Here is a 461,373-nt window from a genome sequence, read left to right on the forward strand (position 1 = left end):
AGGCCGTGATGCCGGCGGCCCAGACCACCTTGACAAGCAAGGGTGCGCCGCGCCAGGCCACCGTGCGCTTGCCCTTGGCGAACGCGCCCGGGTGCAGCAGCCAGCCGATCGCCATCAGCGGCATGCCGATCGGCGGCGTGCGGCCGGGCACGGTGGAGGTGAAGAGCGCCAGGATAAAGCACAGGCACAGGATGATGCCCACGGTGCCCAGCAGTTTTTGCTGTGCGGTCAAATGAATCCAGTTCAACATGAAATACTTTCTAGAAAGGTCAGGTAAGGCGTCGTGCCAGGCCCGTCATGGCCGGCAATTGCAGGATCGCTTCCGCGTTGGAGGACGAGAAACAGCGGTCGGCCGCCGCCAGGTACGGCAGCCACGCATATTGCAAGTGTTCGCGCGGGCTCAGGGTGATGGCGATGTCGCGTGGCACTTGCACGCTGAACACGTGCTCCGTGTTGCGCGTCACGCCGGGCGCATAGCGGTGGCGCCAGATCGGGTAGATCTCGTACACATTCGACAGGTTCCAGTCGCGCAGCACGATGCCTTCGCCATCGGCAACGATGCCGGTTTCCTCGCACAGTTCGCGCGCGGCCGTCTGCAGCAGCGGCTCGTCGACGGCGTCGAGCGAACCGGTCACCGACTGCCAGAAGCCGGGCTGGCCCGCGCGCTCGATCAGCAACACGTCCAGATCGGCCGTATGAATGACGACCAGCACGGAAACGGGAATTTTATGGGTCATATCAACAATGAAAAAGGCGCCTTGAAAGCGCCTCTTTTTGCATAGCTTATCAAACAGCGACCGCCGCAGCGGCCGCATGCCTCATTACACTACCTTGGGCTCGGCGCTGCGCAAACGGATGTGCAGTTCGCGCAGTTGCTTCTCGTCTACTTCCGACGGCGCATGGGTCAGCAAATCTTGCGCGCGCTGGGTTTTCGGGAAAGCGATCACGTCGCGGATCGATTCGGAACCGGTCATCATGGTCACGATACGATCCAAGCCGAATGCCAGGCCGCCATGCGGCGGCGCGCCGTATTGCAGGGCGTCGAGCAGGAAGCCGAACTTCAGCTGCGCTTCTTCGGCATCGATCTTCAATGCACGGAAGACCTTGCTCTGGACTTCTTCGCGGTGGATACGGATCGAACCGCCACCCAGTTCCCAGCCGTTCAAGACCATGTCGTAGGCCTTGGCGATGCAGGCGCCCGGATTGGTTTCCAGCATGTCTTCATGGCCATCTTTCGGCGCCGTGAATGGATGGTGGGTTGCCGTCCAGCGGTCCGCTTCTTCGTCGTGTTCGAACATCGGGAAGTCGACCACCCACAATGGCTTCCACACGTCGTCGAACAGGCCGGCTTTCTTGCCGAATTCGCTATGGCCGATTTTCACGCGCAGCGCGCCGATGGCGTCGTTGACGACTTTCGCCTTGTCGGCGCCGAAGAAGATCAGGTCGCCGTCTTGTGCATTCGTCAGTTCAATGATCTGCGCCAATGCCGCATCGTGCAGGTTCTTCACGATCGGCGATTGCAGGCCGTCGCGGCCCTTGGCTTTTTCATTGACCTTGATGTAGGCCAGGCCCTTGGCGCCATAAATGGCAACGAATTGCGTGTATGCATCGATTTCCGAGCGTGGCATGGCGCCGCCGCCTGGAATCAGCAAGCCCACCACGCGGCCCTTCGGCATGTTGGCAGCGCCCGAGAAGACCTTGAAGTCCACGTCTTTCATGACGTCGGTCAAGTCCGTGAAGGCCAGCTTGACGCGCATGTCCGGCTTGTCGGAACCATACAGGCCCATCGCTTCGGCGAAGTCCATCACCGGGAACGGGTTCGGCAGGTCGATATCGAGGGTGTTCTTGAAGACGACGCGTATCATGTCTTCGAACAGGTCGCGGATTTCCTGTTCCGTCAGGAACGAGGTTTCGCAGTCGATCTGCGTGAATTCCGGCTGGCGGTCAGCGCGCAAGTCTTCATCGCGGAAGCACTTGGTGATCTGGTAGTAACGGTCGAAGTTGGCGACCATCAACAGTTGCTTGAACAACTGTGGCGATTGCGGCAAGGCGAAGAAGCTGCCGGCGTTCACGCGCGACGGCACCAGGTAATCGCGCGCGCCTTCTGGCGTCGACTTGGTCAGCATCGGCGTTTCGATGTCGATGAAGCCCAGCGCGTCGAGGTACTTGCGCACTTCCATCGTGACCTTGTAGCGCAGGCGCAGGTTGTTCTGCATTTGCGGGCGGCGCAGGTCCAGCACGCGGTGCGTCAGGCGCGTCGTTTCCGACAGGTTGTCGTCGTCGAGCTGGAATGGCACGGGCACGGAAGGGTTCAGCACTTCCAGTTCCGAGCAAACCACTTCGATCTTGCCCGATTTCAGGTTGTTGTTGATGGTGCCGTCGATACGGTTCGTCACCACGCCCGTCACGCGCAGGCAGAATTCGTTGCGCACGGCTTCGGCGACCTTGAACATCTCCGCTTGTTCCGGGTTGCAAACGATTTGCACCAAGCCTTCACGGTCGCGCAAATCGATGAAAATCAGGCTGCCGTGGTCGCGGCGGCGATGTACCCAGCCGCACAGGCTGACGGTTTGTCCCAGCATGGCTTCAGTAACGAGGCCGCAATATTCAGTACGCATAGACATAAAATTCTCAGTTCAGGTTAGTGAGTGTTCAATCCGGCCACGTCCCCCGTGGGACGCCTGCCTTTATTCTTTGGCTACCGGGGCCGTTACAGCGACAACTTCCGCAGGCGCCACCACGCCCATCGAGACGATGTACTTGAGCGCCGCATCGACGCTCATGTCCAGCTCGACCACATCGCTGCGCTTCATCATCAGGAAGAAGCCCGATGTCGGGTTCGGCGTCGTCGGCACATACACGCTGACGTAATCGCCCACCAGGTGGTTCGCCGCATCGCCGCCCGGCACGCCGGTCAGGAAGGCGATGGTCCAGGAATTCTGGTGCGGATATGGCACCAGCACTGCCTTGCGGAAAGCATTGCCCGACGAGGAAAACAAGGTATCCGATACCTGCTTGACGCTCGAATACAGGGAATTAACGATGGGTATGCGCTGCAGCAACTTTTCCCACAGTTTCACCACGTAATTGCCGACCAGGTTATTCGTCAACAAGCCTGTCAGGAAGACGATGACTATCGTCAGTATCGTGCCCAGGCCAGGAATGTCAAAGCCAAACAGCGAGGTCGGGCGGAAACGCGCCGGTACCAGCAGCAGGGACTGGTCCAGGGTGCCGATCACCAAATTGAGTACCCAGACGGTAATGGCCAGCGGTACTAAAATCAGCAATCCGGTAATGAAGTATTTACGCATCGGTTTCTCGGTAATGGAATGGTTCGGCGCAACGCGCTTGTCAGTCCGCTTTCGGCGCCGCCGCGGCAGGCGCGGGCGCCGGGGCAGCGGCGGCAGGCGCGCTCTCGGCAGCAGGAGCCGGCTTGGCGTTATCGGCCGGGCCCGTCGGAATGGCCGTCGTCGGTGCCGTGCCGCCGCGGAAATCGGTCGCGTACCAGCCAGTGCCCTTCAATTGGAAACCGGCGGCCGTCAATTGCTTCTTGAAACTGGGCTTGCCGCACGACAGGCACACCGTCAGTACTGGATCGGAGATCTTTTGCAAGACATCCTTGGCAAAACCACACTCGTCACAACGGTAAGCGTAAATCGGCATCTCTACTCCGAGAAAATCATCAAAAACCCTGAATTATAAAGCTTTTCCGCCAGTCTCTACGGAAATCGCCCGGCCGCTTGCCCTGCCAGGCTCAGTCCGCCCGGCGGCGCCAGCTCATCCAGCGCTCCTTGCCGGCGAAGACAGCGATGGAATCGCCGACGGCTTCATCGGCCAGGCAGTCGAAATGTGGCGCCAGCAAGGCGTTTAATTGCTCACGTGACATACCAAATGGCGGCCCCTTGGCATTATCGTCAAAGAAAAAGTAGCCGGCCAACATCGCGCCCGGTGCCAGCAGCTGCGCCCAGCGGGCCGCCACCTGCGGCCACATGGCGCGTGGCATGGCGCACAGGAACGCCCGTTCATAAATCAGGTCCAGCGGCGCGTCTGGCTGCCAGGCAAAGAAATCGGCTTCCACCACCCGCCCCGCCCGTTCGCCAAGCTGGACGCGCGCGGCGGCCACGGCCGCTGGCGAAAAGTCGATGGCCGTGGCGTCCCAGCCCGCGTCGAGCATGAAGGCCAGTTCGTAGGCGGAACCGCAGCCGGGTATCAGACAGCGCAACGGCGCCGGACTGCCCAGCACGAAGCTGCGCAGGCGCGCGGGTACGCCGCCCTGGTCCCAGGGCGTGAATTGTTTCTCGAAACGCTCGTCCCAGAAGGCGGGCGACAGCGGGTCGCGGGTATGGAAGTCAGCCATCACTTACGTCCTGATCCTGTTAAAACGGCAGTTGATGCCAGCGCATATACACTTGCAAGCCCAGCGCGCCGAGCGCGAAGGCGCCGACGAAATACACGATAAAGCTCAGCAGGCGGTTCGTCTGGCGTTGTTCTGCCAACAAGGTTTTCATCAGTTCCACGTCGTTTTCGCGCGGCTCGCCATGCACCGTCAAGGCCTGGTGCAGCAAACGCGGCAGTTGCGGGAAGATGTGCGCATAGCGGGGCGCCTCGGCGCGCAGGCGCTCCATGAAACCTTGCGGCCCCACCTGATTGCTCATCCATTTTTCCAGGTAGGGCTTGGCCGTTTGCCACAAGTCCAGTTCCGGGTCCAGCTGGCGTCCCAGGCCTTCGATATTGAGCAGGGTCTTTTGCAGCAGCACCAGCTGCGGCTGCACTTCCACATTGAAGCGGCGCGAGGTCTGGAACAGACGCAGCAGAACTTGCCCAAAGGAAATATCCTTCAGCGGGCGGTCGAAGATCGGTTCGCAGCAGGCGCGCACGGCCGCTTCCAGCTCGTCGACGCGCGTGTCTTTCGGCGCCCAGCCCGATTCGATATGCGCCTCGGCCACGCGCTTGTAGTCGCGGCGGAAGAAGGCGAGGAAGTTTTGCGACAGGTAATCCTTGTCGTAATCATTCAAGGTGCCGACGATGCCGAAATCCAGCGCGATATAGCGGCCGAACGAGTCGGGCGCGATGGAGACGAGAATATTACCCGGATGCATGTCCGCGTGGAAAAAGCCGTCGCGGAACACTTGCGTGAAGAAAATTTCCACGCCATCGCTGGACAGTTTGCGCAAGTCCACGCCGGCCGCCACCAGGCGGTCGATCTGCGACACGGGGATGCCGTACATGCGCTCCATCACGATGACGCTGCTGGAACAATAGTCCCAGTGCATTTCCGGCACCAGCAGCAAGTCCGAATTGGCGAAGTTGCGGCGCAGCTGGCTGGCATTGGCCGCCTCGCGCATCAGGTCCAGCTCGTCATGCAGGTATTTGTCGAATTCGCCCACCACTTCGCGCGGCTTCAAACGCTTGCTGTCGGCCCACAGGCGGCTGATCCAGCCGGCCGCGATATGCATCAGCGCCACGTCTTCGTCGATCAGCTTTTTCATGCCTGGACGCAAGACCTTCACGGCCACTTCGCGGCCATCTTTCAAGGTGGCAAAGTGCACCTGGGCAATCGAGGCGGACGCCACCGGTTCGCGCTCGAAGCGGGCAAACAGCTGGTCCGGATGGGCGCCCAGGGACTTGGTGATCTGCGCGATGGCCAGGTCGGAATCGAAGGGCGGCACGCGATCCTGCAAACGCGCCAGTTCCTCGGCGATGTCGGGCGGCATCAGGTCGCGCCGCGTCGACAGCACCTGGCCGAATTTCACGAAGATGGGCCCCAGTTCTTCCAGCGCCAGGCGCAGGCGCAGGCCGCGTGGCGACGACAGGTCGCGCCAGAAAATCAGGGTGTCGATCAGCTTGGCAGTGCGCGGAACTTGCAGACCAGAAATTGCTATCTCATCTAGACCGTACTTGATGGAAACACGGATGATCTTAAACAGGCGCAGGAATTTCAATATCATGTAGACACATCCGGTGAAGAGGACTGCGGCTGGAGGGCGGCGGCCGCCTTTTCCAGCCGGGCGAGGCGCTTGGCCAGGCGTTCGACGTCATCGCGCACGCGCGTCACGCCAGCCGAGTATTCCAGCAAGGTAACGGGACGGATCAGCATGGGCTGTTCGTCCAGAAAGTATTCCGCCACGTTTTCCGCCAGCTTTTGCTGGCCCGTGCGCACGAAGGCAAGGGCATCCCTGGCGCCGGAGACCACGCGCGTGGCCAGGATGGGGCCGAACAGCTTTTCCAGGTCGTGCTCCGCTTCCCAGCGCAAGCCCTTGCTCAATTGCGAAATCGCATTGGCAAACTCGGCGTCGCCTTCGATTTTCACGTACGAAAACGCCCGTTCGCGGTTTTGCAGGATCAGCGGCACGTCGGACAGTTTGACGCGGATGGTGACATTGGCAGACACGTCCGCCGGCGCCGCTTCCAGCATGCCGGCGCTGTCGACGCGCATGCGCAGGGCCACGGCGCCCGTATCGATACAGGCCAGCTTGCCGGCGTGCACCGCCAGTTGCTGGCGCGCCCACGGCTCCTGCGCCAGCAGGTGATTGATGCTCGCGATAACGGGAGTCATCAAGGTAAGGTCGGGAATCGGTGCCATCATATGCTTGCGCGCCGCGCGCGCCCTTAAAAAGAAAAAACCGCCCGTACAACAACGCGGGCGGCTTCGATCTTACCAGTTCAGCAGAAAATATCCCTCAAGCACCATGAATTAGCCATGGGCTTAAGCTGCTATTCAGGAAATAATTATCATTAACCCAATTGTTGAATGCCTGCCAAGACCCAGCCGCTATTGCCGCTGACGGGTTTCGACATATTCCACACTTCCGCGAACGGCTCCGCCGCGGCATCGGGCGCCGAACGGATCAGGCCCGTGAACTTCACGCTGGCCAGGTAATCGGTGACGCTCGTCTCGATGCCAAGCAATTCGGCGTCGATGCTGACGACGTCCGTGAAATCGGCTTGCGCACCGCGCTCCTGGATCTGCATGCGCAGCTCAGCGTACACTTCCGGCGACGTGAATTCGCGGATGTCGTTGACGTCCGCCTTGTCCCAGGCCGCTTGCAGGCGAATGAAATTGCTCTTCGCGTGACGCAGGAAGGCATCCTTGTCGAAATCGGCAGGCACGCCCCAGGGCGCGGCCACGGGCGCGACCTTGTCCAGGCCAACGCCGGACGAGACCGGTTGCAGCGGCGGCAGCGGTGGGATGCGCGAGCCGATATCGGGCGTGTTGCCCGCTGGCGCAGGCTGGTTGCCGCCAAAACCGGCGAACGGCGCATGGCCACCCGCATTGTTTTCGCGCTTGCCGCGCACCATGCGGTAGATGAAGAACGCCGCACCGGCCAACAGGGCCACCATCAGCAAGGTGCTGATCATGCTGGCCAGGGCGCCGCCCAGGCCGAAGTGCGACAGCAAGGCGCCCAGGCCCAGGCCCAGCAGTGCACCGCCCAGCAAGCCTTTCCAGCGGCTGGGTGCCTTGGCGGCAGGTGCGGGCGCCGGCGCGGGGGCCGGTTGCGCCTGGCGTGGCGCGGCGGCCGGTGCGGGGGCTGGTGCCGGCGCGGGAGCCTGGCGGCCCACGTTCTGCGACTGGCGGCCAAACGAACGGCCACCGCCCATCGGACGGGCCAGCGCCTCGCCCAGCATGGATACCGTGGTCGCGGCCAGCATCATGCCAACCATAAATTTCTTCAATTTCATTCCATCTCCTAAATTCACCGGCAACACGCGAGTGACCTCGTTGTCTTACATCTTGATGCCGGTATGCAAAGCGGCTATGCCCGCCGTCAAATTGTAGTACTGCACGCGCTCCAGGCCCGCCGTTTCCATCATGGTCTTCAAGGTTTCCTGGTCCGGATGCATGCGGATCGATTCGGCCAGGTAACGATAGCTTTCCGCGTCACCGGCGATTTTCTGTCCGAACCACGGCAAGACCGAGAACGAATACAGGTCATACGGCTTTTGCAGCGGTGCCGCCACCTTGGAAAACTCCAGCACCAGCAGCTTGCCGCCCGGTTTCAGCACGCGGCGCATTTCCGCCAGCGCCACATCCTTGTGCGTCATGTTGCGCAGGCCAAAGGCCACGCTGACACGGTCAAAATAGTTGTCGGGGAATGGCAGTTTTTCCGCGTCACACAACAAGGTGGGGGTGAGCAAGCCGCGATTCAAGAGGCGGTCGCGGCCCACGCGCAGCATCGATTCATTGATATCGGTCAACCAGACTTCGCCGGTGGGACCCGCCTGCTTGGCGAACGCCTTCGACAGGTCGCCCGTGCCGCCGGCGATGTCGAGCACCTTGAAGCCAGGGCGCACGCCCGCGTTGGCAATCGTAAACGTCTTCCACAGACGGTGCAGCCCGCCCGACATCAAGTCGTTCATCACGTCGTATTTGGCAGCGACGGAATGGAACACCTTGGCGACTTCGCGCACTTTGTCGTCTTCTGCAACTGTTTTGTATCCGAAATGGGTCGTATTGGTCATGGTAGGCAGTCTGTTTGAACTTGCGTGCATTATACAAGCGGCAGGCGCATTTCCCCGTGACGCCGGAGAAGGTATTGCCTTTCGACCGCATTCGAGGCCAGCATTGCCGCCCGGGCATACGCCGCCAGCGCCCCCGCGCGGTCGCCCTGGCGGCGCAGCAGGTCGGCCCTGGCCGCGTGCAGGTAGTGCGACTGGGCCAGGCTGGGCACGGCTTCCAGGCGCGCCAGCCATGCCAGCCCATGTTCGGCGCCATGCGCCATGGCGCAGGCGATCACGGCATTAAGCAAGACCAACGGTTCCGGCTTGTGCCGCAGCAAGGCGCCGTACAGGGCACTGATCTGGCGCCAGTCCGTCTGCCCGGCCGTGGCGGCCTTGGCATGCAGGGCGGCAATGGCCGCGTGCAACTGGTACGCCCCCGGCGCCCGGGCCGGCAAGGCTTGCTCCAGCAGCGCAAGCCCTTCGGCGATCAAGTCACCGTGCCACAGGCGGCGATCCTGCTCTTCCAGGGTCAGCAGATAGCCTGCGGGCGACAGCCGCGCCGCGCCGCGCGACGCCTGCAGCAGCATCAGGGCCAGCAAGCCCTGCACTTCCGGCTCGCCGGGCAGCAAGGTATCGAGCAGCCGTCCCAGCCGCAGCGCTTCCGCGCACAGGTCCGGGCGCAGCAAGGCGTCGCCGCCGCTGGCGCAATAGCCTTCGCTGAACACCAAGTAAATCACGTGCATGACTTGCGCCAGCCGCGGCGGCCAGTCCGGCGCCGGCGGCAACTCGAACGGGATGGCCGCCTCGGCGATCTTGCGCTTGGCGCGCAGCAGGCGCTGCGACAGGGCCGCTTCGGCCAGGCCAAAGGCGCGCGCGATCTCGCCCGTGGACAGGCCGCACAGGGTGCGCAGGGCCAGCGCCACCTGCGCCTCGGGCGCCAGCGCCGGATGGCAGCAGATGAACAGCAGGCGCAAACGGTCATCCTCGATGGCTTGCGCTTCCTCCGCCTGGGCTGCCGACAGGCTGGACAGCACGGCGTCGGCATCGATGACGCCCTTGCCCGCGCGGCGCACGTGATCGAGGGCCGCGTGGCGCGCCACCGACGTCAGCCAGGCCGCCGGATTATCGGGCACGCCCGCCTGCGGCCACAGTTCCAGCGCCTTGCGGCACGCTTCCTGCAACACATCTTCCGCCAGGCCCAGGTCGCCGAAGCGCCGCATCAGGCCGGCCAGCACCTTGCCCCGCTCCTGGCGAAAGACGTGTTCGACGGCCGAGGTGGCGTCGCCGCCCATGCTCACGCCGTGACGGGCCGCACTTCGATGGTACCCAGGGATGCTACCGGGCAACGCCCGGCCCAGACCAGCGCCTCGTCCAGATTGGCACAGGCCAGCAGGTAGTAGCCGCCCAGCTGCTCCTTGGTTTCCGCGAACGGCCCGTCCGTGACGACAGGTTTGCCATTGCGCACCCGCACGCTGGTGGCGCTGCCCACGGGCGCCAGCTCGCCGCCGCCGCGCAGCACGCCGGCCGCCTCCAGTGCCTGCGTGTAACCTGCAAACTCGGCCATCAGGCTGGCCATCTGCCCTTCCTCCATCGCTTCATAACGCGCCTCGTCGGCGTAGATCAGGATCATGTATTCCATAGTCTCTTCTCCAAAAGAAAAATGCCCGCAAGCGCGGGCATCCATACGACGAACGGGGCGGCGGCAATCCGACAAGATTACCGCATTATTTTTTTAGCTTAATGTTTATGCCCGCAGCTCGGTCCGTGGACATGGCCGGAAGATTGCTTGACCGTCATGTCCGCCTTGGCGTCGCGGCCGCTGTCGCCGGGGTAGCCGGCCGCCGTCAGGCGGTCCAGGTAATCCTGCCACAGCTTTGGCTGTTCCACGCCCAGCTTGTACAGATAGGCCCAGGTGTACAGGCCGGAATTGTGGCCATCGCTGAAGGTCGGTTGCACGGCGTAGTTGCCAACCGGCTCCAGGCCGGTGATGCCGACCAGGCGTTTTCCTAACTGCAAGGTTTCCTGGCCCTTGCCATGGCCCTGCACTTCGGCCGACGGCGAATACACGCGCAGGTATTCGAACGGCAGCGCGAATTCGCTGCCATCGTCGAAAGCCACGTCGAGCACGCGCGACTGGTTGTGCACGGTCAAGCCGGTCGGTTGGGGTGTTGCTACTTTTTCAGTCATGACAATACTTTATGCGGATAAACGTTGAATGATGGCATCGCGCAAGGCCGGCAACAGGGCGCGGCGCGCGGTCAGCACCTCGGGCGCCGTCTCGCGCTGCACCACGGCCCAGCTCGGGCTGGGGAAATGCGCATCGTCGCGGTAGCGGGGAATCACGTGCCAGTGCACGTGCGGCGTCATGTTGCCGAAACTGGCCACATTGACCTTTTCCGGCTGCATCACTTCACGCACGGCCAGCTCGACTTGCCACACGACTTCCATGACATAGTTGCGCTCGCCCGGCGTCAAATCCGTCATTTCCTTCACATGCCTGTTCCAGATCACGCGGCAAAAGCCGGGATAGGCAGGATCGTCGACGGCCACCACGGACAGGCGTTCGCTGCGCCACAGCAGGGTCTCCAGACCCTGCTTGTTGGCGTAGCCGTCCAGCAGGCTGCACAGATCGCAGGTCACACCAGCACCCGTTCGATGCCGCCGTCATTGGCGCGTTTCACGTAATCCGGCATCCAGTTCTCTCCCAGCAAGTGTTTGGCGATCTCGACGACGATGTAATCGGCCGTCGTGCCCGAATCATCATTGTAGCGCGACAAGCCTTGCAGGCACGACGGGCAGCTGGTGAGGATTTTCACGTCACCCGTGAAGCCATCGCCGCGTAGCTTGTCGGCGCCCTTGACCATCTCTTCTTCCTTGCGGAAACGCACTTGCGTGGAAATGTCCGGGCGCGTGACGGCCAGCGAACCCGATTCACCGCAGCAACGATCGTTCTTCTCGATCTTCACGTTGTCCACCGTGCTGATCAGGGAATTGATGGTCTTGCCCGATTCCTGCAGCTTCATCGGATTGTGGCAAGGCTCGTGGTACATATAGCGCGTGCCGTTGACGCCTTCCAGCTTGACGTTTTTCTCCAGCAAATACTCATGGATATCCATGATGCGGCAGCCGGGGAAAATCTTTTCAAACTGATACGTGGCCAGCTGGTCGTAGCAGGTGCCGCACGACACGAGCACCGTCTTGATATCCAGGTAATTGAGCGTGTTGGCCATGCGGTGGAACAGGACGCGGTTGTCCGTCATCATCTTCTCGGCCTTGTCGAACTCGCCCGCGCCACGCTGCGGATAACCGCAGCACAGGTAGCCAGGCGGCAAGACCGTCTGCACGCCCACTTCCCACAGCATCGCCTGCGTGGCCAGGCCCACTTGCGAGAACAAACGCTCCGAACCGCAACCGGGGAAGTAGAACACGGCTTCCGTATCGGCCGTGGTCGTCTTCGGATTGCGGATGATCGGGATGACTTTATCGTCTTCGATGTCGAGCAGCGCGCGCGCCGATTTCTTCGGCAGGTTGCCCGGCATCTTTTTATTGATGAAATGGATCACCTGCGCCTTGACGGGCGGCTTGCCCGTCGATGGCGGCGGTGCCTTGGTTTGCTTCTTGGCAAATTTCTTCAACAAATCGTGGCCCAGGCGCTGCGCCTTGTAGCCCCAGCCGATCATGACCTTGCGCGTGGCATTGATGGTCACGGGATCGGTGGCGTTGAGGAACATCATCGTGGCCTTGGTACCAGGATTAAAGCTCTTCTTGTCCATCTTGCGCAGCAAGTTGCGCATGTTCATCGACACGTCGCCGAAGTCGATATTGACCGGGCAAGGCGTGACGCACTTGTGGCATACCGTGCAATGGTCCGCCACGTCCTCGAATTCCTCCCAATGCTTGATGGAAATACCGCGGCGCGTCTGCTCTTCGTACAGGAACGCTTCGATCAGGGACGACGTCGCCAGGATCTTGTCGCGTGGCGAGTACAGCAAGTTGGCGCGTGGCACGTGCGTCGAGCACACGGGCTTGCACTTGCCGCAGCGCAAGCAATCCTTGACGCTGTCGGCGATGGCGCCGATATCGCTTTGCTGCATGATCAGCGATTCATGGCCCATCAGGCCGAACGATGGCGTGTAGGCATTGCGCAAGTCGGCGCCCATGCCTGGCAGGTTCAGCAATTTACCCTTGTTGAAACGGCCTTCCGGATCGATGCGCTGCTTGTAGCTGCGGAACTCGCCGATTTCCTCTTCCGTCAGGAATTCCAGCTTGGTGATGCCGATACCATGCTCACCGGAAATGACGCCGTTGAGCGAGCGGGCCAGGATCATGATGCGGCCCACGGCTTCGTGGGCGTCCTGCAGCATTTCGTAATTGTCCGAGTTGACGGGCAAGTTCGTGTGCACGTTGCCATCGCCCGCATGCATGTGCAGCGCGACAAACACGCGCGAACGCAGGATGCGCGCGTGGATGGCGGTGGCCTCGTCGAGGATCAGCTTGAACGCGGCGCCGTTGAAGATCTGGCGCAGCTGGGCACGGATTTCCTGCTTCCAGGTAATGCGCACGGTGCGGTCCTGCACCACGTCGAACAGGGTGGCGGCCGGCTGCGTTTCCAGGCGCGCATCGAAGACGGGCAGCAAGCGCTCCATGCCCAGCTCGGCCAGTTCGCCCTTCACGTCGGCCAGCGGACGGTCCAGCTGTGCCAGCAGATAGGTCCAGCGTGCCGTGACTTGCGCCAGCAACTGCTGCGCCTGCTCAGCACGGTCGCCCAGCATTTCCGCATCGTCGACACGGTCGTCGGACGCGTCGTCGCTCTTGCCAACAGGCAAATTACCCTTGCCAAAGAATTCGCTCAAGGCCTCTGCCAGCTGCAGCTTGTTCTTGATCGACAGCTCGATATTGATGCGTTCGATGCCATCCGTGTATTCGCCCATGCGGTTGAGCGGGATCACCACGTCTTCATTGATTTTAAAGGCGTTGGTATGCTTGGCAATGGCGGCCGTGCGGGCACGATCGAGCCAGAATTTCTTGCGCGCCTCGGGGCTGACGGCCACAAAGCCTTCGCCCACGCGCGTGTTGGCGATGCGCACCACTTCCGACGCCGCCTGGGCGACGGCGTTTTCATCGTCGCCGACGATGTCGCCGAACAGGGCCATCTTCGGCAGCACGCCCCGTTTCGACTTGGTGGCGTAGCCGACGGCGCGCAGGTAGCGCTCGTCCAGATGCTCGAGACCCGCCAGGCGGATGGTCGTGTATTGCTCGCCCTTGGCCGGCAAGCCATCGAGGTAATCCTTGATTTCCACGATCGACGGGATCGCATCGCGCGCCTGGCCGAAGAATTCCAGGCAGACGGTGCGGGCGAATTTCGGCATCTTGTGCAGGATCCAGCGCGCCGACGTGATGAGACCGTCGCAGCCTTCCTTCTGGATGCCCGGCAAGCCGGCGAGGAACTTGTCCGTCACGTCCTTGCCCAGGCCTTCCTTGCGGAACTTGCGGCCAGGAATTTCCAGGATTTCCGTCTTGAACGGTGCGTTCGGCTTGGTGGCCTCGCGCGTGCTCGGGTGGCGCCATTCCAACTGGAAACGTGCCAGCGCGATATCATGGATCTTGCCCAGGTTATGGTCGAGGCGCGTGACGTCGAGCCAGTCGCCGTTCGGGTCGACCATGCGCCACGACGCCAGGTTGTCGAGCGCCGTGCCCCACAGCACGGCTTTCTTGCCGCCCGCATTCATGGCGACGTTGCCGCCGATGCAGGAAGCGTGGGCCGAGGTAGGGTCGACGGCAAACACGAAACCGGCCTTTTCCGCCGCTTCCGACACCTTGTTCGTGATCACGCCGGCGCCCGAATTAATGGTCGCGTATTCGTGCGTGAGGCCGGGCAAGACCGTCATTTCCACGGCACCCAGGGTGATCAGCTTTTCCGTGTTGATGACGGCCGACATCGGTGTCAGGGGAATCGCGCCGCCCGTGTAGCCGGTGCCGCCGCCGCGCGGGATGATGGTCAGTCCCAGCTCGATACAGCCCTTCACCAGGCCGGCCATTTCCTCTTCCGTATCGGGCGTGAGCACGACGAACGGGTATTCCACGCGCCAGTCGGTGGCATCGGTCACGTGCGACACGCGCGTCATGCCGTCGAAGCGCACGTTGTGCTTTTCCGTGTAGCGGCCCAGTACCTTGACCGTGCGCTTGCGCAAGTCGTAGGTCTTGCGGAATTCGTCGCCAAAGTCGGCCACGGCCTTGCTGGCCGCCTTCAGCAGCAGCTCCACATTGGCACTGCGCGCCTTGGCGACTTCCGGCGCTTCGCCACTGGCCGCGACGTCGCCGCCGGCCGCATCGATGCCCAGGCGGCGCTTGTCGACCTCCGCCAGGCGATGATGCAAGGCATCGATCAAACCCTGGCGGCGCTTCGGATTGTCGAGCAAGTCATCCTGCAGGTAGGGATTGCGGCGCACGACCCAGATGTCGCCCAGCACCTCGTACAGCATGCGGGCCGAACGGCCAGTCTGGCGGGCGCCGCGCAGCTCGTCGAGCAGGCGCCAGGAATCCTCTCCCAACAGGCGTATGACGATCTCGCGATCGGAAAACGACGTGTAGTTATACGGGATTTCGCGCAGGCGGCTTGCTGCGGGACCATTGGGCGTTTCTGCCAGTAAAGCTTGGATATGTGCGGGAGCGTTCATGGAGTGTGGTGACGATGTGGACTGGACCCTAAAGACCCATTTTATCTTATTGCGCCGCACCATGCGGGAACAGCCTTATGCCGCCCAAGGTTTAAGCAGGGTCGGCGCAACCATAGCAAATATGGCCAAGCCACAATTTCTATGAATAAAAAATCAGCCTCCTTGCCTTTTCCGCGCAAAAATGCCAAGAATCGGACTCGGCCACAAACTATCAAACTGCCCAAAAACAGGGCAAACAGGCGTTGCAATGCACACGATACGGCATCGCCATCACGCCAGCATTTGCCCGATCCGGTGCCAGACGCCATCGGGCACGTACAGCAGCAAGCCCGTCATCGTCAGGTAACGCGCGCACTTGCCGACGGCCATGTACGCCACGCTGGGCCAGAACGGCAGCTTGAGCCAGCCTGCCAGCGTGCACAGCGGGTCGCCCACGAGGGGCAGCCAGGCCAGCAGCATGGTCTTGGCGCCATAGCGGGCCAGCCAGCGGAACCAGCGCGTGTCGCGCTCCTTGGCGAACGCCTGCTTGGCCCGGTAGCCCATCCAGTAATCGACGATACCGCCCAGCGTGTTGCCCAGGGTGGCGACGGCAATGGCGGCCCAGAACAGGGAAGGATTGGCCTTGATGACGGCAAAGACGGCCGGCTCTGAGCCGAGCGGCAACAAGGTGGCGGAAATAAAGCTGATCAGAAAGACCGAGGTCAGCCCGACTTCCGGCGCTGCAATCAGTTGCAGCAACCAGGCGATTGCGGATTCGATCATTGAACACTTCGCGATGCGGTAAGGCTCTCCATTATAATGAAGAGCAGCTTGGGCGCCGCACAAACCGCGCCTGCCGGCAAGGGCGCACCCGCCCCGCGTTCTACACAGCATGATTGTTGCCTGGTTATCCGCCGCGGCACAGCCGATATCGACCACCACGCTCCAGCAAGAGACTGTCACAGTAGAGACGCATCGACCTACTGTGGTAGGCTCATCGTCCCTGGCCCAGAATCACTCGCTTGCAGACTATGAACATCGACTACCTCAAGAAAATCCTGACCGCCCGCGTCTATGACGTTGCCTCCGAAACGCCGCTGGAACTGGCCCCTGCCCTGTCGCAGCGCCTGAACAACCAGATTTACTTCAAGCGCGAAGACATGCAAAGCGTGTTCAGCTTCAAGATTCGTGGCGCCTACAACAAGATGTCCAAGCTCAGCGAAGCGGAACGCAAGCGCGGCGTGATTTGCGCCTCGGCCGGCAACCATGCCCAGGGCGTGGCCCTGTCGGCCGCGCGCATGGGTTGCCGCGCCGTCATCGTCATGCCGACCACCACGCCGCTGGTGAAAGTCGAGGCCGTCAAAGGACGGGGCGGCGTGAACGTGGAAGTGGTGCTGCACGGCGAATCCTATACGGATGCCTACAACCACGCGCTGACCCTGGAAAAAGAACAGAAGCTGACCTTCGTGCACCCGTTCGACGATCCGGACGTGATCGCCGGCCAGGGCACGATCGGCATGGAAATCCTGCGCCAGCACGCCGGCCCCATCCACGCCATCTTCGCCCCCATCGGCGGCGGCGGCCTGATTGCCGGCATTGCCGCGTATGTAAAACAGATCCGTCCCGACATCAAGATCATCGGCGTGCAAAGCGTCGATTCGAACGCCATGGCCCGTTCGCTGAAGGCCGGCGAGCGCGTCACCCTGAACGACGTGGGCCTGTTTGCCGACGGCACGGCCGTGCGCCTGGCCGGCGAGGAAACCTTCCGCCTGGTGCAGGCCTATGTCGATGAAATCATCACGGTCGACACGGACGCCATCTGCGCCGCCATCAAGGATGTGTTTACGGATACGCGCTCGATCCTCGAACCGTCGGGCGCGCTGGCCGTGGCCGGCGCCAAGGCGTACGTGGAGCGGGCCAGCCTGTCGAAGCACCCGGTCAACCATGAAACCCTGATCACCATCGCCAGCGGCGCGAACATGAATTTCGACCGCCTGCGCTTTGTCGCGGAACGGGCGGAGCTGGGCGAATTCCGCGAAGCCGTGTTTGCCGTCACCATGCGCGAACAGCGGGGCAGTTTCAAGCGCTTCTGCTCGCTCATCGGCGCGCGCAACGTGACGGAATTTAACTACCGCATCAGCGACGAGAAGGAAGCGCACGTGTTTGTCGGCATCCAGATTGCCGACCGACATGAATCCGGCGTGCTGGCGAAGAAATTCGAAGAGCACGAATTCAAGACCCTGGACCTGACGCATGACGAGCTGGCCAAGTCGCATATCCGCCACCTGGTCGGCGGCAAGAGCCGGCTGGCGCAGGATGAGCTGCTGTACCGCTTCGAGTTCCCCGAGCGCCCCGGCGCACTCATGCGCTTCCTCGACAGCATGGCGCCGAACTGGAATATTTCCCTGTGTCATTACCGCAGCCAGGGCGGCGACGTGGGGCGCATCCTGATCGGCCTGCAAGTGCCGCCCGATGAAATGGGCGAATTTGCCCGTTTCCTCGATACCCTCGGCTACCGTTACTGGGATGAGAGCAGCAATCCCGTCTACAAACTGTTTTTAGGATAGATGGCGAATCGCCCCGGTATTTGCACCGGGGTGAAATAGGCTACCATGCGTGCTTGACTGAACTACGCCACACGACCATGACCACCACCAACGACCTCGCCGAACAATCGCCCCTGGGCAAAAGCTCCGCCTACCGCACCGATTACGCGCCGGAATTGCTGTTTCCCATTCCGCGCCAGGGCAAGCGCGACGAGCTGGCATTGCACGGCACGCTGCCATTCTTCGGCCTCGATATCTGGAATGCCTACGAACTGTCGTGGCTGAACCAGCGCGGCAAGCCGCAAGTGGCCATTGCCAAGGTCAGTGCGCCGGCCGATTCGCCCAACATCATCGAATCGAAGTCGTTCAAGCTGTACCTGAACTCGTTCAACCAGACCCGGCTCGAGAATCCGCAAGCGCTATTGACCCTGCTCAAGCAGGATCTGTCCAAAGGCTTTGGCGCCCCCGTGCAAGTGGAACTGACCTTGCAGGAAGATTTCGGCAAGCTGAAGATGGGCGAGTTCGACGGCGTGCTGCTGGACCGCCTGGACCTGGAAATCACGCAATACACGCCGTCGCCGCAGTTGCTGAAGGCGGCCCTGGACGAAGCGCCCGTGGAAGAAAAACTCGTCTCGCACCTGTTGAAATCGAATTGCCTGGTGACGGGCCAGCCGGACTGGGGCAGCGTGCAGATCGAGTACGCGGGACCGCAGATCGACCAGGAAAGCCTGCTGCGCTACCTGATCGGTTTCCGTGAACACAATGAATTTCACGAGCAATGCGTGGAGCGCATCTTTGTCGACATCTTGCGCCAGTGCAAGCCACAGAAACTGTCCGTGTACGCGCGCTATACGCGTCGTGGCGGACTCGACATTAATCCGTGGCGCAGCAACTACAGCACGGGCACCGTGCCGGGCAACCTGCGCAACGCGCGCCAGTAGCCTCACCCGTCCGCGCACAAACAATGCCGCAGGGAATACACGCTGTGTTTTAAAACAACGTTGCGGTCATACCCTGAGGCATCATAAAAGCGCTGAAAAGTCGGAAAATCGGCATTCAGCGACGGAAAAACCGGCGCGCCCCGTGTTTTTAATCAGGAAATAGCCGATACACCCCGATGTTATTTTTTTGCTAAAATGAGGGTGACATGGGCCGTAGCGCCCACTGCGCCCGCAGCGGGCGTATACTGTTGAGAATTGGCGTTACAGGCCGCGGAAACAGGCCTATAATTCGGCTCGCAAGCCCTCTGCGCATTGCACCATTTCATTGAGTGTCATGACTAATCTTAGCAAAATACTATCTCTCGAAAATGTCCTGTTGGATCTGGAAGTGTCCAGCAAAAAGCGCGCTTTCGAGCAAGCCGGCCTGATCTTCGAAAACAATTACGGCATCGCCCGCTCTACCGTCTCGGACAATCTGTTTGCCCGTGAACGCCTGGGTTCGACTGGCCTCGGTCATGGCGTGGCCGTGCCGCATGGCCGCATCAAGGGCATGAAGACGCTGAAAGCGCCACTGGGCGCCTTCGTGCGCCTGGCCGAGCCGATTCCGTTCGAGTCGCCCGATGGCAAGCCCGTCAATCTGCTGTTTTTCCTGCTGATTCCCGATCATGTCACCCAGCAACATCTGGAAATCCTGTCGGAAATCGCCGAAATGTTTTCCGACGACGCCTTCCGCACGGCCCTGGCCACGGATCCGGAACCGAAATCCGTGCATTCGCGCATCGTCAATTGGCAACCTAGTCTTCAAGCGGCGGGTTAAACTTCAGGTATTCCTCCACTCCTGAAGAAGACTGCCATGTTGCAAACGCCGCTGACGATACAACGCCTGTACGACGACAATCGTGAAAGTCTGCAACTGGGCTGGTTCGCCGGCTTCCCCGGCGGCGAACGCCTGATCTCGGGCGACGTCTCGTCGGCCGCCGACCAGGTGGGCCACTTGAACCTGATCCATCCGGGCCGCATCCAGGTCTTCGGCCACCAGGAAATCAATTACTACCAGCGCCTGAAGGTCAATACGCGCACCCACGTGATTGGCGAGCTGATCGCCGGCGGGCCGCCCGCGCTGATCATCGCGCAAGGACTGGAAACGCCACCCGACATCCTCGCCATCTGCGACGAGCAAAACATTCCCCTGTTCTCGACCCCGCTGCCGGCCGCGCAGGTGATCGACTTCCTGCGCGTCTACCTGTCGAAGAAGTTGGCGCAGCGCATCATCATGCATGGCGTGTTCATGGACGTGCTGGGCGTCGGCGTGCTGATCACGGGCGACTCGGGCCTGGGCAAGAGCGAACTGGGCCTGGAACTGATCTCGCGCAGCCATGGCCTGGTGGCCGACGACGCCGTCGAGTTCTCGCGCATCGCGCCGAACATGATCGAAGGCCGCTGCCCGCCCCTGCTGCAAAACCTGCTGGAAGTGCGGGGCCTGGGTTTGCTCGACATCAAGGCCATCTTTGGCGAAACGGCCGTGCGCCGCAAGATGCGCCTGAAACTGATCGTGCACCTCGTGCGCCGCAACGCGCTGGAAGAGGAAGTCGAGCGCCTGCCATTCCTGTTTCCCACGGAAGACGTGCTGGGCTTGCCCGTGCGTAAGGTCGTCATCCCCGTCGCCGCCGGCCGCAACATCGCCGTGCTGCTGGAAGCGGCCGTGCGCAATACCATCTTGCAACTGCGCGGCATCGACACCTTGCAGGAGTTCATGGAGCGGCAACGACTCGCCATGAGTGGCGATTAATGTTGCCAAGGAGTCCGCCCTTGCAAGGGCGAACCGTGACGCAGGCACGCAGCCATGCTGCGTCAGTTCCCTGCTGCACCAACGACTCGCCATGAGTGGCGATTAATGTTGCCAAGGAGTTCGCCCTGGCAAGGGCGAACCGTGACGCAGGCACGCAGCCATGCTGCGTCAGTTCCCTGCTGCACCAGCGACGCGCCATGAGTGGCGATGACTGCTGGAGGCAGACCCGTCGACAATAATTAAATGTAACCAATACTAAGACCCCAAATGCAATAATTTGTAAAGATAATTGCCTTCGAGGCAGAGGGCCGATCTTTATTGTATGATCGGCGTATGCATATTGTCCTTATTACCGGAATATCCGGCTCCGGCAAATCCGTGGCACTCAATGTGCTGGAAGATACCGGCTACTATTGTGTCGACAACCTGCCGCCGGCGCTGCTACCCAGCCTGGTGCAAACCCTGCTCGATGAAGGCGCGCCGCAACTGGCCGTGGCCGTCGATGCGCGCAGCGCCGAGTCGCTGACCAGCCTGCCGCACAATGTGGCGCTGCTGCGCGACCAGGGGCATGACGTGAAGGTCATGTTCCTGACAGCCACCACGCACTCGCTGGTGGCGCGCTTCTCGGAAACGCGGCGCAGCCATCCGCTGTCGCATGAACTGCGTCCGAACCAGAACCCGGCCAGCCGCCGCACCCTGATCGAATGCATCTCGGAAGAGCGCGAACGCCTGTCGGCCATCGAACAGCTGGGCCATGTGATCGACACCTCGGAACTGAGTGCCAACAAGCTGCGCGCCTGGATCAAGGATATCGTCGCCTCCGAACGGGCGCCGCTGACCCTGTTCTTCGAATCGTTCGCCTTCAAGCTGGGCGTGCCGCTCGATGCCGATTTCGTCTTCGACGTGCGGGCCCTGCCGAATCCCTATTACGACCTGGCCTTGCGCCCGCTCGACGGCCGCGACGCGCCCGTGATCGCCTTCCTCGATGCGCAACCGAGCGCACTCGAGCTGCTGGCCGACATACGCACCTTCATCGAGAAATGGCTGCCATCATTCAAATCCGACAACCGCAGCTACCTGACCGTGGCGCTCGGCTGCACGGGCGGCCAGCACCGCTCCGTGTACATGGCGGAACGGCTGGCGCAGTATTTCAGCCCGAATGAACGCGTCGTCCTGCGCCACCGCGAACGTAGCTAGAACTAGAACGCCAGGCGACCGCGCGTCGCTTGTATGTGGCCCTGTTAATTCAGATGGCAAAGCGGATGCGCTTGCGCCGGCCAGACCGGTGCAAAGAAGCGCGCCACCATGGCCGCATCGACCTCGTCCAGGCTGGCCGGCTGCCAGCGCGGTGCATTGTCCTTGTCGACCACCAGCGCGCGCACGCCTTCGAGCACCTCGCCATGCGCAAAATTGTGGCGCACCTGCGTGCGCTCCATGCGCAGGCAATCGGCCACGCCCAGGTGTGCGCCGCGCTGCAGTAATTCCAGGGTGACCGACATCATCAGCGGCGAGCGCAAACGCATTGCCGCCAGCGCCTTGGCCGCGAACGCACTGTCATCCTGCGCCAGCGATGCCATGATGGCCGCCACGGAAGCGGCACTGAAATGGCGGTCCAGCGCCGTGCGCGCGGCCGCCAGCACAGAGACGCCAGCCTGCGCCTGGAATGGCGCCGCCAGGGCCTTGATGGCCACCGGCAAGCCTTCACCGGGCGTCGACTCGAACAGGGCCGCCAGCGCCTCCATGGCCGTCTCCGGCAGATACACATCGGCCAGCCCTGTATACAGCGCATCGGCCGCGCCGATGGTCAGGCCCGTCAAGCCCAGGTACAGACCCAGCTGGCCAGGCAGGCGCGACAGGAAATAGCTGCCGCCCACATCGGGGAACAGGCCAATATTGACTTCTGGCATGGCCATGCGCGTGCGGCCCGTCACGATGCGCAAGCGGTTGCCGGGGCCGGCCTGCGCCACGCCCATGCCGCCGCCCATCACCACGCCATCCATCACGGCGATATACGGTTTCGGATAGAAATGGATTAAATGATTTAAAGCATATTCTTCTGTAAAGAAATCTTCCAGCAATGCACTGCCACCCTGCGGCGTGGCCCGGCCCGCATCGTAAAAGAAGCGGATGTCGCCGCCGGCGCACAGGGCTTTTTCGCTGCTCGAGCGTATCACCACGGCGTCCACCTGCGGATCGTCGCGCCAGGCCAGCAAGGCGGCACTCATGGTGCGCACCATCTCCAGCGACAGGGAATTCAAGGCTTTCGGGCGGTCGAGCACGATGTGCGCGGTGCGGTTGCGGATGGAGGTGTGGACGAAGTCGCTCATGGCAGGCAGGCAAGAAGTGAAAGTGCCAACATTCTAGCGCCTGCAGGAGCAACCTTGCGTTCGGCCAGGCGATCCGTGCGCAAGGGTGACGGGCGCAAAAAAGGGCGCAAGATGTGCGCCCTTAGTTGATCACAACTGCGAGAAGCGGGTGGCCTTAGACGGCGACGACGGCTTCATCCTCTGAGTTGTCTGGCAGATGCTTGATCGCCTCTTTACCGTGCCCTTGCACTTTGCTTTTGTATTTCATCACTTGCCGGTCCAGCTTGTCGATCAGGGTATCGATCGCGGCATACAGGTCTTGCGCCAGGCTTTCCACATAGACGGTCTTGCCACTCAGACGCAGGTTGACTTCGGCCTTTTGACGCTTTTCTTTCTCTTTGAGGTTGTCCACGGTCAGAATCACGGCGATATCGATAACGTGATCGAAATGACGTTTCACGCGCTCCAGCTTCGTTTGTACGTATTCACGAATGGCTGGTGTCACTTCGAGATGATGTCCGCTGATGGTGAGATTCATACACACTCCTAAAGATGATCGGGTTCGTGCGGTATCCATCGTATCCGGCCCGCAGAGGAACCGAAAAAACTACAAGCACTTACGCAGACTCACTGGCGGAATTTTCAACGCTTCCCGGTATTTGGCAACAGTACGTCGCGCAATCACCATGCCTTGTTCTCCCAGCATGTCCGCAATCTTACTGTCGGATAAAGGATTTTTAGGGTCTTCTGCTCCTGTCAGTTGCACGATCAATGCCCGTATCGCCGTCGATGACGCTTCGCCCCCCGCTTCGGTGGCGACGTGGCTACCAAAGAAATATTTCAACTCGAACATGCCGTGCGGGGTCAGCATGTACTTTTGAGTTGTTACCCGCGAGATAGTACTCTCGTGTAAACCCAGTGTATCAGCTATTTCACGGAGCACAAGGGGGCGCATGGCAACGGCCCCATGCGAGAAAAAGTTCTTTTGTCTTTCTACTATCGCCTGCGCCACGCGCAGGATCGTGTCGAAGCGCTGGCGCATATTCTTGATCAGCCACTTGGCTTCCTGCAACTGTGCACCCATGGCGCCTTCGCCCTTGCCCTGCTTGAGCAGGTTGGCATACATGGCATTGACGCGCAGGCGCGGCATGACGTCATTGTTCAGCGTCACCTGCCAGCCATTGCGCGCGCGCTTGACAACCACGTCCGGCACCACGTAGTCGGAAACGTCGGAAGCGAACACGGCGCCCGGGTGCGGATTGCACAGGCGAATCACGGTCTGCGCCTCGCGCAAGTCTTCGTCGTCGCAATCGAGGGCTTTTTTCAGCTTGTTGAAATCGCGCTGGGCAAACCAGGCCAGGTGCTTTTCCACGATGACGATGGCCATGCGGCGCGTCACCAGGGCGATATGCGGCAAACGCTTGATTTGCAGCGCCAGGCATTCGGAGGCGTTGCGCGCCCCCACGCCTGGCGGATCGAAGCTTTGCAGCAGCGCCAGTGCCGTGCGCAGCTCGTCGGCGTCGATGTCCAGCTCCGCCGGCAGGCGCGCCAGGATGTCGTCGAGCGACTCTTCCAGGTAGCCATTGTCGTCGAGGGCGTCGATGATCAGCTCGACCAGCGCGCGGTCGCGCAATTCGAGCACCGTCACGCGCATCTGCTCCATCAGGTGTTCGCGCAAGGTGCAGTGATGGGCTTCGAGTTGCGGACGGGCATCTTCGTCGTCGGGCGCCTTGCCACGGCTCGCTTCGCTCCAGTCGCTGTCGCCGCCATCCATGGCGGCCGGACTCTCGCCCGCCTCGCCGTCAAACCCATCCGCTTCGGCCGGCGCGGCGGGCGCCTCCTGGCTCGGTGGCTGGGGCGGTGCCTCGGCCGGCGCGGCCGTCGAACTCAAGGCGCCATCGGACAGCAGGCGCAACGAGCGGTCGAGCGGATCGTCGAGACGCTCGAGCAGGGGATTGTCCGTCAACAGCTGCTCTAGCTCCTGGTGCAATTCCAGGGTAGACAATTGCAACAGGCGTATCGATTGCTGCAACTGCGGCGTCAGTGCCAAGTGCTGCGAGGTGCGCAGCTGCAATGATTGTTTCATTGGCTCACATGCGGAAGTGTTCGCCCAGATAGACCCGGCGTACCGACTCGTTCGCGATGATGTCGTCGGGGCGTCCCGACGCCAGCACCGAGCCCTGGTTGATGATGTAGGCACGGTCGCAGATACCCAGCGTCTCGCGTACATTATGGTCGGTGATCAGCACACCGATATTGCGCTCCTTCAAGAAACGCACGATGCGCTGGATTTCGATCACGGCGATCGGGTCGACGCCGGCGAACGGTTCGTCGAGCAGCACGAAACGCGGGTCCGTGGCCAGCGCACGGGCGATTTCCACGCGGCGGCGCTCGCCGCCCGACAGCGACAGGGCCTGGTTCTCGCGCAGCTTTTCAATCTGCAAGTCGGCCAGCAATTTATCCAGGCGCTCCTCGATCTCGGCCTTCGTCAACGGACGGCCTTCGACGGTCTGGATTTCCAGCACGGCGCGGATATTGTCTTCCACCGTCAGCTTGCGGAAAACGGACGCTTCCTGCGGCAGATAGGACAGGCCCATCTGCGCGCGGCGGTGGATCGGCAGCCTGGAAATATCCACGCCGCTGATATCGATGGTACCGCCATCCGACGGCACCAGGCCGACGATCATGTAGAACGAGGTGGTCTTGCCGGCGCCGTTCGGCCCCAGCAGACCCACCACTTCACCGCATTCGACTTGCAGCGAAACATCATGCACGACTTGCCGCTTGCCATAGGTCTTTTGCAGCCCGCGGACGATCAGGGTACTGCCGCAACGTGTATTTTCCATTATTTCTTTCCTGGCGCGGGCGCCGCCGGCGCTTTCTCCGCCGCGGGTGCCTTGGTCTTCGGCTGGATCACCATGCGCACGCTACCGGCGCCCGGGGCGCTGGTGCCGCTGTCACTGTTTTCCATCTTGAACACTTCGTTGCGGCTGTCATATGAAATGAAGGCGCCATTGGCCACATCGGTGATTTTCGTGCCTTCCAGGCGCGTCAGCTTGGCCTTGGAAAACAGTTTCACCACTTCCGTCTTGTTATCGTATTCCACGCGCTCCGCTTCGCCTTCGACCCACAGGTCGCCCGCGCCATCGCGCTTCTGGCGGAAGGTGGCCAGCTTGCCCGGATCGGCCCAGAAGGTGATGAACTGGTAGCCTTGCGGGTCTTCCGTGATCAGGGCCCGCCCCGCCTTCATGGTCAAGGTGCCCTTCACCAGCACCACGTCGCCCGTCAGAGTACGGACTTGCTTGATGTCATCCATCTGGCCGCGCTGGGCCGTGATGACGGCTTCCTTCTCGGAATCGGCCTTCTCGGCATGCGCCGCACCCATCACGCCCAGCGAGCAGACGGTCGACAATAGAGTCAACAGCAAGATGTTCTTCATATTATGGTTTCCTTGTTTCATTCTGTCAGTGTGCCGCCGCGGCCGGGCGCGGTTTCGGCGGGAGGACGATGCGCAGCGCCTGCTGCACTTCCACCACACCGGTGGCGTTATTGGCTTTCATGCCCACGCCGGTCACGTGGGAGACCCCCATCAGCATGTCGACCGGCACGTCCGTTTCCATGCGCTCTTCATCGGGGAACACCGTCAGTGCTTCCGTCTTGAGCGTCAGGTTCTGCGCCTTGGGACTGGCCACGCGGTCGATCACGACCTTGCGGTGCAGCTGCAATCGGGTATTGCCCTCGTCGATATGCGCCAGCTCCGCGTTCATGTTCATCGGCGGCATGCCGGGCGTCAGCTTGCGCACGAAAGGCTGGTCGATATCGGATGAATCATCGGCCGGGTAATGCGTGAGCTTGGTGCCGGATACGATATAGCTGGGCTTGCCAGTCAAATCCATGCGCACCAGGCTGAAATTGGTGATGAAATAGTCGGGTTCGTCCAGGTGCTTGCTGGCCGTGATATCCTGGCCATTCTTGTTCATCACTTCGAGCAGCCAAAAGCTGCCCAGCGCGAACACGACCGCTCCCAGCACGGTAAAAATCATGCGCCAGCGATGGGCGCCTCCTGGCTTACGCATATTGCTTCACTCTTTCAAATGTTACTGGCGGCAAGGCTCGCGCCTCACTCCAGGAACGGCGCCATGACGCGCGCATAGTTGTCCTGTGCACGCAGCAGGAATTCGCAAATCTCGCGCACGGCGCCACGGCCGCCGCCGGCCTGCGTCACGTGGTGCGCCAGGCCCTGCACTTCCGGGCGTCCGCCCGGCACGCTGACGGCAAAACCGACGCGCTTGAGGATGGGTGCATCGATGACGTCGTCGCCGATATAGCCGCATTGTTCTTCCGTCAAGCCCGTCAGCGCCAGCAATTCGCGAAACGGCGTCAGCTTGTCGTGGCCGCCCTGATGCACATGGGTAATACCCAAATCTTGCGCGCGGCGCGCCGTGATGGCCGAGCGGCGCGCGCTGATGATGGCCGTCTGCACGCCCGATTCCTGCAGCAGCTTGATGCCCAGGCCATCATACACATTAAACGTCTTCATCATTTCGCCGTCCGGGCCGAAATGCAGGCTGCCGTCGGTGAGCACGCCATCGACGTCAAAGATCATCAGTTTGACCTTGGCCGCACGCGCCAGGTTGTCCGCCACGCTCTCCATCAGATCACCTTCGCTTGTGTCAGGTCATGAATATGCAGTGCGCCGACCAGTTTGCCATCGGCGTCGACCACCAGCATCTGGTTGATGCGGTACTGCTCCATCACGGCCACGGCATCGACGGCCAGGCGCTCGGGCGCGATGCTGCGCGGCTGCGCATGCATGACGTCGCGGATCGCCACTTTCGTGAAATCCTGCACGCGCTCGAACATGCGGCGCAAGTCGCCGTCGGTAAACACGCCCACGGGGCGGTTGTCCGCGTCGACGACAGCCGTCATGCCCATGCCCTTCTTCGTCATTTCCTCTAGCGCCTGCAGCAACGATGCTTGCACGGCGACTTTCGGCACCTGCTCGCCGCTGCGCATGACGTCATGCACGTGCGTCAGCAGACGGCGGCCCAGGGCGCCGCCCGGGTGCGAGCGGGCGAAATCTTCTTCCTTGAAGCCGCGCAAATCCAGCAGCGCCACAGCCAGCGCATCGCCCAGGGCCAGGGTGACGGTGGTGCTGGCCGTCGGCGCCAGGTTCAGCGGACAGGCTTCTTTCTCAACAGAAATATCCAGATGCACATCGGCCAGCTGGGCCAGGCTCGAATTCGGCTTGCCCGTCATGGCGATCAGCACGCCGCCCATGCGCTTGACGACCGGCATGATGGCCATCAGTTCGGACGATTCGCCCGAGTACGATATGGCAATAAACGCATCGTCCGAGGTGACCATGCCCAGGTCGCCATGGGCCGCTTCGGCCGGATGCACGAACATGGCCGGCGTGCCGGTGGAAGCGAGGGTGGCGGCAATCTTGCGCGCGATATGGCCCGACTTGCCGATGCCCGAGACGACGACACGCCCCTTGCATTCTAGCAACATTGCCACCGCGCGGCCCACACTGTCGTCCGTGGCCAGGCGCGCATGCAGCGCAACGATGGCGTCGGACTCGATCTGCAGGGTGGTGCGCGCCAGCGCCACGGCGCGCTCGGTGGTCGCCTGCATGTCAATTCGATCAAAAGCTTTCAGCATTGTTTTTTCATGGGTTACACTCATGCCCAAAGTATAAACGAATTAGGAAAGCAAAAAACTTGCCAGTCACAACAAACAACGATTTCCACTGAGCTTCCCGGGCAACCCATGTTTTCCTCGCTTGAACTGACCCTGATGTTACTCGGCAGCGCCGTACTGGGCGTGGTCGCTTTCAGAATGTTGCATTTGCCGCCCATGCTGGGCTACCTGGCGGTCGGCATCGTCATCGGCCCCCATGCGCTGGGCCTGGCGGCGGAAAACGAAGCGAGCCATACGCTGGCCGAGTTCGGCGTCGTCTTCCTGATGTTTTCCATCGGACTGGAATTTTCGCTACCCAAGTTTCTCGCCATGCGGCGCATCGTCTTCGGCCTCGGCATGGCGCAAGTGGTCACCACCATCGTCGCCACCGTCGTCTTCGGCTGGTTCGTCGCCCGCTACCTGTCCGCCTACATCCACCTGAGCTGGCAAGCCGCATTCGCCCTGGGCGGCGCGCTGGCCATGTCGTCGACGGCCATCGTCTCGAAAATGCTCACGGAACGGCTGGAACTGGAAAGCGAACACGGCCGCAAGATCATCGGCATCCTGCTGTTCCAGGACCTGGCCGTCGTGCCTTTGCTGATCCTCATCCCCGCCCTGACGCGCGATTCGGACAACCTGGCCGAAACCCTGGCCTGGGCCGGCGGCAAGGCGCTGGTCGTGCTGATCTTGCTGCTGTTCATCGGCCAGAAGATGGTGCGCGGCTGGCTGACCATCGTCGCCAAGCGCCGCTCGCAAGAGCTGTTCATGCTCAACCTGCTCCTGATCACGCTCGGTGCGGCCTGGATTACGGAACGGGCCGGGCTGTCGCTGGCCCTGGGCGCCTTCGTGGCCGGCATGCTCATTTCCGAGACGGAATTCAAGCACCAGGTGGAAGAGGATATCAAGCCATTCCGCGACGTGCTGCTGGGCCTGTTCTTCATCACCGTCGGCATGCTGCTCAATATCCGCGTCGTGCTCGACAACTGGTGGCTGGTGCTGCTCTTGCTGTGCGGCCCCGTGCTGCTGAAGTTTGCCCTGATCGCGGGCCTGGCCCGGCTGTTCGGCTCGTCGACGGGCGTTTCGCTGCGCACGGGCCTGGCGCTGGCGCAGGCGGGCGAATTCGGCTTCGTCCTGCTGAACCTGGCCGGCGGCATCAAGCTGATGGACCCCTTCGTCGTGCAGGTGGTGCTGGCGTCGATGGTGCTGTCGATGCTGGTGGCGCCCTTCCTCATCGCCAAGTCGGACGCCATCGTCATGAAACTGGCGGCCAACGACTGGATGATGCAGTCGCTGGCGCTGACCAGGATCGCCACGCGCACCATGGCGTCGCAAAAACATGTGCTGATCGCCGGCTTCGGGCGCAGCGGGCAAAGCCTGGCCACCCTGCTGGCGGAAGAAAAGATCGAATACCACGCGCTGGACCTGGACCCGGAACGGGTGCAGGAGGCGCAGCTGGCGGGCGCCCACGTATCGTATGGCGACGCGGGCCGGCGCGAAAGCCTGGTGGCGGCCGGCATCTACCGCGCCAGCGCCGTCGTGATCACGTATGCCAACACACCGTCGGCGCTCAAATTATTGCATTTGCTCAATGAGCTGGCGCCCACCTTGCCCGTCATCGTGCGCAGCCACGACGACAGCGACCTCGACCAGCTGAAAAAGGCGGGCGCGGCCGAAGTGGTGCCGGAATTGATGGAAGGCAGCCTGATGCTGGCCTCGCACGCCTTGATCATGATGGGCGTGCCGCTGCGCCGCGTCGTGCACCGCGTGCAGGCGGCGCGCGAAGAGCGCTATGCGTCGCTGCGCGGCTATTTCCACGGCACCAGCGACGCCGGCGACGATGCCGAGCTGGAACGCCTGCACACGGTCACCGTCAGCGACGGCGCCCAGTGCGTGGGCTTGCCCCTGAGCACGATCGACGTGGCCGCCTGCGGCGCCTTTGTGACGGCCATCCGCCGCGGCCGCGGCCGCCTTGAAGTCACGCCCGAGACCCAGCTGGCCATCGGCGACGTGGTGGTGCTGCGCGGCACAGCCGACGCCGTAGCCAAAGCAGAAACATTGCTACTGAAATAATTATTCGCCCTGCGCCTGCCAGCTGACGACACGGTTGCGTCCACCGGCCTTGGCCTGGTACAGGGCCTGGTCCGCGTGCGCCACCAGTTGCTGCGCCACGGCTTCGATGGCTAGCAGCGCCGCGTCCGCCTCGAGGCTGGCCACGCCGATCGACACGCTGACCCACGTTTGCGCGCTGCCCGGCAAGTCGAACATGGTGTCGGCGATGCTGGCGCGGATGCGCTCGGCCACGAAAGTGGCGCTATCGAGGTCGGCATCGATCAGCAGCACGACGAATTCCTCGCCGCCGAAGCGTCCCAGCGCATCGGAGCGGCGCAATTCCTTGCGGATGCGCGTGGCCACTTCGCGCAGCACCTCATCGCCGCCCTGGTGGCCATGCGTGTCATTGACCAGCTTGAAGTGGTCGATGTCGATATACATACATGAAATACAATAATTCTGGCGCCGCGCGCGGGCGATTTCCTCCAGCAGGCGGCGGTCGATATAGCGCCGGTTGTAGACGCCCGTCAGCGAATCGGTCAGGCCGATGTATTTCAGCATTTCATTGCTGATCACGTTTTCCAGGCAAATGGCGATGATGGATGCCATGTGCTTGATGAAGTCCGTGCCCAGCGCGGGCGTAAAACGCGTCACGTCGCTGCTGGCCAGGTTCAGGCTGCCGATCAGGCGCTTGTTGCGCAGCAAGGGCACCAGCGCCACGCTGCGCAAGGGAACGCTGATTTCAGGAAAGCGCGGGCCATGCACGGCCGCGTCGAACGCCCCCAGCAGCGGCATGGGCGGCAGGGCCGCCTCGCCCTCGGCCACGGGCGCTTGCGGCGCAAATCCCAGCTGCGCCACTTCATGCACGAACAGCAACTGCGGGAAGGCGCTGAAGTCGACGCCCAGCTTTTCCATCACCAGCACGATATCGTCATCCTCGTCGAGCAGGCTCAGGGTCACGCCGTCGAGGTCGGAAATCACGGGCAAGGTGCGAAAAATGGTGCCGATCAATTCGGGAAACGTGGACGCGCCGACGATTTCCAGGTCGAACGCCTGGTGGCGGCACATGATGTCGTGGTTGCGCTCGACCTGTTCCAGCAGGAAAGCCATGCGCGCACGCAAGGCCTGGTTCTCGGCTTCGAGGCTGGCAATGCGCTGGGCCGGCGCGTTGGCATCGCTCCCCGGCTGGCCTGGCTCTGGCGAAATTGCTTGATTCATAGAAACCTTAAACCCTTGTGTGCGGGCGCCATGCTTAAAATGCCAGTTCGAAACCGATGTCCTGCCCCACCACGATACGCTCATCGCCGCCTTGCGTGACGATGGCATTCATGCCGAAGCAGATGGCGCCGTCGAGCTCGGGCTTGGCGCGGTAGCCGTACATGACGTCGAGCGGGTCCGGTCCCGGCACGCCCGTGGCCTGGTCCACCGAGGGAATCGGGCAGCGCGAACACGGCTTGACGGGTTTGAGCACGGTGGCGCCAAATTGCAGGAAGTCGGCGTAATCCTCCTCGAAGGGGCCGATGCCGCCGATCACCAGGTTCGGCCGGAAACGGTTCATCGGCAGCGCGTCGCGGCCGGCAGCGCGCAGCTTGTCATTGACGTCATCGAGCGAGGCGGCACCGGCGACCAGCACGGGGTAGCCATCGGCAAACATGGTCGACGCGGCCACGCCATCGGTCCACTTGGCGCTGGTGGCGCGCACTACGTCCGGGTGGAAGCGCACGAGGCGGCACGGCACGCCGATGGCATTGGAAAACCAGGCGGCCGTGACGTCGTCGCAATCGTAGGCGCGCAGCGTATCGTCCCACACGTGCACGTCCAGCATGGGCGCGCGTTGCGGATCGGGCAAACCCAGTTCGATTTCCAGGCGCAGCATGCCCGGCGCGCGCAGCTCCAGCGTGCTGGCCTTGATGCGCGGCACGATCAGCGCCATGCGCGGGTGTTCGCGCTGGGTCAGGAAGCGGCCCTGTTCGTCCACCACCATCCATTCGCGGTCGAACACGTGCTCGCTCATCAACCCGGTATGCGTCAGGACCGCCTCGCGCAGGTGGATGCCGGCGCAGGATTTGATGGGGTACAGAATGATGTCGGACAGGATAGCCATGGGCCGGGGCAGTATCTCAGCTTCTGCCAGGAAATTGTTCAGAAGCGAAGTATGGCAGCAAAGCGGGCAAGCGTAAATCGGCCAAGTAGGTCGTGGGAAATTATTGTGACGTTATGACGAACAGAACCGGATGCTCTGCAAGGCGCCCGCTGCGAAGCATTGCAAGCACTGCCAGCAGCGGGCAAGGCCGCAGGGCGCCGGGCATGGAAGTCGGACATCCAATAATTTATTACGCCCTGCTTAAGCTCAGCCGATAAGGCTGGCCCGGCGCAGCGGCGATCAGTACGTGTAGAAGATACGCTGGATTTCTTGCGTGCTATTCGTCTTGGTCAAGGCCAGCATCAGCAGGATGCGGGCTTTTTGCGGGTTCAGCGTATCGGAGACAACACTATCGAGTTCATCGTCATTGGCTTCGCCATTGCGCGCCACGATACCCTGGCCGACGCGGCTCGAACGCACGATCAGTACGCCCTTCTGGCGCGCTTCCACCAGGGCCGGCTTCATTTGCGCGGCCACGCTGCCATCGCCCACGCCCGCATGGATGATGCCCTTGGCGCCGGCGGCGATGAAGGCGTCGATGCCGACGCGGTTCATATTGGCGTAGCCGTAGACGATGTCCACTTGCGGCAAGGCATCGAGCTTGCTGATGTCAAATTCCGCTTCCAAGGTGTGCTTGCGCGTCGACTGGCGGTAAAAGAAGGCCTTGCTGCCCTGGATGTAGCCGAGCATGCCCAGTTCCGGCGACTTGAAGGTGTCGGTGGTGGACGTGTTCGTTTTCGTCACTTCGCGCGCGGCGTTGATCTGGTCGTTCAAGGCCACTAGCACGCCCTTGCCCACGGCTTCCTTGCTGCCCGCCAGCATGACGGCGTTGTACAGGTTGATCGGGCCATCGGCCGAGATGGCCGTCGATGGCCGCATGGCGCCCACCACCACCACCGGTTTGTGGCTCTTCACGGTGAGGTTCAGGAAATACGCCGTTTCCTCGATGGTGTCGGTGCCGTGCGTGACGACCACGCCATCCACCTCGGGCGACGCCAGCAGCACGTTGATGCGCTTGGCCAGGGTCAGCCAGTGTTCGTTGCCCATGCTTTCGCTGGCGATCTGGAACACTTGCTCGCCTTTCACGTTGGCCACTTTCTTCAGTTCCGGCACGGCGGCGATCAGGCGCTCGACGCCCACGGTGGCCGAGGTGTAGCCGACGGTGGTGGTGCTGTCGGCGCCGCTGCCGGCGATGGTGCCGCCCGTGGCCAGGATCACCACGTTCGGCAATTTGACGGCCGCTTGCTGCGCGCGCGCAGGCGAGGCGGCGACAAAGCCCATCAGCAAGGTAGCCAGCATCAGCTGTGCACAAGAATGGAATTTACGTGAAAACATGGTGCTCCTGTGAGGTGATATGTCAAAGATAACAAAGTCGTGTGCAAATTATATGTCATCGCTGCCCGGACAAATCCCCAATTCATCCAAGCCGCGCAAACGTGCGCGCCCGCCCATGCGCTACAGTGGCGCCATGTCCACACACTCCCGCTCCTGACCATGCGACGCCGCCTTGTTCCCGCCCTGCTCCTGGCCACGCTTGCCGCCTGCTCCACGCAGGTGGAACTGCGCATGGCGGCGCAGCAGGAACAGTTCGGACGCGCAGCGGCCAGCCAGGGCGACTGGGCGCAAGCCATGCGCAGCTACGCGGCGGCCGTGGACAATGTCGAACTGGGCCGGGGCGACCTCGCGTGGCAGGCGCGGCTGCATCACCAGGCGGGACGCGCCGCCAGCGCCGCCTGCCGCTACGACGCGGCCGAATTTCATTTTCGCAATGCCATCGCGCTGGCGAAACGCAGCACGCAATCGAGTGCCCTCAGCTACAAGGCGCTGATCGACCTGTATGAACGCCAGGGCAAGACGGCGGAAGCGCTGGCCGTGCGCAACGAACTGGGCTGGCATCAATCGTGGGCGCTGGGCGCGTTTGCCGACCTGGAATCGCTGCCTGTCGGCCAGCCTTGCGGCACGCCGCCATAGCCGCACTGCATGGGAGTTGGCGATGCACATCGCACGCACGTTGCTGGCAACATCCGTTCTCTGCGCCGCGCTGGCGCCGGCGTATGCCGCCGAACCCGCCCTGCCCCTGTGGGAAGCGGGCGTGTTTGGCGGCACGGCCGTCACGCCCGCCTATCCCGGCGCCAGCGAGCGCTCGACGCGCACGCTGGCCCTGTCCTATCTGATTTATCGCGGGAAAGTGTTGCGCGCCGACCGCTCCGGCGTGGGTGCGCGCCTGTTCGATACGGACCGACTCGACTTCGATATCGGTTTCGCGCTGTCCTTGCCGGCCCGCTCCAGCGACGTGCCGGCCCGGCGCGGCATGCCGGACCTCGGCACGCTGGTGGAATTTGGCCCGCGCCTGAAGGTCAAGCTGGCCGAACCGACCCGCAATAGCCGCCTGGGCCTGGAGCTGCCCTTGCGCGCCGTCATCGAAGCGCGCGGCGGCCTGCGCCGCCAGGGCGCCACCTTCGAACCGCGCCTCGTGTACGCGCTGCAAGGCGATGACCAGGCGTGGCAGCTGGACGCCAGCGCCGGCGCCGTGCTGGGCAATGCCGCCATCAACGACTATTTTTATGGCGTCAGCCCCGCATTTGCCACCGATCAACGCCCTGCATACGCGGCCAAAAGCGGGCTGATGCTCACCCGCCTGGGCCTGGGCGGTTCGTACCGGCTGCACCCGGACTGGCGCGCCTTTGCCTTTGTTCGCTACGATACGTACACGGGCGCCGCCAACCGCGCCAGTCCGCTGCTGCGCCAGAACAGCGGCACCTCGGCCGGCATCGGCCTGCTGTGGACGTGGCGCCGCTCGGGCAGTCCAGCGCGCGGCGCCGATGACTAAGCGGCGCAGACAAAAAATATTGCATCCAAGAAAAAATTATAGATAATGGCAAGTCTGGCTTGCGTGGCATCCGCCGCGCGCCAGCACATTGTCCATGGCCGCCAGCAAACTCATTCCCATTACCCTGCTTGCCGCGCTGTTGCCCGCGTGCCGCAGCATGCCGCCGTATGCCGGGCCGCACGGCCCCGGCACGCCCGCCATCATCGAGGCTTACCAGTCGCCGCTGAGTTTTTGCGGCTTGCTCACGCCCGGCGTCTGCCATGCCGACATCTTGCTGATCGATAAAAGCAAGCTGGCCAGCGAGGCGCCCGAAATCGCGCTCGACGGCGGTCAGCACCGCCTCGTCGTGCGTTGCCTGAGCAATACAACCCTGGCCACGGGCGGCAATGAAACCTCGATCCACATGTTCCGCATGCATTTCCAGCCCGGCGCCCGCTACCGCTTCGACGCCAAGGTCATCGACAACCGCTGCCAGCTGGCCATTGCCGACAAGGCCAGCGGCACGCGCAGCGAAGCGCTGGAAACGTATTAAAAGTCCATCGTCCCCGACAGCATGAAGGTACGCGGCGCGCCCAAGCCCAGGCTGGTCCATTGCGGCAGCGCCCAGTACGCCTTGTTGCCCACGTTGCTGACGCTGGCGCGCAAGGTCAGGGGCCGGCCCGCCGCGCGGGTGGCGTAGCGCGCACCCAGGTCATACACGGTACGGCCCGGTACCGACAGGGAATTGTCCTCGTTGATGTATTGCTTCGACGCCGACGTCGCGTTCGCCGTCAGGGTCAGGCCCGGCACGGGTGGCGCATCCCATTCCACGCCCAGCTTGGCCTGCAGCCTGGGCACGCCGGCCGCCTGCTTGCCCTGATTGACGCCGTTATTTGTCCTCGCCAGGGTTGGATCCACGTACGCGACGCCGCCCATCAGGCGCACGTCGCGCACGGGCGAACCGAAGAAGCCCCAGTCGATGCCGCGGTTGCGCTGCTCGCCGCCAAATGAAAAGACATTGCTGACGGGGTCGACATAGCTGCTGGGCCGCTTGATTTCATACACGCTCAGCGTATGGGCGAATTCTCCCAGGTCGAGCTTGACGCCAGCCTCCATCTGCCTGGACTTGTATGGCGCAAAGACCTCCCCCGCGTTGGCCGCCGTCATGGGCGCTGTCGCCCCCTGGCTCAAGCCTTCGATGTAATTGGCGTACAGCGACAGATTCCTGGCAGCCTTGACCAGCAGGGCGGCGGCCGGCGTCGTGGCGGCCGCGTCATAGCGCGAAGTGCGCGCACCCGACTTCACGTTGAAACTGTCGTTGAGCACTTCCTGGCGTCGCAAGCCCACCGTCAGCTGCACTTGATCCTGCGCAAACGACAGCGTATCGACGAGGCCATAGCTGGCCAGGCGCAATGTCGTCTTCGATATTTGCGGTGCGTCAAAGCGCGTGGCCGGACCCCAGACGGGATGATAGATATTCGTGATCCAGTCCTTGTCCAGCACATTGCGGCGGCCGAACTGCTTGTCCGTATGGTGGTAATACGTGGCGTTCGCCGCCCATTGGTGGCCAACGCTTCCCGTGCGGAACTTGCCCTTGACGCCCGCTTCCGCCGACTGTTTTTCCAGGTTGAACCCCAGGTCGGCCAGGTTGGTGCGGTAGTCGCCGGCCGTATTGAAAACCTGGATCAGGTAGGCGCCCGTCGACTGGTAGTCGGCCTTGCTGGCGCCGATGGCCGCATACGCCATCACCTGTTCGTTGACGTCATACTCGCCGCGCAGCATCACGCCCTTGTCCTTCGTGTCATAGAAGGCCCAGCTGGGATTGAGCAAGGTCTCCGCTTTCGGCGGACGCGGCACGGACAAGCCGGCGGCCAGGTTGACACCCCGGTTCAAGCCCCGCGCGCGGTCTTCGCTGCTGTAGAGGTCGGCGGAAAGACGCGCGCCGTCGCCACGCCAGTCGAGCCCCACGGAGGCGAGCTGGGTCTTCTTTTTCTGGTGGTCGATGGCGCCGTCGCCATCGCGGTAGACGCCATTGACGCGGATGCCGAATTGTTTATGCTCGCCAAAACGCTGTCCCAGATCAATATGGCCGCCCCACTGCGCATCGGACATGTACGACGCCGTCACGCGCGCCAGCGGCGCATCGCCCGCGCGCTTGGGCACGAGGTTGATGCTGCCGCCCACCGAGCCTCCCGGCGGCATGCCATTGAGCAAGGCCGATGGCCCTTTCAGCACTTCGATGCGCTCGAACATTTCGGGCGACGTGCGGTACACGGGCGAGATGCCGAACAGGCCGCCAAACGCGACATCGCTGGTGCCGGAACTGAAACCGCGAATCGAGTAATTTTCGCCGATGATGCCCGTCATGCCGCTGCTGAAAACGGTGGGATCCGTGGCCGAAATCACGTCGGTGATGTCGCGGGCCTGGCGGTCTTCGATGAATTTATCCGTATAGCTGATGGTGTTGAACGGCGTTTCCATGAAATCCTTGTCGCCCAAAAACCCAACGCGGCCGCCGGACGCCACCTGTCCGCCCGCGTAGGCATCGGTCACGCTGTTGCCTTTGCCCCAGACCGTCACGGCCGGCATGGTTGCCGCCGCCTCGGCCGCCGCGCCCTGCGCCTGCAGGCTCTCGCGGCGCACCGTGTAGCTGCCATTGCCTTCGCGCACGGCCTGCAAGCCGTGGCCGCGCAGCAAGGCGTAAAAACCCTCGGCCACGCCGTAGCTGCCCGACAGTCCCGCGCTGCTCTTGCCTTGCAGCAGCGCCGCATCCACCGTCAGCTCCACGCCCGCCTCCGCCGCGAAGGTGTTGAGCGCCAGGCCCAGCGAACCGGGCGGCACGCTGAACGCTTGCCGCGCTTGCGCCGCCTGCGCGAACGCCTGCGGGGCCGCCATGCCCAGCGCACCCACGGTCAAGCCCGTGATCAGCGCCAGTTGCACGGCGGTGGCGATGCGGCTCAGGTTCAAGGCGGGGAGGTGGCGCGTTGCCATGCGTTGGGTCATAAAGTAAATCCTTTCAGATGGGATGATTGCTTGTTCTCACCCTATCTCCCGAACGAAAAGGCAAAACCCTCAATGCAAATACGACTCATTACGAAAAAAATAGTCTCTATCATTGATAGCCCTTGAGCACATCGTCGATCAGCAGTTTCAGCGACGTCACGCTGGCCGCCGTGATGTACCAGGCATCGGCATCGACGAAGACGACGCGGCCGTTCTTCCAGGCATTGGTCTGGCGCAACAGCGGATTGGCCATCTGCTCGGCCGTCATGACGGGACGGCGCTCCATCACGGCCGTGCGGTCCACCACGTAAAGGATGTCGGGATTGGCTTGCTGGATGAATTCGCTGGATATCGGCTGGCCGTGCAAGCCCGCCTCGACGGCCGTGCTGGCCGGCTTCACGCCCAGCGCGTCGAAGACGAAGCCGTAGCGCGACTGCACGCCAAACGCGCTGAAGGCGCCGTTGTTGTGCATCACGATCAGGGCCTTCTCGGGACGTTCCTGCGTCACCTGGCGCACCGCGGCCACCTTCGCATCGAGCTCGGCGGCTTTCTGGCGGGCCACGTCTTCCTTGCCGAAGATGCGTCCCAGCGTCAGCAGATGCTCCTTGACGACGTCGATGTGCTTGCCCTGGCTATTCTGGAAGTCCACGTCGAAGTGCAGGGTGGGGGCGATCTGGCTCAGCTCCATGTAGTGGTTGGCCTGGATCGACGTCATCAGCACCAGGTCTGGCTGCAGCGCATGCAGATGCTCGAGGTTGGGCTGCACGATGGCGCCCAGGTCGCGGATGCCCGCGTCGTCCTTGTAGCGCGTGAGGAAATGCGGCACGTAGTCCTTCACCATGCCGGCCACGGGCACGCCCAGCTGGTCGAGGAAATCGACCTCGTTCATGTCGAGCACGGCCACACGGTGCGGACGGTGGGGTATCACGGTCGCGCCCAGCTTGTGTTCGATCGTGATGGGAGTAAACGCTTGCTGCGAGGCGGAAGCGGCAGGCGCCGGCGGCGTGCTCGCCGTCTTGTCGGCGCAGCCCTGCAAGGCGGCCACGGCGGTGAGCAGCACGGCAAGCGCGCAGAAAGGTTGGTTCCAGATCATGTCAAGCTCCTGTGGGGGTAAAGTAATTGCAGACGCAGCCGCGTTCATTGCGCACGATGTCGAAATCGATGTCGTACAGCGCCCGCAAGCGCTCCCCGGTCACGACCTCGTGCGCGGGGCCGGAAAAGCGTACGCTGCCGCCCTGCATGGCGACGATGTGGTCCGAATAGTTGGCGGCGAAATTGATGTCGTGAATCACCAGGATCACGGTGCGCCCGTGTTCGTCGCACAGGCGGCGCAGCGCGCGCATGATCTGCACGGCGTGTTTCATGTCCAGGTTGTTGAGCGGCTCGTCGAGCAGCAAGATATCGGTCTGCTGGGCTATCGTCATGGCCAGGAAAGCCATCTGGCGCTGGCCGCCGCTCAGTTCATCGACATACGCCAGGCGTAAATTGTCGAGCGACAGGAATGCGATGGCCTCGTCGATGGCTTGCCGGTCCTGCGCCGTCAGCGCGCCACGGCTGTAGGGAAAGCGGCCGAAGGCGACCAGCTCCTCCACCGTCAGGCGCAGGTTGAAATCGGGCGCCTGGCGCAGGGTGGCCACTTGCCGCGCATAGTCCTTGACCTTGATGTGCGCGATGCTGCGCCCGCCGATCGTGATATCGCCGCTGCTCGGCTCCAGCAGGCGCGCGATGAGCATCAGCAAGGTGGTCTTGCCGGCACCGTTGGGACCGATCAGGGACGTCACCTGTCCCTTGGGGAACTGCGCGCTGACGTTGGCCAGCACGCTTTTGGCGCCATAGGTTTTGGCGATATGTTTGACGTGGATCATGCTGTGCCTCGGGTGCGGACCATGAGCGCAAGGAAATACGCGCCACACACCAGGTTGACGAGGATGCCGACGGTGGTCCGGTAATTGAAAACGTGCTCGACCAGCAGCTGGGCGAGCAAGAAGATGGCGATGGCGATGGCGCATCCCAGCGGCAAGGTGACGCGGTGGCGCGCCGTGCGGGCCAGCGCATACGTCGTGTTCGCCACGAAGATGCCCATGAAGGCCGTCGGCCCCAGCAGGCTGGTCGACACCGCCACGAGCACGGCGATCAGCGCCAGCTGCAGCCGCACCATGCGCCGGTAATCGACGCCGAGCGAGATCGCCTGCTCGCGCCCCAGCGCCAGCACGTCGAGCGCCGGCAAGGTCCTGAAGGCCACCAGGCAGGCGGCGCCCACCAGCAGCGCCGATGCCAGCAGTTGCCCGGGCTGCGCCCTGTTGAACGATGCCTGGCTAAAACCTTGCAAAATGGCAAATTCACCGGGACTGATGCGCAGCTGGATGAACTGGGTGAACGTGCCGAGCACCATGGTCAGGACAAACCCCAGCAGCAGCAGGAAATACACATTGTTCTTGCCATCACGGAACAGCCAATAGTGGATGGCCCAGGAATAGGCGAGCATCAGGGCGATGGACAACATGAAATTGCCGTCCTGCCCCAGCAGCAGCACGCTGTGCATGCCCATCGCGAGAACCAGCAGCGACTGCAGCAGCACATACACGGCCTCATAGCCCATGACGGCCGGCGTCAGGATACGGTTGCCGGCGATGGTCTGGAACACGATGGACGAGACAGCCACGCAGACGCCGCCGATGACGATGGCGGCCAGCCGCGCCAGCCGTTTCGGGATGATGTAAGCGAAGTCCAGATTCGCGCCGAGGAAGAGGAAAGCCAGCGCCAGCACGGCAACGGCCAGCCAGAGCGCCTGCCGCTTGAGCATGCGCTTCATCGCCGCCCCCGGATGATCAGCACGAGGAACAGCACGCCGCCCACGCCGCCCGCCGTCAGGCCGATCGGCACTTCGAACGGGTAGATCAGCAATCGCCCTGCGATGTCGCAGGCCAGCAGCAGCGCGGCGCCGCCCAGCGCCACGATGGGCAGGGTGCGCGCCAGGTTGTCGCCGTAGCGCAGCGCCACCAGATTGGGAATGGCCAGGCCGACGAACGGGATCGCCCCCACCGTGATCACCGTGGCCGCCACCGTGACGGCCACCAGCACCAGACCCAGCGCCACCGTGGCGCCATGGTTCAAGCCCAGGCTGGTAGCCATGCCCTCGCCCATGCCCAGCACGGTAAAGCGCTGCGCGTACAGGTATGTGAGGGCGACGATGGGCAGGACCAGATAGATGATTTCATAGTTGCCCTGGACGATCCGGGAAAAATCGCCGAGCAGCCAGCCCTGCATGCTTTGCAGGATATTGTTGCGGTAGGCATAGAACTCGGCCACGGCGCTGAGCACGCCGCCATACACGAGGCCGATGACGGGCACGAGTATCGTGTTCTTGAAGCGGATGCGGCGGATCAGGGCCACATACACGAGGCTGGCGGCAAGGCAGAACACCAGCGCGAACGCCATCTTGCCGGCCGCGCCCGCCGCGGGCGCGGCCGTCAGCGACACGAGGATGCCCAGCTTGGCCGCATCGAGGCCGCCCGACGTGGCCGGCTCGACGAATTTGTTGCGCACGATGTGCTGCAGGATGACGCCGCAGACGGACAGGCCCACGCCTGTCAGCACCAGCGCCGCCAGACGGGGCAAGCGGCTGGCCGTCAGGGTCAGCCAGGCATCGCCGGACAGCGCGTCGGACAGCGCAAACAGCTGCGTCCAGGCAATGTCCCGCGCCCCCACCAGCAGCGAAGCACAGCACAGCAGGAAGAACAGGAAAAGCAGACGCGCGCGTGTCAAATGCCGGACTCCGTTCCAGGCTGGCGCGCGGGCGCGGCGATGCGCCAGCCCTTGGCCGCCTGGCGCTGGGCCAGGAAATGCGCATACAGGCCGTTCTGCTCGCGCAGGACGTCCGGCGCGCCCTGCTCGCGGAGCGTGCCGCCCTCGAGCACGACGATCTGGTCGGCCATGGCCACCGTCGACAACTGGTGCGCGATGACGATCACGGTGCGCTTGCCGCGCAGCCGCGCCAGCGCTTCGGCGACGGCGGCCTGGTTTTCCGCGTCAAGCGCGGCCGTCGCTTCGTCGACGAGCAAAATCGGTGCATCCTTGACCAGCGCGCGGGCAATCGCGATACGCTGGCGCTCGCCCCCGGACAGGCGCGCGCCCCCCTCGCCCACAGGCGTAGCGAGGCCCTGCGGCAAGCGCGCGATGATCTCGGCCACGCCTGCCTGTCGCGCCGCCTCCAGCACTTGCGCATCGCTGGCGTCCGGCTTGCCGATGCGGATGTTGTCGCCGATGCTGCCCTGGAACAGATAACTGTCCTGGAAAATCTGGCTGATCTGGCCTGCCAATTGCTCGCTGGACATGGCACGCACATCGACGCCGCCCACCAGCAGCGCGCCCTGGCTGACGTCGAAGAAGCGCGCGATCAGCCGCACCAGGGTGGTCTTGCCGGAACCGGAAGCGCCGATCAGCGCCGTCATGCTGCCCGGTGCAATATGCAGATTGATGCCCGTCAATACGTCGGGCTGATCCTGTGCATAGCGGAAAGCCACGTCGCGCAGCTCGACCGCGCCATCGCGCGGCGCTTGCGGCGCGGCCGCTTCCGGCAGCGGCTGCACGGCGAGAATGGCGCGCGCCGCGTCAAGCTGGCCGCGCGCGCCGCGCAGCACTTCGCCATAGCTGGCCACTTCCTGCAGCGGATCGACAAGGCGCACCACCAGCAGCAACGCCACGATGACGGCAATGGCATCCTTCGCGTCGGCTGCACCGCCCAGCAGGCTGTTCAGCCACAGCGCGGCGGCGACCAGCAAGGCGGCGAAGATGGCTTGCACGGCCCACGCGTTGAGCACGGCCGACAGTGACGACAGGTAAATGAGCCGCGTACCCGAGGCGCGCTGCTCGTCGATGGCTTGCTGCAGGAAGCGCGTGCCGCCGCCCTCGCCGCTGCCGTCGCCATTGAAGGCGCGCAACACGGACTGCGCTTGCGCAAACTCAATCAGGCGCTGGCTGGTCTGGGCAAAATGCTGGTGGTAGGCGTCGTCGGCGCGCTGCCCCATATGCGCGGTAAGCCGCAAGGTGCCGGCCAGGATGGGCAGCGCCAACAGGGCGATCAGGCCCAGCTGCCAGTGCAGCACGAACAGCGCGGCGATCAGCACCACGGGCGTGACGGCACCGCAGATCAGCGGCGTCAGCACGTGCGCTGGCAGCTGGGCCACATTCATCATGCCTTGCGTGATGACATGGCCGAGACGCGCCGTGTTTTCCGGCGTGAACCAGCCGACAGGCAGGCGCGCCACGTGGTCGCCGAGGCGCTGGCGTGCGCCCCGCAAGACCGTCACGCCGACGCGCACGCCTGCCCTTTCCACCTGGCGCCGCCAGGCCCAGCAAGCCGCCAGCCCGGCCAGCAGCACGAGCAGCCACAGCGCCGCGCCCCCCGTATCGCCGGCCAGCAGCCGGCCCAGGGCCAGCACCAGCGCCGTGACGGTGAGCCCGCTGAGCAGGCCATAGGCAAGCGCCATCCACGCATAGCGGCGGAAGACGGGCGCATCATCGCCCAGCAATTGAATAAAAGTCTTCAGCATGACGGGTGCGCCTCTTCCTGGAATTCCTGATAGCCGCCCAGCGCCCACAGTTGCGCGTAGCGCCCCTGGTCGGCGAGCAAGGCGGCATGGCTGCCCTGCTCGACGATGGCGCCATGTTCGACGACGATGATGTGGTCGGCGTGCATGATGGTGTCGAGCCGGTGCGCGATCACCAGCAAGGTGCGGCCGCGGGCAAAGCGCGACAGCGCATCCTGGATCGCCACCTCGTTTTCGGCATCGGCCGCCGCCGTGGCTTCGTCGAGCACCAGCACGGCCGGATCGAGCAGCACGGCGCGGGCGATGCTCACGCGCTGCAGCTCGCCGCCCGACAATTGCGCGTCTTCGCCGATCACCGAGTCGTAGCCGCGCGGCAAGGCCAGGATGCGCTCATGGATGTTCGCCAGGCGCGCCGCTTGCTCCACCTCGTGCCCGCTGGCCGCCGGCCGGCCCAGCGCGATGTTCTCGCGCACGCTGGCGTGGATGAGGCGCACTTCCTGCAGCACGAAGCCGATGCGCCGGTACAGTTCGGACGTGGCGATGTGCCGCAGGTCGACGCCGCCCAGGGTGATGCGCCCTTGCGTCGGATCGAAAAAGCGCAGCAGCAGCCGCGCCAGGGTCGATTTACCGGACCCGGAAGCGCCGACGATGGCTGTGACCGTGCCGGGCTGCAAGGTAAAACGGATGTCCGACAGCACCTTGTTGTGTCCATCGTAGGCATAGCTGACGCCTTCCACGCAAATTTCCGTGCCAGCTGGCAGCTGCTGCTCGTCGGGCGCAGGCTGCGCCAGCACGGGCGTCTCGAGCAAGGCCAGCACGCGCTGGGCGGCGCCGGTGGCGTTGTTGAGGTCGTGCGTCAGATAGTGCAGCAGCAGCATCGGCGCGGACATGCCCGGCGCCACGAGGGCGAACGGCAGCACGTCGACGGGCGCCATCCAGCCCAGCACCACGAATACGGTGCCGGCGATCACCACCACGCCCAGCACGGCCACGGGTGCGATCAGGGCGTTGGCGTTGGCCATCGAGCCCACCAGCGGTCGCGTGAAGGCGGCAAAAGCGTCCGCAAACCCGTCGACGGCCGCGCGGTAGCTGCCGTGCGCGCGGCCCGTGGCACCAAACGCCTTGACCACGGGAATGCCGTTGACGAATTCCACCACCGCATTGTTGATGCGCCCCATGCCGGCGACGAATTGCTCCATATTGCCTGCGCTGGCCTTCATGGCCTTGCCGAAGAACAGGAAAAAGCCGGGAAAGGGCAGGATGGCGATGATGGCCATGCGCCAGTCCATGGCAAACAGGTAGAGCAGCGAAATCAGGATGGCGCCCACGGCGCGCCCCGTCGTCGTATAAAAATGCGCGGTGAGGCTGTGCAGGGTATTGATGTCGTCCTGCATCGCCTGCTTGACCTCGCCCGATGCCCGGCTGGTGAACCAGCCCAGCGGCACTTGCCCCAGGCGCTGCATGGCTTGCAGGCGCAGGTGGTGGGTGATGCGGTTGTCGGCCAGGTGCGCGGCCAGTTCGCCCAGCGCGAGCAGCGCCATGCCGGCGAACAGGCAAGCGACGCTGGCGAGGATGGTGGGCCAGATGTCGGCTGCCGACAGCGCTTCCGCAGGGACCAGGGCCATTCTTGCCAGGTGCGCGATGCCGGCCAGCGGCACCAGCGTGAGCATGCTGCCCACGCCGGCCAGCACGGCCGCGACGATCAGGCGCCCGCGTATGGGGCTCAATATCCGGCGGATCGGGCCGGCTTGTTTGGGTGCGGCCGGGGCCGCGTCATGGGTGCTCATGAAAAAAGGACAGGCATGGTGTCAAAAGAAAAGAGTGGCTCTCACCCTATATCCCGAACGAGAATGCCAAACCCTCAATCAGGCGCCGCATCCCATGCAAAAAACCTCAGGATGCGGCCTGCACGGTTACCCAGTAGCGCGTGCGCGCCAGGATCTGGATGGGCAAGGCCAGCGCCAGGTTGTGCAGGGCGCGGTCCGTGTCGCGCAGCGGGAAGACGCCGTTGACCTTCAGGGCGGCCACGGCCGGATCGCAGCGCAGCAGGCCGGGGCGGTAGCGGGCCAGTTCGGCGATCAGGGCATCGAGGCGCATGTCGTCGGCCACCAGCATGCCGCGCGCCCAGGCCGCGGCGCCGGCGGAGACGGGCGCCGCAGACTGCACGATGTCGGCCGAGAAGACGGCGCCCTGCCCCATGTCGATGCGCACGGGGCGGTCGGGCGCATGCGCGAGGCGCACCTCGACGGCGCCCTCGAACACGGCGACCCTCGACACGTGCTCTTCTTGCCGCAAGGTAAAACGCGTGCCCAGCGCCCGCACGGTGCCGTGGCGGCTTTGCACGCGGAAAGGCCGCTGCGCCGCATCGTGCGCCGTCGTGACGAGGATTTCGCCGGCCCGCAAGAGCAGCAGGCGCTCGCTGGCGTCGAAACGCACGTCGATGGCGGATGCCGAGGCCAGCATCACGCGCGTGCCGTCGGGCAGGATCATCTCGCGGATCTCGCCGGTGGCCGTGCTGTGGCCGGCCGTGGCGACTTGCCAGCTGTCCGTGCCGCGCAGCGCGTACGCCATGCCGCCCACTGGCAGGATCAGCGCCAGCAGTTTCAGGGCGCGGCGGCGGTTCAGGTGGGCGGCGGGCGCCGGCGCATGCAGCGCATGCCTGGCCGCGTCGCGCGGCACGCCGTGCAGCTTGCCCTCGAACGCCTGCAGGCGGCGCCAGGCAAGGTCATGATGCGGGTGGGCGGCGCGCCAGCGGGCACAGGCGACCTGGTCCGCGTTGCTGGCGTCATCGGACCACAGGCGGGCCATCCACTCGGCCGCCCGCTGGACGATGGCGGCATCGATGATGGCGCCATCGTCGCCAGTACGGCTGTCGGGCAGCGGCATGGCCATGCGGGCTCAGTGTCCCGGGCCGTGCAAGGCCTGGTAGCAGGCCAGCAAGCCGGCGGCGATGTATTTCTCGACGGACGAGACGGACACCTGGAGTTCGGCGGCGATGTCGCGGTAGCTCATGCCGTCCAGCTTGCACAGCAGCAAAGCCTTGCGCGCCTTCGCAGGCAGCTGCTGCAGCACGGCGTCGATTTCCGTCAGCGCCTCGAGCACCAGCGCGCGCTCTTCCTCGGACGGCGCCAGCGCCTCGGGCACGAGGGCCAGTACTTCCAGGTAGGCCGCCTCGATCTGGCGGCGCCGGTACAGGTCGATCACCATGCCGTTGGCGATCTGCGTCAGGTGACGGCGCGATTCCCCGGCCGGCGGCACGCGCCCCGTCTTCATCAGGTGCAGGTAGACATCGTGCGCCAGGTCGGCCGCATCGAAGGCATTGCCCAGCTTGCGGCGCAGCAAGCCCCGCAGCCAGCTATGGTGGTCGGTGTACAGACTGCTGACTTGTTGCTGAAGCGCTAACTCGGCGGTGCCCACGATACCCTTCCTGTTGCCATGGCCACCGTATGATGGCGCATCGAATTATAAATGAGAATTATTCTCATTATATACGGAAGCACAAGATCGCCGCAACCGGGCGACTGCGGGCACGTCAATCCGCAAGCCATCGGCGCCCCATCAGCAGGCGATAAAAAACCCTGCAAACCAGGGATTTGCAGGGTTCATTGACGCCCCATGCCCAGGCAGGGGGCTAGCGTCGGGAATTAGACGTTGAACAGGAAGTTCAGCACGTCGCCATCCTTGACCACGTATTCCTTGCCCTCGGCGCGCATCTTGCCCGCTTCCTTGGCACCCGCTTCGCCCTTGTAGGCGATGAAGTCGTCATAGGCGATGGTTTGCGCGCGGATGAAGCCGCGTTCGAAGTCTGTGTGGATCACGCCGGCCGCCTGTGGCGCCGTGGCGCCGACGGGGATGGTCCAGGCGCGCACTTCCTTCACGCCCGCCGTGAAGTAGGTTTGCAGGCCCAGCAGCTTGTAGCCGGCGCGGATCAGGCGGTCCAGGCCTGGCTCTTCCATGCCCATGTCGGCCAGGAAAGCGCCCTTGTCGGCATCGTCGAGGTCGGCGATTTCCGCTTCCAGTGCCGCGCAGATGGCGACGATAGGCGCGTTTTGCGATTGCGCATAGGCCGTCAGCTGGTCCAGCAGCGGGTTGTTGGTGAAACCCGTGTCGGACACGTTGGCCACGAACATGGCCGGCTTGGCCGTGATCAGGCACAAAGGCTTGATCAGCTCCATTTCGTCGGCGTCCAGGCCCATCGCGCGCACCGGTTTGGCGTCGTTCAGGTAAGGCATCATGCGTTCCATGATGGCCAGCAGCTTGGCCGCGTCCTTGTCGCCCGAACGGGCTTTCTTGTTTTCGCGGTGGATGGCTTTTTCCACGGTGCCCATGTCGGCCAGCGCCAGTTCGGTCTGGATGACTTCGATGTCGTCGAGCGGGTTGATCTTGCCGGCCACGTGGATGACGTTGTCATCTTCGAAGCAGCGCACGACGTTGACGATGGCGTCCGTTTCGCGGATATGCGACAGGAACTGGTTGCCCAGGCCCTCGCCCTTCGATGCACCGGCCACCAGGCCGGCGATGTCGACGAATTCCACGATGGCGTTGACCATGCGTTCCGGCTTGACGATCGCGGCCAGCGCATCCATGCGTGGATCCGGCACTTCGACGACGCCGACGTTCGGCTCGATGGTGCAGAACGGATAGTTTTCAGCCGGAATGCCGGCTTTCGTCAGTGCATTGAACAGGGTGGACTTGCCGACGTTCGGCAAGCCGACGATACCGCATTGGAGACTCATGGAAAACCTTTAATAATCAAAGCACATGGCGCCGTCTATCGGCGTGCTTGCCGTGCTGTTAGGGAAACGGGGCGATTGCTCACCATTTTCCGGGGATAGTGCGTATGCTGCATTTCAAGGGGTCAATTGTACCCGTGTCACGCGCGCTTCAAAAGCCTGATGATGGCCAAACGACGCCTATGCAGGCGCATCGTGTTGTCATCAGGCCGTATGCAGCTTCATCGTCGCCGCCTCGAACTTGCCGTCGACAATCAGCGGCATGACTTGCAGGGACTTCTCGATGGCTTGCTCGATCAGCTCCTGGTCTTCGCGGCGCGGACGGTGCAGCACGAAATCGGCCACCTGCTGCTGCAGGCTCAGGGTGCGCGGATGGCCGATGCCGAGGCGCAAGCGCCAGTAATCCTGCGTGCCCAGCGCGGCCGTGATGTCCTTCAAGCCATTGTGGCCGCCGGCCGAGCCGCCCTTCTTCAGGCGCGCGATGCCCGGCATCAGGTCGAGTTCATCGTGCACCACCAGCACTTCATCGGCGGCAATCTTGAAGAAACGCGCCAGCGCGCCCACGGACTGGCCCGAGCGGTTCATGAAAGTCAGCGGTTCGAGCAGCCAGACTTCGTTGCCGCCAATCGACGTTTTCGCCAGCATGGCGTTGTAGCGCGAATCGCGCTGCAAGCGCGTGCCGGGCAAGCTGTTGGCAAGGTTGTCCACCAGCCAGAAGCCGGCATTGTGGCGGGTTTGTTCGTACTCGGGTCCCGGATTGCCGAGGCCGACGATCAGGCGTATGGGCATGGCTGTGTCTGCAGTGTAAAAACGTATTATCGGTGAAAACGGGCGGAAAAAAACCCGCCGGGACGAACCAGGCGGGTTTTTCCTTGCGACTACCGCATGACTGCGGCGGCAGAATTACTTCTTGTCAGCAACAACTTCAGCAGCAGCGGCTTCAGCAGCAACATGGCCAGCCGGTACCGAAGCGGTAGCGATGGTCAGGTTGGCGCCGTGGGTGACAGCGGTCACGCCAGCTGGCAGGACCAGGTCGCCGACGTGCAGCGAGTGACCGACGTCGATGTTCGACAGGTCAACGTTGATGAATTCTGGCAGTTGGCCTGGCAGGCACGAAACTTCGATTTCGTTGGCAACGTGGCTGATGGTCGCGCCATGCAGTTTGACTGCTGGGGAAACGTCAGCGTTGATGAAGTGCAGAGCAACTTTCACGTGGATAGCTTGCTTAGCGTCAACGCGCTGGAAGTCAGCGTGCAGAACCAGTTGTTTGTATGCGTGGACTTGGAAGTCGCGCAACAAAACTTGCTGGGAAACGCCGTCGATTTCCAGGTCCAGGATGGACGAGTGGAAAACTTCTTTTTTCAACGCGTGGTACAGGGCGTTGTGATCCAGCGAGATCAGCACCGGGGCTTCAGCGCCACCGTAGACGATACCAGGGGTTTGGCCGGAAATGCGCAGGCGGCGGCTCGCTCCGGAACCTTGCAATTCGCGTTTAAATGCGATAACTTTCATGTGAAACTCCAAGAAGAACAAGGCTTGCGCCTTGTGTTATGAAGACTCCCGCGACCAGGAATCCTCGAAAATGGGCGCATATGCGCCCCGAAAACTAAAACACTGCGGCGCAACAGGCAAAAAGCCGGTCGCGCCGCAGGCATTACGTCTGTTTCTGTTTACCGAATTAATCGATAAAGAGGGAAATAACCGAATCACCCTTGATGATGCGCTTGAACGTCTCGGCCAGCAGCGGCGCGCACGTCAATTGACGGATCTTGCCGCAGGCCAGGGCCGCTTCGGACAGGGGAATCGTGTCGGTCACGACCAGCTCATCGAGTGGCGAAGCCGAAATACGGTCGATCGCCGGGCCGGACAGCACCGCGTGCGTGCAATACGCCACGACTTTTTTCGCGCCGCGCTCTTTGAGCACTTCGGCAGCCTTGGTCAGGGTGCCTGCCGTGTCGACCATGTCATCCATGATCACGCAGTTGCGGCCTTCGACTTCACCGATGATGTTCATCACTTCGGACACGTTCGCTTTTGGACGACGCTTGTCGATGATGGCCAGGTCGCAGCCCAGGCGTTTTGCCAGGGCGCGCGCACGTACCACACCGCCGACGTCCGGCGACACGACCAGCAGATCCTGGTAGTTTTTCTTTTGCAGGTCGCCCAGCAAAATTGGCGAAGCGTAGATGTTATCGACAGGAATATCGAAGAAACCTTGGATTTGGTCGGCGTGCAGATCCATGATCAGGACGCGCTCGACACCGGCTTCTTCCAGCATGTTCGCCACCACCTTGGCCGAAATCGCCACACGCGCGGAGCGTGGACGGCGGTCTTGGCGGGCGTAGCCGAAGTAGGGAATCGCGGCGGTGATGCGGCCAGCGGAAGCACGTTTCAAGGCATCAACCATCAGCATGATTTCCATCAAGCTGTCGTTGGTTGGAGCACAGGTGGATTGCAAAACAAAAACATCCTTGCCGCGCACGTTTTCGTTAATCTCGACCATTACTTCGCCGTCAGAGAATTTCGAAACGTTTGCTTTACCGAGAGGGATGCCGAGGTTTTTTGCGACCCCCTCTGCTAACGCTGGATTCGCGTTGCCGGTAAAAACCATCAGGTTTTCGTAAGCCATGGGAGTCCCAAGAGGTGATATAGAAGTCTTGAAAAGCACTAACCGGGCATAGGCCCGGTCAGTCATTGTTTAGAATATGCCGCGTGGCGACATATCTGCTTTTTCCCGTACTGGACGCTAACTTCGCATCGACAGACTACGGTGAAATGGGTGGCAGGGGAAGAAGGATTCGAACCTTCGCATGCTGGAATCAAAATCCAGTGCCTTAACCAGCTTGGCGATTCCCCTACGCAACTGACTGCTTGCCGTCATGTTGGCCAGTATTATACCGACTATTTGACGCTAAGCAAAATCTTTTTTTGCTGCTTACTTTAATTCACAACACCGTGAGCATCGGGTGGCGATTTAGCGCTTTTGCCTTCCAGGCTACCCAGACCGGTGGCACATTGCTGAGCACCGCATCTGCTTCTTCCGCACTGGAAAACGCACTAAATACACAAGCACCGGAACCAGTCATCCTGGCCTCACCGTAAGCACCCAGCCATTCTACCGCATCTGCTACCGGCTTGAAAAGACTGCATGCCACTTGCTGTAAATCATTTTTACCGAACCCGCCCGCATCGTTTCCTTCTGCGAGGTGCCTGGAAAAGTCCGCTATTGTGACGGCTTCGGTATTCCTCGTCAAGCCTTCCGCGCAAAAAATTGCCGCGGTGGGCACTTGCACGCCCGGCTCGATCACCACATACCAGCATTCGGGCGTGGCGACGGGCTGCAAGGCCTCCCCCACGCCTTCGGCAAACGCGTTCTCGCCAAAGATGAAAAACGGGATATCGGCGCCCAGCGGCAAGCCCAGCGCCATCAATTCCTCGCGCGTCAATCCCGCCTGCCACAGGCGGTTCAGCGCCATCAGGGCCGTGGCCGCATCGGACGAGCCGCCGCCAAGGCCGCCGCCCATGGGCAGCACCTTGTCGATGGCGATGTCTACGCCGCGCGGCAAGGCGCCCGTGCGGCGCAGCACTTCCGCCTGCAGCAGCTGCGCGGCACGGATGATCAGGTCCTGCTCTTCCGGCACGCCGGCCAGCGCCGTCACGCGGCGTATCGCCGTATCGTCGCGCAGCGCGAAATGCAGGGTGTCGCCATGGTCGAGCAACTGGAACACCGTCTGCAGCAGGTGGTAGCCGTCGGCGCGGCGGCCGTTGACGTGCAGAAATAAGTTCAGCTTGGCCGGGGCCGGGCAATTGTTCAGGGTCGTCAGTGTCATGGTGCGGGTGCGGAGGGAGCGGGATCGAGCACGATGCGCAGCGACACGGCGTCGGCCTGGGCGCTGGCATTGCGTTCGGCATCGATACGCCGCGGTTGGGGCAAGCTGCCCGGTGCATTGTCGGACGCATTTTGCCCTACTTCCTGCCACGACACATAGCGCAGGCGCCAGCCATCCTTGGTCGTCACGCTGTCGTTGGCCGGCGAAGCGACGAAGCGCTTGCCGTCGGCGCCCACGGCATAGCCCTGCAGCCAGTCGCGCAAGCCCGATACGGGCAGGGACCAGCCCAGCATCTGCGCGCTCAGGGCATCGACGTCGGGCGCGCGGCGCGGCGCCTTGCCGCTCTGCGTCAGCACGGCCTCGTGCGGCGTGACGGCGATGGTGGCCAGGGTGCTGCCCACGGGCGAGTACAGGGTCACGTCCGTGCGCTGCGCCGTCTGCTGCCAGTTGAAATTGACGGTGGCCGATTCAGGCTTGTCCTCCTTCTGGTACACGACGTTCAAACGGCCCGTCAGCTCCACCTGCTCGCGGTAAGGCGCGACAGCCTTGCCCGATGGCGCGGCGCCGGACGAGAAGGGCGAGGTCAGGGTCGAGCAGGCCGACAGGGCCAGGCAGAGAGCGGAGAGCGCAAGGAGATTTTTTGGCATGGGCACAAGGAAAAACCAGCGCCATGGCGCTGGTTTGATAGTTGAGTTAATCGATTCGATCACAAGCTGACATTCAGGCGCGCCAGGGTGCTTTTCAGCGCATCGTTTTTCGGATCCTTGCCTTGCGCCTCGCGCCACAGCTTCTGTGCCTCGTCCTTCTCGCCCTTCTGCCACAGCACTTCGCCCAGGTGGACGGCGATTTCCGGATCGCTGCGCACGGCGTAGGCGCGGCGCAGCGCGTTTTCCGCCGCGGCCAGGTTGCCCATGCGGAACTGTACCCAGCCCATGCTGTCCATGATGAACGGGTCGCCTGGCGCCATCTGCAAGGCCTTTTCGATCAGGGCGTGGGCTTCCGGCAAGCGGATGCCGCGCTCGGCCAGCGAGTAGCCGAGCGCGTTATACGCGTGCTGGTTGTCCGGCGCCAGCGCCATCACGCGACGCAGGCTCGCTTCCATCAAGTCCAGTTTATCCAGGCGCTCGGCCAGCAGGGCATAGTCGTACAGCAGTTCCGGGTTGTCGGGGAAGCGCAGCAAGGCGTTTTCCAGCACCGTGTAGGCGCTTTGCACATAGCCGGCGTCGCGCAGGAATTGCGCGTCGACCAGCAGCACCTGCGCCTGGCTTGCCGGGTCGTCCGTTTCGATTTCCGACAGCGCCTTGCGCGCCGCATCGAGATTGCCGCCACGGGCGATCAGTTGTGCGCGGCGCAAACGGGCATCGACATAGCCGGCCGAGGCGCTGTTGTCGACCTTGTCCAGCCAGGCGATGGCGCCGGCCATGTCGCCGCGCGTTTCGGCAATCTGCGACAGTATCATCAGGGCCTTGAACGGATCGCGCGCGTCGCCGGGGGTTTTCTCGAGCACGGCCAGGAAGCGCTTGAAGTACTGCTCGGCGCCCTTGGTGTCTTCCAGCTGCAACGCCACGATGCCGAGCGCATACAGGGCGGCCACGTTATCGGGCTGGCTTTTCAGCAGCAGCAGGAATTGATCGCGCCCCGGTTCGAGCTGCTTCTGTTCGACCAGCAGGCGCGCATAGGCGGCGCGCACTTCGACCGCGTCCGGATTCTTTTCCAGGAAGGCGGCCAGCACCTTGCCTGCCGCCTCGGGCTCGCCCGTCACCTGCGCCAGGGTCAGCGCGGCCAGCTCGGAATTGGGCTTGATGGCCAGCGCCTTGTTCGCTTCGCCGATGGCGCGCTCACGCTCGCCGATCGACAGGGCGCCCTGCGCCAGCACCAGGTGCGCCTCGAACATGTCCAGGTAGGGCTGTACCAGGCGCGTCACCATCGAGTACGCATACAGCTTGTCGTTCGAGCGCGAGAGGATCTGCTGCATCTGGAACAGGGCCACGCCGCGCGCGCCGGGCGGCGCATTGGCCAGGCGCTCGGCGAAAATCGGCTCGGCTTCCTCGATCTTGTCGGTCAGGACGACGAAACCGAGGAAGAACTGGGTCGCCTCGTCGGATTCGGGCGCCAGTTCGCGCCACAGGCGGATGGCAGCCAGCGCCTCGCCGCCCTGCTTGGCCGCCAGCGCCATTTCGGACGCGCGGCGCGCCAGGCGCGGGTCGCGCGTCTGCTGCGCCGCCACCATCATGGTCACGTACGGCCCCTGCCACTGGCCGCTCTTGAATTCCATTTCCGCGCGCGTCAGCTTGTACAGCAGGTCGCTGCTCAATTCGACCTTGGGCAAGCCGTCCGCCTTGGCGCCCTCGCTGGATTCGGCACCCGCTTCCTGCGGCGCGGCGGGTGCGGCCGCAGAGGGGCTGGCCGCGGCATCGGCAGGGGCGACAGGCGTCTGCGCCATGGCATGCGTGGCCATCAGGGCGGACAAGGTTACAATGGCGAAAGCGTTTTTCAAAGGCTGATCCTGGCTATACGGCAAAGTTTGATTCTACGCCCAACCCGATCATTGCGTACTTCACGTATGTAACGAAATATATACGTCAGCGTGAGGCAAGGTGTACGGGCCCGCCGCCGGCCTGCAATCCAGCTGTTTTTGACCCAGTTTCCATACGTCCGAGCCCTATGCCAGAATTGCCAGAAGTCGAAGTCACACGGCGCGGTGTCGCGCCCCATCTCGAAGGACGCGCCGTGCGCTCCGTCGTGCTGCGCCGCGACGGCCTGCGCTGGCCCTTCCCTCCCGCCCTGGGCGAGCAATTGTCGGGCCAGACCATCGGCCTGACGGGGCGGCGCGGCAAATACCTGCTGATCCACTTCCGCCACGGCACCCTGATCATCCACCTGGGCATGTCGGGCCACCTGCGCGTGCTGCCAGCTGGCACCGAGGCGCAAAAGCACGACCATTTCGACCTCGTCGTGGAAGACGCGGACGGCGCCAGCCAGGTGCTGCGCATGACGGATCCGCGCCGCTTCGGCGCCGTGCTGTGGCACGACGAGGCCGACGGCCCGCTCGACAGCCACGTGCTGCTGCGCGGCCTGGGCACGGAACCGCTGGAGGGCGGCTTCACGGGCCAGTTGCTGTTCGAGAAAACGCGCAACAAGGGCAGCAGCATCAAGCAGGTGCTGATGGCGGGCGACATCGTCGTCGGCGTGGGCAATATCTACTGTTCCGAAAGCCTGTTCCGCGCCGGGATCAACCCGAAGACGCCAGCCAAGCGCATCGGCCTGGCGCGCTATGAGAAACTGGCGCAGGCGATCCGCGACGTGCTGGCCGAAGCCATCGTGCAAGGCGGCAGCACCCTGCGCGACTTCATCGGCGTAAACGGCCAGTCCGGCTACTTCCAGCAGACGTATTTCACGTACAACCGCACGGGCAAGCCATGCCGCGTGTGCGGCGCGCCGATCCGGCAAATCGTGCAGGGCCAGCGGTCCACGTTTTACTGCGTGCATTGCCAAAAGTAAGTCACTCGCAAAGGGAGCCAGATGGTCAGGGACTTGGAACAATACAGCGCATGGCGCCAGGACGTGCTGGCCGCCTTGCAGGCTTACCGGCAGGCCGCCAGCGCGGCGGGCCTGGTCGACGGCGCCTCCGCGCTGCGCCTGGCGCGCTGTGTCTCCCGCCTGCTCGATGACCGCCTGTCCGTGGCCTTCGTGGCGGAATTCTCGCGCGGCAAATCCGAGCTGATCAACGCCATCTTCTTTGCCGACTACGGCCAGCGCATCCTGCCCTCGGGCGCGGGACGCACCACCATGTGTCCCACCGAGCTGCTGTACGACGCGGCCTGGCCGCCGTCGATCCGCCTGCTGCCCATCGAGACGCGCGCGCAGAACCTGTCGACCAGCGACTACCGCGACCTGCCCGCCGCCTGGACCGTCCTGCCCCTGAACATCGATGCGGGCGGCGACATGCAGGAAGCCATCCGCCAGGTCAGCCTGACGAAAAAAGTCGGCGTCGAGGAAGCGGCGCGCTACGGCCTGTACGATGCCGACGACGCGGATGCGCCGGCCATGCTCGACGAGAACGGCCAGGTGGAAATCTCGATGTGGCGCCACGCCATCATCAACTTCCCCCATCCGCTGCTGAAACAGGGCCTGGTAATCCTCGACACGCCCGGGCTGAACGCCATCGGCACTGAGCCGGAACTGACGCTGAACCTGATCCCGAATGCGCATGCGGTGCTGTTCATCCTGGCGGCCGACACGGGCGTCACGCGCAGCGATATCGAGGTATGGCGCAACCATATCGGCGCCGGCGCCGGGCGCCTGGTGGTGCTCAACAAGATCGACAGCATGTGGGATGAATTGCGCGGCGACGCCGAGGTGACGCAGGCCATCGAACGCCAGCAGGCCAGCGTGGCACATCTCCTGACGCTGGACGCGGGCCAGGTCTTCCCCGTCTCGGCGCAAAAGGCCCTCGTGGGCAAGATCAACCACGACGCGGCGCTGCTGGAAAAAAGCCGCCTGCAGGCGCTGGAAACGGCCCTGTTCGAAGGCCTGATCCCCGCGCGCAAGGACATCATCCGGCACCAGCTGGGGTTCGACCTCGATGCGATTCAAGCGGCGCAGCAGGTACAGGCGGCGGCGCGCGCGCGCGGCATCGCCGAGCAGCTGCACGAGCTGCATAGCCTGCGCGGCAAGAACCAGAGCGTGATCGCGCACATGATGCGCCGCATCGATATCGAGAAGAAGGAATTCGACAGCAGCCTGTTCAAGCTGCAAGCCACGCGCGCCGTCTTTACGCGCCTGTCGACGGAGCTGTACACGAGCCTGGGCATGGACATCGTGCGCGACGATATCGACGACGTGCGCGCCGCCATGCAGCGCAGCCGTTTCTTCACGGGCCTGCGCGACGCCATGCGCCAGTATTTCGAACGCATCGCCCGGAACCTGGACCGCTCGGAAGGCAAGACCGCCGAGATCACGGAAATGATGCAGGTGATGTACCGCAAGTTCGCCACCGAACATGGCCTGGCGCTGGCCGTGCCGATGCCGTTTTCGCTGGCCCGCTACCGCCAGGAGATCGCCGATATCGAAGCCGTGTATCACAAGCAGTTCGGCACGGCGACCCTGATCACCACCAGCCGCGTGGTGCTGATGGAGAAATTCTTCGATACCATCGCCTCGCGCGTGCGCCGCAGCTTCGCGGCCGCCAACGACGACGCCAGCGCCTGGCTGAAAGTCATCATGGCGCCGCTCGAAGCGCAGATCGTCGAATACAAGGAACAGCTGAAACTGCGCTTCGCCTCGATCCAGCGCATCCACGACGCCACGGGCAGCCTGGAACAGAAGATCGCCGGCTTTGAAGCCAGCCTGGCGGCGCTCGAACGCGACAAGGCGCAGCTGGCGCAACTGGCCGACACCTTGCGCGCGGCCAGCGCGACATAAACAACATCGAACAACAGAACACTGGAATCCTGCATGAAACGTCTGCTGCATCCGCTGACGCCCTCCCCGGGCGCAGCTCAGTTTGAAAACGCGCCTGAAAACTATGTCGACCCGACTTTTTCCGCCACCGTCATCGCCTGGCAAAAGCAGCATGGCCGCCACGCGCTGCCGTGGCAAAACACGCGCGATGCCTACCTGATCTGGCTGTCAGAAATCATGCTGCAGCAAACGCAGGTCACCGCCGTGCTCGGCTATTACGCGCGCTTTCTCGAACGCTTTCCCACCCTGCGCGAGCTGGCCGACGCGCCCGTGGAAGACGTGATGGCGCAATGGAGCGGCCTCGGCTACTACACGCGGGCGCGCAACCTGCACAAATGCGCGCAACGCGTGGTGGCCGAATACGACGGCATCTTCCCCAGCGACCCGGCCCTGCTGGCCGAGCTGCCCGGCATCGGCCGCTCGACGGCCGCCGCCATTTCCGCGTTCTCCAGCGGCACGCGTGCAGCCATCATGGACGGCAACGTCAAGCGTGTCTTTGCGCGCACGTTTGGCATCGACGCCTATCCAGGCGAGAAACGGGTCGAGGAAGCCATGTGGCGGCGCGCCGAAGCCCTGCTGCCGGAAACGGGCATCGAAGCCTACACCCAGGGCTTGATGGACTTTGGCGCCACCCTGTGCACGCGCAGCAGCCCCGATTGCGGCCGCTGTCCGCTGCAGCCGCGCTGCGTGGCCTACGCCACCAACCGCACCAAGGACCTGCCCGTGCGCAAGCCGAAGAAAACCAGTCCGGAAAAGCATGCCGTCATGCTGGTCGTCATCGACGACGGCCAGGTGCTGCTGGAACAGCGGCCCGGCTCCGGCATCTGGGGCGGCCTGCTGTCGCTGCCCGAGCTGGACGGCCACGTGCTGGCCGGCGAAGCCGCACCACGCGCCATCGACGAGGGTGCGCTGGCGCGCGCCGTGGCGCCCTTCGGCGAAATCGAGACGCAGGAGCGCTTGCTGCCTATCGTTCACGTCTTCACGCACTACAAGCTGCACATCGTGCCCTGTCGCATCACCCTGGCGCGGCGCCTGGCGCTGGCAGGGGAAGCGTCCCACGTCTGGTATGACGGCGCCAGGATCGCCGACGCGCCGCTGCCGGCGCCCATCAAGAAACTGCTGCTGGACCTGTTCGGCGATGCGCGCCAGGCGCAGCGCAGCATGTTCTAGTGCGGCGTTTTGTACTGCTCGCGCTGGCGGCGCTGTGCCTGCACGGCGCCCATGCCGCGGATGACCTGCCCGAGGTGCGCATCGGTGTGCTGGCCTACAAGGGCGGCGACGCCGTGCAGCAGGACTGGTCGTACGTGACGCGCCACCTGCAGGCCAGCATTCCCGGCGTGCGCTTCGTGCTGGTCGACTATGACCAGGCGGGATTGACGCGCGCCGTGCAGTCGCAAACGATCGCCTTTGCCGTCACCAGCAGCGGCCATTACGTGGCGCTCGAACACAGCGACGGCGCCAGCCGCATCGCCACGCTCGAATCGCCGTGGACGGATACGCCGCGCCTGGCCATCGGCTCGGCCATCGTGGTGCGCAGCTCGTCGCCGCTGCATGACCTGGCCGACCTCGCGGACAAGAACGTGATGGCGGTGGCGCCTGACGCCTTCGGCGGCTACCAGATCGCCGCGCGCGAATTGCGCGAAGCGGGCCTCGATCCCGCGCACGATTTCGCCAGCCTGCGCTACAGCGGCTTCCCCTCGCAACAGATCGTCGAGGCAGTGCGCGCCGGCCGCATGGATGCGGGCATCGTGCGTACCTGTTTGCTCGAGCAGATGGTGGCGCGCGGCGAAGTGCAGGCAGACGAGCTGCGCGTGATCACGACGCGCCCGGTACCCGGTTTTCGCTGCGCCACCTCGTCGCGGCTGTATCCGGACTGGCCGTTCGTGGCCTTGCGCCAGACGCCGGCGCCGCTGGCCAAGCAGGTGGCGCTGGCCCTGCTGGCCATGCCGCGCACCAGCGAAGGCTACAGCTGGACGGTGCCCAGCGATTACCAGATCGTCGATGAACTGTTCCGCGAACTGCGCATCGGTCCCTACGCCTACCTGGACAAGCTGACCTTCGAGACGGCGCTGCGCCGCTACTGGGGCTGGATGCTGCTGGTGCTGGCCCTGCTCGTTGCGTGGGCCGTGCACACGGTACGCGTGGAATACCTGGTCAGCCGGCGCACGGAGCAGCTGCGCGCGGCCCAGCACCAGCAGCGCGCGCTGGAAGAACAGGCGCGCCAGCGCCAGGCCACGCTCGATCACACAGCGCGCCTGGCGATCCTGGGCGAAATGGCCAGCGCCATCGCCCACGAATTGAACCAGCCGCTGGCGGCCATCGGCAATTTCGCGCGCGGCATGGCGCGCCGCATCGCCGCCGGCCGCCTCGATGCGGCGCCGTTGCTGGACGGCGCGCAGGAAATCGCCACGCAAAGCGAGCGCGCCGGCGCCATCATCCGGCATATTCGCGCGATGGCGCAAAAGCGTCCCGCGCACAGCACGGCCTTCGCCCTGGCCGACGCCGTGGAGCAAGCCGTAGCCCTGTTCCGCGCCGCCCATCCGCAAGCGAACATCCGCTGGTCTCGCGAGGCCGCCAGCCCCGCCGTGCGCGTGCTGGCCGACCCGCAGCAAGTGCAGCAGGTGCTGCTGAACCTGCTCAAGAATGCGCTCGATGCGCAGATGGAAAACGACAATCCCGAGCACGCCATCGGCGTGCTGCTGCACCGCGAAAACGGCGCCTGCATGGTGGCCGTGCGCGACGCCGGCTGCGGCCTCGCCACGGAACAGATGGCGCGCCTGTTCGAACCGTTTTTCACCACCAAGGCAGAAGGGCTGGGCCTGGGCATGTCGCTCAGTAAAAGCATCATCGAATCGTTCGGTGGCAGCCTGTCGGCCCACGCCAACGCCGATGCGCCGGGCTTGACGGTCTGGTTCCGCCTGCCCGAAGATAGCAATATGGAAGCAGACCAGGAAAGACACGAGGAAACACCATGAATGAAAGCGATGCCATCATCTTTGTCGTCGACGACGACGCCGCCATGCGGCGCTCGCTGGCCTACCTGTTCGACTCGGCCGGCTGGAAAGTGGAGACGTTCGAGTCGGCGCGCGACTTCCTGCAGCGTTACGATGGCCATGCGCCCGGCTGCCTGCTGCTCGACGTGCGCATGCCGCTGATGAGCGGACTCGAACTGCAGCAGGAACTGTCGCGCCACGCCATCTCCCTGCCCGTGATTTTTTTGAGCGGCCACGGCGACCTGGCCATGGCCGTGCAGACGATGAAGGCGGGCGCCTGCGATTTCCTGGAAAAACCGTGCAAGGACCAGGTACTGCTCGACGCCGTGACGCGCGCCGTGGCCCGCAGCCTGGACGAAGGCCGCAGCGCCGCCAGCACGCATACGGCACAGGCGACGCTGGCGACATTGACGGCGCGCGAGCGCGAAGTGGCGCTGCTGATGGCCGAAGGCAAGGCCTCCAAAGTCATCGCCCGCGAGCTGGGCATCAGCGACAAGACGGTGCAGGTGCACCGCCATAACACGATGGAAAAACTGGGCCTGCATTCAGCAGCCGAGGTGGCCCGGCTGCTGATGGCCGGCGGACAAATCTAGGCCCGCACGATACGCGCCGGCAGTCCCTGCCGCACCGACGTGCCCGAGACGGGATCGACAAACACGTTCTTGTCGCCGCGGCTCGGGTCCGTCAAACCCAGGTCATTCAAGTTGATGCCGGCGCCGATGGCCGGCTCGTCGGGCTGGCGCAGCTTGCCGATGCGGTGGGCCCTTGCGCCGTGCTCCTTGTGGCCGAAGCCATGTTCGACGGCGATCACGCCACGCTGCACGCCATGGCGCAGCATCACCGTGGCCCTGGCCCTGCCGCCCGGCGTTTCCAGATAGATCTCGTCGCCATTTTCCAGCTTCAGCCGCGCCGCATCGTCGGGATGCACGGCGACGGGATTGTCGGGATGGATGCCGCGCAGGCGCCGCGCGCCGATGCTGTACGAGTTTTGCAGCGCCGATTTGAAGCTGATCAACTCGAACGGCCACTCGCTGGCCGGATACGCCTTGCGCACGGGCGTGCCATCGGCAAACGCCGCCACGCGCCAGGCGGGCGTACCGGGAAAACGCTTGCCACTCAAGCTGTTCTTGCTCACGCCCAGGCCCTCGTTGTACAGCATCATCGGTTTCAGATAACGGTGCGTGGACCAGTCCTGCGGATACGGCGTTTCGTCCGCGGCCGGCGCGGGAACGACCGGCGCCTTGGGGTTCGCCGGCGGCGGCAGGCGCAGGCCGAACATCTCGCCATAGCTCTGGTAGCGCCCTCCCCGCGCCAGCATGAAGGCCACCTTGCGCCACTCCTCCGGCTTCAAGGTGCGTTCCAGTTCCGGGCGGATGCGGGCCACGCCGGAAAGCGCAATATCGTCGTCGCTCGCCTCCGGCACTGGCGTTTTTCCTTGCCAGGCGATGTTGGCGCCGCCGCGCAGATACCAGTCTTCCGCGCATTGCAGTGGGAAGCGCCGGCCCTCCATATCCTGCAAGGCCTCGGGGCCGAAGCCAGGCAAGTCCATCGTTTTCGCCAGCGCGATGAAGAACGATTCCATGCAGATGGTCTGGCCATCGGGCGTCTTGTGCACGCGCGGTTCGGCCACCGGCCAGCGCGCCGTGCTCATCTTGACTGGCATGCCGCCCCAGGCGCCCGCCCAGCCCCAGCTTTCGTACAGCAAAGTATCGGGCAGCAGGTAGTCGGCAAAGGCCGAGCTTTCGTTGATGAACGGGTCAATGGCGACGATCAGGGGAATCTTCTTCGGATCGGCCAGTTCCTTGCCGATCTGCGCGCGCAAGCCCGTGATGCCATACACAGGATTGCAGCTCCACAGTATCAGCGCCTTCAATGTGTACGGATAGCCATTCATGGCGCTGGTCAGCCACTCGGTAGCCAGCGCGGGCGCGTTCGGATACCACGGCGCCCTGGCCGGATACGCCTTGCCCGCTTCTTTCTTCAGCTTGAATTCCGAGGTTTTCTCATATGGCACATTGCGCCCGATCGGCATGCCGGCCGCCTTGATCTCGCCATCGAAACTCTCGAGGTTGTAGCGCGGGCCAGGGCCCGCATCCTTGAAGCTGCCGCCGTTGACGAGGGTGCCGCCCTTGCGGTTCAGATTGCCGATCAGGGTATTGAGCATGACCAGCGCATACGCGTTATAAAAGCCCGCGCCCGACATCATGCCGCCGTGCGCATTGACGGCGGCGCGCTTGCCATGGCTGGTCAGTTCCCGCGCCAGGCCTTCGATGATGTCGCGCGCAATGCCGCAGGCGGCCGCGTATTCATCCATGCTGTGGCGCTGCGCTTCCTCGTTGAGCATCGTCATGGCCGTCTTCAGGTGCACGGGCGCGCCGGCGACATCCAGCGGGCCATCGAAGAACAGCCGCGCCTCGCCCCTGGCCGCGCTGTGCGGCACGATCGCTTGCGTGGCGGCGTCGATCACGCAGAACGGGTCGCCATCCTTGTAGCGCTCTTCTTCCGCCAGTTCCACCGCGCCGATATCGGAGCCGCGCAGGTAGCGGCCATCGCGCGGGTGGCCCTTTTCGTTGATGACCAGGTGCGTGGCGTTGCACCAGGCGGCCTCGCCCGCCGCTTCGGCCACCGTCAGGTTGGGCTGTGCGAGGAAGTGACGGTCATAGCGTTCCTGCTCGATGATCCAGCGTATCATCGCCATGGCCAGCGCGCCGTCCGTGCCCGGCTTGATCGGTACCCAGCGGCTACGGTCGCCCGCCGCCAGGCTGTCCGCGTTCGTCAGCACAGGGTCGACCACGACGTAGCTGAAATCGCGCTTGCCCGAGCGGGCCTTGGCGATCAAGGTGCCCTGGCGCTTGAACGGATTGCCCGCATTGCCCGGTGCCGTGCCGACGAAAATGCAAAATTCCGTGTTTTCCAGGTCCACTTTCGCATGCGGCATTTTCTTCATGTCGCCGAACATGGCGCCCGAGCCGCTGCGGTAGGCGCCGCCGCAATACGAACCATGGTTGACCAGGTTCAAACTGCCGTACGACTGCTTGAAAAAGCGCGTGCCGAACGCCAGGCGGCCATCGTCGGTGCTGCACATCAGGCCCACCTGGTTCACTTGCGGGCCCAGTTCCGGCTGCGCCGCATCGATCGGCTTTTCCAGCTCGCGCAAGGCGCGCAAGCCCTGCACGTGGCCTTCGCCAAACAGGTCGCCCCCTTCCGTCACTTCCTTGACCAATTGGTCAAAGGCGATCGGCTCCCAGCGGCCGCCGCCGCGCGGTCCCACGCGCTTCATGGGCGCCAGCACGCGGAACGGCGACTCCATCTGCTCCAGCACGCCGTTGCCGCGGCCGCAAGCGGTGGAGCGGCCTTTCAGCCCCTTTTCCTCGAAGCGCGACAGCGACACGAAGCTGTCGCGTATCGGCGTGGCATACGGCAGCGCCGGGTCGGCCGACATGGGGCTGTACGGATTGCCCGCCACGCGCAGCACCTTGCCGCTCTTCTTGTCGAGGCGCACGCGCACGCCGCAAAACGTGGTACAGCCCATGCACATGGTGTAGCTCACTTGCTGGTCCGGATTGACGGTCAGCTTGCCCGTGGCCGTGTCGACGGAAAACTCGGGCGGCAGGGAATTGCCGTGCAGTTTCTGCACAGGTTTATCTTTACCCAGCGCGTGGTCGACCATGCGGCCGGCCGTGGTGGAAAAACTGGCGGCAAACGCGGCCAGGCCGCCACCGATGGCGCCGTAGCGCAGCAGCTTGCGGCGCTTTTCTTCCTCGGCGCTGCGGTCTTCTTGCGGGTCTGGTGTGGTGTGATCGTTCATGATTCTCTCCTTAATGCGTGGCCATGGCGGGACGGGTGCGCGCCGCTGCGTGCGACATCGCGGCACGGCCAGCCCATGGCAAAAATTCCAGCATCAGCAACAGCAGCGCGATCCACAGGCCGGCCGTGCCGATAATCCCCAGCAAGCCGTCGTTCCCCATCGGCAGGTGGTAGTCGTACAGGCCGGCGCCCGTTTTCGGGATCGTCTGGCCGCCGATGAAGATCGTCCAGCGCATCATCCATGCGCTGTGCAGCGCGATCAGGCCATTGGCCAGGCCGCTCGTGGCAGGACGCCAGATGGCCAGCGCCATCGGCACGATGGACGACAGCACGGCCCAGACGGCCGTGAACTGCCATTGCGGCATGCCGGCCACCTGGGTAAATGCCATGCTGTGGCTGGCGCTCACGCCGGACAGACTGACGAACAGCCAGCCGCCGCCCAGGGCCAGCACCAGCGCCAGCGACAGGGCCAGCGCGCGGTTCAGCGATACTTCGAGCGCCAGCTCGCGGCCCGGCAGGCAGCGGTTGAACAGCAGCGCCAGGCCAACCGCTCCCACAAAGGCGGTGGCGGCAAACTGCGCCGGCAGGAAGGGCGTGAACCACAGCGGACGGGCGCGCACCACCATCACTTCCATGCCCGTGTACAGGCCCACGACGAAGGCGGCCAGCAAGGTGAAGGCGGCGGCGATGACCATGGCGCGGCGCGAGGCGGCGCCACCGCGTCCCAGCAGGCGATAGGCGAAGGCCAGGCGGTCCTGGCCCTGCCCGCGCGCGGCGAAGTCGCTGCGCAGCGCCAGCCACGCATACAGCATCAGGCAGCCCAGGTAGAGGGGAATGAAGAACGAGCCCCACGACATCCACGACTGCGGCTGGAAGTAAAGATAGAAGTGGTAGAAGCGGCCCGGCCCGTGCAGGTCGGCCAGCAGCGCCACGGGCGCCGTCATGCCGCAGACGAGGGACGCCAGCAGCGCGATGCGGCCCAGGCGTTCATACGCCTTGCGGCCGAAGACGAAGTACGGCAGGGTCAGCATGAAGCTGCCGTAACTGAGGCCGATGAGGAAAAAATACTGCACCGCCCACGGCAGCCATGCCGCTTCGCGCGTGACGTTGACAATCTCGGTGATGTGGCTGTCCATGGTTTATTTCCCGTGTTTGCTTGGTTGCCAAAGAGTCGCCTCGCCCTCGACGTGGCCGGCGAAGCGCGTGTCCAGTCCCAGGTAAAACACGTGGGGCTGGGTACCCTGCTCGGGTTTCAGCACCTTCACCTTGTTCTCGGTGAGCAGCTGGTGCACCATGCTTTCCGGGTCATTCAGGTCGCCGAAGATGCGCGCGCCGCCCACGCAGGTTTCCACGCAGGCCGGCAGCAGCCCTTCGTCGACGCGGTGCGCGCAGAACGTGCATTTGTCGGCCTTGCCCGTTTCATGGTTGATGAAGCGCGCGTCGTACGGGCAGGCCTGCACGCAGTAGGCGCACCCGACGCAGCGGTCGCCGTCGACGACGACGACGCCATCCTTGCGCTGGAACGTGGCGCCCACGGGACAGACGGGAATGCAGGGAGGATTGGCGCAGTGGTTGCACAGGCGCGGCAGCATGTAGGTGCCGCAGCGGTTCTCTTCCTTGACTTCATAGGTCGAGACGATGGTGCGGAAGCTGTTTTCCGGCACGGCGTTTTCCATGATGCAGGAGACCGTGCATGCCTGGCAGCCGATGCATTTCTGCACGTCGACCACCATCGCCCAGCGCTGTCCGCCCTCGCCCTTCGTTGCAGCCTTGCTGGGCAGCGGCGCGATGGCGGCGCCGATGGTGACGGCTGGCAGGGCGCGCAAGAAACTGCGGCGCGATTCGATCATGGCACTCTCCTTGACGATGGGCGGCAAGCCCTTGTTGACTTGCTGCCATGATAGAAAAGAAGGTGCTACGAGGGTATTGGGGTGATCGGGTGGGAAGCTAGATGATCATGCCAATTGACAGGACCGAAAATGCGGAGTAGGTCGGATTAGCGCGCAAGCGCGTAATCCGACAACCTTGTTGGCAGGGATGGTGGTGGTGTCGGGTTACGCCGTTCCGGCTAACCCGACCTACAACTCATCCAGAGAATACAGCCTGCGGTGCTCGCGGATCGCATAGCGGTCCGTCATGCCGGCGATGTAGTCGGCGATCTTGCGCGCCTGCTTCGTGACGTCATCGCCGCTGATTTGATAATCGGGCGGCAGCAGCGCCGGTTCGGCCATGAAGCTGTCATACAGTTCGCGCACGATGCGGCTGGCTTTCACGCGCATGCGGTTGACCTGGTAATGGCGGTACAGGTTGGCGCGCAAGAAGCGCTTCAGCTCCGTCGCGTCACGGCGCATGGCGTCCGAAAAACGGATCAGCGGCGGACTGGCGCGCACTTCATTGACGTCGCGCGGCGCGGCATCCGCAATCAAGCGGTTCGAGGTAACGATCAGGTCGTCGGCCAGCGCCGTAATCAGCCGGCGCAGGGTTTCGTAGATGGCGCGCCGGCCCGACAGGCCGGGAAACGCCTGCTGCACGTCGCGCCACAGGCGGCCAAAGAATTCGACCTCTTCCAGCTGGGCGATGGTGATCAGGCCCGAACGCAGGCCATCGTCGATATCGTGGCTGTTGTAGGCGATTTCATCGGCCAGGTTGGTCAGCTGCGCTTCCAGCGTCGGCTGCGTGCGGTCGATGAAGCGCTGGGCCACGGGGCCCAGTTCGCGCGCATGCGCCAGCGAGCAGTGCTTCAGGATGCCTTCGCGCGTCTCGAACATCAGGTTCAAGCCGTCGAAGGCGCCGTAATGCTCTTCCAGCGTATCGACCACGCGCAGGCTTTGCAGGTTGTGTTCGAAGCCGCCGTGGTCCTGCATGCATGCATTGAGCACGTCCTGCCCCACATGGCCGAACGGCGTGTGCCCCAGGTCATGCGCGAGGGCGATGGCCTCGACCAGGTCTTCGTTCAGGCGCAGGTTGCGCGCGATGGAGCGGCCGATCTGCGCCACTTCCAGGCTGTGCGTCAGGCGCGTGCGGAACAGGTCGCCCTCGTGGTTGAGGAAAACCTGGGTCTTGTATTCGAGGCGGCGGAAGGCCGAGGAGTGGATGATGCGGTCGCGGTCGCGCTGGAACTGGCTGCGCGAGGCGTGCGGCGCCTCGGCAAAGCGACGTCCCTGCCCCTGTGCCGAATGGGCCGCATACGGGGCGAGGAAGTCTTCAGGCGTCATGGCTATTGCACTCCGGCGGCCAGGGTGGCCAGCACCAGTTCATGCGGCGCGGATGTGATGCACGGGCTGCCCAGCGGTTTGAGCAGGATGAACTTGATGGCGCCGCCCTCGTTCTTCTTGTCCACTTCCATCAGTTCCAGCCAGCGCTCGACGCCGAGGTCGGGCGCCTTGACGGGCAGGCCGGCGGCGGCGACGAGCATGCGCACGCGCTCGACCATCGCCTGGTCGATATAGCCCATGCGGCAGGACAGGTCGGCCGCCATCACCATGCCGCAGCCGACGGCTTCGCCATGCAGCCAGTGGCCGTAGCCCAGGCCCGCCTCGATGGCGTGGCCGAAGGTGTGGCCGAAGTTCAGGATGGCGCGCAGGCCGCCTTCGCGCTCGTCCTGGCGCACCACGTCGGCCTTGATTTCGCAGGAACGGGCGATCGCATATGCGAGGGCGCCCTTGTCGCGCGCCATCAGCTTGGCCATGTTCGCCTCGATCCAGTCGAAAAACGCCGCATCGATGATGGCGCCATGCTTGATCACTTCGGCCAGGCCCGCCGACAGCTCGCGCGCCGGCAGGGTTTCCAGGGTCGACGTGTCGGCGATCACGGCGCGCGGCTGGTAGAACGCGCCGATCATGTTCTTGCCCAGCGGGTGGTTGATGCCCGTCTTGCCGCCGACGGAGGAATCGACCTGCGCCAGCAGGGTGGTCGGCACCTGCACGAAGCCGATGCCGCGCATGTAGCTGGCCGCCGCATAGCCGGTCAGGTCGCCGATCACGCCGCCGCCCAGGGCCACCAGCGTGGTCTTGCGGTCGCACTTGTTGGCCAGCAGCGCATCGAAGATCTGCATCAGGCTGGCCCAGTTCTTGTATTCTTCGCCGTCCGGCAGGACGATGCTGATCACTTCGCGGCCATCGCTGGCCAGCGCCGCCTGCAGGCGGCCCAGGTACAGCGGCGCGACGGTGGTATTGGTGACGATGGCCACCTTGTGGCCGCTGATATGGCGCAGCAGCGCATCGGCGTCGGCCAGCAGGCCGGGACCGATGGCGATCGGATAACTGCGCTCGTCGAGGTCTACGCTCAACAACATTTTGGATTGCTCGTTCATCGAAGGCTCTGCATGAATGACGCAGTTGGGCGAGGCCTCGCATTCGAGGCTGGCCAGCTGCATCAGGATGGTCTGAACCATCGATTGTACGTTAGGACGGCCCGTGTCGATCACAATGTCGGCCACTTCCATGTAATGGGGCTCGCGCTGCGCCGTCAATTCCTCCAGCTTGCCGCGCGGGTCGGCCGTCTGCAGCAGGGGGCGGTTCTTGTCATGGCTGGTGCGCGCAAGGATGTTGCTGACGCTGGCGCGCAGGTACACGACCGTGCCCCGCTCCTTCAGGTAGGCGCGGCTGTCGGCATTGAGGATGGCGCCGCCGCCGGTGGCCATGACGATGCCCTCCTGCGCGCTCAGGTCGCGGATGACTTCGGCCTCGCGCCGGCGAAAGCTGGCCTCGCCCTCGATTTCGAAGATCCACGGGATGGTCGCTCCCGTGCGTGCCTCGATCTCGTGGTCGGAATCGACGAAGCGCAAGCCCAGCTTGCGGGCCAGGATGCGCCCGATCGTGGTCTTGCCTGCGCCCATGAGGCCTACTAAAAACAGATTTTGCATTTGCTGCGACAATTAATTTGGGTTACGACAATCAGTGGCCTGCCCGTACGGACTGATGACGCCTGGAGGAGAAACATCCAGGCGGTTAAAGTCCGTCGCCAGCCCCGGAAGCAAAGTGTAACCGACATAAGTTGCCTCCGTCCCGGAACTATTGCCCCGAATCGTCAATTCGACGTCCAGCCAGTTGGCCCTGTCGCGCGGATAAGTCAGCGTCACGCTGGCCGTTCCCGTGCTGTCGGTCTTGCCGCCCGTCGACAGATTCAGGGGAATGCCGGGGTCGAGACGGCCATTCCGGTTCAAATCGTTGTTCAGATCCAGGGTGCCGCTGCGGTCCTTGTCTTCATTGTCACATGTCCACGTTGACGCCACAACCCACGCGGCGGCGGCCTGCGAATACTGCAGATAGCCCTTGTAGTAATGACGGGGCCAGGCGGCGGCCGTGATGATCACGTCCGGCACCGGGTTGCCGGCGGCATCCGTGACGAACACGGTGTAGGTCTTGCGATAGGTGCTGCTGTCCGTGGCGTCGAGCGCGTTGCCGCTGCCGGCGCTGATGAACAGCGCCTTCTTCGTCACCGTCAGCTTGACCGTGGCGGCATTGTTCGACACCCCTTGCAGCTGCGCCTGGACGACGACGCCATCGACCCCGGTCGTTGCCTGGCCCGCGATATAGCTGACCGTCGCCATGCCATCGCTGTCCGTCGACACCACCGACGGCGAACTGAGGGAACCGTTGCTGGCGTCGGCGAGGATGGAAAAGCCGACCTGGGCATTCTTGACCAGGTTGTTTTGCGGCGTGCCGTCGCGCACGATGGCGCGCAGGGCGCTGCGCTGCGCGCTGCTGCCAGCCGTATTGACGCCGATGACGGCCGGATCGGCTTGCAGGGTGATGCTGGCCTGGGCCGTCAGCGGCGCGACAAACTCCACGTCCGACTGTACCGACACGCCGCTGCCTTCGTATCTCGCCGTGAGGGCGGTCAGGCCGGCGCCGCTGGCCTTGACGTAGGCGATGGCGTTGCCGCCAACCAACGCCAGCGGTGCCTGCAGCGGAGTAGCGCAGCCCGCGTCCTGGTAAATGGTGCCGCGCGAGGTACTGAAACGCACGTTGCCCGTCTGTGGCACGCCCGCCACATCGCTGTGCACCGCCACCGCATAGCAGGTATTCGTCGTCAGGCTGGTCAGCGCCACATTCGCGCCCGACACGGCATTGATGGTGAAATTCGAGGCATTGATAGCGATAGGCAACAGTACGCTGTCGCCCTGCGCCTTGACGCTGATGCTGTCGCTGCTGCCCGCCTGGGCGTTGTAGCTCAGCACCAGCTGGCCGTTGTTGTCAGTCAGGGCCGGGCTGGCGCCGCCGCCCTTCACCGTCAGCGCATTGAGCTGGGCGCTGAACGCCACCGATTTGCCCACCAGCGGATTGCCGCTCGAATCGACCAGTTTGACCACCATGTCGGTGCTCGTCTTCAGGTTGACCGTGGAAAAGGCACTGATGACCAGCTTGGTGCCGCTGACGCCGACATCGGTGCTGGCCGTCTGCGCGCCCGCGCTGGCCGTGACCTTGATCGTGCGCAAGCTGGCGTCGCCGCCCGTATTCAGACTGACCAGCGCCTGCCCCTGCGCATTGGTGCTGACCTTGGTCGCGCCCAGCGCGCCCGAATCGGCGCTGAATGTCACGCTGGCATTGGGCACGACGGCATTGTTGGCATCCTTGACGAAGGCGATCACGTTGACGGCCGTGCCACCCGACGAGGCCAGGGTGCCGCCCGACGACGTCAGCAACAGGCTGGCGATGCCGGAAGTGACGGGCACGACTTTCACCACCACCGCTGGCGATTCCACGCCCGCGCTGCTGGCCTTGATGGTGATGTCGCGCAGCGTAGCGTCGCCCTTGATGCTGAGCTTTTCCGTCACCGTGCCGTTCGCATCGGTGACGCGATTGGTGGTGCTGACGGTGCCCGAACTGGCGCTGAAAGCCACGGTCTGGCCGGACAAGGCGTTATTGCTCGCATTCTTGACGATGGCCGTCAGCACCACTTCCGTGCCGTCCGCGCCCGACGCGGCGATCGTTGTCGCGCTGGCAATCAGTGCCACGCTGCCGACACCGGCATTCGCCCCATCCTTGACGCCCAGGGTGGGATCGCCGCCACCGCCGCCGCAAGCGGCCAGCAAGGCGCCCAGCGCCAGCACGGCCAGCCAATTCAATGCCCTGCTCCAAGAAGTATTGCCTAAAGAAAAATTCCGCATAGTCGCCATCAGTCCGCTTTCGTCTGCATTGTTACTTAAACGTAAAGATGTGACATTAACGTGTTGCTGGCCGATCTGCCACTATTTTCGGCGTAATAAACACCATCAGTTCGGTTTTTTCTTGACTGCGGCCCGTGCTGCGAAAAAAAACGCCGAGAACCGGGATGTCGCCCAGCAGCGGCACCTTGCTGTCCGTGCCCCGTTCGGACTGCTGGTAGATGCCGCCCAGGACCACCGTGCCGCCATCCTCGACCATCACCTGCGTGCGCACATGCTTGGTGTCGATGGCGAAGCCGGAACGGGTTTCCTGGCCCACGCTATCCTTGTTGACGTCCACTTCCAGCACCACGTTGCCGTCCGGCGTGATTTGCGGCGTCACTTCCAGGCGCAAATTCGCCTTGCGAAACGTGATCGAGGTGGCGCCGCTGCTGGTGGCCACCTGGTATGGCAATTCGATGCCCTGCTCGATCAGCGCCAGCACCTTGTCGGCCGTCACGACACGGGGACTGGAAATGATCTTGCCCCGGCCATCGGCCTCCAGTGCGGACAGTTCCAGGTTCAGGAAACGGTTGGCCGCCGCCGAAAACAGGCTCAGGGCAAAGCTGGCCGGCGGCACGCCGTTGATGCTGGCGGCCGGCAAGTTGACGAATTGCGTGTTCGGCACGAAGGCGCCGGCGCCCGCCACGGTCTGCCCCGTCGCCTCGCCCACGCCCTGGTAACTGCCGCCGACGGCCACGCGGCGTCCGCTGCCGCCCAGCGAAAAGCCGGGAACGGCTCCCTGCGCCAGGCGCTGGTCGGAAAACCCCAGGCGCGCGCCCAGGTTGCGGCTGAAGCTGTCGTTGGCCTCGACGATGCGCGCCTCGATCAGCACCTGGCGCGTGGCGACATCCGTCTTGGCGATCAGCAGGCGGATCTGCTCCAGGCGCGCCGGCACGTCGGTGACGAACAGCTGGTTGGTGCGCGGTTCGATCAGCACGCTGCCGCGGCGCGACAGCAGGCGGCTGCGCCCCTCGCCCGCATCGAGGCCGAACACCGTGCGGAACGCCTCGGCCTTCTGGTAATTGAGCTGGAAGATGGCCGATTGCAGCGGTTCGAGTTCCGCGATCTGCGCGCGCTGCTCCAATTCCACCTTTTCGCGCGCGAGGATTTCCTCGCGCGGCGCGATCCACAGCACGTTGCCATTGCGCCGCATGTCCAGGCCCTTCGCCTGCAGCAGCACATCGAGCGCCTGGTCCCATGGCAAGTCGCGCAAGCGCATGGTCAGGTTGCCGGCCACGCTGTCGCTGGCGATGATATTTTGCCCCGACACATCGGCCAGCACATGCAGGGCCGCGCGCACGCCCACGTTCTGGAAGTCGACGGAGATTTTCTCGCCCGCATACAGGCGCGGCGCCGTCACCAGCACCACGGCATCGTGGGCGCTGCCGCCCGCATGCAGGCACAGCGCTATGGCCATGCCGAGCAGGCGCGGCCTCATGGCGCCGCCTCGGCCACGCCATCCTTCGCGGCGGCGGCAGCCGTAACAGCAGTGCCAGCAGCAGTAGCGACAGCCGCGGCGCCCGTCGCCTGCAGGGCCAGGCTGCCGCGCCGCTCGCGCCAGGGACCGCCCGCCTCGCGCAGCAGTTCACGATACTGCACGGCTTGCTCGCTGATGCCCGTCACCACCCCATGGTCCTGCCCCAGGTGCTGGCCCAGCTCCACCCGGTGCACGCGCTGTCCCGCCAGCAGCAGCGCGCTCAGGCGGCCGGCATGGCGCACGCTGCCCACCATGGACAGGGCCGGCATGGCCACGCTCTCCAGCGCTTCGCGGCGGCGGCGCAAATCCGGCCCCGCCACGCCGGTGCCCGCTTGCCCCGACAGGGGCGCACCGAACGGATCGGCAAACCCGGCGCCCTCGTACGCCCGCGGCACGAAGACGGGCGCCGCTTGCCACGCCAGCGGCGCCGCCGGAACCGGCACGGCCGGCAAGCGCGCTTGCGCCGCCCGTTCCTGCGCGTCGGGCAAGCGGTAGGCTTGCAGCACGCCATCCAGGGTCACGCTGCCATCCTTGCCTCCGGTCAAGACCACCCCGTGCACGGTCACGATGCGCGGCAGGCGCGCCAGGTCCGCCAGCAACTCGCCCATGGCGTGATAGGCGCCGCGCAACTGCACGGTGATCGGCAGCGCCACATAGTGTTCCTGCGGCTGGGGCGAGCCCGGCTTGAACAGGGTAAATTGCACGCCGCGCGACTGGCCCGCCGCAGTGATATCGCTCAATAGCGCCGCCATCTGCTGGCTGTCCGGCAATTGCTATTCCAGCTTGGCCAGTTCGGCGCCTGCCTGGCGCTGCCGCTCGCGCCACGCCGGCAGCTGGCCCGCGCGGATCCTGGCCAGCTGATAGGCGCTGCGCAGGCGCGCCTCTTCGCCATCCGCAGCGTGCACGGCGGCAAACAGCCCATCCAGCCAGACGAAGTGCAGCAACGCGGCGGCCAGCGCAGCAACAAGGGCCACAGCGCTCAGGCGGGCCGGCAACGGCCACAGCGACGCTTTTTTCAGGCTCAGCATGATCAGCCACCTCCCGCTTTCCTGGATGGCGGGGCAGGCGCCGCCGGACTTGTCCATGCCAGCCGTATCGTCCATTCCACGGCGCCCGCGCCCTCGCGCACTTCCAGCAATTCCGGGGCCGACTGCGGCGCCGACTGCGCCAGCGCCAGCAGCAGCGCCGCCACCGCGTCCTGCGTGGCGGCCTGCCCTTGCAGGCGCAAGCCCGATGCCTCCTGCCGCACGCCGTGCAACGCCACGCCCGCCGGTACGGCCTGCGCCAACGCGCCCAGCATGGCCACCCAGGCGTTGCGCTGCGCCTGCAGCTGCCCGATGGCTTGCCGGCGCGCCGCCAGCAGCGCCGCCTCGCGCTGCAGGCGCCGGCCGCCGGCCAGCACGCCATCGAGCTGCCGCATGGCGCTGCGCCAGCCTTCCTGGCGCAGCGCCTGGTCGTCGAGCCGCAACTGCAGCCAGGCGCCCGCGCCCAGCGCCAGCAGCAAGCCCAGCATCGCGCCGCCGCCCAGCAGCCACAGCAGCTCTTGCACGCGCCGCCGCCGCGCCGCATGACGATAAGGCAAGAGATTGATGCGCACCACTTGCGCCGCGGCCCTCATCGGGCGTACCGGTGCAGGGCCAGGCCCCAGGCCAGCTGGTACGCCGCGCCGCCATCGGGCAAGCCTTGCCAGCCGCCGTGGGCGATGGCCGCCTGGCGCGCCAGCGCCTCGCTATCCATGACGACGGCCAGCAAGCCGGCCGCCGTGGCCACGTCGAGGCGGCGCTGCACGCTGGCGCGCCGCGCCGCCACCAGCAGCACGTCGACCTCCTTGCCTGGCGCGCCGGCCAGTGGCGGCGCCGGCCCGAGCACGAAAAAATCCAGGCTGGCGTCTTCCAGCGCAAACGGCATGTATTGGGCGGCTTCCAGTTCCACGAGGATTTCCAGCTGCTCGTCCGGCAATCCGGCCGGCAGGCGGATCGCGTGCGTGATCAGGGCCGTGGCGGGCATGGCCAGCGCCACGCGGGTACACGCGCTGCCGCTATTGCGCCATGCCTGGCGCACGGCGGCCGCCATGCCGTCCACATCCTCGATATTGCCCTCAAGCATCACTCCCGGCGCCAGCGCGGCGGCGCCGCAATGGCGGCACGACAGCGTGCCCCGCCGGCGCGCCAGTTCGACGACACGCACGCTGTCTTGCCCCATATCGACGCCGAGCAAGCCTGTGGCCAGAAGACTGCGGATGGACATGTTTTTCATGGGGAAATGGGACCATGCGACGGCGGCTGCCATCCAAAATCCTAGTCCCGGCGCCGCCCGCGTGTAAACGGATTTCCCGCCTGTGCCTGCGGCGCGCGGCCACTATCTGGCCCGGCCGTGATCTGGCGCAGGAAAATTGTTACCAAATCCTGGTTGCCAGCGGGCCAATACACGCTTATATAGAGTAGCGACAAGTTCCGACTGTCCCCCCAGGCAAGCGCCACGGCGCGCTGCCACCCCGGCAAGCTCGCTTATAATTGACCGGCATAATTAACCGAAAGACATACGACGCATGACATCTTCAAAATCCGCTGGCACCGCTGGCTCGAAGCCGCCCACCAAGGGCAGCAAACCCAAACGCTTTCTGCTGATGGCCCTGGTATCGTTGCTGGGCCTGGGCATCGTCGGCGTGCTGCTGGTGGTCTTCGGCCTGGCCATGGCGTATCCCAACCTGCCGGCGCTCGATACCTTGACCGATTACAAGCCCAAGATGCCGCTGCGCGTGTTCACGTCCGACAGTGTGCTGATCGGCGAATTCGGCGAAGAGCGGCGCAACATGGTGCACATCAAGGATATTCCCGATGTCATGAAGAAAGCCGTGCTGGCCATCGAGGATGACCGCTTCTATGAGCATGGCGGCGTCGACTACCTGGGCATCACCCGCGCGGCCCTGCACAACCTGACGGGCGGCGCCAAGCAAGGCGCGTCGACCATCACGCAGCAGGTGGCGCGCAACTTCTTCCTGTCCAGCGAACAGACGCTGAAACGCAAGGCGTATGAAGTCTTGCTGGCCTGGAAGATCGAGAAAAACCTCAGCAAGGACCAGATCCTCGAAGTGTATATGAACCAGATTTATCTGGGACAGCGCGCCTACGGTTTCGCCTCGGCCGCGCAAATCTATTTCGGCAAGAATATCCAGGACCTGACCGTGGCCGAAGCGGCCATGCTGGCCGGCTTGCCGAAGGCGCCGTCGGCCTACAACCCCGTCGTCAATCCGAAGCGCGCGCGCATGCGCCAGCAATACATCCTGCAGCGCATGGCGCAGCTGGGCTACATCACGCCGGCGCAGTACGAAGAAGCGAAAAATGAAGAGCTGAAAGTAAAGACCGACAGCAGCGCCTTCGGCGTGCATGCGGAATACGTGTCGGAAATGGCGCGCCAGCTGGTCTACGAGCAATTCAAGGAAGACACCTATACGCGCGGCCTGAACGTCTACACCACCATCACCAAGGCCGACCAGGATGCCGCCTACATCGCCTTGCGCAAGGGCGTGATGGATTACGAGAAGCGCCACGGCTACCGCGGCCCGGAAGCCTACATCGAGATCCCGAAAACCAAGGCCGAAGCCGATGACGCGATCGAGACGGAACTGGCCGACCACCCGGACAGCGACGACATCATCGCCGCCATGGTGCTGCAGGCGTCGCCCAAATCGTTGCAGGCCGTCACATCGGCTGGCGAGGAAATCACCATCACCGGTCCCGGCCTGACCTTCGGCGCGGCCTGGCTGTCGGAAAAGGCGGCGCCAAACCGCCGCATCAAGCGCGGCGCCGTGATCCGCGTCATGCAGGAAGGCAATACCTGGGTCTTGACGCAGATGCCGGAAGTGCAATCGGCGTTCGTCTCGGCCAGCACCACCGACGGCGCCATCCGCGCCATGGTGGGCGGCTTCGATTACAACCGCAACAAGTTCAACCACGTCACGCAGGCGTGGCGCCAGCCAGGTTCGGCCTTCAAGCCCTTCATCTATTCCGCCTCGCTGGAACGGGGCCTGTCGCCGGCCACCATCATCAATGACGCGCCGATCTCGTTCGACGCGGGCCAGACGGGCGGCCAGGCGTGGGAACCGAAGAACTACGACAGCAAATACGATGGTCCGATGACCATGCGCAAGGGCCTGATGAAATCGAAAAACATGATTTCCATCCGCATCCTGCACAAGATCGGCGCCAAGTATGGCCAGGAATACGCGACGCGCTTCGGCTTTGACGCCGACAAGAACCCGCCGTACCTGACCCTGGCCCTGGGCGCCGGCAACGTGACGCCGCTGCAGATGGCGGGCGCGTATGCCGTCTTCGCCAATGGCGGCTACAAGATCAACCCTTACCTGATCGCCAAGGTGACCGACAGCGACGGCAATGTGCTGTCGCAAGCCAAGCCGGACCTGGCGGGCGAGGAAGCCAACCGCGTCATCGACGAGCGCAATGCCTTCATGATGAACAGCATGCTCAACGACGTCGTGCGCTTCGGCACGGCCAACAAGGCCATGGCCTTGAAGCGTCCCGACCTGGCAGGCAAGACGGGCACCACCAACGATTCCATCGACGCCTGGTTCGCCGGCTACCAGGCCAAGCTGGTGGGCATCGCCTGGATCGGCTACGACCAGCCGCGCAACCTGGGCAACCGGGAAACGGGCGGCGGCCTGGCCTTGCCGATCTGGATCAGCTACATGGCGAAAGCCCTGAAAAGCATTCCCGTCGAGGAGCGCGCCGTGCCGGAAGGCCTGATCCACGTGGGCGACGAGTATTACTATGCGGAAAATCCACCGGGCACGGGCGTAGGCAGCCTGGAAGGCGCGGCACGCGGCACGCCGGAGGAAGAAAAGGCGAAAGAGGCTGTGAAGAACGAGCTATTTTAAACACGTAGGCCGGGTAGGTCGGATTAGCGCGCAAGCGCGTAATCCGACAACATCGTTGGCGCCGGTGGCGCTGTCGGGTTACGGCCTGCGGCCTAACCCGACCTACCCGACATTGGACCACAAAAAATGGGCAGCCCGCAAAGGCTGCCCATTTTTCATGCATCACTTCAAATACTTACTTCAATACAACTGCCGCGCCCGCCTGCTCGCTGGCCATGGCGGACAGGGCCGCAAACAGTTCCGAGCCATCGCGCGTGTTAATCCATGCGTCGCCCACGCGCTTGTAATGGAAACCGCCGGAACGGGCCGCCACCCACATCTCGCGCATGGGGGCCTGGCTGTTGACGATGATTTTCGTGCCGTTGTCGATAAACTCGATCTCCAGCACATTGCCGCTGCGGCTGCATTCGACGTCGAGCACGTCCGCATCGTTCAGCCGGTCCAGCGCCGCCTCGATGTCCGTCAGGGTGGCTTCGGCCAGGGCCAGGAATTCCGATTCGCTCATGCTACACTCCAAAGATCTTAATCAAACCGTGATTCTAATCGTGAAGTCATCCTCAGCGTTTTATATCGGCATTGCCATTGTGGTTTCTAGCATCCTGGCCGGCTGCGGCCAGCCCGGTCCCCTGTACCTGCCCAAGCCGCCAGCGGCCAAGCCGGCGCCGGCCAAGGGCCCGATCGAACCGGCTCCCGTGCCGCCGCCACCGGTGATCGTGCCGGTGACCTAAACGGAACGTGCCGGGGTGGCCGCAGCGGCCGCCCTGGCGCTCTTCACGCGCTTATTCCAGGCGAAATACACACGGATTAACAGCAGTAGCGCGACGATGGCGCCGAACAGGATAGGTTGCGCGAAGTTGTGCTTGCCCGCCTTCATCCACCAGAAGTGCAAGATGCCGAGCGGCGCGATCACATAGATCAGCCGGTGCAACCACTGCCAGCGCTTGCCGCCCAGGCGTTTCACCATCGCATTCGTGCTCGTCGCGGCCAGCGGGATCAACAGCACGAAAGCGATGAAGCCCACCGTGATGAACGGGCGCTTGAGCACATCCTTCCACATTTCCTGCACGTCGAAGAAGTGATCGAACCACAAAAAAGTGGTGAAATGCAGTGCCGCGTAGAAAAAAGCGAACAGGCCCAGCATGCGCCGCAACTTGATCAGCCAATTCCATTGCGTGAAGCGCCGCAAGGGCGTGACGGCCAGGCTGATGCACAGGAAATACAGGGTCCAGTCGCCCGTGCCGCGCGTGATGAATTCCAGCGGCTCCACCAGTTGCCCCGTATACGTCAGCCAGACCATGCGCGCGAACGGCAGCAGCGCCAGCAGGAAAATCAGGCTTTTCAGCAGCGACAGCTGTTTGCCCGTAGGGTTGATGGCCATGCTCATTCCTTAAAAGAATTTCTTCAGATCCATGCCCGCATACAGCGAGGCGACATCGTTATAGCCGTTGAACATCAGGGTCTTGCGCTTGCGCGACAGAAAACCATCTTCGCCGATGCGCCGCTCCGTGGCCTGCGACCAGCGCGGATGGTCGACATTCGGATTCACGTTCGAATAAAAACCGTATTCGGATGGCGCCGCCAGGTTCCAGGCCGTGCGCGGCTGTTCCTTGACGAAACGGATCTTGACGATGGATTTGGCGGATTTAAAACCATACTTCCACGGCAACACCATGCGCACGGGCGCGCCATTCTGGTTCGGCAGGGTTTCCCCATACATGCCCAGGGTCAGCAGCGCCAGCGGATGATTTGCCTCGTCGAGACGCAAACCTTCCACATACGGCCACTGCAGCACGCGGCTGCCCACGCCCGGCATCTGCTTCTTGTCGGCCAGGGTGATGAATTCCACGTACTTGGCATTGCCCGTCGGCTCGATTTTCTTGATAATTTCCGAGAAGGAATAACCGACCCACGGGATGACCATCGACCAGCCTTCCACGCAGCGCAACCGGTACACGCGCTCCTCCAGCGGCGCCAGTTTCAGCAGCGCATCGAGGTCGAGCGTCATCGGCTTCTTGACTTCGCCTTCGATGCTGACCGTCCACGGACGCGTGCGCAGGGTGCCCGCGTTTTGCGCGGGATCGCTCTTGTCCGTGCCGAACTCGTAGAAATTGTTGTAGGTGGTGGCGTCCTTGTACGCCGTCTGCTTTTCCAGCGCCGAATAGGCGGGATTGAGCTTGGCGGCCAGCTTGGGATTGTTGCCTTGCGCGAACGCTTCGCGGCTGGCCATTTCCAGCAAGGCCGCGCTGGAAAGCGAACCCAGCGCCACCTGCTTGATGAAACTGCGGCGCGATTCAAACACGGCGCGTGGCGTGATTTCGGAAGGATACGGCAATTCGATGCCGTTGGGACTGCGCTTGATCAACATGGCGGCTCCGGGAAAAGGTGATGGAATGTACCTTACACCAGTTTTCCCAAGCCGTTCATGACGCTTCTGTCATGCAGAAAAGTGTCCAAAAAAAGTTCAGGGCAAGACGCCTTGCCGCAGGCAGTACGCAAAGTACGGCTGGACAAGGCAAGGCCGCCACGGGCTTTTTCTCGGGAACTTCTTAAAGTTTGCCGTAAGAATGGAGGCCGGAGAGGAACATGTTGACACCCAAAAACGCGAATGTCGTCACCAGCAAGCCCACCAGCGCCCACCACGAGGCGACGCGGCCGCGCAAGCCCGTCATCAGGCGCATGTGCAGCCAGGCCGCATAGTTGAGCCAGACGATCAGCGCCCACGTTTCCTTCGGATCCCACGACCAGTAGCCGCCCCATGCCTCGGCTGCCCACAGGGCGCCCAGGATGGTCGCTACCGTAAAGAAAGCGAAGCCGACGGAAATGGCCTTGTACATGACGTCGTCGAGCACTTCCAGCGACGGCAGGCGGTCGACCAGGTAGCCGCTCGATTTCAGCAGGTAGGCCGAAGCGACCATGGCCGACAGCGCGAACGTGCCGTAGCCGATGAAGTTGGCCGGCACGTGGATCTTCATCCACCAGCTTTGCAGGGCCGGCACCAGCGGCTGGATCTCGGCCGCGTCGCGCGTGACCGTGTACCACATGAGGAACACGACGGCCGCCGAGATGACCAGCATGACGAAGGCGCCCAGCTGGCGCGTCGCGTAATGCTGCTCGTAATACAGGTAGAACATGGCCGTGATCAGGGAAAACAGGATGAACACTTCATACAGGTTCGACACGGGAATGTGGCCCACATCGGCGCCGATCAGGTAAGACTCGTACCAGCGCACCAGCATGCCCGTCAGGCCCAGCACCACGCCCGCCCAGCATAGCAGGGAGCCGACGGACGAGCCGAATTCCGAGCGGGCCACGAGGCCGATCCAGTAGAACAAGGTCGACAGCACGAACAAGGTGCCCATCCACAGGATGGCGGATTGGCTCGACAATATGTATTTCAGGAAGAATTTCTGGTTGGCCATGTCCAGGTGGCCGCCGTACAGCTCGATGGCGAACAGCGACAGCACGGCCGCCACGGGGATCAGCCAGCGCACGGGCTTCCAGTACCAGCCCAGCCACGCAAACGTGGGTGCCGAGGCCAGCAGGATGGCTTTTTCATAGATATCCATGTAGGCGCCAAAGTGCACCAGACCGAACAGGGCTGCCGCCAGCAAGCCGGCGCCGTACACCCAGTCGATCAGGCTCAGGCGTTTAAAGAATCCCGGTTCCTGCGTATATATTTGCTTGTTTGCCATTTCCATCATTTTTCTCCATTCCCGGCGACGCGCAAGCGTCCCAGACACAGCGCAGCTTACGCCGATTGCGGCAGCTTTGCCTTCAAAGTCTCAAATTCTTTTTCAAAATCCAGCGTCTTGCGTTGCGTGCTCATGGCCATCAGGGCGTCGCTGCCGCCCTCGCCATCCTTGATCCACACCCACAGGCGGCGCTCGCGGATATAGAACATGGAAAACACGCCGATCACGAGGAACAGACAGCCGAGGTACACGACGCTCTTGCCCGGCGAACGCGTCACTTGCAGCACGGAGGCCTTGATTTCCGTAAAGTCGTCGAGTTGCAGATACACGGGCGCGCCATAGAAGAAGCTGTCGGACAGTGCATTCGTGGCCAGTTGCAGGAAGCGGCCATGCTTGTCATCGGCCTCGATGGCTTTCAAGCCATCCTTGGCGCGCGCCGCCTGCCACAGGTCCCACAGGCTGCCATTGAGGATTTTCATGAAGATATCGGCCGCTTTTTCTTGCTCAGCGGCAGGAATTTTCTCCAGGAAGCGCGAAATGGCGAGGAAACCACCCTCTTGTCCATTGCCGGCAAAGATGCCGAGGCTCTTTGCGGCCGATTCCTGCAGCTGGCTGCGCAAGGCTTCCGCGCCCGCCTGCGGCATGGCGCGCGCCGCATAGCGCGCGGCCGCCTGCTGGCGCAATTCCGGATCTTGCAACGCGGCACGCAAGCGCATCCATTCCGTCACGCTGTAATTGTCATCGGCGGGAATGCGCAGGTAGCTGAACGGGTCGCTGGGATTGATGCGCATGCCGGCCAGGAACACCGTCGTACCATCGACCGTGACGGGCTGCATGTAATTCTGGTATTCGCGCGCCTGGCCCGTCTTGTCGCGCAATTTGTATTGCACCGAAGGCCCCACGTTCTTGAGATCCTTGTTGTTCGCGTTCTTTGCGGCCGAGCCCAGACGCTTGTCCAGCCCCACGGAGAATTTCTCGTTGAAACTTTCCGCCTTGCTCACGGCGCGCACATCCTGGCCTGCGCTGAGGTTTTCCACGTTGAATGGACGGAAACCCGACCATTCCACCGTATAGGAATTGCCGTCGCTGCGCTCGAGCGGCGTGCTGCCGCCCACTTCGCCGCCGATATCGAAGCGCTTGGTGGTCTTGCCCACCATGGGGAAACCAGTCAGCTTGAGCTTGCTGCCGCCATCTTCAAAGCTGGACTGGTACAGGGCCAGGCCCTTGTACAGCAGCGGCTCGTTGACTTTAATGGTGGCAGGGAAAGTCTCGCCCGTTGCATGGTCGGTGACGACCACGTCGCTGGCGAACAGCTTGGGCATGCCCGTGCTGTAGAAATCGATGTGGAATTTCTTCAGCAGGATGGTAATCGGCAGATCCTGGATCAGCACGCCATCGGCCTGGGGGATGATGGCCGTGTTGCTCGACGAGCCTTCCGGGATCATGGTATTGCCGCGGAAAGTAGGGTTAGCCAGGCTCAAACGATGCTGGGCGGGAATATCGGCAATCACGCCGCTGCCGGCGAACGGTGTCTTGCCGAAGAACCATTGCTGTACGCGGATCGGCATTTCCGAATCGAGCAAGCCGCCCACGCAGATGATGACGATGGCGCCGTGGGCAAAGATATAGCCCCATTTGTTCGCTGCGCCCCGCTTGGCGGCCACCAGGGTGGCATTGTCCTTTTCCACCACCTTGGCGCCGTAGCCGGCATCCTTCAGGCGCATCACCATCTGCTGCGCCAGCACGGCGCGCGGCAGCGGCGCCTGCCATTCCGCCTTGTGGTGGAAGTTGCGCAGCGACTGTTCGCGCACATTGTCGCGCCAGCTGCGCATGTCCTTCAGCATCTTCGGCGCATTGCGCACGATGCACAGCGACGTCGAGGCGACCAGGAAACCCATGATGACGAGGAACCACCAGGCCGAATACACGGAATACAGGCTCAGCTTGTCGAAGACGGAGAACCAGAACGGACCGAACTGGTTCACATAATTGGGCATGGGCTCGTTCTGCTTGAGCACGGTGCCGATGATGGAGGCCACGGCGATCAGGGTCAGCAAGCTGATGGCAAAGCGCATCGACGAGACCAGCTCGACGAATTCTGCCAGGCTGCGGCGTTGGGTCTTTAGCTCGATTCCGGTCGTGCCTGTGCTCATACGTTGATACTCATACGGGATATGCAATCTTCAAGAAAATGGGGCATGGAGCAGATAGTTTCTCCGCGCAAGGCGGCAGCATACTCCTGTTTCGCGCATGCCATAAAAAAGGGCAGCCCGTCGAAACGGCCGCCCTTGTTCATGTGCGTAGGAACGCGTGGCAATCTCTTGCCACTATGAAAACTTACTTCAGGCCGGCGATGTAATCGGCAACGGCGGCGATCTCGTCGTCCGACATGCGGGCGGCGATAGTGTGCATTTCGGCGCTGTTTTTGCGGGCATCGGCCTTGGTGCTGCGGAACATGGTCAGCTGGGCCACCGTGTAATCCTGGTGTTGGCCGGCGATGCGCGGATACTGGACGGGAATGCCATTGCCCGTCGCGCCATGACAGCTGGCACAGGCGGCAACGTGCTTGGCAGCAATACCGCCGCGGTAGATTTTCTTGCCCAGGTCAATCGTATCCTTGTTCTTCGCGGCGCCCGGCTTGGAGACCTGCGCGCCCAGGTAGGCGGCGATATTCTTCTTGTCGGCGTCGCTGAGCATCTTCGCGTAGGTCGTCATCACGGGCTGGTTGCGCTGCGGCGTGGTGAAATCGACCAATTGCTTGTAAATGTAGTTTTCGTGCTGGCCGGCCAGCTTCGGATTGACGGCGATGGTCGAATTGCCGGCGGCGCCATGGCAGGAGACGCAGGCGGGCAAGCCGCGCGCCGCATCGCCATCGGCATACAGGGTGGCGCCCTTGGCGGGGTCTGCCTTGACGGCGACCGCTGGCGCGTGGGCCGGTTTCGGTTCTTCGACCGCGGAAGCAGTTGCCGATACAGCCAGCAAAGCGAGCAGCATGGATTGGACAAACGGTGAAAACGCACGATTCATTCAGGCACCCTGAGACAGTGAGAAATTAGTGGTGGACATTGCCGCGCCCTGGGGATTTTTGCTTTATTTTCAGGGCCGCAAGCCGCATCGCTGCTACGCCGGCAACAATAAACAACCCCTTATTGTACAATAGCTTCTTGGCGTTATCGCTCCCTTATCGCTCCCTTTTGTTGCTTTACTACTCCCATGTCAAAACTCTGGCAAGCCCGCTTCTTTACGACCGTCAACCAATTGCGTGACCTGCCCGATACCACGGTGCCGGAAATCGCTTTTGCCGGCCGCTCCAATGCCGGTAAATCGACCGCCATCAACATCTTGTGTAATCAGAAAGGCTTGGCGTTCGCCTCCAAGACACCTGGCCGTACCCAGCACATCAACTACTTCTCCATCGGCGGCGCCCACGTGGCGCAGCACCGCAAGGATGCCACCATCGTCGAAGAGATCGAATGCCTGCTGGTCGACTTGCCGGGCTACGGCTACGCGGAAGTATCGGGTTCGGCCAAGCTGCACTGGCAGCGTCTGCTGGGCGACTACGTGCAGCGCCGCGAACAATTGGCCGGCTTGATCCTGATCATGGATTCGCGCCGTCCGTTCACCGACCTGGACATCCAGATGCTGGAATGGTTCGCCCCGACGGGCAAGCCCATCCACTGCATCCTGACGAAAGTCGATAAGCTCAACCGCAATGAATCGGTCAACGCGCTGCGCCAGGCAAAAGCCAAGCTCGACAGCTATGTGGACGAAGACGGCATCGGCTTCCCGTTCACCGTGCAACTGTTCTCGGCCCTGAAGCGCGTCGGCATCGAAGAGGCCAACGACAAGATCATGGAACTGGCCGGCATCAGCGAAGACGGCGCGGCCCAGATGGTCGAGCTGATCGAGATGGAAGACGACGTGGAACCGGAAGCAGGCACAGACAAGCCCGCCTGATTTTCTTCAGCGGCAAACAAAAAGGCTGCCCGTTCGCACGGTGCAGCCTTTTTTATTGCGGCGGCCCCTGGCGCCGCAGCAGGTCGCAATACAGGATCATGATTCCTGACTTCCATGACCGGCGCTCTGCGGCGTTACCCGCTGCTGGCAGTGCCCGCACTGCGTCGCAACGGGCGCCTTGCAGCGCATCCGGCTCTGCCATTAATAACTTCACAACAATTTCCCGCGACCTACTTAGCGGCGTCCCGGCCCTGGCCGCTTCTCGGAAAAGAACTCCTGGCGCAGGAACGCCATCAGCTCGGCCGTGTCTTCGACGCGGGCGCTGAGGTTGACGTTGCGTCCCAGGCGCCGCGATTCCCAGACGAAATCGCCCGGTTTTTCGGCACGGATCAGCTGGATCATCTTCTTGATGATGGCCGTTTCGATATCGGGCTCATTGCCCAGCTCGACTTTTTCCTGCTTCAGCCAATTGCGCTTGAAGTTGCCATTCCAGCCCTTGAACTTGACTTCGGCACTGAACGAGGTCTGGTTGACGATGGAAAACACACCGCCCGAATCCTCGCGGTCGCTGCCGGAATTGCGCCCTTGCGCGCCGGCGATATTCGCCTTGGCCACGCGCATGGCGCGGTCGTTTTCGCTTTCCTCGGCCGGCGGCGTGGGATTCTGCGCTTCGCGCTGCTTGCGGCGCTGCTCGATCATCGAACTCATGTCTTCAGCCGGCGGTGGCGGCAACGGCACTTTCGACACCAGTGGCGGCGTATACGTTTCCAGCTTCGGCTTGTCGCGCGGCACGTCCTTCGTCACCACGCGCTTGCTCGGCGCCGGCGGTGGTTTCACCTTGGCAACCTTCGTATCCTTTGGCTTCGGCGTGGGTTTCGGCTGCGGCTTCGGTTGCGGCTTGTCCTTCAGCGGCGCGATGTAGACCATCGAGCTTTCCTTCTTCGGCGGCGGAATCTTCTCGATCTTGTCGCTATGAAACAAAACATAGGCGGCCAGCAGCACGTGCAGCAAGACGGACACACCCAGCGCAACCTTGCGCGTGGTGCTGGTCTTGGACCCGTAGGCCGGTGGTGGCTGGATCAATTGCCCGCAGGTGGGGCAATAATCGGAATCGGCAGCCATCAGATGGGTCGTGTCATGCAAAATGAATCGTGCTTTCTGTGTAGCGAAGAAATAACATTACAGGGCAGCCATAGTGCCAGAGTCCCTTGCTTTTGGGAACACTTCCTCGGCCTTTCCAACCCGAAGCGTACAGGATAGCGACATTCCTTGCAGCGATGTCAGAGTACCCGAGCCTTCCCTTGACGGTTGTTACCGTATGTATCACCCCCCATACAAAACCGGCGCCGCATTCACGCAGGAACGGGGCGCCGGTCGTCCACCATGCAGACGGTCAGACCTTGTTGTCGAGCGCAACCAGTTGTTCGTCCGTCAATGGTCCCGTGCCGCTGAACTTGTCCAGGAACAGATAGATGACGGGCGTGATGAACAGGGTAATGACTTGCGAGAAGATCAAGCCGCCCACCACGGCCAAGCCCAGGGGCTGGCGCAGTTCGGCGCCCGCGCCCAGGCCCAGGGCGATCGGCAAGGCGCCCATCAGGGCCGCCGCCGTGGTCATCATGATGGGACGGAAACGCAGGATGCACGCCTGGCGGATGGCTTCGGGCGGGCTCATGCCTTCATTGCGCTGCGCGTGCAGGGCAAAGTCGATCATCATGATGGCGTTTTTCTTGACGATACCGATCAGCATCAAAATGCCGATGATGGCGATCATGGTCAGGTCCATGCCGAACAGGCGCAGGGTCAGCAATGCCCCCACGGCGGCCGACGGCAGGCCGGCCAGGATGGTCAGCGGGTGGATATAGCTTTCGTACAAGACGCCGAGCAGCACATAGATCACGGCCAGCGCAGCGATGATGAGGATGATCTGGCTCGATTGCGAACTCTGGAAGACGGCCGCGTCGCCGCCGTAGCGCGTGATGATGGAGGCCGGCAAGTTCATGTCCTTGGCCATCGCGTCGATCTTGCCCGTGGCGACGCCCAGCGGCACGTCCGGCGCCAGGTTGAAGGCCAGCGTGACGGCCTGCAGCTGCCCCTGGTGATTCACGGAAGTGGGGCCGATCGTGCGTTCCACACGAGCAATACTGGACAATTTGATCAGTTCGCCCGACTTGCTGCGCACGGATACGCGCGTCAGCGCATCGTCATACTGGCGGTCCGGCGTGGCCGCTTCCAGGATCACGTAATAGCTGGCCGCCGACGAATAGATGGTCGATACTTGCCGCTCGCCAAACGCGCTGTACAGGGCCGTGCGGATGTCGGACATCTGCACACCGAGCAGATTGGCCTTGTCGCGGTCGATTTTCAGCGACGCCTGCAAGCCCTTGATCTGCGAGTCGCTGGTGACGTCGCGGAAGGCCGGATCGGTACGCATGCCAGCAATAAACTTTTCCGCCCAGTCATTCAAGGCGTCGGGACTAACGCTTTGCAAGGTGTACTGGTAGCGGCTCTTGCTCTGGCGCCCGCCCAGCTGCAAGTTCTGCACGGGACGGAAATACACGGCCATGCCGGGCACGGCGCTCGTCGCGCGACGCAGGTTTTCCAGCACCACCGGCATTTTCGGCCGCTCGCTGCGCGGTTTCAAGACCATGAACATGCGGCCCGTATTGCCGCCGCCGACGAACGAGGTCACGTCCTGCACGCTGGGATCGGCGCGGATCACGTCGGCGATGCGGTTCTGCAAGGTCTGCAAGGCTTCCGAGGAAATATCTTCCGACGCTTCCGTGTTGACCTGGATCTGGCCCAGGTCTTCCTCGGGGAAGAAGCCTTTCGGGATGGTGCTGTAGAGGATTACCGTCAGCGCGAACGTGACCACGGCAATGCCCAACACCACATTGCGGTGCGCCAAAGCCTTGTCGAGCATAAACACGTAGCCATTGCGCAGGCGCGTAAAACCCGCCTCGAAATGGCGGCCGATGAAGCTTTTTTCACCGTGGCTCGGGTCGCTGTCATTGTGCTCGCGCGAATCGGCGGGCAAGAAGCGGCTGGCCAGCATCGGTACCAGGGTCAGCGAAACGATGGCCGAGACCAGCACGGCCAGCGAGACGACGACGGCGAATTCATGGAACAGCAAGCCGATCACGCCCGGCATGAAGAAGATGGGGATGAACACGGCCACCAGCGAGACGGAGATCGAGATGATGGTAAAGCCCATCTCTTTCGCCCCTTCCAGGGCCGCGCGAATCGGTTTCTTGCCCATTTCAATATGGCGCACGATGTTTTCCAGCACCACGATGGCATCGTCGACCACCAGGCCGACGGCCAGGGTGATGCCCAGCAGCGAAACGTTGTCGAGGCTATAGCCGAGCCAGTACAGCAGGGCCAGCGCGCCGAGCAGGGAAATCGGCATGGTGACGGCGGGAATGAAGGTGGCCGCCGCGCGGTGCAGGAACAGGAAGATCACCAGCACCACCAGCACCACCGTCAGGGCCAGGGTCAGGTTGACGTCGTGGATGGCTTCGCGGATCGACAGCGAACGGTCGTTGACCAGGCTGATCTGTATCGACTGCGGCAATTGCTCCCGGAAACCCGGCAGCAGGCGGCGCACGCCATCGACCACTTGCACGGTGTTGGCGTCCGGTTGGCGCTGCACCATCAGGCTGATCGAGCGCTCGCCATTGAAACTGCCGGCCGCCTTAATCGATTGGAAACTGTCCTCCACCTCGGCCACGTCCTTCAGGCGCACGGGCTGGCCGTTGCGGCTGGCGACGATCAGTTCGGCAAAGTCGGCCGCCTTCATCATTTGCGGATTGCCCTGGATGGTCAGGGTCTGGCTCGGACCGTCGAGGATGCCCAGCGGCGAATTCGTGTTCGACGTGCGCAGCGCCGTGGCCAGCTCGTCCATCGTCAGATTGCGCGCATTCATCAGATCGGCACGGGCGCGCACGCGCACGGCAAAGCGTTTCTGCCCATTCACGATGACCTGGGCCACGCCGGGCAGTGTCGACAGGCTAGGCGCGATCAGGTTTTCCGCGTAATCATTGAGATCCGACAAGTTCAGCGATGGCGACGTCAGCTGGATGAACAGCACGGGCGCGTCGGCCGGGTTGACCTTGCGGTAGGACGGCAAGTCCGTCATTTCCGTCGGCAACTGGCGCTGCGCGCGCAGCAGGGCCGCCTGCACGTCGACGGCCGCCTCGTTGACATTGATGCTGGCGTCAAACTCCAGGGTCAGCGAGGTATTGCCCAGCGTACTCGTGGACGTGATCAGGCTCAGGCCGGAAATCGTGGAAAACTGCTTTTCCAGCGGCAAGGCCACCGAGGACGCCATGGTTTCCGGGCTGGCGCCGGCCAGGTCGGCGCTGACGTTGATGACCGGCGTGTTGTAGCTTGGCAAGGCCGCCACGGGAATTTGCAGATAGGCCAGCACGCCGGCCAGGATGATGCTCAGGGACAGCAGCACCACCATGACGGGGCGCCGGATGCTCAGTTCGGACAGGTTCATGCTGGCTTGCCCTGCGGTGCGGCGGCGCCATCGGCAGCCTTGTGTTTTTCCGCCAGGCGCACCTTGCTGCCCGGACGCAGATTCTGCTTGCCATCGACGATGACGTGTTCATCGCCTTGCAAGCCCGTGACGACGGCATTCGGCCCAAACGCATACACGCGGGCAATCTTGCGCATCCTGGCCGTGTTATCCGCTTCCATCGAGTACACGAAGATGCCCGTGGTATTGGTGATGATGGCGTTTTGCGGAATCACCAGCGCATCCTTGAGCGTGCGCACGGTCAGCTGCGTATTCACGTACTGGCCCGGCCACAGGTCGGTGCCGCCATTGTTGAAGCGGGCCTTGACCTTGATCACCCCCGTCGAGGCATCGACGGCATTGTCGATGAAGCTCAGCTTGCCTTCGAGCTGCTTGCCGCCCGCATCCGACAGCAGCGCCGTGACGGGCACCTCGCCCGCCTTTTGCGCCGCCAGCAAGCCTGACAGGCTGCTTTCAGGCAAGGTGAACGCCACATCGATGGGATCGAGCTGGGTAATGCTGGTCAGGGACGTGGTCGGCTGCACGAGGCTGCCGGCGTAGACATTGATGGCGCCCACGCGGCCACCCTGCGGCGCGCGCAGGACCGTGTAGCTGGAATCGACCTGGGCCGCGCGCAGGGCGGCCTGGTCGGCGGCCAGCAAGGCGCGTGCAGCGTCGAGCTGGCTTTGCAGGGTGTCGACGGCGCCCTGGGCGATGAAATTCTTGCTCAGCAAATCCTGGTTGCGCTTGAGCTGGCGTTCAAGATCGGCCACCGAGGCGCGGTCGCGCAACACTTGCGCCTGCGCCTTGTCGACATTCGCGTGTTCGCTGCGCGCATCCAGCGTAAACATCAGCTCGCCCTGCTTGACGAACTGGCCTTCGCGGATATGTACCTTGGTGATCGTGCTGGTCGTCTGCGGATGCAGGTCGACGCTGCTGATCGGCATCACGCTGCCATTCGCCTGCAACAGCATCGGCACGTCCTGGCGCACGGGCAACACCACGCTGACCGTGGTCGGCGCCTGCGCCCCGCCCTTGCCTGCCTTGCCCTCCTGGCCGCCGGCCGTACCAGCGGACTGATGATTGAAATACCAGATGCCGCCACCGATACACAGGGCCGCACCCACGAGGATTGCCAGGCTAGTCTTTTTCATTGTTCTGTCACGCTGTCGCAGCGCAGGGCTGCAGGTTGAATGTAGTTACCAAGGAGGCATAACGCGCAATATTGTCGCATGGAAACGCTCACTTTCCTGCGTAATACTCTGGCACGATGAGGGTGACTTCCAGTCCACCGTCGACGTGATTGGCCAGCAAGACCGTGGCGCCATGCTGCTCGGCGATATTGCGGGCGATGGTCAGGCCGAGGCCCGTGCCGCCCGATTCGCGCGAGCGCGACGTCTCGATGCGGTAGAACGGCTCGAACACCTTCGCCAGTTGATCTGGCGCAATACCGGGTCCGCCATCGCGGATGCGGATGCGCGCCGCGCCCGCGATGCGCTCGACCGTCACCTGCGCATGCTGGCCATATTTGACGGCATTGTCGATCAGGTTGACCAGGCAGCGCCGCATGGCGATCGGGCGCGCCATCAGGGCCATGCCCGCATGGCCGCCGAGCGTCACTTTCTGGCCCGCATCGGCAGCGTCGGAACACACGCTGTCGAGCAGGGAATCGAGATCGAGCGCCTGCATGGCTTCCGTGCTATCCATCGAGCGGGCCAGGTCCAGCCCCTCCTTGACCATGCTCTGCATGGCGGACAGGTCGCCCACGAGGCGGTCATACAATTCCGTATCGGCCACTTTTTCCAACCGCAAGCGCAAGCGCGTCAGCGGCGTCTGCAAATCGTGGGTGATGGCGGCCAGCATTTGTGTACGCTGGGAAATATGCTGGCGGATGCGCGCCTGCATGGCATTGAAGGCGGCGCTGGCCTGGCGGATCTCGCTGGCGCCCGACAGGGTCAGCGGCGGATGGTTGATGTCGTTGCCCAGGTCTTTCGCCGCCTGCGCCAGCTGTTTCAGCGGACGCATGGTCATGCGCGTGACCAGGTAGGCGAGGATGGCAATGCTGATCAGGAAAGGCAGCAAGGTGACCCAGTCGCTATGCTCGCCAAACGGCGGTTGCTGGCGCGGCGGCAAGACCATCAGGCGCAGCACATGGCCATCCTGCATGCGCACATCGAGGTTTTCGCACGTGCCGCCCCACGGCTTGGGACCAAACAGGCCCGGCGACTGGCGCGGCTGGATGCAGGCGGCCGGGCGCTCGGCCACCGCCGTGACCCTGAAGCCTTCGCCCAGCTTCGCTTGCAGGGCGGTGGAAAACTCCGTCGGCTTGCCTGGCGCATGCTCGACATCGGGACGCAGCTCTAGGCGCACGCTGCCCTTGTTGGCCACTTTCAGGTACGCGGCGCGCGACGCCAGCGGCACCACGTCGGCCGCCATCACCAGTTGCTCGGCCCGTTCGACGGCATGGTAATCGCGGTATTGCTCGAGAGCTCGCTGGCGTTCGCCCACGGCCAGCCATTGCGTCAGGGCAGCCGAAGCCACCACGCCAAACAGCAACACCATGAAGACGCGGCCCGTCATCGAACCAAGGAAGGCCCTCACGCGTGCGGCTCCACATTGACCTGGCCGGCCAGCACATAGCCGCCGTTGCGCACGGTCTTGATGATCTGCGGCAAGCGGGCGTCTTCGCCAAGCTTTTGCCGCAAGCGGCTGATCTGGATATCGATCGAGCGGTCGAACGGGTCGGCGTCGCGGCCCTGGGTCAGGTTCAGCAGCTGGTCGCGGTTCAGCACGCGGTTCGGATGCTCGAGGAACACGCGCAGCAAGCGGAATTCCGCGCCCGACAGCATGATCACCAGGCCGCTGGGATTGAGCAGGTGGCGCGCCGTCAAGTCCAGGGTCCAGCCCGAGAAACGGATTTGCTGCGCCTTGTCCGACGGCACGTTCGATGGCATCGCATGGCTACGGCGCAGCACGCTGCGTATGCGCGCCAGCAATTCGCGCGGCTCGAACGGCTTTGGCAGGTAATCATCGGCGCCCATCTCCAGGCCCAGGATGCGGTCCAGCGGTTCGTTGCGCGCCGTCAACATGATCACCGGCACCGTCGATTGCGCGCGCAATTTGCGGCACAGGGTCAGGCCGTCGTCGCCGGGCAGGTTCAAGTCGAGCACGATCAAATCGGGCCGTGTTTCATCGAGGATCTTCCACATGGCCGTGCCATCGGCCGCGCCCAGGGTGCGGTAGGCGTTCGTTTCCAGGTAATCCGCCAGCAAGCTGCGGATATCGCGGTCATCGTCGACGATGAGAATTGTAGAAGTGGGTTCCATGGTACGAATTATCCCCACTTCGCCCTGGCTTGCACAGCGCATTTGTATCGTCTTGTATATAGCAGACCCGAAGAAACATATAGATACAAACTGTCTGACAGCGGACACTTCGGCGAAACATGGCGCATCCAACATAGATCCCATGTGCAGCAACATGCGCATCTCTCATCACTTATAAAGGAATCAAGATGAACGCCTCAATGAAAACCTTACGCAAGAATATGATCATCGCCATGAGCGTGCTCAGCATGGGTGCGGCATCGCTGACCGTCCACGCCCAGGAAGCGGCCGCCAGCGCGCCCGCCGCCGGCACCAAGATGCAGCACGATGGCCAGCGCGGCCAGCACCGCGGCGGCAATCCCGGTGAACGCATGGCCAAGTATCAAGCCCGCTTGCACGATCAATTGAAGCTGACGGCCGCGCAGGAACCGGCCTGGGCCACCTTCACGGCCGCGAACGCGCCGAAAAAACCGGCCGGCGACTGGAAAGCCAAGCGCGAAGCGTTCGCCAAGCTGTCGGCGCCGGAACGCATGGAACAATGGATCGCCATGTCGAAGGAACGCATCGCCAGCCAGGAAAGCCGTCTGGCATCGCTGAAAACCTTCTATGCCGTGCTGACGCCGGAACAGAAGAAAGTATTTGACGACAGCGTGCCTGGCGGCAAGCATGGCGGCCATGGTGGCGGCCATCGTGGCCACCATGGCATGCAGCAGCCGAAAGCCGGTTAAGTTCGCTTAACGGGCAGCAATAAAGAAAAAGGCCTGCAGTGCAGGCCTTTTCTTGTTTACAACGCGAGTGGACGCTTACTGCCCATCGAGCTTGCGCAGCGAGGTCAGGAACGTGGCGGCATTCTGGAAACCGATCACGCGCGACTGGGCAATCTCCTGTCCTTGCGGATTGAACATGATGATGCCGGGCGGACCAAACAACTGGAAACGTTTCAGCATGGCCTTGTCATCGACGTCATTGGCCGTCACGTCCACCTGCAGCAGGACGGACTGCCCCATCTTCTCGCGCACGGCGGGGTCGACGAAGGTCAGCTTTTCCATCTCGATGCAGGACACGCACCAGTCCGCGTAAAAGTCCAGCAAGGCCGTCTTGCCGCCGAGCTGGGCCAGCGCAGCATCGAGCTGCGCCACGGTTTTCACGCGCGTAAACGGTTGCGCATGCACTTGTCCGCCGCCGAGGTGCGCCAGCGGCGCCAGCGGGTCGCGGCCACCGCTGGCCACGCCGACGAGCTGCATCGCGCCCAGCACGGCAAACACGAGGCCGAAGGCCTTGGCCACCCAGGCGTTTTTCGCGCCGCTGTTGCCGACCAGCAGATACATGCCGTAGCCGACAAACAGCACCGTCCAGCCCAGCATCTGCACGGCACCCGGCAGCACGGGCGAGACCAGCCACCAGGCCACGCCCAGCAGCAGCACGCCAAAGAAGCGCTTGACGGCATCCATCCAGGCACCGGCGCGCGGCAGCAAGGTGCCGGCCGAGACGCCGACCAGAATCAGGGGCACGCTCATGCCCACGGCCATGGCGAACAGGGCACCGCCGCCGATGACGACGTCGCGCGTCTGGCTGATGTACAGCAAGGCACCGGCCAGCGGCGCGGCCACGCACGGACCCACGATCAGGGCGGAAATGGCGCCCATCACGAACACGCCCGCCAGGCGGCCCGACGATTGCTGGTTCGACACGGACGTCAGCTTGCCTTGCAGGAAGGCCGGCACTTGCAGTTCATAAAAACCGAACATCGACAGCGAGAGCGTCGCCATCAGCAGGGCAAAGAAGCCCAGCACCCACGGATTTTGCAGCTTGGCCGCCAGGCCTTCGCCGGCCAGGCCGGCCGCCACGCCCAGCGCCGTGTAGACGATGGCCATGCCCAGCGCATATGTCAGCGACAGCAGCAAGCCGCGCGAACGGCTGACCTTGGCGCCATCGCCGACGATGATCGACGACAGGATAGGCACCATCGGCAGCACGCACGGCGTAAAGGCCAGGCCCAGGCCCAGCAGCATGAACAGGGGCACGATGACCAGCAGCTTGCCGCCCTTCAGTGCCGATTCGATCTTGCCCATCTCGTTTTGCTGCGGCGCCGATGCGGCTGCCGCGGGCGCCACCGCCACGGGATCGGGCGTGCTGGTGATGTCCGCCTGGGGAATGCTCAGCACGGACACGCCAGGCGACGCTTGCGCCTGCGGGCCGTTGACGGCCGCCGTATCGACTGCCGGCGCTGCCGGCAAGGCGAATTTTGATGGCAGGCCGGCGCCGGGCGCCTTGCTCTGGCCGCCGCCACCGCCTACCAGCTGGGCCGTGGCATCCTGCGGCGCATAGCACAGGCCCTTGTCGGAACAGCCCTGGCCCGTCGCCTTCAGCGTGAAGGCGCCAGCCGCTTCCACGGGGATGGTGATGGTCAGGGTCTTGCGGAAGGTTTCCACGTTCTTCTGGAAGGTGTCGTCAAACTTGACCTTGCCGGCTGGATACACAGGTACACCGAGCCTGGCGCCCACCGCCTCGAACTTGAAACGCTCGTGGTACATATAGTAACCATCGGCGATCACGTAAGTGACGGCGATGGTGGATGGATCCTGCATGCGCGCGGAAAACTTAAAAGCCAGCTCGGGATCGAGGAATTCATCGTCGGCGCGGGCATGGCTCGCGCCAAACACGGCCATGGCCAGCAGCAGACAGGTGGCAAACCAGGCCAGCAATTGATGTAAAGGGGCGGCGCGCGCAGTGGCGCTGGAGGGGAAACGGGACATGAACGACCTTTTTCTGCGGCATCAGCTGTGCCATTCAACAAGAGACGCGCGGGGCGTGCAGTGGCTGCAGGGCCGGCGCGAAAGGAGAATAGTACACCGCTGAAAGGATAGCTGCAGCAGAAAACAAAAAAGCCAGGCTAGGCCTGGCTTTCTCAGATGCAATTACTGGGATTACTCGCCAGCAACTTCAACTGCTTCGGTCGTATCTGGACGATCCATCAGTTCAACGAACGCCATAGGAGCGTTATCGCCGACGCGGAAACCCATTTTCAGGATACGCACATAACCACCGTTACGGTTGGCGAAACGCGGGCCCAGTTCAGCGAACAGTTTGACGACCATTTCACGGTCGCGCAGGCGGTTGAAGGCCAGACGCTTGTTTGCCAGGGAGTCGGTTTTGCCCAGGGTCAGAATTGGCTCGACAACGCGGCGCAGTTCTTTTGCTTTTGGCAGGGTGGTTTTAATCGCTTCGTGACGCAGCAGCGATACTGTCATGTTGCGCAGCATTGCCAGACGGTGGGACGAGGTACGATTCAGTTTACGGAGGCCGTGACCGTGACGCATGATAAATCCTTTCGGTGAGTGTTTAAATTCCAGTTCTTCGATCGGCTGGTTGGGAAACCCCATACAGCCGCGGACCGGTTTGGTGCTACAAGATAAAAGCCTGGGACACCTGTCCCAGGCAGTTTGCTACAAAATACTGTGACTGCGATTACTTTTCCAGGCCGGCAGGCGGCCAGTTTTCCAGCTTCATGCCCAAGGTCAAGCCGCGCGATGCCAGCACTTCCTTGATTTCGTTCAGGGACTTGCGGCCCAGGTTTGGCGTTTTCAGCAGTTCGTTTTCCGAACGTTGGATTAGGTCGCCGATGTAGTAGATGTTTTCCGCTTTCAGGCAGTTTGCCGAACGCACGGTCAACTCCAGGTCGTCGACTGGACGCAACAGGATAGGATCGACCAGCGGTGCGCGCGATGGCGCTTCGGCGGCGGCTTCCGTGCCTTCCAGGGCAGCGAACACATTCAACTGGTCCACCAGGACGCGGGCCGACTGGCGGATCGCTTCTTCCGGCGAGATCACGCCGTTGGTTTCGATGTTGATGATCAGCTTGTCCAGGTCGGTACGCTGTTCAACGCGAGCCGATTCAACGAAGTACGATACACGGCGCACTGGCGAGAATGACGCATCGAGGATGATGCGGCCGATGGTCTTGTTCGTGTCTTCCGACAGGCGACGCACGTTACCAGGAACGTAGCCGCGGCCTTTTTCAACCTTGATCTGCATGTCCAGCTTGCCACCGGCGGTCAGGTGGGCGATCACGTGGTCAGGGTTGATCAGTTCGACGTCATGCGGCAGGTCGATGTCGGAGGCCAGGATCGCGCCTTCGCCTTCTTTTTTCAGGGTCAGGGTTACCGAATCGCGGTTGTGGACTTTGAAAACCACACCCTTCAAGTTCAGCAACAGATCGACGACGTCTTCTTGCACGCCATCGAGGGAGGAATATTCGTGGACGACGCCAGCAATCGTCACTTCGGTCGGCGCGTAGCCCACCATCGACGACAGCAGAACGCGGCGCAACGCGTTACCCAATGTGTGGCCATAGCCGCGCTCGAACGGTTCCATCACGACTTTGGCGTGACCTGCACCGAGAGCTTCAACATCGATAATACGTGGCTTCAACAAACTGTTTTGCATGAAATGTCCTTTTCAATACCCTCGGCTCATTACACCGATAAGGCTGATGGCATTAGTAAAACGCCCACTCGATCGAGTGGGCGGAGGTGGTGCTAACTGCTATTAACGCGAGTACAGCTCGACGATCAGCGATTCGTTGACGTCGTTAGCGATTTCGTTACGCTCTGGCAGGGACTTGAAAGTACCTTCCATTTTCTTGGCATCAACCGAAACCCAGCTAGGCATACCAACTTGTTCAGCCAGCGACAGTGCTTCAACGATACGCACTTGCTTTTTCGATTTTTCACGAACAGCGATGATGTCGCCAACTTTAACTGCGTACGAAGCGATGTTCACAACGATACCGTTCACGGTGAACGCTTTGTGGCTGACCAGTTGACGCGCTTCAGCGCGGGTCGAGCCAAAGCCCATGCGGTAGCAAACGTTGTCCAGACGCGTTTCCAGCAACTTCAACAGCGTTTCGCCGGTGTTGCCTTTACGACGGTCTGCTTCAGCGAAGTAGCGGCGGAATTGACGTTCCAGCACGCCGTACATGCGCTTGACTTTTTGCTTTTCGCGCAGTTGGTTACCGTAGTCCGAGGTGCGGGCGCCGGATTTGACACCGTGCTGGCCTGGCTTGACGTCCAGTTTGCACTTGCTGTCCAGCGAGCGACGTGCGCTCTTCAGGAACAGGTCTGTACCTTCACGGCGGGAAAGTTTTGCTTTAGGTCCGATATAACGTGCCACGATACTTCCTTTTTTTAAATGATAACGCCCCAGCCACATGCATGATCAAACACACTGATGCGGTTAGGCGCTAGTCTGATTTGGTTTCAATCAGACGGTGGCTGAAAACGAAAAACCCGCCAAACAGAATTTGACAGGCAAGAACAGCCGGGCAGTATAACCGTTTCCGGCTCCCTGCTCCAGCGTTTTCACACAACTGTACTGAGTTACAACAGACAGCAAAGCAGCTGGCGCCGAAGCGCCCTCTGCAACACTATCTTAGATACGACGACGTTTCGGTGGACGGCAACCGTTGTGCGGTACCGGCGTCACGTCCTGGATCTCGGTGATCTTGATGCCCAGGTTGTTCAGCGCGCGAACGGCGGATTCACGACCAGGACCTGGGCCCTTGATACGTACTTCCAGGTTCTTCACGCCACACTCAACAGCCACTTTACCAGCGGCTTCCGCGGCGACCTGCGCTGCGAATGGGGTCGATTTACGCGAACCCTTGAAGCCTGCACCGCCGGAGGTAGCCCACGACAAGGCATTGCCTTGACGATCGGTGATGGTAATGATGGTGTTATTGAACGAAGCGTGGACATGTGCGATGCCTTCAGCGACGTTCTTTTTAACTTTTTTACGCACGCGTGCTGATGCGGCGTTATTTTGCGACTTAGCCATAATTATTCCCTAGCGGATTATTTTTTCAGCGATTGAGCGGCTTTACGCGGTCCCTTGCGGGTACGTGCGTTCGTACGCGTACGCTGGCCACGGCAAGGCAGACCCTTACGATGACGCATGCCGCGGTAGCAACCCAGATCCATCAAACGCTTGATGTTCATGGACAGTTCACGACGCAGATCGCCTTCGACGATGAATTTACCTACTTCATCGCGCAGCTTTTCCAGTTCGCTGTCATCCAGATCTTTGATCTTTTTGTTGGTTGCTACACCGGTCGATGCACAGATTTTCTCTGCGCGTGGACGGCCCACACCGTAGATGGCCGTCAGGCCGATAACGGTATGCTGATGATTTGGGATATTAACCCCTGCAATACGTGCCATTTGTTATTCCTCGATTAACCTTGACGCTGCTTGTGACGTGGTTCCACGCAGATAACGCGGACTACGCCTTTGCGCTTGATGATCTTGCAGTTGCGGCAGATCCGCTTGACTGATGCGAGAACTTTCATTTTTGGGCTCTTTCTTTCGCTTCTTTGGTTTGATTCAGTGTGTTACTTGGTACGGAACACAATGCGGGCTCGGCTCAGGTCGTACGGCGTCAACTCCACCGTCACCTTGTCTCCAGGGAGAATGCGAATATAATTCATCCGCATTTTACCTGAAATATGCCCGAGCACCACGTGTCCGTTCTCCAGCTTCACTCGAAATGTTGCATTTGGGAGATTCTCAAGAATCTCGCCCTGCATCTGTATGACGTCGTCTTTTGCCATTCGGTATGTTTACCGCGCTTAACGCGTCGGAATTCCGCCCTTGAAATTTGCTTTGCGCAGCAGTGAATCATATTGCTGCGACATCACGTAGTTCTGTACTTGCGCCATGAAATCCATGGTGACAACTACAATAATCAATAAAGAAGTACCGCCGAAATAGAATGGTACTTTCCACTGGGCTTGCATAAATTCCGGCAATAAACACACCAGGGTGATGTAGACTGCGCCGGCAAGTGTCAAGCGTGTCAGGATCTTGTCGATGTAACGGGCTGTCTGTTCGCCTGGACGGATCCCGGGAATGAACGCACCGCTTTTCTTCAAGTTATCCGCTGTTTCCTTGCTGTTAAACACCAGCGCTGTATAGAAGAAACAGAAAAACACGATCGCCACTGCGTACAACAGCGCATGGATAGGCTCACCAGGCCCCATCGATGCTGCCAAATCTTTCAAGAACCGCACCGCAGGGTTAGCGTTGTCGGCGCCCTTTGAAAACCAGTCCACGATAGTGGCCGGGAACAAGATGATCGAAGAAGCAAAGATCGGCGGGATCACGCCGGCCATGTTCAGCTTCAACGGCAAATGGCTGGTTTGACCGCCATAAATCTTGTTGCCTACCTGGCGCTTCGCGTAGTTGACCAATATTTTGCGCTGACCACGTTCGACGAATACAACGAAGTACGTTACCAGTGCTACCAGGATCACGATGAAAATCGCGCTGAAGCTGCTGATCGAACCATTCGACACCTGAGTGAACAAGCCACCCAACGCCGACGGCAGACCGGCTGCAATCCCGGCAAAAATGATGATCGAGATGCCATTACCCAAGCCACGCTCGGTAATTTGCTCACCCAACCACATCAAAAACATTGTTCCGGTCAACAAAGTGACGACCGTCACGAAGCGGAATGCAAGACCAGGTTCCAACACCAGACCAGCTTGCGACTCCAGTGCGACTGCAATGCCTAACGCTTGGAACAGTGCCAGGGCAACCGTGAAATACCGGGTGTACTGGGTGATCTTGCGACGACCTGCTTCGCCTTCTTTTTTCAACGCTTCCATCTGCGGTGACACGATCGACAGCAATTGCATGATGATCGAGGCCGAGATATAAGGCATGATACCCAGCGCAAACACTGTAAAACGAGACAAGGCACCGCCCGAGAACATGTTGAACATGCCCAGGACGCCGCCTTCGTGCTCCTTGAACAGCGAGGCTAATTGTGTCGGGTCAATCCCGGGAACCGGGACGTGAGCACCGATACGATAAACCACCAATGCGCCAAGCAAAAACCAGAGCCGTCCCCAAGGGAAACCGGCCGCTGCACTTTTAGCAAGTTGTGGATTAGTCGCCAATTTTCGCTCCGATCAAGCTGTTAGCGGTCAACTCAGGCTACCGAGCCGCCGGCTGCTTCGATGGCTGCTTTCGCGCCAGCGGACACTTTCAAGCCCTTCAAATTCACCGCTTTGGTGATTTCGCCGGACAAGATCACGCGCACGTCACGGGCCAACACGCCCAGAACGCCAGCTTGCTTCAAGACCAGAATGTCGACATCGCCAACAGCCAGGTTGTTCAGATCGGACAGGCGCACTTCAGCTTTGAAGGTTGCGTGCATCGATTTGAAACCGCGCTTAGGCAGACGGCGTTGCAGAGGCATCTGACCGCCTTCGAAACCGACTTTATGAAAGCCGCCCGAACGCGATTTCTGACCTTTGTGACCACGACCCGAGGTTTTACCCAGGCCGGAGCCGATACCGCGACCGACGCGACGCTTGTAGTGCTTAGCGCCTTCGGCTGGTGCAATAGTATTCAATTCCATGATTTGCTCCGTTCGTGTAAGCCCGAAGGCTTACCCGACAACTTTAACGAGATACGATACTTTATTGATCATGCCGCGTACGGATGGGGTGTCTTGCAATTCGGAAACCGAATTTACACGACGCAGACCCAGACCGCGCACGGTAGCGCGATGCGATTCGCGCGTACCGATCAAGCCCTTGACCAATTGCACTTTGACTGTGTTTGTCATTTTGTCCACCTTAAGCCAGAATGTCTTCGACCGACTTGCCGCGTTTGGCAGCGATATCGGAAGCAGTGCTCATTTTCGACAGGCCGTCCAGCGTAGCGCGTACCAGGTTGTATGGGTTGTTCGAACCGGTGGATTTCGCCACCACGTCCGTCACGCCCATCACTTCGAAGATAGCGCGCATTGCGCCACCAGCGATAACGCCAGTACCAGGCTTAGCTGGGTTCATCAGGACCTTGGAGGCGCCGTGACGACCAACAACCGTGTGATGCAAGGTACCGTTTTTGAGCGGTACTTTGATCAGGTTGCGACGGGCTTCTTCCATTGCCTTCTGCACGCCAACTGGCACTTCTTTCGATTTGCCCTTGCCCATGCCGACGCGGCCATCGCCATCACCAACTACGGTCAGCGCGGCGAAACCCATGATACGACCACCCTTGACCACTTTGGTCACGCGGTTGATCGCGATCATTTTTTCGCGCATGCCATCATCCGGCTTGTCGCTTTGCATTTTTGCTTGCATTTTTGCCATGATTGATCCTTAGAACTTCAGACCGGCTTCGCGTGCGGCTTCTGCCAACGCTTTCACACGGCCGTGGTAACGGAAACCGGAGCGGTCGAACGCAACTTCGGTAATTCCTGCTTTCAACGCTTTTTCAGCGACGCGCTTGCCGATCAAGGCTGCAGCAGCGGCATTGCCGCCTTTGCCGGATTGGCCTGCCAGTTCAGCGCGTACTTCCGCTTCAGCCGTCGAGGCCGAAACCAGGACTTTAGCGTCCGGGCTGATCAGGTTGGCGTAAATGTGCAGGTTGGTGCGATGCACCGACAAGCGATTTACTTTCAATTCCGCAATCTTGATGCGGGTTTGGCGTCCGCGGCGAAGCCGTGATTCTTTCTTATCCATCGTCAGCCCCTAATTACTTCTTCTTGGTTTCTTTAAGCTTAACCACTTCGTCCGCATAGCGAACGCCCTTGCCTTTATAAGGCTCAGGAGCGCGGTAAGCACGAACTTCAGCGGCTACCTGGCCAACCTGTTGACGGTCGATACCTTTAATCAGGATCTCGGTCGGGGTTGGTGTTGCGCAGGTAACGCCGGCTGGCATGTCATGCACTACAGGGTGCGAGAAACCCAGGGACAGATTCAGCTTGTCGCCTTGAGCTTGCGCCTTGTAACCCACGCCTACCAGGTTCAGCTTTTTCTCGAAACCCTTGGTGACGCCAACAACCATGTTGTTGACCAGTGCGCGCAGCGTGCCGGACATGGCATTGGCTTCGCGGCTGTCGTTCGCCACGTCGAAACTCAGGGTTCCTGCATTGTTTTCTACTTTGACCAGGCCGGTGAGGGCTTGGGAAAGCACGCCCAGCGGGCCTTTTACGGTGATCGCTTGTGCGGAGATGGCGACTTCGGCGCCAGCTGGCACTACGATAGGCATTTTAGCTACTCGAGACATGTGTAACTCCTTAAGCCACGTAGCAAATAACTTCGCCGCCGACACCGGTAGCGCGTGCTTTGCGGTCAGTCATGACGCCTTGCGGAGTCGACACGATCGCCACACCCAAGCCATTCATCACAACAGGGATCTCGTCTTTACCCTTGTAGACGCGCAGACCCGGACGGGACACGCGCTCCAAGCGCTCAATAACGGGACGGCCAACATAATACTTCAAACCGATCTTCAGTTCCGCCTTGCCACCAGCTTCGGCAACAGCGAAATCTTCAATGTAACCCTCGTCCTTCAGGACGTTGGCAATCGCAATTTTGACTTTCGACGATGGCATGGCCACGGTCGTTTTTTGCACGCCTTGTGCGTTGCGAATGCGGGTCAGCATATCGGCGATAGGATCGCTCATACTCATTGCATATTCTCCTATTACCAGCTTGCTTTTGTCATACCCGGAATTTCACCACGCATGGCGAATTCACGGAGCTTGATACGACCCAGACCGAATTTACGGAATGTGCCGCGCGGACGACCGGTGATTGCGCAACGGTTACGTTGACGCGTCGGATTCGAGTTACGTGGCAGCGCTTGCAGTTTCAAGCGCGCTTCGTAACGCTCTTCTTCCGATTTCGACTGGTCATCAACGATGGCCTTCAGCGCAGCGCGTTTGACGGCGAATTTCGCAGCCAGGTCTACACGCTTTTGCTCACGGTTAATCAGTGCCAATTTTGCCATGATCTCAGTTTCTGAACGGGAATTTAAAGGCGGCGAGGAGCGCTTTGGCTTCATCGTCGGTCTTAGCGGTTGTCGTGATGCTGATATTCATACCGCGCAACGCGTCAATCTTGTCGTACTCGATCTCAGGGAAGATGATCTGTTCCTTGACACCGATGTTGTAGTTACCACGACCATCAAATGCACGGCCGTTCACACCACGGAAATCGCGTACGCGCGGCAGAGCCACGGTAATGAAGCGATCCAGGAACTCGTACATGCGAGCGCCGCGCAGGGTGACCATCGTACCGATCGGATAACCTTCACGGATTTTGAAGCCTGCGATAGCTTTGCGGGACTTGGTGGTCACTGGCTTCTGGCCGGCGATCTTGGTCAAGTCAGCAACAGCGTGCTCGAGAACTTTTTTATCCGCGATAGCCTCACCAACACCCATGTTCAGGGTGATCTTGGTCAGGCGTGGAACTTCCATTACCGACTTGTAACCAAACTTGCTGGTCAGGTCGGCAACGACTTTTTCTTTATAGAATTCTTGGAGACGTGCCATGATTTCTTAAGCCTTCACTACTTCGCCGGAGGATTTAAAGACGCGGACTTTTTTGCCATCCACTTCTTTGAAACCCACGCGATCTGCCTTGCCAGTCGCTGCATTAAACAATGCAACGTTGGACACGTGAATTGGCATGGTCTTATCGACGATACCACCAGTTACGCCAGTCATCGGGTTTGGCTTAGTCGCTTTTTTAGCGATGTTAATGCCGTCAACCACGATATGTTCAGCATCGATACGCTGCTGTACCACACCACGTTTGCCCTTGTCTTTCCCGGTCAGAACGATGACTTCGTCGTTTTTACGAATCTTATCCATTACGACTCCTTACAGGACTTCCGGTGCCAGGGACACGATTTTCATGAACTTCTCAGTGCGCAGTTCGCGCGTGACAGGTCCAAAAATACGGGTACCGATCGGTTCCAGCTTGGCGTTCAACAGTACGGCGGCATTGCCGTCGAACTTCACCAGGGAACCGTCTTGGCGGCGAACACCTTTAGCGGTGCGCACAACCACGGCGTTATAAATTTCACCTTTTTTGACACGGCCACGTGGCGCAGCAACCTTAACGGTTACCTTGATCACATCGCCAATGCCAGCATAACGGCGCTTGGAGCCGCCCAATACCTTGATGCACATTACTTCTTTGGCACCGGTATTGTCAGCCACTTCGAGCCGGCTTTCAGTTTGAATCATAGTATTCTCTTTCCCAACTTAAGCCGAAGAATCCACACAATGTAGACCCACGGTCAGTCTTGGTCCCGCCAGAGCCGCCCTGCTGGGCTTCACTGTTTGGGTGCATGACCTTCATACATCAACTGACCGCGAATGCTACTGTCTGTGGCCAGACACTTTGCGGCGTTACATGAACGAAGCCCGCAAGTATTACATACAATTTGCGGGCCTGCAAGTACTAATTAAAACCCACCGCCGAAACGGTGGTTTTTATTTAAACGGTTGGTGCGGCTTGAACCACACGTGTCACCGTCCATGCCTTCGTTTTGGAGATCGGGCGACCTTCCTGGATCTCGACCGTATCACCGGCCTTGACTTGGTTGGTCTCGTCATGCGCGTGATACTTGTTCGAACGCATGATGATCTTGCCATACAAAGGATGTTTTACGTGGCGCTCGATCAGAACGGTAACGGTCTTGTCCATCTTGTCCGAAACCACTTTACCGATCAGCGTGCGCTTGAGCGACTGTTTCACTGGTTCGTTCATTTGGCTTCCTTCAGATTCATTACCGTCTTCACACGCGCGATATCGCGGCGTACCTTCTTGAGCTGCGAAGTGTTGCTCAGCTGCTGCGTAGCGATTTGCATGCGCAGGCCGAACTGTGCCTTCAACAGGTCATTCAGCTCTTTTTGCAGAGCTGGCTGGTCCTTGCCGCGGAGTTCAGATGCTTTCATATACAACTCCAATTATTGGCCGACTTGGCGGATGACAAACGTCGTCGCCAGTGGCAGTTTAGCGGCGGCAAGACGGAATGCTTCCCGTGCCAGCGCTTCATCAACGCCATCCATTTCGTACAGTACTTTGCCTGGCTGAATTTCAGCGACGTAGTACTCAGGATTACCTTTACCGTTACCCATACGGACTTCAGCCGGTTTGTTCGAAATCGGTTTGTCCGGGAAAATACGGATCCAGATACGGCCACCGCGCTTGATGTGACGCGTCATTGCACGACGCGCCGCTTCAATTTGACGCGCAGTGATACGACCGCGCGCAACTGCCTTCAGACCGAATTCGCCAAACGACACGGCGGTGCCGCGGCTGTGCGAAATACCGGTGTTACGGCCTTTCTGCTCTTTACGATACTTTCTGCGTGCTGGTTGCAGCATGATTATTCTCCTGCTTTCTCAGCTGGTGCAGCGGCGGCCGGTTTAGCGGCGCGCACACGAGCAGCACCTGGTGCTGTGGATGGTTTCGCACCCGCTGGACGTGGGCGGCCGGCTGGCTTGCCATCGTCACGGCGTGGACCGCGGCTCTTCTTCTCGTCAGCTGGAGTATCGATGACTGGTGCATCGCCGTTAGGCGCGCGGTCACCTTTGTATACCCACACCTTGACGCCGATGATGCCGTAGGTGGTCGACGCTTCGCTGGTACCGTAGTCGATATCGGCGCGCAGGGTATGCAGAGGCACGCGGCCTTCGCGGTACCACTCTTTACGTGCGATTTCGATACCGTTCAGACGGCCGGACGACATGATCTTGATACCGAGAGCACCCAGGCGCATTGCGTTTTGCATTGCGCGCTTCATGGCGCGGCGGAACATGATCCGTTTTTCCAGCTGCTGAGCGATCGAATCGGCGATCAGTTGCGAGTCGATTTCTGGCTTGCGGATTTCTTCGATATTCACGTGAACAGGCACGCCCATGATCTTGGTCAGCGCGGACTTCAGTACTTCGATGTCTTCGCCTTTTTTACCAATGACCACGCCTGGGCGCGAGCTGTAGATCGTGAAGCGCGCATTCTTGGCTGGGCGCTCGATAACGATGCGGCCAACGGAAGCGTTCTTCAGTTTCTTTTTCAGGTAAGCACGTGCTTTCAAGTCTTCGTTCAGCATGGCAGCGAAATTACCGTTGCCTGCATACCAGCGCGAAGCCCAGTTACGGGTGACCGCCAGACGGAAACCGGTTGGATGAATTTTCTGACCCATCGTGGCTCCTTAGTTACCGACAGTCACGTAAACGTGACAGGATTGTTTCGAAATACGGTCGCCACGGCCTTTTGCACGCGCGGTGAAGCGCTTCAGGACCGGGCCCTTTTCGACGTAGATCGTTTTCACGAACAATTCGTCGATGTCCGCGCCATCGTTGTGCTCAGCATTCGCAATTGCGGATTCCAGAACACGCTTGATGATCGCAGCACCTTTTTTCGGGCTGAATTGCAAGATGTTGAGTGCAGCGTCAACTTTCTTGCCACGGATCAGGTCCGCAACCAAGCGGCCCTTTTGGTCCGACAGGCGCACACCTTTGAGGATAGCTTTAGTTTCCATTATTTCTTAGCCTTTTTGTCAGCTGCATGGCCCTTGAACGTACGGGTCAGTGCGAATTCGCCGAGCTTGTGACCAACCATGTTTTCGGAAACATAAACCGGCACGTGCAGCTTGCCGTTATGTACCGCGATCGTCAGGCCGATAAAGTCAGGCATGATTGTCGAACGACGCGACCAGGTTTTGATTGGCTTTTTGTCTTTGGCTGCTTGCGCGGCTTCAACTTTTTTCACCAGGTGGGCGTCACAGAACGGCCCTTTTTTCAATGAACGTGTCATGTGCTACCCCTTATTTCTTGCCGCGGCGCGAGACGATCATGGAAGTAGTACGCTTGTTGCTGCGTGTCTTCTTACCCTTAGTCTGTTGGCCCCAAGGCGAAACTGGATGACGACCAGCTGCTGTTTTACCTTCACCACCACCGTGCGGGTGATCGACCGGGTTCATGACCACACCGCGAACGGTAGGACGAACACCGCGCCAGCGCATCGCACCAGCTTTACCGATTTTACGCAGGCTGTGCTCGGCGTTACCGACTTCACCAACCGTAGCACGGCACTCGATGTGCACGCGACGTACTTCACCCGAGCGCAGACGCACTTGAGCGTAGGTACCTTCACGTGCCATCAGCACAACGCCAGCGCCAGCGGTACGTGCCATTTGGGCACCTTTACCTGGCAGCATCTCGACGCAATGCATCACGGTGCCGACTGGGATGTTACGGATTGGCAAGCAGTTACCCGATTTGATCGGCGCTTCCGAACCATTCATCACGCTATCGCCAACGGCCATGCCTTTGGTTGCGATGATGTAGTGGCGTTCGCCGTCGGCGTAGCACAGCAGAGCGATATTCGCGGTACGGTTTGGATCGTATTCGATACGTTCCACTTTCGCTGGAATACCATCTTTGGTGCGCTTGAAGTCGATCAAGCGATAGTGTTGCTTGTGACCACCACCGATATGACGGGTGGTGATGTGACCGTTGTTGTTACGACCAGCGGTCTTGGATTTCTTTTCAACCAGGGCAGCGAATGGACGACCTTTGTACAGGTCGGCATTCACCACCTTTACCATGCCGCGACGGCCTGGCGAGGTTGGTTTCATCTTAACGAGTGCCATTATGCAGCCTCCTCGGAGAAGTTGATTTCCTGGCCAGGTTTCAGGCACACGAAAGCACGCTTGGTATGGTTACGACGGCCGTTGAACTTGCCGGTGCGCTTTTGCTTACCTTCGCGGTTTGCAGTTTGCACGGACAGGACTTCGACCTTGAACAGCAGTTCGACCGCTGCCTTGATTTCAGGCTTGGTTGCATCCGGCAGTACGCGGAATACAATTTGCTCGTTCTTTTCCGCGACCATGGTGGCCTTTTCGGAAATTACAGGAGCCAACAGCACCTTCATCAAGCGTTCTTCGCTATGTTTCAAAATCGCGCTCATGCCAGCATCTCCTCAATCTTAGCCAATGCAGCTTTGGTGACCAAGATCTTCTTGTAGAACACCAGGGACATCGGGTCTGCGTGACGTGGCTCAACGACGAGTACGTTAGGCAGGTTGCGCGATGCCAGTTCCAGGTTTTCGTTCAGAACGTCGGTGATGATCAGAACCGAATCAAAGCCCAGGCCGTTCAATTTTTGCGACAGCAGCTTGGTTTTTGGCGCGTCGATCGTCAGATCGTCGATGACGATCAGGCGCTCTTCGCGAGCCAGCTGCGACAGGATCGAGCAGATACCTGCGCGATACATTTTTTTGTTCACTTTGTGGGTGAAGTTTTCGTCAGGCGAGTTCGGGAAAATCCGACCACCGCCGCGCCACAGTGGCGACGACGACATACCAGCACGAGCGCGGCCGGTACCTTTTTGGCGCCATGGCTTTTTCGTCGTGTGGTGAACTTCTTCACGGTCTTTTTGCTTGCGGTTACCACTACGTGCATTCGCTTGATAAGCGATGACGACTTGGTGGATCAGCGCTTCATTGTAGTCACGGCCGAAAATCGTATCGGCTGCAGCAACGTTCGAGGCGGCTTGACCTTGCGCATTCAGAAGCTTGAGTTCCATCGTTTAAGCTCCCTTCTTGGCTTTGGTTTTGATGGCTGGCGAGACAACTACCTGGCCATTTTTCGCGCCTGGAATCGCGCCTTTGACCAGCAGCAGCTGACGGTCGGCATCGATACGGGCGATCACGAGGTTCTGGATCGTACGGTTAACGTCACCCAGATGACCGGTCATGCGCTTACCAGGGAAAACGCGACCTGGATCTTGTGCCATACCGATGGAACCTGGAACGTTATGCGAACGCGAGTTACCGTGCGTTGCACGGCCAGAAGCGAAGTGGTAACGTTTGATAACGCCTGCATAGCCTTTACCAATGGTAACGCCTTGCACGTCGATCTTTTGACCGACTTCGAACAGGGAAGCAGCGACAACATCGCCAGCTTTCAGTTCAGCGGCTTTAGCAGCGTCAACGCGGAACTCTTTCAACAGAGTACCGGCTTCAACACCAGCTTTAGCGTGATGACCAGCAACAGCTTTGGTCACGCGGGAAGCGCGACGTTGACCGAATGCGACCTGAACAGCGGAGTAACCATCTGTTTCAGGGGTTTTGATTTGCGCAACACGGTTGTTCGATACGTCCAACACGGTGACCGGGATCGAATCCCCTTCATCCGTGAAAATGCGCATCATACCAACCTTGCGACCGAGAAGGCCTAGGCTCATTTTTTCTCCATTCCCACCTGCGATTGGGCGGGGCTTGTTTAACTACAAAGTAACGTAGGACTCAAAAAAGACGAATCCATACCGAAGCCGGCTAGTATATAGCACAAAAACCCTTGACGCAACAAGTTAACACGAGGTATGTCAAAGTGTTGCGCGACGCCCCTGCGGGAGTTGTCCGCCATCGTGAAAAGGCGTGCGCGGCGGCATGCCGTTGCGCGCAAAGCGCCGCGCCATGCGCCCTGGCGCCTGACGGCAGAAACACAAAGGGCGCGCAATCGGCTTGCGCGCCCCGCTCCACTCACCTTGGGCTTGGCAGCCGGAAAGCTTATTGCTGGCAGTTAATCAGGCAATGGTCATACAGGTCCGTGCAGATGGGGCTGCCACCGAGGTGGGCCCGGCAATTCGCCACTTTTTGCCCGCACTCGCTGTAGCACTGCGTGACGTCGCCGGCGGCAAACGCATATGAGGCGCTCAGGCCGAGCGCAAACAGGAAAGCCATCGTCTTCTTGATCATGTTTCATCTCCGTTTATCAGATGGAAGGACAAACAGGATGGCGCGCCATCGTCACGCCAGCCCGGACGAACGCCACGGCACCCGTCATTACTTAAAAAACAATGCCAATAGAATACCGTAAACAATACCAACCAACTACCAATTAAAGGAATCGTCGCGCGCCCTCCTCGCCTCCAATCAAAAAGCCAGCCCGGGCATGACGCTGCCAGGGCTGGCCGGTGATACTCGCGGGTGGCGCCCGCCATGCGCTTACTCCTGCGGCGCGCCTTTGCCAATCTGATACCAGTCCACCTTGCGCGTCGCCACCATGATGGCCGCCAGCACGGCGAACAACAGGATGCTGCCCATCACCAGCGCATTGTTTTCCGAACTCAGCAGCCCGTACAAGGCGCCATACAGTACGGTCAGTGCGACGCCGAAACCGATGCCGCGCCACACGTTGTGCAGCACGTGCACCAGATAAAAGCTGGTCAGCGCGATGCAGGCGGCGCTGGCGGTCAGATAGGCGCCGAGGAAAGCGATATGCTCGGCCAGGCCTACCAGCAGCAGGAAGAAGATCACCAGCGACAGCCCCACCAGCAAGTACTGCACCGGGTGGATCGGCAGGTTTTTCAGGATCTCAAAGATGAAGAAGGCGGCAAAGGTCAGCGCCACGAACAGCAGGCCATACTTGGTGGCGCGGTCCGATTGCGAATACAGGTTCACCGGCTCGATGAAGCCGACGCTGAAGCGGTCCACCTGGCCCAGCGGCGCACTGTCGGGCACCTTGAATTCGCCCTCGATGGTGCTCAGCTGCGTTTGCGCATTCGTGGCCAGGGACGAGATGTTCCAGCCCACGCTGAACCCCTGGGCGTCGATCTGGCGGTTTTTGGGCGACGGCAGGAAGCGGCCGCCAAACTGCGGATGCGGCCAGTTCGATTTGATGTGGATCTGGCTGTTCTTCGCCACCGGCACGAAATGCTGGCGTTCGATACCATCGAGGCCCAGGTCAAAGCTGAAGCGCACCTGCCGCGGCGCCGCCAGCGGCAAGCTGCCCAGCGCTGCATGCAGGCCGCTGCGGAAGGCAAACAGGTCGGTCCCCTGCTCGAATTCGATCTGCTGGCCGCCCCAGTCGATCTTCGGGATATTGCGGATGCCGCGCACGTCCTCGATCGACAGGGCGACGAAGGGCTCGCCCACGGTCACGCGCGAGTCGGGCGACTTGCGCGGCAGCTGGGCGCTGCCCGGCACGGTAAAGTCGCCCTTGAACGCATGCTGGCCGCTGTAGACCAGCACCTGGTGGATGCCCCGGTAGCGGCGGTCCGTCTCGATGCTGCCATTGATCTGCAAATCGTTCGGATACACGAGCAGGCGGCGCTGCACCGTACGGCGCAGCAGCTCCGTGCGCACCGGCAATTTCACTTCCTGCGTCTTGTCATCGCCCTTGGCCACCTCCACGCGCTCTTCATATTGCTCCGTGTAGGGAATCACCAGGATGGGGCCGATGATGGTTTGTTCGCGCACCGAATCGGCGGCGATGCTGTTGACGGCTTCCTGGCGGAACTCCATCCGCTCCTTGATCGTTTCCTGAATCATCAGCAGCGGCAGGCCGATCAGCAGCATCAGGCCGAAGACGATCAATGCCTTGATTAATAGCGTTTTTTGCATGGCGCATCCTTAAAGTAAGGAAGCCAGTGTAAAAAAGCCATGTGCGCTGACGATGCGCTGCGTGTGAAGTGCGGAAATAAATTCCGGCCAGCTACACCAGGGGCAGGCACAGGCGCGCGCAGGCGCCGCCATCCGGATGGTTGGCCACCTCCACCCTGCCGCCATGCAGCAAGGCCACCTCGCGCACGAAGGGCAAGCCCAGGCCCGTGCTCTTGCCGGCCTCAGGGCGCGGCAGCGAATAGAAGCGTTCGAAGACGCGCTCCTGCGCATACGCGGGGATGCCCGCGCCGCGGTCGCGCACGCTGATTTCCACTTGCGTCGCCTGACGCTGCGCCGTCAGGTCGATGCAGCTGCCGGGCGGCGCGAAGCCGGCGGCATTGTCGAGCAGGTTGCCCAGCGCCTGGCGCAGCAACAGGGCGTCGCCATCCACGCTCAGCTCGTCGCACTGTATCTGCAGGCGCACGCCGCGCACGGCCAGCGTGGCAGCCGCGTCCTGCGCCACTTGCGCCAGCAGGGGCGCCAGCGCGATGCGCTCCGGATGGTCGAGGCGCTGCTGCTTTTCCACGCGCACTAGGGCCAGCAGCTTGTCGATCAGCTGCCGCTGGCGCGCGTTCTGCTCCAGGATGCTGGCAAGGAACTGGCGGCGCTCGGCCGGCGGCATGTCTTCCTGCAGCAGCTCGGCCGACGCCTGGATGGCGGCGATCGGGCTTTTCAATTCATGCGCCAGCGTATGCATCAATTGCTCCACATACTCCTTGCCTTCCAGCCGGGTGCGCATCGCCTCCAGCGCCCGCCCCAGGGTGCCGATCTCGTTCCTGCCCAGCGCCGGCAGGGCCACCTTGCGCCCCGCCTCCACGTCGCCGATATAGCGCATCAGCTTGCCCAACGCATGGTGCAACCACCAGGCGAACGCCAGGCCGATCAGCAGCGACAGCAACAGCAGCACGGCGCCGCGCTGCAGGATCTTGCGCTGGCTGCGCTCGACAAACGCCTGCACGCTGGCATTCGGCTTGGCCACCGTCAGCACGCCGATGACCTCGTTGCCGTCGCGAATCGGCGCGGCCACGTGCATCACCGTCGACATCTCGTCATCGGGCCGGCTGCGCGTGCTGCGCGCGCCATACTTGCCCTGCAGGGTGAGGTAGACATCGTTCCAGCGCGAGTAGTCGCGCCCCACGTCGCGCCCGCTGGAATCGAACAGCACGATGCCGCGCCGGTCCGTGATATAGATGCGGTAGTCGAGGCTTTGCTTGCGCACGCCATTGATGTTGACGTCCACGCCGTGCTGCGCGTAATTCTGCATGCGCGCCGCCACCGGCGAGTTCGCCAGGCTGCCCGCCTTCAGATCGGGCGCCACCAGGCTGGCCAGCAATTGCGAGGTATCGACCAGCGTATCTTCCAGGGTCGAGCGCACGCCCGGCTTGACCTGCTCCATGAAGACATTCAGCAGGAACCACGCCGCCAGCCCCACGATCAGGAAGTAGCCCAGCAGGATGCGCAGGCCGATTCTCATGCGCCAGCCAGGCTGTAGCCGAGGCCACGGTGGGTCTGGATAGGTTCCTGCTGCGCGTCGATGGCGCGCAGCTTGGCGCGCAGGGATTTCACGTGCGCATCGACGGTGCGCTCGAGCGTGTCGGGCGCGCCGCTCCACACGCGCTCCATCAGCTGCGCGCGCGACAGCACGTGGCCCGGATGCTCAAGCAGGGTCTTCAGCAACAGGTATTCGTAGCGGGTCAGGTCCAGCGGCTGGCCATGGAACAGCACCCTCGCCTCGAGCGCGCGCAATTCGAAACGCGCCGGCGCCACGCTGGCCGTCCTGGCGGTGGCGGCTATCGTCATGCCAGCCTCGCGCGGCACCTGTGTGGCGCCCGCGCGACGCAGGATGACGCGGATGCGCGCCACCAGTTCGCGCGGCGAAAACGGTTTCGTGACGTAATCGTCGGCGCCGATTTCCAGGCCGACGATGCGGTCGATTTCGTCGCTGCGCGCCGTCAGGAAAATCACCGGCACCTCGGAAAACTGGCGCAGGCGGCGGCAGACTTCGAGCCCGCTCATGTCGGGCAGTCCCACGTCGAGCACCACGAGAACGGGCATTTCCGCGGCTTCGCCGGCAGCCGGGCGCAAGGCGGCCAGCGCCTGCTCGCCCAGCATCACATGGCGCGGCGCGAAACCGTCCGTGCGCAAGGCATAGGCGATGCTGTCGGCGATCGCCTGTTCATCTTCCACGATCAGGATAGTCTTGGACATGGCGGCGGCGTGCAGTGAAGGAGAGACCCGGAGTATCCCTGAAGCGGGCAAGCGGCGTCAATCGCGCGCGTCCGCACGTGCCGGCAAAAAGCCGCCCACGATGAAAAACTGATGGTATATTCATCACAGCTTGACTCCACCGATATGCAGTGCCCCACACCTGTACGAGGAGACCATGAAGAAACATACCATCAGCCTGCTATGCAGCGTCAGCCTGCTGGCCGCCTGCGCGACGCCGGCCACGCTCACCACTTCCAACGCACAACACGACGCTTGCAACGCGGCCGAGATCAAAGGCCAGCTTGGCGAAGCGGAACTGGCTTGCGTGCAGGCGCTGCGCAGCGCCGAGCAAGCCGGGGCGAGCGCGGAAATCCTGTCGCAACGCCAGTACAACCTGGGCCGCATCAAGCGCCTGCAAGGCAAGAATGCGGAAGCGGAAGCGCTGTACCGGCAAGCGCTGGCCACGGAAGAAACGGCACAGCCGCGCAGCGACGCACGCGTCGGCCGGCGCCTGGTGGAGCTGGCGTCGGCGCTGTCGGCGCAAGGCAAGTGGCAGGAGGGCACGGCCTACCTGGAACGCGTGCTGCCCCTGCTGCCGAAGCTGTCGTCCGCTTCGCGCACATATACAGCGGAAGTGCTGCGCCAGTACGCCAGGCAGCTGCAGGGCGGCCCGCAGGCGGCGCTCGGCAACCGCTTCGATGCGGTGGCGGCCAGCCTGCAGTAAGGGTACCCCCATCGGCCACGACGGGCTTCTGGCGTTCCGCGGCAGGCGACGGTCCCCAGGCCCGCATCCCCGGTGCGCAGGGCCGGCACTGCCTGTGCCGGCAGCAGCATGGAAGCCCCACCGGGGCCGGGCTTAATGCTGGGCGACGTGGATGCTGGCCTTGATGTGCTTGAGGTGGGCCACGATGGTGAACGTCATCACCACCAGCAGCGACCATGAGCTCCATTTGCTCACATGCACGACCGACCAGGCGCCAAGCTGGTTCGGATAGCGCCACACGCCCCAGAAGGTGCTGATGTTTTCAGCCAGCCAGATAAAGAAGCCGACCAGCACGAAACCCAGCAGCAAGGGCATGCTGCGGTCGCGGTCGAGCGGGCGGAACACCACGGTGGTGCGCGCGTACAAGCCCAGCGCGCAGGCCGCCAGATACCAGCGATAGTCGCCGATGTAGTGATGGGTGAAGAAGTTGGCGTAGATCAGCAGCGCGATCAGCACCGCCATCCAGTACGGCGGATGGTGGCGGATCCGCATATCGAGCAGGCGCCAGGTCTGGATGATGTAGCTGCCGACGGCCGCATACATGAAGCCGGAGAACAGGGGGACGCCGAACACCTTGGTATAGGCGAAGTCGGGATAGCTCCACGACTGGATCGCCCCCGACACCTTGAACACCTCCAGCGCGAAGCCTACCAGATGAAACAGGCAGATGGCCTTCAACTCATCCCACGTTTCCAGTCCGCTCCAAACCATCGCGCCCTGGATCGCCAGCGCCACCAGCAGCAGCACGTCATAGCGCGGCAAGCCGAACAGGCCGGCGCGCGGCACCAGGAACACGGCGGCAAAAAACAGACCGACGAACAGGCATGACCTCGCCTCCTTGATGCCGAAATACAGGAATTCGGTCAGGAAGCGCGGCCAGCCGCGCAAGCGGCTACGGGGCGCGGCATTTAACAGGTGGGCGTCGAGAGCATTAAGCATGCGGCAACTTTATCTTCCAGCCGCGGCACTGTAAAGCGATATCCCCCCGCGCATCGATGGCAGGGCAAAAAAAAACCAGGCGCAAGGCCTGGTTTTTGCTACGTCCGGCATCGCTGCCGGACGGTAGTGTGTCAACTGACGACGATCAGAGGAAGGTGTAGCTGGCCGATACGCCGATACGACGGAACTGGAACGATTCAGCGTAGCCTCTGCGCCACTGCACCGGTGCAGCCTTGTCGAACAGATTGTCGATGTACAGGCTCAGACGGGTATTTTTGATACCGCTGTACGACAGGTTGTAGTCGACCGTGGTGTTGCTGCCTACGCGCGAGCAAGCATCCATGTTCGCAGCCGAAACCTTGTTGGTAACGCAGTAGGTCGACGAAGTCTGGTTGTTGTTGCTAAAGCCGCTGGCGTAGTTCAACGTCATGCCGTGGTCGAACGAGCCGGCCTTCAGGCTGGCGCGCAGCTTGGTTTTCAGACGCGAACCCAGGTCATAGTTACCTGCCAGATTGGTGGCATAGGCATTGTCGGTCACGCTGAACTCCTGGTATTTCCACAGGTAGCTACCTTCCAGTTTCAAGCGAACCTGGCCGATACTGGTGTTGAAACGGCCACCCGCATCAAAGTCGAAGCCCGAAGCACGGGTCTTGCCGCTGTTGACGTATGGGTTGTACAGCAGGCCGATCGCGCCAACGCCACCGAAGTTGACGGTATTGCCTGGAGCGTATTTCTTGACCAGTGCCAGGAACTGCGCGTCCGACGCCGAGTTATCGACACGCACCAGCTGTCCTGCTGGCAGGCCAGCTTCGCCGCGCAGGATGTCGGCCACGTCACGGGTACCGATTTCGTCCTTGCGTTCGATATGGTAGTAGTCCAGTGCCACGGTCCAGTTCTTGACCGGTTCGAAAACGAAGCCAGCGGTAATCGAACGCGAGGTTTCCGGTTTCAGGTCCTTGTTCGCCGACACGAAGCTAGGCACGCCGCCTTTGCAATCGCTGTTCTGGAAGGTGTTGCCCTGAGCCTTGTCGACGCTGGTGGCTGCTGGATTATTCTGCACCAAGTTGTTCAGGGTGCTGGCAGTGGCGCAGCGACGTGGGTCGCTGACATCGGTGGCAAACGAGCTACGGCCCAGGCCGTTACCTGTTTCAACGATGTTCGGCGCGCGGAAGCCACCAGCGGCCGTAGCGCGCAGCAACAGGGTGTCGGTGGCGTTGACGCGCAAGCCCAGCTTCGGCGAGAAGTGCACGTCGCTGTTGGTGGACTTGTCGGCACGTACCGCGGCGCTCACTTCGACACGCTTGACCACCGGAATGGTCGCTTCGGCGAACAGCGCGTAGTGATCCATGGTGTCTTTGACTTGCAGGCCGGCAATACCGACCAGGTCGCCACGCAGCACGTTGTCCGAGCTGGCCATTTCATACTTTTCGCGACGGATGTCGGTACCGAACGCCACATTCAAGGGGCCGGCCGGCAATTTCGCCACTTCACCGGACACGGTTGCGTCGATGAAGGTGATCTTCGACTCGCCCTTGGTGGTACGTACAGGGAACATCGACTCCAGCAGCGCGGTATCGTTTTGCTGGCCGAACTTGTAGGTGCCGTTGACGATGGCATTGGTGTAGCCGGTGGCGCTCACGGCACGGGTGGCCTTGTTGGCTTTCGAGTTCATGTAGCCGACCGCGGATTTCCAGTCGAAATTGCCGATGTCGCCGTTCAGGCTCAGCATGACGCGCGTCTGGTCGGATTCGGTGCGGTTGAAGTTGAAACCGTTGCCGGTGTCCATCATGCGGGCGCGGTATTCCACCGGCGTCGCATACGGGTTCATCGCGTGGCCAACTGGCAGCTTAGGATAGAAGAACGGGCCGACCATCTTGCCGTTGATCGCGTCGTACCAGGTGCTCGACGACGTGGTGGCGCTACCGTTGCTGACGTTGAATGGAGCGACGATGTAGTCGTTGCTGGCGCCGGCATTGGTGATCTCGAAGTTGGCGTCGATATCCTTGCCAATTTTGAAATGCGTGTTGCTGGCCAGTGCATAGCGCTTGGCATTGGTGGTCAGGCCGGTGTACGGCAGGATATCCATCTTGCACAGCTTGTCCTTGGCATCGATCTTGTCGGCCGGGCAGCCTGGCGCGGCGACAATGTTCGTGCTGTTCAGGAAGTAGTTGCCGGTTGGCGAGAACGAGCTCAGGGCGTCCCAGGTCGAACGGCCCGGGGTCTGGCGGTGCCATTCAGGATAGTGGCCGCGCAGGTCGCCAGCGGTGTAACCGTCGTTCTTGTAGGCTTCGTACGTCAGGTAGGTGTTGAAACCATCCTTGTCGATATCGCCGTAACCGATAATGCCGGAAACGTTGCGGCTGCGCTGGTCTTTGAAACGGTCCGTTTCCTTGTAGTTGCCGGTGATCTTGGCGCCTTCGAAGTTCTTCAGCAGGATGATGTTGATCACGCCAGCGATGGCATCGGAACCATAGATTGCCGATGCGCCATCTTTCAGGATCTCGATGCGCTCGATGGCAGCAGCCGGGATCGCATCGAGGTTGGTAAAGTTTTGTTGCGCGCCATCGGCCAGGCCGTATTGTGCAATGCGACGGCCGTTGACCAGCACCAGGGTCGCAACCTTGCCCAGGCCGCGCATGCCCACGCCCGAGGAGCCCGTGGCGAAGCTGCCGGAGCTGCTGCTCGACGAGTCGATCGAAGTGCTGATCGCAGCGGAGGAATTCAGGATGCCCAGCGCCGTGGTCTGGCCGGTACGCTCGATATCGTCGCGTGTCAGCACCTGGAGCGAACCGGCTGTTTCAGCTTCGGTACGCTTGATGCTACTACCGGTGACTTCGACGCGTTGCAGTTTTTCTGCTGGTGCGACAGCTTCCTGTGCCACCGCATATTGGGAGAAGGCCAGTGTCAATGCTATTGCAAGAGTGCTTTTCTTCAAACCTGGTGTATTGCTCATCACTATACTTTTCAAGACTACTCCTCAGATATTATTCTCGTTTTATAAATCGATACGTTGTACTGATCATTTTTGTAAAACAATCACACATTCTCACGTATGTTACAAATTTCTCACATTTGGCGCCCGCAGGAAAGAGACTAATTAACAATTGTTGTTTTAACCCCACTTTATAAGCCAGGTTATTACTTTCTGGAATAGCCATGGCGCGCATGGAACTGCTTGGCAGCCTCGCTGAGAAGAGGCGAAAAGAAGAATGAGGGATGGATGGGACGAAGGACGGGAGGCGGCCGCAGCAAAAAGCACGGCGCCAATAGCAATGGGGCCGGGCGCATTCACGATTGTGAACAGGCCCGGCCCCATCATCAGGCAGCGGGACACCCCGCCAGCCTGGAACAGCTGTCAACACCTGGTGCTACGGTGTTGTCAGCCGCCCTTGAAACTCTTATTGCAGTTTGATTTCAACATCAACACCAGCTGGCAGGTCCAGCTTCATCAGCGCGTCAACGGTTTTGTCCGTTGGGTCAACGATGTCCATCAGGCGTTGGTGCGTACGGATCTCGAACTGATCGCGCGAAGTTTTGTTGACGTGCGGGGAACGCAGCACATCGAAACGCTGAATACGGGTAGGCAGTGGTACTGGGCCTTTGACGACAGCGCCGGTGCGCTTCGCGGTTTCAACGATTTCCAGAGCGGACTGGTCGATCAGTTTGTAATCGAAAGCCTTCAGGCGGATACGGATTTTTTGGTTTGGTGCCGACATGATATTTCCTTAAAAGAACGAACCGCGCGGTCTGCACGGCAATGAGGTCATACGGGAATTTCTGACGCAACAACCGTCAGGGTCGACATGATAGCACCAAAATGCTTGCCAACCCCGGCAGTTGAATAAAAAGAGGGGCGCCGGGCGACGACGCTTCCTCTTTTTTGCAGGCTTAAGAATTAAGCCAGGATTTTTGCAACAACGCCGGCGCCGACGGTACGACCGCCTTCACGGATAGCGAAGCGCAGACCTTCTTCCATCGCGATCGGGTTGATCAGCTTGACGGTGATCGACACGTTATCGCCTGGCATAACCATTTCTTTGTCTGCTGGCAACTCGATCGAACCAGTTACGTCCGTCGTGCGGAAGTAGAACTGTGGACGGTAGTTGTTGAAGAATGGCGTATGACGGCCGCCTTCGTCTTTCGACAGAACATAGATCTCGCCGGTGAAGTGAGCATGCGGCTTGATCGAACCTGGCTTGGCCAGAACTTGACCACGTTGCACGTCTTCACGCTTGGTGCCGCGCAGCAGCAGACCAACGTTGTCGCCTGCTTGACCTTGGTCCAGCAGTTTGCGGAACATTTCCACGCCGGTGCAAGTCGTTTTGACGGTATCGGTGATACCGACGATTTCGATCTCTTCGCCGACTTTAACAATGCCGCGCTCGATACGACCGGTAACCACGGTACCGCGACCCGAGATCGAGAACACGTCTTCCACTGGCATCAGGAACGCACCGTCAACAGCGCGCTCTGGCGTTGGGATGTAGGCATCCAGCGCATCGGCCAGACGCAGCACTGCGTCAACGCCCATTTCGCCTTCTTTGCCTTCCAGCGCCATACGTGCCGAACCTTTGATGATTGGCAGGTCGTCGCCTGGGAATTCGTACTTCGACAACAGCTCGCGCACTTCCATTTCAACCAGTTCCAGCAGCTCTGCGTCGTCGACCAGGTCGCACTTGTTCAGGAACACGATGATGTATGGAACGCCAACTTGGCGGGCCAGCAGGATGTGTTCGCGGGTCTGTGGCATTGGGCCGTCAGCTGCGGAGCACACCAGGATCGCGCCGTCCATCTGCGCGGCACCGGTAATCATGTTTTTGATGTAGTCGGCGTGGCCTGGGCAGTCAACGTGAGCGTAGTGACGCGTTTCCGTTTCGTACTCGACGTGGGCGGTGTTAATCGTGATACCGCGCGCTTTTTCTTCTGGAGCCGCATCGATCTGGTCGTATGCTTTAGCTTCGCCGCCGAATTTCTTCGACAGAACCGTTGCGATTGCAGCGGTCAGCGTGGTTTTACCGTGGTCGACGTGGCCGATGGTGCCGACGTTGACGTGCGGCTTGGTCCGTTCGAATTTACCTTTTGCCATTTTATTCTTCCTTAGAACAATGATTTAAATGTAGGGACCGGCATTCTCGTGAAAGCCGGCCCGGAACTTCTATTACTTAGCTTTCGAGCTTACGATTGCTTCAGTCACATGCTTAGGTGCTTCAGCATAGTGCTTGAATTCCATCGTGTAAGTCGCACGACCTTGGGTCGACGAACGCAACGACGTAGCGTAACCGAACATTTCCGACAGAGGTACTTCGGCCTTGATGATCTTGCCGCCACCGCCAGCAATTTCATCCATACCTTGCACCATGCCGCGACGCGACGACAGATCGCCCATCACGGTACCGGCGTAGTCTTCCGGCGTTTCCACTTCCACGGCCATCATCGGCTCCAGGATGACTGGCGATGCTTTGCGGCAGCCATCTTTGAATGCCATCGAAGCGGCCATGCGGAATGCATTTTCGTTCGAGTCAACATCATGGTACGAACCGAAGAACAGCGTGACTTTAACGTCAACGACTGGGTAGCCAGCCATCACGCCCGAAGTCAGCGTGTCGCGCACACCTTTTTCAACTGCAGGGATGTATTCGCGAGGAACGGTACCGCCCTTGATCGCGTCAACGAATTCGAAGCCCTTGCCCGGTTCTTGCGGTTCGATCTTCAGAACCACGTGACCGTATTGACCACGACCACCCGATTGCTTGACGAATTTGCCTTCCGACTCTTCGCACACTTTACGGATCGTTTCGCGGTAAGCCACTTGTGGCTTGCCGACGGTCGCTTCAACGTTGAATTCACGCTTCATACGATCGACGATGATGTCCAGATGCAACTCGCCCATACCGGCGATGATGGTCTGACCCGATTCTTCGTCGGTACGCACGCGGAACGATGGATCTTCTGCAGCCAGACGGTTCAGCGCCAGGCCCATTTTTTCCTGGTCGGCCTTGGTTTTTGGCTCGACTGCCTGCGAAATCACCGGCTCAGGGAAGACCATGCGCTCCAGAACGACGCTTGCCTTTTCGTCGCAAAGCGTATCGCCAGTGGTGGTGTCTTTCAGACCCACGACCGCAGCGATGTCGCCAGCGCGCATTTCCTTGATTTCTTCGCGTTCGTTCGCTTGCATCTGCACGATACGGCCGATACGCTCTTTCTTCTGCTTCACGGAGTTCAACACCGAGTCGCCCGAATTCAGGGTACCCGAGTAGCAACGGATGAAGCACAACTGACCCACGAACGGATCGGTTGCGATCTTGAACGCCAATGCCGAGAACTTCTCATTGTCGTCAGCTGCGCGCTCGACTGGCTGCTCGTCCTCGTCCAGACCTGGGACAGGTGGAATGTCGATTGGCGATGGCAGGTACTCAATGACCGCGTCCAACATTGCCTGTACGCCCTTGTTTTTAAAGGCGGTACCGCACAACATTGGAACAATTTCGCTGGCGATGGTACGCTGACGCAGGGCAGCCTTGATCTCGTCTTCCGACAGGTCGCCTTCTTCCAGGTACTTGTTCATCAGTTCTTCGGACGCTTCAGCAGCGGCCTCGACCATATTTTCGCGCCACTTGGCAGCTTCAGCCGCCAGGTTCGCTGGAATGTCGCCGTATTCAAACTTCATGCCTTGCGAAGCGTCGTCCCAGATGACCGCTTTCATCTTGACCAGATCGATAACACCGGTGAAGACGTCTTCAGCGCCGATAGGCATCTGAATAGGTACTGGGTTGGCTTTCAGACGCGAACGCATCTGATCGTAGACCTTGAAGAAGTTGGCGCCGGTACGGTCCATCTTGTTCACGAAGGCCAGACGTGGCACTTTGTACTTGTTAGCCTGACGCCATACCGTTTCCGATTGTGGCTGCACGCCGCCGACTGCACAGTAAACCATGCAAGCGCCATCCAACACGCGCATCGAACGCTCAACTTCAATGGTGAAGTCAACGTGGCCTGGGGTGTCGATGATGTTGATGTGGTGAGCTGGGAAGTTGTTTGCCATGCCTTTCCAGAAGCACGTAACAGCAGCCGAGGTAATCGTGATGCCGCGCTCTTGCTCCTGCGCCATCCAGTCGGTGGTAGCTGCGCCATCATGGACTTCGCCCAGCTTGTGGTTCACGCCGGTGTAGAACAGGACGCGCTCGGTAGTGGTCGTCTTACCTGCATCGATGTGAGCGGAGATACCGATATTACGATAGCGCTCAATGGGGGTCTTGCGGGCCATAATTAATCCTAAATGAATGGACAAAACCGAGCAGCATTTTTTTGCAAAAATGAGCCCGGCCTCGAACAACAGATGCTTGACAGCCGCCTTGCGGTAGCTGGCTTTATATTAGAAGCGGAAATGCGAGAACGCTTTGTTCGCTTCAGCCATACGATGGACTTCGTCGCGTTTTTTCATCGCGCCGCCGCGGCTTTCAGCCGCTTCCATCAGCTCACCGCCGAGGCGTTGTGGCATCGATTTTTCGCTGCGCTTGTTAGCAGCTTCACGCAACCAACGCATGGACAGAGCCATACGACGGACTGGGCGAACTTCGACCGGCACCTGGTAGTTTGCACCACCGACGCGACGGGATTTCACCTCAACCAATGGCTTGGCGTTGTTGATTGCGGTAGCAAAAACTTCGAGCGGATCTTTGCCCGATTTTGCTGCGATGTGCTCGAAAGCACCGTAGATGATGTTTTCTGCAACCGATTTTTTACCGGACAGCATCAGCACGTTTACAAATTTAGCGACATCAGTGTTGCCGAATTTTGGATCTGGCAAAATTTCGCGCTTGGGTACTTCACGACGACGTGGCATATCAATTCCTTTCAATCTTCAGTTGAGCGCGCGTTCTTCGCACACTCGCGGACGACCATCATAGTCCTCCACTTACTCGACCAGATGCGGTCGACTACATTCACTTAGCTAGTTGCCACTGAGCGAAACTTGGGTTTGCTGCGTACAACTTATTACTTCTTGCCTGCTTTAGCGCGCTTGGTACCGTACTTCGAACGCGATTGCTTACGGTCTTTAACGCCTTGGGTATCCAGGGCACCGCGAACCATGTGGTAACGCACACCCGGCAAATCCTTAACGCGACCGCCGCGCAGCAGCACAACACTATGCTCTTGCAGGTTATGGCCTTCACCGCCAATGTACGAAATGACTTCGAAACCATTGGTCAGACGAACTTTAGCGACTTTACGCAAAGCCGAGTTAGGCTTCTTTGGAGTCGTGGTGTAAACACGTGTGCAGACGCCACGCTTTTGCGGGCTGTTTTCCAGCGCCGGCGATTTGCTCTTCACGGTCAAAGCGACGCGTGGATTGCGAATCAATTGATTGATGGTTGGCATCGTTATAAATCCAACAAAAAAATACGATTAATAACCCGGGCAAGATGCCCGGCGACTAAAACCTCGTCCCGCTTCTATCTGCTGCGCACCGGAGGCACCCGCAGCCACTCGATAAGGAGCGGCCAAGAAATACCAAGTAACACGTAAACGATGTGCAGAATAAAATCGAGAACTCGCTAGTTTAGACCTTGTGTTACAGGGGGTCAATCAGTTTACGGCTTTTTGCTATAAAAAAAGGCAAAAAACGGCGCCGTTCGTGGCATTTTGGCTAATGATTTCCGTATTCTGCCGCATATCCCCGGCACGAAGAGATTGACTATTCGGCATTCTTTCCCTGCACCCAAGCATCTGACGAGGCCGCTCTTGTATGACCGCAAGATGACAAAAGGATTGATAATAGCGGACATTTTTTGCTGCCTTCCCTTATGCGCCCCTTGCTTCGCCCCGCCAACCTGTTCCTGCTCCTGAGCTATGCCTTGCTGACGGCCGTGCCCTTCATCCCGGTGCTGCTGGGCCGCCCGCTCGAGCATCCGTGGCAGATGCTCACGTTCGAGCTGCTGGCCTGGCTGGCCGTGTGGGGCGTGTTCAAGCGTCCCGCGTATTTCCACTGGCTGCTGCTGCCCGCCTTTCTCGCCCTGCCGACGGAAATCTACCTGTTCATCTTCTATGGCCAGGGCATTTCCACGCATCACCTGGGCATCATCGTCGAGACCAGTCCCAAGGAAGCGATGGAATTCCTCGGGCAAAAAGTGTGGCTGATGGGCGCCGTCATGCTGGGCGTGATCGCCTGGTGCGCCGTGAGCTGGTACGCGGCCACGCGCACGCGCGACCTCGACTGGCGCGGCAAGACGCGCCCGGTCGCCTGCCTGCTGCTGCTCGCGCTGGCCGCCTTCTGGGCCTATGGCCATGAATTCGGCTTCGACGCCAAGGTCCTGCACAGCGCCGCCGCGTCCGCCAAGGCCAGCCCGCCGGCGGCCAGCGGCAAGGCGGGCGCGTCCGGCTTCGGCGACGCCAGCGCCACGGACGACGAGACGGCCGAGGAAGACGAGGAAAGCAGCAAGCCCGAGAACGCCAGCATCGCCGGCGCCGACGAGACGGGTCTGGGCTGGCCCAGCCTGCCCCACTGGGCACGCCTGCCCTACACCTTTGACACCATCAGCAATTCCTGGCCCTTCGGCCTGATGGCGCGCGGCCTCGATTTTTACAAGGAACGCAAATACCTGGCCGAACTGGGGCAGAAAAGCAGCAGCTTCCGCTTCGGCGCGCACCAGCAAAACCCCGATCCCCATCCGGAAGTGGTGGTGATGGTGATCGGCGAATCGTCGCGCTATGACCGCTGGAGCCTGAACGGCTACGAACGCGACACCAATCCCCTGCTGAAACAGGAAAGCAACCTGGTGCCGCTGGCCGACGTCATCACGGCCGTTTCCGCCACGCGCCTGTCCGTGCCCGTCATCATCTCGCGCAAGCCGGCCACCCAGAGCCTCAAGGACGGGTTTTCGGAAAAATCCTTCCTGACGGCCTACAAGGAAGCCGGCTTCAAGACCTACTGGCTGTCGAACCAGATCTCGTTCGGCCAGTTCGACACGCCCGTCTCCGTGTTTGCCAAGGAAGCGGACGTGGTGCAGTTCCTGAACCTGGGCGGCTTTACCAACAGCTCGAACTTCGACCAGATCCTGTTCGACCCGTTCAAAAATGCGCTGGCCGACCCGGCGCCGAAAAAGCTCATCGTGCTGCACACCCTGGGCAGCCACTGGAACTACAGCCAGCGCTATCCCAAGCAATTCGACAAATGGCAACCCTCGCTGTTCGGCGTCGACAAGCCCGTCTACACGGATACGGCCATCAAGCCACAGCTGAACAACAGCTACGACAGCTCCATCCTGTACACGGACTGGTTCCTGTCCAGCGTGATCGGCATGCTGAAGGACGATGGCCAGCGCACCGCCCTGCGCAGCTCCCTCGTCTACGTGGCCGACCATGGCCAGACCCTGTACGACGGCACTTGCCGCCTGGCCTTCCACGGGCATAACACGCAGTTCGAATTCCACGTGCCCGCCTTCGTCTGGTACTCGCCGCAATTCCAGCAGCATTATCCGGACAAGGTGACGCAGCTGCGGCGCCATCAAAAGGCGCGGCTGTCGACGGAAAACATGTTCCACACCCTGCTCGACCTCGGCGACATCCGCTTTGCCGGCGAACAGCCCGAATGGAGCATCGCCAGCCCCCGCTTCAAGCAGCACAAGCGCTATGTCGACAGCTACGGCTGGACCAATTACGACAACGCCATCATCCGCGGCGACTGCCGCGAAGTGATCGACAAGAGCACGCCGGAAAAGCAGGACAAGTAGAGCGCCCCCGGCACGCCGGCGCCGGCAGGGACTCGGCGCCGCATCAACGCCTGCCGACGGCTGCAGGCGGACAGGCCTGGACGGCGCGGACACGGCGGACAGCCGGACAGCGGGAATTTTTTCCTTGCAAATCAATAGCTTGAATCTGGCATGGAACGTGCATACAGGATGTGCATTGTCCACGAAACGTCCGCCATGATCCGCGATACCTCCTCCCAAGACGCCGTGCTGTCCGCCCCGCCTGGCCAGCGCCACAAGCAACGCGCCCTGCTGCTGGGCGGCGCCGTCCTCGTCATCGGCGCCGCCGTCGCCGCCTTTTCCGGCTGGCGCGCCAGCGAGCATTCCGTCAATGCCAGCCGCCTGCGCATCGCCGACGTCACGCGCGGCACCCTGATCCGCGACGCCGCCGTCAGCGGCCGCGTCGTCGCCGCCATCAGCCCCACCCTGTATTCGACCACCGTGGCCACCGTCACCCTGAAGGCCAAGGCCGGCGACACGGTCAAAAAAGGCGACATCCTCGCCGTGCTGGAATCTCCGGACCTGTCGGACGCGCTGAAACGCGAGCAATCGAGCGTGCAGCAGCTGGAAGCGGAAGTGGCGCGCCAGCAGATCCTGGCCAAGAAACAGAAACTGCTGGCGCGGCGCGAAGCCGATACGGCCGAGATAGAACGCCTGTCCGCGCAGCGCACGCTGGAGCGCTATGAAAGCGTGGCGCAGGTGGGCATCATCGCCAAGATCGATTACCAGAAAGCCAAGGATGCCTTGAATTCCGCCGAGATCCGCAGCAAGCACGCCTCGCAGGCGGCCGGACTGGAAAGCGAGGACGTGACCCTGGCCCTGAAAACCAAGGCCAATGAACTGGAGCGCCAGCGCCTCGTCCGCGACAACGCCCAGCGCCGCGTCGATGAACTGACCGTGCGCGCGCCCGTCAACGGCTTCATCGGCACCCTGTCGGTGGCCAACCGCAGCGTGGTGCAGGCCAACACAGCCCTGATGACCCTGGTCGACCTGTCGCAGCTGGAAGTCGAGCTGGAAGTACCGGAAACGTATGTGGCCGATATCGGCCTGGGCATGAGCGCGGAAATCGAAACGGGCGCCATCCGTGCCACCGGCAAGCTGTCGGCCCTGTCGCCCGAAGTGGTGAAGAACCAGGTGCTGGCGCGCGTGCGCTTCAATGGCGCCCAGCCGGCCGGCCTGCGCCAGAACCAGCGCGTTTCGGCACGCCTGCTGATCGACGAACGGCCCAATGTGCTGATGCTGGCGCGCGGCTCCTTTGTCGAAGCCGAAGGCGGACGCTTTGCCTATGTCGTGCGCGACGGCGTCGCCATCCGCACACCGATCAAGCTGGGCGCCACCAGCGTCTCCGCCGTCGAAATTCTCGATGGCCTGAAGCTGGGCGACAAGGTAGTCGTCGCCGGCACGGAAAACTTCGCGAACGCGGCCCGCGTCTCGCTCAACTAACGCCATTCATCCAACCAGGAGCCCTCCATGCTGCGCATGCAAAACCTGAGCAAAGTCTACCGCACCCACATGATCGAGACGCACGCGCTGCGCGGCTTCGAAATCCACGTCCGCCAGGGCGAATTCGTCACGGTCACTGGGCCGTCCGGTTCCGGCAAGACGAGCTTCCTGAACATCGCCGGCCTGCTGGAAGAATTCACCGATGGCGAATACATCCTCGACGGCGTCAACGTGAAAGGCATGGACGACAATGCCCGTTCGCGCCTGCGCAATGAAAAGCTGGGCTTCATCTTCCAGGGTTTCAACCTGATTCCCGACCTGTCGCTGTTCGACAATGTCGACGTGCCGCTGCGCTACCGGGGCTTCAACAGCGCCGAACGCCGCGAACGCATCGAGGATGCGCTGGCCAAGGTGGGCCTGGCTTCGCGCATGAAACACTATCCGGCCGAGCTGTCGGGCGGACAGCAGCAGCGCGTGGCCATCGCGCGCGCGCTGGCCGGCTCGCCAAAACTGCTGCTGGCCGATGAACCGACGGGCAACCTCGATACGCAGATGGCGCGCGGCGTGATGGAACTGCTGGAAGACATCAACGCGCAAGGCACCACCATCCTGATGGTGACGCACGATCCCGAACTGGCGCTGCGTTCGCAACGCAACGTGCACATCATCGACGGCCAGGTGTCGGACCTGGTGCAGCATGGCGCCACGCTGTCGGCCAAGCCGCAGCACGCGACCGCCTAGGAGCCGCCATGTTCCAATACTATTTCAAGCTGGGCCTGCGCAACCTGCGCCGCAATCCCGCCCTGACGGCGCTGATGGTGCTGACCCTGGCCGTCGGCGTGGCCGCCAGCGTGGCCACCGTCACCATCCTGCATGCGATGTCGGGCGATCCGCTGCCGCACAAGAGCGACCGCCTGTTCGTGCCGATGATCGATGTGGTTCCCTTGAAAGGCTATACGCCGGGCACCAAACCCAGCTTCGGCCAGTCACAGCTCGCCTATACCGATGCGAAGAACTTCATGGCCAGCAAGATAGGCATCCGCCGCAGCGTCATGTACGGCGTGGCCGGTCCCGTGGAACCGGCACGCAGGGACCTCGGCGCCTTCCGGGCACAGGGCCTGGCCCCCACGCGCGACTTCTTTGCCATGTTTGAAGTGCCCTTCCTGTATGGCCAGCCATGGAGCGAGGCCGACGACGCCAGCGGCGCCGACGTCATCGTCCTGAGCCGCGCCCTGGCGGAAAAGCTGCTGGGCGCGGTCAATCCCGTGGGCCAGCGCGTGACGGTGCTGGGACGTCCCTATCTGGTCAGCGGCGTGCTCGCTCAGTGGGATCCCGTGCCGCGCGTGCACCGCATCATCGGCAGCAAGGGCGCCTTCGGCACGGAGGATGAATTCTTCATTCCCTTCGCCAGCGCCATCCGCCACGAAACGGGGCATGACGGCGGCATGGCCTGCAGCGGCGTCGAGCGCAGCCCCGGTTACCAGGGCATCCTGGCATCGGACTGCACCTGGCTGCAATTCTGGTTCGAAATGGCCAGCGCCGGCGAACGCAGCGACCTGCAGGCTTACCTCGACAGCTATGCGGCCGAGCAGCGCAAGCTGGGGCGCATGCCGCGCCACGCGCCCAACACGCTGTACAACGTCAGGCAGTGGCTCGATTTCCTCAACGTGGTCGACAACGACAACAAGCTGGCCGCCTGGCTGGCCTTCGGCTTCCTACTGCTATGCCTGGTCAACACCATCGGCCTGCTGCTGGCGAAGTTCTCCGTGCGGGCGGCGGAAGTGGGCATCCGCCGCGCACTGGGCGCCACGCGGCGCGACATCTTCCGCCAGTTCCTGATCGAGACGGGCGTCATCGGCCTGGCCGGCGGGGTACTGGGCCTGTTGCTGGCCTATGCGGCCCTGGCCGTGGTGAGTTCGCAGTCGAAAGAGCTGGGCACCGTGGCGCACCTGGATGTCCCGATGCTGCTGCTGACGTTTGCCGTTTCCGTACTGGCGGCCTTGCTGGCAGGGCTGTTGCCCACCTGGCGCGCCTGCCAGGTCACGCCGGCCATGCAGCTCAAATCCCAATGACACCCACCTTTTCACAATGAGGCCCCACATGGAAATCCGCCCCATCCTGTCGGCGCTGATGCGCAACAAGACCGGCGCCGTGCTCGTCGCGGTGCAAGTCGCCATCAGCCTGGCCATCCTGGCCAACGCCTTGTACATCGTCAACCTGCGCCAGGCCATCGCCGCCCGTCCCACCGGCGTGGCGGCCGAAAACGACATCTTCTATGTCAAAGTCCAGAGCATGGACAAAGGCAGCCCGCAGCACCAGATAGCCGAGCAGAAGCGCCAGGCCGCGATACTGCGCGCCCTGCCGGGCGCGGTCTCCGTGGCGCAAACCACGCAGGCGGTGCTGTCGCGTTCCGGCAGCAGCACCAACGTCGCGGCCAAACGCGGACAAGCCGAGGCCAGCGCCAGCACCTCGATGTACGTCACGCCCGATTCGCTCGTCAAGACATATGGATTGAAGCTGGTGGAAGGGCGCGATTTCCATGCCGACGAGGTCCCGGAAATCAATGAAGACGTCGATCAAAGCTTCCCCAAGGTGGTGATCGTGACGCGCGCCGCGGCGCAGAAGATCTGGCCCGGCGAAACCAGCTTTGTCGGCAAACCCCTGTTCAATGGCACCGGCGACGGCGACGACGAAATGCGCGTGGTCGGTGTGGTGGAACGGCTGCAGACGCAGGTCGGCCAGGTCACCGCCCAGGGTGAATTTTCCATCATCCTGCCGGCCCGCCTGACGGGCGGACGCGATGCGGTGCTGTACGCCGTGCGCGCCGAGCCAGGCCAGCGCGACCGCCTGATGAAGGAGGCGGAACAAGCAATCCGCACGTCCAGCAGCGAGCGCCTGCTGGTGCGCACGGATACCCTGGAACAGCACCGCAAATCACGTTATCTGGCCGACCGGGGTTTGTCCTGGATGCTCATCGCCGTCAGCACCCTGCTGCTGCTGGTGACGGCCAGCGGCATCGTCGGCATCGCCAGCCTGTGGGTCACGCAGCGGCGCAAGCAGATCGGCGTGCGGCGCGCGCTCGGTGCCCGCCGCATCGACATCCTGCGCTACTTCCTGACGGAGAACTTCATGATCACCAGCGTCGGCGTGGCGGCCGGCGTGGTGCTGGCCCTGGCGCTGAATCACCTGCTGGTCAGCCAGCTGGAAATGGCGCGCCTGCCGCTGCCCTACCTGCTGGCCGGCGCCAGCGTGTTCTGGCTGCTGGGCCTCGGCGCCGTGTATGGGCCGGCCTGGCGCGCGGCCAGCATTTCCCCGGCCACGGCCACGCGCAGCACATGACGATTTGCCCCTGCCCTGGCCGTCATGACAATGTTATGCTGCACGCATGCCTACCGTACTGATTATTGACGACAATGCCGCCGTGGCCATCGCGCTCGACGTGCTGTTCTCGCTGCACGAGATCGATGCCCTGCGCGCCGCCTCGCCCGAAGAGGGCCTGCAGATGCTGGCGCGGCACCCCATCGACCTGGTGGTGCAGGACATGAACTTCACGGCCGACACCACCTCGGGCGAGGAAGGCTGCGCGCTGTTCCACGCCATCCGCGCGCGCCACCCCGACCTGCCCGTGATCCTGCTGACGGCCTGGACGCAGCTCGATGCGGCCGTCGACCTGATCAAGTCCGGCGCGGCCGACTACCTGGCCAAGCCGTGGGACGACCGGCGCCTGATCGCCAGCGTGCAAAACCTGCTGGAGCTGGGACAGGCGAACCGCGCGCTGCGCTCGCGCGTGGTGGCGGAGCAGCGCCAGCGCCAAGCCCTGGAACACGATTTCGATTTGCGCGGCATGGTCTGGCAAGACGCGGCCACGGAACGGGTCGTGCACCTGGCGTGCCAGGTGGCGCGCGCCGACGTGCCCGTGCTCATTTCCGGACCCAACGGCAGCGGCAAGGAGCGCATCGCCGCCATCGTGCAAGCCAATTCGCACGTGGCCGACGGCCCCTTCGTCGTGCTCAATTGCGGCGCCGTGCCGGTGGACCTGATCGAGGCAGAACTGTTCGGCGCCGAGGCGGGCGCCTACACGGGCGCCACCCGCGCGCGCGACGGCAAGTTCGATGCGGCCGACGGCGGCACCCTGTTTCTCGACGAGATAGGCAACTTGCCGCTGGCCGGGCAAATGAAGCTGCTGCGCGTGCTGGAAACGGGCCGCTTCGAGCGGCTCGGTTCGAACCGCGAACGCCAGGTCAAGGTGCGGGTCATCAGCGCCAGCAATGCCGACCTGCCGGCCATGATACGCGCCGGCACCTTCCGCGAAGACCTGTTCTATCGCCTCAACGTGATCGAGCTGCGCCTGCCGCCGCTGGCGCAGCGCCCGGCCGACATCCTGGTCCTGGCGCGGCATTTCCTGGGCCCCGACAAGAGCCTCGATGCGCAGGCCCAGGCCACCCTGCTGGCGCACGGCTGGCCCGGCAATGTCCGTGAACTGAAGAATGTCATGCAGCGCGCCAGCCTGCTGACGGCCGGCCCCCTGATCCAGGCGCAGGAACTGGGTCTGCCGCCGGCCTCCTTGCCATCGCTGCGCGCCGCGCAGGATACGGCCGCCACGGAACCGGACCGCGACAGCGTCGTCGCCGCGCTGGCCCGCGCGCAGGGCGTGGTGGCGCAGGCGGCGCAGGAGCTGGGCCTGTCGCGCCAGGCGCTGTACCGGCGCATGGAACGCCTGGGCATCGCGCGCGCCTGATGCCGCCATCCCAGCCCATGCCGAAGCGTCCGGCCACGCTGCGCCTTTCGCTGCTGACGCGCTGGACGGCGCTGATCGGCACCCTGCTGACGGTGGGCGTCGGCCTCGCCCTGCTGCTCGCGCATTTTTTCCCGCAGCAGCCGTGGCTGGTGCTGGGACTGTCCCTGTCATGCGTGCTGCCGCTCGCCGTCATCACCATCCGCGCGCAGCTGCAGGCGATGCTGTCGCTGTTCCGCGCCTTGAGCGGCACGGTCGCCAGCTACCAGGACGGCGACTTCGCCTTCAGCCTGCGCTGGCCGCAAAACGATGAGCTGGCCGACCTGGTGGCGGCCCACAACGCCCTGGGCGACGTGCTGCGCAGGCAGCGCCTGGACCTGGTGCAGCGCGAACTGCTGCTCGACACCATGGTGCAAAACACGCCGGTGGCCATGCTGCTGGTGGCCGAGGGCAGCGCCATCGTCTACGCCAACCTGGCCGCGCGCCAGTTGCTGCACCAGGGGCGCCGGCTGGAAGGCCAGCATTTAGCCGACATCGTGCGGCAGGCGGCGCCGGCCCTGGCCGAGGCGCTGGCGCGCGCCAGCGATGGCCTGTTTACCAGCGGCGAGGGAGAACAGGAAGAGGTGTTCCACCTGGCGCGGCGCAGCTTCAGCTTGAACGGGCGCAAGCACGAACTGCTGCTGCTGCGCCAGCTCACCCTGGAACTGCGCCGCCAGGAAGTGCAGACCTGGAAGAAAGTCATCCGCGTCATCAGCCATGAATTGAACAACTCGCTGGCGCCACTGGCCTCGCTGGCCCATTCCGGTGCCGAGCTGGTACGCCGCGGGCAGACCGAGCGCCTGCCGCAAATCCTCGCCACGATCGAGGAGCGCACGCGCCACCTGGAAACCTTCATACTCGGCTACGCGCGCTTCGCCAAGCTGCCCACGCCGCGCCTTGCCCGTTGCGAATGGCAGCCGTTTCTCGACAGCCTGGCGTCGCAGATCGCCTTCACGCTCGACTGTCCGCCGCCCGCGCAGGCAGCCGTCTTCGATGCGGCGCAAATGCAGCAAGCACTGCTGAACCTGCTCAAGAATGCGCTCGAGTCGGGCTCCAGGGCGCAGCACATCGGCTTGCACGTGAGCCAGGCGCAAGGACAATTGCGCATCGAGGTGCGCGACCGCGGGCCCGGCATGAGCGGCGCCGTGCTGGAAAACGCGCTGGTGCCGTTTTACTCCACCAAGCGCAGCGGCACGGGACTCGGCCTGGCGCTGGCGCGAGAAATTGCCGAAGCGCATGGTGGCCGCATCGCCCTCGCCAACCGCGAAGGCGGCGGCCTCGCCGTCACCATGACACTGCCATTGCTTGAGGCAAATTAAATTCCAATGCAACAATTTATTGGCCACAAAACCCGCAGGTATTTTTTGTGCAATATCAACAATTAGTGTGTTAAATTTTACAATTGAAAACAGTTTACGCCCGTGTAGTAGCAATTAGCTATTTAAGCGTGCTCGGTCATAAAAAAATAGCTCATTGACAATGAAAAGTGTTGGCGATAATTTATCAACGCGGTACGGTTTTTTGAAACATTAATCGTTTTTTCGCGGGGATAAATATGAAACTGAAATCACTCATCGCAGCAGCTGTCCTGGGCGCTGCCACCATCGGCAGCGCATATGCCGCGTCGTACACGGTCAACCTGACCAACACCACAGGCAACCTGTGGACGGGCGGCTTCAACGCCACCCCCAGTCCGCTAGGTGTCTTTACCGATACGTTCACCTTTACCCCGGATGCGACCTTCGGTTCGACCGCGCAAGCCTTCCTGGCCAACCTGTCGGTCACGGGCAGCGATGCTTCCTCCATCAACTTCACCAGTGCCAACCTGAACGGCATCGCACTGACGGGCTTTGGCGGCCCCACCGTCTTCGGCTATGCCCAGGGTCAAGTGCTGGCGCCCACCAGCCTGCTCTTCAATGGCCCGATGACGCTGACCGTGATGGGCAGCACCAATGGCGGCAGCTACGGCGGCACCTTCAACCTGAACCTGGCGCCTGTCCCGGAACCGGAAACCTATGGCATGCTGCTGGCCGGCCTCGGCATACTAGGATTCCTGGCGCGACGCCGCAAGCAATCTTGAGCGCACCACCAAAAAGACGCCACGGCGTCTTTTTTCATGCGGCTGCTACACTGGCGCCATGACGACCGATTTTATCTCCACCAGCAACACCGCCTTCAGCCATCCTGGCCATCCGCCGGCCACCATCACCGAACACCGCGGCATCCGCTATCTGCACTTGGGCACCAAGTGGGTGCAGGGCGCCATGCGCCTGGACAAACCCGACGCCATCGAACTCGAATACGTGCAGATGATGATGATGTGGATGCTCTTCAAGGCGCAGCCGAAACGCATCGTGCAGCTGGGACTGGGCAGCGCCGCGCTGACCAAGTTCAGCTACCGCCGCTTCCCCGACGCCAGTGTCACGGCCATCGAGCTCAATCCGAATGTGATCGCCATCTGCGGCGCCCAGTTCGCCCTGCCGCCGAACGATGCTCGGCTCGACGTGCGCGAAATGAATGCGCTCGATTTCGTGCTCGATGCGGCCAACCACGGCAGCGTCGACGTGCTGCAGGTCGACCTGTACGACGAGGAGGCGCGCGGCCCCGTGCTCGACACGCCCGAGTTCTACCAGGCCTGCTTCGACTGCCTGACGGACGACGGCATCATGTGCACGAATGTCTTCGGCGACTTCCCCAACTACGACAAGAACCTGCAGGCGATGGAACTGGTCTTCGACGCCGTCGTCTGGGTGCCGGAACTGGAAGATGAAAACATCGTCGTGCTCGCCTTCAAGAAATCGCCGTCGCTCGATTTCAGCGAACTGTATGAACGCGCCGGCGCCATCAAGAAACAATTCAACCTGCCCGCCAAGAACTGGGTCAATGGCTTGAAGCAGTGGATGCTGGACCAGCAGTAAGGCAGTAGCCGCATCACGCCGGCAGCAGCGCCCCAAGACGGCGTGCCAGGCCATCCATGTTCTCGGCCGGCACCTGCGCATAACCGAGCAGGAAGCCGTTCCAGCCGGCCCGCTCGCCCGTGGCATGGGCGGAGAGCGCCAGCGCCACGATGCCGTCCTGCGCGGCGCGCCGGCTCAGCGCCAGGTCATCCCAGGCGCCATCGTGAAAACGCAGTGCCAGATGCATGCCGGCCGAGCCGCCGTGGATGGCAGCACCGGCGCAGGCATGGCGCTGCAATGCCTCGCTCAAGGCATCGCGGCGCTGGCGGTACAAACGGCGCATGCGCCGCACGTGGCGCGCAAACAGGCCGCTGCGCAGGAATTCGGCCAGCGCCAGCTGCTCGGCCACCCGCCCCCGCACGGCGCCCTGCGCCTGCATCTGCGCGAATGCCGCGGCCAGCGCGGCAGGCACCACGATAAAGGCGATGCGCAACGCCGGAAACATGGTCTTGCTGAACGTGCCAAGATACACGACGGGCGCATCGGCCACCAGTCCCTGCATGGCCGCCAGCGGCGGACCGCCATGCCGGAATTCGCTATCGTAGTCATCCTCGATGATCAGGCTTCCCACCGCGCGGGCGCGCTCGAGCAGCGCCATGCGGCGCGCGGGACTGAGCACGCTGCCGGTCGGATACTGGTGCGACGGCGTCGTGTAGATCAGGCGTGGCGGCGTATCGCGCCAATCGGCGTCGGTCGGCGCGATGCCATCCATGTCGACCGGAATGCCCGCCACCTGCAGGCCGGCGGCGCGCCCCGCCGCCAGCGCGCCGCCATAGCCTGGATGCTCGAGCCACAGGGTGTCGCCCTGGTCGGCAAAGGCGCGCAGGCACACATCGAGGCTGCTCTGCGTGCCATCCGTGATGAACACCTGGCCCGCATCGCAGACGACGCCGCGCGCCGCGCGCAAATGGTCGGCAATGGCCATGCGCAGCTGCGGCTCGCCGGCGGGGTCGCCGTAATTGAGCTGGCGCGGCGACAGCGCGCGCCAGGCGCGATCGAGCATGCGCCGCCATTGCGCCAGCGGGAATTCGTCGAGCGCCGGCACGCCAGGCGCGAACGCGCCCATCGCATCGGCCGGAAACACCAGCGCCGCGTTGACATCCTGTCCCGACACGCCGCGCAAATGCCGGGCGCGGCGCGACAGGCCATCCCGGCCATCGACGGGCAGCGACGCCACCTGCGCGCCGGCACTGCCGGCGACCAGGGTGCCGCGCCGGTCCGGCAGCACGAAGCCTTCGCTGGCCAGCTGCTCGTAGGCGTACAGCACCGTATTGCGCGCCACGCCCAGCTCCTGGGCCAGCACGCGCGTGGCGGCCAGCCGCGTGCCGGGTGCCAGCTGGCCGCCGCGTATCGCCGCGCGCAGGCATTCATGCAGCAGGCGCTGGCGCGGCCAGCCCCGCTCACCGTGCGCGCGCTCGAATGCCGCCAGCAGCAAAGCGTAATCCATGCGATTCCCTCCCCCTTCTCGTGGCTCTAATTTATTTATGCTTGCTGGATCTTTTTTCAGGGCCAGGCAACGATTATAGTGCGCCCTCCCCTCACCGTTCCACAGGATGATTGCCATGACCGTTGCCGCCCTCCCTCCCAGCGCCCGTACCCGCGTGCGCCGCGTCGCCGAACTGGCCAGCTACGAGCAGGCCGCCCTGCACGCCATCGTCGATGCCGCCTACCTGTGCCACATTGCCTTCCGCGATGCGCACGGCAGCCACTGCATCCCCACCGCCTGCTGGCGCATCGACGATCACCTGTACATCCATGGCTCGAATGGCAGCCGCATGCTCAAGCAGCTGCTGGCCGATACCGGGGCTTGCGTGACGATTACCCATCTCGACGCTCTCGTGCTGGCACGCTCGGCCTTCAACCACACGATGAACTACCGCTCGGCGATGATCTATGGGCAGTTTGAAAAAGTGGCCGACACCGGCCAGCAGCATGCGGCCATGGAGGCGCTGATGGACAAGCTGGCGCCAGGACGCCAGACCCAGGTGCGCGGCGGCAGCGCCAAGGAATACGCGGCCACCACCGTGCTGCGCATCGCGCTCGATGAAAGCGCCGTCAAGCAGCGCGCAGGCGGGCCCCTCGATGATGCGGGCGACATGGCGCACGTCGTCTGGACGGGCGAACTGCCGTTTACGCACGGCCGTGGCGCGGCCATTGCCGATGCGCTCAACACCTGCGAATTGCCACCGTATGCCGCCGCCTGGAGCACGGAATCCGCTTGACCGGCCCGCGTGCTTGACCGATGATCGGCGTTGATGGCGATCGCCACCAATTCACCAACCGATCCAATCACGTACGGAGCATATGATGATGAAGCGAGTATCTTCGGCTGCCATCCTGGCAGCCATCCTGGCCTGTGGCGGCAGCGGCGCGGCACTGGCCGCCGACGCGGGCGACGCGGCACTGAAGGCGGCCATCGCCGGCAGTGCGCGCACGCCGGCCAACGCGCTGCGCGACGGCGCGCGCCACCCGTATGAAACGCTGACCTTCTTCGGCATCAGGCCGAACATGACGGTGGTGGAACTGGCGCCCGGCGGCGGCTGGTACACGGAGATCCTGGCGCCCTACCTGCGCGAGCACGGCAAGCTGATCGCCGCTGGCAACGACCCGCAGTCGGCCAGCGAAGGCGCGCGGCGCGGCGCGGCCCGCTTCCAGCAAAAACTCGACGCCAATCCGGCCGCCTTCGGCAAGGTGGAAATCGGCGCCTTCGCCCCGCCCACCACCTACCGCATCGCCCCCAAGGGCACGGCCGACATGGTGCTCACCTTCCGCAATATCCACAACTGGATACCCATCGGCGACGACGGCATGAAAACCCTGTTCAAGGAAGTGTATGACAGCCTGAAACCGGGCGGCGTCTTCGGCGTCGTCGAACACCGCCTGCCGGCCAGCAAGGCGCAGGACGCCACCGCCAGCAGCGGCTACATGCACGAAGCGTATGTGATCAAGCTGGCCGAGGGAGCCGGCTTCAAACTGGCGGCCAAGTCGGACATCAACGCCAATCCGAAGGACAATGCCGAGCACCAGGGCGGTGTCTGGGCGCTGCCACCCACCTATGCCAACAAGGAAGTCGACCGCGCCAAGTACACGGCCATCGGCGAGAGCGACCGCATGACCCTGAAGTTCGTCAAGCCCTGAGTCACTTGAAAAGCCAATGGCGGCGGGCCGATACGGCGCGCCGCCATTGCCTTGTGCGCGCAGCGCGCCTTACAGGTAAATGCCGTACACGCCGCAGGAGCGCGAGACAACCGTGCATTGGCTCATGATGCCTTCGTTACAATCAAACAAGGCTTGCATGCAGGCCTGGCGCGTGGGCTGCGCATAAGCGGTGCCCAGGGCGCCGGCCAGGCCGACAGCTGTAAAAAAGAGAAAGACCGCTTTTTTTACATTGATCATTTTTATGCGATTCCCAAAGAGTTGAGTCGTTATAAAAAGCCATCGGAGACAAGACGCTGGCCGCCCGAAGTCGCCTGTCGGCCGACGCATGTCATGGCATGCAGGGCAGTGGCCTTACACGTGAATGCCATACACGCCGCACAGGCGGCGCACCAGCGCGCAATCGTTTTCATTGCCGTCGGCGAGACAGGAATCACGGGCTTCTTCGCACGTTTCCCGCGACGGCAGCGCATACGCGCTCGAACTGATGGCACCGGCGAAACCGACGGCGGCACAGAAGACAAATACGGCTTTCTTGAAATTGATCATTTTTATCCCGTTAGCAAACAAAGTTCATCGTTATAAAAAACCAAGGCAAAACGCCAGCCGCCAATTTTCATCTATCGGCAGACGTATGGCGCATAAAAATAGTAGCACTAAAGAAAGTTATTAAATACGCAAACAAGAAAACCAGATAACGTTTTCTTTTCACGTCGTTCCATGGAATAAAAACCGGCCTGCAGCAGGTCTGCAGCGCACTTGCCTGGAAAGGGACGAAAAAAAACCGCAGGCCAGGCTGCGGTTTTTGTATCGACAGTTTATTTCTTCGCTTCCTTGGGCTTCACCGGCACCAGGCTCAAATCCTGGAAGTCGTAGCTGAAGTCCGTCTCGGCCGACACGGGCGCCATCTTCACGCGGTCGATGCTGCCGTCCGGATTGAGCGAGAACGTCACATACGCGTCGGCGTTGAAGTTGCGCTCCTTCCAGCGCACGATGAAGGTATCGTGCTGCCAGTGCTCGAGCTCCCCCGTCAGGTCCGGCGTGCGCGTGAAGCTGAGAATGTGCTTCTTGCCCTCGGGGCGGATAGTCACCTTGCCATACCAGGCATCCTCGTACTCGCCGTCATACGACGCCAGCGCCAGCGACGGCTGCGATTTGGCGGCGCGGGCGCTCGATGCCTTGCCCTGCTTTTTCACTTCTTCCGCGTGCTGGTCCTGCTCCACCTTGGCCACCAGCGCGAGCCAGTCCGACGGTGCCGCCTGCAGGTAATGGTCGAGAATGCGCCATTGCAGCGCCGTCATCGAGCCGCCATTTTCCGCGTTGGTGAGAATGGCCACGCCCAGTTTCGCCTCCGGCACCATCACCACGCGCGAATAGAAGCCCTGCAGCGCGCCGCCGTGCATGGCCACTTTCATGCCCTTGTAGTCGCGCAGCTGGAAACCCAGGCCATACGCGCTGAAGTTCGGCTTGGTGGCGGCCAGCGCCGGTTTCGGCTCGGGGATCTTGATCGGCGTCTGCGCCGTCCACATCTCGCGCCCCTGCTTTTCGCTGAACAGGCGCGCTTCCTTGCCGTCCTTGTCCTTGACGCCGGCGATCTTGCCGCCATCGAGCAGCACCATCATCCACTTGGCGATATCTTCCGCGTTGGTGTTGATGCCGACGGCGCCCACGGCGTTCGGCACGGGCATGGATTTGACGGCGGCGATCTTGCCGTCGATCTTGCTGTGCGCGCTGGCGACGTCGGGATTGCCCGCGTTCTCAAGCAGGCTGGTGGTGGTGCCCGTCATGCCCAGCGGCGCCAGGATGCGCTCGTGCATGGCCGCGCCCCAGCTCTTGCCGGCCTTGTCGGCGATGATCTTGCCGGCCACGATATACAGCAGGTTATCGTAGGCATAGCTGTTGCGGAAACTCGTGGCCGGGCGGATATAGCGCAGCTTCTCGATGATCTCGTCGGTGGTGAAGGTGGTGGTCGGCCACCACAGCAAGTCGCCGGCGCCCAGACCCAGGCCGCTGCGGTGCGTCAGCAGGTCGCGGATGGTCATGGCGCCCGTCACGTAGGAATCGTGCATCTGGAAGCCAGGCAGGTGCTTGGTGACAGGATCGTCCCAGGCCAGCTTGCCCTCGTCGACCAGCATGGCCAGCGCGGCGGCCGTGAAACCCTTCGAATTGGAGGCCACTTCGAACAGGGTCTGCGCGTCGACGCCAGCCGGTTCGCCCAGCTTGCGCACGCCAAAGCCCTTGGCGGTAATGACCTTGCCATCCTTGACGATGGCGATCGCCATGCCGGGCACGTCGAACATTTTCAGGGCGCTGGCGACATCGCGGTCCAGGTCGAAGGCCGGTGCGGCCACGCTGGCGGCCACCGGCGCCGCGGTGGCATCGGCGGCAGCAGCCATCGCTGGCAGGGTAACGCTGGAAAACGCCAGCACGATGGCGGCGGCAAGGCGGTTCATCACATGCATGTTCTACACTCCAAAAGTTCAGTCAGCAGGGTTGATATCGTGGCGCCTCAGCGCGCCTGGGCAGCCATCAGCTTGTCGACGCTTTCCTGCGTCACCGGGTGATAGCGTTCGCGCGCCTTCGCGTACACGTCCTTGGCCCAGGCATGGCCTTGCGGCGTCTTCATCAGGGCGGCATACAGCGGCACGACGAACTTCTGGCGGCCCACGCTCATGAGGAATGCCCGCAGCGGCTGCTGCACGTCGTAGCCGGCGTTCACGGAAGCGAGGTAAAAGCGGTAAGCGACTTCATTGTTGCCGCTCTTGCCCACGCCGTAGACCTGGTCCAGTTCACGCAATTGGGCGGCGCTGGCCTTGCCATTGATGTCGTTCAGGAAGTGCATCGACTCGATGGCGATCCACTTGTCCATGCCCAGGTCCTTGGTCGCCAGCCCGCCCTTCAGCCAGGCGTCGCGGTGCTGGTCCAGCAGCGCCAGGCGCGGCGAGACGACGCGCTTGGCGCTGGCCGGCATGCCGGTGCCATACAGCCATTCGTTCAGTTCCGCTTCCGGCATCACGTCCGGATGCTGCGCCAGCAGATTCTTGCGCAGGTAGTCGATGAACTGCGCCGTCGTCACGCTCTGGAACGCATGCTGGTCGAACCAGCCGCGCAGGAAGGGATCGAACACGGCGCGGCCCGCGCGCTGCTCCATGGTCGCCAGGAACCAGGCGCCCTTCGGATAAATGATGCCGTCGTCGGTATACGTTTCCGCCGGATTGGCGTCGGCATCGCGCGTGATCAGCGCCGTTTTCGCGGCCGGCAATTCGCGGATCGAAGCGGCCAGTTCTTCCTGGTCGACCTGCACGCCCATCTGCGCCACTTCGCTGCCGTACAGCTGCTCGACGATGCGCGTGGTGACGTAGGTGGTGAAACCTTCGTTGAGCCACATGTGCTTCCACGAAGCGTTGGTGACCAGGTTGCCCGACCACGAGTGGGCCAGTTCATGCGCGATCAGGTCGACCAGGCTGCGGTCGCCCGCGATCATGGTCGGCGTGAGGAAGGTCAGGCGCGGGTTTTCCATGCCGCCGTAGGGGAACGATGGCGGCAGCACGATCATGTCGTAACGGCCCCAGCCATACGGGCCATACAGCGTTTCTGCCGCCTGGATCATCTTTTCCGTATCGGCCAGCTCGTATTCGGCCGCCTTGATGCGCGGCGGTTCGGCATACACGGCCGAACGGGGGCCGAGTTTGCGCACTTCCAGTTCGCCGATGGCAATGGCGAGCAGGTACGATGGAATCGGCTGCGGCATCTTGAATTTCCAGCCACCCTTGCCCGTGGCTTTTTCGTCATTCTCGGCGCTCATCACGACGCGCATGCCGGCCGGCGCATCGATGCGCGCGCTGTAGGTGAAACGCACGGCCGGCGTATCCTGCGACGGCACCCAGGAGCGGGCGTTGATGCTTTGCGACTGGCTGAACATGAAGGGCAGCTTGCCCGACATGGTTTGCTGCGGCGTGAGCCACTGCAGCGCGATGGCGCCCGGCGCCGTGTGATAGTAGACGCGTACTTTTTCAGGCTGTCCGGTGGTCGTGATACGCAGCGCCTGGCCCTTTTCCGGGTCGGCCTTGTCCAGCTGGTATGGCGCCATCTGCCATGCGCCGCGCTTGTCCTGTACCTGCACCTTGGCGATCGCCAGGTCGCGCGTGTCGAGCACCAGGGTGCGCGCGGCCGGATCGATCCAGTTCAGCGACAGCTCGGCATAGCCGGACAGGGTCTTTTGCTTGAAGTCGGCTTTCAGGTCCAGCTGCAGGTCACGCGTGCGCACCTGGTCGTAACGCGCGTAGCTGAGGGGATCGGCGTGCGCGGCCAGGGTCACCTGGCAGAGTAGCGCACAGCCCAGCGCGCGCAGATAGGTCATAGTTTGCATGGTCGTCTTTTGAATGATTTGCGAAAGCACCGGCAAGTGTGCGCCGGGCGTCGCGCAGAATAGCACTTCCGGCGCCCGCCTGGCAGAAAAAGCGCCGGACTGGCCGGCGCCGTTTCCCTATTTCGCCTCAGGCGCGCCCCCGGCCCTGGCCGGCGGCTTTGCCTCCGGCGCCTTCAGCGGCGTATTGAAATCCTTCATCAGGTTGTTCTTGTCGCGGTCCTGCTTGAACAGTTCCAGGCGCGACGGCGTGATCCTGCGCGGCCAGGCGTTGTTGCTGGTGTCGATATCGGCCGTCTCCCAGTACGGATCCTGCACCAGGCCGACCATCGGTTCATCCGTGACGATCACCTTGCTGACTTTGTGCGGCGAGTAGCGCCATACTTCGGCCGGCACGCGCTCGATGAGCTTCTTGCCGCTTTTCAGTTCGATCTCGAGGATCAGCGGCATCACCAGCCCGCCGATATTCGAAAAATCGACCAGGTACAGATGCTTGCCCTGCGCGCGCTGTTCCAGCATGGTTCTCTCCCATGGTTCCAGCGCTTCCTGCTCTTCCGCATAGCTGTTGCGGTCCTTGTTGGTGACCGTGAATTCATCGTGCTGGTTGTAGAAATCCTTCAGCGCGGGATCCATGTCCACCTTCTTCGGCAGCGCCTTGTTGCGCTGGTCCGAGATCGAGATCGGCTGCGCCGCCTTCTGCGCCTTTTTCCACGCCTTTTCCGTTTCCGGATTCTTCGTGTTCACGCCATATTCGCTGATGCCGTCGATGCTGATGTCGACGGCGTCGGTGGTGTAGAACCAGCCGCGCCAGAACCAGTCCAGGTCCGTGCCGGAAGCGTCTTCCATGGTGCGGAAAAAGTCGGCCGGCGTGGGGCGCTTGAACTTCCAGCGCTGCGCATACTGCTTGAAGGCGAAGTCGAACAGTTCGCGTCCAAGTATCGTCTCGCGCAGGATGTTGAGGGCGGTGGCAGGCTTGTCGTAGGCATTCGCCGTGAACTGCAGCAAGGATTCGGAATTGGTCATGATGGGCACCTGGTCCTGGCTGCGCATGTAGTCGACGATCTTGCGCGGCTCGCCATTCCAGGACGGAAAATGCTCTTCCCATGCCTGCTCGGCCAGGTACTGCAAAAAGGAATTCAAGCCTTCATCCATCCACGTCCACTGGCGCTCGTCCGAGTTGACGATCATGGGGAAATAATTGTGCCCCACCTCATGGATGATCACGCTGATCAGGTCGTGCTTGGTCTTCTTCGAATACGTGATGTCGCCCGTCTTCTTGTCCTTCACGGGCCGCCCGCCATTGAACGAGATCATCGGATACTCCATGCCGCCCACGGCGCCATTGACGGAAATCGCATTCGGATACGGGTAATCGAAACTGTACTTGTTGTACTGTTCGATCGCATGCACGACGGCGCGCGTGCTGTACTGCTGCCACAGCGGATTGCCTTCTTTCGGGTAGTAGGACATGGCCATCACGCGTTTGCCGCCGCTATCCAAGCCCTGCGCATCCCAGATGAACTTGCGGCTCGACGCCCACGCCACGTCGCGCACATTGGCCGCCTTGAAGTGCCAGGTCTTCGTCGCCGCCGTCTGCCCTTTTTCCGCCGCCAGCGCTTCCCCGGGGGTGATGATCAGCAGCGGCGTGTTGCTGTTCCGTGCCCTGGCCAGGCGCTCGCGCTGCGCCGCGCTCAGGACGGCGGAAGGATTCTGCAGCTCGCCCGTGGCCGCCACCACATGGTCGGACGGCACCGTCAGGTACAACTCGTAGTCGCCAAACTCCAGCGTGAATTCGCCGGAGCCGAGAAACTGCTTGTGCTGCCAGCCGACGGCATCGTAATAGGCGGCCATGCGCGGGAACCACTGCGCCACCTGGAAGATCGTGTTCCTGTCATCCTCGAAATACTCATAGCCTGAGCGCTCGACCAGCACCTTCTGGTCATTGATCTTGTATGACCAGTCGATGTTAAAACTGATGCTCTGGCCGGGCGCCAGCGCCTGCGGCAAATCGATGCGCAACATGGTCTGGTTGACCGTATGCGGCAGCGGCTTGCCGTTGGCCGATGTCACGGCCGTCAGCTTGAAGCCGCCATCGAATTCGCGGCCGGCATGGATGGCGCGCAAGTCCTCGAATTTCAGCGCCTCTTCCTCATTGCCGCTGAGCCAGGCCTGGCGCGAGGGCGCGCTCAGCACGCGGCGCTGGTCGGCATCCTTGCGCAAGCCATTCTGGTCCAGTTGCAGCCACAGATACGCGAGGCTGTCGGGCGAATGGTTGTGATAGGTGATCTGTTCGCTGGCCGTGATTTCGCGGCGCGCTTCGTCTAACCGGGCGCGTATCACATAGTCGGCGCGCTGCTGCCAGTAGGCGTGGCCAGGCGCGCCCGATGCGGTGCGGTAGGCATTCGGCGTGGGCAGCAGCTCCTCGAGCTGGCGGAATTTGTCGTCGAATGGCGCGGCCGCGGCGGCGGATGCACCGGGCCAGGAGGCAGACAGCATCAAACACAGGGCAAGCAAGCGGACAAGAACCGGCATGGCGCATTCCATCTGGGAGTCGTGGACAGAACTGCATTCTAAGTCGAGTCTGTTTGCTGATTGCTCATTGTTGTCGGCGCCCCACACACAACGCGCCCGCCCTCCCCACCGGCACTGGCGCGGCCGCCGGCATTGGCGTATGATGCGCCTCGAACATTGGGGAGTAGTCGTCCCGCGGCCATGCCGCAGGAACCTGTATCAACATGATTGGCCCGCAGGCCATGGTGCAGGTGGTTGCAGAACTTGACGAGACCATTGATCCAGGGCGGCCGCATGGGCCGGAGTCGCCCGTGGATCATTGGTTAATTCGTCCGGCCCACGTACCTCTCGCAATCTCATGGAAGCATTCCTCATCTCCACCGGCATCGTCGGTCTCGCTGAAATCGGCGACAAAACCCAACTCCTGGCTTTCCTCCTGGCCGCCAAATTCCGCAAGCCTTTGCCCATCGTGCTGGCGATCTTCGTCGCCACCATCGCCAACCATGCGTTTGCCGCCGCCGTCGGCGCCTGGATCACCAGCATGCTGGGACCGGACGTGCTGCGCTGGGTGCTGGGCGTGTCGTTCCTGGCGATGGCCGCCTGGACCCTGATCCCCGACAAGCTCGATGAAGACGAGACCAAGCTGGCCAAGTACGGCGTCTTCCTGACCACCCTGATCGCCTTCTTCATGGCTGAAATGGGCGATAAGACACAGGTGGCCACGGTGGCGCTGGCGGCGCGCTATCACGACATTTATTCCGTCGTGCTGGGCACCACCTTCGGCATGATGCTGGCCAACGTGCCGGCCGTGTACCTGGGCGACAGGATCGCCAACCGCGTCTCGCTGCGCCTGGTGCACGGCATCGCCGCGCTGGTGTTTGCCGTGCTGGGCGTGGCGACCCTGCTGGGTGCGGGCGCCGCCCTGGGTTTCTGAGGCCCGGCAAAAAATTTCCTATTTACAATGTTCATGTCGATATTTACAATGCCGTCGACATGCACACCGGCGCGCTGATGCCGTACGGCTGGCGCGCTTTTTTAAGGAATGTATGCAGTTAAATGGAAGAATCGCGGCCCTGTGCCTGGCCGCTTGCGCCAGCCAGGCATCCGCCGCCACGGCGACACCCACCTCCCCTCAGGCGGTGCCTGCCGCGCGCGACGCCACCTCCGAAGTGCGTACGCGCGACCTGTTGCTGCTCGGTGCCGGCCTGATCCTGCTGGCCGGCCGGCGCCGCCCCGAACACGAGACATGGCAAGGCACGACGACAAAACTACAGCAGCAGTAGCACCGCATACTCGCGCCCCTCGTCGCGCAAGGCGATGCTGTCGCCGTCCTGCGTCACGCCATCGAGCGACAGCCCTGCCGGCCGCCCGGCCGCCTTCTCCACCGTGATCGCATAGCTGCTGGCGCCAAAACGGTAATGCAACTTGAAGCTGCTCCACTCGGCCGGCATGGTCGGCGCCAGGCGCAGCACGTCCGCTTCGCGCGTCAATCCCAGCAGGGATTCAACGATCAGCCGGTACAGCCAGCCCGACGACCCCGTGTACCAGCTCCAGCCGCCGCGCCCCACGTGCGGCGAGACGGCATACACGTCGGCCGTCACCACATACGGCTCCACCTTGTAGCGCGCCACGGCTTGCGCGTCGACGCCATGGCGCACGGGATTGATCATGCGCAGCAGCTCCCACGCCTTCTCGCCGTCGCCCAGGCGGGCAAAGGCCATGGCCGTCCAGATGGCCGCGTGCGTGTACTGGCCGCCATTTTCACGCACGCCCGGCACATAGCCACGGATATAGCCGGGATTGAGATCCGACTTGTCGAACGGCGGATCGAGCAGCTGGATCACGCCGGACTCGCGTCGCACCAGGCGCGCATCGACCTGGCGCATGGCGCCCGCGACCCGCTCCTTGTCGGCCGCGCCGGACAGCACGCCCCAGCTTTGCGAAATCGAGTCGATCTGGCATTCCTCGTTGGTGTGCGAGCCGAGCGGCGTGCCGTCGTCGAAATACGCGCGCCGGTACCACTCGCCATCCCAGGCATGTTCCTCCACGTTGGCCGACAACTTGACGGCCTCGTCGCGGCAAAACTGGGCAAACGTCGCATCGCCGCGCAGCACGGCCACCTCGGCAAAACGCTGCAGCACTTCGTACAGGAAGAAGGCCAGCCACACGCTCTCGCCCTTGCCATGCTCGCCCACCTTGTCCATGCCGTCGTTCCAGTCGCAGGAACCAATCAGCGGCAAGCCGTGCACGCCCAGGCGCAAGCCGTGACGGATGGCGCGCGCGCAGTGTTCATACAGGTCGGCCGATTCGCCCGAGCGCACGGGCAGGTCGTAATAGGAATCCTCTTCCGGCTTGACGGCACGCCCCTCGATGAAGGGCGCCACCTCCGACAGCACATTCACGTCGCCGGTGGCGATCACGTAACGGCAAGTGGCCAGCGGCAGCCACAGGTAATCATCGGAACAGTGCGTGCGCACGCCGCGGTCCGATGGCGGATGCCACCAGTGCTGCACATCGCCCTCGACAAACTGGTGCGCCGCACATAGCAGCAGATGGCCGCGCAGCAGCTGCGGCGCCGTATGGATCATGGCCATCGCGTCCTGCAGCTGGTCGCGGAAACCGTAAGCGCCGCCCGACTGGTAATAGCCGCTGCGCGCCCACAGGCGGCAGGCGATGGTCTGGTACATCAGCCAGCCGTTGGCGATCACGTCCAGCGATGGATCGGGCGTCTCGACGCGCACGGCGCCGAGCGTGGTTTCCCAGTAGGCGCGCACCTTGTCCAGGGTAGCGCGGGCCGCCTCCTTGCCCGCGTGGCGCTGCACCATGGTGCTGGCGTCGGCATTGCGGCGCCCGCCCACGCCGAGAATGAAGACGATCTCGCGCTCCTGCCCCGGCTGCAGCTCGAACGGCACCTGGATCGCCGCGCACGGATCGAGGCCCGTGCCGGCCTTGCCGGACAGGCGCACCCTGCGCAATGCCGCCGGCTGCGCCAGGCTGCCGTTGCGGCCGATGAATTCATTGCGGTCGCAGGTGATCGAGCGGATGCTGGCGTCGGTATTGAAGAAGCCGACGCGGCCGGAAAACTCCGTGTTGTAGTTATTGCGCGCAAACAGCGCGCCGCTGATCGTGTCGACTTCGGTCGCCACGTGCATGCCGGACTTGGCGCGCAGGTCGGCCAGCACCCATTCCACGTAACCGGTGACGGACAGGCGGCGCGGCACGCCGCTGTCATTGCGTACCTTGATCACCGAGTACTTGACGGCCGCATCGAGCGCCACATAAGTGCACAGTTCCGTGGCGATGCCGCCTTCACTGTGCTCGAACACGCTGTAGCCGAAGCCGTGGCGCGTCACATAGTCGCCGCTGCCGCGCGCCGGCAGGGCCGACGGCGACCAGAACTGGCCACTCTGCTCGTCGCGCACGTAAAACGCCTCGCCGGACAGGTCGGAAACAGGGTCGTTCTGCCATGGCGTGAGGCGGAATTCATGCGCATTCTCGTTCCACGTATAGGCCTGGCCGGACTCCGATACCACCGTGCCGAATTGGGCGTTGGCCAGCACGTTCGACCAGGGCGCCGGCGTCCGCCCCATCTCGCCGGTGGTGATCACATATTCGCGGCCGTCCGGCGTAAAGCCGCCCAGGCCATTTTCCAGAATCAGCTCGCGCGGCGCGGCGCGGTGCGGCACGCTGACCGGCTCGCGGCCCGAATCCTGCAACAGCGGCGGCATGCGCAGCACGGGACTGGGGGGACGCTTGACCTGCTCGGCCAAAGTGCCGCGCAAATCGCTGATGATGGCGCGCGCCACCGATTGCAGCAGGATGCGGTCTTCATTGGCGATCTGCTCGGCCAGGCGCACGAAGATGCCGCCCGGACGGTCGATCGCCTGCGCATCGATGCCCGAGGCGATCAGGCCCATGATCTGGTCGTGCAACAGCTGGCGGTAGCCCGACTGCTCCTCGTACCAGATCACCAGGTCCACCACCAGCCCCTTCAGGCGCCAGTAGGCGTGCGCCTGCACCATCTGGCGCGCCAGTTCGATATTGGCCGCATCGCGTATCTGCAGCAGCACGATGGGCAGGTCGCCCGAGATCGCATACGCCCACAGGCCGGACTGGCCGCGCTGGTTCTTGATCAGGATGCTGGCCTCGGCGCGCAGCGACGCATTCGGATAGATCACGGCATTGGCCAGGCGCGCGTACAGCTGCGCATCGGCTTCGCTGGCATTGAGCTGGCGCAGCACCACCTGGCTGTGCGTCCAGGCCAGCTCGAACACGCGGTCGGCCAGGTGGCGGTCCTGGTACTTGTCGATCAGGTGCAGTGCCGCGTCGCGCTGCTCGGCCATGCCGGTGACGCTGTCGACCGTGATCGCCTGGTCCGGCGCCAGGGTAATGACATAGCGGATGGCCACGACGGGGTCGAGCACGGAGCCCTGGCCGCCGCTCAAGGGACCGCTGTCCTGCAGCGCCTGCGGCAGCTGCGCCGTGTTGCCGCGGCCGATGAAGCGCGCGCGGTCCGTCTCGAACGAGACCTCGTAGCGTTCCACGTCGTGCACCGTCATCACGTGCAGCAGCCATGGCATCTGCTCGTCTTTCGAGCGGGGCCGGCGCGTGCACAAAATCGCATTCTCGTGCGGCAGGATTTCCGTCTGCACGAACAGCTTGCTGAACGCGGGATGGGCGGCATCGGCCGCCGCCGGCGCCATCACCACTTCGGCATAGCTGGTGATCTCGATGCGCCGCTGGCGGTTCGAATTATTGCTGATGCGCGTGCGGCGGATTTCGATGTCGTCCTCGGGCGAGACGACGATCTCCGTGTACAGATCGAGGCCGTGGTCGGCGCGGCGGAATTCCGCCCGCCCCTCGGAAAAAATCACCTCGTATTTTTTCGGCTCGACCAGCGTCGGCTGATACATGGCGGACCAGACCTGGCCATCGTCGAGGTCGCGCAGGTAGCAGAAATTGCCCCAGTTGTCGCGCGTGCTGTCTTCGCGCCAGCGCGTCACGGAAAGGTCCTTCCAGCGGCTGTAGCTGCCGCCCGCGTTGCTCACCATGACGTGGTAGCGGCCATTCGACAGCAGCTGCGTTTCGGGCACGGCGCTGTTGGCCTGCGTGAGGATACGCATCGGCATGGCCTGCTCCGGCGCGCCGCTGCGCAGCACCGCCAGTTCGGCCGTGTTCGAGTAAAAAGCGCCCGCCTGCGGCGTGCGTTCCTGCAGCACCAGCAAGGCCGACTGCAGCAGCGGATCGGACTCGAAACGGCGCTGCATGGGGCGGTCGTGCAGCAGGTAGCTGAGGGAGAGGAAACCCATGCCCTGATGGTGCACCATGAACGAGCGGATGACGGCGCTGCCCTGGCCGCGCGGCAGGCGCGCCGTCGTGAAATCGATGGCTTCGAAGAAGCCGTAACGGCCCATATAGCCGGCCGCCTGCATGCGCTGCAGGTTCTGGCACGACGCTTCCGGCTGCACCATCAAACCCATCATGCTGGCATACGGCGCCACCACCAGGTCGTCGGCCAGGCCCCGCTTCAAGCCCAGCCCAGGCACGCCAAAGGCGCGGTACTGGTAATTCAGGCTGGCGTCGACCGTGTTGTAACCGGACTCGGAAATCCCCCACGGCACGTCGCGCTGGCGGCCATAATCGATCTGCGCCTCGATCACGGAGCGGTAGGTCTGGTCGAGCAAGGTGTTCGGGTAGTTCGGCATCACCAGGAGCGGCATCAGGTATTCGAACATCGAGCCGCTCCACGACAGCAGCACCGGCTGGCCGGCCACCATGCACAGCTGGCGGCCCAGCGCGAACCAGTGTTCCTGCGGCAGCTGGCCCTGGGCGATGGCGATGAAGCTGGCCAGGCGCACTTCGGAAGCGAGCAAATCGTAGTAGCTGGGATCCAGGCGCCGCTCGCTGACGTTGTAGCCGATGGCCAGCAGCTTGGTCGACGGGTTGTACAGGAACGCGTACTCGACCTGCGCGAAGTCGCGCGCCTGGCCCGCCGCATGGGCGATGTCGCGCATGAAGCGGCCCGCCTGTTCGCGGCCTTGCGCCAGCAGCACGGCCAGCTCGGACGGCGTGCCGTCCGCCGTTTCCAGGTTCGCCAGTTCGCGCAGCGTCGGCACGCGCGCCAGCGACGCGTCCAATCCAGCGAGCCCCGCGTGCGCCGCCCATGGCGCCAGTTGCAGCAATTCGGCCAGCGCCGCGCGGCACTGGCGCGCCAGCGCCCCCGTCCACATGGGCAGTTCGCCATCCTCGCTTTGCAAGGTCAGCGACAGCAAGGCATCGGCGGCGCCGTTCGCCGCATGCAGGTAGGCGTGCCACTCCGGCAGGCTGGCCGGCGCGGCAGGCATCTGCAGCAGCGCCAGCGCTTCACGCACGCCCTTGCCTTCGCCTTCGGCGGCGATGAATTCCTGCAGCACCTGCGCCGTCGTGCGGATGCCCTGCACCACCTGTAGGCCGACGATGGGCGCGTCGTACAGTTCCACCAAACCTGGCTGCAAGGTCAGCAGATGGCCGGCCAGGTTGCCGCTGTCGACCGTCGAGATATACATCGGCTGCAGCGCCTTCATGGTCTGCGTGTCGTACCAGTTATAGAAATGCCCCTGGAAGCGTTCCAGTTCGCCCATGCTGTGCAAGGTAGCGCGGCTGCGTTCGATCAGCTGGCCCATGGTGAGGTAGCCGAAATCGTAGGCCGTCAGGTTGGCCAGCAGCGCCAGGCCGATATTCGTCGGCGAGGTGCGGTGCGCCACCACGAGGTTCGGATGCTCCTGCATGTTATCGGGCGGCAGCCAGTGATCGTCAGGGCCGACGAAGGTATCGAAATAGGCCCAGGTCTTGCGCGCCACGCCATGCAGGAAGCGTCCCTGCTCGGCCGACAGGCGCGCCACGGCACGCTCGATGGGACGGCTGATCCACCAGGCGATGGCGGGAGCGGCCAGCCACAGCAACAGCACCACGGCCGCTGCCGGCAAGGAGTCGGCACGCCAGTAAAACAGGGCGCCCGCGGTGGCCAGCGCCAGCACGGGCGAGCACCACATGGCGCGCCAGCTGTCCGCCTGCGAGCCGGACGAGGTGTGCAGGTTCGAGGCGCGCCAGTCGAGCAAATGCCTGTGCGACACGCCCAGGCGCCACAGGGTGCGCGCGATGGCGTCGAGGCTGATGTAGGCCTCGTACGGCAGGAAGACGAGCGTCAGCATGGCATGCGAGAACTGCACGCCGCAGCGCCGCTCGAACGCGGCCAGGTGCTGGCGCCACAGCGTGTCGCGGGGCTTGCGCAGCAGGTCGTACAGCGCCGAAAAAACGGGCGGCAGGAAGATGATGGCCAGCACCGCCGCGCTCCAGAAAGCCACGTGGGGCAGGAAGCCCCACACGAGCAGCAGGGACAGGGTCGTGGCCGGCGCCACCGCGCTGCGGCGCAGGTTGTCGAACAGCTTCCAGCGCGACAGCATCGACAATGGATTGCGTTCGCGCTTGCCGGCGCGGCCCGGCACGCGGCCCAGCAGCCAGCCGATCAGCTGCCAGTCGCCGCGTATCCAGCGCTGGCGCCGGCTGACGTCGGCATCATAGCGGGCCGGATATTCCTCATACAGCTGCGAGTCGCTGAGCAGGCCCGCGCGCAGATAGCAGCCTTCCAGCAGGTCGTGGCTGAGGATTTTATTGTCGGGCAGGCGCTGGCCCAGCACGCGCTCGAACATGTCGAGGTCGTAGATGCCCTTGCCGATGAACGAGCCTTCATAAAACACGTCCTGGTACAGGTCCGAAACGGTGCGCGTATAGGGGTCGATGCCCGGCTCGCCGCCGCACAGCAGCTCGTAGCGCGAGGCGTTCGCGCTGGGCAGCGCGACGGCCACGCGCGGCTGCAAAATGCCGTAGCCGGCCACCACGCGCGTGCCGGCCGCATCCAGCACGGGGCGGTTCAGCGGGTGCATCATGGTGGCGATGAATTCGCGCGCCGCATCGCGCGGCAGCTGCGTATCGGTGTCGAGCGTGATCACGTACTTGATCGTGCGCAGGCCGCGCAGCTCGCCTTCCACCAGCGAGAATTTATCGCGCGCGCCGCCGCGCAGGAAGGCGTGCAGGTCGGATAATTTGCCGCGCTTGCGCTCCTGTCCCATCCACGCATTCTGCTGCGAATTCCACAGGCGCGGACGGTGCAGCAGCAGGAAGGGCCCCACATGGCCGAGGTCCGCGGCGTCGGCCGGGTCGCCGTTCTCCTGGAACTCGACGCCCTCCACGCGATATTTATCGTTCAGGCCGCGGATGATGTCCTGCGCCTGGCGCAGCAAGGCGTCGTCGCCGGGCAAGGTTTGCGCGTCCGCGTCGACAAAGTCGGTCAGCAGGCAGAAACGCAGGTTCGGATCGCGGTTCGCCAGGTAGCGCACTTCCAGCGCCTCGCACAGGGCGGCCACGTTTTCCTTGCTGTAGATCAAGGTCGGCACCACGACGATGCCGCGCGCGTCCGATGGAATGCCGGCCTGGTAATCCATGCGCGGCAGCGGGTGCGGCGACGTCATCAGGGTCGCCAGCCAGTTCACCACGGCCACGGCCAGCTGGCTGCTGCCCAGCAGCGCCAGCACGCCCAGCGCCGCCAGCAGCCAGCCCTGCACGCCATGGCGCACGGCCCGCTCGAGCAGCAGCGCGCTCGTGGCCAGGGTCAGGAACGAGATGGCCCCCAGGTAGACGGCCAACGGCGCGGCGCGCGCCGTATGCTGCAGCGCCTCGATGAAGGGCAGCTTCGCGCCGGCCTGCTTTTCCAGCACCAGCACGCCGCGCCCGACCAGGTAAAAGCCAATATGGCCGCGGCGCGCATCGCTGCCGCCGCCATGCGTGTGCGCCAGCTGCACCACCATCTCGGCCACTTCCATTTCGCTGCGCGCGCTGCGCTTGGCGATGCGTTCGATGGCGTGGCGGTAGCTGTCGCGCGTGGCAAAATCCATCAAGCCATACGTGCCGGCCGGATCCAGGCGCAGGGTCTGTTCGACCACGCTCATGGTCTCGACGAATTCCTGCCAATCCATGGTGCCGAGAAAACGCAGGCTGCCGATGCTGTTGGCGATCGACACCTGGTCCGCCGCCTGCTGCCCGATCTCGGACTGGATCTGCTGCTCGATCGTAAGACCCGACTCGGCCAGCTTGTGCGTGAGCCACGACAGGGCCAGGGTGAGCGACGGGCTTTGCCCCTGCAGGCGGCGCGACAGCTCGGCCACGAAGGCGCTGGTAATCGGCGGATTCGAGCGCGCCATGTCGGCCACCAGCAGGATCAAGCCGCTGGGATTGCGTTCGGCGATGTCCGTCATCTGGTCGGCCCAGGTATTGGCCAGGTCGCGCTGCATGCGGTCGTCGGCCACGCGCACGGCCACGCGGCGCAGGTTTTCGATCAGGGCCAGGCGCAGCATGATGGGCACGGCCCACAGTTCACCGAGGGTCAGGGTGGCGACATCCTGGTACGCCTCGACGAAGTGGCACAGGTTTTCCAGGTCGACCCGGCCATCGCCATGCGAGATGATTTCCAGCGCGATCTTGTACACGCGCGGACAGCCGGCATCGAAGCCCGTGGTCAGACGGGGCAGCTCCTTGCTGTAGTTTTTCGGCAGGTGGCGCCGCGTGGTGCGGATCTGCTCTTCGATCAGGTAGAAATTATCGAGCAGCCATTCCGAGGCGGGCGTGACCTGGCGTCCGCTTTTGACGGTGGCCGTCAATTCGTTGACGGTGGCCGTGATCAGGGCCGCATTGTCGGCCAGCCGGGCCAGCAGGCGGTCGCGGCCATGATGCTTGCCCACGGCGTGGCCGGCAGCCACGTGCTTGCCGTGGGCGGCCATCTGCATGGCGCTGAATAATTCTGAACGCAGGGGCAAGGCATCGTCGCGCGCGGCGTCGAACATGTCCGTGGCGAGGGGATGGTCGCGGAAGATTTCCTTGAATCGGGAAAGCTGTTGCCTGATCTGCTCCGTGACTATTGCTGTGTACTCTTTCAACTTGGGCCTCGCTAGGTGCGCGCATGCAGCCAGCGGCCTCCGCTACCTCGGCCCAGTCAGGAAAAACAAGAACGGACACTGGCGAAGACGGAAAGCGAAGCGCCGGAGCGTTGCGACGAATCTCAGGGTATAGGGAGATTTTCTGAACTTCATCGTAGGTGCGCGGCGCGCGCAAGACCGTGCGCTAGCGTACATAGCTGGCGCTTTGGCGGCGTGCGGGCAGAGAAAACAGCGAGGCAGGCGGAAGAAAAATGCCTACAAGAAATGAATTACAGGCACCGCGCCAGTGATGACGCGGTGCAAGATTGCAAAAAGAAAATGTTGCGCTGGTTTAAGCCGCGATGGCCAGCGGGTGGCGCGTCGCTTCCGCCAGCGCCATGCCGCCGTTCAACTGCCATGCGGCGCCATGGCCCAGGCGGCGCAGGCAGGCGGCCGCACGCGCGCTGCGGTTGCCGCTGCGGCAGAAAAACACGAGCGGACGCCGCGGCTCTTGCAGCCATGCTCCCACCTGGCCCGCCAGGCGGCTCAGCGGCACGCTGCGCACTTCACAGCCCTCGAACACCTGGCCGGCGCAAGCCGCGTGTTCATACGCTTCGCGCACGTCGACGAGGATGGCGTCCGGATGCTGGCGCAGGAAGGCCGGCAAGCCTGCCGCATCAAGCTGCAGTTCGGCGGCCGGCACGATGCCGTCCTGCACTGCGCGCACGGTGTTGCAGATGCTGCCATCGTTGCCCGCCGCACACAGCACGGTGTCGGGCGTCACCAGGCCGGCAGCGAGCAAGGGTGCGAGGGCTTGCGGCGCCAGGGAACCGGTGAAGGCATAGCGCTGCCCCAGCAGGTACACATGGGTCGCGCCGCACTCGATGCGGCGCAATCGCTGCTGGCCGAATGCCAGCTCGCCATCGATATCGACGCGGCCCACCTGTTCGATCTCGAGTTCCTGCAGCAGCGCCAGGCGCGCCGCGCCATGGTCGGTCGGCGCCGTCGTATGCACGATGGCGCGCAGGGCCAGGTGCTGGCAGCGGATGAAGGCGGCCAGGCGCGGCACCAGCGCGGCAGCGGGATCGATGACGACGCAACTGGCGCTGGCGGCGTCGCTGAGCACCCAGGTGCACTGGCCGTCAACGCTCAGCTGGATCACGCCGTCGTGCGGCGATGGCGCCAGCGCCGACGGCAGCAGGCAGCTGTGGCGCAGCGCCTCGCCGCAGCGGGCGATGCGGGCACAGGCGGCGGCGATGGTCGCCTCATCGACCAGGGGGCCGAACGACAGGCGGATGGCCGAACTGGCCCGCCATTGCGGCACATGCATCGCTTCCAGCACATAGCTGGGCAGGGCCTTGGCGGCCGAACAGGCGCTGCCCGAGCTGACGCGCACGCGCGCCGCGTCGAACAGGTCCAGCAGTTCTTTCGAGGACAGGCCGGGCACGGAAAAATTGAGCGTGGTCGGCAGCGACAGCTCGAACGGCATGTTGAAGACGATGCCGGGGAATGCCTGCTCCAGGCTGGCCACCAGGCGCTCGCGGAAAGTGGCCAGTTCGGCGTGGCTGCGGAAGGTCGAGCCGTCTTCCAGCGCGGCCAGGACGGCGCCGAGGGCGGCGATGCCTGCCATGTTTTCCGTGCCCGAGCGCAGCCCCGCTTCCTGGCCACCACCCATCATCAGCGGCGTAAACGGCGCGCCGGCGCGCACGTACAGCATGCCGATGCCCTTCGGCGCATACAGCTTGTGGCCGGAAAACGGCGCGTAATCGATGCGCGTGGCGGCCAGATTGAGCTTCAGCTTGCCCAGCGCCTGCACGCAATCGACCATCCAGTACGCATCGGCGCCGCGCTCCTGCAGCAGCTGCGCGATGGCGGACAGGTCGCTGACGACGCCCGTTTCATTATTCGCCGCCATCGTGCACAGCATGGCCGTGTCGCCGACCAGGGCGCCCAGGGCTTGCAGATCGTGGCGCCCCTGCGCATCGACGGGCAGCTTGCGCAGTTCCAGGTTCAAGCCGAGCAGGCGGTTCCAGTGCGCCAGGCTTTCCGGCACGGCCTTGTGCTCGGTCGCGCCGTACAGCAGCAGGCTGCCGATGCGCTTGCCCGCATCGCGCCGTTCGCGCAGCGCGCACAGGGCCGACAGCACGGCCGTCTGGATGCCTTCCGTGGCGCCGCTGTTGAACATCAGACGGCCGTCACCCGTTCCCAGCAGGCCGCTGGCGCGCCGGCGTACGCCATCCATCATGGCCTTGGCCTGCAACCCCGTGGCGTGGGTGCTGCTGGGATTGCCGTAGCCGTGCGCCATCGCCTGCGTGGCGGCGGCAACGGCGGCGGGCAGCACGCAGGTGGTGGCGTTACTGTCGAGGTAGATTTCTTTCATGATGGCAGTCCGGGCATTCTCTAAAAAAGGGCGCAGCGCAAGCGGCTGTAACGTATGGATAGTCTACCGGTGCGCCCCCGTGAAGATATGCCAAAAGACACTGCAACTACGGTAATATGCAGCATGTTCATGCTATAAAAATTGGAATAGTAAAATGAATTCACCAAATACGGCACTCGACAAGTTCGACTGCGCCATCCTGGCCGCCCTGCAGCAGGACGGCACCCTGTCGATCGCCGCCCTCAGCGAGAAGATCGGCCTGTCCAGCACGCCCTGCTGGAAGCGGGTCAAGCGGCTCGAGGAAGACGGCTACATCGAGAGCCGCGTGGCCATCGTCAACCGCCAAAAAGTCGGCTTGCCCGTGACCGTGTTTGTCAGCGTGCGCACGGGCCAGCACGATGAAAAATGGCTGCGCCGCTTTGCCGCCGCCGTCATCGTGCTGCCCGAAGTGCAGGAGTTTCACCGCATGAGCGGCGACATCGACTACCTGCTGAAAGTCGTCACCACCGACATCAAGGGCTATGACACCTTCTATAAAAAGCTCATCAAGGCCGTGCAGCTGACGGGCGTGTCGTCGGCCTTTTCCATGGAACAAATCAAGTGCAGCACGGAATTGCCGCTGGAATTGATCGCCCATGGCTTGCCGGCCTGACGCGTTTCCGGGTGCCACCACGATGCATGGAAAAAAGACATGATTGCCTGTTTTTCACGTTGTTGCAATGCAACATAAATTAACAAAGAGCAGCAATGGTGCGGCATGGCGCCAGGCCCGGCCGGTATACTGCCTGCTTGCCTGCCCGCCTTTCTGCCGATTGCGCAGGCCATCCTCCAAGGTCTTCCATGTCTCTGCTCCGCCGCCTCTCCATCCAGAAAAAACTGCTGTTCAGCATGGGCTTGTGCCTGCTGCTGTTCATGGCGATTTCCTCGTTCCTCAGCGTGCGCATGAGCAGCGATTACGTGCGCGAGCGCGTCGTCAGCCAGGAACTGCCGGCGCAGGTGGGCGAAATCCGCAACGACGTGCTGCGCCAGATCAGCCAGCCCCTGTCCGTCGTGCAGACGATGGCCAACGACGTCTACCTGCAAGACTGGGAAGACGCGGGCTTGCCCGACAGCGGCATCGCCACCTTCCAGCGCTATGCCAAGGCCGTGAAAGAAAAGAACAAGGCGGCCTCGATCAACTGGGCCTCGGCCAGCACGGGCAAGTATTTCACCACGGATGGCTTGCTGCGCACCCTGGACAAGAACCAGGCCGCCGACCAGTGGTTCTATGGCTTGCTGGCCGGCGACAAGGCTTACACGCTCGATATCGACAAGGCGGAAAATTCGAACGACCTCATGCTGTATCTGAACGCCCGTGGCCAGACGGCGGGCGGCAAGCAGATCGCCGCCGGACTGGGGCTGTCCATCAATGCGCTGGCCGACACCATCCGCGGCTACAAGATCGGCCAGACCGGCTATGTCTACCTGGCGCGCGCCAACGGCGTGCTGCTGGTGCACCGCGACACGGCGCTGGCCGATGGCAAGCACCAGTTGAAAGACTTGCCCGGCTTTGACGACGCCTTGAGCAAGACGCTGCTGACCGGTAACAAATACGCCTACGCCACCTACGCTGCACCCGCCGGCCGCCAGTTCATCGCCGCCTCTTTCGTGCCGGAATTGAATCTGTACGTGCTGGCCGAAGTGCCGGAAGCGGAAGTGCTGGGCAATGTCACGCGCTCGGCGCTGATCGCCGCGCTGGTCGCCGGCCTCGTGGGTGGCGGCATCGCCCTCGCCATCATCTACGCCATCAGCCGCGCCATTGCCGCGCCCGTCGCGCGGGCGGCCGACATGCTGGGTGAAATCGCCAGCGGCAATGGCGACCTGAGCCGCCGCATGCTGGTCGAATCGGAAGATGAAGTCGGTGCACTGGCTTCCGCCTTCAACCGCTTCGTCGCGTCGCTGAACGTGACGATACGCGAAGTTCGCGACAGTACAGGGGCGATTGCCAGCGCATCGAGCCAGATCGCGTCGGGCAACCTGGACCTGTCGGCGCGTACGGAAGCCCAGGCCTCAAGCCTGGAAGAAACGGCGGCGGCCATGGAAGAATTGACGTCGACCGTGAAACAGAACGCGGACAATGCGCGGCAGGCGAACCAGCTGGTGGTGTCGGCCTCGAGCCACGCCGTCAAGGGCGGCGAGGTGGTGGGACAAGTGGTGCAGACGATGGGCGCCATTACGGAAAGTTCGCGCAAGATCGCGGACATTATCGGCGTGATCGACGGTATTGCGTTCCAAACCAATATCCTGGCCCTGAACGCGGCCGTCGAGGCGGCCCGTGCCGGAGAGCTGGGCCGTGGCTTTGCCGTGGTGGCGACGGAAGTGCGCAACCTGGCGCAGCGCTCGGCCGCGGCGGCCCGGGAAATCAAGGACTTGATCGTCGACTCGGGCAGCAAGGTGGAAGCCGGTAGCAAGCTGGTCGATTCAGCCGGCGCCACCATGCAGGACATCGTCGTTTCCGTGCAGCGCGTGGCAGACCTGATGGGAGAGATCGCCTCGGCCAGCCAGGAGCAAAGCCAGGGCATCGCGCAAGTCAACGCCACCGTCACGCAGATGGATGATGCGACCCAGCAAAACGCCGCACTGGTGGAGGAAGCGGCCGCGGCAGCCCAGTCCCTGCAGGATCAGGCGGGCCGGCTGGCGCAGGTGGTCAGCGTCTTCAAACTGGAGGAATCGGGCCATGCGGCGGCGCATCCTGCGCTGACCAGCCAGCCCGCGCTGCCCAAGCCTGTTCGCCCAGCGATGGCAAGGACACCGGCAGCGGCCGCGCGCCCGAAAGCGCCGGCCAGCGATGCGTGGGAAGAGTTTTAAGCCGATTAAAGGGCCGGCGACTTCACGCTGGCCGCCTGCTTGAAGAAGTCATGGATGCCGCTTTCGCTCATGCGGCGCGCATTCGCCAGCTCTCCGCCCTTGGTGGCGTACAGCACCTGGTTATTGTCGCTGGAAACCAGCACGGCGGCCGGGATGCCTTTCTTGAGCGGATTGCCATAGGCTTGCGCCACGTCCAGGTTATGGTCGAAATTGCCGACATCGACCTTGACGACCTTGAATTCCTGCTGCATCAGCTGTGCATTTTTCCCTTCCTTCAGGGCCTTGTCGAGCGCGCGGCAATCCTCGCACCAGTTGGCGCCAAAGATCAGCAGCACGGGCACATGGGCCGCCTTGGCCTCGGCCAGCGCGCGGGCCACGTCGGCCTTGGCGTCTGCCGCCGCGTTGTAGGGCAAATGCGGCGTGGCGGCAGGCGCGGCGGTAGGTGTCGGGGCGGCGGCAACGGCGGCGCCGGCGAACAGCAGGCTGGCGAAGAGGATGGAAAGACGCATGCAGGGCTCCTGAGAGAAGATCGTGAGGCCAGCTGAACAGGCGCCAGCGGGCGTGATTGCCTAGAATATGCCTGCTTGTCAGAAATATCCACCATTTAATTGCACTGTGCTTATGCGGAAAACGTATAAGCAATCCCGAGGAGACGCGACGTGCGCCTGCAAGATACCCTGCCCCCGCCCCTGTCGGGCGCCGCGCGCATGCTGCGCAGCGCCTATCCCGGCGGCATGCCCGACGCGGCGTATTTCCCCGTGCTGGCCCTGCTGTATGAACACTTTTCCGACCGCAACCTGGCCCTGCTGGTGGCCGCCGTCACGGGCAAGGATGAGGCAAGGGTCGGCAATGACATCCATGCCTGCGCCAGCAGCAAACCGGAACCGGCCGCCATCGCCGCCGTCAGGAGCCTGCTGGAACGGCACGGCTTGCAGGCCGTCTGTGCAGAGGATGAGTGAGCGCAGGCAGCGAAACAGCACGCATGGGATAATATCGGGCTCACACTGAGCAACGCGGCCCGAACGCGCCCTCCCCACCATGACGACTTCTTTCCTGGCACGCTGGCTGCCGCAACCGAACAATGGCAGCCGCCGCGAACAATTGCGCGCCTGCGCGGGCGCCATCTGCGGCCTGCTGCTCACTGGTCTCATCTGCCATTTCCTGCTGGCCCCGAATAGCGCCAGCGTCTACCTGATCGCGCCCATGGGCGCTTCCGCCGTCCTGCTGTTCTGCCTGCCGGCCAGTCCGCTGGCGCAACCATGGTCGGTGGTGGGAGGCAATGTCGTCTCGGGCCTGGTGGGCGTGGCTTGCGTCAAATGGCTGGGACCCAGCGTGGGCGTGGCGGCGCTGGCCGCCTGCCTGGCCATCGGCGCCATGTTCGCGCTGCGCTGCCTGCATCCGCCCGGCGGCGCCGTGGCGCTCACCACCGTCGTGGGCGGCGCCAGCGTGCATGCGGCCGGCTTTGAATTCGTCTTCATCACCGTGCTGTTCAATTCGGCCGTGCTGGTCGCCTGCGCCGTGCTGTACAACAACCTGACGGGACGCCGCTACCCGCACACCCAGCAGCTGGCAACGCCGCATCCGCACGCCACCAAGGATGACGTGCCCAGCAACCGCCTGGGCTTTTCGCCGGACGACCTCGACGCCGTGCTGCGCCAGCACAGCGAAGTGCTCGACATCAGCCGCGACGATTTGCAGGCCATCTTCCTGCAAACGGAGATGCGCGCCTACCAGCGCCGCTTCGGCGTCGTCACCTGCGCCGACATCATGTCGAAGGACGTGCTCAGCGTGGAATTCGGCACGCCGCTCGATGCCGCCTGGCGCACCATGCGCGAGCATCAGGTGGGCGCCCTGCCCGTGCTGAACCGGGCCCGTCGCGTCATCGGCATCATCACGCAGACGGATTTCCTGCGCCATGGCGGACTCGACGATTATCAGGGCATGCGCCAGCGCCTGCGCAGCCTGCTGCAGCGCAGCGGCCTCAGCCACAGCGACAAGCCGGAAGTGGTGGGGCAACTGATGACGCCGTCACCGCATACGGCCCGCCTTGGCACGCCCATCATCGACCTGGTGCCCCTGATGGCCGACGCCGGCTACCACCACATTCCCATCGTCGATGAGGAAGACCGCCTGGCCGGCATCATCAGCCAGTCCGACCTGATGGCGGCCCTGTACGAAAGCCGCTTTGCCGAGGCCGTGGCATGACGCCATTCCAGGCCCTGCTGACTGGCCCCGAGGGCGGTTCGGCCGGCACGCCCGTCAGCGCGCATTTCTTCGGCAACCAGCTGGTCATCGACGCGCCCGGTCACAGCGTCGATATCGCGCAACTGGTCGTCAGCGTCGGCGGCGTCGATGGGCCAGAGCTGTTCCTGAACTGGCTCGACGGACAAGGCCGGCAAGCGGCGCTCAAGCCGCTGGGAGCAAGCGCCATCGCCACCGTCTTGCAGGAAGCGCCGGCCGCGCTGCAGCCGCAATTGCAGCGCCTGTGGGGCGAGCGCCAGCGCAACCGCCGGCAGGTGTCTGGCTGGCTGGCAGGCTTGACGGGCGCGGCCGTCGCCGCCACGGCATTGCTGTGGTGGCAGGGCGGCCATGCCATCGGCGTGCTGGCGGGATGGATTCCGCTGTCGACGGAAAAGCAGCTGGGCGAACTGGCCCTGGCGCAAGTGCGCGCCCAGGGTGGCATCGTCGAGAGCGGTGCGGCGCAGCACACCGTGCAGGAAATCGGCCAGAAGCTGACGGCCGGCTCGCGCTACCAGTACCGCTGGCTGGTCAGGAACGATGACAGTGTCAATGCGTTCGCCATGCCCGGCGGCATCATCGTCGTGCATACAGGCTTGCTGCGCCAGGCGGCCGACCCCGGCGAACTGGCCGGCGTGCTCGCGCATGAAGTACAGCATGTGGAACAACGCCATTCGCTGCGGCAAATGATCAGCAGCCTGGGCTGGGGCGCCCTGGTGGGCGTCACCATCGGCGACATCAGCGCCGTGGCCGCCATGCTGGCGCACCAGGCCGGCACCTTGTATTTCAGCCGCGACATGGAGGAAGAAGCAGACCGGCTGGGCCTGCACGCCTTGCAGCGCGCGCATATCCGCCCCGACGGCATGCTGACGTTTTTCCAGACACTCGGCGACAAGGAACAGGACAAGGCTGCCGCGCCGGGCTGGCTCTCGTCGCATCCGCAAACGGCCACGCGCGCGCAGAAGATCCGCAGCCTGATCGCCGCCACGCCCTGCGCCGCCTGCCTGCCCTTGCAAAGCGGCAGCTGGCAGCAGATGAAAGCGGCCTTGCCGGCCAGCGTCAAATAGCCGCGCCTGCGCGACACAGAAGTGGCAGCTTCTGCCCAAGATAAATTATCCAAACGAGCCGGGCAATGGCGTATGCTTACGCCCCGGCTGCTCCTCCGCGACCGGCCATCCCGACCTCGCTACGCCTCCGTTCATTCTCCTCCTTACAAAGGACATCGCGCATGAAGCATCGTTTTGCCGCCGGCACCCTCGGCACCCTGGCCGTCTCCCTGTTACTCGCCTACGCGCCCATCGCGCACGCAGCCCAAGCCGCTGCCAAGGCAACCGTCGCGCCGGCCGTCAGCGCGCCCAAGGCCAGGCAGCAGCTGCAAGTGCTGGCCGACCAGTACTACGATGCGCTGGCCCGTTTCGAGCCGATCAACGCCACCGAGAGCGGCGACAACCGTTTTGATGACCAGCTGGGCTCGGCCATCGTGCCTGCCGCGCGCGCCAAACAATTTGCGCTGTACCACCAGTACCAGAAGACCCTGCGCGCCATCGCGCGCCAGCAGCTGTCGCACCAGGACCAGATCAACTACGACATCCTCGACTATGAACTGGCCACGGCGCTGAGCTTCGAGCGTTTCCCCGAGTACCTGCTGCCGCTGAACCAGATGGACAGCATGCCCGTCACCCTGGCCAATTATGCGGGCGGCGAGGCATCGCAGCCTTTGACCACGGTCAAGGAGTATGACGCTTACCTGAGCCGTATCGGCCAATTGCCGGGCTGGATAGACCAGGCCATCGCCAACATGCGCGTCGGCATGCAAAAAGGCATCGTGCTGCCGAAGGCGCTGACGGAATCGGCACTGCCGCAATTCAAGAAGCTCGTCAGCGCCACGCCGCAGGCCAGCGTCTATTACACACCGATCAAGAACTTGCCGGCCGGGTTTTCCGACGCCGACAAGGCGCGCCTGACGCAAACCTACACCGTCATCATCGAGGCCAAGCTGATGCCGGCCCTGCAGCGCCTGGCCACGTTCATGGAACAGGATTACCTGCCAGCCAGCCGCAACAGCAGCGGCTGGAGCGCCCTGCCCGATGGCGCAGCCTGGTACCAGGCGCGCGTGGCCAGCAGCACCACGACGGACCTGAAGCCGGAACAGATCCACGCCATCGGCCTGAAGGAAGTGGCGCGCATCCAGGAACAGTATGCGATCGTGGGTCCGAAGATGGGCTACAACGGCCCGGCCGCCGGCTTGCCCGTGTGGGTCTCGGAACAGGCGAAATACCGTCCGTTCAAGACGGACCAGGAAGTGCTCGACGTCTACCGCAAGATGAACGTGCTGCTCGACAGCAAATTGCCGGCCCTGTTCACGCTGGTGCCGAAGGCGCCGCTGGACTTGCGCCTGGAGCCCGAGCTGAGCCGCGACACGGCGGCCGACCACTACACGGCGCCGGCCGCCGATGGTTCGCGGCCCGGCGTGTTCTGGTCTGTCGTCACCGATCCGAAACTGTATGGCGACACGGGAATGACGACGCTGTTCCTGCATGAAGGCAAGCCAGGCCACCATTTCCACCTGGCGCTGGTGCAAGAGATGGACTTGCCGAACTTCCGCCGCTTCGGCGGCAACAATGCCTTCACGGAAGGCTGGGCCCTGTACGCGGAAACCCTGGGCAAGGAAATGGGCCTGTTCGACGATCCGGCGCAATATTTCGGCCACTTGAACGACGAGATGCTGCGCGCCGTGCGCCTGGTGGTCGACACGGGGCTGCACACCAAGGGCTGGACGCGCGAGCAGACGATCAAGTACATGCGCGATACCCTCGGCTATGACGCCGTGGCGAAAAGCGAAACGGAACGCTACATGGCCTGGCCCGGCCAGGCGCTGGGATACAAGATCGGCTCGCTGAAGATCGTCGAACTGCGCCAGCGCGCGCAACAGGCGCTGGGTGACAAGTTCAGCCTGCCGAAGTTCCATGAAGTCGTGCTCAGCGACGGCACCCTGCCCCTGAAACTGCTGGAAGCCAAGGTCGACCTGTGGATCGCGCAGCGGAAATAAGACGCGGCGCCTGAAGGCAAAACGGCAGCTCCTTGACGGGCTGCCGTTTTTTTTCGCCTGCGCGCTGAGGGTTACACCAGCAGCGCCGCGCTCATCGAGCGCACTTCCTCGGCCGATTCGGCCAGGATGCTTTGCAGGGTGTCATTGTCGATAATGAAGTCGATCACGGAATCGGATGGCGTGAGCATTTCCACAAATGTCACCTGCAGCGGCGAAGGCACGGGCGACAGTTGCTTGGCCAGCAGTAAAGTATCGAGCAGGGAGTCGGGCGGGATCGACAGCAAGCCATCGCGCAAGCCTTCGATGGCCTCGCTGACGGCTTGCGGTATCAGCAGCTTCTTCATGACTTCGCGGGAAATGATTTCCTCGGCCGATTCCATCCAGTGATCGGCATCGTCGTCGAGCAAGCCAGGAAATTCATCGGCGCGCGACAGGAGATAGAAACCACCCACCTCATGCACGATGCCGGCGAACAGGGCCGTATCGGGATCGACGTTGGTGACGCGGCGGGCGATCACGTGCGCCAGCGCCGCCACATGCGCCGTGTGCTCCCACAGCTGGGTCGCCTTCTGGCGCAGCACGGGATCGATGATCTTGCTGCCGAACTGGCGCACCACCATGGCCGCCACCAGCGCATACAGATTGCGGTAACCCATGCGCATGACGGCCGCGCGCACGCTGGTGACGGGCGGCGCATCGCCGCGGCTATACACGGCCGAATTGGCCAGCGCGACCGTACGCGCCGCCAGCAGGGGCTCGGCCAGCACCAGCTTGATGGCGTGATCGATATGGCAATCCGGCTCGGCCAATGCCAGCTGTAATTGCAAGGCGGAATTCACGCTGGTGGGAAACGTCAATTCTCCGCGCACCGCTTGGGAAACGATCAAACCGAACGCCTGTAATTTATTCATCATACGATCAATCCGCCTCAGCTATTATTCTAGAAAACAATTCCACGTTATAGCAGAAATTGATTACCAGGCCCGGTCATTAGAAAACCAGCGGCAAACCATTCGCCTGCAACATGCCATCCGTCCGGGCCAATGCGCCCAGGGCCAATTCATCGCCGATGACAAACAGCTTCGGCTGCTGCAATACCTGCAGCAGGAATGGCTGCCCCTCGCGCAGGCGGCGCCGATAATCGGCCAGCGTATATAAGTTGGGATTGATTTTACGCCGCAAGGTTCGCTCGGCCGGGGCCAATCCCGTCAATAGATCGCCGTAATTGGCTTCCTCGCCCACCAGCAGCAGATCGACGGCGCTGCCCGGCATATCCTGCCCCTTCGCCGTGGCGCCATACACGAATGCCAGGTGCAGTTGCGCGCGCAGGGGCGCCAGGGTCGTACTGAGCACGCCGACCAGGCCGAAAGTCTTCTGCACCAGTCCGCTCAACTCGGGATACACGAGGCTTTCCTTGTTAGGCCAGAAGCGCCGCACATTGCCGATGCGCTCGGACGTGATAAGGCCGGACTCGTGCAAGCGGCGCAATTCCCGCTGCGCCGAAGCGCTGCCCAGCCCCGTCAGGCGCATGATCTCATTCAAATGAAAGCCTTCATTCACGCGGACAAAGAGCAATCCCAGCAGTTTTTGCTGGGCGGGAGTAAACAGGGCTTGGGCAATCATGCGCCAAATCTTAGCATGAATAAACTGGAAATTAGCGCGGCCTGCGCGATAGGCGACGGCGCTGCAACAGTGCTGTTCCGCAGCCGTCACAGCTCAATGATGGCGTGGGCAGCGACACGTGTCGTGATCGTGCGCGCCATGCCGGGCACTCGATGTGCATGCCCAATCTCGTCGATATTTAATCAATGGCATTCAGCATTCATCACGCCGCGATTGCCCCGCATTCAATCATGGCAATACAAGTCGCGTCGTTTACCCGATATCAAATTCGGAATGCATGGCGCCGTTTTAAATAACATGGACATCGGGTTTCATATTCCGCCCCAATTGATACATGCCGTTTGAGTATCGGCATACCGATTCGTGTCGCATGAATTAAAAGGCGAAAAAAAACGGCACCCGAAGGTGCCGTTCTTGTCAGCTAGCAGCGCAGATTACGCTTCGTCGCCGTGGTGTTGCTGGATTTCGATGTCTTGCAGCGCTTCGGCAGCTTCGCCAGCCAGCGAGGCTTTCTCGGCCAGCAGCAGGGCTTGACGCTCTTCCACTTCCCACGCTTCTTTCTCTTTGCGTGCGCGGTGGAAGGCCAGGCCCGTACCGCCAGGAATCAGACGGCCGACGATGACGTTCTCTTTCAGGCCGCGCAGACCATCGCGCTTACCCATGATCGCCGCTTCGGTCAGCACGCGGGTGGTTTCCTGGAACGATGCGGCCGAGATGAACGAATCGGTCGACAGCGATGCCTTGGTAATACCCAGCAAGACGTTTTCGTAGGTCGCTGGAATCTTGTTCTCAACGGCCATGCGATCGTTCTCGTCCAGCAGTTCCGAACGCTCTACCTGCTCGCCAACGATGTAGTTGGTGTCGCCGGCATTGACGATCTGTACGCGGCGCAGCATCTGACGCACGATCACTTCGATGTGCTTGTCATTGATCTTCACGCCTTGCAGACGGTACACGTCCTGCACTTCGTCGACGATGTAACGTGCCAGCGCTTCGATACCCAGCAGGCGCAGGATGTCTTGTGGATCGGCCGGGCCGTCCACGATCATCTCGCCCTTGTTCACGACTTGGCCGTCATGCACCAGCACTTGTTTGTCCTTGGTGATCAAGAACTCATGCTTGTTGCCGTCCATGTCCGTGATTTCCAGACGCTGCTTGCCCTTGGTTTCTTTACCGAACGCAACCGTACCCGTGACTTCCGCCAGCATACCGGCATCTTTCGGCGAGCGCGCTTCGAACAGTTCCGCAACGCGTGGCAGACCACCGGTAATATCGCGCGTTTTTTGCGATTCGGTAGGAATACGTGCCAGCACTTCACCAACCGATACCTGTTGACCGTCCTTCACCATGATCAGCGCGCCGACCTGGAAGCCGATCGCCACCGAGTGTTCGGTGCCGGCGATCTTGACTTCTTCGTTCGCGTCGTTGATCAGCTTGACTTGCGGACGCAGGGTCTTGGTCAGCGAACCGCGACGCTTCGCATCGATCGCCACCAGGGTGGACAGACCGGTCACTTCGTCGACCTGACGGGCCACGGTGACGCCTTCTTCGACGTTCTCGAAACGCACTTGACCGGCGTATTCGGTAATGATCGGACGGGTCAGCGGATCCCACGTTGCCAGGGCCGTACCGGCCTTGATGACCATGCCGTCCTTGACGATCAGGGTCGCACCGTACGGTACTTTATGACGCTCACGCTCACGGCCATGGTCGTCGGTGATCAGCACTTCGCCGGAACGGGAAATGACGATTTGCGCGCCCTTGCCGTTCGTCACGTAACGCATGGTTGCCGTGAAGCGGATGGTACCGTTCGACTTGGCTTCGACCGACGATGCCACTGCCGCACGCGATGCCGCACCACCAATGTGGAACGTACGCATGGTCAGCTGGGTACCCGGCTCACCAATCGACTGCGCTGCCACCACACCGACGGCTTCGCCGGCGTTGACCAGCATGCCGCGGCCCAGGTCGCGGCCATAGCACTTGGCGCACAGGCCGAAGCGCGTGTCGCAAGTCAGTGGCGTGCGGACCTTGACTTCATCGATGGACAGACGCTCGATCTCTTCGACCATGTCTTCGTCCATCAGGGTGCCGGCTTCGTACAGCGTTTCCTGGGTTTCAGGATTGACGACGTCATGCACCACCACGCGGCCGAGGATACGGTCGCGCAACGGTTCGATGACTTCACCACCTTCGACCAGTGCCTTCATGACGGCGCCGTTCATGGTGCCGCAATCGTCCTCGATCACCACCAGATCTTGCGTCACGTCAACCAGACGACGCGTCAGGTAACCGGAGTTAGCCGTTTTCAGCGCCGTATCGGCCAGACCTTTACGTGCACCGTGGGTCGAAATGAAGTACTGCAAAACGTTCAGACCTTCGCGGAAGTTCGCGGTAATCGGCGTTTCGATAATCGAGCCATCCGGCTTCGCCATCAGACCACGCATACCGGCCAACTGACGAATCTGGGCTGCGGAACCGCGCGCGCCGGAGTCGGCCATCATGTAAATGGCGTTGAACGATTCTTGCGTCGACTTGGTGCCGTCGCGGCGGATCACGTCTTCGACTTTGAGCTGGTCCATCATGGCCTTGCCGACTTCATCCGAGGTCTTGCCCCAGATATCGACGACCTTGTTGTAACGCTCGCCGGCGGTCACGAGACCCGAGGCGTATTGCTGTTCGATCTGCTTGACTTCCGATTCGGCCGTCGCGATCAGGGTGACTTTTTGAGGCGGTACCAGCATGTCGTCGACGCAGATCGAGATACCGGCGCGTGTCGCCAGGCGGAAACCCGATTGCATCAGTTTGTCTGCGAACACCACGGTGGCGCGCAGGCCGCACTTGCGGAACGACGTGTTGATCAGCTTGGAAATTTCTTTCTTTTTCAGCGCGCGGTTCAGCACCGAGAAAGGCAGGCCCTTAGGCAGGATTTCCGACAGGATCGCACGGCCGATCGTCGTTTCGTAGCGGGTAACCGTTTTCTCGAATTCGCCCGTTTCGGCGTTTTTCGGGTATTCGGTAATACGCACGGTGACGCGGGTCGTCAGTTCGACTTCCTTGTTGTCGTAGGCGCGGATCACTTCCGACACGTCAGGGAACATCATCCCTTCGTTCTTCGCATTGATCGCTTCGCGGGTCGCGTAGTACAGACCCAGCACGATATCCTGCGACGGCACGATCGACGGTTCGCCGTTCGATGGGAACAGGATGTTGTTCGATGCCAGCATCAGGGTGCGTGCTTCCATCTGCGCTTCGATCGACAGAGGAACGTGGACCGCCATTTGGTCACCGTCAAAGTCGGCGTTGAATGCGGCGCAGACGAGCGGATGCAGCTGGATGGCCTTGCCTTCAATCAGGACGGGCTCGAAGGCCTGGATACCCAGGCGGTGCAGCGTAGGTGCGCGGTTCAACATGATCGGATGTTCACGGATCACGTCTTCCAGGATGTCCCACACGACCGGCTCTTGAATCTCGACCAGCTTTTTAGCGGCCTTGATCGTGGTCGCCAGACCCATCAGTTCCAGTTTATTGAAAATGAATGGTTTGAACAGTTCCAGCGCCATCAGTTTCGGCAAGCCGCACTGATGCAGTTTCAATTGCGGGCCCACGACGATGACCGAACGACCGGAGTAATCGACGCGTTTGCCCAGCAAGTTTTGACGGAAACGGCCGCCCTTGCCCTTGATCATTTCTGCCAGCGATTTCAGCGGACGCTTGTTGGCGCCGGTCATCGCTTTGCCGCGACGGCCGTTGTCCAGCAGCGAATCGACCGCTTCTTGCAGCATGCGCTTTTCGTTGCGCGTGATGATCTCTGGAGCGCGCAGCTCCATCAGGCGTTTCAGACGGTTGTTACGGTTGATGACGCGGCGATACAGATCGTTCAGATCCGAGGTCGCGAAACGGCCACCATCCAGCGGTACCAGCGGACGCAGTTCCGGCGGCAGCACCGGCAGCACTTCCATGATCATCCAGTCAGGCTTGATGCCCGAACGTTGGAACGCTTCCAGCACTTTCAGGCGCTTCGCGTATTTCTTGATCTTGGCTTCGGATTTCGATTCCTTCAGTTCCACGCGCAGGGTTTCGGCATCGCGGTGGATGTCGATCGAGCGCAGCAGTTCACGGATACCTTCGGCGCCCATGAAGGCGGTGAAGTCGTCGCCGTACTCTTCGTACTTGGCGGCGTAGTCGTCTTCCGACATGATCTGGCACTTCTTCAGCGGGGTCATGCCTGGATCGGTCACGACGTATGCTTCAAAGTACAGCACGCGTTCGATGTCCCGCAGGGTCATGTCCAGGACCATGCCCAGACGCGACGGCAGCGATTTCAGGAACCAGATGTGCGCGGTTGGCGAGGCCAGCTCGATGTGACCCATGCGCTCGCGGCGCACCTTGGCCAGCGTGACTTCGACGCCGCACTTTTCGCAGATCACGCCGCGGTGTTTCAGGCGCTTGTACTTGCCGCACAGGCATTCGTAGTCCTTGATCGGGCCAAAGATCTTGGCGCAGAACAGGCCGTCGCGCTCAGGCTTGAAGGTACGATAGTTGATGGTTTCCGGCTTTTTGACTTCGCCGTAGGACCACGAACGGATTTTCTCAGGCGAAGCGAGACCGATCTTGATTGCATCGAAGGTCTCGTTGGTCTGTACTTGCTTGAATAGATCGAGCAGTGCTTTCATGTATCACTCCAGAGGTGATTAAATTTCTATATTCCTGAGACTACATTGCCCGGCATGGTTTCCCAGCCGGGCTTTGTGTTTCCCAAACCAAATGACAGGTGGCTGTCGTTTAGTTGCGTTCGAGGTCGATATCGATACCGAGCGAACGGATTTCCTTGACCAGCACGTTGAACGATTCCGGCATGCCGGCGTCGATCACGTGGTCGCCCTTGACGAGGTTTTCGTACACTTTGGTACGGCCATTCACGTCATCGGACTTGACGGTCAACATCTCTTGCAAGACATACGACGCGCCATACGCTTCCAGTGCCCAGACTTCCATCTCACCGAAACGCTGACCACCGAACTGGGCTTTACCGCCCAGTGGCTGTTGCGTCACCAGCGAGTACGGACCGGTCGAACGCGCATGCATCTTGTCATCGACCAAGTGATGCAGTTTCAGCATGTGCATGACGCCGACGGTGACCTTGCGCTCGAACGCTTCACCGGTGCGACCGTCATACATGGTCACCTGGTTTTTCGACGCGGTCATGCCCAGGTTCTTGGCGATGTCGTCCGGATACGCCAGGTCCAGCATGCGGCGGATCTCTTCTTCATTGGCACCGTCGAACACTGGCGTGGCGAATGGAACACCTTTTTTCAGGTTTTCCGCCAGCTTCATGATCTCTTCGTCGTCGAAGTCGTTCAGCTCTTCAGCACGGCCGTTATCGTTGTAGATCGTCGTCAGGTACTTGCGCACTTGCTCGACCTTGGTTTGCGCCTTCAGCATTTCGCCGATGCGGATACCCAGACCCTTGGCAGCCCAGCCCAAGTGAGTCTCGAGAATCTGACCAACGTTCATCCGCGAAGGAACGCCCAGCGGGTTCAGCACAACGTCGGCTGGCGTGCCGTCGGCCATGTATGGCATGTCTTCCACAGGAACAATACGGGAAACCACACCCTTGTTACCGTGGCGACCCGCCATCTTGTCGCCCGACTGCAGGCGGCGTTTCACGGCCAGGTACACCTTGACCATTTTTTGCACGCCTGGTTGCAGCTCATCGCCTTGCGTCAATTTCTTGCGCTTCTCTTCGAAGGCCAGATCGAACTGGTGACGCTTCTCGTTGATCGATTCCTTGATCGCTTCCAGCGCTACCGCCGCATCGTCGTCCGCAGGGCGGATGTCGAACCAGTGGTATTTGTCCAGATCGGCCAGGTAATCCTTGGTGATCTTGGCGCCTTTGGCCAGCTTTTTAGGGCCGCCGTTGACGACTTTGCCGATCAGCATTTTTTCCAGACGCTGGAAGGCATCGCCTTCCACGATACGCATCTGGTCGTTCAAATCCAGACGGAAGCGTTTCAGTTCGTCATCGATAATTTGCTGGGCACGCTTGTCGCGCACGATGCCTTCACGGGTGAAGACTTGCACGTCGATCACGGTACCGATCATGCCCGAAGGCACGCGCAGCGAAGTGTCTTTCACGTCCGATGCTTTTTCGCCGAAAATCGCGCGCAGCAGCTTCTCTTCCGGGGTCAGCTGGGTTTCGCCCTTAGGCGTCACTTTACCGACCAGGGTGTCGCCAGCCTGCACTTCAGCGCCGATGTAGACGATACCGGACTCATCCAGACGTGCCAGCTGATTTTCAGCCAGGTTCGAGATGTCGCGCGTAATTTCTTCCGCGCCCAGTTTCGTGTCACGGGCCACCACCGACAACTCTTCGATGTGAATCGAGGTGTAGCGGTCGTCCTTGACGACGTTTTCCGAGATCAGGATCGAATCCTCGAAGTTCAGACCATTCCATGGCATGAAGGCCACGGTCATGTTCTGGCCCAGAGCCAATTCACCCAGGTCGGTCGATGCGCCGTCGGCGATCACGTCGCGCTTGGCGACACGGTCGCCCACTTGCACGATAGGACGCTGGTTGATGTTGGTGTTCTGGTTCGAACGGGTGTACTTGATCAGGTTGTAGATGTCGACGCCCACTTCACCAGCTTGCGCTTCGTCATCGTTGACGCGAATCACGACACGGCCCGCATCGATGTAATCGACGATACCGCCACGCAGGGCTTGCACGGTGGTGCCCGAGTCGACCGCAACGGTGCGTTCGATACCGGTACCGACCAGCGCTTTTTCCGGACGCAAGCAAGGCACAGCCTGGCGTTGCATGTTGGCGCCCATCAATGCACGGTTTGCATCATCGTGTTCGAGGAACGGAATCAGCGAGGCAGCGACGGAAACGATCTGGCCCGGCGCCACGTCCATGTACTGGATGCGCTCTGGGGATACCAGGATGGTTTCGCCGGCTTCACGGGCCGAGACCAGTTCATCGGACAGCATGCCTTCGTCGTTGATGGTCGCATTCGCCTGAGCGATGATGTAGCGGCCTTCTTCGATGGCGGACAGATAGTCGATCTGATCGGTAATCTTGGAGCCTTCGACCTTGCGGTACGGGGTTTCCAGGAAGCCGTATTCATTCAGGCGGGCATACAGAGCCAGCGAGTTGATCAGACCAATGTTCGGACCTTCCGGTGTCTCGATCGGGCAGACGCGGCCGTAGTGGGTCGGATGCACGTCGCGCACTTCAAAGCCGGCGCGTTCGCGTGTCAGACCGCCGGGTCCCAGAGCCGATACGCGGCGCTTGTGGGTAATTTCCGACAGAGGATTGGTTTGGTCCATGAACTGCGACAGCTGGGACGAACCGAAGAACTCGCGAATCGCGGCCGAAATCGGCTTCGAGTTGATCAGGTCGTGCGGCATCAGGTTGTCCGCTTCGGCTTGGCCGAGGCGTTCCTTGACGGCGCGCTCAACACGCACCAGGCCGGCGCGGAATTGATTCTCAGCCAGTTCGCCCACGCAACGTACGCGACGGTTACCCAGGTGATCGATATCGTCGACTTCGCCGCGGCCATTGCGCAGTTCCACCAGGATCTTGATCACGGCCAGCACGTCTTCGTTCGACAGGGTCATGGCGCCCGTCAGTTCATCGCGGCCAATGCGGCGGTTGAACTTCATGCGGCCCACGGCCGACAGGTCGTAGCGGTCCGAGTTGTAGAACAGGCCGTTGAACAGCGCTTCAACGGAGTCTTCCGTTGGCGGTTCGCCTGGACGCATCATGCGGTAGATCGCCACTTTCGCGGCCATCTGGTCGGCGGTGTCGTCGATACGCAGGGTTTGCGAGATGTAGGCGCCCTGATCCAGGTCGTTCGTGTACAACGTTTGGATTTCGGAAATGTTGGCATCGCGCAAACGACCCAGCAAGTCTTCGGTCAGCTCATCGTTCGCGGAAGCGACGACTTCGCCGGTGTCGCCATCGACGATGTTCTTCGCCAATACGCGGCCCAGCAGGTAGTCTTCCGGTACGGAAATGTGCTTGATGCCGGCAGCTTCGATATCACGCACGTGCTTGGCGTTGATACGCTTGTCTTTCAGGACCAGGGTCTTGCCCGACTTGTCGACGATGTCGAAACGCGCAACTTCACCGCGCAGACGCTCGGCAACGAATTCCATTTCCGCGCCTTCGGAGCGCAGGTTGAAATTGTCGAAGACAAAGAAGTTGGCCAGGATTTGCTCATGCGACATGCCGATTGCCTTGAGCAAAATCGTCACAGGCATCTTGCGGCGGCGGTCGACGCGGAAGAACAGGATGTCTTTCGGGTCGAACTCGAAGTCCAGCCACGAACCGCGGTAAGGAATGATACGCGCGGAGAACAGCAGCTTGCCCGACGAGTGGGTCTTGCCGCGGTCGTGCTCGAAGAACACGCCAGGCGAACGGTGCAGCTGGGAAACGATAACCCGCTCAGTGCCGTTGATCACGAACGAACCGGTGGTCGTCATGAGCGGCAATTCGCCCATGTAGACTTCCTGTTCCTTCATTTCCTTGACGACTGGCTTGGTTGGCGATTCCTTGTCCAGGATCACCAGGCGCACTTTCGCGCGCAGCGGCGACGCGAACGTCAGGCCACGTTGTTGACATTCTTTGACGTCAAAGGCAGGATCGCCCAGAACGTACGACAAGAATTCGAGACGCGCAAAACCATTGTGCGAAACGATAGGGAAAATCGAGGTGAAAGCCGACTGCAGGCCATCATTCTTGCGGCCGGACGGTGCTATGTCCTCTTGCAAGAAGCTATGATAAGACTCGAGCTGGGTCGCCAGCAGGAACGGAACGTGGTGAACGTTGGCGCGCTTCGCGAATGATTTGCGAATGCGTTTCTTCTCAGTAAATGAGTAGTGCATGGACACTCCGTGAGTGACAGAAAGGATAGAAAATTCAGGTTTTGCAAGTGTTCGTTTGCACCGCTGCGTGTGACACAGACGAAACCTCAAGGCTCTGCTTTCCGGCTTGAATCGAATAAAAACTGCTGCTACAACTACATGACAAATACGATGCAGACGACAAAGGAGCCAAAGTCGGATTTCCCCCCTTGCGAGGGGAAACCTCAGACTTTGACTCGGGCGCTAACTGACGCCGGTACAGATATTACTTGATCGAAGCGGTTGCGCCGGCTTCTACCAGTTTCTTCTGTGCTGCTTCAGCGTCAGCTTTCGACACTGCTTCTTTCACAGTTTTTGGTGCGCCATCGACCAGGTCTTTAGCTTCTTTCAAGCCCAGGCCGGTGATTTCGCGAACTGCTTTAATAACGCCAACTTTGTTTGCGCCGAAGGTGTCAAGGATGACGTTGAATTCGGTTTGTTCTTCAGCTGCTGCTGCTGGGCCTGCTGCAGGACCGGCCGAAGCCATTGCTGCTGCGGACACGCCGAATTTTTCTTCGAATGCTTTAACCAGGTCGTTCAGGTCCATTACGGACATGGCGCTAACTGCTTCCAGGATATCGTCTTTGCTAATTGCCATTTTGAAACTCCTAAATTTATTACGTTAGTTACATCAGATTGGTACTGAGAGAAAAAAGCGCGCGCAATTAAGCGGCTGCTGGGGCTTCTTCTGCTGCTGCTTCTGCAGGAGCTTCGGCGCCTTCGCCTTTTTTCGCTGCCAGGGCAGCCAGACCACGTGCAAAGCCCGAAACCGGAGCCAGCATAACGCCCAACAACTGCGAAATGAGAACTTCACGGCTAGGAATGCTCGCCAACGCGGTGACAGCAGCTGTATCCAGCGGCTTGCCTGCGTAGTTACCTGCTTTGATGACCAGTTTGTCGTTGGTTTTAGCGAAGTCAGCGATGACTTTAGCTGCTGCAACGGCATCGGCCGAGATCGAGTAGATCAACGGACCGGTCATGGCATCTGCCAGGCTGGCGAATGCGGTACCTTCAACGGAGCGACGAGCCAGAGTGTTTTTCAACACACGCAGGTACACGCCTTGGGCACGCGCTTTAGCACGCAGTTGCGTCAAGTGACCAACCTGGATGCCACGATATTCGGCCACGACGATCGTTTGCGCAGCTGCTACTTGTGCGGAAACTTCGGCGACGACGGCCTTTTTGTCATTCAGATTGAGACTCACGGTCAACCTCCTTAAATGATGTTCGGCAATCACAACCGAGTGGTTGAGCGCCTTGCATCGGTTCGAACACGGCGTCCGAAGTCAAGAAGTACTAAACTGAGCGGATACATTCACGCAGCATGAGGACTACAAAACTTGTTCGGGTACACCATCTGCGTTGGGCACTTCCCGTTGCCGGAAAGTCTATTAACCTTCTGCACATGTGGTCGCAGTCGGCCCAACGGTCTTTGATTGTCTGCCTGCCTGGTGCGAACACCGGGCAGACAGCCCAAAGATGCGCCCGCAGCGCCCGAAGGCGCTACAGGACTTGATTCTGTTACTTAAGCTGCCAGGCTAGCCTGGTCAACACGGACGCCAGCGCCCATGGTCGACGACAGCGAAACTTTGCGCAGGTACACGCCTTTGCTCGATGCTGGCTTGGCTTTGTTCAGGGCGTCGATCAGTGCGACCAGATTCGATTTCAGATCTGCGTCAGCGAACGATTTACGGCCGATGGTAGCGTGGATGATACCGGATTTGTCGGTACGGTACTGAACTTGACCGGCTTTCGCGTTTTTCACGGCGGTAGCGACGTCAGGAGTAACAGTGCCAACTTTCGGGTTAGGCATCATGCCGCGTGGGCCCAGGATCTGACCCAGGGTACCAACGATACGCATGGTATCTGGCGAAGCGATGACGATATCGAAAGGCATGTCGCCGGCTTTGATCTGCTCAGCCAGGTCTTCCATACCAACGATGTCGGCGCCGGCTGCTTTAGCAGCTTCCGCTTTTTCGCCCGACGCGAAGACAGCGACGCGTACGGTTTTGCCGGTACCAGCTGGCAGCACGACGGAGCCGCGCACCACTTGGTCGGATTTCTTAGGATCTACGCCCAGTTGTACCGATACGTCGATCGATTCATTGAACTTGGCCGTTGCGCACTCTTTGATCAGAGCGACAGCGTTGTCGAAAGCGTACACTTTGGTACGGTCGACTTTGGCTTTCAAAGCCTTGATACGTTTGGATAACTTAGCCATTATACAACACCTTCCACCGTGATACCAATCGAACGAGCGGAACCAGCGATGGTGCGTACAGCAGCATCCATGTCGGCAGCGGTCAGATCAGGGGTTTTCAATTTAGCGATTTCTTCAGCTTGTGCGCGGGTCAGCGTACCGACTTTGTCGGTATGTGGCTTCGGCGAACCTTTGGTGATCGCAGCAGCTTTTTTGATCAGGTAGGTTGCTGGAGGCGTCTTCATCACGAACGTGAAGGACTTGTCCGCAAACGCGGTGATCACGACTGGGATCGGCATGCCTGGTTCCATACCTTGGGTCTGCGCGTTGAACGCCTTGCAGAATTCCATGATGTTCAGACCGCGTTGACCCAGAGCTGGACCGATTGGTGGGGATGGGTTTGCTTTACCAGCTGGCACTTGCAGCTTGATAAAACCAATGATTTTCTTTGCCATGATGGCTCCTATCTTGGATTGAGTAGTAGCGCCCCGCCGATCCTACCCTGGCGGGGCTCCTCTGACCGGATTTCGCTGAGACTGCCGCGGCGCTCCTGGTGGCGCTTGATAATGCTTAAACTTTTTCGACCTGGCCGAATTCGAGTTCCACCGGAGTGGCGCGGCCGAAGATGGTGACCGAGACGCGCACCTTGGATTTCTCGTAGTTGACTTCTTCGACATTGCCGTTGAAATCGGTAAACGGACCATCCTTGATGCGGACTTGCTCGCCCACTTCGTACAAGGTCTTGGGACGGGGCTTTTCAACACCTTCCTGCATCTGGCGCATGATGGCGTCGATTTCGCGCGCGGAGATCGGCGTCGGCTTGTTCGATTTGCCACCGATGAAACCGGTAACCTTGCTGGTGTTCTTGACCAAATGCCAGCTCTCGTCCGTCATTTCCATTTCAACCAGCACATAGCCAGGATAGAAACGACGCTCGGTAACCGACTTCACACCATTCTTGACTTCAACTACTTCTTCGATCGGCACCAGGATCTGGCCGAACTGGTCTTGCATGCCCGCGCGCTCGATGCGCTCGGTCAGTGCGCGCATGACGCTTTTTTCCATGCCGGAATAAGCATGCACGACATACCAGCGCTTGCTGCTCACTGGCACGCTCAGCGCTGCACCAGTATCCGCTGCCGGAGCGTCGCCCGGAACGGACTCTTCCGCCGCTTCATCATGCACATTTTCGCTCATTATTTTTTCCAACCCAGAATTACGTCATACAACAAAAACTCGAGCAATTTATCCGTGCCCCACAGGAAAATCGCCATGACCAGCACAAAGGCAAACACGATCGCAGTGATCTGCGTGGCTTCTTTGCGGGTAGGCCAAACGACTTTCTTGGTTTCGCGCACAGCTTCTTTGGCGAAATTGAGAAATTCACGGCCGGTCGTCGAGACATACAAGAGCGCAACAGCAATAACCAAACCAGCCACAAGCGCGCTTGCACGCACCAGAGCTGGTTGGCCTGCCAGGTAATAAAACCCGACTACTCCTGCAATCGCAGCTACTATTGCCAGCGCGACTTTTATCTTGTCACTCGACGTGCTAACGGTTTGCACGGATTGATTTGACATTTTTCTACTTTCGGTGCCCTGCACCTTGACGGTGGCAGGGACGGAGGGCATCGAACCCCCAACCTTCGGTTTTGGAGACCGACGCTCTGCCAATTGAGCTACGTCCCTACGTAAAACTTTCGAGGAGTGCTATTCTACCACCCAGGACGCCCCGGGTGGAAGCATAACATTTCCTTATGCGAGGATTTTTGCAACCACGCCGGCGCCGACGGTACGACCGCCTTCACGGATAGCGAAGCGCAGGCCTTCTTCCATCGCGATCGGGTTGATCAGCTTGACGGTGATCGACACGTTATCGCCTGGCATAACCATTTCTTTGTCTGCTGGCAACTCGATCGAACCAGTTACGTCCGTCGTGCGGAAGTAGAACTGTGGACGGTAGTTGTTGAAGAATGGCGTATGACGGCCGCCTTCGTCTTTCGACAGAACATAGATCTCGCCGGTGAAGTGAGCATGCGGCTTGATCGAACCTGGCTTGGCCAGAACTTGACCACGTTGCACGTCTTCACGCTTGGTGCCGCGCAGCAGCAGACCAACGTTGTCGCCTGCTTGACCTTGGTCCAGCAGTTTGCGGAACATTTCCACGCCGGTGCAAGTCGTTTTGACGGTATCGGTGATACCGACGATTTCGATCTCTTCGCCGACTTTAACAATGCCGCGCTCGATACGACCGGTAACCACGGTACCGCGACCCGAGATCGAGAACACGTCTTCCACTGGCATCAGGAACGCACCGTCAACAGCGCGCTCTGGCGTTGGGATGTAGGCATCCAGCGCATCGGCCAGACGCAGCACTGCGTCAACGCCCATTTCGCCTTCTTTGCCTTCCAGCGCCATACGTGCCGAACCTTTGATGATTGGCAGGTCGTCGCCTGGGAATTCGTACTTCGACAACAGCTCGCGCACTTCCATTTCAACCAGTTCCAGCAGCTCTGCGTCGTCGACCAGGTCGCACTTGTTCAGGAACACGATGATGTATGGAACGCCAACTTGGCGGGCCAGCAGGATGTGTTCGCGGGTCTGTGGCATTGGGCCGTCAGCTGCGGAGCACACCAGGATCGCGCCGTCCATCTGCGCGGCACCGGTAATCATGTTTTTGATGTAGTCGGCGTGGCCTGGGCAGTCAACGTGAGCGTAGTGACGCGTTTCCGTTTCGTACTCGACGTGGGCGGTGTTAATCGTGATACCGCGCGCTTTTTCTTCTGGAGCCGCATCGATCTGGTCGTATGCCTTAGCTTCGCCGCCGAATTTCTTCGACAGAACCGTTGCGATTGCAGCGGTCAGCGTGGTTTTACCGTGGTCGACGTGGCCGATGGTGCCGACGTTGACGTGCGGCTTGGTCCGTTCGAATTTACCTTTTGCCATTTTGAACTCCTAATGATTTGATTAGATTGCTCAGGCACACGCCCGACGGTCTGGTTTGAATTGCTTCTGTGCTGCCTGCTGCGAATTCTGGTGCCCTTGACGTGGATCGAACACGTGGCCTCTCCCTTACCAAGGGAGTGCTCTACCACTGAGCTACAAGGGCTGTAATTTGTTGCATGCGATGCATCAAGCATCTGAACGGAAACTGGAGCGGGTGAAGGGAATCGAACCCTCGTCGTAAGCTTGGAAGGCTTCTGCTCTACCATTGAGCTACACCCGCGAGGTATCGTTCACTTTATCTTCACTTACTTGCTACTACCCAGTTTTCCTTGCAAAAACTTGGTGGAGGGGGCTGGATTCGAACCAGCGTACTCATAGAGAACAGATTTACAGTCTGTCGCCTTTAACCACTCGGCCACCCCTCCGCGGGAACCGCAGAGTATGAAGCATCTACTCACAACTGTCAACCTTATTTACTGATGCCTGACTGCTGCATTTGCTTATAAAGAAGAAGTTGGCTGCTTCGGGGCGTGATTATAAGCTCCCGATTTGAGAATGTGCAAGGGTTGGCGCGAAAAAGTCGTCTTTTTTCGCATTTTTTTTATCCGCCCCCCTTGCAAGCCGCATTTTCCCGTCATTTGCCCCGGTTTTACCCCTGCTCACGGGCGTCAGGCGGATGCATCCACGACGTGCCGCGCGGCTTATATTTGCGCAATAACTGCTGATGCAGGCCCGACAGCACCGGCAATTTGGGGTTGCGCGGGTCCAGGCGGCGCACGCCGGCGATGAAATCGAGCGCCTGCTGGCCCATGCGTTCATCCCAGCCGCCATGCTCCAGGCATTTCAGCACGGCCACGGCCGCGTTGAACACCACTTGCGGGTTGTCAGGCAGGCGCGTGACGGCTTCGCTCATCAGGTCGACGGCGCCGCGGAAGTCGCCCTCGCCCGCCTTGGCCGCGCCGGCCGCCACCATGTCGGCCACTTCCTGGCGGCTTTGCCGCGCCAACGCCTTGGCCAGCTCTTCGCGCCCCGCCTGTTCGAACACGGCCATGGCGCGCGTCATGGCGGCGCTGTCGGGCGCATTGCGCATCACTTCGCGCATCACCTCGGCGGCGCCATCCTCGCGCCCATGCGCCAGGCAATGGCGCGCCAATTCCGTCTTCAGCGTATTCGAGCCGCCGCCGCTATGGCGGTTGGCCGCCAGCGCCGCGTCGAGCGACTGCTGCAGCCTTTCCTCGTTGCCCGTATACGCATGCAACATGGCGCTGCACAGCGCGCTGCACAGTTCCGCGTTCTTTTGCCCGCCCATCGACTTGTCGAGGTCGCGGATCACGGCGCCCACCTGCAGCGGGTCGCCCTTGCGCACCAGCGTCTGCACGAGGCGCACATGGTCTTCCGGATCGCGGAATTCCGAATACTTGGCCTTGCTGACGACCAGTTTCAGGGCTTTCTCCGCCATCTCGATATCATCGGCGGCCAGCGCCGCCTCGCCCAGGCGGCGCAGGCGGCGCACGGCATGCGGCGACAGGGCCACCGCTTCGCTCAGCGCCGCCTGCGCCAGTTCCGGCTTGCCTTGGGCCAGATGCGTGCGGGCCAGCCAGTCATAGGCGTCGAGAAAGCGCTTGTTGTTTTCCAGCAACCCCTCCAGCGTGCCCTGCGCCGCGTCGTACTCGCCCAGCAGGAACTGCGTCTTCGCCTGGCCCAGGCGCGCCCAGCCGATGGCCTTGCTCTCATACAGCGCCGCATAGATCGGCTCGGCATCGGCCGCTTCGCCGAGCAGCAGATGCAATTCGGCGCGCAGGCGCATGAAATCGGTCGCATAGCGCGGATACAGGCTGGCGCCTTCGGTGCAGGCGGCAATCGCGGCGCGCTCGTTGCCCACGTCGATCAGCGCATACACGGGCACGAAGGCGTTGCGCTTGTCCAGCGCGCGGCCGATGCGTTCGAGCATGCTGTCAGCGGTAAACGGCTTGAGGATGTAATCGGTGGGCAGCAGCTCGACGGCGCTGACCACCTTGGCAAAGCTGCCTTCGCCCGTGACCATGAAGAACATGGTCGAGGCGTGCATCAGTTTGTGGTGGCGCAAGTCCTCCAGCATCTGCTGGCCATCCTGCCCGCCTTCGAGGTCGTACTCGCACAGGATCAGGTCATACGATTTGTTGCCCAGCATGCGGATCGCCTGGCCCGAGCTGGCCGCGTCATCGATCTTCGCCAGGCCGCACAGGTTGAGCATATTGTGCAGGCTGGCGCGCATGCCCGGATGCGGCTCGATGATCAGTGCGCTGAGACCCTTGAGTTCTTTCATGTCGTGATGTCCGAAAACTCAGCGGCGCACCACACTGGTGCATGGCGCCAGCCAGCATGAGGCTGCCGAGTATATGACGGCGCCGTGCGCAAGGGAATGGCGCGGCGCCGAAAACCAGCAAGGAAGCCGGCAAATCAGCCGGTGGCGCGCTCCGGATGCCACAGTTGCGGTTCGTGGTCGATCAGGTCGAGCAGTGCGGCCACCACTTCCGGGTCGAACTGGCTGCCGCTGCGCTGTTCGATATATTCGCGCACCTGCGGATATGGCCATGGCTCCTTGTACGGACGTTCGTGCAGCAAGGCATCGAAGACGTCGACCACGGCGACGATGCGCGCGGCCACGGGAATGTCGCGCCCCGCCAGGCCGTTCGGATAGCCGGCGCCATCGAAATGCTCATGGTGGCCGCCGGCGATCTGCGCGCCATACGTCAGGTAGCTGACGCCGTCGACCATGTTGGCGGCGCGCTCGAGGATGGTGCGCCCGACGCTGGCATGCAGCTGCATCTGCGCCCTTTCCTCGTCCGTATGCTTGCCCGGCTTCAATAGCACGGCGTCGGGCGTGGCCACCTTGCCCACGTCGTGCAGGATGCTGGCCAGGCCGATCATGTCGAGCAGCTGCGGCGTGAGCTCGTCGGCATATACGCCGCGCTGCTGCATGCGGCGGGCGATGGCGTCGGACAGCTGCTGCACGCGCCGCACATGGCCGCCCGTGTCGCTGTCGCGGAACTCGGCCAGGTCGGCCAGGGCCACCACGGTGGCTTCCTGCGCCTTGCGCAGCTGGCCGAACATGTACAGGTTGTCGAAGGCGGCGGCAATGCGCTGGCAAAACACTTCCAGCAAGTCGCGCTGGATCTGCGCCAGCGGCCACGGCGGCGTGACGGAAATGGCCAGCTCGCGGTTGCCTTCCGTATGGATGAACAGCACATTGGCCGGGTGCTCGAACTGGCTGCGCTTTTCCGCGAACGCCTTGTCGATGGTCGGCGTCAGCGCGTGGTCGGCCGGCATGGCTTCGGACTCGGCCAGCACGGCATAGGTGCCCGTGGCGGCCACCACCTCGGGCCGCCCGGCGCCGCCCTGCATCAGGCACAGCACGCCGTCGGCGCCCACGTCGAGGATGGCGCTGACCTGGTTCAGCACGCCGGAAGCGAATTCGCGCAGCGAATGGATCTGGTACAGATTGGTGGCGCCGGCCAGGATCTTGCCCAGGCCGATGCGGCTGCGCTCGAGCATCATCAGGCTCTCGTAGGCGCGCAGGGCCGAAATGACGGTGGTAAACAGCTTCTGTGTCGTCAGTTCGGTCTTGGCCTTGTAATCGTTGATGTCGTATTCGATGATGACGCGCTGCTCGGGCGCCTGGCCCGGCTGGCCCGTGCGCAGCACGACGCGCACGATGGCGTTGTTCAGGTCGGCGCGGATGCGCTTGGCGAGGATCAGGCCGGCATCATCCGTTTCCATCACCACATCGAGCAGCACCAGCGCGATATCGGGCGTGTCGCGCAGGATCTCATAAGCCTCGCGGCCGCTGTAGGCGGAGAACAGTTCCAGTTCGCGCCCCTTGAAACTGACATTGCGCAGCGCCAGCCGCGTCACCGCATGCACATCGACATCGTCATCGACAATCAAGACACGCCACAGGCGCTGGTCGGGTGCGGCCAGTCCGGCAGGACTCGCCACCGGCTCATCCTCGTCGAGCAGCCAGTTATCATCTGCATCGGCTTTGAGGTCGGTCATGGATACTCCTAAGGGGTAGATTCGCTGTGGATGCTGCTTTGACGCCTATCAAGCATAATCAGATTAGATGTTGCTTACAACAGGATTCTGCGTGTCAGCCTCGCCAGCCACCGGGCTCGGCGCAGGTACGGACGCGCCACTGCGCGTCTTGCCGCCACAACTGTCCTGCGCCGGCTCGACCGCCTGGTAGCGCACCTCGTACTTGCCCGCGCTGAGCTGCTCGACGGCCAGCTTGTCATGCGCCAGGATGAACAGATAGCGCACGTTCGAACGCCGTTCCGTGTCATACAGCTTGACGAACACGGGCGTGGCATTGGCGCGGTTGTCGATGCTCAAGGTCAGCTCGTCACCCTTGTTACTGATCGGAAAACCGTCCACATAGCCGGACTGCGCCGGCCAGGGTTCGCCATTCGGCGCCACCAGCGCCGCGGACTGGGCCGTGCCATCGCAGACGGGCTGCATGGCTTTCAAACTCAGCTGGGACACGGCCAGCACGCGGATCTCGGGCGCCCTGGCCTGCTGCGGTTCCGGCGCATACGGCTTGCCCACGGCCCAGCTATCGACCGCCACCGGCTCGCCCTTCAATGCCGGCGGCAGCAGGGCGCTGGCGCCCGGCGTTGCCGTCTCCGTGCGCGGCTTGGCGCCATCGCGCGCAAAACCGCTCCAGGCCGACACCAGCGCGGACGGCATCGGCTGGGACGTATCGAGCATCAGCAAGGCGCCCAGCCAGCCCAGCAGCAAACAGATAAACAAACTCAGCCACCAGCGCCAGTTGCGCCAGACCGGTCGCGCGCCACGCCGCGGCTTGCCCGACGGTGGCGGCACATCCTGTGCCCAGGCGTGATCATGCGCATGGTGGCGGCCATCCTTGGCCTTGCCTTCTTCGTGATGGGTGCTTTCCAGCCATTCGATTTCCCACTCCTCGGCCGCGATCCACTCGTCATGCTCGCGGCGCCGCTGGGGATCGGACAAGGTGCCATAGGCGCTGTTGAGGATAGCCATGATGCGGGCAGCCTTCTCGTCGCCGGGATTCTTGTCTGGATGATATTTCTGGCTGAGGGCCTTGTACGCGGCACGTATGACTTCCTGCGGCGCCAGGCGCGCCACTTTCAGGTTGTCATAGTGTGTATGTATCTTTCCCATCGTTCTATCTTGAAATCGGTGCGCGGCGACGGGTTCTTGCCGGATGGAACCGTGCTGTATCAATCATCATATACGATATGACAAGATAATAACCACCGGCGGACAGGAAATTGCAGGGCGTTAACGCCCTGCCTTGATATTACAGCCGGTGGCTGCGGTCGCCTGACAACAGGGTTTCCGGCAATTCCACCCGGTGTCCCACCACCAGCACCTTGAACAATTCACCCATCTCGGCCGGCGACAGCAGCTTTTGCACGGCGCTCGCCTGCGGCAGGTAAGCCTTCGCCTGCTCTGGATCCGTGCGCAGCAGCAAGTCGCCGATGCCGGCGCCCAGCAGGAAGGAGGCCTGGTTCATGTAGCCGAGCACATCGAGGCCCGCATCCTGCGCCGCCACGGCCATGGCCGTGAAATCCACGTGGGCCGTGATGTCCTGCAAGCCGGGCAGATAGAATGGCTCCGCATGGGCATGGTGGCGGTAATGGCACATCAGCGTGCCCGTGGCGCGCTGGCCCAGGTAATACTCGTGCGCGGGAAAGCCGTAATCGAACAGCACGGCCGCGCCACCCTTGCCGGCGGTCAACATGCGCGCCAGCGAACGCATGAAGCCGCAGGCGACGCCATGAATCTCGCTGACATAGCCGACCGGCAAATCGTCCGCGTCGGGCACCTGGGCGGCGATCTGCGCCGCCACCTCGGCGCCGGCAAGGCGCTCGACAAAGACAAACTGGCCATCGGCAATGCTGACGTCGAGCTCGCACCAGCCGGCGGGCGTCTTGCTGATCAGGTTGACGGGCATGGCGTCCAGCACTTCATTGCCGAACACGGCGCCTTCAAAACTGTCGGGGAAGCCGTCGAGCCACACCACCTGCGGGAAGGCGGCCAGCGCCAGCTCCTGGCGCGCGCGCAATTCGCCGGACAATTCGACGATCGCATACTGTTCTACAGGGATGCCGGCGCTGGCCGCTTCCGTCAGGATATCGCAGGCCAGCTTGCCCGTGCCGGCGCCGAATTCGAGGATGCGCGGGGCCGTTTGCGCCATAATAGCGGCTGCCACGTGGGCCAGGGTGGCGCCGAACAGGGACGAGATTTCCGGCGCGGTTGTAAAATCGCCATCTTTGCCCAGCTTGGCGGCACCGCCGCTGTAATAGCCGAGGTCGGGCGCATACAGCGCCAGCTCCATGAAGCGGACAAAGGGAATGGCGCCATCGTTGCGCGCGATTTCGGCGGCAATCTGGTGCTGCAAGGCATGGGACGCGGCCAGCGCGTCGCTATCGGGTGCGGGAAGAGACATTCCCGCATTGTAGCGAATCGGCGGGCCAGGCCGCCAGTGCCGCCAGTTCACCGACTACTTCAACCATATATAAAGTACATGAATCCAACGCACATGACGCAAGCAAGGCCGGCAGACGGCACACCCCGCGTCGCCCTCGTCACGGGCGCGGCGCGGCGTATCGGCCGCGCCATCGCGCTGGGCCTGGCGCGCGACGGCTGGGACATCGCCGTGCACTACCGCGACTCGCGCGACGACGCCATCAGCCTGGTGGCGGAAATCGAGGCGCTGGGCCGGCGCGCGCACGCCTTGCCGTGCGACCTGGCGCAGGAAGCCGGCGTGCGCCAGCTCTTGCCGCAGGCGCAGGCGGCGCTGGGCCCCGTCACTTGCGTAGTAAACAACGCATCGTTGTTTGAATACGACAATGCCGGCGATTTTTCCGTCGCCGCGCTGGACGCCCACATGCACGCCAACCTGGCCGCGCCCGTGCTGCTGGCGCAGGCCCTGTACGAAGCCACCCCAAGCGGCGGGCAAGCCGTGGTCATCAACCTGCTGGACCAAAAACTGTACAATCTCAATCCTGATTTTTTGTCGTACACCCTGTCCAAGGCGGCGCTGCTGTCGGCGACCACCATGCTGGCCCAGGCGCTGGCGCCGAAAGTGCGCGTGGTGGGCATCGCCCCCGGCATCACCATGGTCTCGGGCGAGCAAACGGCAGCCAATTTTGCCAAGGCGCATGAAAATACGCCGCTGGGCCGTTCCAGCACGCCGCAGGATGTGGCCGACTGCGTCTGCTATGTGGCCGGCGCGCGCGCGCTGACGGGCACCACCCTGCTCGTCGATGGCGGCCAGCATCTGATCGGCCTGCCGCGCGACGTCATGTTCCTGGCCAAATAATCAGCAGCCCTACCGACTACCCAACAAAAATATTAGCATTCAAGCATTCCCTTAAAAGGTAAAACTATGTCGTCCGCCCTGTCCCACCCTCGCCTGGCCGATTGCCGCCGCCTGTTCCTGCGCAATTACGAAGTCCTCATCAATATCGGCGTCTACGACTTCGAGAAAAAGGGCGAGCAGCGCGTCCTCATCAACGTCGACCTGTACATTCCCCTGGCCCTGTCGACGCCGAAGGATGACCAGCTGGAAGAGGTGGTCGACTACGACTTCATGCGCGAAACCATCGCCAAGCGCATGGCGCAAGGTCACGTGCAGTTGCAGGAAAGCCTGGTGGACGACGTGCTCGCCGCCATGCTGGCGCACCCGCGCGTGCGCGCCGCGCGCGTGTCGTCCATGAAACCGGACGTGTATCCCGACTGCGAAGGCGTGGGCGTGGAAGTATTCAAGATCAAGGATGAAGCATGAACAACGCAGTGATGGAAACGGCCGTGGAAGTCCCGGCCAACGTGGAAGCGCAGAAACTGGCGCGCAAGAAGGCGGAAAAGATCGCCCTGGAAAACAACAAGCTGCACAAGCGCCTGTGCCGCTTGGTGGGACAAGCCATCGGCGACTTCAACATGATCGAGGACGGCGACAAGGTGATGGTGTGCCTGTCGGGCGGCAAGGACAGCTATGCGCTGCTGGACATCCTGATGACCTTGCGCGAACGCGCGCCGATTCATTTCGACATCGTCGCCGTCAACCTGGACCAGAAGCAGCCGAACTTCCCCCCGGAAATCCTGCCCGCCTACCTGACGGAACTGGGCGTGGCCTTCCATATCGAAAACCAGGACACCTACAGCATCGTCAAGCGCCTGATTCCAGAAGGCAAGACCACATGCTCGCTGTGCTCGCGCCTGCGCCGCGGCATCCTGTACCGCGTGGCCGATGAGCTGGGCGCCAACAAGATCGCCCTCGGCCATCACCGCGATGACATTCTGGAAACCTTCTTCCTGAATATGTTCTTCGGCGGCAAACTGAAAGGCATGCCGGCCAAGCTGCAGTCGGACGACGGCAAGCACATCGTCATCCGCCCGATGGCGTACGTGAAGGAAGAGGACACGCAGCGCTATGCGGAAGTCAAGGGCTTCCCCATCATTCCATGCGACCTGTGCGGTTCGCAGGAAAACCTGCAGCGCAAGCAGATCAAGGGGTTGATGCGCGAATGGGACAAGAAGTTCCCCGGCCGCGTGGAAAGCATCTTCTCGGCGCTGTCGAACGTGGCGCCTTCGCACCTGATGGACCCGAAACTGTTCGGTTTCAAGGACTTGAAGGCCGATGGCGTGGCCAATCCCATGGGCGACATCGCGTTTGACGAAGAGCCATGCTCGACGCCGACCACCTTTGGCACGATCGCGCTGCAACCGCTGCAAGCCTAAGCCTCCCTGCTGAAATCGTTGTTTCGCCGCCACCGCCCAGGTGGCGGCATCCTGCCTCTTTCCCCTTGCGTCCATTTGATGTACCGTAGTCTGCTCTGCCGGTACGCGATGTGTCACGCGCGCATTCCTGTCCGGCGGTCAGCACGCATTCTTCCGACAACCTCACTGGAATGAACCATGACGCCATCCGCGCTCAAGCGCCCCCTGCTGTGTTCCCTGCTTGCCTTCAGCCTCGCCACTGCCTTCGCCGCGCCCGCGCCAACCGACCAGCAGGCGGACCGCTGGGATCTGGCCGCGCTGTACCAGAACGACGCCGCCTTCGACGCCGATGCCCAAAAGCTGTCGGCGCAGCTGCAGCAGCTGGCCGCCTGCAAGGGCCAGCTCGGCAGCACGCCCGCCCGCCTGAAAAGCTGCCTGGACCTGTACGCGGAGGCGCGCAAGCGCGTCAACACCCTGTACGTGTATGCGGCGCAGTATTACGACCAGGATACGGGCGACAGCAAGGGTAACCAGCTGAACCAGCGCGCCGCCCTGCTAGGCAATGAGTTCAACCAGGCAACGACCTTCTTGCAGCCGGAAATCCTCGCCCTGGGCGCCAGACGCATCGACGCCATGCTGGCGAAGGACAAGGGCTTGCAGCTGTACCGCTTCCAGTTGAGCAACATGCTGCGCAGCGCGCCGCACACGCTCGACGCGGCCGGCGAACAGCTGGTGGCGCAATTCGGCCTGGCGACGGGTTCCGCCGCCACCATCTACCGCACCCTGGCCAACGCGGAAATCCCGTGGCCCAGCGTGACCCTGTCCGATGGCAAGGAAGTCCGGCTCGACCAGGCGGCCTACACCAAATACCGGGGCGACGACAACCGCGCCGACCGCAAGCGGGTATTCGACGCCTTCTTCGGCAAGTGGAAGGAATATGAACGCACGTTCGGCGAGACCCTGTACGGCCAGCTGAAGACGGATGCCGCCTACGCCAAGGTGCGCCGCTATGCCGATTCGCAAAGCGCCGCGCTCGATGCCGACCACCTGCCGCCGGCCGTCTACCAGACCCTGATCGCCCAGACCAACGCCAACCTGCCCACCCTGCACCGCTATTTCAAGCTGCGCGCGCGCATGCTGGGCATCAAGGATCTGGCGTACTACGACATCTACCCGCCGCTGCTGAAAAGCGAACGCACCTTCCCGCTGGCCGACGGCAAGCAGATGATGCTGGCCTCCGTCGCGCCGCTGGGGCCCGACTATGTCAAGACCCTCGCATCGGCCGTGAACGCGCGCTGGATGGATGTCTACCCGCGCCCGCGCAAGGTAGCCGGTGCCTACATGAATGGCGACGCATATGACGTGCATCCGTATGTGCTGCTCAACTACACGGACAACTACGAAGCCGTCAGCACGCTGACGCATGAATGGGGCCACGCCATGCACTCGGTGCTGGCCAACAAGGCGCAGCCGTCGATCTATGCGCCATACAGCATCTTTGTCGCGGAAATCGCCTCGACGACGAACGAGGCGCTGCTGCTCGACGCGCGCCTGAAGCAGGCCACGGATGACGACGAGCGCCTGCTGTACCTGGGCGCGGCGCTGGAAAACCTGCGCGGCACCTTCTTCCGCCAGGCCATGTTCGCCGAGTTCGAGGCGGCCATCCACGGCAAGGTGGACAAGGGCGAGTCGCTGACGGGCGAGCAGATGACGGCCATCTATGCCGACATCCTCAAGCGCTACCACGGCGAAGCGCAGGGCGTCATGACCATCGATCCCGCCTACGCTCTGGAATGGGCCTACGTGCCGCACTTCTACCACGGCTTCTATGTGTTCCAGTACGCCACCTCGATCGCCGCGGCGCAGGATTTCTCGCAGCGCATCCTCGACAAGGAACCGGGCGCGCTGGCCGCCTACCTGAAAATGCTCAGCGCGGGCGGCTCGGCCTACCCGTATGAGCTGGTGAAGGCGGCCGGAGTCGACCTGGCATCGCCGAAGCCGTACCAGGCGCTGGTGGCGCGCATGAACGGCATCATGGACCAGATCGAGGCAATCGAAGGCAAGCGGGGAAGGTAAAACCCGACAGCGATCGTTGCAGCCGTAGGTCGGCTTGGCGCAAGGCGCCTAAGCCGACACCACCGGCAACGCCAGCAATGTGCCGGATTACGCGGCTTTGCCGCTAATCCGGCCTGCCGCTTTCTACTTCCGCCGCCGCAAACGCCGCCGCATCGCTCTCGAACATGTCTTCCAGTTCCTCGCGCGCCTGGCGCGTGAGCGACATGACTTTTTGCTGGTCCTGGAAGTGCGGCGCCACTTCCAGCAGCGTTTTCAGGTTATGCCGGCCAAAGATGCCGGCCGCGCGCTGCGCCCGCTCGGCGCTGTAGCCCACCTGCTGCAAGGTCTGCTCGCCCAGCAGCAGGGCTGCGGCGAACGTCTCGCGCTCGATCAGGGTCACGCCCCGCTTCATCAATTCATAGTAATGCGTGACGTTGCGCGCGCGCGCCAAAATCGTCAGCTGCGGCAGGCGCAGGCGCACGGCGTCGACCAAGGCCAGGCTGTCTTCCACGTTGTCGATGGCGATCACCAGCGCCTTCGCCTTCTCGATGCCGGCCGCCACCAGCAAATCCACGCGCGTGGCGTCGCCATAGAACACCTTGAAACCGAACTTGCGCAGCAGGTCGATCTGGTCGGGGTCATGGTCGAGCACCGTCACGCCGATCTTGTTGGCCGCCAGCAGGCGGCCGATGATCTGGCCGAAGCGGCCGAAACCGGCGATGACGATGGGATTGTCCTGCGCCTCGATATGGTCGTCGGGGCGGCGTTTCTTTTCGCCCTGCAGCCGCGGCGCGACAAATTTGTCATGCAACAGCAGCAGCAAGGGCGTGGCCACCATCGACAGCGTCACCACCACGACCAGCAAGGCCCCCGTTTCCGGCGTGAATACGTGCGCGGCCACGGCGGCGGCAAATACGACGAAGGCAAATTCGCCGCCCTGCGACAGCAGCAGCGCAAAGAACAGCTGCTGGCCACGCGGAATGTCGAACAGCTTCGACAGGCCGTACAGCAGGGCGATCTTGATGCCGACGAAGCCTGCCACCAGCGCCAGGATCAGCACGGGCTGGGCGCGCAGCACGCCGAAATCGACAGACATGCCGACGGCGATGAAGAACAAGCCCAGCAGCAGACCCTTGAACGGTTCCAGGTCGCTGATCAGCTCATGCCGGTATTCGGAATCGGCCAGCAGCACGCCCGCGACGAACGTGCCCAGGGCCATCGACAGGCCCACCGATTCCATCAGCACGCAGATGGCGATCACCAGCAGCAGGGCGAACGCCGTGAAAATCTCGCGCAAGTCGGTCCTGGCGATGAAGCGCAGGATGGGATTGACGAGGAAGCGCCCGCCGATCACCAGCGCCGCCAGCACGGCCGCCAGCTTGGCCACGCGCAGCCAGCCCGGTTCGCCGCCATGCGTGGCCAACCCGCCCAGCAGCGGCACCAGCGCGATCATGGGAATGGCGGCGATATCCTGGAACAGCAGGATGGAAAAGCCGGCGGAACCGGCCGGCGTGCTCATTAATTTACGTTCGCCCAGGGTGGCCAGCACGATGGCCGTCGACGACAGCGACAGGCCCAGCGCGCCCACCAGCGCCGTGCGCCAGTCCACGCCGAAGGCCATGGCGGCCGCGCACAGGCCCGCGCTGACGAGGGCCACCTGCGCCCCGCCCCAGCCGAAGATGGGACGGCGCAGCAGCCACAAGCGCTTCGGCTCCAGCTCCAGGCCGATCAGGAACAGCAGCAGCACCACGCCGAATTCGGAGAAGCTGAGGATCACCTCGACATTCTTGATCAGCCCCAAACCCCACGGCCCGATGACGATGCCGGCCACCAGGTAGCCCAGCACGGCGCCCATGCCCAGGCGCTTGGCCAGCGGCACCATGATGATGGCCGCCACCAGGTAAAACAGTATGTTGATGAGGAAGCTGTGGTGTTCCATGCGCGGCCCGGGAAAACATGTGGATGAAACGACATCATGCCTGAAATGCCGGAACTCGGGGAGCGCCGCTTATTTCATGAAACTGGCGGGCCTCGCATCGACGCGCATCACCGGATACAGGTTCAGCCGCTCGTCCCACGAAGCGTGGCGGCGGGCGAAAAATTCCAGGCGCGCAGCCGGGCTCCCGGCAAACGCGGGATCGTCGGCCAGTTTCTGGTGAAACTGCGCCGCCAGCGCCGGGTCGGCCGCCAGCTGCGCGCGCGCCACGTCTTCGGCGACATATTCCTCCATGTATTCCTTGCGCTCGAACGCCGTATTGAAACTGCCCCAGGCCAGCAGCGAGTCGGGCGCGCGCGGCTCGAGCATGGCGACGACCAGGCGCGCCTTGGGCTGGTTGACGGGCACGTACAGCGCCCCCGCCTCGACCAGGCGCTCTTCTTTGCGCCATTCGCCCTGCACCGCCGCCGTTTGCCTTCCCTCGAACGACTGCGCGCCAAACTTGACGGCGCTGGCGCGGAAGGTTTCGACGGCCAGCTTGCCGGGCGCGGTGCCCAGCACCTGATACGACACGCCATGCTGGCGCAGCTTGGCCGCCACCATCTGCGCCTGCGCGGCGGGCACCAGGTAGCCGGCCTTCGGCGCGGCCAGCTGCAGGTCGGGCACGATCTCGTCGCGCAGCGGCACGTTCCAGATCTGCGGCGTGGTTTCATCGTAGCGCGTCATCAGCGCGCCCGACACCTCGGACGGCGTGCGCGTGTAGGCATAGCCGCGAAACGCGATCATGCGGCTCTTGTCCGTGGTTTTATAAGTAAGGGGCAAGGTGCTGCCGGCCAGCTGCGTCGCGCGCTGGTCCGCCTCGAGCGCCGTTTGCCGCCACTGCGCGCCATGCCGCGCCACTTGCGACAGCAGCGACACGATGGTGTTGCGCGTGATGCGCACGCGGGTCGGATAATCCTTCCACGAATGGGTTTCCACCAGCATGCCGAAGCGGTTGCGCAGCAGGAAATAGCCGTGCGAGAAACGCGGGTTCGGCGCCGAATCGACAAAGCCCGATTGCGGATTGTCGTTCTCGGCAAACGAGATATAGAACGGCTTCGGATCCGAGCCCTGCTGCGCCAGGTCGGCCAGGACATTGTCGCGCAAGGCCGTGCCGGCCACGCGCAAGGCGGCGTCGCCCGCATGCACGGGTTCGACCTGGATCGAGATATCGGGTTCGAACTGGGCGCCATCGGTGACGTGCAGGTCGACGTAGGCCAGGGGATCCCAGGCGTTCACCAGCGCCAGCATGTGCTGCATCTCGGGCGTATCCGCCTTCATGTATTCGCGGTTCAGATTGTAGTTTTGCGCCGTGCTGCGCCAGCCCATTTCCACGGGGCCGCGCTGGTTCGGGCGGTTCCACCGGCCGAAGCGTTCATGGCCATCGACATTGAAGACGGGGACGAACAGCAGCACCTGCTTGTCGAGCGCGCCGGGCGCCGCCTTGCCGTCCAATACTTCGCGCAGCGCCAGGAAGCCGGCATCCTTGCCATCGATCTCGCCCGCATGGATGCCGCCCTGCACCAGCAGCACGGGCAGCTTGCGCCGCGCCGCCTCGGCCGGCGTCAAGGCGCCCGTATTGGAGACGGCCAGCGCCAGCATGGGGCGGTTTTCCGGCGTGCGGCCGAATTCAAAGCAGCGCACCTGCTTCGGGTAGCGTGCCTGGAACTGGCGGCACAAGGCTTCCACTTCCGCATAGCGGCCCGTGTGCAGGAATGCCGAGCGCTCGGCCACCGTCGTCAGGGCGGGAGCGGCGTGCGCGCTGGCGGAAAACACGGTCAACAAGACGGCGGACAACAGGGTGTGGCGTAGCATGGGCAAACTCCATCGAGAGAGGACAAGCGGGCAATTATAGGGTGGCGGTGACGAAAAAAACGCGCCGAAAATGAAAAAAACCGGAACAGCATGCGCCGTTCCGGTGTGTTTTTTTAATGCCCACCTGCGGCCGACATTGCGCCAGAAACCAGGTGATGGCGCGCTATCAGGAGCCGAAGTGGTAGTTGAATTCCACCCAGCCCTGGCGTCCCTGCGGGCTGAAACTGCCCACCGGGTAGTACGGCCAGCCGCCGCTGGTGTCGCGCTTGATCTTGTCGAAGACGTTGTTGACGATCAGCGACAAGGTGGCGCGGTCGTTGATGCGGTACACGGTGCTGATGTTGGCCAGCGCCGTCGGCGTCAGATAGCCCGTGCTGGCGGCGTTCGGGATCTTGCCGTAGCGGCTGACCAGCAAGGTGTTCGACCAGTCGCCCGCGCTCCAGTTCACGCTCAGGTTCAGCTTGTCGGGCCAATCCATGTTCGTCAGCGATTTCGTCTCGTCGATCTCTTCGTCGCCGACGAATTGCTGCGACTTCTTGCTCAGCACCTTGGCGTAGTTGGCCTTGAAGGCGAAACGGCCGTAGTCCGTCGTGCGCAGCAAATACTTCAGGCTCACGTCGATACCGCTGCTGCTCTGTTTTGCCGCATTGATCGGATTGACGGTGATGGTCTTGATTTCGCCGGCGCGGTTCAAGGCATTGGCGGCAAAGCGCTCGACGCGTCCCAGGGTATCGACACAGGTCGGCGAATTGATATCCGTCCTGCCCAGGCGGCAATCGGCTTCATCGCGCAAGATCTTGTCGGCGCTCAGGTTCGTCACCAGGTCATCGATCTTGATGTTCCAGTAATCGACGGAGACGTCGAAGTTCGAGCTTGGCGACCAGACGGCGCCGACGCCGAACGACTTGCCCTTTTCCGACTGCAGGTCCTTGCTGCCGTTCTGCACATAATCGGCGCCTGGCGACTTGTTGGCGTACTCGCAGCCTTCGATGGCCTGGCCGGCCGCGCCGCAGCGGTAGTAGTCGGTGGTGCTCGAGTAGTAACCGGTGCCGCGCGCCTTGTAGATGTAGTTCATGTCCGGCGCGCGGAAGCTGGTGGCGTAGTTGGCGCGGAACAGCAGCTCCGGCGCGGGACGCAGTTCCAGGCCACCGTTGTAGGTGAACTTGCCCTCGTGGCGGCCGGCAAAGCTGTAGCGGTCATAGCGGCCGGCCAGGGTGCCGGTCAGCTTTTCGTGCAGCGGCAGGTTCAGTTCCGCGCCCAGCGCATAGCGCGTGCGGGTGCCAGCCGTCACGTCCGATGGCGTGGCAACATTGAAGTAGCCTTGATTGATGCGCGCGTCGGGCGTATTGCTGAAGCCCTGCTTGCCCACCTCGGCGATAGTGGCGATCTTGGCGGCGCCGGCCGGCAGCTGGAACAGGTCGCCGTTGGTGGCCAGGCTCAGGGTATTCGTCCAGGCCTTGTCGTCGCTGTTGGCATAACCGGTGATGCTGTCAAATTCGGCCGCCGTCACGCGGCGCGACAGGCGGGCCGGATCGGGTGCGTAGATCGGCACGCCATTCGCGTCGGTACCCAGTTTCGGACCGAGGAAGAAGCTGTCGATGTTGGCCAGCGCGCGCGGCGTGTGGCTTTCGCTCTTGTACATCGAAGCGTTGTAGTTCGCTTCATACTGCCAGCTGCTGGTACCCGGCACGCGGCCCTTGGCGCCCAGCGAGATGGCCGTGGCCATGTCGTCCCACTTGCGGTTGTAGCGCGACACGCCGCCCATTTCCTCGGGCGATATATAGCGCGTCCACGCCTCGTAGGCATTGGTGTTCTGGTTGCGGAAGTAGCTGCTGCCGGTCGACGACGAAGTCCAGCTCGGTCCGCGCGTATTGTTCTCGGTCGAGTTCTTGCCGATCAGGAAATCGGCAAACAGCGTCGTTTCCGGCGACAGCTCGTAATTGGCGCTGCCGAAGACGTTCTGGCTCTGGTTCTTGGTTTGCGTGGTCCAGTAGGTCGGGCTCACCTTCGGGCTGGCGCAGTAGCTGCCGTTCTTGGCCTGGTACTTGATGGTGCTGCCGCCGAACAGGTCGCCAAACTGGCTGCAGGTATCGCCCAGGTCCACATACTTGCCGGAGGTACCCGCCTGCACCAGGCGGCGCGAAGCGATATTCGTCGGCGTGCCCGAGCGGGTGGCCATGAAGTCGCGGTCCAGGCTGGACAGCGAATCGCGCTGGCTCAGCTCCACGCTGAACAGCGTGTGCAACTTGTCGAAATTGCCGCCGCCCGTCAGCTGCACGCGCTGGTTGCCGCCGCCGCCGCGCGTGGTGCCACCGGCCTTGACGTTGATATCGAAGCCTTCCGTCTGCTTTTTCAGGATCACGTTGACCACGCCGGCAATCGCGTCCGATCCATAGATGGCCGAGGCGCCGCCATTGAGGATCTCGATGCGGTCGACGATGCTCGACGGGATATTCGCCAGGTTGGTGAAGTTGACCGTGCCTTCATAGGCGACGGGGAAGTCGGCCAGGCGGCGCCCGTTCAGCAGGATCAGCGTGTGGTTCGGACCGAGGCCGCGCAGGCTGATGGTATTGGCCGACGGCGTGAAGGTATTGCCGAAATCCTCGCCCTGGGTAAAGCCGCTGTTCTGCACCTGGTTGGTCAGCGCGTCGAAGACGTTCTTGTAACCCTGCTTGGTGATTTCATCGCCGGTCAGGATGGTGACGGAAGACGGGCCTTCCAGGCTGGCGCGGGGAATGCGCGAACCGGTGACCACGACGGCCTGCGGGGTGGCCGCCGGCTGCTTGTCCGCTGCGGGCGCTTGCGTTTGCGCGTGCGCCTGCCATGCGGTGCCGCCCAGGATGGCCAGTACGCCAAGGCTGAGCGGGGTTAACTTGAACTGTTTCGACATCGTTGCGCTTCTCAAGGTTGGAGAAAGCCGAAAGATAACAAGATGCCAGCGTTTACAGAACGAATGGATTCATCTTTCTATATATCATAATTGTTATATAGAAATATTTCTGAGCAGAAAACCGCCACCCATTTGGCGGGGCGGGAGGCAGAAGTCCCCGTCTTATCGTTGCATTACAGCAATTTCCTTGTAGGCGGGCCGCAGCACGCGCAGGGCCGTGTCCGCCGGGCTCTCCACCAGTCCCAGCAGCCTGGTCGCACCCGTGGCCGGATTGCAGCTGCCGCTGGCGCGGTAGCGCAGCGCCGCCGCCAGCATCGCTTCGCCCGTGTCGCCCAGCGCATGCTGGTAATCGTCCGCCACGCTGCAGGTGGGCGCCATGCCGTCGGCATAGTCGCCAAAGCCCTTGGCATTGACGCCCTGGAACTGCACGGCAAAATACGTGGTGCCGCAGTTCGGTTCGGGATAGAAGCCATACGGCTTGCCGCATGTGGCGCCGCCGATCAGATTGACCTCGACATCGACGCCGCGCAAGCCATTGATGATCGACTCGGTGGCCGAGCAGGTATTGCCCGTGGTGAGCAGGGTCACGCGCTTGAGAGCGAGGGCAGGCAGCGGCGTGCCCTTGGCGAGCGGATTCGGGCCGGGAAAGCCCTGGCTCTGCGCGTGAAACGGCAGCGGGGCTTCCGGCTTGCTCTTGTCGTTGAAGAGCACCTGCTCGAACGTCTTGCCGGCCGTCGCCTGCGGACCGGCGATCATGTAGGCCAGTTCGCTGGCGACATCGAGCAAGCCGCCGCCGTTATAGCGCACGTCGAGCACCAGGTCGCTGATGCCGGCCGCCTGGAAGGCCCGCATGGCGTCGACCAGCTGGCGCTCGGCCACATTGTTGTGCGTATTGAAGGTCAGGTAGCCGACCTTGCCCGTGGGCGTGTCGATGATGCGCTGGTTGAGCACGGCGCTGGTGGCGACCTCCAGCGCTTTCAGGCTCGCGCTCACGGTCGCGCCGTCGCGGCTGAAGGCCAGCGTGTGCGTGCCTTGCGCATCGGGAAACAGGCCAGCGTTGATGATATCCACGCTGGCCTGGCCGCCGGCATTGACGAAATCGACGCCATCGATGGCTTGCAGCACGTCGCCGCGCCGCAAGCCGGCCAGGTCGGCGGGCGAACCCGGCTCCACGATCGAGATCACGGCCTTGCGCGGCGGCGAGGCCTGCGTCATGGCCAGCAGCATGCCATAGCCAAACTCCACGCCATTGAGCGAGGCTTCCCATTGCGCCGTCGCGTAAGTGAAATGAAAGCGGTCCTTGGGCTTGCCGGATGCCGTCGTGGCGGTCGTTTTCAGCACATCGAAATACGCCGTGGCCGTGCCGAAGTTCTGCGGCAGATAGGTCGTCGGCACTTCGCGGTACCACAGATAGGTTTCATCGATCCAGCTGCGCACCCACGTCTGCTCGTCGAGCAGGGTGCCCGGCTTGTCCACGCTGCTGCCGCTGCGCGGCTTCTCGCAGCGGTTCGCCACCGTGGACGAGGCCACCAGCGCCGTCGGTCCGGTCGGCGTCACCGGTGGCGCGACAGGCGCGCTGCCCCCCCCACCGCCGCCACCGCAGGCACTCAAGACGCAGACGAGGGAAACGGCCAGGCAGGAGAGGCGCAGGGCAGGCATGGCATACTTTCCAGAAAGAAATTATCTGAAAATTATAATGCGTTTCCGGCGGCGGCGCTGTTTTCCCTGACACGAAAAAATGGCGCCCGCAGGCGCCATTTCGTCACAGCATGCCATTCACGCCATCAGGCGACGGTGGCCGCCACCGGTGCCGCCACGGCGATTGGCACCACGGGCGGGGCGTTGAAGGCGATCAGCAAGCTTGCCTCCTTCTCCTTGGCCGCCTTCAGGTGACGCTCCTTCACATGGCCATAGCCGCGGATGTCTTCCGGAATACTGGCGATGGCCACGGCTTGCGCCAGTTTGGCCGTCGTCAGCTTGGGCAGCAGGCCGCCCACCGTCGCGCGGTAGTCACGAATCAGCGCGCGTTCCATCTTGCGTTCGGCCGTGTAGCCGAAGATGTCGAACGCGCCGCCGCGCAAGCCCTTGAACTTGGCCAGCACGCCGAACGCCTTCATCATCCATGGGCCGAATTCCTTCTTCACCAGATGACCCTGGGCATCGGTCTTCGCCATGATCGGCGGCGCCAGGTGGAACTTGAGCTTGATGTCGCCTTCGAACATGGCGGCGATCTTCGCCTGGAAGGCGCCGTCCGTGTACAGACGCGCCACTTCGTACTCGTCCTTGTAGGCCATCAGCTTGTAGAAGTAGCGGGCCACGGCTTCCGTCAGGCGCAGGTGCGGGCCATTCAGGGCGCTTTCGGCGGCGCGCACCTGGCCGACGAAGTCCAGGTACTGCTGCGCATATGCGCGGTCCTGGTAAGCCGTCAGCAGGGCCACGCGCTTCTCGATCAAATCATCGAGCGTTTCGATGCGCTTGAATTCCACCACTTTCGCCGGCGTCGTCATGCGCACCAGGCTGGCCGTATCGTGGGCACCGGCGCGGCCCCAGTTGAAGGCGGCCTTGTTGAACGCCACCGAGACGTTGTTCAAGTCGATCGCCTTCATGATGGCCGCTTCGCTGAGTGGCACTTTGCCCTTTTGCCAGGCATAGCCGAGCATGAACATGTTCGTCGCGATGGAGTCGCCCATCAGCGCCGTGGCGATCTGGCCCGCGTCGATGAAGTCGACATGATCGCTGCCGCAAGCCTTTTCGATTTCCATGCGCGCCGAGGCGCCGGGGAATTGCCAGTCCGGGTTCTTCACGAAGGCGGCCGTCGACGAACTGGTCGAGTTGATCATGGCCCAGCTGCGTCCTTCTCCCATGCGCGACAGGGCGTCGCGGCTGGCCGTGACGATCAGGTCGCAGCCGATGACGAGATCGGCCGCACCGGTGCCGACGCGCGTCGAGTGGATGTCTTCCTGGCGGTCCGCCAGGCGCACGTGCGACATCACGGGGCCGCCCTTCTGCGCCAGGCCGCTCATGTCCAGCACGGAACAGCCCTTGCCTTCCACGTGGGCCGCCATGGCGAGGATCTGGCCGACGGTGACCACGCCCGTGCCGCCGATGCCGGTGACCAGGATGCCGAACGGTTCGGCCGTCGAAGGAATATCAGGCGTCGGCAAGGCCGGCACTGCCGGCGCGTCCTTGTCGGCGGCAGCCGCCTTCTTCGGCTTTTTCAGGCCGCCGCCTTCCACCGTCACGAAGCTCGGGCAGAAACCCGTCGTGCACGAGAAATCCTTGTTGCAGGACGACTGGTTGATCTGGCGCTTGCGCCCCAGTTCCGTTTCCAGCGGTTCCACCGACAGGCAGTTCGATTGCACGGAGCAGTCGCCGCAGCCTTCGCAGACGGCTTCGTTGATGACGGCGCGCTTGGCCGGGTCCGGGTATTCATTGCGTTTCCGGCGGCGGCGCTTTTCCGAGGCGCAGGTCTGGTCGTAGATCATGGCCGATACGCCAGGCATGTCGCGCAGTTCGCGCTGCACGTCCATCAGTTCCGAACGGTGGCGCACGGTGACGCCTTCCGCCCAGGCGTAATCGTCCGGGTACTTTTCCGGTTCGTCGGTGACGACGATGATCGGGCCGACGCCTTCGGCGGCGATCTGGCGCGAAATGATGGCCGGCGACAGCGGGCCGTCGAACTCCTGGCCGCCCGTCATGGCCACCGCATCGTTGAACAGGATCTTGTAGGTGATGTTCACCTTGGCCGAGACGGCCGCGCGGATGGCCAGGATGCCCGAGTGGAAATACGTGCCGTCACCGAGGTTGGTAAACACGTGCTTTTCATTCGTGAACGGCGCCTGCCCCACCCAGGTGACGCCTTCGGCGCCCATGTGGGTAAACGTCGAGGTCTCCCGGTCCATCCACAGCACCATGTAGTGGCAGCCGATGCCGGCCAGCGCGCGCGAGCCTTCGGGTACCTTGGTCGAGCTGTTGTGCGGACAGCCCGAGCAGAAGAACGGTGTGCGGTCCTTTTGCGGATCGGGTTTCACGCTGATCGCTTTCAGCACATTCTCTTTGGCTTCCAGGTAGGCGATGCGTTCCTTCACGCGCTGCTCGACGGGGTGGCCCGCGTAGTAGCGCGAAATGCGGCTGGCAATGGCGCGCGCGATCATCGCCGGGTTCAGCTCATACGTGGCCGGCAGCAGCCAGTCGCCGTGACCCGTGCCCTTCTGGTTGCTCCACTCGCCCGTGTCGTCGAACTTGCCGACCACGCGCGGACGCTCGCCATCCTTCAGGTTGTACAGCTCTTCCTTCAGCGCGTATTCGAGGATCTGGCGCTTTTCTTCCACCACGAGGATCTCGTCGAGGCCCTTGGCGAATTCGTGCACGCCGTCCGCTTCCAGCGGCCACGTCATGCCGATCTTGTACAGGCGGATGCCGATGTCGGACGCCGTCTGCTCGTCGATGCCCAGGTCGGCCAGCGCCTGGCGCGTATCGAGGTAGGATTTGCCGGCCGTGATGATGCCGATGCGCGCCTTCGGGCTGTCCCAGATGATTTTATTGAGCTTGTTGGCGCGCGCATACGCCAGCGCCGCATACCACTTGTAGCTGTTCATCCGCACTTCCTGCTCCAGCACCGTGTCGGGCCAGCGGATGTTCAGGCCACCGGCCGGCATCTCGAAGTCGGTCGGCAGGGTGATCTGCACGCGGTCCGGGTCGAAGTCGACGGCGGCGCCCGACTCGATGATGTCGGTCACGCATTTCATCGACACCCACAGGCCCGTGTAGCGGCTCATGGCCCAGGCGTGCAAGCCGTAGTCGATGTATTCCTGCACCGACGACGGATACAGCACGGGGATGCCGCAGGCGTTCAGGATATGGTCGGACTGGTGCGCCGTGGACGACGATTTCGCCGCATGGTCGTCGCCAGCCAGCACCAGCACGCCGCCATGCTTGGCGGAACCGGCGTTATTCGCGTGCTTGAACACGTCGCCGCAGCGGTCAACGCCGGGGCCCTTGCCGTACCACATGCCGAAGACGCCGTCGTATTTCGCGTCTTCGAACAGATTCGTTTGCTGCGTGCCCCAGACGGCCGTGGCGGCCAGGTCTTCGTTCAGGCCCGGGTGGAATTTGACGTGGTGCTCGTCGAGGTATTTTTTTGCCTTGATCGCCGTCATGTCGACGGACGTCACGGGCGAACCGCGGTAGCCGGTGATGTAGCCGGCCGTATTCAGGCCCGCTTTCAGGTCGCGCTCGCGCTGCAGCATGGGCAGGCGGATCAGCGCCTGCGTGCCCGTCATGAAGGCGCGGCCACGCTCGAGCGTGTATTTGTCGTTCAGGGAAATGTCGGCCGCGTGCGGGCCTGGCTCAAGACTCGAGCCCTTGACTGGTGCATTCATTACTTGTCTCCATTATTCTCGGTGCTACGCGTGCAAAGTCGGTTGAACTCACACGTACCGGCCGCGCTTTGTGAGCATGCCGGTGCGGAAAAATGACTTGTTTGTCGTAGACTACCACAGGAATGCGTGCAGTTCTTTGCTGCACTGCACTCCCAGGCTGCTGCTATTTTTACTACTATTTGTTACAAAGCAACATTACGCCGCGTTCGTATCTTTCAGCACGCCGCGCTTGATCTGGTCCAGCTCGATCGATTCGAACAGGGCGCGGAAATTGCCTTCGCCGAAGCCCTGGTCGCCCTTGCGCTGGATGATCTCGAAGAAGATCGGACCGATCACCGTCTGCGTGAAGATTTGCAGCAGCAGTTCGCGTTCCGTTTCCGTGCTGTGGCCATCGATCAGGATGCGCAGGCGGCGCAGTTCTTCCAGCTGCTCGCCATGGTTCGGCAGGCGGCGGTTGACCAGCTCATAGTAAGTTTCAATCGTATCCTGGAAATCGATACCCGTATCGCGCATGCCTTGCACGGACGCGTAGATATTGTCCGTGCCCAGCGCGATGTGCTGGATGCCTTCGCCATGGTACTCGTCCAGGTATTCGGCGATCTGCGACTTGTCGTCCGACGATTCATTGATCGGGATGCGGATCTTGCCGCACGGCGAAGTCATGGCTTTCGACTTCAGACCCGTCAGCTTGCCTTCGATGTCGAAATAGCGCACTTCGCGGAAGTTGAACAGGCTTTCATAGAACGTCGCCCATTCCTTCATGCGGCCACGGTGCACATTGTGCGTCAGGTGGTCGATATAGGTCAGGCCGTGGCCGACCGGGTTGGCGACGGCGCCCGGAATGGCGACGAAATCGACGTCATAGATGCTGATGTCGCCGATGCCGCCCGGGGCGGCCGCGTCCGGCTTGTCGGCGCCCTTGCCGCGCCAGCGGTCGACGAAGTACAGCAGCGAATCACCCACGCCCTTGATGGCGGGGATATTCAGCTCCATCGGGCCGGTTTTGTTATCGAAACCCCAGGCGCCCAGTTCCAGCGCGCGGCGGTAGACGAAGGCCGCGTCGTCGACGCGGATGGCGATGGCGCACACGGACGGGCCGTGATGGCGGGCAAAACGCTGCGCGAACGAATCTTGTTCGGCATTGATGATGAAATTGATGTCACCCTGGCGGTACAGGGTCACATCCTTGTGGCGGTGGCGCGCGATGGCCGTGAAGCCCATGTTCTCGAACAGCTTGCCCAATGCTTTTGGGTCTGGTGCTGCATACTCGACGAACTCGAAACCATCGGTACCCATCGGGTTGTCCCAAGGCTGAAATTGCATGATGTCTCCTCCAAGAAGTAGCGCACAGTATAGGCGCGGTCTGTGGGCATTAAATGCCAAAGATCTCCCGAACAATCATGATTTGCGCAATAATATTGCGTGAAACAAGAACCACCGGAGGAAGCATGAGCAAAATTACGCTGGATAAAACGGACCGCAAGATCCTCGCCGTCCTGCAGGCCGACGGCCGCCTGTCGAATCAGGACGTGGCCGAGCAGGTCAGCCTGTCGCCGTCGCCATGCTTGCGCCGCGTCAAACGGCTGGAAGAAGCGGGCGTGATCCGCCAGTACGTGGCCCTGCTGGACCCGGAAAAGATCGGCCTGGGCTTGCTGGCCTACGTCAACGTGCGCCTGGAAAAGCACAGCGACGCCACCGCGCACAGCACGGCGCGCGTGCTGGCGCCCAACCTGGTGACGAACACGTCGCCGCGCGCCGACTTCGCCGTGGCCGTGGCGCAATGGCCGGAAGTGGTGGCGTGCTATGCGATGACGGGGGAGATGGATTACCTGCTGCGCGTGCACGTGGAAGACATGGAGCATTTTTCCCGCTTCATGATGGCGACCCTGCTGCGCCACCCGGCCGTGCTGGACGTCAAATCGAGCTTCGCCTTGCAGCGCATCAAGGATACGACGGCCCTGCCGCTGCTGTAATTACTCGGCTGGCGGCGGCGGCGGGGGGAGCACCAGCTTCTTGCGCCCCGGCAAGCGCTCGAACAGCTTGTACGCGGCGCGCGCGTTGGCCTTGAACGTGTAGTCGAACATGGCGAACTGCTCCTGCACGGCTTCCTGCAGCATGCTCGATGGGTTCGGCGGCAATAGTTTCAAATAAGCATCTGCTTCGCCATAGTCGCGCTGGATTTCCATGCCCGCCTTCTTGGCGATATGCATCATCGTCTTGTTGGACGACAAACAATGCATGTACAGGGTGTCGACGTCGTTGTTGCGGCAGTGGATCGCCGCCCGCTCGAACAGTTTCGAACCCACACCCATGCCGCGCATGGATTTCGACACGGACACGCCAAACTCGGCCACCTGCTCCTTGTCCGTCACCACGCTTTTCGCCGGCGACTGGTCCTTCGGCGCGAACGCCAGATGCCCCACGCCCACCAGCTTGAACAGGCTGTTGTAGACGCCGTAAATCATGTCGCGCGAGAAATCCATCTTTTGCACGTACTGCGCCACGAGTTCGTCGGGCAAGGCGCTGCCGAATCGCAGCAGCCGGTCGCTGCGCTCGAGCGAGAGGAAATGCTTCATCATGCGGCGCCGGTCGCGCTCGTGCAGTTGCTTGACGAGCACGGTCGGCCGCGCGCCGCCGCTACGGCTGAGCCAGCGGCGAAACGGGTTTTGAAACAGCTTGGGTAAGGTCACGTCGACTCCTGGAAGCGGTGCTGCCGCACGTCACGTCGCTATTGTGCAGTGCAACATCATGCCGCCATTGTAGCGTATTCCCGCCATTCAAGCCTGTGCCAGAAAGGCCGCCACGGCCGCCACCCGCGCCGCATGGATGACTTCCGGGATGCGTTTCGGGTCCGTGCAGCCTTGCGCCAGCGCGCCCGCGTTGACGGCGCGCGCCGCGTCCAGCCCGCCTTGCAGCCGCGCCGCCGGCGCAAAATCGCCGGTGACCAGCCCATCGCAGGCAACGGCTTGCAGCAGCTGCGCGTAGCGCTGCGGCTTGCGCAAGCCGTCGCAGCGCTCGCACAGGCTGACGATGGCCTCGGCGCTCAAGTCCAGCGCGCCGTTGATATTGTCCAGTTCGCGGGCCGCCATGACGGCCAGTTCGCGGCATTCATTGGGCACGCGCAGGCGCTCGCTCAACTGCTCGATGGCATCCTTGCGCATATGCAGCATCAAGGCCGCAAAGCGCACGGGCAAGTCAACACCTTGCGCGGCAGCATGGTCGATCACCTGCAGCAAACGCGCACTGACGGTGATTTCTCCCATGATGCGCGCCAGGGCGCCGCATTCCTGCAACACGGTCAACATGCGCGAAGGATGGCTTTCCATCAAGCCTTTCGCCACTTCCTGCCACACGCGCTCGGCCACGAGGGCGTCGACTTCGCCGTCAGCCACCATGCGGCGCATCAAGTCCATGGTGGCGGGCGCCACCGTGAAAGCGTCGTAGCGGGCGGCAAAGCGGGCCAGGCGCAAAATGCGCACGGGATCCTCGCCGAACGCGCCGGAGACGTGGCGGAACACCTTGTTCTCGATATCCGCGACGCCGCCGAACGGGTCCGTCAGGCTGCCATCCTCGGCCATGGCGATGGCGTTGATGGTGAGATCGCGCCGCACCAGGTCGTCTTCCAGGGTGACGTCGGGCGCCGTGTGGAAGACAAAGCCCCGGTAGCCGGGGGCCGTCTTGCGCTCCGTGCGGGCCAGCGCGTACTCTTCCTGCGTCTGCGGGTGCAGGAAGACGGGGAAATCCTTGCCGACGGGCCGGAAGCCCTGGCGCAGCATGTCCTCGGGCGTGGCGCCCACCACCACGTAATCGCGGTCCTTGATGGGCAGTCCCAGCAGTTGGTCGCGCACCGCGCCACCGACCGTGTAAATCTTCATGGTGAACTTTTCTTTAATCGGGTAATTCCGCGTCGTGCTTGGGCGCCGTTTCCGTTTCCGCCAGCGCTTCCGCGATCCAGCGCGCCACGGCCGGGTGCGCCTGCACGCGCTCGCAATACGCGTTCAGCGCCGGCGCCAGGCTCACGCCATAGGTGCGGAAACGCATGACGACGGGGGCGAAATATGCGTCGGCGATGGAAAAGTCGCCAAACAGGAACTGGTGGTGGCCAAAGCGCGACAGACACTCTTCCCAGATTTCGCTGATGCGGCCGATGTCCGCCTGCGCGGCGGCCGTGCGGCCCCGCCCCGGCAGCTTGGCCTTGATATTCATCGACATGTCCGTGCGCAAGCCGGCGAAGCCGGAATGCATTTCCGCGCAGACACAGCGCGCCATGGCGCGCGCGGCCACGTCCTGCGGCCACAAATGCTTGTCCGGAAACTGCTCGGCCAGGTATTCGCAGATGGCCAGGCTGTCCCAGATCGTCATCTCGCCGGCCAGCAGCACGGGCACGCGGCCGCAGGCCGAATACTCGGCGATTTTCGTCGCCGTGTCGCTCTGGTCGAGCAGCACGCGCACTTCCTGGAACGGGATGCCGAAGGCCGTCATGGCCACCCACGGGCGCATCGACCAGGATGAGTAATTCTTGTTGCCGATGATGAGGGTCAGGCCCGGCTCGCGCGCGGCGGCCAGGGCTTGGGTCAGGCTGGGATCAAGGATGGTCGTTTGCATAATCAGCTATTCCAGGAAAGGTTCAAGGCAAATCGGCCGCGACGGCGCTGTTTTTCGGTCCCACGGTGCCCAGGCGCGCCTTCAGCGACTGCGGGCTCTTTTCGAACAGGGCCGCGTAATAGGTGGCGTTGGCCATCACGTTCTTCACGTAGCCGCGCGTTTCCGTGTAGGGAATGATCTCGGCAAAGATGGCGCCTTCCAGCGGCCGCGTCATGGTGGCGCGCCAGATGCGCAGGCGCCCCGGTCCCGCGTTATAGGCGGCGCTGGCCAGCACTTGCGAGCCGTCCAGGCCACCGAGCACCATGTTCAGGTAGTTGGTGCCCAGCAAGACGTTGGTGCGCACATCGCTCAGCGTTTCCGTGACGAAATCGGTCAGGCCGATCTTCTTGGCCACATAGCGGGCCGTCGACGGCATGACCTGCATCAGGCCGGAGGCGCCCACGTGCGACTGCGCATCCATGATGAAGCGCGATTCCTGGCGGATCAGGCCATACACCCAGGCCTTGTCCAGACCCAGGGTTTGCGTGGCCGGATGCATGACGTCGTCGTGCGGCGTCGGATAGCGCTGCGTATAGTCCACTTCCAGGCGCGTGCGGTCCGAGGTGTTGACCATGCGGTCGAGCACATTGTTCTGGCGCGCAAATTCCGCGGCCGCCAGGTGCTGGCGGTCCGTCATCGAGCGCAATTCCCAGTTCCACTCGCGCGTGCCTTCGAAGCGCAAACGCATGTTGAAAAATTTCAAGGCCCGCTGCAGGCCCGGATTGGCGGCCATGGCGGCGATTTCCGTCGGGCTGATCGGCTGGCCCGGCGGCGGCAAGACCAGATGGTTGCCCAGTTCCTCGTTGGCCAGCAAGCCATAGAAGTTCGACTGTTCGCTGATCGTGCGGTACAGCGCGTCGGCCTGGGCGTTCGGGCGGCCCGGCGTTTCCGCCTGCTGCGCGCGCGCCAGCCAGTACACCCAGGTCGGGTCCGCGCGCAGCGAGGCCGGCATGGCCTGGATGCTGGCCTTCACCAGCGGCCAGTTACCTTCGCGCAAGGCGATACGCGCCTTCCACTGCATCTGCTCCTGGGTCAGGGGCGCGCCATTGGTTTTTTGCCAATACTCAAACGCTTCCGGCGCCAGCGCATACGACGCCTGCAGGGCCAGGCTGGCCCAGCCGATGGCCTGTTCCTGCGCCGTCAGTTGCGCACTGGCCTTTTGCAGGGCCACCACGCCCAGCTTCAAGGTGCTTTTCGCCATGCGGCCGACAGCCACCAGGTACATTTCATGGTCGGCACGGCTGGCGCCCGCGCCCTTGGCCAGCACCAGCGCCGGCAAGTCGATCGCCTGCGCCATCTTCGCGTCGGATGCGCCCAGCAGCAGCGCGATGCGGCGCGCCGGCCCCGTGGCATTGGTCTGGCCCGCCAGGCGGATCTGCGCCCACAGGTCGTTCGTGTCGAACTGGCCGCTTTGCGCCAGCGCGGCGATCAGGCTGCCGCACGCTTCGCCATAGCCGGGCGGCGACACGAGCAGGGTGCGCGCCTCGGGCGCCACGTTCTGTCCCTTGGCGATGCGGGACATCAGCGCATAGCACTTGAGCTGGGTGTCGTCGTCGAGGGCGAATTGCGGGTATTGTTCATCAAAGATGAGCCAGTCGCGCTTGCGGCCCAGCTCCAGCAGCCAGTCGTTGCGGAAACGGTCGGCGATGGCGCTGCCCTTGTAGCGGTTCAGGTAATCGCGAAATTGCGCTTCGCTCAACTGCTTGATGCGCGGTTTCAGCCGATAATAGTCAACATATGAGGGAATCTGGTAATTCGTCAGGCGCCCGGCATAGAAGTCCGCCTTGTCGACGTCATCCTTGCGCGCGGCGTCGCGCAGCAGCAGGAAGGCGTCGTCCTCGCTGCGCGTATCGGGCGCGGCGGGCGTTGCAGTGGCGGACACCTGGGCCAGGACGGCCAGGGGAGACATGGCCGATGCAACACACAGCATCGTGCCGGCAATCCATTTCAGTGGGGAAATCAATGTACGACTCTCAATCTTAACTTGATGGTGATATGAATAGCGACCCTAGAATAACATGCGATCCGGCTACACGGCCACCCATTGCGCCACAGGACAAAGCCGGCTTGCGCAAGGCCTTGCTGGCGGCCCGGCGCGCCCTGCCCGAGGCCACGCGCGCGCAATGGGATGCGGCCATCGCGCGGCGCCTGCTCGACTGGTGCGCGCAGGAAAATATCGAGGAACTGGGCGTGTACTGGCCCCTGCATGGCGAGCCGGACTTGCACGGCGCGTATGCGCAGCTGGCCGCGCGCGGCGTGGCATTGTCCTTGCCGGTGGTGCTGGAAAAGCATGCGCCGCTGGCGTTTTCCGGCTGGACGCCGGGCGAGCCCATGGTCAAAGATGGCATGGGCGTGGCCGTGCCGGCGCAGTTGCGCCTGCGCCCGGCGCCCGCGACCCTGCTGGTGCCCTGCCTGGGTTTTAACGCGGAACGCTACCGGCTCGGCTATGGCGGCGGCTATTACGACCGCACCCTGGCGCAAACGCCGCGTCCGCGCACGCTCGGCATCGCGTATGCCTGCCTGGCGGCAAGCTTTCCTAACGGCCAATACGACATCGCCCTCGATCACATCGTGACCGAGGGCGATCTGCTCTGACGGATCAGAACGCGGCTACTTGACCAGGCGCTGCCACAAGGCCGTCGTGGCGGCCGCCTGGTTCATGCTATAGAAATGCAAGCCTGGCGCGCCGCCTTCCAGCAGGCGCTCGCACAGGCCCGTGACCACGTCGAGGCCGAAGGCCTTGATCGAGGCGCTGTCGTCGCCAAAGCTGGCCAGTTTCAGACGCACCCAACGTGGAATTTCCGCGCCGCACATGTCCGAAAAGCGCATCAGCTGCGTGTAATTCGTGATCGGCATGATGCCGGCCACGATAGGCACGTTGATGCCCATCTTCTGCGTCTGCTCGACAAACTGGAAATACGCGTCGGCATTGTAGAAGTACTGGGTGATGGCGGCATTGGCGCCGGCCTGCACCTTGCGCGCGAACGCGTTCAGGTCATCCTGCGGCGAACGGGCTTGCGGATGCACTTCCGGATAGGCTGCCACTTCGATATGGAAATGGTCGCCCGTCTCGGCGCGGATGAATTCCACCAGCTCGTTGGCGTAGCGGAACTCGCCGGAGGCGCCATAGCCGCTCGGCAAGTCGCCGCGCAAGGCCACGATGCGATTCACGCCCGCCGCCTTGAAATCGGCCAGCACGGCGCGGATCGATTCGCGCGAGCCGCCGACGCAAGACAGATGGGGCGCGGCTTCTTCGCCGGCCGCCAGGATCTCGCGCACGGTGTCGAGCGTGCCCTGCTGCGTGGTGCCGCCGGCGCCGAACGTCACCGAGAAGTACTTCGGATGCAATTCAGACAACTTGACACGCGTGGCGCGCAGCTTTTCCGCCCCTTCCGGGGTTTTCGGCGGGAAAAACTCAATACTGAAGTTATGGTTTGCCATCGTCATGACTCAAAAGTAAGGTCGACAAGGCCCAGGAAATGACGCTGTACAGCAATGCACCACCCACGGCCGACCAGAAACTGGCGACATGGAAACCGTCGATCATCTGCGCCACCAGCCAGAACATGAAGCCATTGATGATCAGGATGAACAAGCCCAGCGACAAAAACGTCACGGGCAGGGTCAAGAGGATCAGCAAAGGACGGATCAGCGCATTGACCAGTCCCAGCACGGCGGCGGCCAGCAGCGCGGTCCAGCCGCTGCTCATCGTCACCGAGTGCATCAGATACGGGACGGCAAACAGGGCTGCCGCATTGATAAACCAAATCAGTAGCAAGCGCATTTCTCTAGCCTGTCAAAAGTGAGGTCAGGCCGGCGGCGGACGCCGGCCCTCGGAGGATGAGTTACAGCCCCGGACTACCGATTAGTAGCGGTAGTGGTCTGGCTTGTATGGACCTTCCGTGCGCACGCCGATGTAGTCGGCTTGCTCTTGCGTCAGTTCCGTCAGCTGCGCATTCAACTTTTTGAGCTGCAGGCGCGCGACTTTTTCATCGAGGTGTTTCGGCAAGGTGTACACGCCGACCGGGTAGTTGGCCGTGTTCGCGTACAGCTCGATCTGGGCGATCGTCTGGTTGGCAAACGACGAGCTCATCACGTACGATGGGTGGCCCGTGCCGCAACCGAGGTTGACCAGGCGGCCTTCGGCCAGCAGGATGATGCGGCGGCCCGACGGGAAGATGATGTGGTCGACTTGCGGCTTGATGTTTTCCCACTCGTATTGCTTCAGCGAAGCGACGTCGATTTCATTGTCGAAGTGACCAATGTTGCAGACGATGGCCTGGTCTTTCATGCGCGTCAGGTGATCGTGCGTGAGGATATGGTAGTTGCCGGTGCAGGTAACGAAGATGTCGCCGTGTTCGCAGGCGTAATCCATGGTTACCACGCGGTAGCCTTCCATCGCCGCCTGCAGTGCGCAGATCGGATCGACTTCCGTCACCCACACCTGGGCCGACAGGGCGCGCATGGCTTGCGCCGAACCTTTACCGACGTCACCGTAACCGGCGATGACGGCAACCTTACCGGCGATCATCACGTCGGTGGCGCGCTTGATGCCGTCGACCAGCGATTCGCGGCAGCCATACAGGTTGTCGAACTTCGATTTCGTGACGGAATCGTTCACGTTGATCGCAGGGAAGGCCAGCTTGCCTTCCTTGTGCATCTGGTACAGGCGGTGCACGCCGGTGGTGGTTTCTTCCGTCACGCCGAGGATTTCCGGCAGGCGCTTCGAGTACCAGGTCGGATCGGCCAGCAAGTGTTTCTTGATCGAGTTGAACAGGCAGATTTCTTCTTCCGAACCGGGGTTGGCCAGCACCGACAGGTCGGTTTCCGCGCGCACGCCCAGGTGCAGCAGCAAGGTAGCGTCGCCGCCATCGTCGAGGATCATGTTCGAGTAGACAGCCTTGCCGTCAACCGATGGCCATTCGAAGATGCGGTGCGTGTATTCCCAGTAGTCGTCCAGCGACTCGCCCTTGACGGCAAACACCGGCGTGCCGGCGGCGGCGATGGCGGCGGCGGCGTGGTCTTGCGTCGAGTAAATGTTGCACGATGCCCAACGCACTTGCGCGCCCAGTGCTTCCAGGGTCTGGATCAGCACGGCGGTCTGGATGGTCATGTGGATGGAACCGGTGATGCGCGCGCCTTTCAGGGGCTGCGCTGCCGCGAATTCCTCGCGGATGGCCATCAGGCCAGGCATTTCCGTTTCAGCAATCTTGATTTCTTTGTCGCCCCATGCGGCCAAGGTGATATCGGCGATGGTGTAGTCGTGTTGCGATTTGAGTACGGCGTTCATCACGCCCTCCTTTCAGTTGTTGAAAAAGGTACGTGAGCGCGGTTGCAGGATATTCCGAGCCTGGCGAATTTCTTCGTCGCAACGCTCCTCGGACACGGGATTTTATCATTGTCAAGGCCGCCGCGCCAGCCTGTTTGCACGGCATTGCCACGTAACAACACATAAAAAAAGCGCCCGCGGCCAGCAGGCCGGGGCGCTTTGCTTGCCAGTCTGACTAGATTACTTCAGGCCGGCGGCGTCGCGCAGCAGGGCCACCTTGTCGGTGCGCTCCCACGTGAATTCCGGCTCTTCGCGGCCGAAGTGGCCGTAGGCGGCGCTCTTCTGGTAAATCGGGCGCAGCAGGTCGAGCATTTGCACGATGCCCTTCGGACGCAGGTCGAAGTGCGCCAGCACCAGCTTGGCGATTTCCGCATCGGGAATCACGCCCGTGCCTTCCGTGTAGACGGTGATGTTGATCGGCTTGGCCACGCCGATGGCGTAGCTGACCTGCACCTGGCATTGGCGCGCCAGGCCGGCGGCGACGATGTTCTTCGCCACGTAGCGGGCCGCGTAGGCTGCCGAACGGTCGACTTTCGACGGATCCTTGCCCGAGAACGCGCCGCCGCCGTGCGGGGCCGCGCCACCGTAGGTATCGACGATGATCTTGCGGCCGGTCAAGCCGCAATCGCCTTGCGGACCGCCGATGACGAAACGGCCCGTCGGGTTGACGAGGAATTTCGTTTCGGTCAGCCATTCGCGCGGCAGGATGGGCTTGATGATTTCCTCGATCACCGCTTCTTCGATCTGCGAATGGGAAATTTCCGGTGCATGCTGGGTCGACAGCACGACCGTGTGCACGCCGACCGGGCGGCCATCGACGTAGCGCAGGGTCACTTGCGATTTCGCATCCGGACGCAGCCATGGCAAGCGGCCATCCTTGCGCAGCTGCGACTGGCGCTCGACCAGGCGGTGCGCGTAGTGGATGGCAGCAGGCATCAGCTCGGCCGTTTCATCGCAGGCGTAGCCGAACATCAGGCCCTGGTCGCCAGCGCCTTGATCCAGGTCAATGCCCGCACCTTCATCGACGCCTTGCGCGATGTCCGGCGACTGCTTGTCGTAGGCCACCAGCACGGCGCAACCCTTGTAGTCGATGCCGTATTCCGTGTTGTCGTAGCCGATGCGTTTGATGGTTTCGCGCGCAACTTGAATATAATCCACATTGGCGTGGGTGGTGATCTCGCCAGCCAGCACCACCAGACCGGTGTTGCACAGGGTTTCGGCGGCCACGCGGGCGGCTGGATCCTGGGTCAGGATGGCGTCAAGGATGGCGTCGGAAATTTGATCGGCAACCTTGTCGGGATGGCCTTCCGAGACGGATTCGGAAGTGAAGAGATAGTCGTTTGACATTGCAAGCTCCTGATTACTATGTGAATGTTCTGTCGCAGTAAAGAGGATTTTGCCTGCGACGCTTTAGCGATATTTATATTCCGCTTCGCAAGTTGTCTATTAACTCAGCGGTTACTGCATACGTGGTATTTTACGCTTCTTAAAAAATTTTGGCACGGCAACACGCCATTCCTGGAAACAGCTTATTCATGTTAGTCCCTATTTTCCGCTTCTTATCCGTCTTTCCCTTGCCGGTCTTGCATGGCCTGGGCGCTGCGCTCGGCTGGGTGATTTATGCCATTTCCCCATCCTACCGGCGCCGCATGCGCGAGAACATGCAAGGTGCGGGGTTTTCGCAACACTTGCACACGGCCGTGGCCGAAGCGGGCAAGAGCGTGCTGGAACTGCCCTTCATCTGGTGCGCGCCGGCCGAGCGCGTGGCGCGCCATGCCACCGTGGAAAACTGGGAACTGGTGGAAAAAGCGTTGCAGCATGGCCGCGGCATCGTCTTCCTGACGCCGCACCTGGGCTGCTTTGAAATCGTCGCGCAGCAGATCGCCCTGCGCACGCCGCTGACCGTCATGTACCGCCCGCCCAAGCGCGCCGCATTGAAACCGCTGATCGAAGGCGCGCGCGCGCGCGAAAACCTGATGCTGGCGCCAGCCAACATGTCGGGCGTGCGCATCTTCGCCAAGTGCCTGAAAAAAGGCCAGCCGATCGGCCTGCTGCCCGACCAGGTGCCGCAGGAGGGCGAAGGCGTGTGGGCCGACTTCTTCGGCCGTCCCGCCTACACCATGACCCTGCCGGCCAAGCTGGCGCAGATGGGCGGCGCCGAAGTCATCATCACCTATGCCGAGCGCCTGCCGGGCGGGCGCGGCTACGTCGTGCATTTCGTGCCCTTCACCGAATCGCTCGACAGTACCTCGGCCGAGCAGGCGCGCACCATCAACGCCGCCATGGAGCAATTGATCGCACGCAGTCCCGCGCAATACCTGTGGAGCTACAACCGCTACAAGGTGCCGCGCGGCGCGCCGCCGCCGGCGCCAGCCAGTCCGGATGCGGGCAAGGAGCAGGCATGAGACTGCTGATCGCCTTCATGTGGCTGCTGCACTGGCTGCCCTTGCCCATCCTCGGCCGCTTCGGCGTGGCCGTCGGCAGCGTGCTGTTCATCGCCATGCCCACGCGGCGCAGGATCGCCCTGACCAACCTGCGCCTGTGCATGCCGGAACTGACGGAACAGCAGCGCGTGGCCCTGGCGCGCCAGCATTTCCAGGCCTATTCGCGCAGCGTGTGGGAGCGCAGCATCCTGTGGTGGGCCCCGGAAGCGCGCCTGAACCGCCTGATCAAAAAAGTGCCGGCCTTCCCGGGCCAGCAGATCGCCGACAAGCCGACCATCCTGCTGTGCCCGCACTTCGTCTGCCTCGACGTGGCCGGCGCCGCCACGGCCATGGAGATCTCCGCCTCGTCGATGTATGTGCAGCAAAAGAATGCCGTCTTCGACCAGGCCCTGCGCGCGGGCCGCTCGCGCTTCAAGCCGCCCAAGCTGTTTACGCGCCAGGACGGCATCAAGACCATCCTGCGCGCGCTGCGCGACGGCTTGCCCTACTTCATGCTGCCGGACATGGATTTTGGCGAGAAGGATGCGGAATTCGTGCCCTTCTTCGGCGTGCCGGCCGCCACGCTGACGGCCACGGCGCGCCTGGCGCTGGCCGCGCGCGCGCAGGTGATCCCCGTCATCGCCACCTTCCTGCCCAACTACCAGGGCTGGAAAGTGACCTACTATCCGGCCTGGGATGACTATCCCGGCGACGACATCACGGCCGCCACGCGCCGCATGAACGAATTCATCGAGGAACGCGTGCGCGAGGCGCCAGCCGAATACTTCTGGACGCACAAGCGCTTCAAGACGCGCCCGGAAGGCGAAGCGTCGTTCTATAACCAGCACAAGTGACACGGCACACCATGAAACTCCACTTTACCAAGATGCATGGCGCCGGCAATGACTTCATCGTCATCGACGCCATCAACCAAGACATCGACTTCACGCCGGCCCAGTGGCAGCGCCTGGCCGACCGCCGTTTCGGCATCGGCGCCGACCAGATCCTCGTGGTGGAAAAGCCACGCCTGCCCGGCTGCGACTTCCGCTACCGCATCTATAACAACGATGGCGGCGAAGTCGAGCAATGCGGCAATGGCGCCCGCGCCTTCGTCAAGTTCGTCAGCGAAAAAGGCCTGTCCGACAAGCGCAGCATCAGCGTGGAAACGATGGCCGGCGTCATCGCGCCGCGCCTCGAGGCGGACGGCAGCATCACGGTCGACATGGGCGCGCCCGTGCTGGAGCCCGCGCTGGTGCCGTTCGACGCGAATGGCCTGGACGGCGTGGCGCAAGGCACGGATCTGCTGTGGCCGCTGGACCTGGCCTTGCCGGGCCATGGCGCCACGGTCCTGGTGTCGGTGGTCTCGATGGGCAATCCGCACGCCGTGCAAGTGGTCGACGATGTCGATGCGCAAGAGCTGGAAGTGTCGGGCCCGCTGATCGAACGCCACGCGCGCTTCCCGCGCCGCGTCAACGCCGGCTACATGCAGATCGTCGACCGCCACCACGTGAAACTGCGCGTGTACGAACGGGGCGCGGGCGAAACCCTCGCCTGCGGCACGGGCGCCTGCGCCGCCGCCGTGGCCGGCATACGCCGCGGCCTGCTCGATTCGCCCGTGCGCATCAGCGCGCGCGGCGGCGAACTGTCGATCGCCTGGCAAGGTCCGGGCCAGCCCGTGCTGATGACGGGCCCGGCCGTGACCGTGTTCGAAGGCACGATCGAACTGTAATCCCCTTGCCTCATGCCGCCAGGAACTGCCGCTCCTGCGCCAGATCGTCCTGCGGCACGTGCGCCTGCGCCGACTCCAGCTCGGCCAGGTAGCATTTCAGGCGGTACAAGCGCTGCCGGTAATTGCCTTCCGGGCCATCCATGCCGCAATCGACGCGTTCGAACAGGCGCATCACCTGGTCGAGCACCTGGCGCTCCTGCGCCGTGCGGATCAGCACCAGGCGCCGCTTGCCGCGCCCGTGCGTGGCGCTGATATCGATCAACAAGCAATGCCCCTGGTCGGCCGCATGCACATCGAGCAGCAGCGCTTCGGCGCGCGACAGGTGGAAGCAGCGCGCCAGTTCCAGGCGCGCCGCCAGCAAGGGGTGATTCTGTCCCAGCTGGCGCCGCTGCGCGCCCGCATGCAGGACGCCGCACTGGCCCCAGTCGCCGGCGTCGCCGCGCGGCGCGATGCGCGCCAGCGCCGCCTCCGCTTCATGGCTGCCTTGCGCCTGCGCCTGCAGCAGCCAATAGGCGGCACGCACGTCGCTGTTCACGCCTTCGCGGCGAGTGCGCCACGCATGCATCCCACATTCGAGCTGGGCCGGGCCATGCCCGAGGTCGGCAGCGCGTTCGAGGCAGGACTGGGCTTCGACCACATTGCGCTGGGAAAATTCCGGTTTCGTATAGATGCGCGACAGCACGAACCAGGCTTCGGCCAGGCCCTGCTCGCCAGCCTGCGTCAGCCAGCGCACTGCCCGCTTGAAATTCGCCGCGCCATTGCGCGTGGCCAGGCGCTGGCCATGCGCATCCATGCGCGCATAGCCGAGTCCCAGCTCCAGCTGCGCCGTGCGGTCGCCGCCATGCGCCGCCAGTTCGCAGCACTGCCAGCCTTCGGCACCGCCGCCGGGCGCCAACGCCTGGGCGCAGCGCGACAGCAACAGCACCTGCTGCGCATCGAGGGCGAGCGTGCGCGTGCCTGCCGCCGCCTGGCGCTGCAACAGCTCGCGCGCCAGCGGCAAGCCCTGCGCCAGGAATGCCGCATGGTCGCCCGTGTTCCAGGCCTGCTCCAGCCACGCATGCGTATCGACATCGCCGCCCTGCGCCGCGGCCTGCCTGACGGCCGGCATGAACGCGTCCGACGGCCCTTGCTGCAAGGACAATAGCCATTGTGCATCGGGCAAGCCGGCGCGCACGGCCGCCTCCAGCCCCAGGCGCGCCTTGGCCCGCAAGGTGTCGCAACTGGTGCTGGCGGCATTGCCCAGCACCAGTTGCGCCAGCACCAGCCCGGCCTGTACCAGTCCCGCATCGTACGCTTGCGCGTAATACGGTATCAGCGCCTTGGCCGCCGGTTGCGCCAGCTCGAACGGCACATGCGTGCCGATCAGCAAACATGCCTCCTGGCTATCCTCCTGGGCCGCCCGCGCCAGCCAGTGCAGGGCCGTGGGCAAACTTTGCGGCACGCCCTGCCCGAACAGATAGACGCGTCCCAGTGCCAGCTGACAGGCAACGTCACCCGCACGCGCCCCCTTGATCAATCCTAGTGTTTCGCGATTTGCCATCGATTCTCGATATTTGAGTCAATGATTCTAATAATGGTGAACGGTCTCCGGGCCCGTCGATGCAGGCCGTCCCCTAGTGTAACGTCCTTGTGTCACAAATCCGCCGATACGGGCGTAAGAACTTGATTCAACGCAACAATATCGGGCCGCCACCACGCCAGCATGCGGGTTTGCGCGAGGTATGGCAGGGGTAAACGGCGCTCGCCGGCGTCCGCCGCGAAGCAATCGCTGCGTTACGAAAATACAACAGGGCCATGGATTTATGGCGCTTTCCACCAATCTTTTCACGCATATTTGACCAATCCCATGCGCCCGGCACGCCGAGGAATTAAGGTTCATTCATCGAAACGCGGCAATTGGCGCATTTCAATCTGCTCGGATCTCGGACGGAACTCACTTTTAAATAGGGAATAAGACATGAAAAAATCACTCGTTGCCCTCGCACTCTTCGGCGCATTTGCCGCAACCGCACAAGCACAGTCGTCCGTTCAAATCTACGGCACGGTTGATGCTGGCCTGGGCAAAACGACCGGTTCGACCACTGCCGTGACGAAACGCGACAACAACAAGCTGGGCTTCAAGGGCACGGAAGATCTGGGCAATGGCCTGAAAGCCATTTTCCAACTGGAAATTCGCTATGAATCCGACACCGGCACGCTGGAAAACAATTCCCGTCCGCTGTTCCAGGGTCAAAGCCGCGTCGGCCTGCAAGGCGACTTCGGTACCGTGCGCCTGGGCCGTGGCCTGACCGCATTCCAGGAATCGAGCACCGCGTTCGAACCATGGTCGGGCATGCCAACGCCAGCCGGCTTCCAGACCGACATCACCGTGGCCGCCTACAGCAGCGATCCACTGAGCGCGCCAGGCAACTCGCGTAACCGCTTCTCGAACGCCGTGTTCTACAACTCGCCAGTGTTCAGCGGCTTCCAGATCAACGCCACCGTCGCCGCCAAGGAAGCCAATGGCAACGCCGCCGTCATCGCCACGCCTGGCAACCACGGCGTACCGGCCAATGCCACGCCGGATTCGAATCCATACTCGGTCTCGGCCACGTACACCAACTCGCAATTCGCCGCCATGGCCGCCTACGAGCGCAATGCGCTGGAAGCCAAGCTGTGGTCGGTTGCGGCATCGTTCAATCCGGTCCCGGAACTGAAACTGATGGCGTCGTACCAGCATCAGGATGACAGCGGCCTGAAAATCATCAATACCGATACCAAGGCATGGCTGGTCGGCGCCAACTACGACGTCGGCCCAGGCAAGATCCGCGCTGGCTACGGTCAAAAAACGCCGGATGGCGTGACCAAGACCAAGCAGGCATCGCTGGGCTATGACTACAACCTGTCGAAGCGCACCTACCTGTACGCGGACATCTCGAACCGCAAGGCAGCCACCTCGATCACCTACATCGGTCTGGGCGTACACCACAACTTCTAATGGCTGCGCCTGTCGCCCGCTGCGGGTGACAGGCCAGACGCAGGGAAGACCAGGCGGCATGGGCAACCATGCCGCCTTTTTCATGGGCGCGCGGAAAATGCACGCACGTGGCGCCCTTTGCGCCTATGCCGCGGCACTCTCGGTTAGAATTAAGCGTTCACCCTTCTATCATCTGACACTATCAATGACCGCCACACTCGATTCCAGCACCGTCGCCCAGTATCTGAGCGAGCATCCGAATTTCTTCGAAGAGCATACCGCTCTGCTCGGCGAAGTCAAACTGAGCAGCCCGCTGACGGGACGCACCATCTCGCTGCAGGAGCGGCAAATGGAAGTGATGCGCGACAAATACAAGGCGCTCGAACTGCGCATGTCCAAGCTGAGCCGCGTGGCCGAGGAAAATGGCGACATCGCCAGCAAATTCCACGGCTGGAACCAGGCCATGCTGCAGGTGCGCAACGATGCGGCCATGCCGCGCGTGCTGGTCGATGCGCTGCAAAGCAATTTCGACGTGCCCTACGTCAGCCTGCGCCTGTGGCAAGTGCTGCCGGAACACGCCAACGGCTGGTTCACGGAAGATGTCACGGCCGACGTGCGCATGTTCGCCAACAGCCTGCAAGCCCCGTATTGCGGCAGCAACCGCGATTTCGAAGCCGTGCACTGGCTGCAGGCCGAGAAAATCGAATCGACCGTCATGATCGCCCTACGCGCGCCCGGCACCACGGGCACCTTCGGCCTGCTGGTGCTCGGCTCGCCCGACAGCGAACGCTTCACCTCGAGCATGGGCACGGATTTCCTCGTGCACATCGGCGCCACGGCCAGCGCCGCCCTGGCCGCGCTGCGCGCCGGTGCGCCTGCCTGAGAACGCCATGAATGCGACGCGCGGCAAGGCCGAATGGCTCGACGCCTACCTGGCGCAACTGGCCACGCAGCGCAAACTGTCGCCGCACACGCTGGACGCCTACGGGCGCGACCTGCGCGCGCTGCTGGAACTGAGTGGCAACACGCCCTGGACGGCCCTGGCGCACAACGAAGTGCGGCGCTACACGGCCAAGCTGCACGCAGGCGGCCTCGACCCGCGCTCGATCGCGCGCAAGCTGTCGTCGTGGCGCGGCTTCTTCAACTGGCTCAGCGGTGAAACGGCACTCGACGCCAACCCCGTCGACGGCATCCGCGCCCCGAAGCGGGCCAGGACGCTGCCGCGCGCGCTGTCGGTGGACGACGCCGTGCGCCTCGTGGCGCCCGCGCAACACCAGCAGGGCCAGGCCGAACCGGAGCAGCTGTGCAACCGCGCCATGTTCGAACTGCTGTATTCGAGCGGCTTGCGCGTTTCCGAACTGACCAGCCTGGACACCCACTACTGCAAGGCCGAGGGCGGCCAGCCTGCCTCGCTGGGCTGGCTCGACATGGCCAGCTTCGAAGTCATCGTCACGGGCAAGGGCAGCAAGATGCGCAAGGTGCCGGTCGGCAAGGCCGCCCTCGTCGCCCTCAGCAGCTGGCTGGCCGTGCGCCCGCCGGCCAGGGATGGCAGCGCCGCCTTGTTTTTGAGCACGCGCGGTACGCGCATCTCGCCGCGCGTCTTGCAGCTGCGCCTGAAGGCGCACGCGCTGGCCACGGAGATTCCCGCGAATGTGCATCCGCACGTGCTGCGCCACTCGTTCGCCTCGCACGTGCTGCAATCGTCGGGCGACTTGCGCGCCGTGCAGGAAATGCTGGGCCATTCCAGCATCACCTCGACCCAGGTCTACACGGCCCTCGATTTCCAGCACCTGGCGCACGTGTACGACCAGGCCCACCCGCGCGCCAAGGTCAAGTAAAGAGAACGCCGGCCTGATCCATATCAAGCGGATCGGCGCCCATTTGCAAGCATTTGCAAAATTCCGGCATAATCGTCCGGATTCGCCCGCTTGCGCGGCGGCACCACCGAACCACAGCATAGGCATGCATTCCTCATGGCACTGATTCCCACCACCATACTCACCGGTTTCCTCGGCGCCGGCAAAACCACCTTGCTCAACCGCATACTGCAGGAAGACCACGGCATGCGCATCGCCGTGATCGAGAATGAGTTTGGCCAGGAAAACATCGACAATGAAATCCTGGTGCAGGACAGCAACGAACAAATCATCGAGATGAACAACGGCTGCATCTGCTGCACCGTGCGCGGCGACCTGATCGTGGCCCTGTCGGCCCTGGCGCAAAAGCGCGATGCGGGCCTGATCGCGTTCGACCGCCTGGTCATCGAAACGACGGGCCTGGCCAATCCCGGCCCCGTGGCGCAAACCTTCTTTGTCGACGAGGAAGTGGGCAGCCACTACATGCTCGACGCCATCATCACGGTGGTCGACGCGCGCCATGCCATGAAGCAACTCGACGAATACGAAGAGGCGCAGCGCCAGGTGGGCTTTGCCGACAAGCTGCTGCTGTCGAAAACCGACCTCGTCAGTGAAGACGACGTGGCCGCCCTGACGCGCCGCCTGAAGCGCATCAATCCGCGCGCGCCCATCGGCAAGGTCGACTTCGGCCGCGCGCCGCTGGCCGAGGTGCTCGACATCCGCGGTTTCAATCTGAATGAAAAGCTGGAACTGGACCCGGATTTCCTCGCCACCGAAAGCGAGCACGTCCACGACCACGACCATGCGCATGAACACGCAGATCAGCACGCACACGGCCATGCGCATGAGCACAAGCATGAGCACACCGCAGCCTGCGCCACCGACTGCGGCCATGCCGACCACCACCATGCACAGCACAGCGACGACATCGCCGCCTTTGTTTTCAAGAGCACGCAACCGTTTGACAGCGCCAAGCTCGATGAGTTCCTCGGCGGCCTGGTGCAGGTGTATGGCCCGCGCATGCTGCGCTACAAGGGTGTGCTGCTGATGCAGGGCGCCGAACGCAAGGTGGTATTCCAGGGCGTGCACCAGCTGATGGGCAGCGATCTGGGCGCCAAATGGGGCGAGAACGAGGTGCGTGGCAGCAAAATGGTCTTTATTGGCAAAAATCTACCAAAAGACATTTTTATTCGCGGACTCGAACAATGTTTGGTATAAACTAGCCGGGTTTTGCGAAGTATCCGTTGCAAAGCAGAAACAAAAGGGAAAGTTAAGCATGCTTTCCCCCTGCCTGACGAACATCTTGCTGGCATAAACCAACAAGTGGCCACATCTGATCGGCTAGTCAACAAATCGGGATGGCAATATAAAGCAAAGCGTGCCAAAATCAGCGACGAAAACGGCCCATGTCGTTCGCCTGTCATGAAATGCTGGCAAACTGCCGCTGGCCGCATGCCAGGCATGCAACCGATCCACCCAACACGCAGGTCGACGCGGCGAGCGAGACCGGCATATAGCGGCAAAAAGTTATCAACATGGCATTATCGCCGGCCGGTAGTCCTGGCCACCGCCGGCAAGCCAAGGTCGCAAGCAGTACAGCTGGACAGCAATGCCAAGCGGAACCTGTACAGTTGCTCGGCATCGCCGATCAACTGATCAATTTGAAAACTCTGTCGTATCGAAGGTAAGCGAAGTTATGACCAAAACTAATAAATCGACCCCGGCCGCCAACCAAGACATCCCTCTCATCAGCGAAGACCAAATTCGCGCCATGAGCGAAGATGACTACATGAATCCGGCACAACTGGCATTCTTCAAGGCACGTCTGCAACAGCTCGAGAAAGACTTGCTGAAAAACGCAGGCGAAACCACGGAACACTTGCGTGAAACCGTGCTGGTACCGGATCCTGCCGACCGCGCCACCATCGAGGAAGAGCATGCGCTGGAACTGCGCACGCGCGACCGCGAGCGCAAATTGCTGAAGAAAGTACAACAATCGATCGCCAGCATCGACGCCGGCGACTATGGCTGGTGCGAAGAAACGGGCGAGCCTATCGGCATCCCGCGCCTGATCGCCCGTCCGACCGCCACCCTGTCGCTGGAAGCCCAGCAACGGCGCGAACTGAAGCAAAAACTCTACGGCGACTGATCGCCCCGTCCCTTGCGCGGCCGCCCCGGCGGCCTGGCGATGGCGAATAAAAAAGCACACAACCCCGGTTGCGTGCTTTTTTTTCGTCCCGCGCCGACTACACTGAAGCAGGCGCGACAGTGGCACATGCCGCTTGCAATTGCCTTTTCCATCCCCACTTTTGGGCCATGGGCGCGCACACGCATGACGCTGCACGCATAGGCACGAATCTTTTGAGGTCACTATGGAACAATTTCACGGCACCACCATCCTCTGCGTCCGGCGCGGCAAGCAAGTCGCGCTGGGCGGCGATGGGCAAGTTACGCTAGGCAACATCGTCATGAAGGGCACGGCGCGCAAGGTACGCAAGTTGTACCAGGGCAAGGTCCTCGTGGGCTTTGCCGGCGGCACGGCCGACGCCTTCACCCTGCTCGACCGTTTTGAAGGCAAGCTGGAAAAACACCAGGGCAACCTGCTGCGCGCCTCCGTTGAACTGGCCAAGGACTGGCGCACCGACCGCGTGCTGCGCCGCCTCGAAGCGATGCTGCTGGTGGCCGACAGCGAGTCGACCCTGGTCATCACGGGCAACGGCGACGTGCTGGAGCCGGAAGACGGCATCGGCGCCATCGGCTCGGGCGGCACCTACGCCCAGTCGGCCGCCAAGGCGCTGCAGGAAAACACGGACTTGTCGCCGGCCGAAGTGGTCAAGAAATCGCTGACCATCGCCGCGGAACTCTGCATCTACACGAATATGTCCCACATCATCGAGACCCTGGACTAAGAGTCCTTCGAGAAAACGCCCATGGCTGCGTTGCATGGCCTGGGCGTACAAAAAGGTACTGCCTGCGGCCACGCGCCTTGCCCTGAACGTTTTTCGGGCACTCTACGCAAAAGAAAGATAGAAAGCCATTATGATCATGAACATGACCCCGTCGGAAATCGTCACCGAACTCGACAAGCACGTGGTGGGCCAGGCCAAGGCCAAGCGCGCCGTCGCCATCGCCCTGCGCAACCGCTGGCGCCGCCAGCAGGTGGCCGAACCCCTGCGCCATGAAATCACGCCCAAGAACATCCTGATGATCGGCCCCACGGGCGTCGGCAAGACGGAAATCGCGCGCCGCCTGGCCAAGCTGGCCGAGGCGCCGTTCATCAAGATCGAAGCGACCAAGTTCACGGAAGTGGGCTATGTGGGCCGCGACGTCGACACCATCATCCGCGACCTGATCGACATCGGCATCAAGCAGACGCGCGCGCTGGAGATGAAAAAAGTACGCGCGCGCGCCGAAGACGCGGCCGAAGACCGCATCATCGACATCCTCGTGCCGCCGGCGCGCGACTTCGGCTTCACGCCGAATACGGCGGCGGCCGTGGACACGGGCAGCGGCGACAGCACGCGCCAGACCTTCCGCAAGCGCCTGCGCCAGGGCGAACTCGATGACAAGGAAATCGAGATCGAGCTGGCCGAGGCGGGCCCGCAGATGGAAATCATGGCGCCGCCGGGCATGGAAGAAATGACGGAACAGATCAAGTCCATGTTCTCGGGCGTGGGCGGGCAGCGCAAGAAGGCGCGCAAGGTCAAGATCAAGGAAGCGCTGAAACTGCTGGTCGAGGAAGAAGCGGCCAAGCTGGTGAACGAGGACGAGCTGAAACAGAAGGCCATCCAGAACGTCGAGCAGAACGGCATCGTCTTCTTAGATGAAATCGACAAGATCGCCTCGCGTTCCGAAGCGGGCGGCGCCGACGTCTCGCGCGCCGGCGTGCAGCGCGACCTGCTGCCGCTGGTCGAAGGCACGACCGTCAACACCAAGTACGGCATGATACGCACGGACCATATCCTGTTCATCGCCTCGGGCGCCTTCCACCTGTCGAAACCGTCGGACCTGATCCCCGAGCTGCAGGGACGCTTCCCCATCCGCGTGGAGCTGGAATCGCTGTCGATTTCGGACTTCGAGCGCATCCTGACGAGCACCGACGCCTGCCTGACGATGCAGTACGAAGCGCTGCTGGCGACGGAAAACCTGAAGCTGCAATTTGCGCCGGAAGGCATCACGCGCCTGGCGGAAATCGCCTACTCGGTTAACGAGCGCACGGAAAACATCGGCGCGCGCCGGCTGCACACGGTGATGGAAAAACTGCTGGAAGAAGTGTCGTTTACGGCCAGCGAAGGCAGCAGCAGCACGGAAAACCTGCTGGTGATCGATGCCGCCTACGTCAACGAACGCCTGGAAGCGCTGTCGGTCAACGAAGACCTGTCGCGCTACGTGCTGTAAACAGGGAGGGGACCGATGGCAAACAAGGCATTGGCGACGCGGCAGAAAATGCAGTTCCGCGTCGAACCCTCGCAAAAACCGCGCAACCCGGTGGCCGCCGCGGCCCTGCAGCGCGCCGCCGGCGCGCACGTGAAGACCGTCTCCGGCCAGCGCCAGCAGGAAAAACGCCTGCTGGCGAAACTGCTGCAGAAAGCAGACGTCACAGACTGATCTTGAAATGTCCAGGGCAAGGCGCATGGACGCAGCAGCATGAATCAAGGCCTTGGGGCGTGCTCATCGCAGGCCGCCTGCGGACACCCCCGATGGGGGCGTCCGCGATCAGGCCATCGTCTGCCCGGCGTCCGCCTTAGAAGCGGTAGGACGCGCCCAGCGAAAACATGTCGACCTTGGTCGTTTGCTTGCTGCTGTACTTCACTGGCACGCGGTCCCAGTCCAGGTGCAGCGACCAGTTCTTGTTCAGCGCGTAAGCCGTGCCAATGCCGTAGGTCAGGCCTATCTTGTCCTTCTTGTCCGAACCGCCGTCCAGATAATCGACCTTGCCCTGCGTGTAGGCCGCGCCGGCGCGTCCGCTCAGGGTGAATGCATCGAACTTGTAGGCCAGCACGCCCTGCATGCCGAGGCCCGTGAACTTGCCGCGCCCAGCGCGCTTGCCGGCGCCCGTGTCGAAGCCGGACTTGACCTCTCCCCCCAGATACCCCACCAGCTCAATCGCAGGCACGGCCACGCCGCCCTGAAACGGCAGCGCGTCGAAAGTGTAGCCCACGTAGGCCTTGCCACTGCGCTTGCTGCTTTTGTCGCAGTCGCGCTGGGCGGGCACGCAATCGAGGTCGGTGTTGGCGCGAAAGCCGTAGCTGGCGCCCATGTAGACGGGGCCCGGCGCCGGCTCGGCGGCAAAGGCGGACAGGGGAGCGATGGCGGCAAGCGCCAGCATCGCTACTGGGAAACGTAATTGGATGGACATGAATAACCTCTACAAGTGGATGAGTGCCTGGTTGTAGCGCGCTGTGCGGGCTACAAGCGGGAGTGTCATCTCTTTTGCCTGGAAGTACTATCTCCTTGTGCAAAGTGCCATTAAGGGCTACATTCGGTACCGGCATCCGCTACCAAACTTGTAGAAAGGAACTATCGTGAGTTCGCCTGAACTGGTCCTGCGCGTCCTGCGCACCCAATTGCGCGCCGCCGGCATCACCTACAAGGTGCTGGCCGAGCGCATCGCCATGAGCGAATCGAGCGTCAAGCGCATGTTTGGCCAGCACGACATGTCGCTCTCGCGCCTGGCCCTGATCTGCAAGGCCTCCGGCATCGCCATGGAAGACGTGCTGCGCGGCGCGGCCGACATCACGCCGCATGCCGACACGCTCACCCTGGTGCAAGAAAAGTCGCTGGTGGCGCATCCGCGCCTGCTGCTGGTGGCGATCTGCTGCCTCGGCCACTGGAGCGTGGAGCAGGTAGTGGAAACGTATGCGCTGACGCAGGCCGAATGCATCGTCTGCCTGGCCGAGCTGGACCGGCTGGGCTTGATCGAGCTCAAGCCGCTGAACCGCTACAGCCTGCGCGTCTCGAACGCCTTCCACTGGCTGGCCGACGGTCCCGTGCAGCAGTACTTCCGCGAGCACGTGGTGGCCGACTATTTCAGCGGGCATTTTGACGGCGCCGGCGAGACGCTGATGTGCATCCCGGCCCGCCTGTGCCTGCCCAGCGCACAGGAAATGGTGCAAAAGATCCGCCAGCTGGCCGAGGAACTGGCGCGCCTGCACCAGAGCGACCGGCGCCTGGCGCCGGCCGAACGCGATGGCTTTACCCTGCTGCTGGGATTTCGCTCATGGGAATTCGCCGCCTTCACGGCCCTGCGCCGCAGCGCGCCCGCCGCGCCGCCGGCGCCGGGCGCCAGCTACCAGACAGGGCCCAGGAACAGGTAGAACGTGCTCTCGCCGCCCTTCGATGCGCCCGAGGCCATGTAGACGGGGCCGAAGCGCGTGTCGACCGAGATGAAGGCGCTGCTCGCCTGCGTGAATTTGCTGGCCTTCCAGCGTTCGCTCTGATCGAAGCCGCCGCCCATTTCCAGCGAAAAGCCGGCCCGCACGGCGCCGCCGAGAGTACTCGGCAGGGAACCGATGCGGCGCGCCATCACCAGGCGCGCCAGGGCGATGCTGCGCCCGCTCACCGATTGAAATTCCGTGCCGGACAGGCGCAGGAAACCGCCGAGGTTGAGCGGCGCCTCGCCACGCTGCGAACGCGCCCATTCGCCATACACATGGCCAGCCCAGTTGCCGCGGCTAAACGCCTTCAACCCCGTGATGGAGGATTGGCCCACGGCCGTTTCGCCCGATCCCGTGGTCGTATCGCGCGTCCAGGTGGCGTCGAACAGCACGCCGCGCGTGGGGAAGCCGGGTGAATCGAGCGTATCGACGCGGAACTGCACGAACTGCGTGGTGCCCAGCGCGCGCAACTCCGGCATCTCGGGGTCGGCCGGAATCGCCAGCTTGCCCTTGACTTCCCTGCGCGTGACGCCAAACTGCAAATCGCCCCAGGTACCAAACTGGCGTCCCAGCACCAGCGCCGCCGTCTGGCCGTTATAGGCCAGGCGCGCGCTGCGCCGGCCCTGGTCGAACAAATCCATCGCCGACGAGGTGTATTGCAGCTGCGGCGCGATATACCACGGGTTGCCGGCGCCCAGCGGCTGCCAGAACTGCACGCCATAACCGCGCGCATTGCCGATCTGCGCCGTGCTGCGCAACTCGCCACCCCAGCTGTTCAGGTTCGAACGCACATGCAGCAGCTTCAGGGCAAAGTTGTTGCTGTCCTTGAAATCGCTGGCCAGTTCCAGGCCCACGCGCAGGCGGTTGCTGGCCCACGGCGCCTCGACGGCCTTGATGGTCACCGTGCGCTGCTCGCCCGCGTCCACCACCGCGCTCTCCACGCGCGCCACGTCGCCGCGCCCATACAGCTTGCCGGCCGCCTTGAGCACGTCTTCCTGGGTGACTGACTGGCCTTCCACCAGCCCGGACTGGGCTTGCAGGATGCGCGGATTGATATCGCCTTCGCTTTCCACGGCCAGGCGCGTGAGCGGCAGGGCCACGTCCAGCAGGGCCGGCGCGGCCAGGCGCAGCTGCTCGCGCGCCGCATACTGCTCCGGCGGCAGGGCCAGCGGCGCCAGGCGCGTGGCCAGCGCCTGCGCCGCCTGTTCGCCGGCGCGCATGGCGCGCGCATAGTTTTCGAAGTCGAGGAAACTGACGCCCGTCAGGTCCGGCGCCACAAGGATGTCCTGTGGCCGCATTTCCTTGAGCGAGCGCTGCACGTTCTGCTCCGTGAGGATCTGCAGCATCTGCTGCGCCACGCCGATGGCGCTGCCCAGCTCCTTTTCCGGCGCCAGCGGCGTGCCCACGTTGACGGCGATGACGATGTCGGCGCCCATGGCGCGCGCCATGTCGACGGGCAGGTTGCGCACCAGCCCGCCATCGACGACCAGGCGGTTATTCACGCGCACGGGCGAAAACACGCCCGGCACGGCCAGCGAGGCGCGCATCGACAGGAACAGCGGCGTGTCGACCAGCTCCACCAGCTCGCCACTGACGAGGTCCGACGCCACCGAACGGAAAGGCAGCGGCAGCTGGCTGGCGGGACGGTCGCGCATGCCGGCGGGCAGCAGCCGGTTCAAGGCCATCTCCAGCGCCGCATTGCTGGCCGCCGCCGGCGGCGTGGAAATACCGTTGCGGCTGATGCCGAACTCGATGCGCGACGGCAGCAATAAATCCTCTTCGCGGCGGCGGAACACCAGTTCGTCGCGCGGCGGACGGTCGGCCACCACGCGCGCCCAATTCGTTTCGCGCGCCATCTTTTCCAGGTCCGCCACGGAAGCGCCGGCCGCATACGCGCCACCGACCACGCCGCCCATGCTGGTGCCGACCACCATGTCGACCGGCACGTGCAGCTCCTGCAGCACTTTCAGCACGCCGATATGCGCGAGGCCGCGCGCGCCGCCGCCCGACAGCACCAGCGCGATGCGCGGACGCGCCGGCAAGGGCGCGGCGGATGATGGCTGCGCGGCGGCAGGGGAAGACGTGGCGGCGGGAGTGTCAGCGGCGGCGCCGGCTTGCGGCAGCGCGCACAGCGCCGCCATGCAGCCTGCTGCCAGGACGGCACGGATCGAAAACATGAAGACTCCTGTAGCGATGGCGGCACGGCGCCATCGGCAAAAATGCGGTTGAAGCGAAGGTGCTGATTAATGCATCAATTTGACGGCGGCTGCACGCTCGTCACCTGGGCCGGCGCCGGCATCATCGTCGGACGCTGCTGCGTCTCCATCGGCATCGGTGGCGGCACCAGGTTCGTCGTCGCGGCCGGCGCCGGGGCGGGAGTCGGCGTCGGCGTGGCCGGCAGCACTGCCGGCATGGCCAGCGCCTTGTCGTCCGCCACCAGGTCGATGCGCTTGCTCACGCCGCCATCCTGCAGCAGCACGTGGCGCGCATGCACTTCCAGCACCGTCACGCCGGGCACCACCTCGGCGCCCTCGGGCAAGGCCACGGAAGGCTTGCCGTCGGTCGAGATGATGGCCACGCTGCCACGGCCGTTGCCCGCCGCCACCACGCCCTTGAGCTGGTAGTTGCTGGCCGTGGCCACGCTGACCTGGCCGCCGAACAGCGAGGCGCCCGCCTCCACGCTGGCGTCCTGCACCACCGGCACGGCGGGCGGGTTGATCGGGCGTTGCGGCGCCTTGAACAGCTGCATGGCCCAATAGGCCAGCGACACGGACAGCGCCACGACGGCGACCAGGCTTACAAGTTGGGGCAAACGCTTCATGGTTTCCTTGATATTTCTCTTAACGCACCAGCTGATTAATTTCGATAATCGGCATCAGCACTGCCAGCACGATCAGCAGCACCACCACGCCCATCGCCAGGATCAGGGCCGGCTCCAGCAGGCCGGCAATGGTCAGCGTGCGGCGCTCCAGGTCCTGCTCCTGCGCGCTGGCGGCGCGTTCGAGCATGGCCGGCAGCTCGCCCGTGATTTCGCCGGCGCGTATCATGTGAATCAGCATCGGCGGGAAATGCTTTTGCGCCGACAGCGCGCGCGCCAGGCTCACGCCCTCGCGCACGGCGCCGCTGGCTTCCTGCACCAGCTCCTGCATCGCCACGTTGGTCAAGGTGTCGCGGCTGGTGTCGAGCGCGCGCAAAATCGGCACGCCGGAACCGGTGGTGATGGCCAGCGTGCTGGCGAAACGGGCCGTGTTCAGGCTGCGCTCGAACTTGCCGTACAGGGGCGCCGTCAGCAGCCACGTATGCCAGCGCCGTTTCAGGGCCGGCTGCTGCAGCGCGCGGCGCCAGGCCACCCAGGCGCCGACGAGGGCAATCGCCACGACGATGCCGTAATGGCGCACGAAGTCCGACAGCGCCAGCATGATCACGGTCAGCATGGGCAGCTTCTGCTTGGTGTTGGCGAACACGGAAACGATCTGCGGCACCACGTAGGTGAGCAGGAAGATGACGATGGAAAACGCCACCACCGTGACGATGGCCGGATAGGTAAACGCCAGCTTGACCTTCTGCACCAGCGCGTTGCGCCGTTCGATATAGTCGGCCAGGCGCGACAGCACGCGCGACAGATGGCCGATCTGCTCGCCCGACGCCACCAGCGCGCGGTAGATCTCGGCAAAGTCGCGCGGATGGCGCGCCAGCACGTCGGAAAACGCGGCGCCGCCGATCACTTCCGAGCGGATCGAAGCGATCAGGTCGCGCAGGTAGGGCCGCTCGGCCTGTTCCAGCAGCGCGGAAAACGCCTGCTCCAGCGGCAGGCCCGCTTCCAGCAGGCTGGCCAGCTGGCGCGTAAACAGGGCCAGTTCGGTGCTCGACAGGCGCTCGCCGAAGCCGCGCCGCCTGGTCACGCCGGCGGCGTCCACCTGCGCGGCGATCTGCTCGACGGCCAGCGGCACCAGGCCTTGCACGCGCAGTTCGGCGCGCGCGGAACGGGGGCTGTCGGCGTTGAGCACGCCCTTGCGGGTGGCGCCCTGGGCGTCGACGGCTTCATAACGGAATGCGGGCATGGTGGCTGGCCTAGTCTTTGGTCACGCGCAGCAATTCCGCCTGCGTGGTGGTGCCGTCGCGCAGCCAGCGTTCGCCGTCGTCGCGCATGCTCAGCATGCCGTCCTGCAGGGCGACCGTGCGCACCTCCGCCTCCGAGGCGCGGTTGTGGATCTGCGCGCGGATCTGCTCCGTCGTGCGCAGCAGTTCATATACGCCGACGCGGCCCTGGTAGCCGGTCTGGCCGCAATGCTCGCAGCCGACGGCCTGCCAGTATTCGCCATCGAAGGTCTTGCAGGAACCGCACAGCTTGCGCACCAGCCGCTGCGCCAGCACGCCCAGCAGGGAGGACGACAGCAGGAACGGCTCGATGCCCATGTCGAGCAGGCGCGTGACGGCCGCCGACGCATCGTTGGTGTGCAGGGTCGCCAGCACCAGGTGGCCCGTCAGCGACGCCTGCACGGCGATCTGCGCCGTTTCCAGGTCGCGGATCTCGCCGATCATGATCACATCGGGATCTTGCCGCAGAATCGCCCGCAGCGCCTTGGCAAATGTCATGTCGATGCGCGGATTGACCTGCGTCTGGCCCACGCCCGCCAGATCGTACTCGATCGGGTCTTCCACCGTCAGGATGTTCGTGGTGGTGGCGTTGAGCATCGACAGCGCCGCATACAGGGTCGTGGTCTTGCCCGAACCGGTGGGGCCCGTGACGAGCACGATGCCGTGCGGCTGCGTGATCAGGCCATCGAACTGCGCCAGCATGGGCGCGCTCATGCCCAGGTGCTGCAGGTCGAGGCGGCCCGCTTCCTTGTCCAGCAAGCGCAGCACGGCCCGTTCGCCATGCCCGGTGGGCAGGGTCGAGACGCGCACGTCGACGGGCTTGCCGCCCACGCGCAGGGTGATGCGGCCGTCCTGCGGCAGGCGTTTCTCGGCGATGTCGAGCTGCGCCATGATCTTAATGCGCGAAATGAGCGAACCGTGGATGGCCTTGCGGGGGCGCACCACGTCGCGCAGGCTGCCGTCGATGCGGAAGCGCACGACGGACGTCTGCTCGAACGGCTCGATGTGGATATCGGAGGCGCCTTCGCGCAGCGCCTGCGTCAGCAAGGCGTTGATCATGCGGATCACGGGCGCGTCGTCGGACGACTCGAGCAAGTCCTCGATGGCCGGCACGTCCTGCAGCAGCTTGGTCAGATCGAGGTCGGCGTCGAATTCATCGGCCATCTGCGAAGCGTCGCCGCCGCCGCCCGCATAGGCGCCGGCGATGGCCGCATCGAGGTCGGCGCGCGGCAGCACCGTCAGCTGGATCTGGCCGAAGCGGCGCGACACTTCGGCGATGGCCGCCGGCGCCGTCGATGCGGCCACCAGCACGTCGACCGGCGCGCCATCGACGGCGCCGGGCCGGGCCAGCAAGCCGAAATCGCGCGCGTAGGCGTAGGGAAGCAGGTTACTCATGGCTGTCCCGTCATTTCTGCTGCTGCGGCAGTTGCTGCTGCTGGTATTGCTGCAGCAGCGGCTGCGGCGGCGTGGCCGCGTTGGCCGGCGCGCCTGGCGGCGGCGTCGGCGCCGGCGGCACGGGACGCGTCACCATGTTGCCGCCCACCGGCTGGCCATCCTGCAGCGCCGGCAGCACGGGCGTGCCCAGGTCTTTCAGCATCAGGTTGCCCGAAGCCGGCACGGCGGCCGTCTCGGCCGAGCGCATGTAGTCGTAGCGGTCGGCCGCCAGGCTGCCGCTCTGCTCCTTGTTGCGCACGATGACGGGGCGCAGGAAGATCATCAGGTTGGTTTTCTTGCGCTCGCGCGTCTGGTACTTGAACAGGTTGCCCAGCAGGGGAATGTCGCCCAGGCCGCGCACCTTCTCCGCGTTGTCGCCCGTGCTGTCCTCGATCAGGCCGCCGAGCACGATGATCTGGCCATCGTCGGCCAGCACATTGTTTTCGATCACGCGGTTGTTGATGGTGATGCCGCTGACGGCCGACGCCGTGGATTTGTCCACGCTCGACGTCTCGTGATAGATGCCCAGCTTGATGGTGCCGCCTTCGGAAATCTGCGGACGCACCTTCAGCGTCAGGCCCACTTCCTTGCGGTCGATGGTCTGGAACGGATTCGTGTTGGTGCCGGCCGTGCTCGTGTACTGGCCCGTCAGGATAGGCACGTTCTGCCCCACCTTGATGGTGGCCAGCTCGTTGTCCAGGGTGATCAGGTTCGGCGTCGACAGGATGTTGGCGTTGCCGTCCGATTCCAGCGCATGCGCCACGGCGCCCAGGCCCAGCGCGCCGTTGATCTGCTTGAAGATGCCCAGGGTCAGGCCGCCCGTCGGCAGCACCTTGCCGCCGCCCAGCGCCAGCTTGGCGATATTGTTGTCGGTGCCGCCGGCGAACGACTGCAGCGCGCCCACGCGGTAGCTGCTGTTGCTGTCGCCGGAAAGCCCCAGCCACTGCACGCCGAACTCGGATGCCTTGGCCGACGTCACTTCGACGATCAGCGCCTCGATGTAGACCTGGGCGCGGCGCACGTCGAGCTGGTCGATCACGGCGCGCAGGTTGCGGTACACGGCTTCGTTGCAGGTCAAAATCAGGGTATTCGTCGAGGCATCGGCCTGGATGAAGCCGGCCGCGCCGCCCGAGGACAGCTGCTGCGGTCCGTTGCTCAGCGACGCGCCGCCCGAGGTGCCGCTTTGCGAGCCGCCGCCCAGGCCCGTGCTGTTCATGCCGCCGCCCTGGTTATTCTGGTTGTTCGTGTTCAGGCTGTTGCTGGTCGGCTGCTGCGCCGTGGCGGCCGTGCCGTCCGACGTCACCACCGAACGCAGGGTTTGCGCCAGCTTGGTGGCGTCCGCGTTCTTCAGGTACACCACGTGCACATTGCCCAGCTGCGTGGTGGGCTGGTCCAGCTTCGAGATCAGCGACTTGGCCAGGTTGGCGCGCGCCGCCGATGGCGCGCGCAGCACCAGCGAATTGGTGCGCGGGTCGGCCAGCACGGAAACCTTGCCGCTGTCGGCCGTCGCGCCGGCGCCGCCGCTGCCGCCTTCCATCAGCTTGTTTACCATCGAGGCCAGGTCGGAAGCGATCGCATAGCGCACGGGGATCACGTCCAGGTCCGTCGAGGCGGGCACGTCGAGCGCGGCGATGATCTTCGCCAGGCGCTTGAGGTTATCCGCGTAATCGGTGATCACCAGCGAGTTGTTGCCCGGGTTGGCATTGATCGTGTTGTTCGGCGAAATCAGCGGACGCAGCACGGCCAGCAGGTTGGCCGACGATTCGTAGTTCAGGTAAAACACCTGGGTGGCGATCTGGTCGCCCTTCACCTGGCTGCTGCCGTTGCCCACCTGGGTCGGCACGGATTGCAGCTTGGCGTCCGCTTCCGGCACCACCTTGGCGTAGCCGTCACCCGAGACCACCGCGTAGCCCTGCAGGCGCAGCGCCGAGGCCAGCAGCCCGAACGCCTGCGTCTTGCTGATCGACTTTTCCGACACCAGCGTAATCGTGCCCTTGACGCGCGGGTCGATGACGAAATTGATGTTGGTGTAATGGCCGACCGCCTTGATCACCGACTCGATGTCGGCGCCGACGAAATTGAGCGCCGCTTCGTCGCCGGGCGCGGCCCAGACGGGCGCCGGCATGCCGGCCACGGAACAGCACAGCAAGGCGGCGGCGGAGAGGCGGCGCAGCGAGAAGGTGGAGGTATTTGGGCTCACGGATGGTTTTTTCATTGTCTAAACTCTAAGGCGATGATGTTTTTTTCGCTATTGCTACGGCGCTGTCCCAGCAAATTCAACAAACTCGCCAAGGTCTCTTCATATCCTGCTGCGGCCTGGGCCTGGCCGGAAAACTGCATGCGCCCCTGATTCAGGCTGCCGCTGCCATCGAGCAGCAGCGGTCCCTTGATGGAGCGCAAGGTCAATGCCGCCTGCTGCCCCTGCCAATCGAAATCGAGTTCATAACTGCCCAGCGGACGCAGGGACGACAGGCGCGACGCCATGTCCGTCATTTGCAGGGTGGTGCGGCCGACGGCGGAAAACTGCCGCTGCTCCAGCGCCAGCTGCAAGGTGCTCCACGACAGGCGCATGCTGCCCGTCGGCGCCACCGTGTTCAGCGGCGCGCCGAGGCCGCCCAGGCCATCGGCCGGCAGCAGCAACGCCGCCGGGCTGACTTGCCAGTGCGACCACGACCCGCGCAGGTTGACGGCCTGCGACAGCGCCTCTGCATTCTGCAGCTCCACGTCGACCGCGCCCCACAGCACGGACGGCGAAATGCGCCAGCTGAAGCGTCCCGGCAGCAGCGGCGTCACGGCGCCATTCGCGCTGGCCGCCCCGCCAATAAAGGCCGAGCCGCGCCACAGGGTACCTTGCGCGTCGCCCAAGGTCAAACGTCCGCCCGTCTGCCTTTCCACGATGCCGGCTACCCAGCCGGCCGGGAAAAACACCAGCAGGGTGATGCAGACGCTGGCGATGATGGCCAGCAGCCATCCGAGCACGCGCATCATCGTGCCGCGCCCGGGCTCTGGTGCAGGCTCAGGCTGGCGTCCACCAGGCCGGCCTTGGTCTGCGCCGTGATCTTCGCTTCCTGCACGGCGATGCGGCCTTCGCGGCGCAAGCCATCGAGCCACAGCATGACGCTGGCAAACGGCACGCCCGTCAGCTGCACGCGCGCATATTCGCCCGTCAGCGACAGCGATTGCGGCGTCAGGCCGCGCGCCTTCAGCGATGCCTCGAGGCCGGCGCGGCTCATGGGTGCCACCTGCACCGGCGTCTGGCGCGACAACTCACCGGCTTCGCGCGCCAGCGCCTGCAGCTGGGCCGCGCTCTGGCGCAGCTCGGGCAAGCTCTTTTGCAATTCGATGCGTCCCGTCCAGGCCGGCTCGAAAAACACGGCGTAGACGAGGGCCAGGCCAGCCACCACGCCACCGATGGCCAGCAGCTTGCGCTCCTGCTGCGTGCGTTCGGCCCAGAAGGCCTGCACGGCTTGCTGGCGGCCGGCCAGCACGGCGCGGCCCCTGTTCAATGCTGCACTCATGCTTTTGCTCCCGTGGCCGGCGTGATCTTCCACACGCCCGGCTCCGTTTCATTCAGGGCCAGCTTGCGCGCAGCCAGACCGTCGCGCACCTGCGCCTGGGCGCTGGCGTCGACCATGTCCGGCTTCAGGCGCACGATCAGGCTGCGCTCGCGGTATTCGAGCGAAGCCACCACGCCACGTCCGGCCAGGCCGCCCAGCGCCTCGCCCAGGGCCGCGCTCATGCTGGTGAAGTCATCCATGCTGGCTTGCCCGCCCTGCAGGCGGGCGGCGGCGATATTGCGCCGCATCTGCTCCGCTTCCAGGCCATACACGGGCGCCTCGTTCGGGTAGGCCGCCTTGAAGGTTTGCTGCATCGAGGTGCGCACGGTGGCCACCTCGCGCTTCAGGCGCATCCATTCGATATTCATGCCCACCAGGTTGACGACCACCGTCAGCAGCGCCAGGCGCAGCGGCCAGCGCCAGCGGCGCCAGTCGGCGGCCGCACCCGTCGCCGTGCCCAGCGCACCCGCCAGGTCCAGCGCTGCGGCGCGGGCGCCGGCGATCCAGTGCGCCCAGTGGTCAAGCTCGACCGTCACGCCATCCATGCCGGCGGCCAATTGTTGATATTGCGCAAGCTCCGCCTGCGCCACGTACACGGTCAGCGGCACGTCGCCGGCGAACGCGCGCGTCGTCAGCAGCGCCTGCTGCGGCTGGGGCGGCAGCACCAGACCCAGTCCCTCCTGCGGCGCCTGGCGCAAGGCCAGTTCCAGGCCATCGCCGCTCGCCTGCAGGGCGGCCGTCACGCTGCCTGGCTGCAACGGCAGGCACAGCTGCGACGGCAGCAGCGCCACCTTGCGCGCGCCCTGCGCCAGCAAGGCTTTTACCAGCACCTCGACCCAGGCACGCTGCGCCACGGCCACCGTGCGCATGCCGGCCGCATCGGGCGCGCCGGCGGCCAGCAGGCAATCCTGGGCGTCGCCGAGGATGTGCTCTTCCACCAGGCCCGGCAAGGCCGCGCGCAGGCGGGCGCCGGCCAGGGGCGGAGTCTTCAGGCGCAGCAGGGTCACGTCGGCCGCCGCCAGCAGCAGCACCACGCGCTGCGCGCCGGCGATCAGCTGGCCCAGGCCGCCCAGCGGCGCACTGCCCTGCTGCAGCAAGGCGCCGCCGTCGCCGGCCAGCACGAAGGAGCAGGCCGGTGCGCTGTCGGTGGACGCCTTGGCCGGGTGCCGGATATACAAAGTTGTCAAGGTGACTCGCTTTCAGGGGTTAATTTTCCCGCAACCAGACCAGGCTGGTGGTGCGCTGCGGATCCGTTTTTCGATTGACGAGGGCCACGGCATCGAGGGCGGCGCGGTCCAGCCGCACCCGGATCACGGTGAGGAAGTAGCGGCTCTTCACATCGATATCCACGCCGTCGATCGGTTTCTTGCCATTGATATTATTCTGGAAATTTGCTCTATCGACAAACTTTTTACGCGGATTGCTCAAAGTCAGGGCGCTGGCCTCGGACAAGGACATGTCCGTGATGGCCGACAGCACTTCGGCCGGCGCCGTGTTCACGTTCACGGCCGTCAGTTCCGGCAGCACGATGACGAAATCGCGCAGTTTTTCGATGATTTGCGGCGTATAGCCGGGCACGGCCAGCAAATCCTCGACCTGCGTGAAGGCCACCGGCTCGCTGCCGCCGCCCGCCGTCTTGCCGGCCGCCTTGCCATCCTTGCCATCCTTGCCGCTGTCGCTGGCGACGCGCGGCACCGGCTTGGCGCGCAGCACGGCGTCGGCCGTGGCCTGCGCCAGGCCGCTGTCGAGTTGCAAATTGGACAGCAAGCGCTGGAAAGCCTGTACCTGGTTCGGATCGACGCCGCCCGTGGCCGCCGCCAGGTTGGTGATGTTGAAGCGCGCCTGCGCGTCGAGCGCGCGGCCCGACACGGTGGCGTCAAATTTTTCCGTGTCGACCTTTTCACGGTCGACGTAGTCGTCGAGCCGCGCTTCCTCGATGGGCGTGGCCCACACGCCGTCGGCGGCCGTCAGCATGGGATTGTCCTGGCGCAACCAGAAACGGGCGAAGTCGACCATGCCGCGCATGGCCCACTGCGTCTGCAGGCGCAAACGCTGGTTTTCCATCGAACGCACCTGCACCTGCTGTTGCCAGAACAGGCTGGCAACCACCGTGATGGCCAGCGCCGTCAGCAGCAAGGCCGTGATGACGGCCACGCCGCGCTGGCGCGAGGGGCGGGTGTATGGCGTCATCCCGGCCCCAATAAAAAGACTTTGGACAGGCCCGCCGCCTGGCCCGGCATCTGCAAGGTCACTTCCAGGCCCGGCACCTGCGTGGAAATGGTGGCGCCCGCCGTCAGCACGTTCCAGGCGCCATTGTTCCAGCCGCGCATGACCATGCTGTCGACGCCGCGCATCAGGGTCACGTCGGCGCTGCCCGTGTCCGTATCGTCGCGCGCCGCCTGCCACAGGGTGTCGAGCACGGCCAGGTCGCGCGTGCCGTTCGACTCGCGCCGGATCAGCACGCCGCCGCGCAGCAGGTAAGTGACCACTTGCAACTGTTGCGGTTCCTGCTCCGAGGCGGCCAGGCGCACCAGGGTCAGGCGGTCATTCTCGGCCGTCAGGTTGGTGCGGCCATTGAGCAGGTTGTTGCCCTGGCCGGCGCCGGCCAGGTGGTCGCAATCGGTCTGCATCTGGGCGAATGCCAGCTGCATGCCGCGCGCCTGCTCCAGCTGGCTGGTGAGCACTTCGCGCGAGCGCATGATGCTGTCCAGGCCGCGCCAGCCCAGCACGGCCACCATGGCCAGGATGCCGATCGCCACGAGCAGCTCGATCAGGGTGAAACCCGCGGCGGAAAGGTTGCGGCGCGCCATCAGTCGTTAAACGAAAGCAGGACCAGGCGCACGATGCGCCGGGCCGGATACTGGGCGTCATAGACGTTGACGCGCACTTGCCGGATGCGGGGGTTCGGCGTGGCCACCACTTCTTCCTCGCAAATCAGTTGCAGGTCGCCTTGCGGGCATTCGACCGTGCGCTTGCCCGTCTGCGGGAAGGTTTTCGCCAGGCGCAGGCGCACCAGGTGGTTTTCCGCCGACCAGGTGGCCATCATGGCGCTGCGCAAGCCGTCGCTGTTCTGCGTCAGGCTGCCCACGGCGCGCAGGGACGCGCCCAGGGCCGTGCCGACGATGACGAGGGCCACCAATACCTCGAGCAAAGTAAAGCCGCGCTGGCGGCGTTGGCGGGAGTAGCCCATCATTGCTCGACCGTGAAGTGGCCGATGCCGTCGGCGCGGATGGCCACGCTGCGTTCGCCGCTGGCCAGGGTCAGGACGAAAGGCTTGTCGACCGGTTCGCGGCCGAAGATGATGCGCAGCGGCTGCGCCACGCTGTTCGATGGCTGCACGCTGAGCAGCATGGGCGTATTCGCAAACGCGCGTTCGCGCAGCAGGTCGTCCTGCGTCACGGGCTGCCACAGCTTTTCATTGAGCACGAGGAAACGGTATTGATTTTCATCGGCCTCGAACGCCACCTGCCGGCTGCGCACGATGGCTTCATCGCGCGCCAGCTGCAGCAGCAGGGCGATGCGCTCGGCTTCCTTCTGCAGGGCTTGCTGGCCATTCGGCATGGCGTTCAGCGACACGAGGCCCAGGGTGACGCCGATGATGACCATCACCACCAGCAATTCGATCAGCGTGAAGCCACGGCTGCGCTGCTGGCCTGCCCTGCATCGCCGGCTCATGATGGTCATGAAGGGAGAAACTTACAGGTCCCACGAGCCGAGATCGGCGTCGTCGCCGCTACCGCCAGGCTGGCCGTCGGCGCCCAGCGAGATGATGTCGACTTCGCCCTTCAGGCCTGGCGACAGGTACTGGTAGGGATTGCCCCACGGATCTTTCGGCATCTTTTCCAGGTAGCCGCCCGCCTTCCAGCCGTTCGCGGCCGGGCCGGTCGTGGGCTTTTCGATCAGCGCATGCAAGCCCTGCTCGGTGGTCGGGTAGCGCTGGTTGTCCAGCCGGTACAGTTTCAAGGCTTGCATCACGGTGGCGATGTCGACTTTCGCCGCCGCCACTTTCGACTCGCCCGTGCGGGCGATCAGCTTGGGCACCACGAGCGAGGCGAGGATGCCCATGATCACCACCACGACCATGATTTCGATCAAGGTGAAGCCGCGCGCGCGGCGCTGGCGTATCGGATGGTTTGCTGCGTTTTGCATAAGAAAGAGAGAAGAAGGTGAGTAATGAGAGCAGAGTATAAAGCGGAAATATGACAAAGCCTGTCATATGGGGAAAAAATTCTGCGGGGGCTGTCAGGCCGACAAGACCACTTCGCCGCAGACGGCGCAGGCAGGGTCGCGCGCCACGCGCATGCTGCTCCATTCCATGTGCAAGCCGTCGAGCAGCAGCAGCCGGCCGGCCAGCGATTCGCCCACGCCCATCACCAGTTTCAGGGCCTCGGCCGCCTGCATGGCGCCGACCACGCCGACCAGCGGCGCGAACACGCCCATGGTCGAACATGCCTCGTCCGTGAACTGCTGCTCCTGCGGAAACAGGCAGGAATAGCACGGCTGCGTGCCCGTGCGCGGATCGAACACGCTCACCTGGCCGTCGAAGCGGATCACGGCGCCCGACACCAGCGGCACCCTGGCCGCCACGCAGGCGCGGTTGACGGCATGGCGCGTGGCGAAGTTGTCCGTACAGTCGAGCACGACCGTGGCCGACAAGACCAGTTCGGCCAGGCGCGCTCCGTCGAGCCTTTCCTTTAATGCAATAATTTCGATCTCGGGATTGATACCGAGCAATGTTTCGCGTGCCGACTGCACTTTCGGCTGGCCCACGCGGGCCGTCGTGTGGGCGATCTGGCGCTGCAGATTGGTCAGGTCGACCGTATCGTCGTCGACCAGGGTCAGCTTGCCGATGCCGCTGGCGGCCAGGTACATGGCGGCCGGCGAACCGAGCCCGCCCGCGCCGATCACCAGCGCATGGGCGTCGAGCAACGCTTGCTGGCCTTCGATGCCGATCTCGTTGAGCAGGATATGGCGCGAATAGCGCAGCAATTGGGCGTCATGCATGGCGGCGACTACGGTTTCTGCACAGGAATCTTTTTATCGTCGGCCTTGATGTCGGAGGCGATCTCGGGCTTGGCGCCGATCTTCTCCACCTTGGCATCGACCTTGGCCAGCTGTACCGGCAAGCCCTGGAAGTGGTTCAAGGCTTGCTGCAATTGGAAATCGTCCTTGGCGCCGTATTCGAGCGGCTTGCGCTTTTTCGCCGTGGCGATCAGGCGCTGCTCTTCCTCGAGCTGCTCGTGCATGCCTTCCATCGTCGGCTTGGCCGCTTCCGGCTTGCCGTCGTCGCTGCTCAAGTGTTTTTCCAGGTCCGCCTCGCGCACGCGCAGGCTGTTCCAGCCATCGCCGTCGGCCGTCTCATCGACCAGCAGGTCGGGCACGATGCCGCGCGCCTGGATGGCGCGGCCTTTCGGCGTGTAATAGCGGGCCGTCGTCAGCTTGACGGCCGTATCGGCCGTGATCTGGCGCAAGGTTTGCACGGAACCCTTGCCGAACGTTTGCGTGCCGATGACGGTGGCGCGCTGGTAATCCTGCAGGGCGCCGGCAACGATTTCCGAGGCCGATGCGGAACCGGCGTTGACCAGCACCACCAGCGGCACGGTTTTCAGCGCGGCCGGCAGCTTGGCCAGCGGATCGGCCCTGGTGCCGGGCGGCGCATAGAATTCGCGGCGGCCATAGAACACCTGTTTCGACTCGGGCAGCTGGCCCTTGGTCGAGACGATGATGGAGTTGCCTGGCAGAAAAGCTGTCGCCACGCCGATGGCGCCCGGCACCACGCCACCGGGATCGTTGCGCAAGTCCAGCACCAGGCCCTTGAGCTTGGGGTCTTGCGCATACAGCGCGTTGATCTTTTTGACCATGTCATCGACGGTCGGTTCCTGGAACTGGGCGATGCGCAACCAGGCATAGCCGGGCGCGACCATCTTGGCCTTCACGCTTTGCACGCGGATTTCCTCGCGCACGATGGGGAATACCAGCGGCTTGCTCTCGCCCTTGCGCGACATGGTCAGCACCAGCTTGCTGCCGGGCTGGCCGCGCATCTTCTTGATGACTTCTTCCAGCTGCAAGCCTTTCAGCGGAATATTGTCGAGACGGGTGATCAGGTCGCCCGCCTGGATGCCGGCCTTGGCGGCAGGGCTGTCCTCGATGGGCGAGACCACTTTCACATAGCCGTCTTCCATGCTCACTTCGATGCCGATGCCGACAAACTTGCCTTGCACGCTTTCGCGCATTTCCTTGAAGGCATTTTTATCGAGGTAGACGGAATGCGGGTCCAGCGACGACACCATGCCGGAAATGGCTTCCGTCAGCAGTTTCTTGTCTTCCACCTTCTCGACGTAATCGGTCTTGATCAGGCCGAAGACGTCGGACAGCTGGCGCAGCTCGTCGAGCGGCAGCGGGGCATTCGTGATTTTTTGCGCCACGGCCGGGTACTGCAGCGACAGGCCGATGCCGGCCAGTACGCCCAGACCGATCAGGCCGATACTTTTGACTTTGATGCCCATGTGTTCTTCGCAATCTACAAATTCGATGCCGCAGCAATGGTGGGGAACTTAAAACTTCACCCAGGTGGCTGGATCGAAGGCGCGGCCCTGATGACGCAGTTCAAAGTATAGCCCTGATTCCTCGTTGCCGCCGCTGTTGCCCGCGCTGGCGATGGTCTCGCCGCCCTTGACGGCGTCGCCCACGCGTTTCAGCAAGGACTGGTTATTGCCATAAATACTCATGTACTGGCCGCCATGGTCGACGATGATCAGGTTGCCAAAGCCGCGCAGCCAGTCGGAAAACACCACGCGTCCGCCGGCGATGGCGTGGATCTCGCTGCCCTCGCCCGTGCGGATGAAGACGCCCTTCCAGCTGGGGCCGTCACCGCGCTTGCTGCCGAAACGGGCCGCGATCTTGCCCGCCACGGGCGCGCGCAACTGCCCTTTCAGGCTGGCAAAGGCGCCGGCCGGCGCGGCCGGGCCCAGGCTTGGACGCTCGGGCTCCGGTTCCGGCTTCGGTTCGGGTTTCGGCACCACCTTGGCCACCTGCGGCGGCTCGTCGTCATCGATGGGGTCGAGTTTCACGGGCGGCGGCGGCGTCTGCGGCTTGATCTTGCCCGATTTATTTTGTTGCTCCTTGGCAATTCGTTCGCGTTCGGCCTGCGCCTGGGCCGCCTTGGCGCGCGCGGCCAGCAGGCGTTCGCGTTTTTCCGCGGCAATCTTGGCGTCGGCGGCCGCTTTCGCGGCGGCGCGCTGCTCGGCCAGCAATTGCTGGCGTTTCTTCTCGGCCGCGGCGGCGGCGGCCTGTTCTTCGATCAGCTTGGCCAGCTTGTCGACCAGGTTGCCCATGCGCTGTTCGTCGCGCTCGACATTGCCCACTTCCTTGCGCTGCGCCACCAGGCGCTGCGACAAGCTCGTCAGCAAGGCGGCGCGGCGCGCCTTTTCCTGCACCAGCAGGGCTTTCTGGTCGCGCTCTTCCTGCGCGATCTCTTCCAGCTCATCCTTGGCGTTCTGTACGTCCGCCTGGTTCTTTTCCACGGCCAGCAAGTTGGCGCGCAAGGCTTCCAGCAGGCGCGCCTGCGCCTGCGACACATACGCCATGAATTGCAGGTCGCGGTTGATGCGGTTCGGGTTGTCGCCCGACAAGAGCAGCTTGATGCGGTCCTCGTTGCCGGCGACATATTGTTCACGCAGCAATTTTGACAGCTGCGCCTTCTGTTTCTCGACCGTCGCCGTCAGCCGCTGGTGTTCCTGTCCCAGCGCGCCCAGTTTGACGCCCGTCTCGCTTTGTTCCTGCGCCAGGTCGCGCAAGGCGCGGTTGGCGTTGGAAATCGCCTCTTCCGACTCGGCCAGGGTATCGGCCGCGTCATCCTTGGCGCTTTCCGTGCGGCTGATGTCGCGCTTGAGCTCTGTCAGCTTTTGTTGCAGGCCAGCACGTTGTGCTTCCGCGGCCGCCTTCTGCTTGCTGCGTTCGGTGGGTTTGGCGCCCTGCGCCGCGCCGCTCGATAGCAGCAGCGCCAGGCACAGCATGGCACCGGCGCGCCACGCCGGCAGGGGTCGTTCAGCAGAGGGGGCGAGCGCTGTGCCGCGGAAGAAAGACGACAAAGTTACTTGGCCTTCCCTTGGTTCGCGACGGCAGCTTGCGCCGCCGCGATCGCTGCCGGGTCGCCCAGGTAGTAATGACGGATCGGTTTCAGGTCGGCGTCGAGCTCATACACGAGCGGCTGGCCGTTCGGGATGTTCAGGCCGACGATGTCGCTGTCGCTGATGCCGTCGAGCATCTTGATCAGCGCGCGCAGGCTGTTGCCGTGGGCCGAGATGATGATCTTCTTGCCGGCGCGGATGGCCGGGGCGATTTCCTCGTCCCAGGACGGCATCACGCGCGCCACGGTGTCCTTCAGGCATTCCGTCAGCGGAATCGCGGCCTTCGGCAAGCCGGCGTAGCGCGGGTCGTTGAACGAGGCGCGGTCGTCGTCGGCTTCCAGCGGCGGCGGCGGCGTGTCGTAGCTGCGGCGCCATACCAGCACTTGCTCGTCGCCATACTTGGCGGCCGTCTCGCCCTTGTCCAGGCCTTGCAGGGCGCCGTAATGACGTTCGTTCAGGCGCCAGTCGTTCTTGATCGGCAGATACATCATGTCCATCTCGTCGAGGGCCAGCCACAGGGTGCGGATGGCGCGCTTCAGGACCGAGGTGTAAGCCACGTCGAACGTAAAGCCTTCCTGCTTGAGGATCTGGCCGGCGGCCCTGGCTTCGTTGACGCCCTTTTCCGTCAGATCGACGTCGGTCCAGCCGGTGAAGCGGTTATCGAGGTTCCAGGTGGACTCGCCGTGACGCATGAAAACGATTTTGTACATAGTTCTATCTTCTCAAGGGGTTCAAATCAAAAAAGCAAAACGTAAAAAGACCTCGTCCAGCTTCTATTTTATAATGCGCGGATTGACTTAAACCATTGGACCCTACGTGAAATTCATTATCGACCACATTTTTCTGTTTGCTATCGTCATTATTTCCGGCGGCGCCCTCCTCTGGCCACTGCTGTCGATGCGCGGCAAGCGCGCGACCGTGCTGGAAGTCACGCAACTGATCAACCGTGGCAAGACCACCATCGTCGACGTGCGCAGCAAGGAAGAATTCGCCACGGGCCACTTGCCTGACGCGAAAAATATTCCGCTGCCGGAACTGGCAAAACGCCTGGGTGAGCTGGAAAAATTCAAAACACGCCCCATTGTAGTGGTTTGCCAGAAAGGTTCGCGTTCGGCAACGGCTGTCGGCCTGCTGGGCAAAGCCGGTTTCGCTGAAGCAACGAGCCTGGAAGGCGGCATCGACGAATGGAAAAAACAGGGTTTGCCACTGAAAACCTTGTCGCTGGCGAAATAAACATCCGCCTGCACTCATATAAGGAAACATCATGACTGTCCCAGTAATTGTCTATAGCACCGCCGTGTGCCCGTATTGCGTGCGCGCCGAGCGCCTGTTGGAAGCCAAGGGCGTGACCGTGCAAAAGATCCGCGTCGACCTCGACCCGGAAGAGCGCATCAAGATGATGGAACGCACGGGCCGCCGCACGGTGCCGCAAATCTATGTGGGCGATACCCACGTGGGCGGTTTCGACGATTTGTATGCGCTCGATCAAGCCGGCAAGCTGGACCCCTTGTTAAATGGCACGGCAGCCTGATATAAAGCGGGTTCGAGAAATTGCTTGGTTTTTTGTCGTATTGTTTTGATACAATTGCCCTCGCACCTGATCTGGCCGCGCCTACCCGGCGCGGTTTGAATACCGCAAGCACCATATTTGAACGGTGTGCCGTTCTTGTCCTTTACAACGAAAGCGTTCCATGTCTGACGAAAATCTGCAACCAGTCTTCCAAATCCAACGCGTCTACCTGAAAGACATGTCGCTGGAACAACCTAATTCCCCAGCAATCTTCCTGGAACAAGAAGCGCCAGCGATCGAAGTTGCTCTGGACGTGGGCGCCGCGCCTCTGGCCGACGGCATCTTCGAAGCCACCGTGACCATCACCGTGACGGCCAAGGTCGGCGATAAAGTTGCTTTCCTGGTTGAAGGCAAGCAAGCTGGTATCTTCGAAGCACGCAACATCCCTGCCGATCAACTCGATCCGCTGCTGGGAATCGGCTGCCCGAACATCATCTACCCTTACCTGCGCGCCAACATCGCCGACGTGATCACCCGTGCCGGCTTCCCGCCAGTGCACCTGGCCGAGATCAACTTCGAAGTGTTCTACCAACAACGTCTGCAAGCTATTGCTGACGCCGCTGCCGCAGCGCCAGCAGCCAGCGAAACGCACTAAGAACATCTCACCAAACCTGCCGCGCGGCGCGCCTTGCGGCCTGTGATGCGCGCTGTGCTCTGGCACAGCTGCGCTTCTCGGCCACGATGCACTGCCGCTCGCGACGGTTTTGTGAGTGTTCTATACTGCAGGTAAGAAACGGCGGCCTGGCCGCCGTGTTTCGTTAAGGTTCAAAAATATCATGTTGAAAAGTGCGCTCTTGAGCAAGTTCCGCTGGATCGCCGGCGCCGTACTGATGCTGGCCACTGCCGCCAGCCACGCCGTCGATTTCAAGACGGTGGGCGTGGCCCCCGTCATCCTGTATGACGCACCGTCCGCCAAGGGCGGCAAGCTGTACGTGGCGCCACGCGGCATGCCGCTGGAAGTGGTGCTCAGCTACGGCGAATGGGTCAAGGTGCGCGACGCCAGCGGCGAAATGGCCTGGACGGAAGCGAAAGGCCTGTCGGCCAAGCGCAACGTCGTGGCGCGCGCCGCCAACCTCAAGGTTCGCGCCAGCCCCGACGACAACGCCTCGCCCCTGATCCTCGTCGACAAGGGCGTGCTGCTGGAAATGAGCGAACAGGCAAGCGCCGGCTGGGTCAAGGTGCGCCACAAGGACGGCCAGAGCGGCTACGTCAAGACCAGCGAAGTGTGGGGCCTGTAAGCACCGCCAGATTCATCCGGGCACCGGCCAGCCGTGCCGTGCCTCTCCCCCTGCCAGACTGAGGTTGCATGCAAGTTTCCCCTGAAAACACTCCCGATACCGCCGCCAAGGCTGACGCGCGCCGCATTACCGTGCTGGGCGCCGGCGCCTGGGGCACGGCCGTGGCCATGGCCCTGGCAGGCCGCCACGACGTGCTGCTGTGGGGCCGCAATGGCGAGGCCATGGCCGCCATGGCCGCCAGCGGCGAAAACAGTTACTTGCCCGGCTTCGCCCTGCCGCCGCAACTGCGCATCGGCGCCGATTTCGACGCCGCCGTCGCGCATGCCGGCGGCGAACATGGCCTGCTGATCGCCGCCTGCCCCGTGGCGGGCCTGCGCCCCCTGCTGCATCAGTTGAAAGACAAGGCCATCCCCAACCTGGTGTGGCTGTGCAAAGGGTTTGAAGGCGGCACGGGCATGCTGCCGCACCAGATCGTGCAGCAGGTGCTGGGGGACGCGATCCCCGCCGGCGCCCTGTCCGGCCCCTCGTTCGCGCAGGAAGTGGCGCGCGGCCTGCCGTGCGCGCTGACCATCGCCTCGCACAGCGCCAGTTTGCGCGCCTGCGTCGTGTCGGCATTGCATGGTGGAAATTTCCGCGTGTATGCGAGCGATGACCTGGTGGGCGTGGAAGTGGGCGGTGCCGTCAAGAACGTGCTGGCGATCGCCACCGGCGTGGCCGACGGCCTGGGCCTGGGCCTGAATGCGCGCGCCGCCCTGATCACGCGCGGCCTGGCGGAAATCACGCGCCTGGGCACGGCCCTCGGTGGCCAGACGGAAACCTTCATGGGCTTGACGGGCATGGGCGATTTGATTCTGACCTGCACGGGCGACCTGTCGCGCAACCGCCGCGTCGGCCTGGGCCTGGCGCAAGGCAAGGCGCTGGCCACCATCGTGGCCGAACTCGGCCATGTGGCCGAAGGCGTGCCCTGCGCCAAGGCCGTGCGCGAGCTGGCGCGCAGCATGGGCGTCGAGATGCCGATCACCAATGCGGTGGCCGGCGTGCTGTTCGATGGCGATTTGCCGCACGTGATGGTGCAGCAACTGCTGGCGCGCGATCCGCGCGACGAAGCCACCTGAAAGAATGACGGGGCCGGGCTTAGCGGCCCGCCTTGTGCATGAGTATGGTCAGCAGCAGCAAGCTGTCTTCGCGCGCGGCCAGCGCATGCGCCTGGCCGCCGTGCAGGTACAGCATCTGCCCCGGCCCCAGCACGTGCACGCCGCCATGTGCTTCCACCGCCACCTCGCCTTGCAGGCACAGCAGGGTGATTTCTCCCAGTACATGATGCTCGGGCATGGTCTTGCCCTTGGGCATGCACATGCGGATCAATTCCAGTTCGTCCGTCTTGGCCAGCGCAATGGCGGAAAACTGCGACAGATTCTCGCCATCCGCCCCCTGCACGTCGATCACCTGGCCCGATGCTGCATGTACTAATGCCATCATCTTCTCCCGCTTAGCTAGACTACCGGTTCAAGCCGCCTCTTCCTCCGGCTCCTTCGCGCCGCGCATCCACTCGACCAGCGGCCACGCATCCTTCAAGCCTTCCGCCAGGGTCGGCAGCAGTTTCTCGGGCGCGTTGACGGGCAGCGGTATTTCGGTCCAGACAAAAAAGCTCTTCAGCTTGATGAATTCGATATGCTCGGCATCCGCCGCGAAACCCTTCGGTGGACGCTGCAGCTTGCCCTCGTTCTGGATGGTGCCGTAACGGGCCTTCAGGCGCTTATTTTTCAGCACTTTGGAAAAACCTGGCGCGTCGTTGACCATGTGTTCGCGCAGGGCCTTCAGGCGAGCGGGGGGCGGCATGTATTCGCCGGCGCCGAACAGCAAGTTGCCCTGGCCATCGATCTGCAGATAATACGTGGGACCGCCCGCCTTGCTGGGGCGGCGCATGTCGTTCGGCGCGATGGCGGCCGAAAAACGCGTTTTATAGGGGCTCTTGTCGTGCGCAAAGCGCACGTCGCGGTTGATGCGGAACAAGGCCTTCTTCGGATTGCAGTATTTCACGGCCGGGTCAAACTTGCCGAGCTCGCCGATCAGCGACGTCACCAGGGCGAGGAATTCCTCGCGCAGGATGTCGTAGCGGGGCTTGTTCATGACAAACCAGGGCCGGTTGTTGTTATCGCTCAGTTCACGTAAAAATTGGGTCAAGTCACGCACATGCATGTGTCAGCTTCCGATCAGCAACTATTTGGAAAGCTCTTTCGGGATGGGGCGCTTGCCCACCACCACGTCGAGCGCCGCTTCGCGATTCTTGCGCAGCACCGTCATTTTAGCTTTTCCGCCGGGCGCCAGTTGGGCGATCAGGTTCAGCATTTCCGTCGTATCGCCGACGGGCTTGCCATCGACGGCCAGCAGGATGTCGCCGGGCACGATGCCGGCCTTGTCGGCCGGGCCATTGCGCACGACGCCGGCGATGATGGCGCCGCTCGAGCGCTGCAAGCCGAAGCTTTGCGCCAGCTCGGGCGTGATGTCCTGCGTTTCCACGCCAATCCAGCCGCGCACCACGTGGCCATCCTTGATGATGGCTTCCATCACGGTTTTCGCCGTCGAGACGGGAATGGCGAAGCCGATGCCGACGGAGCCGCCGCTTTGCGAATAGATGGCCGTATTGATGCCGATCAAGTTGCCGCGCGTATCGACGAGGGCGCCGCCCGAGTTGCCGAAATTGATGGCCGCGTCCGTCTGTATGAAGTTTTCGAAACTGTTGATGTGCAGATTGTTGCGTCCCAGCGCGGAGATGATGCCCATGGTCACCGTCTGGCCCACGCCGAACGGGTTGCCGATGGCCAGCACGACGTCGCCCACACGCGCCAGTTCCGACTGGCCCAACACGATCACGGGCAGCTTGTCGAGGTCGATCTTGATGACGGCCAGGTCCGTTTCCGGGTCCAGGCCCACCACCTTGGCGGGCGCCTTGCGGCCATCGGTGAGCACGACTTCGATTTCGTCGGCGCCTTCGACCACGTGGTTGTTGGTGAGGATATAGCCTTCATGGCTGACGATGACGCCGGAGCCGAGGCTGTTTTGCAGGGTGTCGTCATCGTCGGCGCCAGGATCGCGCTCGCCGAAGAAACGTTTGAAGAAGGGGTCGCGCGCCAGCGGATGGGCGCCGCGCTTGGGTACTTGCAGGGTGAGGATGTTGACGACGGCGGGCATGGCGCGCGCCGCCGCGTCGCGGTAGGAACCGGGCGCCAGGCTGCTCGACGCCGTTTCCACCACGGGCACCGGTTTCGCCGGCGAGCCCAGCTGCTGTACCCGGCTGGCCGGGCGCAGCGCGCCATACACAAAGTACAGCGCCAACGCGATGGTCACGGTTTGCGCAAACAATAACCAAAATCGTCGCATAGGGCTCTCTGTCCAGGTCAGCCGGCCCGGTGCCGGTCCGGCTTATTTTGCCAGATCGTTGCTCTTCTGTCCGTTCTTCTGCAGGGAGTCGCGGATTTCACGCAGCAGGACGATGTCTTCCGGCGTGGCAGGCGCGGCCGCCGGCGCTTCCGGCTGGGCGCGGCGGGCCTTGTTCATCAGGCGCACCATCTGGAAGATGATGAAGGCGAGGATGACGAAATTGAGCAGAATGGTAAGGAAGTTACCGTAGGCCAGCACGGCGCCCGCCTTTTTCGCTTCCACCAGGGTCAGGGTGGTGGCCTGGCCATTCAGCGGCAGATAATAGTTGGCGAAATCGAGGCCGCCGAAAATGCGCCCGATGGGCGGCATGATGACGTCTTGCACCAAGGAATCGACGATCTTGCCGAAGGCGCCACCGATAATGACACCGACCGCCAGATCGACGACGTTGCCCTTCATTGCAAATTCTTTAAATTCTTGCATCATTGCCATGAATTTCTCCTTCGGATATGTATAAAAAACATGCCGATCATACTATTGATTCCCAGTGCCACCAACTTCTGGTTGCCGGCGAGACCAATTCCGGCACAGCCTTGCGCATCTAGTTCGAAAGAACTAGCCACCTCCTGCAAAAGTATATAAATTATGGTACAAGCAACGTTTTTGTTTTATTCGTTGTTTGCTTCACTTATAATTTGCGGTTGCCAGAAGCACCTTTTTTGCTTCCGGATAATCAACAAGAAACTGGCACGGGCTGCGCCATTGGCCGAAGTTCCGCAGGGATGTTGTCACTTTACCGTACAAAGATGCGGGTTGCGGCAAACAGTGGGAAAGAGCTTCGGCGACGGGTTTTTCGCGGCTGCCACTCATAATAAAGATTCGCATTTTGACTGATTGGGGTTTGCATGAGTAACGAAAAGCAGGTCGATTCAGGCCGTCGCGGCTTGCTCGTCGCCACGTGCGCGGCGGGCAGTGTAGTTGGATTGGCAACCGCGGGAGCCTTGGTAAGCACCTTCCAGCCGTCGGAGCGCGCGAAAGCGGCTGGCGCGCCGGTCGAAGTAGACATCACCACCTTGCAACCCGGCGAAATGCGCACCGTCGAATGGCGCGGCAAGCCGGTCTGGATCATCAAGCGCACGCCGGAAATGGTCGCTTCGCTCAAGAAAACGGACGGCAAGGTCGCCGATGCCGATTCCAAACGCAACCCCGCCGAATTCACGCCGCCGTACTGCATGAACGAATGGCGCTCCATCAAGCCTGAAATCCTCATCGCCGTCGGCATCTGCACCCACCTCGGCTGCTCCCCTTCCTCGAAATTTACCCCCGGCCCGCAACCGTCCCTGCCCGATGACTGGGAAGGCGGCTTCCTGTGCCCTTGCCATGGCTCCACCTTCGACATGGCGGGCCGCGTGTTCAAGAACAAGCCTGCGCCGGACAACCTGCAAGTGCCGCGCCATATGTACCTGAGCGACACCAAACTGCTGATAGGTAAAGACGAGAAAGGCGAGGCTTGATCATGGCTGCTTTCAAAGAAACGAAATTTCCCGCCGATGCACCCGCCGCTGAAAAAGCCCTGGGCTGGGTGGATGACCGCTTTCCCCTGACCAAGCTGTGGAATGACCAATGGGGCAAGTACTACGCCCCGAAAAACTTCAATTTCTGGTACATCTTCGGCTCGCTGGCCATGCTGGTGCTGGTGCTGCAGATCGTCACCGGCATCTTCCTGACCATGCACTACAAGCCCGATGCGGCGCTGGCCTTCAATTCCGTCGAATACATCATGCGCGAAGTGCCGTGGGGCTGGCTGGTGCGCTACATGCACTCGACGGGCGCCTCGGCCTTCTTCATCATCGTCTACCTGCACATGACGCGCGGCCTGCTGTACGGCTCCTACCGCAAGCCACGTGAACTGATCTGGCTGTTCGGTTTCGCCATCTTCCTGTGCCTGATGGCCGAAGCGTTCTTCGGCTACCTGCTGCCATGGGGCCAGATGTCGTACTGGGGCGCCCAGGTGATCGTCAACCTGTTCGGCGCCATCCCCTTCATCGGCCCTGACCTGTCGCTGTGGATACGCGGCGACTATGTGGTGTCCGACGCGACCCTGAACCGCTTCTTCGCCTTCCACGTGATCGCCATCCCGCTGGTCCTGCTGGGCCTGGTGGCAGCGCACTTGATCGCCCTGCATGAAGTCGGCTCGAGCAATCCGGACGGCATCGAAGTGAAGGAAAACCTGGGCGCCGACGGCCACCCGCTCGACTCGATTCCATCGCACCCGTACTACACCGTGCACGACCTGTTCGGCGTGTCGATCTTCCTCGTCATTTTCAGCGCCGTCGTCTTCTTTGCGCCGGAAATGGGCGGTTATTTCCTGGAATACAACAATTTCCTGCCAGGCGACTCGCTGAAGACCCCGCTGCACATCGCGCCAACCTGGTATTTCACGCCGTTCTACTCGGTGCTGCGCGCCACCACGGCCGACTTCATGTACGTGCTGATGGCGGCCGTGGCCGCCTACGTGGTGTTCATCTGGCTCAAGTCGCGCCTGTCGACGACGGTCAAGGCCATCATCGCCGCGATCGCGCTCGTCGCCATCGTCGGCATGCTGCCGCAGGTGCTGGACGCGAAATTCTGGGGCGTGGTGTTCTTTGGCGGTTCCGTCGTGATCCTGGCCTTCCTGCCATGGCTCGACCATTCGCCCGTGAAATCGATCCGCTACCGTCCGACCTGGCATAAATACATCTATGCCATCTTCGGCCTGTCGTTCCTGACCCTGGGCTACCTCGGTACCCAGGCGCCAACGGATGCGAAAACCATCGTCTCGCAAGTGTGCACCCTGATTTACTTCAGCTTTTTCCTGCTGATGCCATGGTGGAGTGCAATGGGCAAGTTCAAGACCGTGCCGTCGCGTGTGACGTTTCACCCGCACTAAGCCGCTCCCACGCCACGCTCAAAGGACATACATCATATGAAGATTGCAAAAAAACTGCTCGCCATCCTGGCACTCGTGCCCGCCATGGCCCTCGCCAGCGAAGGCGGCTTCCCGCTGGACAAGGCGCCCGACCGCCAGACCAACATGGCAGCGCTGCAACATGGCGCCAAATTGTTCGTCAATTATTGCCTCAATTGCCACTCTGCCGTGTCGATGCGCTACAACCGCCTGCGCGACTTGGGCTTGACGGAAGACCAGATCAAGCAGAACCTGTTGTTCACCAGCGATAAAGTCGGCGACCTGATGACCACTTCCCTGGCGCCGCAGGACGCCAAGGCGTTCTTTGGCGTCGTACCGCCCGATTTGTCGGTAATTTCGCGCGCGAAATCATCTTCCGCTGGCACAGGCGGCGACTACCTGTATACTTACCTGCGTACGTTCTATAAAGACGACACTCGTCCGACCGGCTGGAACAATATGGTCGTGCCGAATGTTGCTATGCCGCATGTGTTATGGGAATTGCAAGGTATCCAGACTGCCAAGTTCGTGGAAGAGAATGACCCGCACGAAGCGGGCAAGAAAATCCACAAATTTGTCGGCTTCGAGCAAGTCAAGCCAGGCACGTTGAACAAGATCGAGTATGACACTGCGGTAGCCGACCTGGTCGGCTACATGGAGTGGATGGCCGAACCGGCACAGCAGACACGCAAACGCCTGGGCGTGTGGGTGCTGCTGTTCCTGTCGGTTTTTGCTCTGCTGGCATGGCGCCTTAACGCGTCGTTCTGGAAAGAAGTCAAATAAGTGAGGCGCCGGCCGAAGGCCGGTTGGTGCCTGTTTCTGCGTTGTCCGCACGAGTGGACAAGCGACCTGGGGTGAGCCGTTCGCGGCTTCACCCCCTTTGTTTCTAAGGAACTATAAAAAATGATGGTTCTCTATTCGGGTACAACCTGCCCATTTTCGCAACGCTGCCGCCTGGTCCTGTTTGAAAAAGGCATGGACTTCGAAGTGCGCGACGTCGACCTGTTCAACAAACCGGAAGACATTTCGACCATGAACCCGTACGGTCAGGTGCCTATCCTGGTCGAACGCGAACTGATCTTGTATGAATCGAACATCATCAACGAGTACATCGATGAGCGCTTCCCGCATCCGCAACTGATGCCGGCCGATCCGCTGATGCGTGCCCGCGCGCGCCTGATGCTGTTCAACTTTGAAAAAGAACTGTTCGTGCACGTGCACGTGCTGGAAAGCGAACGCGCCAAGAGCAACGACAAGGCCCACGACAAGGCACGCGCGGAAATCCGCGACCGCCTGACGACGCTGGCGCCGCTGTTCCTGAAGAACAAGTACATGCTGGGCGACGAATTCTCGATGCTCGACGTGGCTGTCGCGCCGCTGCTGTGGCGCCTGGACCACTACGGCATCGAACTGTCGAAGACGGCTGCACCGCTGATGAAATACGCCGAACGCATCTTCTCGCGTCCTGCGTATATCGAAGCACTCACTCCTTCGGAGAAGGTGATGCGCCGCTAAAAGATATCCCCATCAAGCTACTGCGCAGCCCGCTCTCGACTTGGCGTTACTCGCCGTACTCAAGTACGGCTGCGTTGCTGAAGCCGATATCGGGCTTGCTCGCTACGCTTTCTGGGGCATCTTGGGCCATGTGTTAAAGTTGTTTTTTGCGCTGCCCAGTCTTTTGAATTACCGGTGCGCCCGCCTCATGCTTGACGGGGGCGCTCCCGCCTCATAGTGCCTACCATGTCTGAAATCTCAACCAAACCTTATATGCTGCGCGCCATCTACGAGTGGTGCACCGACAGCGGCTACACGCCTTATCTCGCGGTCAAAGTCGATTCGCGCACCACGGTACCGATGGAATACGTGAAAAAGGGCGAAATCGTCCTCAACATCAGCTTCGGCGCCACCAGCGGCCTGAAGATGGACAACGACGCCATCCGCTTCCACGCCCGCTTTGGCGGTATCTCGCGCGAAATCTACGTGCCGGTCGACAACGTGATGGCCATCTACGCCAACGAAAACGGCCAGGGCATGGCCTTCGAGCCTGTGCTGGGCAACGACGACCCGGACGCGCAACCGACCGACAGCCCCGCCTCTGCCGACGTCCCGCCGCCAGTGCTCGCCCCGGCCGCCAGCGCGCCGACCCTGTCGTCCGTGCCGACCAGCTCCCCCGAACAACGCGACAACGCCACGCCCGGCGACGACGAGCCACCAAAAAAAGGCGGCCGCCCGACCCTGACGCGCATTAAATAGCGTATAATTCGCAACGCGCAGTTTTTGCCGACTTAGCTCATTTGGTAGAGCAGTTGATTTGTAATCATCAGGTGGCCAGTTCGAAACCGGCAGTCGGCACCAGAATTCAGTAGGAAATCAAAGGGTTACCCGCTTCGGCTGGTAGCCCTTTTTTCTTTTCGACTCCTGCCGCTGCACGAGAGCGCACCGACGCTCGTCCCTGCACCGTAACTCCGGCAACGCCTCTGCAAACTCCGGCGGCACGGCAATCCCGTCAGAACGCCGGGGTGCCAACAGCCACCACAAAATGCCAGGCGGGAGTCTTCCCATCGATAGGGCGACCATCCGTACCTCGCCGCAATCAATTTGCGGTGGCCGCCGTAAAGGCACGCCTATTGGACATACCAACTGACCAGCCGCCACGCTGGCTGGCCAACAACAGGCACTTCCTACAGCCCCAACGTGAAATCGTGCTGCCTGTAGCGCGCAATCTGATGCCCCGATCAAGCCAGCCGGTATCACGCTGGACAGCCGCTGGCACTCGCTACGCGCGCAGCTTCTATCTTCAGCCACAACGGCTTTTTGCTCCACTACGGTTTATCAGGTGCCATTCATCTGCGACCCTCTCACACCCCTAGAAACTTGCCCGATGGAAATTTATAATGCATACTTCTTTATTAATACTTTAGAAATTCATCTTCCATCATTTTTCTGTTACCTACCATACCCTGGAGAACGCTTTGACACTCAAGAAAAAAATTCTGCTGGCCTATTTTTCCATCGCCATCTTGTTCAGTGTATATGGCTGGTTATTTGGAGAGTTCAAGTACCGCGGGTTCTCTTACAACCTTGGCAGAGGCATTGTCTGGCCCGTTACCGTATTCCCCGCATTGGGTGAAATTATCGGTGCAATCATTATTGTGGCCGTTGTCATAGCGGTGCTAATTTTTGGAAAAAATAGAAATCGCTGATACGATTTTTCAAATCAATGACTATTTTCCATTTGCATGCCGACATTTTGCACATGAGGGGAAAAACTCTCCGGCGAACGGCATGCTTGTGAAATTTATTGCACAGATAATTGTCTTTGGCACGGGAGCATATTTTATTTTCCATGCGATAGGATTCTGGCGCCTGCTCTTTGGACCCATCGTGCTTACCCTCGCCAGCACCAAAAAATAACAGGCATCATTCTAAGGATCTATATTTTGAAAGCACAACTGAAGCAGTTGAGAAATTGGGGAGCTGTCATCGCATGCGGTTTCAGTATATTTCTGAGCGGCTGTACCAGCAGCGAGCATGAACAGATTATATCTATCGGGAAGTGTGCAAAAGCAGCCAACTACCTGGAAGACAGCAGCTTGAGAGCGGCGACAGAATACCGGGCCAAAATTGCACTGAAGGATGTTCCTGCCAATCCACGGTATGCGATGGAAGTTGCGCAGGAGATCAGGGATGAAGCTGAGCCTTATGGTTCGTCAACCAGCATTGTGGACGTATTGAAGGTAGCCCTGGAATGGAAAAATTCGTCTTACTGTAAACAAGTGGAGGCAGACTTTGCGACGCATATTGCTGAGCGAGTGAAGAGCAATCTGCCAGTCATTGCAGATACGACTGGCGATCCGGCAAGCTGTCAGAAATATGTCGCGCAAGTCGATATTTATACGAGTCGCCATGCAAAAAAATACCATGCACAAATGGGACAAGTATTGCAGGCAACACTGAACGCTTCTGCGGGACGGCTCAAGGATTTTCAGATGGATGCTGTCAAACACAAAATCAACAGTACGGATTTTGGCGAGTTCGCACTCGATGTATATGCACAATGCCAAGCCGGTGGTGCGCTGTCGGAGAAAATTGGAACAAGTCAATTCGTGCAAAAACTACAATCGCCAGCCACCAAGGAAATTAACTCTTTTTTGACAGAAGCACGCACAACCAAGGGTGATTGCGGCGAATTCCCTCAAGATTATTGCGCTGCTGACTTCATGATCATGGCTGCGGAAAGAGCCTTGCAAAGAAGTGTGCAATGCGATCGCAATCCATTGGAGAAAAATTGCACATCAACTTCCGACATACTGATCAAGCAAGAATTTAAAGCTCTGGAAAATGAAAAGTTAGTGAGCATGCAGGAAAAATATGAGAACTACATAGCCCATCCAGAGAAATATAATTACAACACCTATTCGAATATACATGCCATCGCAGACAAATGTAAACGGGGTGCAATCGATAAGGGCTTGCGTGACGGTGCATACAGCGACTACGTCGCCGCCAACTGCATGCCGCAAGCGAGGATAGCCTTTCTGAAACCACAACAGGAAATATTAGACAGAATAAAGGCTCGCCTGTCGAGTTGATGTCCTATAGCTGCTGATCGGCATCTGGATGGCAGACTCGGTTTTGCCTTCCAGACACCTTACCTTCAGCGATGTTTCAGGCCCGCTGTTTCAGGTAAGCCTCACGCGACGCATTGCTGCACTGCGTAATGACTGCGGCTGCGATTAGGCGCAAGATGGGTGCTTGTTAGCAAAGAAGAACCTTTCGATGTCCGGCTTTCCTACTGGGGAAACATCATGTCCGCACACACTTACAAGCTGATCGAACTGGTTGGCACATCGACCGAGAGCAGCGATCAGGCGATCCGCGATGCCATTGCCAAGGCGGCGCTCACGGTCAAGCACATGGACTGGTATGAAGTGACCGATTCGCGCGGGCATATCGTCGATGGCAAGGTGGCGCACTTCCAGGTCACGCTGAAGGTCGGCTTCCGCCTCGAATAAAGCCATGTGGCATGGGCGGCAGCGGCGTGCCCGCGGCGGCGCCTGGCCCAACCTTGCCCTCTCACTAGCGCCTGGCGACTGACCTGCTCTCCAGCCACTCCCGGCCGCCGTGGTCCAGCGCGGTCTCGATGACCTTGTCCGGCAAGCTGTAGACGGTTGCCCAGCTGGCGCGGCCGTCCTGCGTATTGGCGGGGAAGCTGTGCGTCTCGATCGGCCAATGGTATTTGCGCTTTAACGCCTTGACGATGGCGGCCAGCGAGACGCGGCCTTGCAGCGGTTCGGCGCCGGACTGGTCGCGGTTCGACAGCAGCACGGCCAGGACCTGGCCGCGGCCCGTGCGCGCGCCGGGGAAGGTGGGAGTTTTGTTTGCCATGGCCTATTTTACCGGGCGAGGGGCGACTGCCGCACCTTTGATCTGGCGCAAGCGCCGCAGCAGCCTTACGGCCACGATGGGCATTTCGCCAGGCGTGCCGGCGCCCCTCCGGCGGCCTGGGCCTATCATCACGGGGCACAGGAGCCTATCATGCACAGCCTGAACATCCACGCCATGCAGTGGCAGCCCGTCGCCGATATTTCCGCCGTCAATCCCTTGCTGCCCGAGGACGTGGCCTGCTTTCGCGAGCTGCGCGACGTGCTGCAGCGCTACGGCGCGCTCGAGCGTTTCGGCATTTCCCTGATCCACCGCCATTTCGATATCGCCGACGACGAGGAGCTGATGGAATACGCGGATGCGCAAGCGCGCACCCTGACGGTAAAACCTGTCAAGAAAAGCGACATCGACTGGCAGCATACGACGATTACCAACTGGAAACTGACGGCAGGCGAGGAAGTGGCGCGCATCGGCTGCGGTTGCGCGCGCAATTCCGGTGGGCATCTCGGCTACCACCGCGGCACCTGAGGCGCGGTAGCGACCGGCCGGCAAGCGGCGTCGGCCATTCTTACACTTTGCTTCCACCAGTCCAACCCGCTTTGCGCAAGCGTTTGATTCGACAGGATTTTCTTGTGTGGCACGCAAGCTGCTTATCTCCGTCTACGAGATGAATCCAGGCAAGTCGTCCTGGATTCTTTATCCCCCCGGATTTTCCGAGACTGACCACGATAAGAGGCTGCGATGAATGTCGATCACACACGAAGCAAGACCCTGGGCTGGCTGGGCGCACTGGCGGCGGCAAGCCTGCTGGCCAGCGGCCAGGCGCATGCCGGGGCGTACGGCCTGGCCGTCAATGAGTTGAGCAATTTCCGCATCACCACCAGCGCCGGCGCGCTGTCGCTGGCCGGCGCCAACCGCAACGCCAGCGACAGCGCCTTTTTCCAGGGCGGCGTGGCCGTCAATCCGCGCGCCGTCAACACGGGCCCGGCCGCCAATGCCGACGTGCCGCAAGTGTGTTCCGGCAGCGGTTGCACGGGCCTGCCGCAGAACCACTACGCCCCCACCACGGCACTGGAGTTTGCGCGCGGCGATGCCCACGCCTTCGGCAACATGCTCAACGGCACTGGATCCACCGTGCTGGCCGTTTCGGAGGCGCAGCGCAACACGGTGGGCGCCGCCTCGGCCACGGCCGGCGACACGCTGACCGGCTCCGTCAACCTGACCCTGTCGAGCGCCGGCTTCATCACCTTCAGCTTCATGGGACGGCGCGACCTGCGCACCAGCGTGACGGCGATGGGCGACAAGTCCAATGTGTCGATCATGGATATCTTCAATATCTCATGCAACAGCGCCAGCCCCGTCGGCTGCCTGTCGCATGCCAATGCCGACGGCGTGATCTTCCAGTTCGCGCCCGATGGCGACGCCAACAATGGCAGCGACATCAACGGCAACCACGGCGCGGGCAGCCTGGATCCGTTCAGCCTGAACATGACGGCCGGCACCAACGATCCGTCCACAGGGCGCGCCTTCACGAATGGCCTGGCGCAATTTTCTCTGACGTCGAACTTCGCGCTGGCGGCCGGCAGCTACACCTTGAATTTTTCCAAGTCCACGCGCACCGATATCGTCGTGATCGATCCCGTGATCGTCGTGGTGCCGGCACCGGCCACCCTGCTGTTGCTAGGCACTGGCCTGGCGGCCCTGGCCTTCACGCGGCGGCGGCAACCCAAATAATTAGCAGCAAGCAAAAACACGCGGCGCCCGCCAGGGCGCCGCGTGTTTTTGCTTGGGCGGCTGCGCTTCAGCCCAACCGCGCCAGCGCCTGGCGCGCCAGTTGCAGCTGCTGCAGATAGTAACGGTGCAAGGTGGCGGGGTCGCCGAAGTCGCGCCCGAGTATCAGGCGCAGTTCGCTGGCGGGACAGTCGGCGGGCAGGGTTTGCACCGGCATCCCCAGTTGGCGGGCCAGCTGGCGCGCCGCCTGCTCCTGCGCGGGCCGGTATTCGACGCGCGTGCGCGCCACCTGGAACGAGCTGTCATTTCCCAGGCGCACCACCTGCACGGGTCCGCCGGCCAGGCTGCGCGCCAGCGCGGCGGCCATGCCCGGCACGCCATTGCCATTGAGGATTTCCAGGCGCGGACGCGGCGCGCCGGCCAGCGCCGCCGTTGCCGGCGCAGCGACAGCAATGGGGACGCCGCGCTCCATCGCCGGCACGCGCCGCAACAGGGCCATGCCGTCGCGTTGCGTGATTTCCACGCGCGCCATGGCCGGTGCCGCCGCTACCGGCGCGAGCGCAACGGGTTCCGCCGCGCCGCGCAACAGGGCCGCATCGCGGCGCGGGTCGTGCTCTTGCAAGCTGTTTGCCTGGCGCCGCATCACGGCGGCGCGCTCGTGCTGCCCCAGCCGTTCCAGTACTTGCGCCAGGTGCTGCCAGGCCAGCGCATTGAACGGATCGAGCAGGCAGGCCTGTTCCAGCGCGGGCAAGGCCAGCGCATCGCGGCCGCTCAAGGCATAGGCGTGGCCGAGATTGCTGAACAGATAGGCCTGCTGCGGGCGCGGCGTGCCCGCTTCCTGCGTCAGGGCCAGCCAATGGGCGATGGCGGCGTCATGCTCGCCGCGCTGCGCGTGCAGCACGGCCAGCGCGTTGCGCGCATGCACATGGCGCGGCGCACTGCGCAGCGCTTGCTCATACGCCGCCTGCGCGGCGGGCAGGTCGCCCCGGTCGAAGGACTGGCGCCCCGCCGCATAGGCGCTGTCGGCGTCAGGCAGCGGCGACAACGGCGGCGGCGCGGGCGCCGTGTGGCTGGCGCAGGCGCCCAGGCCCAGGCAGGCGCAGGCGGCGGCCAGGCGGGAAATCGTCGAACGCATGGTATCTCCTTTCAGCGGCTGGCCATGGCCGGCACGAGTACGCGATAGACTTCGATCACGGCCGGCCCCATGAGGACCAGCATGAGGGTGGGAAAGACGCAAAAAATCAGGGGAAACAGCAATTTCAGGGCGATCTTGGCCGCCGCCTCCTCGGCCAGCAGGCTGCGCTTGCTGCGCAGGTTTTCCGAATGCACGCGCAAGGAGTCGCCCATGCTGGTGCCGAAGCGTTCGGACTGGATCAGCATGGCGACCAGCGTGTCGACGTCTTCCACGCCGCTGCGCAGGGCCAGGTTGCGCAACGCCTTTTCCTTGCTGAAACCAGCGCGCATCTCCATCAGCACCAGCTGCAATTCCTGCGCCAGCACCACGCTCTTGATGTGGATCTCGCCCGACACCTTCACCAGCGCCCGTTCCAGGCTCAGGCCCGCTTCCACGCACACGGTCAGCAAGTCGAGCGCGTCGGGAATGTTTTCGAAGATGTCGCGCTGGCGCCGCTTCGCCGTGCCCGACAGCACCAGGTTCGGCAGGTAATAACCGGCCGTGGCGCTGACGCACAGCAACAACAGCAGCACGCTGCGCAACTGCGCCGCCATGGCGCTGGCCGCATACAGCCCCAGCACGGTGGGAAACAGCAGGGCCAGCACGGTTTTCGCCGCAAAGTACAGGGCCGGCGCACTGGCTTGCCGCCAGCCCGCATTCATGAAACGCGTGCGCAGCGGCGAGCGCTCCCAGCCTTCTTCCGGCAGCGACAGCTTGCTGAACGGCTGCGCCACGCGCGCCACGCGCTCCACCCAGCCGCTCTCCGGCACGGCATCGCTGGCGGCCGGCGCCATGGTGCCGGACAGGCGCTGGCGCAAGGCGCCGGGAAAAAAGATCAGCCACGCCAGCAGGGCCAGCGCCACCACCACGGCAAAGACGATCAACAGGAACAGCAGTTGCGGGCCAGTCATGGCATTTCCTCCGATTGATCGACTGACAAAACGTTCGGGACCAGGCAAGTACCGTCGTACGACGAGGCGACGGCACAACGCCATGGACGTTTTTCAGGCGATCGCTTAAATGCGGATGCGGATGACCTTGCGCATCCAGACCACGCCCAGCGCCACCATGCCGGCCGCATACCACAGCAATTTGATGCCGCTGGGGTCGGTCCACAGCAGGCTGATGTACTGCGGGTTGACCAGCGCCATGACGCCGATCATCACCACCGGCATCAGCCCCAGCACCCAGGCCGACATGCGGCCCTCGGCCGACAGCACGCGCACCTGGCCCAGCAGCTTTAGGCGGGCGCGGATGATGCGGGCGATGCTGACCAGCACTTCGGCCAGATTCCCCCCCGATTCGCGCTGCACCAGCACGGCGATGACGAGGTAGCGCAAGTCCGTCAGCGGGATGCGCGCGGCCAGGTTTTGCAGCGCCTCGTTCATCGGCACGCCGTAATTGATCTCCTCGTGCGCCATCTTGAATTCGCCGCTGATCGGCTCGTTCAACTCGTCGCCCACCATTTGCAGCACGTTGGAAAACGAGTGGCCGGCGCGCAGCGCGCGGGCAAGGAAGTCGGCCGCCTCCGGCAACTGCGCCTCGATCTTTTGCAGCCGCGCCGCGCGCGCGCGCAGCACGACCATGACCGGTCCGCCGCCGGCCACGCCCAGCAACAGCACGGCGCCCGGCAGCGGCATGGGCCAGGCGGCCAGCAGCAGCAAGGCCGCCAGCAGCACGGCGCCCATGCCGCCGAGAAATTGCGCCACCGACCAGGACAGGCCCGATTGCAGCAGCAGCCGGTCCAGCTGCGCCGCCTGCGGCGCGCGCCGCAGCAGCCGGTCCAGGCCCGGCGCGCGCGCATAGCGGCGCTGCTTGAGGATGGACACCCGTTCGCCGCCCGCCTCGCCGCGCGCCGCCATCAGGCGCAGGCGCCGGTTGATGCGCCGCGCCGCGCTGCCGTGCGTGCCCGACCACCACAGCCAGGCCCCCTCCACCATCAGGATGCAGGCGGCGAACAGCAGCACGGCAAAGCCGTAGAACACCAGGTCCATGCTGTCTCCTATTCGTAGATGCGGTCCGGATCGAAGACCGTATCCGGCACGGGCGCGCCGAACATGCGCAGGCGCTCCGTGAAGCGGGGCCGCACGCCGGTGGCGCAGAAGTGGCCGAGCACCTTGCCGCCGGCATCGACGCCCGTCTGCTCGAAGCGGAAGATTTCGTGCATGGCGATGATGTCGCCTTCCATGCCCGTCACTTCCTGCAGGCTGACCAGCTTGCGCGCGCCATCCGTCAGGCGCGACACCTGCATCACCACCGTCACGGCCGAACAGATCTGCTGGCGCGTGGCGCGCGGCGTCAGGTTCACGCTGGCCATGCCGACCATGTTTTCCAGCCGCGCCAGCGCGTCGCGCGCCGTGTTCGAGTGGATCGTCGCCAGCGAGCCCTCGTGACCCGTGTTCATCGCCTGCAGCATGTCGAGCGCCTCGGCGCCGCGCACCTCGCCCAGGATGATGCGGTCGGGGCGCATGCGCAGCGCGTTGCGCACCAGCGCGCGCTGGCTCACTTCGCCCTTGCCCTCGATATTCGGCGGCCGCGTTTCCAGGCGCACCACGTGCGGCTGGCGCAGCGCCAGTTCGGCCGCATCCTCGATGGTGACGATGCGCTCGCTGCCGGGGATGAAGCCGGACAGGACGTTGAGCAGCGTCGTCTTGCCGCTGCCCGTGCCGCCTGAGATCAGGATATTCACCTTGGCCTGGCCCAGCGCCTGCAGCACCTGCACCATGGGCGGCGTCAGGCTTTTGTAGTCGAGCAGGTTTGCGATCGTCAGCGGCTGCACGGCGAAGCGCCGGATCGACAGAATGGGACCATCGACGGCCAGCGGCGGGATGATGGCGTTCACGCGCGAACCGTCTGGCAGGCGCGCGTCGACCATCGGGCTCGATTCGTCGACGCGCCGGCCCACGCGCGAGACGATCTTTTCGATGATCTTCATCAGGTGCGCATTGTCGTGGAAGGTCACGTCCGTCAGCTGCAGGCGCCCGCCCCGCTCGACATACACCTTGTCGCAGGTGTTGACGAGGATATCGGAGACGCTGGCATCGGCCAGCAGCGGTTCCAGCGGACCAAAGCCGAGCATCTCGTGCTGGATGTCGAGCACCAGGCTATGCCGCTCGTGCTGGTTGAGGACGATGCGCTCTTCCTCGATGACGCGCTGCACCAGCAGCGCCAGCTCGTGCTTGAACTGCTCGGCCGTCAGGCGCTTCAGGCGCTCCAGGTCGATACGGTCGAGTATCGTCTGGTGCATGGTCTTCTTCAGCTCCTGGTACGCATGCAGCGCCAGTGCCCCCTGTCCATTGCTGGCCGGCCGTATCTGTTCATTCGCCGCCAGGCGTTCGCGTAAAGTCATCTCGGCTCCCATGATGGCTCCCGGCGGGAGCCTTTGCTGCTGTGTGCTGCGTCAAATTTCGCTGCGCTCGCCACGGCTGAACAGGCGGTCGAACAGGCCGCGGCTTTCCGTCACGCGGCGCGCCGTCACCAGTTCCACCAGCTCGGCCAGGCTGCGCGCCACGGCGCTGGTGCGCGACAGCTGCAGCAGCGGGATGCCCTGGTTGACGGAATCGGTGGCCGCGATGTAATCGTTGGGCACCGTGTGCACCACTTCCGCGCCCAGCGCCTGCTCCAGGTCCGCCAGGCGCAGGCGGCCGCCCTTCTCGTAGCGGTTGACGATCAGGCGCAGGCGCTCGCCCGGGTAGCCGAGCGAACGGAAGATGTCGAGCAGGCGGCGCCCGTCGCGGATGTCGGGCAGGGCCAGCTGCAGCACCGGGTAGATGGCGTCGGCATTGTCGAGCGCGCGCAGCGACAGCGCGTCGATCTGGCGTCCCACGTCGAGCACGATGTAGTCGTAGTGCTGGCGCGCCACGGCGAGGATGCGGTCCATGTGGTCGGGCTGCATGTCGACCTTGTGCGCCGGGTCGTCGGCCGCCGCCAGTACGCCGAAGTTCGGCGTCACGTGCACCAGGCACGAGGCGAGAAAGGCGCCATCCATGCGCGCGATCTGCGCGCAGATGTCGGACAGGGTCATGGCCGGCTTCTGGTCCGACACATACAGGGTGGCGTCGCCGAACTGGCCGTGCAGGTCGATCAGCAGCACCTTGCAGCCGGCCATCGTCGCCAGCGCGTAGGAAAAATTCGTCGACAGGAAGGTGGCGCCGCTGCCGCCCTTGCAGGAAATGAAGGCGAGCACCTTGCCGTCGCGCATCTGCGTCACGCCGGCCTGGATATCGACGCGATCCATCGCTTCATGGAAGGCCTTGTGCACGAGCGGCAGCTGAAGCACTTCGCGCATGCCGGCGCGCATGGCGCGGATCAGCACATCCTGCTGCTGGCCGCGCGTGAGCAGCATCAGCACGGCCAGCGGATACTGGCGCGCCAGGCGCTCCAGCAAGTCCGCCTCGTCGGTCTCGATGGCGCTGGCGTCGACGATCACCAGCTCGGGCGGCTCGGGCAGCATGCGCTCGACGGCGTCGCGCAGGCCGCTGCGCCGTTCCAGCAGGCGCAGCACGGGCATGCGGGCCGCGCCCTGCGCCGCGATTTCATCGTGCAAGCTGGCGTCGCGGGTAATCATCAAGGCTTTCATCACACATCCTTCATTTCAGTGCAACACGATCGGCTGCGCCCGCCTGGCGGCGCTCAAGGACAAAAATTCGGATTGCCCGGATAACCGAGCGATTCGGCCACCGCCATGGTGCTGCCCGTGGGCAGGCGCACGGCCTGCGCGCCGGTGGGAAACATCATCCCCAGCAGCGGCAACATGGGCCGGTACGGCACGCCCTCGCAGCGCGCGCCCTGGGCCGGCACGCACAGGCGCGCGCGCACGAAACGGATGCAGCTGGCGCCATGCGGATCGTCCAGGCAATTGATGCGGTTGCGCTGCGGACAGCCGGGCATCGCGCTCACCGGCAGCGCCGCCAGCGCCGCGCCGCCGCCCGACTCCGACAGGTAATCGATGCGCACATAGGCGTCGCTGATGGCGCCGCCCAGCGGCAGCGCGCCCGGCGTGGCGCGCAGCACGGCTTGCGCGCGCACGGCCTGCAGCGCGCCGGCATTGCTGAAATCGGTGACGGCGGCGCCGCGCGCGGCGCGCCGCGTGACCTCATGCACCATGTTCCACAAATACACGGCGCGCGCCATTTCCAGCAGCGCAAACAGGAACAGGAAAAACAGCAGCGCCAGCATGGCGAACTCGACGACAAAAACGCCGTGCTGGCGCGGCAGGCGGCGCAGGCGGCGCAGGCGGTCAATTAACATAGCGCATCGTCACATTGGCGCGCAGCGGTATCGGCCCCAGCTGCGGCAGCCACTTGCGCGTCAGCTCAGGCAGGAACACCATGGGCATGTCCACGGTGACATTCAGGCGCACCTGCTGCGGCGCCGTCGCATGGTTGCCGCAACTGGAAAGCTCCTCGAAATACACGCAATCGACGCTGACGCGCGTCGATTCCATCTCGGGCCAGCTTTCCGCCATCGCCTCGACCACCATCTGCCGCGCAAACGCGGCGCCCTGGGCCGCCGAGCCGTTCTTGGCCATCTGTGGCAGCGGCATGGTGGCCATGTAGCGCGCCGCGTCGTGCACGCTTTTTTGCAGGGCCGTGTAGGTCAGCAGCGCGCGGCCGAACAGCAGCATGAAGGGCAGCAGCCCCATGAAAAACAGCAGGATCAGCGCCAGTTCAATGGCCGCCACGCCACGCTGGCGGCGCGCCGTGCGGTACGGCGGCCTCATCGCAGCAACTCCACGGGACCGGCCAGCGTGCCTTCGGGCGCCAGGCCGGCGAATTCGGCGCTCAGCATGCCATTGCTGGCCGGCGCCGTCATGTAGAAGCGGCCGATGCCGCGCACCTGGGCCAGCACGTCGCTGCCGGCCGGCACGGGACAGGCCAGCAAGGCGATATGCAGCAAGCGCCGCAGCGCCACGCCCGTGTTCACCGTCGGCGCCGTCTGGAAGGCCGGCGTCAGGTATGGCGATTTATCGGCCGGATACGAGGACTTGGCGGCCGGCGCGGCCGACGCGGCCGGATACAGCGCCGCCCAGTTGCTGGTGGCCAGCGCGAAATGGCCGTCGGCCGGCCGCTCGGCGTTGTAGCCCCACGCCCTGCCGAACGACCACAGCGGCCCGTAGCTGGCCGCCGTCGGCAGCGGCACGCTGGTTTCGGGATCGGCCACGGACAGCAGCGGGTTACCGCCGCTGAGGGCGCTGGGCGCGTCGGGCGCATTCGTCATCCACCAGTTCGCGGCCGTGTTCGGATAGGCGCGGATATTCGTGTCGGGCGGCGCCGTAACGGGGTGGCAGCCACCGCCCGCGTACTGGTTGAAGCGCGCATTGAATGCCGGCCACAGCGCGGCGGGAAATGGCCGGTGCACATGCATGCGCGCGCTGCCGATGCGCGGGTACAGCACGCTGCCCGTGCAAACGAATGGCTGCACGGCGGCCTCGCTCACCTGCGCCGACGGGCCCACCAGCCCCGGCTGGCCAAGCGGATTGAGCACGAAGTGTTCGGCCGCCGGGCCGTGCGGGTTGAGCTTGAACAAGTTATATGCGACGCCACGGCGGAAGCCGAACTCGAGCACTTCCACCAGCGGCTGCAGCGCCACGTTCGTGCGGTTGGCCGCCGCGCTGGCCGACAGCGCGCAGATGGCCAGCGGCGCCACGCGCAGGCTGGTGCGGCCCGCCACGGCGCGCGCGCCCGTGTCCAGCGTGCGCAGGGCCGGCGACCAGGCGCCCAGGAAGGCCGTCGCCACGTGACCCAGCGGCGGCACGTTGGCCTGCGTATCGATGCGCACGAACAGGGCCGCGCCGGGGTCCGGCACGGCGCCGGCCGCATGCCACTCGCCGTCCGGCGCATCGACCGCGCTGGCGAAACGGATGCTGGCGTCCGACAGGACCACGCCCTGCATGCGGCGGCGGTACATATTCTTCTCGGCCGCGCTGGCCTTGGCTTTCGTCACGGCATTGGCCAGGCCGGCGGGCGTGCCTTCCAGTTCGGCGGCCGCCGCCAGCGCCGCATTGTCAGCCAGGTTCTGCAGTTCCGTCTTGCGGCCGATGACTTGCCCCACGTCGAGCGCCAGGCCGATAAAGCCCAGCACCACGATGAGCAGGATGGAAAAGGCGATCAGCATCGCCCCGCGCTGGCGTCGGCGTCTATTTGCCACTGCCGCCTCCCAGCATAAACTGCACCGGCTGCGGCGCCTGGCCATTCGGCTCGGCAAACGAGGCGCGGTAGCGCTGCATGACGGCATGCGCGCTGGGACCGTCGAGCCCGTCGGCCGACTGGCGATTGGCGGCGGCGGCCGGATGACGCACCTGCTGCGCCATGGACAGGCGCACGGCGTCGCCAAAGCGCTGGTCCAGCAACGGCGTGCTGCTGTGCGCGCAGGCGGCCAGCAGCAGCGCCAGGGCCGGCACCGCCAGGCGCCGCGAGCACGTCAGGAGCGAGTTCGGCATGGCGTATCTCCCCGTCTCATTTCAACTCGAAACCATGGGCCGCGCGCGGCGGCGGCACGGCGGGCGATGCTGGCGATGGCGGCGGCGGCACGGGGCCTTCCATCTTGCCGCCCAACATCAGGGTCGCGCGCGACGGCGGCGCCAGCTGCGCCGTCGGCAGGACGGCGTCCGCCGGCAAGGGTTTCACCAGGTGCGCGGTAATGACGAACAGCAGTTCCGTGCGGTCATGCTGGAAGTCCGTGCTGCGAAACAGCGCGCCGAGGATGGGCAGCTCACTGAGCCACGGCACGCCCGTGATATTGCTCACCTGGTTGTTCTTGATGAGGCCGCCGATGGCGTAGCTCTGGCCATCGAACAGCTGCACCGTGGTCGAGGCGCGCCGCGTCGTGATGACGGGCAGGATCGAGCGTCCGCTGACGCCGGCGGCGGAAATGCCCACGCCTTCGCGCGACAGTTCCGACACTTCCGGCGCCACCTTCAGATTGATGCGCCCGCCCGACAGCACGGTGGGCGTGAAGCGCAGGCCGACGCCATATTCGCGCTCTTCCAGCGTGATCTTGTTGTTGTCCTGACCGACGGGAATGAAGATCTTGCCGCCCGCCAGGAAACTGCCCTCCTGGCCGCTGATCGCCATCACCGTCGGCTCGGCCAAGATGCGCACCAGGCCATCCTGCTTCTGCGCCTCGATCGTCAGCTGCTGGCCGTTCGACTTGCGCACGTCGAGCAAGCCGTTGGCCGTGCCGCTGAGGAAATTCGACAGCAAGGTGGTGGCCCAGCTGCCCGAGGCGAAGCGCAGGGTGGCGCCCACTTCCAGGCGCTCGAGCAGGGACTTCGACACTTCGGCGATCTGCACGGCCAGCATCACCTGCTGCGGCGCGCTGACGTCGAGCATGTTGATGATGCGGCTGTTCGGCGTGGCGCCGCCGCCGGCGGCCACGGCCGGCGGCGGCACGGCGGCGCCGTCGGCCGGCTTGGGCAGCGCCAGCGGCGCGGTAGTGCGCCGCACATAGGCGTGCGCCAGTTCCACGGCGCGCAGCACGGCGCCCGCATCCTGCACCGTGCCAGACAGCACCAGGCTATCGGCCACGGCCGTGACGCGGATGGACTTTTCGTCCGGCATCAGCGCGGCCAGGGTCGCCTGCAGGCCGGCCGGATCCATGCTGACGCTGACGTTGACGACGCTGCACACGCCGCTCTTGCCCTGGATGATCATATTGGTGCTGCCGACGTCGACGCCCACCACATACAAGGTGTCGGGCGCCACCAGCATGGCTTGCACGACGGCCGGGTTGCCGACGCTGCGGGCAAGCACGGCTTCCGGCAGGCGCAGCATGCTCGACTTGCCCACCTGCAACTGCAAGTTGCCGGGCGACGCCGCCTCGCCGCCGCAGCGGGGACCAGGCTCGGCCGCCGCGCCGGCGAGCGGCGGCAGCAGGCAGCAAAAGAGGAGCAAGGCGCGGTTCATGAGCGTGTCCATGGTTGGCTAAAAACATTCGCGCGACTGGCGCGTACCGTCGATGACGCCGCTGCACTGGCGCGCCGGCTCCGGCCGCACCTTCGCCACACGCACCGGGCGCGGCGCCACGGCGGCCACGGGCACGGCGGTGGGCGCCGGCGCGGCAGCGGCTTCCGGCGCGCCGCCCAGCAGAGTCAGCTTGGTGGCACCCGCCGTCACGCCCGGCTGCGGGTCGACCTGGTTGCGCAGCACCAGCGACAGGCTGCCCACGCTGCGCGCCAGGTCCAGGTTTTCCGCCTGTTCCGGCGTCACTTCCAGGGTCACGGCATTGACCACGCGCGGCTTGGTCTCGTCGCGCCCCACTTCCTGCGCCACGGCCAGCACGAGGATGCGTTCGAGCACGATCTTGGAGATATTGCGGCTCTGCGGAAACGCGCGGTCGCCGGCATCCTGCTGCGTACTGACGATGATGTCGACATAGTTGCCCGGCAGGGCGAAGCCGGCCACGCCGATGACGTCGTTGACGCGCACGGTGATGGCGCGCCGCCCTTCCGTGATCAGGGCCGACAGGCCACCCAGGGTGCCCACGGGCGCCAGCTTGGCTTCGCTCAGCGGCTCGCCGCGCAGCACGCTGCTTTTCAGCACGCGCCCGGCCAGCTTCAAGGGGTCTTGCAGCGCCCCTTGCGGCAAGCTTTCCGCCGGCCATTCGGCCAGGCGCAGCATCTCGGGCGACAAACGCTGGCCCAGGTTGACGTCGCTGGCGGCGACGACGATCTTGCCCTTGCCGGCCGGCGTCTGGCGCAGCAGCCAGTGCGAGGCCAGCAGCACCGCCAGCAAGCCCAGCACGATCGCCAGGCCCATCATCAGCAGGGCGCGCCGGTTTTTCATGCGATGCGCTCGCACAGGCTGGCGGCCGGCATGTCGCAGCGGGCAAACAGGCTGCCCCAGGCTTGCTCCAGCGCCGCCACCGTCAACTGCGCTTCACTGCCGGCAAAGCCGGCGAAGTCGGCTATGCGCGCCAGCAATTCGCGGGGATAGCTGGCCAGCAGCGGCCGCCCCTGCGCGCCATGCAGCTGCTGCATCAGGTGCTGCAGCACCAGCTCGTCAAACGCGATGCCCGCCACGCGGCATTGCTGGCGAAACAGGGCGCGATAGGCGCCGTCGGCCAGCGGCCCCACCTGCACCTTGTAGCCGATGCGGCGCAGCAAGGCGGCATCCAACAGCTCGCCCGGCGGCAAGTTGGTGACCAGCACGAGGGCATTGTCGAAGGGCACGCTGATCTTCACGCCGCCAGGCAAGCCCAGCTGATCGACGCCGCGCGCCAGCGGCTGCATCAGCCGCGTCAGCAGGTCCGCTGCGGCCAGGCGCTGGCGCCCCAGGTCGTCGACGATCAGCATGCCATTGTTGGCGCGCACATGGGGTGGCGCCTGGTAGCAGCCGCCGCTGGCGTCGTAACCGAGCTCGAGCATCTCGGCGTCGAGCTCGGCGCCCACGTGGATCACGGGCCGCTGGCACAGCACCCAGCGGATGTCCGTGCTGCGCCGCTCCAGCGCCTGGCGCGCATGGCTGACATGCTGCGCCGCCGGCGGCAGGTGCTGCGCCGGGTCGTACACCTGGATGATGTCCTGGCCGACGACGATGGCGTACGGCACGGCCACCAGGCCATGCAGCAATTGCCCCAGCTGCAGCGCCAGCGTCGACTTGCCGCTGCCGGGCGGCCCGTACAGCAGCAGCGAGCGCCCCGAATGCAGGGCCGCGCCCACCACGTCGAGCATGCCCGGTCCCGCATGGGCGCCGCCCAGCACGGCCGCCAGGTCGTCGCTGCCCACACGCAACTCCTGCGCCTGCCACGACTGGCGCGCCACCATGGCGCGGTAGGCGTCCAGCGTGACGGGCGCGGCGCCGATGTAGGCACAGCGTTCGAGAAAGGCGCTGGCGCGCTGCTTGCCGGCACTCGTCAGCTGATACTGCACGTCGATATCGGACTCGCCGCGCCACGCCACTTCCGCCCATTGTTCGCCGACCATGAAGTCGAGCACTTCGCGCAAGACATTGATCGACAGGCGCAGCCGCGTCGTCAGCGCGGACAGGTGCGTCTTGCCGCCCACGAACATGCACTTGGCTATCAGTTCGACCACCAGCTGGCGCTCGAGTCCCGTTTCGCGCAGGCTTTTCGGCTGCGGCGGCAAGGGCGGCATCAGGTTCGCGTCGGCAGGGCGCGGCGCGCTCTCGGTGCCCATGGAATAGTCGACCTCGGTCATGCTGCATCTCCACGCCGGTTAAGACTGCATTGAACAGATTTCATTCTAGCCAGCGGAGGCTGGCGCCCATTGATCAAGAGCAATGAATACCACTCAGAAATAACCGCGTCCCTGCACGGCCAGGCTGCCCAGGGCGATGGCCAGGCCATAGGGCATATTGCCCACGCTGGCATGGCTGTCGAACGGGATGGGCGCCAGCGGGATGCCGGCCGTGCGCGCGATCATCGGCCACAGCAGCTGGCGCAGGTTGCGCAGGCAGGCGCGCCACTTGCCCTGGTACGTGATCATCAGCACGGCCATCAGGCCGCCCAGCACGAACGTGGCAAAGCAGATTTGCAGGGCCGGCCATGGACCGACGAAGGTGCCCACCATGGCGATCAGCTTGACGTCGCCGGCGGCCATGCCGCGCAGCACGTACAACGGCAGGAACAGGAAGAAGCCCGTCGCCATGCCGCCCAGCACCAATTGCGGCACGCGGTGCGGCCACAGCCACAAATGCAGGACCAGCGCGGCGAGCATGCCCGACAGCACCAGCCAGTTCGGAATCTTGCGTTGGATCAAATCACTGACGGCGGCCCCCGTCACGAACAGCAGCAACAGCAGGTCGCACAGGGCATACGCTGGCATGGCATACCTCCTGAAAAAACCCGCCGCTGGCCGGCCAGCGGCGGGCACCCGCTTAGGGCGTCAACACCAGGTTCGACGAAATATCGGTGAGGACAGCCAGCAAGTTAGTCTTGATCAGCAAGAAACCGGCGGTGATGGCTGTCGCCATCAACGCCGCAATCAGGCCGTATTCGATTGCCGTAATCCCGTCCTCATCTTTGACAAATTGCTGCACTGCCGACAGGAAGGTATGCATGACAAGCTCCCAAAAGTGAATCACAAGTCCCTGGCGCAATCGGGTGTGAAACATTGCCCTTTCCTGCTAATATGTTTCCTGCCGTAAATTTCTGCGCCATTAGAGTAACTATAAAGCGCACGCATTTTGGCAAATTGACGCACCACAAGTTTCCATGTGGAAATTATCAAATGGCGCCTGTATCGGCGCGGATCTTGATAAATATTGCGACGGGGATCAGCAACCGTCGTCAAAGCAAGTTTTTTACAACGCCATGCAGCAATCTCATGAATTTGCATGAAATATTGCATACGTTAATTGCCTATTAGGCAAAAAGACATTATCCTGCTTAGCTCTTCTTTGGAAAGGCCGATCGCCCGGCAGCGACTGACGACAAGAGGCGCGACACTGCGACGTCGAGCCAAGTTGATTGTTGGTTATTGCGCAGCGTGTCATGCCGCCAAATAAACTAGGCTTCTTGTAGACGGACGCGAATTGCTTGACGCAATGTTGGTATGAAGAATCTTGTGTGATTACTTTCCAGAGAACGACAATGGATTCCCTACTGAAACACATGGTGGACATGACAGGGCACCGCGATCACACGATGCTCGACATCTCCGTGATCTCGGCCGTCCAGGAACTCGCTTCCGCGTCGCAGACCCGTGTGCTGGCACTGACCACCGTGCGTGGCCAGGTGTTCGTGCGGTCGCGGGCCATCATCGTGGCGGGCAGCGTTGCCCGCATGGAAGAGCATAACGATCCCACCCTGCCCGGCGAACCGCTGTCCGACTACCCGGCCCTGGCCGCCTGCATCGCGCGCCACGAGGCCAGCGCCGACACCCTGTGCGCCGATGGCCGTCACCTGCTGTGGCTGCCCATCTGGATCGGCGACCAGGTCACCACCTGCCTGGAAATCACCAATCCCACGCCATACACGGGCGCCACCATCCAGGTGATCGGCGGCATCGTCAGCGTCTACCGCAATTTCCAGAACCTGCTCGACTACAGCGAGCGCGATTCGCTCACCGGTTTGCTCAATCGCAAGACCTTCGACGACCAGCTGGCGAAAATCCTGCAAAGCCGCGGCGAACCGGAATCGGACAAGCCGCTGCCCGTCGATGCGGAGCGGCGCCACCACACGGATACGGAACGGCAATGGCTGGCCGTGATCGACGTCGACCACTTCAAACTGGTCAACGACAAGTTCGGCCACCTGTACGGCGATGAAGTGCTGATCCTCATCGCCAACCAGCTGCAATCGTCGTTCCGTTCGCAAGACCGCATCTTCCGTTTCGGCGGCGAGGAATTCGTCGTGCTGCTGCGCTCGATCACGCTGGAAAATGCGCAGAAAATCATCGACCGCTTCCGCACCAACGTCGAGGCGCACGACTTCCCGCAAGTGGGCAGGGTCACCGTCAGCGTGGGCTTCGTCAGCATCAGCGCCTTCGAGGCGCCCGTCATCATCCTCGGCCGCGCCGACCAGGCCCTGTATTACGCCAAGAGCCATGGCCGCAACCTGGCCTGCCACTATGACGAATTGGTGGCCAAGGGCATGTTGACCACGGTGACCTCGAACGATACGGCGGAATTCTTTTAGTTAGGTCAGGCGTCCGCCAGCGATAAAAAGCGCATGGGATCGACCTGCCACTTGGCAGCCGACTCATGGCCGACGATCTTGTCGGCGCCGCCAAAGCCGAAGCCGCGCGACAGGTCGACCGTCTCGGGCTTGATGTAGGTCTTGCTCTTCGTACTGAAAAACACATTCACCTTCGGCGCCAGCAGATTGCTTTCGTGCGCCTCGATGACGACGGCCAGGCGGCCCGATTCCAGCATCACCATGGTGCCCACCGGATAGATGCCCACGCAACGCATGAAATCCTGCGCGAACACGGGGTTGAAATGGAATTTGCTCCACTCATAGATCTTGCGCAAGGCTTCGGCCGCCGGAATGCCCCTGTGGTAGCTGCGGTCTGACGTCAGCGCGTCATACACGTCGACGATGGCGGCCATCTGCGCCAGTTCGCTGATGGCGTCGCCGGCCAGCTGGTCCGGATAGCCGCTGCCGTCGCGCCGTTCGTGGTGGTGCAAGGTGATGTCGAGCGGAATCGGGCCCACCTCGGGCGACTGGCGCAGGATCTCGTAGCCGTCGCGCGGATGGCGCTTGATCTGGGCAAACTCTTCCGGCGTGAGGGGGCCGGGCTTGTTCAGCACGCTGTCGGGCACCAGCGCCTTGCCCGTGTCGTGCAGCAAGCCGCCCAGGCCGGCCTGGTGCGTGGTGGCCGCTTCCAGGCCGCGCGAACGGCAAAACGCCACCAGCAACGCGCACACGCTGACGGAATGCAAAAAGGTGTAATCGTCCTTGCTCTTGATGCGCAACAAGCCGACGAGGGCGCCGGGATTGCGCAGGATCGATTCGGTGATATCTTGCACGGTATGCTGCACGCGGTCGATCTCGACGGCCTTGCCCAGGCGCACGTCGGCCATCACCGTGCGCACCAGGCTCGACGCCTGCCGCCGCACCTGCGTGGCGCGCGCCAGTTCCATGCCCAGCGACACGCGCGTGACCACCTGCGGCGCCGTGGCGATCTGCACCAGCGCCCGTTCCGTCTCCGCATGGGCTTGCGCCAGCGTGGGCGCATCCTCCACGTCGAGACCCTTGCCGCTGTCGATCACCACGTCGTGGATGCCGGCTTGCACGATCTTGCGGATCTCGTCTTCGCTGCGCAACAGGAAGCGGTTGCGCACGAACGGATGCGTCATCCAGTCGCAACTGAGGTCATGGATGTACATGCCCACTTTCAATTGCGCGGAATCGACTTTCTTGAGCATGCTTTCATCCCACAAATAAACGGCTGGAGCACCGGAGGCGCTAGAATGAGTATAACAAACTTGTCATGCTGCTGGCCGCGTTCGGCGCGGGGGTGGCAGCGCCTGTTTTCTTTCATCACAGCACTGTTGCCGGCGCGCTTGCCGGGCAATGGCGCACGCTACGCTTCTGGAAGCAACCAAGCATGGAACTGCGCCAATTACGCTACTTTGTTGCCATCGTCGACCACGGTTCCCTGTCGCGCGCGGCCCTCATCCTGCACGTGGCGCAGCCGGCCCTGACGCAGCAGCTGCGCCAGCTGGAAGAGGAACTGGGCGTACAGCTGCTGCACCGCTCGGCCCAGGGCGTGCTCAGCACCGATGCGGGCAAGGTGTTCTACGAACATGCGCAGGCAATCCTGAAACAGGTGGCCGACGCCCGCTCGGCCGTCACGCAAAGCGCCACGCGGCCGTCCGGCAACGTCACATTAGGCTTGCCGCACAGCATCTCCGGCGCCCTGGCCCTGCCGCTGCTGCTGGCCGCGCGCGAACGCTATCCCGAGATCACCTTGCAGCTGACGGAAGAAATCACGGGCAACCTGAACGAGCAGCTGAAATCGGGCCGCATCAACCTGGCCGTGCTGTTCGACGATGGGCAGCTGACGCCGTTCGCCTGCAGCCCGCTGGTGGAAGAGGAAATGCGCTTCATCTGCCGCAGCGATTCGCCGTTCGCGCCCGCCGGCAAGGACATCGCATTCCAGCAGGCGCTGGCCGCGACGTTGATCCTGCCGGGCCTGCAGCATGGCGTGCGCCCGCGCATCGACAGCCGCGCGCGCGACGCGGGCCTGGCGGCGGCCAACATCATCGAGATCAACTCGATCGCCATCCTGAAATCGGCCATCCTGGCCGGCATGGGCGCCACCATCCTGCCGGCCGCGCCGCTGCTGGCCGAGCTGGAAAGCGGCGCCATGCGCAGCTACGCCATCCACAGCCCCGCCCTGTCGCGCACGGTAGCCCTGTGCGCCTCGAAAAACATCCCGCTGACGAATGCGGGGGCGGCCGTGAAACACCTGGTGCTGCAAGTGGCTGCCGAGCTGTGCGACAGCGGCCAATGGGTGGGCGCCCACATGCTCTCGCCCACGACATAAGTTTTTCTTATACCCCCATCGGCAAAGCGTATTTGCCCCTTCCTGCCCGCCGTTCTACACTGACCACATTAACTATTTTAAATTTAAAGTAGTCATGTGCCGCCCACACGCGGCAATCCCGTCTGCACAGCGCGCGCCTTACCGGGCGCGCCCCTTGTACAGCCGCTATCTGAAACACCATTTTGGAGACAGCCATGTCCGTGACCACGGAAAACGGCTCCGCAGCGTTCGCTAGAAACGCCGGTGCCGCGCCATCTACACCGCCTGAACCTTCCCGTTTGACCACCGTCAGCCTCGACGACAAATACACGGCCACTTCCGGCGCCATCTTCCTGTCCGGCATCCAGGCCCTCGTGCGCCTGCCCATGATGCAGCGCCTGCGCGACCAGGCCGCCGGACTGAACACGGCCGGGTTCATCTCGGGCTACCGCGGCTCGCCGCTGGGCGGCCTCGACGAGAATCTGTGGAAAGCCAAGAAACAGCTGGAAGCGCACCACGTGCAGTTCGTGCCCGGCGTCAACGAAGACTTGGCCGCCACGGCCGTCTGGGGTTCGCAACAGGTGGACCTGATCGGCCCGGCCAAGTACGACGGCGTATTCGCCATGTGGTACGGCAAGGGCCCGGGCGTGGACCGCTGCGGCGATGTCTTCAAGCACATGAACCATGCGGGCACGGCGAAACTGGGCGGCGTGCTGCTGGTGGCCGGCGACGACCATGGCGCCTACTCGTCGACCCTGCCGCACCAGTCCGACCATCTGTTCTCGGCTTCGATGATCCCCGTCTTGTATCCATGCAATGTGCAGGAATACCTGGACCTGGGCATCCACGGCTGGGCCATGTCGCGCTTTTCCGGCTGCACGGTGGCCTTCAAGGCCCTGGCCGACACGGTCGAATCGTCGGCGTCCGTCGATGCCGACCCGTTCCGCGTGGAAGTGAAGATTCCGCAGGATTTCATCATGCCCGAAGGCGGCCTGAACGCGCGCCTGTCGAGCATCCCGCTGGGCCAGCAGGCGCGCAACCAGGAAGCGCTGATGCAGGACTACAAGATCTATGCGGCCCTGGCCTACGCGCGCGAAAACAAGCTCAACCACACCACCATCGACAGCCCGAACGCCAAGCTGGGCATCATCGCGTCCGGCAAATCGTACCTGGACGTGCTCGAAGCGCTGGAAGAGCTGGGCATCGACGAGCAGATGGCGGCCGACGTCGGCATGCGCCTGTTCAAGGTGGCCATGCCATGGCCGCTGGAGCCGGACAGCGTGCGTGAGTTTGCGCAAGGTCTCGATGAAATCCTCGTGGTAGAAGAGAAGCGGCAAATCGTCGAATACCAGCTCAAGGAACAGCTGTACAACTGGCGCGACGACGTGCGTCCCAAGGTCATCGGCAAGTTCGACGAAAAAGGCGAATGGGTGGCGCCGCGCGGCGAATGGCTGCTGACGTCCAAGGCCGACTTTTCCGTCTCGCAAGTGGCCAGGGTCATCGCCAGCCGCATCGCGCGCCTGATTTCCGACCCCGTCACCTGCGACCTGATCAAGGCGCGCCTGAGTTTCCTTGACGCCAAGGACGCCGTGCTGAAGAAGGCCGTGAACACGCCGTTCCGTCCCGCATTCTATTGCTCGGGTTGCCCGCACAATACCTCGACCAAGGTGCCTGACGGCAGCCTGGCGCTGGCCGGCATCGGCTGCCACGTGATGGCCACGTCGATCTATCCGGAAATGAACAAGCTGACCACGCACATGGGCGGCGAAGGCGCGCCGTGGATAGGCCAGGCCGCGTTTTCCGAATTGCCGCACGTATTCCAGAACCTGGGCGACGGCACGTATTTCCATTCCGGCTACCTGGCCATCCGCGCCGCGCAGGCGGCCAAGGTGAACATCACCTATAAAATCCTGTACAACGACGCCGTCGCCATGACGGGCGGCCAGCCCGTGGACGGCCTCATCACCGTGCCCATGATGGCGCAGCAGGTGGCCGCCGAAGGCATCGCCCGCATCGCGCTGGTGACGGAAGACTTGTCGCGCTACAGCGACCGCAGCAACCTGCCCGCCCACCTGACCTTGCACGACCGCAAGGACATGGATGCAGTGCAGCGCGAATTGCGCGAGGTAACAGGCGTGTCCGTGCTGATCTACGACCAGACCTGCGCGGCCGAGAAACGCCGGCGTCGCAAGAAAGGCGAGTATCCCGACTTGCCGAAGCGCATGGTCATCAACGACGCCGTCTGCGAAGGCTGCGGCGACTGCGGCGTGCAGTCGAACTGCGTATCGATCTTGCCGAAAGAGACGGAATTTGGCCGCAAGCGCACCATCGACCAATCCTCGTGCAACAAGGATTACTCGTGCGCCAAGGGCTTTTGCCCCAGCTTCGTCACCGTCGAAGGCGGCAGCCTGAAAAAAACCAGGACGGGTGCGAGCAAAACGGGCGAGACGGACAACTTCGGCCCGCTGCCGGAACCGGTCCTGCCCGGCTGCGACGCACCGTACAATATCCTCATCAACGGCATCGGCGGCACGGGCGTGATCACGGTCGGCGCGCTGATGGGCATGGCGGCCCACCTGGAAGGCAAGGGCGCCTCCGTGCTGGACATGACGGGCATGTCGCAAAAGAACGGCTCCGTCACTTCGCACGTGAAGATCGCCCAGTCCCCGGCGCACATCCGCGCCCAGCGCATCGCCACGGGCGAAGCGGACCTGATACTGGGCTGCGACATGCTGACGGCCGGCGCGCAGGATGCCGTGTCGAAAATGCGTCCGGGCCGCAGCCTGGCCGTCGTCAACCTGCACGAGCAGCCGCCGGGCACGTTTGCGCAAAATGCCGACTGGCAATATCCGACGGCGGAAGTGCGCCAGCTGATCGAGGAATCCGTGGGCGGCGCCGACGCGGCCGACTTCATCGACGCCACCAAACTGGCCACCGCGCTGATGGGCGACTCCATCGCCGCCAACCTGTTCATGCTCGGCTACGCCTGGCAAAAGGGCCGCATCCCGCTGACGGAAGCGGCCTTGCTGCGCGCCATCGAGCTCAATGGCGTGGGCATCGAGTCGAACAAGAAAAGCTTCCTGTGGGGCCGCCGCGCCGCCGTCGACGTGCGCCGTGTGACGCAGATCGCCACGCCGTCGCAAGCCATCATCGTGCAAATGCCGCAGAGCCTGGATAGCGTGATCAAGAAGCGCGTGGAGTTCCTCACCGCCTACCAGAACGCCGCGTATGCGGATGGTTATGCCACCCTGGTGAAACAGGTGCGCGACCGCGAAAACACCCTGGGACTGGGCCAGAAACTGTCGACAGCCGTGGCCAAGAACTACTTCAAGTTGCTGGCCTACAAGGATGAATACGAAGTGGCGCGCCTGTACACGGATGGCCGTTTTGTCGAGCAACTGCAGCAGCAGTTCGAGGGCAATTTCTCCGTCAAGTTCAACCTGGCGCCACCGCTGTTCGCGAAAAAGGATGCGAAAGGCCACCTCGTGAAAGCGGAGTTCGGTTCCTGGATGTGGCGCGCCTTCAAGCTGCTGGCGAAAGCCAAGGGTTTAAGGGGCGGCACCTTCGACGTCTTCGGCTATACCGCCGAGCGCAAGATGGAGCGCGCGCTGATCGTCGAGTACCGCGAACTGCTGGCGGGCCTGCTGGTGAACCTGACGGGGGAGAACCTCGGCACCTGCGTGGAACTGGCATCGCTGCCCGAGAAAATCCGCGGCTTCGGCCACGTCAAGGAAGCGGCCGTCGCCACGTACCGCCAGGACAAGGCAAGATTGCTGGCCGTGCTGGCCGATGGAACGAAGCACGCGGCATAAGCCAGCGGAGCTTGAAGACAAAACGCAGAGCCTCGGCTCTGCGTTTTTTTTGTCAATCCGGACAGCGCCCCACGGTCGCCCCCGGCAACAGCACCGGTTGCCAGATTTCCTGCAACCGTTCCGGCGGCGTGCCGGCCAGCAAGGATTGCAGCATTTCGACCATCTTGGCGCCGGCGCGGCGCAAGTCCGGCTGGTCGATGGTGGTGACGTTGATGCCGATCAAGGTGTCCTCCACATTGCCCCAGACGATGACGGAGATTTCCTTGCCGATTTCGATGCCGGCGTCCATCAGCGCGCGCACCACGCCCACGCCGGACAAATGGTTGTCGACGATGACAGCCGTGGGACGCGGCGAGCAGGCCAGCAATTGCTGCATGGCCTGGTAGCCGCTGCGGCGGTCGAGGCTATTGTCGAGCAAATAATTCGGATCGGCCTGCAAGCCCGCCTGCGCCATGCAGCGGATAAAGCTTTCCTTGCGTTCCAGCGCGAAATGCAAATCCAGCGGCGCGCTCAGCAGGGCGATGCGCTGATGCCCATGGGCCACCAGGAAAGACACGGCCAGGTCGATGCCCGTGTCGTTGTCGTAGTCAAAATACGCGTACGGCGCGTCGATGCGCGTGCGGCCATTCGCGACAAAGGGAAAGCCCACCTTCGTCAGGTAGGCGATGCGCTCGTCGATCACCTTGGTGCGCCCCACCACCAGACCATCAACCTGGCGCCCGCGCACCATGGTTTCATATGACGGCTGTTCGTTTTGCGGCGACACGGGGGCGATGATGAGGCTCATCTTTGACGCTTCAACGGCGTCCGACATGCCATTCACCACGGAAAGGAAGACGCTGTCGCCCAGATCGCTGGGCAGCAGCGGATAGATCATGCCCAGGACATTGGTGCGGCCGACGGCCAGGCTGCGCGCCAGCGGGTTGGGCCGGTAGCCGACTTTCTTGGCGGCGGCGAGGACGATTTCACGGGTGCGGGAATTGACTTCCGGATAGCCGTTCAACGCCCTGCTGACTGTCGTTTTCGACATGCCGAGGGCAATTGCGAGGCTCTTGAGATTCATGTTAACTACCTGTCTGTATGGCAAAAGAAACCAACTCTGACCGTCAATTATAGCCCAGAGCGCCAAACAGGCCGCGCATTCGCGTGCGCCGCCATGGTAGAAAAACAACAACACATTGACTATTTAAAAAGCAATGTTTTAAATGTGATCACGCGTATCCTCTGCACAGTCCGACCTCGGCCATGGCAGGCAGGCAATACACCCCGACAGAAGCGTGTACTCACTTTGACAACAGCGCCGCCAGCTCGCACATATCAGTTCGGCAACGCCAGGCGCGCGCGAAAAAATTATCAAGAAAACATAATTTACTGGAAGTGTGCGAGAATTTGTCCTACTCTTGATTCAGGTAAAGATTACTGCTTGGCATCTTGTGCCTGGCGCAGTACATCGGCCTGGATTCCCCCGTCTCTTCTGCACACGCTTGGGCATACTTTCAAAGGTGAACAATGTGGTCACGCTAACGTCCGTCAACAATTTGCAAGCCTCGCTGGCCACGGCGCAGCGCAGGGTCGAGCAGGGCCAGAACCAGGTGCAGCGCGACAGCGAACAGCTGGCGCAAAGCCGCCAGCTGCTGGCGCGGGAACAGGAATCGCTGAGCCAGACGCAGCGCAGCAGCCAGCAAGCCGAGGCCAGCGCCCCGGCCGCCGTGAAGGCGCCGCAACTGGAGCAGGCGATCAAGGTGGCCGTGCCGCAGCAAGCGGTCCCCGCCGCGCCGAAGAGCGCGCCGCAGCTGAACAGCTATGGCCAGACGCTGGGACGCCTGATCGACGTGACGGCGTAAGGCTGGCCTAGCGCGCCATCTCCTCTTCCAGCATCGCCAGCCACCATTTTTCGCCCTTCTTCGGCCGCGCCAGGTCGACCGCCTCGCCCATCTGCGGCGTGGCCAGATTGACGCCCTGCTTCGCCGCCAGTCCCGTGATGCGGTCGAACGGCTCATGCCACGCATGCAGACCCAGGTCAAACGTGCCGTTGTGCACGGGCATCAGCCACTTGCCGCGCAAGTCCAGGTGCGCCTGCAGGGTCTGCTCGGGCTGCATGTGCACGTCCGGCCACAGTTTGTCATAGGCGCCCGTCTCGATCATGGTCACGTCGAAGGGGCCGTACTTGTCGCCGATCTGCTTGAAGCCGTCGAAATAGCCGGAATCGCCGCTGAAAAACACGCGCACGTCCGGCGCGTCGATGACCCACGACGCCCACAGGGTTTGATTGCCGTCAAACAAGCCACGTCCCGAGAAATGCTGCGATGGCGTGGCGACCAGTTTCACACCGGCAATCGTCGTCCCCTGCCACCAGTCGAATTGCCGCACCTTGGCCGCCGGCACGCCCCAGGACACCAGGGTATCGCCCACGCCCAGCGGCGTCACGAAGTGCTCCGTCTTGGCAGCCAGCTGCAGCACGGCGGCATGGTCGAGGTGGTCGTAATGGTCGTGCGACAGGATGACCGCCTTGATCGGCGGCAAGTCGGCGATGCTGATCGGCGGCTGGTGGAAGCGCTTCGGCCCCGCCCACTGCACGGGCGAGGCGCGCTCGGAAAAGACGGGATCGGTGAGGAAGAACTCGTTGTTGAGTTTCAACAGCAGGGTCGAATGGCCGAGGCGAAATAGGCTGTTGTCGGGCGCCGCCAGCAGCTGCGCCCGGGTCAGCGCTTGCACGGGCACGGCCGCGGCCGGCACCGTGCTGTCCGGCTTGTCAAAGAAAAATGTCCACATCAGCTTGAGGGTTGCTGCCGTGCCCAGCTTGTGCATTTGCACGGGATTGCGGAATTTGCCTTCGTGGCGTTGCGGTGATTCAGCTAGCGCCGCAGGCTCGGCGCGCAAGGTGCAAGAACTCATGATGATCAGGACTCCCAGGAAGAAGAGACGACGTACGACTCGATGCAAGTACATATGCGGCCCGGTCAATAAAATACAAGGATTAAATTACACTACACAGTGTAGTTCCTATTTCAAGCAAAGTAAACCAGGAGGTGTAAAATATTGTTTTCAAAGGAGATTTCCCGCCATGGCCTCACCGCAACGCCTCACCGACCGCAAGCGCGTCGCCATCGTCGATGCCGCCATCGCCGAGTTCCGCGAGCACGGTTTTGATGCGACCAGCATGGACAAGATCGCCGCCACGGCCGCCGTTTCCAAGCGCACCGTGTACAACCACTTCCCCAGCAAGGACGAGCTGTTCGCGGAAATCCTGCAGCGCATGTGGGAAAGCAGCATGGCCCAGCCTGCCGTGCCCTATGTTGCCGACCAGCCGCTGCGGCCGCAGGTGCTGGCATTGGTCGAGCAGAAAATGGACTTGCTGTGCGATCCGGCCTTCATCGACCTGGCGCGCGTGATCTTTGGCGAAACCATCCACTCGCCTGCGCGCGCGCAAGCGATGGTGACGCGCCTGAATGAGAAGGAAACGGGCCTGAATATCTGGATCCGCGCGGCGCAGCAGGACGGGCGCATCAAGGCCGGCGAGACGCTGGAAGTGGCCCACCTGCTGATGTCGCCACTGAAGACCTTTGCCTTCTGGCCGCAGATCACCCTGGGTGAGCCTCTGCTGGGTCCGGCACGCCGGCACGAAGTGACGGAGCTGGCCGTCGATATCTTCCTGTGCTACTACGGCGTGGCAAAACAGACGGCATAGACGGGCGGCAAGTGGGCAGACAGCGTCTGCCAGTGTTCGCCGCCATCGCCCGAATACCAGGCGCCGCCCGTGGTCGACGCCATCAGCAGGCTGCGCCCATCGTCGGCCAGCGCCAGCCCGTGGCGGTACACCAGGTCGTAGCAATGCTGCTGCGGCAATCCCGCGCGCAAGACGTCGAAGGTCTTCCCGCCATCGCGCGTGCGCGTGACGGCCAGCGCGCCGTCGAGCGGGATGCGCAGCACGTCCGCCTGCGCCGGCACGAACCAGGCCGTGTCGCCATCGCGCGGATGCACGGCCACGGCAAAGCCGAAATGCGACAGCGGCGCCGTCGTCACTTCCTGCCAGTGCCAGCCCCCGTCCTGCGAGCGCCAGATGCCGTTATGGTGCTGGCACCACAGCACCTCCGGCGCGCCGGCGCTGCGCACGATGCGGTGCGGGTCTTGCACGGCCTCGTTTTCATCGAGCTCGGGCGGCATGTAGTCGGCGCGCATGCCCGTCGCGCTCAAGGCCCAGCTGGCGCCGCCATCGACCGTTTGCCAGACCCCGCCGCAGGACACGCCGACCAGCACCTTGTTGCTGTCGCGCGGATCGACGCAGATGCTGTGGATGCCGGGCACGTCGTAGCCGCCGCCAAACCATTCGGCCCGCTGCGGCACGTTCCACAGCGCGTCCACCAGTTGCCAGCTGTCGCCGCGGTCGCCTGAGCGGAACAGGCCGCCCGGCAAGGTGCCCGCCCACAAGACGCCGGGCTGGTCGGCCCCGCCGGCCGCCAGCGACCAGATCTGCCGCAAGGTCCAGTCCACCGTGTCGCTGCTGTCTGTGGGCTTGGCGGGATAGGCGGGCACGGCGATTTCGCGCCACGCCCCGCCGCCGGCATCCAGGCGGTGCAGCTTGGCGCCGAAATGGCCGAGGTTCAGGGCCGCATACAGGGTACCGTCGCGGCCATCGTGCAACAGCATGGAGACGGGGTCGCCGGCAAACTGCACCAGTGCCAGCTGCCAGGCGCCGGCCGCATCGACATCGAACTGGAACAGGCCCTTGCGGGTGCCGAGATACGCGCGTTGCGGGACTCCAGTCATGGCGTCAACCTCCGGAAAGTGCCTGCAAGATATACACCTGGCTGTCGGGCAGCAAGGCGTCGTCAAGCACGCGCCGCTCGCGGCAGCGCGCGCCATCGATGAAGATCACCACATTCGGACGCAAGGCCCCCTGCTCGTCGAGCACATAGCCACGCAGGCGCGGCTGCTGCGCAAACGCCGCATCGAGGGCGGCACGCAGCCGTGGCGCGGCCACCTGCACGGTAGGAACGTCCAGGAAACGTGCCAGTTGCCGGGTGAAATGCAGCTGCGCCATGCTGTCCTTGACGTCGTCGGCCAGCCCTCATTCTAGTCCGCTTTGCCGACGATACAATAGTGCATGGCCTAAAATAGGGCCACGCACACAAGGAGGCCAGGCATGACGATTACCCCGGAAGAACTAGCGGTGCTGATGCAGGAAGTGGAAGTGGCCGATCCCATCGATTTTGCCGACCTGCCGTTCGACGAGCAGGAATTGCGCGGGCTGATCGCCAACCACCTGTGCGAGATGGCCGACGCCATGGAAAGTTTCAGCCCGGAAGACCGCAACCTGGCCCTGCTGGCCGTGGCGGCCAAGCTGGTGCTGGAAAACCTGGTCTTGCACGTGCAGCTGCTGCGCCGCCACGGCTTGCCCGTCAGCGACAGCGTGGAAGCGCTGCTGCAACGCCTCAAGGGCGGCAAGCCGTCCTGAGTTAATGGCCCGTGCGCACGGCGCGCGCCTGCAGGGTGAGGTCGCTTTCCGCCACGGCCACGCAAGGCAGGATGTAGCCGTCGAGCCGTTCATCGGGGCTGATGCCGGGCCAGTCCACCGTGTAGCGCACCTGGCCCGCCGGCATATGGCAGAGACAGGTGCGGCAGGTACCGTTGCGGCAGGAACTGAGCAGGCGGATGCCGGCCAGCTCGGCGGCGGCCAGCAGAGTCGTTCCCGCCTCGGCCGTGAATTGCCAGCCCTGCGGGACGATGGTGATAGTAAAGGTGGTGACGGTCAACGGTGCGCTCATGGCGCCAGTGTAGCAGTCAGCTTGCCAGGGTCGTCCAGCGGGCGCCATCCGCATGGCTGCGCAGCACGGCCTCGGCAAAGGCCAGGCCGGCCACGCCATCGGTCACCGTCGGCAGCCAGCGGGCCGCTTCCGGCACGGGCAAGCCCGCTTGCAGGGCGCGGATGCGCAGGGCCGCATCCAGGTACAGCTGGGCAAACGCTTCCAGGTAGCCTTCCGGATGGCCGGCCGGCACGCGCGTGGCGTGGCGCGCCGCGGCGCTGTCGACGCGGCCCGGACGCAGCAGCTGGCGGTTGCCGCCCTGCGGCGTGAACCACAGTGCATTCGGCTGTTCCTGGTCGAAGTCCAGCTGCGCCTTGCTGCCGAACAGGCGCAGTCGCACCGTGTTTTCGCAGCCGGTCGCCACTTGGCTGGCCCACAGGGTGCCTTTCGCCCCGTTCGCGTAGCGCAGCATCACCTGCACGTGGTCGTCCAAGGTGCGGTGCGGTACAAAGGTCGACAATTCCGCCAGCACGGCATGCGGCGTCAAGCCGCTGACAAATTGCGCCAGGTGATACGCGTGCAGCCCCACGTCGAGCAGCACACCGCCCGGCCCCGCCTTCTGCGGGTCGTTATGCCAGTTGCCTTCGTTCATGCCGCCCGCAGCGATGGCATCGGCCAGCCAGTCCTGCGAATATTCCACCTGCACGAGGCGCAGTTCGCCGATCTCGCCCGCCTCGACCATGGCTTTCGCATGGCGCAGCAGCGGATAGCCGCTGTAGGTATGCGTGAGCGCGAACAGCAGGTTTTTCTGCTGCGCCAGCGCCGCCAGCGCCTGGCCTTCCGCCAGCGCAATGCCGAGCGGCTTGTCGCAGATCACGTGGATGCCCGCTTCCAGGAAGGCCGTGGCGACGGGCGCGTGCAAATGGTTGGGCGTGACGATGGCCACGGCCTCGATGCCGTCCGCGCGCGCGGCCTCCATCTGCGCCATGGCGCGGTAATCGCTGTAGCAACGCTCCGGCGCCAGGTGCAGCGCGGCGCCGCTGTCCCGCGCGCGCAGCGGGTCGGACGACAGGGCGCCCGCCACCAGGTCGTACTGGTCGTCGATGCGCGCCGCGATGCGGTGCACGGCGCCGATGAACGCGCCCTGCCCGCCCCCTACCATGCCCAGCCGTAAGCGTCGCTGCATGTCGTCTCCTTATTTCAAGCCAAGCAAGTGATGAATTTGATCCTGGTCAACCGCGCTGCCGGCGAAATCGTCGAACGCGTGCTCAGCCACGTGGATGATGTGTTCGCGGATGAAGCGCGCGCCCTCGGCCGCGCCATCCTCGGGATGCTTCAGGCAGCATTCCCATTCCAGCACGGCCCAGCCGGGGAAATCGTATTGCGCCATCTTCGAAAAGATCGCCTTGAAGTCGATCTGCCCGTCGCCCAGCGAGCGGAAGCGCCCGGCCCGGTCCTGCCAGTCACCATAGCCGCCATACACGCCCTGGCGCCCGTTCGGCCGGAATTCCGCATCCTTGACATGGAACGCCTTGATGCGCGCATGGTAGATGTCGATGAAGGCCAGGTAGTCGAGCTGCTGCAGCACGAAGTGGCTGGGGTCGTACAAGATGGACGCGCGCGGATGGTCGTTGACGGCGGCCAGGAAACGCTCGAAGGTCACGCCGTCGTGCAAGTCCTCGCCCGGATGCAGTTCATAGCAGAGGTCCACGCCGGCCGCGTCGAAGGCGTCGAGGATGGGCAGCCAGCGTTTCGCCAGCTCGGCAAATGCCGTTTCCACCAGGCCGGCCGGGCGCTGCGGCCACGGGTACAAGTAGGGCCAGGCCAGGGCGCCGGAAAACGTCACATGCGCCTTGAGCCCCAGGCGCTGCGAGGCGGTGGCCGCCCACAGCAGCTGCTGCGTGGCCCAGGCCGTGCGGGCCGTGCTGTCGCCGCGCACCTGCTCGGGCGCAAAGCCGTCGAACAGCGCGTCGTAGGCGGGATGCACGGCGATCAGCTGGCCCTGCAAGTGCGTCGACAATTCCGTCACCTGCAAGCCGTGGCGCGCCAGCAGGGCCACCACGTCGTCGCAATACTGCTGGCTGGCGGCCGCTTGTTGCAGATCAAACAGGCGCGGCGCCGTCGGCAGCTGCAAGCCCTTGTAGCCCAGGCCGGCCGCCCATTGCGCCAGGTGCTCGAGCGAGTCGAACGGCGGCTCGTCGCCGAGAAACTGGGCCAGGAAGATGGCCGGGCCCTGGATGGTTTTCATGTCAATGTCCTGTTAACCCAAACCGAAACCCGGGATCGTACCCTGAGGATACGACCCCGGCCCTTGTTGTGGGGTGTCGTTAAAAAGGCGAGTTCGGAAAGTAAAACTGCTTGGCGTTCTCGCGCGTGATCAGCACCGACGGGATGATGGTGTTGGCCGGCAATTTTTCACCTTTCAGCCGTGCTTCCGTCGTCAGCTTGATGGCGTCGTACATGAACTTCGGCGAATAGGATACATCGGCCACGATCTGCGGGTCGGAACCATCCATGATCTTCTTCACGGCGCCTTTCGCGCCCGCGCCGCCGAACACTTGCTTGATGTCCGTGCGCTTGGCCTGCGCGATGGCTTTCTGCACGCCGATGGCCATGTCGTCATCGGCGGCCCAGACGGCGTCGATGTGCTTGAAGCGGGTCAGGTAATCCTGCATGACCTTGAAGGCATCGTCGCGGTTCCAGTTGCCGTACTTGGCATCGAGCACCTTGATCTCGGGATGGCCCTTCATCACGCCGGAAAATGCGTCGAAGCGCTCGTTGTCGAGCGTGGTCGGCATGCCGCGCAGCACGACGATATTGCCCTTGCCGTTCAGGCTTTTCGCCAGGTATTCGGCCGGCAGCTTGCCGAAGGCCGTGTTGTCGCCCGCGATATAGGCATCCTGCGACTGCGTGTTCGTCAAGCCACGGTCCACCACGGTCACATACACGCCCTTGTTCTTCACTTGCGCGACGGGCTGCGTCAGCGAGGCCGACTCGATGGGAAAGATGACCAGGGTGTTGATCTTGTTCACCGTCAACATATCCTGCAACTGGTTCGCCTGCTCGGGCGCGGTGGCGGCCGTCTTGACGATGATCTTTACGCCGGGATGGGCTTTTTCCAGCTCCGCCTTGGCCTGGTTCGCCCACCACACGATGCCCGAGGTAAAACTGTGCGTGGCCGTGGGAATGGCCACGCCGACGACCAGCTTGTCCGCAGGCGCCGCCGCCTGCGCACTCGGCAGCGCCCACGCCTGCATCACCAGCACTGCCATCCCTGCTACCCGTATAAAGCTCTTCATGCTGCTCTCCTCCAAGGTTGTGGGCGCCCATTGGCTGCCCTTTCAGAACGCCGCCGTATTTTTATTTGCGGCCTCGCTGCAGGAAGGCGACGGCGATGATCACCACGCCTTGCACTGCGGCATTCAGGTAGACACTGATGATGCTGGTCAAATTCAGGATATTGCTGATCACGGACAATAAAATGGCGCCGATCACGGTGCCGACGATGCGCCCCTCGCCGCCCTTCAGGGCCGTGCCGCCGACGACGACGGCGGCGATGGCCTCGAGTTCCCACAGCAAGCCCGTCGTCGGCGTGGCCGAGCCCAGGCGCGGCACGTACAGCACGGTGGCGATGCCCACGCAGATACCCAAGAGCATGTAGGTGGCGATCTTCACCTTGTCGACATTGATGGCCGCATAGCGCGCCACTTGCTCGTTGGAACCAATCGCCTGCACGTGGCGGCCAAAGGTCGTGCGGTTGAGGATGATGGCGCCGGCCGCCGCGACGAATAAAAAGATCCAGATCGGGATCGGCGCGCCCAGCACGCTCGTGTAGTAGACGGGGCTGTACAGCTCGGACAGGGTGGCGTCCAGGGTCAGCGCGCCGCCGTCGGCCAAATACGTCAGCACGGCGCGGAAGATGCCGAGCGTGCCCAGGGTGACGATGAACGGCTCGATATTGCCCTTGCTGATCAACAAGCCATGCATCAGGCCGAAGCCGGCGCCCAATACCAGGGCCATGGCAATGCCCAGCACCAGCATGGTGATCGGCGCCAGGTTGCCCCCCGCGCCTTGCGCCAGCGCGTTCATGAAGTAAATCATGCAGCCGGCGATCAGGGCCGCCATCGAGCCCACCGATAAGTCGATGCCGCCCGAGATGATGACGAAGGTCATGCCGACGGCGATGATGCCGATGAAGGCCGTGCGCGTGAGCACGTTCATCAGGTTGTCGAGGGTGGCGAAGTCGCCGTTGAGCAAGGTGCCCGCGATGCACAGGGCCAGCAAGCCCAGCACGGGGCCGAAACCCTTGATGCGCGCGCCCAGTCTGGCGATGCTGGCACCGGTGGCGCCGGTGGATACAGTGGTGTCAGTGCGTGCCGGTTGCATGGGCAATCAACTCCTCTTCAGTCAGGTGGTCAGCGGCCAGGGTGGCCTGCAAGGTGCCGGCACGCATCACCGCCACGCGGTGGCACAGGCCGATCAATTCGATCAATTCCGAGGAAATCACGATCACGGCGCGCCCTTCGGCGGCCAGGCGGTGGATCAGAAAGTAAATGTCGCGCTTGGCGCCCACGTCCACGCCGCGGCTCGGTTCATCGAGCACGACGACGCGCGGGTCCGAATGCAGGTATTTCGCCAGCGCCAGCTTTTGCTGGTTGCCGCCGGACAGCATGCGCGCGCGGCTGTCGAGGTCGCCCGTGCGGATATTGAAATCCAGCACCGCCCTGGCCAGCGCCGCCTTTTCCCCTGCCACATCGAGCCACGGCCGCGCATAGCGCTCCATCGTCATCATGGTGAGGTTTTCGCGCAAGCCCAGGTGCACGTGCAAGCCTTTTCCCTTGCGGTCTTCGCTCAGGTAGGTCATGCCGTGCTGCATCGCTTGCCTGGGGCTGCGGATATCCACGGGCCGGCCATTGAGATGGATCATGCCCGCGCTGCGCGCACGCAAGCCCAGCAAGGCTTCGAACGATTCCGTGCGCCCCGCGCCCACCAGGCCCGCAAAGCCCAGCACTTCACCCGCGCGCACCTCGAACGACAGGTTTTTGGACCAGCCCGGCACGCTGAGCCCATCGACTTTCAGGAGCACGGGCGCGTCGGGTGCCAGCGCCACTTTGGCCGGGAACATGTCGGACAATTCGCGCCCCACCATCAGGTTCGCCATCTGCTGGCGCGTGAGGCTGGCCGTCGGCTCGCGCGTGACGAAACGCCCGTCGCGCATGACGATAACCTCGTCCGTATTGCGCTCCACTTCATCGAGCTTGTGGGAAATATAGAGGATGGTCACGCCGTCGCTTTTGAGCTGCGCCATCACGGCGAACAGGCGCTGGGTTTCCGACGACGTCAGCGTGGCCGTCGGCTCGTCCATGATCAGGAAGCGGGCGCGGCGCGACAGGGCCTTGGCGATTTCCACCAGTTGCTTCTCGGCCACGATGAGGTCGCGGATCTTCGTATCGGGCGACACGGCCAGGCCCACCTGTTTCAGGTAGCGCGCTGCCTGCTCGCGCATGGACGCCTCGTCGAGCAGCCAGCCCTTCGTTTTCTCGTGGCCGAGGAACATGTTCTGCGCCACCGTCAGGTGTTCGGCCAGGTTGAATTCCTGGTGGATCAGCACGATGCCGGCCGCTTCGGCGGCGCGCGAGCTGGCAAAGCGCTGGGGCTGGCCATCGATCAGCAGCTGGCCTTCGCTCACGGCTTCATAGCCGGCAAGGATTTTCATCAGGGTCGACTTGCCGGCGCCGTTTTCGCCCAGCAAGCCATACACGCGCCCTGGCGCCAGGCGGAAACTGACGCCATGCAGCACGCGCACGGGGCCGAAATCCTTGCAGACCCCCTCGAAACCGACGGCAACGCTCACTATGCACTCCCTCGCAGAATTAATCGATGTTGCAGCAGCACGCCCGGCACATTGGCCGCCGGGTCCGCCAAGCGTTGCAGCAGCAGGCGCGCCGCCGTCTCGCCCAGCTCGCGCATCGGCTGCGCGATGGTGGTCAGGCCCGGCGCCATCTGCGCGGCGATGGCGATATCGTCGAAGCCGATGACGGCCACGTCTTCCGGCACGCGCTTGTGCAACTGGCGCAGCGCGCTGAGCACGCCGATGGCCAGGGTGTCGGAGACGGCAAAGATGGCCGTCGGCGCATCGGGCCCGGCCATCATTTCCAGCGTCGCCTGCGTGCCCGCTGCGTAATCGAGGCTTTGCACCGTGTGCACCCACTGCGGCTGCACGGGCAGGCCGGCGGCGGCCAGGGTGTCGAAGTAGCCTTGCTGGCGTTGCCGCGCATACAGGTAGCGCTCGTCCGAATTGATCAGGCCGATGCGCGTGTGGCCGCGCGACAGCAAATGCGCGACGGCGTCCGAGGCGGCGCGGTGGTTGTCGATGCCCACATACGGCACGGCCACGCCGGGATCGAATTCGCAGCACGCCACCCATGGCAGGCTCACCGACTCATGCGACAAGGCATGCTGCACCGTGTCCGGATCGAGGCAGATGGCGCCATCGGCGCGGTGCATGCGCAGCAAGTCGAAATACGAGCGCTCGCGGCCCGCGTCGGCGCCCGTGTCGCACAGCAGCACGAAATAGCCGTGCTCGCGCGCCACCGTGTCGATGCCGCGCACGATCTGCGCATAAAACGGGTTGCCCACGTCGGGCACCATGGTCAGCAGCATGCGGCTCTCGGCCGTGCGCAGGCTGCGCGCCAGGTGGTTCATGCGGTAGCCGAGGGCCGCCACGGACGCCAGCACCTTCGCGCGCGTGGGTGCCCGCACCCCGCTCTGCTCGTTCATGACGCGCGAGACGGTGGCCACCGACACGCCCGCATGCGCGGCAACGGCGCTGATGGAGACGGTTTCTGTGGGCAAAGATGATGGAACGGCTGCTGACATGACGGTTTTGAATAAAATGTAATCGATTACATTTATATGCCAGACCACTAGCCGATGCAAACATTATCGATGCTGCGCTGCGCAAAAAATGGGCAGGAACAGGAACAAAAAACGGCCTGCGCGGGCCGTCGATGCAGGTGCCGCATGGGGAAGCACAGGCATCTGCTGCACGGCAAAATGGCCGCGCAACAGATCAGGGACAATTTACTGCATCATCGCGCAAAACGTTTCGGGGTTGCCGTCAAGAATGACGCCGCTGGGCCAGCGGTGATTGCGCTGTTGCGCGCGCAGCAGGGAGGCGGCCAGGGCCGAGTCGCCATCGACGGCGTAGACGAAGACGGGCATGTCCAGGCTGGCCGCGTCGCCGAGCAGGGTCGGGTTGGCGTCCAGGCTGCGCGCATCCACGTGCACGCCGACGGGCATGCCGATCTGCTGGCGCACGCGCTGCAGCCACGGCTTGTCGAGCTTGGGCGCGCGGGCATTCTTGGCGATAAAGCGGCTGACCTTGTTCGTGCCGGCCGCCGCCTGCGCGTTGCGCGGGTCGAACACGAGCAGCCCCAGGTAACCGTCCGGGTCGGCGCGGCGCGCGCACGCCAGGTTGTTCGGCACGCCCGACGTCAAGAACCAGTTGCCATGCTTGATGTTGCCGCGCAACTGCGCCACCAGCGCGCCGATCGGCGCGCACGAGGGCACGACATCCTTGATTTCCGCATTCAGGGTCTTGCCGGGAAAGGCCGTGGCCAGGTCGGCGATATCGCTGACGAAGGGCGGCGTCTCGGCCGTCAGCACGCCGCGATTCTTCATGCTGGCGGCGCGCCAGTCGTCGGCGTTCAGTTTTTTCACCGTGCGGGGCGAGCCTGTATCGACCACCCGGCCCGTCAACAAGTCGTGGTGCACGACCCAGTTTCCGTCGCCCAACAGCTGCAAATCCGTCTCGACGCCATCCCAGGTGCCGAAATACGTGTTGCGCAGGGCGCTCAGCGAGTTTTCCGGCGCATTGCCGGCGCCACGGTGGGCATGCACCTTCATGCCCAGGCAATCGGCCTGGACGGCCGTGCTGAACATGCAAAGTAGCAAGGCCAGTGCGGCCGCCTTATTTTTGGTGTGCGTGATAGCCATAATGAATTCCCTGCAAAACATGGATGCGGATCGCTTCGTTGACGGGGTAGCTGTAGCCCTGGCCGACGGCCACCACGTGCGTGATGTTGGCCAGGATGGCCTTGCCCGCGATATTCCAGCGCGTGCTGTCGGGTTCAGGCTGGCGCGTCCAGTCCAGCATTTGCCGGAACAGTTCGCTGCGCGTGACGTTGTTGTCGAGCACGGACAAGACCCCCCAGGTGCCCGCGAACGCCGTCGCCAGCACGCCCGTGGCGATCCAGGCGGAACGGCGGCTCAGCTGTCCATCGGCGCCCGCCTGCTCACCGCGGCGCATGGCCAGCAGCAATAATACGACGGTGGCGATCAAGTACAGCAATTTCGAGAAGTGGCCGATGGCGCCCAGCAGGGAAAAGAACAGGGCCACGGGCGGCACGATGGCGGCGCGCGCCGCTTCCTTGCCTTCATGGAAGAACCTGCCGCCGTTCTCGAAATCCGTGCGGCTGGCACGGTATTCCACCAGTCTTTCCGCCGTCTGGCGATCGAGGAACTGGTCGAACAGGCGACCGAACTCGGCCGGATTCGCATACGCGGCCTGCACCGTGGCGCCGGCCGGCAACTTCAAGGCCTCGCGCAATTCCGCCTGCACGCCGGGACGGGCGACAAAGGCGGCAAACGACAGGCCCGGCGGGATGCGCTCGCCGCGCACGGAGACGCCCTTGCTGGCCGCCTCGGCCGTATAGCGGCGCTTGACGGCGGCGCGGAAGCCCCGCTCGTCGTCCGTCTTCCAGTTGGCGGGCACGGGCACTTTCTTGCGCACATTGTTGACGACGGCCGCCTGGCGCCGCATCGGCACCGAATGCGGTTGCCAGCCCCGCCGCGACAGGCTGCTCACGTATTCCTGCCACGACGATTGCTGCTTGGCGCGCAAGCCCGCATCCGTGTCGGGAATGATGCCCGCATACAGTTCCCACTTGCCGGCCAGCTCACGCATCGCTTCTTGATATTTGTCATAGTAGCCAGCCGGGCCACCGGCCACCTGGCGCACGTTGGCGCGCACCAGCTGTTCCTTGGCCGGCCCCATGCGCTCGTCGAGGTGCTTCACGGACACGGCCAGAAACGGAAACAGGGCCAGGAAGGATTTGCCTTCCGGCTTGGCGAACAGGGTGGGGTCATCGACCAGACCCTGCAGCTGCAAGCTGCCGCCTACCAGCGAGCGCTGCAGCAAGGTGGTATTGAAGGCCATGCGCCGAAATTCCGCGTCGCGCGTATTGACCAGCACGTTCACCGTGGTTTTCAGCACGCCAAAGACGACGCCGGCCGTGACCACGCAACAGACGATGATTTTTATCCAGCCGGGGCCAGTGCCGCCCTTGCCGCCATTTTTCAGGCGGCGGCGCCACATCAGTTGCAGTACCACCAGCGCGGCGGCGATGCCGGACAGGCTGCGGCCATAGAATTCCACCCCTTCCACGTCTTCCGGCTTGACGTTGCCGCCCACCACGTCGAGCAGTCGGGCATTGAAGCCCAGCTCGAAGCACAGGTAGATGATCGTCAGGACGATCAGGATCAAGGTCTGCCGGATTTGCAGACTGCGCAAGCTTGCGGCCATCTTATTTCCTCAAATCGATGACGACGGGCTTGATCTCTTCCGTCTGGAAACTCATGGCGGCCGGCACGCGCGAGGCGCTATCGGCAGCGCGCGCGGCCGGGGCTGTCATGACCGGCGCGTTGGGCACCGTGCGCGCGGGTGCGGGCGCTTCCTGCACCACCTGGCGGCGGTTCTTGCCGGCCGCGCGGCTCGTCGCTTTCGGCGCCGGGGCAGGCGCCCGCGTGGCGGCCGGCGGCGCGGGAATCACGCGCCCGCTGTCATTGCCGGGCAGAGTGGCGATGGCCGGACCCGTCGCGCGCAAGGCGTCGTCGGCAAACGGCTGGGCACGCGTATCGACGCCGGCCGGCACGGGCACGCTGGCGTTGAGCAGGCGGTTGTCTGCATACACCATGCGCGACAGGCGGTTGTGGTTGGGAAAATCGATATTCAGCGATTTCCCGTCCGCCGCCAGCTCCACGCGGGGCCGGTCCTTGCAGTTGCCAACCGTCCACTGCAGCACGTCCGTGCCCTGGAAGGCCAGCACTTCATAGCGGTAGGCGCAGCCGCGCTCCTGGGTTTCGACGATCACCACGGTGCGCTCGCCCACATTTTCCACGCGCGCCACGCGGGCCATGAGGGCCTTGTCCAATGGCACGACGCGAAACGCCTGCGACAGCTTGATCGAATACTTGCCTTTCGGATCCTTGCGCAAAGTGCCTTCCGTGCCGTCGCGCAGGCGGAAGGTGGAGATCGGCGTGCCGAACAGCTCTGCCGTATCGAGGCCCACCATCACGCCGCCACGGCCATTCGGCGTCATGGCGCACCCCGTCAACAGGATGCCGGTGGCCACGCCGGCGATCAACTTGCGCCAGTGCGCAGATGCAAAATTCTTATACGTTGTCATGCTTGATAACTTTCTCTTATTACTGAATTCAGGGATTGATGACGGCCAGCGGATTGCCAGGGCCTGGCGGCGGCAAGACTTTCTGGCGGTCGCGCGACAGCACGGTAAACGCGCCCAGGGTGTCCGGGCCGGCGACGATTTCCAGCTGCTCGCGCTGCAGCCAGGTACGGATTTCAGCTTCCGTCGCCTCGGCGCGGAACAGCACGCGCGTGCGCACGCCCGTCTCGACGCCGCTGCCGCCGCTGCGGAATTGCGCGTTGTCGACACCAGCCTGTTCCTTCGGCAGGAACAGCCACGCCGATTGCACCACCATCACGCTGGCGGCAACGGCCGTGACGACTTTCAGCCAGCGGTTTGAATTTGCCGCCGTGATCGGCGCAGCCACCTGTGGCGCCGCCGCGTCGGCCACGGCGATCTGCAACTGCTGCAGCCCCTGGCGCAGCAATTGCCGGTACGCCACGCGGCCATCCTTGCCCAGTTCGGTCGACAGGGGCGTGCCCGTCAGCGCATAGCCGTCGCCGGGCAAGGCCACGCGGGCGATCACGCCGGGCGCGGCCGCGGCCCCATTCGCACGGCCGTGCAACTCCAGCCAGCGCGCCGCCTGCAGGCGGTCCGGGCTGAATACACCCAGGCACACACCCAGGTCCGTCACGGCCACGATGACAGGCAGGTCGCACAGCACCAGGCCGGCGCGCGGATCGACGGGCGCGTCGCGCTCTTCGACCACCAGGCCGCAGGCATCCGCATACGCCGTGTCCGGCGTGACGAGCCAGCCGCGCCAGCGCTGCCGCGTGCTGTCCCAGGCGTCGAGCAGTACGGCGCCAAAGCCCGGGCAGCGCGCCAGCACATGGATTTGCCCGCCGGCGATGGGCCGCGCGGCCAGCGGCGCGGCATCGCTGCGGCGCGCAAAGCGTTCCAGCACATGCTCCGGCACGACAATGCCGCGCCAGTCGGGGGTCGCGCCGCCCACCTCCGCTTCCAGCAGCTCGGCGGAAGACGGCGGCGACGGCAGGCGCGCGGCAACGATGGCCAGGGTGGGCGTCAATGCAGTCATGCCGGTGGCCTTTCATCAGTGTTCGGGTGGGTGGGCGCGGGGTCCATGTGCAGGCATAACGCGGCCACGCAGAGAATATCCAAAACTATTTGCGCCGCCTGCAGGTCGCGCGCGGCCAGGGCATCCCCCACGCGCAGCTTGAGCAGGGTCAAGACCCAGCTGCCCAGCAGGGTGGCGCGGTGGGCCGGCGCGACGATCTGGCGGGCCGCGCTGATGACATCGCCCTTCTGTTTATGCACGAGGCCCAGCTTGCCACCGTGGTAATGCGCGGAAGCGATCTGTTCGGCCAGCTCCTTGACGGGCATACCGCCGCAGCCGCAGTGGCGCAGCAGCAAGACCAGGTCGCGCGGCAAGCTGGTGACAAAAACGTCGGCCGCGGCGCGCACCGAGGCGGGCGTCAGCTGGTAGTCGCGCAGCGGTTCCGCATACGCGTCGGGTGCCTGCAAGTCGCAACCGTCCTGCGCATCGGCATCATCGTCATCGCGCTGCTTGCGCAGCTGGTCGATGATGAAACGCTTGAAATACAAAAACAGGGCGCCCACGTGGTGGGGTGCGGCCTCGCTGTCGCTGTTGAGGACTTTTTCGATGAAGAACTGGTGGCGCAAGTCGGCCAGCGAGTCGCCCAGCGACGCCGCCTCGCGCGGACGGCAAGGCGTCAGCGCGGCGATGACGCGCTGGTAAAACTCGCCCAGTTCGCCTTGCGTCAGCTGCTGGCGGCGGGTCCAGAAATCATGAATCCGTTCAAATTGTTCCGATTGCACTGCCGGTCCGATCGTGTGTTGGGCGGCGCGCGCCACTGGCCGGGAGCAAGGCTGGCCGGTAAAGAGGAAATACGCTGGACAACAAGGCAAACTTGTCAGTCAGGTAAAATGCATTCAGGCAATTTTCTCATACCGCACTGGAAATCGCTAACTTTTGTTACTTCAACGACAATTTCCGAGACCCCGATGCAGCGCCTGATTCCCCTGTTGTTGTCCCTCTTTTTGCTAGTTAGCAATGTCGCGCCAGCGGCCGTGCCGACAGCGGCGGGCAAGCGCATCGCCCTCGTGATCGGCAATGCGGCCTATGCGCAGCCATTGCTGAATCCCGTGAACGATGCGCGCGCCATGGCCGAGCGCCTGCGCCGCCTGGGCTTTGACGTGCTGCTGCGCACGGATATCACGGCGGCGCAGTTGCAACAGGCGTCGGCCGCGTTTTCCACGCAGGCGCGCGGCGCCGATATCGCCCTCGTGTTTTACGCGGGCCACGGCGCGCAGGCGGGCGAAGCCAATTACGTGCTGCCGCTGGGCGCCAACATGAACGCGCTGAGCGCGGCGGCCATCGCCGCCCAGGGCGTGTCCGTCTCCAGCCTGGCGGGCGATTTGCAGCGCACGGGCGCGCGCGGCGCCGTGCTGATCCTCGACGCTTGCCGCCAGGAATATACGCGCGGCGGCGCGGCCGTTCCCGTGCCCGGCGGCAGCAATGCGGCCAGCCACGGCTTTGCCGATACGCAGGCGCCGCGCGGCGTGGTGATCGCCTACTCGGCCGGCCCGGGCGCCCTGGCGCGCGATTTCTGGTCGCCCGATTCGCGCAACAGTCCGTACACGAGCGCCCTGCTCGACGCGCTCGACGCGCCGGGCTTGCCGATGAGCGACGTCTTTTCGCAGGTGGCGGCCAGGGTGGCCGCCATGACGCACGACGTGCAAAAGCCGCGCGTGTCGTTCGGCGAAACCTCGGCGCGCCTGGTGCTGAACATGGGCAGCGGCAAGGGCGTCAGCCCGCCAGCCAGTGGTGTGCTGGCCTCAGGCAACAACGGCATGCGCGCGCCTGGCCCGGCGCCAGCGTCGACGCCGCCTGCCGCCACCGCTGCGGGCGCCAAAGTCTGGCCGGGCAATGTGTTGCAAGACATCAACTATGAAATCCGCATACAGATCGCGGCGCGGCCGTTTCCCCGCCAGCAGCTGGAAAAGCGCGCGCGCACGGGCGACCTGGTGGCGCTGACGGCGCTCGGTTATGGCATCGGCGGCGGCGACGCCGGCGTCAAGCAGCCGAAGGCGGGCATGCAGTGGCTGGAAAAAGCGGCCGCCCGGGATTTTCCCATCGCCCAGACCTATCTGGCCGAATTGCTGATGGTCAAAGGCGACCCGGCCTCATTGAAACGCGCGGGCGTGCTGCTCGACGCCGCCTCGCAGGCCGGCTACAGCCCCGCGCACGCGTATAAATTCGACCTGGCGCGGCGCACGGGCGCGCCGCCGCAGGACGCGGCACGCCACTTGCAGGATGCCTTCATGGGCCTGATGAAGGATTACCAGGGCGCCGCCAGGGATGTATTACAGCCGCCGAAAAAATAATTCAAAATAATTTTAGATTTCCCTGAACTGCCCCCGTTATCCGTGGGTACATGCAATACAGCATGACAGTGACCAGGGAAATCTCATGCACACATCCAGCCCGGCAACACCCGCCACCATCGGCCAACGGGGCCGCATCCTCGCCTACCAGCCCAGCGGACAAGGTTCCGTCAGCGTGGCCGGCATTCAACATCCATTCGACGTGGCCACGCACTGGCGTTCGGACACGGCGCCCGCCATCAACGCCGTCGTCGACGTGCGCTTCGATGACGGCGGCAGCCTCGCCACCGTCAGCGCCGTCGCGGCGCAGCAGCTGGCGCAGGAAGAGATGGCCGGCGCGGCAAAGCTGGCGCGCGACAAGGGCCGGCAACTGTGGGGCCGGGCCGTCGATGCGCTCGGCATCAAGGTACTGGCCGCGCTCGGCGTGCTGATCGCCGGCGCCTTTGTCTTCAACACCCTCGGCATCCGCCTGTTCGCCGCCGTCTCGCGCAGCTATTGGCAGCTGCTGGGCCTGTCGGCGGACAGCCTGGAAAGCTTCGCCCGCGACGGCGGCAGCGGTTTTACCTCGGCACAATTGTTCTTCCTGCTGGCCATTGCCGCCTGCTGCGCCACCATGGCCAGCAAGCACCCGAAAGCGGCGCTGGGCAAGTGCGCGCCGCTGCTGTTCATCGTCGTGCACAGCAGCTTGCTGTTAATCAAGATCAAGGGCGCCGTCAGCGATGCGGGCAACGCCATGGGCGGCCTCATGGGCAGCCGCGCGGCCCGCATGGCCGAGCAGATGGCCAGCGAAATGCTGGGGCAGGTGTGGCAAGGCCTGTCCTTCGGCATCGGTTTTTACCTGGTGCTGGCGGCTTCCATCGTCCTGGCCGCTTACGGCGTGGGCGAATACCAGCGCTTAGGAGGCAAGCACTGAAAACCTGCTGCGCTGCCGTGACTTGCATAACGCTAAAAATTAAACCCGTCATTACCGTTTAAATCATCTTGAAGGAAATATCATGCATCGTACCCTGCCCGCCCTGCTCACCATCGCCCTGCTCCTGTCCGCCTGCGGCAAGACGGATAACGCCGCACCGGCCGCTTCCGCTCCCGTCGCCGCAAATGTCGCCGACCTGGCTGCGAAAGCCCAGGTGAAGGCGGCCGCCGCCAGCCTGCCGCAGGCGGACGCAGCCACGCCAGCGTCCAGCTATGTCGACATCACGAGCGGCAACCAGTTGATGTACAGCTACATCGCCCTGTCCGGCGTGCCGCCCGATTACGCGGCCGTGGCGCAGCGCATCTCGCGCGAATATGCGGGCAGCAACGATGCCTTCCGCAAGCAGGAAGTGCTCGACGCGCTGAAACCGCAGATCGACGCCAAGGTCGGCGAAGCGAAGACGAAACGCTACCTGCGCTACCAGATCAACGGCCAGGGCGCGCTGTCGCCGTACGCCATGGACAAGGCCGCCTTCCCCGCCAAGTTCGCCGAAGCGGGCACGTATTACTACATGTACGACAACGGCGACTACAAGCTGGCGTTCACGAACGGCGACGGCTACTCGCTGCTGAACGTGGCGCAGGATGCGGCGCGCAAGATCGAGGCGGCGCGCAGCGGCTACAAGGATTTCGCCATCATCGTGTATGCCTACGCCCAGGAAGCGGACATGGCCAGCCACCAGGTCAAGGCGCAGATAGTCAAGGTGGCAATCAAGCTGAACGGGGAAGAAATTCCTGTGCAGCAAGCGCTGTAAGCGCCCGGACCTTTGCGTTACACTGTTCGCCACATTGCATCGGGATAGCGACATGGGCGAACAGACACTGGCGGAACAACAACTGGCAAACGGGCAACGGCTGCACCAGGCGGGCAAGCTGATCGAAGCGATCAATGCCTACCAGGCCGCCTATAAACTGGCGCCCAGCCTGGTGGAAGCCCAGCATTTCCAGGGCCTGGCCATGCTGGAGCTGGGCCAGGCCACCATCGGCCTGGGCCTGTTGAAACTGTCGCTCAAGCAACAACCTGACAACGCCCTGTTCCACTACAACCTGGGCAACGTGCTGCGCGGCACGGACAGCGCAGCGGCGCTGGCCAGCTACGCCACGGCGGCGCGACTGGCGCCGCACGAGCACGATTTCGCCATCGTCCATTCGGAATTGCTGCTGGCCAAGCAGCGCTTGCCGGAAGCCATCGCGGAACTCGAGCGCGCCCATGCCTTGCGCCCCGAACGCTGGCAAAACCTGCAAGGCCTGGCGGAAATGTATTACCGCACGGGCCAGCAGGCACTGGCGCTGGCGCGCTGCGCGCAGGGTATCGCGCTGCACCCGGCGCTGGCAGACAGTTGCCGCATCGGCTATGCCAACCCGCGAGCGGAACAGACAGAAACATTGACACCGCTCGATGTCGCGCCATCGCTGCATGATTTCCTGCACGAAACGGACTTGCACATCCTCGACGATTTCCTGCCCGACCCGGCCGCCTGGCGCGCGCAGGCGCTGGCCCTGCCGTTCGAGCAGCAGCGCTATGCGGGACAAAACTATCCGGGCAGCCAGACGGCAGGCCAGCCCTGCCAGGCCATCATGGAGCGCATCGCCACGGCGCTGGGCCGTCCCATCCGCTTCATTTCGCCCGACAATGGTTCCTACCGCCTCAGCTATGCCGACGCCATGGCGCGCACGGATATCCACGTGGACAACGAAACGGGCAATAATTTCAATTTCTATGCGGGCGTGCTGTATCTGAACCCGCCCGAGCAGTGCCAGGGTGGCACCACGTTCTGGCGCCACCAGCCCAGCGGCTGGTACCGCAGATTAGCCGAGGCGGACGTCAAGGCGGGCGGCTACGCCAGCTTCAAGGATTTCCAGAAGCGCTGGCTGCCGAACAGTAAAGTGCAGAAATTCAATGACTTGCAGGAACAGCGCGACAGTTGGCAAGCGCTGCTGGAAGTGCCGATGCGCCACAACCGCCTGATCGTGTACAAGGGCCACTATTTTCACTCGATCAGCAATGTGTTTGGCGACACGCCCGAGAATGGCCGGCTGGTGCAGCTGTTCTTTTTTGAAGTGCCCGATTAAGCATGCGGCGCGGGTATTGTCGGATTACGCCCTGCGGGCTAATCCGACCTACCAGTCACTGGACCATGCGTAGGTCGGATTGGCGGAACGCGTAATCCGACAACGGCTACCAGTCACTGGGCCATGTGTAGGTCGGATTAGCGGAACGCGTAATCCGACAACGGCCGCTCAGCATTCAATACATGTCCGCAGCCGTCGCGCGCACGGCCTTCAACAACATATCCGCCCCCGGCGACAGCAGATGATCCTGCTGGCGGATGATGCCGAACGCATCCATCTTGCACGGCAGCTCGATGGGCAGGATGCTCAGCACGTTCAACGATTCATAGTAATGCGCCACTTCCGTCGGCATCACGTGCAGGGAATCCGTCTGCTGCAGCAAGGACGTGATCAACAGCAAGGCCGTCGTGTCGACCACGTCGACGGGCGGTTCCAGGCTGGCGCGGCGGAACATCATGTCGAAACGGTGGCGCAGGATGCTGCCTTGCGGCGGCAAGATCCACGGCTGGGCCGCCAGGTCCTTCAACTGCAGATTCTTGCGCGACAGCAGCGGATGGCCATTGCGCGCCACGGCGCTGGCCGGCTCTTCCGTCAATTCTTCGTAGATGAGGCCGGCGCTGCTTTCCTTTTCCAGGATGCGCCCGATCATGAAGTCCAGGGTACCGTGCTGCAGCATGTCCATCAGGGTGTTGCTATGCTCCAGGTGCACGCCGATGCGCATCAGCGGCGCCTGCTGCTTGATGCGGGCTATCGCGCGCGGCAACAGCGCCATGGCCGGCGTCATGATCACGCCCACTTCCACCTGGCCCGTCAGGCCCGACTTCAGGGCGACGATGTCGTCATGCGCCAGCGACAGGCTGGTCAGCGCCATGCGCGCGTGGCGTATCATCGTCTCGCCGTAGATCGTCGGCTCCATGCCACGCGGCAAGCGGTCGAACAGGCGCACGTCCAGCATCTCTTCCAGGTCCTTGATTTGCTTGGACGCGGCCGGCTGCGTCATGTGCAATTCTTCCGCCGCGCGGTGGATATTGCGCTGCTCGTCCAGGGCGATCAGGAGCAGCAATTGCCGCGTCTTCAGGCGGGCTCGCAAGAACCAGTTGGGGTTGAGGGTATCCATGAATAAATCATATCATGATCGATATCGCTTTTAACTCAATATCGATATTATAGATATCGGTGTGTCTCCTTTTTGTACGCGTGATGAAATGGCTCAGGACGCCTTGCAGGCGGCACTCGGGTTGGCGGCCGGGCCCGCCGTTTGAGGGATGAATTCGATGGTGCCGTCGGGCCTGTATTTCAGCTCTTCCACGGCCACGGAACGCCGGTATTCTCCGCCGCCGGGCAACTTGTCGTTGTGATAGAAGATGTAGGACTTGCCGTTGAATGCGATGATGGCCTGGTGGATGGTTTTCACGACGGCATTCTTGTCCATGATGGTGCCGCGGAAATGCCAGGGACCCGTCGGCGTGGGGCCCGTCGAGTAGGCTGTTTCCTCGGGAAAATTGCGCGAGTACGACAAATAATAGGTGTCCGCATGCTTGTGCATGTACGCCGCTTCCGTGAACGCATCCATGCCGAAGGTCAGGATCGGGCCGTCGAGCTCCGTCATGTTCGCTTTCAGCTTGGCGTACTTCAAGACCGTGTTGCCCCAGTAGATGTAGGCCTGGCCATCCGTGTCGATGAAGACGGCCGGGTCGATATCGTCCCACGGGATCGCCGTCTGCTTCGTCATGTCGTTCGTGATCAGGGCGCTGCCGCGCGCATCGACGAACGGCCCCGTCGGGCTGTCGGACACGGCCACGCCGATGGCCTTGCCGGGGATGGTCTTGTGGTCGACGGTCGAGTAAAAATAGTATTTGCCGTCGCGCTTGACGATGTCGCCCGCCCACGCATCCTTGCCGGCCCAGGCGAAGGTGGAAAAGCGCACGGGCGAGCCGTGGTCCGTCCAGTTCGCCATGTCGCACGAGGAATACACGCGCCACTCGTGCATGCGGTAATCCGTGTCCGTGGCGCTCGCCTCATCGTGGCCGACATACAGGTAGACTCGGCCATTGTCGACCAGCGCGGCCGGGTCGCCCGTGTAGATATCCTTGACGATGGGGTTGGCTGCCTGCGCGCCAAAGGTGGCACAGGCGAGCGCCGCCGCCATGCCGATGGCTGCGGCACGTTTGTTCTGCTTCAACATCAATTAACTCCCGTTGGTAGTTTTCTGGCCCATGGCCATCAGTCGTTGCACGACGCAAAAGACGAATAGCAGGCCGCCGATGACGATCTTGGTCCACCACGAGCTGAGCGTGCCGTCGAAGGCGATCAGGGTCTGGATGGTGCCCAGCACCAGCACGCCGGACAGCGCGCCCGCCACATAGCCGTAGCCGCCGCTGAGCAGGGTGCCGCCGATGACGACGGCGGCAATCGCGTCCAGTTCCGTGCCTTGCGCATGCAAGCCATAGCCGGACAGCATGTAAAACGAAAACAGCACGCCGCCCAGCGCGGCGCACAAGCCGCTGAAGGCATAGATCAGCACCTTGGTGCGGCCCACTGGCAAGCCCATCATCAGGGCCGACTGCTCGTTGCCGCCGATCGCATACACGGCACGGCCGAACGGCGTCGCGTGCGCCAGCCAAATGGCCAGCAATAACGTCGCCACGGCGATGACGACCCCGGGCGAGACGAAGCCGCCGAGAAAACCCAGCTGGGTCTGCGACATGGCGACGAACAGCGGGTCGTCGATGGTGATGGAATTGATGCTGATCAAATAGCACAGTCCGCGCGCCAGGAACATGCCGGCCAGGGTGACGATGAATGGCTGCAACTTGAAATAATGGATCAGCGCGCCCATGCTGGCGCCAAACACGGCGCCCAGCGCCAGCACGGTGGCGATCACCAGCAGCGGCGGCCAGTGCGCCACGTTGAGCAGCCAGGCGGCGATCATGGTCGACAGGGCCAGCACGGAACCGACGGACAGATCGATGCCGCCGGAAACGATGACGAAGGTCATGCCGACGGCGATCACCAGCAAGAACGCGTTATCGATCAACAAGTTAAAAATGACCTGCGTCGACAGCAGGCCCGGATAGGCGGCGCCGCCCAGGCCCAGCATCACCACCAGCAGCAGCACGGTGACGAGCGAGGTGAAATACGGGGTGTGCAGCAAGCCCTTCATGCTTTTCTCCGATGCAGCAATTGCTTGAATTCCGACGATTGCGACAGGCAGACGAGGAAGACGACGACCGACTTGACGACCATGTTCACTTCGGGCGGCACGCCCAGCGAATAGATCGTGTAGGTCAGGGTCTGGATGATGAGGGCGCCGATCATGCTGCCCACGAGGCTGAACTTGCCGCCAGCGAGCGAGGTGCCGCCCAAAGTGACGGCCAGGATGGCGTCGAGTTCCAGCATCAGGCCCGCGTTGTTGGCGTCCGCGCTCTTGATGTTCGAGCTGATCATCAGCCCGGACAGGCCCGCGCAGGCCGCGCAAAACACGTACACGAAGAAAATCAGGGTCGCCGTCCTGATGCCGGCCAGGCGCGCGGCCACGGGATTGATGCCGACGGCCTGGATGAACAGGCCCAGGGCCGTCTTGCGCATCAGCACGGCCGTGATGAGGAAGACGGCAGCCACGAGGAACAGCGAGAACGGCAAGCCGAACAGGTAGCCGCTGCCGATGAAGAAGAAGGGCTGGTAATAGACGGTGACGATCTGCCCATCCGTCAGCAATTGCGCCAGGCCGCGCCCGGCCACCATCAGTATCAAGGTGGCGACGATGGGCTGCAAGCCCAGGCCCGCCACCAGCACGCCATTCCAGGCACCGCACAGCAGGGCCGCGCCCAGGGCGGCCGCCAGGGCCCAGCCCATGGGAATGTTGCTCACGTAGGTCGGCACGCCATTCTCCATCACCATGGTGCCGCCGATCAGCATGGCGGCCACGGTGCCGGACAGGGCCACGACGGCGCCCACGGAAATGTCGATGCCGCGCGTGGCGATGACGAGGGTCATGCCCAGCGCGGCCAGCATCAGCGGCGCGGCGCGGTTGACGATGTCGATCACGCTGCCGTACAAATGGCCATCGCGAATTTCCAGATGGAAAAAGCCGGGGATGGCAAAGAAGTCGACCAGCAACAGCAAGAACAGCGCGGCCAGGGGCCGGCTCAGGGGGTGATGCAAAACGCTATGCACAATGGAAGAATCCGTGGTGGAAGCCAGACGCGCCGCGGGCGGTGCGCTGGACGGTGTGGACACGCTCATGCTGACTCCCCGGCAATGACTTGCAGCACGGAGCTGTCGTCCAGTTCGCCGCGCGCATAGTCGCCGCAGGCCTTGCGGTCGCGCATGACGAGAATACGGTCGCTGCAGCGCAGCACTTCCGGCAACTCGGACGAGATGAAGAGGATGGCCATGCCCTTGCGGCACAACTTGCTGACATAGCTCATGATTTCCTGCTTGGCGCGCACATCGATGCCGCGCGTGGGTTCGTCGAGGATCAGCATGGCGGGCGAGGTCACCAGCCAGCGCGCCAGCAAGGCTTTCTGCTGGTTGCCGCCCGACAAGCTGCCGATCGGCGTCTCGATGCTGGCCGTCTTGATGCCGAGCGCTTTCACATACTCGTCGGCCAGCGCCTGCTGGCGCTTGAACGGGATGGCGCGCAGCAAGCCCGTGCGGGCCTGCAAGGCCAGGATGATGTTTTCGCGCACGGACAGCGACAGGATCGCCCCCTCGTGCTTGCGGTCTTCCGAGCAGAAACCGATATCCCGGGCAATGGCGTCGCGCGGCACGTGAAACTGGCGCGGCTTGCCCTGCATGGTGATCGTGCCGGAATCGGCCTTGTCGGCGCCGAACAGCAGGCGCGCCAGTTCCGTGCGCCCCGAACCGAGCAAGCCGGCCAGGCCCAGCAATTCACCCTGGCGGATGTGGAAATCCATGGGCAGCAAGGCGCCCTTGCGGCCCAGCCCCTGCGCTTCGAGCACATGCGCTCCAAAGCTGGCCGCGCCCGCTTCCTGCGCCAGATCCAGCGCTTGTTCCTGCGTGTCAGCCGCCACGCCGATCATTTTATTGACCAGCGCCAGGCGCGACAGTTCGCTGCACGCGTATTCCCCCTCGCGCTCGCCATTGCGCATGACCGTGATGCGGTCGGAAATGGCGTAGGTCTGGTCGAGGAAGTGGGTCACGAACAGGATCGCCATGCCCTGCCCGCGCAGGCGGCGCAGCACGGAAAACAGCAGCTTGACTTCCGCCTCGTCCAGGCTGGACGTGGGTTCGTCGAGGATCAGCACGCGCGCGGAAATATTCAGCGCGCGCGAAATGGCCACCATTTGCTGGATGGCCAGGGGAAAGCTGGACAGCTGCGCCGTGACATCGATATCGATCTGCAATTGCTGCAGCAAGGCCCGCGCTTGCTGTTGCATGGTGCGCCAATCGATGGGACCAAAACGCGCGCCGAAGCGGCGCGGATAGCGGCCGATAAAGATATTTTCCGCCACCGACAGGTTCGGGCACAGATTGACTTCCTGGTACACGGTGCTGATGCCCAGCCCCTGCGCATCCGACGTGGACGCGGGCGCGATGGGCTGGCTGTCGAGCAGGATCTGGCCGCTGTCGGGCGTGTAGACACCCGTCAGCACCTTGATCAGGGTCGACTTGCCGGCGCCGTTCTGCCCCATCAAGGTATGCACTTCGCCCGGATACAGGCGCAGGGCAACATCGCTGAGGGCTTTGACGCCGGGAAAGGCTTTACTGATGCCGCGCAACTCCAGCAAGGGAGCCGGCGCGGCGTCGTGATGCGCTTGCGTCTTCATCATGCGGCAAGCTTAGTACTTACGGTTCGGGAATTCCTTGGCGGCCACCTCGGCAGGGAACACGCCTTCCACCGTCGTGATGCGGGCCGGCACGGGTTTACCGGCCACCACGTCGCGCGCCACCGACATCAGTTGCGGGCCCAGCAGCGGGCTGCATTCCACGGTGACATTGAGCTTGCCGGCGATCATGGCCTCGAACGCGCCTTTCACGCCGTCGATCGAGATGATGATGATGTCCTTGCCCGGCTTCATGCCCGCTTCTTCGATGGCCTGGATGGCGCCGATGGCCATGTCGTCGTTATGCGCGTACAGCACGTTGATCTTCTTGCCCTCGGCCTTGAGGAAGGCTTCCATCACTTCCTTGCCCTTGGCGCGCGTGAAGTCGCCCGTTTGCGAACGGATGATCTTCATCTTCGGATTCTTGCCCACCACTTCCAGGAAGCCCGCCTTGCGGTCGATGGCGGGCGCGGAACCGACCGTGCCCTGCAATTCAACGATATTCAGCGTCGCCTCCGGGGTTTTCTTGGCGTGCTCGAGCAGCCACTGGCCGGCGCGGCGGCCCTCTTCCACGAAGTCGGAACCGATGAAGGTGACGTACAGCGATTTGTCCGCCACGTTGACGGCGCGGTCCGTCAGGATGACGGGAATCTTGGCAGCCTTGGCTTCGCGCAAGACGGTATCCCAGCCCGATTCGACGACGGGCGAAAAGGCGATGACGTCGACTTTTTGCGCGATGAACGAGCGCAGTGCCTTGACCTGGTTTTCCTGCTTCTGCTGCGCATCGGCAAATTTCAGGGTGACGCCATCTTTCTTGGCAGCATCCTTGATGGAGACGGTATTGGCGGTGCGCCATTCGCTCTCGGCGCCCACCTGCGAAAAGCCCATGACGAGGGGCTTGGCGGCAAAGGCGGACGAGGTGGCGAAAGTGGTGGCAGTAGCGGCCAGCAGCATGGCGCTGGCGAGGAGGGTGCGGCGGCTCAATGTCATTCTTGTCTCCAGTTTTTATTGGAATACCATCACAGCCGGATGCCGGATGGGCGGTTTTTTATGAACCCATGGTAGGAGAAAGCAACATAGCCATCCAATCAATTATTTTTCGCTTGCGATACCGATTTGCGTATCACTGGATGGCTCACTGCCCTTCTGCTCCCCGTCAGCGCAGCAGGCGCAGCCCGTACAGGCCGCCCGCCACGGAGTCCTTGCCGGCGACAAATTTCACCACCAGCGTGCCCTTGGCCGCCTTGACCAGCTCGGCAGGCAGCGGCACATCCAGCGTATGCAGTTCCTGCGGCGCATCGGCCGCCACGGCGACCGTTTGCAGCCTTGTGCCATTGAGCAGCACATCGAAGACGCGGCCCGCATCGAGCGTGGACAGGGTCAGGCGCAGGGTCTGCGCTTCGCCTTGCGGGTCGCTCAGCGCATAGCTGAACCAGCCCGTCGCATGGCGCCAGTGCCGGCCCTTGTTGACGCCGTTTTCGCCGCCCTCGGCCTGGAAGAAGTGGTCGGACTCGGGCTGCTGTTGCCCCGGCGCCACCTGGTCGATGGTTTGCGCATCGAGCGCCAGGCGCTGCGCCTCGGCCTGGCGCGTGCTGTCCTGCAGTTGCGCCAGGCCGGCCGGCGTGGACACGGGCCAGTACAGCATGTAGCGCGCATCATGCAGGCGGAAGAACGGGATCAGTTTCAAGCTCGCCGCATCCTTGCCCTGGATCAAGCCTGGCGCCGTAAACGTCAGCGGCTGGCCCTTCACGGGGCGGATTCTGCGCATGAAATCCCTGGTGTCGCTGACGAACAGCGGCGACGACTCCAGCGGACACACTTGCCCCTGGGCGATATGGCCCATGCGCGTGTCGTCGGCAAGGTAATTGAGCTTTTCATTGGCGAACGGCTGCGTCTTGGCGGCCAGCACGATGGGGCCGTGCAGCACGGCATAGTAGTTCGACTGGTCCGGCATCTGTTCCAGGCGTGTCGTCATCGGCAAGGTCACGTCGACGGTGTCGCCCGCTTTCCACGCGCGCGCGATGGTCACGTACTCGCCGGGGGCGCCGTTCACGCGCAGGGCCTTGCCATTGAGCGTCAGGCGCAGCTTGCCCTTGGCCACCCACTGCGGATAGCGGATCTTCAGGCTGAACGTCTTCTTGCCCGCGAACTGGCTCAGCGTGATGCGCGTCGTGTCCTGGTCGGGGAATTGCGTGCTCTGGATAATCTTGACGCCCTGCCCCTGCCAGTCCAGCGTGGAAGCCATGAACAGGTTCACGTACAGGGCATCGCCGTCATGGGCGTAGATGAACTCGCCATACTTGGCCTGGCTTTCGATGCCCGAGCCCACGCAGCACCACATGCCCTTGTCCACTTGCGAATACACGCGGTAGTGGTTCGGGCGCATGGGCGTGAAATACACGAAACCGCCCGTGCCGGGGCGTTGCGACGACAAAATATGGTTGTACAGCGCGCGCTCGTAGTAATCCGCGTATTGCACCTGCTCGTCGCGGCGGAACAGTTGCTCGGTGAGCTTGAGCATATTGTAGGTATTGCAGGTTTCCGGCCCCTCGACCTCTTCCAGCATCGTGGAAAAATCGTGCTCGTCGTGGAAATGCTCCTTGACGCTGTTGCCGCCGATGGCCACCGTGCGCTTGTCGTGCACGGTTTGCCAAAAGAATTGCGCCGCCTGTTGCCAGTCGCGCCGGTCCGTCAGCGCACCGATGCGCTCGAAGCCGATCACCTTCGGGATTTGCGTATTCGCATGCAGGCCCGTCAACTTGTCTTGCCGCGCCGCCAGCGGCTGCAGGATGGCCTGGTGCGAGAAGCGCACGGCCAGGTCCATGTAGCGCTGATCGCCCGTCATGGCGTAGACGTCGGCCAGCACTTCGTTCATGCCGCCGTGCTCGGCGCGCAGCATCGTTTGCATCTGCGCATCCGTGAGCGAGGCCGAGAGTTTCACGGCCCAGTCCGACAAGGCGATCAGCATGGCCTTGGCCTCCAGATTGCCGGCGTACTGGTAGGCGTCGCGCAAGCCGGCAAACACCTTGTGCAGGTTGTACCACGGCACCCAGCGCCCGTTGACGGAGAAGGTATCGGCCTGCAAGTTTCCTTGGGCAATGGCTTGCCAGGCGGCGCTGCCGTCGGGAATACCGCCCAGGTAGCCATTGCCATTGGCGTCCTGGCATTTTTTTAGTTCCGCCACCACATGGTTCAACCGTGCCAGCACCTGGGCGTCGCCCGTGGAAGCGGCCATGCGCGCCAACGCGGACAGATAATGCCCGCCCATGTGGCCGTCGAGCCCCGTCGCTTCCCAGTTGCCATAGCTGGGCTGGATCTGCGGCAAGCCCGCCTCGCGGCGGAACGGCGCCAGCAGCTTGTCCGGCTCGAAGGCCATCAGATACTGCAAATCCGTCGTTTGCGCATCGAGAAACGGTCCCGCGCCGAGGCGCACGGACGACAGGGGAAACAGCTCGGCCGCCTGGAGCAGCGGCGTGGCAAGGCCGCCGGCGGCCAGCGCCAGCAGCAACACGGTTGTTTTCATGGCGGAGCCTTTACGGTTGGGCGGCGGGCAACTGTTTACTTTGATAGCGATTCAAGTCGCGCGCATCGACCTGCGGCCAGCCCTCCTTGTCCCACGTCATGGGCAGGATCTTGAGTTTTTGCAAGTAATCATCGGCCGTTTCATACGCATGCAGCACCAGGTAATCCCTGCCGTCAAACGTGTAGGCGCTGTTGTGGCCCAGGCCTTGCCAGTCCTTGTCGCCTTTCAGCAGCACCGTGCCGCCGCCCTGCGCCATGTCGCGGCCCTCCCTGTCCAGGTAGGGTCCCGTCACGCTTTTCGAGCGTCCCACGGCCAGGTGATAGGTGCTGTCGGCTTTCTTGCAGCACAGGCCCCACGAAACGAACAAATAATAATCGGCGCCGCGCTGGAAGATGAACGGCGCCTCGATTTCCTCGGGCGCCGGCTTGAATTCGCCCGCGCGCGGCGGCAGCGGCATGCGGCGCGCCAGCGAGTGCCACTCTTGCGGTTCCGCAATACGGGTCCAGTCGGGCGTCAGTTTCACCAGCTTGATGCCGTTCCAGAACGAGCCGAACGACATCCACGGCGTGCCCTTGGCATCGGTGATGATGTTCGAATCGATGGCGTTCCACTCGTCGCGCTCGGGCACCGATTGCAGCAGCATGCCCTGGTCGACCCAGCGGTAGTCGGGCGAACGGGGATTGAGGGTGGTGTTGACGGTGACGCCGATGCCCGAGGTGTTCTTGCCGAAGCCCGAGACCGAGTAGTACAGGTAATATTTGCCATCGTGGAATTGCACATCGGGCGCCCAGATATGGTCGTCAAATGAGGGCGCGGCCGTCTTCGCCCACGTGGGCTGGCCCGCAAACACGCGCCCTTCCGGCTGCCAGTCGACCATGTTCTTCGAGCTGTAGAAGGTGATGCCGGGACCGGTGCTGTACAGATAATACGTGTCGCCTTCCCTGGCCATCACGGGGTCGTGCACGCTGACCTGGGCCGCGTGCGCGGCAGCCATGATCGCCAGGGTGCTCAGGATGGCGGCCACGCCGCGTGTCAATGTGTGCATCGTCTTCTCCGATATGAACGGGCCGGCCCATCATGCGGGCCGGCTTGATGAATGACAAGGGGTGAAAGGCTAGTCGACGGCCACCACCACGACGGCCTTGGCCGGCACGGACACGGTCAGCTTGCCGCCTTGCGCCTTGGCACTGAACGCCACCGGCTGCACGGCTTGCGGCTGCGCAAAGCTGTTGACGGCGTCCATCTTGCCGGCGGTCAGTACGCGGCCATTCACGCTGGCCGCTTGCCTGCCGGCCAGCGCCACGTTGACGTCGACGGCCTTGTGCGGGTTCGTATTGACCAGCGACAAATACACCTTGCCATCCTTGGCGCGCGCGGCCGAGGCGCTCACTTCAGGAATGCTGACCTTGCCCAGGCTGTACTTGCCGTTGCCGCTGATGGCGACCGGCAGGGACGTGGCGTCCTGGAACGGCACGTACATTTCAAACGCGTGGTAGGTGGGAGTGAGGAAATATTTATCCTTGTCCGTGATGATCATGGCCTGCAGCACGTTGACCATTTGCGCGATATTCGTCATGCGCACCCTGTCCGCGTGGGCGTGGAAAATGTTGAAGTTCAGGGCGGCCACGAGCGCATCGCGCAAGCTGTTTTGCTGGAACAAGAATCCCGTGTTGGTGCCCGGCTCGACGTCGTACCAGGTACCCCATTCATCGACATACAGGCCCGTCTTTTTCGACGGATCGTTCTTGTCGATGGCGGCGATATTGTTCTTGATCAAGCTATCGATGCGCAGGGTACGCTCCAGCGTGGAAATCCATTGATCTTCGCCAAAGCCCGTGGCGGCGCCCTTCTTTTCCCACACGCCCGTGGGCACCGTGTAGTAGTGGAAACTGATGGCGTCCATCATGTTCGGCTTGATTTCACGGCTCAGGGTGTCGGACCAGCTGATGTCGTCGTCATTGCCGCCGCTGGCGATGAATTTCGGGCGCGCGCTCTCCGGCGTCTTCATGAAGGTGTGGTAGTGCTTGTACAGGTCGGTGTAATACTGCGGGCGCATATTGCCGCCGCAACCCCAGGCTTCGTTGCCGATGCCAAAGTAATCGACTTTATACGGCTGGGCGCGGCCATTCTTGCGGCGCAGCTCGGCCAGGGTGGACTTGCTGTCCGACGTCATGTATTCGAGCCACTCGGACATTTCCTGCGGCGTGCCGGAACCGAGGTTGCCATTGATGTAGGTTTGCGCGCCCAGCAACTCGGCCAGGTCGAAGAATTCATGCGTGCCGACGGCGTTCGACTCTTCCACGCCGCCCCAGTTGGTGTTGACCTTGGTCGGCCGCTGGGCGCGCGCGCCGATGCCGTCCTTCCAGTGGTATTCGTCGGCAAAGCAGCCGCCCGGCCAGCGCACCAGCGGCACGTGCAGCTGTTTCAGCGCGCCCAGCACGTCATTGCGCCAGCCCCGGGTATTCGGAATGGAAGAGTCCGGCCCCACCCACATGCCTTCGTAGATGCCCGTGCCCAGGTGTTCGGCGAACTGGCCATACACGTTCTTGTTGATCACGGGACCGGGCTTGGCCGCGTCGATGGTGACGCTGACGGGCGCGGCGAAGGCGCTGCCGACGGCCAGGCTCAAGGCCGCGATGCTGGTATGGATGAATTTCATGCTGTCTCCTGTTTTTGTAGTGAAAAGCAAGGGCCGGGATCAAGCCCGGCATAATCTGGATGTGGCGATGCCTCTCCTGCTACGGAGCTGGAGGCATACACGAATGGGGTAAGGCGGGAAGGCCCGCGGCCGGCAAAACGCCCAGGGCTAGGCGCAGCGTCGAAGACAGTACGCTAGTACGGCGAGACGCTGCAACAACGCCCTGGACGTTTTGTCAGACCCAGCCGGCGTCGACGATGAATTCCTGGGAGGTGCACATCGCGCCGTCATCGGAGGCGAGGAACAGCACCATGGCGGCGATGTCCTGCGGCATCAATTTATTCGGCAGGCACTGGCTCTTCTTGATTTCCGCTTCCGCCGCCTCGTCGACCCACAGCTCGATCTGGCGCTGCGTCATGACCCAGCCCGGCGTGACGGTGTTGACGCGGATATTGTGCGCGCCGAAATCGCGCGCCAGGCCCCGCGTGAGGCCGACGACGGCCGCCTTGGTGGTGGCATACACGGGGTAGCCGCCCGACTTCATGTGCCACGAGATCGAGCTGACATTGATGATGGAGCCGCCGCCCTGGCGCTTCATGCCGTCGAAGACGGCCTGGCACGTGAAGAACATGGGGCGTTGATTGATCGCAATGCGCTCGTTCCAGTATTCCAGGGTCACGTCCTGCGCCTGGTGGCGCTGGTCGTTGGCCGCGTTGTTGACGAGGATATCGAAGTCGCCCAGCTCGCCTGCCAGTTCGGCCATGACGGCTTGCAAGGATGGAATATCCGTGATGTCGCAATGGCGGAACAAGGGTGCCGTCCAGCCCGCTTCAGCCACGCGGCGGCACAGGGCCTCGCTGGCCTCGACGGCGATATCGACAAACGCCACCAGCGCGCCCTGGGCCGCAAATTCGGCCACCAGGGATTCGCCGATGCCGCTGCCGCCGCCCGTGATGAACACGCGCTTGCCCTGCAAGCTGCCATATTTCGCCAATTGCTTCATCTTGTCTCCACCTGTTTATTTTTTATATACAACGTCTGACCAAACCGCGACACGCGGCAAGGCCTGTCGGCCCCGCCGCGCGGCAGGTTTTTAGTCCTTGCCCAGCACGCCATCCTTGCGGCGCCAGATGCCCAGCGGATTATCGTCGCGCAGCGACTCCGGCAGCAAGTCCTGCGCCAGGTTCTGGTACGACACGGGACGCAGGAAGCGGTTGATGGCCGCCGTGCCCACGGACGTGCTGCGGCCGTCCGACGTGGCCGGGAACGGGCCGCCGTGCACTATGGCCGTCGACACTTCCACGCCGGTGGGGAAACCGTTGGCCAGGATGCGTCCCACGCGGCGCTCCAGCACGGGCAGCAGGCGGCGCGCGTCTGCCACGTCGCCCTGGTCCATCTGCAGGGTGGCCGTCAGCTGGCCTTCCAGGCTTTCCGTGATCGCCAGCAGTTGCTCGATGTCGCGGCAAGCCACCAGCAGCGACGCGGGGCCGAACACTTCATCGCGCAGATCGTGCTTGGCCAGGAAGGCCGCGCCCGATGTAACGAACAGGGCGGCGGCGCCCTTGCCCTCTTCTCCCGCATTCTGCACCAGCGGCGTCACGTCGGCGTGCTGCGCCAGGGCAGCCACGCCCTTGGCATAGCTGCTGGCGATGCCGGCCGTCAGCATGGTGGCGGCCGGCGCCGGTGCCAGCGCTTCGGCGGCGGCGGCGGCGAAGGCCGTGAAGTCGGCCCCTTCCAGGCCCAGCACGAGGCCGGGATTCGTGCAGAACTGGCCCACGCCCATCGTCAGCGAGGCGGCAAAGCCGCTGGCGATCGCGGCGCCACGGGCGGCCAGGGCTTGCGGCAGCACAAACACGGGGTTGATGCTGCTCATTTCCGCATACACGGGGATAGGCTGCGGACGCTCGGCCGCCACCTTCATCAGGGCGATGCCGCCCGAACGCGACCCCGTGAAGCCCACGGCCTGGATGGCAGGATGGGCCACCAGGGTCTGGCCGATGCCATTGCCCGTGCCCGTCAACAGGGCGAAGACGCCGGCCGGCAGCTTGCACAGGGCAATCGCTTTCACGATGGCGCGCGCCACCAGTTCCGAGGTGCCGGGATGGGCCGAGTGGGCCTTCAGCACGACGGGACAGCCGGCCGCCAGGGCCGAGGCCGTATCGCCGCCGGCGACGGAGAAGGCCAGCGGAAAGTTACTGGCCGCAAACACGGCGACGGGACCCAGGCCGATCATGCGCAAGCGCAAGTCGGGGCGTGGCGGCACGCGCTCCGGCAGCGGGCTGTCGATGCGCGCATCGGTCCATGAACCTTCGCGCAGCAAGCCGGCGAACAGTTTTAACTGACCGACCGTGCGGCCGCGTTCGCCTTCCAGGCGCGCGCGCGGCAAGCCGCTTTCCGTCATGGCGCGCACGATCAGCTCGTCGCCCAGTTCGACGATTTGCGCGGCGATGGTGTCGAGGAAATCGGCGCGTTCCGCATCGCTGGTGGCGCGGAACGGGTCAAACGCGGCTTGCGCCAGGCGGCACGCCTCGTCGATTTGCGCTACGTCAACCATGTGGAAGGCAGGCGCGATGTGCGCGCGCGCGGCCGGATCCCACGCTTCGAAGGAGCCGCCATTGCCCTTGACGGCAACGCCGCCGATCAGTGCTTCACCGGTGATGTTAAAACTCATAATGTGCTCACTTTCGCAAATGCGGTTGGAAAGATGTCGAGGCGGTTGCGCAGGGCGGGGCCAAAGGCCGGCGCTTCGATTTCAAAGGTTTCGCCCGGCGCCACGCTGACGCCATCGGCAAAGCTCAAGGTGGCCGTGCCGAAGAAATGCACGTGCACGTCGCCAGGGCGCTTGAACAGCGGATACTTGAAGTGATGGTGCTCGAGGTTGGCGATCGTGTGCGACATATTTTCTTCGCCGCTGACAAACGCCTTTTCCCAGCGCACATTGCCCGCCACGTCCCGCACGCGCGAAACGCCATCGATGTGCGCAGGCAGTTCGCCCACCAGCAGGGCCGGGCCGACGCTGCAGGCGCGCAGCTTCGAGTGGGCCAGGTACAGGTAATTCTGGCGTTCCGTCACGTGGTCCGAGAATTCATTGCCGATGGCGTAGCCGACGCGGTAGGGCTGGCCGTCGTCGCCGATCACGTACAGGCCGGCGATTTCCGGCTCTTCGCCGCCATCGAGGGCAAAATCCGGCATGCGCAGCGGCTGGCCGCCGGCGCGCACGATGGAGCCGTCGCCTTTATAAAACCATTCCGGCTGGGCACCGGCCGTGCCTGGCTCAGGCTTGCCGCCCTCCACGCCCAGGCGGAACATTTTCATCGAGTCGCTCAGGACTGCCGCGTCGCCGCCGATCTTCTTGTGCATGGCGTCGCGCGCGCCGGCGCTGCCCAGGTGGGTCAGGCCCGTGCCCGTCACGTAGCAGTGCGCCTCGTCCGCATGGTCGAGCGGCGCCAGCAAACGGCCGCTGGCGGCCACGTCCGCATAGGAATGCGTCAAATTGCCGACCGTGGCGTTCACCAGCTCCGCCAGGCTGACCTTCTTGCGGATGGCATCTTGCGCCAGCGCATACGTCGTGTTGTAGCCTTCGATGACGCGGATCTGGTCGTCTTGCAGCAGGCCGACGAGGCGGCCGCCGTGTTCATTCGTAAATTGCAGCAACAGCATGGGAATCTCCGCTTAATGTGAGTGGCGCGGCACGGCGGAACCGCGGTTGCCGACCAGGAAGTCGAAATCGCAGCCTTCGTCGGCCTGCAACACGTGTTCGATGTAGAGCTGCTGGTAGCCGCTCTTCGGTCCTGGCGCGCTGCCCAGTTCGCGGGCCGCCAGGCGCTCGGCGATTTCCGCGTCGCTGATGTCGATGTCCAGGCTGCCGTTATGGCAATCGAGGGCGATCATGTCGCCGTCGCGCACGATGCCCAGCGGGCCGCCCGCCATGGCTTCCGGCGCCACGTGCAGCACGACGGTGCCGTAGGCCGTGCCGCTCATGCGCGCATCCGAGATGCGCACCATGTCGGTGATGCCCTGCGCCAGCAGCTTCGGCGGCAAGCCCATATTGCCCACTTCGGCCATGCCCGGATAGCCTTTCGGGCCGCAGTTCTTCATCACCAGCACGGAATTGGCATCGACGTCCAGGTCCGGGTCGAGGATGCGCGACTTATAGTGTTCGAAATCCTCGAAGACGACGGCCTTGCCCCGGTGCTGCATCAGGTGCGGCGAGGCGGCCGACGGTTTCAGCACGGCGCCGCGCGGCGCCAGGTTGCCGCGCAGCACGCAGATGCCGCCATCGGCCAGCAGCGGGTTATCCAGCGTGCGCACCACCTCGTCGTTGTAGATCGGCGCTTCGACGCAGTTGTCCCAGATCGACTTGCCGTTGACGGTCAGCGCATTCTTGTGCGGCAGCAAGTCGCCTTCGCCCAGGCGGCGTATCACGGCCGGCAAGCCGCCCGCATAGTAAAACTCTTCCATCAGGAAACGGCCCGACGGCAGCAGGTCGACGATGGTCGGCGTGCCGCGGCCCGTCTTGGTCCAGTCCTCCAGCTCGAGCGGCACGCCGATGCGGCCGGCGATCGCCTTCAGGTGGATCACGGCATTGGTCGAACCGCCGATGGCGGCGTTGACCTTGATGGCGTTTTCAAATGCCTCGCGCGTCAGCACTTTCGACAGGCGCAGGTCTTCGTGCACCATCTCGACGATGCGGATGCCCGACATGTGGGCCAGCACGTAGCGGCGCGAATCGACGGCGGGGATGGCGGCATTGTGCGGCAGCGAGGTGCCCAACGCTTCGGCCATGCTGGCCATGGTCGAGGCCGTGCCCATGGTATTGCAGGTGCCTGCCGAGCGCGACATGCCCGATTCAGCCGACATGAACTGGTGCAAGGTGATCGATCCGGCCTTCATCTGCTCGTGCAACTGCCACACGGCCGTGCCGGAACCGATGTCCTTGCCATTGAGCTTGCCGTTCAGCATGGGGCCGCCGCTGACGACGATGGTGGGGATGTCGACGCTGGCCGCGCCCATCAGGAGGGCCGGCGTCGTCTTGTCGCAGCCGACCAGCAGCACGACGGCGTCCATCGGGTTGCCGCGGATCGATTCCTCGACATCCATCGAGGCCAGGTTGCGCGTCAGCATGGCTGTCGGACGCAGGTTCGACTCGCCGTTCGAGAAGACGGGGAATTCCACGGGGAAACCGCCCGCTTCGAGGATGCCGCGCTTGACGTGTTCGGCCAGCTGGCGGAAATGCGCATTGCAGGGGGTCAGTTCGGACCAGGTATTGCAGATGCCGATGATGGGTTTGCCATGGAACTCGTGGTCAGGTATGCCCTGGTTTTTCATCCAGCTGCGGTACATGAAGCCGTTCTTGTCCTGGGAGCCGAACCACTCGGCAGAGCGCAGGGCTACCTTCTTTTTTGTCTCAGACATGCCATTCTCCTGGTTGTGCCACGCCGATCTCGTCGTCGGCCCGGGCAGCGATGTTGGGATACTAAAGAATCCTGCCATGCCTTTCCAATCAATTTTTAATGCGTTCCGATATCGAAAACGATATCGGCATGTAGCAATGAAAACGCCCTGCGGCGGGTGGCGGCAGGGCGTGGGCGGTTTGCAGTGTGGCGCTTACTCGGCGGAAAAGCGGTACACGGTTTCCGTCCGGTATTCCTCGCCCGGGCGCAGGATGGTGCTGGGGAAATGCGCCTGGTTCGGCGAGTCCGGGAAATGCTGGGTTTCCAGGCACAGCGCGCTGCGGTAGCTGATGGCGCGCAGCTTGCCGTACTGGCTGCTGTCGAGGAAATTGCCCGAATAGAACTGGATGCCCGGTTCCTGCGTGTACACCTGCATCACCCGGCCCGAAGCAGGGTCGCGCACGGTGGCGGCCAGGTTCAGCAGTTGGCCTGCCTTTTGATTGAGCACAAAGTTATGGTCAAAGCCGCGGCCGATGCGGATCTGCTCGTGCGGCAGATCGATATTGTTGCCAATGACCACAGGCTGGCGCAGGTCGAACGGCGTGCAGGCCACGTCCGCCAGCTCGCCCGTGGGAATCGAACCCGCATCCACGGGCAGGTAGCGCTCCGCGTTGATCGTCACTTCGTGGCCGAGGATATGCCCCTGCCCCGCCAGGTTGAAATAGCTGTGGTTGGTCAAGTTGACGGGCGTGGCCTGGTCCGTCACGGCGTGGTAGCGCAGGCTCAGCGCGTTGTCGTTGTCCAGTTCGTACACGACGGTGACGTCGAGCCGGCCCGGGTAGCCGTCCTCGCCATCCGGGCTGCTGCGGGTGAACGTGACGCCCACCGCATCGTCCTTCGTGAATGGCACGGCCTGCCACATGACCTGGTGCAAGCCCTGATTTCCGCCATGCAAGTGATTGGGCGCATTGTTGACAGCCAGCTGGAAGTCGCGGCCGTCGAGGTGGAAGCGCCCCTCGGCGATGCGGTTGCCGAAGCGCCCGATGACGGCGCCCAGGAAGGCGCTGTTGTGCAGATACGGTTCGATGCGCTCGAAACCGAGCACCACGTCGGCAAAGGTGCCGTTGCGGTCCGGCACGTGGATTTCGCTGATGATGGCGCCAAAGTCGAGCACCTTGACTTGCATGCCCTGGCGGTTCGTCAGGGTCAAGACGCTAACGTGCTGGCCATCGGGCAAGACGCCGAACGGCGCCTCGGTGACGGTGGCGGACGCGGAAACAGGTGCGACAGAGGTCATAAGCGCTCTTCCATGAATTACAGGGTCGATGAACGGCCAAACACGGGCATGCCCTGCGCATCCCAGCGCAGCGGTTTGACAAACGTGTGGCGGTCCGGGTTCCACAGGGGATCGCCGACGATTTCCGTGTAGGTGCGGGCATGGTACACCAGCAACACGCCGTCGCCATCGTCGGCCGTCGTAAAGCTGTTGTGGCCGGGGCCGTAGATGCCGTGCTCGTAGCAGGTGGCAAACACGGGCTCGGGCGACTTGGTCCACGAGAACGGATCGAGCAAGTTTGCCGTGTCATCGGCCCACAGCAAGCCCATCGCGTAGTTTTCATCGGTGGCGCTGGCCGAATAGCTGATGAAAATCTTGCCATTGCGCTTCAGCACGGATGGTCCCTCGTTGACCCAGAAGCCGCGGATTTCCCAGTCGAACTCCGGTTTGCTCAGCATCACGGGCGGCCCGCCCAGCTGCCATGGCGTGGCCATCGGCGCGATGTACAGGTTGGAATTGCCCTCGATGGCGACATCTTTCTGCGCCCACAGGTAGTACAGCTGGCCATCGTGTTCGAACGTGGTGGCGTCGAGGCAAAAGGTGTCGATACCCGTGTCGATCTGGCCCATGAATTCCCACTCGCCCTCGAGCGGGTTGGCGCTGGTATTGCGGATCGCATACATGCGGTGCTGGAACAGTTTATGTTTGATTTCGCGGCTCGGCGCGGCGGCGAAATACACATACCAGGCGCCTTGGTTGAAGTGCAATTCGGGTGCCCACACCAGTTCGCTGTACGGCCCCGTCTGCGGCTTGTGCCACACGTCCACCGTTGGCGCATCGGCCAGGCCGGCGATGCTGTCGGCACGGCGCAGTTCGATGCGGTCGTACTGCGGCACGGAGGCCGTAAAGTAATAATAGCCGTCGCTGTGGCGGTAGATATGCGGGTCGGCACGTTGTTCGATCAGCGGTTTCAGTACTTCAACCATAAGCACTCCAAATCATTTCATTAGATAAAATTAGTTTGCCTTACAACACCTGAGAAAGCCGTAGCGAGCGGAAGGGAGAGGTGGCTAAGAAGCGCAACCGTACTCTAGTACGGTGAGCATCGCAGGCCGCCGATACCGACGCGCAGTAGGTTAGCTCAGGTGTCCTCATGCGGCGACGTAGCCACGCTTGTGCATTTCCACCTTGACGCCCGTGTAGTAGCTGTCACTGATGCGGTACTTGAACATCAGCAAGCCCATCAGCAAATGGAAGAAGCCGGGGATGATCGACAGCATCAGGGCGATGCCGTTCAGGGCGAATTGCGTTTGCTCATGGTTGGGCTGGTAGTCGAAATACGACAGCAGCATGCCGACCAAAAAGCCGGCCACGGCCATGCCCGCCTTCTGGCAGACGGAAATGCCGCCGAAGGCGAAGCCGGAGACGCGCTTGCCCGTCTTCACTTGACCGTAGTCGATGGTTTCCGCGATGGCCGACCAGAACACGGGCGCATGCAAGTCGACCACAAAGGACAGCAGGAAATACAGGGCGAAGGCCAGCACGGTGTCGCTGGGCTTGACGAAGAAATAGATGGCTAGGCTGATCAGTGCCACGCCGATCTGTGTGTAGCGGAACAGTTTTACCTTGCAATAGAACTTGGTGATCCACGTCGAGGCGATCATGGCGAGGATGGCCGCCACCACGCCCGTGGTCAAGAAGGCGGCCACGGTTTCCGTGTCGCCGCCCAGATAGTATTTCGCGTAATAGATGGCGACGGAGCCGCGCACCACGTAGCCGACCGTGCCCGTAACGCATACGCCGCACAGCACCAGCCACTGGTCGTTTTTCAGCAGCACCTGCAATTGTTCCAGCAATGATTGTTTTTCCACCACGTGCACGACGCGCTCGGTGGTGGTGAAATAGCAGAACAGGAACAGGGCCACGCCCATGACGGCCATCACGGCCATGGCAGCCTGGTAACCGACGGCCGGGTTGCCGCCGCCCCAGCGCTGCGACAGGATCGGCACGACGATGGTCACCATGAAGGCGCCGATCTTGGCGAAGAACAGGCGGTAGCCATTGGCCGACAGCCGTTCGTGCGGGTCGCTGGTCAGGCCGCTGATCAGGGAAATATACGGGATGCCGACGCCGGCCGTCATGATGGTCATCAAGATATAGGTCGAATATGCCCACACCAGCTTGGCGTCATAGCCCCATTCCGGCGTCGTGAAAACAAAGAAGACGCTGACGCCGAACGGAATGGCCAGCCACAGCAGATATGGGCGGTAGCGGCCCGAGGCAAAGCTGTAGCGGTCCGTGATCTGCCCCATGACCAGGTCGGCGATGGCGCCCACCACCTTCACGGCCACGAACAGCAGGGCCAGGTCCGTGGTTTTCAAGCCATAGATATCGGTATAGAAAAAGGTGATGATCAGCATCATCGACGAGATGACGACATTGAGCGCCATGTCGCCGGCGCCGAAACCGACCTTTTCAACGGTGGATAATTTTTGCGTCTCCATGCTTTCCGTCCATTCTTTTTATGATGAATCGTGCCTGATTGCCCAACTGACAGGGGCGTTGCCGGCCGAAACCATGGCAACGCCCTTGGATACTGCTTTCACGCATGTATAACGTTCAGGGCAAGGCGCGTTGCCGAAGACTGTACGAGGAGTACGGCCAGGCAACGCAGCCATGGACGTTTTACATTTTCCAGCGCAGCGAAAGACCTACCGTGCGGTCATAACGGCGCGTATCGCGCGCATACACGCCCGGCTGGTTCCAGTAATCCTTGAACTTGGTATCGAGCAAGTTATTCCCGTCCAGGGTCACCGTGAACTGGTCGTTGATCTTGTACGACAGCGAGCCGTCGAGCTGGGCCGTCGGCGCCACCTTCAGATCCAGGCCGGGGCCGCCCTGGTTATAGCTGTCGATGAATTTCGAGCGCCAGTTGTAGGCCAGGCGGCCCGACCAGGCATCCTTTTCATACAGCAGCACCAGGTTGTACGCATAGCGCGACACGCCCGTGATGGCATGGCTGCCCGTCTCGTCATCGGTGCTGCCGCTCATGTACGTGCCGTTCGCCTGCAAGCCCAGGCCGCTCAAGATGCCGGGCAAGCCGTCATAAAACTGCTGGTAGCCGATTTCCAGGCCCTGCAGCTTGCCGGCCGCCGTGTTGTACGGGCGGTCCACGTCATACGTCTTGCCGCCGATGCTTTCGCTGGTGATGCGCTGCTGGATATAGCCGTCGAACTTGTGGTGGAATACGGTGGCGTTCACGGAGCCGGCCGGCGCAAAATACCATTCCAGTGCGGCATCGAAATTGTCGCCCGTTACCGGTTTCAAGTTCGGATTGCCGCCGGCACCCGTCGCCTTCACGGTTTCCGTCGAGTTGACGAGGGCCACGCCAGGATTGAGCTGGGCGAAGCCGGGACGGCTGATGGTGCGGCCCGCCGCGAAACGGCCGATCAGGTCGGAGCGCAGCTTGATCTTCAGGGCCACGCTCGGCAGCACGTCGGTGCTGGCCGTGTCGCTGACGACAGGCGTGTACACGCCATCCTCGGACGTGTTGCCCTGCAGGCTTTGCTCGGTGCGCACGACGCGCACGCCGACGGTGCCGTCGACGGGATAGGCGCCGAGCTTGAAGGCGATCTTCGCCTTGGTATAGATGGAATACGTCTTTTCCGTATCCTTGAAGAAGGAGCCTGGATCGAGGGCGCGCGCCGCGCCGCTGCCCGTAATGGCTTCGCGCACGGTGCCCGTGTGATTGAGCAGGAAACTGGCGCACGGCGTATACCATTGTGTCAGGCCATAGTTGGGGCCGCCGCTGGACATCGGTTCCGACAGGCAATTCAACCCGGGAATCGACGTCACGCTCTGGCGGCTGAACGGGAACGCGGCGCCGGACACGTCCGGTGCTTCCGCATTGCCCTCGAAACTCTTGATCGATTGCGCTTCGCGTTTCACGCCGCGCAGGCCGACGCTGATTTCCTTGAAGAAGCCGCCAGCGCCTGGCGTGTACGCGAGGTCGGCGCGCAAGTCGTTCGAACTGCCCTCATCCTGTCCGTAGCGGTCGAAAAAGCCCTTCAGATAGTAGTTCGACGGGTCTTTCAAGTCGATGCCGGTGTAATCGACGTGCAGGGTGCCGTTCAGATTCGTATTGATGGTGGCGTTCGGCACCTGCGCGATGGCGTCGAGGATGGGGTTGCGCCATTTGAACGTGCTTTTGGTGCTGGCCACTTCCGACGTGAAACGCCACTCCGGATTGATTTCCCACAAGCCGCCCACGGCGAACTGCTGCGTTTTCGATTCGTTCTTGTTCGCCTGCGTCGACATGATGGTATTGACGTTGGTGGACGTGAGCGTTTGCAGCTGGTCGGTGCCGGGAATCTTGGTGGCGGACACGGGCGTGCCCCACCATGGCAGGCCGACGAAGTAATCGGATTCCGCGTCGAGCAGGAAGCGCGTGGCCATGCCTTCCGCGTACAGTTCGACATCGGCATTCGGACGCCATTGCAGGACGGCATTGGCCGTGGTGCGACGGCGGTCGCCCTTGATCGGCAACAAACCGACCTGGTCCGGCGCCGTCAGGCCAGGCAAGAGGAAACTTTTATCCACGGGCGCCGTGTTGAAGGCGCGCTCTTCGTGGTAACGGTGCTGCTGCTGCGACAAGCCCAGCAGCGCGCCCACGTCGCCGATGCCCGTCTTCCAGCGGTTAGCCACCATGCCGCTGACGTTCGGGTCCGTGGCTTTCGATTTGTCGCTGTAGACGGCGCGCGTATTCACGCTGGCGGTGAAGTCCTTGAAATCGAACGGACGGTTGGTGCGTACGTCGATGATGCCGGCCACGCCGCCCTCGACCTGGTCCGCGCCCTGCGATTTATAGACGTCCACGCGCTGCAGCATGGTGGCGGGAATGTCGGCCAGGTTGACATAGCGGCCCGTGGTGGTGAACAGTTCGCGGCCGTTGAGCAGGGTCGTGACATCGCGCAAGCCGCGGATCATGACGGCGCTCGCTTCGCCCGAATCGCGGCGGATCTGGATGCCGGAAATGCGCGCCAGCGTCTCGGCCACGTTGTTGTCCGGGAATTTGCCGATGTCGTCGGCGACGATGGAATCGATGACCTGGTCCGAGCGCATCTTGATCTGCTGCGAATTCTGCGCCGAGCGGCGCACGCCGCTGACGGTCACCACGGCCACTTCAGCTTCCGCTGCCGGCACGGCCGCAGCTGCCACCTCGGCCGCCGGCGCCGGCGCGGGCGCCACAGTCGCCTGCGCCCATACCGAGGCCGAGCTCAGCAGGCCGATACCGGCCAGAGCCGCAACGGCTGCCTTCAAGGTGCATGGACGAGGGGACGTGGCCGCGAGCGGGCCGGTGGCGTTGCGCATCATGAATCTCCAGATATTGTATTGATATTTTTTCTGCTGCTTGCATGTCGTTCGCATGCTCGGCGTTTATCTTAGGGGCTGGACGATAATCTCTCCAATCAATTTTTCCACTGTTTCGATATCAATTTCGATATCGGCTGGCAGCGCCGTGGCGAGGTTGCAAACGGACAACGGCAGGGGCGTCGCGGGCATTTTTCCGGAAGAATCTGCACAAAAAATCGGCAGCGCTGGCGTGCAGCATGAAAAGGGGAACAGGATTAAGCTCGTGGCCTGGCATCGGCCATCGTTGCCACCACCTGCACAGGAGTCCGCATGAACGTTTTAATGGTATTGACCTCGCATGACCAGCTCGGCGACACGGGCCACAAGACCGGCTTCTGGCTGGAGGAATTTGCCGCGCCGTATTACGTGCTGAAGGACGCGGGCGCGCGCCTCACCCTCGCCTCGCCAAAGGGCGGCCAGCCGCCGCTGGACCCGAAGAGCGATGCGCCCGAATCGCAGACGGCGGCCACGGCCCGCTTCAAGGCCGACCCGGCAGCCCAGGCCGCGCTCGCTTCTACCGTGGCGCTATCCACGGTCAAGGCGGCCGACTACGACGCCGTGTTTTACCCGGGCGGCCACGGCCCCCTGTGGGACTTGGCCGAAGACCAGGACTCGATTGCCCTCATCGAAGCCCTGCACGCAGCCGGCAAGCCCGTGGCCGCCGTCTGCCACGCCCCCGGCGTCCTGCGCCACGTCAAAGGCAGCGACGGCCAGCCATTGGTGAAAGACAAGCAGGTGACGGGGTTCACGAATACGGAAGAAGACGCCGTGGGCTTGACGAAAGTCGTGCCGTTCCTGGTGGAAGACATGCTCAGGGAAAATGGCGGCATGTACTCGAAAGGCGCGGACTGGGCGCCGTATGTGCTGACGGATGGCATCTTGATCACGGGGCAGAATCCGGCCTCGTCGGAGGCGGCGGCGCAGGCCTTGCTGAAATTGCTGAAGTAAGGCTCGTTGCTGAGACGGGTGGCTGCGCAGCGGCAGGCGCAGTCATGTCGTCGCGCGTTGCAATGTGCGGCGCGCTGGCAGAAGAACGGCAAGTCTTGATGTGTCTTGGTGCGGCTGGCGGGGATCGAACCCACGACCCTTGGCTTCGGAGGCCAATACTCTATCCACTGAGCTACAGCCGCGTAGGGGGAATTTCTGAAGTGATGCGAAGGATACCGTTTTTCTTTACCTACGTCTACGGAAACTGTCGTATCGCCGGCAATTGCATGTCACTGCTCAATTTTTGTGCCTATAATTGTGGGTTTCATAAAGGTTTACATCCAGGCATGTAAAAATGCTACCTTACACGGCCATCAGTTTCAAATCTGGACTAAGGACATCATGAGCGACGCACATAACGAACAACAATCAGCGATCAAAACGCCTAAACAATTGCTTGCCGCCGTAGCTGGCTTCTTCCTCGTCACCGTCATCGGCATCATCTTGCTGGTGCAGTTCGTCACCACGCAAAAACTGACGGGCGCCGGCACGGACAGCCAGTCGCCCGAAGCCATCGACGCCCGCCTGAGCCCGGTGGCCAATGAAGGCTTTACCTTCAAGGATGCCAGCGGTCCGAAAGTGCTGCAGAGCGGTGAAGCCGTGTACACGGCCACTTGCGTGGCTTGCCACGGCGCCGGCGTGGCCGGTGCGCCGAAGTTTGGCGACGCGGGCGGCTGGTCGGCCCGCCTGGCCCAGGGTTACGATACGGTGCTGAAACACGCCATCGAAGGCTTGCGCGCCATGCCCGCCAAGGGCGGCAATCCCGACCTCGACGATGTGGAAGTGGCGCGCGCCGTCGTCTACATCGCCAACGCATCGGGCGGCAAGTTCAAGGAACCGGAAGTGCCGGCACCGGCCGCGGCCGCCGATGGCGCCGCACCGGCTGCAGAGCCTGCCAAATAAGCACTGCCAAGTCAGCACTTGCGCTGCATCAAGGAACCGCCCGCTGGGGCGGTTTTTTTTCGCCTGGAAATCTGCAAGGGTATGGTCTGTCGGATGACGCGCGCCGCTCGTCCGGTCTGCGCGACGACCGTTTGTGCCAAATCAAGCGGCGTAAAAAAGCCGCCCGGCTTGCGCGGGGCGGCTGCAACTTATGCCATCAACACACGTCTTACCACATGATGACGCGGTCTTTTGGCGGCAGATACATCTTGTCACCCGGTTTTACGTCAAACGCCTGGTAGAAGCCGGGCTGGTTGCGCATGGTGCCGTTGGCGCGGAACTGGCCTGGCGAGTGCGGGTCCGTCTTCAGCAAGACCAGTTGCTGCGCCTCGCGCATCTTCATGCGCCATACCTGGGCAAAGCCCGCGTAGAAGCGCTGTTCGCCCGTGAAACCGTCGATGACGGGGGCTTTCTTGCCGTTCAGCGACAATTTATACGCTTTATACGCGATCGCCACGCCCGAGTTGTCGGCGATGTTCTCGCCCAGGGTCAGCTCGCCGTTGACGAAGTGACCAGGGACAGGGCTGAAGCTGTTGTACTGCGCCACCAGCTGCTTGGTTTTCTTGGCGAAGTTTTTATGGTCAGTCTTGGTCCACCAGTCGCGCAGGTTGCCATCGCCGTCGTACTGGGCGCCCTGGTCGTCGAAGCCGTGGCTGATTTCATGGCCGATGACGCCGCCGATGGCGCCATAGTTGACGGCGTCGTCCGCGTTGGCGTCGAAGAACGGCGCTTGCAGGATGGCGGCCGGGAAGACGATCTCGTTCAGTTCAGGGTTGTAATAGGCGTTCACGGTCTGCGGCGTCATGCCCCACTCGTCGCGGTCGATAGGCTGGCCCAGCTTGTTCAATTCGCGGTTGTAGTTGAGCAGGTGCGAACGCTGGATGTTGCCGATCAAGTCGTCCTGCGCCACCGTCAGGCCCGAGTAATCGCGCCATTTGTTCGGGTAACCGATCTTGGTGGTGAACTTGGCCAGCTTGATCTGCGCCTGTTTCTTGGTGACGGGGCTCATCCAGTCGAGCTTGTCGATGCTTTGCTTGTAAGCCGTCATCAGGTTTTTCACCAGCGCTTCCATGCGCACCTTGCGCTCGGCCGGGAAATACTGTGCCACGTACAGCTGGCCCAGGGCTTCGCCCAGCGCGCCTTCGACGGCGCCCACGCCACGCTTCCAGCGCGGCCGCATTTCCGTCACGCCCGTCAGCGTGGTGCCGTAAAACGCGAAGTTTTCATCGACATACGCTTTCGGCAGGTAGCCGGCGTTAGCGTGCAGCAAATGCCACTGGAAATACGCCTTCCACGTCTCGAGCGGCGTCTTGTTGGCGATCTCGGCAAACCCCTTCAGGTAGCTGGGCTGGCTGACGATCACGTAATTAACCTTGCCGGCGATGCCCGTATCCTTCAGGTAGCGGGCCCAGTCGTAGCCCGGCGCCACGTCGGCCAGTTTCGCCAGTTCCACCTTGTTGTAGGTCTTGACGGGATCGCGGTTCTGCACATTGCTCCATTGCGCCTTGGCCAGCTCCGTTTCCAGCGCCACGATGGCTTTCGCGTTGGCGGCGGCATTCGCGTCGCCGGACAGGCTGAGCATTTTTTCCACGTGGGCCAGGTATTTGGCGCGCGTGTCGGCCTTGCCCGCTTCCAGATAGTAGTCGCGGTCAGGCAGGCCCAGGCCGCTTTGCACGATATCGGCCACATATTTCGTGGAATCCTTGGCATCCTGGTGGATGCCGAAATCGTAAGGCGAAGTCACGCCCAGCTTGCTGAAGTGGGCGATCACGCCCGGCAATTCGGCCTTGTCCTGCAGGGCGGCGATCTTCGCCAGCTCCGCGTTCAACGGCGTCAGGCCCAGGCTTTCCAGCTTGGCTTCATCCATGAAACTGTTGTAAAAATCGCCAATTTTCTGCGCGTTCGAACCGGCGGCGCGGGCCTTGTCGGCTGCGGCCCCTTCGACGATGCCGCGCATCTGCGTTTGCGTATCGTCGGCCAGCTTGGCGAAGCTGCCCCAGCTCGACTTGTCGGCTGGAATCACGGTTTCCGCCAGCCACTTGCCATTCAGGTGCTGGAACAGATCATCCTGCGCGCGCACGGCCGGGTCGACGTATTCGATGGCGATGCCGGAGGTGAGCGCCGCTGGCGCGGCGGCCGTGGTGGCGACGGCTTTCTTGGCGGTGTCGGCAGCGCCGGCGGCGCCTGCCATGCCGGACACGCCGGCCAGCAAGCTCAGGGTCAATGCACTTAACAAATAACGATTCACAGTTGTCCTCAGTATCATGTTGTTGAAATAAGGGTCAGAACGCCCGAGGCTTCTGGCCCGGTTTTTGACTGTAGCATACCGCTGTAAGCGCAGAAAGAACTTTGGCCGGAATGTAAAAAAGACCACGCAAGGTGGTCTTTTTTGTTGCTACAGGTTTACGTTTGTGGCATGCCCGCGCTTACCAGATGATGACGCGGTTTTCCGGCGCGACATACATCTTGTCGCCCGGCTTTACGCCAAACGCTTCATAGAAGCCAGGCTGGTTGACCATGGTGCCGTTGGCGCGGTACTGGCCCGGCGAATGCGGGTCGGTCTTGATTTGCACAATCTGCTGCGCTTCGCGCATCTTGCTGCGCCATACCTGGCCAAAGCCCATGTAGAAGCGCTGGTCGCCCGTCAAGCCATCCAGCACGGGCGCCGGCTTGCCGGCCAGCGAGATTTTATAGGCCTTGTACGCAATCGCCACGCCCGAGTTGTCGGCGATGTTCTCGCCCAGGGTCAGGGCGCCGTTGACGTGATAGCCCGGCAGCGGGCTGTAGCCGTCATATTGCTTGGTCAGCGCGTCGGCCTTGGCGGCGAAGTTCTTGCGGTCGGCCGGCGTCCACCAGTCGCGCAGGTTGCCGTCGCCGTCGGACTGGCTGCCCTTGTCGTCGAAGCCGTGGCTGATTTCATGGCCGATGACGGCGCCGATGGCGCCATAGTTGACGGCGTCGTCCGCATTGGCGTCGAAGAACGGCGGCTGCAGGATGGAGGCGGGGAAGACGATCTCGTTCATCGTCGAGCTGTAATAGGCGTTCACCGTCTGCGGCGTCATGCCCCATTCTTCGCGGTCGATCGGCTTGCCCAGCTTGGCCACCTGGCGCGCGGAGCCGAAGTTGGCGGCGCGCATCATGTTACCCACCAGGTCACCCTGGACGATCTGCAGCTTCGTGTAATCGCGCCATTTGTTCGGATACGCGATCTTCGGCGTGAACTTGGCCAGCTTGGCTTGCGCTTCCTTCTTGGTTTCCGGGCTCATCCAGTCCAGGGTGTCGATGCTGTCCTTGTAGGCGGCCAGCACGTTTTTCACCAGTTCCTGCATGTGCGCCTTGCGTTCTGCCGGGAAATATTGCGCCACGTACAGTTTGCCGACGGCTTCGCCCAGCACGCCTTCGACGGCGCCCACGCCACGCTTCCAGCGCGGCTGGTTCTGCGTCACGCCGCTCAGTACCGTGCCGTAGAAGGCAAAGCTCTCGTCGACGAAATTTTTCGACAGGTAGCTGGCATAACTGCGCAGCAACTGCCATTCGAAATACGCTTTCAGGGTGTCGAGGTCGGTGGCAGCCAGCACCTTGTCATAGCCGGCCAGGTAGCTCGGCTGGTTGACGATGACGTAATCGACCTTGTTGGCGATGCCCGAGGCGGCCAGGCCCGCTTTCAGGTCGTAGCCCGGCGTCAGGTCGTTGAGCTTGTTAATGTCGGTCTTGTTGTAGCGTTTCACCGGGTCGCGGTTTTCGACCTTGGTCCATTGCACTTCAGCCAGGGCCGTTTCCAGGGCCACGACGGCCTTGGCGCGCGCGGCAGCGTTCTTGTCGCCGGCCATGGCCAGCATCTTTTCCACGTGCGCCTGGTACTTTTCCTTGACGCCAGCCTGCTTGGCTTCCAGGTAATAGTCGCGGTCCGGCATGCCCAGGCCGCTCTGGCTCACGTAGGCCGCATATTTCGTCGAGGCGCGCGCGTCCTGGCCCACGTAGACGGCGTACGGCGTCGACACGCCCGTCTGGCTCAGGTGGGCGATCAGGGCCGGCACGCCCTTCTTGTCGCGCAGCGAGCGGATACGGTTCAATTCGCCTGCCAGCGGCTTCACGCCCAGCGATTCGAGCCTGGCTTCATCCATGTAACTGGCGTACAGGTCGGCGATCTTCTGCGCTTCGGAACCGGCTTTGCGGTTCTTGTCCTGTTGCGTGCTTTCGATGATGCCGCGCAATTGCGGCGTCGTGTCGTCGCGCAGCTTGGCGAACGAGCCCCAGCTCGACTTGTCGGCAGGGATCTCGGCCGTGGCCAGCCACTTGCCGTTCAAATGGGTAAAGAAGTCGTCCTGCACGCGCACGGCAGGGTCGATGTATTGCACGTCGATGCCGGAAACGGGCGCGGCGGTGGCCGGTGCGGCGCCGGGCGCCACGGTCGGTGCGGCCACGGCAGCGGCGGCGGCGGCCGGTTCGGCGGCGTTGGCAAACGCAGCCAACAGGGTCAGGGTCAGGCTGCTCAAGAGATAGCGGTTCACGGATTGTCCTTATGGGGCATGTCAAAAAGACCGGGCGGAAAGCTTCGGGCGGATAGCCCGCCGCGCCAGGCGCTGCAGGAATGTAGCACGCGGACAGGCCCTTTGACCATCGCTGCCCCGGGACTGCCCCGTGGCGCGCCTCAGTTGCCGGGCAAACTCATGCCGGCGCCACCGCCGCCCATGCTCACGCCCATGCCACCCATGCCCCCCTTGCCGCCGCCCTTGCGTCCGCCATGCTCGCCAGCGGGCGCGCCGCGCGACTCGCTGCGCGGCGCGGCGCCATCCATCACGCGCGCCATCTGGCCGGCGATGAACTGGGCCACGGCCTGGCGCTGGCGTTCATCGAGCGCGTCATTGACGCTCAGCCACCATGCGCGCAGCTGCTTTTCTTCGGCCAGGCTGAGCGTGCTTTCATCGTCCAGGCCACCGAGCAAGTCGCGCAGCTCCAGCTGGGGCGCCTGCAAACCCTGCTGCACGCCCGCCTGCAGGCGCTCGCGCCGTGCCTTGCGTTCGCGCAACATCTGGCGTGTTTTCGCTTCCACCTGCTGCCACAAGATGCTTTGATTCGCATTGAGCTTCAATTCCGTCTTGAAATCGGGCGCCATGGGCAGCAAGTCTTCCAGCCGCATCTCGGCTATCGGCACGGCGGACGCCGTCAGGGCGGCACTGCCCAGCAGCAAGGCCAGGCCGAGGCGGCGCAGGGAGGAAAACGGGGTCAGCGATGTCATGGGGGCTCCGGCGAAAAAAAAGCCTGCATCCGAAGACGCAGGCAAAACCACTTCGGGTCGAGAATGCGAATCCACTATAGGGCCGCCGCACACGCTTTTTTTCGACTCTTACAAATGCTTACTCCCCTCAAGACTAACTATACATCGCATACAAAACCGCAACATTTGGCAAGCTGGCCGCCGCCATTCAGGGCCTAGACTGTGCCTTGGCACGCATTTTCCGCCGGCGCCCCACACCGGCAGAGATTCAGGTCTATACTTTCAGGAAAGCGCCGCTCCACGGGGACTGGCGCTTGTGCAGGACATTCTCAGGTGCAAAGGTGCAATGATGGGCAAACTCAAAAATACCGGCTTGATCGGCCTGGGCGTGGTGGCCGGCGTCGCCGTATCGCTGCAATTTTCAGCGATGGCGCAAAAGACCGTCGAGCCGCCCCTGCCGCTGGAAGAGCTGCGCCAGCTGGCCGACGTGTTTGGCCTGATCAAATCCGATTACGTGGAACCGGTCGAGGACAAGAAACTGCTGACGGAAGCCATTTCCGGCATGGTCGCCTCGCTCGATCCCCATTCCGCCTACCTGGACAAGAAAGCCTATGCCGAGCTGCGCGAAGGCTCCGAAGGCAAGTTCGTCGGCCTAGGCATCGAAATCGGCCTCAGCGAGGACGGCTACATCAAGATCGTCTCGCCCATCGAGGATTCGCCCGCCTACCGCGCCGGCATCAAGGCCGGCGATCTGATTACCCGCCTGGACGGCCAGCCCGTGAAGGGCGTCAGCCTGGACGACAATGTCAAGCGCATGCGCGGCGAACCCGGCACCCAGGTGTCGCTGACCATTGCCCGCAAGGATGAACCGCAGCCGCTGGCCTTTACCATCACGCGCGAGGAAATCCACCAGAAGAGCGTGAAGGCCAAGATGGTCGAGCCGGGCTACGCCTGGCTGCGCGTGTCGCAATTCCAGGAACCGACCGTGGACGACATGGCGGCGCAGATCACGGCCCTGTACCAGCAAGACCCTCATCTCAAGGGCATGGTGCTCGACTTGCGCAACGATCCAGGCGGCGTGCTGCAAGGCGCCATCGGCGTCTCGGCCGCCTTCCTGCCCAAGGACGCGGCCATCGTCTCGACCAATGGCCAGTTGCCGGACTCGAAACAGGTGTTCTACGGCCGCGCCGAATACTATGCGTTCCGCTCGGACGGCGATGCGCTGGCGAAACTGCCGGCGGCCATCAAGCAAGTGCCGCTGGTGGTGCTCGTCAACACCGGTTCGGCCTCGGCCTCGGAAATCGTCGCCGGCGCCCTGCAAGACTACAAGCGCGCCACCATCATCGGCACGCAAACCTTCGGCAAGGGTTCCGTGCAAACCATCCGCCAGCTGACGGCCGACACGGCCGTCAAGCTGACGACGGCCCGCTACTACACGCCGAATGGCCGCTCGATCCAGGCCAAGGGCATCGTGCCCGACCTGCTGGTCGATGAAAATGCGGACGGCGACGGCTTGAACGGCCTGCGCATGCGCGAAGCGGACCTGACCAAGCACCTGAGCAACGACCGCGACAAGGAAAGCGACAAGGCGGCCCCCGTCAACGACGAGATGGAAGAGCAGCTGCGCATCCTTGCCCTGGAAAAAAACCGCAAGCCGCTGGAATTTGGCAGCAAGGACGATTTTCAGCTGAACCAGGCCCTGAACCACTTGAAGGGACTGCCGGTGCAGCTGGCGAAGGCCGAACCGGTGGTGGTGCAGGCCGACGTCAAGAAAGAACAGAAGAAGTAAGCCGCACCGCCAGCAGCGCAACGGGGGGCGCAATGCCCCCCGGTAAGCCGTTCACGCGACAAAAATCAATCTTCCGCCACACATCCCCCTCCCCCGCAACACGAAACTCTCTACAGTCGAGCACGTTTGTGTAAAATTTGCTTCACTTATCGGCATCGCGCCGGTTGCCAAATTTGAAAGTTTAACCATGAAACAAGTCGTTATCAGCGGTACCGGACTGTACACGCCGCCATTTTCGATCTCCAACGAGGAACTGGTCACCTGCTTCAATGCCTACGCGGAAAAGTTCAATGCCGATAACGCCGACGCGATCGCCGCGGGCACCGTCACGGCGCTGGACCTGTCGAGCGTGGCCTTCATCGAAAAGGCGTCCGGCATCAAGTCGCGCTTCGTGATGGAAAAGGAAGGCATCCTCGACCCGGCGCGCATGGTCTCGCGCATCCCGGAACGGGGCGACGACGAACTGTCCTTGCAGGCTGAAATGGCCGTGGCCGCCGCCCGCGACGCGCTGGCGCGCGCCGGCCGCACGCCGGCCGATATCGACATGGTGCTGGTGGCCTGCAGCAATATGCAGCGCGCCTACCCGGCCATGGCCGTGGAAGTGCAGGATGCGCTCGGCATCGACGGTTATGGCTTTGACATGAACGTGGCGTGCTCCTCGGCCACCTTCGGCATCCAGCAAGCCGTGGCCGCCGTGCAAAGCGGCCAGGCGCGCGCCGTGCTGGTCCTGAATCCCGAGATCACCAGCGGCCACCTGAACTGGCGCGACCGCGACAGCCATTTTATTTTCGGCGACGCCTGCACGGCCATCATCGTCGAAGCGAAGGACACGGCCGTGTCCCGGCACCAGTTCGAGATCATCGGCACGGAACTGAAAACCCGCTTCTCGAACGCCATCCGCAACAATTTCGGCTTCCTCAACCGTTTTGACGAGTCCGGCATGGGCAAGGCCGACAAACTGTTCCGCCAGCAAGGGCGCAAGGTCTTCAAGGAAGTGTGCCCGATGGCCGCCGAAATGATCAAGGCGACCCTGGCCAAGGCCGGCGTGGACGTGGCGCAAGTGAGCCGCTACTGGCTGCACCAGGCCAACCTGAACATGAACTTGCTGATCGCGCGCCTGATCCTGGGCCGCGATGCGGAAGCCAACGAAGCACCCGTGATCCTCGACACCTACGCCAACACCTCGTCGGCCGGCTCCATCATCGCCTTCCATAAATATCAGGATGACATGGCGGCAGGCGGCATGGGCGTCATCTGCTCGTTCGGCGCCGGCTATTCCATCGGCTGCGTGGTCGTGCGCAAGGTGTAAGCATGCGGGGCGGGCAGCGCCTGATTCCTTGAATTAGGCGCTGTTCAAGGTGGATAGGCATGCGTTCGCGGCCACCTGGACGAAGATGTAGCGCAAGTTTTTTGCAAAAAAAGCGGCACGATAGTTCCAGCCGCAGCTTTGTTGCGTTTATACTCAATCGCTGAGCAACATCTTCCCATCCGCATCTCCCCATAAGGAACCCACCACGCATGCCCCATGACATCAGTCTGATCACCACCATCGCCGCCGCCCTCGGGTTCGGCCTCATCTTCGGCTTTATCGCCACGCGCATGAAGCTGCCGGCACTCGTCGGCTATCTGGCCGCCGGCATCATCATCGGGCCGGCCACGCCCGGTTTCGTGGCGGATGCGGAAATAGCGGGGCAATTGGCGGAAATCGGGGTGATGCTGATGATGTTCGGCGTCGGCCTGCACTTTTCCATCGAAGATTTATGGGATGTGCGCAAGATCGCGCTGCCTGGCGCCATCTTGCAGATCGCCGTCGCCACGGCGATGGGCATGGGCCTGGCCCACTGGTGGGGCTGGAGCATAGGTGGCGGGCTGATCTTTGGCCTGGCGCTGTCCGTGGCCAGCACCGTGGTGCTGCTGCGCGCGCTGGAAGAACGGGGCATCCTCGACTCGCTGAACGGCCGCATCGCCGTCGGCTGGCTGGTGGTGGAAGACCTGGTCACGGTGCTGGTGCTGGTGCTGCTGCCGGCCTTCGCCGGCGCGCTGGGCGGCAAGGTGGCGCCGGGCGCCGAAGCGGTCAGCCTGTGGCAAACCCTGGCCATTACCCTCGGCCAGGTGGCCGGTTTCATCGTCTTCATGCTGGTCGTCGGCCGCAAGCTGTTCCCCTGGATTCTATGGCAGGTGGCGCGCACCGGTTCGCGCGAACTGTTCACCCTGTGCGTGATCGCCGCCGCCGTCGGCATCGCCTACGGTTCGACCAAGCTGTTCGGCGTGTCGTTCGCGCTGGGCGCCTTCTTCGCCGGCATGGTGCTGCGCGAATCCGAACTGAGCCACCGCGCCGCGGAAGAGTCGCTGCCGCTGCGCGACGCCTTTGCCGTGCTGTTCTTCGTCTCCGTCGGCATGCTGTTCGAACCGAACATCCTGCTGGAAAAGCCGCTGCAAGTGCTGGCCGTCTGCGCCATCATCATCTTCGGCAAGTCGATCGCCGCCTTCCTGCTCGTGATGGCCCTGCGCTATCCGCCGAAAACGGCCATCATCGTCTCGGCCAGCCTGGCGCAGATCGGCGAATTCTCGTTCATCCTGGCCGCGCTGGGCCTGTCGCTGGGCCTGATGCCGCAGGAAGGGCAAAGCCTGATCCTGGCCGGCGCCATCCTGTCCATCGCCCTCAATCCCGTCGTGTTCAGCATGGCCAAGCCGCTGCTGCGCGTGATGAGCAACAGCGATTTCGCGCGCAAGTTCGAACGCACGACCGATCCGCTGGCCGAACTGCCGATGACGGTGCCGCAGGAAAAACTCTCGGGGCAAGTCGTGCTCGTCGGTTATGGCCGCGTCGGCCGCCGCATCGCCGCCGCCCTGATGGAGCGGGGCATCCACTTCGTCGTGGCCGAGGAAAACCGCGAAATCGTCGACCAGCTGCGCAAGCAGGGCATTCCCGCCGTGGCCGGCAATGCGGGCGAACCGGCCGTGCTGATCCAGGCGCACATCACGCACGCCACCATGCTCGTCATCGCCACGCCCGATACCTTCCACGTGCGCGCCATGATCGAGACGGCGCGCGCGCTCAATCCCACGATCATGACCGTGGTGCGCACGCACAGCGAGGAAGAGGCGGAATTGCTGCGCGCGGAAAATGCGGGCAAGGTGTTTATCGGCGAACACGAACTGGCGAATGGCATGGCCGAACACGTGCTGCAGAGCTTTGATGCGGCCAGGAAAGGACACGGCGCGCATTAATTCGGCGCCCGTTCCTCCAGCAAGCCTGCCCGCTTCCCAGCCGGCAGGCTTTCTTTTTACAGACGGGCGGCCAGCTCCGCGCCTTCGCGGATGGCCCGCTTGGCGTCGAGTTCGGCCGCCAGCGCGGCGCCGCCGATCTTGTGGAAACGCGGACCGCCCGCCTGCAGCGGCTTGCCGTCCTTGTCGACGGGCGGCATCAGTTCCGTCAGGCTGTCCTGGCCGGCGCAGATGACCACGTTATCCACCGCCAGCAGGCGCTGCTCGCCGCCCACCGTGATGTGCAAGCCCTGCTCGTCGATCTTGTCGTAGGTCACGCCGGCCAGCATGGCCACGCCATTGCGCGCCAGCGCCGCGCGGTGCACCCAGCCCGACGTCTTGCCCAGGCCCGCGCCCACCTTCGACGTCTTGCGCTGCAACAGGAAAATCTGGCGTACGGGCGCAGGCGCCACGGGCGGCACCAGGCCGCCGCCCGTGGCCGCGTCCAGGTCCACGCCCCACTCGCCGGCCCAGGCGGCGACCGGCTGGGGCAACGGGTGCGCCGGGTCGTGCAGCAGATACTCGCCCACGTCGAAGCCGATGCCGCCGGCGCCGATAATGGCCACGCGCGCCCCCACGGGCTTCTTGTCCTGCAGCACATCGAGGTAGGACAGCACCTTCCGATGCTCGATGCCGGGGATGGCCGGCAGCCGCACCTTGATGCCGGTGGCGATGATGACGTCGTCATAGCCGCCGGCCAGCAATTGCTCGCGCGTCACGCGCTGGCCCAGGCGCAGCTTGATATTCGACAAGGCGATGCGGCGCGCAAAATAGCGTATGGTTTCCGTGAATTCTTCCTTGCCCGGTATCTGCATGGCCACCTTGAACTGGCCGCCCACGCTGTCGCTGCTGTCGAACAGGGTCACCTCGTGCCCGCATTCGGCGGCCACGGTGGCGGCCGACAGGCCGGCCGGACCCGCGCCGACGACGGCCACCCGGCGCCCCACGGCCTGCTTCGCATACACGAGTTCCGTTTCATGGCAGGCGCGCGGGTTGACGAGGCAGCTGGCGCGCTTGTTGGCAAACGTGTGGTCCAGGCATGCCTGGTTGCAGCCGATGCAGGTATTGATCTCGTCGGCGCGGCCCGCCGCGGCCTTGGCGACAAAGAAGGGGTCGGCCAGGAACGGCCGCGCCATCGACACCAGGTCGCAGTCGCCGCGCTCGAGGATGGCGTTCGCCTCGTGCGGCATGTTGATGCGGTTCGAGGCCACCACGGGAATACTGACTTCGCGGCGCAGCCGGCCCGCCACGCTGGCAAAGGCGGCGCGCGGCACGGAGGTGACAATGGTGGGCACCCTCGCCTCATGCCAGCCGAAGCCCGTGTTCAGTATCGTCACGCCAGCCTGCTCGAGCGCCCTGGCCACTGCCACCACGTCGTCCCAGGTATTGCCGCCCTCGACCAGGTCGAGCAGCGAATGGCGGTACATGATGATGAAATTGGGGCCGACGGCGGCGCGGATGCGGCGCACGATTTCCACGGGCAGGCGCATGCGGTTCTCGATGCTGCCGCCCCAGCGGTCCTGGCGCAGATTCGTGCGCGCGCACAGGAACTGGTTCAGCAGATAGCCTTCGCTGCCCATCACCTCGATGCCGTCGTAGCCGGCCTTTTGCGCCAGGCGCGCGCAGCGCACGTAGTCGCAGATGGTGCGCTCGATGCCGCGTTCGCTCAAGGGACGGGGACGGAATGGCGAGATCGGCGATTTTTTCGCGGAGGCGGAGACGACGAAGGGCTGGTAGCCATAGCGGCCCGCATGCAGGATCTGCATGACGATCTTGCCGCCCTCCTCGTGCACGGCACGCGTCACCTTGCGGTGGTTCGGCACGTCGCCGAGGAAATTGAGGGTGCCGCCGAACGGCAGCAGCCAGCCCTGGCGGTTCGGCGAGATGCCGCCCGTGACGATCAGCCCCACGCCGCCCCGCGCCCGTTCGCGGTAAAACGCGGCAAGCTTGCCATAATGATAAAACCTGTCTTCCAGGCCCGTGTGCATGGACCCCATGATGACGCGGTTGCGCAAGGTGGTGAAGCCCAGGTCGAGCGGGGCCAGCAAATGGGGATAGGAAGTCATGGTCGGTCCGGTGGAAGATGGTTGCAGGGCGTACGGTAACAAGCATTGCCCGTGGCTGCAGCGTATTTCTCTAGACCGGGAGTTCTAAATCGCCATGGACGCGCCCGGCGGCGGCGCACGCAGCTTGTGTCGGGCGCAACTTTCCCGTAGGCTAGGTGGCATGACGCGACTCTTCCTCTGCCTGCTGATGCTGTGTGCCATCCCCGCAACCGCGCTGGCACAGGCGCAGGCACCGCGGCTGGACAAGCTGAAAGTCGACGTCAAGCGCATCGAGGTCGACGGCCAGCGCATGTACGAAGTCGATGCCAGCGGCAGCGTGCTGGCATCGCCGGCGTCCGTATGGAAGACCCTGACCACTTACGAACGCATGAGTGAATTCGTGCCCGACCTCAGTTCCTGCCGCGTGCTGTCGCGCAACGGCAATGAAGTCATCATCGAGCAGCAGGGCATGGCGCGCTTCCTGTTCATGAACCACCCGATCCACCTGGTGGTGCGGGCCACGGAATCGCCGCCGACGGCCATCGACATCGCCCTGATCTCGGGCGACATGCGCCATTACGAATCGCGCTGGAATCTGTATCCGGTACCCGAGACGGGCGGCACGCGCATCGTCTTTTCCAGCCGGCTGATGCCGGGCTTCTATGTGCCGGGCATGCTGGGCACGGCCATGATACGCGGCGATATCGAACGCATGATGGCGGCCGTGCTGGCGCGCATCGACAGCCAGCATGCGGACAAGGCTGGTTAACGCCGGCTAACACCGGCGCAATCATCGCGGCAATTACGCCAGGTAGGTGTCGCGGTCGCGGATTTCCGCGAAATTCTCGAGATTGCCCAGCTTCACCGTGACGGGATTGAGGCTCGCTTGCGGCTGCATCGAGCGCCAGGCGAACAGCCATTCCTGTTCAACGGCCTCGGCGCGCGTCTTGGTGAAGGCGGCGCCCAGGGCGGCGCGCTGGCCATATTCGACGACGCCGTCGATGCCGGCCCAGCTGGGCAAGGTGCGCTGCACGGCGCGGTGCAGGCGTTCGCCGAATTCTTCCGTATTGTGGATGATCAGGCAGGCGTCGGCTGGAGCGAACACATCGAACAGTTGCTTGTCCCAGACCTGCGAAAAGCTGAGGGTCAGGCAATTGCCCGCCGGCGTCAGGCGGAACTGCCCCAGGCTCAGCGCCAGTTCGAGTTCGCTGCGCTGGCCGTAGCGGTGCAGGGTGGGGGGGCGTTGGTAATCGTGCATGCTGGACTCGTTCTTCAATAGTAGGGTAAACCGGCGCGGCCGCTTAACGGGGCGGGCGGATATGGCGCCGGATGCGCTGGGCCGTCGCGGCCAGGTAAATTTCGCGCAGTAAATAAATAAAACAGCCGATCAGGCAAATCACGGCCAGCACAAAGAAGGCGGCGATGTATTTGTCCAGGGTCAGGTTCAGAATATCGCCCAAAAACAGCATGGCGATGATGACGCACACGAAGAAACCGCACGCCGTGCTGAGGGAAATCGAATAATTGATCAGATGGGTACGCTTATACAAGGTATCCAGCTCATCCATATAAAAATCGTTGTAACCGATGTCGAGCCGGTCTTCCAGCACGCGCGTGCGGTCGATGATGCGGCCCAGGCGGTTCGTCAGCACCACCAGCATGGTGCCGATGCCGGTCAGCAGGAAAACCGGCGCGATGGCCAGCTGGATGATATGGCCGATGTCGCCGATCTGTATGTTCATGGTTAAAAAGTCGTGGGTTCACACCGGCGCCCGACCGTGGCGCCAGCACAGGCCGTAGTGTAGCAGGCGGCACGCGCAAGGTGCCGGCTTTGCCACCAGGCACGTTTCACGTTCATGCGAAGCCGCGCCCCGGCACGAAGCGCTCGGTGGCCTTCACCAGCGCCGACGCGATGCCGTGCTCGAGCGCGCCATGGCCCGCGTCGGGAATCATTTCCAGCTGCGCGCCGGGCCAGGCCTGGTGCAGGCGGTAGGCCGACAGCGGCGGGCAGATGGCGTCGTAGCGGCCCTGTACGATGACCGCCGGCAAATGCGCGATGCGGTGCATATTACGGATCAGCTGGTCTTCCTCGAAGAAACCGAGGTTGGCCATGTAATGCGATTCGAGCCGGCCCACGCCCAGGTCCAGCGCATCGTTCGGCGTATCTTCCGGCTGCGGCATCAGGTAGACGCGGCGGCCTTCGAAGCGGCTCCAGGCGCGCGCGGCCGGCCAGTACACGGCGGGGTCGCTGCTGAGGATGCGCTTCACATAGGCCGCCAGCAAATCGCCCCGTTCTTCGGGCGGAATCGGCGCGGCGAATTCCTCGTACAGTTCCGGATAAAACCAGCGCACGCCTTCGATGAACCAGTCGATTTCCGCCTGCGTGCATAAAAAGATGCCGCGCAGCACGAAACCGAGGCAGGCCTCGGGATGCGCCTGGCCATACGCGAGCGCCAGGGTCGAGCCCCAGGAACCGCCAAACACCAGCCATTGGGCTATGTCGAACTGGGCGCGCAGCGCTTCGATGTCGGCGATCAGCAATGGCGTCGTGTTGTTGCGCCATTCGCCCAGCGGCGTCGACTTGCCGGCGCCGCGCTGGTCGAACAGGATCACGCGATAGCGCTGCGGATCGAAGAAGCGGCGGTGCTGCGGCGACAGGCCGGCGCCGGGGCCGCCATGCAGGAACAGTACGGGAATGCCGTCGGGATTGCCGCACTCTTCCCAGTAGATGGTGTGCAGCGCATCGACCGCCAGCATGCCGTGCCGGTTCGGCGACAGGACGGGAAACAGGGGCGACAGGGAGTCAGGCATGGCGATCCTCTCAATACGCCGGGCAAAACCTGCTGCGCGTCGGTGGTCGCGGCGGTTTTGTCCGGCGTTATCAACATTCAGGGTGCCAGGCAGCAGCTGCATGGCAAAGACCCAATTATAGTGCGGCCCCGGCGGCTCAGGCCAGCGGCAAGGGCAGGCGGTTCGACGACTTGATTTCGCGCATCGACAGGCTGGACTGGATTTCCGCCACGCCGGGCAGGCGGCGCAAGACCGTCGAGACGAATTCGCCATACGCTTCCAGGTCGCGCGCCACCACTTGCAGGAAGTAATCGGCTTCGCCCGCCACATTGTGGCAAGACAATATCTCGGGAATCGTCGCGATCGCCTGTTCGAACTGCGACGGCTGCTCGCCGCCATGGTTGGCAAACACGACGCGCACGAACGCCACCAGGCCGATGCCCAGCTTCTTGCGGTTGAGCAAAGCCTGGTAGCCGGTGATGAAGCCTTCCTCTTCCAGGCGGCGCAAACGGCGCCAGACGGGCGTTTCGCTCAGTTTCAAGCGCTCGGCCAGGCGCGCATTCGACAGCCGTCCTTCATCCTGCAACAGCCTGAGTATCTGTAAATCGGTGGCGTCGAGGCTAACTTCTGAAATTTTCATCTAATTATTGTTCTTTTACAGGTGGAATCTACCCGAATACTAGGGCATAGCGGGCAGGAAAAGCAAGCACATTTCATCAAGGCAAGAACATAATGGGGGCCGGCGAGCAGGCGGCACACGGCCGTTGCTCCCGCCCTCATACTTGTTCGTTACCGAGCCGCGCCATGTCCGATTCTACCTTCCTGATGTACTTGCTGGCACTGGCTGGCGCCTTTTTATTGCCGGGCCCCGACATGGCGCTGGTGCTGGCCACGGGCGCGGCGCGCGGCGTGGCCACGGCGCTGGTGACGGCGCTGGGCATCGCTGGCGCGCGCGCCGTGCATGTGGCGCTGTCGGGCGCGGGCCTGGCGGCGCTGATGGTGACGCATCCGCAAGCCTTGCAGTGGGTCAAATGGGCCGGCGCCGCCTACCTGCTGTACCTGGCGGCGCGCCTGCTGCAGTCGGCCCTGTCGACCGGCACCACGCCCGATGCCGAGGCGCCGGCCACGGCGCACAGCGCCGGCGCCAGCCTCGTGCGCGGCTTCCTGACGAATCTGCTCAATCCGAAGGCACTGCTGTTTTGCAGCATGTTCCTGCCGCAATTCGTCACCGGCGCGGCAAGCGTCGGCATGCAATACCTGCGCCTGGGCGCCGTCCTGGTGCTCGTCGGCCTGCTGTTCGACGCCCTGTATGCCGTGCTGGCCGCGCGCCTGGCGCGCCGCCTGCGCGGCAAGCCTTCGCCTTACGGCAAGTTCGTGCTGCCCACCGTCTTCGTCCTGCTGGCGGGACGGCTCGTACTGGGCTGATCTTTCAGCGGGGCCGGCGCGCCGCCCGTAAAGAAGGCGGGGTAAGCCTCGAGCAAGCTGCGCTCGAGGCCATTGACCTTGTGAAATTGCCGCAAGCCCGGCGCCAGCGCCCGGCCCGCATCCCAGCTGCGCCACGCATTCGGCGCGTCGAACTGCGCCAGCAAGGCGTCGCCCAGGTCCTGGTACACGGCCGCCATTCGCGGCTTCGCCTGCAGCACCTGCAGATACAGCGCCGTCGCCTCGGGCCACTGCCCCAGCTTGGCACGCAGATTTCCCTCGAACAAGGCCAATACCGGCTGTTCCATCCCCGTTTGCGCGCGCAAGTCCTGCACGGTGGCCAGCGCGGCCGCGATGCCCTCCTTGTCCTTGGCCAGCAGCGCGCGCGTCAGGACGTGGATGGACTCGCACGCCTGCATCGCCTGCTGCTGTTCGCGCGACAGCTTTTCGACCAGCGCACCCGTGGAAAAATGGTCGTCCAACATGGTCAGAAAAGCCTCGAACGGTTTGTCCGCCGCAAACAGCCGCTCGGCCTCGGCCCGCAGCGCGGGATGCGCCTGGGCATCGAGCGGCGGCAGCCGCGCCGCCTGGTCCAGCAGGCGCTCGAGCGGCGGCGCGCCGGCGGCAGCCTGACGTGGCCAGTACGCGGCCAGCGCGTAATTGGCAGGCGCGTCCGCGCTGACCCGGCTGATGCGGAAACGCCGCGTGACGCTGCCGCCCACTTCCTGGTAATGCAAGGTGAAGTCGGCGGGAATGCGCTTGCCGCCGGCCAGCATGTCCAGCACCAACGGATGGCCGCCCCACGTGTAGCGCAGGAACTGGGCGAACGCGCGCGCGTCGTCATCGCCGACGGGACTGCCGCCGATGGCGAGGTTCAGCAGCGGCTGCTGGTCCAGCGACCACAGCACGGCGCCATCGAGCACATGCGGCAGCAGCGGGCCGCGCCGCTTGTCGGCCAGCACCGACAACGCCTGCTCTTCATATACGCGCGGCGTCGCATGCTGTTCCACGCCGCCGGCCTGCAAGACCCCGGCGATCCCCTGCCGGTGACGCAGCTCGATGCTGCGATAGCCGACGGCGTCGAACAGCGAATAACTGTCGTAGGTGGCGGCCGCCAGATCGATCTCGTGGCGCCGGCGTGCTGAAAAATCGAGCACCGTCATGTGCTTGCCGGTGCGGACGCTCAGGTAATGCCTGCCCAGCACGATGTCGCTGTCCTGCGTTACCCGCGCGGGCAGGCTGGTTTTCACATCAGGATGGTTTTGCCGCTCGGTGGTGACGGCAAGGTGAAAGGCGACGCCGGCCTGCGCCGCGGCACTCGCCAGGAGAAGGACGGCGGCCAGACTGGCGTGGCGCAAGGTAAACAGAGCGGTCATGAAAGGAGGCGCAAAGGGAAACGCCGATTCTAAGGCAAAGCGCGCGCCTGCCCTGTTTTGCTTGCCAGCATAAAAAAAGACAGCCGCAGCTGTCTTTTTGTTTTACCTCAACAACGCTTACGACATGTGCTGGCCGCCGTTGATCGAGATGTTGGCGCCCGTGACGAAAGCCGCCTCATCGGATGCCAGGTAAGCCACCAGGCCAGCCACTTCTTCCGGCTTGCCCAGGCGCGCCATCGGAATTTGCGGAATGATTTTGCTGTCGAGCACTTCCTGCGGAATCGCCATCACCATCTTGGTGCCGATGTAGCCTGGCGAAATGGTATTGACGGTGACGTTCTTGCGCGCCACTTCCAGCGCCAGCGACTTGGTGAAACCATGCATGCCGGCTTTCGCTGCCGAATAGTTGGTCTGGCCGAAGGCGCCCTTCTGACCATTCACGGACGAGATATTGATGATGCGGCCCCAGCCGCGTTCCACCATGCCGTCGCAGACGGGCTTGGTCATGTTGAAGACGGAGTCGAGGTTGGTGCCCATCACGGCGTCCCAGTTCGGCTTGTCCATCTTCTTGAAGGTCATGTCGCGCGTGATGCCGGCGTTATTGACCAGCACGTCAACGGGACCGATGTCCTTTTCCACGGCCGCCACGCAAGCGGCAGCCGAATCGTAGTCGGCCACATCGCATGGATAGGCCTTGAAGTCGTACCCCATGTCCTTCGTCGTCGCCAGCCATTCCGCGACCTTCGGATTGCCAGGGGAATATGTGGTGACCACACGATAGCCGAGCGCCGCCAGTTTGAAACAGACCGCTTCGCCAAGACCACCCATGCCACCAGTTACCAATGCAACTCTTGCCATTTTCATCCCCTCAGTGTCGTTCTATTGCTAAAAAGTTAATAATCTAATGAAAGCAATCCAAAACCGCCGCGTGACGGCGGCGTACCGCATCGCACTCAAGCGTAGCGAGCGGCAGCGAGTTGTGGCCAAGAAGCGCAACCGTGCTGGAGCACGGTGAGCATCGCAGGCCGCAAAGCGCGCCGCGCAGTAGCTTGGGTGGGTGCCAGCTACTTAGTCGCGCTCGATGGCCAGGGCCACGCCCATGCCGCCGCCGATGCACAGCGCTGCCAGGCCTTTCTTGGCGTCGCGGCGTATCATTTCGTGGATCAGGGTGACCAGGATGCGCGCGCCGGACGCACCGATCGGGTGGCCGATGGCGATGGCGCCGCCGTTCACGTTGATCTTGCTGGTATCCCAGCCCATTTCCTTGTTGACGGCAATCGCCTGCGCGGCAAACGCTTCGTTAATTTCCATCAAGTCCAGCTCTTCATGCGTCCAGCCGGCCTTTTTCAGGCACAGGCGCGACGCCGAGACGGGGCCCATGCCCATGACGGCCGGATCCAGGCCCGACGAGGCGTAGGCCTTGATGCGCGCCAGCGGCTTCAAGCCCAGTTCCTTCGCTTGCGAGGCGGACATCATGATGACGGCGGCGGCGCCGTCGTTCAGTCCCGAGGCGTTGCCGGCCGTGACCGTGCCGTCCTTGGCGAACGCGGGACGCAGGCCGGCCAGCGAGTCCAGGGTCGAACCGGGCTTGATGTATTCGTCGCTGTCGAAGACCACGGTGCCTTTTTTGTTCGCGATTTCCAGCGGCAGGATTTCATCCTTGAACTTGCCCGCTTTTTGCGCCGCTTCCGCCTTCAGTTGCGACTGCAGCGCGAATTCGTCCTGCTCGGCGCGCGTCACTTCGTATTTCTTGGCGACGTTTTCCGCCGTGATGCCCATGTGGTACTGGTTGTACACGTCCCACAGGCCGTCGACGATCATGGTGTCGATCATCTTGAAGTCGCCCATGCGGAAGCCATCGCGCGAGCCGTTCATCGCATGCGGCGACGCGCTCATGTTTTCCTGGCCGCCGGCGATGATGATGTTGGCGTCGCCGCACTTGATCGCTTGCGCCGCCAGGTGCGTGGCCTTCAGGCCGCTGCCGCACACTTTATTGATGGTAAAGGCCGGGATGGAGCTTGGCAGGCCAGCCTTGATGACGGCCTGGCGCGCGGCGTTCTGGCCGACGGCGGCCGTCAGCACCTGGCCGAGGATGGCTTCGCCGATCAGGTTCGGGTCGATGCCGGTTTGTGCCAGCAAGCCCTTGATTACGTGCGCGCCCAGTTCGGACGCAGGAATCTTGGCCAGACTGCCACCGAATTTGCCGACTGCGGTACGGCCGGCGGCCACGATTACGACATCATCCATTTATTTCTCCGATATGCAGGCCATGAAGGCCAAGGTCAAGGTGTTAATAGAATCCAATGAATCCGAATTCGGGAAGACACAGCAAGCTGTGTTTCATTCTAGCGTGGCATGCGCCACAGTTCCAGCGCCGCACCGCTGGCGGCAGCGATGGCAGCCGGCCCTGCGGTGGCGGCGGGCGGCCTGGCGCGGCGGATAGCCGCTGCCGGGCCGCAACGCGCTTACGCCCGGCGTGCCGGACGCGTGTTTTTATTTTTATCATACCCTTCATCGGCGCCACCGAAAGTGGTTTTTAGAAAATTATTGAAGGGAATAATCAGGGGCACCGGCGTTTGCTTTACCACCTGCAACAGCTCGTCAAATTTTTGACGCGATGCAGCAAACTCACCCTTTGTCACGGTGGCGAATTTGTCCTGGGTTTCCTGAGCAACATCCTTTGCCTGGCGGCCATACGAACCGATGCGCTCGATGGCCAGTTGCGACTGCGCGCGCGACAACTGCAGCAGTTCTTGCGGGTCTTTCGCCGACAGCAGCTGATTGCCCGCCACCGTAGCGGCCGCCAGCGCCGTGCGCGCCGCGTCCAGCTGCAACTCGACCACGCTGGCGCCGCTGTCGTAGGCGGCCTTCGCATACGCTTGCGCACTGATCAGCTGTGCTTCCACGACGGCCTTGCCGGCCAGTGTCCATTGCTCGGAAAATGAAAACATTTCGTTCCTCCCCAATTTGAAGGCGGTGCCATGTTGCGCCGCACAGTGCTCCACTGTAAGCGGCGGTTCCCTGCTAAACCTTGATATATCTCAAGCTTTTCTGTTGGTTTGTGCCCACCAACGTCGATCAGGACAACAACTTGATACCATCGAGCGTCGCCGCGCACTGTTCGCGTATCACGCTGACGAAGTCGCGCACATACGCCTTGTCCTGCAAATGCTCGGGCACGGAGACATACAGGTCGCTCCACAAGCCGTGCTCGCCCACCGGGCGCGCCACCACATAATCGTAATCGACGTAATTCTTGATGGCCCAGTTGGGCAAGGCGGCGATGCCGCGCCGGCTCGCCACCAATTGCAGCACGGCCACGGTCAGCTCGGCCGTGCGACGCTCGAAGGCGATGCCGGCCGGCCGTAGCACTTCGCGGATCAGGTCGATGCGCTCTTCCGGCACCGGATAGGTAATCAGTGTCTCGCCCGTAAAATCCTGCGCCATGAGCCGGCGCTGCGCCTGCAGCCGGTGCTTCTGCGCCATCACCACCAGCATCTCGAAGCGGAACAGGGGAAACACGGTGAAGTCGGGGCCGTAGGGCGAACCGATCACCAGGTCCGCCTCGCCCGAGCGCAGCAGCTCGGCCGGCTCGCTGTGAAAGCCCGACACCAGGTCGATCTCCACGTCCGGCCAGCGCTGGCGGAACGCATCCATCACCGGCATCAGCCAGTCGAAGCACGTGTGGCATTCGAGCGCCACGCGCAACTGCCCCTGGTCGCCCTGCGACAGGCGCGCCACGTCGCGCTCGGCCAGTTCGATCTCGGGCAACAGCTTGTCGGCCAGCTCCAGCAGCCGGCTGCCCGTGGCCGTGAATGCGATCGGCATCGACTTGCGCTCGAACAAGGGCGCCTTGTAGCGCTCTTCCAGCAAGCGGATCTGGTGCGACAGCGCCGACTGCGTCAAATTGAGCAGTTGCGCGGCGCGCACCAGGCTGCCGGAGGAACGCAGGGCACTCAGGGTGCGCAGGTGGCGGATTTCTAGCATCGGGAAAAGGGATTCTGTACGTGAATTATTTTCATGTTATTCGGCAAAATGTTTCGTTTTGATTATAGACCAGATTGCCGCACACTCTAGCGCATCCACATTAAATCTCGATGACATCATGACCGTGCACACCCACATTCTTGGCTTTCCCCGCATCGGCGCCGCGCGCGAACTGAAACGGGCGCTGGAAAGCCACTGGCGTGGCGACGTGTCCGAGGCGGCGCTGGAAGCGACGGGCAAGGCATTGCGCGCGCGCCACTGGGCCCTGCAACGGGACGCCGGCCTCGCGTATGTGACGGTGGGCGACTTCGCCTTCTACGACCAGGTGGCCAGCCAGATCCAGCTGCTGGGCTGCGAACCGGCCCGTTTCCATTGCACGCCAGGGCAATCGCCGCTGTCGCGCTACTTCACCATGGCGCGCGGCGCCGAGCAGCATGCCGGACACGCCGCTTGCAGCCACGGCCATGCGCACCACGCGCACGCCGCCGGCACGCCCGCGCTGGAAATGACCAAGTGGTTTGACACCAACTACCATTACCTGGTGCCCGAATTTTCGCCGCTGACGCGCTTTTCGCTGGCCTGCGAGCGCCTGTTCGACGAAGTGGCCGAGGCGCAGGCGCTGGGCCACCCGGTCAAGGCGACCCTGATCGGCCCCCTCACCTTCCTCTGGCTGGGCAAGGAAAAGACGCCCGGCTTCGACCGCCTGACCCTGCTGGAACAGTTGCTGCCCGTGTATGGCGCCCTGCTCGACCGCCTGAAACGGCAAGGCGTGGCGTGGGTGCAGCTCGATGAACCGATCCTGGGCCTGGACTTGCCCAACGCGTGGCGCAGCGCCTTCGAGAGCAGCTACTGGCAGCTGAACCAGGTGGGCGTGAATATCCTGCTGGCCACGTATTTCTCGCCGCTGGAAGAAAACCTCAGCCTGACCTGCCGCCTGCCCGTGGCCGGCCTGCACGTGGACGGCATCCGCGCGCCGCATGAACTGGTCAGCGTCACGGACTGGCTGCCCGCGCATAAGGTCTTGTCGATCGGCATCGTCGATGGCCGCAATATCTGGCGCACCGACCTCGACGCCGCCCTGGCCGTGCTGCAGCCGCTGGCGGCCAGGCGCAACGGCCACCTGTGGCTGGCGCCGTCATGCTCGCTGCTGCACGCGCCGTTCAGCCTGGCGGCCGAAACGGACCTCGATGGCGACATCAAGTCCTGGCTGGCGTTTGCCACGGAAAAGCTCGAGGAGCTTGCCCTGCTGAAGGGCGCGCTCGAAGGCGAGCCGGACACCACCGCCCTGGCCGTCTCGCGCCTGGCGCTGGCCAGCCGGCGCGCCAGCGGCCGCGTGCACCGCGCGAGCGTGGCCCAGCGTCTGCAGCGCTTGGCGCCCGGCGTGGACCGCCGCGCGTCAAGTTTTGCGCAGCGCCAGGCCGTGCAGCGCGCGCGCTTGCAGCTGCCCGATTTCCCGACGACGACGATCGGCTCCTTCCCGCAAACGACGGCCATCCGCGCCGCCCGCGCCAGTTTCAAGCGGGGCGAGCTGGCGGCGGCCGAGTATGAACGGCAGATGCGCGCCGAGATCGCCCACGCCGTGGAGCGCCAGGAAGCGCTGGGCCTCGACGTGCTCGTGCATGGCGAAGCGGAACGCAACGACATGGTCGAATACTTCGGCGAGCAGCTCGACGGCTTCCTCTTCACGCGCCTGGGCTGGGTGCAGTCGTATGGCTCGCGCTGCGTGAAGCCGCCCATCATCTACGGCGACGTGCAGCGGCCGGCCGCCATGACGGTGGCCTGGACCGTCCACGCGCAAAGCCTGACGCAAAAACCGATGAAGGGCATGCTGACGGGGCCCGTCACGATATTGCAATGGTCGTTCGTGCGCGACGACCAGCCGCGCGCCACCACGGCGCTGCAGCTCGCCCTGGCCATCCGCGACGAGGTGGCCGACCTGGAAGCGGCCGGCATCGGCATCATCCAGATCGACGAGCCGGCCATCCGCGAAGGCTTGCCGCTGCGCCGCGGCCAGTGGGATGCCTACCTGGACTGGGCCACGCGCGCCTTCCGCATCGCCGCCGCGGTGGCCGGCGACGCGACGCAGATCCACACGCATATGTGCTACGCGGCGTTCAACGACATCCTGCCGCAGATCGCCGCCATGGATGCCGACGTCATCACGATCGAGACGAGCCGCTCCGACATGGAACTGCTGACGGGCTTTGGCCAGTTCGCCTACCCGAACGAAATCGGCCCCGGCGTGTATGACATCCACTCGCCGCGCATCCCCTCCACGCCCGACATGGTGAGACTGCTGCAAAAGGCCAGCGCCGTGATTCCGCCCGCCAATTTATGGGTGAACCCCGACTGCGGCCTGAAGACGCGGGGCTGGATGGAAACGGAAACAGCGTTGCGGAATATGGTCGAGGCGGCCAAACAGATGCGCGCGGCGTAATCGAGGTCAGCGTACTCAGGCCGCATTCCCGGCTGCTTCCAGGGCGGCGCACCGGTTTTCCGGGGCGCCGCCCGTTTTTTTTGACATGAAGTAGGTATTGCCCTGCGGAATAGCACACGCCAGGCCCCTGACGGTGATTTTTTTGCAGTAGAATGCAAGAAATTTACTGCTCCCTATTGTTGCCGTACGGAACATTCGGCCTGCCGCAGTTTCACTTTGATAAATGTTTATGTCCAAAAGCCCGTCGCAGAAGCCTATCGAAATCAAGATTTCCACCGTCGTCGCCGTTTCCGCCATTGTGCATAGCGCCGATACGCAGGCACTCGATGCCGCCTTGCACGACATGACGGGAGGCGTGGCCGACTTTTTCGAGGACGACCTGGCCGTGCTGGACGTGGCCGCCTTGCCGCCGGGCAGCGTGCCCGTCGACTGGGCCGCCCTCGTGGCCCTGCTGAAAAAATACCGTTTGAATGCCGTGGCCGTGCGCAATGCGCCGGCCGAGATGCATGACGCCATCCTGGCGCAAGGCTTGAGCCTCGATAGCGGCAAGACGCGCGACGACGCGCCGCCCAAGGATGGCCCCAAGGATACCCCCACGGCGGCGGCGCAGGCCGGCGCCGAAGCGCAGGTGATGGTGGTCGACACGCCCGTGCGGGCCGGCCAGCGCATCTATGCGCGCGGCTGCGACCTGATCATCACCGCCGTCGTCAACAATGGCGCCGAAATCATCGCCGATGGCAGCATCCACGTGTATTCCTCGCTGTATGGCCGCGCGCTGGCGGGCGCTTCGGGCAATGCCCAGGCGCGCATCTTCGCGCTGGCCATGGAACCGGAACTGGTGTCGATCGCCGGTGTCTACCGCACGTTCGAGGATGGTTTCCCCGCAGAAATGGCGCGCGGACCCGCGCAAATTCGTTTGGCTGGAGACAGAATCGATATACACTCTGTCAATCCGGTCACTCCCGTGAACCGCTCTTAAGCTGCACAATTCAAGAGATATCTGAAAAGGATTATTTGTGGCAAGAATTATTGTTGTGACGTCCGGCAAGGGCGGTGTCGGCAAGACGACCTCTAGCGCCAGTTTTTCCACTGGTCTGGCCATGCGCGGCCACAAGACAGCCGTGCTCGACTTTGACGTGGGCTTGCGCAACCTCGACCTGATCATGGGTTGCGAGCGCCGCGTCGTCTACGACCTGATCAATGTGATCAATAAAGAGGCCACGCTGAACCAGGCCTTGATCAAGGACAAGCACTGCGACAACCTGTTCATCCTGCCCGCATCGCAAACGCGCGACAAGGATGCCTTGTCGGAAGAAGGCGTGGAACGCGTGTTGAACGACTTGATCAACATGGGCTTCGAATTCATCATCTGCGATTCGCCGGCCGGCATCGAGCATGGCGCGCTGATGGCGCTGACCTTCGCCGACGAAGCCATCATCGTCACCAACCCGGAAGTGTCGTCGGTGCGCGATTCGGACCGCATCCTCGGCATCCTGCAAGCCAAGTCGCGCCGCGCGCAGACGGGCGGCGAGCCGGTCAAGGAACATTTGCTGATCACCCGCTACTCGCCGAAACGCGTGGAATCGGATGAAATGCTGTCCTACCAGGACGTGCAGGAAATCCTGCGCATCCCGCTGGTGGGCATCATTCCGGAATCGGAACAGGTGCTGGCCGCCTCGAACCAGGGCAATCCCGCCATCCATTTCAAGGGGACGGACGTGGCGCAAGCCTATGAAGACGTGGTCTCGCGTTTCCTCGGCGAAGATGTCGAGTTGCGCTTTACCAACTATGAAAAGCCTGGATTACTCCAGCGCATTTTTGGGGCGAAGTGATATGGCCTTGCTTTCTTTCCTGTTCCCCCCCAAGCCGAAGACGGCAACCGCGGCCAAGGAACGCCTGCAGATCATCATCGCCCGCGAACGCAGCGGACGCGATGGTCCGGACTTCCTGCCCGCCCTGCACAAGGAATTGATTGCCGTCATTTCCAAGTACACCAAGGTCAATGCCGACGACATCAAGATTTCGCTGGACCGCCAGGGCAACCTGGAAGTACTCGACGTCAACGTCGTCCTGCCGGACGCATGAGATGGCGGCGCCGCAACCGCGGCGCCTGCCATGCCCTCCTTCGGCCCTAATCCGGCCTGACCGTGAGCAACTCCTGCGCCACCGCGGCGCAGGCATTCACGTGCTGGTTGCCGATCTGGCGGAACACGGCATAGCCGATCGCCGCCGCCACCGCCTGGCCGGCAAACGGCACGAAGCGCGCCACCTGCTTGGTGGCAATCTTGACGCCACTGCGCTTGAGCAGCTGGAGTATCAGCTCGCGCGACACCAGTTTGCCTACCAGCATGCCGCCCATGCCCACCGCCGCGCGGTAGGCCATCAGCTTGAACTGCGGGTTGAGGCGCTCGATCTGCTCGGGCGTGAGGCCGAATTCGTGGTTGATATCGTTGATCAGCATGGAAAACAGGCCCACGTCGGACATCAGGTCGATGCCGGGGATGGGGATGGCCGAGGCGCCGGCCGACATCATGGCGCGCCGCTGCACCAGGCGCCGGCAACGCTCGCGCACCTGCTCGATTTCGGCGCTACTGGCCGGTATCAGGGTCCAATCGGTGGTGCTCTTGTCTGCCATGCCCGTTTCTCCGCAGTAAGGGTAGATGAACAAGTGTAACGTAAAGAGCCTGGCCTCCGATTTCACTGGACACAGTTGCAATCTCTGTTATATTTCACTTGAGCATACCTTAACATTACGATAAGCAGAGCGGGCCGTCTGTTTGTTGCAACACATTCCAGCCAATCATGCGAATTGCCGTACTCGATAGCGACCATAGTCAGGCAGAACTGATCTGCCAGGTGCTCACCGCCGCCGGCCACGCTTGCCACGAGTTTCAAAGTGGCAAGGAAATGCTGGGGCAGCTGCGCAAGGACAGTTGCGACATGCTGATCCTCGACTGGCATGTAAGCGACCTGGACGGTGCCGAAGTGCTGCGCCGCGCGCGCGAAAAACTGGCGCCCAAGGCGCCGGTGTTGTTTATGACCAACAGCTCGGGCGAGGACGACGTGGTAGCGGGCATGACGGCCGGCGCCGACGACTACATGATCAAGCCCCTGCGGCGCAGCGAACTGACCTTGCGCACCCAGGCGCTGCTGCGCGTCGCGTATCCGGCGCAAAATGGCGCCGAGCAGCTGCACTTCGGTATCTATACGTTTGAAACCCGTCCCGGCCGCCTGCTGATGCATGGCGAGGTGCTCGACGTGACGCACAAGGAATTCGCCCTGGCGCTGCTGTTCTTCCGCAACCTGGGCCGGCCCCTGTCGCGCGCCTACATCCACGAAGCCGTCTGGCAGCGCGACACGGCCCTGCCGTCGCGCACCATGGATACCCACGTCTCGCGCGTGCGCAACAAGCTGCAGCTGAAGCCGGAACACGGCTACCGCCTGGTGCCCGTCTACAGTTATGGCTATCGCCTGGAAAAACTGGGGGGCTGACGCCGCCGCGCCGGGGCGCAAACTGCCGTGCTGCTCAAAGATCGGGCACAAGGCGCTATAATGTCGGCATAAGAATTCCCAACAGCCCTGAAATGCAACTGCTAGCCGTCGGCCTCAATCACACCACCGCCCCAGTGTCGCTACGCGAACAGCTGGCGTTTGCGCCTGAGCATCTGGGCCAGGCGGTGATGGCGGCGCGCACCTGGTTCCAGCGCATCGACCTGCGCGACAACGACGAAGCGGCCATCCTCTCGACCTGCAACCGCACGGAACTGTATGCGGCCAGCCACGTGCCGAACCCGCTCGACGCGGGCGCGCATTTCCTGGCCGACTACCATAAGCTCAACTACAGCGAGCTGCGTCCCCACCTGTATATGCTGCCGCAGCACGATGCCGTGCGCCACACCTTCCGCGTCGCCTCCGGGCTCGATTCGATGGTGCTGGGCGAAACGCAGATCCTGGGACAGATCAAGGACGCCATCCGCACGGCCGACGAGGCGGGCGGCCTGGGCACGTATCTGCACCAATTGTTCCAGCGCAGCTTTTCCGTCGCCAAGGAAGTGCGCAGCAGCACGGAAATCGGCGCCCACAGCGTCTCCATGGCGGCCGCCGCCGTGCGCCTGTCGCAACGCATCTTCGACAAGATCGCCGAACAGAATGTGCTGTTCATTGGCGCCGGCGAAATGATCGAACTGTGCGCCACCCATTTTGCCGCACAAAATCCGAAAAGCATCACGATCGCCAACCGTACCATGGAGCGCGGCGAGGAACTCGCGCACCGCTTCAACGGCACGGCCATCCGCCTGGCCGATTTGCCGGAACAATTGCACCGCTTCGACATCGTCATCTCGTGCACGGCGTCGTCGCTGCCGCTGCTGGGCCTGGGCCTGGTCGAGCGCGCCATCAAGGCGCGCCGCCACAAGCCCATGTTCATGGTCGACCTGGCCGTGCCGCGCGATATCGAAGCGGAAGTGGGCCGCCTGAACGACGTCTTCCTGTACACGGTCGACGACCTGGGCAAGGTCGTGCAGACGGGCCTGGAAAGCCGGCAAGCGGCCGTGGCGCAAGCCGAAGCCATCATCGAGACGCGCGTGCAGTCCTTCATGAGCTGGGTCGACGACCGCGCCATGGTGCCCGTCATCCAGAATTTGCATGAAAGCAGCGAAGCGCTGCGCCTGATGGAAGTCGAACGGGCGCGCAAGATGCTGGCCAAGGGCGCCGACATCGACGCCGTGCTCGAAGCGCTGTCGAAAGGCTTGACGGCCAAGTTCCTGCACGGGCCGCAGCAGGCGCTGCACCACGCGCAGGGCGACGAGCGCAAGCAACTGGCCACCCTGCTGCCGAAACTGTTCCGCCCCCGCCGTTAGCGCAGCCCCGCTGGCCGCCCGCGCGGCCGCTTCCTGCCCGCCTGCCGGGCCTGCCGAACCTGCACCACCCTCACACTCTTTTTACCGCGAATCGCTATGAAACCATCCATGCTGGCCAAACTCGATCAACTGGCGAACCGCCTGGTCGAACTCGACGAACTGCTGATGCACCCCGACGCCACGTCGAACATGGACAGCTACCGCAAGATGACGCGCGAGCATGCCGAACTGGGCCCGCTGGTGGCCCTGTACCGTTCCTACCAGGAGGCGGGCAACGACATTGCGACAGCGCAAGAGATGCTGGCCGACCCGGACATGAAGGAATTCGCCCAGGAAGAGATCGAGGCGGCGAAAGCCACCATGGCGCAGCTCGAGCGCGAATTGCAGACCATGCTGCTGCCGAAGGACGTCAATGACGAGCGCAATATCTTCCTGGAAATCCGTGCCGGCACGGGCGGCGACGAGTCGGCCCTGTTCGCCGGCGACTTGCTGCGCATGTACACGCGCTTTGCCGAGCGCAACCGCTGGCAGGTGGAACTGGTGTCGGCGTCCGACTCCGACCTGGGCGGCTACCGCGAAGTGATCGTGCGCGTGGTGGGCAATGGCGCGTATTCAAAGCTGAAGTTCGAATCGGGCGGCCACCGCGTGCAGCGCGTGCCGGCCACGGAAACCCAGGGCCGCATCCACACGTCGGCCTGCACGGTGGCCGTGATGCCGGAGGCGGACGAAGTCGAAGACGTCAACATCAACCCGGCCGACCTGCGCATCGACACCTACCGCGCCTCGGGCGCGGGCGGCCAGCACATCAACAAGACGGATTCCGCCGTGCGCATCACCCACTTGCCGACCGGCATCGTGGTCGAATGCCAGGATGACCGCAGCCAGCACAAGAACAAGGCGCAGGCCATGAAAGTGCTGGCCGCGCGCATCAAGGACGTGCAATTGCGCGAACAGCAGTCGAAGGAAGCGGCCACGCGCAAGAGCCTGATCGGCTCGGGCGACCGCAGCGAACGCATCCGCACCTACAACTTCCCGCAAGGCCGGCTGACGGATCACCGCATCAACCTGACCCTGTATAAACTGGACTTCATCATGGATGGCGACCTGACGGAGCTGACGAATGCGCTGGCGGCAGAGCACCAGGCGGAACTGCTTGCTGCCTTGGGCGACTAAACGCTGGCGCCGTTGCGTCGGCTTACGCTGCGCTAAGACGACCTACGCAGCTGTTTGTGGGTCGGCCTGGCGCAAGGCGCGTAAGCCGACAGCTTTAAGTAGCGGCTAAGCAATAAAAATCTGCCCTTGTGCGAAAATGGCCAGCTCATTCCCATCCACCTCACCGTGTCGCCCATGAAAAATTCACGCACCGTCCTCCTGTTGATCGCCGCCCTGTGTTTCCTGATGCTGGGGGTGGCCATGTATTTGCAGCACGCCATGAACATGGCGCCGTGCCCGCTGTGCGTGATCCAGCGCTACCTGTTCCTCGCCATCGGCATCGCCTGCCTGGCCGGCGCGGCCGCGAACCGGCCGAAAATCGGCGCGGCAATCGGCTTGGCTGCGGCCCTGGGCGGCCTGGGCGTGGGCGCCAAGCATCTGTACGTGCTGGCCAACCCCGGCTTTTCGTGCGGCATCGACCCGGTGGAAACGGCGCTGAACAAGATTTTCACGGCGCAAGTCATGCCGTTCATGTTCGAATCGTACGGCGCCTGCGAAAACGCCGGCGAGCCCTTCCTCGGCCTGTCCATCCCGCAATGGGCGTTCGCCTGGTTCGCCCTCTTCGCCATCGCCATGCTGTGGACCTTGCTGCGCCGTCAGAAATAACTGAAAGAACCATGCCAGAAACCTTGATTCCCGCCGGCAGCACTGTCGGCGCCCTGCAAATCCGTCCGCTGCTCGACCCGCTCGATAACCGCATCCTGCTCGGCCACGCGCTGGGCCTGTCGCGCGTGAGCCTGATCACGCAATCGGAGCGAGTACTCACCAGCGACGAAGCCGAACGTTTATCGGCCCTGCTGGCACGCCGCCTGCGCGGCGAACCGATCGCCTACATCGTCGGACAACGCGAATTCTTCGGCCTGCCCTTCGAGGTGAGCGACGCCGTGCTGATCCCCCGTCCCGATACGGAAGTGCTGGTGGAACTGGCGCTCGAGCGCCTGCCGCCGGGCGGACGGGTGCTCGACATGGGCACCGGCAGCGGCGCCATCGCCGTCGCCCTGGCGTACACGCGGCCCGACGCCGTCGTCACGGCCCTGGACGTCAGCAGCGCGGCGCTGGCCGTGGCGCGCCGCAACGCCAGCGCCAACGGCGTCAACATCACCTTCATGGCCAGCGACTGGTTCGAGGCGCTGGGCACGGAAAAGTTCGACCTCATCGTCTCCAACCCGCCCTACATCGCCAGCGGCGACCGCCACCTGGCCGAAGGCGATCTGCGCTTCGAGCCGGCCGGCGCCCTGACCGACCATGCCGATGGCCTGTCGGCACTGCGCACCATCGTGTCCGGCGCCGCGCGCCACCTGGCGTCGGGCGCCTGGCTGCTGATGGAACACGGCTATGATCAGGCGCAAGCCGTGCGCGGCCTGCTGGCCGACGCCAACTACAGCAAAGTGCAAAGCTGGCGCGACCTGGCCGGCATCGAACGAGTCAGCGGCGCCCGCCTCGGCTGACCGCAGCCACCTGCGCGGAGCTTGATCCAGCGACGCGCCAGATGCTCCGCAGTTTGTTAAAATATCAAGCGAATTCCTGACCGAAGCGCCGTCCCCGTTGCCCGGGGCGGACGCTGGCGATGCGGCGTTTTTTGGGCCGGCGCCGACGCATTTGCCAATTTTCGGTTAATCTCAGCACAAATTATTTATCTGCTGCACAAGAAAGGAAGCTCAAATTGCCCAACCTGTTGACTCGCCGCCTGGCATTGCTGACCGAAGATGCCAACCGCGCGCTGCTGGGCGGCTTGCGCGGCATCGAGCGTGAAACCCTGCGCGTCGACCACGCCGGCCATCTGGCTTCCACGCCCCACCCCGCCGCCCTGGGCTCGGCGCTGACACACCCTGAAATCACCACCGACTACGCCGAAGCGCTGCTTGAATTCATCACGCCGGCCGAGTCCGACATCGCCACCACGCTGGACAAGCTCGACACCGTGCACCGCCATGCCTACAGCCGCCTCGGCAACGAATTGCTGTGGAGCCAATCGATGCCCTGCCAGCTGCCGCCCGAAGCGGACATCGAGATCGCCAACTACGGCACCTCGAACATGGGCATGCTCAAGCACGTATACCGGCGCGGCCTGGCCTTGCGCTACGGCAAAGCCATGCAATGCATCGCCGGCATCCATTACAACTACTCGCTCGACGAGCAGCTGTGGCAAGTCCTGGCCGGCAATCCGGACACCAGCGCCAGCCCGGCGCACGCGGCGGCCACGCCGAAAGACGTGCAATCGGAAAGCTACCTGGCGACGATCCGCAATTTCCGCCGCTACAGCTGGCTGCTGATGTATCTGTTCGGCGCCTCGCCGGCGCTGTCCGCCGGTTTCCTGCGCGGCCGCGCGCACAAGCTCGACACCCTGTCCGACGACACCCTGTTCCTGCCGTACGCCACCAGCCTGCGCATGAGCGACCTCGGTTACCAGAACGATGCCCAGTCCGGCCTGCGTCCGCATGAAAACAGCCTGGACGACTACGTCAACGCACTGACGCACGCCGTCAACGACCCGTATCCGCCGTACGAGGCGCTGGGCACGAAACAGGATGGCGAGTGGATCCAGCTCTCCACCAACGTGCTGCAGATCGAAAATGAATACTATTCGACCATCCGCCCGAAGCGCGTGATCCGCACGGGCGAGCGGCCGATCCAGGCCCTGTGCCTGCGTGGCGTGCAATACATCGAAGTGCGCTGCATGGATGTCGACCCGTTCGAACCGGTGGGCATCAGCCTGGAAACGGGCCGCTTCCTCGACGCCTTCCTGCTGTTCTGCGCGCTCGACGACAGCGCCCCCATCTCGGCCGAGCAGAGCGCCTGCTACACGAACAATTTCGCCCGCACCGTGAAGGAAGGCCGCACGCCGGGCCTGACCCTGCGCCGCGACGGCGAAGAGATCACCCTGCAGGCGTGGGGCGAGGAATTACTGGCGCGCATCGCGCCCGTGGCGGCCCTGCTCGATGCGCGCCATGGCGGCACGCCGCATGCGGACAGCCTGGCGGCGCAGGCGGCCAAGCTGGCCGACCCCGATGCGACGCCATCGGCCAGGGTGCTGGCCGAGCTGCGCGCCAACGGCGGCTCGTTTGCCGCCTTCGGCCTGCAGCAAAGCGAGCGCCATGCCGCCCATTTCCGCGCGCAGCCGCCGACGGCCGCGGAAAGCGCGTATTTCGACCAGCTGGCCGCCAGCTCGCTGGCCGAGCAGCGCGCCATGGAAGCGGCGCCAAGCGGCAGCTTCGACGACTTCGTCGCCGCCTACCGCGCCAGCACCCTGTGTTCGCACACCTGACGCCGACCTTGCGCAACGCGCCCCCATGCTGACCTTCTACAATGAGTTGCACAGCCAGCACCGGGGCCGCGTCGAATGGTTTCGCGGCGCCATGGTGCCGTGCTTCGAGACGCCGGAACGGGCCGACATGGTGGTGGCCGAGCTGGGACGGCGCAACCTGGGCCGCATCGTCACGCCGCACGGCGTGCCGCTGACGTCGCTCGAGCGCATCCACACGCCGCGCTACCTGCATTTCCTGCGCCACGCCTGGCACGACTGGCTGGCGCTCGATCCCGACAACGCGGGCAAGGATGCACTGCCATCCGTGTGGCCCGTGCGCACCTTGCGCCACGACATCGAACCGGAGAATTTCACGGCCAGGCTGGGCCTGTACTCGATGGACAACGGCACGCCGCTGACGGCCGGCACGTGGACGGCGGCCAAGACGGGCGCCGACTGCGCCGTCAACGCGGCACACGCGCTGCGCCTGGGCGAGCGGGCCACGTTCGCCCTGACGCGTCCGCCGGGCCACCACGCGGGCAGCGATTTCTTCGGCGGCTACTGCTACCTGAACAACGCGGCCCTGGCCGCGCAGCATCTGCTCGACGACGGCGCGCGCAAGGTGGCCATCCTCGATATCGACTACCACCACGGCAACGGCACCCAGAGCATTTTCTATGCGCGCGACGATGTGCTGTTCGCCTCGATCCACGCCGACCCGCGCAACGAATACCCGTTTTATCTTGGCCACGCCGACGAGACGGGTGCCGGCGCGGGACTCGGCTACAACGTCAACCTGCCGCTGCCGGCAGGCAGCTCCACGGCCAGCTGGTTCGCCGCGCTGGAAACGGCCTGCCTGCGCATCAATATGTATGCGCCCGACGCGCTGGTGGTCTCGCTCGGCGTCGACACCTTCGCCGGCGACCCGCTGTCGCACTTCGCCCTGCAAAGCGGCGACTACCTGCGCGTGGGCGAACGCCTGGCGCATTTGAACCTGCCCACCGCCTTCATCCTCGAAGGCGGCTATGCGGTGAAGGAACTGGGCATCAACGTCGTCAATGTGCTCGAAGGTTTTGAAACCGCGGAGTAACTGCCGGGGGGCCGACCCCGGCCTTACATATTCCGGAACAGCGCCATGAACGGCTGGCTCACGGCCAGGGTTTCCGGCCGCGTCTTCAGGCGCAGGGCACCGCGCCCCACCTCGTCGCGCGTGACGGAGGCCACCATCTTCATGTTGACGATGGTGGAGCGGTGGATCTGTTTGAAAATGGCCGGGTCGAGCACGTCGAGCAGTTCGCGGATCGGCTTGCGCAGCAGCGCCTCGCCATCGGCCGTCATGACGGCCGTGTACTTGGTGTCGGATTGAAAATAGGCGATGTCGTCCACCATGATCAATCGCGTATCCTTGCCGCAGCTGGCCGTCAGCCACACCAGCGGCGGCGACTTGGCCACCGCCGGCAGGGCGCCGCTCAATTGCTGCAGCAGGCCGGCCAGCACGCTGTCGCCGGGCGCGCCCTTGCCGGCGCGCGCCCGCACGCGTTGCAGGGTCGCCTGCAGGCGCTCGCGTCCGATCGGCTTGAGCAGGTAATCGACGGCCCCCTTGTCGAACGCGTCGATCGCGTACTGGTCGTAGGCCGTGACGAACACCACCTGGGTGGCGGGACTCGCTTCCAGCGCGCCGGCCGCCACTTCCAGCCCCGTCAGGCCCGGCATGCGGATATCGAGAAACGCCACGTCGGGACGCAGGGTGGCGATGGCCTCGAGCGCCGTGCCGCCGTCATCGCAGGCGGCGACGATGCGCAGGCCGGGCCATTCCTCGGCCAGCAGGGCCACCAGCGCGTCGCGCAGCAGGGTCTCGTCTTCGGCGATCACGCACGTCATGCCATCCAGAGTCCTATCCATATGACGCTCCTTGCGCCGTGCTGTCGGGCACCGTGATGGTGGCCGTCACGCCATCGGGGAAATTGGCGACGATGGCAAACGCCGCAGCATTGCCGTAGGTCAGGCGCAGGCGTTCGCGCACATTGCGTAAACCAATGCCCGTGCCGGCGCCGTCGTCGCTGAAGCCCTTGCCATCGTCGGCCACCGTGACGATCACCGTGCCATTGCCGCTGCGCGCCATGATCCAGACGGTGCCGCCGCCGCTTTTCGGCTCCAGTCCGTGCTTGATGGCGTTCTCCACCAGGGTTTGCAGCATCATCGGCGGCAATTCCACCTGGCGCAGGTATTGCGGCACCTCGATCTGCAGGTTCAGGCGGGTGCCCATGCGGATTTTCAGGATATCGAGGTAGGCGCGCGCCCGCTCGAGTTCCGTGCCCAGGGTCGACATGGCTTGCTCCGTGCGCGGCAGCGAGTGGCGCAGGTACAGGATCAGGTTGCCCAGCATCTCGTCGGCGCGGGCCGGATCGCTGCGCGTGAGCAGCTGGGCGCTGGCCAGGGTGTTGTACAGGAAGTGCGGCTCCACCTGCGCATGCAGCAGGCTCAGTTTGGCCACCGTGAGTTCCTTTTCCGTCACCGTCTGGCGCGCCTCGGCCTGCTCGCCGCGCCGGCGCTGCGCCACCCGCCGCGTGAGCGCCCGCGTCACCGCTTCCGCATTTTCCAGGTTGCTGCCATGGTCGACGAGGAACCAGTCGGTCCAGGCATTGCGCGCCGGCTCGCAGATCAGGGTCACGCTGCCCGCTTCGCCATTCGGCGTGACGGTGGCGAGGATCTGGTTCGGCCGCGGTTCGAGGAATCCCAGCACGCGCATGCGCGGCAGGCCCGTATGCGTGTAGGGCGCCGCGCGGCGCACGCGGGCTTGCACCTGCAGGCTGTCGCGCGCGCTTTCGACCACTTCGCTGCCCGGCAGTTCGCGGATGGCCGCGTCGATCATGTCGAACGCTTCGCCCGCCTCGAACGGGATCTCGATCTGGCGCCGCTGGCGGCTCGACAGCGTGCTGGCGTTGACCTCGCCGGCGATCAGGCGCACGCGGCGCACGTGCGAAAACGCGTTCGTGATGACGGCGCAGGCCAGCAGTGCGCCGGCGATGACAAAGAAGCCTTCGGTGTGCCCGAAGACATAGCGCAGGAAATTCTCGACCAGGATGGCGGTGGCGACGATATACGTGATCATCGTGGCCAAGGCGAGGCGGAGAATAAAGAAGAGGCTGGTCATGATTTTTCCCTGGTAGTGAAGTGGGGCCAAGCATAACAATCGGCTCCAGCGGCGGTGGCCATTATGCGACGGAAGCCCCGTAGTGGCGACAAAGGCAAGAAAATAAAGCACAAACAGCTGCCGCCCCAAAAATAAAATCGCTTGCAATTAAATAGTGCACGATATATATTGCATGCATGGACACCGCAATGAACAGTTTTTGCAGACGTGCAGGCCCATGAAACAAGTAGCACACTATTTAGTCGTTAACTATTTAAATCATACGAGGAAAACCATCATGTCGATCAAACAAGTCCTGTACCGCGCTGTCGCCACCGCCACCGGAGGCCGCGAAGGCCGCGCCATCTCGTCCGACAATGTGCTGGACGTGAAACTGACCACGCCGAAGGAATTGGGTGGCAATGGCGCCGTCGGCACCAATCCGGAACAACTGTTCGCCGCCGGCTACTCGGCCTGCTTCATCGGCGCCATGAAATTCGTCGCCGGCCGCGACAAGATCGCCCTGCCGGCGGACCTGGCCATCGAAGGCCACGTCGGCATCGGCGCCATCGAGACGGGCTTCGGCATCGAAGTGGAACTGAAGATCGCGCTGCCGGGCATGGAGCGCGCCGCCGCCGAAGCGCTGGTCGCCGCCGCCCACATCGTCTGCCCTTATTCGAACGCCACGCGCGGCAACATCGACGTCACCCTGACGCTCGTGTAATCCCCGCCGCCTTGGGACACATCCCCGGCCGCGCCCCCAGGCGCCGCCGGGGATTTTTGTCAGCGCAGCGCCTGCAGCAGCCGCTCCGCCAGGGCTGGCGCGGAGGCGGGATTCTGCCCCGTGATCAGCTCGCGGTCGACCACCACGTGGCTGGCCCACGGCGCCTGGTTCGACACATACTGCGCGCCGGCCGCCTGCAAGCCCGACTGCGGATAAAACTTCATCGTCCCGCCTTGCAACGCGCCCTGCGCCGCCGCCTCTTCCTGATTGCTGATCACCGTCATGCGGTAGCCACTGTAGATCCAGCCGGCGGGCCTGGCGGGTGTCTGGCCCGCTTCCAGCGCCGCCGTGAACGCCGCCGCCTGCGGCAGGGCCGACAGCAGGGCGATGGGGCCATGGCACAGCAGGGCCGTCGGCTTGCCATCCGCGTGGAACTGGCGCAGCAGGGCGCCCAGGCTGGCATCCTTCAATAAATCCTGCATCGGTGCGTGGCCGCCCGGCACCAGCACGGCCGCGTAGTGGCCATAGCCGATCTGCTCCACCCTTTTCAGGCTGATGACGGGCGAGCGGCCAGGCACGGTCAGCGCCAGCTGCTCCAGCAAGGCCTTGTGCGCCGCGTGCGCGGCCCCGTCGCCGCCAAAATAGTCAGCCGTATCGGAGCTGGCGTCGAGCGTGGGCGCCTTGCCCTGCGGCGTGGCGAACGTCACCGTATGGCCCGCGTCGAGCAGCTTTTTCACGGGCTGCATCAATTCATTCAGATAAAAGCCCGTCTGGAACACCTTGCCGTCGCGCAAGTCGAGGTGGTTCGCATCGGACAGCACGACGAGGACGTCGGCCGCCTGGACGGTGGAAAAGGCGGCGAGCAGCAGGCTGCCGAGCAGTAGTTTTTTCATGGTGTGGCCTTTCTGTAGAGAGGTCACCAGCATATTGCCAATCAAAATATAAAAAAATGATCAATAATGCAGCGCACTGATGCGTAATACGACCGAATGGACGAAGGGGAGCGAGATGGATAAATTGCAGGCGATGCAACTGTTTCGCCGCGTGGCCGAGCTGGGCAGCTTTCGCCGCGCGGCCGACGAGCTGGACCTGTCGGCCTCGTATGTGAGCCGGCGCATCGGCCAGCTGGAGCAGGAGCTGGGCGGGCGCCTGATGACGCGCACCACGCGCCAGCTGGCCCTGACGGAAACGGGCGCCGCCTACCTCGAGCACTGCCGCAAGCTGCTCGACGAGCTGGCGCAGGCCGAGGACATGGTGGCCCATTCGACGGCGCACGTGACGGGCCGATTGCGCATCAATGCCCCGCTGTCGCTGGGCGTGGGCGAACTGGCCGAGGGCCTGGCCGATTTCATGGCCGACTGGCCCGCGCTGCGCCTCGACGTCGACCTGAAGGATGAATACGTGGACCTGGCGGCCGCCAACTACGACGTGGGGTTTCGCGTCACCACGGCGCTCACCGATTCGAGCTATGTGGCGCGCCACATCCACGACTACCGCCTGCATATCTGTTGCGCGCCGGCCTACCTGGAACGCCACGGCCCCCTGCTGGCGCCGACGGAACTGACGCGCCAGCGCTGCTTCATCTACAGCCACGCCCTGTTCGGCAACCGCTGGCCGCTGCGCCATGCGGGACCGCACAGCGACATCGAAGTGCCGAACTGGGTGCGCACGAATAACACGCTGTTCATGCGCAGCCTGATCCTGCGCGGCCTGGGCATCGGCATCCTGCCCACCTTTGTCTGCCGCGAAGCGCTGGCCAGCGGCGCCCTGGTCGAACTGTTCCCCGAAGTGGAGCGCCCCAGCCTGGCGCTGTTCGCCATCTATCCGTCGCGCCAGCTGGTGGCGCCGCGCGTGACGCGCTGCATCGAGCACCTGAAGCAATGGTATGCGCAGCGCTATCCCACGCCGGAGGCGGGAAGCCGGTAAAATCACGGCCACGATAATTGAAGGATGACCCATGATCAGCTGGCAATGGACGACGTTCGACGCACTCGGCCCCCACGACTTGTACCAGGTGCTGGCCTTGCGCCAGCGCGTGTTCGTCATCGAGCAGCAGTGCATCTACCCGGACCTCGACGGGCATGACCAGCGGGCCATGCATCTGCTGGGCTGGCACGACGTCGATGGCCAGCCGGTGCTGGCCGCCTACCTGCGCGTGCTGGCGCCGGGCGCCAAATACGTGGAAATGTCGCTGGGCCGCGTGCTGACGGCGCCCGAGGCGCGCAGCACGGGCGCCGGCAGGCAGCTGCTGGTCGAAGGCATCGCGCGCGCGGAACGCCAGCATCCCGGCCACGCCATCCGCATCGGCGCCCAGCACTACCTGGAGCGCTTCTACCAGTCGTTCGGCTTTGTCACCGTCAGCGCGCCATACGATGAAGACGGCATACAGCACGTCGACATGCTGCGCCCCGTGGCGCAGGACACGACGGCATGACGACGGCCCTCATCTCCTGGAGCGGCGGCAAGGATTCCTGCCTGGCCCTGTGGCGCGCGCGCAACAGCGGCATGGCCGTGCCGCTGTTCATCACGGCCATGGATGAAGATGGACGCAAGTCGCGCTCGCACGGCGTGCCGCCGGCGCTGCTCGAGGCGCAGGCGGCCAGCCTGGGCGCGCGCCTGCAGCGCTATCACGCCAGCTGGGCCAGTTATGAAGAAAAATTCATCGCCATGCTGCGCGCGGCAAAGGACGATGGCATCGCCCACGCCCTGTTTGGCGACATCGACCTGCAGCCGCACCGCGACTGGGAAGAAAAAGTCTGCGCCGCGGCCGGCTTGACGGCGCACCTGCCGCTATGGGGCGAAGAGCGGCGCGCGCTGGTCGACGAATTTCTCGCCGCCGGCTTCAAGGCCATCGTCGTCTGCATCAATGGCCAGCACCTGCCGCGCGAGTTTTGCGGGCGCGAGTTCGACGCCGCCTTCCTGGCCGACCTGCCGCCCGGCGTCGACGCCTGCGGCGAAAACGGCGAATTCCACACCTTCGTCTACGATGGCCCCGCCTTCAGCGCACCCGTGGCCCTGCGCCGCGCGCAGGTACTGCAGTATGACGCGCCGGCCAATCTGGGCGGCGCCACGTATTACTTCCAGGAACTGGCGCCGGCCTGAAGCGGGTCCCCAACGCAAAAGGGCGATTCCGTGGAATCGCCCTTCTCTGTCATGGCCCTGCGCGTGGCTTACTTGGCCTTCACCAAGTCCGTCAGCGTGACCTCGAACACCATGCCGGCGTAAGGCGGCACCACCAGCTCGCCCGCCTTGTTGCGGCTGCCGATGGCGCCATAGCCGAGGTCAGATGGAATCACCAGGCGGCGCGTGCCGCCCACCTGCATGCCGACGATGCCGCGCTCCCAGCCCTGGATCACCTTGCCCAGGCCGAGAACAAACGGGAAAGCGGCGCTACCTACGTTGGTATCGAACTGGGTCCCTTTGCTGTCCGGCTTGCTCGCGTCATACAGCCAGCCCGTATAAATCACCTGCAAGGTATCGCCCGCTGCCGCTGCCGCGCCGCTGCCTTTCACCAGATCGGGAAAGAGAAACTCTTTGACTTGCGTGTTCGGGTCAAGCACGACCGGCTTCTCGGTGTTGGCAGCGGCGCCACAGGCGGTCAGTGCCACGGCGCAAGCGAGGGTGGCGATCATTTGAAATACCGATTTCATGGTTTCCCTTTAAATATTGGAGTGTGACTGGCGCCCGTACGGTGCGGAGCGGTACGGGCTGGAGTTTAACAGGACTGGTGGGGCCCATTTGTAAGCAGACGTAAGCGCGGCGGTTGATAGTGCGTCAATACAACATTGACGCACTAACCACATTCTCTAGATTTCCACCTGCGTACCGAGTTCGATCACGCGGTTGCTCGGGATCTGGTAGTAGTCGGCCGCCGTGCGCGCATTGCGCGACATGGTGACGAACAGATGCTCGCGCCACGGCATCATGCCGGCGCCCGGCGTGGAAATGATGGTCTGGCGGGCGATGAAGAACGACGTTTCCATCATCTCGAAGTCCAGCCCCTGCTCCGCGCACTGCGCCAGCGCGCCAGGAATGTCAGGCTCATCCTTGAAGCCGTAATGCACGTTGACCTGGTAGCACTGGTGTCCCAGGTCCACCACGCGCACGCGCTCGGACGGCGCCACCCACGGCTCCTCGTGCATGAAGACGGTGAGGAAGATGACGCGTTCATGCAAGACCTTGTTGTGCAGCAAGTTGTGCAACAGCGCATGCGGCACGCCATCCGTTTCGCCGCGCAGGAAGATGGCCGTGCCGGGCACGCGCAGCGGCGGCGCGATGAACAGCGACGAAAGGAAATCGTCGAGCGGAATCGCGTGCTTTTCCAGGTTCTGGAACACCAGCTGGCGGCCCCGCTTCCAGGTCAGCATGACGATGAAGAGGATCGAGCCCAGCAGCAGCGGGAACCAGCCGCCGTGGAACAGCTTCAGCGCCGTCGCCGCCACCAGGTTGACGTCGATGATGAGGAAAAAGCCCGTGGCGGCCCAGCACAGCGCCAGATTCATCTTCCAGCGGTAGCGGATGACGAAGAAGGTCAGGATGGTGGTCGACAGCATGGTGGCCGTGACGGCGATGCCATAGGCGGCGGCCAGGTTTTCCGACGAGCCGAAGCCGACCACGGCCAGCAGCACGACGAACAGCTGCAGCCAGTTCACGGCGGGAATGTAGATCTGGCCAATTTCGCTTTCCGACGTGTGGCGCACGCGCATGCGCGGCAGGAAGCCCAGCGCGATGGCTTGCTTGGTCATCGAGAAGGTGCCGGAAATGGTCGCCTGCGACGCGATCACGGTGGCCATGGTCGACAGAATCACCAGCGGATACACGCTCCAGGCGCCCAGCTGCTGGTAAAACGGATTCGTCACGGCTTCCGGGTGCGCCAGCAGCAGGCCGCCCTGGCCCAGGTAATTCAGGCTCAGTGCCGGGAAGGCGATCAGGAACCAGGCCATGCGGATCGGCTTCTTGCCGAAGTGGCCCATGTCCGCATACAGCGCCTCGGCGCCCGTCAGCGCCAGCACCACGGCGCCCAGCGCGACAAACGCGACGAAACCGTTATCGAGCAGGAAGCTGGCCGCGTACATGGGGTTGAGGGCGGCCAGGATGGCCGGCGACTTGATGATGTTGACCACGCCCATGCCGGCCAGCGCGGCAAACCACAGCACCATGATGGGCGCGAAGTAGCGGCCGATGCCGGCCGTGCCGTGCGACTGCACCGAATACAGGGCCACCAGCACCACGATTGTCAGCGGCACGACATAGGAACTCAGGGCCGGCGTGGCCACTTCCAGGCCCTCGATCGCCGACAGCACGGAAATGGCGGGCGTGATCACGCTGTCGCCATAGAACAGGGTGGCGCCGAAGACGCCGATCACCATCAACGGAAAGTGCCAGCGCGACACCTTGCTGACGGACGACAGCACCAGCGCCATCAACGCCATGATGCCGCCCTCGCCGCGGTTGTCGGCGCGCAGCACCAGGGTCACGTACTTGAGCGAAACGATCAGGGTCAGGCCCCAGAAGATCAGCGAGATGATGCCCAGCAAGTTGTTGTGCGTCAATGCCAGGCCGTGCGCCGGATCAAACACGGTTTTCAGGGTGTACAGCGGACTGGTGCCGATATCGCCGTAGACAATGCCGACGGCGGCCAAGGTCAAGCCGGCCAGGCCGCTTTTTTTATGTTGCGACGTCAAGATTGCACCCGTTTTTGTTTTGTTGCATCGCACAATATGATAGGTATTAGCAAATAGCAAGAGTATTTTTGCATGGTTCCGGGCTGCCCCAAGGTCGTTGTTTTATACCGCTGCGCCTGGTCGGGCGGGCTGGCGGCCGTTGATTTGTTGCCATTCTACGCCTCGCCAGCGGCGCCGGGCAGCCCCAGGTAATTTCAGCGATAATGACAGACTGTCTACTCTGAAGCGAACGCCATCATGAATCCTGGCATGCTGTACGCCTCCCTCGCCTTCCTGTGCTGGGGCCTGTTCCCCCTGTATTTCCATGCCATCGACGACATCGCGCCGCAGGAAATCCTCGCCAACCGCATGGTCTGGTCGCTGCTGTTCCTCGGCGTGGTGCTGACCGTGCGCCGCCAGTGGAGCTGGCTGGGCAGCCTGCGCGGCCAGCCGAAGGTGGTGGCCGGCTTCGTCGCCAGCGCCTTCCTGTTGTCGGCCAACTGGTTCATCTATATCTGGGCCGTCAACAATGGCCATGTGGTCGATGCCAGTCTCGGCTACTTCATCACGCCGCTGATCAATGTCATGCTGGGTTTCCTGCTGCTGCACGAGCGCCTGCGCCGCCTGCAGTGGCTGGCCATCGCCCTGGCCGCCTGCGGCGTGGCCTGGCTCACCTGGCAGGCGGGCCAGGTGCCGTGGATCGCCCTGCTGCTGGCCGCCACCTTTGGCGGCTATGGCTTGCTGCGCAAGACGGCGTCGCTGGGCGCGCTGGAAGGCTTGTCGTTCGAAACCCTGATTTTGTTCCCGCTGGCGCTGGCCTACATGCTGTGGCTGGCGTGGCATGGCCAGAGCGGCTTCGTCAATACGGATTCGTCCGCCACGCGCGCCCTGCTGCTGGCGTCCGGCCCCATCACGGCCATTCCCCTGCTGCTGTTCGCCGCCGGCGCGCGGCGCCTGCCGCTGGCCGTGCTGGGCTTGCTGCAATACATCGCCCCCACGGGCCAGCTGCTGATCGGCGTGTGGGTCTTCCACGAAGCGTTCACCCCGGAGCGCATGCTGGGCTTCCTCGTCATCTGGACGGCGCTGGCCCTGTATGCGGCCGAGGGCCTGTGGACGGCCCGCCGCGCGCGCAGCGCCGCCTAGTCTTGCCCAGGCGCCCGTTTCCGCAGCGCGCAGCGCTGGCCGGAAGCGGGCGTTTACCGTATCCTGTCCGTCTTTGTATATCACCCGAGATTTCTAATGGCAAATTACGTCTACACCATGAATCGCGTGGGCAAAATCGTCCCGCCCAAGCGCCAGATTCTGAAAGATATTTCCCTCTCCTTCTTCCCAGGCGCGAAGATCGGCGTGCTGGGCCTGAACGGCTCCGGTAAATCGACGCTGCTGAAGATCATGGCAGGCATCGACACCGACATCCAGGGCGAAGCCGTGCCCATGCCGGGCCTTAACATCGGCTACCTGCCGCAGGAACCGCAGCTGGACCCGGAAAAGACCGTGCGCCAGGAAGTCGAATCGGGCCTGGGCGAAGTATTTGAAGCGCAAGCCAAGCTGGAAGCCGTGTACGCCGCGTACGCCGAGGAAGACGCCGATTTCGACGCCCTGGCCACGGAACAGGCGCGCCTGGAAGCGATCATTTCGACTTCCGACGGCGGCAATCTGAACCTGCAGCTGGAAATGGCCGCCGACGCGCTGCGCCTGCCGCCATGGGATGCCAAGGTCGGCGTGCTGTCCGGCGGTGAAAAACGCCGCGTGGCGCTGTGCAAGCTGCTGCTGTCGAAACCGGACATGCTGCTGCTCGACGAACCGACCAACCATCTGGATGCGGAATCGGTCGACTGGCTGGAACAATTCCTGCTGCGCTTCCCGGGCACCGTCGTGGCCATCACCCATGACCGCTACTTCCTCGACAACGCGGCAGAGTGGATCCTGGAGCTGGACCGCGGCAGCGGCATTCCATGGAAGGGCAATTACTCGACCTGGCTGGAGCAGAAGCAGGCCCGCCTGAAGCAGGAAGAGTCGACGGAATCGGCGCGCCAGAAGGCGCTGCAGAAGGAATTGGAATGGTCGCGCCAGAACCCGAAAGCGCGCCAGGCCAAGTCGAAGGCCCGCCTGGCCCGCTTCAACGAGCTGTCCGAGCACGAATACCAGAAACGCAACGAAACGCAGGAAATCTTCATTCCCGTGGCCGAACGCCTGGGCAATGACGTCATCGAGTTCAAGAACGTGTCGAAAGCGTTTGGCGACCGCCTGCTGATCGATAACCTGAGCTTTACCGTGCCGCCAGGCGCCATCGTCGGCATCATCGGCCCCAACGGCGCCGGTAAATCGACCCTGTTCAAGATGATCACCGGCAAGGAAACACCGGACAGCGGCGAAGTGGCCATCGGCCAGACGGCGCGCGTTTCCATCGTCGACCAGAACCGCGATTCGCTGGCCGACAACAAGTCCGTATTCGAGGACGTCTCCGGCGGCGCCGACATGCTGACCGTGGGCCGCTTCGAAATGCCGTCGCGCGCCTACCTGGGCCGCTTCAACTTCAAGGGCTCGGACCAGCAGAAACTCGTGGGTAACCTGTCCGGCGGCGAACGCGGCCGTCTGCACCTGGCCAAGACGTTGTTGATGGGCGGCAACGTGCTGCTGCTCGATGAACCGTCGAACGATCTGGACGTGGAAACCTTGCGCGCGTTGGAAGATGCTCTGCTGGAATTTGCCGGCAGCGTGATGGTCATCTCGCATGATCGCTGGTTCCTCGACCGTATCGCCACGCACATCCTGGCCTTCGAAGGCAACTCGCAGGTCACCTTCTTTGACGGCAACTATCAAGAGTACGAAGCCGACAAGAAGAAACGCCTGGGCGAAGAAGGCGCGAAACCAAAACGCATCCGCTACAAGCCTTTGACGACCTAAGTTTTACGTCTGGCCATGCAAAAAGGCAGTTACCTCGCGGTAACTGCCTTTTTTTTCAGCGCAGTTCTTAAAACCGTAGCCAGCGACAACGAGTTCTAGCCGAGAAACGCAACTGTGCCGAGGCACAGTGCGCATCGCAGACCAAATCGCGCGGCGCAGCCGGTTTTTAGAAATTGTAGCGGGCGCCCAGTGCCAGGCCCGTAGCCTTGCGGCCCTGGTCGGCGCTCTTGCCGAAGTGTTCCACTTCCGCCGTCAGCGAGACTTTCTCGTTGATCGCGTACTGCGCACCGACGGAAGCGTACACGCCCGTCTTGTCATTGCCGCTGATGCCGGTCGACAGGCCGGTGCCGCTCAGGCTATTCTTGACCTTGGCCACGCCCAGCTTGCCGAACACGCCAACCTTGTCCGTCACGGGCATGGTGGCCTTGCCGGCCAGGTAGTAGCCGTGCGAATCGCTCTTCACCTTGCCATTGCCGGCGCTGGTGACATAGCTGTAATCCTTGCTGCCGAAATCGGCGTAGCCGCCCTCGATCGCCCAGGTTTTATCGAAATCGTAACCGGCGAAGACCTTGGCACCGGCCTTGTAGCCGCTGTGATTATCGGCGCTGGTGGCGCCAGGAATATCGAAGTTATAACGGTTGCCCGTGATGCCGGCACCCACATAGGCGCCTTCGGCGTGCGCGGCGCTCATGCCGGTCAGTGCGGTAACGGAAGCGATCATTGCAAACAGGATTTTCTTTTTCATCATGTTCTCTCTTTCAATTAGTGAATGGTGCCTGAATTCGCAGTTCAGCGAAGTGCGATGCATACACAATAACAGCCGAAAAAAGCTACGTCTTTCTCCATTCCGTAAGAACTGTGACAAGATGTAAGCCGACATTCCAAACTGACAATAACGACAAAATGCGCCCCGTTGAGCGAACTTAAGCTAGACTTAAGAGAACAATTGAATTCCAACGAAGAGGAGAGGTGCATGCACAAACGCCAGTTTTTCGCCGCCGCCCTGGCTGCCACCGCCCTGCCCGCCATTGGCTGGGCGGCCCCCGCCGGCCCGCGTGGTCCGGCCCTGCTGACCGTGACGGGCAGCATCGACAAACCGAACCGGGGTCCGTTCGACGCCGTGCGCGACCAGATGATGCACAAGCAAAAGATCAGCTTTGAACGGGCGCGGGCGTTCGACTTCGCGGCGCTGGCGAACTTGCCGGCACGCACCATCCATCCCACGCTGGAATATGACGGCAAGGGACACGCCCTGCGCGGACCGCTACTGGTCGAGGTATTGAAGGCGGCCGGTGCGCCCGAGGAAGAGTCCGTGCGCCTGCTGCTGCGCGGCGTCGATGGCTATGCGGCGGCGCTGACCATGGCACAGGCGCGCGCGCAGCGTTTTATTGTCGCCACCCACCTCGACGGGCAGCCGATGGCGCTCGGCGGCCTGGGGCCGCTGTGGGCCATCCACGATGCGGACCGCATCGCGGCCGTGGCGGCCCTGCCCCTGGCCGAACGTTTCGCCAGTTGCCCGTGGGCCCTGTATCACATCGGTGTGGAAACGGCTTGATCTATCTACAACGCCAGGCAAGGCCGTCGCGAGCGGCAGTGAGGCCCGGCGCCCCCGCCGGCCTGAGAAGCGGCGCCGTGCGAATGCGCGCGGCCGCCGAAGCAGCGCATCGGCGGCCACAAATCACGACGCGCGGCCGGTGTTGACAGGCGTTTAGGCGTAGGCTTCGGCCATCGACATGACGCGCGGCGCGATGGCGATGCCATGCTCCTCGAACAGGGCCGTGATGGCCGCCAGGTTGTGCGTGCACTCGTCCGTCTTCCAGCCCTTGAAGATGTCCGTGCCATCCTTCTGGAAATGCAGATCGAGCACCTTGCCCTGGTCCTTGTGCAGGTAAGGCGAACTGTAGGTGTTTTCGTAGCCGAGCGCCTTCAGTTGTCCCAGCAAGGCATGCGGTGGATTGTCGGGGTCGGTGGCGAGGAACACGCCGAAGGTCTTGCCTGGCGGCTTGGCGGCGATATCGACTTCATAAATGCCGGGGGCCTTGCTGACGGACGTACTCTTTAAAAATAACATGCAACACTCCCTGCGCGTGGTGCCCTGCGCCGGAAACGGGCGGCAGGACAGGGGCGGTGCGCGATGATTCCCCTCATCAAATCTTATTGCCAATTTGCATCTTTGTCGACAAATCGGCACTTTTATTTGGTAAATCGTGGTTATCTTGTCGCGCCACCCGCTGTAAATTGCCAATAAATCTAGTTATCATTGCGCCAATACTCGGCCTGCTGCATACTTTTGGCTTGCGTCAAGATTGCCCCCCGGCCCTATCGTCTGGGCCAAGATCCGCGCGCCCCTGGCCTGCCCCATACCCGTCTCCATGCGCCTTCTGTCGATCAAGTACCGCCTGCTGCTGCTCCTGACCCTGATCCTGGGGGCGGGCTTCCTGGCCACCAGCCTGGCCAGCTACCTGGCGTCGCGCGAGGCCATCGAACACGGCATCGCCGACCAGACCCTGCCCTTGACGGGCGACAATATCTATTCCGAAATCCAGAAAGACATGCTGCGCCCCGTCTTCATCTCCTCGCTGATGGCGCACGACACCTTCGTGCGCGACTGGATACTTGCCGGCGAACGCGATCCGGCGCAGATCGTGCGCTACCTGGCCGAAGTCAAGAGGAAGTACGGCGCCATCACCAGCTTTCTCGTCTCCGACAAGAGCAGCAAATACTATTACGCCGAAGGCACCCTGAAATCCGTCAGCCCGCAGGCGACGCGCGACATCTGGTACTACCGCGTGCGCGCCATGGACAAGAGCGACTATGAAACGAATGTCGACGTCGACATGGCCAACCGCGACAGCATGACCATCTTCATCAACCACCGCGTGTATGACTACCATGGCCAGTTCATCGGCGCCACCGGCATCGGCCTGACCCTGGCCACCATGAGCCACATCATCGACCGCTACCAGGCGCGCTTCCACCGCAATATCTATTTTGTCGATGGCAGCGGCAACCTGGTCCTGGCGGGCAAGAGCATGCGCGACGGCCACGGCAATATCCGCAACCTGCCCGGCATCAGCGCCATCGCCGGCCAGATCATCAACCACCAGAGCGCGCCGACACACCTGTCCTACCAGCTGGGGCGCGCGGAAATCCTCGTCAACTCGCGCTTCATCCCCGAACTGGGCTGGTACCTGGTGGTCGAGCAGAATGTCAGCGACGAGGTCAGGTCGCTGCAGCGCGTGTTCATCCTGAACCTGGCCATCAGCTTTGGCGTCACCCTGCTGGTACTGGTCTTGACCTTGCTGACGGTGAACCGCTACCAGCGCCGCATCGAGCGCATCGCCTCGACCGACGCGCTGACCGGCTTGCTGAACCGCCAGTCGCTGGAATTGCTGTTCCAGCGCGCCATGCTCCTGTCCAGGCGCCAGGCGCAGCCGATGTCGGCCATCCTCTTCGACATCGATTTCTTCAAGCGCGTCAACGATACCCACGGCCACCTGTGGGGCGACAAGGTCATTCGCGGCGTGGCCGACGTGGCGCGCGCCACCGTGCGCGAAAGCGACGTCATCACGCGCTGGGGAGGCGAGGAATACCTGGTATTGCTGAACAATTGCAGCCTGGCGCAGGCGCTGGAAGTGGCGGAAAACCTGCGTACCGCCGTCGAACGCCACGATTTCGGCATGCCGGCGCCGCACGTGCCCGTGACGATCAGCCTGGGCGTGGCCGAATACCGGCTGGACGAAAGCGAATCGGCCTTCTTTTCACGCGCCGACAGCGCCCTGTACCAGGCAAAACAGCATGGACGCAATGGCGTCCATGCGAGTTGAGTCACTCGCCGATTGACTGCGCGCGCTTGCGCCGGGCCAGCGCCTGCGTGGGCGCCACCAGAGACCGGTACAACTCGCCCGTGGCGGCATCCCATTGCTGCACCGCCTGCTGCTGGCGCGCCACGGTCGCCAGGTCGCCGCGCGCGATGGGGCCGCTGAGCGCGGGCGCCGCGCCCAGGCGGAACACATTCGCCACCGCTTCCGTCACCAGGGGCTGCGCCAGTTCGCGCGCCACGGCTTCGGGGATGCCGGCCGCCTGGTAGGCGCGCAGGGCGGCATCGAGCACCGTCACCAGGTAATTGCTGGCAAACACGGCGGCGGCGTGGTACAGGGTCTTGGCGGCCGGATCGATGGGCACGGGACGCGCGCCGATGGCGATCAGGGCTGGCGTCAGGAAGGCTAGCGCCAGCGCATCGCCCTCCACGCCACAGAATGTGCCGTCAAACGTGGCGGCCACCTGTTGCGGGTCGGCAAAGCTGCGGATCGGGTGGGCGCTGGCCACCGATGCACCGGCCTGCGTGGCCGCCAGCAGCACGTTCGAGGCCAGCGCGCCGCTGCAGTGAAACACGATGGCGCCCGCCTGGCGTCCCTCGGCCACCAGCGCCGCGCAGGCCGCGCCGATCTGGTCGTCGGAGACAGCCAGCAGCGTGACATCGGCATGCCGCAAGGCCGCATAGCGGTCGACGGGCGTGCCGGCGCCGATGAAATCGACGGCCGCTTGCGCCGACGCCATCGAGCGCGTCAGCACGTCCTGCACCAGGATGTTTCCGCCATGCGTGCCGTCCACGCCGGCGAACAGGCGGCCCAGCACGCGGCCCACGTGGCCGGCGCCGATGATATTGAGGGTCACGTTCATGGCTGCCTAGAAGCTGGAACCGGGCTGGCGCAGGAATGTCACCTCTGGCGGCGTGGACGCGCGCCCGAGGATGGCGTTACGGTGCGGGAAGCGGCCAAAGCGGGCGATCACCTCCTGGTGGCGCGCGGCATAATCGAGCATGCCGTCAAAACCCGGCTGCGCCTGCGACAGCAGCTGGAATAGTTCGACGGCGCGCGCCTGCATGGCCAGGTCTTCCGCATGCTCGAACGGCAGATACACAAAGGCGCGCAGCATCGGCGCCAGTTGCCGGTCAAGCCCCTGCTCCGTCATCGACACGGCCAGCGCCAGCGCCTGGGGGTCGCCGGCAAACGCGCGCGGCGTGCCGCGGTAGACATTGCGCGTCAACTGGTCGAGCACGATGAGGCGCGCCAGCGCGCCGTGCGGCGTCGCTTCCCAGTCGCGCAGGCCGCCATCGATGGCGGCATCGATCAGCGCGCCGAAGCGGTCGCGTATCTGCGCATCGAAGCCGTCATCCTTGCGGAACCATGCCGCGCGCGCCTGGCCGTAGCCGGGCTCGTCCGGTGGCAAAAACCAGAAATCGAGTACTGCCTGCGCCTGCGTATCCATGCTCATCCTTGTCAACGTGCAACCTAGTTGCGGGCATGCGACAGCTGGAAGCCGGCGATGCCCTCGAAAGCGGCCAGTTCGGCCGACATGGCGGACAGGCTGGCGCCCGTGTTCTTGCCATGCGCGATGGCGACGAAGCGCCACTCCTGCATGCCGTCGGTGCTGCCGATGGTCAGCGAGCCGCCGGCGATATCGTAACCGCGCTTGGCGGCCATGCGCCGCAGCGCATCCTCGCGCGGAATGAAGTCGCGCTTGAAGCGCATGGTGATGGCCACGGCGTGGCGCGACGGCAGCCAGTTTTCCAGTTTCGACAGGAAAATCATCGCCATCGCGCACAGGAAGGCCAGCCCCATGGCCGACAGATAAAAGCCGATGCCGACCATGATGCCGATCACGGACGAGGCCCAGATCGAGGCGGCCGTCGTCAGGCCGCTGATGTTGAAGCCCTCGCGCATGATGACGCCGGCGCCGAGGAAACCCACGCCCGTGACGATGCCCTGGATGACGCGCGTCGGATCGCTGCCGACGATGGCGCCATGGCCGCCGTACCAGAACTCGGGGTAGCCGCCCAGCACCGTCAGCGCTGCCGAGGCCATGCAGACGAGGCTGTAAGTGCGCATGCCGGCCGCGCGGCCGTGATACGAGCGCTCGTAGCCCACCAGCAAGCCCAGCAGCAGCGCGCCCAGCATGTTCAGCAGGATCACGCCATTCGTCGCCAGCTCGGCCGGCGACCAGTAGGCACGCAGGAAGTCGATGGTTGGCATGCTAAGGTTTTTTTGTCAGCTGCTTTTCAAACGCCACATCGAGCTTGCTGACGCGGCGCGCCTTTTGCGGCCCCAGGCCATTGACGAAGGCGACAAAGGCGTCGAGTTCCAGCGGCGGGCACAGAGGCGGCAAGCCGGGGCCCTCCGTGAGGAAGAACAGTTCGTCGCCGGTGCGCGCCATCGTGTACAGGCGGTTGCCGCTGCGTTCCTTGAGCCGCTCGATGGCGGAGGTGGCACGGGTCGAGCGCATCAGATGGCTCCCGTGCGCTGTTCCAGCCACGCCAGCGCGTCACCGGACAACAGCGGCGACAGGCGCGCGCGCACGGTGGCGTGGTAGTCGTTCAGCCAGGCCGCCTCGTCGTCGCGCAGCAGCGCACGTTCCACGCAGCGCGTGTCGATCGGGCACAGGGTCAATGTTTCGAAGCGCAGGAATTCGCCGAACGGCGTCGTCCCCGCGGCTACGTTGAGCACCAGGTTCTCGATGCGGATGCCCCATTGGCCGGGACGGTAGATGCCCGGCTCGACGGAGGTGATCATGCCCGGCTCCATGGCCGTCTGCGGCTCCGGCATGGCGGACTGGGAAATCGATTGCGGCCCCTCGTGCACGTTGAGGAAGAAGCCCACGCCATGGCCCGTGCCGTGGCCGAAGTCGATACCCTCTGCCCACAGCGGCGCGCGGGCGATGGCGTCGAGCATCGGCGACTTCACGCCGCGCGGGAACTGCGCGCGCGACAGGGCGATCATGCTGCGCAAGACCAGCGTGAAATCGCGCTTGTGCTCTGCCGTGATGCTGCCGACGGGGACCACGCGCGTGATATCCGTGGTGCCGCCCAGGTACTGACCGCCCGAGTCGATCAGCAGCAAGCCGTCACCCTCGATGGTGGCGGCCGAATCCGCATGGGCGTGGTAATGCATGATGGCGCCATGCGCATTGAAGCCGGCGATGGTGCCGAAACTGGGGCTGACGAAATGCGCGCGGCGCGCGCGGGCGGCCGTCAGGTGCTCGTCGACGCCGATTTCCGTCAATGGCGCGCGCTGCGGATCGGCCAGGGTGGCATCGAGCCAGCTGAAAAACTCGCACAGGGCGGCGCCATCGTGCTCCATGGCGGCGCGCACGTGGGCTGCCTCGGCGTCCGTCTTGCGCGACTTGGCAAACGTGGTGGGATTGATGGCTTCCACCACGCGCACCGGCTCTGGCACGGCCTGGCGCGTGCCGAACGTGATGCGGCGCGGGTCGAGCAGCAGGGTGGCGCTGGCGGGCAAGGCGGCCAGCGCGGCTCCCGCGCGCTCATACGCGGCCACGTCCACGCCCTGCGCTTCCAGGCTGGCGCGCAGGGCCGCCGGCAGCTTGCCGTCGGCGACGAACAGGGTGGCGCGTTCCGGCCCCACCAGCGCGTGGGCGAGGAAGACGGGGTTGTAGTTGACGTCGGCGCCGCGCAGGTTGAACAGGTAGGCGATATCGTCCAGTGTGGAAATCACATGATGGCTGGCGCCGTGCGCGGCCATGCTGGCGCGCAGGGCCGCCAGTTTTTCCGTGCGCGACAGCGATGGATAGGCCGCCGCATGTTCATACACGGGCGCGGTGGGCATGGCCGGACGACCCGGCCACACGGCTTGCAGCAGGTCGATATCGGTGCGCAGGATCACGCGCGCGCCCAGCGCCTGTTGCAGCAGGCGCGCATTGGCCAGGCCCAGCACGGCGCCATCGACGGCCACCGTCTGCCCCGGCAGCATGGTCTCGCCCAGCCAGTCGATATACAGCACGCTGGCGCCGGACGGGATTTTCTTCAGGACGATGCCGCTGCCGGCCAGTTCCGTCTCCGCCTGCTCCCAATAGCGGCCATCGGTCCACACGCCGGCAAACTCCTGCGTGACGACCAGGGTGCCGACGGACCCCGTAAAGCCCGACAGCCACTCGCGGCCCTGCCAGCGGGCCGGCAGGTACTCGGACAAATGCGGGTCGGCCGACGGCACGATGCAGGCGTCGATGTTCTGCGCGCGCATGGCGCCGCGCAGTTGCGACAAACGGGAGGCGGGAGTGGCTTGGTCAGGTGTCTGCATGGGGACGAAAAGAGCGGTGCTGGGAAGCGCCTATGATACCCCGATTAGTCCGGGTAAGACACTGCGCATGGCGAGCGCCGTCCCGGCCCTGGCTATGCGCGCCTGGCCAGGGCTTTTTCCGCCGGCTTCAGATTGCGCTCAAGTTTTTTGCGTATGCCCGCGTGACGCACCTGCGCCAGCGCCGTGCGCAGGGCTTCCACGCTTGCCGGCGTGGGGATGGTTTCCACGCCATGGCCCAGGGCCATGGCCAGCGACTGCGATGGCGCGCTCCTGGCCGTGCCAGGCGCCACGCACGCCTGCGGCAGCAAGGTGGCGATGACAGGCGCAAACCAGCCCTCATCGCGGTAGGACGCCACCCGCGCGGCGCGCGCCAGCACACCGGAATCGGCCGTGGCAAAGGCCGCGTCGGCGACATATGGCAGCTGGCCGGCATGGATGGCGTCGAGGTGCCGCGCCGCTTCCTCCAGGATGGCGCGCGAAAACTCCGCATACGCGACGTCTTCGGCCAGCACTTGCGCGGGATCCGTGTCGCCGATGTCGTCGCGGCTCCAGTGCCCGCAATGCGGCGAGCGGGCCAGCGCCAGCAGCGAGGCATCGCACAGCTGCGGCAGCAAGGCCAGTTCGCGCAGGGTCAGCGGCATCGGCAGCAGGGCGTGGCGCGCCTGCATGGCCGCGTCCAGCCGCGCCAGCGCCTTGGCGCCGGCCAGGCGCGCCTGCAGGAACGACTGGTAGTGCTGCTCGGTCAGGCGCTTCATTTCGTCCATCGACACATCACTCTCCATCATCGGCCTCGTAGCGGCGCAAGCCTTCCAGGTCCAGCACGCGGATGCCGCCGTAATCGAGGCGCAACAAGCCTTTCTTTTCCAGCACCTGCAAGGCCTGGTTGGCGCGCTGGCGCGAGGAGCCGGACAACAGGCCGATCTCTTCCTGCGACAGCTGCACCAGCGTCTCCACGCCCGGGTACAGGTGCGAATTGAACATCGACGCCAGGCAGCGCGCCACGCGCGTGTTCAGGTCGAGCAGGCGCTCGTTTTCCACCATGCCGATGAACTGTCCCAGGCGCTCGTTCAGCTGCATCAGCAGGAAGCGCGTAAATGGCAGGCTCGTTTCCAGCAGCCAGTGGAAGGTGGCGCCGGGCAGGCGCGCCACGCGCGTGTCGCGCAGGGCCATGGTGTCGTATTTGCGGATCTCGTTTTTCAGCAGCGAACCTTCGCCGAACCAGCTGCCGGGCGGCACGCCGATGAAGGTCATGGCCTTGCCGGAAGCGGAAAAATTATTCATCTTGACCATGCCGCTGATGACGCCGATCCAGTTGTCCACCGGTTCGCCCTTGCGGCACACAAAGCCGCCTTTCGGCACGAAGGTTTCAAACACATCCGCCTCGACCCGGGCCATTTGCACGGAATCGAGCAGCTGCGCCCAGTTGGCCGCGCGCACGGCATCCTTGAGGCTGATATCAGGATTGGTCATTGTGCGATGCACCATCGAAAAGTGGGTAAATGTCCCCGAAAAGACAACTTGGCAAACTAACGCAAGCTACTATCATTGCACAAACGCCTTACACATAAAAAACACAGAGCGCCATCCAACGAGGTGGGGCCTGAGACAAGCAACAGGGAGACACTGGTGCAAACGCATACCACAGCAACAATGCCAACTTTTCCGCGGCGCTTATTGCAACACGGGACGGTACGATCCGACAAGCCCGCATTTCGCGAAAAACACCTGGGCATCTGGCAAACCTGGACCTGGCTGGAAGTCAACGACGAGGTGCGCGCACTGGCCTGCGGCCTGGCCGCCATCGGTTTCCAGCGCGGCATGAACCTGGCCATCATCGGCGACAACCGTCCCCGCCTCTACTGGGCCATGCTGGCCGCGCAGAGCCTGGGCGGCGTACCGGTGCCACTGTATCAGGACGCGCCGGCCGCCGACATGGCCTACGTGCTGCAGGATGCGGAAATCCGCTACGCCATCGTCGAAGACCAGGAGCAGGTCGACAAGCTGCTCGAACTCCAGGCACTGTATCCGCACGTCGCCCACATCGCCTACGACGATGAACGGGGCATGCGCCACTACCGCCAGCCCGAACTCATTTCCTTTGCCGGCCTGCAGGCGCTGGGGCGGGTCTACGACCGCGAACATCCGGGCTTTTACGAGGCATCCGTGGAGGCAGGCCGTGGCAGCGACTCGGCCGTCATCCTGTACACCTCGGGCACCACGGGCAAACCCAAGGGCGTATGCCAGAGCCACACGGCGCTGCTGGCCGCCGGCGAAGGCGGCGTGGCCTTCGACCAGCTCACCGACAACGAAGACATCCTGTCCTACCTGCCCATGGCCTGGGTCGGCGACTGCCTGTTCTCGCTGGCGCAGGCCATGGTGGCAGGCTTCACCGTCAATTGCCCCGAATCGGGCGACACGGTGATGATCGACATGCGCGAAATCGGCCCCACCTGCTATTTCGCGCCGCCGCGCGTGTTCGAGAACATGCTCACCAGCGTGATGATACGCATGGAGGATGCGAGCGCCATCAAGCGCCGCATGTTCAGCCACTTCATGGACGTGGCCAAGCGCTGCGGCGCGCAGATTTTGGATGGCAAGCCAGTCTCCCTGGCCGACCGCCTCAGCTATCAACTGGGCGACATCCTCGTCTACGGCCCCCTGAAAAACGTGCTGGGACTGACGCGCGTGCGCGTCGCCTACACGGCCGGCGCCGCCATCGGCCCCGACCTGTTCCGCTTCTACCGCTCGATCGGCGTCAACCTCAAGCAATTGTACGGTTCCACCGAAACCTGCGCCTATGTATGCTTGCAACCGGACGGCAATATCAGGTTCGACAGCGTCGGCCTGCCGGCGCCGGGCGTGGAAGTGAAACTGGCGCACAACGGCGAAGTGCTGGTCAAGTCGCAGGCGACCATGAGCGGCTACTTCAAGCGCCCCGACGCGACGAGCGAAGTGATCGACGCGGACGGCTATTTCCACACGGGCGACGCGGGCGTCTTCGACAGCGAAGGTCACCTGAAAATCATCGACCGCGCGGCCGACGTGGGCAAGATGAACTGCGGCGCCATCTTCGCGCCGAACTACATCGAAAACAAGCTCAAGTTCTTCCCCTTCATCAAGGAAGTGGTGGCCTTCGGCCATGCGCGCGACCAGGTCTGCGCCTTCATCAACATCGACATCGAAGCGGTCGGCAACTGGTCCGAGCGGCGCGGCATCGCCTATTCCGGCTACACCGACCTGGCGGCCCGCGCCGAGACGTATGGCCTGATCCGCGACTGCATCGAGCAAGTCAACGCCGAACTGGCGGCCGACCCGCTGATGGACCGCACCCAGGTGCACCGCTTCCTGGTGCTGCACAAGGAACTCGATCCGGACGACGACGAACTGACCCGCACGCGCAAGGTGCGCCGCAAATTCATCGCCGAAAAGTACGCGGTGCTGATCTCTGCCCTGTATGAGGGCAAGGCGACGCAATACATCGAGACCCAGGTGAAATTCGAGGATGGCCGCACCGGTTCGACCAGCGCCGACCTGCAGATCTGGGACAGCAAAACGTATCCGGCCCTGGGCGCGGCCGCATGATGGAGCACAGCACGATGCAAATGAACGAACCCGATGTCCATTTCGGCACGGCCCGCAAGACCGGCCCCGTGATCCTGGACCTGAAGAATATCTCGCTGTCGTTCGGCGGCGTGAAGGCGCTGACCGATATTTCCTTCGACGTCAGGCAGCATGAAATCCGCGCCATCATCGGCCCGAACGGCGCCGGCAAAAGCTCGATGCTCAACGTGATCAACGGCGTGTACCGCCCGCAGCAGGGCGAGATCATCTACCGCGGCGAACACCGGCGCGGCATGGATTGCTACCAGGCCGCCAAGTCCGGCATCGCGCGCACCTTCCAGAACATCGCCCTGTTCAAGGGCATGACGGTGCTCGACAACATCATGACGGGACGTAACCTGAAGATGAAGTCGAACTTCCTGCTGCAGGCCCTGTACTGGGGACCGGCGCGGCGCGAGGAAATCGAGCACCGCAAGAAGGCCGAGGAAATCATCGACTTCCTGGAAATCCAGGCAATCCGCAAGACGCCCGTGGGACGATTGCCGTACGGCCTGCAAAAGCGCGTGGAACTGGGCCGCGCGCTGGTGGCCGAGCCGGAAATCCTGCTGCTCGATGAACCGATGGCCGGCATGAACGTGGAAGAAAAACAGGACATGTGCCGCTTCATCCTCGACGTCAACGACCAGCTGGGCACGACCATCGTGCTGATCGAGCACGACATGGGCGTGGTGATGGATATCTCCGACCGCGTGGTGGTGCTCGACTACGGCAAGAAGATCGGCGACGGCACGCCCGACGAGGTGCGCAGCAACCAGGATGTCATCAACGCCTATCTCGGCGTGGCGCACTAGACGAGGAATAGCCATGAATATCAATTTTTTCTTTGAAGTGCTGATCGGCGGCCTGCTGTCGGGCGTCATGTACGCACTGGTGGCGATCGGCTTCGTCCTGATCTACAAGGCCTCGGGCGTGTTCAACTTCGCGCAGGGCGCGATGGTGTTCTTTGCCGCCCTCACCTGCGTCGGCATCATGGACAAGTTCGGCCTGTCGCTGTGGCTGGCCATCCCGCTGACGATGGTGACCATGATAGCGCTGGGCATGGCGATCGAACGGGTGGTCCTGCGCCCGCTCGTCAACCAGCCCGAAATCACGCTGTTCATGGCCACCATCGGCCTGACCTTCTTCATCGAAGGCCTGGCGCAGCTGATGTGGGGCTCGCAGGTGCACAAGCTGGACCTGCCGATCGAGGACGTGCCGATGCAGTTCCTGATGGACCACTTCGACATCAACATCTCGCAGTTCGACATGGTGGCGGCCGCCGTCTGCGCGCTGCTGGTCATTTGCCTGGCCCTGCTGTTTTCGAAGACCAAGGTGGGCCGCGCCCTGCGCGCCGTCGCCGACGACCACCAGGCGGCGCTGGCCGTGGGCATCCCGCTGCAGCGCATCTGGGCCGTCGTCTGGGGCGTGGCGGGCCTGGTGGCCCTGGTGGCAGGCTTGCTGTGGGGCGCCCGCAACGGCGTGCAGTTCGCCCTCACCTTCGTCGCCCTGAAGGCGCTGCCGGTGCTGATCCTCGGCGGCTTTACCTCGGTGCCGGGCGCCATCGTCGGCGGCCTGATCATCGGCGCCTCGGAAAAGCTGGCCGAAGTCTACATCGGCCCCATGGTCGGCGGCGGCATCGAAGGCTGGTTCCCGTATGTGCTGGCCCTGCTGTTCCTGCTGGTGCGTCCGGAAGGGCTGTTCGGCGAGAAAATCATCCGGCGAATATAACGCCACCGTAACAGCATCGTAGGTCGGGTTAGCGCATGGCGCGTAACCCGACAACAGCCAAAACAGCCAGCAAAGGACACGCCATGATTTACCGTGAAGCAGGACAATTCAAGACCAGCTACCAGGCCGACAACCAGATCTTCCCGATCCGGCAAGACCGCCTGGCACTGACGGCCACGCTGCTCGCCGCCGTCTTCCTCCTGCCGTATTTCGCCACGCCCTACATCCTGTCGGCGATCATGATCCCCTTCCTGATCTTCGCCCTGGCCGCGCTGGGCCTGAACATCCTGACCGGCTACGCGGGCCAGCTGTCGCTGGGCACGGCCGCCTTCATGGCCGTCGGCGCCTTCGCCTCGTACAACTTCATGGCGCGCCTGCCGGGACTGCCGCTGCTGGTGTCGTTCATCCTGGGCGGCCTGTGCGCGGCCATGGTCGGCATCGCCTTCGGCCTGCCCTCGCTGCGCATCCGCGGCTTTTACCTGGCCGCTTCGACGCTGGCGACGCAGTTCTTCGTCGTCTGGTGCCTGACCAAGATCCCCTACCTGACGAACTACAGCTCGTCGGGCGTGATCACGGTGCAGAAAATGACCATCCTCGGCTACCAGTTCGACACGCCGCAGAGCAAATACATCCTGGTGCTGGCCATCGTCGCCGTCATGGCCCTGCTGGCCAAGAACATGATCCGCTCGAACGTGGGACGCTCGTGGATGGCCGTGCGCGACATGGACATGGCGGCCGAGGTGATCGGTTTCCGCCTGATGCGCACCAAGCTGCTGGCGTTTGCCGTCAGCTCCTTCTATTGCGGCGTGGCCGGCGCCCTGTATGCGTATGCCTACCTGGGCACGGTGGAGCCGGAAGCGTACAACCTGGACCTGTCCTTCCGCATCCTGTTCATGATCATCATCGGCGGCGTCGGCTCCATCCTCGGCTCCTTCCTCGGCGCGGCCTTCATCGTGCTGCTGCCCGTGTTCCTGAACATCGTCGCCCACGGCCTTTCCCTGCCCACCAGCGTGGCCTCGAACCTGGAACTGATGGTGTTCGGCGCGCTGATCATCTTCTTCCTGATCGTCGAGCCGCATGGCCTGGCCAGGCTGTGGCAGATAGCCAAGGAAAAACTGCGCCTGTGGCCTTTCCCGCACTAGAAATTTGTACCTTGCAGTCCGATGTCGGTTCACTTGAATACCAAATAAAACAAGAGGAGACACAATGAAACACATCAAATCGCTCATGCTGGCCACCGCCATCGCCAGTGCCGCACTCACCATCGCCGGCAGCGCCCAGGCACAGGCGAAGGAACAGTACATCGCCCTGCCTTCGTACCGCGTGGGTCCGTACGCGGCCGGCGGTTCGGGCTTCTATGGCGGCATCATCGACTACTTCAACCTGGTCAACCAGGCCGGTGGCGTGAATGGCGTCAAGATCAGCTGGGAAGAATGCGAGACCGAATACAACCCCTCGCGCGGCGTCGAGTGCTATGAACGCCTGAAAACCAAGCAGGGCGGCGCGACCCTGGTGGAAACCCTGTCCACCGGCGTCGCCTACGGCATTCTGGACCGCGTGGCGCAGGACAAGATCCCCATGACCATGATCGGCTACGGCCGCTCGGACGCCGCCAACGGCAAGGTCTTCCCCTACGTGTATCCGCTGATCTCGAGCTACTGGAGCCAGGCGGCCGCCATGATCAAGTATCTGGGCGACAAGGATGGCGGCATGGACAAGCTGAAAGGCAAGAAGATCGTCCACCTGTACCACGATTCGGCCTTCGGCAAGGAACCGCTGCCCGTGCTGGAAGCGCTGTCCAAGCAGTATGGCTTCGAGCTGATCAAGATTCCCGTCGCGCCGCCGGGCAGCGAACAGCAATCGCAATGGCTGCAGATTCGCCAGGCCAAGCCTGACCACGTGATCCTGTGGGGCTGGGGCGTGATGAATTCCGTCGCCATCAAGACGGCGCAGCGCAACGGCTTCCCGCGCGACAAGATGCTGGGCGTGTGGTGGGCCGGTTCCGAGGAAGACACGATTCCATCGGGCGACGCGGCCAAGGGCTACACGGCGATGAGCTTCAATACGCCGGGCAACTACCCCGTGCTCGACGATATCCGCAAGAAGCTGTACGCCAGCGGCAAGGGCAACCTGGCCGACCAGGCGCGCATCGGCTCCGTCTACCACATGCGCGGCGTGACGGCCGGCATCCTGTGGGTGGAAGCGATCCGCGTGGCGCAGGAAAAATTCGGCAAGGGCAAGCCCATCACGGGCGAACAGATGCGCTGGGGCCTGGAAAACCTGAACGTCGACGATGCGCGCCAGAAGGCCGTCGGCGCGCTGGGCATGTTCCCCACCGTGAAAACCAGCTGCGACGACCATGAAGGCTCGGGCGCCGTGAAGGTGCAGCAGTGGGATGGCAAGAAGTGGACCGCCATCACGCCGAAATGGATCGTCGGCGACAAGGCCCTGGTGCGCAAGCTGGTCGAGGAATCGTCGGCCAAGTATGCGGAAGAGAAGAAGATCACGCCCGCTTGCATGAAGTAAGCGGCTTGCGGGGTGGTGTCGGATTGCGCGCAGGGCGCTCATCCGACCTACCGAGATACATCGTAGGTCGGATCAGGCCGCAGGCCGTAATCCGACAAGCCAACACCCTATGAAAACGAAGCAGCCATGATACCCACTGCCACGCAAGCCCCGGTCAAGGCGGACGCGCCGCCGCCCTACCTGTCGGTCAACAATATCGAAGTCATCTACGACCACGTGATCCTCGTCTTGAAGGGCGTGTCGTTGCAAGTGCCGCAAGGCAAGATCGTCGCGCTCCTGGGCGCGAACGGCGCCGGCAAGTCGACCACCCTGAAAACCATCTCGACCCTGCTGCGCGGCGAGCGCGGCGACGTCACCAAGGGCGAAGTCCAGTTCAAGGGCGAGCGCGTGGACCAGCTGACGCCGAACGAACTGGTCAAGCGCGGCCTGTCGCAGGTGATGGAAGGGCGCCACTGTTTCGGCCACCTGACGATCGAGGAAAACCTGCTGACGGGCGCCTACACGCGCAGCCTGTCGCGCGGCGAGCTGAAGGACGCGCTGGAAAAGGTCTACCACTACTTCCCGCGCCTGAAAACCCGCCGCAGCAGCCAGGCCGGCTATACCTCGGGCGGCGAACAGCAGATGTGCGCCATCGGCCGCGCGCTGATGGCCAAGCCGTCGATGATTTTGCTCGACGAGCCATCGATGGGCATCGCGCCGCAGATCGTCGAAGAGATCTTCGGCATCGTCAAGGACCTGAACCACAAGGAAAACGTCTCCTTCCTGCTGGCCGAGCAAAACACCAACGTGGCCCTGCGCTACGCCGACTTCGGCTACATCCTGGAAAACGGCCGCGTCGTGATGGAGGGCCAGGCGCAGGAACTGGCCAGCAACGAGGACGTCAAGGAGTTTTACCTGGGCGTGTCCAGCGCCGGGCGCAAGAGCTTCCGCGACATGAAGTTCTACCGCCGCCGCAAGCGCTGGCTGGCCTGACGCAGGAGGGACGGCATGGACCTGGAACGGGCGAAGCGGGTCTGCCGCGGCTTTCCCGGCGCGACAGAAGACATCAAATGGAGCAACGTGCTGGCGTTTTCCGTCGGTGGCAGGCTGTTCGCGCTGTGCGGCGCGGAAGCGCACAGCACGCGCGGCATGAGCTTCAAGGTCGATGCCGAACGCTTCCTGGAATTGACGGACCGCCCCGGCATCCGCCCGGCGCCGTACCTGGCGCGGGCCAAATGGGTGCATATCGCCAGCCCCGATGCGCTCGACGACGCCGAAATGGCCGCCCTGCTGCATCGCTCTTACAGCCTGATTTTTGCCAGGCTGACGAAAAAACTGCAACGTGACATTGGAGAATCCGCAACATGACCGATACGCTCGACAGTCTGGAGGCACGCGCCCCCGAAGCACGCGAACGCGAATTGATGGCCGGCCTGCCGCAGCTGATCGCGCGCGCGCAAAAGGCGCCGGGCTGGGCCCGCATTCTCGACGGCGTCAATGCAGCCGACATCACCAGCCGCGCCGCGCTGGCGCAGCTGCCCGTCACGCGCAAATCCGACCTCAAGCAGCTGCAGCACGGCGCGCTGCCCTTCGGCGGCCTGAACACGACGCCCAAGAACGCCCTGTCGCGCGTGTTCGTCTCGCCCGGCCCCATCTTCGATCCGGAAGGCCGGGGGCCCGACTGGTGGCGCTTCGCGCGGCCCATGTACGCGGCCGGCGTGCGCGCCGGCGGCTTGCTGCAGAATTGTTTTTCCTACCATTTCACGCCGGCCGCCTTCATGGTCGAAGGGGGCGCCGCGCGCATCGGCTGCACCGTCATCCCGGCCGGCATCGGCCAGACGGAAATGCAGGTGCAGGCGATGGCGGACCTCAAGCCCGACACGTATATCGGCACGCCGTCGTTTTTAAAACTGATCATCGAGAAGGCGCGCGAGATGGGCGCCGACATCAGCAGCGTCAGGAATGCCGTGATGGGCGCCGAAGCGCTGCCCGAATCCTTGCGCAGCTGGTTCGCCGCCAACGGCGTGCCGCACGTGTTCCAGACCTACGCCTCGGCCGATATCGGCAGCATCGCCTATGAAACGGCCAGCAACGGCAAGCTCAATCCGGGCATGGTCATCGACGAGAACGTACTGCTGGAAATCGTCCATCCGGGCAGCGGCATCCCCGTCGCCCCCGGCGAAGTGGGCGAAGTGGTGGTCACCGTCTTCAACGCCGACTACCCGCTGATCCGCTTCGCCACGGGCGACCTGTCGGCCGTGCTGACGGACGCCCCCGCCTCGCCGTGCGGCCGCACGAATACGCGCATCAAGGGCTGGATGGGGCGCGCCGACCAGACCACCAAGGTGCGCGCCATGTTCGTGCACCCGTCGCAGGTGCACGAAATCGCGCGCCGCCACCCGCAGATCAGGAAGGCGCGGCTGGTGGTGTCGGGACGCATGGCCAACGACGAGATGACTTTGCATTGCGAAGTCGCCGATCCGCTTGACGCCAGCGGCGTGGAAGCCATCATCGGCTCGATCCGCGAACTGACCAAGCTGCGCGGCGACGTCGTGCTGGTGGCGCTGGGCAGCCTGGCGCAAGATGGCAAGGTCATCGACGATATCCGCGATTACAGTTAGTTCGCTGGCACGCTGATGGCGTTTGCGGGATAATACCGGCATTCATCATCAGCCCCATTCATCGCCATGCAAGAGTCCATGCAAGAATTTCATCACAACCGTGCCCGCGACCTGATCAAGAACGCGGAACTGCTGTTCGACCAAGATACCGTGCAGGCGTCGATCACGCGCATGGCCGAGGTACTCAACACGCGCTTCAACGCCGACGATTCCAAGGAATTCCCGCTGGTGCTGGGCGTGATGGGCGGTGCCGTCGTGTTTACGGGCAACCTGCTGCCGCAGCTGAGCTTTCCGCTCGAGTTCGACTACATCCATGTGAGCCGCTATGGCGACGACGACAAGGGTGGCGAAGTGGTGTGGAAAGTCATCCCCCGCTCGAACGTGGCGGGCCGCACGGTGATCGTGCTCGACGATATCCTCGATGAAGGCGAAACCCTGGCGCACGTCAAGCAGCGCCTGCTGGACATGGGCGCCTCGGAAGTGATCCTGGCCGTGTTTGCCGACAAGGCCATCGGCAAGAAAAAGCCCGTGCAGGCGGACATCGTCGGCCTGGTGATCCCGAACCGCTTCGTCGTCGGCTTCGGCATGGATGCGTACGGCTACTGGCGCAACCTGCCGGGACTGTGGGCCATCAAGCCCGAGGACTTGAAGCAGGAGTGATTCATGATGGTAGTCGGATTACGCTGCGCTAATCCGACCTACGCCACCAGGTTCGAGTAGGTCGGATTGGCGCGCAGCGCGTCATCCGACATCCTCACCAACGTTACAGCTTCAGGCGCGCGCGCGCCGCAGCGTATTCCGCCTTCAGGCGCTCCACCATCTCGGCCACCGTCGGCACATCGTCCATCAAGCCCACGCCCTGGCCGGCGCCCCAGATATCGCGCCAGGCCTTGGCGCTGCCCGAACCGAAATTCATCGCGCTCTTGTCCGCTTCAGGCAAGGCTTCCGGATCGAGTCCGGCAGCTTCTATCGATTTCTTCAGGTAATTGCCGTGCACGCCCGTAAACAGGTTCGTGTAGACGATGTCGGCTGCGGCGGAATCGACGATGGCATCGCGGTAGCTGTCGCTGACGTTCGATTCCTTGGTCGCCAGCCAGCGCGAACCGATGTAGGCGAAATCGGCGCCCATCGCCTGCGCGGCCAGCACGGCGTCGCCCGTGGCGATGGAGCCGGACAGCGCCAGCGGACCGTCGAAGAATTTGCGCACTTCGCCCACCAGCGCGAATGGCGACAGGGTGCCAGCATGGCCGCCGGCGCCGCTGGCCACCAGGATCAGGCCATCGACACCCGCTTCCAGCGCCTTCTTCGCGTGGCGGATCGAAATCACGTCATGCAGCACGATGCCGCCATAGCTGTGGATGGCGTCGAGCATTTCCTTGGGCGGCGCGCGCAGCGAGGAAATGATGATGGGGACCTGGTGCTTGACGCAGACTTCCACGTCATGCGCGAGGCGGTCGTTCGACTGGTGCACGATCTGGTTGACGGCGATCGGTCCCACCTTTTTATCCGGATTGGCGGCCTGGAAGGCGGCCAGTTCGGCCTGCAGCTCCGTGAGCCAGGTGTCGAGCAGTTCGGCGGGACGCGCGTTCAGGGCCGGGAAGGAACCGACGATGCCGGCCTTGCACTGCGCCGCGACGAGGGCCGGGCCGCTGGCGATGAACATCGGCGACGCGATAACGGGTAAGGAGAGGTTTTGCAACGCTGCAGGCAGTGCCATGGCGGACTCGCTGGAAAGTTGATCGGACGTGAGAGACACACTGAACGTTGATTATAGTTCAGAAAAAGTACGATCGTGCTGAATTTAATCGGGTACCGCGCTAACCGTCGTTAAGCAGGTACTCACCCTCGACGCGTGCCGCTGCAGCCCTGAGCAACTGCGATACGGCCCATTCGGCCAGCGCGGCCGCTTCCTGGCGCAGGAAGCGCCGGTTGGCCTCTTCGAAGATAGGCATGCCGCGCAACAGGGCCGGTATCTCGGCCAGGGCGATGCGCTGGCGTTCCAGCAGCAGGAATTTCAGCAGGACCTTGACGGCATTCTGCGCATTGCGCACGGGGTCGGACGCCAGGTAGTCAAGGCGCGAATAGGCGCGCTGCAGGGCGCCGGCGGCGTCCTGGAATGGCCGTCCGTGGCCGGGGATGACGACGCGCACGTCCAGGCCGGCGATCAGGTCCAGGGTGGCGCGCGCTTCAGGAAAGCCGGAGCCGCCGTCGAGCTCCGGGAAGATCACGCCGAAACCGTTTTCCCACAGCGCGTCGGCGGAGATCAGGATGCCTTCCTGGGCGCAGTAAAAGATCAATGAGTGCGGGTCATGGCCGGGCGCGCCCAGCGCCTGCCAGCGCAGGTCGGCCAGGGTGAATATGTCGCCCGGCGAGACGGTGGCGTCAAAGCCGAAGCGCGGGCATTGCTGGCCCGTGGCCTGGAAGCTCAGGGCATCGACATCCCACGCGCGCACCTTGTCCGCTTCCGACGCGGGAATGGCCGTATGGCAGCCATACTCGGCTTGCAGCAGCGCGTTGCCGCCGCAATGGTCGGAGTGCAGATGGGTGTTGAACAGGCGCTCCAGCGGCCGGCCGGCCAGGCTGTGGCGCAGCAGGGCCAGGGTTTGCGGCGCATGCGTGACATAGCCGCTGTCGATCAGGGCCGTGTCGTGCGTCCCCTGCAGCAGGATGTTATTCGACGACAGCCAGCCGCGTTCGAACACCTGAATGGAATCGGGGAACAGCGCTGGCGATCGCGGCATGGGCGTCCTCAGTAGTCGGGCTCGAAATCGAGCAAGGATACACGGCCCGGCAGCTGGGCCCACACGGCGCGCTTGAAGTCGTCGTCGGCCTTGCTCCAGGCGATGATCTCGTCGAGCGTGCGCAGGCAGCCCTCGCACAGGCCGCTGTTGCGGTTCATCTTGCACAGGCTGACACAGGGCGACGGCACCGGCGACGGCAAGGGGAGCGGAACGGCTGGCGGGGTATCGACCATCATGGAGCGGCATCGGTAAACGTGTAGGCGTTCATTATGCCGCGAAAGCGGCGCGGCGAGGCGGCCAAGCAACACGACAATGTTTCTGTCGCTACATTTTTAAGCGTAAAATATTATCAAAAAATAACTGTCCGCACATTTATTTTGCACCGCGTTTTCACTCTGCCGGCGGCTATCCTGCCTCCGGATCAGGCAAATCCTGCTTGACTTGAGATGTTACAGAACTATACTACCATCCATGTAGATGGCAATTGGATGCCACATGGAGTACACGGAGACTTATGGCCAAGCAAGACAGCAAGCCCAAAATTGGGGAATCAGAAAAAATCACGATCAACCTGGGCTTGATCGACCTGGGGCAGATCGATCTGCTGGTGCAGGAAGGATTTTATTCCAACCGTACAGACCTGATCCGTACGGCCATACGCAATCAGCTGGGCACACACGCCGACGTGGTCAGACAAACCGTCGCCCGTAAAAGCCTGGTATTGGGCATGCAGCATTATTCGCGCGCCGACCTGGAAGCGATCCAGGCAGCCGGCCAGCGCCTGCAAATCCAGGTGCTGGGACTGGCCAGCATCGCCAGCGACGTCTCCGTGGAATTGGCACTGGCCACCATCGAGTCGATCTTCGTATTAGGTGCCCTGCACGCCAGCACCGTCGTCAAGACGGCGCTTGCAGGGCGAATTCACTAGCGTATTGGTTCGCGGCGATGGCCCGGCCGATGCGCGGCACCGTTAAGGATGGTCATGAAACTAGCTCAAGACATGTTCGCGCACATGCGCGCCGCAACCCGCAATTTAATGGGCAATAACCTCGCCAAGGGTCCTGCCGCCGCCACCGAAGCCATCCAGCAGGCGCTGGCCGCGGCCGGTCTGGCGCCGCAGGCTGCGGCCACGCAGGCGCCGCCGCAGCCCATGCGCGATATCAATCCACCGCCATCGGCTGCGCAGCCGCAGCCTGGCGCCACGCCGGAGACGCCTCCCGTACCACCCACGCCGGCGCAGGCGGCGCAGGAATTCGCGCAAGACTTCATGGCGCGCCTGGGCGTGCCGGCCGGCCTGGGGCAGCACAGCTTCGACATGCCCACGTTTCAAGCGCCCGGTTTCAATACGCCGGGCACGGCGCCGGCGCATCTGCCGGCCGGCGCGCAATTCATCGATGGCGTGTACCGCAACCATGCGGGCACGCGCGCCTATAAACTGTATATTCCCAGCAGCTACCATGGCCAGGCCATGCCGCTGGTCGTCATGCTGCACGGCTGCACGCAAAATCCCGACGATTTCGCGGCCGGCACGCAGATGAACGCGCTGGCCGAGGAAAAACAGTGCTTTGTCGTCTACCCGGCACAGACGCAGGGCGCCAACAGCTCGCGTTGCTGGAACTGGTTCAATGCACTCGACCAGCAGCGCGACCAGGGCGAACCATCGCTGATCGCCGGCATCGCGCAGCAGGTCATCGACGAGTATCCCGTCAACGAGCGCGAAGTGTTCATCGCGGGACTCTCGGCGGGCGGCGCCATGGCCGTCATCGTCGGCACCCTGTATCCGGAAGTCTTTGCCGCCGTCGGCGTGCATTCCGGCCTGCCCTTCGCCTCGGCGCAGGACTTGCCGTCGGCGCTGGCGGCCATGAAGGGCGGCGCCATGCCCAATCCCAAGCGCCAGGCACCAGCCGGCGGCGTGCCCATCATCGTCTTCCACGGCGACCGCGACACCACCGTCAACCTGCGCAATGGCGATGAACTGATCGCCCAGGGCGTGCGCAGCCAGGCCGGCGGCAAGGCGGCCAGGGCCGCGTCCACCGATGGCAGCGTGCCGAACGGCCACCGCTACACGCGCACCACGCACAGCCAGGCCGATGGCTCGCCCCTGGGAGAATACTGGGTCATCCACGGCGCCGGCCACGCCTGGTCCGGCGGCAGCGACAGCGGCAGCTATACCGATGGCAAGGGGCCGGACGCCAGCCGCGAGATGCTGCGCTTCTTCAAGACCGTCAGCTGATCACTGATCTGGAGATGACATGCAAGGCGCCGGCCACGCCAGGTCGGGCGGCAGCGATACCGACGGCAATGGCCGGACGCCAGCCGCCGGATGCAAAACAGCTGCGCTTCTTCAAGACCGTCAGCTGATTTTTTCGGCAAACGGCGCCACCTGCCGCTGCTTGTCGGCGATCTCGCACACGCCGTCGGCATAGCGGTTGGAGATGGCGATGAACTGGTCCTGGATCTCCAGGAAGGCGTCGACGATCTCGGCGTCGAAGTGCGAACCGCGCCCCTCGACGATGATCTGCACGGCCTGCGCATGGCCCATGCCCTGCTTGTAGATGCGCCGGCTGATCAGCGCGTCGTACACGTCGGCCAGCGCCATCAGGCGCGCCGAAATCGGGATGGCCTCGCCGGCCAGCCCCTGCGGATAGCCGCTGCCATCCCATTTTTCATGGTGGCTGTAGGCGATTTCCTTCGCATACTTGAGGAAATCGACCTCGATGCCCAGTTCGTGCTCGGCCGCCAGGATGGCGTCGCGCCCCAGCGTGGTGTGCGTCTTCATGATGGCCATTTCATGCGGCTCGAAACGGCCAGGCTTGAGCAGGATATGGTCGGGAATGCCCACCTTGCCGATGTCGTGCAGCGGCGCCGTCTTGAACAGCAATTCGATATTCTTGTCCGTCAAAAAATCCCGGAAGCGCGGCAGGTCGCGCACTTTTTCCGCCAGCGCCTTCAGGTAATGCGAGGTGCGGCGGATATGGTTGCCCGTCTCGCTGTCGCGCGTTTCGGCCAGCGAGGCCATGGCGTGGATGGTGACGTCCTGCAGTGCCTTGACCTCCTGCACGCGGCGTTCCACCTCGGTCTCCAGGTACTGGTTCTGGTCGCGCAAAAAATCCTGCATCTGCTTCATCGCCAGCTGCGTCTTGATGCGCGCCAGCACGATGGGCGCCGAAATCGGCTTGGTGATGTAGTCGACGGCGCCCAGGGCCAGGCCCAGCTGCTCGTCGGCCACTTCGCTCATGGCCGTCACAAAGATCACGGGAATGCCGGCCGTGGCAGGATTGCCCTTCAGCGCGCGGCACACGTCGTAGCCGCTCATGCCCGGCATCATGATGTCGAGCAGGATCAGGTCGGGCTGGTCGCTGCCGGCGGCGATCTTCAGCGCGCGCTCGCCATTGACGGCGATCTTGGTGCGGTACTCGTCTTCCAGCACGGCGCGCAGCAGGTCGATATTGTCTGGCGTGTCGTCGACCACCAGGATGGTTGGCTTGCTTGCCGGCGCTCTCATGCCCGTCCTTCGCTCTGCATAGTTGTCCTTGTCACAGTGTCAGCTCCAGCGCTTCGGCCACCTCGCCCAGCTGCGCCAGCGCACCTTCGAAATCGTATTGTCCCAGCATGCGCTTGAGTTGCCGCGCGTGTTCCGCCTGCCCTGCCGCGACCAGCACGGGGCCGATGCCATCGAGATGCTTGACCGCCTGCGCATCATCCTGCAGCAGCAGCTGCGACAGCTCGCGCAAGCCGGCCTCCAGGCGCGCCCGGTCCACCTGCGTCACCGCGACGCCGGCCGCTTCCGCGACGGCGCCACGCGCTTGCATGGCCAGCACGATCTTCGGCACCAGCTCGTCGAGCGCCAGGGTGCAGGCGGCCAGCGCCTGCGGCAAGCCGTCGTGCGAACCGAGGCTGAGCAAATGCTCGACCCGCGCCGCGCTGTCGGCCAGGCCGCTGGCGCCGATATTGCCCGCCAGGCCTTTCAGCGTGTGTGCTTCGCGGATGGCCGTCTCGAGCTGGTTGTTTTCGATGGCGGCGGCGATGCGCAGCATGGCGTCGAACTGGGTTTCCACGAAGCGGTCCAGCAATTTTCGCATCAAAGCGGCATTGCCGCCCACGCGGCGCATGGCCTCCGCCATTTTCAGGCCGGCGACCACGGGCAATTCCGCGTCCGCCTGCGCCACCGCCACATTGACTTCCTGCGGCATGGCCGGCGCGATCCAGCGCGCCAGGGTACCGAACAGCTGGGCCACGTCGATCGGCTTGGCGATGAAGTCGTTCATGCCGGCGTCCAGGCATTTTTCCTTGTCGCCCACCATGGCATTGGCCGTCATGGCGATCACGGGCAAGTTCGAATAGCGCGGATCCTGGCGCAGCTTGCGCGTGGCCTGGTAGCCGTCCATCACCGGCATCTGGCAGTCCATCAGCACGCCGTCATAGGGGTTTTCCGCGATCTTCGCCAGCGCGATGGCGCCATTGCCGGCGATGTCGACGCGGATGCCGGCGTCGCTGAGGATTTGCTGCGCCACTTCCTGGTTCACCTCATTGTCTTCCACCAGCAGCAGCCAGGCGCCGCGCAGGGCGCGCTCGTCGTCGCGGTAGCTGCTCTGGCGCTGCGTCTTGCGGCTCTGTCCCGTCACGCCGCCAAACACGAACGAGATCTGGTCGAGCAGGGTCGAAGCGCTGACCGGCTTGTTCAAGACGCCGTCGAGCGGCAGCTCGCGCTGCTGCGCCGCCTCCAGCAGCGCCTCGCGGTGAAATGCCGTGACCATGATGCAAGCCGGCGTCGCATCGATGCCGGCGGCGTCGGCACGGATGCCGGCCAGAGTATCGAGGCCGTTCATGCCCGGCATCTTCCAGTCCATCAGCAGTAAGCCATACGGCCGCCCTTCGGCGCGCGCCTGTGCCACGGCGCCGATGGCCAGCGTGCCGCTGTACACGGCGCGCGCCTCGAAGCCCAAGGCCGTCAGCATGCCGACGAAGATCTCGCGCGCGCTGGGGTTGTCGTCGACCACCAGCACGCGCAGGCCCTCGAAGCGCTGCTGATGCTGCAGTTGCGGCAGGCTGTCGCGCGGCACGGCGGCCAGGCCGAAGCGCGCCGTGAAGAAGAAGGTGCTGCCCACGCCCGCTTCGCTTTCCAGGTCGATCTCGCCTTCCATCATTTCCACCAGGCGCTTGCTGATGGTCAGTCCCAGGCCCGTGCCGCCATGGTGGCGCGTGGTGGAAGTGTCGGCCTGGGTAAATGCCTGGAACAACTTGCTGCGCTGCGGCGGCGTCAGGCCGATGCCCGTGTCGCGCACGTCGACGCGCAACACGGCCGCGTGCTCTTCGAGCTGCCGCAGGCGGATGCTGACGACGATCTCGCCCTTGTCCGTGAATTTGATGGCGTTGTTGGTCAGATTGATCAGCACCTGGCCCAGGCGCAGGGGATCGCCCTGCAGCGCATTGGGCACGTCGGGGGCGACGTCGAACAGCAGTTCGAGACCCTTGTCCTGGGCCCGCATCACGGACAGGTCGGCGATCTGCGCCAGCACGTCCTCGAGGAAGAAATCGACCTTTTCAAAGGCCATCTTGCCCGCCTCGATCTTCGAGAAATCGAGGATGTCGTCGATGATGGCCAGCAGGTTTTTCGACGCCGACTCCACCTTCTCCAGGTAGTTGCGCTGGGTTGGCGTGAGCTCGGTCTGCAGCGCCAGGTGGGTCATGCCGATGATGCCGTTCATCGGCGTGCGGATCTCGTGCGACATATTGGCCAGGAAGTCCGATTTCATCTTGGTCGCATCCTCGGCCACCTCCACGGCATGGCGCAGGTCCTGCTCGACGGCCAGGCTGGTGCTCATGTTCTTCAGCGCCTGCATCAATTCGCCCGTCTCGTCGCGCGACGTCACTTCGATGACGGAACTGTAGTCGCCATTGGCCACGCGGGTGGCGATCGCCACCGCCTCGCCCAGCGGACGCGTGATCGAGCGCGCCGACCAGGCAAAGGCCAGGCCGATCAGCAAGGCGGCAAGGCCGATGCCGCCCATCAGCATCAGCGAGGTATCGATGTCGCTGCGTATCCTGGCCGCGCTGTCGCGAATCTGCTGCTGCTGCAAGTCATCGAGCTGGCCCACGTACAGCAGCACCTTTTCCAGCACGGGCAGGGTCTGCGTCTGCATGGCCTGCTCCGCGGCCGCATCGTCGCCGCGCTCGACCAGCGCGAACATCGTTTGCAGCGACGCGTAATAGTCGGTGCGCGCATGGTGCATCTGCGCGAGCAGGCGCCGCTCGTCGGAGCGCGCATCGAGGCTGTCGAGGATGCGCACCTGCTCGTCGATGCCCTGCCGGATCGCCTCCAGGCGCGCCTGGTTCGCCTGGCGCAGCGCCAGCTGGTGCTGGATCGGCAGGCTGGCAATGCGCGTGGCCGCCTCGCGCGCCAGGCCATGGATCTTGCTGGTGGCCTTGGCGGCAACCCAGTCGCGCTGCAGGATATCGTCGGTCTCGGCGCGGATCGCATAGATGCGGCTACCCGCGAGGACGATGACGACCAGCATCAGCCCGATCAGGATGGCATAGCCCGCATTGATGCGCACGCCGATCCGGATATCCCTGAAACGCATGACAGTTTCCTATCAGAAATTCTTAAAAAGCGAAGTCTGACCGTATTCCCCTACAAAATGCAAGGTCTTTTGCAAAGCAATTGCACGCCAAAGCGCTTATTTGGCCGATGCGGCCGCTTTTACAGGAGGCGCCAGCGCCGTAATGTGGGCTTGCAGGCAGGACGGGCACCAGCACCCCGCGGCGGCGCTGCCCGGCACGGGCACGGCCGGTGGCAGGGCCGTGCACCAGCACGGGGTGTTGGTGTTCGGATCGCGCTGGCCACACTGGAAAGTGGCGCCGCAGAGGGTACACTGACTCATGGCTATGTTTGAATTGGCAAGTGTGTGACACGCTGTCATGCTGGGCGACGCAGATGTAACTGGCCGTAAAAGGGCTGGCTGGAGGACATATCGGGCCAGACTATAGGATGATCAGGGAAAATACAACAAGATCGCCCTATAATGCCTCCAAGATTTTCTTCTTCCCTGTAAAATCTCACAAATCTATTTTCCGGACTCGCCATGAATCAACTAGCTAACTTGAACCTGGACATGAATGACGACTTGACGGCGGTGTCGCCGCAAATCAAGGCGCAGATTCTGGCCGAGGCCCTGCCATACATCCGTAATTTCCATGGCAAAACCATCGTCATCAAGTACGGTGGCAATGCCATGACGGACGAGCGCCTGAAGCACGGCTTCGCGCGCGACGTCATCCTGCTCAAGCTGGTCGGCATGAATCCCGTCGTAGTCCACGGCGGCGGCCCGCAAATCGACAATGCGCTGAAAAAAATCGGCAAGCAAGGCACCTTCGTGCAGGGCATGCGCATCACCGATGAAGAAACCATGGAAGTGGTGGAGTGGGTGCTGGGCGGCGAAGTCCAGCAGGATATCGTCATGCTGATCAACCATTACGGTGGCCAGGCCGTGGGACTGACAGGCAAGGACGGCGGCTTGATCCGCGCGCGCAAGATGCAGATGCCTGACCGTGAACATCCGGGCGAATTCCTCGACATCGGTTTCGTCGGCGAGATCGACGCCATCAACCCGGCCGTCGTCAAGGCACTGCAGGACGATGCCTTCATTCCCATCATCTCGCCGATCGGCTTCGGCCAGGATGGCCAGGCCTACAACATCAACGCCGATGTCGTGGCGGGCAAGATCGCGGAAATCCTGAAAGCGGAAAAGCTGATCATGATGACCAATATCGCCGGCGTCCAGGACAAGCAGGGCAACCTGGTGACCGACCTGTCGGCGCGCGAAATCGACGAGATGTTCGCCGACGGCACGATCTCGGGCGGCATGCTGCCGAAAATCTCGTCGGCGCTCGACGCCGCCAAGTCCGGCGTGAACACGGTGCACATCATCGATGGCCGCATCGAGCACTCATTATTGCTGGAAGTGTTGACCGAGCAGGCTTTTGGTACTATGATCCGTTCGCACTAAAAAAATCGCAACGCATCACAGCGAGTAGTTTGGCGGCGCAGATCACCTGGCGCCGCTTTTAATTTGCCCTTGTAGCTCAGTGGTAGAGCACTCCCTTGGTAAGGGAGAGGCCACGTGTTCGATCCACGTCAAGGGCACCAACTATATCTCCCCGCAGCTGAAAAAATGTCCATGGCGGCGTTGTCTCGCCTCGCCGTACATGCGTACTGTCTTCGGCTCGACGCCTTGCCCTGAACACTTTTCCATCAGCTCTGCCGTCATCTCCCCATCGTTAAAAATGCCCATGGCGACGTTGTACTTCCCCGCCGTACATGCTTACTCTCCTCGTCAGTACGCCTTGCCCTGAACACTTTTCCATCTGCTCTGCCGTCATCTCCCCATCGTTAAAAATGCCCATGGCGACGTTGTACTTCCCCGCCGTACATGCTTACTCTCCTCGTCAGTACGCCTTGCCCTGAACACTTTTCCATCTGCTCTGCCGTCATCTCCCCATCGTTAAAAATGCCCATGGCGACGTTGTACTTCCCCGCCGTACTAGCGTACTGTCTTCGGCTCGACGCCTTGCCCTGAACACTTTTCCATCTGCTCTGCCGTCATCTCCCCAGCGTTAAAAATGCCCATGGCGGCGTTGTACTTGCTCGCCGTACTAGCGTACTGTCCTCGTCAGTACGCCTTGCCCTGAACACTTTTCCATCTGCTCTGCCGCCGTTTGTTGCGCGGCCGAGCGAGTACTATCTCTTCTTTAGTTTAATACACCCGTTCCACCTTCAGGCCCCGCTGGCGCAGCAGCTCCGGCACGCTTTTCGTCCCGACCAGATGCAGCACGCCGATCGCGGCCAGGCTGTGCTTTTCGCGCGCCAGCAGCTTGGCGATGCCGTCGGCCAGGGCCGGATTGCGGCCGTCGAGCAGCACCTTTTGCACGAACTGCGCGGCGAACGACGGATCTTGCGCGGCCTTGGCCGCCAGCTTGTCGAACGCGGCCGCATCGGCCGTGCGCCAGGCATTGGCGATCTCGCGCGCTTCCTGGCTTTGCTCCTGCTCCTCGATCGAGGTCACGCCGTCTTCCAGGAAGCGGCACTGGTCGGCTGGCGTCATCGCGCCGAACAGCGCCATCTGGCCTTCCATCGATTCGAGTTCCAGCACGGGGATCTTGCGCGCCTTGGCCTGCTGCGACAGATAATTGTCGACGGCCAGGTCGGAGCGGTAGCCGAGCGTGGAAAATTCACCGATGGCCAGCATGCTGGCCAGCATCCACGGCTTCATCGGCGCCACCGACTCTGGCGCGATGCCGTATTTTTGCAACAACGGCGCCAGACGCGGCGCCAGGGTCTGGCGGCAGTCGGCCGGCACCTTGCTGCCCGGCGTATCCATGCCGTACTTCAGCACGGCGCCGAGGGCGGCGCGCGGGTCGGCGCCCGGATCGATCTCCAGCGCCAGCGCGCCGGCGCCCTCCAATGCCTGCGTCACCGTCGGTTCGAGCGGGTAAAAATCGGGAGCGCCGACGTGGATGGTGCCGAACAAATACAGGGTATGTCCGGCGTCCTGCACCTTGAACAGGGCGCCCCGGTTTTGCACCACCGGCGTCGCGTCGGCAAGGGCCGCCTGCAACGGCAGCAAGAATAATCCGCAAAACATCACTATAATCTGGCGTCGCATGGTTTTCCTGATTGTTGAATTTTTCATCTTTGCTTAAAGACTCCTGTGCCTGTGTCCCATCTTAACCGCTCGTCGCCGGTCTGGCTGTTTGACCTCGACAACACGCTGCACAATGCCTCGCACGCCATCTTCCCCACCATCACGGCCAATATGAACACGTATATTGCGCGGGTGCTGGGCGATGGCGTGACGCCGGCGGACGACGCCGTCGTCAATGCGGCGCGCGCGGCCTACTGGCGCCGCTATGGCGCCACTTTGCTGGGCATGGTCAAGCACCATCAGGTGCAGGCCGCGCATTTTCTGCACGAGACGCATACCTTCGGCGACTTGCGGGCCATGATACGCGCCGAACGGGGACTGGGGGCTTTACTCAAACGCCTGCCTGGCCGTAAAATTTTACTCACCAACGCGCCGCTGCGCTATTCGAGCGACGTGATGCGCCACCTGGGCCTGCGTCAGCATTTTTCACAGCATATCGCCATCGAGGCGATGCATGTGCACCGCCAGCTGCGGCCCAAGCCATCGACCCTGATGCTGCGCAAACTGATGCGCAAGCATCAAATCCGGCCCGGCCGCTGCATCCTGGTGGAAGATACGCTGGCCAACCTGAAGGGTGCAAAAAGACTGGGGCTGCGCACGGCATGGGTCACGCAATACCTGAAAATGGCCGATCCGATCGGGGTGGCGACGTTGCCAAAAGCGTTAAATCGCCCCGCTTACGTCGATGTCAAAGTAAAATCTGTCCGGCATTTGGCACGCCGCCTTCATCGCCTGCGTTGAAGGGGAAGGCCTCGGCCTCCGGTTGACGCCGGACGCCAGACCGCTAGCGGCGGTTTCGGTACTCCCCATCAAGGCAGCATTTTTTTTAACTACAAGAGAAAACATGGCAAGCACACCGCCGGGCCAACGCAGGCTACAAATTCTTCAGGCCCTCGCCGCAATGCTGGAGCAGCCGAAAGGCGAAAAAATCACCACTGCCGCACTGGCTGCCAGACTGGCCGTGTCGGAAGCGGCCCTGTACCGCCATTTCGCCAGCAAGGCGCAAATGTTCGAAGGGCTGATCGAATTCATCGAGTCGAGCGTCTTCGGCCTGATCAACCAGATCGCGGAAAAGCACAGCGACGGCATGACGCAGACGCGCGACATCATCGGCATGCTGCTCAATTTCGCCATCAGCAACCCGGGCATGACGCGCGTGCTGATCGGCGACGCCCTGGTCAATGAGGACGAGCGCCTGCAAGTGCGCATGAACCAGTTCTACGACCGCGTGGAACTGGCGCTCAAGCAGGCCTTGCGCGTGGCCGCGTCCGAAGGCCATGGCAAGGAAAGCGAAGTGGCGGCGCGCGCCACCCTGATCGTCAGCTTCGTCATCGGACGCTGGCACCGCTATGCGAAAAGCGGCTTCAAGATCAATCCATCCCAGGAAGCGGCGCTGCAAATCGCCATGCTGCTGGGATAAATCACCGCTGTCGCTGTCCCCATGTCCACCGACTGTTTCGCCCTGCTCGACGACGCCAGCACCCCTGGCGCCGGTTCGCGCCTGTACACGGGCCTGGCGGCGGTCTTGCAATGCAGCGAGGGGGAACAGTGGCCGGCCCTGCTCGAAGGGCTGCAAGCGGCCCTGGATCGCGGCCAATACGCCGTCAGCGTGTGCAGCTACGAACTGGGCGCGCACTTGCTGGCCATGCCGCCGCGCGCGGCCAGCCTCGACGCGCCGCCGCTGGCGCAGGTGCTCGTCTTCGAGCACTGCCGGCAGCTGTCGCAGGACGCCGTGGCGCAGTGGCTGGCGGATCACGCGCCGGCCTCCGACACGCCGGCTGGCGTGGCCGGCATCCGCGCGAATATCGACCAGGCCGAATTCACGCGCGCGCTGGATCGCATCCACGACTACATCGTGGCCGGCGACACCTACCAGGTCAACTACACCTACCGCCTGCGCTTCGACGCCTTCGGCTCGCCGCTGGCCCTGTATGCGCGGCTGCGCGCGCGCCAGCCCGTGCCGTATGGCGCGCTGGTGATGCTGCCCGATGGCGGCGCCCTGCTGTCGCTGTCGCCCGAACTGTTCGTGCGCCATGCGCAGGGCGAGCTGATGGCGCGCCCCATGAAAGGCACGGCGCCGGCCGCCCCCGCAGAACAGGGGGAAGAAAATGCGCGCCGCGCCGCCGCCCTGGCACGGGACCCGAAAAACCGCGCGGAAAACCTGATGATCGTCGACCTGCTGCGCAACGACATCGGCCGCATCGCCGCCACCGGCTCCGTCAAGGTGCCCGCCCTGTTCGAGGTGACGCGCTACAGCAGCGTGCTGCAGATGACCTCCACCGTGCAGGCGCGCCTGCGCGACGACGCCACCCTCAGCGACATCTTCCTGGCCCTGTACCCGTGCGGCTCGATCACGGGCGCCCCCAAGCGACGCACCATGGAAATCATCGCCGAACTGGAACCGGCGCCGCGCGGCGTCTACACGGGCGCCATCGGCTGGTTCGATCCCCCGCTCGCCGGCACCAGCCACGCCGTGGGCGACTTCTGCATGTCCGTGCCGATCCGCACGCTGGCCCTGCAGCCGCCCGGCGCCGGCGGCATGCGGCGCGGTGAGATGGGCGTCGGCGCCGGCATCGTGCTCGACAGCGATGCCGCGGACGAATACGCGGAATGCCAGCTCAAGGCGCGCTTCCTGACGGGGCTGGCGAACGACTTCGAGCTGTTTGAAACCCTGTACGCCAGCCGCGACCATGGCTGCCGCCAGCCCGAGCGCCACCTGGCGCGCCTGGCCGCCTCCGCCGCCTACTTCGGTTTTATCTGGGATGACGGCGCCGCCCACGCCGCGCTGCAGGCCGCCTGCGCCGAACGCAGCGACGACGCGCCGTTCCGCCTGCGCCTGGCGCTGCGCCAGGATGGCCAGTTCACGGTGCAAAGCGGTGCCCTCGCCGCCTTGCCGGACACGGTGAAGATCATGCTGGCGCCGGACGCCACCGTGGCAGACGACCTGTTCCTGCGCCACAAGAGCAGCGTACGCACGCGCTACGACGCCGCCTGGCGCGCTGCCGAGGCACAAGGCGGCTTCGACATGCTGTTCTTTAACGAGCGCGGCGAGCTGACCGAGGGCGGGCGCAGCAATGTCTTCGTCCGGCTGGACGGCCGCTGGCACACGCCGCCGCTAGCCTGTGGCCTGTTGCCCGGCGTGCAGCGCGCCGCCATGCTGGCCGATCCGGCCTGGGATGCGCAGGAAACCATCATCACGCGCGCCATGCTGGCAAAGGCCGAGGCCATCGTCGTCTGCAATGCACTGCGCGGCGCGCTGCCGGCGCAACTTACAGCCTCCTCCTGAAACCTGAAACAGTTCAGGACAAGGCGCAGCGCCGAAGGCCCTGCAACCGCACGGCGAGGCCTGGCAACACCGCCATGAACTCCTGCAACCTGAAACAGTTCAGGGCAAGGCGCAGCGCCGAAGGCCCTGCAACCGCCCGACAAGGCGTGGCAATGCCGCCATGGACTCCTGCAACCTGAAACAGTCCAGGGCAAGGCACAGCGCCGAAGGCCCTGCAACCGCCCGACAAGGCGTGGCAATGCCGCCATGGACTCCTGCAACCTGAAACAGTCCAGGGCAAGGCGCAGCGCCGAAGGCCCTGCAACCGCCCGACACGGCATGGCAACGCCGCCATGGACTCTGCAACCTGAAACAGTTCAGGGCAAGGCGCAGCGCCGAAGGCAGTGCAACTGCACGGCGAGGCACTGCAACGCGGCCATGGACTGTTTCAGCCGCTAGGCGTCGATGCGCATTTCATAACCGCCGTAGATCATGCGCTTGCCATCGAAAGGCAGCTTGGCCGGATCCATCATCTCGGCCAGGCGCGGGTCTTTCATGACCTTGTCGTTGATTTCATCGCGCTTGGCGCGCGACTCGTAAACGATCCAGGAAAACACCACCACTTCGCCATCCTGCAAATCCACCGCCTGTGGAAACGAAGTCCATTTGCCCGGCTTGACATCGTCGCCCACGCATTCGCGAAATTCCAGCGCGCCATATTCGCGCCAGACGGCGCCACAGGCGCGCGACATGGCCAGGTAAGCATCGAGCTTGGCTTGCGGTACGGGAACGACAAATCCATCGACATACGCCATGATGATCTCCTTGATGGTTGTTTTGACAAACGCGAACAACCAGCTTAGGACAATGATGGCAAGACGACAAGCGCAACATTAAAAAAAAGCAGGCGCCTGGCCTGCTTTTGTATCGGCGGCTTACAGCGCCAGCGCTTTTTCGACGGCGCCCACGAGCTTTTTATCGTCCGGCGCCACCTTGCTGGGGAAGCTTTCCACCACTTTGCCATGGCGGTCGATCAGGTACTTATGGAAATTCCAGGCCGGCGTCTTGCCCGTCTGCTTGATCAGGTCCACGTACAGCGGGTTCGGCGTCGGGCCGGACACCACCGATTTGGCGAACATGGGGAACTTCACGCCATAGGTGTTGTAGCAAAAATCGGCGATTTCCTTGCTGTTGCCCGGTTCCTGCTTGCCGAAATCGTTCGACGGGAAACCCAGCACGACCAGGCCCTTGCTGCCGTACTTCGCATACAGCGCCTCGAGTCCTTCGTATTGATTGGTAAAACCACAATAACTTGCCGTATTTACCACCAACACGACCTTGCCCGCATACTGGCACAGGTTTTGCGGCGCTTCATCCTGCAGGCGGTTGAACGTCTGCTTGAGGATGGCAGGGCAGGCCGCTGGCGCAGCGGCGCTCGCAGCGGTAGCCGCATCGGCAGCATGGGCCGGCATGGCCAGACTGGCACTGGCAGCGAGGGTGGTCAGCGCGAACAGCTGGGCAAGGGTCTTGGACATGAAGGGCACCATGGTGGTAAGAAAAAGAACCATTCTATGCCAAACGCCGCGCGCACGTATGAGACGAACAACAACAGCGATTCCTTGAGCGACATCAAGGCCAGCGCAGTACTTGCCCACGGCACAGCATTTTTACCTATGCTCGGCCTTTCCCATCCCTGTTTCATTGCCCTGTGGAGTAGCCATGCCCTTCCCGCAACTAGCGACACCAACCGGCGCCCTGCTGGCCGCCTGCCTGTTCACCTTCGCACCCGGCGGCGCGCATGCCGTCACCGCCACCAAGGCCAAGGCGCAGGCCGCCGCGACGGGCGACGCGCCCGCCCTGCCCGCCTACCAGGCCGACCTGAGCCAGACGACCGTTTCCGGCCTGTCCTCGGGCGCCTTCATGGCGGCGCAATTTGCCGTCGCCTATTCATCCACCGTGACCGGCGCCGGCATCATCGCGGGCGGCCCGTATTTCTGCTCGGGCCAGCCGGGCAGCTTCCCCTACATCCCCTACCTGACGAACGCCCTGGGCACCTGCATGAATCCGGATTCCGCGCACGTCGCGCCGCCCGTGGCCAGCGAATTGCTGCGCGCGGCGAACGATTTCGCGCGCGCCCGCCTGATCGACGATACGGCCAACCTGAAACGCCAGCGCGTGTATCTGTTCAGCGGAACGAAAGACCAGACCGTGACGCGGCCGGTGGTGGAGCAGGTGGGGAAATTCTATGAACTGGCGGGCACGCCGACGGCGCAAATCCGCTTCGTCGACACGGTCAATGCGGGCCATGCCATCATCACCGACAACAACCAGGACAAGGCCTGCGATGTGACGGCGTCGCCGTTCATCAACGACTGCGACTTCGTGCAGGCGCGCGACATCCTGCAGCACCTGTACCCGGACCTGCTGCCCTCGTCGACCACCCTGACGGGCAAGCTGATTTCCTTCAACCAGCGCAGCTTCATCCGGAACTCGTACTCGAGCATGAACAACACGGCCTATGCCTACATTCCGAAAGCGTGCGACAGCGAAAGCTGCCGCGTGCACGTGGTCTTCCACGGCTGCCTGCAAACGACGCAGGCGATCGGCAACCGGTTCTACACCAGCACCGGCTACAACCAGGTGGCCGACGCCAACAAGATCATCGTGCTGTATCCGCAGGCCGAACCGAGCCCCGTCTTCCCCTACAACCCGAAAGGCTGCTGGGATTTCTGGGGCTATACCAGCCTCAACCCCCTCGATCCGAATTTCTACACCCGCAGCGGCACGCAGATGGATGCGGTCAAGCGCATGCTGGACCGTCTGGGAGCGGCGCGCAACAGCCGTCAATAACGACCGTCGCGGATGCTGGCGCAAAGCGTGGCGCGCGGTGCCGGGGCTGTATCGCCATCCGGAAAGCGCGCCGCGCAGCAGCGTCAATCAAGCATCGATACCGCCCATGCAGATGTACTTGATGACCAGGTAGTCTTCGATACCGTAGGTCGACCCTTCGCGGCCCAGGCCCGATTGCTTGACGCCGCCGAAGGGCGCGATCTCGTTCGAGATCAGGCCCGTGTTGACGCCGACCATGCCTGTCTCCAGGCCTTCGGCCACGCGCCAGATGCGGCCGATGTCGCGCGAATAGAAGTAGGCGGCCAGGCCAAATTCCGTGTTGTTGGCCAGGGCCACGACTTCATCGTCCGTCTTGAAGCGGAACAGCGGCGCCAGCGGGCCGAAGGTTTCCTCGGTGGCCACGCGCATGTCGTTCGTCACGTCGGCGATGATGGTCGGCTCGAAGAAGCCATTGCCCAGCGCGTGACGCTTGCCGCCGGCCAGCAGGCGACCGCCCTTGGCCAGCGCGTCGGCCACGTGCTCTTCCACCTTGGCGACGGCCTTGCCATCGATCAGCGGACCTTGCGTGACGCCCGCCTCGATGCCGTTGCCGACCTTCAGCTTGGCCACGGCCGCCACCAGTTTTTCGGCGAACGCTTCATACACGCCGTCCTGCACGTACAGGCGGTTGGCGCAGACGCAGGTCTGGCCCGCGTTGCGGTATTTCGAGGCGATGGCGCCTTCCACGGCCGCATCGAGGTCGGCATCGTCGAAGACGATGAACGGCGCATTGCCGCCCAGTTCCAGCGACAGTTTCTTGATCGTCGGCGCGCATTGCTCGGCCAGCAGGCGGCCCACCTGGGTCGACCCCGTAAACGTCAGCTTGCGCACGATCGGATTCGACGTCATCTCGCCGCCGATGTCTTTCGGCGCGCCGGTGACGATGCTGAACACGCCCGCAGGCACGCCCGCGCGCTCGGCCAGCACGGCCAGCGCCAGCGCGGAAAACGGCGTCGCTTCGGCAGGTTTCAAGACCATCGGGCAGCCGGCGGCCAGGGCCGGGCCGACTTTGCGCGTAATCATGGCGGCGGGGAAATTCCACGGCGTGATGGCGGCGCACACGCCGATCGGTTCCTTGGTCACCACCAGGCGGCGGTCCGGCCATGGCGACTGCAGGGTATCACCGGAGACGCGCTTGCCCTCTTCGGCAAACCATTCGATGAACGAGGCGCCGAACTGCACCTCGCCCTTCGCCTCGGGCAGCGGCTTGCCCTGCTCGGTGGTCATGATGAGGGCCAGGTCGTCGGCGTTTTCCAGGATCAGGTCATGCCAGCGGCGCAGCACGGCCGCGCGCTCCTTGGCCGTCTTCTTGCGCCAGGCTGGCCAGGCGGCGTTGGCCGCTTCGATGGCGCGGCGCGTCTCGGCTGCGCCCATCAGGGGCACTGTGCCGATATGCTCGCCGGTGGCGGGATTGCTCACATTAATCGTCTGGCCAGCGTCGGCGTCAACCCAGGCTCCGTTCAAGTAAGCCTGGTGACGCAACAAGGTTGGATCTTTCAACTGCAGCATATGGATCTCCGGTCTGGTTTGAATTATCGACGGGGGATACTATGCCACAGCGCGGCCGATTTCGCAGGCGCGGCGCGGATTTACTCGACCTTGAAAGACGACAGCTTCGGGTCGGGCGGCGGATAGGCCAGCTTCATGCCCTGCAGGGTTTCCAGCAGCAACGAGGCCACCACCAGGTTGCGCTGGGTCTTGGAATTCGACGGCACCACATACCAGGGCGCATGGTCGGCATCGGTCTCGCGGATCGCCGTTTCATAGGCGCGCTGGTACGCATCCCACTTCTTGCGCTGGGCGATATCGTTGGGATCGAACTTCCACTGGCGGTCCGGATCGTCGAGCCTTTCCTGCAGCCGCCCGCGCTGCTCGTCCTTCGAGATATGCAGGAAGATCTTCAGGATGACGGTGCCCGTTTCGCTCAGCATGCGCTCGAAATCGCGGATCTGCGCATAGCGGCGCTGGCATTCGGCCTTGTCGATCATGTCCTGCACGCGCGTGATCAGCACATCCTCGTAGTGGCTGCGGTTGAAGATGGCAATCTCACCCTTCACCGGCACGTGCTGGTGCACGCGCCACAGGTAATCGTGCGCCAGTTCGATATCGGTCGGCCCCTTAAACGCCACGGCGCGGATGCCCATCGGGTTGATATTGCTGAAGATGGCCTTCACCGTGCCATCCTTGCCCGAGGTATCCATGCCCTGCAGGACCAGCAGCACTTTTTTCTTGTGCTGCGCGTACAGCATGCTCTGGCACTCGGCGATCTGCGCCGTCAGCGCCACGGTTTCCTCGCGATCGATGGCCTTGCACTGGGCTGGCGTCAGTTTTTTATTCGCCGCCTTGGTGGCGGCGCCCAGCAAGCGCTTGCCCGCAACATCCTCGTGCAGATCGAAGTCCTTGCCGGCACGGAACTGCGTGCGCGCCTTCATGCCGCCACCGCCAGCTTGCGGTGCTCAATTTTTGTGCAGCGGTCCATCACCACGTCCAGCCCCGCCGCGCGCGCCAGTTGGGCCGCCTGTTCGTTGACCACCTCCAGCTGCAGCCACAAACAGCCGGCCTTGACGGCGATGGCTTCCTCGGCGATGGGCAGAATATCTGCCGACTTGCGGAAGCAGTCGACGATATCGATGCGCGCCGGCGCCACGGCCGCTGCGGCCTCGGTCAGGGTAGCGTAGGCACGCTGGCCCAGCACCTGCTGGCCGGCGAGGGCCGGATTGACGGGCAGTACGCGGTAGCCGTGCCGCAGCAGATAATCGGCCACCTCGTGGCTGGCGCGTTCCGGCTTGTCGGACATGCCGACGATGGCGATGATGCGGCTGTCTTGCAGGATGCGGGCGATGTTGGACATATTTTTCTATGGTCAGGCGTGCGACATTGCCCGCCTAGCGTAGCAGATTCCCGGTCCGGCGGGAGCTAGCCTGAAGACCTAGGCGTACGCACGGCCGCCATCTTCGCCACGAAGGCTTGCGCGCGCGCCGTCACGGCCGCATAGTCGCCCGTGGCGCCCGGGCCACTCAGGCTGCTGCCGATGCCCACCGCCACGGCGCCGCTGGCAAACCAGTCGCCCAGGTTCTCCACGGTGACGCCGCCCGTCGGCATCAACGGCGCTTGCGGCAGCGGTGCGCGCAGGGCCCTGATGTAGGCGGGGCCGAACATCTCGGCGGGGAAGACCTTGACGATGTCGGCGCCCGCCTGCAGGGCCGTGACGATTTCCGTCGGCGTCATCGCGCCCGGCATGGCCAGCACCTGGTAGCGCTGGCACAGGCGTATGGTGTCCACGTTCACGCCGGGCGAGATGATGAACTGGGCGCCGGCCAGGATGGCCGCGCGCGCCGTCTCGGCGTCGAGCACGGTGCCCGCGCCCAGCAGCACCTCGTCTCCATGGCGTTCGCGCAGGGTGCGCAGCACGCCCAGGGTATCGGGCGTGGTAAACGCCACTTCCAATGCCGTGATGCCGCCGGCGATGCATGCCTCGGCAATCTGCAGCGCCGCATCGGGCGCACCGGCGCGCACGATGCCCACCATGCCCCGCTCGATGATGGCCTGGAAAACCGTATGCTTGTCCATGTCTCTCTCCTGTCAGGCCGGCAGCGCTGCAAAGCGCACTTCCGGCAGGCCGCGCACGCCAGGCTGGCGCGCATGGAACAAGCCGCCGGCCAGCGGTTCGCGCTGCAGCTGCTCCGGCGTCAGCGTTTCCTGCGCCGTCGTCACAAACAGCTCGTCATAGTCGGGACCGCCCAGGCTCACGCAACTGGGCTGCGACACGGGCAGGCTGACCTTGCGCTCGACGCTGCCGTCCGGCGCGAAGCGCAAGACCCTGCCCGCGCCCCACTGCGCGCTCCACAGGTGGTCGTGGGCATCGATGGTGGCGCCATCGGCCGCGCCGGGCCCCGGATCGAGCACGGCAAACACGCGCACCTGGCTGGCGTCGCCACCGAGGTAGTCATCCCAGCGATAGATCGCCTTCTTCATCGAATCGCAAAAATACATGGCCGTGCCATCGACGCTGAAGCAGATGCTGTTCGAAATGGCGATGCGCGGCAGCGGCAGCCGTTCCAGGGTCAGGTCCAGGTTGAGGCGGTAGAAGCTGGCGATGGCGTCGCGGCACGGGCGTTCATCCAGCGTGCCGAAGACAAAGCGTCCCTGGCGGTCGCAGCGGCCATCGTTCAGGCGCGTCATGGGCAAGTCCCCCTCCACCGTGTGCAAGGGCGTGACGGCCCCGCTACGCGCGTCAAACCACGCCAGACGCGAAGCCAGTCCCAGCAGCAGCACGTCGGCGCTGTCCGTCAGCGCGAAGCAGGCCAGGCGCTCGGGCATGTCCCAGCTCTGGCGCTCGCCCGTCGCCAGGTGCAGCGCATGCAGCCGGCAGCCTTCGATATTCGTCCAGAAAACGCGGCCGCTGCGCTCGCACCAGCGCACGCCCTCGCCGAGATAATCCTGTGCATCGACCAGCAATTGAGCCTGTGTCCCCATCATTTTTCCTTTAACTATGTATAACGCATGATGAAACCGTCGCGGGCGGAAGTCCGTTGTGGCCGAGACGCGCAACGGTGCTTAGCACGGGGCCGCCGAGGCAGCGAGCATCGAGGCCGCAAATGACGACGCGCAGCAGGTCTGATCGTGCGCTATCAATGCGATTCGCGTGGAACGGCAGAACCGCGGCAGCCGACGAGGAAATCCAGGTCCGCGCCTTCGTCGGCCTGCGTCACGTGCTTGATGTACATCGACTGGTAGCCGCCCTTCATGGCCGGCGCCGGCGCCCGCCATTGCGCGCGGCGGCGCGCCAGTTCGGCCTCGTCGACGTCCAGGTGCAGGCGCCGGCCTTCCACATCGAGTTCGATCATGTCGCCATCGCGCACCAGCGCCAGCGTCCCGCCCACGGCCGCTTCCGGCGCCACGTGCAGCACCACCGTGCCATACGCCGTGCCGCTCATGCGCGCATCCGAGATGCGCACCATGTCGCGCACGCCCTGCTCCAGCAGTTTTTTCGGCAATCCCATGTTGCCCACTTCCGCCATGCCCGGATAACCCTGCGGGCCGCAATTTTGCAGCACCATCACGCAATCCGCGTCGATGTCGAGGGTGGGATCGTCGATGCGCTGTTTATAGTGTTCGATGCTGTTGAAGACGATGGCGCGGCCACGGTGCTGCATCAGCGCGGGCGAGGCGGCAGACGGCTTGATGACGGCGCCGCGCGGCGCCAAATTGCCATGCAGGATGGCGATGCCGCCCTCTTCCTTGAACGGCTGCGCCAGCGGCGTGATCACGTGCGGATTGAAATTTTCCGCCTCGGCCACGTTGACGGCAATGGTAGCGCCCGTCACCGTCAGCGCCTCGCCATGCAGCTTGCCCAGCAAGTCGCGCATGATCACGGGCAGGCCGCCCGCATAGTAAAAATCCTCCATCAGGTACTGGCCCGACGGCATCAGGTTCAGCAGGCACGGGATGTCGCGTCCCAGGCGGTCCCAGTCGCCCAGCTGCATGTCCACGCCGATGCGTCCCGCGATGGCCAGCAGGTGGATCACTGCATTGGTCGAGCCGCCGATGGCGCCATTGACCATGATGGCGTTTTCAAACGCGGCGCGCGTGAGGATCTGCGACAGCTTCAGGTCTTCCGCGACCATGCCGACGATGCGCCGGCCCGTCAATTGGGCCTGCAGCCTGCGGCGCGCATCGACGGCGGGTATGGCCGCGTTGCCGGGCAGGGTCACGCCCAGCGCTTCGACCATGCTGGCCATGGTGGAAGCCGTGCCCATCGTCATGCAGTGGCCGGAAGAGCGCGACATGCACGACTCGGCCTCGCGGAACTGCGCCTGCGTCATGCGCCCGGCGCGCACGTCCTCGGAAAACTTCCACACGTCCGTGCCCGAGCCGATGGGCTGGCCACGGTAATTGCCGTTGAGCATGGGGCCGCCCGACAGCACGATGGTGGGCAAGTCGACGCTGGCCGCGCCCATCAGCAGCGCCGGCGTCGTCTTGTCGCAGCCCGTCAGCAGCACCACGCCGTCGATCGGGTTGGCGCGGATCGATTCTTCCACGTCCATGCTGGCCAGGTTACGGAACAGCATGGCCGTGGGACGCAGGTTCGATTCGCCCAGCGACATGACGGGAAACTCGACGGGAAAACCGCCCGCTTCCAGCACGCCTTTCTTGACCGCTTCGGCCAGGTCGCGGAAATGGCCATTGCAGGGCGTCAGCTCGGACCAGGTATTGCAGATGCCGATCACGGGCCGGCCATCGAAGGCGTCGCTCGGATAGCCCTGGTTCTTCATCCAGCTGCGGTGAATGAAACTGTCCTTGTCGTCGCCGCCAAACCACGCGTGCGAACGCAGCGGGCGCTTCGTTTTCAGCTCGCTCATGCGGCCTCCCACAGTGGAATCAAGCCGCGCGCGGCGGCGATCAGCAGAGCGCCATGGCCCGCCATGTTCGCTTGCTGCGCGTCGTCGACGACGATGCGCTTGCCATAAAAGAAGCCGTGTTCCTCGATCAGCAGGGTCAGCGCCTGGCGCAGCATCGGCTTGCCCGTGATGACGAGCGTGGTGTCCGGCCGCATCTGGATGGCCGTGCTGTTGCGCAGCGCCAGCAGGTCGCCGCTGAGCACGGCGCCCATCAGGAAATTGGCCCGTTCATTGCGTTCGACGGCGCTGAACTGGCCCAGGGTGCGCACGCTGAAACAGGCGCGCGCCAATCCCGTCTTCTGCGCCGCGACGGCGCCGGCCAGCACCATCTTCGGCACCAGCACGTCGGCAAATTCGCCGTCGAGCGACTGGCGGATCAGGGTGTGCTGCGAAATGGCTTGCAGCAGCTCGCCGGCAATCGTGGTGGCGCAGCCGAGGATGCGACCCTGCTCGTCCACGCTGACCAGTTTGGTATGCGAGCCGGGCATGATCAAGGTGGCGGCGCCGCGCAACTGCAACCGCTGCAGCAGGCCGACGACTTCCGTTTCCTCGCCGCGCATCATGTCCATCGCTTCGACGTTATGCAGGCCGATGGCGCCATGCTGGTTGCGCACGCCGGGGATCAGCCACAGGGGTTGCGCCAGCACGTCGGGCAGGTCGACCGCCTGCATGGCTTGCGCCAGCTGCGCCAGGCCGGCCGGCGCCGGCACATGCGGCACTTCCTGCACGCCCATCGGAGAGCTGATCATGCCTGACGCCAGCACCAGCTCCACGGCGGACGGCGCGATGCCGGCGCCGGCCAGCACGCTGGCCATGGTCTCGCGCAGCGCCTGTTTCAGCGCGCCGTTATGGCCGTCGATGGCCGTATTGCGCACGCCCGTTTCCTGCTGCGCCTGGGCGACGACAAGGCCGTCGCGCCATAGCAGGGTACGCGTATTGGTGGTGCCGGCATCGATGGTGACTATATTCATGGGCAGGTTCGCAGCGTCGGTAAAGGAAGAAAAAAGGGGGAAAAACTACCTCATGGTAGAACTGCCCCGCATATCTGACCAATCACTTATTTAACGCCATTGATATCGGTTCCGATATGTCAAAGGCGTCGATATCCTGTACCCCCAAACGGTAGAGCAAAGTGACCCGCGCCGCCCGACCCGGCTGCAGTTCCAGGTCTTGCGCGGCCAGGCAGATGCCGCGCGCGTCCGAGCGCAGCTGCAGGCCCGCTTGCGCGCTGGAATAACGCAGGACCCGGCCCGAGGCGGGGTCGGCGACGCGGGCGGCCTCCTGCAGCCGGCCGCCGCCCGCCAGGAAAAAGTCATGCCGGAAGCCCTCTTGCCCCGCCAGTGCCGGCCAGGCGAGGCGCGCGCCGAGCGGCGCGGGCTGGCGAAAGTCAAAGGCGCTGCCGGCCACGTCGTGCGGTCCGCCCTGCGCCGCGCCGCCTGGCCGGTAGCGGTCGGCGGCCAGGCGCAGCACATGGTCGCCCACGCCCGCGCCGCGCCCCTGCAGGTTGAACGACGGCGCCGGCAGGCCGATGCAAAAAACGCTGTCGGCCACGGCCTCGCATTCGATGCGCAGGCTGCCGTCGTCACTCAATTGATAGTGCAGGCGGACGTACAGCCCTTCGCGCGACAGGCGCAAGCGCAGGCTGGCGTCGGCAGCGTCCTCGCACTGCCAGCCCGCCTGCCGGTGCGCGGCGTGGGGCGAGACAGCCAGCACATCGGCCATGCGTCCATAGCGGTCCGGCGCCCACCAGGACTGCAGTCCGGCATCATGGCCGCTGACCGCCACGCGCATGCCGCGCCCATTGCGCAGGACGTGCGGCGCCGTCACGCCGCGGACTCGCAGGCAGGCGGGGGCCGGCTGCGCTGCTGGAATTCGCGCGGCGTGCAGCCGAGTTCGCGCTTGAAGACGGCATGCATGTACTGCACCGTCGTAAAGCCGCAGCGCACGGCCACCTCGGCCACCTGTCCCGGCTCGCGCGCCAGCAGGGTCTTGGCCGCATCGAGCTTGAAATGCAGGATTTCGTCATGCACGCTGCGTCCCAGCTCCTGCCGGAAGTGTGCTTCCAGCGACGAGCGCGATACGCCAACGTAATCGGCTACCTGCTCCGTCTTGATACCCTGGCAGGCGTACTGGCGGATGAAATGGCGCGCCTGCATCACCTGCGGGTGCTGGAAAGGCTGGTGGCGCGTCGACGCCAGCACGTTCAGGCCGGCCGGCGGCACGAGGATGCGCGTGCCGGACAGGCGCATGCCATTGAGCATCTGGTGCAGCAGGTGCGCCGCCGTGCGGCCCATTTCCTCCGTGCCCTGGATCACGGAACTGAGGGGGATGCGCGTGAGCATGCGCGCCAGCGGATCGTTGTCGATGCCGATCAGCGCCACCTGCTCGGGCACGGCGATCCCCGCATGCATGCAGGCCTGCAGCAGTTGGCGCGCACGCGCATCGCTGACGGCGATGATGCCAACGGGCTTTTCCAGGCTGTTCAACCAGGCGATCAGCTGCTCCACCGCCTCGTTCCACGAGGGCGCGCTGGTGGCCAGGCCACGGTACACGTCGGCGCGCATGTGGTCGCGCTGCATCAGCGCGCAAAACGCCGTTTCTCGCTCTTGCGCCCAGCGGTTGACGTCCGCCTCGGGCAGGCTGAAACAGGCGAAGCGCGTCAGTCCCGCTTCGACCAGGTGGTCGTAGGCCAGCTTGACGATTTTCAGGTTGTCGGTCGCCACGTACGGGATGCCGACCGGGTAGTCTTCCTCGCGCGCATACGAGCTGCCGACGGCCACCACGGGCACATTGCTGTGCGCCAGCGCCGCGCAGACGGCGGGATCGTCGAAGTCGGCGATGATGCCGTCGCCCTGCCAGTGCTCGATGCCGGGCAGGCGGCAGCGGAAATCCTCTTCCAGGAACAGGTCCCAGGACACGCGCGTGGTATTCAGGTAGGCGGCGATGCCCGCGATGATGTCGCGGTCATAGATTTTATTACCGTTAAACAGCAGCGCGATCCGGTGCGCGGTCGGCATCTTCATGTTGGTGTCTCCTGCATGTGGCAGCCGGAACGTATCTTCGTCCCTGGCCGCGCGGCGTAGTCTGGCCTTTCGGGGTTTCCCCTTAGCGGCGTCCGGCACGCGTGCTGACGTCGACCCACACGGCCAGGGTGAGGATACTGCCTTTCACGATCATCTGCCAGTAGGTGTCCACGTCCAGCATGGACATGCCGTTATCGAGGCTGGCCATCACCAGGGCGCCGATCAGGGCGCCGTACACCGTGCCCGAGCCGCCGCGCATCGAAGTGCCGCCGATGAAGCAGGCGGCGATGGCATCGAGTTCGCTGAAGGTGCCGGCCGAGGGCGAGCCGGCCGCCAGGCGGCCCGTGTTGATCAGGCCCGCCAGTGCGCACATCAGCCCCATGATGCCGAAGATCCACAGCTTGACGGCCTTCACATTGATGCCGGACAGGCGCGTCGCCTCCATATTGCTGCCCACGGCGTAGATGCGGCGGCCGAACACGGTCTGGCTGGTGATGTAGCTGAACAGGCCCAGCAGCGCCAGCAACAGCAGCACCGGCAGCGGGATGCCCTCGTAGCCATTCAGGGTCTGCACGAAGGCGTACAGCACAGCGCCGATGACGGCCAGGCGCAGGCCGTCCATCCACGCCGCCGTCTGCGGCAAGCCATGCCGCGCGCGGCCGGCGCGCGCGCGCCACGTCAGGAAGGCGGCCAGCAGAAACAGGCCGATGCCGAGCGCGATGCCGGGCACCACGGGCAGGTAGCCCTGTCCCAGGTACACCAATGGTTCGGAGACGGGCGCGATCGTGATGCCACCCGTGATGCCGAGCAGGATGCCGCGATACGCGAGCATGCCGCCCAGGCCGACGATGAAGGACGGAATGCCGCGGTACGCCGTCAGATAGCCGTTGAGCAGGCCAATCACCAGGCCGCAGCCGAGAACCGCCGCCAGGTTCAGCGCCAGCGGCCAGTGCTGCGTCACGTCCAGCACGGCGGCGATGCCGCCCAACAGCCCCAGCAGGGAGCCGATCGACAGGTCGATCTCGCCGGCGATAATCACCAGCACCATGCCACAGGCGAGGATGCCGGTGACGGACATCTGGCGCAGCAGGTTCGACAGGTTGCGCGGCGTGAGGAAACTGCCCTCCGTCTTCCACGAAAAGAAGGCCCAGATCAGGGCGACCGCGATCAGCAGGGCCAGCATCTTGTATTGGGTGAACAGCTGTTTGATACTGTGCGGTTTCATGCGGCAGATTCCTTGTGGTCGGTATTGGCGCCTGGCGCCGGACGCTGGTCCAGCGCCGCTGCCAGCACGGTTTCCTGGCTCAGGCCCTCGTTGATAAAGTCGCCGCGCAACCGGCCTTCGCCCATCACCAGCACGCGGTCGGACACGCCCAGCACTTCGGCCAGCTCCGACGAGACCATGATGATGGCCACGCCCTGGTCGGCCAGCGCCAGCATCAATTTGTAGATTTCATATTTGGCGCCCACGTCGACGCCGCGCGTGGGCTCGTCGAGGATCAGCACGCGCGGACGCGTCAGCAGCATCTTCGCCAGCACGGCCTTTTGCTGGTTGCCGCCCGACAGGCTCGTAATGGGCAGCGACGGGCTGGCCGCCTTCAGTTCCAGCTGCGCGATCTCGCCGCGCACGGCCGCCAGTTCCGCCTCGCCGTCGATGCGCGTGGCGCGCGCGAATTCCTCCAGCACGGCCAGGGTGATGTTCTGCCCCACGTCGAGATCGGGCACGATGCCGTGGTGCTTGCGGTCTTCCGGCACCATGGCCAGTCCCATGGCGATGGCCTTTTGCGGCGAGCTGGTGTCGATACGACGCCCGTCCAGCCACACTTCGGCCTGGCAAGGCCCCTGGTAGGCGCCGAACAGGGCCGACACGAGTTCCGTGCGCCCCGCCCCCACCAGCCCGGCGATGCCGAGGATTTCGCCACGGCGCAGGCTGAACGAGACATCGTCGACGCGCTTGCGCTGCGGATTATCGGCATCGATGCAGCTCACGTGGCGCGCCTCGAACAGCACCTCGCCAATCGCCGCCTTTTTCTCCGCCGAGCGCTGCGGATACAGCTGGCTCATTTCGCGGCCCACCATCTGCGCGATGATGCGCTCCACATTCATCTGCGCCATGGGCGTGGTGGCGATATGCTTGCCGTCGCGGATGACGACGATGGTGTCGCAGATGGCCGCCACTTCATCGAGCTTGTGCGAAATGTAGATGCAGGTGACGCCCTTGGCTTTCAGGGCACGCAGGATATCGAGCAGCACGGCGATTTCCGAGGCCGTCAGCGACGACGATGGCTCGTCGAGGATCAGCAGTCGTGCATTCTTGTTGAGCGCCTTGGCGATCTCCACCAGCTGCTGGTGGCCGCCGCCGTAATTCATCACGGGCAGCGCCACGTTCAGTTCGGGAATCTTCAGTTCGCGCAGTAGTTCGTCGGCGCGCTGGTACATGGCCGCATAGTGCATGCGCCCGCCGGGCAGGGTGATCTCGCGGCCCATGAAGATATTCTCGGCTACCGACAGCTGCGGCACCAGCATCAATTCCTGGTGGATGATGATGATGCCGGCGCTTTCCGTGTCGCGGATCGATCCGGCGCGCAGCGGCTGGCCATCCCACAGGATCTCGCCATCCCAGCTGCCATGCGGATAGACGCCGGACAGCACCTTCATCAGGGTCGACTTGCCGGCGCCATTCTCGCCGCACAGGCCGATGCATTCGCCGGCCCGCACCTGCAGGTCGATGCCGTCGAGCGCGCGGACACCGCCAAACTGTTTGACGATGCCTTTCATTTCAAGCAGATAGTCGGACATGCTCACTCTCGTTGCGGATACGGGGGGAAATGCCGGATTACGCTACGCTAATCCGACCTACGGCCGATATACGGGCTGACGTAGGTCGGGTTAGCGCGCAGCGCGTCACCGGACATTGCGCGGCGAATCAGTTACCCAGCTGCGCCTTGGTATAGAAGCCGTCATCGACGAGAATGTTTACGTTCGCCTTGGTCAGCGGCGTCGGTTTCAGCAGCACGGTGCTGACTTTTTTCAGGCCGTTGTCATAGCTCGAGTTGTAGGCCGGCTTTTCATTGCGCGCCAGTTGCACGGCCAGCCTGGCCGCTTCGGCGGCGATGGTTTTCAGCGGCTTGTAGACGGTCATCGCCTGCGTGCCGGCGATGACGCGTTTCACCGCCGCCAGGTCGGCATCCTGGCCCGAAACCGGTACCTTGCCGGCCAGTTTTTGCGCGGCCAGCGCCTGGATGGCGCCGCCGGCCGTGCCGTCGTTCGAGGCGACGATGGCGTCGATCTTGTTGTTATTGGCCGTCAGCGCGTTTTCCACGATGGACAGCGCTTCCGACGCGCTCCAGTCCTTCACCCACTGCTGGCCGACGACCTTGATGTCGCCCTTGTCGATATACGGCTTCAAGACCTTCAGCTGGCCTTCGCGCAGCATCTTGGCATTGTTGTCCGTCGGCGCGCCGCCCAGCAGGTAGTAATTGCCCTTCGGCTGCAGCTTGACGACGCCCTCGGCCTGCATTTCGCCCACTTTCTCGTTATCGAACGAGATGTACGCGTCGATATCGGCGTTCAGGATCAGGCGGTCATACGACAGCACCTTGATGCCGGCCTTCTTTGCTTCCTTGACGGTGTTGTTGAGGACCGTGGCGTTGAACGGCACGATCACCAGCACGTCCACGCCGCGCGAAATCAGGTTTTCGATCTGCGAAATCTGGCGCTGCTCGCTGGCGTCGGCCGACTGCACGAAGACCTTGGCGCCCTGCTTTTCGGCGGCGGCGATGAAGAAATCGCGGTCGCGCGTCCAGCGCTCAACGCGCAAATCGTCGATGGAAAAGCCGATCTTCGGGTTTTTCGCATCGGCCAGGGCGGCGCTGCTGCTCAACGCCAGCATGGCGGTCATGATGGCTGCACTGATGATCTTGTTCATTACGTGTCTCCTTGTTGGATTTTTTAACTACGTTTTTTTAACTGCGGGGTACAACGAACAACAAATAAACTAGTGATTGTGGCGTGGCAGCGTCTGCCCCACGGCGCGGTATTTCAGCGCCAGCTCCATGCAGGCCCCCGTTTCCAGCTGGCCCACGCTGGCGCGGTAGAGCTCCTGCCACGGCGTGGCGCTGTCGTTGATCGGCGGCAGCAGCTCCTGGGCGCGGCGCGCCAGCTCAACGCTGTCGACCAGCATGTCGCAGCGGCCCGCAGTCAAATCGACGCGGATGATGTCGCCCGTGCGCAGCAGCGCCAGGCCACCGCCCACCGCGCTTTCCGGCGAGGCGTTCAGGATCGAGGGGCTGTCCGAAGTACCCGACTGGCGCCCGTCGCCGAGGGTCGGCAAATTCAGGATGCCCGCCTTGAGCAGCGCGTCTGGCGGCTGCATGTTGACCACTTCGGCCGAGCCGGGCCAACCGACAGGACCGGCACCGCGCATGACCAGCATGCAGCCGTCGTCGATGGCGAGAGCCGGATCGTTGATGCGCGCGTGATAGTCGGCCGAACCGTCGAAGACGATGGCGCGCGCCTCGAACACGCCTTCGCTGCCGGCACGCGACAGGTAACGCTCGCGGAACTGCGGCGAGATCACGCTGGTCTTCATGATGGCGAAATCGAACAGGTTGCCCCGCAGCGCCATGAAACCGGCCTTGTCCTTCAGCGGGGCGGCAAACGGGCGGATCATCTCGCGGTCCGCGCTTTCGCGCCCGGCCAGGTTGGCCGCCATGCTCTGCCCCGTGACAGTGGGACGCTCGGCGTGCAGCAAACCCGCCTGGAGCAGCTCCCACATCACGGCAGGCACGCCGCCGGCGCGGTGGAAGCGTTCGCCCAGGTATTTCCCCGCAGGCTGCATGTTCAGCAGCAGCGGCACGTCGTAGCCATGTTCCATCCAGTCGCTCGAATGCAGTTCCACGCCGGCGTGGCGGGCCATGGCCATCAGGTGCGGCTGGGCGTTGGTGGAGCCGCCAATGGCGGCGTTGACGATGATCGCGTCCAAAAACGCTGCACGCGTGAGGATGCTCGACGGGCGCACGTCGTCATGCGCCATGCCGACGATGCGGCGCCCCGTTTCATAGGCGATCTGGCCCCGTTCGCGGTACGGCGCGGGGATGGCCGAACAACCTGTCAGCGACATGCCCAGGGCCTCGGCCAGCGCATTCATGGTCGATGCCGTGCCCATGGTGTTGCAGTGACCGGCCGATGGCGCCGAGGCCGCGGCGATCTGCAGGAATTTGTCATTGTCGATCAAGCCCGCAGAGAGCTGGCGGCGGCCCTTCCAGATGGCGGCGCCCGATCCCACCAGTTCGCCGTCCATCCAGCCATCGAGCATGGGACCGCCCGACAGCACGATGGCGGGGATGTCCACCGTGGCGGCGGCCATCAGCTGGGCCGGCGTCGTCTTGTCGCAGCCCGTCGTCAGCACCACGGCGTCGATCGGATAGCCGTGCAGGATTTCCACCAGGCCCAGGTACGCCAGGTTGCGGTCCAGCGCGGCCGTGGGACGGCGGCAGTTTTCGAAGATCGGGTGCAGCGGGAATTCCATCGGGATGCCGCCCGCGTCGCGGATGCCGTCGCGCACGCGCTGCGACAGCTCCAGGTGTATGCGGTTGCAGGGGCTGATATCGCTGCCGCTTTGCGCGATGCCGATGATGGGCCGGCCCGAACGCAGCTCCTCGGCCGTGATGCCGTAGTTCATGAAGCGCTCGAGGTACAGCGCCGTCATGTCGATGTGGTCGGGATTGTCGAACCAGTCCTGCGAACGGAAGCGCCGCGCCTGGCGATGGCTGGAGGTACTCATGCGCCGTACCAGCCCGCATCGACATAGTATTCGCGCCCCGCGCACTTGGCGGCGTTATCCGAAGCCAGGAACAGTGCCAGCGCCGCCACGTCGTGCGGCTCGACGCGCGCCTGCAGGCACTGCCCCTGCAGGATCACGGCTTCCGCTTCCGGCGTGTGCCAGAGCTTTTCCTGGCGCGGCGTGCGCACGGCGCCGGGAATGATGCAGTTGACGCGGATGCCGTGCACGCCCAGGTCACGTGCCAGGCCGCGCGTCAAGCCTTCGATGCCGGCTTTCGCCGTCATGTAGATCGACAGGTTCGCCTGCGCCAGGTGCCAGGAAATCGAGCCCAGGTTCAGGATCACGCCGCTGCCCTTGGCGCGCATGGCAGGCGCCACCGCCTGCGCGCAGAAATACTGGTGGCGCAGGTTGACGGCGATGCGCTCGTCCCAGTAGGCGGGCGTGACGTCCTGCAGTTGGTGGCGGTCGTCATTGGCCGCGTTGTTGATGAGGATATCGGTGGCGCCGCTGGCGTGTTCGATCTCGGCGAAGGTGGCGGCCAGCGCCCCCAGGTCCGTCAGGTCGCAGTAGCGGAAGCGCGGCGGATGCGGCAGGTGCGCCAGTTTTTCTTCCAGCGCGCGCGAAGGTTCGCTGGCGATGTCGAGAAAGGTGACATGGGCGCCCTGGCGCGCGAACGCTTCGACGATGGCCACGCCGATGCCGGTGCCGCCGCCCGTGATGACGACGCGCTGCCTGGCCAGGCTGGGATAGGTTGCATGCTGCATGGTGTCTCTCGTTATAAGAAATGGGAAATCAGGCAAGGCCGCGTTGGGCCAGGCTCTGGTACAGCGCGCGCACGCCAAACGTCCAGGGGGGAATGGCGTCGCAGCGCTGCACTTCGTTGACCAGCGCGCCGAGCGAGGCGCTGGCGATGGTGACCCTGTCGCCCAGGTGGTGCGTGAAGCCGCCGCCCTGCACGTCGCGGTCCTGCACGGGCGAGAACATGGTGCCCAAAAACAGCATGAAGCCGTCCGGATACTGGTGATACTGGCCCGCCGTCTGGCGTACCAGGTCCAGCGGGTCGCGGCTGATCTCGCGCATGAAGCTGGCGCCTTCGAGTACAAAGCCGTCGTCCGCGCCCTCGATCAGCAACGACACTTCCGCCTGGCGCACGGTATCGAGCGTGAAGCCTTCGTCGAACAGGCGAATGAAGGGGCCGATGGCGCAGGAACCGTTGTTATCCTTGGCCTTGCCCAGCAGGAGCGCGCTGCGCCCTTCGATATCGCGCAGGTTGACGTCGTTGCCCAAGGTCGCTCCCAGCACCTGGCCGCGGCTGTTGACGGCCAGGACGATCTCCGGCTCCGGATTGTTCCAGGCGGACGACGGCAGCAAGCCCACCTGCGCGCCGCAGCCGACGGACGACATGGCTTGCGCCTTGGTGAATACCTCCGCATCGGGGCCGATGCCCACTTCCATGTATTGCGACCACGCGCCGCGCTGCTGCAATTGCTGCTTCAATCGCTGCGCCGCCTCCGAACCGGGACGCAGCGCGGACAGGTCGCTGCCCAGGGTGGCTTGCAGCGCCGTGCGCAGGCTGGCGGCACGCGCCGCATCGCCGCCTGCCTGTTCTTCGATCACGCGCTCGAGCAGGCTGACGGCGAACGTCACGCCGCAGGCCTTGACGGCTTGCAGGTCGCATGGCGCCAGCAGCAGCGGCTGCGCACCAGGGGCCACCCGCAGCGCCTGTTCCAGCAAATCCTGCACGGGGCCGAGCGCGATACCGGGTGCATGGCGGGCGATGTCGAGCGCATCGTCGCGCTCGAACAGCCCGGCCACCGTTGCCGCCGTTGGCGTGATGTCGACCACCTCGCCGCCGCGCACGGCAACGACGCAGGGACCATCGCGCCAGATGCGGCCGATCAGGGTGGCTTGCGCAAGGTCGGCAGGCAGCAGGGAGGCGGGGGAAATCGGCAGCATGGCAGCTTTCAAAAAATCGTCATCAGAGGGCTGGGCGTCAAGTCCGGACCGATTCTGCGCGCCGGCATGGGCCACCGCAATTACGAAAATCACCAAATTGCATGATGATTATTGGTATTGCGACGCAGCAAAAATAACCCCGGCAGGCGCGCATTTACCTGCTGTTTTTCGCCGCCGGGGCGGGAGGAATGGCGCAGCGCATCAATCGTCGCCGCGATATCGTTTTGGATATCGGCAACACGAAAAAAGTGATTGGTGGGGCAGGTATGGACAAACTAGTATCAGCCGTGGCCTGCTTTCGGCCATCCGCACGGAGCCGGCCCACACAGACCGCGACCCTGGCACCTTCAACTATCAAAGACGGTGGAGACCTGAAAATGAAAACAACAATGAAAATGCTGGCTGCGAGCCTGGTGCTGGCCATGTCCGGCATGGCAATCGTGCCGACGGCAAGTGCCGCCGACAAGGGCGCCATCGGCATTTCGATGCCGACCAAATCCTCGATGCGCTGGATCGCCGACGGCGACAACATGGTCAAGGTATTCAAGGAGCGCGGCTACAAGACCGACCTGCAGTTTGCCGACGACGATATCCCGAACCAGCTGGCGCAAGTGGAAAACATGATCACCAAGGGCGCCAAGGTGCTGGTGATCGCCGCCATCGACGGCACCACCCTGTCGAACGTGCTGCAAAAGGCGGCCGACAAGGGCATCAAGGTGATCTCGTATGACCGCCTGATCCGCGGCACGAAGAACATCGATTACTACGCCACCTTCGACAACTTCCAGGTCGGCGTGCTGCAGGCGGCCTACATCGAGAATGCGCTGGGCCTGAAACAGGGCAAGGGCCCGTTCAACATCGAACTGTTCGGCGGCTCGGCCGACGACAATAACGCGCATTTCTTCTACAACGGCGCGCTGTCGGTGCTCAAGCCGTATATCGACAGCGGCAAGCTGGTGGTGCGCTCGAAGCAGATGGGCATGGACAAGGTGGCGACCCTGCGCTGGGATGGCGCCGTGGCGCAGGCGCGCATGGATAACCTGCTCAGCGCCTATTACGGCAATGCGCGCGTCGATGCCGTGCTGTCGCCATATGACGGCTTGAGCATCGGCATCCTGTCGTCGCTGAAGGGCGTCGGCTACGGCACGCCGAAGCAGCCCTTCCCCGTCGTGACCGGCCAGGATGCCGAAATCCCGTCCGTCAAATCGATCATCCGCGGCGAACAATCCTCGACCGTGTTCAAGGATACGCGCGAGCTGGCCAAGGTGACGGCCAACATGGTCGACGCGATGATGAGCGGTAAAACGCCCACCGTCAACGATACCAAGACCTATAACAATGGCATCAAGGTGGTGCCATCGTTCCTGTTGAAACCGGTCACCGTCGACAAGGCGAACTGGAAGCAGGTACTGGTCACGGGCAGCGGCTACTACACCGAAGCGCAGGTGAAATAATCGGTACCGCAGGCCTGGCGACGCCCGGCCTGTCGCTTCACGCACGATCCAGAACAAGACTGCCGCACCGCCGGCGCGCCAAGCAGTGCGCGGCCGTGCCAGAGAGGTAATATGACCAACACTATCCTGGAAATGCGCGGGATACGCAAAACGTTCCCGGGCGTCGTGGCACTCGACAATGTCAACCTGCGGGTGCGCAGCGGCGAAATCCATGCCATCGTGGGCGAAAACGGCGCCGGCAAATCCACCTTGATGAAGGTGCTGAGCGGAGTCTACGGCCATGGCAGCTACACGGGCGACATCGACTACCAGGGCCAGACCCGGCACTTTCGCGGCATCAAGGACAGCGAGGAAATCGGCATCATCATCATCCACCAGGAACTGGCGCTGGTGCCGCTGCTGTCGATCGCCGAGAATATCTTCCTCGGCAACGAGCCGGCAAAAATGGGCGTCATCGACTGGGAACATGCGCAAAGCCGCACGCGCGAACTGCTGCAGAAAGTCGGCCTGAAGGAGTCGCCCGACACCCTGATCACCAACCTGGGCGTGGGCAAGCAGCAGCTGATCGAAATCGCCAAGGCGCTGTGCAAGGACGTCAAGCTGCTGATCCTCGACGAGCCGACGGCCAGCCTGAACGAAAGCGACAGCGCGGCCCTGCTCGACCTGCTGCTGGACCTGAAAGCGCAGGGCATCGCGTCGATCCTGATCTCGCACAAGCTCAACGAGATTTCGCGCGTCGCCGACGCCATCACGGTGCTACGCGACGGCAACACCGTCGACAGCTTCGACTGCCGCCTGGAACCCGTCAGCGAAGACCGCATCATCGAGAAAATGGTCGGGCGCGAGATGGCCGACCGCTACCCGCCACGCACGCCCAGCATCGGCGACACCATTTTCGAAGTGCGCGACTGGCGCGTGTTCCATCCCGAGCACGCGGACCGCGCCGTCATCAAGGGCATCAACCTGCACGCCAAAAAGGGCGAGATCATCGGCATCGCCGGCTTGATGGGATCGGGGCGCACGGAGCTGGCGATGAGCATTTTCGGGCGCGCCTACGGCCAGCGCATCAGCGGCACGGTGCTCAAGAATGGCCAGGAAATCGACGTCAGCACCATCGGCAAGGCCATCGCGCACGGCCTCGCGTATGTCACGGAAGACCGCAAGGGCCTGGGCCTGATCCTCGAGGAAGACATCAAGAAAAACACCAGCCTGGCCAACCTGGACGCGGTGTCGACCCGCACGGTCATCGACGAGGCGCGCGAATTCGGCGTGGCCGACGATTTCCGCCGCAAGCTGAAGATCCGCTGCTCAAGCATCCTGCAGAAGGTGGTCAATCTGTCCGGTGGCAACCAGCAGAAAGTGGTGCTGGCGAAGTGGCTGTTTTCACGCCCCGACATCCTGATCCTCGATGAACCGAGCCGCGGCATCGACGTCGGCGCCAAATACGAGATCTACAGCATCATCAGCGAGCTGGCCGCCGAAGGCAAATGCATCATCATGATTTCCTCGGAAATGCCGGAATTGCTGGGCATGTGCGACCGGATTTACGTCATGAACGAAGGCCGTTTCGCGGCCGAACTCAGCGCAGCAGAAGCGTCGCAGGAACGCATCATGCGCGCCATCGTCACACACGGAGAACACCATGGACAATAAACTGACAGCGGGACAGGCGGTGCCTGCCGCCGCTCCCGCGGCCGAGCAGCAGGCGAAAAGCTACGCCGGCTTTTTGAAGAACAACATGCGCGACTACGGCATGCTGCTCTCCCTGATCGCCATCATGGGCTTTTTCCAGTACATGACCGACGGCACCCTGATGCAGCCGCTGAACCTGACGAACCTGGTGCTGCAAAACAGCTATATCGTCATCATGGCGCTAGGCATGCTGATGGTCATCGTGGCCGGCCATATCGACCTGTCGGTCGGCTCGGTGGTCGGCTTCGTCGGCGCGCTGGCGGCCGTGCTGATCGTCAATTACCACATGAACTTTGTCGCCGCCAGCATCCTCTGCCTGCTGGCCGGCGCCGTCATCGGCGGCGCGCAAGGATATTTTGTCGCCTTCTTCAAGATCCCTTCCTTCATCGTCACGCTGGCCGGCATGCTGGTGTTCAAGGGCCTGACCCTGGCACTGCTGGCGGGCCAGTCGGTCGGCCCCTTCCCGGAAGGCTTCCAGATGCTCAGCTCGGGCTTCCTGCCCGACCCGTTCGGCGGAGAAAACCTGCGCGGCTTTTCGCTGCTGCTGGGCGTGATCGCCGCCGCGGCGCTGATTGCCACCTCGCTGCGCAGCCGCGCCAAGCAGCTCCGGCACGGCATGGAAAACGAGCCGCGCGCCTTCTTCCTGCTGAAAAACGGTATCTTCGCCGCCGTGATGGTGTATTTCAGCTACCTGCTGGCGTCGTACCGCGGTTTCCCCAACGTGCTGGCCGTGATGTCGGTGCTCATCGTCGCCTACACTTTCATCACCAACCGCACGGTGCTGGGCCGCCGCGTCTACGCCGTCGGCGGCAACGAGAAGGCGGCGCGCCTGTCGGGCATCAAGACGGAACGCGTAAGCTTCTACACCTTCGTCAACATGGGCATGCTGGCCGCGCTGGCCGGCCTGATCTTCGCCGCGCGCCTGAATACGGCCACGCCGAAAGCGGGCACCGGTTTCGAGCTGGACGTCATCGCCGCCTGCTTCATCGGCGGCGCCTCCGCCTCGGGCGGCGTGGGCAAGGTGATGGGGGCCGTGATCGGCGCCTTCATCATGGGCGTGATGAACAACGGCATGTCCATCATGGGCATCGGCATCGACTACCAGCAGGTGATCAAGGGCCTGGTGCTGCTGGCGGCCGTCTTCATCGACGTCATCAACAAGAACAAGTAGACCGGTTCGAGCCTTAGGGGGCTCCGGCCGGCGCTTGCGCCGGCCTTTTTATATAACGTCGGACAAAAGCGTAGCGAGCAGCGGCAAGTTGTGGCCTAGACACGCAGCGGTGCTTTAGCATGGGGCCGCCGAAGCAGTGAGCATCGCAGGCCGCAAATTGCGATGCGCAGCAGCTTATGTCAGACGTTGGCGGCCAGGCGGGCCGCGCGGTCGCCCCACCATGCCGCTTCCTCGAACACGGAAAAGCCCGATAAATCGGCATGCGCGAACAGGACGGCACCCTCGTGCTCGCGCAGCGCCTTCAAGCCCGCATTGCTGCGAAAGCCGGGCAGCGGCGCCGCCATGGCGTGGCCGCGCACGGTGATGTCGACCCGTTCGACGCAGCTGGCAAAGTCGCGTCCATACGCCGTTTTCAGGTCGACGCTGGCCAGCGCCAGCAGTTCTTCGGGGCTGGCAGTGTCAAGCCACTTGCGGGCCGCCTGCGGCGTGCGGTCGGACAGGGCCACATAGGCGCTGAAGACGGTTTTCTCGGGCGGGCGCACGCGGATATCCTGGTGCGTGGAGACGACATAGCCAAGGCCCGGCTCCTGGTACACCACATTGTCCCAGCACAGGGGCGCGTGCGGCAGTTCGTCGGGAAAACGCTTGAGCAGGAAGTTCGCCACCAGCCACGGCGCATACGCGGGCGTATCGCGTTGCGCGTCAAAGCCATACTCGGCGATGTTGTCGACCACGCGGGCCGCCACATACAGTGGCATGGCACAGATGGCCTTGCGCGCCTTGACCAGGTAGGTGCGCGGCTGGCCGTCGACCAGTTCCAGGCACAGCGCTTCGACGCCCTGGTCCGTCGTCTGCACGGAGACCACCGTGCCGCTCTTGCGCCGCACGCCAGAGGCCTGCTCCATGGCCGTGGCCACGGGCTGCATGCCGCCCGGCCAGGTCAGCCAGGCGCCATTGCCGGCATTCGCCGCCTGGCCCCAGCGGCTGCAATAGTAGTGCAGGCCGGCCCAGGCCGAGACCTGGTCGTAGCGCGTGCCGTAATCGTCGCGGCAGCAGTAATTCAGGTACCAGTGCAGGGTGGGCGAGGTATAGCCTTCGCGCTCCATCCATTGTTTCAAGGTGATGGCGTCGAGCGCCTGCCAGGCCGGATCCTGCGACGATTCCACGGTGGGAAAGACGAACACGCGCCTGCCGTCATTGCCGCGCACCTGGCGCAGGCGCCGCACCTCGGCAAAGAAGCGCTCGTGCTGCGCCAGTTCCTCGGCCGGCACGCCTTCGGTGGGAATGAAGCCGTCCTGCCAGTGGCCATTGAACAGCAGGCGCTCTTCCGGCGCATGCAGGATGTAGCGTTCGTCATAGTACGGCTTTTCCGCCTGCGCATCGCGCTGGATAATCCCCAGGTCGTACAGGATTTCGCGCACATGCGTCGATTCGGGCGACGGCAACGGCAAATAGTGGCCGCCCGTGGGGTAGGCCAGGTCGCCGAAATGACCGCCGGCCGCGTTGCCATACGGCTGCGGCCCGTCGATCATGAGGAAATCCTGGTGCCCCAGCTTGTTCAGGCGCCACGCCGCCGTCAGGCCCGCGATGCCGGAGCCGAGGATGGCCACGTCGGTAGTGACGGTCTCGGTGGGCACCGGCAGCGCGCTGCGCTCGCGCAGCAGCTTGCGCAGATAGTGGCCCTCCTCGCGGCCCGGATACAGCACCCTGGGCGTGACTTCCTGCCAGCGCAGCCAGGCGCCAATGCTGCCGACGCCGGCGGCCGACGCCGTGGCGCCGGCGGCGGCCCACAGCAGGAAGGAGCGGCGCCGCATCAGCGGATCACCCGGTTCCAGTCCTGCTCGAATTCATGCACGAGCGACTGGGTGTTGAGGCGATTCGGCGCCATCGGTAGCGGCTGCATGTCGGGCGGGAAGATGAACATCTCGCGCGTGGTGTCCGCATTCAGGTAGCGCATCGGCAGGCGGTAGCTGGTCGGCGGCACGTAATCGAGCTGCGGCGAGGCGAGAATAAAGCCCCATTCGCCGAACGAGGGCACGTAGGCGTGGTAGGGCCAGGTGCGCATGCCTACTTCGCGCAGGGTGGAATTGATGGTCCAGTAGGCATGCGGAGCAAAGAACGGCGACGTCGATTGCACCACCATCAAGCCCTTGGCCGCCAGGTGCTTCTTCACCAGGTCGTAGAACGGCACGGAATACAGTTTACCGAGCGCGAAGCTGGACGGATCGGGGAAATCGACGATGGCCGCGTCGAACATATCCTGGTTGTTGCGCAGCCAGACGGCGGCATCCGCATTGACGACGGTGACGCGCTTGTCGGAGAACGAGCGATTATTCAGCTTGGCCAGTTCCGGGCGCGTGGTAAACGCGGCCGTCATGGCAGGATCGAGGTCCACCACGGTGACGTGTTCGATCTGTGGATAACGGAGGATTTCGCGCAGCGCCAGGCCGTCGCCGCCGCCCAGCACCAGCACGCGGCGCGCCCACGGCAACGCTTCCATCACGGGATGCACGAGCGCCTCATGGTAGCGGTATTCGTCGCGCGAGGAGAACTGCAGGTTGCCGTTGATGTACAGGCGCGTATCGTCCTTCCAGCGCGTGATCACCAGGCGCTGGTAGGGCGTGGTGGTGGAATACACGATCTGGTCGCCGAACAGCCCGTGTTCGCCCCAGGCCACCATGCGGTCCGACATGGCGAATCCGGCGACCAGCAGCAGCATCACGGCGCAGGCGCGCAGGAAGCGGCCCGTCAGGTTCTTCAGCTCCGCGCGGAACACGTAAATCGTCCACAAGCCCACGCCCACGTTGAGCATGCCGAACAAGAATCCCGTGCGCACCAGGCCCAGATAGGGCGACAGCACCAGCGGAAACAGCAAGGAGACGGCCAGCGCGCCCAGGTAATCGAAGGTCAGCACGCGGCTGACCAGTTCAGAAAACTCCGTCTGGCGCGAATTCAAGGCGCGCATCACCAGCGGCACTTCCATGCCGACCAGTGCGCCGATCAGGAACACCATCACATACAATAAGGTACGAAACGGCGCCGCCATCCATGAGAAGGTCATGAACAGGATGGCGGCCGACAGGCCGCCGATCAGCCCCACGGCCATCTCGATGTCGACGAAGCGCGAGAGTACGTCCTCGTCCTTCACATACTTTGAAAAGTGAGCACCCACACCCATGGCAAACAAGTAACAGCCGATGATGGTGGAAAACTGCAGGATGGAGTCGCCGAGCAGGTAGCTGGACATGGCGCCGGCGATCAGCTCATAGGCGAGGCCGCAGGAGGCGACCACGAAGACGGACAAAATCAGAATCTTTTTGTTCATGGGGCTTTTTTTGTTCTAATATGCTTTGACGTTATTAACTTGCTCATGCGTTGCTCGCCTCGGCCTTGATCTGCCGTGGCCGCAACGCGCGGCCACCACGAGGAATGCCGTGCCCGACATCCTAAACTATCTGATCCATCTTTTACTGGCCGCCGCGCTGCTGATTGTATTTTTTGTCATCTACACGCGCGTCACGCCGTATAACGAAGTGCTGCTGATCCGCCAGGGCAACCAGGCGGCGGCCCTGTCGCTGGGCGGCGCCATGCTGGGCTTTTCCGCCACCATCGCCTCGTCGCTGATGCACACGGCCGACTACCAGCAATTCTTCGCCTGGGCTTTCGGCGCCATGGTGGTGCAATTGCTGGCCTATGTGGTCACCACGCGGCTGCTGCGCATGTCGAAGGATCAGATCGAATCGAACAACAGCGCCTTTGGCGGCCTGCTGGCGGCCATTTCCCTGTCGATCGGCGCCATCAACGCCGCCTGTATTTCCTGACACCGGCTTCAACTTATTCAAGGACATCCATCATGAGCCTCGGCAGCTTTATCAAGAAGCAGTTTATCGACGTACTGCAGTGGAACGAAGAAACGGAGGGCGTGCTGGCCTGGCGTTTCCCGATGCAGGATTTCGAGATCCAGAACGGCGCCATCCTGAATGTGCGCGAATCGCAGGTAGCCGTCTTCGTCAATGAAGGCAAGATCGCCGACGTCTTCGGCCCCGGCACGCACAAGCTGACGACGCAGACCTTGCCGCTGCTGACCAACCTGAAAAACTGGGACAAGCTGTTCGATTCGCCGTTCAAGTCGGACGTGTATTACTTCAGCACCCGCGTGCAGACGGGCCGCAAGTGGGGCACGCCGCAGCCGATCACCATCCGCGACAAGGATTTCGACATGATCCGCGTGCGCGCCTTCGGCATGTACTCGTACCGCATCGCCGACGCGCGCACCTTCTTCACGGAAATCAGCGGCACGCGCGAGGTCTACACGCGCGACGAAGTGGAAGACCAATTGCGCGGCATCCTGATGTCGAGCATGGCCAGTTCGCTGGGCGGCGCCAATGTGCCCTTCCTCGACATGGCGGCCAACCAGGCGCTGATGGCGCAGGAAGTCAAGGACGGCCTGGCGCAGGCGTTTGCCCGCTATGGCGTGGGCCTCGACGAATTCAACGTGGCCAGCATCAGCCTGCCCGAGGAATTGCAGGCGGCGCTCGACGAGCGCATCTCGGCCGGCATGAAGGGCGGCCTGGGCGCCGACAAGATGAGTGGCTATACCAAGTTCCAGGTGGCGAACGCAATCCCGCTGGCGGCGCAGAACGAAGGCGGCATGGCCGGCATCGGCGCCGGTCTCGGCGCCGGGCTGTCGATCGGCCAGGTGATGGCGCAAAGCATGGGCGGCGCGCTGCAGCAGCCGGCCCCTACACCGGCTCCGGCGGCGCCACCCGCGCCCGCGGAAGAACCGATCGAGGCGCGCCTGGAAAAACTCAAGGGCCTGCTCGACAAGGGACTGATTTCGCCGGCCGACTACGACGGCGCCAAGGCTGAACTGCTGAAAAAACTGATCGGCTAAGCGCGACTGCATGCAAACTGTTTCCTGTCCCAGCTGCGGCGCGGAAGTCCATTTCCGCTCGCACGCTTCCGTGCTCGCCGTGTGCGAGTACTGCCACAGCACCATCCTGAAGGACGCCGACGCGGTCAAGGATCTGGGCAAGATGTCGGCCGTCCTCGAAGACTACTCGCCGATCCAGATCGGCACGGCCGGCGTGCACGATGGCCTGCATTTCACCATCGTCGGGCGCATCCAGCAGCGCTACAGCGCCGGCACGTGGAATGAATGGTATGTGCTGTTCGACGACGCCAGCACGGCCTGGCTGGGCGACTCGTCCGGCCTGTACACCTTGACGCGCGAACGCCGCACGCAGGAAGCCCTGCCTGCCTTTGCCGAGCTGGCGCCAGGCAGGCGCTACACGATCTGCGGCGAGCCCTATACGGCGGCCGAGATGCGCAACGCCGAGTGCATCGCGGGCCAGGGCGAGCTGCCGTTCAAGGTGGGCGCCGGCTGGCGCATCCAGGTGGCCGATTTCCGCAACTATGGCAGCTTCGTCACGCTCGATTACACGGATGGCCCGCAGCCGGTGGTCTACATGGGCGTCGCCGTCACCCTGGAAGGCTTGCAGTGCCAGCTGCTGCGCGATGAGGACGCCATCGCCAAAAGCGCCGGCAAATACCGCGGCAAGCTCGATGCGCTCGATTGCCCGTCCTGCGGCAGCGGCATCCGCTACGTCCCTGGCGCGGCGGCGCAGCTGGTGTGCCCTGCCTGCCACGCACGGCTCGATGCCAGCGGTCCGGAAGCGCAGGTGCTGGCCATCGGCAGGCAGGTGCACGACAACGTCGACATCACGCTGGAGCTGGGCGCCAGCGCGAAGATCAACAATATCGACTTCACGGTCATCGGCATGATGCGCCGCGCCGACGACGAAGGCAGCGAGTGGAATGAGTACCTGCTGTACGGCGCACGCGCCGGCTTCTTCTGGCTGGTGGAGACCGATGACGGCTGGTCGCGTTCGCACGTGCTGCCGAACTGGCCCACCTGGGCCTCCCTGGACGCGGAACAATGCACGCTCGATGGCGCCACGTATGCGAAACTGTACGACTATGGCTCGCAAGTGGTGTATGCGGCCGGCGCCTTCAACTGGAGGGTGGCCGTGGGCGACAGCACGCATGTGTTTGAATTCGAACAGGGGCAGACAAAGCTGGCGGCGGAAGTCACCGGCGAGGAAATGACCTGGTCGCGCTCCGCGCCCGTCGCCTATGACCAGATGGCAGCCTGGTTCGGCGCCGCCTTCCATGGCGGCAGCAAGGTGCAAAATACCAAGCTCAGTCACCGTGGCATCGCCAAGATCTTCATCATCATCATCCTGGTCCTGAATGCGATTCCCCTGTTCGTCTCGTTTTCCAGCACCTTGATGTGGAGCTTGCTGGCTTGCCTGGCGCTGTTCCTGCCAGCCGCTTTCCTCGACAAGAATACAAAGAATCCCCCATGAGCAAATACGTGATTTATGCCTTGATGGTGACGTTTTCCGTCACGGCCACCAACTGGGTGCGCATGTTCACGCTGGCCGGCAGCGGCATGCGCAGCACCGGCACACACAGCGGCAGCAGCTGGAGCTCGCGCACGGGCAGCGGCGGCGGCAGCTATGGCGGCGGCTCGAGCGGCGGCAGCCACAAATAAGCATGGCAGAGACACCGCATCTGCCCCTGGGCACCCATCTGCTGGCCGACCTGTCGGGCATTTCCGCTGACCGCCTGCGCGACTGCGACGCGCTCGAACGCCTGCTGCGGCAAGCGGCCGTCACGGCCGGCGCGCAGGTGCTGCACAGCCATTTCCACAGCTTTGGCGCGGGCCAGGGCGTCACGGGCGTGGTGCTGCTGGCCGAATCGCACATTTCGCTGCATACCTGGCCCGAAGTCGGCTTTGCCGCCGTGGACATCTTCATGTGCGGCGCGGCCCGGCCGCAACTGGCGCTCGACGTCGTCAAGGAGGCGCTGCAGGCGGCGCAGTGCCAGCTGCAGTCCGTGCGCCGCGCGCCACCGGGCCAGGCCTAGGCTCGCTGGTGCATCGCGTGGGGATCGCTTACACTGTCGGCTGATCCTCCAACCGTGACTCCCATGCGCCGTTCCGCCTTCCTTGCCCTGCCACTGCTGCTGCTGGTCTCCGCCTGCAACGATTACACGGCGCCCAGCCTGTACCAGGCCACCACGCCCGAATGCAAGACGTGGACGGAAGGTTCGCGCTTCGAACTGCCACGCGGTATCAGCGTGTATGCGACGCCCCCCGTCACGCTGAAGGAAGGCGGCACGGAACTGGCGCTGATCTTCACCTTGCCCGTCGGCACCCAGGCCAGCTTCACGCGCCTGTCCTTCCTGCTGGAAGAGCCGCACCAGCCGCCGTTCGCCGAGGCGAAGGTGCTGACCATCTACCAGCGCGGCATGAACCAGAAGGCGGAAATCGTCGACGTCATCGAAAAACTGCCCATCATGTTTTCCGCCGTCGGCAACAGCAAGGAAACCCAGTGGCGGCTGCGCTTGCAGCTGCCGCGCCAGCTGCCGCAGCGCTTTGATTTATCGATGCCCGACATGCTCGTCGGCGGCAAGCGCTACCCGGTGCGCACATTTACCTACCGCTATTTCCCCGAACGCCAGGCCTACGGCATGTGCAGCTGATGTTGACGCCGGCGCGCGCCGCTGGCACACTGGCGTTTTCCATCACACAACAGGAGTAGACAACATGCGCCATTCGGATACTGCCGTGCTGTCGGCTGCCTGATCACGATCGTTCCAGTCTGCAGTCATACTGCACTGACGCCGTTTTACCCCTGCGCGTGATCGCGTAGCCGACTTCCCTCTTCTTTCGTGCCAGTCACTGACTGGCGGTGCCTGCACGCGCAGGCGATACGTCCGCACGCGGACGACAGAATACGGAATCACGCTACCATGATCGCACTCGATTTTGCGCAACTACGCCCCATCGGACTGCAGCAGGCCATCGCCAGCGCAGCCGCCCAACTCGACACCCTCCCGCCCAGCACGCAGCTGATGCGCGTGAGCGCCGTGCACCGCGACAGCCTCCTCGTGCACGATGGCTTGCAGGAAAACCCGGCGCAGATCCTGCCGCGCCTGCTACATGATCTGCAGGCACAAGACACCATCGTCGCCGTCGGCGACTGGGTCGCCGCCGAACACGATGCGCACGGCATGCTGTGGATAACTGCGCGCTTATCCCCGCTCACGCAGATCGCCCGGCGTGGCAATGACGGCCGGCGCCAGCTATTGGCCTGCAATGTCGATACGGCCCTGCTGGTGATGGGACTGGACGCGGACTTCAACCCGCGCCGCCTGGAGCGCTATCTGGCCATCGTGCTGGCGGCCCAGGTCGCGCCCGTGGTGGTGCTGAGCAAGGCCGACGTGGCCGACGACGTGGCGGACAAGCTGGCCCTGCTCAAGCAGCGCCTGCCATCCCACGTGCCCCTGTTTGCCGTCGACACGCGCCATGCGTACGACGTGGCCATCCTGGAACCCTGGCTGGACCCGGGCCAGACCCTGGTGCTGCTCGGTTCATCGGGCGCCGGCAAGTCCAGCCTGACCAATACCCTGTGCATGGCGGAACAGGCAACCAGCGGCGTGCGCCATGGCGATGGCCGCGGCCGCCATACGACGACGGTCCGTTCCCTGCACCTGTGCGCCGGCGGCGCCTGCATCATCGATACGCCGGGCCTGCGCAGCTGGCAGGCCGACGCCGATGCGCAGACCCTGGCCGCCACCTTCGACGACATCGCGGCGCTGGCGGCAACATGCCAGTTCCGCGACTGCCGTCACGACCGCGAACCCGGTTGCGCCGTGCGCGGCGCCGTCGACGCGGACCGCCTGCGCAATTATCACAAGCTGCTGCGCGACGCGCACCGTAGCGAAGAGACACCGCTCGAGCGCATCGCCGCGCGCGCCAAGTGGAAGACGATATTGAAGGCGGGACAGGAAAGGAGCAGGCAGAAGCGCCAGGAATGATCGTCAAAGCATAAAAAAAGGCAGCCCGGAGGCTGCCTTTCTTGCGCGGCGCAGATCGATTAAATCTTGCGCAGCTTCTGGATCGCTGCCAGCTGCGCAATCGCGCTGGCCAGCTCGGCTTGCGCTTGCGCGTAGTCGATGCCCGAATCCTTGTTGTGGATATTTTCTTCCGCCAACTTCTTCGCTTCCAGCGCTTTCGCTTCGTCGAGGTCGTGACCGCGGATCGCGGTATCGGCCAGGACGGTCACGGTATCCGGTTGCACTTCCAGAAGGCCGCCGGCAACGAAGACGAACTCTTCTTCAGCCTGGCCGACTACCTTGATGCGGACCGCGCCCGGACGGATGCGGGTAATCAAAGGCGTGTGGCGTGGGTAGATACCCAGCTCGCCCTGTTCACCCGGCAACGCGACGAATTCTGCTTCGCCTGAAAAAATCAGTTCTTCAGCGGAAACCACGTCAACGTGAATTGTGTGTGCCATGTGTGTCCTATCGGGTTGAAGAACCCCGCCGTGTAACGGGCGGGGTTAGGCCCAGACTTAACTTAGTTAAGTTTCTTGGCTTTTTCGATTGCTTCTTCGATCGTGCCGACCATGTAGAACGCTTGTTCCGGCAGGTGATCGAGTTCGCCCGAAGCGATCATTTTGAAGCCCTTGATCGTGTCTTTGAGCGAAACGTATTTACCAGGCGCGCCGGTAAAGACTTCAGCGACGTGGAAAGGCTGCGACAGGAAACGCTGCATCTTACGTGCGCGGGCTACCAGCAGTTTGTCTTCCGGTGCCAGCTCGTCCATGCCCAGAATCGCGATAATGTCGCGCAATTCCTTGTAGCGTTGCAGGGTCGTTTGCACGGCACGCGCGGTGTCGTAGTGCTCTTGACCGACGATCAACGGATCGAGCTGACGCGAGGTCGAATCCAGTGGGTCCACGGCTGGGTAGATACCCAGGGAAGCGATGTCACGCGACAGCGCAACGGTCGAATCCAAGTGAGCAAATGTGGTAGCAGGCGATGGATCGGTGTAATCATCGGCTGGAACGTAGACGGCCTGGATCGAGGTGATCGAACCGGTCTTGGTCGACGTGATACGCTCTTGCAGACGGCCCATTTCTTCCGCCAGGGTCGGTTGGTAACCCACAGCCGACGGCATACGGCCCAGCAGTGCCGAAACTTCGGTACCGGCCAGGGTGAAGCGGTAGATGTTGTCGACGAAGAACAACACGTCCTTGCCTTCATCACGGAACGATTCAGCGATCGTCAGGCCGGTCAGCGCAACGCGCAGACGGTTACCTGGCGGTTCATTCATCTGACCGTAGACCATCGCGACTTTGGAGTTCTCTGGATTTTCCAGATCGACCACTTTCGCGTCAGCCATCTCGTGGTAGAAGTCGTTACCTTCACGGGTACGCTCACCGACGCCGGCGAACACGGACACGCCGCTGTGCGCCTTGGCGATGTTGTTAATCAGTTCCATCATGTTCACGGTCTTGCCTACGCCAGCGCCGCCGAACAGACCAACTTTACCGCCTTTTGCAAACGGGCAAACCAGGTCGATCACCTTGATGCCGGTTTCCAGCAGTTCTTGCGATGGCGACAGTTCGTCGTATGCAGGAGCGGTGCGGTGGATCGACGCGATCTGCTCGTGCGACACGGGGCCGCATTCGTCGATCGGGTTACCCAGCACGTCCATGATGCGACCCAGGGTTGCTTTACCGACTGGCACCATGATAGGTTTGCCGGTATTTTGAATCATCATGCCGCGACGCAGGCCATCGGACGAGCCGAGTGCAATGGTACGGACAATGCCGTCGCCCAACTGCTGTTGTACTTCCAGGGTCAGTTCCGAGCCTGCCATCTTCAAGGCATCAAATACCTTAGGCATCGCGTTGCGGGGAAACTCAACGTCCACCACAGCGCCGATACACTGAACGATTTTGCCATCAGCCATGTTCGTTCCTTCAATATAGTTAAATTCGTTTAAACCGCAGCCGCACCGGCGACGATTTCGGAGAGTTCTTTGGTAATCGCAGCTTGGCGGGTCTTGTTGTAGATCAGCTTCAATTCGCCGATCACACTACCCGCGTTGTCGCTTGCAGCTTTCATCGCGACCATCCGTGCCGATTGCTCGGACGCCAGATTCTCCGCGACTGCCTGGTACACCAGCGCTTCTACATAGCGCTCCAGCAATTCGTCGATGATGCTTTGCGCATCCGGCTCGTAGATGTAATCCCACGAGTGTGCGCTCTTGTCGGCGACCATCTTGTCGGCCGTCAATGGCAGCAACTGTTCGACCACTGGCTCCTGCTTCATCGTGTTGATGAATTTGGTATAGCACAGGTACACTGCGTCGAGCTTGCCTGCCTGGAACTCTTCGAGCATGACCTTGACAGGTCCGATCAGTTTGTCCAGGTGGGGCGTATCACCGGTCTGAATGGCAGAGGCGACGATCTTGACGCCGATGCGATTCAAAAAACCCAAACCCTTGTTACCGATGGCAACTGCTTCAACCCGATTGCCAGCTGCTTCCAGCTCGCGCGACTTCGACGTCACCTGGCGCAGGATGTTGGTGTTCATGCCGCCGCACAGACCCTTGTCGGTCGTGACAACGATGAAACCTACTGCCTTCGCTTGCGTACCCTGGGCAGCTGCCAGGAACGGGTGCGTGTATTCCGGATTGGCGGTCGCCAGATTGGCGGCGATATTCCGAATCTTGTCACTATAGGGACGAGCGGCCCGCATCCGGTCTTGCGCCTTGCGCATTTTGGACGCGGCGACCATTTCCATCGCCTTGGTGATCTTCTTCGTATTCTCTACGCTCTTGATCTTGCCTCGTATCTCTTTGCTTGATGCCATGAGTCCTTACTCCTTCTGCGCGTAGGGCGGCGCCTCACTCGAGGTGGGCGCCGCCTGGCCGCTTAATATGCGCCGGATTTCTTGAAATCAGCAATGGCCGCCGACAGAGTTGCTTCGCTGTCTTTGTCGAGTTGCTTGGTTTCTTCGATCTTGGCCAGCAGAGCAGCTTGCTTGGTCTTCATGTAAGCGTGGACACCAGCTTCGAACGACAGCACTTGCTTGACTGGCACGTCGTCCATGAAGCCCTTGTTCACCGAGAACAGCGATACGGCCATCAGCGAGATCGACAGTGGCGAGTATTGGGCTTGCTTGAGCAATTCCGTTACGCGCGCGCCGCGGTCCAGCTGCTTGCGGGTCGATTCATCCAGGTCCGAAGCGAACTGCGCAAACGCGGCCAGTTCACGGTACTGCGCCAAGTCGGTACGGATACCGCCGGACAGGTTTTTGATGACCTTGGTCTGGGCGGCACCACCGACGCGCGATACGGAAATACCGGCGTTAATTGCAGGACGGATACCGGCGTTGAACAGCGAGGTTTCCAGGAAGATCTGACCGTCGGTAATCGAAATCACGTTGGTTGGAACGAATGCGGACACGTCGCCAGCTTGCGTTTCAATGATCGGCAGTGCCGTCAGGGAACCGGTCTTGCCTTTGACGGCGCCGTCGGTGAACTTCTCGACGTAGTCGGCGTTCACGCGCGCTGCGCGTTCCAGCAGGCGGCTGTGCAGGTAGAACACGTCGCCTGGGTACGCTTCGCGACCTGGTGGACGGCGCAGCAGCAGCGAGATTTGACGGTATGCAACAGCTTGTTTCGACAGATCATCGTAGACGATCAGTGCATCTTCACCGCGGTCACGGAAGTATTCGCCCATGGCGCAACCGGAGTACGGCGAGATGTATTGCATGGCGGCCGATTCCGAAGCGGAAGCGGCGACAACGATGGTGTATTCCATCGCGCCGTGCTGTTCCAGCGAGCGCACGATGTTCTTGATCGACGAGGCTTTTTGGCCAATCGCGACGTAGATACATTTCATGCCCTGGCCTTTTTGATTGATGATCGCATCAATCGCCACGGCCGACTTGCCGGTTTGACGGTCGCCGATGATCAGTTCGCGCTGGCCGCGGCCAACTGGAACCATCGCATCGATCGACTTCAGGCCGGTTTGCATCGGTTGCGACACGGATTCACGGGCGATCACGCCCGGAGCGATTTTTTCAATCGCGGCCGTCAGTTTGGTTTCGATGGCGCCTTTGCCGTCGATCGGCTGACCCAGCGCGTTGACTACGCGGCCGAGCAGCTCAGGACCGACTGGCACTTCCAGAATGCGGCCGGTGCATTTCACCGTGTCGCCTTCGGAGATGTGCTCGTAGGCACCCAGAATCACGGAGCCGACGGAGTCGCGTTCCAGATTCATGGCCAGGCCAAACGTGTTGCCTGGGAATTCCAGCATCTCGCCTTGCATCACGTCCGACAAACCGTGGATGCGGCAGATACCGTCGGCGACGGAAATAACCGTGCCTTGATTACGCACTTCAGCGCCGCCGTCAAGACCTTGGATCCGGCTCTTGATCAACTCGCTGATTTCAGATGGGTTGAGTTGCATACTAACTCCTAAAAGTGTTTCTCTCAGCTTGCGCGAGGGGTAAGGGTCTGTCTTAGCTGGCCTGCCGAAGCGCGTGTCTTACGACACCAGTGCAGCGTGCAGTTGCTGCAGCTTGGCGCGCACCGAGGTGTCGAGCACTTGGTCGCCAACAACCACGCGCACGCCGCCGAGCAGCGATGGATCCACTGTGACGGCAGGGTTGAGCTTACGACTGAATTTCTTTTCCAGCGTTGCGACCAGCTCGGCCGTTTGGCCTTCGCTCAGATCGAAAGCGCTCGTGATCTCGGCGTCAGCCGCACCTTCCAGGCCATTTTTCAAGGCATGGAATTGCGCGCCGATTTCCGGCAGCAGGCTGATGCGGCCATTTTCGATCAACATGGTGACGAAGTTTTTCACTTCCTCATTGAGCGGCGATTTCAACAACGACAGGATGGTGGCGGCGACGTCGCTTTCCGAAACTTTCGGATTGCGCGCGTACGCCTGTACCTCGGGGTGGCTACCGATCTGTGCCAGTTCGGACACCAGTTCGGACCACGCCGCGAGGTTGCTTGACTCCTTACCAGCTTGGGCTACGCGGAACAAAGCTTCCGCGTAGGGACGGGCGACGGTTGCGAGTTCTGCCATGATTACAGCTCGACAGCAAGACGCTGCAACATTTCGGCGTGAGCCGTTGGGTTTACTTCACGCTTCAAGATCTGCTCGGCACCCTTGACAGCCAGGTCAGCCACCTGAGCGCGCAATTGTTCGCGTGCTTTCGACAGTTGCTGTTCGGCGTCCGACTGGGCTTGCGCAATGATACGCGCAGCTTCAGCTTGTGCATTTTGCTTGATCTCTTCAGCAACCAGCTGCGCGCGCTTTTCAGCGTCCGCAACGCGTTGCGAAGCTTCTTCACGTGCACTGTTCAATGCCTCTTGCGCACGCTTTTCAGCGACAGCCATCGAAGCTTGACCTTGATCGGCAGCAGCCAATCCATCCGCGATTCGTTTGGCACGCTCATCCAGCGCGTTGTTCAGCGCTGGAAATACGAACTTCATCGAGAACCAGACCAACACCGCGAAGGTGATCATCTGGCCGATGAGCGACATATTGATGTCCATACCTTTGCTCCTAACTAAAAGTTTCTCCTAGGGTTGGAGCGAATTACTGAGCAACAGCCGTCAGAGCGGACAGGAACGGGTTAGCGAACGTGTACAGCAGAGCAACACCAACGCCGATCATCGAGATAGCATCCAGCAGACCAGCGATAACGAACAGTTTGGTTTGCAGTTGTGGCATCAGTTCTGGTTGACGTGCCGAAGCTTCCAGGAATTTGCCACCCAAGATAGCGAAGCCCAGAGCGGTGCCGATTGCGGCCAGGCCGATGATGATTGCTGCTGCCAGAACGGTCATGCTTTGTACTTGTGCGATCAGAGCTTGCATAAAATTCTCCTAAATTTAAAAACGAAAGATACTAAAAAAACAAAATATAAAGTTAATGATTAATGTTTCTCAACCGCGAGGCTCAGATACACAACCGTCAACGCCATAAACACAAAAGCTTGCAAAGTTACAATCAAGATATGGAAAATTGCCCATGGACCACCCAACGCCCACTGTGCCCACCAAGGCAACAACGCGATCAAGATGAAAATCAGTTCGCCGGCATACATATTGCCGAACAGTCGCAGCGACAGGGAGATCAGTTTTGCAACCAACTCAACCATTTGCAGCAAGAAATTGACGGGTGCCAAGGCGATCGTGCCGATCAGGCCGCTCGCATGGAACGGCGCCGTGAACAGTTCCTTGATCCAGCCGCCCAGGCCCTTGGCCTTGATCGAGAAGGCGATCACGCACAGCACGACCGACAGCGACATGGCGAAGGTGTGGTTGACGTCGGCGGTCGGCACGGCGCGCAGCTTATGCACGCCAAACCAGCTGAGGATCTTCGGCAACAGGTCAACAGGCAGGAAGTCCATTGCGTTCAACAACCAGACCCAGACAAAAATAGTGATGGCCAGCGGCGCGATGACCTTGCTTTTCGCGTGGAAGGCCCCATTAATAGTGTCATTGACGATTTCCATGACCATTTCGACGAAGTTTTGCAACTTGCCAGGCACGCCGGCAGTGGCACGACGCGAAGCCATGTAGAAGACACCGAGGAAGACAAAGCCCAGAATGGCCGAAATCCAGAACGTATCCAGATTGATCGTGCCTTCGGCATTGCGTAGGTGAGCCAGATGGTGGCTGATGTATTCTGTGGCGTTGGCCGGGGCAGCATGGCCCGCTTCAATAGCGTGTTCTGTGGTCATAATGAATTTAGATTTGTCGTTTCAGAGCACAACAGGCCCCAAAACCAATGATTAAACAGCGAGCAATGAAAACCAGTATGCTAAGGTTGCCACCGCGAAACCCAAGATCAGCCATAACCAGGCGGCCGACTGAAACAACACCAGTGCCAAGATAAAGAGCACCGCTGTGATAAATATTTTCACCACTTCTGCGCGCAAATGCGCCCGGAATACCTTGTTGGCGTCGCTAGAACCGCGAACGACCAGCATGGCATACACCAGGCTACCGATGACTGCGATAGCGCCGCCGTATGCGGCGGACCAGCCTCTCACACTGCCACCGAAAAACAGGGTGACCGTGGCAAAACTGATAGCGATTGCGAGCTGCAAAGCAACTACTTTGTAGACAGGTTTGGCAATATTTTGTTGTGAATCACTCAATTGCCAGGTTCCCGGAAAAATCTACACACGCAAAGACACGGGATTATAGTTGGCTTTGATCTATAGAGTCAAACGTTGCTGCACCGCAGCAGGGCAATTGCTGCGCGAAACTGACGCTTTACCGACTATTCGCCGCCATTTGCACCACTATATGGCAAAGTCGCTTGCCGGGCCGCTTCCAGCCGTGTTATCAAGGAATTACGTGATGCGCCTGGAAAGCGTTAACGACTTGTCCAGGCCGCCATTTCCCCTATCTTTGCAACTTGCTATTTAACCACGCAAGCGGGCCAATACCCCATCAAGCACGTCCAGGTCCGCAAAATCGATCACCAATTGGCCGCGGCCCTTATTGCCCATTTTAAAAATCACGGGCGTGGCCAGGACGTCGGACAATTCCTCTTCCAGGCGCGCGATATCGCCGGACTTCTCCTTCTGCCGCGGCTCGACCGGATTCGCCGCTTCCTCGAGCGTGCGCGTCACCAGCTTTTCCGTTTCGCGCACCGACAGACGCTTGGCCACGACCTGGTTCGCCAGGGTGATCTGGCTGGCCGCGTCGACGGCCAGCAGCGCGCGCGCGTGGCCCATGTCGATATCGCCGGCCATCAGCATGGTCTGCACGGGACTGGCCAGATTCATCAGGCGCAGCAGGTTGGAGACAGCGCTGCGCGAGCGTCCCAGCGCAGTGGCCGCTTGCTCATGCGTAAAACTGAAGTCGGCGATCAGGCGGTGGATGCCCTGCGCCTCTTCCAGCGGGTTCAGGTCTTCGCGCTGGATATTCTCGATCAGCGCCATGGCAGCCGCGGCCAGGTCGTCCACATCGCGCACCAGCACCGGCACTTCCGTCAGGCCGGCCAGTTGCGAGGCGCGGAAACGGCGTTCACCGGCGATGATTTCATATTTAATCGCGCCGCTGAGGGTATCCTGCCCGATCGGGCGCACCAGGATGGGCTGCATCAGCCCCTGCGCCTTGATCGAGGCGGCCAGTTCATTCAAGGCCCCTTCATCCATGCGCGTGCGCGGCTGGTACTTGCCGGCTTGCATTTGTGACACGGGCAAGTTCGACGGTTGATGCGTGTCCGGACTGGCGAAGTCGCCGCCGCCGCCCAACAGGGCGTCGAGTCCGCGACCCAGTCCTTTTAATTTTTTCGTAGCCATGCTGTCCTAATCGTGTTTTCAGAGTAAGCGCTCACATCATAATGTGCAGGCGCTCGCCCCTTGTTTACATATGTTTGATGCGTTCGACCATCTCGGCGCCGAAGGCGATATACGCCTGGGCACCTTTCGAGCTCGGGTCGAAGGTCACGCCGGGCAAGCCGTACGATGGCGCTTCGGCCAGGCGCACATTGCGCGGGATGATGGTATTGAAGACCTTGTCGCCGAAGTGCTGTTCCAGCTGCGCCGACACTTGTTGCGATAATGTCATGCGTGGATCGAACATCACGCGCAACAGGCCGATGATCTTCAAGTCCGGGTTCAGGTTCGCATGCACCTTCTTGATGGTGTTGACCAGATCGGACAGGCCTTCGAGCGCGTAGTACTCGCACTGCATCGGGATGATCACGCCATGCGCGGCGCACAGGCCGTTCAGGGTCAGCATCGATAATGCCGGTGGGCAATCGACGAGGATGAAGTCGTATTCGTCGTCCACTTCGGCCAGCGCCTCCTTCAGGCGGCGTTCGCGGTTGTCCAGCTCGACCATCTCCACTTCGGCGCCGGCCAGCTCGCGGTTCGACGGCAAGACATCGAAGCGCCCCGCTTCCGAACGCTGGCGTGCCGTTTTGACATCGGACTCGCCCAGCATCACTTCATAGGTGGACGCCTTCAGGCCGGCCTTGTTGATGCCGGCACCCATGGTCGCATTGCCCTGCGGGTCGAGGTCGACCAGCAGCACGCGCTGGTTCAACTTGGCCAGACCGGCGGAGAGGTTGACACTTGTTGTGGTTTTACCAACACCACCCTTTTGATTTGCTACACAAAAAATTTTGGCCATGTATCTTCTAGTTGTAAAGAGATGCAAACTTCATCGTGCGCCCCGGCATTTTTACCGAAACGATTTATACTGTTTATTTCATTTATACGATATAAATCGTTTATACGGTTTATATGATTTATACCGTATAAACCATTTATATGATTTATATCGTTTAATTTTCCGGCGCTTAAACTCTTGCTATAAAGACCAGATGACGCTCTGCATTTAGCCCTGGCACCGCGATTGCGCGTAGCTCCGTAACTCGCCATTCCGCTGGCAGTCGCTCGCGCTCGTCTGGCGGCGCCACGCCCTTCAAGGCGATGAATTGACCGCCCTCCTCCAGCACGTGGCCCGACCAGTTGACGAAGTCCGACAGGTCGGCGAAGGCGCGCGAGGTGATCACGTCGAATTTCCGCTTCACTTCCAGCTGTTCCACCCGCTTCGTGTACACGGTGACGTTGGCCAGGCCCAGTTCCGCCTTCACTTGCGTCAAGAATGCCGTCTTCTTGTGCACGGTGTCGATCATCGACACCTTCACATCGGGCCGCGCGATGGCCAATACCATGCCCGGCAAGCCGCCACCGGCACCCACGTCGAGCACGTTTTTCGCCTCCGCGAACGCCGGTACGGCGGCCAGCGAATCGAGCACGTGCAGGGTCAGCATCTGCATGGGATCGCGCACCGACGTCAGGTTGTACACGCTATTCCATTTGGCCAGCAAGGCCAGGTAATCGAGCAGTTTTTCCGTCTGATCCGCGCTCAGCTCCAGCCCCAGCGCGGCGATGCCTTCATTCAAAATCTGGGCCAGTGCGGCCCGGTCAAACTGCTTCATTCAACAACCTCGTCCTTTAAAGTGGTGGTCTGCGCGGCACCGAAACCGCGCTTTTTCAAGTGCACCAGCAGCAGCGAAATCGCCGCCGGCGTCACGCCGGAAATACGCGATGCCTGGCCCAGGGTTTCCGGGCGCTGCTTGTCGAGTTTTTGCCGCACTTCGACCGACAGCGCACCGATATCGAGGTAATTGAAACCCTCGGGCAAGGCCAGGTTTTCATAATGTTCATGGCGCTCGATTTCCTTGCTCTGGCGCTCGATGTAGCCCGCATACTTGAGCTGGATTTCCACCTGTTCGCGCACGGCGGGATCCGCCACGCCGGGGCCGGCCAGGGCCTGGCCTTCGACGCCCGTCATGCTCATCAGGGTGTCGTAGGCCACGTTCGGGCGGCGCAGCAAGTCCGCCAGCGAATATTCGCGCTCGATGGCCTGGCCAACGATGCGCTCCGACTCGGCAGCTGCCAGGATGCGTGGATTGACCCATGTGGAACGCAGGCGCTCGAGTTCCAGCGCCACCGCTTCGCGCTTGGTCTCGAAGGCCTGCCACTGGGCGTCGCCGACGCAGCCCAGGGCGCGGCCGATTTCCGTCAGGCGCATGTCGGCATTGTCTTCGCGCAGGCTCAGGCGGTACTCGGCGCGGCTGGTGAACATGCGGTACGGTTCCTGCACGCCCTGCGTGATCAGATCGTCGACCAGCACGCCCAGATAGGCCTCGGAGCGGCCCGGTACCCAGGCGTCCTTGTCCTGCGTCAGCAAGGCCGCATTCAGGCCCGCCAGCATGCCTTGCGCGGCTGCTTCCTCGTAGCCCGTGGTGCCATTGATCTGGCCGGCGAAGAACAGGCCGGCGACGGCCTTCGTTTCCAGCGAGGCTTTCAGGCCGCGCGGGTCGAAATAATCGTATTCGATGGCATAGCCGGGACGCAGGATGTGCGCGTTTTCCATGCCCTTCATCGATTGCACGAGGGCGATCTGCACGTCGAACGGCAGGCTCGTCGAGATGCCGTTCGGATAGAACTCGTGCGTCGTCAAGCCTTCCGGCTCGAGGAAGATCTGGTGCGATTCCTTGCCCGAGAAACGGTGGATCTTGTCTTCGATCGACGGGCAATAGCGGGGACCGACGCCTTCGATGACGCCCGTGTACATGGGGCTGCGGTCGAGGCCGGCGCGGATGATGTCGTGCGTCTGCGCATTCGTGTGCGTGACCCAGCACGGCACCTGGCGCGGGTGCATGGCCGTGTTGCCCATCACCGAGAAGACGGGCACGGGATCGAGGTCGCCCGGCTGTTCCTGCATCACGGAAAAGTCGATCGTGCGACCGTCGATGCGCGGCGGCGTGCCCGTTTTCAGGCGGCCCTGCGGCAGTTTCAATTCCTTCAGACGGGCCGACAGCGAGATGGCGGGCGGGTCGCCGGCGCGGCCAGCCGAGTAGTTGTTCAGGCCCACGTGGATCTTGCCATCGAGGAAGGTGCCGGCCGTCAGCACGACGGCGCGCGCGAGGAACTTCAGGCCGATCTGCGTCACGGCGCCAACGACCCGGTCGCCTTCGACGATCAAGTCATCGACGGCTTGCTGGAACAGCCACAGATTGGGCTGGTTTTCCAGGCGCGAGCGGATGGCGGCCTTGTAGAGAATGCGGTCGGCCTGGGCGCGCGTGGCGCGTACTGCCGGGCCTTTCGAGGAATTCAGGATGCGGAACTGGATGCCGGACTCGTCGGTGGCGATGGCCATCGCGCCGCCCATGGCATCGACCTCCTTGACCAGGTGGCCCTTGCCGATGCCACCGATGGAGGGATTGCACGACATCTGGCCCAGTGTCTCAATATTATGCGTGAGCAATAGCGTCTTCTGCCCCATGCGGGCGGAAGCGAGGGCCGCCTCGGTACCGGCGTGACCACCACCGACAACGATGACGTCGAATTCTGTAGGAAATAACATGATAAATAGGTAACAGTGCAAGTAAAAATGCGAGAAGAGAGCTCCGATTATAGAGTCTTTTTGCAAGCGCAACCTTCGACAGGCCAATTTTTGCTTAATTTTTACTCAGCAAGCCCTGTACAACAGGCTTTTTTGTTCCACGTGAAACACACATGCTGGCCACGGCTGCCGTGTACCAGGCACGACAGGGATGGCGGCCGCGCCCGTTTTTCGCTACAATCGCACCATCGTTCGCCAACGTGGTCACGCCCGTGACCGCCAGAACGATGCTCTGGAGGACGGCCTCCCCCATCATGGGAACACACCGGGACGGCCCGCTCTGCACAAGGAGCCACCGTGGTCTGGATACTCTTATTCATCGCCGGTATTTTTGAAGTCGTCTGGGCATATTCGATGAAGCTCTCCGACGGCTTCAGCAAACCCATCCCCTCCCTGATCACCCTCGTCATGATGATCGCCAGCTTCGGCTTGCTGTCATTCGCCATGCGCAGCATTCCGCTGGGCACGGCGTACACGATCTGGACCGGCATAGGCGCCATCGGCGCCTTCATCGTCGGCATCGTGGCGCTCGGTGAACAGCTGAGCTTTATGCGCGTCTGCGCCGCCATCCTCATCGTCTGCGGCATCGTGCTGATGAAGATGTCTTCGGCACATTAAGTCACCTGACCGGCGTACCGCCAGGCGCAAGCGCGTCTGCGCGGCACCGCCACGCCCACCGTTTCATTCTCGTCATAGGAAATCTCATGCTGCTCGAAAACTACTTTCCCGTCCTGCTGTTCATCCTCATCGGCATCCTGGTCGGCATCGTGCCCATGCTGCTGGGGCGCGTGCTGGGACCGCACAAGCCCGACGCGCAGAAGCTGTCGCAATATGAATGCGGCTTCGAAGCGTTCGGCGATGCACGCATGAAGTTCGACATCCGTTTCTACCTGGTCGCCATCCTGTTCATCCTGTTCGATATCGAAGTGATCTTCCTCATGCCGTGGGCGGCGAATGTGAAGGAACTGGGGCTGCTCGGCTTCTGGGCCATCATGGCCTTCCTCACCGTGCTGACCATCGGCCTCGCATATGAGTGGAAAAAAGGAGCGCTCGAATGGGAATGAGCAATCTGCTGTTCCTGAATATGTTGATGGGGATCGGCCTGGCCTATGCCGCCATGCGCGAGTACCGCAAGAATGCCCGCACCTTCCGCGTGCTGGCCGCGGTATCCGGCCTGTCGCTCCTCGTCTGCCTGGGACAGGCCGGCCTGCTGCCAGGTATAAACGGTTCCACGTGAAACAGACATGGCGCTGGAAAGCGGAGTAAGCTGGCGACTGTCCTTACTGCCAGGAGCAGGCATGTCCGCCTTCCAGTTCCGCACCGTGCCCCATCTGATCATCGAGGCGGGTGCCGCCGCCCAGTTGGGCGCGCATGTCGCCCGCCACTTCCCCCTCGTTCGCCGCGCCCTGCTCGTCACCGATGCGGGATTCTTGCGCACGGGCCAGGCCGCCCTTCCCCTGCACAGCTTGCAAGCGGCCGGCATCGAGACGCATGTGTTTTCCGAGGTGCAAGCCGATCCGCCCGAAGCCGTCGTATTGGCCGGCGTGGCGATGGCGCAGATGTTTCACGTGGAACTGATTATCGGCCTCGGCGGCGGCAGCTCGCTCGACGTGGCCAAGCTGGTGGCCGTGCTGGCGCCTGGCCACCAGGACCTGGCGCAGC

The 461,373-nt window shown here is 63.1% G+C and carries 419 protein-coding genes, 8 tRNA genes, 1 pseudogene and 2 riboswitches (2 of these 430 running past the window's edge); of the genes and pseudogenes, 142 read left to right on the forward strand and 286 right to left on the reverse strand.

What is annotated here, in order from left to right:
• The 16 genes from YQ44_RS24390 to YQ44_RS24465 all read right to left on the reverse strand — a co-directional run.
• Positions 1-250, reverse strand: the 5' portion of a protein-coding gene (locus YQ44_RS24390) for a hypothetical protein (protein ID WP_071325588.1). Its footprint begins 44 nt before the window's first position; only the first 250 of its 294 coding nucleotides appear in the window; it begins with the start codon at positions 248-250; its stop codon lies beyond the left edge, outside the window.
• Positions 251-269: 19 nt separating this feature from the next.
• Positions 270-737, reverse strand: coding sequence for a dihydroneopterin triphosphate diphosphatase (gene nudB, locus YQ44_RS24395; protein ID WP_071326739.1), 468 nt, complete (start codon positions 735-737; stop codon positions 270-272).
• An 84-nt stretch (positions 738-821) separates the two neighbouring features.
• Positions 822-2,624, reverse strand: coding sequence for an aspartate--tRNA ligase (gene aspS / locus YQ44_RS24400; protein ID WP_198043815.1), 1,803 nt, complete (start codon positions 2,622-2,624; stop codon positions 822-824).
• A 63-nt stretch (positions 2,625-2,687) separates the two neighbouring features.
• Positions 2,688-3,311 carry a DUF502 domain-containing protein gene (locus YQ44_RS24405; RefSeq protein WP_071325590.1) on the reverse strand — a complete coding sequence of 208 codons (624 nt, stop codon included), beginning with the start codon at positions 3,309-3,311 and terminating at the stop codon, positions 2,688-2,690.
• Between the two features lie 40 nt (positions 3,312-3,351).
• Entirely contained in the window at positions 3,352-3,663 is a 312-nt protein-coding gene (locus YQ44_RS24410) for an FmdB family zinc ribbon protein (protein ID WP_071325591.1), read from the reverse strand.
• Positions 3,664-3,754: 91 nt separating this feature from the next.
• The gene (locus tag YQ44_RS24415; protein WP_071325592.1) at positions 3,755-4,357 is read right to left on the reverse strand and encodes a methyltransferase; all 603 of its coding nucleotides are present in this window, start codon (positions 4,355-4,357) and stop codon (positions 3,755-3,757) included.
• 19 nt (positions 4,358-4,376) lie between these two features.
• Positions 4,377-5,948 (reverse strand): ubiquinone biosynthesis regulatory protein kinase UbiB, encoded by a 1,572-nt coding sequence (gene ubiB / locus YQ44_RS24420; protein WP_071325593.1) that lies wholly within the window; start codon positions 5,946-5,948, stop codon positions 4,377-4,379.
• On the reverse strand, positions 5,945-6,556 hold the full coding sequence (locus YQ44_RS24425; RefSeq protein ID WP_232251327.1) for a ubiquinone biosynthesis accessory factor UbiJ: 612 nt from the start codon (positions 6,554-6,556) through the stop codon (positions 5,945-5,947). Before YQ44_RS24425 ends, ubiB begins: the two co-directional genes overlap by 4 nt.
• A gap of 179 nt (positions 6,557-6,735) precedes the next feature.
• Positions 6,736-7,680 (reverse strand): Tim44 domain-containing protein, encoded by a 945-nt coding sequence (locus tag YQ44_RS24430; RefSeq protein ID WP_071325595.1) that lies wholly within the window; start codon positions 7,678-7,680, stop codon positions 6,736-6,738.
• 45 nt (positions 7,681-7,725) lie between these two features.
• Positions 7,726-8,460 (reverse strand): bifunctional demethylmenaquinone methyltransferase/2-methoxy-6-polyprenyl-1,4-benzoquinol methylase UbiE, encoded by a 735-nt coding sequence (gene ubiE / locus YQ44_RS24435; protein ID WP_034753359.1) that lies wholly within the window; start codon positions 8,458-8,460, stop codon positions 7,726-7,728.
• A 29-nt stretch (positions 8,461-8,489) separates the two neighbouring features.
• Positions 8,490-9,731 carry an RNA polymerase sigma factor gene (locus YQ44_RS24440; RefSeq protein WP_156894972.1) on the reverse strand — a complete coding sequence of 414 codons (1,242 nt, stop codon included), beginning with the start codon at positions 9,729-9,731 and terminating at the stop codon, positions 8,490-8,492.
• A 2-nt stretch (positions 9,732-9,733) separates the two neighbouring features.
• Positions 9,734-10,078, reverse strand: a complete 345-nt coding sequence (locus YQ44_RS24445) for a YciI family protein (RefSeq protein ID WP_071325597.1) — start codon at positions 10,076-10,078, stop codon at positions 9,734-9,736.
• Positions 10,079-10,176: 98 nt separating this feature from the next.
• On the reverse strand, positions 10,177-10,626 hold the full coding sequence (locus YQ44_RS24450) for a gamma-butyrobetaine hydroxylase-like domain-containing protein (protein WP_071325598.1): 450 nt from the start codon (positions 10,624-10,626) through the stop codon (positions 10,177-10,179).
• 9 nt (positions 10,627-10,635) lie between these two features.
• The gene (locus YQ44_RS24455; RefSeq protein ID WP_083412030.1) at positions 10,636-11,079 is read right to left on the reverse strand and encodes an HIT family protein; all 444 of its coding nucleotides are present in this window, start codon (positions 11,077-11,079) and stop codon (positions 10,636-10,638) included.
• Complete coding sequence (locus YQ44_RS24460; RefSeq protein WP_071325599.1) at positions 11,076-15,116, reverse strand: DUF3683 domain-containing protein; 4,041 nt, start codon at positions 15,114-15,116, stop codon at positions 11,076-11,078. Before YQ44_RS24460 ends, YQ44_RS24455 begins: the two co-directional genes overlap by 4 nt.
• A gap of 270 nt (positions 15,117-15,386) precedes the next feature.
• Entirely contained in the window at positions 15,387-15,878 is a 492-nt protein-coding gene (locus YQ44_RS24465; RefSeq protein WP_071325600.1) for a YqaA family protein, read from the reverse strand.
• A 248-nt stretch (positions 15,879-16,126) separates the two neighbouring features.
• Between YQ44_RS24465 and ilvA the strand changes: the two genes are divergently transcribed.
• The 5 genes from ilvA (at position 16,127) to rapZ (ending at position 21,568) form a co-directional block, all read left to right on the forward strand.
• On the forward strand, positions 16,127-17,662 hold the full coding sequence (ilvA, locus tag YQ44_RS24470) for a threonine ammonia-lyase, biosynthetic (protein WP_071325601.1): 1,536 nt from the start codon (positions 16,127-16,129) through the stop codon (positions 17,660-17,662).
• A 77-nt stretch (positions 17,663-17,739) separates the two neighbouring features.
• Positions 17,740-18,582, forward strand: coding sequence for an NADPH-dependent 7-cyano-7-deazaguanine reductase QueF (gene queF / locus YQ44_RS24475; protein WP_071325602.1), 843 nt, complete (start codon positions 17,740-17,742; stop codon positions 18,580-18,582).
• Positions 18,583-18,916: 334 nt separating this feature from the next.
• Complete coding sequence (locus YQ44_RS24480) at positions 18,917-19,399, forward strand: PTS sugar transporter subunit IIA (protein WP_071325603.1); 483 nt, start codon at positions 18,917-18,919, stop codon at positions 19,397-19,399.
• Positions 19,400-19,435: 36 nt separating this feature from the next.
• The gene (gene hprK / locus YQ44_RS24485) at positions 19,436-20,371 is read left to right on the forward strand and encodes an HPr(Ser) kinase/phosphatase (RefSeq protein ID WP_034753337.1); all 936 of its coding nucleotides are present in this window, start codon (positions 19,436-19,438) and stop codon (positions 20,369-20,371) included.
• 333 nt (positions 20,372-20,704) lie between these two features.
• Complete coding sequence (gene rapZ, locus YQ44_RS24490; protein ID WP_071325604.1) at positions 20,705-21,568, forward strand: RNase adapter RapZ; 864 nt, start codon at positions 20,705-20,707, stop codon at positions 21,566-21,568.
• A 44-nt stretch (positions 21,569-21,612) separates the two neighbouring features.
• Here the strand turns inward: rapZ and YQ44_RS24495 are convergent, their stop codons facing one another.
• The 8 genes from YQ44_RS24495 to YQ44_RS24530 form a co-directional block, all read right to left on the reverse strand.
• On the reverse strand, positions 21,613-22,698 hold the full coding sequence (locus tag YQ44_RS24495; protein WP_071325605.1) for an enoyl-CoA hydratase/isomerase family protein: 1,086 nt from the start codon (positions 22,696-22,698) through the stop codon (positions 21,613-21,615).
• A gap of 154 nt (positions 22,699-22,852) precedes the next feature.
• Positions 22,853-23,215 (reverse strand): ribosome hibernation-promoting factor, HPF/YfiA family, encoded by a 363-nt coding sequence (gene hpf, locus YQ44_RS24500; protein WP_071325606.1) that lies wholly within the window; start codon positions 23,213-23,215, stop codon positions 22,853-22,855.
• A gap of 69 nt (positions 23,216-23,284) precedes the next feature.
• Complete coding sequence (locus YQ44_RS24505) at positions 23,285-24,763, reverse strand: RNA polymerase factor sigma-54 (protein ID WP_071325607.1); 1,479 nt, start codon at positions 24,761-24,763, stop codon at positions 23,285-23,287.
• 4 nt (positions 24,764-24,767) lie between these two features.
• Positions 24,768-25,523: an LPS export ABC transporter ATP-binding protein gene (lptB, locus tag YQ44_RS24510; RefSeq protein WP_071325608.1), complete on the reverse strand. Its 756-nt coding sequence runs from the start codon at positions 25,521-25,523 to the stop codon at positions 24,768-24,770.
• Positions 25,523-26,116, reverse strand: a complete 594-nt coding sequence (lptA, locus tag YQ44_RS24515) for a lipopolysaccharide transport periplasmic protein LptA (RefSeq protein WP_071325609.1) — start codon at positions 26,114-26,116, stop codon at positions 25,523-25,525. Before lptA ends, lptB begins: the two co-directional genes overlap by 1 nt.
• Positions 26,117-26,141: 25 nt before the next feature.
• Positions 26,142-26,753, reverse strand: coding sequence for an LPS export ABC transporter periplasmic protein LptC (lptC, locus tag YQ44_RS24520; protein WP_071325610.1), 612 nt, complete (start codon positions 26,751-26,753; stop codon positions 26,142-26,144).
• 44 nt (positions 26,754-26,797) lie between these two features.
• On the reverse strand, positions 26,798-27,331 hold the full coding sequence (locus tag YQ44_RS24525; RefSeq protein ID WP_071325611.1) for a KdsC family phosphatase: 534 nt from the start codon (positions 27,329-27,331) through the stop codon (positions 26,798-26,800).
• Positions 27,331-28,341: a KpsF/GutQ family sugar-phosphate isomerase gene (locus YQ44_RS24530; protein WP_083412032.1), complete on the reverse strand. Its 1,011-nt coding sequence runs from the start codon at positions 28,339-28,341 to the stop codon at positions 27,331-27,333. Before YQ44_RS24530 ends, YQ44_RS24525 begins: the two co-directional genes overlap by 1 nt.
• A 108-nt stretch (positions 28,342-28,449) precedes the next feature.
• Here YQ44_RS24530 and YQ44_RS24535 point away from each other — a divergent pair, with 108 nt between their 5' ends.
• The gene (locus YQ44_RS24535) at positions 28,450-30,429 is read left to right on the forward strand and encodes a monovalent cation:proton antiporter family protein (protein WP_071325612.1); all 1,980 of its coding nucleotides are present in this window, start codon (positions 28,450-28,452) and stop codon (positions 30,427-30,429) included.
• Here YQ44_RS24535 and YQ44_RS24540 read toward each other — a convergent pair whose 3' ends face one another.
• The 3 genes from YQ44_RS24540 to YQ44_RS24550 form a co-directional block, all read right to left on the reverse strand.
• Positions 30,430-31,626, reverse strand: a complete 1,197-nt coding sequence (locus YQ44_RS24540; protein WP_071325613.1) for a GGDEF domain-containing protein — start codon at positions 31,624-31,626, stop codon at positions 30,430-30,432.
• 34 nt (positions 31,627-31,660) lie between these two features.
• Positions 31,661-32,512 (reverse strand): MOSC domain-containing protein, encoded by an 852-nt coding sequence (locus tag YQ44_RS24545; protein WP_071325614.1) that lies wholly within the window; start codon positions 32,510-32,512, stop codon positions 31,661-31,663.
• Between the two features lie 279 nt (positions 32,513-32,791).
• Positions 32,792-33,886, reverse strand: a complete 1,095-nt coding sequence (locus tag YQ44_RS24550; protein ID WP_071325615.1) for a type II asparaginase — start codon at positions 33,884-33,886, stop codon at positions 32,792-32,794.
• A 159-nt stretch (positions 33,887-34,045) separates the two neighbouring features.
• Between YQ44_RS24550 and YQ44_RS24555 the strand changes: the two genes are divergently transcribed.
• The 3 genes from YQ44_RS24555 to YQ44_RS24565 all read left to right on the forward strand — a co-directional run bounded on the left by YQ44_RS24555 (position 34,046) and on the right by YQ44_RS24565 (position 35,913).
• Positions 34,046-34,522: a hypothetical protein gene (locus YQ44_RS24555; RefSeq protein ID WP_156894973.1), complete on the forward strand. Its 477-nt coding sequence runs from the start codon at positions 34,046-34,048 to the stop codon at positions 34,520-34,522.
• A 22-nt stretch (positions 34,523-34,544) separates the two neighbouring features.
• Positions 34,545-35,381, forward strand: coding sequence for a MipA/OmpV family protein (locus YQ44_RS24560; RefSeq protein ID WP_071326742.1), 837 nt, complete (start codon positions 34,545-34,547; stop codon positions 35,379-35,381).
• A gap of 94 nt (positions 35,382-35,475) precedes the next feature.
• A complete protein-coding gene (locus YQ44_RS24565) occupies positions 35,476-35,913 on the forward strand; it encodes a hypothetical protein (RefSeq protein ID WP_071325617.1) in 438 nt (145 codons plus the stop codon).
• Here the strand turns inward: YQ44_RS24565 and YQ44_RS24570 are convergent.
• The 17 genes from YQ44_RS24570 to YQ44_RS24650 form a co-directional block, all read right to left on the reverse strand.
• Entirely contained in the window at positions 35,910-38,363 is a 2,454-nt protein-coding gene (locus YQ44_RS24570; protein WP_071325618.1) for a TonB-dependent receptor, read from the reverse strand. The genes YQ44_RS24565 and YQ44_RS24570 overlap by 4 nt on opposite strands.
• A gap of 109 nt (positions 38,364-38,472) precedes the next feature.
• Complete coding sequence (locus tag YQ44_RS24575; RefSeq protein ID WP_071325619.1) at positions 38,473-39,456, reverse strand: siderophore ABC transporter substrate-binding protein; 984 nt, start codon at positions 39,454-39,456, stop codon at positions 38,473-38,475.
• Between the two features lies 1 nt (position 39,457).
• Positions 39,458-40,228, reverse strand: a complete 771-nt coding sequence (locus YQ44_RS24580; RefSeq protein WP_071325620.1) for an iron ABC transporter ATP-binding protein — start codon at positions 40,226-40,228, stop codon at positions 39,458-39,460.
• On the reverse strand, positions 40,225-41,175 hold the full coding sequence (locus tag YQ44_RS24585) for an iron chelate uptake ABC transporter family permease subunit (RefSeq protein ID WP_071325621.1): 951 nt from the start codon (positions 41,173-41,175) through the stop codon (positions 40,225-40,227). The genes YQ44_RS24580 and YQ44_RS24585 overlap by 4 nt, the downstream gene beginning before the upstream one ends.
• Positions 41,172-42,128 (reverse strand): ABC transporter permease, encoded by a 957-nt coding sequence (locus YQ44_RS24590; protein ID WP_071325622.1) that lies wholly within the window; start codon positions 42,126-42,128, stop codon positions 41,172-41,174. Before YQ44_RS24590 ends, YQ44_RS24585 begins: the two co-directional genes overlap by 4 nt.
• Positions 42,125-43,915, reverse strand: coding sequence for an ABC transporter ATP-binding protein (locus YQ44_RS24595; RefSeq protein WP_071325623.1), 1,791 nt, complete (start codon positions 43,913-43,915; stop codon positions 42,125-42,127). The genes YQ44_RS24590 and YQ44_RS24595 overlap by 4 nt, the downstream gene beginning before the upstream one ends.
• Entirely contained in the window at positions 43,909-45,699 is a 1,791-nt protein-coding gene (locus tag YQ44_RS24600) for an ABC transporter ATP-binding protein (RefSeq protein WP_071325624.1), read from the reverse strand. Before YQ44_RS24600 ends, YQ44_RS24595 begins: the two co-directional genes overlap by 7 nt.
• A gap of 106 nt (positions 45,700-45,805) precedes the next feature.
• Positions 45,806-46,804: a FecR domain-containing protein gene (locus tag YQ44_RS24605; RefSeq protein WP_156894974.1), complete on the reverse strand. Its 999-nt coding sequence runs from the start codon at positions 46,802-46,804 to the stop codon at positions 45,806-45,808.
• Positions 46,805-46,810: 6 nt separating this feature from the next.
• The gene (locus YQ44_RS24610) at positions 46,811-47,329 is read right to left on the reverse strand and encodes a sigma-70 family RNA polymerase sigma factor (protein WP_071325625.1); all 519 of its coding nucleotides are present in this window, start codon (positions 47,327-47,329) and stop codon (positions 46,811-46,813) included.
• A gap of 227 nt (positions 47,330-47,556) precedes the next feature.
• Positions 47,557-48,648: a redox-regulated ATPase YchF gene (ychF, locus tag YQ44_RS24615; RefSeq protein WP_071325626.1), complete on the reverse strand. Its 1,092-nt coding sequence runs from the start codon at positions 48,646-48,648 to the stop codon at positions 47,557-47,559.
• A 201-nt stretch (positions 48,649-48,849) separates the two neighbouring features.
• Entirely contained in the window at positions 48,850-49,434 is a 585-nt protein-coding gene (gene pth / locus YQ44_RS24620; protein WP_071325627.1) for an aminoacyl-tRNA hydrolase, read from the reverse strand.
• Positions 49,435-49,548: 114 nt separating this feature from the next.
• Positions 49,549-50,157: a 50S ribosomal protein L25/general stress protein Ctc gene (locus YQ44_RS28465; protein ID WP_034753273.1), complete on the reverse strand. Its 609-nt coding sequence runs from the start codon at positions 50,155-50,157 to the stop codon at positions 49,549-49,551.
• Between the two features lie 166 nt (positions 50,158-50,323).
• Positions 50,324-51,274, reverse strand: coding sequence for a ribose-phosphate pyrophosphokinase (locus YQ44_RS24630; RefSeq protein ID WP_034753270.1), 951 nt, complete (start codon positions 51,272-51,274; stop codon positions 50,324-50,326).
• Positions 51,275-51,425: 151 nt separating this feature from the next.
• Positions 51,426-51,502, reverse strand: a tRNA-Gln gene (locus YQ44_RS24635).
• Between the two features lie 88 nt (positions 51,503-51,590).
• Positions 51,591-52,475 (reverse strand): 4-(cytidine 5'-diphospho)-2-C-methyl-D-erythritol kinase, encoded by an 885-nt coding sequence (gene ispE / locus YQ44_RS24640; RefSeq protein WP_071325629.1) that lies wholly within the window; start codon positions 52,473-52,475, stop codon positions 51,591-51,593.
• Entirely contained in the window at positions 52,472-53,122 is a 651-nt protein-coding gene (locus YQ44_RS24645; protein WP_071325630.1) for an outer membrane lipoprotein LolB, read from the reverse strand. The genes ispE and YQ44_RS24645 overlap by 4 nt, the downstream gene beginning before the upstream one ends.
• 59 nt (positions 53,123-53,181) lie before the next feature.
• Positions 53,182-54,972, reverse strand: a complete 1,791-nt coding sequence (locus YQ44_RS24650) for a tetratricopeptide repeat protein (protein ID WP_071325631.1) — start codon at positions 54,970-54,972, stop codon at positions 53,182-53,184.
• Between the two features lie 167 nt (positions 54,973-55,139).
• On the opposite strand from YQ44_RS24650, the gene mutM reads away from it, so the two are divergent.
• The 5 genes from mutM to YQ44_RS24675 are packed head-to-tail and all read left to right on the forward strand — an operon-like array spanning position 55,140 to position 61,524.
• On the forward strand, positions 55,140-55,976 hold the full coding sequence (mutM, locus tag YQ44_RS24655; RefSeq protein ID WP_071325632.1) for a bifunctional DNA-formamidopyrimidine glycosylase/DNA-(apurinic or apyrimidinic site) lyase: 837 nt from the start codon (positions 55,140-55,142) through the stop codon (positions 55,974-55,976).
• A 21-nt stretch (positions 55,977-55,997) separates the two neighbouring features.
• Positions 55,998-57,899 (forward strand): dynamin family protein, encoded by a 1,902-nt coding sequence (locus YQ44_RS24660; RefSeq protein WP_071325633.1) that lies wholly within the window; start codon positions 55,998-56,000, stop codon positions 57,897-57,899.
• 33 nt (positions 57,900-57,932) lie between these two features.
• Positions 57,933-59,108, forward strand: coding sequence for an A/G-specific adenine glycosylase (gene mutY, locus YQ44_RS24665; RefSeq protein ID WP_071325634.1), 1,176 nt, complete (start codon positions 57,933-57,935; stop codon positions 59,106-59,108).
• Entirely contained in the window at positions 59,108-60,913 is a 1,806-nt protein-coding gene (locus YQ44_RS24670) for a sensor histidine kinase (RefSeq protein WP_083412033.1), read from the forward strand. Before mutY ends, YQ44_RS24670 begins: the two co-directional genes overlap by 1 nt.
• A complete protein-coding gene (locus tag YQ44_RS24675) occupies positions 60,910-61,524 on the forward strand; it encodes a response regulator transcription factor (protein ID WP_071325635.1) in 615 nt (204 codons plus the stop codon). Before YQ44_RS24670 ends, YQ44_RS24675 begins: the two co-directional genes overlap by 4 nt.
• Here the strand turns inward: YQ44_RS24675 and YQ44_RS24680 are convergent.
• The 11 genes and pseudogenes from YQ44_RS24680 to pilM all read right to left on the reverse strand — a co-directional run bounded on the left by YQ44_RS24680 (position 61,521) and on the right by pilM (position 75,612).
• On the reverse strand, positions 61,521-64,739 hold the full coding sequence (locus tag YQ44_RS24680; RefSeq protein ID WP_071325636.1) for a molybdopterin dinucleotide binding domain-containing protein: 3,219 nt from the start codon (positions 64,737-64,739) through the stop codon (positions 61,521-61,523). The two genes, YQ44_RS24675 and YQ44_RS24680, sit on opposite strands and share 4 nt — an antisense overlap.
• Positions 64,740-64,749: 10 nt before the next feature.
• On the reverse strand, positions 64,750-65,874 hold the full coding sequence (gene nrfD / locus YQ44_RS24685) for an NrfD/PsrC family molybdoenzyme membrane anchor subunit (protein WP_071325637.1): 1,125 nt from the start codon (positions 65,872-65,874) through the stop codon (positions 64,750-64,752).
• Between the two features lie 3 nt (positions 65,875-65,877).
• A complete protein-coding gene (gene dsrO, locus YQ44_RS24690) occupies positions 65,878-66,588 on the reverse strand; it encodes a sulfate reduction electron transfer complex DsrMKJOP subunit DsrO (RefSeq protein ID WP_071325638.1) in 711 nt (236 codons plus the stop codon).
• A gap of 228 nt (positions 66,589-66,816) precedes the next feature.
• A complete protein-coding gene (locus tag YQ44_RS24695; protein ID WP_071325639.1) occupies positions 66,817-67,953 on the reverse strand; it encodes a deoxyguanosinetriphosphate triphosphohydrolase in 1,137 nt (378 codons plus the stop codon).
• 2 nt (positions 67,954-67,955) lie between these two features.
• Complete coding sequence (gene aroKB / locus YQ44_RS24700) at positions 67,956-69,575, reverse strand: bifunctional shikimate kinase/3-dehydroquinate synthase AroKB (protein ID WP_071325640.1); 1,620 nt, start codon at positions 69,573-69,575, stop codon at positions 67,956-67,958.
• Positions 69,576-69,614: 39 nt separating this feature from the next.
• Complete coding sequence (locus tag YQ44_RS24705; protein ID WP_232250988.1) at positions 69,615-71,807, reverse strand: Ig-like domain-containing protein; 2,193 nt, start codon at positions 71,805-71,807, stop codon at positions 69,615-69,617.
• Between the two features lie 97 nt (positions 71,808-71,904).
• A pseudogene (locus YQ44_RS24710) lies at positions 71,905-73,230 on the reverse strand (type IV pilus secretin PilQ); the annotation flags it as partial.
• Between the two features lie 92 nt (positions 73,231-73,322).
• Positions 73,323-74,105 (reverse strand): pilus assembly protein PilP, encoded by a 783-nt coding sequence (locus tag YQ44_RS24715; protein ID WP_198043818.1) that lies wholly within the window; start codon positions 74,103-74,105, stop codon positions 73,323-73,325.
• Positions 74,106-74,138: 33 nt separating this feature from the next.
• Complete coding sequence (locus YQ44_RS24720; protein ID WP_071325643.1) at positions 74,139-74,393, reverse strand: hypothetical protein; 255 nt, start codon at positions 74,391-74,393, stop codon at positions 74,139-74,141.
• A gap of 2 nt (positions 74,394-74,395) precedes the next feature.
• Entirely contained in the window at positions 74,396-74,962 is a 567-nt protein-coding gene (locus YQ44_RS24725; protein ID WP_198043820.1) for a PilN domain-containing protein, read from the reverse strand.
• Between the two features lie 17 nt (positions 74,963-74,979).
• Positions 74,980-75,612: a pilus assembly protein PilM gene (gene pilM / locus YQ44_RS24730; protein ID WP_198043828.1), complete on the reverse strand. Its 633-nt coding sequence runs from the start codon at positions 75,610-75,612 to the stop codon at positions 74,980-74,982.
• A 301-nt stretch (positions 75,613-75,913) separates the two neighbouring features.
• Between pilM and YQ44_RS24735 the strand changes: the two genes are divergently transcribed.
• A complete protein-coding gene (locus YQ44_RS24735; RefSeq protein WP_071325646.1) occupies positions 75,914-78,259 on the forward strand; it encodes a penicillin-binding protein 1A in 2,346 nt (781 codons plus the stop codon).
• A gap of 175 nt (positions 78,260-78,434) precedes the next feature.
• On the opposite strand, the gene cyaY is transcribed toward YQ44_RS24735, so the two are convergent.
• Positions 78,435-78,764: an iron donor protein CyaY gene (cyaY, locus tag YQ44_RS24740; protein ID WP_071325647.1), complete on the reverse strand. Its 330-nt coding sequence runs from the start codon at positions 78,762-78,764 to the stop codon at positions 78,435-78,437.
• 79 nt (positions 78,765-78,843) lie between these two features.
• On the opposite strand from cyaY, the gene lptM reads away from it, so the two are divergent.
• Positions 78,844-78,987 (forward strand): LPS translocon maturation chaperone LptM, encoded by a 144-nt coding sequence (lptM, locus tag YQ44_RS29405; RefSeq protein ID WP_232250989.1) that lies wholly within the window; start codon positions 78,844-78,846, stop codon positions 78,985-78,987.
• Here lptM and YQ44_RS24750 read toward each other — a convergent pair.
• The 5 genes from YQ44_RS24750 to YQ44_RS24770 form a co-directional block, all read right to left on the reverse strand.
• On the reverse strand, positions 78,984-79,637 hold the full coding sequence (locus tag YQ44_RS24750) for a sulfite oxidase heme-binding subunit YedZ (protein WP_071325649.1): 654 nt from the start codon (positions 79,635-79,637) through the stop codon (positions 78,984-78,986). The two genes, lptM and YQ44_RS24750, sit on opposite strands and share 4 nt — an antisense overlap.
• A 9-nt stretch (positions 79,638-79,646) precedes the next feature.
• The gene (msrP, locus tag YQ44_RS24755) at positions 79,647-80,624 is read right to left on the reverse strand and encodes a protein-methionine-sulfoxide reductase catalytic subunit MsrP (protein ID WP_071325650.1); all 978 of its coding nucleotides are present in this window, start codon (positions 80,622-80,624) and stop codon (positions 79,647-79,649) included.
• A gap of 181 nt (positions 80,625-80,805) precedes the next feature.
• Complete coding sequence (gene ccsB, locus YQ44_RS24760) at positions 80,806-81,957, reverse strand: c-type cytochrome biogenesis protein CcsB (RefSeq protein ID WP_071326745.1); 1,152 nt, start codon at positions 81,955-81,957, stop codon at positions 80,806-80,808.
• A gap of 50 nt (positions 81,958-82,007) precedes the next feature.
• The gene (locus tag YQ44_RS24765; protein WP_071325651.1) at positions 82,008-84,104 is read right to left on the reverse strand and encodes a cytochrome c biogenesis protein ResB; all 2,097 of its coding nucleotides are present in this window, start codon (positions 84,102-84,104) and stop codon (positions 82,008-82,010) included.
• Between the two features lie 184 nt (positions 84,105-84,288).
• Complete coding sequence (locus tag YQ44_RS24770) at positions 84,289-84,978, reverse strand: c-type cytochrome (protein ID WP_071325652.1); 690 nt, start codon at positions 84,976-84,978, stop codon at positions 84,289-84,291.
• 186 nt (positions 84,979-85,164) lie between these two features.
• Here YQ44_RS24770 and yihA point away from each other — a divergent pair, with 186 nt between their 5' ends.
• Entirely contained in the window at positions 85,165-85,908 is a 744-nt protein-coding gene (gene yihA / locus YQ44_RS24775) for a ribosome biogenesis GTP-binding protein YihA/YsxC (RefSeq protein ID WP_071325653.1), read from the forward strand.
• Positions 85,909-86,142: 234 nt separating this feature from the next.
• Here the strand turns inward: yihA and YQ44_RS24780 are convergent, their stop codons facing one another.
• From YQ44_RS24780 to YQ44_RS24800, 5 genes are all read right to left on the reverse strand, one after another.
• Complete coding sequence (locus YQ44_RS24780; protein ID WP_232250990.1) at positions 86,143-87,030, reverse strand: hypothetical protein; 888 nt, start codon at positions 87,028-87,030, stop codon at positions 86,143-86,145.
• Positions 87,031-87,301: 271 nt separating this feature from the next.
• A complete protein-coding gene (locus YQ44_RS24785) occupies positions 87,302-90,412 on the reverse strand; it encodes an efflux RND transporter permease subunit (RefSeq protein WP_071325655.1) in 3,111 nt (1,036 codons plus the stop codon).
• Complete coding sequence (locus YQ44_RS24790) at positions 90,409-91,584, reverse strand: efflux RND transporter periplasmic adaptor subunit (RefSeq protein WP_071325656.1); 1,176 nt, start codon at positions 91,582-91,584, stop codon at positions 90,409-90,411. The genes YQ44_RS24785 and YQ44_RS24790 overlap by 4 nt, the downstream gene beginning before the upstream one ends.
• Positions 91,585-91,672: 88 nt before the next feature.
• A complete protein-coding gene (locus tag YQ44_RS24795; RefSeq protein WP_071325657.1) occupies positions 91,673-93,031 on the reverse strand; it encodes an ATP-binding protein in 1,359 nt (452 codons plus the stop codon).
• Positions 93,028-93,756, reverse strand: a complete 729-nt coding sequence (locus YQ44_RS24800; RefSeq protein ID WP_034753223.1) for a response regulator — start codon at positions 93,754-93,756, stop codon at positions 93,028-93,030. The genes YQ44_RS24795 and YQ44_RS24800 overlap by 4 nt, the downstream gene beginning before the upstream one ends.
• Before the next feature lie 188 nt (positions 93,757-93,944).
• On the opposite strand from YQ44_RS24800, the gene YQ44_RS24805 reads away from it, so the two are divergent.
• Positions 93,945-94,484, forward strand: coding sequence for a Spy/CpxP family protein refolding chaperone (locus tag YQ44_RS24805; protein WP_083412036.1), 540 nt, complete (start codon positions 93,945-93,947; stop codon positions 94,482-94,484).
• A gap of 75 nt (positions 94,485-94,559) precedes the next feature.
• Here YQ44_RS24805 and dsbD read toward each other — a convergent pair whose 3' ends face one another.
• From dsbD to creB, 33 genes are all read right to left on the reverse strand, one after another.
• Positions 94,560-96,512 (reverse strand): protein-disulfide reductase DsbD, encoded by a 1,953-nt coding sequence (gene dsbD, locus YQ44_RS24810; RefSeq protein WP_083412037.1) that lies wholly within the window; start codon positions 96,510-96,512, stop codon positions 94,560-94,562.
• A 171-nt stretch (positions 96,513-96,683) separates the two neighbouring features.
• Entirely contained in the window at positions 96,684-97,076 is a 393-nt protein-coding gene (gene rplQ, locus YQ44_RS24815; protein ID WP_034753219.1) for a 50S ribosomal protein L17, read from the reverse strand.
• A gap of 148 nt (positions 97,077-97,224) precedes the next feature.
• Positions 97,225-98,202, reverse strand: coding sequence for a DNA-directed RNA polymerase subunit alpha (locus YQ44_RS24820; protein WP_008444343.1), 978 nt, complete (start codon positions 98,200-98,202; stop codon positions 97,225-97,227).
• Between the two features lie 102 nt (positions 98,203-98,304).
• Positions 98,305-98,928 (reverse strand): 30S ribosomal protein S4, encoded by a 624-nt coding sequence (rpsD, locus tag YQ44_RS24825; RefSeq protein ID WP_071325659.1) that lies wholly within the window; start codon positions 98,926-98,928, stop codon positions 98,305-98,307.
• A gap of 258 nt (positions 98,929-99,186) precedes the next feature.
• Entirely contained in the window at positions 99,187-99,591 is a 405-nt protein-coding gene (gene rpsK, locus YQ44_RS24830) for a 30S ribosomal protein S11 (protein WP_010394475.1), read from the reverse strand.
• A gap of 17 nt (positions 99,592-99,608) precedes the next feature.
• Entirely contained in the window at positions 99,609-99,974 is a 366-nt protein-coding gene (rpsM, locus tag YQ44_RS28470; RefSeq protein WP_046681666.1) for a 30S ribosomal protein S13, read from the reverse strand.
• Between the two features lie 14 nt (positions 99,975-99,988).
• Positions 99,989-100,102 (reverse strand): 50S ribosomal protein L36, encoded by a 114-nt coding sequence (gene rpmJ, locus YQ44_RS28475; RefSeq protein ID WP_010394471.1) that lies wholly within the window; start codon positions 100,100-100,102, stop codon positions 99,989-99,991.
• A gap of 42 nt (positions 100,103-100,144) precedes the next feature.
• The gene (gene infA, locus YQ44_RS24840) at positions 100,145-100,363 is read right to left on the reverse strand and encodes a translation initiation factor IF-1 (RefSeq protein ID WP_005663428.1); all 219 of its coding nucleotides are present in this window, start codon (positions 100,361-100,363) and stop codon (positions 100,145-100,147) included.
• Between the two features lie 18 nt (positions 100,364-100,381).
• On the reverse strand, positions 100,382-101,716 hold the full coding sequence (gene secY / locus YQ44_RS24845; protein WP_071325660.1) for a preprotein translocase subunit SecY: 1,335 nt from the start codon (positions 101,714-101,716) through the stop codon (positions 100,382-100,384).
• A 32-nt stretch (positions 101,717-101,748) separates the two neighbouring features.
• On the reverse strand, positions 101,749-102,180 hold the full coding sequence (rplO, locus tag YQ44_RS24850) for a 50S ribosomal protein L15 (protein WP_034753211.1): 432 nt from the start codon (positions 102,178-102,180) through the stop codon (positions 101,749-101,751).
• Positions 102,181-102,210: 30 nt separating this feature from the next.
• Positions 102,211-102,390, reverse strand: a complete 180-nt coding sequence (gene rpmD, locus YQ44_RS28480; protein ID WP_010394435.1) for a 50S ribosomal protein L30 — start codon at positions 102,388-102,390, stop codon at positions 102,211-102,213.
• A gap of 10 nt (positions 102,391-102,400) precedes the next feature.
• Entirely contained in the window at positions 102,401-102,919 is a 519-nt protein-coding gene (rpsE, locus tag YQ44_RS24855) for a 30S ribosomal protein S5 (RefSeq protein WP_010394433.1), read from the reverse strand.
• A gap of 9 nt (positions 102,920-102,928) precedes the next feature.
• Positions 102,929-103,291, reverse strand: coding sequence for a 50S ribosomal protein L18 (gene rplR, locus YQ44_RS24860; protein ID WP_010394431.1), 363 nt, complete (start codon positions 103,289-103,291; stop codon positions 102,929-102,931).
• A 13-nt stretch (positions 103,292-103,304) separates the two neighbouring features.
• On the reverse strand, positions 103,305-103,838 hold the full coding sequence (gene rplF, locus YQ44_RS24865; RefSeq protein WP_071325661.1) for a 50S ribosomal protein L6: 534 nt from the start codon (positions 103,836-103,838) through the stop codon (positions 103,305-103,307).
• A gap of 10 nt (positions 103,839-103,848) precedes the next feature.
• Positions 103,849-104,244 (reverse strand): 30S ribosomal protein S8, encoded by a 396-nt coding sequence (gene rpsH / locus YQ44_RS24870; protein WP_071325662.1) that lies wholly within the window; start codon positions 104,242-104,244, stop codon positions 103,849-103,851.
• Between the two features lie 14 nt (positions 104,245-104,258).
• Positions 104,259-104,564, reverse strand: a complete 306-nt coding sequence (gene rpsN / locus YQ44_RS28485) for a 30S ribosomal protein S14 (RefSeq protein WP_038497021.1) — start codon at positions 104,562-104,564, stop codon at positions 104,259-104,261.
• Positions 104,565-104,568: 4 nt separating this feature from the next.
• A complete protein-coding gene (rplE, locus tag YQ44_RS24875; RefSeq protein WP_010394421.1) occupies positions 104,569-105,108 on the reverse strand; it encodes a 50S ribosomal protein L5 in 540 nt (179 codons plus the stop codon).
• A 6-nt stretch (positions 105,109-105,114) separates the two neighbouring features.
• A complete protein-coding gene (rplX, locus tag YQ44_RS24880; protein WP_010394419.1) occupies positions 105,115-105,429 on the reverse strand; it encodes a 50S ribosomal protein L24 in 315 nt (104 codons plus the stop codon).
• Between the two features lie 9 nt (positions 105,430-105,438).
• Positions 105,439-105,807, reverse strand: a complete 369-nt coding sequence (gene rplN, locus YQ44_RS24885) for a 50S ribosomal protein L14 (protein WP_008444317.1) — start codon at positions 105,805-105,807, stop codon at positions 105,439-105,441.
• Positions 105,808-106,060: 253 nt separating this feature from the next.
• Positions 106,061-106,333, reverse strand: a complete 273-nt coding sequence (gene rpsQ / locus YQ44_RS24890; protein WP_010394415.1) for a 30S ribosomal protein S17 — start codon at positions 106,331-106,333, stop codon at positions 106,061-106,063.
• Complete coding sequence (gene rpmC / locus YQ44_RS24895) at positions 106,330-106,521, reverse strand: 50S ribosomal protein L29 (protein WP_010394412.1); 192 nt, start codon at positions 106,519-106,521, stop codon at positions 106,330-106,332. The genes rpsQ and rpmC overlap by 4 nt, the downstream gene beginning before the upstream one ends.
• Positions 106,522-106,533: 12 nt before the next feature.
• Positions 106,534-106,953, reverse strand: a complete 420-nt coding sequence (gene rplP, locus YQ44_RS24900; protein WP_034753201.1) for a 50S ribosomal protein L16 — start codon at positions 106,951-106,953, stop codon at positions 106,534-106,536.
• Positions 106,954-106,955: 2 nt separating this feature from the next.
• Complete coding sequence (gene rpsC, locus YQ44_RS24905) at positions 106,956-107,771, reverse strand: 30S ribosomal protein S3 (RefSeq protein WP_071325663.1); 816 nt, start codon at positions 107,769-107,771, stop codon at positions 106,956-106,958.
• 9 nt (positions 107,772-107,780) lie between these two features.
• Entirely contained in the window at positions 107,781-108,113 is a 333-nt protein-coding gene (gene rplV, locus YQ44_RS24910; RefSeq protein WP_170840583.1) for a 50S ribosomal protein L22, read from the reverse strand.
• Positions 108,110-108,385 carry a 30S ribosomal protein S19 gene (rpsS, locus tag YQ44_RS24915; protein ID WP_008444295.1) on the reverse strand — a complete coding sequence of 92 codons (276 nt, stop codon included), beginning with the start codon at positions 108,383-108,385 and terminating at the stop codon, positions 108,110-108,112. Before rpsS ends, rplV begins: the two co-directional genes overlap by 4 nt.
• 10 nt (positions 108,386-108,395) lie before the next feature.
• A complete protein-coding gene (rplB, locus tag YQ44_RS28490; RefSeq protein WP_034753198.1) occupies positions 108,396-109,223 on the reverse strand; it encodes a 50S ribosomal protein L2 in 828 nt (275 codons plus the stop codon).
• Positions 109,223-109,540: a 50S ribosomal protein L23 gene (gene rplW, locus YQ44_RS24920; protein WP_010394398.1), complete on the reverse strand. Its 318-nt coding sequence runs from the start codon at positions 109,538-109,540 to the stop codon at positions 109,223-109,225. The genes rplB and rplW overlap by 1 nt, the downstream gene beginning before the upstream one ends.
• The gene (gene rplD, locus YQ44_RS24925; protein WP_034753197.1) at positions 109,537-110,157 is read right to left on the reverse strand and encodes a 50S ribosomal protein L4; all 621 of its coding nucleotides are present in this window, start codon (positions 110,155-110,157) and stop codon (positions 109,537-109,539) included. The genes rplW and rplD overlap by 4 nt, the downstream gene beginning before the upstream one ends.
• Positions 110,158-110,160: 3 nt before the next feature.
• The gene (gene rplC / locus YQ44_RS24930; protein WP_010394393.1) at positions 110,161-110,817 is read right to left on the reverse strand and encodes a 50S ribosomal protein L3; all 657 of its coding nucleotides are present in this window, start codon (positions 110,815-110,817) and stop codon (positions 110,161-110,163) included.
• A 325-nt stretch (positions 110,818-111,142) separates the two neighbouring features.
• On the reverse strand, positions 111,143-111,331 hold the full coding sequence (locus YQ44_RS24935; RefSeq protein ID WP_071325664.1) for a hypothetical protein: 189 nt from the start codon (positions 111,329-111,331) through the stop codon (positions 111,143-111,145).
• Between the two features lie 249 nt (positions 111,332-111,580).
• Positions 111,581-112,978, reverse strand: coding sequence for a cell envelope integrity protein CreD (gene creD / locus YQ44_RS24940; RefSeq protein WP_071325665.1), 1,398 nt, complete (start codon positions 112,976-112,978; stop codon positions 111,581-111,583).
• Between the two features lie 91 nt (positions 112,979-113,069).
• Entirely contained in the window at positions 113,070-114,491 is a 1,422-nt protein-coding gene (creC, locus tag YQ44_RS24945) for a two-component system sensor histidine kinase CreC (RefSeq protein WP_071325666.1), read from the reverse strand.
• Positions 114,488-115,225: a two-component system response regulator CreB gene (gene creB, locus YQ44_RS24950; RefSeq protein ID WP_071325667.1), complete on the reverse strand. Its 738-nt coding sequence runs from the start codon at positions 115,223-115,225 to the stop codon at positions 114,488-114,490. The genes creC and creB overlap by 4 nt, the downstream gene beginning before the upstream one ends.
• Before the next feature lie 175 nt (positions 115,226-115,400).
• Here creB and YQ44_RS24955 point away from each other — a divergent pair, with 175 nt between their 5' ends.
• Positions 115,401-115,949, forward strand: coding sequence for a tetratricopeptide repeat protein (locus YQ44_RS24955; protein ID WP_071325668.1), 549 nt, complete (start codon positions 115,401-115,403; stop codon positions 115,947-115,949).
• Positions 115,950-116,081: 132 nt separating this feature from the next.
• On the opposite strand, the gene YQ44_RS24960 is transcribed toward YQ44_RS24955, so the two are convergent.
• From YQ44_RS24960 to rpsL, 7 genes are all read right to left on the reverse strand, one after another.
• Complete coding sequence (locus tag YQ44_RS24960) at positions 116,082-116,927, reverse strand: DUF817 domain-containing protein (protein ID WP_071325669.1); 846 nt, start codon at positions 116,925-116,927, stop codon at positions 116,082-116,084.
• 145 nt (positions 116,928-117,072) lie between these two features.
• Complete coding sequence (locus YQ44_RS24965) at positions 117,073-119,835, reverse strand: TonB-dependent receptor plug domain-containing protein (RefSeq protein ID WP_232250991.1); 2,763 nt, start codon at positions 119,833-119,835, stop codon at positions 117,073-117,075.
• A gap of 490 nt (positions 119,836-120,325) precedes the next feature.
• Entirely contained in the window at positions 120,326-120,643 is a 318-nt protein-coding gene (gene rpsJ, locus YQ44_RS24970) for a 30S ribosomal protein S10 (protein WP_010394389.1), read from the reverse strand.
• Positions 120,644-120,822: 179 nt separating this feature from the next.
• Positions 120,823-122,013 (reverse strand): elongation factor Tu, encoded by a 1,191-nt coding sequence (tuf, locus tag YQ44_RS24975; RefSeq protein WP_034753125.1) that lies wholly within the window; start codon positions 122,011-122,013, stop codon positions 120,823-120,825.
• Between the two features lie 72 nt (positions 122,014-122,085).
• The gene (gene fusA / locus YQ44_RS24980) at positions 122,086-124,191 is read right to left on the reverse strand and encodes an elongation factor G (protein ID WP_071325671.1); all 2,106 of its coding nucleotides are present in this window, start codon (positions 124,189-124,191) and stop codon (positions 122,086-122,088) included.
• A gap of 108 nt (positions 124,192-124,299) precedes the next feature.
• Entirely contained in the window at positions 124,300-124,770 is a 471-nt protein-coding gene (gene rpsG, locus YQ44_RS24985) for a 30S ribosomal protein S7 (RefSeq protein WP_010394377.1), read from the reverse strand.
• 152 nt (positions 124,771-124,922) lie between these two features.
• Positions 124,923-125,306, reverse strand: a complete 384-nt coding sequence (gene rpsL, locus YQ44_RS24990) for a 30S ribosomal protein S12 (protein WP_010394376.1) — start codon at positions 125,304-125,306, stop codon at positions 124,923-124,925.
• A 425-nt stretch (positions 125,307-125,731) separates the two neighbouring features.
• Here rpsL and YQ44_RS24995 point away from each other — a divergent pair, with 425 nt between their 5' ends.
• The 9 genes from YQ44_RS24995 to YQ44_RS25035 all read left to right on the forward strand — a co-directional run bounded on the left by YQ44_RS24995 (position 125,732) and on the right by YQ44_RS25035 (position 136,810).
• Complete coding sequence (locus YQ44_RS24995) at positions 125,732-127,657, forward strand: phosphoethanolamine transferase (RefSeq protein WP_071325672.1); 1,926 nt, start codon at positions 125,732-125,734, stop codon at positions 127,655-127,657.
• A 195-nt stretch (positions 127,658-127,852) separates the two neighbouring features.
• Positions 127,853-129,118 carry an efflux RND transporter periplasmic adaptor subunit gene (locus YQ44_RS25000; RefSeq protein WP_071326747.1) on the forward strand — a complete coding sequence of 422 codons (1,266 nt, stop codon included), beginning with the start codon at positions 127,853-127,855 and terminating at the stop codon, positions 129,116-129,118.
• A 27-nt stretch (positions 129,119-129,145) separates the two neighbouring features.
• A complete protein-coding gene (locus tag YQ44_RS25005) occupies positions 129,146-129,859 on the forward strand; it encodes an ABC transporter ATP-binding protein (protein WP_071325673.1) in 714 nt (237 codons plus the stop codon).
• Between the two features lie 8 nt (positions 129,860-129,867).
• On the forward strand, positions 129,868-131,190 hold the full coding sequence (locus YQ44_RS25010) for an ABC transporter permease (RefSeq protein ID WP_071325674.1): 1,323 nt from the start codon (positions 129,868-129,870) through the stop codon (positions 131,188-131,190).
• Positions 131,191-131,218: 28 nt separating this feature from the next.
• Positions 131,219-132,457, forward strand: coding sequence for an ABC transporter permease (locus YQ44_RS25015; RefSeq protein ID WP_071325675.1), 1,239 nt, complete (start codon positions 131,219-131,221; stop codon positions 132,455-132,457).
• Between the two features lie 46 nt (positions 132,458-132,503).
• Complete coding sequence (locus YQ44_RS25020) at positions 132,504-133,856, forward strand: sigma-54-dependent transcriptional regulator (RefSeq protein WP_071325676.1); 1,353 nt, start codon at positions 132,504-132,506, stop codon at positions 133,854-133,856.
• A complete protein-coding gene (locus YQ44_RS25025) occupies positions 133,856-135,211 on the forward strand; it encodes a sensor histidine kinase (protein ID WP_232250992.1) in 1,356 nt (451 codons plus the stop codon). The genes YQ44_RS25020 and YQ44_RS25025 overlap by 1 nt, the downstream gene beginning before the upstream one ends.
• Positions 135,212-135,447: 236 nt before the next feature.
• A complete protein-coding gene (locus YQ44_RS25030) occupies positions 135,448-135,972 on the forward strand; it encodes an FxDxF family PEP-CTERM protein (RefSeq protein WP_071325677.1) in 525 nt (174 codons plus the stop codon).
• A gap of 58 nt (positions 135,973-136,030) precedes the next feature.
• Entirely contained in the window at positions 136,031-136,810 is a 780-nt protein-coding gene (locus tag YQ44_RS25035; RefSeq protein ID WP_071325678.1) for a spermidine synthase, read from the forward strand.
• A 13-nt stretch (positions 136,811-136,823) separates the two neighbouring features.
• Here YQ44_RS25035 and pdxR read toward each other — a convergent pair whose 3' ends face one another.
• Positions 136,824-138,296 carry a MocR-like pyridoxine biosynthesis transcription factor PdxR gene (gene pdxR, locus YQ44_RS25040; RefSeq protein ID WP_071325679.1) on the reverse strand — a complete coding sequence of 491 codons (1,473 nt, stop codon included), beginning with the start codon at positions 138,294-138,296 and terminating at the stop codon, positions 136,824-136,826.
• A gap of 115 nt (positions 138,297-138,411) precedes the next feature.
• On the opposite strand from pdxR, the gene YQ44_RS25045 reads away from it, so the two are divergent.
• From YQ44_RS25045 to YQ44_RS29185, 3 genes are all read left to right on the forward strand, one after another.
• Positions 138,412-139,071, forward strand: coding sequence for a pyridoxamine 5'-phosphate oxidase family protein (locus tag YQ44_RS25045; protein ID WP_071325680.1), 660 nt, complete (start codon positions 138,412-138,414; stop codon positions 139,069-139,071).
• An 88-nt stretch (positions 139,072-139,159) separates the two neighbouring features.
• Positions 139,160-139,987, forward strand: coding sequence for a class I SAM-dependent methyltransferase (locus tag YQ44_RS25050; RefSeq protein WP_071326749.1), 828 nt, complete (start codon positions 139,160-139,162; stop codon positions 139,985-139,987).
• Between the two features lie 117 nt (positions 139,988-140,104).
• On the forward strand, positions 140,105-140,590 hold the full coding sequence (locus tag YQ44_RS29185; RefSeq protein WP_156894976.1) for a hypothetical protein: 486 nt from the start codon (positions 140,105-140,107) through the stop codon (positions 140,588-140,590).
• Positions 140,591-140,823: 233 nt separating this feature from the next.
• On the opposite strand, the gene YQ44_RS25065 is transcribed toward YQ44_RS29185, so the two are convergent.
• From YQ44_RS25065 to YQ44_RS25075, 3 genes are all read right to left on the reverse strand, one after another.
• Positions 140,824-142,467, reverse strand: coding sequence for a serine hydrolase (locus YQ44_RS25065; protein ID WP_071325683.1), 1,644 nt, complete (start codon positions 142,465-142,467; stop codon positions 140,824-140,826).
• Positions 142,468-142,514: 47 nt separating this feature from the next.
• Positions 142,515-144,374 (reverse strand): M1 family metallopeptidase, encoded by a 1,860-nt coding sequence (locus tag YQ44_RS25070; RefSeq protein WP_071325684.1) that lies wholly within the window; start codon positions 144,372-144,374, stop codon positions 142,515-142,517.
• A 117-nt stretch (positions 144,375-144,491) separates the two neighbouring features.
• Positions 144,492-146,903, reverse strand: coding sequence for a M1 family metallopeptidase (locus tag YQ44_RS25075; RefSeq protein WP_071325685.1), 2,412 nt, complete (start codon positions 146,901-146,903; stop codon positions 144,492-144,494).
• Between the two features lie 146 nt (positions 146,904-147,049).
• Positions 147,050-147,219: riboswitch (yybP-ykoY riboswitch) on the forward strand.
• Positions 147,220-147,240: 21 nt separating this feature from the next.
• Between YQ44_RS25075 and YQ44_RS25080 the strand changes: the two genes are divergently transcribed.
• Positions 147,241-147,816: a TMEM165/GDT1 family protein gene (locus YQ44_RS25080; RefSeq protein WP_071325686.1), complete on the forward strand. Its 576-nt coding sequence runs from the start codon at positions 147,241-147,243 to the stop codon at positions 147,814-147,816.
• A gap of 112 nt (positions 147,817-147,928) precedes the next feature.
• The gene (locus YQ44_RS29190) at positions 147,929-148,165 is read left to right on the forward strand and encodes a hypothetical protein (RefSeq protein WP_156894977.1); all 237 of its coding nucleotides are present in this window, start codon (positions 147,929-147,931) and stop codon (positions 148,163-148,165) included.
• Here YQ44_RS29190 and YQ44_RS25085 read toward each other — a convergent pair.
• Together YQ44_RS25085 and YQ44_RS25090 are read right to left on the reverse strand one after the other, a co-directional pair.
• Positions 148,151-156,757 carry a GH36-type glycosyl hydrolase domain-containing protein gene (locus YQ44_RS25085; protein WP_071325687.1) on the reverse strand — a complete coding sequence of 2,869 codons (8,607 nt, stop codon included), beginning with the start codon at positions 156,755-156,757 and terminating at the stop codon, positions 148,151-148,153. The genes YQ44_RS29190 and YQ44_RS25085 overlap by 15 nt on opposite strands.
• Before the next feature lie 424 nt (positions 156,758-157,181).
• On the reverse strand, positions 157,182-159,209 hold the full coding sequence (locus tag YQ44_RS25090; RefSeq protein ID WP_071325688.1) for an aminotransferase class V-fold PLP-dependent enzyme: 2,028 nt from the start codon (positions 159,207-159,209) through the stop codon (positions 157,182-157,184).
• 154 nt (positions 159,210-159,363) lie between these two features.
• On the opposite strand from YQ44_RS25090, the gene YQ44_RS25095 reads away from it, so the two are divergent.
• Both YQ44_RS25095 and YQ44_RS25100 read left to right on the forward strand, forming a co-directional pair.
• Positions 159,364-159,861 carry an Lrp/AsnC family transcriptional regulator gene (locus tag YQ44_RS25095; protein WP_071325689.1) on the forward strand — a complete coding sequence of 166 codons (498 nt, stop codon included), beginning with the start codon at positions 159,364-159,366 and terminating at the stop codon, positions 159,859-159,861.
• Between the two features lie 188 nt (positions 159,862-160,049).
• Entirely contained in the window at positions 160,050-162,056 is a 2,007-nt protein-coding gene (locus tag YQ44_RS25100; RefSeq protein ID WP_071325690.1) for a methyl-accepting chemotaxis protein, read from the forward strand.
• Between the two features lie 5 nt (positions 162,057-162,061).
• Here the strand turns inward: YQ44_RS25100 and YQ44_RS25105 are convergent, their stop codons facing one another.
• A complete protein-coding gene (locus YQ44_RS25105) occupies positions 162,062-162,565 on the reverse strand; it encodes a thioredoxin family protein (RefSeq protein ID WP_083412038.1) in 504 nt (167 codons plus the stop codon).
• Positions 162,566-162,715: 150 nt separating this feature from the next.
• On the opposite strand from YQ44_RS25105, the gene YQ44_RS25110 reads away from it, so the two are divergent.
• From YQ44_RS25110 to YQ44_RS25125, 4 genes are all read left to right on the forward strand, one after another.
• Complete coding sequence (locus YQ44_RS25110) at positions 162,716-163,015, forward strand: DUF3349 domain-containing protein (protein ID WP_071325691.1); 300 nt, start codon at positions 162,716-162,718, stop codon at positions 163,013-163,015.
• A gap of 79 nt (positions 163,016-163,094) precedes the next feature.
• Positions 163,095-164,261 (forward strand): HPP family protein, encoded by a 1,167-nt coding sequence (locus YQ44_RS25115; RefSeq protein WP_071325692.1) that lies wholly within the window; start codon positions 163,095-163,097, stop codon positions 164,259-164,261.
• A complete protein-coding gene (locus tag YQ44_RS25120) occupies positions 164,258-165,361 on the forward strand; it encodes a M48 family metallopeptidase (RefSeq protein ID WP_071325693.1) in 1,104 nt (367 codons plus the stop codon). Before YQ44_RS25115 ends, YQ44_RS25120 begins: the two co-directional genes overlap by 4 nt.
• Before the next feature lie 161 nt (positions 165,362-165,522).
• On the forward strand, positions 165,523-167,343 hold the full coding sequence (locus YQ44_RS25125; RefSeq protein ID WP_071325694.1) for a DUF885 domain-containing protein: 1,821 nt from the start codon (positions 165,523-165,525) through the stop codon (positions 167,341-167,343).
• A gap of 71 nt (positions 167,344-167,414) precedes the next feature.
• On the opposite strand, the gene YQ44_RS25130 is transcribed toward YQ44_RS25125, so the two are convergent.
• Both YQ44_RS25130 and YQ44_RS25135 read right to left on the reverse strand, forming a co-directional pair.
• The gene (locus YQ44_RS25130) at positions 167,415-168,254 is read right to left on the reverse strand and encodes an HDOD domain-containing protein (RefSeq protein ID WP_071325695.1); all 840 of its coding nucleotides are present in this window, start codon (positions 168,252-168,254) and stop codon (positions 167,415-167,417) included.
• A gap of 79 nt (positions 168,255-168,333) precedes the next feature.
• Positions 168,334-168,966, reverse strand: a complete 633-nt coding sequence (locus YQ44_RS25135) for a transcriptional regulator (protein ID WP_071325696.1) — start codon at positions 168,964-168,966, stop codon at positions 168,334-168,336.
• A 15-nt stretch (positions 168,967-168,981) separates the two neighbouring features.
• Here YQ44_RS25135 and YQ44_RS29195 point away from each other — a divergent pair, with 15 nt between their 5' ends.
• The gene (locus YQ44_RS29195; protein WP_156894978.1) at positions 168,982-169,311 is read left to right on the forward strand and encodes a hypothetical protein; all 330 of its coding nucleotides are present in this window, start codon (positions 168,982-168,984) and stop codon (positions 169,309-169,311) included.
• Between the two features lie 89 nt (positions 169,312-169,400).
• Here the strand turns inward: YQ44_RS29195 and rpoC are convergent, their stop codons facing one another.
• The 17 genes from rpoC to YQ44_RS25220 all read right to left on the reverse strand — a co-directional run bounded on the left by rpoC (position 169,401) and on the right by YQ44_RS25220 (position 189,490).
• Positions 169,401-173,642: a DNA-directed RNA polymerase subunit beta' gene (rpoC, locus tag YQ44_RS25140; RefSeq protein WP_071325697.1), complete on the reverse strand. Its 4,242-nt coding sequence runs from the start codon at positions 173,640-173,642 to the stop codon at positions 169,401-169,403.
• A 109-nt stretch (positions 173,643-173,751) separates the two neighbouring features.
• Entirely contained in the window at positions 173,752-177,858 is a 4,107-nt protein-coding gene (gene rpoB, locus YQ44_RS25145; protein WP_071325698.1) for a DNA-directed RNA polymerase subunit beta, read from the reverse strand.
• A 244-nt stretch (positions 177,859-178,102) separates the two neighbouring features.
• Positions 178,103-178,474: a 50S ribosomal protein L7/L12 gene (gene rplL / locus YQ44_RS25150; protein ID WP_034753136.1), complete on the reverse strand. Its 372-nt coding sequence runs from the start codon at positions 178,472-178,474 to the stop codon at positions 178,103-178,105.
• 67 nt (positions 178,475-178,541) lie between these two features.
• Positions 178,542-179,081, reverse strand: a complete 540-nt coding sequence (gene rplJ / locus YQ44_RS25155; protein WP_071326751.1) for a 50S ribosomal protein L10 — start codon at positions 179,079-179,081, stop codon at positions 178,542-178,544.
• Positions 179,082-179,401: 320 nt separating this feature from the next.
• On the reverse strand, positions 179,402-180,097 hold the full coding sequence (gene rplA, locus YQ44_RS25160; RefSeq protein ID WP_034753134.1) for a 50S ribosomal protein L1: 696 nt from the start codon (positions 180,095-180,097) through the stop codon (positions 179,402-179,404).
• Positions 180,097-180,531, reverse strand: coding sequence for a 50S ribosomal protein L11 (gene rplK / locus YQ44_RS25165; protein WP_034783246.1), 435 nt, complete (start codon positions 180,529-180,531; stop codon positions 180,097-180,099). The genes rplA and rplK overlap by 1 nt, the downstream gene beginning before the upstream one ends.
• A gap of 115 nt (positions 180,532-180,646) precedes the next feature.
• Positions 180,647-181,273: a transcription termination/antitermination protein NusG gene (gene nusG, locus YQ44_RS25170; RefSeq protein ID WP_071325699.1), complete on the reverse strand. Its 627-nt coding sequence runs from the start codon at positions 181,271-181,273 to the stop codon at positions 180,647-180,649.
• Positions 181,273-181,656, reverse strand: a complete 384-nt coding sequence (secE, locus tag YQ44_RS25175) for a preprotein translocase subunit SecE (RefSeq protein ID WP_010394308.1) — start codon at positions 181,654-181,656, stop codon at positions 181,273-181,275. The genes nusG and secE overlap by 1 nt, the downstream gene beginning before the upstream one ends.
• 32 nt (positions 181,657-181,688) lie before the next feature.
• Positions 181,689-181,764, reverse strand: a tRNA-Trp gene (locus YQ44_RS25180).
• A gap of 66 nt (positions 181,765-181,830) precedes the next feature.
• Positions 181,831-183,021 carry an elongation factor Tu gene (gene tuf / locus YQ44_RS25185; RefSeq protein ID WP_034753125.1) on the reverse strand — a complete coding sequence of 397 codons (1,191 nt, stop codon included), beginning with the start codon at positions 183,019-183,021 and terminating at the stop codon, positions 181,831-181,833.
• 88 nt (positions 183,022-183,109) lie between these two features.
• Positions 183,110-183,184: transfer RNA gene (locus YQ44_RS25190), tRNA-Thr, on the reverse strand.
• A 43-nt stretch (positions 183,185-183,227) separates the two neighbouring features.
• Positions 183,228-183,301 (reverse strand) — tRNA-Gly (locus YQ44_RS25195).
• Positions 183,302-183,361: 60 nt separating this feature from the next.
• Positions 183,362-183,446, reverse strand: a tRNA-Tyr gene (locus YQ44_RS25200).
• 224 nt (positions 183,447-183,670) lie between these two features.
• Positions 183,671-185,326 carry a tetratricopeptide repeat-containing response regulator gene (locus YQ44_RS25205; protein ID WP_071325700.1) on the reverse strand — a complete coding sequence of 552 codons (1,656 nt, stop codon included), beginning with the start codon at positions 185,324-185,326 and terminating at the stop codon, positions 183,671-183,673.
• Positions 185,327-185,460: 134 nt separating this feature from the next.
• Positions 185,461-187,056 carry a DUF3369 domain-containing protein gene (locus YQ44_RS25210; protein WP_071325701.1) on the reverse strand — a complete coding sequence of 532 codons (1,596 nt, stop codon included), beginning with the start codon at positions 187,054-187,056 and terminating at the stop codon, positions 185,461-185,463.
• A gap of 63 nt (positions 187,057-187,119) precedes the next feature.
• Positions 187,120-188,199 carry a J domain-containing protein gene (locus YQ44_RS25215; RefSeq protein WP_071325702.1) on the reverse strand — a complete coding sequence of 360 codons (1,080 nt, stop codon included), beginning with the start codon at positions 188,197-188,199 and terminating at the stop codon, positions 187,120-187,122.
• Positions 188,200-188,338: 139 nt separating this feature from the next.
• Positions 188,339-189,490, reverse strand: coding sequence for a class I SAM-dependent methyltransferase (locus YQ44_RS25220; RefSeq protein ID WP_071325703.1), 1,152 nt, complete (start codon positions 189,488-189,490; stop codon positions 188,339-188,341).
• 78 nt (positions 189,491-189,568) lie between these two features.
• Here YQ44_RS25220 and YQ44_RS25225 point away from each other — a divergent pair, with 78 nt between their 5' ends.
• The 4 genes from YQ44_RS25225 to pepF all read left to right on the forward strand — a co-directional run bounded on the left by YQ44_RS25225 (position 189,569) and on the right by pepF (position 193,839).
• Complete coding sequence (locus YQ44_RS25225; protein ID WP_232250993.1) at positions 189,569-190,366, forward strand: SDR family oxidoreductase; 798 nt, start codon at positions 189,569-189,571, stop codon at positions 190,364-190,366.
• Between the two features lie 66 nt (positions 190,367-190,432).
• Positions 190,433-190,831: a dihydroneopterin aldolase gene (locus YQ44_RS25230; protein ID WP_046682033.1), complete on the forward strand. Its 399-nt coding sequence runs from the start codon at positions 190,433-190,435 to the stop codon at positions 190,829-190,831.
• On the forward strand, positions 190,828-191,784 hold the full coding sequence (gene ttcA, locus YQ44_RS25235; protein WP_071325705.1) for a tRNA 2-thiocytidine(32) synthetase TtcA: 957 nt from the start codon (positions 190,828-190,830) through the stop codon (positions 191,782-191,784). The genes YQ44_RS25230 and ttcA overlap by 4 nt, the downstream gene beginning before the upstream one ends.
• A gap of 177 nt (positions 191,785-191,961) precedes the next feature.
• Complete coding sequence (gene pepF, locus YQ44_RS25240) at positions 191,962-193,839, forward strand: oligoendopeptidase F (protein ID WP_071325706.1); 1,878 nt, start codon at positions 191,962-191,964, stop codon at positions 193,837-193,839.
• Positions 193,840-193,942: 103 nt separating this feature from the next.
• On the opposite strand, the gene kefC is transcribed toward pepF, so the two are convergent.
• From kefC to hppD, 6 genes are all read right to left on the reverse strand, one after another.
• Positions 193,943-195,757 (reverse strand): glutathione-regulated potassium-efflux system protein KefC, encoded by a 1,815-nt coding sequence (gene kefC, locus YQ44_RS25245; RefSeq protein ID WP_071325707.1) that lies wholly within the window; start codon positions 195,755-195,757, stop codon positions 193,943-193,945.
• Positions 195,758-195,826: 69 nt separating this feature from the next.
• Entirely contained in the window at positions 195,827-197,608 is a 1,782-nt protein-coding gene (locus YQ44_RS25250) for a M14 family metallopeptidase (protein ID WP_071325708.1), read from the reverse strand.
• Positions 197,609-197,774: 166 nt separating this feature from the next.
• Complete coding sequence (locus YQ44_RS25255) at positions 197,775-200,498, reverse strand: TonB-dependent receptor plug domain-containing protein (RefSeq protein ID WP_071325709.1); 2,724 nt, start codon at positions 200,496-200,498, stop codon at positions 197,775-197,777.
• 162 nt (positions 200,499-200,660) lie between these two features.
• Positions 200,661-202,157, reverse strand: coding sequence for a S41 family peptidase (locus YQ44_RS25260; RefSeq protein WP_071325710.1), 1,497 nt, complete (start codon positions 202,155-202,157; stop codon positions 200,661-200,663).
• Between the two features lie 125 nt (positions 202,158-202,282).
• Positions 202,283-205,879, reverse strand: a complete 3,597-nt coding sequence (locus YQ44_RS25265) for an indolepyruvate ferredoxin oxidoreductase family protein (protein ID WP_071325711.1) — start codon at positions 205,877-205,879, stop codon at positions 202,283-202,285.
• Positions 205,880-206,074: 195 nt separating this feature from the next.
• Positions 206,075-207,202: a 4-hydroxyphenylpyruvate dioxygenase gene (gene hppD / locus YQ44_RS25270; RefSeq protein ID WP_071325712.1), complete on the reverse strand. Its 1,128-nt coding sequence runs from the start codon at positions 207,200-207,202 to the stop codon at positions 206,075-206,077.
• A 125-nt stretch (positions 207,203-207,327) separates the two neighbouring features.
• Between hppD and YQ44_RS25275 the strand changes: the two genes are divergently transcribed.
• A complete protein-coding gene (locus YQ44_RS25275; RefSeq protein WP_034753092.1) occupies positions 207,328-207,852 on the forward strand; it encodes an Lrp/AsnC family transcriptional regulator in 525 nt (174 codons plus the stop codon).
• Here the strand turns inward: YQ44_RS25275 and YQ44_RS25280 are convergent, their stop codons facing one another.
• The 4 genes from YQ44_RS25280 to YQ44_RS25295 all read right to left on the reverse strand — a co-directional run bounded on the left by YQ44_RS25280 (position 207,853) and on the right by YQ44_RS25295 (position 212,432).
• The gene (locus YQ44_RS25280; RefSeq protein ID WP_071325713.1) at positions 207,853-208,569 is read right to left on the reverse strand and encodes a GNAT family N-acetyltransferase; all 717 of its coding nucleotides are present in this window, start codon (positions 208,567-208,569) and stop codon (positions 207,853-207,855) included.
• Between the two features lie 87 nt (positions 208,570-208,656).
• Positions 208,657-209,754 (reverse strand): hypothetical protein, encoded by a 1,098-nt coding sequence (locus YQ44_RS25285; protein ID WP_071325714.1) that lies wholly within the window; start codon positions 209,752-209,754, stop codon positions 208,657-208,659.
• A 13-nt stretch (positions 209,755-209,767) separates the two neighbouring features.
• The gene (locus YQ44_RS25290; RefSeq protein WP_071325715.1) at positions 209,768-210,484 is read right to left on the reverse strand and encodes a glutathione S-transferase family protein; all 717 of its coding nucleotides are present in this window, start codon (positions 210,482-210,484) and stop codon (positions 209,768-209,770) included.
• 22 nt (positions 210,485-210,506) lie between these two features.
• Complete coding sequence (locus tag YQ44_RS25295) at positions 210,507-212,432, reverse strand: lytic transglycosylase domain-containing protein (protein ID WP_232250994.1); 1,926 nt, start codon at positions 212,430-212,432, stop codon at positions 210,507-210,509.
• 158 nt (positions 212,433-212,590) lie between these two features.
• On the opposite strand from YQ44_RS25295, the gene YQ44_RS25300 reads away from it, so the two are divergent.
• Complete coding sequence (locus tag YQ44_RS25300; protein ID WP_071325717.1) at positions 212,591-213,118, forward strand: 5-formyltetrahydrofolate cyclo-ligase; 528 nt, start codon at positions 212,591-212,593, stop codon at positions 213,116-213,118.
• 15 nt (positions 213,119-213,133) lie between these two features.
• On the opposite strand, the gene metF is transcribed toward YQ44_RS25300, so the two are convergent.
• The 4 genes from metF to metK all read right to left on the reverse strand — a co-directional run bounded on the left by metF (position 213,134) and on the right by metK (position 217,199).
• On the reverse strand, positions 213,134-213,964 hold the full coding sequence (gene metF, locus YQ44_RS25305) for a methylenetetrahydrofolate reductase [NAD(P)H] (RefSeq protein WP_071325718.1): 831 nt from the start codon (positions 213,962-213,964) through the stop codon (positions 213,134-213,136).
• Positions 213,951-214,307 carry a phage holin family protein gene (locus YQ44_RS25310; RefSeq protein ID WP_071325719.1) on the reverse strand — a complete coding sequence of 119 codons (357 nt, stop codon included), beginning with the start codon at positions 214,305-214,307 and terminating at the stop codon, positions 213,951-213,953. The genes metF and YQ44_RS25310 overlap by 14 nt, the downstream gene beginning before the upstream one ends.
• An 81-nt stretch (positions 214,308-214,388) precedes the next feature.
• Entirely contained in the window at positions 214,389-215,813 is a 1,425-nt protein-coding gene (ahcY, locus tag YQ44_RS25315) for an adenosylhomocysteinase (protein WP_071325720.1), read from the reverse strand.
• Positions 215,814-215,840: 27 nt separating this feature from the next.
• Positions 215,841-215,909: riboswitch (S-adenosyl-L-homocysteine riboswitch) on the reverse strand.
• A 123-nt stretch (positions 215,910-216,032) separates the two neighbouring features.
• Entirely contained in the window at positions 216,033-217,199 is a 1,167-nt protein-coding gene (gene metK, locus YQ44_RS25320; RefSeq protein ID WP_071325721.1) for a methionine adenosyltransferase, read from the reverse strand.
• Positions 217,200-217,387: 188 nt separating this feature from the next.
• Here metK and YQ44_RS25325 point away from each other — a divergent pair, with 188 nt between their 5' ends.
• From YQ44_RS25325 to dapF, 3 genes are read left to right on the forward strand one after another with little or no spacing between them, the layout of a single operon-like run.
• The gene (locus YQ44_RS25325; protein ID WP_071325722.1) at positions 217,388-218,257 is read left to right on the forward strand and encodes a lysophospholipid acyltransferase family protein; all 870 of its coding nucleotides are present in this window, start codon (positions 217,388-217,390) and stop codon (positions 218,255-218,257) included.
• The gene (locus YQ44_RS25330; protein WP_071325723.1) at positions 218,254-219,129 is read left to right on the forward strand and encodes an LpxL/LpxP family acyltransferase; all 876 of its coding nucleotides are present in this window, start codon (positions 218,254-218,256) and stop codon (positions 219,127-219,129) included. Before YQ44_RS25325 ends, YQ44_RS25330 begins: the two co-directional genes overlap by 4 nt.
• Positions 219,130-219,140: 11 nt before the next feature.
• Positions 219,141-220,004 (forward strand): diaminopimelate epimerase, encoded by an 864-nt coding sequence (gene dapF, locus YQ44_RS25335; RefSeq protein ID WP_071325724.1) that lies wholly within the window; start codon positions 219,141-219,143, stop codon positions 220,002-220,004.
• Between the two features lie 10 nt (positions 220,005-220,014).
• Here the strand turns inward: dapF and YQ44_RS25340 are convergent, their stop codons facing one another.
• Positions 220,015-221,544 carry a tetratricopeptide repeat protein gene (locus tag YQ44_RS25340; RefSeq protein ID WP_071325725.1) on the reverse strand — a complete coding sequence of 510 codons (1,530 nt, stop codon included), beginning with the start codon at positions 221,542-221,544 and terminating at the stop codon, positions 220,015-220,017.
• A 417-nt stretch (positions 221,545-221,961) separates the two neighbouring features.
• On the opposite strand from YQ44_RS25340, the gene YQ44_RS25345 reads away from it, so the two are divergent.
• The 8 genes from YQ44_RS25345 (at position 221,962) to YQ44_RS25380 (ending at position 229,424) form a co-directional block, all read left to right on the forward strand.
• The gene (locus YQ44_RS25345) at positions 221,962-222,981 is read left to right on the forward strand and encodes a porin (protein ID WP_071325726.1); all 1,020 of its coding nucleotides are present in this window, start codon (positions 221,962-221,964) and stop codon (positions 222,979-222,981) included.
• Positions 222,982-223,165: 184 nt separating this feature from the next.
• Entirely contained in the window at positions 223,166-223,843 is a 678-nt protein-coding gene (locus tag YQ44_RS25350) for a DUF484 family protein (protein ID WP_071325727.1), read from the forward strand.
• Positions 223,844-223,850: 7 nt separating this feature from the next.
• Positions 223,851-224,798, forward strand: a complete 948-nt coding sequence (locus tag YQ44_RS25355; protein WP_071325728.1) for a tyrosine recombinase XerC — start codon at positions 223,851-223,853, stop codon at positions 224,796-224,798.
• 135 nt (positions 224,799-224,933) lie between these two features.
• Positions 224,934-226,034 carry a CobW family GTP-binding protein gene (locus YQ44_RS25360; protein ID WP_071325729.1) on the forward strand — a complete coding sequence of 367 codons (1,101 nt, stop codon included), beginning with the start codon at positions 224,934-224,936 and terminating at the stop codon, positions 226,032-226,034.
• A 478-nt stretch (positions 226,035-226,512) separates the two neighbouring features.
• Positions 226,513-226,965, forward strand: a complete 453-nt coding sequence (gene dksA, locus YQ44_RS25365; RefSeq protein ID WP_034753066.1) for an RNA polymerase-binding protein DksA — start codon at positions 226,513-226,515, stop codon at positions 226,963-226,965.
• A 223-nt stretch (positions 226,966-227,188) separates the two neighbouring features.
• Positions 227,189-227,725, forward strand: coding sequence for an ATP-dependent protease subunit HslV (gene hslV, locus YQ44_RS25370; RefSeq protein WP_010394217.1), 537 nt, complete (start codon positions 227,189-227,191; stop codon positions 227,723-227,725).
• A gap of 136 nt (positions 227,726-227,861) precedes the next feature.
• A complete protein-coding gene (hslU, locus tag YQ44_RS25375) occupies positions 227,862-229,214 on the forward strand; it encodes an ATP-dependent protease ATPase subunit HslU (RefSeq protein ID WP_071326752.1) in 1,353 nt (450 codons plus the stop codon).
• Between the two features lie 15 nt (positions 229,215-229,229).
• Positions 229,230-229,424, forward strand: a complete 195-nt coding sequence (locus tag YQ44_RS25380) for a hypothetical protein (RefSeq protein WP_071325730.1) — start codon at positions 229,230-229,232, stop codon at positions 229,422-229,424.
• A gap of 136 nt (positions 229,425-229,560) precedes the next feature.
• On the opposite strand, the gene YQ44_RS25385 is transcribed toward YQ44_RS25380, so the two are convergent.
• Positions 229,561-230,175, reverse strand: a complete 615-nt coding sequence (locus YQ44_RS25385; protein ID WP_083412039.1) for a porin family protein — start codon at positions 230,173-230,175, stop codon at positions 229,561-229,563.
• A 166-nt stretch (positions 230,176-230,341) separates the two neighbouring features.
• Here YQ44_RS25385 and YQ44_RS25390 point away from each other — a divergent pair, with 166 nt between their 5' ends.
• Complete coding sequence (locus tag YQ44_RS25390; protein ID WP_071325732.1) at positions 230,342-231,133, forward strand: helix-turn-helix domain-containing protein; 792 nt, start codon at positions 230,342-230,344, stop codon at positions 231,131-231,133.
• Here the strand turns inward: YQ44_RS25390 and YQ44_RS25395 are convergent.
• The 17 genes from YQ44_RS25395 to gpmA all read right to left on the reverse strand — a co-directional run bounded on the left by YQ44_RS25395 (position 231,106) and on the right by gpmA (position 249,121).
• On the reverse strand, positions 231,106-233,370 hold the full coding sequence (locus YQ44_RS25395) for a patatin-like phospholipase family protein (protein ID WP_071325733.1): 2,265 nt from the start codon (positions 233,368-233,370) through the stop codon (positions 231,106-231,108). The genes YQ44_RS25390 and YQ44_RS25395 overlap by 28 nt on opposite strands.
• 74 nt (positions 233,371-233,444) lie before the next feature.
• The gene (locus tag YQ44_RS25400) at positions 233,445-234,014 is read right to left on the reverse strand and encodes a type II secretion system protein N (RefSeq protein WP_071325734.1); all 570 of its coding nucleotides are present in this window, start codon (positions 234,012-234,014) and stop codon (positions 233,445-233,447) included.
• Positions 234,015-234,033: 19 nt separating this feature from the next.
• On the reverse strand, positions 234,034-235,254 hold the full coding sequence (gene gspF / locus YQ44_RS25405) for a type II secretion system inner membrane protein GspF (protein WP_071325735.1): 1,221 nt from the start codon (positions 235,252-235,254) through the stop codon (positions 234,034-234,036).
• A gap of 10 nt (positions 235,255-235,264) precedes the next feature.
• On the reverse strand, positions 235,265-236,686 hold the full coding sequence (gene gspE, locus YQ44_RS25410) for a type II secretion system ATPase GspE (protein ID WP_071325736.1): 1,422 nt from the start codon (positions 236,684-236,686) through the stop codon (positions 235,265-235,267).
• 10 nt (positions 236,687-236,696) lie between these two features.
• Positions 236,697-238,940 (reverse strand): type II secretion system secretin GspD, encoded by a 2,244-nt coding sequence (gene gspD / locus YQ44_RS25415; protein WP_071325737.1) that lies wholly within the window; start codon positions 238,938-238,940, stop codon positions 236,697-236,699.
• Positions 238,937-239,713, reverse strand: coding sequence for a type II secretion system protein N (locus tag YQ44_RS25420; protein ID WP_071325738.1), 777 nt, complete (start codon positions 239,711-239,713; stop codon positions 238,937-238,939). The genes gspD and YQ44_RS25420 overlap by 4 nt, the downstream gene beginning before the upstream one ends.
• The gene (gene gspM, locus YQ44_RS25425; RefSeq protein WP_071325739.1) at positions 239,710-240,243 is read right to left on the reverse strand and encodes a type II secretion system protein GspM; all 534 of its coding nucleotides are present in this window, start codon (positions 240,241-240,243) and stop codon (positions 239,710-239,712) included. Before gspM ends, YQ44_RS25420 begins: the two co-directional genes overlap by 4 nt.
• Complete coding sequence (gene gspL / locus YQ44_RS25430) at positions 240,240-241,469, reverse strand: type II secretion system protein GspL (protein ID WP_071325740.1); 1,230 nt, start codon at positions 241,467-241,469, stop codon at positions 240,240-240,242. The genes gspM and gspL overlap by 4 nt, the downstream gene beginning before the upstream one ends.
• A 19-nt stretch (positions 241,470-241,488) precedes the next feature.
• Entirely contained in the window at positions 241,489-242,472 is a 984-nt protein-coding gene (gene gspK / locus YQ44_RS25435) for a type II secretion system minor pseudopilin GspK (protein WP_071325741.1), read from the reverse strand.
• Positions 242,469-243,092, reverse strand: coding sequence for a PulJ/GspJ family protein (locus tag YQ44_RS25440; RefSeq protein WP_071325742.1), 624 nt, complete (start codon positions 243,090-243,092; stop codon positions 242,469-242,471). The genes gspK and YQ44_RS25440 overlap by 4 nt, the downstream gene beginning before the upstream one ends.
• Complete coding sequence (gspI, locus tag YQ44_RS25445) at positions 243,092-243,475, reverse strand: type II secretion system minor pseudopilin GspI (RefSeq protein ID WP_071325743.1); 384 nt, start codon at positions 243,473-243,475, stop codon at positions 243,092-243,094. Before gspI ends, YQ44_RS25440 begins: the two co-directional genes overlap by 1 nt.
• Positions 243,472-243,957 (reverse strand): type II secretion system minor pseudopilin GspH, encoded by a 486-nt coding sequence (gene gspH, locus YQ44_RS25450; protein ID WP_071326753.1) that lies wholly within the window; start codon positions 243,955-243,957, stop codon positions 243,472-243,474. The genes gspI and gspH overlap by 4 nt, the downstream gene beginning before the upstream one ends.
• 21 nt (positions 243,958-243,978) lie before the next feature.
• Positions 243,979-244,431, reverse strand: a complete 453-nt coding sequence (gene gspG, locus YQ44_RS25455) for a type II secretion system major pseudopilin GspG (protein ID WP_071325744.1) — start codon at positions 244,429-244,431, stop codon at positions 243,979-243,981.
• 93 nt (positions 244,432-244,524) lie between these two features.
• Entirely contained in the window at positions 244,525-245,286 is a 762-nt protein-coding gene (locus tag YQ44_RS25460; protein ID WP_071325745.1) for a HesA/MoeB/ThiF family protein, read from the reverse strand.
• Positions 245,287-245,294: 8 nt separating this feature from the next.
• On the reverse strand, positions 245,295-246,788 hold the full coding sequence (locus tag YQ44_RS25465; RefSeq protein ID WP_071325746.1) for a S41 family peptidase: 1,494 nt from the start codon (positions 246,786-246,788) through the stop codon (positions 245,295-245,297).
• A 48-nt stretch (positions 246,789-246,836) separates the two neighbouring features.
• Entirely contained in the window at positions 246,837-248,297 is a 1,461-nt protein-coding gene (locus YQ44_RS25470; RefSeq protein ID WP_071325747.1) for a murein hydrolase activator EnvC family protein, read from the reverse strand.
• A gap of 77 nt (positions 248,298-248,374) precedes the next feature.
• Positions 248,375-249,121 (reverse strand): 2,3-diphosphoglycerate-dependent phosphoglycerate mutase, encoded by a 747-nt coding sequence (gene gpmA, locus YQ44_RS25475; RefSeq protein WP_071325748.1) that lies wholly within the window; start codon positions 249,119-249,121, stop codon positions 248,375-248,377.
• A gap of 106 nt (positions 249,122-249,227) precedes the next feature.
• On the opposite strand from gpmA, the gene YQ44_RS25480 reads away from it, so the two are divergent.
• From YQ44_RS25480 to YQ44_RS25500, 5 genes are all read left to right on the forward strand, one after another.
• Positions 249,228-249,644, forward strand: coding sequence for a rhodanese-like domain-containing protein (locus YQ44_RS25480; protein WP_071325749.1), 417 nt, complete (start codon positions 249,228-249,230; stop codon positions 249,642-249,644).
• Positions 249,645-249,675: 31 nt separating this feature from the next.
• Positions 249,676-249,942: a glutaredoxin 3 gene (gene grxC / locus YQ44_RS25485; RefSeq protein WP_034783579.1), complete on the forward strand. Its 267-nt coding sequence runs from the start codon at positions 249,676-249,678 to the stop codon at positions 249,940-249,942.
• Positions 249,943-250,102: 160 nt separating this feature from the next.
• Positions 250,103-250,576, forward strand: coding sequence for a protein-export chaperone SecB (secB, locus tag YQ44_RS25490; protein ID WP_010394167.1), 474 nt, complete (start codon positions 250,103-250,105; stop codon positions 250,574-250,576).
• Positions 250,577-250,757: 181 nt separating this feature from the next.
• Positions 250,758-251,219: an SH3 domain-containing protein gene (locus tag YQ44_RS25495; protein ID WP_071325750.1), complete on the forward strand. Its 462-nt coding sequence runs from the start codon at positions 250,758-250,760 to the stop codon at positions 251,217-251,219.
• Between the two features lie 68 nt (positions 251,220-251,287).
• Positions 251,288-252,334: an NAD(P)H-dependent glycerol-3-phosphate dehydrogenase gene (locus YQ44_RS25500; RefSeq protein ID WP_071325751.1), complete on the forward strand. Its 1,047-nt coding sequence runs from the start codon at positions 251,288-251,290 to the stop codon at positions 252,332-252,334.
• 19 nt (positions 252,335-252,353) lie between these two features.
• Here the strand turns inward: YQ44_RS25500 and YQ44_RS25505 are convergent, their stop codons facing one another.
• Genes YQ44_RS25505 through mscL form a run of 4 tightly spaced genes read right to left on the reverse strand, consistent with a single transcriptional unit; the run spans position 252,354 to position 255,092 of the window.
• On the reverse strand, positions 252,354-252,698 hold the full coding sequence (locus tag YQ44_RS25505) for a cupin domain-containing protein (RefSeq protein WP_232250995.1): 345 nt from the start codon (positions 252,696-252,698) through the stop codon (positions 252,354-252,356).
• A gap of 27 nt (positions 252,699-252,725) precedes the next feature.
• Positions 252,726-253,418: a DUF2461 domain-containing protein gene (locus tag YQ44_RS25510; protein ID WP_071325752.1), complete on the reverse strand. Its 693-nt coding sequence runs from the start codon at positions 253,416-253,418 to the stop codon at positions 252,726-252,728.
• A 21-nt stretch (positions 253,419-253,439) separates the two neighbouring features.
• Positions 253,440-254,600: a Do family serine endopeptidase gene (locus tag YQ44_RS25515; RefSeq protein WP_071325753.1), complete on the reverse strand. Its 1,161-nt coding sequence runs from the start codon at positions 254,598-254,600 to the stop codon at positions 253,440-253,442.
• Positions 254,601-254,642: 42 nt separating this feature from the next.
• A complete protein-coding gene (gene mscL, locus YQ44_RS25520; protein ID WP_071325754.1) occupies positions 254,643-255,092 on the reverse strand; it encodes a large conductance mechanosensitive channel protein MscL in 450 nt (149 codons plus the stop codon).
• A gap of 413 nt (positions 255,093-255,505) precedes the next feature.
• Between mscL and petA the strand changes: the two genes are divergently transcribed.
• From petA to YQ44_RS25565, 10 genes are all read left to right on the forward strand, one after another.
• Positions 255,506-256,114, forward strand: coding sequence for a ubiquinol-cytochrome c reductase iron-sulfur subunit (gene petA / locus YQ44_RS25525; RefSeq protein WP_071325755.1), 609 nt, complete (start codon positions 255,506-255,508; stop codon positions 256,112-256,114).
• A gap of 2 nt (positions 256,115-256,116) precedes the next feature.
• On the forward strand, positions 256,117-257,529 hold the full coding sequence (locus YQ44_RS25530; protein WP_071325756.1) for a cytochrome b: 1,413 nt from the start codon (positions 256,117-256,119) through the stop codon (positions 257,527-257,529).
• Positions 257,530-257,565: 36 nt separating this feature from the next.
• Complete coding sequence (locus YQ44_RS25535) at positions 257,566-258,330, forward strand: cytochrome c1 (RefSeq protein ID WP_071325757.1); 765 nt, start codon at positions 257,566-257,568, stop codon at positions 258,328-258,330.
• A gap of 120 nt (positions 258,331-258,450) precedes the next feature.
• Complete coding sequence (locus YQ44_RS25540; protein WP_010394154.1) at positions 258,451-259,062, forward strand: glutathione S-transferase N-terminal domain-containing protein; 612 nt, start codon at positions 258,451-258,453, stop codon at positions 259,060-259,062.
• Positions 259,063-259,287: 225 nt separating this feature from the next.
• The gene (locus YQ44_RS25545) at positions 259,288-259,800 is read left to right on the forward strand and encodes a ClpXP protease specificity-enhancing factor (RefSeq protein WP_071325758.1); all 513 of its coding nucleotides are present in this window, start codon (positions 259,288-259,290) and stop codon (positions 259,798-259,800) included.
• Positions 259,801-259,826: 26 nt separating this feature from the next.
• A tRNA-Thr gene (locus YQ44_RS25550) sits at positions 259,827-259,902 on the forward strand.
• 617 nt (positions 259,903-260,519) lie between these two features.
• Positions 260,520-260,750 (forward strand): hypothetical protein, encoded by a 231-nt coding sequence (locus tag YQ44_RS25555; protein WP_071325759.1) that lies wholly within the window; start codon positions 260,520-260,522, stop codon positions 260,748-260,750.
• The gene (locus YQ44_RS29200; protein ID WP_156894979.1) at positions 260,728-260,961 is read left to right on the forward strand and encodes a hypothetical protein; all 234 of its coding nucleotides are present in this window, start codon (positions 260,728-260,730) and stop codon (positions 260,959-260,961) included. The genes YQ44_RS25555 and YQ44_RS29200 overlap by 23 nt, the downstream gene beginning before the upstream one ends.
• Positions 260,962-260,987: 26 nt before the next feature.
• Positions 260,988-262,139 (forward strand): hypothetical protein, encoded by a 1,152-nt coding sequence (locus tag YQ44_RS29205; protein ID WP_156894980.1) that lies wholly within the window; start codon positions 260,988-260,990, stop codon positions 262,137-262,139.
• A 216-nt stretch (positions 262,140-262,355) separates the two neighbouring features.
• The gene (locus tag YQ44_RS25565) at positions 262,356-262,562 is read left to right on the forward strand and encodes a dodecin (RefSeq protein ID WP_071325761.1); all 207 of its coding nucleotides are present in this window, start codon (positions 262,356-262,358) and stop codon (positions 262,560-262,562) included.
• 64 nt (positions 262,563-262,626) lie between these two features.
• On the opposite strand, the gene YQ44_RS25570 is transcribed toward YQ44_RS25565, so the two are convergent.
• Positions 262,627-262,935, reverse strand: a complete 309-nt coding sequence (locus YQ44_RS25570) for a hypothetical protein (protein ID WP_071325762.1) — start codon at positions 262,933-262,935, stop codon at positions 262,627-262,629.
• Positions 262,936-263,085: 150 nt separating this feature from the next.
• Here YQ44_RS25570 and YQ44_RS25575 point away from each other — a divergent pair, with 150 nt between their 5' ends.
• Both YQ44_RS25575 and YQ44_RS25580 read left to right on the forward strand, forming a co-directional pair.
• A complete protein-coding gene (locus YQ44_RS25575; protein WP_071325763.1) occupies positions 263,086-263,460 on the forward strand; it encodes a hypothetical protein in 375 nt (124 codons plus the stop codon).
• A 213-nt stretch (positions 263,461-263,673) separates the two neighbouring features.
• Entirely contained in the window at positions 263,674-264,666 is a 993-nt protein-coding gene (locus YQ44_RS25580; RefSeq protein WP_071325764.1) for an EDSAP-1 family PEP-CTERM protein, read from the forward strand.
• Between the two features lie 67 nt (positions 264,667-264,733).
• Here YQ44_RS25580 and YQ44_RS25585 read toward each other — a convergent pair whose 3' ends face one another.
• The 14 genes from YQ44_RS25585 to YQ44_RS25650 form a co-directional block, all read right to left on the reverse strand.
• Positions 264,734-265,798, reverse strand: a complete 1,065-nt coding sequence (locus tag YQ44_RS25585) for a LytR C-terminal domain-containing protein (protein ID WP_071325765.1) — start codon at positions 265,796-265,798, stop codon at positions 264,734-264,736.
• 11 nt (positions 265,799-265,809) lie between these two features.
• On the reverse strand, positions 265,810-266,748 hold the full coding sequence (locus YQ44_RS25590) for a type II secretion system F family protein (protein WP_071325766.1): 939 nt from the start codon (positions 266,746-266,748) through the stop codon (positions 265,810-265,812).
• A 105-nt stretch (positions 266,749-266,853) separates the two neighbouring features.
• On the reverse strand, positions 266,854-267,831 hold the full coding sequence (locus YQ44_RS25595; protein WP_071325767.1) for a type II secretion system F family protein: 978 nt from the start codon (positions 267,829-267,831) through the stop codon (positions 266,854-266,856).
• A gap of 8 nt (positions 267,832-267,839) precedes the next feature.
• A complete protein-coding gene (locus YQ44_RS25600) occupies positions 267,840-269,186 on the reverse strand; it encodes a CpaF family protein (RefSeq protein ID WP_083412043.1) in 1,347 nt (448 codons plus the stop codon).
• Positions 269,187-269,237: 51 nt separating this feature from the next.
• On the reverse strand, positions 269,238-270,416 hold the full coding sequence (locus YQ44_RS25605) for an AAA family ATPase (RefSeq protein ID WP_071325769.1): 1,179 nt from the start codon (positions 270,414-270,416) through the stop codon (positions 269,238-269,240).
• Between the two features lie 53 nt (positions 270,417-270,469).
• Positions 270,470-271,087 carry a TadE/TadG family type IV pilus assembly protein gene (locus YQ44_RS25610; RefSeq protein WP_071325770.1) on the reverse strand — a complete coding sequence of 206 codons (618 nt, stop codon included), beginning with the start codon at positions 271,085-271,087 and terminating at the stop codon, positions 270,470-270,472.
• Positions 271,077-271,559, reverse strand: a complete 483-nt coding sequence (locus YQ44_RS25615) for a TadE/TadG family type IV pilus assembly protein (RefSeq protein ID WP_071325771.1) — start codon at positions 271,557-271,559, stop codon at positions 271,077-271,079. Before YQ44_RS25615 ends, YQ44_RS25610 begins: the two co-directional genes overlap by 11 nt.
• A complete protein-coding gene (locus YQ44_RS25620) occupies positions 271,556-272,986 on the reverse strand; it encodes a pilus assembly protein TadG-related protein (protein ID WP_198043834.1) in 1,431 nt (476 codons plus the stop codon). Before YQ44_RS25620 ends, YQ44_RS25615 begins: the two co-directional genes overlap by 4 nt.
• The gene (locus tag YQ44_RS25625) at positions 272,976-273,278 is read right to left on the reverse strand and encodes a hypothetical protein (RefSeq protein WP_071325773.1); all 303 of its coding nucleotides are present in this window, start codon (positions 273,276-273,278) and stop codon (positions 272,976-272,978) included. The genes YQ44_RS25620 and YQ44_RS25625 overlap by 11 nt, the downstream gene beginning before the upstream one ends.
• 16 nt (positions 273,279-273,294) lie before the next feature.
• Complete coding sequence (locus tag YQ44_RS25630; RefSeq protein WP_071326755.1) at positions 273,295-274,743, reverse strand: type II and III secretion system protein family protein; 1,449 nt, start codon at positions 274,741-274,743, stop codon at positions 273,295-273,297.
• Positions 274,744-274,761: 18 nt separating this feature from the next.
• Complete coding sequence (gene cpaB, locus YQ44_RS25635) at positions 274,762-275,622, reverse strand: Flp pilus assembly protein CpaB (protein ID WP_071325774.1); 861 nt, start codon at positions 275,620-275,622, stop codon at positions 274,762-274,764.
• Positions 275,619-276,995, reverse strand: a complete 1,377-nt coding sequence (locus YQ44_RS25640) for an ATPase (RefSeq protein ID WP_083412045.1) — start codon at positions 276,993-276,995, stop codon at positions 275,619-275,621. Before YQ44_RS25640 ends, cpaB begins: the two co-directional genes overlap by 4 nt.
• Before the next feature lie 93 nt (positions 276,996-277,088).
• Positions 277,089-277,622 (reverse strand): A24 family peptidase, encoded by a 534-nt coding sequence (locus YQ44_RS25645; protein WP_071325775.1) that lies wholly within the window; start codon positions 277,620-277,622, stop codon positions 277,089-277,091.
• A 52-nt stretch (positions 277,623-277,674) separates the two neighbouring features.
• The gene (locus tag YQ44_RS25650) at positions 277,675-277,857 is read right to left on the reverse strand and encodes a Flp family type IVb pilin (protein WP_034752975.1); all 183 of its coding nucleotides are present in this window, start codon (positions 277,855-277,857) and stop codon (positions 277,675-277,677) included.
• 532 nt (positions 277,858-278,389) lie between these two features.
• Between YQ44_RS25650 and YQ44_RS25655 the strand changes: the two genes are divergently transcribed.
• The gene (locus YQ44_RS25655; protein WP_071325776.1) at positions 278,390-279,436 is read left to right on the forward strand and encodes a GGDEF domain-containing protein; all 1,047 of its coding nucleotides are present in this window, start codon (positions 278,390-278,392) and stop codon (positions 279,434-279,436) included.
• Between the two features lie 5 nt (positions 279,437-279,441).
• Here YQ44_RS25655 and YQ44_RS25660 read toward each other — a convergent pair whose 3' ends face one another.
• The gene (locus YQ44_RS25660) at positions 279,442-280,668 is read right to left on the reverse strand and encodes an HD-GYP domain-containing protein (RefSeq protein ID WP_071325777.1); all 1,227 of its coding nucleotides are present in this window, start codon (positions 280,666-280,668) and stop codon (positions 279,442-279,444) included.
• A 182-nt stretch (positions 280,669-280,850) separates the two neighbouring features.
• Between YQ44_RS25660 and YQ44_RS25665 the strand changes: the two genes are divergently transcribed.
• Positions 280,851-281,792, forward strand: a complete 942-nt coding sequence (locus YQ44_RS25665; protein WP_071325778.1) for a LysR substrate-binding domain-containing protein — start codon at positions 280,851-280,853, stop codon at positions 281,790-281,792.
• A 194-nt stretch (positions 281,793-281,986) separates the two neighbouring features.
• Positions 281,987-285,583 carry an indolepyruvate ferredoxin oxidoreductase family protein gene (locus YQ44_RS25670; RefSeq protein ID WP_083412046.1) on the forward strand — a complete coding sequence of 1,199 codons (3,597 nt, stop codon included), beginning with the start codon at positions 281,987-281,989 and terminating at the stop codon, positions 285,581-285,583.
• Positions 285,584-285,635: 52 nt separating this feature from the next.
• Here YQ44_RS25670 and YQ44_RS25675 read toward each other — a convergent pair whose 3' ends face one another.
• On the reverse strand, positions 285,636-286,646 hold the full coding sequence (locus YQ44_RS25675; protein WP_071325780.1) for a substrate-binding domain-containing protein: 1,011 nt from the start codon (positions 286,644-286,646) through the stop codon (positions 285,636-285,638).
• Between the two features lie 448 nt (positions 286,647-287,094).
• Here YQ44_RS25675 and YQ44_RS25680 point away from each other — a divergent pair, with 448 nt between their 5' ends.
• Positions 287,095-287,427, forward strand: coding sequence for a hypothetical protein (locus YQ44_RS25680; RefSeq protein ID WP_071326757.1), 333 nt, complete (start codon positions 287,095-287,097; stop codon positions 287,425-287,427).
• A gap of 7 nt (positions 287,428-287,434) precedes the next feature.
• Here the strand turns inward: YQ44_RS25680 and YQ44_RS25685 are convergent, their stop codons facing one another.
• The gene (locus YQ44_RS25685; RefSeq protein ID WP_071325781.1) at positions 287,435-288,478 is read right to left on the reverse strand and encodes an MBL fold metallo-hydrolase; all 1,044 of its coding nucleotides are present in this window, start codon (positions 288,476-288,478) and stop codon (positions 287,435-287,437) included.
• Between the two features lie 169 nt (positions 288,479-288,647).
• Between YQ44_RS25685 and YQ44_RS25690 the strand changes: the two genes are divergently transcribed.
• On the forward strand, positions 288,648-289,271 hold the full coding sequence (locus tag YQ44_RS25690; RefSeq protein WP_071325782.1) for a TetR/AcrR family transcriptional regulator: 624 nt from the start codon (positions 288,648-288,650) through the stop codon (positions 289,269-289,271).
• Here the strand turns inward: YQ44_RS25690 and YQ44_RS25695 are convergent.
• Positions 289,244-290,350 carry a WD40/YVTN/BNR-like repeat-containing protein gene (locus YQ44_RS25695; RefSeq protein WP_071325783.1) on the reverse strand — a complete coding sequence of 369 codons (1,107 nt, stop codon included), beginning with the start codon at positions 290,348-290,350 and terminating at the stop codon, positions 289,244-289,246. The two genes, YQ44_RS25690 and YQ44_RS25695, sit on opposite strands and share 28 nt — an antisense overlap.
• Before the next feature lie 4 nt (positions 290,351-290,354).
• A complete protein-coding gene (locus YQ44_RS25700; protein WP_071325784.1) occupies positions 290,355-290,624 on the reverse strand; it encodes a MoaD/ThiS family protein in 270 nt (89 codons plus the stop codon).
• 102 nt (positions 290,625-290,726) lie between these two features.
• Between YQ44_RS25700 and YQ44_RS25705 the strand changes: the two genes are divergently transcribed.
• Complete coding sequence (locus tag YQ44_RS25705) at positions 290,727-291,038, forward strand: hypothetical protein (protein WP_071325785.1); 312 nt, start codon at positions 290,727-290,729, stop codon at positions 291,036-291,038.
• Position 291,039: 1 nt separating this feature from the next.
• Here YQ44_RS25705 and YQ44_RS25710 read toward each other — a convergent pair whose 3' ends face one another.
• The 12 genes from YQ44_RS25710 to YQ44_RS29410 all read right to left on the reverse strand — a co-directional run bounded on the left by YQ44_RS25710 (position 291,040) and on the right by YQ44_RS29410 (position 303,611).
• Positions 291,040-291,348 (reverse strand): 2Fe-2S iron-sulfur cluster-binding protein, encoded by a 309-nt coding sequence (locus YQ44_RS25710; protein WP_071325786.1) that lies wholly within the window; start codon positions 291,346-291,348, stop codon positions 291,040-291,042.
• 16 nt (positions 291,349-291,364) lie between these two features.
• Positions 291,365-292,513, reverse strand: coding sequence for a Gfo/Idh/MocA family protein (locus YQ44_RS25715; RefSeq protein ID WP_232250996.1), 1,149 nt, complete (start codon positions 292,511-292,513; stop codon positions 291,365-291,367).
• A 9-nt stretch (positions 292,514-292,522) separates the two neighbouring features.
• Entirely contained in the window at positions 292,523-293,575 is a 1,053-nt protein-coding gene (locus YQ44_RS25720) for a sugar phosphate isomerase/epimerase family protein (RefSeq protein ID WP_071325788.1), read from the reverse strand.
• A 79-nt stretch (positions 293,576-293,654) separates the two neighbouring features.
• Positions 293,655-294,626 (reverse strand): substrate-binding domain-containing protein, encoded by a 972-nt coding sequence (locus YQ44_RS25725; RefSeq protein ID WP_071325789.1) that lies wholly within the window; start codon positions 294,624-294,626, stop codon positions 293,655-293,657.
• Positions 294,627-294,687: 61 nt separating this feature from the next.
• Positions 294,688-295,713 carry an ABC transporter permease gene (locus YQ44_RS25730; RefSeq protein ID WP_071325790.1) on the reverse strand — a complete coding sequence of 342 codons (1,026 nt, stop codon included), beginning with the start codon at positions 295,711-295,713 and terminating at the stop codon, positions 294,688-294,690.
• A complete protein-coding gene (locus YQ44_RS25735; protein WP_071325791.1) occupies positions 295,694-297,181 on the reverse strand; it encodes a sugar ABC transporter ATP-binding protein in 1,488 nt (495 codons plus the stop codon). The genes YQ44_RS25730 and YQ44_RS25735 overlap by 20 nt, the downstream gene beginning before the upstream one ends.
• Entirely contained in the window at positions 297,181-298,206 is a 1,026-nt protein-coding gene (locus YQ44_RS25740) for a LacI family DNA-binding transcriptional regulator (protein WP_083412048.1), read from the reverse strand. Before YQ44_RS25740 ends, YQ44_RS25735 begins: the two co-directional genes overlap by 1 nt.
• A gap of 204 nt (positions 298,207-298,410) precedes the next feature.
• Positions 298,411-299,325, reverse strand: coding sequence for a glycerophosphodiester phosphodiesterase (locus YQ44_RS25745; RefSeq protein ID WP_071325792.1), 915 nt, complete (start codon positions 299,323-299,325; stop codon positions 298,411-298,413).
• On the reverse strand, positions 299,300-300,913 hold the full coding sequence (locus tag YQ44_RS25750) for a hypothetical protein (protein WP_232250997.1): 1,614 nt from the start codon (positions 300,911-300,913) through the stop codon (positions 299,300-299,302). The genes YQ44_RS25745 and YQ44_RS25750 overlap by 26 nt, the downstream gene beginning before the upstream one ends.
• A 1-nt stretch (position 300,914) precedes the next feature.
• On the reverse strand, positions 300,915-301,796 hold the full coding sequence (locus YQ44_RS25755) for a hypothetical protein (RefSeq protein WP_071325793.1): 882 nt from the start codon (positions 301,794-301,796) through the stop codon (positions 300,915-300,917).
• 28 nt (positions 301,797-301,824) lie between these two features.
• Positions 301,825-302,850 (reverse strand): hypothetical protein, encoded by a 1,026-nt coding sequence (locus tag YQ44_RS25760; RefSeq protein WP_071325794.1) that lies wholly within the window; start codon positions 302,848-302,850, stop codon positions 301,825-301,827.
• Positions 302,847-303,611, reverse strand: coding sequence for a hypothetical protein (locus YQ44_RS29410; protein ID WP_198043836.1), 765 nt, complete (start codon positions 303,609-303,611; stop codon positions 302,847-302,849). The genes YQ44_RS25760 and YQ44_RS29410 overlap by 4 nt, the downstream gene beginning before the upstream one ends.
• A 186-nt stretch (positions 303,612-303,797) precedes the next feature.
• On the opposite strand from YQ44_RS29410, the gene YQ44_RS25770 reads away from it, so the two are divergent.
• The 4 genes from YQ44_RS25770 to YQ44_RS25785 all read left to right on the forward strand — a co-directional run bounded on the left by YQ44_RS25770 (position 303,798) and on the right by YQ44_RS25785 (position 308,225).
• Positions 303,798-305,180: a caspase family protein gene (locus tag YQ44_RS25770; protein ID WP_071325796.1), complete on the forward strand. Its 1,383-nt coding sequence runs from the start codon at positions 303,798-303,800 to the stop codon at positions 305,178-305,180.
• An 85-nt stretch (positions 305,181-305,265) separates the two neighbouring features.
• Positions 305,266-306,093, forward strand: coding sequence for a hypothetical protein (locus tag YQ44_RS25775; RefSeq protein ID WP_071325797.1), 828 nt, complete (start codon positions 305,266-305,268; stop codon positions 306,091-306,093).
• Between the two features lie 82 nt (positions 306,094-306,175).
• Positions 306,176-306,907, forward strand: a complete 732-nt coding sequence (locus YQ44_RS25780; protein ID WP_071325798.1) for a hypothetical protein — start codon at positions 306,176-306,178, stop codon at positions 306,905-306,907.
• 52 nt (positions 306,908-306,959) lie between these two features.
• Complete coding sequence (locus YQ44_RS25785; protein WP_071325799.1) at positions 306,960-308,225, forward strand: DUF6445 family protein; 1,266 nt, start codon at positions 306,960-306,962, stop codon at positions 308,223-308,225.
• 175 nt (positions 308,226-308,400) lie between these two features.
• Here the strand turns inward: YQ44_RS25785 and YQ44_RS25790 are convergent, their stop codons facing one another.
• The 17 genes from YQ44_RS25790 to YQ44_RS25870 all read right to left on the reverse strand — a co-directional run bounded on the left by YQ44_RS25790 (position 308,401) and on the right by YQ44_RS25870 (position 332,217).
• Positions 308,401-309,342: a LysR family transcriptional regulator gene (locus tag YQ44_RS25790; protein WP_070219038.1), complete on the reverse strand. Its 942-nt coding sequence runs from the start codon at positions 309,340-309,342 to the stop codon at positions 308,401-308,403.
• A gap of 93 nt (positions 309,343-309,435) precedes the next feature.
• On the reverse strand, positions 309,436-310,410 hold the full coding sequence (locus YQ44_RS25795) for a glycoside hydrolase family 43 protein (RefSeq protein WP_083412051.1): 975 nt from the start codon (positions 310,408-310,410) through the stop codon (positions 309,436-309,438).
• A gap of 3 nt (positions 310,411-310,413) precedes the next feature.
• On the reverse strand, positions 310,414-311,388 hold the full coding sequence (gene yjfF, locus YQ44_RS25800; protein ID WP_071325800.1) for a galactofuranose ABC transporter, permease protein YjfF: 975 nt from the start codon (positions 311,386-311,388) through the stop codon (positions 310,414-310,416).
• Entirely contained in the window at positions 311,385-312,470 is a 1,086-nt protein-coding gene (locus tag YQ44_RS25805) for an ABC transporter permease (RefSeq protein ID WP_071325801.1), read from the reverse strand. The genes yjfF and YQ44_RS25805 overlap by 4 nt, the downstream gene beginning before the upstream one ends.
• Positions 312,467-314,020, reverse strand: a complete 1,554-nt coding sequence (locus YQ44_RS25810; RefSeq protein WP_232250998.1) for a sugar ABC transporter ATP-binding protein — start codon at positions 314,018-314,020, stop codon at positions 312,467-312,469. The genes YQ44_RS25805 and YQ44_RS25810 overlap by 4 nt, the downstream gene beginning before the upstream one ends.
• A gap of 9 nt (positions 314,021-314,029) precedes the next feature.
• Positions 314,030-315,004 (reverse strand): ABC transporter substrate-binding protein, encoded by a 975-nt coding sequence (locus YQ44_RS25815; protein WP_071325802.1) that lies wholly within the window; start codon positions 315,002-315,004, stop codon positions 314,030-314,032.
• Between the two features lie 166 nt (positions 315,005-315,170).
• Complete coding sequence (locus YQ44_RS25820; RefSeq protein ID WP_071325803.1) at positions 315,171-317,537, reverse strand: glycoside hydrolase family 127 protein; 2,367 nt, start codon at positions 317,535-317,537, stop codon at positions 315,171-315,173.
• A gap of 10 nt (positions 317,538-317,547) precedes the next feature.
• Entirely contained in the window at positions 317,548-318,582 is a 1,035-nt protein-coding gene (locus YQ44_RS25825; RefSeq protein WP_071325804.1) for an arabinan endo-1,5-alpha-L-arabinosidase, read from the reverse strand.
• 69 nt (positions 318,583-318,651) lie between these two features.
• Complete coding sequence (locus tag YQ44_RS25830; protein WP_071325805.1) at positions 318,652-320,196, reverse strand: alpha-N-arabinofuranosidase; 1,545 nt, start codon at positions 320,194-320,196, stop codon at positions 318,652-318,654.
• Between the two features lie 214 nt (positions 320,197-320,410).
• Entirely contained in the window at positions 320,411-321,178 is a 768-nt protein-coding gene (locus YQ44_RS25835) for an SDR family NAD(P)-dependent oxidoreductase (RefSeq protein ID WP_071325806.1), read from the reverse strand.
• A gap of 90 nt (positions 321,179-321,268) precedes the next feature.
• A complete protein-coding gene (locus YQ44_RS25840) occupies positions 321,269-322,846 on the reverse strand; it encodes an aldehyde dehydrogenase (NADP(+)) (RefSeq protein ID WP_071325807.1) in 1,578 nt (525 codons plus the stop codon).
• On the reverse strand, positions 322,843-323,835 hold the full coding sequence (gene araD1, locus YQ44_RS25845) for an AraD1 family protein (protein WP_071325808.1): 993 nt from the start codon (positions 323,833-323,835) through the stop codon (positions 322,843-322,845). The genes YQ44_RS25840 and araD1 overlap by 4 nt, the downstream gene beginning before the upstream one ends.
• A gap of 12 nt (positions 323,836-323,847) precedes the next feature.
• On the reverse strand, positions 323,848-325,590 hold the full coding sequence (locus tag YQ44_RS25850) for an IlvD/Edd family dehydratase (protein WP_071325809.1): 1,743 nt from the start codon (positions 325,588-325,590) through the stop codon (positions 323,848-323,850).
• Positions 325,591-325,782: 192 nt separating this feature from the next.
• Positions 325,783-326,865, reverse strand: coding sequence for an aldose epimerase family protein (locus YQ44_RS25855; protein WP_071325810.1), 1,083 nt, complete (start codon positions 326,863-326,865; stop codon positions 325,783-325,785).
• Between the two features lie 17 nt (positions 326,866-326,882).
• Positions 326,883-327,830, reverse strand: a complete 948-nt coding sequence (locus tag YQ44_RS25860; protein WP_071325811.1) for a glycoside hydrolase family 43 protein — start codon at positions 327,828-327,830, stop codon at positions 326,883-326,885.
• Between the two features lie 165 nt (positions 327,831-327,995).
• Positions 327,996-329,348 carry an MFS transporter gene (locus YQ44_RS25865; RefSeq protein ID WP_071325812.1) on the reverse strand — a complete coding sequence of 451 codons (1,353 nt, stop codon included), beginning with the start codon at positions 329,346-329,348 and terminating at the stop codon, positions 327,996-327,998.
• A gap of 181 nt (positions 329,349-329,529) precedes the next feature.
• Positions 329,530-332,217, reverse strand: a complete 2,688-nt coding sequence (locus YQ44_RS25870; RefSeq protein WP_071325813.1) for a TonB-dependent receptor — start codon at positions 332,215-332,217, stop codon at positions 329,530-329,532.
• 309 nt (positions 332,218-332,526) lie between these two features.
• Here YQ44_RS25870 and YQ44_RS25875 point away from each other — a divergent pair, with 309 nt between their 5' ends.
• Positions 332,527-333,204, forward strand: coding sequence for a type 1 glutamine amidotransferase domain-containing protein (locus YQ44_RS25875; RefSeq protein ID WP_071325814.1), 678 nt, complete (start codon positions 332,527-332,529; stop codon positions 333,202-333,204).
• Positions 333,205-333,310: 106 nt separating this feature from the next.
• Here YQ44_RS25875 and YQ44_RS25880 read toward each other — a convergent pair.
• Positions 333,311-333,386 (reverse strand) — tRNA-Arg (locus tag YQ44_RS25880).
• A gap of 199 nt (positions 333,387-333,585) precedes the next feature.
• On the opposite strand from YQ44_RS25880, the gene YQ44_RS25885 reads away from it, so the two are divergent.
• A complete protein-coding gene (locus tag YQ44_RS25885) occupies positions 333,586-334,146 on the forward strand; it encodes a c-type cytochrome (protein ID WP_071325815.1) in 561 nt (186 codons plus the stop codon).
• A 208-nt stretch (positions 334,147-334,354) separates the two neighbouring features.
• Here the strand turns inward: YQ44_RS25885 and YQ44_RS25890 are convergent, their stop codons facing one another.
• From YQ44_RS25890 to YQ44_RS25900, 3 genes are all read right to left on the reverse strand, one after another.
• Positions 334,355-336,433, reverse strand: a complete 2,079-nt coding sequence (locus tag YQ44_RS25890; protein ID WP_071325816.1) for a M13 family metallopeptidase — start codon at positions 336,431-336,433, stop codon at positions 334,355-334,357.
• A 178-nt stretch (positions 336,434-336,611) separates the two neighbouring features.
• Positions 336,612-338,696 carry a M13 family metallopeptidase gene (locus YQ44_RS25895; protein ID WP_071325817.1) on the reverse strand — a complete coding sequence of 695 codons (2,085 nt, stop codon included), beginning with the start codon at positions 338,694-338,696 and terminating at the stop codon, positions 336,612-336,614.
• Positions 338,697-338,836: 140 nt separating this feature from the next.
• Positions 338,837-339,424 carry a hypothetical protein gene (locus YQ44_RS25900; protein ID WP_071325818.1) on the reverse strand — a complete coding sequence of 196 codons (588 nt, stop codon included), beginning with the start codon at positions 339,422-339,424 and terminating at the stop codon, positions 338,837-338,839.
• A gap of 325 nt (positions 339,425-339,749) precedes the next feature.
• Here YQ44_RS25900 and YQ44_RS25905 point away from each other — a divergent pair, with 325 nt between their 5' ends.
• From YQ44_RS25905 to ybaL, 3 genes are all read left to right on the forward strand, one after another.
• Entirely contained in the window at positions 339,750-341,192 is a 1,443-nt protein-coding gene (locus YQ44_RS25905) for a S41 family peptidase (RefSeq protein WP_071325819.1), read from the forward strand.
• Positions 341,193-341,379: 187 nt separating this feature from the next.
• Complete coding sequence (locus tag YQ44_RS25910; RefSeq protein WP_071325820.1) at positions 341,380-342,501, forward strand: beta-ketoacyl-ACP synthase III; 1,122 nt, start codon at positions 341,380-341,382, stop codon at positions 342,499-342,501.
• Between the two features lie 209 nt (positions 342,502-342,710).
• The gene (gene ybaL / locus YQ44_RS25915) at positions 342,711-344,423 is read left to right on the forward strand and encodes a YbaL family putative K(+) efflux transporter (RefSeq protein ID WP_071325821.1); all 1,713 of its coding nucleotides are present in this window, start codon (positions 342,711-342,713) and stop codon (positions 344,421-344,423) included.
• A gap of 56 nt (positions 344,424-344,479) precedes the next feature.
• On the opposite strand, the gene YQ44_RS25920 is transcribed toward ybaL, so the two are convergent.
• Positions 344,480-346,525, reverse strand: a complete 2,046-nt coding sequence (locus YQ44_RS25920; RefSeq protein WP_071325822.1) for an NADPH-dependent 2,4-dienoyl-CoA reductase — start codon at positions 346,523-346,525, stop codon at positions 344,480-344,482.
• A 160-nt stretch (positions 346,526-346,685) separates the two neighbouring features.
• On the opposite strand from YQ44_RS25920, the gene YQ44_RS25925 reads away from it, so the two are divergent.
• Positions 346,686-347,273, forward strand: coding sequence for an SRPBCC family protein (locus YQ44_RS25925; RefSeq protein WP_335589247.1), 588 nt, complete (start codon positions 346,686-346,688; stop codon positions 347,271-347,273).
• A 33-nt stretch (positions 347,274-347,306) separates the two neighbouring features.
• Here the strand turns inward: YQ44_RS25925 and YQ44_RS25930 are convergent, their stop codons facing one another.
• The 4 genes from YQ44_RS25930 to YQ44_RS25945 all read right to left on the reverse strand — a co-directional run bounded on the left by YQ44_RS25930 (position 347,307) and on the right by YQ44_RS25945 (position 349,934).
• Positions 347,307-347,762, reverse strand: coding sequence for a hypothetical protein (locus YQ44_RS25930; RefSeq protein WP_071325823.1), 456 nt, complete (start codon positions 347,760-347,762; stop codon positions 347,307-347,309).
• Positions 347,763-347,805: 43 nt separating this feature from the next.
• The gene (locus YQ44_RS25935; RefSeq protein WP_071325824.1) at positions 347,806-348,246 is read right to left on the reverse strand and encodes a DUF2721 domain-containing protein; all 441 of its coding nucleotides are present in this window, start codon (positions 348,244-348,246) and stop codon (positions 347,806-347,808) included.
• 112 nt (positions 348,247-348,358) lie between these two features.
• Entirely contained in the window at positions 348,359-349,315 is a 957-nt protein-coding gene (pip, locus tag YQ44_RS25940; RefSeq protein WP_071325825.1) for a prolyl aminopeptidase, read from the reverse strand.
• 136 nt (positions 349,316-349,451) lie between these two features.
• On the reverse strand, positions 349,452-349,934 hold the full coding sequence (locus YQ44_RS25945) for an Lrp/AsnC family transcriptional regulator (RefSeq protein ID WP_010393611.1): 483 nt from the start codon (positions 349,932-349,934) through the stop codon (positions 349,452-349,454).
• 164 nt (positions 349,935-350,098) lie between these two features.
• Here YQ44_RS25945 and YQ44_RS25950 point away from each other — a divergent pair, with 164 nt between their 5' ends.
• On the forward strand, positions 350,099-350,719 hold the full coding sequence (locus tag YQ44_RS25950) for a LysE family translocator (protein WP_232250999.1): 621 nt from the start codon (positions 350,099-350,101) through the stop codon (positions 350,717-350,719).
• Here YQ44_RS25950 and YQ44_RS25955 read toward each other — a convergent pair.
• The 5 genes from YQ44_RS25955 to YQ44_RS25975 form a co-directional block, all read right to left on the reverse strand.
• On the reverse strand, positions 350,656-352,092 hold the full coding sequence (locus tag YQ44_RS25955; protein ID WP_071325826.1) for a hypothetical protein: 1,437 nt from the start codon (positions 352,090-352,092) through the stop codon (positions 350,656-350,658). The genes YQ44_RS25950 and YQ44_RS25955 overlap by 64 nt on opposite strands.
• Before the next feature lie 117 nt (positions 352,093-352,209).
• The gene (gene phbB, locus YQ44_RS25960) at positions 352,210-352,950 is read right to left on the reverse strand and encodes an acetoacetyl-CoA reductase (protein ID WP_071325827.1); all 741 of its coding nucleotides are present in this window, start codon (positions 352,948-352,950) and stop codon (positions 352,210-352,212) included.
• Positions 352,951-353,160: 210 nt separating this feature from the next.
• Entirely contained in the window at positions 353,161-354,339 is a 1,179-nt protein-coding gene (locus tag YQ44_RS25965; protein ID WP_071325828.1) for an acetyl-CoA C-acetyltransferase, read from the reverse strand.
• A 218-nt stretch (positions 354,340-354,557) separates the two neighbouring features.
• Complete coding sequence (locus YQ44_RS25970) at positions 354,558-355,043, reverse strand: phasin family protein (RefSeq protein ID WP_071325829.1); 486 nt, start codon at positions 355,041-355,043, stop codon at positions 354,558-354,560.
• 127 nt (positions 355,044-355,170) lie between these two features.
• Positions 355,171-356,079, reverse strand: coding sequence for a LysR family transcriptional regulator (locus YQ44_RS25975; protein ID WP_071325830.1), 909 nt, complete (start codon positions 356,077-356,079; stop codon positions 355,171-355,173).
• Between the two features lie 118 nt (positions 356,080-356,197).
• Between YQ44_RS25975 and metE the strand changes: the two genes are divergently transcribed.
• From metE to minE, 4 genes are all read left to right on the forward strand, one after another.
• A complete protein-coding gene (gene metE / locus YQ44_RS25980; protein ID WP_071325831.1) occupies positions 356,198-358,516 on the forward strand; it encodes a 5-methyltetrahydropteroyltriglutamate--homocysteine S-methyltransferase in 2,319 nt (772 codons plus the stop codon).
• 229 nt (positions 358,517-358,745) lie between these two features.
• A complete protein-coding gene (minC, locus tag YQ44_RS25985) occupies positions 358,746-359,495 on the forward strand; it encodes a septum site-determining protein MinC (RefSeq protein WP_071326764.1) in 750 nt (249 codons plus the stop codon).
• 37 nt (positions 359,496-359,532) lie between these two features.
• On the forward strand, positions 359,533-360,348 hold the full coding sequence (gene minD / locus YQ44_RS25990) for a septum site-determining protein MinD (protein ID WP_071325832.1): 816 nt from the start codon (positions 359,533-359,535) through the stop codon (positions 360,346-360,348).
• Between the two features lies 1 nt (position 360,349).
• Positions 360,350-360,601, forward strand: a complete 252-nt coding sequence (gene minE, locus YQ44_RS25995; protein ID WP_034752886.1) for a cell division topological specificity factor MinE — start codon at positions 360,350-360,352, stop codon at positions 360,599-360,601.
• A gap of 46 nt (positions 360,602-360,647) precedes the next feature.
• Here minE and YQ44_RS26000 read toward each other — a convergent pair whose 3' ends face one another.
• Positions 360,648-361,151 carry a hypothetical protein gene (locus tag YQ44_RS26000; RefSeq protein ID WP_071325833.1) on the reverse strand — a complete coding sequence of 168 codons (504 nt, stop codon included), beginning with the start codon at positions 361,149-361,151 and terminating at the stop codon, positions 360,648-360,650.
• 167 nt (positions 361,152-361,318) lie between these two features.
• Here YQ44_RS26000 and YQ44_RS26005 point away from each other — a divergent pair, with 167 nt between their 5' ends.
• The 7 genes from YQ44_RS26005 to YQ44_RS26035 all read left to right on the forward strand — a co-directional run bounded on the left by YQ44_RS26005 (position 361,319) and on the right by YQ44_RS26035 (position 368,921).
• Positions 361,319-362,008, forward strand: coding sequence for a response regulator transcription factor (locus tag YQ44_RS26005; protein ID WP_071325834.1), 690 nt, complete (start codon positions 361,319-361,321; stop codon positions 362,006-362,008).
• A 92-nt stretch (positions 362,009-362,100) separates the two neighbouring features.
• Positions 362,101-363,375 (forward strand): glutamyl-tRNA reductase, encoded by a 1,275-nt coding sequence (hemA, locus tag YQ44_RS26010; RefSeq protein ID WP_071325835.1) that lies wholly within the window; start codon positions 362,101-362,103, stop codon positions 363,373-363,375.
• A 96-nt stretch (positions 363,376-363,471) separates the two neighbouring features.
• Positions 363,472-364,548 (forward strand): peptide chain release factor 1, encoded by a 1,077-nt coding sequence (gene prfA, locus YQ44_RS26015; protein WP_071325836.1) that lies wholly within the window; start codon positions 363,472-363,474, stop codon positions 364,546-364,548.
• Positions 364,549-364,722: 174 nt separating this feature from the next.
• Entirely contained in the window at positions 364,723-365,193 is a 471-nt protein-coding gene (locus tag YQ44_RS26020; RefSeq protein ID WP_071326765.1) for a disulfide bond formation protein B, read from the forward strand.
• A gap of 11 nt (positions 365,194-365,204) precedes the next feature.
• Positions 365,205-366,035 (forward strand): peptide chain release factor N(5)-glutamine methyltransferase, encoded by an 831-nt coding sequence (gene prmC / locus YQ44_RS26025; RefSeq protein ID WP_071325837.1) that lies wholly within the window; start codon positions 365,205-365,207, stop codon positions 366,033-366,035.
• 215 nt (positions 366,036-366,250) lie between these two features.
• A complete protein-coding gene (gene gshA, locus YQ44_RS26030) occupies positions 366,251-367,852 on the forward strand; it encodes a glutamate--cysteine ligase (RefSeq protein ID WP_071325838.1) in 1,602 nt (533 codons plus the stop codon).
• Positions 367,853-367,877: 25 nt separating this feature from the next.
• Positions 367,878-368,921 (forward strand): histone deacetylase family protein, encoded by a 1,044-nt coding sequence (locus YQ44_RS26035; protein ID WP_071325839.1) that lies wholly within the window; start codon positions 367,878-367,880, stop codon positions 368,919-368,921.
• Positions 368,922-368,944: 23 nt separating this feature from the next.
• Here YQ44_RS26035 and YQ44_RS26040 read toward each other — a convergent pair whose 3' ends face one another.
• Both YQ44_RS26040 and YQ44_RS26045 read right to left on the reverse strand, forming a co-directional pair.
• Entirely contained in the window at positions 368,945-369,733 is a 789-nt protein-coding gene (locus YQ44_RS26040; protein WP_198043838.1) for a LytR/AlgR family response regulator transcription factor, read from the reverse strand.
• Positions 369,726-370,985, reverse strand: coding sequence for a histidine kinase (locus YQ44_RS26045; RefSeq protein ID WP_071325841.1), 1,260 nt, complete (start codon positions 370,983-370,985; stop codon positions 369,726-369,728). Before YQ44_RS26045 ends, YQ44_RS26040 begins: the two co-directional genes overlap by 8 nt.
• A 277-nt stretch (positions 370,986-371,262) precedes the next feature.
• On the opposite strand from YQ44_RS26045, the gene YQ44_RS26050 reads away from it, so the two are divergent.
• The gene (locus tag YQ44_RS26050; RefSeq protein WP_071325842.1) at positions 371,263-371,688 is read left to right on the forward strand and encodes an organic hydroperoxide resistance protein; all 426 of its coding nucleotides are present in this window, start codon (positions 371,263-371,265) and stop codon (positions 371,686-371,688) included.
• A 59-nt stretch (positions 371,689-371,747) separates the two neighbouring features.
• Here the strand turns inward: YQ44_RS26050 and YQ44_RS26055 are convergent, their stop codons facing one another.
• Positions 371,748-372,581: a type 1 glutamine amidotransferase domain-containing protein gene (locus tag YQ44_RS26055; RefSeq protein WP_071325843.1), complete on the reverse strand. Its 834-nt coding sequence runs from the start codon at positions 372,579-372,581 to the stop codon at positions 371,748-371,750.
• A gap of 79 nt (positions 372,582-372,660) precedes the next feature.
• Here YQ44_RS26055 and YQ44_RS26060 point away from each other — a divergent pair, with 79 nt between their 5' ends.
• From YQ44_RS26060 to YQ44_RS26070, 3 genes are read left to right on the forward strand one after another with little or no spacing between them, the layout of a single operon-like run.
• The gene (locus YQ44_RS26060) at positions 372,661-373,614 is read left to right on the forward strand and encodes a LysR family transcriptional regulator (RefSeq protein WP_083412052.1); all 954 of its coding nucleotides are present in this window, start codon (positions 372,661-372,663) and stop codon (positions 373,612-373,614) included.
• Positions 373,615-373,645: 31 nt separating this feature from the next.
• Positions 373,646-374,122, forward strand: coding sequence for a GNAT family N-acetyltransferase (locus YQ44_RS26065; protein ID WP_071325845.1), 477 nt, complete (start codon positions 373,646-373,648; stop codon positions 374,120-374,122).
• Positions 374,119-374,790, forward strand: a complete 672-nt coding sequence (locus tag YQ44_RS26070; protein ID WP_071325846.1) for a diphthine--ammonia ligase — start codon at positions 374,119-374,121, stop codon at positions 374,788-374,790. Before YQ44_RS26065 ends, YQ44_RS26070 begins: the two co-directional genes overlap by 4 nt.
• 68 nt (positions 374,791-374,858) lie before the next feature.
• Here the strand turns inward: YQ44_RS26070 and YQ44_RS26075 are convergent, their stop codons facing one another.
• Both YQ44_RS26075 and YQ44_RS26080 read right to left on the reverse strand, forming a co-directional pair.
• The gene (locus YQ44_RS26075; protein ID WP_071325847.1) at positions 374,859-375,338 is read right to left on the reverse strand and encodes an FKBP-type peptidyl-prolyl cis-trans isomerase; all 480 of its coding nucleotides are present in this window, start codon (positions 375,336-375,338) and stop codon (positions 374,859-374,861) included.
• Positions 375,339-375,494: 156 nt separating this feature from the next.
• The gene (locus YQ44_RS26080; RefSeq protein WP_071325848.1) at positions 375,495-377,372 is read right to left on the reverse strand and encodes a potassium transporter Kup; all 1,878 of its coding nucleotides are present in this window, start codon (positions 377,370-377,372) and stop codon (positions 375,495-375,497) included.
• 237 nt (positions 377,373-377,609) lie between these two features.
• On the opposite strand from YQ44_RS26080, the gene rarD reads away from it, so the two are divergent.
• On the forward strand, positions 377,610-378,494 hold the full coding sequence (rarD, locus tag YQ44_RS26085) for an EamA family transporter RarD (RefSeq protein ID WP_071325849.1): 885 nt from the start codon (positions 377,610-377,612) through the stop codon (positions 378,492-378,494).
• 96 nt (positions 378,495-378,590) lie between these two features.
• Positions 378,591-380,258, forward strand: coding sequence for an energy-dependent translational throttle protein EttA (gene ettA, locus YQ44_RS26090; RefSeq protein ID WP_071325850.1), 1,668 nt, complete (start codon positions 378,591-378,593; stop codon positions 380,256-380,258).
• A gap of 166 nt (positions 380,259-380,424) precedes the next feature.
• Here ettA and YQ44_RS26095 read toward each other — a convergent pair whose 3' ends face one another.
• The gene (locus YQ44_RS26095; RefSeq protein WP_071325851.1) at positions 380,425-381,006 is read right to left on the reverse strand and encodes a porin family protein; all 582 of its coding nucleotides are present in this window, start codon (positions 381,004-381,006) and stop codon (positions 380,425-380,427) included.
• Between the two features lie 225 nt (positions 381,007-381,231).
• Between YQ44_RS26095 and YQ44_RS26100 the strand changes: the two genes are divergently transcribed.
• Positions 381,232-381,813 (forward strand): molybdopterin-dependent oxidoreductase, encoded by a 582-nt coding sequence (locus YQ44_RS26100; protein WP_071325852.1) that lies wholly within the window; start codon positions 381,232-381,234, stop codon positions 381,811-381,813.
• A gap of 153 nt (positions 381,814-381,966) precedes the next feature.
• Here the strand turns inward: YQ44_RS26100 and YQ44_RS26105 are convergent, their stop codons facing one another.
• Complete coding sequence (locus YQ44_RS26105) at positions 381,967-382,329, reverse strand: hypothetical protein (protein ID WP_071325853.1); 363 nt, start codon at positions 382,327-382,329, stop codon at positions 381,967-381,969.
• Positions 382,330-382,564: 235 nt separating this feature from the next.
• Between YQ44_RS26105 and YQ44_RS26110 the strand changes: the two genes are divergently transcribed.
• A complete protein-coding gene (locus tag YQ44_RS26110) occupies positions 382,565-384,085 on the forward strand; it encodes a sensor domain-containing diguanylate cyclase (protein WP_232251000.1) in 1,521 nt (506 codons plus the stop codon).
• Position 384,086: 1 nt separating this feature from the next.
• Here YQ44_RS26110 and YQ44_RS26115 read toward each other — a convergent pair whose 3' ends face one another.
• The 7 genes from YQ44_RS26115 to YQ44_RS26145 all read right to left on the reverse strand — a co-directional run bounded on the left by YQ44_RS26115 (position 384,087) and on the right by YQ44_RS26145 (position 389,824).
• On the reverse strand, positions 384,087-384,941 hold the full coding sequence (locus tag YQ44_RS26115; protein WP_071325855.1) for a Rossmann-like and DUF2520 domain-containing protein: 855 nt from the start codon (positions 384,939-384,941) through the stop codon (positions 384,087-384,089).
• Positions 384,942-384,947: 6 nt separating this feature from the next.
• Complete coding sequence (locus YQ44_RS26120; RefSeq protein ID WP_071325856.1) at positions 384,948-385,535, reverse strand: DUF924 family protein; 588 nt, start codon at positions 385,533-385,535, stop codon at positions 384,948-384,950.
• A gap of 17 nt (positions 385,536-385,552) precedes the next feature.
• The gene (locus YQ44_RS26125) at positions 385,553-386,293 is read right to left on the reverse strand and encodes an MgtC/SapB family protein (RefSeq protein ID WP_071325857.1); all 741 of its coding nucleotides are present in this window, start codon (positions 386,291-386,293) and stop codon (positions 385,553-385,555) included.
• 1 nt (position 386,294) lies between these two features.
• Positions 386,295-386,543, reverse strand: a complete 249-nt coding sequence (locus YQ44_RS26130; protein ID WP_071325858.1) for a hypothetical protein — start codon at positions 386,541-386,543, stop codon at positions 386,295-386,297.
• Complete coding sequence (locus tag YQ44_RS26135) at positions 386,543-388,354, reverse strand: aminopeptidase P family protein (protein WP_071325859.1); 1,812 nt, start codon at positions 388,352-388,354, stop codon at positions 386,543-386,545. Before YQ44_RS26135 ends, YQ44_RS26130 begins: the two co-directional genes overlap by 1 nt.
• Before the next feature lie 92 nt (positions 388,355-388,446).
• Positions 388,447-389,139, reverse strand: coding sequence for a hypothetical protein (locus tag YQ44_RS26140; protein WP_156894981.1), 693 nt, complete (start codon positions 389,137-389,139; stop codon positions 388,447-388,449).
• Positions 389,126-389,824 carry a Crp/Fnr family transcriptional regulator gene (locus YQ44_RS26145; protein ID WP_071325861.1) on the reverse strand — a complete coding sequence of 233 codons (699 nt, stop codon included), beginning with the start codon at positions 389,822-389,824 and terminating at the stop codon, positions 389,126-389,128. The genes YQ44_RS26140 and YQ44_RS26145 overlap by 14 nt, the downstream gene beginning before the upstream one ends.
• Positions 389,825-390,004: 180 nt before the next feature.
• Here YQ44_RS26145 and YQ44_RS26150 point away from each other — a divergent pair, with 180 nt between their 5' ends.
• The 9 genes from YQ44_RS26150 (at position 390,005) to YQ44_RS26190 (ending at position 399,468) form a co-directional block, all read left to right on the forward strand.
• Positions 390,005-391,936, forward strand: a complete 1,932-nt coding sequence (locus tag YQ44_RS26150; protein WP_071325862.1) for an AMP-binding protein — start codon at positions 390,005-390,007, stop codon at positions 391,934-391,936.
• Positions 391,937-391,950: 14 nt separating this feature from the next.
• A complete protein-coding gene (locus tag YQ44_RS26155) occupies positions 391,951-392,766 on the forward strand; it encodes an ABC transporter ATP-binding protein (protein ID WP_071326766.1) in 816 nt (271 codons plus the stop codon).
• 19 nt (positions 392,767-392,785) lie between these two features.
• On the forward strand, positions 392,786-393,682 hold the full coding sequence (locus YQ44_RS26160) for a branched-chain amino acid ABC transporter permease (protein ID WP_198044010.1): 897 nt from the start codon (positions 392,786-392,788) through the stop codon (positions 393,680-393,682).
• Positions 393,683-393,765: 83 nt separating this feature from the next.
• Positions 393,766-394,824, forward strand: a complete 1,059-nt coding sequence (locus YQ44_RS26165) for a branched-chain amino acid ABC transporter permease (protein WP_071325864.1) — start codon at positions 393,766-393,768, stop codon at positions 394,822-394,824.
• A gap of 64 nt (positions 394,825-394,888) precedes the next feature.
• The gene (locus tag YQ44_RS26170) at positions 394,889-396,208 is read left to right on the forward strand and encodes an ABC transporter substrate-binding protein (RefSeq protein WP_071325865.1); all 1,320 of its coding nucleotides are present in this window, start codon (positions 394,889-394,891) and stop codon (positions 396,206-396,208) included.
• A gap of 126 nt (positions 396,209-396,334) precedes the next feature.
• Positions 396,335-397,180, forward strand: a complete 846-nt coding sequence (locus tag YQ44_RS26175; RefSeq protein ID WP_071325866.1) for an ABC transporter ATP-binding protein — start codon at positions 396,335-396,337, stop codon at positions 397,178-397,180.
• A 15-nt stretch (positions 397,181-397,195) separates the two neighbouring features.
• Positions 397,196-397,555, forward strand: a complete 360-nt coding sequence (locus tag YQ44_RS26180) for an MmcQ/YjbR family DNA-binding protein (RefSeq protein ID WP_071325867.1) — start codon at positions 397,196-397,198, stop codon at positions 397,553-397,555.
• Positions 397,552-398,808: a phenylacetate--CoA ligase family protein gene (locus YQ44_RS26185; RefSeq protein ID WP_071325868.1), complete on the forward strand. Its 1,257-nt coding sequence runs from the start codon at positions 397,552-397,554 to the stop codon at positions 398,806-398,808. The genes YQ44_RS26180 and YQ44_RS26185 overlap by 4 nt, the downstream gene beginning before the upstream one ends.
• A gap of 78 nt (positions 398,809-398,886) precedes the next feature.
• On the forward strand, positions 398,887-399,468 hold the full coding sequence (locus YQ44_RS26190) for a hypoxanthine-guanine phosphoribosyltransferase (RefSeq protein WP_071325869.1): 582 nt from the start codon (positions 398,887-398,889) through the stop codon (positions 399,466-399,468).
• A gap of 103 nt (positions 399,469-399,571) precedes the next feature.
• Here the strand turns inward: YQ44_RS26190 and YQ44_RS26195 are convergent, their stop codons facing one another.
• The 3 genes from YQ44_RS26195 to YQ44_RS26205 all read right to left on the reverse strand — a co-directional run bounded on the left by YQ44_RS26195 (position 399,572) and on the right by YQ44_RS26205 (position 401,785).
• Positions 399,572-400,525, reverse strand: coding sequence for an NAD(P)H-dependent flavin oxidoreductase (locus YQ44_RS26195; RefSeq protein ID WP_071325870.1), 954 nt, complete (start codon positions 400,523-400,525; stop codon positions 399,572-399,574).
• 100 nt (positions 400,526-400,625) lie between these two features.
• Positions 400,626-401,549 (reverse strand): MBL fold metallo-hydrolase, encoded by a 924-nt coding sequence (locus YQ44_RS26200; RefSeq protein WP_071325871.1) that lies wholly within the window; start codon positions 401,547-401,549, stop codon positions 400,626-400,628.
• Positions 401,550-401,557: 8 nt separating this feature from the next.
• The gene (locus YQ44_RS26205) at positions 401,558-401,785 is read right to left on the reverse strand and encodes a DUF1289 domain-containing protein (RefSeq protein WP_442905872.1); all 228 of its coding nucleotides are present in this window, start codon (positions 401,783-401,785) and stop codon (positions 401,558-401,560) included.
• Between the two features lie 278 nt (positions 401,786-402,063).
• Between YQ44_RS26205 and YQ44_RS26210 the strand changes: the two genes are divergently transcribed.
• Both YQ44_RS26210 and YQ44_RS26215 read left to right on the forward strand, forming a co-directional pair.
• Complete coding sequence (locus tag YQ44_RS26210; protein ID WP_046681879.1) at positions 402,064-402,477, forward strand: CopG family transcriptional regulator; 414 nt, start codon at positions 402,064-402,066, stop codon at positions 402,475-402,477.
• A gap of 54 nt (positions 402,478-402,531) precedes the next feature.
• Positions 402,532-403,782 carry an extracellular catalytic domain type 1 short-chain-length polyhydroxyalkanoate depolymerase gene (locus YQ44_RS26215; protein ID WP_232251001.1) on the forward strand — a complete coding sequence of 417 codons (1,251 nt, stop codon included), beginning with the start codon at positions 402,532-402,534 and terminating at the stop codon, positions 403,780-403,782.
• Positions 403,783-403,902: 120 nt separating this feature from the next.
• Here YQ44_RS26215 and YQ44_RS26220 read toward each other — a convergent pair whose 3' ends face one another.
• The 3 genes from YQ44_RS26220 to YQ44_RS28500 form a co-directional block, all read right to left on the reverse strand.
• A complete protein-coding gene (locus YQ44_RS26220; RefSeq protein WP_071325872.1) occupies positions 403,903-405,054 on the reverse strand; it encodes a response regulator in 1,152 nt (383 codons plus the stop codon).
• A 31-nt stretch (positions 405,055-405,085) separates the two neighbouring features.
• Entirely contained in the window at positions 405,086-408,133 is a 3,048-nt protein-coding gene (locus YQ44_RS26225) for a response regulator (RefSeq protein ID WP_071325873.1), read from the reverse strand.
• Positions 408,134-408,229: 96 nt separating this feature from the next.
• Positions 408,230-408,472 carry a cysteine-rich CWC family protein gene (locus YQ44_RS28500; RefSeq protein WP_335589248.1) on the reverse strand — a complete coding sequence of 81 codons (243 nt, stop codon included), beginning with the start codon at positions 408,470-408,472 and terminating at the stop codon, positions 408,230-408,232.
• 192 nt (positions 408,473-408,664) lie between these two features.
• Between YQ44_RS28500 and argB the strand changes: the two genes are divergently transcribed.
• Complete coding sequence (gene argB / locus YQ44_RS26230; protein ID WP_010393729.1) at positions 408,665-409,558, forward strand: acetylglutamate kinase; 894 nt, start codon at positions 408,665-408,667, stop codon at positions 409,556-409,558.
• A gap of 65 nt (positions 409,559-409,623) precedes the next feature.
• Positions 409,624-409,698 (forward strand) — tRNA-Thr (locus tag YQ44_RS26235).
• A gap of 607 nt (positions 409,699-410,305) precedes the next feature.
• Here the strand turns inward: YQ44_RS26235 and YQ44_RS26240 are convergent.
• Positions 410,306-411,175 carry a TraB/GumN family protein gene (locus tag YQ44_RS26240; RefSeq protein ID WP_232251002.1) on the reverse strand — a complete coding sequence of 290 codons (870 nt, stop codon included), beginning with the start codon at positions 411,173-411,175 and terminating at the stop codon, positions 410,306-410,308.
• Between the two features lie 84 nt (positions 411,176-411,259).
• On the opposite strand from YQ44_RS26240, the gene YQ44_RS26245 reads away from it, so the two are divergent.
• The 3 genes from YQ44_RS26245 (at position 411,260) to pabB (ending at position 414,539) form a co-directional block, all read left to right on the forward strand.
• Positions 411,260-411,994: a pyrimidine 5'-nucleotidase gene (locus YQ44_RS26245; protein ID WP_083412056.1), complete on the forward strand. Its 735-nt coding sequence runs from the start codon at positions 411,260-411,262 to the stop codon at positions 411,992-411,994.
• Between the two features lie 103 nt (positions 411,995-412,097).
• Positions 412,098-412,673, forward strand: coding sequence for a nucleoid occlusion factor SlmA (slmA, locus tag YQ44_RS26250; RefSeq protein ID WP_071325876.1), 576 nt, complete (start codon positions 412,098-412,100; stop codon positions 412,671-412,673).
• 21 nt (positions 412,674-412,694) lie between these two features.
• Positions 412,695-414,539, forward strand: a complete 1,845-nt coding sequence (gene pabB, locus YQ44_RS26255; protein ID WP_071325877.1) for an aminodeoxychorismate synthase component I — start codon at positions 412,695-412,697, stop codon at positions 414,537-414,539.
• A gap of 434 nt (positions 414,540-414,973) precedes the next feature.
• Here pabB and YQ44_RS26260 read toward each other — a convergent pair whose 3' ends face one another.
• Together YQ44_RS26260 and YQ44_RS26265 are read right to left on the reverse strand one after the other, a co-directional pair.
• Complete coding sequence (locus YQ44_RS26260) at positions 414,974-415,333, reverse strand: DUF1428 domain-containing protein (RefSeq protein WP_071326769.1); 360 nt, start codon at positions 415,331-415,333, stop codon at positions 414,974-414,976.
• 120 nt (positions 415,334-415,453) lie between these two features.
• A complete protein-coding gene (locus tag YQ44_RS26265) occupies positions 415,454-416,053 on the reverse strand; it encodes a glutathione peroxidase (RefSeq protein ID WP_071326770.1) in 600 nt (199 codons plus the stop codon).
• Between the two features lie 184 nt (positions 416,054-416,237).
• Here YQ44_RS26265 and YQ44_RS26270 point away from each other — a divergent pair, with 184 nt between their 5' ends.
• On the forward strand, positions 416,238-417,368 hold the full coding sequence (locus YQ44_RS26270; protein ID WP_071325878.1) for an extracellular catalytic domain type 2 short-chain-length polyhydroxyalkanoate depolymerase: 1,131 nt from the start codon (positions 416,238-416,240) through the stop codon (positions 417,366-417,368).
• Between the two features lie 87 nt (positions 417,369-417,455).
• Here YQ44_RS26270 and gabD read toward each other — a convergent pair whose 3' ends face one another.
• The 15 genes from gabD to YQ44_RS26345 form a co-directional block, all read right to left on the reverse strand.
• A complete protein-coding gene (gene gabD / locus YQ44_RS26275; protein WP_071325879.1) occupies positions 417,456-418,916 on the reverse strand; it encodes an NADP-dependent succinate-semialdehyde dehydrogenase in 1,461 nt (486 codons plus the stop codon).
• A gap of 80 nt (positions 418,917-418,996) precedes the next feature.
• A complete protein-coding gene (locus tag YQ44_RS26280) occupies positions 418,997-419,839 on the reverse strand; it encodes a PPK2 family polyphosphate kinase (protein WP_156894982.1) in 843 nt (280 codons plus the stop codon).
• Complete coding sequence (locus tag YQ44_RS26285) at positions 419,836-420,258, reverse strand: CoA-binding protein (protein ID WP_071325880.1); 423 nt, start codon at positions 420,256-420,258, stop codon at positions 419,836-419,838. Before YQ44_RS26285 ends, YQ44_RS26280 begins: the two co-directional genes overlap by 4 nt.
• 65 nt (positions 420,259-420,323) lie before the next feature.
• Complete coding sequence (locus YQ44_RS26290) at positions 420,324-420,977, reverse strand: bifunctional 2-keto-4-hydroxyglutarate aldolase/2-keto-3-deoxy-6-phosphogluconate aldolase (protein ID WP_071325881.1); 654 nt, start codon at positions 420,975-420,977, stop codon at positions 420,324-420,326.
• Positions 420,978-420,989: 12 nt separating this feature from the next.
• Positions 420,990-421,883, reverse strand: a complete 894-nt coding sequence (locus tag YQ44_RS26295; RefSeq protein ID WP_071325882.1) for an SMP-30/gluconolactonase/LRE family protein — start codon at positions 421,881-421,883, stop codon at positions 420,990-420,992.
• A gap of 155 nt (positions 421,884-422,038) precedes the next feature.
• Positions 422,039-423,769, reverse strand: coding sequence for an L-arabinonate dehydratase (araD, locus tag YQ44_RS26300; protein ID WP_071325883.1), 1,731 nt, complete (start codon positions 423,767-423,769; stop codon positions 422,039-422,041).
• The gene (locus YQ44_RS26305; protein ID WP_071325884.1) at positions 423,766-424,779 is read right to left on the reverse strand and encodes a 2-dehydro-3-deoxygalactonokinase; all 1,014 of its coding nucleotides are present in this window, start codon (positions 424,777-424,779) and stop codon (positions 423,766-423,768) included. The genes araD and YQ44_RS26305 overlap by 4 nt, the downstream gene beginning before the upstream one ends.
• Positions 424,780-424,861: 82 nt before the next feature.
• Positions 424,862-425,635 carry an aldose epimerase family protein gene (locus YQ44_RS26310; RefSeq protein ID WP_071325885.1) on the reverse strand — a complete coding sequence of 258 codons (774 nt, stop codon included), beginning with the start codon at positions 425,633-425,635 and terminating at the stop codon, positions 424,862-424,864.
• Positions 425,632-426,831, reverse strand: coding sequence for a XylR family transcriptional regulator (locus YQ44_RS26315; RefSeq protein ID WP_071325886.1), 1,200 nt, complete (start codon positions 426,829-426,831; stop codon positions 425,632-425,634). The genes YQ44_RS26310 and YQ44_RS26315 overlap by 4 nt, the downstream gene beginning before the upstream one ends.
• Positions 426,832-426,913: 82 nt before the next feature.
• Complete coding sequence (locus tag YQ44_RS26320) at positions 426,914-428,056, reverse strand: sugar ABC transporter permease (protein ID WP_071325887.1); 1,143 nt, start codon at positions 428,054-428,056, stop codon at positions 426,914-426,916.
• Entirely contained in the window at positions 428,053-429,630 is a 1,578-nt protein-coding gene (gene xylG / locus YQ44_RS26325) for a D-xylose ABC transporter ATP-binding protein (RefSeq protein WP_071325888.1), read from the reverse strand. The genes YQ44_RS26320 and xylG overlap by 4 nt, the downstream gene beginning before the upstream one ends.
• 127 nt (positions 429,631-429,757) lie before the next feature.
• A complete protein-coding gene (xylF, locus tag YQ44_RS26330; protein ID WP_156895075.1) occupies positions 429,758-430,732 on the reverse strand; it encodes a D-xylose ABC transporter substrate-binding protein in 975 nt (324 codons plus the stop codon).
• A gap of 96 nt (positions 430,733-430,828) precedes the next feature.
• The gene (locus tag YQ44_RS26335; RefSeq protein WP_071325890.1) at positions 430,829-432,616 is read right to left on the reverse strand and encodes an IlvD/Edd family dehydratase; all 1,788 of its coding nucleotides are present in this window, start codon (positions 432,614-432,616) and stop codon (positions 430,829-430,831) included.
• Positions 432,613-433,380 carry an SDR family NAD(P)-dependent oxidoreductase gene (locus YQ44_RS26340; RefSeq protein WP_071325891.1) on the reverse strand — a complete coding sequence of 256 codons (768 nt, stop codon included), beginning with the start codon at positions 433,378-433,380 and terminating at the stop codon, positions 432,613-432,615. The genes YQ44_RS26335 and YQ44_RS26340 overlap by 4 nt, the downstream gene beginning before the upstream one ends.
• A gap of 28 nt (positions 433,381-433,408) precedes the next feature.
• A complete protein-coding gene (locus YQ44_RS26345; RefSeq protein WP_071325892.1) occupies positions 433,409-434,572 on the reverse strand; it encodes a fumarylacetoacetate hydrolase family protein in 1,164 nt (387 codons plus the stop codon).
• Positions 434,573-434,994: 422 nt separating this feature from the next.
• Between YQ44_RS26345 and chvE the strand changes: the two genes are divergently transcribed.
• The 3 genes from chvE to mmsB all read left to right on the forward strand — a co-directional run bounded on the left by chvE (position 434,995) and on the right by mmsB (position 438,889).
• Entirely contained in the window at positions 434,995-436,026 is a 1,032-nt protein-coding gene (chvE, locus tag YQ44_RS26350; RefSeq protein WP_442905943.1) for a multiple monosaccharide ABC transporter substrate-binding protein, read from the forward strand.
• A 111-nt stretch (positions 436,027-436,137) separates the two neighbouring features.
• Complete coding sequence (gene mmsA / locus YQ44_RS26355; RefSeq protein WP_071325894.1) at positions 436,138-437,679, forward strand: multiple monosaccharide ABC transporter ATP-binding protein; 1,542 nt, start codon at positions 436,138-436,140, stop codon at positions 437,677-437,679.
• The gene (gene mmsB / locus YQ44_RS26360; protein WP_071325895.1) at positions 437,669-438,889 is read left to right on the forward strand and encodes a multiple monosaccharide ABC transporter permease; all 1,221 of its coding nucleotides are present in this window, start codon (positions 437,669-437,671) and stop codon (positions 438,887-438,889) included. The genes mmsA and mmsB overlap by 11 nt, the downstream gene beginning before the upstream one ends.
• A 179-nt stretch (positions 438,890-439,068) precedes the next feature.
• Here the strand turns inward: mmsB and YQ44_RS26365 are convergent, their stop codons facing one another.
• On the reverse strand, positions 439,069-440,703 hold the full coding sequence (locus YQ44_RS26365) for an NAD(P)/FAD-dependent oxidoreductase (protein ID WP_071325896.1): 1,635 nt from the start codon (positions 440,701-440,703) through the stop codon (positions 439,069-439,071).
• Positions 440,703-442,214, reverse strand: a complete 1,512-nt coding sequence (locus YQ44_RS26370; protein WP_071325897.1) for a polyamine aminopropyltransferase — start codon at positions 442,212-442,214, stop codon at positions 440,703-440,705. Before YQ44_RS26370 ends, YQ44_RS26365 begins: the two co-directional genes overlap by 1 nt.
• A gap of 109 nt (positions 442,215-442,323) precedes the next feature.
• Between YQ44_RS26370 and YQ44_RS26375 the strand changes: the two genes are divergently transcribed.
• The 7 genes from YQ44_RS26375 (at position 442,324) to rsgA (ending at position 447,775) form a co-directional block, all read left to right on the forward strand.
• Positions 442,324-442,710: a DUF350 domain-containing protein gene (locus YQ44_RS26375; RefSeq protein ID WP_071325898.1), complete on the forward strand. Its 387-nt coding sequence runs from the start codon at positions 442,324-442,326 to the stop codon at positions 442,708-442,710.
• Positions 442,711-442,742: 32 nt separating this feature from the next.
• Positions 442,743-443,783, forward strand: a complete 1,041-nt coding sequence (locus tag YQ44_RS26380) for an SPFH domain-containing protein (protein ID WP_071325899.1) — start codon at positions 442,743-442,745, stop codon at positions 443,781-443,783.
• A 10-nt stretch (positions 443,784-443,793) separates the two neighbouring features.
• Positions 443,794-445,257 carry a DUF4178 domain-containing protein gene (locus YQ44_RS26385; protein ID WP_071325900.1) on the forward strand — a complete coding sequence of 488 codons (1,464 nt, stop codon included), beginning with the start codon at positions 443,794-443,796 and terminating at the stop codon, positions 445,255-445,257.
• Complete coding sequence (locus YQ44_RS26390) at positions 445,254-445,445, forward strand: hypothetical protein (RefSeq protein ID WP_071325901.1); 192 nt, start codon at positions 445,254-445,256, stop codon at positions 445,443-445,445. Before YQ44_RS26385 ends, YQ44_RS26390 begins: the two co-directional genes overlap by 4 nt.
• 2 nt (positions 445,446-445,447) lie before the next feature.
• The gene (gene speD, locus YQ44_RS26395; protein WP_071325902.1) at positions 445,448-445,819 is read left to right on the forward strand and encodes an adenosylmethionine decarboxylase; all 372 of its coding nucleotides are present in this window, start codon (positions 445,448-445,450) and stop codon (positions 445,817-445,819) included.
• Positions 445,820-445,882: 63 nt separating this feature from the next.
• Positions 445,883-446,437, forward strand: coding sequence for a hypothetical protein (locus YQ44_RS26400; protein WP_071325903.1), 555 nt, complete (start codon positions 445,883-445,885; stop codon positions 446,435-446,437).
• Between the two features lie 270 nt (positions 446,438-446,707).
• Positions 446,708-447,775 (forward strand): ribosome small subunit-dependent GTPase A, encoded by a 1,068-nt coding sequence (rsgA, locus tag YQ44_RS26405; RefSeq protein ID WP_071325904.1) that lies wholly within the window; start codon positions 446,708-446,710, stop codon positions 447,773-447,775.
• Between the two features lie 59 nt (positions 447,776-447,834).
• Here rsgA and YQ44_RS26410 read toward each other — a convergent pair whose 3' ends face one another.
• The 13 genes from YQ44_RS26410 to mnmG form a co-directional block, all read right to left on the reverse strand.
• A complete protein-coding gene (locus YQ44_RS26410; protein ID WP_058050961.1) occupies positions 447,835-448,254 on the reverse strand; it encodes a F0F1 ATP synthase subunit epsilon in 420 nt (139 codons plus the stop codon).
• 62 nt (positions 448,255-448,316) lie between these two features.
• Entirely contained in the window at positions 448,317-449,717 is a 1,401-nt protein-coding gene (gene atpD / locus YQ44_RS26415; RefSeq protein WP_034752705.1) for a F0F1 ATP synthase subunit beta, read from the reverse strand.
• 29 nt (positions 449,718-449,746) lie between these two features.
• Complete coding sequence (gene atpG, locus YQ44_RS26420; RefSeq protein ID WP_071325905.1) at positions 449,747-450,622, reverse strand: F0F1 ATP synthase subunit gamma; 876 nt, start codon at positions 450,620-450,622, stop codon at positions 449,747-449,749.
• A 62-nt stretch (positions 450,623-450,684) separates the two neighbouring features.
• Positions 450,685-452,226, reverse strand: coding sequence for a F0F1 ATP synthase subunit alpha (gene atpA / locus YQ44_RS26425; RefSeq protein WP_034752701.1), 1,542 nt, complete (start codon positions 452,224-452,226; stop codon positions 450,685-450,687).
• A 78-nt stretch (positions 452,227-452,304) separates the two neighbouring features.
• Entirely contained in the window at positions 452,305-452,850 is a 546-nt protein-coding gene (locus YQ44_RS26430; protein ID WP_034752699.1) for a F0F1 ATP synthase subunit delta, read from the reverse strand.
• A gap of 2 nt (positions 452,851-452,852) precedes the next feature.
• The gene (locus YQ44_RS26435; RefSeq protein ID WP_071325906.1) at positions 452,853-453,323 is read right to left on the reverse strand and encodes a F0F1 ATP synthase subunit B; all 471 of its coding nucleotides are present in this window, start codon (positions 453,321-453,323) and stop codon (positions 452,853-452,855) included.
• A gap of 43 nt (positions 453,324-453,366) precedes the next feature.
• Positions 453,367-453,645, reverse strand: a complete 279-nt coding sequence (gene atpE, locus YQ44_RS26440; RefSeq protein ID WP_034752695.1) for a F0F1 ATP synthase subunit C — start codon at positions 453,643-453,645, stop codon at positions 453,367-453,369.
• A 59-nt stretch (positions 453,646-453,704) separates the two neighbouring features.
• Positions 453,705-454,514 (reverse strand): F0F1 ATP synthase subunit A, encoded by an 810-nt coding sequence (gene atpB, locus YQ44_RS26445; protein WP_071325907.1) that lies wholly within the window; start codon positions 454,512-454,514, stop codon positions 453,705-453,707.
• A gap of 51 nt (positions 454,515-454,565) precedes the next feature.
• Complete coding sequence (locus YQ44_RS26450; RefSeq protein WP_071325908.1) at positions 454,566-454,934, reverse strand: ATP synthase subunit I; 369 nt, start codon at positions 454,932-454,934, stop codon at positions 454,566-454,568.
• A 270-nt stretch (positions 454,935-455,204) separates the two neighbouring features.
• Positions 455,205-456,089, reverse strand: a complete 885-nt coding sequence (locus tag YQ44_RS26455; RefSeq protein WP_071325909.1) for a ParB/RepB/Spo0J family partition protein — start codon at positions 456,087-456,089, stop codon at positions 455,205-455,207.
• A gap of 64 nt (positions 456,090-456,153) precedes the next feature.
• On the reverse strand, positions 456,154-456,924 hold the full coding sequence (locus tag YQ44_RS26460; protein WP_071325910.1) for a ParA family protein: 771 nt from the start codon (positions 456,922-456,924) through the stop codon (positions 456,154-456,156).
• Positions 456,925-457,093: 169 nt separating this feature from the next.
• On the reverse strand, positions 457,094-457,738 hold the full coding sequence (rsmG, locus tag YQ44_RS26465) for a 16S rRNA (guanine(527)-N(7))-methyltransferase RsmG (protein WP_071325911.1): 645 nt from the start codon (positions 457,736-457,738) through the stop codon (positions 457,094-457,096).
• The gene (gene mnmG / locus YQ44_RS26470) at positions 457,735-459,672 is read right to left on the reverse strand and encodes a tRNA uridine-5-carboxymethylaminomethyl(34) synthesis enzyme MnmG (RefSeq protein ID WP_071325912.1); all 1,938 of its coding nucleotides are present in this window, start codon (positions 459,670-459,672) and stop codon (positions 457,735-457,737) included. Before mnmG ends, rsmG begins: the two co-directional genes overlap by 4 nt.
• A gap of 393 nt (positions 459,673-460,065) precedes the next feature.
• Here mnmG and YQ44_RS26475 point away from each other — a divergent pair, with 393 nt between their 5' ends.
• The 4 genes from YQ44_RS26475 to YQ44_RS26485 all read left to right on the forward strand — a co-directional run.
• Positions 460,066-460,329: a DMT family transporter gene (locus tag YQ44_RS26475; RefSeq protein WP_442905873.1), complete on the forward strand. Its 264-nt coding sequence runs from the start codon at positions 460,066-460,068 to the stop codon at positions 460,327-460,329.
• An 86-nt stretch (positions 460,330-460,415) separates the two neighbouring features.
• A complete protein-coding gene (locus YQ44_RS26480) occupies positions 460,416-460,775 on the forward strand; it encodes an NADH-quinone oxidoreductase subunit A (protein WP_071325914.1) in 360 nt (119 codons plus the stop codon).
• Positions 460,766-460,948, forward strand: a complete 183-nt coding sequence (locus YQ44_RS29210; RefSeq protein WP_156894983.1) for a hypothetical protein — start codon at positions 460,766-460,768, stop codon at positions 460,946-460,948. Before YQ44_RS26480 ends, YQ44_RS29210 begins: the two co-directional genes overlap by 10 nt.
• A gap of 61 nt (positions 460,949-461,009) precedes the next feature.
• Positions 461,010-461,373: the beginning of an iron-containing alcohol dehydrogenase gene (locus YQ44_RS26485; RefSeq protein WP_071325915.1), read on the forward strand. The gene runs 794 nt beyond the window's last position; only the first 364 of its 1,158 coding nucleotides appear in the window; it begins with the start codon at positions 461,010-461,012; its stop codon lies off the right edge, out of view.

This window comes from Janthinobacterium sp. 1_2014MBL_MicDiv, from assembly GCF_001865675.1.
Classification (GTDB): domain Bacteria; phylum Pseudomonadota; class Gammaproteobacteria; order Burkholderiales; family Burkholderiaceae_D; genus Janthinobacterium.

Bases quoted from the DNA above. Each gene is read 5' to 3' on its own strand.
- YQ44_RS26055 (WP_071325843.1), bottom strand. From the start codon at position 372,581: ATGAAAAAACTACTGCTCGGCAGCCTGCTGCTCGCCGCCTTTTCCACC.
- YQ44_RS25540 (WP_010394154.1), top strand. From the start codon at position 258,451: ATGATGGTTCTCTATTCGGGTACAACCTGCCCATTTTCGCAACGCTGC.
- YQ44_RS24560 (WP_071326742.1), top strand. From the start codon at position 34,545: ATGCACATCGCACGCACGTTGCTGGCAACATCCGTTCTCTGCGCCGCG.
- YQ44_RS24465 (WP_071325600.1), bottom strand. From the start codon at position 15,878: ATGATCGAATCCGCAATCGCCTGGTTGCTGCAACTGATTGCAGCGCCG.
- gspG (WP_071325744.1), bottom strand. From the start codon at position 244,431: ATGCAAAACGCAGCAAACCATCCGATACGCCAGCGCCGCGCGCGCGGC.
- YQ44_RS26005 (WP_071325834.1), top strand. From the start codon at position 361,319: ATGCGAATTGCCGTACTCGATAGCGACCATAGTCAGGCAGAACTGATC.
- YQ44_RS26435 (WP_071325906.1), bottom strand. From the start codon at position 453,323: ATGGACATCAATATGTCGCTCATCGGCCAGATGATCACCTTCGCGGTG.
- mmsB (WP_071325895.1), top strand. From the start codon at position 437,669: ATGGACAATAAACTGACAGCGGGACAGGCGGTGCCTGCCGCCGCTCCC.
- YQ44_RS25255 (WP_071325709.1), bottom strand. From the start codon at position 200,498: ATGTCGAAACAGTTCAAGTTAACCCCGCTCAGCCTTGGCGTACTGGCC.
- YQ44_RS25130 (WP_071325695.1), bottom strand. From the start codon at position 168,254: ATGAATAAATTACAGGCGTTCGGTTTGATCGTTTCCCAAGCGGTGCGC.
- dsrO (WP_071325638.1), bottom strand. From the start codon at position 66,588: ATGATCGAATCGCGCCGCAGTTTCTTGCGCGCCCTGCCAGCCGTCACC.
- YQ44_RS26150 (WP_071325862.1), top strand. From the start codon at position 390,005: ATGCCAACTTTTCCGCGGCGCTTATTGCAACACGGGACGGTACGATCC.
- YQ44_RS25470 (WP_071325747.1), bottom strand. From the start codon at position 248,297: ATGCTGTGCCTGGCGCTGCTGCTATCGAGCGGCGCGGCGCAGGGCGCC.
- YQ44_RS26205 (WP_442905872.1), bottom strand. From the start codon at position 401,785: ATGATGGTCGATACCCCGCCAGCCGTTCCGCTCCCCTTGCCGTCGCCG.
- YQ44_RS25965 (WP_071325828.1), bottom strand. From the start codon at position 354,339: ATGGATGATGTCGTAATCGTGGCCGCCGGCCGTACCGCAGTCGGCAAA.
- YQ44_RS26460 (WP_071325910.1), bottom strand. From the start codon at position 456,924: ATGGCCAAAATTTTTTGTGTAGCAAATCAAAAGGGTGGTGTTGGTAAA.
- YQ44_RS25265 (WP_071325711.1), bottom strand. From the start codon at position 205,879: ATGAATGCACCAGTCAAGGGCTCGAGTCTTGAGCCAGGCCCGCACGCG.
- YQ44_RS24805 (WP_083412036.1), top strand. From the start codon at position 93,945: ATGAACGCCTCAATGAAAACCTTACGCAAGAATATGATCATCGCCATG.
- YQ44_RS25715 (WP_232250996.1), bottom strand. From the start codon at position 292,513: ATGCAGCGACGCTTACGGCTGGGCATGGTAGGGGGCGGGCAGGGCGCG.
- YQ44_RS26215 (WP_232251001.1), top strand. From the start codon at position 402,532: ATGAAACTAGCTCAAGACATGTTCGCGCACATGCGCGCCGCAACCCGC.
- hppD (WP_071325712.1), bottom strand. From the start codon at position 207,202: ATGCAATTTCAGCCTTGGGACAACCCGATGGGTACCGATGGTTTCGAG.
- YQ44_RS25745 (WP_071325792.1), bottom strand. From the start codon at position 299,325: ATGGCTATCACGCACACCAAAAATAAGGCGGCCGCACTGGCCTTGCTA.
- YQ44_RS26410 (WP_058050961.1), bottom strand. From the start codon at position 448,254: ATGGCACACACAATTCACGTTGACGTGGTTTCCGCTGAAGAACTGATT.
- YQ44_RS25770 (WP_071325796.1), top strand. From the start codon at position 303,798: ATGCAGCGCCTGATTCCCCTGTTGTTGTCCCTCTTTTTGCTAGTTAGC.
- hslU (WP_071326752.1), top strand. From the start codon at position 227,862: ATGAACATGACCCCGTCGGAAATCGTCACCGAACTCGACAAGCACGTG.
- rplN (WP_008444317.1), bottom strand. From the start codon at position 105,807: ATGATTCAAACTGAAAGCCGGCTCGAAGTGGCTGACAATACCGGTGCC.
- YQ44_RS25515 (WP_071325753.1), bottom strand. From the start codon at position 254,600: ATGCGACGATTTTGGTTATTGTTTGCGCAAACCGTGACCATCGCGTTG.
- YQ44_RS25725 (WP_071325789.1), bottom strand. From the start codon at position 294,626: ATGAAGAGCTTTATACGGGTAGCAGGGATGGCAGTGCTGGTGATGCAG.
- YQ44_RS25505 (WP_232250995.1), bottom strand. From the start codon at position 252,698: ATGATGGCATTAGTACATGCAGCATCGGGCCAGGTGATCGACGTGCAG.
- secB (WP_010394167.1), top strand. From the start codon at position 250,103: ATGTCTGACGAAAATCTGCAACCAGTCTTCCAAATCCAACGCGTCTAC.
- YQ44_RS25090 (WP_071325688.1), bottom strand. From the start codon at position 159,209: ATGAAAGAAATCTACCTCGACAGTAACGCCACCACCTGCGTGCTGCCC.
- YQ44_RS25920 (WP_071325822.1), bottom strand. From the start codon at position 346,525: ATGACTTCCTATCCCCATTTGCTGGCCCCGCTCGACCTGGGCTTCACC.
- YQ44_RS26285 (WP_071325880.1), bottom strand. From the start codon at position 420,258: ATGTCCAACATCGCCCGCATCCTGCAAGACAGCCGCATCATCGCCATC.
- YQ44_RS26370 (WP_071325897.1), bottom strand. From the start codon at position 442,214: ATGAACAAAAAGATTCTGATTTTGTCCGTCTTCGTGGTCGCCTCCTGC.
- YQ44_RS25955 (WP_071325826.1), bottom strand. From the start codon at position 352,092: ATGACCGCTCTGTTTACCTTGCGCCACGCCAGTCTGGCCGCCGTCCTT.
- YQ44_RS25815 (WP_071325802.1), bottom strand. From the start codon at position 315,004: ATGACATTGAGCCGCCGCACCCTCCTCGCCAGCGCCATGCTGCTGGCC.
- YQ44_RS25935 (WP_071325824.1), bottom strand. From the start codon at position 348,246: ATGAACATACAGATCGGCGACATCGGCCATATCATCCAGCTGGCCATC.
- YQ44_RS26295 (WP_071325882.1), bottom strand. From the start codon at position 421,883: ATGGGGACACAGGCTCAATTGCTGGTCGATGCACAGGATTATCTCGGC.
- pepF (WP_071325706.1), top strand. From the start codon at position 191,962: ATGACGCCATCCGCGCTCAAGCGCCCCCTGCTGTGTTCCCTGCTTGCC.
- YQ44_RS28500 (WP_335589248.1), bottom strand. From the start codon at position 408,472: ATGACAGCGTGTCACACACTTGCCAATTCAAACATAGCCATGAGTCAG.
- YQ44_RS24800 (WP_034753223.1), bottom strand. From the start codon at position 93,756: ATGGAACCCACTTCTACAATTCTCATCGTCGACGATGACCGCGATATC.
- gspE (WP_071325736.1), bottom strand. From the start codon at position 236,686: ATGAGTAACCTGCTTCCCTACGCCTACGCGCGCGATTTCGGCTTGCTG.
- YQ44_RS26040 (WP_198043838.1), bottom strand. From the start codon at position 369,733: ATGGATAGGACTCTGGATGGCATGACGTGCGTGATCGCCGAAGACGAG.
- YQ44_RS25020 (WP_071325676.1), top strand. From the start codon at position 132,504: ATGCCTACCGTACTGATTATTGACGACAATGCCGCCGTGGCCATCGCG.
- YQ44_RS24535 (WP_071325612.1), top strand. From the start codon at position 28,450: ATGTTTTCCTCGCTTGAACTGACCCTGATGTTACTCGGCAGCGCCGTA.
- YQ44_RS25225 (WP_232250993.1), top strand. From the start codon at position 189,569: ATGAATCCAACGCACATGACGCAAGCAAGGCCGGCAGACGGCACACCC.
- YQ44_RS24405 (WP_071325590.1), bottom strand. From the start codon at position 3,311: ATGCGTAAATACTTCATTACCGGATTGCTGATTTTAGTACCGCTGGCC.
- rpsN (WP_038497021.1), bottom strand. From the start codon at position 104,564: ATGGCAAAATTGGCACTGATTAACCGTGAGCAAAAGCGTGTAGACCTG.
- YQ44_RS25970 (WP_071325829.1), bottom strand. From the start codon at position 355,043: ATGTTTTCATTTTCCGAGCAATGGACACTGGCCGGCAAGGCCGTCGTG.
- aroKB (WP_071325640.1), bottom strand. From the start codon at position 69,575: ATGGGCGCAGGCAAGACCACGATCGGGCGCATCCTGGCCCGCAAGCTG.
- YQ44_RS25565 (WP_071325761.1), top strand. From the start codon at position 262,356: ATGTCCGCACACACTTACAAGCTGATCGAACTGGTTGGCACATCGACC.
- YQ44_RS24440 (WP_156894972.1), bottom strand. From the start codon at position 9,731: ATGGGCGGCGACGCCACCTCGGCCGTCGAACACGTCTTTCGCCAGGAG.
- YQ44_RS25030 (WP_071325677.1), top strand. From the start codon at position 135,448: ATGAAACTGAAATCACTCATCGCAGCAGCTGTCCTGGGCGCTGCCACC.
- YQ44_RS26265 (WP_071326770.1), bottom strand. From the start codon at position 416,053: ATGTCCAAGACCCTTGCCCAGCTGTTCGCGCTGACCACCCTCGCTGCC.
- gspH (WP_071326753.1), bottom strand. From the start codon at position 243,957: ATGAGCCGGCGATGCAGGGCAGGCCAGCAGCGCAGCCGTGGCTTCACG.
- YQ44_RS24410 (WP_071325591.1), bottom strand. From the start codon at position 3,663: ATGCCGATTTACGCTTACCGTTGTGACGAGTGTGGTTTTGCCAAGGAT.
- YQ44_RS26340 (WP_071325891.1), bottom strand. From the start codon at position 433,380: ATGCAGCATGCAACCTATCCCAGCCTGGCCAGGCAGCGCGTCGTCATC.
- YQ44_RS25440 (WP_071325742.1), bottom strand. From the start codon at position 243,092: ATGGCGCGCCGCAACCTTTCCGCCGCGGGTTTCACCCTGATCGAGCTG.
- gspI (WP_071325743.1), bottom strand. From the start codon at position 243,475: ATGATGGGCTACTCCCGCCAACGCCGCCAGCGCGGCTTTACTTTGCTC.
- YQ44_RS26050 (WP_071325842.1), top strand. From the start codon at position 371,263: ATGTCGATCAAACAAGTCCTGTACCGCGCTGTCGCCACCGCCACCGGA.
- lptA (WP_071325609.1), bottom strand. From the start codon at position 26,116: ATGAAGAACATCTTGCTGTTGACTCTATTGTCGACCGTCTGCTCGCTG.
- tuf (WP_034753125.1), bottom strand. From the start codon at position 122,013: ATGGCAAAAGGTAAATTCGAACGGACCAAGCCGCACGTCAACGTCGGC.
- YQ44_RS24935 (WP_071325664.1), bottom strand. From the start codon at position 111,331: ATGATCAAGAAGACGATGGCTTTCCTGTTTGCGCTCGGCCTGAGCGCC.
- YQ44_RS26195 (WP_071325870.1), bottom strand. From the start codon at position 400,525: ATGGCACTGCCTGCAGCGTTGCAAAACCTCTCCTTACCCGTTATCGCG.
- YQ44_RS25095 (WP_071325689.1), top strand. From the start codon at position 159,364: ATGAATTCACCAAATACGGCACTCGACAAGTTCGACTGCGCCATCCTG.
- YQ44_RS25115 (WP_071325692.1), top strand. From the start codon at position 163,095: ATGACGACTTCTTTCCTGGCACGCTGGCTGCCGCAACCGAACAATGGC.
- YQ44_RS26165 (WP_071325864.1), top strand. From the start codon at position 393,766: ATGATTTACCGTGAAGCAGGACAATTCAAGACCAGCTACCAGGCCGAC.
- YQ44_RS25215 (WP_071325702.1), bottom strand. From the start codon at position 188,199: ATGGGAAAGATACATACACACTATGACAACCTGAAAGTGGCGCGCCTG.
- YQ44_RS25690 (WP_071325782.1), top strand. From the start codon at position 288,648: ATGGCCTCACCGCAACGCCTCACCGACCGCAAGCGCGTCGCCATCGTC.
- YQ44_RS26430 (WP_034752699.1), bottom strand. From the start codon at position 452,850: ATGGCAGAACTCGCAACCGTCGCCCGTCCCTACGCGGAAGCTTTGTTC.
- YQ44_RS26345 (WP_071325892.1), bottom strand. From the start codon at position 434,572: ATGCTGCCGATTTCCCCCGCCTCCCTGCTGCCTGCCGACCTTGCGCAA.
- rplO (WP_034753211.1), bottom strand. From the start codon at position 102,180: ATGGAATTGAATACTATTGCACCAGCCGAAGGCGCTAAGCACTACAAG.
- gspK (WP_071325741.1), bottom strand. From the start codon at position 242,472: ATGACGCCATACACCCGCCCCTCGCGCCAGCGCGGCGTGGCCGTCATC.
- YQ44_RS24555 (WP_156894973.1), top strand. From the start codon at position 34,046: ATGCGACGCCGCCTTGTTCCCGCCCTGCTCCTGGCCACGCTTGCCGCC.
- YQ44_RS25035 (WP_071325678.1), top strand. From the start codon at position 136,031: ATGACGACCGATTTTATCTCCACCAGCAACACCGCCTTCAGCCATCCT.
- YQ44_RS26290 (WP_071325881.1), bottom strand. From the start codon at position 420,977: ATGGACAAGCATACGGTTTTCCAGGCCATCATCGAGCGGGGCATGGTG.
- YQ44_RS24955 (WP_071325668.1), top strand. From the start codon at position 115,401: ATGAAGAAACATACCATCAGCCTGCTATGCAGCGTCAGCCTGCTGGCC.
- ttcA (WP_071325705.1), top strand. From the start codon at position 190,828: ATGAACAACGCAGTGATGGAAACGGCCGTGGAAGTCCCGGCCAACGTG.
- YQ44_RS24460 (WP_071325599.1), bottom strand. From the start codon at position 15,116: ATGAACGCTCCCGCACATATCCAAGCTTTACTGGCAGAAACGCCCAAT.
- rplK (WP_034783246.1), bottom strand. From the start codon at position 180,531: ATGGCAAAGAAAATCATTGGTTTTATCAAGCTGCAAGTGCCAGCTGGT.
- metK (WP_071325721.1), bottom strand. From the start codon at position 217,199: ATGTCAAACGACTATCTCTTCACTTCCGAATCCGTCTCGGAAGGCCAT.
- rpmJ (WP_010394471.1), bottom strand. From the start codon at position 100,102: ATGAAAGTTCTCGCATCAGTCAAGCGGATCTGCCGCAACTGCAAGATC.
- YQ44_RS25085 (WP_071325687.1), bottom strand. From the start codon at position 156,757: ATGTTCGACGCCGCGCGCGACGATGCCTTGCCCCTGCGTTCAGAATTA.
- YQ44_RS24770 (WP_071325652.1), bottom strand. From the start codon at position 84,978: ATGAATCGTGCGTTTTCACCGTTTGTCCAATCCATGCTGCTCGCTTTG.
- rpsQ (WP_010394415.1), bottom strand. From the start codon at position 106,333: ATGAACGAACCAGTGAAACAGTCGCTCAAGCGCACGCTGATCGGTAAA.
- gspF (WP_071325735.1), bottom strand. From the start codon at position 235,254: ATGCCCGCATTCCGTTATGAAGCCGTCGACGCCCAGGGCGCCACCCGC.
- ccsB (WP_071326745.1), bottom strand. From the start codon at position 81,957: ATGGAAATGGCAAACAAGCAAATATATACGCAGGAACCGGGATTCTTT.
- YQ44_RS24780 (WP_232250990.1), bottom strand. From the start codon at position 87,030: ATGGCTGCCGATTCCGATTATTGCCCCACCTGCGGGCAATTGATCCAG.
- YQ44_RS25260 (WP_071325710.1), bottom strand. From the start codon at position 202,157: ATGCCTGCCCTGCGCCTCTCCTGCCTGGCCGTTTCCCTCGTCTGCGTC.
- rarD (WP_071325849.1), top strand. From the start codon at position 377,610: ATGAATCCTGGCATGCTGTACGCCTCCCTCGCCTTCCTGTGCTGGGGC.
- YQ44_RS26315 (WP_071325886.1), bottom strand. From the start codon at position 426,831: ATGAAGATGCCGACCGCGCACCGGATCGCGCTGCTGTTTAACGGTAAT.
- argB (WP_010393729.1), top strand. From the start codon at position 408,665: ATGAATGACGACTTGACGGCGGTGTCGCCGCAAATCAAGGCGCAGATT.
- atpA (WP_034752701.1), bottom strand. From the start codon at position 452,226: ATGCAACTCAACCCATCTGAAATCAGCGAGTTGATCAAGAGCCGGATC.
- YQ44_RS25005 (WP_071325673.1), top strand. From the start codon at position 129,146: ATGCTGCGCATGCAAAACCTGAGCAAAGTCTACCGCACCCACATGATC.
- araD1 (WP_071325808.1), bottom strand. From the start codon at position 323,835: ATGCTGTTGCTGCAATTTACGAATGAACACGGCGGCCGCCTCGTCGGC.
- rpsK (WP_010394475.1), bottom strand. From the start codon at position 99,591: ATGGCTAAGTCGCAAAATAACGCCGCATCAGCACGCGTGCGTAAAAAA.
- YQ44_RS25840 (WP_071325807.1), bottom strand. From the start codon at position 322,846: ATGAGTTTTAACATCACCGGTGAAGCACTGATCGGCGGCGTTGCCGTC.
- YQ44_RS26170 (WP_071325865.1), top strand. From the start codon at position 394,889: ATGAAACACATCAAATCGCTCATGCTGGCCACCGCCATCGCCAGTGCC.
- YQ44_RS25665 (WP_071325778.1), top strand. From the start codon at position 280,851: ATGGAACTGCGCCAATTACGCTACTTTGTTGCCATCGTCGACCACGGT.
- YQ44_RS25925 (WP_335589247.1), top strand. From the start codon at position 346,686: ATGACGCGACTCTTCCTCTGCCTGCTGATGCTGTGTGCCATCCCCGCA.
- YQ44_RS26190 (WP_071325869.1), top strand. From the start codon at position 398,887: ATGCAAGAATTTCATCACAACCGTGCCCGCGACCTGATCAAGAACGCG.
- gspD (WP_071325737.1), bottom strand. From the start codon at position 238,940: ATGAAAAAACCATCCGTGAGCCCAAATACCTCCACCTTCTCGCTGCGC.
- YQ44_RS25535 (WP_071325757.1), top strand. From the start codon at position 257,566: ATGAAGATTGCAAAAAAACTGCTCGCCATCCTGGCACTCGTGCCCGCC.
- YQ44_RS24525 (WP_071325611.1), bottom strand. From the start codon at position 27,331: ATGGAGAGCGTGGCGGACAACCTGGCGCGTGCGGCCAAGGTCAAACTG.
- YQ44_RS25025 (WP_232250992.1), top strand. From the start codon at position 133,856: ATGCCGCCATCCCAGCCCATGCCGAAGCGTCCGGCCACGCTGCGCCTT.
- YQ44_RS24790 (WP_071325656.1), bottom strand. From the start codon at position 91,584: ATGAAAAAGACTAGCCTGGCAATCCTCGTGGGTGCGGCCCTGTGTATC.
- fusA (WP_071325671.1), bottom strand. From the start codon at position 124,191: ATGGCCCGCAAGACCCCCATTGAGCGCTATCGTAATATCGGTATCTCC.
- grxC (WP_034783579.1), top strand. From the start codon at position 249,676: ATGACTGTCCCAGTAATTGTCTATAGCACCGCCGTGTGCCCGTATTGC.
- YQ44_RS25900 (WP_071325818.1), bottom strand. From the start codon at position 339,424: ATGACATCGCTGACCCCGTTTTCCTCCCTGCGCCGCCTCGGCCTGGCC.
- YQ44_RS25775 (WP_071325797.1), top strand. From the start codon at position 305,266: ATGCACACATCCAGCCCGGCAACACCCGCCACCATCGGCCAACGGGGC.
- rpsM (WP_046681666.1), bottom strand. From the start codon at position 99,974: ATGGCACGTATTGCAGGGGTTAATATCCCAAATCATCAGCATACCGTT.
- YQ44_RS24445 (WP_071325597.1), bottom strand. From the start codon at position 10,078: ATGGAATACATGATCCTGATCTACGCCGACGAGGCGCGTTATGAAGCG.
- YQ44_RS24785 (WP_071325655.1), bottom strand. From the start codon at position 90,412: ATGAACCTGTCCGAACTGAGCATCCGGCGCCCCGTCATGGTGGTGCTG.
- YQ44_RS24995 (WP_071325672.1), top strand. From the start codon at position 125,732: ATGCGCCCCTTGCTTCGCCCCGCCAACCTGTTCCTGCTCCTGAGCTAT.
- pdxR (WP_071325679.1), bottom strand. From the start codon at position 138,296: ATGGATTACGCTTTGCTGCTGGCGGCATTCGAGCGCGCGCACGGTGAG.
- YQ44_RS24630 (WP_034753270.1), bottom strand. From the start codon at position 51,274: ATGGCTTACGAAAACCTGATGGTTTTTACCGGCAACGCGAATCCAGCG.
- hslV (WP_010394217.1), top strand. From the start codon at position 227,189: ATGGAACAATTTCACGGCACCACCATCCTCTGCGTCCGGCGCGGCAAG.
- YQ44_RS25705 (WP_071325785.1), top strand. From the start codon at position 290,727: ATGACGATTACCCCGGAAGAACTAGCGGTGCTGATGCAGGAAGTGGAA.
- YQ44_RS29210 (WP_156894983.1), top strand. From the start codon at position 460,766: ATGGGAATGAGCAATCTGCTGTTCCTGAATATGTTGATGGGGATCGGC.
- YQ44_RS26365 (WP_071325896.1), bottom strand. From the start codon at position 440,703: ATGCGGCGCCGCTCCTTCCTGCTGTGGGCCGCCGCCGGCGCCACGGCG.
- creC (WP_071325666.1), bottom strand. From the start codon at position 114,491: ATGAGAATCGGCCTGCGCATCCTGCTGGGCTACTTCCTGATCGTGGGG.
- hpf (WP_071325606.1), bottom strand. From the start codon at position 23,215: ATGAATCTCACCATCAGCGGACATCATCTCGAAGTGACACCAGCCATT.
- metF (WP_071325718.1), bottom strand. From the start codon at position 213,964: ATGGCAAACCATAACTTCAGTATTGAGTTTTTCCCGCCGAAAACCCCG.
- YQ44_RS26320 (WP_071325887.1), bottom strand. From the start codon at position 428,056: ATGAAACCGCACAGTATCAAACAGCTGTTCACCCAATACAAGATGCTG.
- YQ44_RS25070 (WP_071325684.1), bottom strand. From the start codon at position 144,374: ATGCAAACTATGACCTATCTGCGCGCGCTGGGCTGTGCGCTACTCTGC.
- YQ44_RS25795 (WP_083412051.1), bottom strand. From the start codon at position 310,410: ATGTTGAAGCAGAACAAACGTGCCGCAGCCATCGGCATGGCGGCGGCG.
- YQ44_RS26305 (WP_071325884.1), bottom strand. From the start codon at position 424,779: ATGAATATAGTCACCATCGATGCCGGCACCACCAATACGCGTACCCTG.
- YQ44_RS24765 (WP_071325651.1), bottom strand. From the start codon at position 84,104: ATGAGCACAGGCACGACCGGAATCGAGCTAAAGACCCAACGCCGCAGC.
- YQ44_RS24645 (WP_071325630.1), bottom strand. From the start codon at position 53,122: ATGCCAAAAAATCTCCTTGCGCTCTCCGCTCTCTGCCTGGCCCTGTCG.
- phbB (WP_071325827.1), bottom strand. From the start codon at position 352,950: ATGGCAAGAGTTGCATTGGTAACTGGTGGCATGGGTGGTCTTGGCGAA.
- rpoC (WP_071325697.1), bottom strand. From the start codon at position 173,642: ATGAAAGCACTGCTCGATCTATTCAAGCAAGTACAGACCAACGAGACC.
- YQ44_RS25950 (WP_232250999.1), top strand. From the start codon at position 350,099: ATGTCCGATTCTACCTTCCTGATGTACTTGCTGGCACTGGCTGGCGCC.
- YQ44_RS26475 (WP_442905873.1), top strand. From the start codon at position 460,066: ATGAAGCTCTCCGACGGCTTCAGCAAACCCATCCCCTCCCTGATCACC.
- YQ44_RS26120 (WP_071325856.1), bottom strand. From the start codon at position 385,535: ATGAGCATGGATACGCAGGCGCAGGCAGTACTCGATTTCTGGTTTTTG.
- YQ44_RS25350 (WP_071325727.1), top strand. From the start codon at position 223,166: ATGACCGCCACACTCGATTCCAGCACCGTCGCCCAGTATCTGAGCGAG.
- YQ44_RS26075 (WP_071325847.1), bottom strand. From the start codon at position 375,338: ATGAAATCGGTATTTCAAATGATCGCCACCCTCGCTTGCGCCGTGGCA.
- YQ44_RS25500 (WP_071325751.1), top strand. From the start codon at position 251,288: ATGCAAGTTTCCCCTGAAAACACTCCCGATACCGCCGCCAAGGCTGAC.
- rpsG (WP_010394377.1), bottom strand. From the start codon at position 124,770: ATGCCACGTCGTCGTGAAGTACCCAAGCGCGAAATTTTGCCAGATCCA.
- YQ44_RS25510 (WP_071325752.1), bottom strand. From the start codon at position 253,418: ATGCATGTGCGTGACTTGACCCAATTTTTACGTGAACTGAGCGATAAC.
- rpsL (WP_010394376.1), bottom strand. From the start codon at position 125,306: ATGCCAACCATCAATCAATTGATTCGCAATCCACGCGTCGCTTTGACC.
- YQ44_RS24820 (WP_008444343.1), bottom strand. From the start codon at position 98,202: ATGCAAAACAGTTTGTTGAAGCCACGTATTATCGATGTTGAAGCTCTC.
- cyaY (WP_071325647.1), bottom strand. From the start codon at position 78,764: ATGAGCGAATCGGAATTCCTGGCCCTGGCCGAAGCCACCCTGACGGAC.
- yjfF (WP_071325800.1), bottom strand. From the start codon at position 311,388: ATGAAGGGCTTGCTGCACACCCCGTATTTCACCTCGCTCGTCACCGTG.
- YQ44_RS24450 (WP_071325598.1), bottom strand. From the start codon at position 10,626: ATGACTGAAAAAGTAGCAACACCCCAACCGACCGGCTTGACCGTGCAC.
- rpoB (WP_071325698.1), bottom strand. From the start codon at position 177,858: ATGCACTACTCATTTACTGAGAAGAAACGCATTCGCAAATCATTCGCG.
- YQ44_RS26130 (WP_071325858.1), bottom strand. From the start codon at position 386,543: ATGCGCTCGACCCGTGCCACCTCCGCCATCGAGCGGCTCAAGGAACGC.
- YQ44_RS24575 (WP_071325619.1), bottom strand. From the start codon at position 39,456: ATGATCTGGAACCAACCTTTCTGCGCGCTTGCCGTGCTGCTCACCGCC.
- tuf (WP_034753125.1), bottom strand. From the start codon at position 183,021: ATGGCAAAAGGTAAATTCGAACGGACCAAGCCGCACGTCAACGTCGGC.
- YQ44_RS25730 (WP_071325790.1), bottom strand. From the start codon at position 295,713: ATGCAACCGGCACGCACTGACACCACTGTATCCACCGGCGCCACCGGT.
- YQ44_RS26480 (WP_071325914.1), top strand. From the start codon at position 460,416: ATGCTGCTCGAAAACTACTTTCCCGTCCTGCTGTTCATCCTCATCGGC.
- xylF (WP_156895075.1), bottom strand. From the start codon at position 430,732: ATGACCGCCATGCTGGCGTTGAGCAGCAGCGCCGCCCTGGCCGATGCG.
- YQ44_RS25605 (WP_071325769.1), bottom strand. From the start codon at position 270,416: ATGAAAGCCTTGATGATTACCCGCGACGCCAGCTTGCACGATGAAATC.
- YQ44_RS25275 (WP_034753092.1), top strand. From the start codon at position 207,328: ATGAGCAAAATTACGCTGGATAAAACGGACCGCAAGATCCTCGCCGTC.
- YQ44_RS25015 (WP_071325675.1), top strand. From the start codon at position 131,219: ATGGAAATCCGCCCCATCCTGTCGGCGCTGATGCGCAACAAGACCGGC.
- YQ44_RS24565 (WP_071325617.1), top strand. From the start codon at position 35,476: ATGGCCGCCAGCAAACTCATTCCCATTACCCTGCTTGCCGCGCTGTTG.
- YQ44_RS25740 (WP_083412048.1), bottom strand. From the start codon at position 298,206: ATGTCAGCAGCCGTTCCATCATCTTTGCCCACAGAAACCGTCTCCATC.
- atpD (WP_034752705.1), bottom strand. From the start codon at position 449,717: ATGGCTGATGGCAAAATCGTTCAGTGTATCGGCGCTGTGGTGGACGTT.
- xylG (WP_071325888.1), bottom strand. From the start codon at position 429,630: ATGTCCGACTATCTGCTTGAAATGAAAGGCATCGTCAAACAGTTTGGC.
- YQ44_RS25885 (WP_071325815.1), top strand. From the start codon at position 333,586: ATGAGCGACGCACATAACGAACAACAATCAGCGATCAAAACGCCTAAA.
- rpsC (WP_071325663.1), bottom strand. From the start codon at position 107,771: ATGGGTCAGAAAATTCATCCAACCGGTTTCCGTCTGGCGGTCACCCGT.
- YQ44_RS25420 (WP_071325738.1), bottom strand. From the start codon at position 239,713: ATGATGCGCGTGCTCGGATGGCTGCTGGCCATCATCGCCAGCGTCTGC.
- minC (WP_071326764.1), top strand. From the start codon at position 358,746: ATGTCCAAAAGCCCGTCGCAGAAGCCTATCGAAATCAAGATTTCCACC.
- YQ44_RS26380 (WP_071325899.1), top strand. From the start codon at position 442,743: ATGAGCCTCGGCAGCTTTATCAAGAAGCAGTTTATCGACGTACTGCAG.
- pilM (WP_198043828.1), bottom strand. From the start codon at position 75,612: ATGTCCATCCGCAGTCTTCTGGCCACAGGCTTGCTCGGCGTCGATATG.
- msrP (WP_071325650.1), bottom strand. From the start codon at position 80,624: ATGTTGATCAAGCGCAGTCCCAACGGCATCGAATTGCCGTATCCTTCC.
- YQ44_RS25785 (WP_071325799.1), top strand. From the start codon at position 306,960: ATGGGCGAACAGACACTGGCGGAACAACAACTGGCAAACGGGCAACGG.
- YQ44_RS25210 (WP_071325701.1), bottom strand. From the start codon at position 187,056: ATGACCGACCTCAAAGCCGATGCAGATGATAACTGGCTGCTCGACGAG.
- mmsA (WP_071325894.1), top strand. From the start codon at position 436,138: ATGACCAACACTATCCTGGAAATGCGCGGGATACGCAAAACGTTCCCG.
- YQ44_RS25905 (WP_071325819.1), top strand. From the start codon at position 339,750: ATGATGGGCAAACTCAAAAATACCGGCTTGATCGGCCTGGGCGTGGTG.
- YQ44_RS25545 (WP_071325758.1), top strand. From the start codon at position 259,288: ATGTCTGAAATCTCAACCAAACCTTATATGCTGCGCGCCATCTACGAG.
- ilvA (WP_071325601.1), top strand. From the start codon at position 16,127: ATGAACATCGACTACCTCAAGAAAATCCTGACCGCCCGCGTCTATGAC.
- YQ44_RS26095 (WP_071325851.1), bottom strand. From the start codon at position 381,006: ATGATGAAAAAGAAAATCCTGTTTGCAATGATCGCTTCCGTTACCGCA.
- YQ44_RS25660 (WP_071325777.1), bottom strand. From the start codon at position 280,668: ATGCTCAAGAAAGTCGATTCCGCGCAATTGAAAGTGGGCATGTACATC.
- infA (WP_005663428.1), bottom strand. From the start codon at position 100,363: ATGGCAAAAGACGACGTCATACAGATGCAGGGCGAGATTCTTGAGAAT.
- YQ44_RS25760 (WP_071325794.1), bottom strand. From the start codon at position 302,850: ATGACTGCATTGACGCCCACCCTGGCCATCGTTGCCGCGCGCCTGCCG.
- ychF (WP_071325626.1), bottom strand. From the start codon at position 48,648: ATGAGTCTCCAATGCGGTATCGTCGGCTTGCCGAACGTCGGCAAGTCC.
- YQ44_RS25570 (WP_071325762.1), bottom strand. From the start codon at position 262,935: ATGGCAAACAAAACTCCCACCTTCCCCGGCGCGCGCACGGGCCGCGGC.
- mutY (WP_071325634.1), top strand. From the start codon at position 57,933: ATGAAACGTCTGCTGCATCCGCTGACGCCCTCCCCGGGCGCAGCTCAG.
- pabB (WP_071325877.1), top strand. From the start codon at position 412,695: ATGTCCACCGACTGTTTCGCCCTGCTCGACGACGCCAGCACCCCTGGC.
- pth (WP_071325627.1), bottom strand. From the start codon at position 49,434: ATGCCCATACGCCTGATCGTCGGCCTCGGCAATCCGGGACCCGAGTAC.
- YQ44_RS24550 (WP_071325615.1), bottom strand. From the start codon at position 33,886: ATGTTTTCACGTAAATTCCATTCTTGTGCACAGCTGATGCTGGCTACC.
- YQ44_RS25290 (WP_071325715.1), bottom strand. From the start codon at position 210,484: ATGCAAACGACCATCCTTGATCCCAGCCTGACCCAAGCCCTGGCCGCC.
- YQ44_RS24695 (WP_071325639.1), bottom strand. From the start codon at position 67,953: ATGACGCCTGAAGACTTCCTCGCCCCGTATGCGGCCCATTCGGCACAG.
- YQ44_RS25610 (WP_071325770.1), bottom strand. From the start codon at position 271,087: ATGTTAATTGACCGCCTGCGCCGCCTGCGCCGCCTGCCGCGCCAGCAC.
- YQ44_RS25530 (WP_071325756.1), top strand. From the start codon at position 256,117: ATGGCTGCTTTCAAAGAAACGAAATTTCCCGCCGATGCACCCGCCGCT.
- YQ44_RS25600 (WP_083412043.1), bottom strand. From the start codon at position 269,186: ATGACTTTACGCGAACGCCTGGCGGCGAATGAACAGATACGGCCGGCC.
- araD (WP_071325883.1), bottom strand. From the start codon at position 423,769: ATGAGCGAGCTGAAAACGAAGCGCCCGCTGCGTTCGCACGCGTGGTTT.
- YQ44_RS26020 (WP_071326765.1), top strand. From the start codon at position 364,723: ATGAAAAATTCACGCACCGTCCTCCTGTTGATCGCCGCCCTGTGTTTC.
- YQ44_RS24425 (WP_232251327.1), bottom strand. From the start codon at position 6,556: ATGACTCCCGTTATCGCGAGCATCAATCACCTGCTGGCGCAGGAGCCG.
- YQ44_RS25065 (WP_071325683.1), bottom strand. From the start codon at position 142,467: ATGCATGTGATGAACCGCCTTGCCGCCGCCATCGTGCTGGCGTTTTCC.
- YQ44_RS25380 (WP_071325730.1), top strand. From the start codon at position 229,230: ATGGCAAACAAGGCATTGGCGACGCGGCAGAAAATGCAGTTCCGCGTC.
- YQ44_RS25820 (WP_071325803.1), bottom strand. From the start codon at position 317,537: ATGAAAACAACCGTGTTGCTGCTGGCGCTGGCCGCCGGCGGCCTTGCC.
- YQ44_RS25050 (WP_071326749.1), top strand. From the start codon at position 139,160: ATGAAGCGAGTATCTTCGGCTGCCATCCTGGCAGCCATCCTGGCCTGT.
- YQ44_RS25585 (WP_071325765.1), bottom strand. From the start codon at position 265,798: ATGCGTTCGACGATTTCCCGCCTGGCCGCCGCCTGCGCCTGCCTGGGC.
- ubiE (WP_034753359.1), bottom strand. From the start codon at position 8,460: ATGACCAATACGACCCATTTCGGATACAAAACAGTTGCAGAAGACGAC.
- YQ44_RS26125 (WP_071325857.1), bottom strand. From the start codon at position 386,293: ATGCCAACCATCGACTTCCTGCGTGCCTACTGGTCGCCGGCCGAGCTG.
- prfA (WP_071325836.1), top strand. From the start codon at position 363,472: ATGAAACCATCCATGCTGGCCAAACTCGATCAACTGGCGAACCGCCTG.
- YQ44_RS25910 (WP_071325820.1), top strand. From the start codon at position 341,380: ATGAAACAAGTCGTTATCAGCGGTACCGGACTGTACACGCCGCCATTT.
- YQ44_RS24415 (WP_071325592.1), bottom strand. From the start codon at position 4,357: ATGGCTGACTTCCATACCCGCGACCCGCTGTCGCCCGCCTTCTGGGAC.
- rplL (WP_034753136.1), bottom strand. From the start codon at position 178,474: ATGGCAATTAGCAAAGACGATATCCTGGAAGCAGTTAGCGCCATGTCC.
- nudB (WP_071326739.1), bottom strand. From the start codon at position 737: ATGACCCATAAAATTCCCGTTTCCGTGCTGGTCGTCATTCATACGGCC.
- YQ44_RS26280 (WP_156894982.1), bottom strand. From the start codon at position 419,839: ATGAAGGCGCGCACGCAGTTCCGTGCCGGCAAGGACTTCGATCTGCAC.
- hemA (WP_071325835.1), top strand. From the start codon at position 362,101: ATGCAACTGCTAGCCGTCGGCCTCAATCACACCACCGCCCCAGTGTCG.
- YQ44_RS25220 (WP_071325703.1), bottom strand. From the start codon at position 189,490: ATGTCTCTTCCCGCACCCGATAGCGACGCGCTGGCCGCGTCCCATGCC.
- YQ44_RS26000 (WP_071325833.1), bottom strand. From the start codon at position 361,151: ATGGCAGACAAGAGCACCACCGATTGGACCCTGATACCGGCCAGTAGC.
- YQ44_RS24735 (WP_071325646.1), top strand. From the start codon at position 75,914: ATGACATCTTCAAAATCCGCTGGCACCGCTGGCTCGAAGCCGCCCACC.
- creB (WP_071325667.1), bottom strand. From the start codon at position 115,225: ATGTCCAAGACTATCCTGATCGTGGAAGATGAACAGGCGATCGCCGAC.
- atpG (WP_071325905.1), bottom strand. From the start codon at position 450,622: ATGGCATCAAGCAAAGAGATACGAGGCAAGATCAAGAGCGTAGAGAAT.
- YQ44_RS24605 (WP_156894974.1), bottom strand. From the start codon at position 46,804: ATGGCCATGCCGCTGCCCGACAGCCGTACTGGCGACGATGGCGCCATC.
- YQ44_RS25975 (WP_071325830.1), bottom strand. From the start codon at position 356,079: ATGCTAGAAATCCGCCACCTGCGCACCCTGAGTGCCCTGCGTTCCTCC.
- kefC (WP_071325707.1), bottom strand. From the start codon at position 195,757: ATGGAACACCACAGCTTCCTCATCAACATACTGTTTTACCTGGTGGCG.
- YQ44_RS24585 (WP_071325621.1), bottom strand. From the start codon at position 41,175: ATGAAGCGCATGCTCAAGCGGCAGGCGCTCTGGCTGGCCGTTGCCGTG.
- YQ44_RS26225 (WP_071325873.1), bottom strand. From the start codon at position 408,133: ATGCGTTTCAGGGATATCCGGATCGGCGTGCGCATCAATGCGGGCTAT.
- rplR (WP_010394431.1), bottom strand. From the start codon at position 103,291: ATGGATAAGAAAGAATCACGGCTTCGCCGCGGACGCCAAACCCGCATC.
- nusG (WP_071325699.1), bottom strand. From the start codon at position 181,273: ATGAGCGAAAATGTGCATGATGAAGCGGCGGAAGAGTCCGTTCCGGGC.
- YQ44_RS26335 (WP_071325890.1), bottom strand. From the start codon at position 432,616: ATGAGTACCTCCAGCCATCGCCAGGCGCGGCGCTTCCGTTCGCAGGAC.
- rapZ (WP_071325604.1), top strand. From the start codon at position 20,705: ATGCATATTGTCCTTATTACCGGAATATCCGGCTCCGGCAAATCCGTG.
- YQ44_RS25630 (WP_071326755.1), bottom strand. From the start codon at position 274,743: ATGAACCGCGCCTTGCTCCTCTTTTGCTGCCTGCTGCCGCCGCTCGCC.
- YQ44_RS25875 (WP_071325814.1), top strand. From the start codon at position 332,527: ATGAACGTTTTAATGGTATTGACCTCGCATGACCAGCTCGGCGACACG.
- YQ44_RS26210 (WP_046681879.1), top strand. From the start codon at position 402,064: ATGGCCAAGCAAGACAGCAAGCCCAAAATTGGGGAATCAGAAAAAATC.
- rplX (WP_010394419.1), bottom strand. From the start codon at position 105,429: ATGGATAAGATTCGTAAAAACGACGAAGTCATCGTTCTGACCGGGAAA.
- YQ44_RS24750 (WP_071325649.1), bottom strand. From the start codon at position 79,637: ATGGCCATCAACCCTACGGGCAAACAGCTGTCGCTGCTGAAAAGCCTG.
- rpsJ (WP_010394389.1), bottom strand. From the start codon at position 120,643: ATGTCGGCACCAAACCAAAAAATCCGTATCCGCCTGAAGGCTTTCGAT.
- YQ44_RS25675 (WP_071325780.1), bottom strand. From the start codon at position 286,646: ATGAATCTCAAGAGCCTCGCAATTGCCCTCGGCATGTCGAAAACGACA.
- YQ44_RS25575 (WP_071325763.1), top strand. From the start codon at position 263,086: ATGCACAGCCTGAACATCCACGCCATGCAGTGGCAGCCCGTCGCCGAT.
- YQ44_RS25595 (WP_071325767.1), bottom strand. From the start codon at position 267,831: ATGGACCTGGTGTTCTACGGCTTTGCCGTGCTGCTGTTCGCCGCCTGC.
- YQ44_RS26180 (WP_071325867.1), top strand. From the start codon at position 397,196: ATGGACCTGGAACGGGCGAAGCGGGTCTGCCGCGGCTTTCCCGGCGCG.
- gspM (WP_071325739.1), bottom strand. From the start codon at position 240,243: ATGAGTGCAGCATTGAACAGGGGCCGCGCCGTGCTGGCCGGCCGCCAG.
- speD (WP_071325902.1), top strand. From the start codon at position 445,448: ATGGCAGAGACACCGCATCTGCCCCTGGGCACCCATCTGCTGGCCGAC.
- YQ44_RS24600 (WP_071325624.1), bottom strand. From the start codon at position 45,699: ATGAGCACCCATGACGCGGCCCCGGCCGCACCCAAACAAGCCGGCCCG.
- YQ44_RS25640 (WP_083412045.1), bottom strand. From the start codon at position 276,995: ATGACCGAGGTCGACTATTCCATGGGCACCGAGAGCGCGCCGCGCCCT.
- YQ44_RS25295 (WP_232250994.1), bottom strand. From the start codon at position 212,432: ATGTCTCCCCTGGCCGTCCTGGCCCAGGTGTCCGCCACTGCAACGCCC.
- ispE (WP_071325629.1), bottom strand. From the start codon at position 52,475: ATGACACTGACGACCCTGAACAATTGCCCGGCCCCGGCCAAGCTGAAC.
- YQ44_RS29190 (WP_156894977.1), top strand. From the start codon at position 147,929: ATGCAGTTAAATGGAAGAATCGCGGCCCTGTGCCTGGCCGCTTGCGCC.
- dksA (WP_034753066.1), top strand. From the start codon at position 226,513: ATGACCAAAACTAATAAATCGACCCCGGCCGCCAACCAAGACATCCCT.
- YQ44_RS25825 (WP_071325804.1), bottom strand. From the start codon at position 318,582: ATGCACACATTGACACGCGGCGTGGCCGCCATCCTGAGCACCCTGGCG.
- YQ44_RS26385 (WP_071325900.1), top strand. From the start codon at position 443,794: ATGCAAACTGTTTCCTGTCCCAGCTGCGGCGCGGAAGTCCATTTCCGC.
- rplE (WP_010394421.1), bottom strand. From the start codon at position 105,108: ATGGCACGTCTCCAAGAATTCTATAAAGAAAAAGTCGTTGCCGACCTG.
- YQ44_RS25700 (WP_071325784.1), bottom strand. From the start codon at position 290,624: ATGGCGCAGCTGCATTTCACCCGGCAACTGGCACGTTTCCTGGACGTT.
- YQ44_RS25720 (WP_071325788.1), bottom strand. From the start codon at position 293,575: ATGAAAACCATCCAGGGCCCGGCCATCTTCCTGGCCCAGTTTCTCGGC.
- YQ44_RS25830 (WP_071325805.1), bottom strand. From the start codon at position 320,196: ATGAAATTCATCCATACCAGCATCGCGGCCTTGAGCCTGGCCGTCGGC.
- YQ44_RS24540 (WP_071325613.1), bottom strand. From the start codon at position 31,626: ATGAATCAAGCAATTTCGCCAGAGCCAGGCCAGCCGGGGAGCGATGCC.
- YQ44_RS25285 (WP_071325714.1), bottom strand. From the start codon at position 209,754: ATGAAGATTTACACGGTCGGTGGCGCGGTGCGCGACCAACTGCTGGGA.
- mnmG (WP_071325912.1), bottom strand. From the start codon at position 459,672: ATGTTATTTCCTACAGAATTCGACGTCATCGTTGTCGGTGGTGGTCAC.
- YQ44_RS25250 (WP_071325708.1), bottom strand. From the start codon at position 197,608: ATGCTACGCCACACCCTGTTGTCCGCCGTCTTGTTGACCGTGTTTTCC.
- YQ44_RS26455 (WP_071325909.1), bottom strand. From the start codon at position 456,089: ATGGCTACGAAAAAATTAAAAGGACTGGGTCGCGGACTCGACGCCCTG.
- YQ44_RS24680 (WP_071325636.1), bottom strand. From the start codon at position 64,739: ATGAACGATCACACCACACCAGACCCGCAAGAAGACCGCAGCGCCGAG.
- YQ44_RS26060 (WP_083412052.1), top strand. From the start codon at position 372,661: ATGCGTAATACGACCGAATGGACGAAGGGGAGCGAGATGGATAAATTG.
- YQ44_RS25045 (WP_071325680.1), top strand. From the start codon at position 138,412: ATGACCGTTGCCGCCCTCCCTCCCAGCGCCCGTACCCGCGTGCGCCGC.
- YQ44_RS26100 (WP_071325852.1), top strand. From the start codon at position 381,232: ATGCACAAACGCCAGTTTTTCGCCGCCGCCCTGGCTGCCACCGCCCTG.
- ubiB (WP_071325593.1), bottom strand. From the start codon at position 5,948: ATGATATTGAAATTCCTGCGCCTGTTTAAGATCATCCGTGTTTCCATC.
- rplP (WP_034753201.1), bottom strand. From the start codon at position 106,953: ATGCTGCAACCAGCACGCAGAAAGTATCGTAAAGAGCAGAAAGGCCGT.
- YQ44_RS25710 (WP_071325786.1), bottom strand. From the start codon at position 291,348: ATGAGCGCACCGTTGACCGTCACCACCTTTACTATCACCATCGTCCCG.
- rplW (WP_010394398.1), bottom strand. From the start codon at position 109,540: ATGAGCGCGATTTTGAAACATAGCGAAGAACGCTTGATGAAGGTGCTG.
- YQ44_RS25835 (WP_071325806.1), bottom strand. From the start codon at position 321,178: ATGAAGCAATTGGCGAAATATGGCAGCTTGCAGGGCAAGCGCGTGTTC.
- YQ44_RS25750 (WP_232250997.1), bottom strand. From the start codon at position 300,913: ATGGCCGCAAGCTTGCGCAGTCTGCAAATCCGGCAGACCTTGATCCTG.
- rplC (WP_010394393.1), bottom strand. From the start codon at position 110,817: ATGAGCCTAGGCCTTCTCGGTCGCAAGGTTGGTATGATGCGCATTTTC.
- aspS (WP_198043815.1), bottom strand. From the start codon at position 2,624: ATGTCTATGCGTACTGAATATTGCGGCCTCGTTACTGAAGCCATGCTG.
- rpmD (WP_010394435.1), bottom strand. From the start codon at position 102,390: ATGACAAACACAGTCAAAGTGCAATTGGTCAAGGGCTTGATCGGTACG.
- dapF (WP_071325724.1), top strand. From the start codon at position 219,141: ATGAAACTCCACTTTACCAAGATGCATGGCGCCGGCAATGACTTCATC.
- YQ44_RS25360 (WP_071325729.1), top strand. From the start codon at position 224,934: ATGGCACTGATTCCCACCACCATACTCACCGGTTTCCTCGGCGCCGGC.
- gpmA (WP_071325748.1), bottom strand. From the start codon at position 249,121: ATGTACAAAATCGTTTTCATGCGTCACGGCGAGTCCACCTGGAACCTC.
- atpB (WP_071325907.1), bottom strand. From the start codon at position 454,514: ATGACCACAGAACACGCTATTGAAGCGGGCCATGCTGCCCCGGCCAAC.
- YQ44_RS25790 (WP_070219038.1), bottom strand. From the start codon at position 309,342: ATGGATACCCTCAACCCCAACTGGTTCTTGCGAGCCCGCCTGAAGACG.
- YQ44_RS26390 (WP_071325901.1), top strand. From the start codon at position 445,254: ATGAGCAAATACGTGATTTATGCCTTGATGGTGACGTTTTCCGTCACG.
- creD (WP_071325665.1), bottom strand. From the start codon at position 112,978: ATGCAAAAAACGCTATTAATCAAGGCATTGATCGTCTTCGGCCTGATG.
- YQ44_RS24595 (WP_071325623.1), bottom strand. From the start codon at position 43,915: ATGCTGAAGACTTTTATTCAATTGCTGGGCGATGATGCGCCCGTCTTC.
- YQ44_RS24545 (WP_071325614.1), bottom strand. From the start codon at position 32,512: ATGGCTATCCTGTCCGACATCATTCTGTACCCCATCAAATCCTGCGCC.
- rplF (WP_071325661.1), bottom strand. From the start codon at position 103,838: ATGTCTCGAGTAGCTAAAATGCCTATCGTAGTGCCAGCTGGCGCCGAA.
- YQ44_RS25000 (WP_071326747.1), top strand. From the start codon at position 127,853: ATGATCCGCGATACCTCCTCCCAAGACGCCGTGCTGTCCGCCCCGCCT.
- rplB (WP_034753198.1), bottom strand. From the start codon at position 109,223: ATGGCACTCGTTAAGATGAAACCAACCTCGCCAGGCCGTCGCGGCATG.
- YQ44_RS25755 (WP_071325793.1), bottom strand. From the start codon at position 301,796: ATGACAACGTATAAGAATTTTGCATCTGCGCACTGGCGCAAGTTGATC.
- YQ44_RS25615 (WP_071325771.1), bottom strand. From the start codon at position 271,559: ATGAGGCCGCCGTACCGCACGGCGCGCCGCCAGCGTGGCGTGGCGGCC.
- YQ44_RS25670 (WP_083412046.1), top strand. From the start codon at position 281,987: ATGTCCGTGACCACGGAAAACGGCTCCGCAGCGTTCGCTAGAAACGCC.
- lptB (WP_071325608.1), bottom strand. From the start codon at position 25,523: ATGGAAAATACACGTTGCGGCAGTACCCTGATCGTCCGCGGGCTGCAA.
- dsbD (WP_083412037.1), bottom strand. From the start codon at position 96,512: ATGTCCCGTTTCCCCTCCAGCGCCACTGCGCGCGCCGCCCCTTTACAT.
- pip (WP_071325825.1), bottom strand. From the start codon at position 349,315: ATGCCTGACTCCCTGTCGCCCCTGTTTCCCGTCCTGTCGCCGAACCGG.
- chvE (WP_442905943.1), top strand. From the start codon at position 434,995: ATGTCCGGCATGGCAATCGTGCCGACGGCAAGTGCCGCCGACAAGGGC.
- rsmG (WP_071325911.1), bottom strand. From the start codon at position 457,738: ATGAAGCAGTTTGACCGGGCCGCACTGGCCCAGATTTTGAATGAAGGC.
- YQ44_RS25330 (WP_071325723.1), top strand. From the start codon at position 218,254: ATGAGACTGCTGATCGCCTTCATGTGGCTGCTGCACTGGCTGCCCTTG.
- YQ44_RS25650 (WP_034752975.1), bottom strand. From the start codon at position 277,857: ATGCATACCTTCCTGTCGGCAGTGCAGCAATTTGTCAAAGATGAGGAC.
- YQ44_RS26105 (WP_071325853.1), bottom strand. From the start codon at position 382,329: ATGTTATTTTTAAAGAGTACGTCCGTCAGCAAGGCCCCCGGCATTTAT.
- secE (WP_010394308.1), bottom strand. From the start codon at position 181,656: ATGTCAAATCAATCCGTGCAAACCGTTAGCACGTCGAGTGACAAGATA.
- mscL (WP_071325754.1), bottom strand. From the start codon at position 255,092: ATGGCAATGATGCAAGAATTTAAAGAATTTGCAATGAAGGGCAACGTC.
- YQ44_RS25870 (WP_071325813.1), bottom strand. From the start codon at position 332,217: ATGATGCGCAACGCCACCGGCCCGCTCGCGGCCACGTCCCCTCGTCCA.
- YQ44_RS24495 (WP_071325605.1), bottom strand. From the start codon at position 22,698: ATGAGCGACTTCGTCCACACCTCCATCCGCAACCGCACCGCGCACATC.
- ahcY (WP_071325720.1), bottom strand. From the start codon at position 215,813: ATGAACGCCGTACTCAAATCGCAACACGACTACACCATCGCCGATATC.
- YQ44_RS24480 (WP_071325603.1), top strand. From the start codon at position 18,917: ATGACTAATCTTAGCAAAATACTATCTCTCGAAAATGTCCTGTTGGAT.
- yihA (WP_071325653.1), top strand. From the start codon at position 85,165: ATGTCAAAACTCTGGCAAGCCCGCTTCTTTACGACCGTCAACCAATTG.
- YQ44_RS25865 (WP_071325812.1), bottom strand. From the start codon at position 329,348: ATGGAGACGCAAAAATTATCCACCGTTGAAAAGGTCGGTTTCGGCGCC.
- YQ44_RS24580 (WP_071325620.1), bottom strand. From the start codon at position 40,228: ATGATCCACGTCAAACATATCGCCAAAACCTATGGCGCCAAAAGCGTG.
- cpaB (WP_071325774.1), bottom strand. From the start codon at position 275,622: ATGAAAAACCGGCGCGCCCTGCTGATGATGGGCCTGGCGATCGTGCTG.
- nrfD (WP_071325637.1), bottom strand. From the start codon at position 65,874: ATGGACAGCCACATCACCGAGATTGTCAACGTCACGCGCGAAGCGGCA.
- YQ44_RS25495 (WP_071325750.1), top strand. From the start codon at position 250,758: ATGTTGAAAAGTGCGCTCTTGAGCAAGTTCCGCTGGATCGCCGGCGCC.
- YQ44_RS25465 (WP_071325746.1), bottom strand. From the start codon at position 246,788: ATGGGCATCAAAGTCAAAAGTATCGGCCTGATCGGTCTGGGCGTACTG.
- YQ44_RS26220 (WP_071325872.1), bottom strand. From the start codon at position 405,054: ATGAGAGCGCCGGCAAGCAAGCCAACCATCCTGGTGGTCGACGACACG.
- lptC (WP_071325610.1), bottom strand. From the start codon at position 26,753: ATGCGTAAGCCAGGAGGCGCCCATCGCTGGCGCATGATTTTTACCGTG.
- YQ44_RS26145 (WP_071325861.1), bottom strand. From the start codon at position 389,824: ATGACCAATCCTGATATCAGCCTCAAGGATGCCGTGCGCGCGGCCAAC.
- queF (WP_071325602.1), top strand. From the start codon at position 17,740: ATGACCACCACCAACGACCTCGCCGAACAATCGCCCCTGGGCAAAAGC.
- rplA (WP_034753134.1), bottom strand. From the start codon at position 180,097: ATGGCTAAGTTATCCAAACGTATCAAGGCTTTGAAAGCCAAAGTCGAC.
- gabD (WP_071325879.1), bottom strand. From the start codon at position 418,916: ATGCTGCAGTTGAAAGATCCAACCTTGTTGCGTCACCAGGCTTACTTG.
- YQ44_RS25205 (WP_071325700.1), bottom strand. From the start codon at position 185,326: ATGAAAGAACTCAAGGGTCTCAGCGCACTGATCATCGAGCCGCATCCG.
- YQ44_RS25695 (WP_071325783.1), bottom strand. From the start codon at position 290,350: ATGACTGGAGTCCCGCAACGCGCGTATCTCGGCACCCGCAAGGGCCTG.
- YQ44_RS29195 (WP_156894978.1), top strand. From the start codon at position 168,982: ATGAATAAACTGGAAATTAGCGCGGCCTGCGCGATAGGCGACGGCGCT.
- YQ44_RS25645 (WP_071325775.1), bottom strand. From the start codon at position 277,622: ATGCCAGCGTATGCCCTGTGCGACCTGCTGTTGCTGCTGTTCGTGACG.
- hprK (WP_034753337.1), top strand. From the start codon at position 19,436: ATGTTGCAAACGCCGCTGACGATACAACGCCTGTACGACGACAATCGT.
- YQ44_RS25075 (WP_071325685.1), bottom strand. From the start codon at position 146,903: ATGCCGGTTCTTGTCCGCTTGCTTGCCCTGTGTTTGATGCTGTCTGCC.
- rpmC (WP_010394412.1), bottom strand. From the start codon at position 106,521: ATGAAAGCATCTGAACTCCGCGGCAAGGACCAGCCAGCTCTGCAAAAA.
- YQ44_RS26070 (WP_071325846.1), top strand. From the start codon at position 374,119: ATGACGACGGCCCTCATCTCCTGGAGCGGCGGCAAGGATTCCTGCCTG.
- YQ44_RS25810 (WP_232250998.1), bottom strand. From the start codon at position 314,020: ATGATGAAGACGCAAGCGCATCACGACGCCGCGCCGGCTCCCTTGCTG.
- YQ44_RS26065 (WP_071325845.1), top strand. From the start codon at position 373,646: ATGATCAGCTGGCAATGGACGACGTTCGACGCACTCGGCCCCCACGAC.
- metE (WP_071325831.1), top strand. From the start codon at position 356,198: ATGACCGTGCACACCCACATTCTTGGCTTTCCCCGCATCGGCGCCGCG.
- YQ44_RS25325 (WP_071325722.1), top strand. From the start codon at position 217,388: ATGTTAGTCCCTATTTTCCGCTTCTTATCCGTCTTTCCCTTGCCGGTC.
- YQ44_RS25355 (WP_071325728.1), top strand. From the start codon at position 223,851: ATGAATGCGACGCGCGGCAAGGCCGAATGGCTCGACGCCTACCTGGCG.
- minE (WP_034752886.1), top strand. From the start codon at position 360,350: ATGGCCTTGCTTTCTTTCCTGTTCCCCCCCAAGCCGAAGACGGCAACC.
- YQ44_RS25590 (WP_071325766.1), bottom strand. From the start codon at position 266,748: ATGACTGGCCCGCAACTGCTGTTCCTGTTGATCGTCTTTGCCGTGGTG.
- rpsS (WP_008444295.1), bottom strand. From the start codon at position 108,385: ATGACACGTTCATTGAAAAAAGGGCCGTTCTGTGACGCCCACCTGGTG.
- YQ44_RS26155 (WP_071326766.1), top strand. From the start codon at position 391,951: ATGCAAATGAACGAACCCGATGTCCATTTCGGCACGGCCCGCAAGACC.
- YQ44_RS24570 (WP_071325618.1), bottom strand. From the start codon at position 38,363: ATGACCCAACGCATGGCAACGCGCCACCTCCCCGCCTTGAACCTGAGC.
- YQ44_RS24960 (WP_071325669.1), bottom strand. From the start codon at position 116,927: ATGCTTAATGCTCTCGACGCCCACCTGTTAAATGCCGCGCCCCGTAGC.
- YQ44_RS25125 (WP_071325694.1), top strand. From the start codon at position 165,523: ATGAAGCATCGTTTTGCCGCCGGCACCCTCGGCACCCTGGCCGTCTCC.
- YQ44_RS25395 (WP_071325733.1), bottom strand. From the start codon at position 233,370: ATGTTTTCGATCCGTGCCGTCCTGGCAGCAGGCTGCATGGCGGCGCTG.
- YQ44_RS25855 (WP_071325810.1), bottom strand. From the start codon at position 326,865: ATGACCTCTGTCGCACCTGTTTCCGCGTCCGCCACCGTCACCGAGGCG.
- YQ44_RS25230 (WP_046682033.1), top strand. From the start codon at position 190,433: ATGTCGTCCGCCCTGTCCCACCCTCGCCTGGCCGATTGCCGCCGCCTG.
- YQ44_RS25120 (WP_071325693.1), top strand. From the start codon at position 164,258: ATGACGCCATTCCAGGCCCTGCTGACTGGCCCCGAGGGCGGTTCGGCC.
- YQ44_RS25580 (WP_071325764.1), top strand. From the start codon at position 263,674: ATGAATGTCGATCACACACGAAGCAAGACCCTGGGCTGGCTGGGCGCA.
- YQ44_RS25780 (WP_071325798.1), top strand. From the start codon at position 306,176: ATGCATCGTACCCTGCCCGCCCTGCTCACCATCGCCCTGCTCCTGTCC.
- rpsE (WP_010394433.1), bottom strand. From the start codon at position 102,919: ATGGCAAAAATGCAAGCAAAAATGCAAAGCGACAAGCCGGATGATGGC.
- YQ44_RS26260 (WP_071326769.1), bottom strand. From the start codon at position 415,333: ATGGCGTATGTCGATGGATTTGTCGTTCCCGTACCGCAAGCCAAGCTC.
- YQ44_RS25100 (WP_071325690.1), top strand. From the start codon at position 160,050: ATGTCTCTGCTCCGCCGCCTCTCCATCCAGAAAAAACTGCTGTTCAGC.
- prmC (WP_071325837.1), top strand. From the start codon at position 365,205: ATGCCAGAAACCTTGATTCCCGCCGGCAGCACTGTCGGCGCCCTGCAA.
- YQ44_RS28465 (WP_034753273.1), bottom strand. From the start codon at position 50,157: ATGAAAGTTATCGCATTTAAACGCGAATTGCAAGGTTCCGGAGCGAGC.
- mutM (WP_071325632.1), top strand. From the start codon at position 55,140: ATGCCAGAATTGCCAGAAGTCGAAGTCACACGGCGCGGTGTCGCGCCC.
- YQ44_RS25345 (WP_071325726.1), top strand. From the start codon at position 221,962: ATGAAAAAATCACTCGTTGCCCTCGCACTCTTCGGCGCATTTGCCGCA.
- rplD (WP_034753197.1), bottom strand. From the start codon at position 110,157: ATGGAACTCAAGCTTCTGAATGCGCAAGGTCAAGCCGCCTCGAACGTT.
- YQ44_RS25860 (WP_071325811.1), bottom strand. From the start codon at position 327,830: ATGGTTGAAGTACTGAAACCGCTGATCGAACAACGTGCCGACCCGCAT.
- YQ44_RS24530 (WP_083412032.1), bottom strand. From the start codon at position 28,341: ATGCTGAAAGCTTTTGATCGAATTGACATGCAGGCGACCACCGAGCGC.
- YQ44_RS24675 (WP_071325635.1), top strand. From the start codon at position 60,910: ATGAATGAAAGCGATGCCATCATCTTTGTCGTCGACGACGACGCCGCC.
- YQ44_RS25945 (WP_010393611.1), bottom strand. From the start codon at position 349,934: ATGAAAATTTCAGAAGTTAGCCTCGACGCCACCGATTTACAGATACTC.
- YQ44_RS25385 (WP_083412039.1), bottom strand. From the start codon at position 230,175: ATGTCCATCCAATTACGTTTCCCAGTAGCGATGCTGGCGCTTGCCGCC.
- YQ44_RS26045 (WP_071325841.1), bottom strand. From the start codon at position 370,985: ATGACCAGCCTCTTCTTTATTCTCCGCCTCGCCTTGGCCACGATGATC.
- YQ44_RS24720 (WP_071325643.1), bottom strand. From the start codon at position 74,393: ATGCTGAGCCTGAAAAAAGCGTCGCTGTGGCCGTTGCCGGCCCGCCTG.
- YQ44_RS26200 (WP_071325871.1), bottom strand. From the start codon at position 401,549: ATGCCGCGATCGCCAGCGCTGTTCCCCGATTCCATTCAGGTGTTCGAA.
- YQ44_RS25850 (WP_071325809.1), bottom strand. From the start codon at position 325,590: ATGTCTGAGACAAAAAAGAAGGTAGCCCTGCGCTCTGCCGAGTGGTTC.
- YQ44_RS26115 (WP_071325855.1), bottom strand. From the start codon at position 384,941: ATGAACGTGACCCTCAATATCATCGGCGCCGGCCACGTGGGCCGCGTG.
- rsgA (WP_071325904.1), top strand. From the start codon at position 446,708: ATGATCGCACTCGATTTTGCGCAACTACGCCCCATCGGACTGCAGCAG.
- ettA (WP_071325850.1), top strand. From the start codon at position 378,591: ATGGCAAATTACGTCTACACCATGAATCGCGTGGGCAAAATCGTCCCG.
- slmA (WP_071325876.1), top strand. From the start codon at position 412,098: ATGGCAAGCACACCGCCGGGCCAACGCAGGCTACAAATTCTTCAGGCC.
- YQ44_RS25460 (WP_071325745.1), bottom strand. From the start codon at position 245,286: ATGCATGACGCCCAATTGCTGCGCTATTCGCGCCATATCCTGCTCAAC.
- rpsH (WP_071325662.1), bottom strand. From the start codon at position 104,244: ATGAGTATGAGCGATCCTATCGCCGATATGCTGACCCGCATTCGCAAC.
- YQ44_RS25625 (WP_071325773.1), bottom strand. From the start codon at position 273,278: ATGCCGAACTCGCTCCTGACGTGCTCGCGGCGCCTGGCGGTGCCGGCC.
- YQ44_RS24430 (WP_071325595.1), bottom strand. From the start codon at position 7,680: ATGAAATTGAAGAAATTTATGGTTGGCATGATGCTGGCCGCGACCACG.
- YQ44_RS25010 (WP_071325674.1), top strand. From the start codon at position 129,868: ATGTTCCAATACTATTTCAAGCTGGGCCTGCGCAACCTGCGCCGCAAT.
- YQ44_RS26270 (WP_071325878.1), top strand. From the start codon at position 416,238: ATGCCCTTCCCGCAACTAGCGACACCAACCGGCGCCCTGCTGGCCGCC.
- YQ44_RS25685 (WP_071325781.1), bottom strand. From the start codon at position 288,478: ATGAGTTCTTGCACCTTGCGCGCCGAGCCTGCGGCGCTAGCTGAATCA.
- YQ44_RS25340 (WP_071325725.1), bottom strand. From the start codon at position 221,544: ATGGCAAATCGCGAAACACTAGGATTGATCAAGGGGGCGCGTGCGGGT.
- ybaL (WP_071325821.1), top strand. From the start codon at position 342,711: ATGCCCCATGACATCAGTCTGATCACCACCATCGCCGCCGCCCTCGGG.
- YQ44_RS26035 (WP_071325839.1), top strand. From the start codon at position 367,878: ATGCTGACCTTCTACAATGAGTTGCACAGCCAGCACCGGGGCCGCGTC.
- petA (WP_071325755.1), top strand. From the start codon at position 255,506: ATGAGTAACGAAAAGCAGGTCGATTCAGGCCGTCGCGGCTTGCTCGTC.
- YQ44_RS25105 (WP_083412038.1), bottom strand. From the start codon at position 162,565: ATGCGTCTTTCCATCCTCTTCGCCAGCCTGCTGTTCGCCGGCGCCGCC.
- YQ44_RS26135 (WP_071325859.1), bottom strand. From the start codon at position 388,354: ATGCAGACACCTGACCAAGCCACTCCCGCCTCCCGTTTGTCGCAACTG.
- rplQ (WP_034753219.1), bottom strand. From the start codon at position 97,076: ATGCGTCACGGTCACGGCCTCCGTAAACTGAATCGTACCTCGTCCCAC.
- atpE (WP_034752695.1), bottom strand. From the start codon at position 453,645: ATGCAAGCTCTGATCGCACAAGTACAAAGCATGACCGTTCTGGCAGCA.
- YQ44_RS25930 (WP_071325823.1), bottom strand. From the start codon at position 347,762: ATGCACGATTACCAACGCCCCCCCACCCTGCACCGCTACGGCCAGCGC.
- YQ44_RS26185 (WP_071325868.1), top strand. From the start codon at position 397,552: ATGACCGATACGCTCGACAGTCTGGAGGCACGCGCCCCCGAAGCACGC.
- YQ44_RS24660 (WP_071325633.1), top strand. From the start codon at position 55,998: ATGGTCAGGGACTTGGAACAATACAGCGCATGGCGCCAGGACGTGCTG.
- YQ44_RS26400 (WP_071325903.1), top strand. From the start codon at position 445,883: ATGCGCCGTTCCGCCTTCCTTGCCCTGCCACTGCTGCTGCTGGTCTCC.
- YQ44_RS26140 (WP_156894981.1), bottom strand. From the start codon at position 389,139: ATGATGGAGAGTGATGTGTCGATGGACGAAATGAAGCGCCTGACCGAG.
- YQ44_RS24505 (WP_071325607.1), bottom strand. From the start codon at position 24,763: ATGAAACAATCATTGCAGCTGCGCACCTCGCAGCACTTGGCACTGACG.
- YQ44_RS26175 (WP_071325866.1), top strand. From the start codon at position 396,335: ATGATACCCACTGCCACGCAAGCCCCGGTCAAGGCGGACGCGCCGCCG.
- YQ44_RS25080 (WP_071325686.1), top strand. From the start codon at position 147,241: ATGGAAGCATTCCTCATCTCCACCGGCATCGTCGGTCTCGCTGAAATC.
- YQ44_RS25655 (WP_071325776.1), top strand. From the start codon at position 278,390: ATGGATTCCCTACTGAAACACATGGTGGACATGACAGGGCACCGCGAT.
- YQ44_RS25805 (WP_071325801.1), bottom strand. From the start codon at position 312,470: ATGAGCGTGTCCACACCGTCCAGCGCACCGCCCGCGGCGCGTCTGGCT.
- YQ44_RS25310 (WP_071325719.1), bottom strand. From the start codon at position 214,307: ATGCGCTTGCTACTGATTTGGTTTATCAATGCGGCAGCCCTGTTTGCC.
- YQ44_RS25135 (WP_071325696.1), bottom strand. From the start codon at position 168,966: ATGATTGCCCAAGCCCTGTTTACTCCCGCCCAGCAAAAACTGCTGGGA.
- YQ44_RS25400 (WP_071325734.1), bottom strand. From the start codon at position 234,014: ATGAAGCGTTTGCCCCAACTTGTAAGCCTGGTCGCCGTCGTGGCGCTG.